This is a genomic window from Methanofollis ethanolicus (assembly GCF_001571385.1).
GTDB classification, from domain to species: domain Archaea; phylum Halobacteriota; class Methanomicrobia; order Methanomicrobiales; family Methanofollaceae; genus Methanofollis; species Methanofollis ethanolicus.
In genome coordinates this window covers 2,079,733-2,535,661 of record NZ_BCNW01000001.1, presented here as the reverse complement: position 1 = coordinate 2,535,661, position 455,929 = coordinate 2,079,733, and the positions used below count along the sequence as shown (strand labels likewise).

The 455,929-nt window shown below is 61.3% G+C and carries 429 protein-coding genes, 7 tRNA genes, 1 other RNA gene, 4 pseudogenes and 1 CRISPR repeat array (2 of these 442 running past the window's edge); of the genes and pseudogenes, 224 read left to right on the top strand and 217 right to left on the bottom strand.

Translation table 11 applies throughout. The features are described from left to right. Both MEFOE_RS12210 and MEFOE_RS12205 read right to left on the bottom strand, forming a co-directional pair. Nucleotides 1–428: the beginning of a hypothetical protein gene (locus tag MEFOE_RS12210; protein ID WP_067052478.1), read on the bottom strand. Its footprint begins 526 nt before the window's first position; 428 of the gene's 954 nt are visible here — the first part of the coding sequence; the start codon lies at nt 426–428; its stop codon lies beyond the left edge, outside the window. A 52-nt stretch (nt 429–480) separates the two neighbouring features. Beyond that, nucleotides 481–1,287 carry a nucleotidyltransferase domain-containing protein gene (locus MEFOE_RS12205; RefSeq protein ID WP_067052475.1) on the bottom strand — a complete coding sequence of 269 codons (807 nt, stop codon included), beginning with the start codon at nt 1,285–1,287 and terminating at the stop codon, nt 481–483. A gap of 147 nt (nt 1,288–1,434) precedes the next feature. Here MEFOE_RS12205 and MEFOE_RS12200 point away from each other — a divergent pair, with 147 nt between their 5' ends. Then, the gene (locus MEFOE_RS12200) at nt 1,435–2,244 is read left to right on the top strand and encodes a ZIP family metal transporter (protein ID WP_235809636.1); all 810 of its coding nucleotides are present in this window, start codon (nt 1,435–1,437) and stop codon (nt 2,242–2,244) included. Between the two features lie 7 nt (nt 2,245–2,251). Here MEFOE_RS12200 and MEFOE_RS12195 read toward each other — a convergent pair whose 3' ends face one another. The 3 genes from MEFOE_RS12195 to MEFOE_RS12185 form a co-directional block, all read right to left on the bottom strand. Then, the gene (locus MEFOE_RS12195; RefSeq protein WP_067052473.1) at nt 2,252–3,685 is read right to left on the bottom strand and encodes an MATE family efflux transporter; all 1,434 of its coding nucleotides are present in this window, start codon (nt 3,683–3,685) and stop codon (nt 2,252–2,254) included. Nucleotides 3,686–3,933: 248 nt separating this feature from the next. Further along, the gene (locus MEFOE_RS12190) at nt 3,934–5,343 is read right to left on the bottom strand and encodes an MATE family efflux transporter (RefSeq protein ID WP_067052471.1); all 1,410 of its coding nucleotides are present in this window, start codon (nt 5,341–5,343) and stop codon (nt 3,934–3,936) included. Continuing rightward, complete coding sequence (locus tag MEFOE_RS12185; RefSeq protein ID WP_067052470.1) at nt 5,315–5,800, bottom strand: MarR family winged helix-turn-helix transcriptional regulator; 486 nt, start codon at nt 5,798–5,800, stop codon at nt 5,315–5,317. The genes MEFOE_RS12190 and MEFOE_RS12185 overlap by 29 nt, the downstream gene beginning before the upstream one ends. 468 nt (nt 5,801–6,268) lie before the next feature. Here MEFOE_RS12185 and cls point away from each other — a divergent pair, with 468 nt between their 5' ends. The 4 genes from cls to MEFOE_RS12165 all read left to right on the top strand — a co-directional run bounded on the left by cls (nt 6,269) and on the right by MEFOE_RS12165 (nt 10,000). Further along, complete coding sequence (gene cls / locus MEFOE_RS12180) at nt 6,269–7,699, top strand: cardiolipin synthase (RefSeq protein WP_067052468.1); 1,431 nt, start codon at nt 6,269–6,271, stop codon at nt 7,697–7,699. Nucleotides 7,700–7,783: 84 nt separating this feature from the next. Then, a complete protein-coding gene (locus MEFOE_RS12175) occupies nt 7,784–8,266 on the top strand; it encodes a PadR family transcriptional regulator (protein WP_153015971.1) in 483 nt (160 codons plus the stop codon). After that, a complete protein-coding gene (locus MEFOE_RS12170) occupies nt 8,263–9,249 on the top strand; it encodes an ATP-binding cassette domain-containing protein (RefSeq protein WP_067052464.1) in 987 nt (328 codons plus the stop codon). The genes MEFOE_RS12175 and MEFOE_RS12170 overlap by 4 nt, the downstream gene beginning before the upstream one ends. Before the next feature lies 1 nt (nt 9,250). Continuing rightward, a complete protein-coding gene (locus tag MEFOE_RS12165; RefSeq protein WP_067052460.1) occupies nt 9,251–10,000 on the top strand; it encodes an ABC transporter permease in 750 nt (249 codons plus the stop codon). A 10-nt stretch (nt 10,001–10,010) separates the two neighbouring features. Here MEFOE_RS12165 and MEFOE_RS12160 read toward each other — a convergent pair whose 3' ends face one another. Next, nucleotides 10,011–10,886, bottom strand: coding sequence for a PHP-associated domain-containing protein (locus tag MEFOE_RS12160; RefSeq protein WP_067052459.1), 876 nt, complete (start codon nt 10,884–10,886; stop codon nt 10,011–10,013). 401 nt (nt 10,887–11,287) lie between these two features. On the opposite strand from MEFOE_RS12160, the gene MEFOE_RS14655 reads away from it, so the two are divergent. Continuing rightward, nucleotides 11,288–11,413 (top strand): hypothetical protein, encoded by a 126-nt coding sequence (locus tag MEFOE_RS14655; RefSeq protein WP_268872627.1) that lies wholly within the window; start codon nt 11,288–11,290, stop codon nt 11,411–11,413. Nucleotides 11,414–11,514: 101 nt separating this feature from the next. Here the strand turns inward: MEFOE_RS14655 and MEFOE_RS12155 are convergent. Beyond that, nucleotides 11,515–11,589 (bottom strand) — tRNA-Glu (locus MEFOE_RS12155). Between the two features lie 171 nt (nt 11,590–11,760). Between MEFOE_RS12155 and MEFOE_RS12150 the strand changes: the two genes are divergently transcribed. Beyond that, nucleotides 11,761–12,873 (top strand): OBG GTPase family GTP-binding protein, encoded by a 1,113-nt coding sequence (locus tag MEFOE_RS12150; RefSeq protein ID WP_067052452.1) that lies wholly within the window; start codon nt 11,761–11,763, stop codon nt 12,871–12,873. Between the two features lie 312 nt (nt 12,874–13,185). Here MEFOE_RS12150 and MEFOE_RS12145 read toward each other — a convergent pair whose 3' ends face one another. Next, nucleotides 13,186–14,304 carry a tRNA (guanine(10)-N(2))-dimethyltransferase gene (locus MEFOE_RS12145; RefSeq protein ID WP_067052450.1) on the bottom strand — a complete coding sequence of 373 codons (1,119 nt, stop codon included), beginning with the start codon at nt 14,302–14,304 and terminating at the stop codon, nt 13,186–13,188. Nucleotides 14,305–14,370: 66 nt separating this feature from the next. Here MEFOE_RS12145 and MEFOE_RS12140 point away from each other — a divergent pair. From MEFOE_RS12140 to MEFOE_RS12125, 4 genes are all read left to right on the top strand, one after another. Next, nucleotides 14,371–14,445: transfer RNA gene (locus MEFOE_RS12140), tRNA-Arg, on the top strand. Between the two features lie 60 nt (nt 14,446–14,505). Further along, nucleotides 14,506–16,698, top strand: a complete 2,193-nt coding sequence (locus MEFOE_RS12135) for a DUF3160 domain-containing protein (protein ID WP_067052448.1) — start codon at nt 14,506–14,508, stop codon at nt 16,696–16,698. Between the two features lie 443 nt (nt 16,699–17,141). Then, complete coding sequence (locus tag MEFOE_RS12130; RefSeq protein WP_067052445.1) at nt 17,142–17,978, top strand: geranylgeranylglycerol-phosphate geranylgeranyltransferase; 837 nt, start codon at nt 17,142–17,144, stop codon at nt 17,976–17,978. Between the two features lie 157 nt (nt 17,979–18,135). Beyond that, entirely contained in the window at nt 18,136–18,555 is a 420-nt protein-coding gene (locus tag MEFOE_RS12125; protein WP_067052443.1) for a bactofilin family protein, read from the top strand. On the opposite strand, the gene MEFOE_RS12120 is transcribed toward MEFOE_RS12125, so the two are convergent. From MEFOE_RS12120 to MEFOE_RS12105, 4 genes are read right to left on the bottom strand one after another with little or no spacing between them, the layout of a single operon-like run. Then, nucleotides 18,533–19,210: a DUF116 domain-containing protein gene (locus MEFOE_RS12120; protein ID WP_067052441.1), complete on the bottom strand. Its 678-nt coding sequence runs from the start codon at nt 19,208–19,210 to the stop codon at nt 18,533–18,535. The genes MEFOE_RS12125 and MEFOE_RS12120 overlap by 23 nt on opposite strands. A gap of 24 nt (nt 19,211–19,234) precedes the next feature. Further along, nucleotides 19,235–20,260: an S-methyl-5-thioribose-1-phosphate isomerase gene (mtnA, locus tag MEFOE_RS12115; protein ID WP_067052439.1), complete on the bottom strand. Its 1,026-nt coding sequence runs from the start codon at nt 20,258–20,260 to the stop codon at nt 19,235–19,237. After that, nucleotides 20,257–21,540, bottom strand: coding sequence for a CoB--CoM heterodisulfide reductase iron-sulfur subunit A family protein (locus tag MEFOE_RS12110; RefSeq protein ID WP_067052437.1), 1,284 nt, complete (start codon nt 21,538–21,540; stop codon nt 20,257–20,259). The genes mtnA and MEFOE_RS12110 overlap by 4 nt, the downstream gene beginning before the upstream one ends. Continuing rightward, nucleotides 21,533–22,024 carry a gamma carbonic anhydrase family protein gene (locus MEFOE_RS12105; protein ID WP_067052435.1) on the bottom strand — a complete coding sequence of 164 codons (492 nt, stop codon included), beginning with the start codon at nt 22,022–22,024 and terminating at the stop codon, nt 21,533–21,535. Before MEFOE_RS12105 ends, MEFOE_RS12110 begins: the two co-directional genes overlap by 8 nt. Nucleotides 22,025–22,053: 29 nt before the next feature. On the opposite strand from MEFOE_RS12105, the gene MEFOE_RS12100 reads away from it, so the two are divergent. From MEFOE_RS12100 to MEFOE_RS12090, 3 genes are all read left to right on the top strand, one after another. Beyond that, on the top strand, nt 22,054–22,512 hold the full coding sequence (locus tag MEFOE_RS12100) for a phosphopantetheine adenylyltransferase (protein ID WP_067052432.1): 459 nt from the start codon (nt 22,054–22,056) through the stop codon (nt 22,510–22,512). Nucleotides 22,513–22,800: 288 nt separating this feature from the next. After that, on the top strand, nt 22,801–23,226 hold the full coding sequence (locus tag MEFOE_RS12095; RefSeq protein ID WP_160329548.1) for a nucleotidyltransferase domain-containing protein: 426 nt from the start codon (nt 22,801–22,803) through the stop codon (nt 23,224–23,226). After that, a complete protein-coding gene (locus tag MEFOE_RS12090; protein WP_067052429.1) occupies nt 23,223–23,717 on the top strand; it encodes a HEPN domain-containing protein in 495 nt (164 codons plus the stop codon). Before MEFOE_RS12095 ends, MEFOE_RS12090 begins: the two co-directional genes overlap by 4 nt. A 47-nt stretch (nt 23,718–23,764) precedes the next feature. Here MEFOE_RS12090 and MEFOE_RS14580 read toward each other — a convergent pair whose 3' ends face one another. From MEFOE_RS14580 to MEFOE_RS14085, 14 genes are all read right to left on the bottom strand, one after another. Then, on the bottom strand, nt 23,765–23,971 hold the full coding sequence (locus MEFOE_RS14580) for a hypothetical protein (RefSeq protein ID WP_235809635.1): 207 nt from the start codon (nt 23,969–23,971) through the stop codon (nt 23,765–23,767). A 24-nt stretch (nt 23,972–23,995) separates the two neighbouring features. Beyond that, complete coding sequence (locus tag MEFOE_RS12085; protein ID WP_235809634.1) at nt 23,996–24,445, bottom strand: hypothetical protein; 450 nt, start codon at nt 24,443–24,445, stop codon at nt 23,996–23,998. Nucleotides 24,446–24,561: 116 nt separating this feature from the next. Beyond that, nucleotides 24,562–25,059 carry a hypothetical protein gene (locus tag MEFOE_RS12080; protein WP_067052428.1) on the bottom strand — a complete coding sequence of 166 codons (498 nt, stop codon included), beginning with the start codon at nt 25,057–25,059 and terminating at the stop codon, nt 24,562–24,564. 465 nt (nt 25,060–25,524) lie between these two features. After that, a complete protein-coding gene (pyrI, locus tag MEFOE_RS12075) occupies nt 25,525–25,986 on the bottom strand; it encodes an aspartate carbamoyltransferase regulatory subunit (protein ID WP_067052427.1) in 462 nt (153 codons plus the stop codon). Next, nucleotides 25,983–26,879, bottom strand: coding sequence for an aspartate carbamoyltransferase (gene pyrB, locus MEFOE_RS12070; RefSeq protein WP_067052426.1), 897 nt, complete (start codon nt 26,877–26,879; stop codon nt 25,983–25,985). The genes pyrI and pyrB overlap by 4 nt, the downstream gene beginning before the upstream one ends. A 3-nt stretch (nt 26,880–26,882) precedes the next feature. Continuing rightward, complete coding sequence (locus MEFOE_RS12065) at nt 26,883–27,608, bottom strand: tRNA (adenine-N1)-methyltransferase (protein ID WP_067052425.1); 726 nt, start codon at nt 27,606–27,608, stop codon at nt 26,883–26,885. Continuing rightward, nucleotides 27,605–27,949, bottom strand: a complete 345-nt coding sequence (locus MEFOE_RS12060; RefSeq protein ID WP_067052424.1) for a nascent polypeptide-associated complex protein — start codon at nt 27,947–27,949, stop codon at nt 27,605–27,607. Before MEFOE_RS12060 ends, MEFOE_RS12065 begins: the two co-directional genes overlap by 4 nt. A 2-nt stretch (nt 27,950–27,951) precedes the next feature. Then, the gene (locus MEFOE_RS12055; RefSeq protein WP_067052423.1) at nt 27,952–28,428 is read right to left on the bottom strand and encodes a PUA domain-containing protein; all 477 of its coding nucleotides are present in this window, start codon (nt 28,426–28,428) and stop codon (nt 27,952–27,954) included. Then, nucleotides 28,373–29,767, bottom strand: a complete 1,395-nt coding sequence (locus MEFOE_RS12050; protein ID WP_067052421.1) for a single-stranded-DNA-specific exonuclease RecJ — start codon at nt 29,765–29,767, stop codon at nt 28,373–28,375. The genes MEFOE_RS12055 and MEFOE_RS12050 overlap by 56 nt, the downstream gene beginning before the upstream one ends. Nucleotides 29,768–29,859: 92 nt before the next feature. Next, complete coding sequence (locus tag MEFOE_RS12045) at nt 29,860–30,930, bottom strand: hypothetical protein (protein WP_067052419.1); 1,071 nt, start codon at nt 30,928–30,930, stop codon at nt 29,860–29,862. Nucleotides 30,931–30,940: 10 nt separating this feature from the next. Then, nucleotides 30,941–32,419: a hypothetical protein gene (locus MEFOE_RS12040; protein ID WP_153015970.1), complete on the bottom strand. Its 1,479-nt coding sequence runs from the start codon at nt 32,417–32,419 to the stop codon at nt 30,941–30,943. A 3-nt stretch (nt 32,420–32,422) separates the two neighbouring features. Beyond that, entirely contained in the window at nt 32,423–32,905 is a 483-nt protein-coding gene (locus MEFOE_RS12035) for a signal peptidase I (RefSeq protein ID WP_067052415.1), read from the bottom strand. 35 nt (nt 32,906–32,940) lie between these two features. Further along, nucleotides 32,941–33,606, bottom strand: coding sequence for a TasA family protein (locus MEFOE_RS12030; RefSeq protein WP_083523467.1), 666 nt, complete (start codon nt 33,604–33,606; stop codon nt 32,941–32,943). A gap of 117 nt (nt 33,607–33,723) precedes the next feature. Beyond that, nucleotides 33,724–33,876 (bottom strand): hypothetical protein, encoded by a 153-nt coding sequence (locus MEFOE_RS14085; RefSeq protein WP_160329547.1) that lies wholly within the window; start codon nt 33,874–33,876, stop codon nt 33,724–33,726. A gap of 214 nt (nt 33,877–34,090) precedes the next feature. On the opposite strand from MEFOE_RS14085, the gene MEFOE_RS12025 reads away from it, so the two are divergent. The 12 genes from MEFOE_RS12025 (at nt 34,091) to MEFOE_RS11975 (ending at nt 41,074) form a co-directional block, all read left to right on the top strand. After that, nucleotides 34,091–35,476, top strand: a complete 1,386-nt coding sequence (locus MEFOE_RS12025) for a bifunctional ADP-dependent NAD(P)H-hydrate dehydratase/NAD(P)H-hydrate epimerase (RefSeq protein WP_067052411.1) — start codon at nt 34,091–34,093, stop codon at nt 35,474–35,476. Continuing rightward, nucleotides 35,469–35,939, top strand: coding sequence for a cyclic pyranopterin monophosphate synthase MoaC (gene moaC, locus MEFOE_RS12020; RefSeq protein WP_067052408.1), 471 nt, complete (start codon nt 35,469–35,471; stop codon nt 35,937–35,939). The genes MEFOE_RS12025 and moaC overlap by 8 nt, the downstream gene beginning before the upstream one ends. A gap of 481 nt (nt 35,940–36,420) precedes the next feature. After that, a complete protein-coding gene (locus tag MEFOE_RS12015; RefSeq protein ID WP_067052406.1) occupies nt 36,421–37,011 on the top strand; it encodes a 50S ribosomal protein L15e in 591 nt (196 codons plus the stop codon). Between the two features lie 28 nt (nt 37,012–37,039). Beyond that, nucleotides 37,040–37,675, top strand: a complete 636-nt coding sequence (locus tag MEFOE_RS12010) for an RNase P subunit p30 family protein (protein WP_067052404.1) — start codon at nt 37,040–37,042, stop codon at nt 37,673–37,675. Next, nucleotides 37,672–38,154 (top strand): Rpp14/Pop5 family protein, encoded by a 483-nt coding sequence (locus MEFOE_RS12005; protein ID WP_067052402.1) that lies wholly within the window; start codon nt 37,672–37,674, stop codon nt 38,152–38,154. The genes MEFOE_RS12010 and MEFOE_RS12005 overlap by 4 nt, the downstream gene beginning before the upstream one ends. Beyond that, the gene (gene psmA, locus MEFOE_RS12000) at nt 38,154–38,903 is read left to right on the top strand and encodes an archaeal proteasome endopeptidase complex subunit alpha (RefSeq protein WP_067052400.1); all 750 of its coding nucleotides are present in this window, start codon (nt 38,154–38,156) and stop codon (nt 38,901–38,903) included. The genes MEFOE_RS12005 and psmA overlap by 1 nt, the downstream gene beginning before the upstream one ends. A gap of 7 nt (nt 38,904–38,910) precedes the next feature. Continuing rightward, nucleotides 38,911–39,615 carry a ribosome assembly factor SBDS gene (locus MEFOE_RS11995; RefSeq protein WP_067052398.1) on the top strand — a complete coding sequence of 235 codons (705 nt, stop codon included), beginning with the start codon at nt 38,911–38,913 and terminating at the stop codon, nt 39,613–39,615. A gap of 43 nt (nt 39,616–39,658) precedes the next feature. Further along, nucleotides 39,659–39,949 (top strand): 50S ribosomal protein L37ae, encoded by a 291-nt coding sequence (locus tag MEFOE_RS11990; RefSeq protein WP_067052396.1) that lies wholly within the window; start codon nt 39,659–39,661, stop codon nt 39,947–39,949. 5 nt (nt 39,950–39,954) lie between these two features. After that, complete coding sequence (locus tag MEFOE_RS13530) at nt 39,955–40,089, top strand: DNA-directed RNA polymerase subunit P (protein WP_083523466.1); 135 nt, start codon at nt 39,955–39,957, stop codon at nt 40,087–40,089. After that, nucleotides 40,086–40,484 (top strand): Brix domain-containing protein, encoded by a 399-nt coding sequence (locus MEFOE_RS11985; RefSeq protein ID WP_067052395.1) that lies wholly within the window; start codon nt 40,086–40,088, stop codon nt 40,482–40,484. The genes MEFOE_RS13530 and MEFOE_RS11985 overlap by 4 nt, the downstream gene beginning before the upstream one ends. Then, complete coding sequence (locus MEFOE_RS11980; protein WP_067052392.1) at nt 40,477–40,719, top strand: KEOPS complex subunit Pcc1; 243 nt, start codon at nt 40,477–40,479, stop codon at nt 40,717–40,719. The genes MEFOE_RS11985 and MEFOE_RS11980 overlap by 8 nt, the downstream gene beginning before the upstream one ends. Further along, nucleotides 40,712–41,074: a prefoldin subunit beta gene (locus MEFOE_RS11975; RefSeq protein WP_067052390.1), complete on the top strand. Its 363-nt coding sequence runs from the start codon at nt 40,712–40,714 to the stop codon at nt 41,072–41,074. Before MEFOE_RS11980 ends, MEFOE_RS11975 begins: the two co-directional genes overlap by 8 nt. 546 nt (nt 41,075–41,620) lie before the next feature. Here MEFOE_RS11975 and MEFOE_RS11970 read toward each other — a convergent pair. Beyond that, entirely contained in the window at nt 41,621–43,114 is a 1,494-nt protein-coding gene (locus tag MEFOE_RS11970) for a 2-isopropylmalate synthase (protein WP_067052388.1), read from the bottom strand. Between the two features lie 176 nt (nt 43,115–43,290). Between MEFOE_RS11970 and MEFOE_RS11965 the strand changes: the two genes are divergently transcribed. From MEFOE_RS11965 to MEFOE_RS11950, 4 genes are all read left to right on the top strand, one after another. Next, nucleotides 43,291–43,397, top strand: a tRNA-Tyr gene (locus MEFOE_RS11965). A gap of 11 nt (nt 43,398–43,408) precedes the next feature. Continuing rightward, nucleotides 43,409–43,481, top strand: a tRNA-Asp gene (locus tag MEFOE_RS11960). A gap of 72 nt (nt 43,482–43,553) precedes the next feature. Continuing rightward, nucleotides 43,554–44,114, top strand: coding sequence for a HEAT repeat domain-containing protein (locus MEFOE_RS11955; RefSeq protein WP_067052386.1), 561 nt, complete (start codon nt 43,554–43,556; stop codon nt 44,112–44,114). 1 nt (nt 44,115) lies between these two features. Then, nucleotides 44,116–45,435 (top strand): SLATT domain-containing protein, encoded by a 1,320-nt coding sequence (locus tag MEFOE_RS11950; RefSeq protein WP_067052384.1) that lies wholly within the window; start codon nt 44,116–44,118, stop codon nt 45,433–45,435. A gap of 14 nt (nt 45,436–45,449) precedes the next feature. Here MEFOE_RS11950 and MEFOE_RS14715 read toward each other — a convergent pair whose 3' ends face one another. The 3 genes from MEFOE_RS14715 to MEFOE_RS11940 form a co-directional block, all read right to left on the bottom strand. Next, nucleotides 45,450–45,563: a ribonuclease HepT family protein gene (locus MEFOE_RS14715; protein ID WP_328585453.1), complete on the bottom strand. Its 114-nt coding sequence runs from the start codon at nt 45,561–45,563 to the stop codon at nt 45,450–45,452. Between the two features lie 269 nt (nt 45,564–45,832). Next, nucleotides 45,833–46,156 (bottom strand): HepT-like ribonuclease domain-containing protein, encoded by a 324-nt coding sequence (locus MEFOE_RS11945; protein WP_083523464.1) that lies wholly within the window; start codon nt 46,154–46,156, stop codon nt 45,833–45,835. Continuing rightward, a complete protein-coding gene (locus MEFOE_RS11940; RefSeq protein WP_067053291.1) occupies nt 46,146–46,454 on the bottom strand; it encodes a nucleotidyltransferase family protein in 309 nt (102 codons plus the stop codon). The genes MEFOE_RS11945 and MEFOE_RS11940 overlap by 11 nt, the downstream gene beginning before the upstream one ends. Before the next feature lie 194 nt (nt 46,455–46,648). Between MEFOE_RS11940 and MEFOE_RS11935 the strand changes: the two genes are divergently transcribed. From MEFOE_RS11935 to MEFOE_RS14775, 4 genes are all read left to right on the top strand, one after another. Beyond that, complete coding sequence (locus MEFOE_RS11935; protein WP_067052382.1) at nt 46,649–46,852, top strand: hypothetical protein; 204 nt, start codon at nt 46,649–46,651, stop codon at nt 46,850–46,852. Between the two features lies 1 nt (nt 46,853). Next, nucleotides 46,854–47,126 (top strand): type II toxin-antitoxin system RelE family toxin, encoded by a 273-nt coding sequence (locus tag MEFOE_RS11930; protein WP_067052379.1) that lies wholly within the window; start codon nt 46,854–46,856, stop codon nt 47,124–47,126. Between the two features lie 183 nt (nt 47,127–47,309). Then, nucleotides 47,310–47,534: a type II toxin-antitoxin system HicB family antitoxin gene (locus MEFOE_RS11925; protein ID WP_067053288.1), complete on the top strand. Its 225-nt coding sequence runs from the start codon at nt 47,310–47,312 to the stop codon at nt 47,532–47,534. A 65-nt stretch (nt 47,535–47,599) separates the two neighbouring features. Further along, nucleotides 47,600–47,746: a type II toxin-antitoxin system HicA family toxin gene (locus MEFOE_RS14775; RefSeq protein ID WP_083523463.1), complete on the top strand. Its 147-nt coding sequence runs from the start codon at nt 47,600–47,602 to the stop codon at nt 47,744–47,746. Between the two features lie 137 nt (nt 47,747–47,883). Here the strand turns inward: MEFOE_RS14775 and MEFOE_RS11915 are convergent, their stop codons facing one another. Both MEFOE_RS11915 and MEFOE_RS11910 read right to left on the bottom strand, forming a co-directional pair. Next, on the bottom strand, nt 47,884–49,458 hold the full coding sequence (locus tag MEFOE_RS11915; protein ID WP_067052377.1) for a DUF4129 domain-containing protein: 1,575 nt from the start codon (nt 49,456–49,458) through the stop codon (nt 47,884–47,886). Then, nucleotides 49,455–49,718: a hypothetical protein gene (locus MEFOE_RS11910; RefSeq protein WP_067052376.1), complete on the bottom strand. Its 264-nt coding sequence runs from the start codon at nt 49,716–49,718 to the stop codon at nt 49,455–49,457. The genes MEFOE_RS11915 and MEFOE_RS11910 overlap by 4 nt, the downstream gene beginning before the upstream one ends. A 411-nt stretch (nt 49,719–50,129) precedes the next feature. On the opposite strand from MEFOE_RS11910, the gene MEFOE_RS11905 reads away from it, so the two are divergent. The 7 genes from MEFOE_RS11905 to MEFOE_RS13520 all read left to right on the top strand — a co-directional run bounded on the left by MEFOE_RS11905 (nt 50,130) and on the right by MEFOE_RS13520 (nt 58,174). After that, entirely contained in the window at nt 50,130–51,113 is a 984-nt protein-coding gene (locus MEFOE_RS11905) for a glycosyltransferase family 2 protein (RefSeq protein WP_067052373.1), read from the top strand. Between the two features lie 90 nt (nt 51,114–51,203). Next, on the top strand, nt 51,204–52,163 hold the full coding sequence (locus MEFOE_RS11900; RefSeq protein WP_067052371.1) for a glycosyltransferase: 960 nt from the start codon (nt 51,204–51,206) through the stop codon (nt 52,161–52,163). Further along, on the top strand, nt 52,160–53,605 hold the full coding sequence (locus MEFOE_RS11895; protein ID WP_067052369.1) for a B12-binding domain-containing radical SAM protein: 1,446 nt from the start codon (nt 52,160–52,162) through the stop codon (nt 53,603–53,605). The genes MEFOE_RS11900 and MEFOE_RS11895 overlap by 4 nt, the downstream gene beginning before the upstream one ends. Nucleotides 53,606–53,613: 8 nt before the next feature. Next, nucleotides 53,614–54,669 (top strand): phosphoenolpyruvate carboxykinase (ATP), encoded by a 1,056-nt coding sequence (locus tag MEFOE_RS11890; RefSeq protein ID WP_153015968.1) that lies wholly within the window; start codon nt 53,614–53,616, stop codon nt 54,667–54,669. Nucleotides 54,670–54,679: 10 nt separating this feature from the next. Next, complete coding sequence (locus MEFOE_RS13855) at nt 54,680–55,768, top strand: hypothetical protein (RefSeq protein ID WP_153015967.1); 1,089 nt, start codon at nt 54,680–54,682, stop codon at nt 55,766–55,768. Between the two features lie 89 nt (nt 55,769–55,857). Then, nucleotides 55,858–56,955: a glycosyltransferase family 4 protein gene (locus MEFOE_RS11880; protein WP_067052364.1), complete on the top strand. Its 1,098-nt coding sequence runs from the start codon at nt 55,858–55,860 to the stop codon at nt 56,953–56,955. Between the two features lie 85 nt (nt 56,956–57,040). Further along, nucleotides 57,041–58,174 carry a glycosyltransferase family 4 protein gene (locus MEFOE_RS13520; protein WP_083523461.1) on the top strand — a complete coding sequence of 378 codons (1,134 nt, stop codon included), beginning with the start codon at nt 57,041–57,043 and terminating at the stop codon, nt 58,172–58,174. A gap of 35 nt (nt 58,175–58,209) precedes the next feature. Here the strand turns inward: MEFOE_RS13520 and MEFOE_RS13850 are convergent, their stop codons facing one another. From MEFOE_RS13850 to MEFOE_RS14575, 3 genes are all read right to left on the bottom strand, one after another. Continuing rightward, nucleotides 58,210–59,577: a hypothetical protein gene (locus MEFOE_RS13850; RefSeq protein WP_153015965.1), complete on the bottom strand. Its 1,368-nt coding sequence runs from the start codon at nt 59,575–59,577 to the stop codon at nt 58,210–58,212. A gap of 454 nt (nt 59,578–60,031) precedes the next feature. Further along, nucleotides 60,032–61,141 (bottom strand): glycosyltransferase family 2 protein, encoded by a 1,110-nt coding sequence (locus tag MEFOE_RS13515; RefSeq protein WP_201785198.1) that lies wholly within the window; start codon nt 61,139–61,141, stop codon nt 60,032–60,034. Further along, the gene (locus MEFOE_RS14575; RefSeq protein ID WP_235809633.1) at nt 61,096–62,001 is read right to left on the bottom strand and encodes a lipopolysaccharide biosynthesis protein; all 906 of its coding nucleotides are present in this window, start codon (nt 61,999–62,001) and stop codon (nt 61,096–61,098) included. The genes MEFOE_RS13515 and MEFOE_RS14575 overlap by 46 nt, the downstream gene beginning before the upstream one ends. A 354-nt stretch (nt 62,002–62,355) precedes the next feature. Between MEFOE_RS14575 and MEFOE_RS14570 the strand changes: the two genes are divergently transcribed. Further along, on the top strand, nt 62,356–62,580 hold the full coding sequence (locus MEFOE_RS14570; protein ID WP_235809632.1) for a hypothetical protein: 225 nt from the start codon (nt 62,356–62,358) through the stop codon (nt 62,578–62,580). Between the two features lie 40 nt (nt 62,581–62,620). Here MEFOE_RS14570 and MEFOE_RS11865 read toward each other — a convergent pair whose 3' ends face one another. From MEFOE_RS11865 to MEFOE_RS11815, 12 genes are all read right to left on the bottom strand, one after another. Next, nucleotides 62,621–63,295, bottom strand: coding sequence for a class I SAM-dependent methyltransferase (locus tag MEFOE_RS11865; protein WP_067052358.1), 675 nt, complete (start codon nt 63,293–63,295; stop codon nt 62,621–62,623). A 50-nt stretch (nt 63,296–63,345) separates the two neighbouring features. Then, nucleotides 63,346–64,068 (bottom strand): sugar phosphate nucleotidyltransferase, encoded by a 723-nt coding sequence (locus MEFOE_RS11860; RefSeq protein ID WP_067052356.1) that lies wholly within the window; start codon nt 64,066–64,068, stop codon nt 63,346–63,348. After that, on the bottom strand, nt 64,065–64,889 hold the full coding sequence (rfbD, locus tag MEFOE_RS11855; RefSeq protein WP_067052354.1) for a dTDP-4-dehydrorhamnose reductase: 825 nt from the start codon (nt 64,887–64,889) through the stop codon (nt 64,065–64,067). The genes MEFOE_RS11860 and rfbD overlap by 4 nt, the downstream gene beginning before the upstream one ends. Further along, nucleotides 64,862–65,827, bottom strand: a complete 966-nt coding sequence (rfbB, locus tag MEFOE_RS11850; RefSeq protein WP_067052352.1) for a dTDP-glucose 4,6-dehydratase — start codon at nt 65,825–65,827, stop codon at nt 64,862–64,864. Before rfbB ends, rfbD begins: the two co-directional genes overlap by 28 nt. 13 nt (nt 65,828–65,840) lie before the next feature. Further along, entirely contained in the window at nt 65,841–66,326 is a 486-nt protein-coding gene (locus MEFOE_RS11845) for a dTDP-4-dehydrorhamnose 3,5-epimerase family protein (protein WP_235809631.1), read from the bottom strand. 69 nt (nt 66,327–66,395) lie between these two features. After that, nucleotides 66,396–67,259, bottom strand: a complete 864-nt coding sequence (locus MEFOE_RS11840; protein WP_394326512.1) for a glucose-6-phosphate isomerase family protein — start codon at nt 67,257–67,259, stop codon at nt 66,396–66,398. An 878-nt stretch (nt 67,260–68,137) separates the two neighbouring features. After that, complete coding sequence (locus tag MEFOE_RS14560) at nt 68,138–68,386, bottom strand: type II toxin-antitoxin system RelE family toxin (protein ID WP_004038206.1); 249 nt, start codon at nt 68,384–68,386, stop codon at nt 68,138–68,140. Beyond that, the gene (locus MEFOE_RS11830) at nt 68,380–68,646 is read right to left on the bottom strand and encodes an AbrB/MazE/SpoVT family DNA-binding domain-containing protein (RefSeq protein ID WP_004038208.1); all 267 of its coding nucleotides are present in this window, start codon (nt 68,644–68,646) and stop codon (nt 68,380–68,382) included. The genes MEFOE_RS14560 and MEFOE_RS11830 overlap by 7 nt, the downstream gene beginning before the upstream one ends. Before the next feature lie 86 nt (nt 68,647–68,732). Then, nucleotides 68,733–68,933: a HepT-like ribonuclease domain-containing protein gene (locus MEFOE_RS14555; protein WP_235809630.1), complete on the bottom strand. Its 201-nt coding sequence runs from the start codon at nt 68,931–68,933 to the stop codon at nt 68,733–68,735. Continuing rightward, on the bottom strand, nt 68,930–69,061 hold the full coding sequence (locus tag MEFOE_RS14650; protein WP_268872625.1) for a ribonuclease HepT family protein: 132 nt from the start codon (nt 69,059–69,061) through the stop codon (nt 68,930–68,932). Before MEFOE_RS14650 ends, MEFOE_RS14555 begins: the two co-directional genes overlap by 4 nt. After that, nucleotides 69,058–69,360, bottom strand: coding sequence for a nucleotidyltransferase family protein (locus MEFOE_RS11820; RefSeq protein WP_067052341.1), 303 nt, complete (start codon nt 69,358–69,360; stop codon nt 69,058–69,060). The genes MEFOE_RS14650 and MEFOE_RS11820 overlap by 4 nt, the downstream gene beginning before the upstream one ends. Nucleotides 69,361–70,649: 1,289 nt before the next feature. Beyond that, a complete protein-coding gene (locus tag MEFOE_RS11815) occupies nt 70,650–71,729 on the bottom strand; it encodes an HD domain-containing protein (protein WP_067052339.1) in 1,080 nt (359 codons plus the stop codon). A 12-nt stretch (nt 71,730–71,741) separates the two neighbouring features. Here MEFOE_RS11815 and MEFOE_RS11810 point away from each other — a divergent pair, with 12 nt between their 5' ends. Continuing rightward, nucleotides 71,742–71,951 carry a hypothetical protein gene (locus tag MEFOE_RS11810; RefSeq protein ID WP_067052337.1) on the top strand — a complete coding sequence of 70 codons (210 nt, stop codon included), beginning with the start codon at nt 71,742–71,744 and terminating at the stop codon, nt 71,949–71,951. Here MEFOE_RS11810 and MEFOE_RS11805 read toward each other — a convergent pair. Together MEFOE_RS11805 and MEFOE_RS11800 are read right to left on the bottom strand one after the other, a co-directional pair. After that, nucleotides 71,938–72,486 (bottom strand): hypothetical protein, encoded by a 549-nt coding sequence (locus MEFOE_RS11805; RefSeq protein WP_067052335.1) that lies wholly within the window; start codon nt 72,484–72,486, stop codon nt 71,938–71,940. The two genes, MEFOE_RS11810 and MEFOE_RS11805, sit on opposite strands and share 14 nt — an antisense overlap. A 296-nt stretch (nt 72,487–72,782) precedes the next feature. Beyond that, nucleotides 72,783–74,123, bottom strand: coding sequence for a mannose-1-phosphate guanylyltransferase/mannose-6-phosphate isomerase (locus MEFOE_RS11800; protein ID WP_067052333.1), 1,341 nt, complete (start codon nt 74,121–74,123; stop codon nt 72,783–72,785). A 596-nt stretch (nt 74,124–74,719) separates the two neighbouring features. On the opposite strand from MEFOE_RS11800, the gene MEFOE_RS11795 reads away from it, so the two are divergent. From MEFOE_RS11795 to MEFOE_RS11785, 3 genes and pseudogenes are all read left to right on the top strand, one after another. After that, entirely contained in the window at nt 74,720–74,944 is a 225-nt protein-coding gene (locus tag MEFOE_RS11795; protein WP_067052331.1) for a ribonuclease HepT family protein, read from the top strand. Between the two features lie 222 nt (nt 74,945–75,166). After that, entirely contained in the window at nt 75,167–75,499 is a 333-nt protein-coding gene (locus MEFOE_RS11790) for a nucleotidyltransferase family protein (protein WP_235809629.1), read from the top strand. A 102-nt stretch (nt 75,500–75,601) separates the two neighbouring features. Beyond that, nucleotides 75,602–75,844, top strand: a pseudogene (locus MEFOE_RS11785) (HepT-like ribonuclease domain-containing protein); the annotation flags it as partial. 204 nt (nt 75,845–76,048) lie between these two features. Here MEFOE_RS11785 and MEFOE_RS11780 read toward each other — a convergent pair. The 3 genes from MEFOE_RS11780 to MEFOE_RS11770 form a co-directional block, all read right to left on the bottom strand. Next, on the bottom strand, nt 76,049–76,519 hold the full coding sequence (locus tag MEFOE_RS11780; protein ID WP_235809628.1) for a nucleotidyltransferase domain-containing protein: 471 nt from the start codon (nt 76,517–76,519) through the stop codon (nt 76,049–76,051). Nucleotides 76,520–77,012: 493 nt separating this feature from the next. After that, the gene (locus MEFOE_RS11775; protein WP_067052327.1) at nt 77,013–77,258 is read right to left on the bottom strand and encodes a type II toxin-antitoxin system MqsA family antitoxin; all 246 of its coding nucleotides are present in this window, start codon (nt 77,256–77,258) and stop codon (nt 77,013–77,015) included. Beyond that, nucleotides 77,255–77,569 (bottom strand): DUF4258 domain-containing protein, encoded by a 315-nt coding sequence (locus MEFOE_RS11770; protein ID WP_067052325.1) that lies wholly within the window; start codon nt 77,567–77,569, stop codon nt 77,255–77,257. Before MEFOE_RS11770 ends, MEFOE_RS11775 begins: the two co-directional genes overlap by 4 nt. 209 nt (nt 77,570–77,778) lie before the next feature. On the opposite strand from MEFOE_RS11770, the gene MEFOE_RS14550 reads away from it, so the two are divergent. Then, nucleotides 77,779–77,922 carry a hypothetical protein gene (locus MEFOE_RS14550; RefSeq protein ID WP_328585463.1) on the top strand — a complete coding sequence of 48 codons (144 nt, stop codon included), beginning with the start codon at nt 77,779–77,781 and terminating at the stop codon, nt 77,920–77,922. Nucleotides 77,923–78,430: 508 nt separating this feature from the next. Here MEFOE_RS14550 and MEFOE_RS14545 read toward each other — a convergent pair. Next, nucleotides 78,431–78,616 carry a HepT-like ribonuclease domain-containing protein gene (locus MEFOE_RS14545; RefSeq protein ID WP_067052323.1) on the bottom strand — a complete coding sequence of 62 codons (186 nt, stop codon included), beginning with the start codon at nt 78,614–78,616 and terminating at the stop codon, nt 78,431–78,433. 23 nt (nt 78,617–78,639) lie between these two features. Here MEFOE_RS14545 and MEFOE_RS14540 point away from each other — a divergent pair, with 23 nt between their 5' ends. Then, nucleotides 78,640–78,855: a hypothetical protein gene (locus MEFOE_RS14540; RefSeq protein WP_067052321.1), complete on the top strand. Its 216-nt coding sequence runs from the start codon at nt 78,640–78,642 to the stop codon at nt 78,853–78,855. Nucleotides 78,856–78,963: 108 nt separating this feature from the next. Here the strand turns inward: MEFOE_RS14540 and MEFOE_RS14535 are convergent, their stop codons facing one another. From MEFOE_RS14535 to MEFOE_RS11740, 4 genes are all read right to left on the bottom strand, one after another. Then, a complete protein-coding gene (locus MEFOE_RS14535; RefSeq protein WP_235809627.1) occupies nt 78,964–79,263 on the bottom strand; it encodes a hypothetical protein in 300 nt (99 codons plus the stop codon). A 160-nt stretch (nt 79,264–79,423) separates the two neighbouring features. Beyond that, nucleotides 79,424–79,969 carry a nucleotidyltransferase domain-containing protein gene (locus MEFOE_RS11750; RefSeq protein ID WP_235809626.1) on the bottom strand — a complete coding sequence of 182 codons (546 nt, stop codon included), beginning with the start codon at nt 79,967–79,969 and terminating at the stop codon, nt 79,424–79,426. A 382-nt stretch (nt 79,970–80,351) separates the two neighbouring features. Then, nucleotides 80,352–80,609 (bottom strand): type II toxin-antitoxin system HicB family antitoxin, encoded by a 258-nt coding sequence (locus MEFOE_RS11745; protein ID WP_235809625.1) that lies wholly within the window; start codon nt 80,607–80,609, stop codon nt 80,352–80,354. Nucleotides 80,610–80,808: 199 nt separating this feature from the next. Beyond that, nucleotides 80,809–81,312 carry a hypothetical protein gene (locus MEFOE_RS11740; RefSeq protein ID WP_067052317.1) on the bottom strand — a complete coding sequence of 168 codons (504 nt, stop codon included), beginning with the start codon at nt 81,310–81,312 and terminating at the stop codon, nt 80,809–80,811. A gap of 171 nt (nt 81,313–81,483) precedes the next feature. Here MEFOE_RS11740 and MEFOE_RS11735 point away from each other — a divergent pair, with 171 nt between their 5' ends. The 4 genes from MEFOE_RS11735 to MEFOE_RS11720 all read left to right on the top strand — a co-directional run bounded on the left by MEFOE_RS11735 (nt 81,484) and on the right by MEFOE_RS11720 (nt 82,963). Next, nucleotides 81,484–81,801, top strand: a complete 318-nt coding sequence (locus MEFOE_RS11735) for a nucleotidyltransferase family protein (RefSeq protein ID WP_083523460.1) — start codon at nt 81,484–81,486, stop codon at nt 81,799–81,801. Between the two features lie 27 nt (nt 81,802–81,828). Beyond that, nucleotides 81,829–82,191, top strand: coding sequence for a HepT-like ribonuclease domain-containing protein (locus tag MEFOE_RS11730; protein WP_067052315.1), 363 nt, complete (start codon nt 81,829–81,831; stop codon nt 82,189–82,191). A gap of 147 nt (nt 82,192–82,338) precedes the next feature. Then, a complete protein-coding gene (locus MEFOE_RS11725) occupies nt 82,339–82,641 on the top strand; it encodes a nucleotidyltransferase family protein (protein WP_067052313.1) in 303 nt (100 codons plus the stop codon). After that, nucleotides 82,625–82,963 carry a HepT-like ribonuclease domain-containing protein gene (locus MEFOE_RS11720; protein WP_067052311.1) on the top strand — a complete coding sequence of 113 codons (339 nt, stop codon included), beginning with the start codon at nt 82,625–82,627 and terminating at the stop codon, nt 82,961–82,963. The genes MEFOE_RS11725 and MEFOE_RS11720 overlap by 17 nt, the downstream gene beginning before the upstream one ends. A 401-nt stretch (nt 82,964–83,364) precedes the next feature. Here the strand turns inward: MEFOE_RS11720 and MEFOE_RS11715 are convergent, their stop codons facing one another. Together MEFOE_RS11715 and MEFOE_RS11710 are read right to left on the bottom strand one after the other, a co-directional pair. Then, on the bottom strand, nt 83,365–83,652 hold the full coding sequence (locus tag MEFOE_RS11715; RefSeq protein ID WP_067052310.1) for a type II toxin-antitoxin system RelE family toxin: 288 nt from the start codon (nt 83,650–83,652) through the stop codon (nt 83,365–83,367). Nucleotides 83,653–83,666: 14 nt separating this feature from the next. After that, nucleotides 83,667–83,900: a hypothetical protein gene (locus tag MEFOE_RS11710; RefSeq protein ID WP_067052308.1), complete on the bottom strand. Its 234-nt coding sequence runs from the start codon at nt 83,898–83,900 to the stop codon at nt 83,667–83,669. Between the two features lie 450 nt (nt 83,901–84,350). On the opposite strand from MEFOE_RS11710, the gene MEFOE_RS11705 reads away from it, so the two are divergent. From MEFOE_RS11705 to MEFOE_RS11690, 4 genes are all read left to right on the top strand, one after another. Next, complete coding sequence (locus MEFOE_RS11705) at nt 84,351–84,653, top strand: nucleotidyltransferase family protein (protein ID WP_067052306.1); 303 nt, start codon at nt 84,351–84,353, stop codon at nt 84,651–84,653. Next, nucleotides 84,637–84,909: a HepT-like ribonuclease domain-containing protein gene (locus MEFOE_RS11700; protein ID WP_067052304.1), complete on the top strand. Its 273-nt coding sequence runs from the start codon at nt 84,637–84,639 to the stop codon at nt 84,907–84,909. Before MEFOE_RS11705 ends, MEFOE_RS11700 begins: the two co-directional genes overlap by 17 nt. A gap of 282 nt (nt 84,910–85,191) precedes the next feature. Beyond that, entirely contained in the window at nt 85,192–86,868 is a 1,677-nt protein-coding gene (locus MEFOE_RS11695; protein ID WP_067052302.1) for a WD40 repeat domain-containing protein, read from the top strand. 662 nt (nt 86,869–87,530) lie between these two features. Continuing rightward, a complete protein-coding gene (locus tag MEFOE_RS11690) occupies nt 87,531–88,652 on the top strand; it encodes a radical SAM protein (protein ID WP_067052300.1) in 1,122 nt (373 codons plus the stop codon). A 403-nt stretch (nt 88,653–89,055) separates the two neighbouring features. On the opposite strand, the gene MEFOE_RS11685 is transcribed toward MEFOE_RS11690, so the two are convergent. Then, entirely contained in the window at nt 89,056–90,408 is a 1,353-nt protein-coding gene (locus tag MEFOE_RS11685) for a mannose-1-phosphate guanylyltransferase/mannose-6-phosphate isomerase (protein WP_067052298.1), read from the bottom strand. Nucleotides 90,409–90,528: 120 nt separating this feature from the next. Between MEFOE_RS11685 and MEFOE_RS11680 the strand changes: the two genes are divergently transcribed. Continuing rightward, a complete protein-coding gene (locus tag MEFOE_RS11680) occupies nt 90,529–92,295 on the top strand; it encodes an asparagine synthase-related protein (protein ID WP_067052296.1) in 1,767 nt (588 codons plus the stop codon). On the opposite strand, the gene MEFOE_RS13830 is transcribed toward MEFOE_RS11680, so the two are convergent. Then, nucleotides 92,176–93,348: a carboxylate--amine ligase gene (locus MEFOE_RS13830; RefSeq protein WP_153015963.1), complete on the bottom strand. Its 1,173-nt coding sequence runs from the start codon at nt 93,346–93,348 to the stop codon at nt 92,176–92,178. The genes MEFOE_RS11680 and MEFOE_RS13830 overlap by 120 nt on opposite strands. A 562-nt stretch (nt 93,349–93,910) precedes the next feature. On the opposite strand from MEFOE_RS13830, the gene MEFOE_RS14705 reads away from it, so the two are divergent. The 3 genes from MEFOE_RS14705 (at nt 93,911) to MEFOE_RS11665 (ending at nt 97,149) form a co-directional block, all read left to right on the top strand. After that, nucleotides 93,911–94,384 (top strand): serine O-acetyltransferase, encoded by a 474-nt coding sequence (locus MEFOE_RS14705; protein ID WP_328585462.1) that lies wholly within the window; start codon nt 93,911–93,913, stop codon nt 94,382–94,384. A 100-nt stretch (nt 94,385–94,484) separates the two neighbouring features. Continuing rightward, nucleotides 94,485–95,954 (top strand): lipopolysaccharide biosynthesis protein, encoded by a 1,470-nt coding sequence (locus MEFOE_RS11670; RefSeq protein WP_067052292.1) that lies wholly within the window; start codon nt 94,485–94,487, stop codon nt 95,952–95,954. 13 nt (nt 95,955–95,967) lie between these two features. Continuing rightward, the gene (locus MEFOE_RS11665; protein WP_067052290.1) at nt 95,968–97,149 is read left to right on the top strand and encodes a CapA family protein; all 1,182 of its coding nucleotides are present in this window, start codon (nt 95,968–95,970) and stop codon (nt 97,147–97,149) included. Here MEFOE_RS11665 and MEFOE_RS11660 read toward each other — a convergent pair. After that, a complete protein-coding gene (locus MEFOE_RS11660) occupies nt 97,137–98,057 on the bottom strand; it encodes an SDR family oxidoreductase (protein ID WP_067052289.1) in 921 nt (306 codons plus the stop codon). The genes MEFOE_RS11665 and MEFOE_RS11660 overlap by 13 nt on opposite strands. A gap of 677 nt (nt 98,058–98,734) precedes the next feature. On the opposite strand from MEFOE_RS11660, the gene MEFOE_RS13485 reads away from it, so the two are divergent. The 3 genes from MEFOE_RS13485 to MEFOE_RS11650 all read left to right on the top strand — a co-directional run bounded on the left by MEFOE_RS13485 (nt 98,735) and on the right by MEFOE_RS11650 (nt 100,385). Continuing rightward, a complete protein-coding gene (locus MEFOE_RS13485) occupies nt 98,735–98,893 on the top strand; it encodes a type II toxin-antitoxin system HicB family antitoxin (protein ID WP_083523458.1) in 159 nt (52 codons plus the stop codon). An 82-nt stretch (nt 98,894–98,975) separates the two neighbouring features. Then, entirely contained in the window at nt 98,976–100,067 is a 1,092-nt protein-coding gene (locus MEFOE_RS11655) for an RNA-guided endonuclease InsQ/TnpB family protein (RefSeq protein WP_067052287.1), read from the top strand. Between the two features lie 93 nt (nt 100,068–100,160). Further along, on the top strand, nt 100,161–100,385 hold the full coding sequence (locus tag MEFOE_RS11650; RefSeq protein ID WP_067052285.1) for a type II toxin-antitoxin system HicA family toxin: 225 nt from the start codon (nt 100,161–100,163) through the stop codon (nt 100,383–100,385). A gap of 602 nt (nt 100,386–100,987) precedes the next feature. Here MEFOE_RS11650 and MEFOE_RS11645 read toward each other — a convergent pair. Genes MEFOE_RS11645 through MEFOE_RS11630 form a run of 4 tightly spaced genes read right to left on the bottom strand, consistent with a single transcriptional unit; the run spans nt 100,988 to nt 104,193 of the window. Further along, nucleotides 100,988–101,377: a CS domain-containing protein gene (locus MEFOE_RS11645; protein ID WP_067052283.1), complete on the bottom strand. Its 390-nt coding sequence runs from the start codon at nt 101,375–101,377 to the stop codon at nt 100,988–100,990. Continuing rightward, nucleotides 101,358–101,990, bottom strand: coding sequence for an ArsR/SmtB family transcription factor (locus MEFOE_RS11640; RefSeq protein ID WP_067052281.1), 633 nt, complete (start codon nt 101,988–101,990; stop codon nt 101,358–101,360). Before MEFOE_RS11640 ends, MEFOE_RS11645 begins: the two co-directional genes overlap by 20 nt. 44 nt (nt 101,991–102,034) lie before the next feature. Then, entirely contained in the window at nt 102,035–103,501 is a 1,467-nt protein-coding gene (gene guaB / locus MEFOE_RS11635) for an IMP dehydrogenase (protein ID WP_067053271.1), read from the bottom strand. Nucleotides 103,502–103,506: 5 nt separating this feature from the next. Then, nucleotides 103,507–104,193, bottom strand: coding sequence for a (5-formylfuran-3-yl)methyl phosphate synthase (locus MEFOE_RS11630; RefSeq protein ID WP_067052279.1), 687 nt, complete (start codon nt 104,191–104,193; stop codon nt 103,507–103,509). Nucleotides 104,194–104,237: 44 nt separating this feature from the next. On the opposite strand from MEFOE_RS11630, the gene MEFOE_RS11625 reads away from it, so the two are divergent. From MEFOE_RS11625 to MEFOE_RS14770, 3 genes are all read left to right on the top strand, one after another. Then, the gene (locus MEFOE_RS11625) at nt 104,238–104,903 is read left to right on the top strand and encodes a HisA/HisF-related TIM barrel protein (RefSeq protein ID WP_067052277.1); all 666 of its coding nucleotides are present in this window, start codon (nt 104,238–104,240) and stop codon (nt 104,901–104,903) included. Next, nucleotides 104,894–105,490, top strand: a complete 597-nt coding sequence (gene tmk / locus MEFOE_RS11620) for a dTMP kinase (protein ID WP_067052275.1) — start codon at nt 104,894–104,896, stop codon at nt 105,488–105,490. The genes MEFOE_RS11625 and tmk overlap by 10 nt, the downstream gene beginning before the upstream one ends. Nucleotides 105,491–105,616: 126 nt before the next feature. Beyond that, nucleotides 105,617–105,982: a transposase gene (locus tag MEFOE_RS14770; RefSeq protein WP_083523457.1), complete on the top strand. Its 366-nt coding sequence runs from the start codon at nt 105,617–105,619 to the stop codon at nt 105,980–105,982. A gap of 369 nt (nt 105,983–106,351) precedes the next feature. Here the strand turns inward: MEFOE_RS14770 and MEFOE_RS11610 are convergent, their stop codons facing one another. The 4 genes from MEFOE_RS11610 to MEFOE_RS11590 form a co-directional block, all read right to left on the bottom strand. Next, nucleotides 106,352–106,543: a hypothetical protein gene (locus tag MEFOE_RS11610; protein WP_067052271.1), complete on the bottom strand. Its 192-nt coding sequence runs from the start codon at nt 106,541–106,543 to the stop codon at nt 106,352–106,354. Between the two features lie 98 nt (nt 106,544–106,641). Next, nucleotides 106,642–107,481 carry a MerR family transcriptional regulator gene (locus MEFOE_RS11605; protein WP_067052269.1) on the bottom strand — a complete coding sequence of 280 codons (840 nt, stop codon included), beginning with the start codon at nt 107,479–107,481 and terminating at the stop codon, nt 106,642–106,644. A 753-nt stretch (nt 107,482–108,234) separates the two neighbouring features. Next, nucleotides 108,235–109,713, bottom strand: coding sequence for a flippase (locus tag MEFOE_RS11595; RefSeq protein ID WP_235809622.1), 1,479 nt, complete (start codon nt 109,711–109,713; stop codon nt 108,235–108,237). Nucleotides 109,714–109,863: 150 nt separating this feature from the next. Further along, a complete protein-coding gene (locus tag MEFOE_RS11590; RefSeq protein ID WP_067052265.1) occupies nt 109,864–112,455 on the bottom strand; it encodes a valine--tRNA ligase in 2,592 nt (863 codons plus the stop codon). Nucleotides 112,456–112,571: 116 nt separating this feature from the next. Here MEFOE_RS11590 and MEFOE_RS11585 point away from each other — a divergent pair, with 116 nt between their 5' ends. Beyond that, on the top strand, nt 112,572–113,771 hold the full coding sequence (locus MEFOE_RS11585; protein ID WP_067052264.1) for a DUF92 domain-containing protein: 1,200 nt from the start codon (nt 112,572–112,574) through the stop codon (nt 113,769–113,771). Between the two features lie 216 nt (nt 113,772–113,987). Here MEFOE_RS11585 and MEFOE_RS11580 read toward each other — a convergent pair whose 3' ends face one another. The 4 genes from MEFOE_RS11580 to MEFOE_RS11565 form a co-directional block, all read right to left on the bottom strand. Further along, nucleotides 113,988–114,128: a type II toxin-antitoxin system HicA family toxin gene (locus MEFOE_RS11580; RefSeq protein WP_235809621.1), complete on the bottom strand. Its 141-nt coding sequence runs from the start codon at nt 114,126–114,128 to the stop codon at nt 113,988–113,990. Nucleotides 114,129–114,141: 13 nt separating this feature from the next. Further along, nucleotides 114,142–114,366, bottom strand: coding sequence for a type II toxin-antitoxin system HicB family antitoxin (locus MEFOE_RS11575; protein WP_067053268.1), 225 nt, complete (start codon nt 114,364–114,366; stop codon nt 114,142–114,144). A 205-nt stretch (nt 114,367–114,571) separates the two neighbouring features. Then, nucleotides 114,572–115,420 (bottom strand): DUF7847 domain-containing protein, encoded by an 849-nt coding sequence (locus MEFOE_RS11570; protein ID WP_067052262.1) that lies wholly within the window; start codon nt 115,418–115,420, stop codon nt 114,572–114,574. 4 nt (nt 115,421–115,424) lie between these two features. Beyond that, the gene (locus MEFOE_RS11565) at nt 115,425–116,015 is read right to left on the bottom strand and encodes a pyruvate kinase alpha/beta domain-containing protein (RefSeq protein ID WP_067052260.1); all 591 of its coding nucleotides are present in this window, start codon (nt 116,013–116,015) and stop codon (nt 115,425–115,427) included. 42 nt (nt 116,016–116,057) lie between these two features. Between MEFOE_RS11565 and MEFOE_RS11560 the strand changes: the two genes are divergently transcribed. Together MEFOE_RS11560 and MEFOE_RS11555 are read left to right on the top strand one after the other, a co-directional pair. After that, complete coding sequence (locus tag MEFOE_RS11560; protein ID WP_067052258.1) at nt 116,058–117,230, top strand: redox-regulated ATPase YchF; 1,173 nt, start codon at nt 116,058–116,060, stop codon at nt 117,228–117,230. Nucleotides 117,231–117,302: 72 nt separating this feature from the next. Continuing rightward, entirely contained in the window at nt 117,303–117,623 is a 321-nt protein-coding gene (locus tag MEFOE_RS11555; RefSeq protein WP_067052256.1) for a hypothetical protein, read from the top strand. 382 nt (nt 117,624–118,005) lie between these two features. Here MEFOE_RS11555 and MEFOE_RS11550 read toward each other — a convergent pair whose 3' ends face one another. After that, nucleotides 118,006–118,485, bottom strand: a complete 480-nt coding sequence (locus MEFOE_RS11550; RefSeq protein ID WP_067052254.1) for a hypothetical protein — start codon at nt 118,483–118,485, stop codon at nt 118,006–118,008. Nucleotides 118,486–118,513: 28 nt separating this feature from the next. Then, nucleotides 118,514–118,855, bottom strand: coding sequence for a hypothetical protein (locus MEFOE_RS11545; RefSeq protein WP_067052252.1), 342 nt, complete (start codon nt 118,853–118,855; stop codon nt 118,514–118,516). 31 nt (nt 118,856–118,886) lie between these two features. On the opposite strand from MEFOE_RS11545, the gene MEFOE_RS11540 reads away from it, so the two are divergent. After that, nucleotides 118,887–119,639: a metallophosphoesterase family protein gene (locus MEFOE_RS11540; RefSeq protein ID WP_235809620.1), complete on the top strand. Its 753-nt coding sequence runs from the start codon at nt 118,887–118,889 to the stop codon at nt 119,637–119,639. Here MEFOE_RS11540 and MEFOE_RS11535 read toward each other — a convergent pair. Genes MEFOE_RS11535 through larB form a run of 3 tightly spaced genes read right to left on the bottom strand, consistent with a single transcriptional unit; the run spans nt 119,626 to nt 122,218 of the window. Continuing rightward, on the bottom strand, nt 119,626–120,897 hold the full coding sequence (locus tag MEFOE_RS11535; RefSeq protein ID WP_067052248.1) for a hypothetical protein: 1,272 nt from the start codon (nt 120,895–120,897) through the stop codon (nt 119,626–119,628). The two genes, MEFOE_RS11540 and MEFOE_RS11535, sit on opposite strands and share 14 nt — an antisense overlap. A 41-nt stretch (nt 120,898–120,938) precedes the next feature. After that, nucleotides 120,939–121,445 (bottom strand): nicotinamide-nucleotide adenylyltransferase, encoded by a 507-nt coding sequence (locus MEFOE_RS11530; RefSeq protein ID WP_067052246.1) that lies wholly within the window; start codon nt 121,443–121,445, stop codon nt 120,939–120,941. Continuing rightward, nucleotides 121,442–122,218, bottom strand: coding sequence for a nickel pincer cofactor biosynthesis protein LarB (gene larB, locus MEFOE_RS11525; protein ID WP_067052244.1), 777 nt, complete (start codon nt 122,216–122,218; stop codon nt 121,442–121,444). Before larB ends, MEFOE_RS11530 begins: the two co-directional genes overlap by 4 nt. 48 nt (nt 122,219–122,266) lie before the next feature. Here larB and MEFOE_RS11520 point away from each other — a divergent pair, with 48 nt between their 5' ends. The 22 genes and pseudogenes from MEFOE_RS11520 (at nt 122,267) to hepT (ending at nt 142,223) form a co-directional block, all read left to right on the top strand. Beyond that, nucleotides 122,267–122,575, top strand: coding sequence for an ABC transporter permease (locus tag MEFOE_RS11520; protein ID WP_067052242.1), 309 nt, complete (start codon nt 122,267–122,269; stop codon nt 122,573–122,575). Between the two features lie 42 nt (nt 122,576–122,617). Then, nucleotides 122,618–123,850, top strand: a complete 1,233-nt coding sequence (gene hisS / locus MEFOE_RS11515) for a histidine--tRNA ligase (protein WP_067052240.1) — start codon at nt 122,618–122,620, stop codon at nt 123,848–123,850. After that, nucleotides 123,837–125,636, top strand: coding sequence for a DNA topoisomerase VI subunit B (locus MEFOE_RS11510; RefSeq protein ID WP_067052238.1), 1,800 nt, complete (start codon nt 123,837–123,839; stop codon nt 125,634–125,636). Before hisS ends, MEFOE_RS11510 begins: the two co-directional genes overlap by 14 nt. 14 nt (nt 125,637–125,650) lie before the next feature. Further along, a complete protein-coding gene (locus tag MEFOE_RS11505; protein WP_067052236.1) occupies nt 125,651–126,724 on the top strand; it encodes a DNA topoisomerase IV subunit A in 1,074 nt (357 codons plus the stop codon). A gap of 2 nt (nt 126,725–126,726) precedes the next feature. Then, a complete protein-coding gene (locus MEFOE_RS11500; RefSeq protein ID WP_067052233.1) occupies nt 126,727–128,157 on the top strand; it encodes a polysaccharide deacetylase family protein in 1,431 nt (476 codons plus the stop codon). Further along, complete coding sequence (locus tag MEFOE_RS13825; RefSeq protein WP_153015962.1) at nt 128,147–128,992, top strand: methyltransferase domain-containing protein; 846 nt, start codon at nt 128,147–128,149, stop codon at nt 128,990–128,992. Before MEFOE_RS11500 ends, MEFOE_RS13825 begins: the two co-directional genes overlap by 11 nt. 333 nt (nt 128,993–129,325) lie before the next feature. Continuing rightward, entirely contained in the window at nt 129,326–130,171 is an 846-nt protein-coding gene (locus MEFOE_RS13820; RefSeq protein WP_153015961.1) for a hypothetical protein, read from the top strand. Nucleotides 130,172–130,184: 13 nt separating this feature from the next. Continuing rightward, nucleotides 130,185–131,303, top strand: coding sequence for a glycosyltransferase (locus tag MEFOE_RS11490; RefSeq protein ID WP_067052229.1), 1,119 nt, complete (start codon nt 130,185–130,187; stop codon nt 131,301–131,303). Further along, nucleotides 131,300–132,256: a dTDP-glucose 4,6-dehydratase gene (locus MEFOE_RS11485; protein ID WP_067052227.1), complete on the top strand. Its 957-nt coding sequence runs from the start codon at nt 131,300–131,302 to the stop codon at nt 132,254–132,256. The genes MEFOE_RS11490 and MEFOE_RS11485 overlap by 4 nt, the downstream gene beginning before the upstream one ends. Nucleotides 132,257–132,260: 4 nt before the next feature. After that, the gene (gene pseC / locus MEFOE_RS11480; RefSeq protein WP_067052225.1) at nt 132,261–133,400 is read left to right on the top strand and encodes a UDP-4-amino-4,6-dideoxy-N-acetyl-beta-L-altrosamine transaminase; all 1,140 of its coding nucleotides are present in this window, start codon (nt 132,261–132,263) and stop codon (nt 133,398–133,400) included. Next, on the top strand, nt 133,393–133,830 hold the full coding sequence (locus MEFOE_RS13475; RefSeq protein WP_083523455.1) for an acyltransferase: 438 nt from the start codon (nt 133,393–133,395) through the stop codon (nt 133,828–133,830). The genes pseC and MEFOE_RS13475 overlap by 8 nt, the downstream gene beginning before the upstream one ends. 162 nt (nt 133,831–133,992) lie before the next feature. Beyond that, nucleotides 133,993–135,207 (top strand): glycosyltransferase family 4 protein, encoded by a 1,215-nt coding sequence (locus MEFOE_RS13470; RefSeq protein ID WP_083523454.1) that lies wholly within the window; start codon nt 133,993–133,995, stop codon nt 135,205–135,207. Between the two features lie 219 nt (nt 135,208–135,426). Further along, nucleotides 135,427–137,253, top strand: coding sequence for an asparagine synthase (glutamine-hydrolyzing) (gene asnB, locus MEFOE_RS11470; protein ID WP_067052221.1), 1,827 nt, complete (start codon nt 135,427–135,429; stop codon nt 137,251–137,253). A gap of 109 nt (nt 137,254–137,362) precedes the next feature. Further along, nucleotides 137,363–138,808: a flippase gene (locus tag MEFOE_RS11465; RefSeq protein ID WP_067052219.1), complete on the top strand. Its 1,446-nt coding sequence runs from the start codon at nt 137,363–137,365 to the stop codon at nt 138,806–138,808. A 220-nt stretch (nt 138,809–139,028) separates the two neighbouring features. Further along, nucleotides 139,029–139,355, top strand: coding sequence for a nucleotidyltransferase family protein (locus MEFOE_RS11460; protein WP_235809619.1), 327 nt, complete (start codon nt 139,029–139,031; stop codon nt 139,353–139,355). Further along, nucleotides 139,348–139,707, top strand: a complete 360-nt coding sequence (locus MEFOE_RS11455; RefSeq protein ID WP_067052217.1) for a HepT-like ribonuclease domain-containing protein — start codon at nt 139,348–139,350, stop codon at nt 139,705–139,707. Before MEFOE_RS11460 ends, MEFOE_RS11455 begins: the two co-directional genes overlap by 8 nt. 614 nt (nt 139,708–140,321) lie before the next feature. Then, nucleotides 140,322–140,573 (top strand): annotated as a pseudogene (locus MEFOE_RS11450) (UDP-N-acetylglucosamine 2-epimerase); the annotation flags it as partial. A 134-nt stretch (nt 140,574–140,707) separates the two neighbouring features. Next, on the top strand, nt 140,708–140,929 hold the full coding sequence (locus tag MEFOE_RS11445; protein ID WP_067052214.1) for a type II toxin-antitoxin system HicB family antitoxin: 222 nt from the start codon (nt 140,708–140,710) through the stop codon (nt 140,927–140,929). Next, on the top strand, nt 140,926–141,105 hold the full coding sequence (locus tag MEFOE_RS13465) for a type II toxin-antitoxin system HicA family toxin (RefSeq protein WP_201785194.1): 180 nt from the start codon (nt 140,926–140,928) through the stop codon (nt 141,103–141,105). Before MEFOE_RS11445 ends, MEFOE_RS13465 begins: the two co-directional genes overlap by 4 nt. A 186-nt stretch (nt 141,106–141,291) precedes the next feature. Beyond that, nucleotides 141,292–141,414 carry a hypothetical protein gene (locus MEFOE_RS14645; RefSeq protein ID WP_268872624.1) on the top strand — a complete coding sequence of 41 codons (123 nt, stop codon included), beginning with the start codon at nt 141,292–141,294 and terminating at the stop codon, nt 141,412–141,414. Nucleotides 141,415–141,487: 73 nt separating this feature from the next. Further along, a complete protein-coding gene (gene mntA / locus MEFOE_RS11440) occupies nt 141,488–141,883 on the top strand; it encodes a type VII toxin-antitoxin system MntA family adenylyltransferase antitoxin (protein WP_160329545.1) in 396 nt (131 codons plus the stop codon). Then, nucleotides 141,870–142,223 (top strand): type VII toxin-antitoxin system HepT family RNase toxin, encoded by a 354-nt coding sequence (hepT, locus tag MEFOE_RS11435; RefSeq protein ID WP_067052210.1) that lies wholly within the window; start codon nt 141,870–141,872, stop codon nt 142,221–142,223. Before mntA ends, hepT begins: the two co-directional genes overlap by 14 nt. 79 nt (nt 142,224–142,302) lie before the next feature. On the opposite strand, the gene MEFOE_RS11430 is transcribed toward hepT, so the two are convergent. Together MEFOE_RS11430 and MEFOE_RS11425 are read right to left on the bottom strand one after the other, a co-directional pair. Further along, nucleotides 142,303–142,755 carry a DUF5814 domain-containing protein gene (locus MEFOE_RS11430; RefSeq protein ID WP_067052208.1) on the bottom strand — a complete coding sequence of 151 codons (453 nt, stop codon included), beginning with the start codon at nt 142,753–142,755 and terminating at the stop codon, nt 142,303–142,305. Beyond that, nucleotides 142,752–143,378, bottom strand: coding sequence for a DUF2150 family protein (locus MEFOE_RS11425; protein ID WP_067052206.1), 627 nt, complete (start codon nt 143,376–143,378; stop codon nt 142,752–142,754). The genes MEFOE_RS11430 and MEFOE_RS11425 overlap by 4 nt, the downstream gene beginning before the upstream one ends. A gap of 122 nt (nt 143,379–143,500) precedes the next feature. Between MEFOE_RS11425 and MEFOE_RS11420 the strand changes: the two genes are divergently transcribed. From MEFOE_RS11420 to thiI, 3 genes are read left to right on the top strand one after another with little or no spacing between them, the layout of a single operon-like run. After that, the gene (locus MEFOE_RS11420) at nt 143,501–143,830 is read left to right on the top strand and encodes a NifB/NifX family molybdenum-iron cluster-binding protein (protein ID WP_067052204.1); all 330 of its coding nucleotides are present in this window, start codon (nt 143,501–143,503) and stop codon (nt 143,828–143,830) included. Between the two features lie 47 nt (nt 143,831–143,877). Then, the gene (gene larE, locus MEFOE_RS11415) at nt 143,878–144,609 is read left to right on the top strand and encodes an ATP-dependent sacrificial sulfur transferase LarE (RefSeq protein ID WP_067052202.1); all 732 of its coding nucleotides are present in this window, start codon (nt 143,878–143,880) and stop codon (nt 144,607–144,609) included. Further along, entirely contained in the window at nt 144,610–145,797 is a 1,188-nt protein-coding gene (thiI, locus tag MEFOE_RS11410) for a tRNA uracil 4-sulfurtransferase ThiI (protein ID WP_067052200.1), read from the top strand. Between the two features lie 9 nt (nt 145,798–145,806). Here thiI and MEFOE_RS11405 read toward each other — a convergent pair whose 3' ends face one another. From MEFOE_RS11405 to MEFOE_RS11395, 3 genes are all read right to left on the bottom strand, one after another. Then, nucleotides 145,807–146,451: a GNAT family N-acetyltransferase gene (locus MEFOE_RS11405; RefSeq protein WP_067052198.1), complete on the bottom strand. Its 645-nt coding sequence runs from the start codon at nt 146,449–146,451 to the stop codon at nt 145,807–145,809. Nucleotides 146,452–146,889: 438 nt separating this feature from the next. Continuing rightward, nucleotides 146,890–148,071 (bottom strand): O-phospho-L-seryl-tRNA:Cys-tRNA synthase, encoded by a 1,182-nt coding sequence (gene pscS, locus MEFOE_RS11400; RefSeq protein ID WP_067052196.1) that lies wholly within the window; start codon nt 148,069–148,071, stop codon nt 146,890–146,892. Beyond that, nucleotides 148,068–148,250: a hypothetical protein gene (locus tag MEFOE_RS11395; protein WP_067052194.1), complete on the bottom strand. Its 183-nt coding sequence runs from the start codon at nt 148,248–148,250 to the stop codon at nt 148,068–148,070. Before MEFOE_RS11395 ends, pscS begins: the two co-directional genes overlap by 4 nt. 115 nt (nt 148,251–148,365) lie before the next feature. On the opposite strand from MEFOE_RS11395, the gene MEFOE_RS11390 reads away from it, so the two are divergent. From MEFOE_RS11390 to MEFOE_RS11375, 4 genes are read left to right on the top strand one after another with little or no spacing between them, the layout of a single operon-like run. After that, the gene (locus tag MEFOE_RS11390; RefSeq protein ID WP_067052192.1) at nt 148,366–149,514 is read left to right on the top strand and encodes a metallophosphoesterase family protein; all 1,149 of its coding nucleotides are present in this window, start codon (nt 148,366–148,368) and stop codon (nt 149,512–149,514) included. After that, nucleotides 149,501–152,665, top strand: a complete 3,165-nt coding sequence (locus MEFOE_RS11385) for an AAA family ATPase (protein ID WP_067052190.1) — start codon at nt 149,501–149,503, stop codon at nt 152,663–152,665. Before MEFOE_RS11390 ends, MEFOE_RS11385 begins: the two co-directional genes overlap by 14 nt. Next, complete coding sequence (locus tag MEFOE_RS11380) at nt 152,662–153,687, top strand: DNA double-strand break repair nuclease NurA (protein WP_067052188.1); 1,026 nt, start codon at nt 152,662–152,664, stop codon at nt 153,685–153,687. The genes MEFOE_RS11385 and MEFOE_RS11380 overlap by 4 nt, the downstream gene beginning before the upstream one ends. Further along, a complete protein-coding gene (locus MEFOE_RS11375; RefSeq protein WP_067052186.1) occupies nt 153,662–155,260 on the top strand; it encodes an ATP-binding protein in 1,599 nt (532 codons plus the stop codon). Before MEFOE_RS11380 ends, MEFOE_RS11375 begins: the two co-directional genes overlap by 26 nt. Before the next feature lie 36 nt (nt 155,261–155,296). Here the strand turns inward: MEFOE_RS11375 and MEFOE_RS11370 are convergent, their stop codons facing one another. Further along, nucleotides 155,297–155,803, bottom strand: a complete 507-nt coding sequence (locus MEFOE_RS11370; RefSeq protein ID WP_067052184.1) for a nucleotide-binding protein — start codon at nt 155,801–155,803, stop codon at nt 155,297–155,299. A gap of 13 nt (nt 155,804–155,816) precedes the next feature. Then, the gene (locus tag MEFOE_RS11365; RefSeq protein WP_067052183.1) at nt 155,817–156,683 is read right to left on the bottom strand and encodes a formate/nitrite transporter family protein; all 867 of its coding nucleotides are present in this window, start codon (nt 156,681–156,683) and stop codon (nt 155,817–155,819) included. A 398-nt stretch (nt 156,684–157,081) separates the two neighbouring features. On the opposite strand from MEFOE_RS11365, the gene MEFOE_RS11360 reads away from it, so the two are divergent. Further along, nucleotides 157,082–158,872, top strand: a complete 1,791-nt coding sequence (locus tag MEFOE_RS11360) for a chloride channel protein (protein ID WP_067052181.1) — start codon at nt 157,082–157,084, stop codon at nt 158,870–158,872. A 218-nt stretch (nt 158,873–159,090) separates the two neighbouring features. Further along, a complete protein-coding gene (locus MEFOE_RS11355) occupies nt 159,091–159,231 on the top strand; it encodes a KTSC domain-containing protein (RefSeq protein WP_235809618.1) in 141 nt (46 codons plus the stop codon). Nucleotides 159,232–159,277: 46 nt separating this feature from the next. Here the strand turns inward: MEFOE_RS11355 and MEFOE_RS13460 are convergent, their stop codons facing one another. The 3 genes from MEFOE_RS13460 to MEFOE_RS11345 all read right to left on the bottom strand — a co-directional run bounded on the left by MEFOE_RS13460 (nt 159,278) and on the right by MEFOE_RS11345 (nt 160,345). After that, on the bottom strand, nt 159,278–159,445 hold the full coding sequence (locus MEFOE_RS13460; protein WP_083523452.1) for a DUF1059 domain-containing protein: 168 nt from the start codon (nt 159,443–159,445) through the stop codon (nt 159,278–159,280). A 123-nt stretch (nt 159,446–159,568) separates the two neighbouring features. Continuing rightward, nucleotides 159,569–159,642, bottom strand: a tRNA-Val gene (locus MEFOE_RS11350). 109 nt (nt 159,643–159,751) lie between these two features. Then, a complete protein-coding gene (locus tag MEFOE_RS11345) occupies nt 159,752–160,345 on the bottom strand; it encodes a PH domain-containing protein (protein WP_067052179.1) in 594 nt (197 codons plus the stop codon). A gap of 79 nt (nt 160,346–160,424) precedes the next feature. Between MEFOE_RS11345 and MEFOE_RS11340 the strand changes: the two genes are divergently transcribed. Further along, the gene (locus MEFOE_RS11340) at nt 160,425–161,006 is read left to right on the top strand and encodes a nitroreductase family protein (protein WP_067052177.1); all 582 of its coding nucleotides are present in this window, start codon (nt 160,425–160,427) and stop codon (nt 161,004–161,006) included. A 40-nt stretch (nt 161,007–161,046) separates the two neighbouring features. Here MEFOE_RS11340 and mch read toward each other — a convergent pair whose 3' ends face one another. From mch to MEFOE_RS11310, 6 genes are all read right to left on the bottom strand, one after another. Beyond that, nucleotides 161,047–161,991 (bottom strand): methenyltetrahydromethanopterin cyclohydrolase, encoded by a 945-nt coding sequence (gene mch, locus MEFOE_RS11335; RefSeq protein WP_067052174.1) that lies wholly within the window; start codon nt 161,989–161,991, stop codon nt 161,047–161,049. A gap of 62 nt (nt 161,992–162,053) precedes the next feature. Continuing rightward, on the bottom strand, nt 162,054–163,178 hold the full coding sequence (locus MEFOE_RS11330; RefSeq protein ID WP_067052172.1) for an ORC1-type DNA replication protein: 1,125 nt from the start codon (nt 163,176–163,178) through the stop codon (nt 162,054–162,056). Nucleotides 163,179–163,237: 59 nt separating this feature from the next. Continuing rightward, nucleotides 163,238–163,774 carry a hypothetical protein gene (locus tag MEFOE_RS11325; protein WP_067052169.1) on the bottom strand — a complete coding sequence of 179 codons (537 nt, stop codon included), beginning with the start codon at nt 163,772–163,774 and terminating at the stop codon, nt 163,238–163,240. A 56-nt stretch (nt 163,775–163,830) separates the two neighbouring features. Beyond that, nucleotides 163,831–165,366 carry a beta-ribofuranosylaminobenzene 5'-phosphate synthase gene (locus MEFOE_RS11320; RefSeq protein WP_083523507.1) on the bottom strand — a complete coding sequence of 512 codons (1,536 nt, stop codon included), beginning with the start codon at nt 165,364–165,366 and terminating at the stop codon, nt 163,831–163,833. A gap of 553 nt (nt 165,367–165,919) precedes the next feature. Beyond that, nucleotides 165,920–167,077 (bottom strand): cofactor-independent phosphoglycerate mutase, encoded by a 1,158-nt coding sequence (locus MEFOE_RS11315; protein WP_067052165.1) that lies wholly within the window; start codon nt 167,075–167,077, stop codon nt 165,920–165,922. A 25-nt stretch (nt 167,078–167,102) separates the two neighbouring features. Then, the gene (locus MEFOE_RS11310; RefSeq protein ID WP_067052163.1) at nt 167,103–168,041 is read right to left on the bottom strand and encodes an NAD-dependent epimerase/dehydratase family protein; all 939 of its coding nucleotides are present in this window, start codon (nt 168,039–168,041) and stop codon (nt 167,103–167,105) included. Between the two features lie 173 nt (nt 168,042–168,214). Here MEFOE_RS11310 and MEFOE_RS11305 point away from each other — a divergent pair, with 173 nt between their 5' ends. From MEFOE_RS11305 to MEFOE_RS11280, 6 genes are all read left to right on the top strand, one after another. Beyond that, nucleotides 168,215–169,069, top strand: a complete 855-nt coding sequence (locus MEFOE_RS11305; RefSeq protein WP_067052161.1) for a DUF368 domain-containing protein — start codon at nt 168,215–168,217, stop codon at nt 169,067–169,069. Nucleotides 169,070–169,158: 89 nt separating this feature from the next. Then, nucleotides 169,159–170,031 carry a methanogenesis marker 12 protein gene (locus MEFOE_RS11300; protein WP_067052160.1) on the top strand — a complete coding sequence of 291 codons (873 nt, stop codon included), beginning with the start codon at nt 169,159–169,161 and terminating at the stop codon, nt 170,029–170,031. Between the two features lie 296 nt (nt 170,032–170,327). Next, a complete protein-coding gene (locus tag MEFOE_RS11295; RefSeq protein ID WP_067052158.1) occupies nt 170,328–170,870 on the top strand; it encodes a pyruvate ferredoxin oxidoreductase subunit gamma in 543 nt (180 codons plus the stop codon). Further along, complete coding sequence (locus MEFOE_RS11290) at nt 170,870–171,130, top strand: 4Fe-4S binding protein (protein WP_067052157.1); 261 nt, start codon at nt 170,870–170,872, stop codon at nt 171,128–171,130. The genes MEFOE_RS11295 and MEFOE_RS11290 overlap by 1 nt, the downstream gene beginning before the upstream one ends. Nucleotides 171,131–171,133: 3 nt before the next feature. After that, nucleotides 171,134–172,288 carry a pyruvate ferredoxin oxidoreductase gene (porA, locus tag MEFOE_RS11285; protein ID WP_067052155.1) on the top strand — a complete coding sequence of 385 codons (1,155 nt, stop codon included), beginning with the start codon at nt 171,134–171,136 and terminating at the stop codon, nt 172,286–172,288. Nucleotide 172,289: 1 nt separating this feature from the next. Next, on the top strand, nt 172,290–173,189 hold the full coding sequence (locus tag MEFOE_RS11280; RefSeq protein ID WP_067052152.1) for a thiamine pyrophosphate-dependent enzyme: 900 nt from the start codon (nt 172,290–172,292) through the stop codon (nt 173,187–173,189). Nucleotides 173,190–173,676: 487 nt separating this feature from the next. Here MEFOE_RS11280 and MEFOE_RS11275 read toward each other — a convergent pair whose 3' ends face one another. From MEFOE_RS11275 to MEFOE_RS11250, 6 genes are all read right to left on the bottom strand, one after another. Then, entirely contained in the window at nt 173,677–175,506 is a 1,830-nt protein-coding gene (locus tag MEFOE_RS11275; protein ID WP_067052150.1) for a sensor histidine kinase, read from the bottom strand. A 379-nt stretch (nt 175,507–175,885) separates the two neighbouring features. After that, nucleotides 175,886–176,500, bottom strand: a complete 615-nt coding sequence (locus MEFOE_RS11270) for a DUF5803 family protein (protein ID WP_153015959.1) — start codon at nt 176,498–176,500, stop codon at nt 175,886–175,888. Further along, complete coding sequence (gene thrC / locus MEFOE_RS11265; RefSeq protein ID WP_067052146.1) at nt 176,437–177,642, bottom strand: threonine synthase; 1,206 nt, start codon at nt 177,640–177,642, stop codon at nt 176,437–176,439. Before thrC ends, MEFOE_RS11270 begins: the two co-directional genes overlap by 64 nt. A 40-nt stretch (nt 177,643–177,682) precedes the next feature. Next, nucleotides 177,683–178,396, bottom strand: coding sequence for a metal-dependent hydrolase (locus tag MEFOE_RS11260; protein WP_160329544.1), 714 nt, complete (start codon nt 178,394–178,396; stop codon nt 177,683–177,685). Then, nucleotides 178,393–179,133, bottom strand: coding sequence for a carbon-nitrogen hydrolase family protein (locus MEFOE_RS11255; RefSeq protein WP_067052142.1), 741 nt, complete (start codon nt 179,131–179,133; stop codon nt 178,393–178,395). The genes MEFOE_RS11260 and MEFOE_RS11255 overlap by 4 nt, the downstream gene beginning before the upstream one ends. After that, complete coding sequence (locus MEFOE_RS11250; RefSeq protein ID WP_067052140.1) at nt 179,130–179,786, bottom strand: MarC family protein; 657 nt, start codon at nt 179,784–179,786, stop codon at nt 179,130–179,132. The genes MEFOE_RS11255 and MEFOE_RS11250 overlap by 4 nt, the downstream gene beginning before the upstream one ends. A gap of 607 nt (nt 179,787–180,393) precedes the next feature. On the opposite strand from MEFOE_RS11250, the gene MEFOE_RS13815 reads away from it, so the two are divergent. After that, nucleotides 180,394–180,669, top strand: a complete 276-nt coding sequence (locus tag MEFOE_RS13815) for a hypothetical protein (RefSeq protein WP_153015958.1) — start codon at nt 180,394–180,396, stop codon at nt 180,667–180,669. A gap of 721 nt (nt 180,670–181,390) precedes the next feature. Here the strand turns inward: MEFOE_RS13815 and ndk are convergent. The 8 genes from ndk to MEFOE_RS11205 form a co-directional block, all read right to left on the bottom strand. Continuing rightward, a complete protein-coding gene (gene ndk / locus MEFOE_RS11240) occupies nt 181,391–181,840 on the bottom strand; it encodes a nucleoside-diphosphate kinase (RefSeq protein WP_067052135.1) in 450 nt (149 codons plus the stop codon). A gap of 5 nt (nt 181,841–181,845) precedes the next feature. Further along, nucleotides 181,846–182,037 (bottom strand): 50S ribosomal protein L24e, encoded by a 192-nt coding sequence (locus MEFOE_RS11235; protein ID WP_067052133.1) that lies wholly within the window; start codon nt 182,035–182,037, stop codon nt 181,846–181,848. Between the two features lie 2 nt (nt 182,038–182,039). Further along, nucleotides 182,040–182,246: a 30S ribosomal protein S28e gene (locus MEFOE_RS11230; protein ID WP_004039246.1), complete on the bottom strand. Its 207-nt coding sequence runs from the start codon at nt 182,244–182,246 to the stop codon at nt 182,040–182,042. Nucleotides 182,247–182,259: 13 nt separating this feature from the next. Further along, entirely contained in the window at nt 182,260–182,628 is a 369-nt protein-coding gene (gene rpl7ae, locus MEFOE_RS11225; protein ID WP_067052131.1) for a 50S ribosomal protein L7Ae, read from the bottom strand. Between the two features lie 97 nt (nt 182,629–182,725). After that, a complete protein-coding gene (locus tag MEFOE_RS11220; protein WP_067052129.1) occupies nt 182,726–184,702 on the bottom strand; it encodes a DUF2298 domain-containing protein in 1,977 nt (658 codons plus the stop codon). Then, the gene (locus tag MEFOE_RS11215) at nt 184,692–185,663 is read right to left on the bottom strand and encodes a lysylphosphatidylglycerol synthase transmembrane domain-containing protein (RefSeq protein ID WP_067052128.1); all 972 of its coding nucleotides are present in this window, start codon (nt 185,661–185,663) and stop codon (nt 184,692–184,694) included. Before MEFOE_RS11215 ends, MEFOE_RS11220 begins: the two co-directional genes overlap by 11 nt. Then, the gene (locus MEFOE_RS11210; protein WP_067052125.1) at nt 185,647–186,363 is read right to left on the bottom strand and encodes a dolichyl-phosphate beta-glucosyltransferase; all 717 of its coding nucleotides are present in this window, start codon (nt 186,361–186,363) and stop codon (nt 185,647–185,649) included. The genes MEFOE_RS11215 and MEFOE_RS11210 overlap by 17 nt, the downstream gene beginning before the upstream one ends. Beyond that, nucleotides 186,356–187,588 (bottom strand): NAD(P)/FAD-dependent oxidoreductase, encoded by a 1,233-nt coding sequence (locus MEFOE_RS11205; protein ID WP_067052123.1) that lies wholly within the window; start codon nt 187,586–187,588, stop codon nt 186,356–186,358. Before MEFOE_RS11205 ends, MEFOE_RS11210 begins: the two co-directional genes overlap by 8 nt. Nucleotides 187,589–187,717: 129 nt before the next feature. Here MEFOE_RS11205 and MEFOE_RS11200 point away from each other — a divergent pair, with 129 nt between their 5' ends. Together MEFOE_RS11200 and MEFOE_RS11195 are read left to right on the top strand one after the other, a co-directional pair. Then, entirely contained in the window at nt 187,718–188,893 is a 1,176-nt protein-coding gene (locus tag MEFOE_RS11200) for a tubulin/FtsZ family protein (RefSeq protein WP_067052121.1), read from the top strand. Between the two features lie 5 nt (nt 188,894–188,898). Then, the gene (locus MEFOE_RS11195) at nt 188,899–190,017 is read left to right on the top strand and encodes a hypothetical protein (protein WP_153015957.1); all 1,119 of its coding nucleotides are present in this window, start codon (nt 188,899–188,901) and stop codon (nt 190,015–190,017) included. 1,107 nt (nt 190,018–191,124) lie between these two features. Here MEFOE_RS11195 and MEFOE_RS11185 read toward each other — a convergent pair. The 3 genes from MEFOE_RS11185 to tuf are packed head-to-tail and all read right to left on the bottom strand — an operon-like array spanning nt 191,125 to nt 194,347. Next, nucleotides 191,125–192,732 (bottom strand): flippase activity-associated protein Agl23, encoded by a 1,608-nt coding sequence (locus MEFOE_RS11185; RefSeq protein ID WP_067052114.1) that lies wholly within the window; start codon nt 192,730–192,732, stop codon nt 191,125–191,127. Nucleotides 192,733–192,736: 4 nt separating this feature from the next. Beyond that, nucleotides 192,737–193,045 carry a 30S ribosomal protein S10 gene (rpsJ, locus tag MEFOE_RS11180; RefSeq protein WP_067052113.1) on the bottom strand — a complete coding sequence of 103 codons (309 nt, stop codon included), beginning with the start codon at nt 193,043–193,045 and terminating at the stop codon, nt 192,737–192,739. 21 nt (nt 193,046–193,066) lie between these two features. After that, nucleotides 193,067–194,347 (bottom strand): translation elongation factor EF-1 subunit alpha, encoded by a 1,281-nt coding sequence (gene tuf, locus MEFOE_RS11175; protein ID WP_067052112.1) that lies wholly within the window; start codon nt 194,345–194,347, stop codon nt 193,067–193,069. Between the two features lie 176 nt (nt 194,348–194,523). Between tuf and MEFOE_RS11170 the strand changes: the two genes are divergently transcribed. Next, complete coding sequence (locus MEFOE_RS11170; RefSeq protein WP_067052110.1) at nt 194,524–194,823, top strand: hypothetical protein; 300 nt, start codon at nt 194,524–194,526, stop codon at nt 194,821–194,823. Here MEFOE_RS11170 and MEFOE_RS11165 read toward each other — a convergent pair. Continuing rightward, entirely contained in the window at nt 194,807–195,673 is an 867-nt protein-coding gene (locus MEFOE_RS11165) for a 4Fe-4S binding protein (RefSeq protein WP_067053258.1), read from the bottom strand. The genes MEFOE_RS11170 and MEFOE_RS11165 overlap by 17 nt on opposite strands. A 58-nt stretch (nt 195,674–195,731) precedes the next feature. Then, entirely contained in the window at nt 195,732–196,445 is a 714-nt protein-coding gene (gene cobS / locus MEFOE_RS11160) for an adenosylcobinamide-GDP ribazoletransferase (protein WP_067052108.1), read from the bottom strand. 206 nt (nt 196,446–196,651) lie between these two features. On the opposite strand from cobS, the gene MEFOE_RS11155 reads away from it, so the two are divergent. The 17 genes from MEFOE_RS11155 to cbiG all read left to right on the top strand — a co-directional run bounded on the left by MEFOE_RS11155 (nt 196,652) and on the right by cbiG (nt 220,363). Beyond that, complete coding sequence (locus MEFOE_RS11155) at nt 196,652–198,433, top strand: DUF3344 domain-containing protein (protein WP_067052106.1); 1,782 nt, start codon at nt 196,652–196,654, stop codon at nt 198,431–198,433. Further along, complete coding sequence (locus tag MEFOE_RS11150; RefSeq protein ID WP_083523451.1) at nt 198,420–199,394, top strand: DUF3344 domain-containing protein; 975 nt, start codon at nt 198,420–198,422, stop codon at nt 199,392–199,394. Before MEFOE_RS11155 ends, MEFOE_RS11150 begins: the two co-directional genes overlap by 14 nt. A 4-nt stretch (nt 199,395–199,398) precedes the next feature. Continuing rightward, a complete protein-coding gene (locus tag MEFOE_RS11145; RefSeq protein WP_067052102.1) occupies nt 199,399–200,067 on the top strand; it encodes an ABC transporter ATP-binding protein in 669 nt (222 codons plus the stop codon). After that, nucleotides 200,064–201,290: an ABC transporter permease gene (locus MEFOE_RS11140; protein ID WP_235809617.1), complete on the top strand. Its 1,227-nt coding sequence runs from the start codon at nt 200,064–200,066 to the stop codon at nt 201,288–201,290. The genes MEFOE_RS11145 and MEFOE_RS11140 overlap by 4 nt, the downstream gene beginning before the upstream one ends. Before the next feature lie 2 nt (nt 201,291–201,292). Further along, the gene (locus MEFOE_RS11135) at nt 201,293–205,333 is read left to right on the top strand and encodes a DUF3344 domain-containing protein (RefSeq protein WP_083523450.1); all 4,041 of its coding nucleotides are present in this window, start codon (nt 201,293–201,295) and stop codon (nt 205,331–205,333) included. Nucleotides 205,334–205,887: 554 nt separating this feature from the next. After that, nucleotides 205,888–206,805, top strand: coding sequence for a DUF3344 domain-containing protein (locus tag MEFOE_RS11125; RefSeq protein ID WP_067052094.1), 918 nt, complete (start codon nt 205,888–205,890; stop codon nt 206,803–206,805). 351 nt (nt 206,806–207,156) lie between these two features. Further along, nucleotides 207,157–211,812 (top strand): DUF3344 domain-containing protein, encoded by a 4,656-nt coding sequence (locus tag MEFOE_RS11120; RefSeq protein WP_083523448.1) that lies wholly within the window; start codon nt 207,157–207,159, stop codon nt 211,810–211,812. Between the two features lie 10 nt (nt 211,813–211,822). Continuing rightward, on the top strand, nt 211,823–212,908 hold the full coding sequence (locus MEFOE_RS11115; protein ID WP_067052090.1) for a hypothetical protein: 1,086 nt from the start codon (nt 211,823–211,825) through the stop codon (nt 212,906–212,908). A 138-nt stretch (nt 212,909–213,046) separates the two neighbouring features. Beyond that, nucleotides 213,047–214,057, top strand: coding sequence for a nicotinate mononucleotide-dependent phosphoribosyltransferase CobT (gene cobT / locus MEFOE_RS11110; protein WP_067052088.1), 1,011 nt, complete (start codon nt 213,047–213,049; stop codon nt 214,055–214,057). A gap of 35 nt (nt 214,058–214,092) precedes the next feature. Further along, nucleotides 214,093–214,647 (top strand): GMP synthase subunit A, encoded by a 555-nt coding sequence (locus MEFOE_RS11105; protein ID WP_067052086.1) that lies wholly within the window; start codon nt 214,093–214,095, stop codon nt 214,645–214,647. Then, nucleotides 214,635–215,177, top strand: a complete 543-nt coding sequence (locus tag MEFOE_RS11100; protein WP_067052084.1) for a YkgJ family cysteine cluster protein — start codon at nt 214,635–214,637, stop codon at nt 215,175–215,177. The genes MEFOE_RS11105 and MEFOE_RS11100 overlap by 13 nt, the downstream gene beginning before the upstream one ends. Next, a complete protein-coding gene (locus tag MEFOE_RS11095; protein ID WP_067052082.1) occupies nt 215,170–216,372 on the top strand; it encodes a TraB/GumN family protein in 1,203 nt (400 codons plus the stop codon). Before MEFOE_RS11100 ends, MEFOE_RS11095 begins: the two co-directional genes overlap by 8 nt. Before the next feature lie 621 nt (nt 216,373–216,993). Continuing rightward, nucleotides 216,994–217,512: a nitroreductase family protein gene (locus tag MEFOE_RS11090; RefSeq protein ID WP_067052080.1), complete on the top strand. Its 519-nt coding sequence runs from the start codon at nt 216,994–216,996 to the stop codon at nt 217,510–217,512. Between the two features lie 120 nt (nt 217,513–217,632). Continuing rightward, nucleotides 217,633–218,163: a methyltransferase domain-containing protein gene (locus MEFOE_RS11085; RefSeq protein WP_067052078.1), complete on the top strand. Its 531-nt coding sequence runs from the start codon at nt 217,633–217,635 to the stop codon at nt 218,161–218,163. After that, nucleotides 218,164–218,778, top strand: a complete 615-nt coding sequence (locus tag MEFOE_RS11080; protein ID WP_067052077.1) for a cobalt-factor II C(20)-methyltransferase — start codon at nt 218,164–218,166, stop codon at nt 218,776–218,778. Then, entirely contained in the window at nt 218,775–219,494 is a 720-nt protein-coding gene (gene cobM, locus MEFOE_RS11075; RefSeq protein ID WP_067052075.1) for a precorrin-4 C(11)-methyltransferase, read from the top strand. Before MEFOE_RS11080 ends, cobM begins: the two co-directional genes overlap by 4 nt. After that, nucleotides 219,491–220,363: a cobalt-precorrin 5A hydrolase gene (cbiG, locus tag MEFOE_RS11070; RefSeq protein WP_067052073.1), complete on the top strand. Its 873-nt coding sequence runs from the start codon at nt 219,491–219,493 to the stop codon at nt 220,361–220,363. Before cobM ends, cbiG begins: the two co-directional genes overlap by 4 nt. Before the next feature lie 48 nt (nt 220,364–220,411). Here the strand turns inward: cbiG and tnpB are convergent, their stop codons facing one another. Next, nucleotides 220,412–221,542: an IS200/IS605 family element RNA-guided endonuclease TnpB gene (gene tnpB, locus MEFOE_RS11065; RefSeq protein ID WP_235809616.1), complete on the bottom strand. Its 1,131-nt coding sequence runs from the start codon at nt 221,540–221,542 to the stop codon at nt 220,412–220,414. Between the two features lie 135 nt (nt 221,543–221,677). Between tnpB and cobJ the strand changes: the two genes are divergently transcribed. The 14 genes from cobJ (at nt 221,678) to cas2e (ending at nt 235,041) form a co-directional block, all read left to right on the top strand. Continuing rightward, entirely contained in the window at nt 221,678–222,454 is a 777-nt protein-coding gene (gene cobJ, locus MEFOE_RS11060; RefSeq protein ID WP_067053255.1) for a precorrin-3B C(17)-methyltransferase, read from the top strand. Continuing rightward, the gene (locus MEFOE_RS11055) at nt 222,444–223,073 is read left to right on the top strand and encodes a precorrin-8X methylmutase (protein WP_067052069.1); all 630 of its coding nucleotides are present in this window, start codon (nt 222,444–222,446) and stop codon (nt 223,071–223,073) included. The genes cobJ and MEFOE_RS11055 overlap by 11 nt, the downstream gene beginning before the upstream one ends. After that, a complete protein-coding gene (locus tag MEFOE_RS11050) occupies nt 223,048–224,085 on the top strand; it encodes a cobalt-precorrin-5B (C(1))-methyltransferase (RefSeq protein ID WP_067052066.1) in 1,038 nt (345 codons plus the stop codon). Before MEFOE_RS11055 ends, MEFOE_RS11050 begins: the two co-directional genes overlap by 26 nt. Then, the gene (locus MEFOE_RS11045; RefSeq protein ID WP_067052064.1) at nt 224,082–224,651 is read left to right on the top strand and encodes a cobalt-precorrin-7 (C(5))-methyltransferase; all 570 of its coding nucleotides are present in this window, start codon (nt 224,082–224,084) and stop codon (nt 224,649–224,651) included. The genes MEFOE_RS11050 and MEFOE_RS11045 overlap by 4 nt, the downstream gene beginning before the upstream one ends. Before the next feature lie 209 nt (nt 224,652–224,860). Next, entirely contained in the window at nt 224,861–225,997 is a 1,137-nt protein-coding gene (locus tag MEFOE_RS11040; RefSeq protein ID WP_153015956.1) for a hypothetical protein, read from the top strand. Then, entirely contained in the window at nt 225,970–226,230 is a 261-nt protein-coding gene (locus MEFOE_RS11035) for a hypothetical protein (protein ID WP_067052060.1), read from the top strand. The genes MEFOE_RS11040 and MEFOE_RS11035 overlap by 28 nt, the downstream gene beginning before the upstream one ends. A gap of 171 nt (nt 226,231–226,401) precedes the next feature. Then, entirely contained in the window at nt 226,402–229,086 is a 2,685-nt protein-coding gene (locus MEFOE_RS11030; RefSeq protein ID WP_067052058.1) for a CRISPR-associated helicase/endonuclease Cas3, read from the top strand. Nucleotides 229,087–229,168: 82 nt separating this feature from the next. Beyond that, nucleotides 229,169–230,770, top strand: a complete 1,602-nt coding sequence (gene casA / locus MEFOE_RS11025; RefSeq protein ID WP_083523446.1) for a type I-E CRISPR-associated protein Cse1/CasA — start codon at nt 229,169–229,171, stop codon at nt 230,768–230,770. 2 nt (nt 230,771–230,772) lie between these two features. After that, on the top strand, nt 230,773–231,285 hold the full coding sequence (gene casB / locus MEFOE_RS11020) for a type I-E CRISPR-associated protein Cse2/CasB (RefSeq protein WP_160329542.1): 513 nt from the start codon (nt 230,773–230,775) through the stop codon (nt 231,283–231,285). Between the two features lie 9 nt (nt 231,286–231,294). Continuing rightward, nucleotides 231,295–232,422 (top strand): type I-E CRISPR-associated protein Cas7/Cse4/CasC, encoded by a 1,128-nt coding sequence (gene cas7e, locus MEFOE_RS11015; RefSeq protein WP_067052052.1) that lies wholly within the window; start codon nt 231,295–231,297, stop codon nt 232,420–232,422. Continuing rightward, nucleotides 232,415–233,167: a type I-E CRISPR-associated protein Cas5/CasD gene (gene cas5e / locus MEFOE_RS11010; protein ID WP_067052050.1), complete on the top strand. Its 753-nt coding sequence runs from the start codon at nt 232,415–232,417 to the stop codon at nt 233,165–233,167. Before cas7e ends, cas5e begins: the two co-directional genes overlap by 8 nt. After that, nucleotides 233,164–233,850, top strand: coding sequence for a type I-E CRISPR-associated protein Cas6/Cse3/CasE (cas6e, locus tag MEFOE_RS11005; protein WP_067052048.1), 687 nt, complete (start codon nt 233,164–233,166; stop codon nt 233,848–233,850). Before cas5e ends, cas6e begins: the two co-directional genes overlap by 4 nt. Before the next feature lie 13 nt (nt 233,851–233,863). Continuing rightward, nucleotides 233,864–234,760 carry a type I-E CRISPR-associated endonuclease Cas1e gene (cas1e, locus tag MEFOE_RS11000; protein WP_067052046.1) on the top strand — a complete coding sequence of 299 codons (897 nt, stop codon included), beginning with the start codon at nt 233,864–233,866 and terminating at the stop codon, nt 234,758–234,760. After that, a complete protein-coding gene (gene cas2e, locus MEFOE_RS10995; RefSeq protein ID WP_201785192.1) occupies nt 234,748–235,041 on the top strand; it encodes a type I-E CRISPR-associated endoribonuclease Cas2e in 294 nt (97 codons plus the stop codon). The genes cas1e and cas2e overlap by 13 nt, the downstream gene beginning before the upstream one ends. Before the next feature lie 130 nt (nt 235,042–235,171). After that, nucleotides 235,172–243,133: a CRISPR direct-repeat array (repeat unit 29 nt; unit sequence GTGTTCCCCACTCGCGTGGGGATGAACCG). A gap of 256 nt (nt 243,134–243,389) precedes the next feature. Here cas2e and MEFOE_RS10990 read toward each other — a convergent pair. Then, the gene (locus MEFOE_RS10990; protein WP_067052044.1) at nt 243,390–243,977 is read right to left on the bottom strand and encodes a 3'-5' exonuclease; all 588 of its coding nucleotides are present in this window, start codon (nt 243,975–243,977) and stop codon (nt 243,390–243,392) included. Nucleotides 243,978–244,157: 180 nt separating this feature from the next. Between MEFOE_RS10990 and MEFOE_RS10985 the strand changes: the two genes are divergently transcribed. After that, on the top strand, nt 244,158–245,147 hold the full coding sequence (locus tag MEFOE_RS10985) for a BMP family ABC transporter substrate-binding protein (RefSeq protein WP_067052042.1): 990 nt from the start codon (nt 244,158–244,160) through the stop codon (nt 245,145–245,147). 232 nt (nt 245,148–245,379) lie between these two features. Here MEFOE_RS10985 and MEFOE_RS10980 read toward each other — a convergent pair whose 3' ends face one another. Then, nucleotides 245,380–245,910 carry a Cdc6/Cdc18 family protein gene (locus tag MEFOE_RS10980; protein WP_160329541.1) on the bottom strand — a complete coding sequence of 177 codons (531 nt, stop codon included), beginning with the start codon at nt 245,908–245,910 and terminating at the stop codon, nt 245,380–245,382. Nucleotides 245,911–246,336: 426 nt separating this feature from the next. Between MEFOE_RS10980 and MEFOE_RS13455 the strand changes: the two genes are divergently transcribed. From MEFOE_RS13455 to MEFOE_RS10965, 4 genes are all read left to right on the top strand, one after another. Continuing rightward, the gene (locus MEFOE_RS13455) at nt 246,337–246,486 is read left to right on the top strand and encodes a DNA methyltransferase (protein WP_083523443.1); all 150 of its coding nucleotides are present in this window, start codon (nt 246,337–246,339) and stop codon (nt 246,484–246,486) included. A 129-nt stretch (nt 246,487–246,615) separates the two neighbouring features. Next, nucleotides 246,616–247,098, top strand: coding sequence for a PaeR7I family type II restriction endonuclease (locus tag MEFOE_RS10975; protein ID WP_083523442.1), 483 nt, complete (start codon nt 246,616–246,618; stop codon nt 247,096–247,098). Nucleotides 247,099–247,276: 178 nt separating this feature from the next. Further along, entirely contained in the window at nt 247,277–248,596 is a 1,320-nt protein-coding gene (locus MEFOE_RS10970; protein WP_067052036.1) for a cobyrinate a,c-diamide synthase, read from the top strand. A gap of 171 nt (nt 248,597–248,767) precedes the next feature. Next, nucleotides 248,768–249,307 carry a hypothetical protein gene (locus tag MEFOE_RS10965; RefSeq protein ID WP_153015953.1) on the top strand — a complete coding sequence of 180 codons (540 nt, stop codon included), beginning with the start codon at nt 248,768–248,770 and terminating at the stop codon, nt 249,305–249,307. A gap of 159 nt (nt 249,308–249,466) precedes the next feature. Here MEFOE_RS10965 and gpmA read toward each other — a convergent pair whose 3' ends face one another. After that, on the bottom strand, nt 249,467–250,216 hold the full coding sequence (gene gpmA, locus MEFOE_RS10960; RefSeq protein ID WP_067053250.1) for a 2,3-diphosphoglycerate-dependent phosphoglycerate mutase: 750 nt from the start codon (nt 250,214–250,216) through the stop codon (nt 249,467–249,469). Between the two features lie 115 nt (nt 250,217–250,331). Here gpmA and hxlA point away from each other — a divergent pair, with 115 nt between their 5' ends. The 5 genes from hxlA to MEFOE_RS10935 all read left to right on the top strand — a co-directional run bounded on the left by hxlA (nt 250,332) and on the right by MEFOE_RS10935 (nt 261,804). Next, entirely contained in the window at nt 250,332–251,618 is a 1,287-nt protein-coding gene (hxlA, locus tag MEFOE_RS10955; RefSeq protein WP_067052032.1) for a 3-hexulose-6-phosphate synthase, read from the top strand. 194 nt (nt 251,619–251,812) lie between these two features. Next, complete coding sequence (locus MEFOE_RS10950; protein ID WP_160329540.1) at nt 251,813–253,915, top strand: S8 family serine peptidase; 2,103 nt, start codon at nt 251,813–251,815, stop codon at nt 253,913–253,915. Nucleotides 253,916–254,206: 291 nt separating this feature from the next. After that, nucleotides 254,207–259,729 (top strand): NosD domain-containing protein, encoded by a 5,523-nt coding sequence (locus MEFOE_RS10945; RefSeq protein ID WP_083523441.1) that lies wholly within the window; start codon nt 254,207–254,209, stop codon nt 259,727–259,729. A gap of 89 nt (nt 259,730–259,818) precedes the next feature. Next, nucleotides 259,819–260,745: a dockerin type I repeat-containing protein gene (locus tag MEFOE_RS10940; protein WP_067052026.1), complete on the top strand. Its 927-nt coding sequence runs from the start codon at nt 259,819–259,821 to the stop codon at nt 260,743–260,745. Nucleotides 260,746–260,748: 3 nt separating this feature from the next. Further along, the gene (locus MEFOE_RS10935; protein ID WP_153015952.1) at nt 260,749–261,804 is read left to right on the top strand and encodes a hypothetical protein; all 1,056 of its coding nucleotides are present in this window, start codon (nt 260,749–260,751) and stop codon (nt 261,802–261,804) included. Between the two features lie 63 nt (nt 261,805–261,867). Here the strand turns inward: MEFOE_RS10935 and MEFOE_RS10930 are convergent, their stop codons facing one another. From MEFOE_RS10930 to MEFOE_RS10900, 7 genes are all read right to left on the bottom strand, one after another. Then, nucleotides 261,868–262,194 (bottom strand): hypothetical protein, encoded by a 327-nt coding sequence (locus MEFOE_RS10930; RefSeq protein WP_067052021.1) that lies wholly within the window; start codon nt 262,192–262,194, stop codon nt 261,868–261,870. A gap of 186 nt (nt 262,195–262,380) precedes the next feature. Further along, complete coding sequence (locus MEFOE_RS10925; RefSeq protein WP_067052019.1) at nt 262,381–262,815, bottom strand: ACT domain-containing protein; 435 nt, start codon at nt 262,813–262,815, stop codon at nt 262,381–262,383. Between the two features lie 2 nt (nt 262,816–262,817). Then, nucleotides 262,818–264,122: a phenylacetate--CoA ligase family protein gene (locus tag MEFOE_RS10920; RefSeq protein ID WP_067052017.1), complete on the bottom strand. Its 1,305-nt coding sequence runs from the start codon at nt 264,120–264,122 to the stop codon at nt 262,818–262,820. After that, nucleotides 264,122–265,411 carry a phenylacetate--CoA ligase family protein gene (locus MEFOE_RS10915; protein ID WP_067052015.1) on the bottom strand — a complete coding sequence of 430 codons (1,290 nt, stop codon included), beginning with the start codon at nt 265,409–265,411 and terminating at the stop codon, nt 264,122–264,124. Before MEFOE_RS10915 ends, MEFOE_RS10920 begins: the two co-directional genes overlap by 1 nt. Nucleotides 265,412–265,881: 470 nt before the next feature. Further along, nucleotides 265,882–266,769: a UV DNA damage repair endonuclease UvsE gene (uvsE, locus tag MEFOE_RS10910; protein WP_067052013.1), complete on the bottom strand. Its 888-nt coding sequence runs from the start codon at nt 266,767–266,769 to the stop codon at nt 265,882–265,884. Then, complete coding sequence (locus tag MEFOE_RS10905) at nt 266,769–267,608, bottom strand: apurinic/apyrimidinic endonuclease family protein (protein ID WP_067052011.1); 840 nt, start codon at nt 267,606–267,608, stop codon at nt 266,769–266,771. The genes uvsE and MEFOE_RS10905 overlap by 1 nt, the downstream gene beginning before the upstream one ends. A gap of 108 nt (nt 267,609–267,716) precedes the next feature. Beyond that, a complete protein-coding gene (locus tag MEFOE_RS10900; RefSeq protein ID WP_153015951.1) occupies nt 267,717–267,950 on the bottom strand; it encodes a hypothetical protein in 234 nt (77 codons plus the stop codon). Between the two features lie 340 nt (nt 267,951–268,290). On the opposite strand from MEFOE_RS10900, the gene lysS reads away from it, so the two are divergent. The 3 genes from lysS (at nt 268,291) to arcC (ending at nt 273,827) form a co-directional block, all read left to right on the top strand. After that, nucleotides 268,291–269,811 (top strand): lysine--tRNA ligase, encoded by a 1,521-nt coding sequence (gene lysS / locus MEFOE_RS10895; protein WP_067052007.1) that lies wholly within the window; start codon nt 268,291–268,293, stop codon nt 269,809–269,811. A gap of 768 nt (nt 269,812–270,579) precedes the next feature. Continuing rightward, on the top strand, nt 270,580–272,895 hold the full coding sequence (locus MEFOE_RS10890; RefSeq protein WP_067052005.1) for an Orn/Lys/Arg family decarboxylase: 2,316 nt from the start codon (nt 270,580–270,582) through the stop codon (nt 272,893–272,895). After that, nucleotides 272,892–273,827, top strand: a complete 936-nt coding sequence (gene arcC, locus MEFOE_RS10885; RefSeq protein WP_067052003.1) for a carbamate kinase — start codon at nt 272,892–272,894, stop codon at nt 273,825–273,827. Before MEFOE_RS10890 ends, arcC begins: the two co-directional genes overlap by 4 nt. Here arcC and MEFOE_RS10880 read toward each other — a convergent pair. Next, nucleotides 273,817–275,034, bottom strand: a complete 1,218-nt coding sequence (locus tag MEFOE_RS10880) for an arginine deiminase family protein (protein WP_160329539.1) — start codon at nt 275,032–275,034, stop codon at nt 273,817–273,819. The two genes, arcC and MEFOE_RS10880, sit on opposite strands and share 11 nt — an antisense overlap. 66 nt (nt 275,035–275,100) lie before the next feature. Between MEFOE_RS10880 and cas1 the strand changes: the two genes are divergently transcribed. Continuing rightward, nucleotides 275,101–276,069: a CRISPR-associated endonuclease Cas1 gene (cas1, locus tag MEFOE_RS10875; protein ID WP_083523506.1), complete on the top strand. Its 969-nt coding sequence runs from the start codon at nt 275,101–275,103 to the stop codon at nt 276,067–276,069. Here cas1 and MEFOE_RS10870 read toward each other — a convergent pair. From MEFOE_RS10870 to MEFOE_RS10845, 6 genes are all read right to left on the bottom strand, one after another. Continuing rightward, nucleotides 276,063–276,341, bottom strand: a complete 279-nt coding sequence (locus tag MEFOE_RS10870; RefSeq protein WP_067051998.1) for an acylphosphatase — start codon at nt 276,339–276,341, stop codon at nt 276,063–276,065. The two genes, cas1 and MEFOE_RS10870, sit on opposite strands and share 7 nt — an antisense overlap. Beyond that, complete coding sequence (locus MEFOE_RS10865; protein ID WP_067051995.1) at nt 276,338–279,871, bottom strand: hypothetical protein; 3,534 nt, start codon at nt 279,869–279,871, stop codon at nt 276,338–276,340. Before MEFOE_RS10865 ends, MEFOE_RS10870 begins: the two co-directional genes overlap by 4 nt. 237 nt (nt 279,872–280,108) lie before the next feature. Further along, complete coding sequence (gene glmM, locus MEFOE_RS10860; protein ID WP_067053248.1) at nt 280,109–281,488, bottom strand: phosphoglucosamine mutase; 1,380 nt, start codon at nt 281,486–281,488, stop codon at nt 280,109–280,111. A gap of 10 nt (nt 281,489–281,498) precedes the next feature. Continuing rightward, nucleotides 281,499–282,251 carry a molybdopterin-guanine dinucleotide biosynthesis protein B gene (gene mobB / locus MEFOE_RS10855; protein ID WP_067051993.1) on the bottom strand — a complete coding sequence of 251 codons (753 nt, stop codon included), beginning with the start codon at nt 282,249–282,251 and terminating at the stop codon, nt 281,499–281,501. A 1-nt stretch (nt 282,252) separates the two neighbouring features. Next, on the bottom strand, nt 282,253–282,783 hold the full coding sequence (locus tag MEFOE_RS10850) for a DUF5806 family protein (protein ID WP_067051992.1): 531 nt from the start codon (nt 282,781–282,783) through the stop codon (nt 282,253–282,255). Nucleotides 282,784–284,683: 1,900 nt separating this feature from the next. Further along, a complete protein-coding gene (locus MEFOE_RS10845; protein WP_153015950.1) occupies nt 284,684–285,079 on the bottom strand; it encodes a hypothetical protein in 396 nt (131 codons plus the stop codon). Nucleotides 285,080–285,180: 101 nt separating this feature from the next. On the opposite strand from MEFOE_RS10845, the gene xerA reads away from it, so the two are divergent. Both xerA and MEFOE_RS10835 read left to right on the top strand, forming a co-directional pair. Then, a complete protein-coding gene (gene xerA / locus MEFOE_RS10840) occupies nt 285,181–286,104 on the top strand; it encodes a site-specific tyrosine recombinase/integron integrase (protein WP_067051988.1) in 924 nt (307 codons plus the stop codon). A 254-nt stretch (nt 286,105–286,358) separates the two neighbouring features. Further along, nucleotides 286,359–286,868 carry a type 1 glutamine amidotransferase domain-containing protein gene (locus tag MEFOE_RS10835; protein WP_067053245.1) on the top strand — a complete coding sequence of 170 codons (510 nt, stop codon included), beginning with the start codon at nt 286,359–286,361 and terminating at the stop codon, nt 286,866–286,868. Nucleotides 286,869–286,871: 3 nt separating this feature from the next. Here the strand turns inward: MEFOE_RS10835 and MEFOE_RS14075 are convergent, their stop codons facing one another. The 3 genes from MEFOE_RS14075 to MEFOE_RS10820 all read right to left on the bottom strand — a co-directional run bounded on the left by MEFOE_RS14075 (nt 286,872) and on the right by MEFOE_RS10820 (nt 291,443). Further along, nucleotides 286,872–287,270, bottom strand: coding sequence for an NUDIX hydrolase (locus MEFOE_RS14075; RefSeq protein WP_067051986.1), 399 nt, complete (start codon nt 287,268–287,270; stop codon nt 286,872–286,874). A gap of 31 nt (nt 287,271–287,301) precedes the next feature. After that, nucleotides 287,302–288,135 carry an MBL fold metallo-hydrolase gene (locus tag MEFOE_RS14070; RefSeq protein WP_067051984.1) on the bottom strand — a complete coding sequence of 278 codons (834 nt, stop codon included), beginning with the start codon at nt 288,133–288,135 and terminating at the stop codon, nt 287,302–287,304. 647 nt (nt 288,136–288,782) lie between these two features. Further along, on the bottom strand, nt 288,783–291,443 hold the full coding sequence (locus tag MEFOE_RS10820) for an aminotransferase class V-fold PLP-dependent enzyme (RefSeq protein WP_235809614.1): 2,661 nt from the start codon (nt 291,441–291,443) through the stop codon (nt 288,783–288,785). Between the two features lie 308 nt (nt 291,444–291,751). Between MEFOE_RS10820 and fdhD the strand changes: the two genes are divergently transcribed. Together fdhD and MEFOE_RS10810 are read left to right on the top strand one after the other, a co-directional pair. Further along, a complete protein-coding gene (fdhD, locus tag MEFOE_RS10815) occupies nt 291,752–292,519 on the top strand; it encodes a formate dehydrogenase accessory sulfurtransferase FdhD (RefSeq protein WP_067051982.1) in 768 nt (255 codons plus the stop codon). A 33-nt stretch (nt 292,520–292,552) separates the two neighbouring features. After that, nucleotides 292,553–292,625: transfer RNA gene (locus tag MEFOE_RS10810), tRNA-Gln, on the top strand. 20 nt (nt 292,626–292,645) lie between these two features. Here the strand turns inward: MEFOE_RS10810 and MEFOE_RS10805 are convergent. Then, entirely contained in the window at nt 292,646–293,359 is a 714-nt protein-coding gene (locus MEFOE_RS10805) for a helix-turn-helix domain-containing protein (RefSeq protein ID WP_067051979.1), read from the bottom strand. A gap of 272 nt (nt 293,360–293,631) precedes the next feature. On the opposite strand from MEFOE_RS10805, the pseudogene MEFOE_RS14765 reads away from it, so the two are divergent. Both MEFOE_RS14765 and MEFOE_RS14520 read left to right on the top strand, forming a co-directional pair. Further along, nucleotides 293,632–293,961 (top strand): annotated as a pseudogene (locus MEFOE_RS14765) (DUF3307 domain-containing protein); the annotation flags it as partial. Nucleotides 293,962–293,976: 15 nt separating this feature from the next. Continuing rightward, on the top strand, nt 293,977–294,411 hold the full coding sequence (locus MEFOE_RS14520) for a hypothetical protein (RefSeq protein ID WP_235809612.1): 435 nt from the start codon (nt 293,977–293,979) through the stop codon (nt 294,409–294,411). Between the two features lie 283 nt (nt 294,412–294,694). Here the strand turns inward: MEFOE_RS14520 and MEFOE_RS10795 are convergent, their stop codons facing one another. Continuing rightward, on the bottom strand, nt 294,695–294,907 hold the full coding sequence (locus MEFOE_RS10795) for a type II toxin-antitoxin system HicB family antitoxin (RefSeq protein WP_067053239.1): 213 nt from the start codon (nt 294,905–294,907) through the stop codon (nt 294,695–294,697). A gap of 84 nt (nt 294,908–294,991) precedes the next feature. On the opposite strand from MEFOE_RS10795, the gene MEFOE_RS10790 reads away from it, so the two are divergent. Beyond that, the gene (locus MEFOE_RS10790; RefSeq protein WP_067051975.1) at nt 294,992–295,438 is read left to right on the top strand and encodes a CBS domain-containing protein; all 447 of its coding nucleotides are present in this window, start codon (nt 294,992–294,994) and stop codon (nt 295,436–295,438) included. On the opposite strand, the gene MEFOE_RS10785 is transcribed toward MEFOE_RS10790, so the two are convergent. The 12 genes from MEFOE_RS10785 to gatC all read right to left on the bottom strand — a co-directional run bounded on the left by MEFOE_RS10785 (nt 295,416) and on the right by gatC (nt 311,463). After that, complete coding sequence (locus tag MEFOE_RS10785) at nt 295,416–296,576, bottom strand: cation:proton antiporter (RefSeq protein WP_067051973.1); 1,161 nt, start codon at nt 296,574–296,576, stop codon at nt 295,416–295,418. The genes MEFOE_RS10790 and MEFOE_RS10785 overlap by 23 nt on opposite strands. Before the next feature lie 26 nt (nt 296,577–296,602). Beyond that, the gene (locus tag MEFOE_RS10780) at nt 296,603–298,504 is read right to left on the bottom strand and encodes a sensor histidine kinase (RefSeq protein WP_067051971.1); all 1,902 of its coding nucleotides are present in this window, start codon (nt 298,502–298,504) and stop codon (nt 296,603–296,605) included. Nucleotides 298,505–298,720: 216 nt separating this feature from the next. Then, nucleotides 298,721–300,577, bottom strand: coding sequence for a fasciclin domain-containing protein (locus tag MEFOE_RS14515; protein ID WP_083523436.1), 1,857 nt, complete (start codon nt 300,575–300,577; stop codon nt 298,721–298,723). 7 nt (nt 300,578–300,584) lie between these two features. Continuing rightward, nucleotides 300,585–301,316: a hypothetical protein gene (locus MEFOE_RS10770; protein WP_067051967.1), complete on the bottom strand. Its 732-nt coding sequence runs from the start codon at nt 301,314–301,316 to the stop codon at nt 300,585–300,587. A gap of 410 nt (nt 301,317–301,726) precedes the next feature. Further along, nucleotides 301,727–303,571, bottom strand: a complete 1,845-nt coding sequence (locus tag MEFOE_RS10765; protein WP_067051965.1) for a threonine--tRNA ligase — start codon at nt 303,569–303,571, stop codon at nt 301,727–301,729. A 61-nt stretch (nt 303,572–303,632) separates the two neighbouring features. Next, a complete protein-coding gene (gene dcd / locus MEFOE_RS10760; protein ID WP_067051963.1) occupies nt 303,633–304,190 on the bottom strand; it encodes a dCTP deaminase in 558 nt (185 codons plus the stop codon). Nucleotides 304,191–304,216: 26 nt separating this feature from the next. Continuing rightward, a complete protein-coding gene (locus MEFOE_RS10755) occupies nt 304,217–304,930 on the bottom strand; it encodes an RNA methyltransferase (protein ID WP_067053236.1) in 714 nt (237 codons plus the stop codon). A 5-nt stretch (nt 304,931–304,935) separates the two neighbouring features. Further along, nucleotides 304,936–305,625, bottom strand: coding sequence for a phosphoglycerol geranylgeranyltransferase (locus tag MEFOE_RS10750; protein ID WP_067053234.1), 690 nt, complete (start codon nt 305,623–305,625; stop codon nt 304,936–304,938). Nucleotides 305,626–305,638: 13 nt separating this feature from the next. Continuing rightward, the gene (locus MEFOE_RS10745; RefSeq protein WP_067051961.1) at nt 305,639–308,458 is read right to left on the bottom strand and encodes a DNA topoisomerase I; all 2,820 of its coding nucleotides are present in this window, start codon (nt 308,456–308,458) and stop codon (nt 305,639–305,641) included. 3 nt (nt 308,459–308,461) lie between these two features. After that, nucleotides 308,462–309,901 carry an Asp-tRNA(Asn)/Glu-tRNA(Gln) amidotransferase subunit GatB gene (gene gatB / locus MEFOE_RS10740; RefSeq protein ID WP_067051960.1) on the bottom strand — a complete coding sequence of 480 codons (1,440 nt, stop codon included), beginning with the start codon at nt 309,899–309,901 and terminating at the stop codon, nt 308,462–308,464. Beyond that, nucleotides 309,898–311,193: an Asp-tRNA(Asn)/Glu-tRNA(Gln) amidotransferase subunit GatA gene (gatA, locus tag MEFOE_RS10735; protein WP_067051958.1), complete on the bottom strand. Its 1,296-nt coding sequence runs from the start codon at nt 311,191–311,193 to the stop codon at nt 309,898–309,900. Before gatA ends, gatB begins: the two co-directional genes overlap by 4 nt. Continuing rightward, nucleotides 311,194–311,463, bottom strand: a complete 270-nt coding sequence (gene gatC, locus MEFOE_RS10730) for an Asp-tRNA(Asn)/Glu-tRNA(Gln) amidotransferase subunit GatC (protein ID WP_067051956.1) — start codon at nt 311,461–311,463, stop codon at nt 311,194–311,196. Nucleotides 311,464–312,262: 799 nt separating this feature from the next. Here gatC and MEFOE_RS10725 point away from each other — a divergent pair. Beyond that, nucleotides 312,263–313,321: a DNA-methyltransferase gene (locus tag MEFOE_RS10725; RefSeq protein WP_083523435.1), complete on the top strand. Its 1,059-nt coding sequence runs from the start codon at nt 312,263–312,265 to the stop codon at nt 313,319–313,321. Between the two features lie 46 nt (nt 313,322–313,367). On the opposite strand, the gene MEFOE_RS10720 is transcribed toward MEFOE_RS10725, so the two are convergent. Then, complete coding sequence (locus MEFOE_RS10720; protein ID WP_067051954.1) at nt 313,368–314,063, bottom strand: hypothetical protein; 696 nt, start codon at nt 314,061–314,063, stop codon at nt 313,368–313,370. 328 nt (nt 314,064–314,391) lie between these two features. On the opposite strand from MEFOE_RS10720, the gene MEFOE_RS10715 reads away from it, so the two are divergent. Next, complete coding sequence (locus tag MEFOE_RS10715) at nt 314,392–314,532, top strand: zinc ribbon-containing protein (protein WP_067051952.1); 141 nt, start codon at nt 314,392–314,394, stop codon at nt 314,530–314,532. Between the two features lie 471 nt (nt 314,533–315,003). Here MEFOE_RS10715 and MEFOE_RS10710 read toward each other — a convergent pair whose 3' ends face one another. Further along, nucleotides 315,004–315,507, bottom strand: a complete 504-nt coding sequence (locus MEFOE_RS10710; RefSeq protein ID WP_067051950.1) for a hypothetical protein — start codon at nt 315,505–315,507, stop codon at nt 315,004–315,006. Between the two features lie 105 nt (nt 315,508–315,612). Here MEFOE_RS10710 and MEFOE_RS10705 point away from each other — a divergent pair, with 105 nt between their 5' ends. After that, nucleotides 315,613–315,855 carry a hypothetical protein gene (locus MEFOE_RS10705; RefSeq protein ID WP_067051948.1) on the top strand — a complete coding sequence of 81 codons (243 nt, stop codon included), beginning with the start codon at nt 315,613–315,615 and terminating at the stop codon, nt 315,853–315,855. Nucleotides 315,856–315,919: 64 nt separating this feature from the next. Further along, nucleotides 315,920–317,119, top strand: coding sequence for an ORC1-type DNA replication protein (locus MEFOE_RS10700; protein ID WP_067051946.1), 1,200 nt, complete (start codon nt 315,920–315,922; stop codon nt 317,117–317,119). Between the two features lie 256 nt (nt 317,120–317,375). Here the strand turns inward: MEFOE_RS10700 and MEFOE_RS10695 are convergent, their stop codons facing one another. The 6 genes from MEFOE_RS10695 to MEFOE_RS10675 all read right to left on the bottom strand — a co-directional run bounded on the left by MEFOE_RS10695 (nt 317,376) and on the right by MEFOE_RS10675 (nt 326,419). Further along, nucleotides 317,376–319,058, bottom strand: a complete 1,683-nt coding sequence (locus tag MEFOE_RS10695; protein ID WP_067053232.1) for an RNA-binding domain-containing protein — start codon at nt 319,056–319,058, stop codon at nt 317,376–317,378. 123 nt (nt 319,059–319,181) lie between these two features. After that, entirely contained in the window at nt 319,182–321,947 is a 2,766-nt protein-coding gene (locus MEFOE_RS10690) for a hypothetical protein (RefSeq protein ID WP_067051944.1), read from the bottom strand. Then, the gene (locus MEFOE_RS10685) at nt 321,944–322,240 is read right to left on the bottom strand and encodes a hypothetical protein (RefSeq protein WP_067051942.1); all 297 of its coding nucleotides are present in this window, start codon (nt 322,238–322,240) and stop codon (nt 321,944–321,946) included. Before MEFOE_RS10685 ends, MEFOE_RS10690 begins: the two co-directional genes overlap by 4 nt. After that, on the bottom strand, nt 322,237–322,476 hold the full coding sequence (locus MEFOE_RS13805) for a hypothetical protein (protein ID WP_153015948.1): 240 nt from the start codon (nt 322,474–322,476) through the stop codon (nt 322,237–322,239). Before MEFOE_RS13805 ends, MEFOE_RS10685 begins: the two co-directional genes overlap by 4 nt. 896 nt (nt 322,477–323,372) lie before the next feature. Beyond that, entirely contained in the window at nt 323,373–324,371 is a 999-nt protein-coding gene (locus MEFOE_RS10680; RefSeq protein ID WP_067051940.1) for an asparagine synthase C-terminal domain-containing protein, read from the bottom strand. A 116-nt stretch (nt 324,372–324,487) separates the two neighbouring features. Further along, nucleotides 324,488–326,419 carry a PAS domain S-box protein gene (locus tag MEFOE_RS10675; RefSeq protein ID WP_160329538.1) on the bottom strand — a complete coding sequence of 644 codons (1,932 nt, stop codon included), beginning with the start codon at nt 326,417–326,419 and terminating at the stop codon, nt 324,488–324,490. Between the two features lie 359 nt (nt 326,420–326,778). Here MEFOE_RS10675 and MEFOE_RS10670 point away from each other — a divergent pair, with 359 nt between their 5' ends. The 3 genes from MEFOE_RS10670 to MEFOE_RS10660 all read left to right on the top strand — a co-directional run bounded on the left by MEFOE_RS10670 (nt 326,779) and on the right by MEFOE_RS10660 (nt 336,454). Continuing rightward, entirely contained in the window at nt 326,779–327,183 is a 405-nt protein-coding gene (locus tag MEFOE_RS10670) for a nuclear transport factor 2 family protein (RefSeq protein WP_067051936.1), read from the top strand. Between the two features lie 462 nt (nt 327,184–327,645). Continuing rightward, nucleotides 327,646–333,168 (top strand): PKD domain-containing protein, encoded by a 5,523-nt coding sequence (locus MEFOE_RS10665; protein WP_160329537.1) that lies wholly within the window; start codon nt 327,646–327,648, stop codon nt 333,166–333,168. Between the two features lie 331 nt (nt 333,169–333,499). Beyond that, nucleotides 333,500–336,454, top strand: a complete 2,955-nt coding sequence (locus tag MEFOE_RS10660; RefSeq protein WP_160329536.1) for a right-handed parallel beta-helix repeat-containing protein — start codon at nt 333,500–333,502, stop codon at nt 336,452–336,454. Nucleotides 336,455–336,997: 543 nt separating this feature from the next. Here MEFOE_RS10660 and purB read toward each other — a convergent pair. The 8 genes from purB to MEFOE_RS10620 all read right to left on the bottom strand — a co-directional run bounded on the left by purB (nt 336,998) and on the right by MEFOE_RS10620 (nt 348,457). Continuing rightward, nucleotides 336,998–338,338: an adenylosuccinate lyase gene (gene purB / locus MEFOE_RS10655; RefSeq protein ID WP_067051930.1), complete on the bottom strand. Its 1,341-nt coding sequence runs from the start codon at nt 338,336–338,338 to the stop codon at nt 336,998–337,000. Nucleotides 338,339–339,522: 1,184 nt separating this feature from the next. Then, entirely contained in the window at nt 339,523–340,281 is a 759-nt protein-coding gene (locus tag MEFOE_RS10650; protein WP_067051928.1) for an ATP-binding protein, read from the bottom strand. After that, entirely contained in the window at nt 340,278–341,300 is a 1,023-nt protein-coding gene (locus MEFOE_RS10645) for a uroporphyrinogen decarboxylase/cobalamine-independent methonine synthase family protein (RefSeq protein ID WP_067051926.1), read from the bottom strand. Before MEFOE_RS10645 ends, MEFOE_RS10650 begins: the two co-directional genes overlap by 4 nt. Continuing rightward, complete coding sequence (locus MEFOE_RS10640) at nt 341,288–343,204, bottom strand: ASKHA domain-containing protein (protein WP_067051924.1); 1,917 nt, start codon at nt 343,202–343,204, stop codon at nt 341,288–341,290. Before MEFOE_RS10640 ends, MEFOE_RS10645 begins: the two co-directional genes overlap by 13 nt. Then, nucleotides 343,205–344,524: an acetyl-CoA decarbonylase/synthase complex subunit gamma gene (gene acsC, locus MEFOE_RS10635; RefSeq protein WP_235809611.1), complete on the bottom strand. Its 1,320-nt coding sequence runs from the start codon at nt 344,522–344,524 to the stop codon at nt 343,205–343,207. Next, the gene (locus MEFOE_RS10630) at nt 344,521–345,438 is read right to left on the bottom strand and encodes an acetyl-CoA decarbonylase/synthase complex subunit delta (RefSeq protein WP_067051920.1); all 918 of its coding nucleotides are present in this window, start codon (nt 345,436–345,438) and stop codon (nt 344,521–344,523) included. Before MEFOE_RS10630 ends, acsC begins: the two co-directional genes overlap by 4 nt. A gap of 12 nt (nt 345,439–345,450) precedes the next feature. After that, the gene (gene acsB / locus MEFOE_RS10625) at nt 345,451–347,472 is read right to left on the bottom strand and encodes an acetyl-CoA decarbonylase/synthase complex subunit alpha/beta (RefSeq protein ID WP_067051918.1); all 2,022 of its coding nucleotides are present in this window, start codon (nt 347,470–347,472) and stop codon (nt 345,451–345,453) included. Then, a complete protein-coding gene (locus MEFOE_RS10620; RefSeq protein ID WP_067051916.1) occupies nt 347,438–348,457 on the bottom strand; it encodes a mechanosensitive ion channel family protein in 1,020 nt (339 codons plus the stop codon). Before MEFOE_RS10620 ends, acsB begins: the two co-directional genes overlap by 35 nt. A gap of 93 nt (nt 348,458–348,550) precedes the next feature. Between MEFOE_RS10620 and MEFOE_RS10615 the strand changes: the two genes are divergently transcribed. From MEFOE_RS10615 to mobA, 4 genes are all read left to right on the top strand, one after another. Next, nucleotides 348,551–350,560: an ATP-dependent DNA helicase gene (locus MEFOE_RS10615; RefSeq protein WP_067051914.1), complete on the top strand. Its 2,010-nt coding sequence runs from the start codon at nt 348,551–348,553 to the stop codon at nt 350,558–350,560. A gap of 453 nt (nt 350,561–351,013) precedes the next feature. After that, nucleotides 351,014–351,454: a methylated-DNA--[protein]-cysteine S-methyltransferase gene (locus tag MEFOE_RS10610; RefSeq protein WP_067051912.1), complete on the top strand. Its 441-nt coding sequence runs from the start codon at nt 351,014–351,016 to the stop codon at nt 351,452–351,454. 35 nt (nt 351,455–351,489) lie between these two features. After that, the gene (locus MEFOE_RS10605; RefSeq protein WP_067051910.1) at nt 351,490–352,404 is read left to right on the top strand and encodes a ketopantoate reductase family protein; all 915 of its coding nucleotides are present in this window, start codon (nt 351,490–351,492) and stop codon (nt 352,402–352,404) included. Between the two features lies 1 nt (nt 352,405). Beyond that, nucleotides 352,406–353,026: a molybdenum cofactor guanylyltransferase gene (gene mobA, locus MEFOE_RS10600; protein WP_067051908.1), complete on the top strand. Its 621-nt coding sequence runs from the start codon at nt 352,406–352,408 to the stop codon at nt 353,024–353,026. A gap of 109 nt (nt 353,027–353,135) precedes the next feature. On the opposite strand, the gene MEFOE_RS10595 is transcribed toward mobA, so the two are convergent. Next, nucleotides 353,136–353,954, bottom strand: a complete 819-nt coding sequence (locus tag MEFOE_RS10595; RefSeq protein ID WP_067051906.1) for a dihydroorotate dehydrogenase electron transfer subunit — start codon at nt 353,952–353,954, stop codon at nt 353,136–353,138. Further along, nucleotides 353,947–354,837, bottom strand: a complete 891-nt coding sequence (locus MEFOE_RS10590; RefSeq protein ID WP_067051904.1) for a dihydroorotate dehydrogenase — start codon at nt 354,835–354,837, stop codon at nt 353,947–353,949. The genes MEFOE_RS10595 and MEFOE_RS10590 overlap by 8 nt, the downstream gene beginning before the upstream one ends. Nucleotides 354,838–355,008: 171 nt before the next feature. On the opposite strand from MEFOE_RS10590, the gene MEFOE_RS10585 reads away from it, so the two are divergent. The 3 genes from MEFOE_RS10585 to MEFOE_RS10575 are packed head-to-tail and all read left to right on the top strand — an operon-like array spanning nt 355,009 to nt 357,997. Continuing rightward, on the top strand, nt 355,009–356,322 hold the full coding sequence (locus MEFOE_RS10585) for a protoporphyrinogen/coproporphyrinogen oxidase (RefSeq protein WP_067051901.1): 1,314 nt from the start codon (nt 355,009–355,011) through the stop codon (nt 356,320–356,322). Then, complete coding sequence (locus tag MEFOE_RS10580; RefSeq protein WP_067051899.1) at nt 356,319–357,299, top strand: glycosyltransferase family 4 protein; 981 nt, start codon at nt 356,319–356,321, stop codon at nt 357,297–357,299. Before MEFOE_RS10585 ends, MEFOE_RS10580 begins: the two co-directional genes overlap by 4 nt. Further along, nucleotides 357,296–357,997, top strand: coding sequence for a glycosyltransferase (locus tag MEFOE_RS10575; RefSeq protein ID WP_067051897.1), 702 nt, complete (start codon nt 357,296–357,298; stop codon nt 357,995–357,997). The genes MEFOE_RS10580 and MEFOE_RS10575 overlap by 4 nt, the downstream gene beginning before the upstream one ends. Nucleotides 357,998–358,457: 460 nt before the next feature. On the opposite strand, the gene MEFOE_RS10570 is transcribed toward MEFOE_RS10575, so the two are convergent. Together MEFOE_RS10570 and MEFOE_RS10565 are read right to left on the bottom strand one after the other, a co-directional pair. Continuing rightward, on the bottom strand, nt 358,458–359,327 hold the full coding sequence (locus tag MEFOE_RS10570) for a hypothetical protein (RefSeq protein ID WP_160329535.1): 870 nt from the start codon (nt 359,325–359,327) through the stop codon (nt 358,458–358,460). Nucleotides 359,328–359,431: 104 nt separating this feature from the next. After that, nucleotides 359,432–360,463: a helix-hairpin-helix domain-containing protein gene (locus MEFOE_RS10565; protein ID WP_083523430.1), complete on the bottom strand. Its 1,032-nt coding sequence runs from the start codon at nt 360,461–360,463 to the stop codon at nt 359,432–359,434. A 92-nt stretch (nt 360,464–360,555) separates the two neighbouring features. On the opposite strand from MEFOE_RS10565, the gene MEFOE_RS10560 reads away from it, so the two are divergent. Then, nucleotides 360,556–361,107, top strand: coding sequence for a ferredoxin domain-containing protein (locus MEFOE_RS10560; RefSeq protein ID WP_067051893.1), 552 nt, complete (start codon nt 360,556–360,558; stop codon nt 361,105–361,107). Nucleotides 361,108–361,115: 8 nt separating this feature from the next. Next, nucleotides 361,116–362,198, top strand: coding sequence for a GHMP family kinase ATP-binding protein (locus tag MEFOE_RS10555; RefSeq protein WP_067051892.1), 1,083 nt, complete (start codon nt 361,116–361,118; stop codon nt 362,196–362,198). Between the two features lie 147 nt (nt 362,199–362,345). Here the strand turns inward: MEFOE_RS10555 and MEFOE_RS10550 are convergent, their stop codons facing one another. Genes MEFOE_RS10550 through MEFOE_RS10525 form a run of 6 tightly spaced genes read right to left on the bottom strand, consistent with a single transcriptional unit; the run spans nt 362,346 to nt 368,733 of the window. Continuing rightward, on the bottom strand, nt 362,346–362,867 hold the full coding sequence (locus MEFOE_RS10550) for a class I SAM-dependent methyltransferase (protein ID WP_067051891.1): 522 nt from the start codon (nt 362,865–362,867) through the stop codon (nt 362,346–362,348). Beyond that, nucleotides 362,864–364,201, bottom strand: a complete 1,338-nt coding sequence (gene gltA, locus MEFOE_RS10545) for an NADPH-dependent glutamate synthase (RefSeq protein ID WP_067051890.1) — start codon at nt 364,199–364,201, stop codon at nt 362,864–362,866. Before gltA ends, MEFOE_RS10550 begins: the two co-directional genes overlap by 4 nt. Beyond that, a complete protein-coding gene (locus MEFOE_RS10540; protein ID WP_083523429.1) occupies nt 364,201–365,049 on the bottom strand; it encodes a sulfide/dihydroorotate dehydrogenase-like FAD/NAD-binding protein in 849 nt (282 codons plus the stop codon). The genes gltA and MEFOE_RS10540 overlap by 1 nt, the downstream gene beginning before the upstream one ends. Nucleotides 365,050–365,090: 41 nt before the next feature. Next, nucleotides 365,091–366,725, bottom strand: coding sequence for an archaeosine synthase subunit alpha (gene arcS / locus MEFOE_RS10535; protein ID WP_067051888.1), 1,635 nt, complete (start codon nt 366,723–366,725; stop codon nt 365,091–365,093). Then, nucleotides 366,709–368,166 (bottom strand): tRNA guanosine(15) transglycosylase TgtA, encoded by a 1,458-nt coding sequence (gene tgtA, locus MEFOE_RS10530; protein ID WP_067051887.1) that lies wholly within the window; start codon nt 368,164–368,166, stop codon nt 366,709–366,711. Before tgtA ends, arcS begins: the two co-directional genes overlap by 17 nt. Further along, complete coding sequence (locus MEFOE_RS10525; RefSeq protein ID WP_067051881.1) at nt 368,167–368,733, bottom strand: TIGR00296 family protein; 567 nt, start codon at nt 368,731–368,733, stop codon at nt 368,167–368,169. Nucleotides 368,734–368,769: 36 nt separating this feature from the next. Here MEFOE_RS10525 and rnpB point away from each other — a divergent pair. From rnpB to MEFOE_RS10510, 3 genes are all read left to right on the top strand, one after another. Then, an RNA gene (gene rnpB / locus MEFOE_RS10520) (RNase P RNA component) lies at nt 368,770–369,103 on the top strand. A 205-nt stretch (nt 369,104–369,308) separates the two neighbouring features. Continuing rightward, nucleotides 369,309–369,902 carry a hypothetical protein gene (locus tag MEFOE_RS10515; protein ID WP_067051879.1) on the top strand — a complete coding sequence of 198 codons (594 nt, stop codon included), beginning with the start codon at nt 369,309–369,311 and terminating at the stop codon, nt 369,900–369,902. 400 nt (nt 369,903–370,302) lie between these two features. Then, on the top strand, nt 370,303–370,857 hold the full coding sequence (locus tag MEFOE_RS10510; protein WP_067051877.1) for a CBS domain-containing protein: 555 nt from the start codon (nt 370,303–370,305) through the stop codon (nt 370,855–370,857). Here the strand turns inward: MEFOE_RS10510 and tpiA are convergent. Both tpiA and MEFOE_RS10500 read right to left on the bottom strand, forming a co-directional pair. Next, a complete protein-coding gene (tpiA, locus tag MEFOE_RS10505; protein ID WP_067051875.1) occupies nt 370,854–371,522 on the bottom strand; it encodes a triose-phosphate isomerase in 669 nt (222 codons plus the stop codon). The two genes, MEFOE_RS10510 and tpiA, sit on opposite strands and share 4 nt — an antisense overlap. After that, on the bottom strand, nt 371,523–372,005 hold the full coding sequence (locus MEFOE_RS10500) for a multiprotein bridging factor aMBF1 (RefSeq protein WP_067051869.1): 483 nt from the start codon (nt 372,003–372,005) through the stop codon (nt 371,523–371,525). Nucleotides 372,006–372,061: 56 nt separating this feature from the next. On the opposite strand from MEFOE_RS10500, the gene MEFOE_RS10495 reads away from it, so the two are divergent. After that, complete coding sequence (locus MEFOE_RS10495) at nt 372,062–373,300, top strand: proteasome-activating nucleotidase (RefSeq protein WP_067051867.1); 1,239 nt, start codon at nt 372,062–372,064, stop codon at nt 373,298–373,300. Nucleotides 373,301–374,460: 1,160 nt separating this feature from the next. On the opposite strand, the gene MEFOE_RS10490 is transcribed toward MEFOE_RS10495, so the two are convergent. Both MEFOE_RS10490 and MEFOE_RS10485 read right to left on the bottom strand, forming a co-directional pair. Further along, nucleotides 374,461–374,859, bottom strand: a complete 399-nt coding sequence (locus MEFOE_RS10490) for a DUF5804 family protein (protein WP_067051865.1) — start codon at nt 374,857–374,859, stop codon at nt 374,461–374,463. Between the two features lie 7 nt (nt 374,860–374,866). Continuing rightward, nucleotides 374,867–376,024, bottom strand: a complete 1,158-nt coding sequence (locus MEFOE_RS10485) for a proteasome-activating nucleotidase (protein WP_067051863.1) — start codon at nt 376,022–376,024, stop codon at nt 374,867–374,869. A gap of 44 nt (nt 376,025–376,068) precedes the next feature. Between MEFOE_RS10485 and MEFOE_RS10480 the strand changes: the two genes are divergently transcribed. The 3 genes from MEFOE_RS10480 to MEFOE_RS10470 are packed head-to-tail and all read left to right on the top strand — an operon-like array spanning nt 376,069 to nt 378,250. Then, on the top strand, nt 376,069–376,473 hold the full coding sequence (locus tag MEFOE_RS10480; RefSeq protein ID WP_067053225.1) for a DUF126 domain-containing protein: 405 nt from the start codon (nt 376,069–376,071) through the stop codon (nt 376,471–376,473). Nucleotides 376,474–376,486: 13 nt separating this feature from the next. Then, nucleotides 376,487–377,596: a TIGR04013 family B12-binding domain/radical SAM domain-containing protein gene (locus MEFOE_RS10475; protein WP_067051862.1), complete on the top strand. Its 1,110-nt coding sequence runs from the start codon at nt 376,487–376,489 to the stop codon at nt 377,594–377,596. A 12-nt stretch (nt 377,597–377,608) separates the two neighbouring features. Beyond that, nucleotides 377,609–378,250 carry a metallophosphoesterase family protein gene (locus tag MEFOE_RS10470; protein WP_067051860.1) on the top strand — a complete coding sequence of 214 codons (642 nt, stop codon included), beginning with the start codon at nt 377,609–377,611 and terminating at the stop codon, nt 378,248–378,250. Here MEFOE_RS10470 and cyaB read toward each other — a convergent pair. Further along, nucleotides 378,240–378,761: a class IV adenylate cyclase gene (cyaB, locus tag MEFOE_RS10465; protein WP_067051859.1), complete on the bottom strand. Its 522-nt coding sequence runs from the start codon at nt 378,759–378,761 to the stop codon at nt 378,240–378,242. The genes MEFOE_RS10470 and cyaB overlap by 11 nt on opposite strands. Nucleotides 378,762–378,817: 56 nt before the next feature. Between cyaB and MEFOE_RS10460 the strand changes: the two genes are divergently transcribed. Next, nucleotides 378,818–379,525 carry a peptidylprolyl isomerase gene (locus MEFOE_RS10460; RefSeq protein ID WP_067051858.1) on the top strand — a complete coding sequence of 236 codons (708 nt, stop codon included), beginning with the start codon at nt 378,818–378,820 and terminating at the stop codon, nt 379,523–379,525. Nucleotides 379,526–380,701: 1,176 nt separating this feature from the next. Here MEFOE_RS10460 and MEFOE_RS10455 read toward each other — a convergent pair. Together MEFOE_RS10455 and rqcH are read right to left on the bottom strand one after the other, a co-directional pair. Further along, the gene (locus MEFOE_RS10455; protein WP_067051852.1) at nt 380,702–381,727 is read right to left on the bottom strand and encodes an mRNA surveillance protein pelota; all 1,026 of its coding nucleotides are present in this window, start codon (nt 381,725–381,727) and stop codon (nt 380,702–380,704) included. After that, the gene (rqcH, locus tag MEFOE_RS10450; protein ID WP_067051849.1) at nt 381,717–383,624 is read right to left on the bottom strand and encodes a ribosome rescue protein RqcH; all 1,908 of its coding nucleotides are present in this window, start codon (nt 383,622–383,624) and stop codon (nt 381,717–381,719) included. Before rqcH ends, MEFOE_RS10455 begins: the two co-directional genes overlap by 11 nt. A 185-nt stretch (nt 383,625–383,809) precedes the next feature. On the opposite strand from rqcH, the gene MEFOE_RS10445 reads away from it, so the two are divergent. Further along, nucleotides 383,810–384,184 (top strand): EMC6-like membrane protein, encoded by a 375-nt coding sequence (locus tag MEFOE_RS10445; RefSeq protein WP_067051847.1) that lies wholly within the window; start codon nt 383,810–383,812, stop codon nt 384,182–384,184. Between the two features lie 6 nt (nt 384,185–384,190). Then, nucleotides 384,191–385,960, top strand: coding sequence for a ribosome biogenesis/translation initiation ATPase RLI (locus MEFOE_RS10440; protein WP_067051846.1), 1,770 nt, complete (start codon nt 384,191–384,193; stop codon nt 385,958–385,960). A 122-nt stretch (nt 385,961–386,082) separates the two neighbouring features. On the opposite strand, the pseudogene MEFOE_RS10435 reads toward MEFOE_RS10440, so the two are convergent. From MEFOE_RS10435 to MEFOE_RS10420, 4 genes and pseudogenes are all read right to left on the bottom strand, one after another. Then, nucleotides 386,083–386,622, bottom strand: a pseudogene (locus MEFOE_RS10435) (flavodoxin family protein); the annotation flags it as partial. Nucleotides 386,623–386,788: 166 nt separating this feature from the next. Further along, entirely contained in the window at nt 386,789–386,980 is a 192-nt protein-coding gene (locus tag MEFOE_RS10430; RefSeq protein WP_067051841.1) for a hypothetical protein, read from the bottom strand. A gap of 129 nt (nt 386,981–387,109) precedes the next feature. Next, on the bottom strand, nt 387,110–387,976 hold the full coding sequence (gene speB / locus MEFOE_RS10425; RefSeq protein WP_067051839.1) for an agmatinase: 867 nt from the start codon (nt 387,974–387,976) through the stop codon (nt 387,110–387,112). A gap of 45 nt (nt 387,977–388,021) precedes the next feature. Beyond that, complete coding sequence (locus MEFOE_RS10420; protein ID WP_067051837.1) at nt 388,022–388,402, bottom strand: translation initiation factor IF-5A; 381 nt, start codon at nt 388,400–388,402, stop codon at nt 388,022–388,024. A 67-nt stretch (nt 388,403–388,469) separates the two neighbouring features. On the opposite strand from MEFOE_RS10420, the gene MEFOE_RS10415 reads away from it, so the two are divergent. From MEFOE_RS10415 to MEFOE_RS10405, 3 genes are all read left to right on the top strand, one after another. Continuing rightward, nucleotides 388,470–389,246, top strand: coding sequence for a bifunctional fructose-bisphosphatase/inositol-phosphate phosphatase (locus MEFOE_RS10415; protein WP_067051835.1), 777 nt, complete (start codon nt 388,470–388,472; stop codon nt 389,244–389,246). A 5-nt stretch (nt 389,247–389,251) separates the two neighbouring features. Further along, entirely contained in the window at nt 389,252–390,070 is an 819-nt protein-coding gene (locus MEFOE_RS10410) for an NAD(+)/NADH kinase (protein WP_067051834.1), read from the top strand. Nucleotides 390,071–390,146: 76 nt separating this feature from the next. Next, nucleotides 390,147–390,857 carry a DUF169 domain-containing protein gene (locus tag MEFOE_RS10405; RefSeq protein ID WP_067051832.1) on the top strand — a complete coding sequence of 237 codons (711 nt, stop codon included), beginning with the start codon at nt 390,147–390,149 and terminating at the stop codon, nt 390,855–390,857. A gap of 347 nt (nt 390,858–391,204) precedes the next feature. Here the strand turns inward: MEFOE_RS10405 and MEFOE_RS10400 are convergent, their stop codons facing one another. The 4 genes from MEFOE_RS10400 to MEFOE_RS10385 are packed head-to-tail and all read right to left on the bottom strand — an operon-like array spanning nt 391,205 to nt 394,662. After that, nucleotides 391,205–391,663 (bottom strand): hydrogenase maturation protease, encoded by a 459-nt coding sequence (locus tag MEFOE_RS10400; RefSeq protein ID WP_235809610.1) that lies wholly within the window; start codon nt 391,661–391,663, stop codon nt 391,205–391,207. A gap of 25 nt (nt 391,664–391,688) precedes the next feature. Continuing rightward, the gene (locus MEFOE_RS10395; protein ID WP_067051829.1) at nt 391,689–392,570 is read right to left on the bottom strand and encodes a glycine betaine ABC transporter substrate-binding protein; all 882 of its coding nucleotides are present in this window, start codon (nt 392,568–392,570) and stop codon (nt 391,689–391,691) included. Between the two features lie 23 nt (nt 392,571–392,593). Further along, complete coding sequence (locus tag MEFOE_RS10390) at nt 392,594–393,445, bottom strand: ABC transporter permease (protein ID WP_067051827.1); 852 nt, start codon at nt 393,443–393,445, stop codon at nt 392,594–392,596. Next, nucleotides 393,442–394,662: a quaternary amine ABC transporter ATP-binding protein gene (locus MEFOE_RS10385; RefSeq protein ID WP_067051825.1), complete on the bottom strand. Its 1,221-nt coding sequence runs from the start codon at nt 394,660–394,662 to the stop codon at nt 393,442–393,444. Before MEFOE_RS10385 ends, MEFOE_RS10390 begins: the two co-directional genes overlap by 4 nt. A 327-nt stretch (nt 394,663–394,989) precedes the next feature. Here MEFOE_RS10385 and MEFOE_RS10380 point away from each other — a divergent pair, with 327 nt between their 5' ends. The 3 genes from MEFOE_RS10380 to MEFOE_RS10370 are packed head-to-tail and all read left to right on the top strand — an operon-like array spanning nt 394,990 to nt 397,569. Continuing rightward, entirely contained in the window at nt 394,990–395,481 is a 492-nt protein-coding gene (locus MEFOE_RS10380; protein WP_067053216.1) for an ACT domain-containing protein, read from the top strand. Then, on the top strand, nt 395,481–396,467 hold the full coding sequence (locus tag MEFOE_RS10375) for a homoserine dehydrogenase (protein ID WP_067053219.1): 987 nt from the start codon (nt 395,481–395,483) through the stop codon (nt 396,465–396,467). Before MEFOE_RS10380 ends, MEFOE_RS10375 begins: the two co-directional genes overlap by 1 nt. Continuing rightward, nucleotides 396,451–397,569 carry a helix-turn-helix domain-containing protein gene (locus MEFOE_RS10370; RefSeq protein WP_067051823.1) on the top strand — a complete coding sequence of 373 codons (1,119 nt, stop codon included), beginning with the start codon at nt 396,451–396,453 and terminating at the stop codon, nt 397,567–397,569. The genes MEFOE_RS10375 and MEFOE_RS10370 overlap by 17 nt, the downstream gene beginning before the upstream one ends. 51 nt (nt 397,570–397,620) lie before the next feature. Here the strand turns inward: MEFOE_RS10370 and MEFOE_RS10365 are convergent, their stop codons facing one another. Genes MEFOE_RS10365 through MEFOE_RS10350 form a run of 4 tightly spaced genes read right to left on the bottom strand, consistent with a single transcriptional unit; the run spans nt 397,621 to nt 402,314 of the window. Beyond that, on the bottom strand, nt 397,621–398,133 hold the full coding sequence (locus MEFOE_RS10365; protein WP_067051821.1) for a hypothetical protein: 513 nt from the start codon (nt 398,131–398,133) through the stop codon (nt 397,621–397,623). Between the two features lie 42 nt (nt 398,134–398,175). Further along, entirely contained in the window at nt 398,176–399,156 is a 981-nt protein-coding gene (locus MEFOE_RS10360) for a TIGR00341 family protein (protein ID WP_067051819.1), read from the bottom strand. A gap of 19 nt (nt 399,157–399,175) precedes the next feature. Beyond that, nucleotides 399,176–400,237, bottom strand: coding sequence for a magnesium/cobalt transporter CorA (corA, locus tag MEFOE_RS10355; protein ID WP_067051814.1), 1,062 nt, complete (start codon nt 400,235–400,237; stop codon nt 399,176–399,178). A 1-nt stretch (nt 400,238) separates the two neighbouring features. Then, nucleotides 400,239–402,314, bottom strand: a complete 2,076-nt coding sequence (locus MEFOE_RS10350) for an acetate--CoA ligase family protein (protein ID WP_067051811.1) — start codon at nt 402,312–402,314, stop codon at nt 400,239–400,241. Nucleotides 402,315–402,419: 105 nt separating this feature from the next. Between MEFOE_RS10350 and MEFOE_RS10345 the strand changes: the two genes are divergently transcribed. From MEFOE_RS10345 to MEFOE_RS10335, 3 genes are all read left to right on the top strand, one after another. After that, a complete protein-coding gene (locus MEFOE_RS10345) occupies nt 402,420–403,382 on the top strand; it encodes an EF-Tu/IF-2/RF-3 family GTPase (RefSeq protein ID WP_067051809.1) in 963 nt (320 codons plus the stop codon). Nucleotides 403,383–403,733: 351 nt separating this feature from the next. Continuing rightward, nucleotides 403,734–404,582 carry a hypothetical protein gene (locus tag MEFOE_RS10340; RefSeq protein WP_067051808.1) on the top strand — a complete coding sequence of 283 codons (849 nt, stop codon included), beginning with the start codon at nt 403,734–403,736 and terminating at the stop codon, nt 404,580–404,582. 55 nt (nt 404,583–404,637) lie between these two features. Continuing rightward, nucleotides 404,638–405,648: a hypothetical protein gene (locus MEFOE_RS10335; protein ID WP_067051806.1), complete on the top strand. Its 1,011-nt coding sequence runs from the start codon at nt 404,638–404,640 to the stop codon at nt 405,646–405,648. Between the two features lie 33 nt (nt 405,649–405,681). Here MEFOE_RS10335 and MEFOE_RS10330 read toward each other — a convergent pair whose 3' ends face one another. The 6 genes from MEFOE_RS10330 to mutS all read right to left on the bottom strand — a co-directional run bounded on the left by MEFOE_RS10330 (nt 405,682) and on the right by mutS (nt 412,200). Next, nucleotides 405,682–406,239: a hypothetical protein gene (locus tag MEFOE_RS10330; RefSeq protein ID WP_153015946.1), complete on the bottom strand. Its 558-nt coding sequence runs from the start codon at nt 406,237–406,239 to the stop codon at nt 405,682–405,684. A 463-nt stretch (nt 406,240–406,702) separates the two neighbouring features. After that, nucleotides 406,703–407,053, bottom strand: a complete 351-nt coding sequence (locus MEFOE_RS10325) for a hypothetical protein (RefSeq protein WP_153015945.1) — start codon at nt 407,051–407,053, stop codon at nt 406,703–406,705. Nucleotides 407,054–407,064: 11 nt separating this feature from the next. Then, the gene (locus MEFOE_RS10320; protein ID WP_153015944.1) at nt 407,065–407,424 is read right to left on the bottom strand and encodes a hypothetical protein; all 360 of its coding nucleotides are present in this window, start codon (nt 407,422–407,424) and stop codon (nt 407,065–407,067) included. A gap of 4 nt (nt 407,425–407,428) precedes the next feature. Beyond that, on the bottom strand, nt 407,429–407,728 hold the full coding sequence (locus tag MEFOE_RS10315) for an ArsR/SmtB family transcription factor (protein ID WP_067051796.1): 300 nt from the start codon (nt 407,726–407,728) through the stop codon (nt 407,429–407,431). Nucleotides 407,729–407,848: 120 nt separating this feature from the next. Next, complete coding sequence (gene mutL / locus MEFOE_RS10310; protein WP_067051795.1) at nt 407,849–409,594, bottom strand: DNA mismatch repair endonuclease MutL; 1,746 nt, start codon at nt 409,592–409,594, stop codon at nt 407,849–407,851. After that, nucleotides 409,591–412,200 (bottom strand): DNA mismatch repair protein MutS, encoded by a 2,610-nt coding sequence (gene mutS, locus MEFOE_RS10305; protein ID WP_067051794.1) that lies wholly within the window; start codon nt 412,198–412,200, stop codon nt 409,591–409,593. The genes mutL and mutS overlap by 4 nt, the downstream gene beginning before the upstream one ends. Before the next feature lie 807 nt (nt 412,201–413,007). Between mutS and MEFOE_RS10300 the strand changes: the two genes are divergently transcribed. Further along, entirely contained in the window at nt 413,008–413,850 is an 843-nt protein-coding gene (locus MEFOE_RS10300; RefSeq protein WP_083523504.1) for a class I SAM-dependent methyltransferase, read from the top strand. Nucleotides 413,851–413,898: 48 nt separating this feature from the next. On the opposite strand, the gene MEFOE_RS10295 is transcribed toward MEFOE_RS10300, so the two are convergent. Further along, a complete protein-coding gene (locus MEFOE_RS10295) occupies nt 413,899–414,195 on the bottom strand; it encodes a HEAT repeat domain-containing protein (protein WP_067051791.1) in 297 nt (98 codons plus the stop codon). 69 nt (nt 414,196–414,264) lie between these two features. On the opposite strand from MEFOE_RS10295, the gene MEFOE_RS10290 reads away from it, so the two are divergent. Continuing rightward, nucleotides 414,265–414,735, top strand: a complete 471-nt coding sequence (locus MEFOE_RS10290) for a peptidylprolyl isomerase (protein WP_067053213.1) — start codon at nt 414,265–414,267, stop codon at nt 414,733–414,735. A gap of 19 nt (nt 414,736–414,754) precedes the next feature. Here the strand turns inward: MEFOE_RS10290 and MEFOE_RS10285 are convergent, their stop codons facing one another. Next, nucleotides 414,755–415,249, bottom strand: a complete 495-nt coding sequence (locus tag MEFOE_RS10285; RefSeq protein WP_083523427.1) for an SET domain-containing protein — start codon at nt 415,247–415,249, stop codon at nt 414,755–414,757. A 93-nt stretch (nt 415,250–415,342) separates the two neighbouring features. Here MEFOE_RS10285 and MEFOE_RS10280 point away from each other — a divergent pair, with 93 nt between their 5' ends. From MEFOE_RS10280 to MEFOE_RS10265, 3 genes are all read left to right on the top strand, one after another. Next, a complete protein-coding gene (locus MEFOE_RS10280) occupies nt 415,343–415,711 on the top strand; it encodes a hypothetical protein (protein WP_067051790.1) in 369 nt (122 codons plus the stop codon). An 804-nt stretch (nt 415,712–416,515) separates the two neighbouring features. Next, nucleotides 416,516–417,247: an SAM-dependent methyltransferase gene (locus tag MEFOE_RS10270; protein WP_067051785.1), complete on the top strand. Its 732-nt coding sequence runs from the start codon at nt 416,516–416,518 to the stop codon at nt 417,245–417,247. A 46-nt stretch (nt 417,248–417,293) separates the two neighbouring features. Next, nucleotides 417,294–418,841, top strand: a complete 1,548-nt coding sequence (locus tag MEFOE_RS10265; RefSeq protein WP_067051783.1) for an MBL fold metallo-hydrolase — start codon at nt 417,294–417,296, stop codon at nt 418,839–418,841. On the opposite strand, the gene MEFOE_RS10260 is transcribed toward MEFOE_RS10265, so the two are convergent. The 5 genes from MEFOE_RS10260 to MEFOE_RS10240 form a co-directional block, all read right to left on the bottom strand. Beyond that, the gene (locus tag MEFOE_RS10260) at nt 418,831–419,136 is read right to left on the bottom strand and encodes a ferritin family protein (protein ID WP_067053207.1); all 306 of its coding nucleotides are present in this window, start codon (nt 419,134–419,136) and stop codon (nt 418,831–418,833) included. The two genes, MEFOE_RS10265 and MEFOE_RS10260, sit on opposite strands and share 11 nt — an antisense overlap. A 422-nt stretch (nt 419,137–419,558) precedes the next feature. Continuing rightward, the gene (gene phoU, locus MEFOE_RS10255) at nt 419,559–420,209 is read right to left on the bottom strand and encodes a phosphate signaling complex protein PhoU (RefSeq protein WP_067051781.1); all 651 of its coding nucleotides are present in this window, start codon (nt 420,207–420,209) and stop codon (nt 419,559–419,561) included. 8 nt (nt 420,210–420,217) lie between these two features. After that, nucleotides 420,218–420,979: a phosphate ABC transporter ATP-binding protein PstB gene (gene pstB, locus MEFOE_RS10250; RefSeq protein ID WP_067051779.1), complete on the bottom strand. Its 762-nt coding sequence runs from the start codon at nt 420,977–420,979 to the stop codon at nt 420,218–420,220. A 1-nt stretch (nt 420,980) separates the two neighbouring features. Next, on the bottom strand, nt 420,981–422,912 hold the full coding sequence (gene pstC / locus MEFOE_RS10245) for a phosphate ABC transporter permease subunit PstC (RefSeq protein WP_083523426.1): 1,932 nt from the start codon (nt 422,910–422,912) through the stop codon (nt 420,981–420,983). 56 nt (nt 422,913–422,968) lie between these two features. Then, entirely contained in the window at nt 422,969–423,817 is an 849-nt protein-coding gene (locus tag MEFOE_RS10240) for a phosphate ABC transporter substrate-binding protein (RefSeq protein WP_235809609.1), read from the bottom strand. A 144-nt stretch (nt 423,818–423,961) separates the two neighbouring features. Here MEFOE_RS10240 and MEFOE_RS10235 point away from each other — a divergent pair, with 144 nt between their 5' ends. Next, nucleotides 423,962–424,981, top strand: a complete 1,020-nt coding sequence (locus MEFOE_RS10235) for a phosphate uptake regulator PhoU (protein ID WP_067051777.1) — start codon at nt 423,962–423,964, stop codon at nt 424,979–424,981. Nucleotides 424,982–425,007: 26 nt separating this feature from the next. Further along, the gene (locus MEFOE_RS10230) at nt 425,008–425,403 is read left to right on the top strand and encodes a thioredoxin family protein (protein WP_153015943.1); all 396 of its coding nucleotides are present in this window, start codon (nt 425,008–425,010) and stop codon (nt 425,401–425,403) included. A 248-nt stretch (nt 425,404–425,651) separates the two neighbouring features. Here MEFOE_RS10230 and MEFOE_RS10225 read toward each other — a convergent pair whose 3' ends face one another. Next, the gene (locus MEFOE_RS10225) at nt 425,652–426,644 is read right to left on the bottom strand and encodes a glycosyltransferase family 2 protein (RefSeq protein ID WP_067051772.1); all 993 of its coding nucleotides are present in this window, start codon (nt 426,642–426,644) and stop codon (nt 425,652–425,654) included. Nucleotides 426,645–427,373: 729 nt separating this feature from the next. On the opposite strand from MEFOE_RS10225, the gene MEFOE_RS10220 reads away from it, so the two are divergent. The 10 genes from MEFOE_RS10220 (at nt 427,374) to MEFOE_RS10175 (ending at nt 435,570) form a co-directional block, all read left to right on the top strand. After that, nucleotides 427,374–428,144 (top strand): YkgJ family cysteine cluster protein, encoded by a 771-nt coding sequence (locus MEFOE_RS10220; RefSeq protein ID WP_153015942.1) that lies wholly within the window; start codon nt 427,374–427,376, stop codon nt 428,142–428,144. A gap of 72 nt (nt 428,145–428,216) precedes the next feature. Next, a tRNA-Thr gene (locus MEFOE_RS10215) sits at nt 428,217–428,288 on the top strand. A gap of 276 nt (nt 428,289–428,564) precedes the next feature. Next, the gene (locus MEFOE_RS10210) at nt 428,565–428,921 is read left to right on the top strand and encodes a DUF1894 domain-containing protein (RefSeq protein WP_083523425.1); all 357 of its coding nucleotides are present in this window, start codon (nt 428,565–428,567) and stop codon (nt 428,919–428,921) included. A gap of 201 nt (nt 428,922–429,122) precedes the next feature. Continuing rightward, a complete protein-coding gene (locus tag MEFOE_RS10205) occupies nt 429,123–430,715 on the top strand; it encodes a DEAD/DEAH box helicase (RefSeq protein ID WP_067051765.1) in 1,593 nt (530 codons plus the stop codon). 211 nt (nt 430,716–430,926) lie between these two features. Further along, the gene (locus MEFOE_RS10200) at nt 430,927–431,433 is read left to right on the top strand and encodes an FKBP-type peptidyl-prolyl cis-trans isomerase (RefSeq protein WP_160329534.1); all 507 of its coding nucleotides are present in this window, start codon (nt 430,927–430,929) and stop codon (nt 431,431–431,433) included. Beyond that, complete coding sequence (locus tag MEFOE_RS10195) at nt 431,430–432,059, top strand: class I SAM-dependent methyltransferase (protein ID WP_067051762.1); 630 nt, start codon at nt 431,430–431,432, stop codon at nt 432,057–432,059. Before MEFOE_RS10200 ends, MEFOE_RS10195 begins: the two co-directional genes overlap by 4 nt. 80 nt (nt 432,060–432,139) lie before the next feature. Then, the gene (locus tag MEFOE_RS10190; RefSeq protein ID WP_067051760.1) at nt 432,140–432,499 is read left to right on the top strand and encodes an STAS domain-containing protein; all 360 of its coding nucleotides are present in this window, start codon (nt 432,140–432,142) and stop codon (nt 432,497–432,499) included. Then, nucleotides 432,499–433,860 (top strand): PP2C family protein-serine/threonine phosphatase, encoded by a 1,362-nt coding sequence (locus tag MEFOE_RS10185; protein WP_067051758.1) that lies wholly within the window; start codon nt 432,499–432,501, stop codon nt 433,858–433,860. Before MEFOE_RS10190 ends, MEFOE_RS10185 begins: the two co-directional genes overlap by 1 nt. 2 nt (nt 433,861–433,862) lie before the next feature. Continuing rightward, entirely contained in the window at nt 433,863–434,270 is a 408-nt protein-coding gene (locus MEFOE_RS10180; RefSeq protein ID WP_067053195.1) for an ATP-binding protein, read from the top strand. A 13-nt stretch (nt 434,271–434,283) separates the two neighbouring features. Then, on the top strand, nt 434,284–435,570 hold the full coding sequence (locus MEFOE_RS10175) for an STAS domain-containing protein (RefSeq protein ID WP_067051756.1): 1,287 nt from the start codon (nt 434,284–434,286) through the stop codon (nt 435,568–435,570). Nucleotides 435,571–435,994: 424 nt separating this feature from the next. Here MEFOE_RS10175 and MEFOE_RS10170 read toward each other — a convergent pair whose 3' ends face one another. The 4 genes from MEFOE_RS10170 to uvrA form a co-directional block, all read right to left on the bottom strand. Further along, nucleotides 435,995–436,420, bottom strand: coding sequence for a fasciclin domain-containing protein (locus MEFOE_RS10170; RefSeq protein WP_067051754.1), 426 nt, complete (start codon nt 436,418–436,420; stop codon nt 435,995–435,997). 525 nt (nt 436,421–436,945) lie between these two features. Beyond that, nucleotides 436,946–438,877: an excinuclease ABC subunit UvrB gene (gene uvrB, locus MEFOE_RS10165; RefSeq protein ID WP_067051752.1), complete on the bottom strand. Its 1,932-nt coding sequence runs from the start codon at nt 438,875–438,877 to the stop codon at nt 436,946–436,948. Then, the gene (gene uvrC, locus MEFOE_RS10160; RefSeq protein ID WP_067051750.1) at nt 438,874–440,424 is read right to left on the bottom strand and encodes an excinuclease ABC subunit UvrC; all 1,551 of its coding nucleotides are present in this window, start codon (nt 440,422–440,424) and stop codon (nt 438,874–438,876) included. The genes uvrB and uvrC overlap by 4 nt, the downstream gene beginning before the upstream one ends. Then, nucleotides 440,421–443,222, bottom strand: coding sequence for an excinuclease ABC subunit UvrA (uvrA, locus tag MEFOE_RS10155; protein ID WP_067051748.1), 2,802 nt, complete (start codon nt 443,220–443,222; stop codon nt 440,421–440,423). The genes uvrC and uvrA overlap by 4 nt, the downstream gene beginning before the upstream one ends. A gap of 106 nt (nt 443,223–443,328) precedes the next feature. Between uvrA and MEFOE_RS10150 the strand changes: the two genes are divergently transcribed. From MEFOE_RS10150 to MEFOE_RS10140, 3 genes are read left to right on the top strand one after another with little or no spacing between them, the layout of a single operon-like run. Next, nucleotides 443,329–445,476, top strand: coding sequence for a helix-hairpin-helix domain-containing protein (locus MEFOE_RS10150; RefSeq protein WP_067051746.1), 2,148 nt, complete (start codon nt 443,329–443,331; stop codon nt 445,474–445,476). After that, nucleotides 445,473–445,961, top strand: a complete 489-nt coding sequence (locus MEFOE_RS10145) for a DNA-deoxyinosine glycosylase (RefSeq protein WP_067051744.1) — start codon at nt 445,473–445,475, stop codon at nt 445,959–445,961. Before MEFOE_RS10150 ends, MEFOE_RS10145 begins: the two co-directional genes overlap by 4 nt. A gap of 25 nt (nt 445,962–445,986) precedes the next feature. Beyond that, the gene (locus MEFOE_RS10140; protein ID WP_067051742.1) at nt 445,987–446,583 is read left to right on the top strand and encodes a hypothetical protein; all 597 of its coding nucleotides are present in this window, start codon (nt 445,987–445,989) and stop codon (nt 446,581–446,583) included. Nucleotides 446,584–447,360: 777 nt separating this feature from the next. Here the strand turns inward: MEFOE_RS10140 and MEFOE_RS10135 are convergent. Continuing rightward, a complete protein-coding gene (locus tag MEFOE_RS10135; RefSeq protein WP_067051740.1) occupies nt 447,361–447,837 on the bottom strand; it encodes a pyridoxamine 5'-phosphate oxidase family protein in 477 nt (158 codons plus the stop codon). Nucleotides 447,838–447,893: 56 nt separating this feature from the next. Then, the gene (locus tag MEFOE_RS10130; protein ID WP_067051738.1) at nt 447,894–448,178 is read right to left on the bottom strand and encodes a DUF427 domain-containing protein; all 285 of its coding nucleotides are present in this window, start codon (nt 448,176–448,178) and stop codon (nt 447,894–447,896) included. Between the two features lie 182 nt (nt 448,179–448,360). On the opposite strand from MEFOE_RS10130, the gene MEFOE_RS10125 reads away from it, so the two are divergent. Both MEFOE_RS10125 and MEFOE_RS10120 read left to right on the top strand, forming a co-directional pair. Next, a complete protein-coding gene (locus MEFOE_RS10125) occupies nt 448,361–448,924 on the top strand; it encodes a hypothetical protein (protein WP_153015941.1) in 564 nt (187 codons plus the stop codon). 120 nt (nt 448,925–449,044) lie between these two features. Then, nucleotides 449,045–450,625, top strand: coding sequence for a WD40 repeat domain-containing protein (locus MEFOE_RS10120; protein ID WP_067051728.1), 1,581 nt, complete (start codon nt 449,045–449,047; stop codon nt 450,623–450,625). Here MEFOE_RS10120 and MEFOE_RS10115 read toward each other — a convergent pair. Next, a complete protein-coding gene (locus MEFOE_RS10115; protein WP_067051726.1) occupies nt 450,558–451,451 on the bottom strand; it encodes an HhH-GPD family protein in 894 nt (297 codons plus the stop codon). The genes MEFOE_RS10120 and MEFOE_RS10115 overlap by 68 nt on opposite strands. Before the next feature lie 123 nt (nt 451,452–451,574). Here MEFOE_RS10115 and MEFOE_RS10110 point away from each other — a divergent pair, with 123 nt between their 5' ends. Then, a complete protein-coding gene (locus tag MEFOE_RS10110) occupies nt 451,575–452,033 on the top strand; it encodes a ferritin family protein (RefSeq protein WP_083523502.1) in 459 nt (152 codons plus the stop codon). A gap of 393 nt (nt 452,034–452,426) precedes the next feature. Here MEFOE_RS10110 and MEFOE_RS10105 read toward each other — a convergent pair whose 3' ends face one another. Continuing rightward, nucleotides 452,427–453,842, bottom strand: a complete 1,416-nt coding sequence (locus tag MEFOE_RS10105) for an MFS transporter (protein ID WP_067051724.1) — start codon at nt 453,840–453,842, stop codon at nt 452,427–452,429. A 136-nt stretch (nt 453,843–453,978) separates the two neighbouring features. On the opposite strand from MEFOE_RS10105, the gene MEFOE_RS10100 reads away from it, so the two are divergent. Next, nucleotides 453,979–454,455: a YbhB/YbcL family Raf kinase inhibitor-like protein gene (locus MEFOE_RS10100; RefSeq protein WP_067051713.1), complete on the top strand. Its 477-nt coding sequence runs from the start codon at nt 453,979–453,981 to the stop codon at nt 454,453–454,455. 6 nt (nt 454,456–454,461) lie between these two features. Here MEFOE_RS10100 and MEFOE_RS10095 read toward each other — a convergent pair whose 3' ends face one another. Continuing rightward, nucleotides 454,462–455,775: an NCS2 family permease gene (locus MEFOE_RS10095; protein ID WP_067051711.1), complete on the bottom strand. Its 1,314-nt coding sequence runs from the start codon at nt 455,773–455,775 to the stop codon at nt 454,462–454,464. Nucleotides 455,776–455,882: 107 nt separating this feature from the next. Between MEFOE_RS10095 and MEFOE_RS10090 the strand changes: the two genes are divergently transcribed. Further along, nucleotides 455,883–455,929: the start of a thioredoxin domain-containing protein gene (locus MEFOE_RS10090; RefSeq protein WP_067051709.1), read on the top strand. The gene runs 2,092 nt beyond the window's last position; 47 of the gene's 2,139 nt are visible here — the first part of the coding sequence; the start codon lies at nt 455,883–455,885; its stop codon lies off the right edge, out of view.

The following is a 455,929-nucleotide window of genomic DNA, read 5'->3' as shown; positions in this document are numbered from 1 at the left end:
GCCTCCTTCAGGACCGCATAGGAGACGACGAAGAGGATGACATAGGCGCAGATCACTGAGAACTCCATGATCTGTCCGAGGTTGAGGTTCAGGAGGATGTTCAGGGAGTCCCCTCCCGCCTCCACGGTCCGGGCGATATATGTGACATTCCCGGCAAAGGAGACATTCGAGGGTACTGCCTCCCCGCCAAGGGCGACGTCGCCGGCGATCTGGACTGTGTTGATGGGGTCGGTCGTCTTCGAGAGGAGGCCGGTCAGGTAGAAGGCGAGGGCGCCGAAGACGCCGAGCACGACGAAAAGAGATGCGTTCTCCAGGAGGTACTCCCTCACCGTACGGAGCGGGCGTTTGTCGCTGATGTCGCACGCGCAGCGGGTGCAGACCTCCCTGTCGTCCGGGTTGGCATAACTGCATCGCGGGCAGATCTTCATGGCGGGGCGGACCTGTCTGCCCCTGGGTGCCGGCGCTATATAAAATCTACCGCTATGTCATCCTGTCCCGCTGCAGGAACCTGCCTGTGCAGCGTGCGATGGTCTCAGGCGCCCTGGGAAGGCCGGTGACCGCTACATACACGTCGGCATAGGTCTCTCCGAATGCCGCCGCCAGATCCCGCAGGAGTCCGGGGGCGTCGGAGAGGTCCAGGCTCCCGGCAAGGGTAAGGAACGCCTCTCTCTCTGCCGGCCCCATTCCCTCGACGAGGCCCCGTGGCAGGTCGATGTGGGCGGCAGACCCCTGCTTCAGGAGCAGGAGGGCCGCATATGCCGCGAGGGCCTCGTTGTACGTATGGTAGAACCGGTAGGCATCACACCTCCCCGCATACCGGGAGGCGAGTTCGAAGCCTTCGAGAAACTCCTCGACGGTCCGGGCGATCAGGAAGGAGAGGTCGGTCTCCCTGCCGTCGAAGCACCATCCGGCGACGGTGGCGCGGGCCGTGCCGTCCTTATCGACAGGCACCGACCGTGAGGAGTCCCTGACCCGCGACGCCCGGTACAGCCCCTCCATCTCCGCGAGTGCGGGGATGACCGTGACCTCGGCCTTCAGGTACTCGTCCCCCAGAAAAAAGACCCTCTTCTCCGGGATCGGGGCGAGGACGTCCTGTACCCCGGTGAGGGCGGCGGCCAGATCGGAAAAGACGGTCTCCCTCTCCTCCGCGGTGACCAGGAAGACGTCGACGTCGGACTGTTCTGTCGCCTCGCCCCGCGCCCAGGACCCGGTCAGGACCATGGCGCGGATGCCCTCTTTCGACTCTACAAATTTCCTAATCCCGTCCAGGACTTTTTCTCCGAACATGATTGTCCCTCTGATCTCTCTGGGGCAGGGTATATCGAGGTGATGGATCAGGGCGTCACAATCCTTATCCCTGGGAGCGTAAAACGCCTTAATAATGCGGAAGGCGTATGGCTCTGAGGAAAAAAGGGGCATATATGGGGGCAGCGGATGGTGATGGGGCAGTTCCTGGCACTTGACCCCGTCGTGCAGGCGCTCCTCGCCGGCCTCTTCACCTGGACGCTGACCGCGCTCGGTGCGGCGACCGTCTTCCTGACCCGTGAGGTCGACAGGAGGGTGCTGGACGGGATGCTGGGTTTTGCCGCGGGCGTGATGATCGCCGCCAGTTTCTGGTCTCTCCTCCTCCCGGCGATTGAGATGTCGGCCGGCACTGGTCTGCCCGAGTGGATGCCCGCAGCGGCAGGGTTTCTTGCCGGCGGGATCTTTCTCCGGGGTGTGGACATGCTCCTCCCCCACCTCCACCCCGGCCTCTCCCGTACCGAAGGGCCGGCGACGTCCTGGCGGAGGAGCACCCTCCTCGTCCTCGCCATCACCATCCACAACATCCCGGAAGGCCTTGCCGTGGGGGTGGCCTTCGGCGCCCTTGCGGCCGGTCACCCGACCGCGAGCCTTGCTGCCGCCCTTGCCCTTGCTCTCGGCATCGGCATCCAGAACTTTCCCGAGGGAATGGCGGTCTCCGTCCCCCTGCGGCGGGAGGGTCTCTCCCCCCTCCGCTGCTTCTGGTATGGGCAGGTGTCAGGTGTCGTCGAACCCGTCGCCGCACTGTTGGGGGCTGTTGCCGTCATCGTCGCGGCTCCTCTCCTCCCCTATGCCCTTGCCTTCGCCGCGGGTGCCATGATCTTCGTGGTCGTCGAGGACGTGATCCCTGAGTCCCAGATAAACGGCCATGCCGACCTCGCCACGATGGGCGCCCTGGTGGGGTTTGTGGTCATGATGGTGCTGGACGTGGGGTTGGGGTAAAAAAGGGTTATGCGGTCTCCGGGCATTTCCCTGCGGCGATGAGCCGCGCGATGTAGAACCGCGCCCAGAGGTACCCGGCGGTGCTGCCGAGAATGTTGCCCACGACGATACCCCACCAGACGCCCGTCTCTCCGAGGCCCACATGCACCGCGAGCACCCAGGCGAAGAGGGCGATGAAGACGAGGTTCCTGAGGAACTCGACGGCAAGGGCGAAGATGCCCCTCCCTGTCCCCTCGAAGACCCCGGCAGACATCATGCCCGGTGCGATGAAGGGATAGAAGAAGCACATCGTCATCAGGAAGGCGGTGATCCCTCCAGCAAGGTGCATGCTCCCTGCCGAGTACGTGAAGATCCAGGCGATGAAGGGCGCGAGGAACCAGGTAGCGAGGGAGAGGCCGAGGCCGATGAGAGTGCCCGACTGTACCGCGAAGGAGTGGGCGACCTTGAGTTTGTCGTACTTCCTCGCGCCGTAGGCCGCGCCCGACACCGAGACGACGGCGATGGACATGGCGATGAACGGGATCAGGACGAAGAAGACGATCCGCCACCCGCCGGTGTAGACGGCGACGGCATCGGTGCCGGAGACCTGCACCAGGAGGCCGTTGATGACGATCGCGGCAACCGACATCATCACGAATTCCAGGCTTGCAGGGATGCCGACGGTGAAGATGTCCATGGCCGTACGCCGGTCGGGGGAGAAGCGCCCCCAGTCGACGGCGATATACGTGTCCCTCCTGACCAGGAACCAGTACAGGAGGAGAACGCAGACGGCGGCTATTGAGATGAGAGTCGCCCATGCCGCACCGGCGATGCCCATACCGGCACCGTAGATGAGGATGGGGTCGAGGACGATGTTCAGGACCGCGGAGGCGGCAGCGGCGTACATCGACCTTTTTGTGTTCCCTTCTGCCGTGAACAGGGCATAGAGGATGTCGGCGAAGAGGATGAAGACGGTCCCGGCAAAGATGATGCGGCCGTATTCTATCGCGTATCTCGCCGTCTCCCCTGCCCCCAGGGCGAGGACGAGGGGTTCGGTGAAGAGGAAGAGGAGAGGAGTGATGACGGCCGAGAGGACCAAGATGACGGCGATGCCGTGCATCGCGGCGTTGTCTGCTCCGGCCCTGTCCCCCGCGCCGATGCGGCGTGAGACGGCCGAGGTGACGCCGGCCCCGAGGCCGCTCCCCAGGCCGATGAAGATCATGAAGATGGGGGTGATGAAGCCGACGGCGGCAAGGGCGTCGTCACCGAGTCCTGCAACCCATACGGCGTCGGCGAGGTTGTAGACTGCCTGGAAGAGCATGGCGACCATGATCGGGCCGGCTATCTTCAGGATCGCCCGCTTCGGGTCGCCGGTGAGGACGGCCACGCCTTCGGTGATCGCGTCCTCGCGTTCTGTCTTTTTTGCGTCCGGATAGGAGGTGATGGCGGTGGTTTCTGTCATAAGTATCCTTTCAATCAGGGGTTGTTCGTCCAGATGTCTCAGGAAAACAGGGTTATTATCTCTCCTGAGCGTCTTCGAGCCTTGCCGGGCAGGAGCGGATCATATCGCCGTCCGTGCGGATAAGGGTTCCGGCATAGGGTGTCGTCGATCGTCCCGACAGCAGACTGCCTGATACGATCCGTCGCACGGGGAGATAGCGTCCTGCAGTCTGCCTTGTGGGATGGTTCTGTCCGGTCGGGGAAAAAGAGTTATACGGTCTCCTGACCCTTCGCGGTGGCGATGAGGCGCGCGATATAGACCCGCGCCCAGAGGAAACTGACGATGCCTCCGAGGATGTCGCCCGTGACGATGCCCCACCAGACGCCGGTCTCCCCCATGCCCAGGGGGATCGCGAGCGCCCATGCCGCGACCGCGATGAAGAGGAGGTTTCTCAGGAAAGTGATCGCGAGGGATGTCAGGCCCTTCCCTGTCCCCTGGAAGACGGAACCGGACATGACGCCCGGTGGGACGAAGGGGTAGAAGAAGCACATCGTCATCAGGAAGGCGGTGATCGCGGGGGCGAGGTGGGCGCTCTCCGTGGAGTAGGTGAAGATGAGGGCGATCTGCGGGGCGAAGACCCATGTTATGACGCTCATTGCGAGGGCGATCGCCACCCCGAGGCCGACGGCGAAGGTGTGGGCGGTCCTGATCTTCTCGTATTTTCTGGCGCCGTATGCGGCCCCGCTGACCGAGGTCACCGACGTGCCGATGGCGACGAAGGGGATGATCCCGAACATCACGACCCGCCATCCGGTAGTATAGACGGCGACGGCGTCGGTGCCGGAGACCCGCACCAGGAGGCCGTTGACGATGATCGCGAGGGCCGACATCAGGAAGAATTCCAGGCTTGCCGGGAGGCCGACCCCCAGGATGTTCCCGACGACGCGGAGGTCGGGGGAGAACTTCTCCCGGGAAAGAGAGACATAGGTGTCCTTCCTGACCCGGAACCAGTAGACGAGCACCGCGGAGACGGCCGCAATGGAGATGACGGTGGCGAGGGCGGCTCCGGTGACGCCCATCCCCGCCCCGTAGATGAGGATAGGGTCGAGGACGATGTTCAGGACCGAGGAGACAGCCATCGCGTACATCGTCCTCTTCGTGTCGCCTTCGGCCCGGAGGATCGCGTAGGCGATGTTGGTGAAGAGGACAAAGACCGTGCCCGCAAAAAGGGTCTGGCCGTACGCCGCCGCCAGACCTGCCGTCTCCCCGGCGCCGAGGAGTGCGGCGACCGGTCCTGCAAGGAGAACCAGGGGTATGGTGAGGATGGCGGCAAGGCCGAGTGCAATGAGGATGGCGTGGGCTGCGGTATTGTCCGCCCCTACCCTGTCCCCCGCGCCGATCCGGCGGGCGATGGCGGAGGTGACGCCGGCCCCGAGGCCGACGGCGAGGCCGGTGAGGATCATGAAAACCGGGGTCATGAAACCGACGGCGGCGAGGGCATCCGAACCGAGGCCCGCGACCCAGATGGCATCGGCAAGGTTGTAGGTCGAGAGGAGAAACATCGCAGCGATCATCGGGATGGAGAGTTTGACGATCGCCTTCTTCGGGTCGCCGGTGATGAGGGAGACGCCTTCTGTTGTTTCTGTCAGTTCAGAGTTTTTCTTTCCAGTATCGTGCATAGTCGGTGTACCTGCCTGTCTCTGCGAGCTTGAGACTGTTCTGTGCGATTTTCAGAAGGATAACCTCTATTTCTCTGCGTCCTTCTGCGCTGAGCCCTGTACAGACCTCTTCTTCCCACTCCTGGTTGATCCTGATGATCTCGGGGACGATCTCCTCCCCTCTCTCTGTCAGGAAGATCCTGACGGCCCGACGGTCATCGGGGTCGACGGTACGGCTGATATACCCGGCGTCCTCCAGTTTCCGCACGGCCCGTGCGACGGTGCCCTTATCAACGCGGAAGCGGCGGACGAGCGTGTCCTGGGTGATGCCCTGCTCGTGGGCGAGGTGAAGGAGGGTGAAGAGTTGCCCTGACGAGAGGCCGAACCGCTTCATCTGCTCGTCGACGAAGATGTGGTGAGTCCGGTGGATGAGGGAGATGAGGGCCCCGATCGGGACCGTATCCTGGGGGAGCCGCATGGAGGATCAGATTGGTTCCGGAAGGTGATAATTGTTGTCTGTGCAACTGTTGTGTGAGCAACAATGCCGACCGGATCTTTTTTCTGTCTCCCGGCCTTTCTCCTGTCCGGGGTGGATCAATCATGCCCGATGGTCAGGGAGAGATGCCGGATCGGGGGTTCGGACGGCGCGGGGTGCCGCCTGAGACCTGCGTATGTGTGAAGTGCGGATACCAGGAACCGAAGACGCGGGGCGTACCCTGCCGGGAGATGAAATGCCCGAAGTGCGGTGCTGGTATGGTGGGGAAGTGACCGGAGCAGTTGAATCGTGAAAAAAAAGCGTGCTTCACGCAATCGTTCTTTTTTTCTCTGCGGGGTCAGCCCTTTTTTCCGGTGACGGCGCTCAAACGATGGCATTATATGTCCCCCGTACGAGAGACACTCCATGCCGTGTCGACTCCTGCCGATAAACTCCTGCGGAGTGGTCTGAATGGACTGGTCTTCTCTCCTCAGCATCATCTTCCTCTTCAACATCCTCTTTGCCATCGTTGTCATCTTCTTCGAGAGGAAGAACCCGACGGCCGCCCTGGCATGGCTGATGGTGCTCTTCTTCCTGCCCACGCTCGGGTTTTTCCTGTACCTGATCTTCGGGCAGAACTTCACGCGCCAGAAGATGTTCACCGTGAAGGAGAAAGAAGATCTTGCCCTCAGGGAAATCTTCGAGAAGCAGCACCGAGAACTTGCCGACCAGTCTGCCCGCTTCTCGAACCCTGCAGCAGAGCCGTACCGCGGTACGATCCTTGCCCTCCTCAGGAACAACAGTGCGTTCCTGGCCGAGAACAATTATGTCGAGGTCTATACGGACGGGAAGGAGAAGTTCGACGCCCTCTTCGCCGCGATCCGTGCGGCCCGCCACCATATCCACCTGGAATACTTCATCGTCAACAACGACGACCTCGGGCGTGCGGTCGTCCACGCCCTTGCGGAGAAGGCGAAGGAGGGCGTCGAGGTCCGCCTCCTCTTCGACGCCATGGGGACGCGGGCCGGGAAGGGGTCGAAGGAGGCCTTCCACGAACTGACCGATGCCGGCGGCAGGATCGGGGTCTTCTTCCCCTCTCTCTACCGGGTGAACTACCGCAACCACCGGAAGATCGCCGTCATCGACGGGACTGTCGGGTTCATCGGCGGGTTCAATATCGGGGACGAGTATCTGGGGACGGGCCCGCTCGGCTACTGGCGGGACACCGCCTTCAGGATCGCCGGCGACGCGGTGAAGCTGCTGCAACTCCGTTTCCTCCTCGACTGGAACTATGTCACCGGGGAGTATCTCGGCTATGAGCAGGCCTATTTCCCTGTCGCCGGCACGCCCGGGGCCACCCCGGTCCAGGTCGTCTCCTGTGGCCCCGACACCCGGTGGAGCCCGATCAAGGAGGGCTACATCAAGCTGATCTACGCGGCCAGGGAGTCGGTGTACATCCAGAGCCCGTACTTCATCCCGGACGACAGCGTCACCGACGCCCTCCGCCTTGCGGCCCTCTCGGGCGTCGACGTGCGGGTGATGATCCCCTGCAAGCCAGACCACCCCTTCGTCTACTGGGCGAGCCTCTCCTTCGTCGCCGACCTCCTCGACGCGGGGGTGCGGGCGTACACCTATGACAATGGTTTCATCCACGCAAAGACGATCGTCGTCGACGGGACGGCGGGGTCGGTCGGTAGCGCCAACTGGGACGTGCGGAGTTTCCGGCTGAACTTCGAGACGAACGCCTTCTTCTATGACCCGGCCGTCGGGGCCGAGTTGAAGAGGCGCTTTGTCGAGGACCTCGCCGTCTGCACCGAGATCACGGCCGAGAGCTATGCGAACCGTCCCCTCCTGGTCAGGGTCAAGGAATCGATCTCCCGTCTCTTCTCGCCCCTCGGGTAGGGGCCGGGGGCGGGGATAAGATTATATTTTCCCGGGGTACACAGTGCTATATAGAACGGTTCAATTAAGTACTGTGTGACCATCATGACAGGTATCTCGCATTTTCCATCGCATGGCGGACGGGGGCGGGGCTTTCTCGCGCTCTACATCCTGCACTCTCTTTCCCAGAGCCCGAAGTCGGGCTACGACCTCCTCAAGGAGATCGAAGGGAAGACCGAAGGGGCATGGGTCCCGAGCAAGGGGGCCCTCTATCCCCTGCTGAAACACCTCGAAGAAGAAGGACTCATACGCGTCTTTGAGACCGAGAAGCGTTCGAAGCAGGTCTACGAACTGACCGGGAGCGGCGAGGAGGCGCTGCAGGTTCACCGACGGCACCGGCGAGAGTCGAGAGAGAAGATGCTGCAGATGAAAAATCTGATCCTCGAGATGTTTGGAGACGAAAAACCCGGGTTGAATTCCCTGGTCATCGATATCAGAAGCGTCATCGACGCACTCCCGCCTGAAAAAGATGAACGGGCGGCAGAAATTCTCAGGCAATGCCTCGAAGACCTGCGGAGGATAGCATGACCGCCCCTGCCGTCGACGTGCAGGCGCTCACCAGGAGCTTCGACGACTTCGTGGCTGTCGACCACATCTCGTTTGCGATCCGGAAAGGCGAGATCTTCGGCCTGCTCGGGCCGAACGGCGCCGGCAAGACCACCACCATCTCGATGCTGGCGACCATGCTCAGGCCGACGTCCGGCCGGGCGACCGTCGACGGCCACGACATCATGACCGACGAGGACGGGGTGCGCCGGTCCATCGGGATCGTCTTCCAGGACCAGACCCTGGACGAAGAACTCACCGCCGCCGAGAACATGGACTTCCACGGCCGCCTCTACCGGATCCCGAAAGAGGTGCGTGAACGGCGGACCGCCGAACTCCTCGACCTGGTCGGCCTGAGCGAGAAGAAAGACCTCCAGGTCAAGACCTTCTCGGGCGGGATGAAACGACGCCTTGAGATCGCGCGCGGCCTCCTGCACCGGCCGGCCGTGCTCTTCCTGGACGAACCCTCCATCGGCCTGGACCCGCAGACGAGAAACCATCTCTGGGGATATATCGAGCGCCTGAACGCCGAGGACGGGATCACGATCATTCTCACCACCCATTACATGGAGGAGGCCGACCGCCTCTGCGACCGGGTTGCGATCATCGATCATGGCAGGATCGTTGCCATGGACACGCCGAAAAATCTCAAGTCCGGGATCGGGGGAGACATCATCGCCATCGACTCACCTGACGCTGGGGAGGTCTATGCCAGCCTCGATGCGGTGTGGCCTGGCCTGGTGGAAAGGCAGGACGGGGCGGTGAGCGTGCGCCTCAAGCACGCCGGAGAGGAGATCGCCGGGATCGTGACCCTCCTCAGTTCGCAGGGCCTCGGCATCAGGTCGGTCTCCATGCACACTCCGACCCTTGAGGACGTCTTCCTGCACATGACCGGGCGGGCGATGCGGGACGAACACGCGTCAGGCACGGACCAGATGCGGATGCACCCGCGGATGAGGCGGTAACATGGACATCGTCTCTACCATCTGGCTGCGAAACCTCAAACTTTATCTGCGTTCGCGGAGCAGGATCGTCGGCAGCCTGGGGATGCCCCTCTTTTTCCTGGTGATCATGGGCTTCGGGCTGAACGGGGTGGTGCGGATCCCGGGAGCCGGGGAGGACTATGCCACATTCCTCATCCCAGGCATCGTCTCGATGAGCGTCCTGTTCACCTCCATCTTCTCAGGGATCCAGGTGATCTGGGACAAGCAGTTCGGGTTCCTCAAAGAGACCCTGGTCGCCCCGGTCTCCAGGATCGAGATCATGCTGGGCCAGACGATGGGGGGCGCCACGACGGCGTTCATCCAGGGCGTGATCATGCTGGTGCTCTCGCTCTTCATCGGGCTGCACCTTGCGAATCCGGCCGGGTTCGTGATCGCATTCTTCTTCATGCTCCTCATCGGTGTGACCTTCACTGCATTTGGCATCGCCATCGCATCCCGCATGGAGGACATGCACGGGTTCCAGCTCGTCATGAACTTTGTCGTCTTCCCGGTTTTCGGCCTCTCCGGTGCGCTGTTCCCGATCAGCAGTCTGCCGTCCTGGATCCAGCCGCTCACGCTCCTGGACCCCCTCACCTACGGGGTGGAGGGGATACGCTATGGGCTGACAGGATCGGCCCAGATCGACCCGGTCCTCTGCGGTATCGTGCTGAGCGGGTGTGCCGTCGCGACGGCGGTTGTCGGGGCCTATCTCTTCAGAAAGATCACAGTATGAGAGGGCCCCCTCAGGAGTGCAGCCTGTACCGGGCGTGCTTCAGCAGGCGTTCTCCCCGGTCCCGCAGGATGGGCAGGGCGTACGGGAGGTGGCGGGGGAGGACGGCCGCCCCCATCGCCGCCTTCCGGAGGACGCTCGTCTCCTCCCCGATAACCAGCGTTTCGCGGCGCACAATCGCGTCCAGGAACTCCTCCACCGTTCCGGCCCGGGCACAGGTGACGACGCCCCCGATATCGCGGAGGAGGTGGGCGTCTGTCCCGCCTGTCTGCCCGAGGCCGTGCCGCCTGGCCAGGGCCGCGGCCTTCAGGTTGTGGGTGCGGGCCATGCCGCCAGAGATCACTTCGAGGGCGTCGAGGCGGGAGAAGGTTCCGGTACTGTCCCGGCCTCGCTGGATGCCCCGGTTCAGGAAGGCATAACCGCAGGGGTGCGCCTCGACGGCGACGGAGTGGTAGCCCTCCCGTGCGTCCAGGACCTCCTCGGTGCTCATCCTGATGGCGATGAAGGGTCCGTCTCTCTTCTTCGTCTCGATGTGTCTGGTGTAGAAGTCCCTGAGGTCGGAGGGTGCGGCGAAGTACAGGAGGAGGTGGGGGCCGTCGTCCGCGCTCACCTCGATGCCCGGGATGACAGGGACGGCGGTACCGGCCTGGCACGCCTCCCGGGCGCCGCTGACCTGGTTGTGGTCGGTGATCGCAAGCCCGATGCCCTGCCGTGCGGCGAATTTCAGGGCGTCCCTCACCCTCGTCGGGGCGTCCGAGTGGTTGGTGTGGACATGGAGGTCGGCCGCGAAGAGGCCGGGGCCTGAGAGGTCCTCTCTTGTCGGGGGTCTGAAGAGGATCTCGCCGGGTTCGGGCCTGAGGGGGGGTAGGGGGGTGTCTCCGAAGTGCATGGGCTGGTACTCTGTGTCTCTGTCATGGGGAGAAAAAGGGTCGGGTTGGGGCGGTGTGGGTCCTGAAGGATCCGGTGGACTCTCTCGTCGCCGGGCGACACCGTCACCGCGACTCTCATGGAGGTCATCCCAAAACTCTTCAGTCCTCTCCCTCTCAGAAAATAGCAGTGGATGTGGAGAAAATATCTTCCCCTTTTTGTTGCGCACCCATGCATTCATGCCTTCCCACACCACCGCGCCGGGGTCGCTGCCCCCGGACCCCCGGGATTGCGATTGGAGCGGGAAGGCAGAGCGATGATTGTGAAGACGGGATGCGATCCCCCGTCAATCTTCATCGGCGGGGGGTCCGGGGGGCGGCCAGCCCCCCGGTGGAGGAGAGGGTTCAAAATTTCAGGAAGGAAGTGCTTCGGTTCGAGGAGATGGCCATCCCGGGTGAGTTTTGGGATATGCTCATGGTCAATGTCTATGCCATCCCCGACAACTTTGTGGAGATCCAGTGGACGACGCTGAAGGTGATGCTGCTGTAACCCCAAGCAAGGGAACGGTCCGCTGCTCCTTCTCGGTATGATGAAATAATATCCGAAAATGTTGACATCGGTCAGGACAGATAAATCATCAGAAAATCGGATGCTGCTATGGGGATTCGAACCCCAGTCGCAGGAGTGAGAGTCCTGCATGATTGGCCGGTCTACACTATAGCAGCAATCGTTGGCACCTAAGTGCTCTACAATGTAGGATATGTCGGTATTTAACCATTCCTGTCTGCGCCTCCCGATCCGGCGGTGTCCGTATCTCTGCGGTAGGGGCCGCGCGAGGGAGCGCCGGCGTTCCCTATCCATGATCCTTATGTAGTCAGCTAACAGATCTATGAGGAATGAGTGGTCTTGAAGATGAGATCAAGGAGATCGAAGACGAACTCCAGCGCACGGTATACAACAAGGCCACATCCAAACACATCGGCCGCCTGAAGGCGAAGCTCGCCAAGATCAAGGAAGAAGCCGTCCAGCGGGCGATGAAGTCCTCGGGCACCGGCGAGGGCTATTCGGTCAAGAAATCCGGGGACGGGACGGTCGTGCTCGTCGGTTTCCCGTCTGTCGGTAAGTCCACGCTCCTGAACCAGCTCACCGGCCAGGAGAGCGAGGTCGCGGCCTATGCCTTCACGACCCTCACGGTCGTGCCCGGCATCCTGGAGCACCGGGGCGCGAAGATCCAGGTCCTCGATATCCCGGGCCTCATCGCGGGTGCGGCGATGGGCAAGGGGCGCGGCAAGGAGGTCATCGGCGTGGTGCGGAGCGCCGACCTGATCCTCATCCTCGGCGACGTCTATAATGGCCGGCATATCGATGTCCTGATGCGGGAACTGTACGACGCAGGCATCAGGATCAACAAGCCGAAGCCCGACATCACCATCAAGAAGAGCGGGAACGGAGGTATCAGGCTCAACTATGTCGGTGACGAGGCCCTCGACATCGAGGAAGTGCGGTCCATCCTCGCCGAGAACAAGGTCATGAACGCCGACGTCCTCATCCGCGGCAACGTCAACCAGGACGATTTCATCGACGCCATGATCGGAAACCGTATCTATGTCCCGGCCTTCATCGCGATCAACAAGGTCGACCTGGTCGACGAGAAGACGAGAAAGGAGATCGAGACCGACCTTGTCGAGCGCTTCGGCGAGGAACCTCACATGATCTCGGCCCACTCCGGTTACAATGTCGAGGAGCTGAAGGACGCGATCTACGAGCACCTCGGCTTCATGCGCCTGTACATGAAGCCCCTCGGCGGTGCGGCCGACATGGACGAACCGATGATCGTCAGGTCAGGCTCGACTGTCGAGGACGTCTGCCGCCGCCTCCACCGCGACTTCGTGGACAAGTTCAGGTATGCGAAGGTCTGGGGCAAGTCTGTGAAGCACGACGCCCAGCGTGTCGGCCTCCAGCACACCCTCGCCGACAGCGACATCATCACCATCGTCACCAGGTTCTGAGGGATCATCCCGGTCGGGCCCTCTGCCCGGCCGTCATGCACTTTTTTTGCGTTCTGTACAATCCGGTTCCGAAGTGGCTTGTCCGGGGACTGCCGCTTGAAAAATCTAAATTTGCCGGAACAGGAAAATCTTCGATTTTCCCGTATTTCTCATGCTCACTTCGTTCGCACCCTGCCAGTAGGATAGGGGTGAGATGGTAATCTCCCTGCAAGATCTCGTATTCGCACTTCCCCTGTCCTATCTTATGTGGGACGACCAAAAAAGTCAAAAAACGTAGGTTCTCAGGTCCGGGGTATTTCCCCTGATCTAATCTCACCTGCGCCGCGTGATAGCCTCTTCGAGCACGGAGAGCGGTGCGTCCGTCCTGATCCCGGTCCCCTCGTAGTGGGTCCGCGTCGCCTGGTATCCCGCGTCCCGCAGGCGGTTGATCACGACGTCGATCGCGGGCGGCGAGGCCCGCAGCCTCTGGGCGACCTTGTGGTAGTCGTAGAAACTCGCGGTCGGGAGTTCCTCCGCGAGGAGGGGGAGGAGGCGGGAGAGGTAGGTCTCTGTCCCGAGGCCCATCGTGGGGAGGCGCTCGATCATCGCCCCGATGGTCCCGGGGTCGTTCACCGCCCCGAGCCAGAGCGGGCCGACCGGCCGCAGGGCCGCCCCGCACACCGGGCAGGTCGCCGTCTCCGGGAGCAGGCCCGCCTGCTCCTCGCGGTAGAAACAGTGCGGACACTGCATCACGTAGCCGATCCTGGCCATGGTCTGGTCGGCGTTCTTGACCCGCCCCCAGACCCGCAGGTGGAGGCGGACGAAGTGCTCGTGCGCGAAGCAGAAGATCGGGGTGATGCCCCGGTCGTACTTCACCATCTCCCTTGCCACAAAGCCGAGAAGAATGCGCAGCCCCACCTCGCGGTGGTACTCGGTGTTCATCGGCCGTGCGAAGTACCGGCGCATCCCGGCCTTCAGGTGGGCCCCGCAGAGGGGGGCGGTGTCGGTCGCGGTCACGCAGAGGAAACGTTTTGCGCTCCGGCAGGCGGCGTCGGTGAAGGGGGCGGGCGTGCCGAAGGGGTCGAGGTCCACGGCGTCGAACCTCCTCGTGCTCATCAGGGCGTTGGCGTCCATGCAGGTCACCTCGATCTCCCCGCCGACCCTGTCGGCATTCTCCCGGATCTCGGCCGCGGCCGCGGGGCTGATGTCGTTGACCGTCACCGGGATGCCGACCTCGTGGGCGACACGCAGGCCACGCGCGCCCATTGCGCCCATGGCGTCGAGGTAGTCTGAGGGCTGCATCACCGAGAGATAGAGCACCGTGGCGTCCCTGTTCGCCTCCATCCTCCGGTTATAAAAGATCGGAGCCGAACCCGGTGGGAAAGCGGCATTTTCATCCTGAACCGGCGCAAAAAACGTGGTCCTCCCCTCGGTGACCGGAACCTTCTCCATTGCGGGAGAAAAGTGGGCCTTCAAAACCTTAATACCTTCCCGGCACCCACACTAGAGAGTATCATTGGGCTTGTGGCCTAGCCAGGACATGGCGTCAGCCTCCTAAGCTGAATGCCGGGGGTTCAAATCCCCCCAAGCCCGCTCCTTTTTCGCGCCGTGTTGAAGCATACTTTTTTTGGCCCTGCCGCCCTTTGATCGTCCATGGACCGGACTGCCCTTCTTGCCCTGCTCCTCTGTGCGGTCGCTCTTCTTGCCGGGTGCGTGACCTCCCCGGAAGCGCCCCAACCGGAGACGAATTTTTCCGCGTACCCGACCCCCGCACCTCTGGCGGTGAACCTCTCCGCGCCGCAGTACCCCCTCCCCCTTGAGACGGTGAATGTCACCAACTGGCAGGAGGTCGACGCCGCCCTCTCCCTCGGCCCCGGGGCCGAGGCCCTCCTGGCGGCACATGGTTTCGTCGTCGTCGAAAATCCCCTCGGTCCCGGCGGCGCCGACATGGTCAGGCCCTATGCCGCCCTGAAAGAAGAGGGCGTCCCGGTCTTTGTGAGCACCGACTCTCTCCTGCACCTCTACCATATCCAGTTCGACGAGACGATGCGGGCGGTCGAGGAGGAGAGGCTGTACGACGACCTGTATGTCCTCGACTCCGCCCTTCTCAATATCTCGATGGAGACCTACGAGCAGTCGAGCGGCGAGGCGAAGGAGGCGGCCCGGCGCAATGCGGTGTACTTCGGCGTGGCAACCAGTCTTCTCGCCCCTGAGGCACAGCAGGTCGGTGCCGGCACCGGGTTTGAAGCCGGAGACGTGCAGCGCTACGGTGTTGCTGTCCCTGAGGAGATCAGGCCCGACGTGGAGGCCGAACTCCTCCTGATCCGCGGCCATGCCGGCACCGACGCCTCGCCCCTCTTCAGGTACGAGGAGGACTACTCGCAGTACCTTCCTCGCGGCCACTACACCCGGTCGGAGAGACTGGAGAACTACTTCCTGGCGATGATGTGGCACGGCCGGATGGCCTTCCTCCTCAACGGTACCCTCGTGACCCCTGAGGACGCGAGGGTCCAGACGATCGGCGCCGCCCAGGTCTCGACGGCCCTCGCCGACGACCCGGCCCTGATGGAGAGGTGGGACCGGATCTATGAGGTCACCGCCTTCTATACAGGCTACGCTGACGATCTCGGCCCCCGCGACTATCTCGCGGCGATGTCCGCCCTCTTCGGCGGCCCGAAAACCGACCTCTCTCAGGACCAGGTGGCGGCCCTGCAGCGGGAACTCGGCACGTACCGCGCCCCCGCGATCTACGGCGGTACCGCCGACTGCATCGCCTTTACCCCTGAAGAGGCACGCACCTGCCTCAATGCGACGCAGGGGTTCCGTTTCATGGGTCAGCGCTTCCTCCTTGACTCGTACATCTTCTCAGAACTCGTGTACCCGTACACCGGTGATTTCACCAGCACGGGCACGCCCTTTACCCTCCATGACGGCGAGCGCTCCATTCCGACAGCCCTCGACGTGATGGCCCTCCTCGGCTCCGAGAGGGCCGACGCGATCCTGGACGAGAATGGCGACAGTCGGTACGAGCACTATGACGCCATCGCCGGCCGTCTTGCCGGGGAACTCCCGCAGAACGAGAGTGCGTGGAACAGGAACCTTGCCATCGGCTGGCTCTACACTCTCCAACCCCTCCTTGCCGGTTTCGGGGAGGGCTACCCGACCTTCATGCAGACGACGGCCTGGCAGGAGAAGGAACTCGCCACCTCCCTCGCCTCCTGGACAGAACTCCGCCACGACACCATTCTGTACGCCAAGCAGAGTTACACGATGGGCAAGGGGATGGCCTACCGCCCGCCCGAACAGGAGGTCGCCGGCTACGTCGAGCCTGTGCCTGCCCTCTACCACCGCCTCCTCACCCTCACCGCGATGACCCGCGAGGGCCTTGACGACCTCGGCGCCCTGGACGAGACCTCCGGATCCCGCCTCCGCTCCCTCGAAGACGTCCTCGCACGCCTGGAGGCGATCTCGGTGAAGGAACTCGAAGGCGAGGCCCTCACCCCTGACGACGAGGCCTTCATCAGGGGTGTTGCCGCCTCCCTCGACCAGCTCGTTGCCGGTGTCGACGAGGACGGGATGACGACCGCGGTCGTCGCCGACGTGCACACTGACCCGGGCAACAACATCGTTCTCGAAGAGGGGGTCGGGTATGTGGACCTGATCGTCGTCGCCTGTCCCGACCCTGACGGCCGGCCTTTCCTCGCGGCCGGTCCGGTCTTCTCGTACTATGAGTTCACCGTCCCCCTCTCCGGGAGGCTCACCGACGAGGCCTGGCAGGAGATGCTCGAGACCGACCCGCCCGCGAGGCCGGGGTGGACGGCGGGCTACGCGGCGGTGAGGAGATGAAGCACCCCTTGCTGGGGGAACGATCGGAGGGAGTCGAGAAAATCTGTGATTGTCGAGTTCAGGGAGCTGTGAACGTCATCAAGCTTGAGAACACAGGGAATCGAAGATTTTCCTGTTCGGGCACATCTTCGATGTGCCACGAACCGTAAGTTTTCGATGAAACCCCCCAGATCAGAGCGAGGGAAGGACGGTGGATCGGTGTCTCGCACCGGGGGACTACGCCCCCGGACCCCCGCCATTAAGATAGGACGGGGATGGCAGTCCCGCTCATCAGATCTCCTGCTCTTTTTCCCCTGGTCCAATCCTGATTTCGGGGGTCCGGGGGCAACGAGAAAGCCAGAGGCTTTCGAGTAGTCCCCCGGGGATCAGTAGAGGGAAGGCGGTGGATCCCCGTCACCGTGGTGTGAGTATTGAAATACCTCCCCCTCACACCTCTTTTCCGAATGCACGGTTATGTCTCGATCACCCGCCCGGCCAACTCGGTCGTCGCCGGGCTTGCCGGGGTGCTCGGCTACCTCATCGCCACCGGAACGGTCACTCCCGAGTCCGCGGCCCTCATCGGGATCGTCGCCCTGGTCACCGCCGCCGGGAATGTCATCAACGACTACTGCGACGCGGAGATCGACGCCGTCAACAGGCCTGACAGGCCGATACCCGCAGGGAAAGTCTCGCGCCGGGGCGCCCTCATCTATGCCGCCCTCCTCTTTGCGGCCGGCAACCTCCTCGCCCTGACGACAAACCTCTCTTGCCTTGCGATCGCCCTCTTCAACTCGGCCCTCCTGGTGCTGTACGCCACACGCCTGAAGGGCATGCCCTTTGTCGGCAACCTCGCGGTCGCCTATCTCTCGGCCTCGATCTTCCTCTTCGGCGGCGCCCTTGCCGGGCCGGACGGCCTTGCGGCGAACCTCCCTGTCGCGGGGGTCACCTTCCTTGCGATGGTGGCGCGGGAAGTGCTCAAGGACGCCGAGGACGTGGAGGGCGACGCCGCCGGCGGGGCGCGGACCCTGCCGATGGTCCTTGGCATCCCCCGGACGATCGCCCTCGCCTTTGCGTTCGCCGCGGCCGCCATGGTCCTCTCCATGCTCCCGGTCTTCCGGTGGTGGGGCCTCCCGTACCTCCTTGCCATCGGCCTCCTCAATGCCGCCGTCCTCCTCGGCGCCGCGGGTGTGCGGGGGTGCACGACGCCGGCCTGCATCAGGTCGTCACGTGTCACCTCCACCCTGAAGAAAGGGATGTTCCTCTCCCTCCTCATCTTTACGGCCGCTGCCGTCCTCCTCTGAGGGACGCAGACGGGTTCTCGGGTTTGCCCGGTGAATCGAGGGGTTATGGGCTGGTCGATGGGGGGAGACCATTTATACGAATGCCTGATTTCATCATCCCTCATATAAACAAACCGAAAACTATTCTTCCCATGCACGGCATGATCGTGTTTACAGCATGAAGGTCTATCAGCGCGGGAACACCTACATCGCACCGAAGGGATCGTATTTCGACGGGAACGTCCACATCCCCGGAGACTTCATCGTCCCGCCAGAGACCCATTTCTGGGGCCGCCTCGACGTCGACGGCTGTCTGGAACTCGGCCCCTCTTCGACCGTCGGCGGGGACGTCACCTGCCGGTCGGGTGTGATCGGTCATGGGGTCAGGATCGGGGGGTCGCTCACGGTCGGGGAGGACGTGACCATCTCCGACGACGTCGTCCTGGGGTCTGTCTCGGCAGTGGGCGACATCATCCTGCGGCCGGGCGTGAAGGTCGGCGGTGTGAGGAGCGAGGCCACGGTCTATGTCTACGGAAGCATCTCAAGCGAGGGCCTTGTCGGCAGGAACATAAAGGTCATTGCGAATCAGGCGCAGTGACCCCGATCGCAGCGATCTCATGGAGGTCATCCCAGTTGAGGGCCGTCTCGATGCACCCGTCCTTCATCGTGACGACACCCATCCCGATGACCCCGGCCCTGTCACAGAGTTCGAGCCCCTCTTTTATTTCCATCAGGCAACCGACGCCGACGATCGCCTCAGGCTGATATTTTTTCATCATCCTCTTGATGAGGGTGGAGCCCGGGGCGATAAAGACCCGGTACCCCATCGCTTCATATCTATCGATCTCCCTGCCGATTTCGCACTGCCCACACCGCTGGCAGATCAGTCCCTCGGGCGTGAGATGCGCCGGGCATCGGGATGACCGCAGGCACTGGGGAAGGTAGATCACCCTTTTTTCCGGGGGGGTCTCGGCGAACCTCTTCGTATTCATCATATTGTTCAGTCGGATCGAGAACTGGATGAGTTCCTTGTCGTCGAAACCGAAAAACTTGCATATACCCTTGATCACACCTTCAAGGAGGACCATCCCGCTCTTCATCAGCCGCGGGAAGTAGAACTGCCCGCTCTGGATGGAGAGGCCGGCGACGATCATCACAAGGACGGAGCCGATGAGCATCCCGACGATCAGGAAGACCGTGATCTCTCCGATGAGCATCATCAGGTCGTTCCAGAGCGAGGCCGTGAAAAACATGGTAGGAGAATATGGGGGGATTATTTAAATATTCCCTGTATCCGGCATCCTGTCATATGGCGGGCGGAGGACGCCGCGTTCGGTGACGATCGCCGAGACGAGGTCGAGGGGTGTTCTGTCGAAGGCGAAGTTCGTGCAGGGCACGCCTGCCGGGACGGTCTGTCTCCCATTGAATGTGGCGATTTCGTCGCCATTTCTCTCCTCGATCGTGACGTCTTTGGCCCTGCGCCCGGTATCGAAGGTGGACGCCGGTGCGGCGACATAGAAGGGGATGCCGTGGTGGCGGGCACAGACCGCGTGCATGTACGTGCCGATCTTGTTGAAGACGGCGTCTGTTGTGATCCTGTCCGCGCCGACGACGACGCAGTCGATCTCGCCCCTCTGCATCAGGAAGGCGGCGGTACTGTCTGTGATCACCCGCACAGGGATGCGGTCCTCATGGAGTTCGAAGGCGGTGAGGCGGGCCCCCTGGAGGAGGGGCCGCGTCTCGCAGGCGGTGACGGAGATTTTTTTTCCGCTCTCCACGGTCGACCTGACGACGCCGAGGGCCGTCCCCCAGGTGGAGCAGGCGAGGGCGCCCGCGTTGCAGTGGGTGAGGATACGGGCGCCGTCTGGGATGAGGTCCGCACCGTTCTTCCCGAGGGCCCGGCAGACCCCCTCGTCCTCGCGGGCGATGGTGTCGGCCTCTCTCACCGCGGCCTCAACGGCCTCGTGCACCGTCCCGGTGGCCTGAAGTGCTGCCATTGTCCTGTCGATGCCCCAGCCCAGGTTCACCGCGGTCGGGCGGGTGGCCCGAAGGGAAGCGGCGGCCTTCGCCACCTCTGCGACGAAGGGGCCGTACTCTGTCTCTGTGCTCGTTATCGCCGCGAGGGCGACGCCGTACGCCCCGGCGATGCCGAGGGCCGGGGCGCCCCGCACTTCCAGGCGGCGGATCGCGATGGCGAGGCGCTCGACGTCGGTGCAGGCGACGACCTCCAGCCTCTCCGGCAGGAGGGTCTGGTCGATGAAGACGATGGCCTGCCCGTCCCTCTCGATGGTCCGCGGGATCATGGGCCGGCCTTCAGGACGTCGGTGTACGCCCGCATCGCGGCCGCACCGGCCATCGCTACACTGTCAGGGATGTCTTTGGGGGCGGCGGCCGTCCCTGCCACATAGATGCCCGGCCTGATCGTCGCCACGCTGTTCATCTTCTCGTCCCTGGTATGGACAAAGCCCGTCTCTTCCAGGGTGATGCCGAGGTTCTCCGCAATCTCCTCCATCCCTTTCGGGGGCTCCATCCCGACGGAGAGGACGACGAGGTCTGGCTTCAGGAGTTCGACCGCGCCGGTCTCTGTGTTCTCGACCTGCATCTCCAGGCCGCCGTCTGTCTGTGCGATCTCGCCGGGCAGGCCGCGGAGGAAGCGGACGCCCATCGCTTCGGCACGGTTGAAGTACTCCTCGTAACCCTTGCCATAGGCCCGCACGTCCATGTACAGGATGGTGACCTCGACCTCGGGGTGGTGCTCCTTGATCAGCATGGCGTTCTTCATCGCGGCCATGCAGCAGACGCAGGAGCAGTACGGGCGGTCGGCCTGCATGTCGCGGGAGCCGACGCACTGGAGGAAGGCAACACTTCGGGGGACTGCGCCGTTCGAGAGCCTCCGCACCTCACCGCCTGTCGGGCCGCTGGCATTGATCATCCTCTCGAACTGGAGGCTGGTGACGACGTCGGGGACCTGGAGGTACCTGAGGTTTCTCTTCCCGGCCGGGTCGAAGGTAGCGTAGCCTGTGGTGACGACGACGCTCGCGGCAGGGAGTTCGAAGTCCTCCTCTCTGTCTTCGTCGTCGTGGAGGACGGCGTCCCGGCCGCAGGCCTCGTAGCAGAGGCCGCAGTCGATGCAGTGGTCGGCATCCCTGATCGTAACATTGGGGACAGCCTGCGGCATCGGGCGGTAGATCGCTTTCCGCACACCGATCCCGGCGTCGAAACGGTTGTAGACCTCGACAGGGCAGACCGCGGTGCAGTCGCCGCAGCCATTGCACCGCTCTTCGTCGACGTACCGCGGGTGGCGCCTGAGGTGGACGGTGAAGGTGCCGACCTCCCCTTCGATCCCTGTCACCTCTGTGCAGGTGTGGAGGACGATGCCGGGGTGGCGCTCCACCTCGACCATCTTCGGGGAGAGGATGCACATGGAGCAGTCGTTTGTCGGGAAGGTCTTGTCGAGCTGGGCCATGTGGCCGCCGATCGCGGGTTCTTTCTCGACGAGGTGGACGCGGACCCCGTGGTTGGCCAGGTCGAGGGCGGCCTGAATACCGGCGATCCCGCCGCCGATGACGACAACCTCAGCCACGCCTGTACCTCCCGGCCATTTCGACGTAGACTTTCGCGTTCTCCCTGATGTGCTCGCGCTGCGCTTCGTCGACCTCCTTGACGATCTTGCCCGGGACGCCGAGCACGACCGAGCCCGGCGGGATGACCTTCCCCTCGGTGACCACGGCACCTGCGCCGATGATCGAGCCCTCGCCGACGACCGCACCGTTCATCACGATCGCGCCCATGCCCACGAGCACCTCGTCGGAGATGGTGCAGCCATGGACGATCGCGCCGTGGCCGATGGAGACCCGGTCGCCGATGAGGGTTGGGTGGCCGGTGCTGCCATGGACAGTGGCGTTGTCCTGGACATTGGAGTCGGCGCCGACGACGATCCGGTCGCGGTCGCCGCGCAGTACGGCGCCGAACCAGACGCCGGAACGGTCGCCGATGGTGACGTCGCCGAGCAGGGTGGCGTTTTCCGCAATGAAGACCTCATCGCCGATGCGCAGAGTGTGGTTCATATTATACTATGGATTCCCCATTACTATCAATGAAGATTATGGTCGGGGGCACCTTCTCCCCCCTGCACGCGGGACACAAGAAACTGATATCGCGCTCTTTTGAACTTGCAGGCCCGGACGGGACCGTGATCATTGGTCTCTCCTCCCCTACCTTCGCGGGGAGGAAGACCCACCCCGTGCTGTCGTACGAGGAGAGGAGGGCGGCGCTGGAGAAGTACGTGCGGAGCCTGGGGACAACGACCCGGTGGGAGGTCGAGGAGCTGAACGATCGGTACGGCTCTGCCCTGGACGCCGACTTCGATATCCTGGTGGTCTCCGAGGAGACGCTGCCGGTGGCCCTGGAGATCAACAAGCTCCGCCGGGCGAAGGGGAAGAGGATGGTCGAGATCCACCAGATCGCCTGCGTGCTCGCGGAGGACAACCGCTGGATCTCCTCGACGCGGATCATCAGGGGCGAGATCGACGAGGCCGGGCACCTGATGCGGTGAGGGGGGGGTCTCTCTGATCTCTTCTGGTTCGTGGGGGTCAATGCAGAGGGAGTCGCCGACTCCCCGCTCCTGCATGATAGGATGCTCCGACCCCATCTTTATATATGATATTGATAAAAAAATAGACATATGTCTAAAAAATTAGACATCACCGAGACCGACCTCATGATACTCGCCCTGTTTTCCCATGGATACGACCGTGAGTATTACATCAGGGAGGTCTGCACCTATCTCCCGATCAGTCCCGGGACGGCGCAGACGGTCCTCGTGCGTCTTGAAGATAAACGCGTGCTTGCATCATCACAACGCGGGAAAATCCGGCTCTTCCGGATAAAACCCAGCGAAATTTCCATCCAATATTTTATTCTCGCCGAGATTTACAAGAAGATCCGGTTCATGGAAGAAAACCCCTATATCTCGGAAGTACTGGACAGGGTCTCCTCCTGTACGCAAGGTACCACTCTTCTCTTCGGGAGTTACGCGAAAGGTACGGAGACAGAAACCTCAGACCTCGATATCTTCGTTGCAGGACGATATGATGAGAGGGAAGTCGCAAAAATCGGGGAGATGTACGGTGTCGAGGTCACTATCAAATCGTACCCGGATACCGCGTTCGGCCCGAAATATCTGTCAGATCCTCTTGTCCTCGAGGTGAGAAAGAATCATATCGTCTGGAAAAACACAGACTCTTTTGTCCGAGAGGTGGTGGCATGAAAGACAGACTCGCCTGGTGCGCCGGGATAAAAAACGGCATCATGCCTGTCGAACCAAATGACACCCTTGCAGGTGCATACCTGAAAAAAGCGGAGGATGCCATGGACGCCATGCATTCTGTGGCTTCGAATGACTGGAAGATCTCGACCGGGTATTATTCTCTCTATTTCTCTCTGTATGCCGTGCTCACGAAGATCGGGATCAAGTCCGAGAACCATACCTGCACGATTGCGCTTATGCAGCACCTCCTCAGGGATTTCTTCACGCCCGACGAGTGCGAGATGCTGGAGAAGGCGCGGCAGGCACGCGTGGAAACGCAATATTATATCGCCAGCGACGTTTCAGAGGCCTATGTCGGTACGCTTGCACGACAGGTCCCCCGTTTTCTCGTGAAGTGCAGGGGGATCGTGGATGGTTTGAAAGAGAAAGATGTGCAGGCACTGCGAAAATTGTTCGCCGTCTTGATCGAGGAGAGCGGGCACTGCCGGTGAGAGGTCTCGTACCGAAAGACCGTCTGCAGCCGGGAGACGCCCCCCCCTCAGAGTTTGACGCCCCCGGCGATGACCTGGTATTCTGCAGGTACCTGGACAAACCCTGACGCGTTTCCTGCGACCGTCGCATGGACGGTCGTCGTCCAGGTGTCCTCGGTCACCAGGTGCTTCATGCCCGCGCCGCCCTTATACTCGAGGGTGAACGAGATCGGGGTGACGTCTTCCGACACAGGGACGAAGCCGTCGATGAACACGACGGTGGTGTAGGTGCCGCCGGACTATTGGCAGAACTCGGCGACGCTCGCGTTGCCGGGCGTCGCGAGCACGGGTGCCAGCAGTCGCGGCTCTTCTTTCTTTTCCATCTCTCCTGTGGGCCTGAAGATGTCCAATGCGTAACTCTCCATCGTCGTGAACGCCAGCATCTTCCCGTAGGGCGTCTCCTGAACCGAGGTCTGCCACCCGAAGGCCTGGTCCCCGGCGGTGAACGCCTCCTCTGGCATCACCGGTTCGCCGTCCGCGTTCGCGGGGATCGGGACCATGAGCGTGGCGGTGCCGTTCACGGCAAGACTGCCGGGGCCGTCGATCTCGATCACGTAGGAGTCGACCGGCATCGTGGTCTCGACGAAGGCAGGTGCCAGGAGAATCAGGAAGGCCGCCGCGATGACGATGCAGATGGCGATCAATGCAAGCACTATGGTTTTTCCGGTTTTTCGATATTTTTCGTCCATAGTGTCACCAGAGGTGGTTTCGAGAATGTGGTGCGTCCTCGACAGGACTCATGGATATGTGTGGGAGTGTGTATCCAGATATCCTGCTCTGGGAATGTCTTTTGGCAGATCCGGCCTCAATCTCGCCATCTTGCCGGACTTTCATAATTCTGACGATCTATCACAAGTTGTTCTCTATGGGCCTGGACAAAATCCATAATTTGATCCGGGGTAAGACCCAGAACAGGGCCCATTTCTTCGCCAAATGTATTGAGATCTTTTATATGATAGTAATCATCGTCCGCGTCATAATGCCTGACCAATACTTTTTCTTCAAGGATCCGGGAATCTTTCTCTATCTCCTCCTCAGATAACTCCCATTTCATCTTTTCATTCCAGTAGGTGAGGTACGTTGTCGTATTGTCGATGATCGCTCCCTCGTCTTTCTCCCCGAGAGACGGTAATTTTTCATCTGATGGCACAACCGTTGGCTCCGGTGCAGGCACATCGATGCCGACGACGTTTGTGCCTGCACATTCTTCGTCGCCTGCGCTCATCGCCGGCAACATTGCGACGCATATCAGCAGTATTGCCAGGAAGACGAAAAATGCCCGGATGCCGGTTCTTCTTTTCATGTGTTTTGCCTCCCGTTCTCTCCGGAGGCATGTGAAACACACGGACGCGTATTATCCTTTCGCCTCTGGATAGTGGTGGGTCCTGTCAAGCACGGGGACAATTGCAAAGAACCCCGCCGGAGAATCAAACTGATCTCCACATCTCTGAATATCCTCCCTGCTGTATATGTTGTTTGTGATACAACCGTTCAACTATCGGGCTGATCTCTCTCACCCTGAAAGACGCACCTGGCCTGAAAAATGTGCACGTCCTGTTTCTGAGTGTCGCATCCGCCTGTCGGCGTGATAGCACTCTCCTGTACGCCCCGCGCTCGACTGCGTGGCCGGCCACCTGTTCTGGGGAGAGTTCGCCGGACGGCACATCCGTGTCTCTGTGGAAGAGTTGCGAGGAAAAATCAAATTTCGGAGAGGCAGAGTCCGCCGTCGCTCCAGAAGAAGGACAGACTTCAAAAAAAGAAAAAAAATTCAGATAATATGCCCGGCGATGTCCTCGGTGAGGTACCAGTCGCAGTACAGGCAGTGGAGACCCTTCTCCGTCACCTCGAACCTGCTCTGGATAGGTTCGTTCGTGTTCGAGATGCAGCCAGGGTTCGGGCACCTGACGACACCGTGGAGGAGTTTCGGGATCTGGACGCCCTTCTTGTCGAAGACCAGGTAGTTCCTGATGATATTGATCGTCGCCTGCGGGGCGATGAGGGCGATCCTGTCCACCTCCTCCTTTTTGAGCTCGCGGTTCTCGATCTTGACGATGTCCTTCCGGCCGGCCTTGCCGCTCGCCACATTCGTGGCGATGGAGAGGGTGTCTGTCGTCGCCCTCGTGATCCCGAGGATGCGCAGCACGTTGAAGGCCTCGCCCGCCGGGATGTGGTCGATCACCGTGCCGTTCCTGATCGGGCTGATCTGGAGGCTCTTCGGGGTTTCGTTCATCCCATCACCTCCAGGAGGAGGGCCATCCTGATCGGGATGCCGTTCCTCGCCTGCTGGAAGTAGCGGGCATGGGGCAGGGCGTCCACCCGGGGGTCGATCTCGTCCACCCGCGGCAGGGGGTGGAGGATGATCATCCGGGTCCGGGCACCTGCCAGGAGGTCGGGGGTCACCCGGTAACTCGACGCCACCGCGTAGTACGAGGCCGTGTCAGGGAAGCGCTCGCGCTGGATCCTGGTCACGTACATCACGTCCAGGCCGCGGGCGAACTCCGCGATGTCGGTGTGCTCCACCACCTCGACCCCACGGTCGCGGAGGTTCCCGATCACATTCGGCGGCATCTCCAGCCCCTCGGGGGCGAGGGTGTGGATGGTGACGTCGTAGTTCGTCAGGGCGTACGCGAGAGAGTGGGCCGTCCGCCCGTACCGCAGGTCGCCGAGGAGGCCGACATCGATCCCGTCCAGGGGCATCGCCTGCCTGATCGTGTACAGGTCGATGAGGGTCTGGGAGGGGTGCTGGCCCGCGCCGTCCCCGGCATTGATCACCGGGACCGACGAGAACTCGGTGGCGAGCCTGGCCGCCCCCTCCTTCGGGTGGCGGAGCACGATCGCGTCCGCGTACCCGCTCACCACCCGCACCGTGTCTGCCAGGGTCTCGCCCTTGACGACAGAACTCACCTCCACGCCTCCCATGTCGATGGAACTCCCGCCGAGGCGGGCCATCGCCGCCTCGAAAGACATCCTGGTCCGCGTCGACGGCTCGAAGAAGAGCACCCCGAGGATTTTGTCCTCCAGGGCGTGCCGGTCATAGTCCCCGGCATCGATCGCCCGGGCTCGATCGAGAAGGGCGTCGATCTCCCCCTTTTCAAACTCCTTGATCGAGATGATATGCCGCATGATTTACCCCCGTGCAATGGTGATGTACCCGGAGTGCCCGACCCGCGTCGACGGCCGGGTGCCGCGGGCGCTCCGCGTCATCTCCCTTTCCATGCACTCATAGGTATGCACCTCGGAAAAAAGGCGCGATGCCTCGTCGTAGGCCTGCATCATCTGCTCGATGAAGGGGGTGTAGCAGGCCAGGTAGCCGCCCGACCGCAGCAGGGTCCGCGCATGGGCGATATGCTCGGGCGTGATCCCGAGGTCAAGGTGGACGACGTCGAACTCCCCCTCCACAGAAAGGACGTCGCAGGCCCGCACTTCGACATTGTCGAGGCCCGCGTCCCTGATATTTTTCTCGGCCTTCTTTGCGAACTCGGGCCGCACCTCGCAGCTGACGACATGCCCCGCGACGCCGCCGAAATAGATCGCGGCGATGCCGCTCCCTGTGCCGGCGTCGAGGACGGTGTCCCTGCTGTTCATGCCCGTGTAGGCGATGACCATACCGATGTCCTTCGGGAGCATCGGGGCGCCTGTCCTCGCGGCGTGGGTGAAGAAGTCGGTCGCCCGCGGCCGCCTGATCACGAACTCGGTGCCGAGATGGGTGGCGACGACGTCGCCGTACGCCGCCCCGACGAGAGTGTCGAGCTTCAGGATGCCGAGGTCTGTGGAGAGGGTGCCCTCCCCTGCAGAGACATAGTATTCCCTCGTCGCGGAGACGAGGATGAGACGCTCCCCTTCCTGGATCATGCGCCTGTCAGACGCAGGATCGCCCCGGCGATGTCTCCGTCGGTGGCGGCGAGCGCCTCCCGGGCGGCGGCGGCCGTGGTGCCGGTCTGCTCCATCACCAGTTTCACGTCGTCTTCCGGAATATCAAGGGCGGCGGGCTCGAACCTCGCCTCGCCATTGATCTGGTAGGTGGTGGCACCCTGCATGATCGTGGCGACGACTTCGGCCTCGTCGAAGACATAGTTCCCCTTGCCGGTCTCGATGACGACTCTCTTCACGTCTTCAAGCTGCTCGATCTCCATGCCGAGCTGCTTCATCATCTGCTTCATCTTTTTCGGATTGATCTTACCGCCTGGAAACACGCTTACTTTCCTCCTTTCCTAACTTTTACCGCTACTCCATAATCAAATGCCACCATTTCTCTGCCCGAGAGGAGTGCCTGGCCGGTGGCGATCACCTTGTCCTCTCCGGACACGACGATCACCTCGTCGCCGGCCCTGATGCCGGTATCCGCTGTGACGATGTGTTTGGCAAAGGCGTTCTTCCCGTCGGCGACGAAATCGGCGACTTCGTCTGCGATCACGACGCGGTACGCGGGCGCCGCAAGCGCCTGCGCAAGCAGGCGAGCGCCCATGATGCCGAGGGTGAACCGCCCGTCCTGGGCGCGGACGGTGACGATACGCTCGTCGCCGAGCATCACCTGTCTGACGCGCCGCGTTTTCGACCTGACGATGCGGCAGCCTGACGGGAAGAGTGCTTCTCCTGCTCCTTTCCCGAACTGGAAGTCAGCAATCGCCCTGACCTGCCGCTCCGCGCTGTCTCTTGATGCACTGGTTGACACGGTGTACAAACTCCTGTTCTGCTGTTTTCGGGATATATGCCCCCGCGGCGATGGCGTGCCCCCCTGCCGCCCCGCCGAAGGGCCCGGCGGCCTCGATGAGGGCCGCCTGAAGGTCGATGCCGGCGCCGACCATCCTGTCGTCGGCCCGCATGGAGACCTTGGTGAGGGCGGGATCGTCGGGGAGAGTGCACATGATGAGGATCGGTTTCTCACGGCCGAGTTTCGAGAGGGCCATACCCGCGCCGATCCCGACGATGGTGTCGGGGAACCTGTCCCCGACATGGAGGTACTGGATGGCGTCGAGTTCCCGGACGCCGGTGGTGAGGATGTAGGTGAGGATCTCCCGGATCGTCGCCCGATGCTGGGTGAGCATCTGCCCGGCCTCCCTGAGGGCTTCGGCCCGGTCGCCGGCGCAGATCGCGCTCCCGACCGCAGGGCGGGCCCACCTGCCGCAGGCATTGAGGAGGGTCGAGAACTCGGAGGCATTGTGCAGGGCCGTCCCCCCGGCCTCGTCGGGGAAGAGGTAGACCTCGGCGCAGAGTCTCCCGGCGTCGCCGCCGTGGGCGACGATCTGTTCTGCAAGGGCCGAGCAGACCGCCTGCTTTTCGGCGGCGTCCAGGTCCTCCCAGACCCGCCACCGCCCTTCCCGCGTCCTCTCCGGTATGCCGAGGGACGCAAGGAGCCTTCTCGCCCCTGCCGGGTTGTTGGTGATCCCCTCGATGAAGGGGTCGTCGGTGTAGGCGAGGCAGAGGTTCAGGGGGCGGGTGGAGATGCCGTAGCAGTTGAGGTCGCGCTGCGCCTCGACATTCCCGTACTCGATTCCGTCGTCGGCGATCGCCCGTGCCGGCCCGATGAGCCCGCAGTCTTCCCTGGCCATCATGTCGCCGACATTCCCGATCACGGCAAGCTTTGCGAGGTCGTGGGTGTCGTCGTCGATGGCCCGGGCGACGAGGTACGCCGCCCCCGCGGCTGAGAACTTCGTGTGGCCGTACGGCAGGGCATTCACCTGCATGTAGGGCGTCTTCACGTCCTGCGAGACGTGGTGATCGATGATCACGACCCTGTCCTCGGCAAGGCCGTGCTCCTCCAGGAGGTTCTGCTGCCCGGCCCCGAGGTCGGAGAAGACCTTCAGTGTGTCGTCCTGCGGGACGTGGTGCATCATCAGCGGCTCGAGCTGCCGCACGAAGACGGGCACCGCCTCGATCCCGGCGCGAGTGATCGCCTGCATCAGGATCGAGAGGCTGGTGATCCCGTCGGCGTCGATGTGCGAGATGACCGTCACCCGGTCGGCCTCGCGGATCCGCCCGGCGGCCGCTGATACATCCCTCTCAAGACTCATCCAACTACTATACTATCATGTCCCTCTGATATAACCCATTGGTCGGGCGAATTTGCCGCCCTCTCTGGTTGATTGTACGGATTATTCCTGCCTTACCTCTCCATGATGAGGACGACACCGAGGGTGACGAGGTAGACGGCGGCCAGGCCAAGGAGACTTCCCAGGGGGCCGGCGCCGAGGGTGAGGAGGCCGAAGCCTGCTGCCACCGAGAGAAAGAGAAGAGTGTACTCCCCTGCCCAGAGGGTGCGGGTCGTCGGCTGCCGCTGACTGAGCAGGCCGGCGGCGACCGGGATGAGGGGTGCCGCGGCGGCGAGGAGGATGCCGGGCGGCTGCACGCAGCAGAGAACCCTGTAGTCAATGGGGAGCGCGGCAACGAGGAGGAGGAATATGCCGGCGGCGGCCGCCACCTTCAGCACTCTGGAGGGCTCGTGCCGCAGCCTGACCATGCCCCCGATGAGGAGCATGAGGAGGAGGGCTTCGAGCAGGGGGATCCTGTCCTCTGGTGCCGTCTCGCCGGTGATTGTTGTCGGTATCGTCCGGGTCTCCTCCGGGAGGGTTGTGGGTGTGGAGTGCTGCCCGCTCTGGCTCCCGGAGGAGGCCTGGACATGCCTGTGTCCTCCCCCTCCTCCTCCCCCGCCGCCGGTGTCGTCCGGGGGAAGGGTGGTGAGGGTGTAGTGGACGGTGAAAGCGAGTGTGTCGCCCTGGGCGTCGTCCTGTGGGGTCCCGGTCTCCCTGAAATCCCAGTGCCAGACGAGTGCGGTGGTCGCGCCGGCCTCCAGATGCGTCACGGTGACGGCGGGACTGCCGCCCGGTCCCTGCGGGAAGGAGGTGATGGGTGCGGGCAGGTCGAGGGTGGATGCAAGCCTCTCGTTCGAGAGGGAGAAGAGGAGGTAGGTGTCGAGCCTGGCGCCGTCAGCCCTCGCGTCCGTCTCCGTGATGTCGGAGATCCAGACGGCGACGCTGCCGCCTTCGCTACCGGCATTATGGAGGAGTACGGTCGTGGTGCCGGTGTCGCCGGGCTTGAGGCCGGGGAAGGCCATGCCCCCCGCCCCGGGGCCGTCGAGGGTGAGGTCGACGGCCGCTCCCAGGGCCGCGGCGACGAGGAGGGGGCAGAGCATGGCCACCATCACCAGTCTGTTCCTGTCTGTTGCAGTCGTCTCCATCTTTCATCCCTCAGTAGTAATACACCCGCACCGCGTGGAGGACCGGGGTCTGTGTGCTGTCCGTCGTGGTCAGCGTTGCCCTCCACTGCATGTAACGCCCTTTCGGGAGGCCGTCGGTCGGGTCAGTCCAACCGGCGTCGCTCTCTTCGAAGGGGGCGTCGGACGCCCTGACCGCCATCTCGATCCCTGTCACTCCGTCCTCTGTCGTCTCGTCCCAGAAAAAGGCGTTCCAGGTGGCGCCTGCGATCCCGGTATCGAAGACCGGGCTTTCGAGGGTGCCCGATGAGACATATTCTGCCCGTGCAAAGATGGTGTCTCTGTACGGGGGGAGGGAGGTCGCATTGTCGAAGGAGAGGTCGAGAGTGTGGGTGTGAGTTGTGTCCGCGACCTCTGTCCTTTCATCCCATTCTGCAGCGATCTCTTCGACGCCAATCGGGGCCGGGCCACCGGTTCTGACTGTCATATCGGTATGGGTGTGGGTTTCGTCCCCACCTGTCTCCCCGAACTCCCCGGTATCCCTGAGAAGTCGCTCTTCGAAGTCGGAGACGACGCTCCACCCTTCCCCCGGATCACTGTCATGCATGGCAATGAGGCCGGCAGGGACCGGGGTGTCATTTTCTGCCCGCCCCAACCGCACCGTGATGAAGGGAGGTTTGTTTTCTGCCGCAGTCATCGTTGCCGTGACATTGTGGATGTGGTCCGGCCCTGTGATCTTGATATCCTTTCCGCCGAGCAACAACTGGACACGGGCCTCGACCCACTCCGAAAACCCCCCGGCCGTGACTGTGACCTCGTGGGTGTGGTCCTGCGATCCCCCCGTACCCGTCACGGCCCCGCCCCTGAGGTAGCGATCATCCCCGTACGCCTGCCCCCAGTCCCTCGTCGGCAGGCCCTCGAAGATCCCGATCGCCCCGGCAGGGATGATGCAGGGGGCGCCGCCGTCGTACCTGATGATCTTGAAGTCGCGATACGGGGGGAGGTGGGAGGCATTGGCGACGGTCGCGGTGACAGTGTGTTCGTGGTCAGGGGAGGCACAGGATATTATGGACCAGGCAAGGAACCACCACCATCGGATCATTGTTTCTGACGGCCCGGAGCATGCCGCATCTCCGGTGTGGGTGTGGTTCTCCGTACCTCCCTCACCGCCATATTCTGCCGCACCGCGGGGGAAGCGGTGGTAGTACTCCCCTCCTTCGTTGGAGACAGAGGTCCAGTTCTCCGGGACCGTCTCGTCCTCCCAGAAGAGCATGAAACTCCCGCCGCCGGCGGCAAGGGCGACGTCGCCGGTGGGCGAGACCGCAACCCCGTCGGCGGTGCCGTCCTCGAAGTCTGCCCTGGCGGTCTGCTCCCAGAGTCCGGGCACGTACGCGGCGAAGGTGGACGTTCCTGTGTCCTCCTGGTCGAAGAAGAGTCCTTCAACTGTCCAGCACCCCCCGGCAAGGAGGAGGAGAAGGACCGTGGCCGTCAGCACCCCCCGCCACTCTCCCATGACTTATCCCTCCCTCTCGCTGTGTTTTCCCCTGAGGGTCTGCACCTCCAGGGCGACAAGGACGAGGCCGGGGACGAGGAGAGTGAGGAAGAACCCGGCCGGCGTCCTGACGAAGACGGCAAGGTAACCAAGGAAGGGGAGGGAGAAGAGGGCCCTGCCGACGACGTCCCCGGCCGCTACCGGCACGGGGTCTGCGTCCTCGTTGGCGTCGCCGCGGGTGATGAAACCGGCCGTCGGCCCCTCCACCACCGCGGTCACCCGGTGGGTGACATGGTGCCCGCCCGAGCTGAAGGTGATGATGTCGCCTGCCCGCACATCCTCTGGGGAGACAGGGGCGGTCACCACCACCCCGCCGACCGGGATTGCCGGTTCCATGCTCCCGGAGAGCACGACCTCGACCTGCCAGCCCGCAAGGACTGCGGCGACGACGACGAGGGCGGCTACGACAAGGAGGGCCGTGCAGGCCCTTCCGGCAAGGGGGTGCATTTTATTCTTCCTCTGGCCCTGAAATGGGGTTCGGATTACGTGCGTGCCTGTTCAAGCTTGAAGATGAGGTCGAAGGTGCAGGTGTCGCTCTGGACGTCGTTCCCGGTCGTCGGGCCGGGGAGGTCATACTCCACATGGAATGTGCCTGCCGACGCCCCTCCGGCGATGGTCGCCAGGTTGGCCCAGCTCTTTTCGCTGTACTCGTTCAGGGGTGCGAAGGCATCGTCGGGAAGCGCGTTTTCCTCGTTGTTGAACTCTATCCTGTCACCATCTACACGGAGGTAATAGTCCCCTGTATCCAGGGTGTTGTTGGCGTTGCTGTCGATCCAGAACGCCACCGTGAGGTTTGCGCCGAGCTCGCCTTCAAGCACGCCGCCAGTGAAGTCCACACTCTCTTCGGGCTCTGTCAGCCCGTTCTCGTTGTTGATGATCTCCCCGCACGTGATTGTGAGGTTCCCGGCGATGGTGCCGGTGTTGTTGATCCGCCAGGGGTCTGCCAGGACTCCTGTATCCCCTGGTTTCAGGTTGTCGAAGGCGAACGGCAGGGTGCTGTCGCTCCCGACGCTCAGGTTCAGCGTCCCGGCGCTGAAGGTGTTCCCTGTGCTCGTTTCCGTGTCGCTAAAGTACGCATAGGTGCCGCCACCGATGAAGAGCGCTACCAGGGCTATGCCCATGACTCCGTACAATACTCTTGATTTCATAGATTCTTGATCCTCCTGATCTGCACATTCCGGGTGCAGTCTATATGACGGCCGATTATTAACGTGATATGATATTTATATGTTATTATTTGTATCTCTTAAAAAAGTTTAATTTTTTTATTTGTATTTATTTTTAGATATCTGTCTCATTATCGAGTTCTTCAGGAGTGTTTTTTTGTATTGCTGGTCATTCCTGCATGTGGTAATGGTCATTTTTCCCTGACAGATACTGCACATTGCCTGCAGTCCCTGAATGTCTCCTATTGTCATGATCTTCTCCCGGCACTCCCCCTCTCATTGGATTGTTGCTGTACCGTTCCCGACCCTGTCTCTTCCTTTTTTCCAGCGGAACCTGCATGGATTCCCTGCATCTCCCTGTTGTGGGTCATGTCCCGCCCCGGAGGTTTCCGCATATCGATCATCCCTCTCTGCCCGCGCACCCCTTCGCAACCTTTCTATCTTCCCGCCGCCCACCGGGCATCTGATGTTTGAGGATCTCAGGGAGTTCTGCGAGACGGGCGTGATCACGCCCGAGCGGATGCGTGCCGTGGACAGGAACAGCATGGCCCTCGGCGTCTCCGGCCTCCAGTTGATGGAGGCGGCCGGCCTCGCGGTCGTTTGTGCGGTGCGGGAGTCCTCGCCGTCGCGGGTGCTCGTCCTCTGCGGGCGGGGGAACAATGGCGGCGACGGCCTCGTCGTCGCCCGCCACCTCCAGGACTCTGAGGTGGACGTGGTCTGTCCGGCATACGGCTCCGCGACCCCCGACTTCCTCGCCCAGCTCGCCGCCCTCCGGGCCTGCCCTGCCGCCGTCCACGAGGTGCGCGTGCCTGCCGACGTCGAGGCCCTGGCCCCCCTCTTCGCGAGGGCCGACGTCGTCGTCGACGCCATGCTCGGCACCGGCGCTGTCGGGTCGCCGCGGGAGCCCCTGCTCTCGATGGTCGGGCTCATGAACGCGAGCCCTGCCCGCGTGGTGGCGGTCGACGTGCCGACGCCGGGTGCGCGGGCCGATCTCGTCGTCACCTTCCACCGTCCGAAGGAGGCGGGCGGTCGGGTGGCGGAGATCGGCATTCCCCTCGCCGCGGAGATCTGCACAGGCCCCGGCGACCTCCTCTGCCTGCGGCCGAAGGGGCCGTCCGCCCACAAGGGGGCCGGCGGCGAGGTGCTCGTCGTCGGCGGCGGGCCGTACCAGGGCGCCCCTTTCCTCGCCGGCATGGCCGCGCTCAGGGCCGGGGCCGACATCGTGCGTGTCGCCTCGCCCGTGTACGTCCCTGACCCCGACCTCATCCACGTCCCCCTCTCCGGCCGGGTGATCGGCGAGGAGCACCTCGCCGCTCTCGTCCCCCTCGTGGAGAGGGCCGACGTCGTCCTCTGCGGGAACGGCCTCGGCACGGAGAGCCACGAGGTGGTGGCGGCCCTCGCACCCTGTGCGAAAAGACTCGTCCTCGACGCCGACGCCCTCCGCACCCCCCTTCCCGCGGGCCCGGAAACGGTCTACACCCCCCATGCCGCGGAGTTTGTCAGGGCCTTCGACCGCCCCCTCCCGTCACCTTTGCGCGACCGCGCCCGCACCGTGCGCGATGCCGTGCCCGGGGGCGCCGCCGTCCTCCTGAAAGGGGCCGTCGACATCATCTCGGACGGCAGGCGGGTCCGCTTCAACAGGACGGGCTGCCCCGCGATGACCGTCGGCGGCACAGGCGATGTCCTCGCCGGGTGTGCGGCCGGCCTCTTCTGCCGCCTCTCTGCCTTCGACGCCGCGTGCGTCGCGGCATACGCGAACGGCCTCGCCGGGGAGACGGCGGCCGCCGGGCGGGACGCCGGCATGACCGCAACAGAAATGCTCGCCCGCATTCCAGAGGTACTGTATGGTTGAGTTCACTCATATCGCGGACGACCGCGCCCGCATGGTCGACGTCTCCGACAAGCCCGACGTCGTGCGGCTGGCAGTCGCCGAGGGCCGGATCTACCTGCGGGAGGAGACTCTTGCGGCGATCCGCGACGGCACCGTCATCAAGGGCAATGTCCTGGCCACAGCGCGGGTCGCCGCCACCATGGCGGTGAAGGACACCTCCCGCATCATTCCGATGTGCCACCCCCTCGCCCTCGGCGGCGTGGAGGTCGACTTCGAGGAAGGGGAGGGCTGCATCGTCGCACAGGTCAGGGTCCGCTCGTACGGCAAGACCGGCGTCGAGATGGACGCCCTCACCGGCGTCTCTGTCGCCCTCCTCACCGTCTGGGACATGGTGAAATCCGCGGAGAAGGACGAGAACGGGCAGTATCCGGTCACACGGATCGAGGGGATCTGGGTCGTCGAGAAGAGGAAAGGGAAGGCGTGAGGCACTGATCCGCTGTCTTCCCATAATCAGGACCGGGGGTTTCACCCCCAGACCTGCCTCAGGACTGGACCGGGGAAGAACGAGCCAGAGATCTGATGAGCGGGACTGCCATTCCCGTCCTATCCTGATGGCGGGGGGCCGGGGGCGTAGTCCCCCGGCGCGAGACGCCGATCCGCCGCCTTCCCCATATCTGGGCTGGGGGTTTCACCCCCAGAAACTCGAAAATCAGAGATTTTCTCGACTCCCTCCGGTCGTCCCCCCTCAGGATAGGCACAGGGAAGAGCGAGCCGCGATCCTGAAGAGAAAGTGTGTCCTCTCTCCTCCCTCTTCCGACCAGGAGGTGCTGTATACCTGGTTCGTGTCGGAGGGGCGCCGGCCTCCCCCACCGTACGAATATTAATAATCCTCCGAAACCCACCAGTACAGGTATCCCATCAAGGAATGTGGCGCAACATTTGCGCTGAACCTGAGGTGAATTGCAATGGCAAAGTCAATGTATGCCTACGTTCGTGAGGCATGGAGAAACCCCGACGCCACCGAGGTCAAGGCGCTCCTCTGGGAGCGGATGCAGACCTGGAGGCGCGAGGGTGCAGTCGTGCGGCTCGCTCGCCCGACCAGGATCGACCGTGCACACTCCCTCGGCTACAAGGCCAAGCAGGGTGTCATCGTCGTGCGGGCACGCGTCCGCAGGGGCGGCAGGAGGAAGTCGAGGTACATCCGCGGTCGCAGGACCGCCAGGATGGGCATGCGCCGGATCACCGCCGGCAAGAGCATCCAGCGGATCGCCGAGGAGCGCGCCTCCCGGAAGTATCCGAACATGGAAGTCCTCAACTCGTACTGGGTCGGCGAAGACGGCCGCAACAAGTGGTACGAGATCATCCTCGTCGACGGTAGCCACCCGTCCGTGATGAGCGACCCGCAGCTCGCGTGGATCGGTCAGGCGAACCAGCGCGGCCGTGCCGAGCGCGGCAAGACGATGGCCGGACGGAAGGGCCGTGGCCAGAGGCACAAGGGCACGGGCACCGAGAAGACCCGCCCGAGCATCCGGTCCAACGCGAACAAAGGAAAGTAACCATCCCCTTATTTTTTGGAGTGCACCAATGGCGTACACCGATGCCTGCGTGCATCCCTATCCTGACGGCGACACGACCCTTCCTCGCATGGCCCTCGAAGCACGGGACTGCGGTTTTGACCGGATCGTTTCGACCAGCGGGAACGGCGAGTTCTTTGGCGTGCAGGTGATCCCGGGCATCGTGATCGCGGCTGCACATGTCAGGGACCTGACGCGGGGAGTGCGCCGCGCCCCTGCCGGGGCTCTTGTGATGGTCGAGGCAGGCGAAGAAGGCTTCAACAGGTCGGCCGTTTCCCATGGCGGGGTCCATGTGCTGAAGGGACTTAGCCATGCCGGAAAACACGCTTTCGACCACGTTGCCGCACGGACCGCTGCTGAAAACGGCGTCGCCATCGAGATCGACCTTGCGCCGGTCATATCTCTGCGGGGCCGGGAGAGACAGAGGGTGTTCCAGCGTTACGCGGACGTCCTCGTCCTCCAGCGCCACTACGGCTTTCCCCTCACCGTCGCAAGCAATGCCAGGTCTGCCCTCGACCTGCGGACGGTGCGGGAGGTCGTCGGCCTCTGCTCACTCTTCGGGATGGAGGAGGCTGAGACCCTTTCCGCCCTCTCCTCCCTCGACAGGCTGATGGAGCGCCCCGAACCGGTGCAGGTGGTCGAATGAAGGTGCGGCCGCCGACTCTCAGGACGAAGAGGAGGTACCTGCTCGTGCGGGTCTTCCCGCCCTGGCAGGAGACCGGGGAAAAGGCGCTGTACCTGGCTATCGCCGATGCAGTGACCTCGCTCTTCGGTGACGTCCGTGCCGCCGTGGTCCAGCCCGCCGTCCTCTCCCGCGAGGGGGAGCACGCCATCCTCCGCTGTCAGCGGGGGACAGAGGGCGACCTCGCCGTCGCGTGCTCGACCGTCACCGCGGTCGGGGACGCGAAAATCGCCCTCAGGACAGTGGCGGTTTCCGGGACGATCGCCGCGCTCAAGAGGCGACTTCTGGAGGGGGGTCCCCGGAAGGGACCGGAATCGGTCGCCTACGGGGAAAAGGAGTCACCCGCCTTCAGGTACGGACGGCACAAGGTTGATGTACTACAAGAGGGTATTAAAAAGCAGAGCAGAGTCTTTTTGACAGATCATGAAAGAGAGGAGATCTAATGCAACCACAATATCAGATGGGATATGACCGGGCGATCACGGTCTTCAGCCCGGACGGCCGTCTCTACCAGGTAGAGTACGCACGCGAGGCAGTGAAGCGGGGGACCACTGCAGTCGGGATCAAGTGCAGGGAAGGTGTGATCCTTCTTGTCGACAAGAGGGTCTCGTCCCGCCTCCTTGAATCCTCGTCGATCGAGAAGATCTACCTGATCGACGATCACATCGGTGTCGCGTCCTCGGGCCTTGTCGGCGACGCCCGCCTCCTTGTGGAAAGGGCGCGGGTCGAGGCACAGATCAACAGGGTGACCTACGACGAGTCGATCGATGTCGAGACCCTGGCAAAGAAGATCTGCGATCACATGCAGGTGTACACCCAGTTCGGCGGCGCCCGCCCGTATGGCACGGCCCTGCTGATCGCGGGTATCTTCGAGGGCGAGGTCCGCCTCTTCGAGACCGACCCGTCGGGCACGCTCCTCGAGTACAAGGCGACAGGCATCGGCATCGGCCGGCCTGCGGCCATGAAGATCTTCGAGGAGGAGTACAACCCCGAGATGACGATCCCCGACGCGATCCGTCTCGGTCTCAAGGCCCTCCATGCGGCGACCGAAGGGAAGTTCGATGTCCAGACCGTCGAGATCGGTGTCATCGAAGTCGCAAACCCGTTCTTCCGCAAGATGGAAGCCGCGGAAGTGAAGTCCTTTGTCGACCAGATGGACTTCGAGAGTGTCGCGGAACCTTCAGGGGAGTGAGTAAGGTATGATCCCCCTGGACCGGGCGATTGTGGCACGGCTTGAGAGTCACGGCGAGCGGTTCGAGATCGGGGTCGACCCCGACCTTGCGATGAAGGTCAAAAAGGGCGAGGACGTCCCGATCGAGGACCTTGTCGCTGCCGATTTCGTCTTTGAGAACTTCGCGCATGGGGAACGTGCCTCTGACGAGTCCCTGGTGAAGGCCTTCGGGACGACGGACTTCGAGCCGATCGCACGAAAGATCCTTACCAAGGGCGAGATCCATCTCACCTCAGAGCAGCGCCGGCAGCTGATCGAGGATAAGCGCCGGCAGGTCATCACGTACATCGCACGCAACGCTGTCAACCCGCAGACCAAACTCCCGCACCCGCCCCAGAGGATCGAGATGGCGATGGAGGAGGCGAGGGTGAGCATCGACCCCTTCAAGCACCTGGACGAACTGGTGAAGGAGACGATGAAGGCCCTCCGCCCTCTCATCCCCATCCGTTTCGAGGAACTCCGCGTCGCGGTGCGGATCCCGGCCGACCACGCGCCCCGCGCCTATGGCGAGATGCAGACGGCGACGACGGTCGAGAGAGAGGAGTGGCAGAACGACGGGTCATGGGTCTGCGTATGCAGGATCCCTGCCGGCACACAGAGTGAATTCTACTCTCTGGTCAACCGTCTCTCCAAGGGAGACGGGCAGGTCAAGGTGCTTGAACAACTATATTAACCAAAACATCTAACCTAAATAAGCATATTAGGGGTAATCCAGAATGGCGAGGCGTAACCAGAAAGCAAAAGGCAAAGTCACCGGGAGTTCCGGGCGGTTCGGATGCAGGTACGGCAGGTTCATCCGCAAGCGTGTGGTCGAGGTCGAGAGGGTCGAGAAGGCCGCCCACACCTGCCCCCGCTGTGACCACGAGTCTGTCCACCGTGTCGGCACCGGGATCTGGGAATGCCGCAAGTGCGGGTTTAAGTTTGCAGGCGGTGCGTACGCTCCGCAGACGCCGTCCCTCCGCGTGGCCCTGCGGACGATCGAGCGTGCAATCGAGACCCAGGAGTAAGCTCCGTGGCCAGCTCGTACAAGTGTGCGCGGTGTAAGCAGAAGGTCGAGATCGACCAGAATGTCAGGTGCCCCTACTGCGGACACCGTATCCTGTTCAAGGAGAGAGGCGCCGCGACCAAAGACCTGAAGGCTCGATGACTGTCGTCACGACCTCCAGAAAAGCGGCAAACGACCTGCGGGCGCTCGCACGGCACCTCGCCTTTGCGACGGGCGCCCGATACCTGGCCCGCGGGAAGACCGGCCTTGCGGCCCTTTCCGACGAGTCGGTCATACTCTTTCTCCGGGAACGCGGCGCCCTCAGGCTCCAGGTGGTGGAGGAAGGGGTTGTCGCCCATGAGTTTGCTCTCAGGAAGGTCACGATCTCTGAGCGGAGCGAACCGATCAGTCACACGGTCAGGATCGCGGACCCATCGGTTTATGATGTCCTGAAAAGATACTGTGTAACTGAACAGATCGAGGCCGACGTGCCGTCAGTCATCTTTGACGGCCAGCAGAAGAAGAGGATCGTCCTTGAGGTGGCACCCGATGCATGAGGCGGTCTTTACGTTCCACTCGCCGGCTGCGCCCCTGCTGTACCGCGCCCTCGCCCCGGAGGCCGGGGAGGTGGCCGGTTCCCGTTCCCACGAGGGGGTCGCCCTCGCCGGCCCCGACAGCCTTGTCCTCACGGTGTGGGCGGCGGACGTGCACGCCCTGCGGGCGGCGCTGAACATGTGGCTTCGGCTGGTCAATGTGGCTGACGAAATCCAGGAGATGATCAGGCATGAGTAGTACTATTTCACCCAGGGTTCAGCAGCAGCTTGCGATGCTGCAGCAGATCCAGCAGCAGCTCCAGACGATCGTCGGGCAGAAGGCCCAGTACGAGATGGCGGTGAAGGAGACAAACCGCGCGGCGGAGGAGTTGAAGGAGGTCGCCGACGATGCGCCGGTGTACGTGAATGTCGGCACCGTGATGATGCAGAAGGGGAAGGAGAAGGTGCTCGCCGAATTGCAGGAGAAGGCCGAGACCCTCGGGCTGCGGATTGCGTCCCTTGAAAAACAGGAAAAAGTGATGCAGACGAAGTTCGAGCAGCTCCAGTCCCAGGTGAAGCAGGCCCTCGGCGGCGGCTCTTCCCCGGCCTCGTAATCTTTTTTTCTGGTTTCTCTTTGTCCGGGTCGATCGCTGTGGTGACTACCCGATGGGATGCACAGGTCCACCGCCTTCCCCATAGTGTTCGCCGGGGGACTGCCTCGAAAACCTGCGGTTTTCTCATGCTCACTTCGTTCGCACAGCGAAACCTTCAGTTTCTTGACCTCATTGCGTTCGGCCCTCGAAGACCTACGGTTTTCTCAACCTCCTTTTTTCTCCCTCAGAACTGATCCCGGGAAGAGCGAACAGAGGATCCTGAAGGGGAGATTGCCCTATCCCTGCCTATCCTGAGCGGGGGTTCGGGGGCGTAGTCCCCCGGTGGAAAGTGCCAATCGCCCGCCTTCCCCTAGATACGAGCCGGGGGACTACTCGAAAGCCTGGCGGCTTTCTCGTTGCCCCCGGACCCCCGATCTCAGGATAGGGCCGGGGAAGACAGAGCATGGATCCTGAAGGGGATGATTGCCGTACTCCTACTATTCTGTGCCGGGGGAAACGAGCGTCAGAGAGTTCAAGAACCCGAAAAAAAGTGTCGTTCCGGGGAGGTCACTCCCCGGTCTTCGCGCCCTGCACCCTCTGCAGGAGGTTGATCGCGTTGATCATGGCGTCGACGGAGGCGATGACGATGTCGTCTGATGAGGCAGAGGCGTCGAAGATGTGGCCTGCCCGGTCCTCGACGGTGATCGTGACATGGCCGATGGCGTCTGTGCCGCCGCTGATCGACTCGACCGCGAACTCCTTCAGGTGGACGGGCTCGTCCAGGCAGCGGAGGATCGCCTTCATGGCGGCGTCCACCGGGCCGTTGCCTGTGCTGCACCCGACCTTCTCGGCCCCGTCGACGATGAGGCTGACCGAGGCGGTCGGCATCGAGTGGGTGCCGGTGAAGACGGCGATGTCCCGCAGCCCGACTGCGGGGGTGACGCCTGCCATGCCCATCACTTCCTCGGCGATCGCATACAGGTCGGCGTCGGTGATCCGGCGGCCGCGGCTGGCGATCGCCTTCATCTTCGCCAGGATCTGGTCGAGTGCGGCGTCGTCAGGCTGCATGTGGACGTCGGCGAGCATCTGGCGGACGGCGTGCCTGCCCGCATGCTTGCCGAGCTTCAGGCGCCGTCGATGACCGACCATTTCCGGGGTCATGATGCCCGGCTCGAAGGTGTCCGGGTGCTCGATGATGCCGTGGGCATGGATGCCGCTCTCATGGGAGAAGGCGTTCTCGCCGACGACGGGCTGTCCCGGCGGGATGCTGATCCCGGCGTACCGGGAGACCAGGCGCGAGGTCTCCAGGAGGCGGTTGGAGACGACGCCTGTCTCGATGCCGTAGATCGCCTCCAGGGCCATCGCGGTCTGGGCGAGGTCGGCGTTGCCGGCCCGCTCGCCCATGCCGTTGACGGTGACCTGGACCTGCGCGGCCCCGGCCTCGACCGCGGCCAGGGTGTTTGCGACCGCGAGGCCGAAGTCGTTGTGGCAGTGGACGTCGATCGGCGCCTTCACCTCCTTCACGGCCCAGGCGATCAACTCCTTCATCGCGGTCGGCGTCATCACGCCGACGGTGTCGGGGATGTTCACGGTCGTCGCCCCCGCGTCCACGGCCGCCCGGCAGACTTCGGCCAGGTAGTCCCTGTCAGTCCTGGTGGCGTCCATTGCGGAGAAGAGGACGTGCGGCACCTGCTCCCTGGCATAGGCGACGACCTCCGCGGTGGCGTCGAGCACCTCCTGCCTGCTCTTTTTGATCGTGTACTCCCGCTGGATGTCAGAGGTCGGGACGAAGACATGGATCATGCCGACGCCGCACGCGGTGCAGGCATCCACGTCGTCCCTGCGCATCCGGGCGAGGCCGCAGATCCGGGCAGAGTCGACGGCCCTGGCGACCGCCTGCACGGCCTCCCTCTCCTCCGCGGAGGATGCAGGGAACCCGGCCTCGATGGTGCCGATGCCTGTTGCGGCGAGCTGGCGTGCAATCTCGACCTTCTGGTCAACGGTAAAGGACACGCCCGGCGTTTGTTCGCCGTCCCTCAGCGTGGTGTCGAAAAGAGTGATGGTCTTACGTGCATTCCCAGGGGTAAAGAAAACGATACCCCCTTGTCATCTGTGTGTCTGCGTTGATGCGAGACATACACAGAAAAGGACACCGGGATATATATAGATGTCTCCCGGGGCGTCAGGGGACACCGATATCTTTAATAACCGGCTAGGCCCACCTATATAACGCAATACCCGCCTTAACTCAGACTGGTAGAGTGCGCGGCTGTAGTTTGGTTTACCGACGCTCGGTAACCGCGCGGCTACCGCGATGTCCCCGGTTCGACTCCGGGAGGCGGGATATCGCAATGTGCCCAGGTAGTGTAGAGGCCTATCATGATGCCCTGTCACGGCATCGACACGGATTCGAATTCCGTCCTGGGCGTTTTCCCTTTTTGCATCGTCACTCCCCGACTCCGGGGTGTATTTTTTACTTCCGGAGGTGAAGTGTCTCTCCATGGAGCATGAGTACACGGCAGACCGTGCGCGGGAAGGACTCTGCCTTGCCCTTTCCGGAGCCGAAGAGGCCCGCATCAGGAGTATGGCCGCGATCTTCCTCGGGAAGGATGGGGAGGACCCGACCGCGCTCGTCCTGGCCCTCGGCGATGCCGACAAAGGGGTGCGGGCGCGGGCGATGGAGGGTCTGGTGGCACAGGATGCCGTCCTCCCCCTTGTCCGCGCCCTCCAGGACCCTGCGTGGCGGCCCCGGTACCGCGCTGCGGAGGGGCTCGGCCGCATCGGCGACCGCCGGGCCGTCGGGCCCCTCGTGCGGGCCCTCGCAGATGAAAAGGACCATGTGCGTTACATGGCGGCGAAGGCCCTCGGCCAGATCGCAGACCCGGCGGCGCGGGAGGCCCTCCTCCCCCTCCTCTCCGATACAAACCCGCCGGCCAGGAAGGCGGCGGCCTTTGCCCTGGGGCGTGTGGGGGGCGCGGAATCTGCCCTGGAGGCGGCCCTCGTCGCCGAACCCTCGGGTGCGGTGCGCCGGGCGATCAGGGATGCCCTCGGTCGGCCGTGATATGGAGACCCCTCCCCTCCCCCTGGTGGTCCGTGTCGGGGTGGTAGGAGAGGGCGACCCCGCGCCTGTGCTCGTGTACCTGGACCGCATCCTTGCCAGCACACCTCACACCTATCTGGCCGTGACCACCAGCGCAACTGTTCCCGGCATCGCCGACCTCCAGACCGTCGGCTCGGCCGCGAAGGTGGCCGAGGCCTGCGACATCCTCGTTGCTTTCACCGAAGACGCCGCCGCCGCGGCCCGCGCCGCGGGCAGGACATTCTTTTTCGTTACCCCGGAGGGTGCGGTCACCGCGGAGCACCATGCCGACCGCATCCTCGAGACCCTCCGCTTCTTCGACGCCTATAATGGCGAGAGTGTGGACACGGCGCGGGTCAGGGTAAAGGTGGCCGGCCGGGAGAGTGCTTACAGGGCGGCCCTGCTCGGTGCGGGCCTGGACCCGGCCCTCCTTGACGAGGTGGCAGGGTCCCTCCTCCCGTACTATGCCCGCACCCGCATCCTCGCCGACCGCTATGGCCGCCGCCACCGGCTGGCCGGCAGTGCGGTGTACGCCCTCTCCTCCGCCGCGATCGCCATCGCCGCAGTCCAGGCCCTCCTCCTCCCTGTCTGGCCTGCCCTGGTCTGGCTGGAGGTGGCGGCGATCGCCTGCGTCCTCCTCCTCCTCATTGCTGGCCGGACCCTGGACTGGCACCGCAGGTGGCTCGACTACCGCTTCCTTGCAGAGAGGATCAGATCGGCGATCTTCCTCTGTTTTGTCTGCATCACCTGCGAGCTCCCCGACCGCCCGCCCCTCACCCTCTCTCCCCATGCCGACGACTGGCTCTCTCTGGCCTTTGAGAGTCTGGTCGAGTCGAGGCCGCAGGAATACTGCTCCCTTGCGATGCCCTTCGAGCCCCTGAAGACCTTCCTCCTGGAGGCCTGGCTCGCCCGGCAGATCGACTGGTACGCGGAGAAGGCGCAGAAAAACCGGCGGCGGCACGAGGACCTCCTCTATGCCGGGGAGATCTTCTTCATCGCCACCCTGATCGCGGCCGCGGCCCATGCCTCGGGCGTCGGCCACCCCTACACCACCACCCTGACCATCGTCCTCCCCGCTGTTGCGGCCGGCCTCGCCGCGATCCGGACCCAGCAGGAGTACCGCCCGACGGCCGAGAGGGCGTCCCGCATGCTCCGCCACCTCTCGGCACTCTCCCTGCGGATCAGGCGGGCCGAGGACATGCCGACCCTCTGTGACCTCCTTGCCGAGGCGAACGAGATGATGCTGCGGGAGCAGCAGGAGTGGCGGGTCTCCTTCCGGTTCAGGGAACTCGAAGGGGTATAAGAAGAGAGATGTTTTCAGCCGCTCTTCCCCTCTGCCTGGTCGAGCAACGCACGGATGAGAGGTTTCTGTGCCGGTATCTCATGGGTCAGGACATCCCAGACGATCTCCCAGTCCACACTGAAGTACACATGGAGGTCATCCCAAAACTAATCATACCCTCTGTCCTGTCGATGGAATGATCGGTATGTGGTTCTGAAAAATCCTGTTCTGGTGTCCTGTCCGGGGGGTTTCACCCCCCGGTCCCCCCATCATTGCGATAGGGGGTGGAGGGCAATCTTCTTCGATATGCAGGGGTTATTCTTCCCCCGTCCTATCCTATTTTCGGGGGTCCGGGGGCGTCAGTCCCCCGGTGGAGAGCGAAGGGAAGGCGGTGGTTTCGCACGATTCTTCAGGGAATTCAGGGAGATATCGACCCGATCCTGTAATTTCTCCCGGTCCCTGCATGCAGAGATCGGGAAATGAACGAGAGTTTTGGGATATGCTCATGGATAAGCCTGTCCCGCATGCCTGCCATCGCTCTCCAGGGGACCTCGGGATGGGCCTCCCTGAAGGAGGGCGGGAGGTTCTTCGCCGCCTCACCGATCGCCTCGATGCTCCGGAGGACAGATCGTTTCAGCACTTCGTCCTTCACGAGGTCGTCATAGGTGATGGCGCCGCACTGCTCCTCCAGGAAGGTCATCTCATCCATGATATGGTGGAGGAAGACTCCTTCACGCTTCACACCAGACCACCTCGTCTTCGATGTACGGACGGAGATAGGGGTCGATCCCGCCGGTGGTGACCAGGTCCACCCGCCTGCCGAAGAGGTCTTCGAGGTATGCGATGAGGGCCATGAAGTTCTGGAATGTGGCCTGTCCAGGTGCGAATTCGACGAGGATATCGATGTCGCTCGTCGGGGTCTCGTCTCCCCTCGCGACGGACCCGAAGATGCCGATCCGTACGACTCCGAAACGCCCCCGGATCCAGGCCGATCGCTCCTGCAGTTGCCTGAGTTCGTTGGTCTGGAGGTGAGCGGTCACGCCTATCGAGAGGATCCCGGGGATTGCGGTATATCTGGGTGCCCGCACCGCGGCACTCTCCGGGGAATCGCTTGAAACTTCGTTTCATGAGTGATTCTCCACAACGCCGGTCTCTGAAGCGGATCGCCCCCACCCACCTGCGGGGTGATCGGTATTATATCGCAGGAGGTGGCACAGTGTAGCAGGAAACAACGATGTCTGAAATCAAGCGCCAGTATGTGATCTCCGAAGACAACAGACCAATCGGCGTTATCCTCGACATCTCGACTTTTGAACGGATCGAGTCCATCCTCGAAGATTACGGCCTTGCACAGTACATCACTGAAGCCGACGACGAAGAACCCCTCGAACGTGCAGAGGCACTGAAATATTACAAAAAATTACAGGGCTCCGTCTGACATGGTCACGTGCCTCTACAAAAAGACGTTCTTAAAGGATCTTGCGAAAATCCCGTCTCCTATGAGAGGGTCTATTGAAGACCTGGTATTCACCGACCTTCCTGCCTCCACAGATCTCCATGCCGATTTTGATTTCAAAAAAATGAGGGGATATCAGGACTTCTACCGGATACGAGTGGGAAAATACCGGATCGGGTGCAGACTCACCGCCACGGGAACCCTGATCCTCTACCGCGTCAAATCCAGAGAAGAGATCTACTCCGTATTCCCGTGATCCTTATTCTACCAGTCAGCCACCCATACGAGAACTATCGACACGATAGAGTCTCAAGCCCCGCCCTTCAGGCCGGGGTAGTTGACAAGTCCCCGGCGTGCGATGTTCGGTACGGCCTCTCCCCGTGCCGCCGGTCATATTTATGTCCGCAGACATCCCATGCACTATCGGGAGGTACGGTGGATGCTGGTAAAATTCGATATCTACTCTGACGGTGAGTTCTGGTGTGGCCGTGGCATGGGGGTGGACATCTTCACCCAGGGTGCAACGCTTGACGAACTCATGAACAATATCAAAGATGCAGTGGAGCTGCATTTTGAAGAGGATATCGATGCCGGAGAACAGATCACGGTTGTCTCCCTGACAGAACTTCAGGTTGGTTCAATTGCCAAAATCTCCGGTTGTTAGCGGCAATCTTCTGGTGAAGGTGCTCGGTTCGCCTGGAGATACCGTCCTGTGGCAGTCATGTTCAGTTGAGCAAGAACACACCTGCCGGAGAACACCGGATCACGATCCCTCTCCATGACGAGATCGCAAAGGGCACCCTGAACGATATCGTCGCAAAGGTATCTCAGTGGAATTGTATCTCGAAAGAAGACCTTTTTGATCTGTTGCGATAAGGGATATCCCCTGCCGTGAGATCTCTCATTATCCCGCTATTTGACGTGTGAGGCGGTCGATATATCCCTCTAACAGATGGGAGAGGCGTCCCCCCCTCTCTCCTGCAGGGAGTGTCGAGACAAACCTTCCTGCTCTTCTATCCTCCAGGCTCCCTGACGGCGTGGTACAGGGCCTCCAGGTGTGCGACCTCGTTTTCTCCGCAGGGGAGGCCGGCGTACCGGATCGCCTCGTACAGCATCGCGAAGGCGGCCGCCGCCTCCTGTGCCGGCGTCTCTGTGAGTGCGGCGGCGATCTCCCGCGGGGTCAGGGAGCGGGCGTTTTTCACGCCGTACTGCCTCTCCGCCGCGTCCGCGAGGCCCTGCCAGAGGGCGACTGCGGCCTCCTCAGGGGGGAGGCCGGCGACGGTGACAGGGACATCTTCCTCTTCTTCAGGTGGAGGTGGTACCAGCCTCTCCGCAAGCACCGGCGTCACGTCCTCCTCTTTCCGCCTGCGGCGGTACAGGACGACGCCTATGCCGCCAAGGAGGATCAGGAAGGCGGCCGCGGCGACGGGGAGGCCTCCCCTCTCCACGACGACCTCGGGACTCTCTGCCGGGTCGAGGGGGAAGCCCTCGCCCGAGAAGACGGCCTGGAGGGTGTGGCGCCCCGCGGCGAGGTTGATGGTATCCTCATACCTCCCCCCCTCCCCTGTCGTCAGTCTCGTGGCCTCTGTCCCGTCGATGAGGAGGGCGATCCTCGCGCCCGCGACCCCGCGGCCCTGTGCGGTGAGTGTGCCGGAGACCATGCTCTCATTCGCCGCGAGAGTGAGGTCCGCGGGCGAGGCGAGCACCGTGAACTCGACGAGGCCCGAGACGGCGTCGCCCGATTGGACATACGCCAGGTGCGGGCCTGCCCGGCCTCTCTCGATCCTGTGCTCGATTGCGTAGACCCCTGTCGAGTGTGCACTCCCTGCCTGCCTGCTGTCGACGAAGGCCTCGACAGTCTTTCCTGCCGGCGCCGTGCCCCGCAGGGTGATGAGGTCCCCGAACCGCGCCTCCCCCGGCTCTATCGCGAGGCCGAGCGCGGGCGGCGGCAGGGCGATTCCCCCTTTCGTCTCCTCCCCGACGATCCCCCGGAAGGTTTTGACGCTCTCCTCGTGGGCCGCGGTGTCGGCCTCGTACTTCTCCCCGATGGCGACCGTCTTCGCCGCCGCCCTCTCATAGGTCGTCGCCGCCCCCTGCAGCTCCTTCTTCAGTGCCTCGCCCTCGTAGACGAGGGAGTAGACCTTCCCCGGATCTTTTTCGTCCCTGTACTCGACCCTGATCTCCTCCAGGCGCTCCGTGCCATTGACGAGAGTCGTGAGGCTCTCCAGGTTCTCCCGGCTCTTCTGCCTGAACTCGTCGATGTCTGTGCCGGTGAGGTCGAGGTTCACGACCAGGTTGTCCACCGAGTGCGTCATCTCTGCGTATTCTTTCAGGTCCTTCTCTGCACTCTCAAAGTCCTTCACCTGCACGGAGAGGACGACCGTGCTCCCCTGCCCGAGTATGTCCTGCATCAGGGGGACGAGGGATGCGGCCCCCTTCGCGTTTATTTTTTCTGCTGCCGAGAGGTCGGCCTCGGCCGGGTTCTCCGTATCTTTCGCGGTCCAGAGGAGGGGCTCCCCTGCCTGGAGGGCGAGGAGGCCGATGCAGGCCAGCACCAGGAGGGCGGCCAGGACCTGTGCACCCTTCATTTCGCCAGGATCTCCAGCACCTTCATCACGACGATATAGCCGAAGACGATCACGCCCGCGGCGATGATCACCTTGATCCCCTTCAGGTACCGCGGCTGGACAAAAGGCGTGTCGATGAGCACCGTGACCGCGAGGAGGCCGATGAGCCAGAGCACAAAAGAGACCTCCAGGTCGAGGGCCCTGTTCAGGAGCATGAAAAAGGCGACGACCCCTGTCCACAGGGCGATCGCCCCTGCCCCGATGTAGCCGGCACCGCGCATATCCCTGATCTCTTCACCCCTGCGCCGGATTAAGGTTGCGAAGGGGTTTTCCTGCCCCTCGCCCCTGTCCTGCGCGCGTCCCTGCTCCTCTGTCCATGTTCTGCCTGCCTTTTCCCTGGCCCTGTCATTAGAAGTTAAATATACTTCTTCATCATCGGGACAGAATAAACAATCCTTATATATTGCCACAGATAATTGATATCCCGTAAACCTCCCCTCCCCGGCCCCCCCTAACCTGGCCGGAGAGGGCCTCCCTGTCCGTAGGGGGCGGGGAGAGAGGGGATCTGGATGTGGGTGCGCGTGAATCAGAGCAGTATACATGAAGTACATCGGGTGCAGGCCGGACCCTGCCCTGCTGGAAGTGGGGTGGCGTCTGCCCGTTCTTTCCCTCCTGATGGGACAGGGCAGACAGTGGGAGGGTTCCCTGTCACCTCTCTCGACCAGGTCCCCCCCGGCCAGACGATCGCCGCGATGCCTGCCTACAATGAGGAGCGCTTCATCGCGAAGACGGTCCTCGGCGCCAGGAAGTACGTCGACGTCGTCCTCGTCGTCGACGACGGCTCCTCCGACGCCACCGTCGAGATCGCCCGCGCCCTCGGCGCCCTCGTCATCCAGCATAAGACCAACCAGGGCTATGGCGGGGCCCTGCGCACGATCTTCGAGACCGCCCGCGCCGTCCGGGCCGACGCCCTCGTCATCCTCGACGCCGACGGCCAGCATGATCCGCGTGATATCCCGGCCCTCCTCACCAGACTCGACGGCGGCGCCGACGTCGTCATCGGCTCCCGCTTCCTCGACGGCTCGAAGGGCGACATCCCTGCCTACCGCAAGGTCGGCATGAAGGTCCTCGACGAGATGACCGAGTTCGCCGGCGGCGACCTCCAGGTCTCCGACTCCCAGTCAGGCTTCCGGGCGTACGGCCAGCGGGCCATCGAGGCCGTGCACATCGCCGGCGAGGGCATGTCTGCCGGCTCCGAGATCCTGATCCAGGCCGCCGACGCCGGTCTTCGGATCGCCGAGGTGCCGATCACGGTGCGGTACGACATCGAGGGGACGTCAAGTGAGAACCCTGTTTCGCATGGGGTCGGTGTGCTGATGAACATCGTCCGGCTGATCAGCCTCCGCCGGCCGCTGGTGTTCTTCGGGATTCCCGGCACTGTCTTCACGGTTGTCGGCCTCGCTGCCGAACTCTACACGTTTTCGGAGTTCTACGAGACCGCCCAGTTCCACTATATCGTCTTCACGGGGGGGTTGTTCGCCCTGCTCCTGGGGTTGCTGCTCGCCACCGCGGGGATGATTTTGTACTCGCTTGTGCAGATTATGCAGGGGCAGTGCGGGGTGAGAGTTAGGTGCACGCACACTTCTGAAAACGCTGAACAGATCACCATACACTGAGGCCAGAGTTACATACATGATAGCAATAATCCTTGGCACACGTCCCGAGACCGTCACGGCATCTCTGATCATCACACAGGTAGAGATACCATGAATTCTTCTCGTCTGCACCCTCAGAAAATCTCTGTCGTCGTCCCGGTCAGAAATGGGGTGCCAAAAATTGAGCGCTGCCTTCAGGCCCTCCTCAATCAAACACTACAACCCTATGAGATCATCGTCGTCGACGGCCACTCCACGGATGCAACCGTTGAGATCGCAAGAAAATTCCAGACCCGGGTGGTCTTCGAGGACTACGGGACAGTCGGCGGTGCCCGCCAGGTTGGTGTTGAGGAGGCAGGGGGAGACTATGTCGCCTTTACCGACGCCGACTGCATCCCCCAGAAGGACTGGCTTGAAAACCTCGTCCGAGAATTCGAGGACGGCATAGCAGGTGTGGGAGGCGGGATCAAAAATATCGGTACCGGCCTCTGGGAGGAGTCCATCGCCCTCGCCCTCGACACTTTTCTCGGGAGTGCAAACTCGGTCCAGGACCGCGTCCTCCCGGGTAAGAGGGTTGTCAGGAGTATCAGCGGCTGCAGCAGTATGTACCGGAAGAAGGATCTCGTGACGGTAGGGGGGTTCGATGTCAAGCTTTCCATCAATGAAGACACCGAACTGAACACGCGGATGCAACGCCTCGGCACACTCGTCTACACTCCCGATGCCCTCGTCCATCATAACCAGGAGAGAACGATCGTAGAGTTTGTCAGGCGGATGCACTTCTTCGGCTATGGTCGAGGCATCAACCGCCTCTGGGACCTTCAGGTCGTCCCGCCTCTGGCAGCCATCGGGATCCTGCTGCTTGCATTTATTGCCCCACTTGCATCCGCTGCCCTAGTTGTGATCTATGCAGGAATAGTAGGGGCATATACCATCGCCATTTTTGGAAAAGTCAGAAAAGCGGATTATCTCCTCTCAGTTCCGATCGTCTATCTCCTTGAACACATTGCCTATATGTTCGGATTCTGGACAGGCACCGTCGCAAGCATCACGAAAAGGAGTTCTCCATGAAGATCTATCTTCTCAACCCCCCGTACTTCCCTCATTTCGGGAGGAGTGCGCGATGGCAGGACACGGGAAGGGCAGGCACATTGTATTATCCTATCTGGCTGTCCTACGCAACTGCACTCCTTGAACAGGAGCATGAAACGCGGCTTGTCGATGCACCTGCATGGAACTGGAAGATAGAGGATGTCATAGATGATATAGGCAAATTTGATCCAGATATTCTGGTCATCGATTCCAGTTTCCCCAGCCTCAATAATGATATCAGCGTTGCAGAGGCCGTGAAGGATAGCTATCCTGCGATAACGACGGTTCTTGTCGGCCCCCCGGCGTCCCAGTATGCGGCACAGATCCTGAAGCATGCCGCAATTGATATTGTTGTTCGGTGGGAGTACGACTTTACGCTCCGGGAACTAGCGAGGGTTCTTGAAGACGCTGGTGACCTCTCCTCTGTCAAAGGCATCTCCTACAGAGTCAACGGCCAGGTCGTTCACAACCCTGATCGTGAATTCTCCACCTCGGCAGACCTCGATACAATCCCCTTTGTCTCGAAAGTCTACAAAAAATATCTCCATATCGAGGACTATTTTCTCGGGCAATCTCTTTACCCTGAGGTCCAGATATTCACCGGAAGGGGGTGTCCAAACCAGTGCACCTTCTGCGCCTGGCCACAGACTCTCACCGGACGGAAGTATCGCGTGAGAAGCATCGCCAGCGTACTGGATGAGCTTGCCTGGATCGAGGCCAACCTGAAGGTCAAGGAAGTCTTCTTCGAGGACGACACCTTCACCATCAGCAAAGAACGGGTCATGGAGTTCTGTAAGGGTTATCAGGAACGCGGCCTCTCGGTCACCTGGTCCTGCAATGCCCGCGCAAACACCCTAGACCTTGAGACGATGCAGGCGATGAAGAAGGCGAACTGCCGTCTGCTCATTGCGGGGTATGAATCCGGTGTTGATTCCATCCTGCAGGCGATCAAGAAGGGGATCACCACCGATCAGATCAGAACATTTGCAGAGAATGCCCGGAAGGCAGGGCTGCTTGTTCATGGGGACTTCATCATCGGGCTGCCGGGGGAAACCAAAGAGACGATCGAGCAGACGAAGAAACTCATCCGTGAGGTGAGGCCCGACATCCTGCAGGTTGCCGTGGCATCTCCCTTCCCGGGAACGGAGTTTTATGTCTGGTGTAAGGGTAACGGATATCTTCTCACTGATGATCCCAACGAGTACCTCGATGATGAAGGTCACCAGAAGGCGATCCTCTCCTACCCTGCCCTGAGCAACGAAGAGATGGTACGCGAGGCGAATGAGATCTTGCGGGGATACTATCTCTCGCCGGGATATGTGCCGCTGGCGATGAGGCAGGTCTGCAGGAAAAACGCTGTCGCTGAAGTGAAAAGACTCTGGTTTTCCACGAAGATGTTTTTGGGGTATGTATCTAAGTGAGTGTTAACATGATAGAAAGACACTATTCACTCCATAATTCATTGAATATCACCTTAAAAGATAAGAGAGATTATCTTTCACGACAGGTTAGTTTGTTCGAAAAAGATTATGATTATTTCTCTACATCTAAGACGTTTGATACACCGGATTTAGTCATAGAACTTGGAAAATTTACCCCTCAAATCGATTGCAATCTTGTTGAAAATGACATATATAAAGTCAAAGATGATTACCTGTTTGGGAGTTTTAAATATAAAATCGCAAAATATCAGTTTGAGTTATCCAATTTCAACAAGTCAGATAAAGAGAAGCCAATCTTACTTCGGATTCAACCCAATTTTTTTGGAAATCGGGTTATTCATGAGCAGGTCATCGATTACATTGTTTATTTTATGTTAAATCAACGAGGGATCTGTTCGTTACATGCCTCTGGCGTATGCAAGAACGATCATTCAATACTGTTTACCGGGCCTGGCGGTGCGGGAAAAACATCTTTTTCGCTGTCGTGCCTGAAAGAGGGATTCAAATTCTTAGGGGACGATCGAATACTCATTCATAATGGTTACACCTTCGAATTTCCCGAGTGCCCAGGATTTAAACAGGGGAACATACAATATATATCAGATATAATCAGCAGAAAAAACCGGATGGGGCTTTCTCTCAATCGGTTCCTTGAAACTGTGACTCTCGGATATATTGGAGGTTTTGTCTATCTTAAGTCCAGAGATGTATTCCCACAATATATCGGGAGAAAATCTCGACTGAAAACCATTATATGTATTCAACCGAGTTACAAATATGAAATAACCCCGATTGACACAGAAAAGGTCATTGATCACTTTTATACAAACCAGCTTTTTGAAAACAGGCGGTTCCTCAGGCATGTATATAATTATTCCACGATCTATCCTTCCAATGAACTGGAAAAGGATCTTGATCGGTATGCCCAGAACTTACAGGCAAACATTCCAAAGGACATTGAAGCCTATGAGATCAGGTTACGCCCGGAAGACTATCAGAGGGTTCACAAGTGGCTGAAAGAGACGATTCTGGATACGCTTTAGAGGTGATCGCATGAGAAAGAGAATTGTCAAAAATTACAATATCCATGATATCCTGACATTCCAGATAGTATGTGACGACGGGAACGACTATCTCCCAGATTTCAACTTCCCTTTTTCATATTTTGAGGTTGAATCAGTGCAAGATCCCGATATTATTTTGAATGTTGGTCCTTTCAAGCCGAATAATAGTGAATGTGATATTGTCTTCAGAAAATATCATATTAAAAAAGACTACATCTACTGCAGAGAGCAGGAAGGCCTGGCAAAATGGCAGGTTGAAATCAACGGTATTGAAACTGAAGAAATAATCATCAATTTTTGTTGGATACATAAGTCCCTACGAGGAGTTGTAGCTCCCAACAACTTCTCTCAGGTTGTTTATCTTGAATCTCTCATAGATTATATATTGGCAAAAAAAGGCTACTGCCTTCTGCATGTAGCAGCTGTCTGTAATGATGAAAACGAAGCGCTTTTATTTTCTGGAAGAAGTGGATCATCAAAAACATCTGCTATCGCATATAGCATCAACAACTTGGAATATTCATATCTTGGGGACGATAAGATCATAATAAAAAATGGAATCGCGTATAGTTTTCTGAGATATTTTGGTTTATTTAATCACCTACTTGTTAGTGATTATTCAAAAGAGCACGGTACATTTATCGAGAAAATAAAGGCTGCAGTATTCATTATGAAAAGATCTCATAAACTAATGAGTAAATTTAATATTGCGGAACAAGGAGAAATAAGATCGATTAGTTTGGTAGATAAAGTTCAGGGCTCGATTTCTGATCTAACTAAAGTCTCAGATCATTATGATGCTACAACATGCTCATTAATAAATAACAACCTTGCCGAAAGCTTATGCAATCTAAACAATACCTCCGATTTGGATATACCAAATTATTTTTTTGATATGATGTGTGCCTATTCATATATATTCCACAACAGAAGTAGTTTTAATTTCCCAGAAACTAATGATATTATAAAAGAATCTATCCCAAAAATCGTTGAAATATTTAAAATAGTCAATCTAAAAGCTAACTTTAGAACGTATTTCAGTGAGCTCCAAAAAGAGCATTGCTACTCAAGGCGATAGGCACTGGAAATGACTAACGTATGAGAGGACAATAGGGTTAAGTGGGTAGGATGCGGATATTGTATATTCTCCCCTACGATTGGGGAGGCATGCCCCAGTATACAGCGGAGATAGCGAATGCAGTCGCTGAGAATGCTGATGTAACAGTTGTTGGCAGCAACAACATCCCTGCAGACTATTTCTCAAAAAAGATAACGATAATAAAACTATTTGATCATCTGGACTTCTCCATGAACCATTTAAGAAAAGTAATCTCTTTTCAGAACCTATTTGCTCTCATTTCATTCAGGAGAATCAAAACTATCGGAAAAATAGATCCAGATATTATTCATATCACAACACCTCTTATACCGCCACTTGCCTTCTTTCTTTTCATCAATAGAATTGATAGAAAATACCCTATAGTATATACAAAACATGGGCTCTATTCGAATTCTGGACTCTTTAAGAAAATATTTGAAGAGTATGTCCTGAACTTTTCTGAACAGTTCCTATCGTTCAAAAAAATTATTGTGCACACCCTAAATGACAGGGAAGAACTACTGGCAGCACGACATCTGGAGAAAAAAAATGTTGTAGTAATCCCCCATGGCACGTACGATTTCTTTACCCATTACAAAAAAGAAATTCCTGAAGAAAAGGATACAGTTCTTTTTTTTGGGAATATCCGAGAATACAAGGGATTAGACATACTTCTCAGTGCAGTTCCAACAATTGTCAAACAGATTCCAAGTCTTAAAGTGATCATCGCCGGAGAGGGAGATCTTTCACCGTATCACTCCTTAATGGAGGTCTGCGACAGATCAACACTTGAGGTCCACAATGAGTTCATACCTGACGACCTTGTCGCCTCCCTCTTCCAGCGCTCAGCTCTTGTGGTACTGCCCTATACAGAGATGAGTGGGATGAGTGGGGTACTCAATGTTGCCTATGCATTTGGAAAACCCGTTATTGTAAGCGATGTCGGCGGGCTTGACGAAGCAGTTGAACATGGCAAGACAGGGCTGCTTGTGCCTCCAGGTGATCCTCTGGCATTAGCAGATGCGATCATCCGGTTGTTGGCAGATCCTAATTTGAGAACTATGATGGAAACGAACGTGAGAAAGAAAGCGGAGGAGTTATCCTGGGAAAGTGTTGCAAAGAAGACGATGAGAATTTATCGGGAAGTCTCAATAAGGATTACTTAATTGTCAATTTATGCTTTGAGTGGAGGTTGTGAGAGATTCACAATCTTTAGAGCAAATATGGGTTTATCTTTATTGAGGGAAAAAGATGGACGATCCAATTAATTCTGTATCTAGGATATCATTTCTAGGAGATAATCAATTCTCTGAATTCATTAGAGAAGTACTTCCAGGAGATCCATCTCAACATGCAATTGTTATCTTGATATCATATTTCTTAAAATCTGAAGGGGCCAGTAGAGTTGCCGAATTTCAGGCCCGAGAATTGTCAAAACGTGGTTACTCCGTCATCGTCTATACGTTTGAATCGGATATCGATCCGATAGGATATAATGTTAGAATTATTGATTCCTGGGTCCAGAAATATGCTTCGAGGTTAAACGTTCTCTACCGCGCATTATTTCCGTTTAACCTTTGGAAAGCATTGAAAATAAGTTTAGATCTCAAAAAAAGCAGTTTGATCATTGTTCACCAAGAAACTTTAGTGATTGTAGCGTACTTTGCTAAATTATTCTATCACACTCAGGTAATTTACTGGCATCACCACATTGCCGAATCTCGTTTCTTACCTTTGAAGGTACGGCTCTATAAAGTGGCCATCTCACCTTTTAATTGGAAAAAAATTAAAAAATTCGATCAGGTAGTTTCTATAAGCAATCATTCGAAGGCTATACTCCAGCATGAAAAGGGTATCGAAAGCATAGTAATATATGATGAAATTGATTCCAGTCGGTTTAATAGAAACAATGTAGATGAAGAACCTATCCGGACAAAATATCATATCGGATCAGACGATCCTGTGATCCTCTTTGTTGGGAGGATCGTTCCTACAAAAAATATTCATTCTTTGATAGTGGCCTTCAAAATTGTAAAAATCTGTCTTCCCAATGTTAAACTCATTGTCGTTGGCAAAAGTTACGATAATCAATATTCAGAAGACTTAGCAAGGGCATGTGATCTTAGTGTCATTTTTGCTGGCTTTGTGTCTGATGAAGAATTACCATACTACTACGCTGCCTGCGATGTCTATGCAACATGTTCTTTGGTGGAGGGTTTTAACATGCCTTTAGTTGAAGCTCAAGCCTGTGGGAAACCTGTTGTTGCATTTGATATTGGGCCACATAGAGAAGTGATTAAAAACGGTTTTTTAGTTGACGAGGGAGATATTGTTGAATTTGGCAATGCCATAATAAAAATATTCTCTACAAATATGATCCCATGAAACCTGTGTAGAATATAATCTATTTATGACATCAGTTAATATGCGGTCATTTCTATCTCTTCGTTGGAGTATAACTTATTTGTTACATCCATAATCCTTTTTTTCCCCGAACTAAAATTTCTTCGATTAGAGAGGGTAAATATTGGTTCATTCAAATCCTTTGGAAGGTATGCCCGATTTTTTACGTGGTTCTCATAACTCACGTGCCCCCAGAAAAAAATGGCAGAGTAAATGAAATAATCTGAACTATCTATTGAAACGAAATAAGAATTTTCTGGAGCATAATTATGGACCCATGTCCCTGCGTATTTATATTCCTGCATCTCAGGCAAATCATTGTTACACCAATAATAATTATTTTGATCCAAACTTTTAAAATAATAATCTGGGATATAATGTCCACCAAAAAAAGTCAATGTTACAATACCAGCTGTAACAATGCATAGTATTGCGGTTATTAATTTTTGATTTTTCAATGCTCTGAGCCAAAGATTTCGTAGTCGGAATAAGGTTAAAGCCGCAAAAATACCTATTAAAACTTCGTAAAAAGCAACTATTCGACCTACTTCAAGATAAACTAATGTATTCCCCAAAATACCCAAAAATACTAATGTTGCACATATGATCCCTAATATTATCTCATCCGTTTTATTTTTTCGTATTGCATAAAGAATGGAGGTAAATCCCAGAAGGAGTAAGACATACCGGATACCATGGATGATATTCGTTGGAAAAGGGACGATTTTTCCTCCTTTCCCACTGGTAATTAGAGAAGCGTGATATGGGTCTGCACTAAGAATCATATCTATATACTGTTCGATATTCTTGGGATAAACAAACAGATGATAACTTATAACGAGAATAAACGATATAAAAAAAAAGAGATTAGTGGGATTATTTATTTTTATTATGTTTAACCGAGAATTTGAAAATGTTTGATTAAACACTGAAATGAGATTTACAAAACAAAAAAACACTCCTAGAATGAATAAAATAAAGAGAGACGAAAAATAATGGGAAAATGCGCAGGCAAAAGTGAATATAATTGCAAGTATTTTGTACCTGGACTGATTTTTACATCTGCAAGTTGCCAGCAATGAAATGAGTAAAAATACAAACATTATATATGCATAGCCTTGGTAGTGATATTCGGACTGATAAAAGATCACATGTGAAGCAAGAGATGAAATTAACCCTGATAATAGAGCCACTCCATAATTTTTAGAGAGATAATATGCCAACACAAATATCGCTAAAAAAAAGATCATACCAAGGAGAGGCTCCTGATATTCAAAAAGCCACAGATAATTAATTCCAGCAACTCTGGATAGTGACTCGGTAATAATTAACATTGAGGGCCACTTAATTAAGCCCGCAATTACAGTTCCCCAGTAACTATACATAGGTTCCAGAGTTCCAAATGTGTGGATGTTAAGGAATGCCGCTAAAAAGGCATACGGATCCCACAATGGAGGATACGAAGATCGCAGAGATCGGACGCTCCTCGCAAAAAAACAAATCAAGAGGCACTGGGGTAGAAAAAAGAATAATTGATTAGAATATTTTATCATAAATGAACCGATGACCAGAGAGAGAAGTAAAGAGAATATCAGTGTTACAATAAATAAATCACTAAAGAGAGGATTTATTAGAGTGGGAAAAAATTTAAAATAGAATGCAATAACTGCAATTAAAATCCAAGATAAAATTGACAGGCAAAAGAAAAATCTTCTTTGTGAAATATTATCTCTGTTGGACATGGTAATACTTCTTCAATTTTAGTTCACAAACACAAGGAACAAGTTCCTCTTTTCATTTTGATGTGATCTATCTCGCTGTATCATAAATACTTCCATGTTATCGGAATCCGTCTAATAATCCTTTTAGGACAAATCGACACCTTTCAAGATCTCGGTAGAACAGAAGTGACGCAAAAATCTTGGATATCGACAAATATCCAAATAGATACATGCTATACATTGTTTTATCTAATGTTGATCCATTTTTCATTATAAATCGAGATCTATTTCTCGTGCAATAGTATTCTATTACTGGATTTGATTTAGGTTTGCTAGATGCGGCGACTTTATGCCATATCTCTGCTTTTGGGGCATACACTAATCTTAATCCTGCCTTATGAACCCGCATACACCAGTCTGTTTCTTCCCAATATAAAAAATAAGTTGGATCAAGGAGACCTATGGATTCTAAAATTTCCCGTCGTGTAAGAAGGCAAGATCCTTCAACATAGTCAACATCAGCGATACCATCGTGTTGTCCTCGATCAATTTCATTCAAACCGATATGGATGGACTTTCCTTTCCACATTACAAGCCTTCCGCCTGCAAAGTTGATCACGTCGGTTCGCCCATGATGATCGTAATAGTATGTTTTTGGTCCGACAAATCCTATTCTTCTATCGGACTCTGCAACATTTACCAATTCGTTAAGAAATCTCTTATCAACAACAGTATCATTGTTTAATAGAAGAACGTATTTGGGATTTAGCGTTTTTAGGGCATATCTAATAGCAATATTGTTTCCTTCAGCAAAGCCGTAATTTTTCCCATTTTTTATTATTATGAGTTTTTTCCAGGATGGGAGATCGTTAATCTCCCCCTCTTTCCCACTACCCGCCTCAGTTTCTTCACGCGTGTATTCAATATAACAGAATGGCTTGTTCTCTCCCGAGTATTTAAAAAATTTTGATGTTACTTCTAACTTCCCCTCAGCGTACTCCTTGATTTTCTCTATTGATTCATTCTCAGAACCGTTGTCTGCAACAATAACATCGTAATTTGGATACGTAATCTGATAGACTGACTCCAGACACTCTATCGTATCCTTCCATCCATTCCAGTTCAGAATGATGATCGAGACGCGGGGGGCTGTTTCCATACCATTCTTTCTATTGCACACCATCAGACATCTTCCTTCCGTTTTATTATCTCTCTGAACATGCTCCACAGTTGCTCCGTCTCCCTGCGGAGGCAAACGGCGGTGATCCCGGCAAAGAGTACAGCATAGATACAAAACCCAATGACCCATGTTTCAGACACTGCATAGGCACCAAGGAAGGCGCCGATATACGCACTGATCACGAGCGCCCACCTGACAATCTCTTTCAGCGGCACTTCGACGAGGTGCCGGAGCGCTGCTTCATTGAGGAGGTACCAGAGGCTGAAACTGACAACCGCTGTGGCAGCCACTGCCGTGAGCGTACCGAAGAGGAACACGGCAAGGAGGTTGAGGACAATCGCCCCGATGAGGGAGACTCCCGCAAGAACAAAGTATGCACGTTGTTTCCGGTAGACTTTGAAGAAGTTGGCATGGAGGATATTGATCTGCCCGCTGAACCCGACCGTGCAGAGGAGGATCGCCATCAGGGAAAGGCTATCAGCATAGTGAGGGAGGTAGTACCTGATCCAGACGGAGAAGGGGAAATAGACCGCGAGCACCGCCGCCCAGAAGATCACAAGAACAGGCCTGAGGAGAGTGTACGCCTTTGTCCTGGTTTCGCCGCTCGAACCTGCGAGATAGGGGAAAAAGACCTGCGCCACCGCCTGAAGAAAGACTGTGGCGAGGCCGCACATGGTCATGGCAAAGGCGTAGATGGCAAACTGGGTGATGGGGAAGAACGATCCGACGGTCACGCGGTCGATTGTCGTGAAGATAAGTGCGATAAAGTCACCCAGCAGAATAAAAATTCCGATCCCGATGTTTTCTTTACCATACTGGAAAAGAGAGACTCTGCAGATATTATGGTGAAAAAGGCTGCCCCGCAGGTAGAAGACAAACACTATTGCTACAATAAGTCCGGCGGCCATGGTCGCAAGGATCAATAGAAGATAACTGAAATAACCACCAAGGAAGAGTAGCAGAATGAGTATAAGAAATAATAACCCCTTTCCAATATTGGCATTGGTAATAAGTTTGAAGTTTCTTGTTGTCTGAGCAATAATAATAAAAAATGTGATCAGATTAACAATGATGGCATTAGCCAGCACAGTGAAAGCGATCTCTTTTGATGGTATATCGATCAATCCTGCAATCAACATGAGGATGCCGACAATGACTCCCTGTTCCAGAAGGATGAACCTGAAGGCCATGGGGATTTCGTCTTTGAGATCTTCAAAGTTTTTTCCTGCCCATCGAATAAGAATGCCATTGAGGAATCCGAGATGGAGGATACCCACATAAGTCGCGCAGAGGAGGAAGAGTTGCCAGTAGCCATAGTCTACTGTGGAGAGATATTTCGGGATGATCAGGCTCTGGAAAAATCCAAAGATCAGGAGAACGGCCTGTCCAAAGGAATAGATCAGGACATCACTACTGAAAGATTTGAGGTTAAAATTGCTACTGTCCTTGGCGTGAAGATCCACGTGCTTACTCCTTTGGTTCTTTGAAAGTATGAATTATATAACGATAAAAAGCACTACTGAAAAATTATGTCATCCTCTTTGCACAGACAATATATTGGATCGTGAAAAATGAAGAACTAGGCAGTCTGTGACGACTTATAAAATGGCCCAGCATTTTGTCTACAATATTCATTGGAAAACTAAGATTTGATCTTATTTTCGATATATCCAGGTTAGACCTCTCGAACATGTTGATTATTTCTCTCTTTGTAAAAAATCTCAAGTGAGTCCGGTCTAAGATGCCTGAATCTTTGTATTCAAATTTATCTCGGACTAATAAATCGAACAGTACAGTATAATTTTTTATGTTGGGGATGCTTGCAACAATCATTCCATTCTTTTTAAGATACCGCGTGTATTTTTTCAAAATCTTTTCTGGTTCAATTAAATGTTCTAAGACATCCCCGAATATGATATAATCAAAAAATTCTTCTGGAAATGATGGATCTATCTGTTCGATATCTCCAACAATCACTTTGTTGATATCTTTGATATGTCCTTGTACGATCTCTTCATTCATTTCCAAACCATATATCTCCTGGGCTTTATGGATCTCTTTTAATTTTATCAGGGTATTCCCTGCGCCACACCCAACTTCCAGTACTTTATGATTCCCTTCTGGTATTAGGTCGATTATATCCCATCGAATATTCGAATAGTAAATATTACTCTTTTCATTGTACATATCCTCTTTTGTCATCTCTTTTCTCCTTCATTTTTAAATTTCAGTAATTTTTATCCTCGAATAACCTAATTTACTTTTTCATCTCTCATATGTTTTTTAACCATTTGACTCGCCCTCAACAAACTATCAAACGTCCCGGCATCGCTCCAGAACCCGCGGAGCACCGAGAAACCCATCTCACCCTGCCCGATATAGGCGTTGTTCACGTCGGTGATCTCAAGCTCGCCCCGGCCCGAGGGCTTGAGCGTCTTGATGACGTCGAAGACCCGGTGGTCGTAGAGGTACAACCCCGTGACAGCGAGGTTCGACTTCGGCTTCTCCGGCTTCTCCTCGATAGAGACGATCCTGTCGCCCGCTACCTCGGCGACCCCGAAGCGGTGGGCGTCCAGCACCTCCTTCAGGAAGACCCGCGCCCCACCCTCGAAGGATTCGACGGCATCCCTCACCGAGTCCTCGAAGATGTTGTCGCCGAGGATGACGGCGAGGTCGTCGCCGTTGGACCAGCGCTTCGCAAGCCCGAGGGCCTGGGCGATGCCGCCGGCCCCTTCCTGGATCTCGTAGGAGAGTCTCACACCCATATCTGAACCGGAGCCCAGCAGTTCGAGGAAGTGGCCGACATGCCCCCGTCCGGAGACGATGAGGATGTCGTCGATCCCGGCGTCCATCAGGGTCTGGAGGGGGTAGCAGATCATCGGCTTGTCATAGACGGGCAGCAGGTGCTTGTTTGTCACCTTGGTGAGGGGGTAGAGGCGGGAACCCGTCCCGCCGGCAAGAATGACTCCTTTCATGATCGATCACGTCTCTCTATAAGATAGTCGGCAAGAGCCTCCCTCCAGTGCCTGAGAGGGGGGGTCTTCGTGTTCACGAGCACGGAGTACGCGGGCCGCTTTGCCTTGCGGGGGAACTCTGCGCTCGAACAGGGGACGGCGTTGTCGATGAAGGCGCTGGCAAACTCGTACCAGGAGCAGACGCCGTCGTTGGTGATATGGTAGATGCCGGGGGGGCACCCGACGATCTCCGCCGTCTTCTCTGCGAGGTCTCGCGTGTACGTGGGCTTGCCCACCTGGTCGTCCACCACCCGCACCTGATCCATCCTCTGCGAGAGGCCGAGGATCGTGTCGACGAAGTTCTTCCCGTGGAGGCCGAAGAGCCAGGAGGTGCGGATGATCCGGTAGTCGTCCATGCACCGCGCGATCTCCTCCTCGCCACGGAGCTTCGACGCCCCGTAGACATTGATAGGGTTCGTTTTGTCTGATTCTACATACGACGTCTTCGCGCCGTCGAAGACATAGTCGGTACTGTAGTGGACGAGAATCGCACCGACCTCCTGGCAGGCGGCGGCGATGTGGCCAGGCGCCTCGCCGTTGACGGCAAAGGCGAGGTCCCGTTTCTCCTCGCAGCCGTCCACGTCGGTGTAGGCGGCGGCGTTGATGACGAGGGCGGGCCTCACCCTCCGGATGTACCTCTCCACCGCGGCCTCGTCGGTGATGTCGAGGTCCTGGTGGCCGCAGAGCGTGGCCGCAGGGAAGGCCGCCTGCAGGTCGTGCCCGAGCATCCCGTAGGCCCCGATGATCAGGACCTTCAGTGGAGTAATGGCCGCCACCACCATTCATTCTCCACGTACCACCTGACCGTCGCCTTCAGCGCCGTCTCGAAGTCATACTCCGGCTCCCAGCCGAGGGCCCTGAGTTTTGTGTAGTCCAGCGAGTACCTGAGGTCGTGCCCTTTCCGGTCCGGAACATGCTCGATGTACGACTCGTCCTTCCCGAGGAGGTCGAGGATCCTGTGGGTGATCTCAAGGTTCGTCTTCTCCTCGCCGCCGCCGATGTTGTAGACCTCGCCGGGTTCGCCGTGCTCCAGAACGAAGTCGATCGCGCGGCAGTGGTCGAGGACATAGAGCCAGTCGCGGATGTTTTTGCCGGTGCCGTAGACAGGCACCTTCTTCCCCTGCAGGAGGTTGGTCACGAAGAGGGGGATCAGTTTCTCAGGGAACTGGTACGGCCCGTAGTTGTTGGTGCACCGGGTGACGATCACCGGAAGGCCGTGGGTGATGAAATAGGAGCGTGCCAGGAGGTCTGACCCGGCCTTGCTGGAGGAGTACGGGCTTGAAGGGTTCAGGTTGTCTGTCTCCCTGAAGGAGCCGTCGACCGTGCTCCCGTACACCTCGTCGGTGGAGATGTGGACGAACCGCTCGACCCCGTGCATATGCGCCGCGTGGAGGAGGGTGTGCGTGCCGAGCACATTGGTCCTGACAAAAGCCGAGCCGTCCGCGATCGAGCGGTCGACATGGCTCTCCGCGGCAAAGTGGACGACGGTGTCGATGGCGTGCTCCCGCATCACCGCAGAGACGAGGGAGGCGTCGCAGATGTCGCCCTTCACAAAGGTGTACCTGGGATCGTCCTGGATGTCCTGCAGGTTCGCCTGGTTCCCGGCATAGGTCAGGACATCCAGGTTGACGATATCGAGGTCCGGGTGCCGGGCGAGCATATGGCGGATGAAGTTGCTGCCGATGAACCCGGAGCCGCCGGTGACGAGGAGGTGCTGCATGGTGTACTCCCCCTTATCCGTGCTTGAGGCCGGGGGTCAGGCCCCAGTCGTACGGGATATCGGGAGTGTCAGGGGGCAGACGGAACTCGTCCGGCTCCTTGTAGTTGTACGGGAGGGTCGGGATGCTGACGAAGAATGCCGTCTCGGTGCCGATCCCCTTGAAGCCGTGGTAGACGCCAGGCGGGACGCTGATCAGGACCGGGTTCTTCTCCCCGACAAAGAGTTCCATGAGCGCCCCAGAGGTGGGCGAGTCCTTGCGGGCGTCAAAGAGCGCCACCTTCATCATGCCGTGGACGCAGGTGAAGTTGTCGGTCTGTTTCTTGTGATAGTGCCAGGCCTTGACGACGCCGGGGTACGCCGTCGTGCAGTAGACCTGCCCGAACTGCTCGAAGATCTCGTCGTCGCAGCGGAGGATCTCCATCAACCAGCCGCGCTCATCGGGAATGACCTTGAGCATCTTGATCCGTACGCCTTCGATCTGTGCCGGTTTCATCGGCATATGATTATTCTTCATGTGTATCAATCCTTCCTATTTTTTCCCATCGCAAATCAGTAGAAATCATTTTATTCAGTTTCTTTTGGAAGTGCAGTCGCCATAGATCTGGATTTCAGGTTCATTCAGAAAGATCAAATTTTTCCTCTCCGTCACCAGGTCATAGATCGGCTGTTCTGGGTGGATGACAGGAGTTTGCGGTACATCCCCGGCTGAAACCGACCTGAGCGCCGGCAGCGTTCCGTACCGCGCATTCCTCACCCATCCCTCTCCCTCCATCTCATAGTACGCCGCCCCATGCCTCTCCTCATAGAACCCGTACTCACTTTCAAACCGCGTCGAGACGAGGTTTGCCATCACCACGGTCTCCAAGCCACCCTGCGTGGCGCTCTGACTTTCAAACCGCGTCGAGACGAGGTTTGCCATCACCAGCACCTCCTCCCCCGCGTTGATCGTCACGTGCCCATACCCCGGCGGCACCAGCACGACGTCCCCCGCGCGCGCCGTCACTGCCACCACGTCGGAGAGGTCCTTTATCTGGAGGAGGTAGTGCGCCTCGCCGGCGAGCACCTGGTAGACCTCGGGGTAGCCGACACCGGCCTCATTCTCAGGATGATAGTGGCCCTTCGTCTTGACGTACTCGCCGCCGAGGGTCGCTGGCGGGATCACGGTGAGGTCGAACCTGATGCCCTGCTCATAGAGCCAGGTGCGGTCCTCCGGGGTGAGGGCGAGGTCGCGGTACATGAAGTACAGGGGGCCGTCGCAGGGGGCCGCGGGGTCGGCGAGCACACAGCGCATCTCGTCGGCGGTCCGCACCGCGGGGACGGGGAGGGGGCCGGGCCAGAGGTCTGCCAGGGGGGTGGTCATGGACCTGCCCTCGCTGATCGGTCTTCCCGGTGGTGTGGTGCCCGAACCGCCTGCAAGGATGATCGTCTTCATGGTGGGGGTGCTCCGGATGAATGTGCGAAAATTCACGTTTTATTTTGCGGCAATGGTTTAAGTGGATTTCTCTTTGCCCCTCCTGCCGATCTCCATGAAGGGTGGTTATTTCCGGGCACACCCGCTGAAAAAGCCCTGAATCTCTGGTAACCCCGGAATGGGGCGCACGGACCCCCTCCCCCACCGACAAAATACGCCCGTATCATCCCCGGGTCCGGGAGTCGCCCCTCCAATCCCGGCCCGTACCGCCGGGATCCGCCGATCCCGGCCCTGCAGGCAGCGTTCGAGAAACCCACGAAATACCGGGCGCTCTCCCGCCCCCCTGGCGGCCAGTATGATTGGGAGTAATTCGAACGCCTTCAACCCCTCGCATGCGGCCGGGGAGGGGAAGGGAGTGCAGGCGGAGATCGGGTCATTACGGTGAGCGTTTCCGGGTTTGAGTGGAGATATGCGCCGGTATCTCTCCACGTGGAAAAAGGCACGCTCGGGGCTGATGGGATCAGGTGGGTTTTCCCCATGTGAACCATGTGCCGGGCAACAATGCATTTACGCGAAAAACAGGCAAAACCCCGGCAACTACCTGCCGTCCTGCACCTCCCGTCAGATTTATGATTGCATACATACTATGCACTACAAGGAGGCACCGGTCATGCTGGTTACATTTGATAGCTATTTTGACGGTGCGTTCTGGTGTGCCCGGGGCATGGGTGTGGACATCTTCACGCAGGGCACGACACTTGACGAACTCATGCATAATGTCAAAGATGCCGTAGAACTCCACTTTGAAGAGACTATCGATGCCGGAGAGCAGATCACGGTTGTATCCCTGACAGAACTTCAGGTCGGTCCAGAGAGCACTGGCAAAGGATCGTCAGGCGTTACTGTTCATCCTTATGATACAGATCCAGAAAGACCAGCAGATCCCTCTGCTGATCATAGCAGTATGATAACCGGAATGGGGGGATATATACCTCCCTCGTCTGCTTTCTGCCGTACCTCATCGGCTTTCCGATCGCCGGATCATTGACGATCCTGATGATCTGCTGCTTCACCCGGTTCTTCGTCGTGCGATCACGGATCTTTTTGATCGTTTTCTTGAAGGACGCATCGTAGGCAACGGTCACCATGATTCAAGATCGTTGATAAAATCGACATCGCTCTTTCTGGTGAATGTACCTTTTTTAAACTCCTTAAATGCCTTTTCTGTTCTCTCTGCAAAGATAATGTCTTCTTTTAGCTCCGGCTCCAGTTCATCAAGGGGTTTTACGATAAAACGGCCGCCCTCCCTGATGATGAGCAGGTGTGTCCCCTCGACAAGATCTTTCCTCATAGATGCCGGAATGACGATCTGCCCCTTCGAACTCAGTCTGGTGATGCCAATGTCCATGGGTGTCCCGTAAGATGTATCTTACCTGATCCCATATGGCTCTTTGCATGGTGCCGACCGAACGCCCCCGCCCCTCGGCCCTTCCCTCAGGCATCGCAGATGTCGAGCAACGCATGGATCAGGGGTTTTTGTGCCGGGATCTCGTGGGTGATGACGTCCCAGACGCTTCTCCCACCCAGATAGGCATGGATCAGGCGGTCCCTCATCCCTGCCATTGCTTTCCAGGGAACCTCGGGGTGCGCCTCCCTGAAAGGCGGGGGGAGGTTCTTTGCCGCCTCGCCGATCAACTCCGGAGAACCGATCGTTTGAGCACCTCGTCGTGGACGAGGTCATCGAAGGTGATAGCGCCGCATTGCTCCTCCAGGAAAGCCATCTCCTCTGCACTATGGCGGAGGAAGACCTCTTCACGCCTCACACCAGATCACAAGCGCCTTCGATTGTCGGGCGGAGGTAGGGATCGATCCCGCCTGTGGTGACCAGGTCGACCCTCCGGCCGAAGAGGTCTTCCAGGTACGCGATCAGGGCCATGAAGTTCTGGAATGTCGCCTTCCCAATCGCGAATTCGACGAGGATGTCGATATCGCTCGCCGGGGTATTCTCCCCCCGGGCGACGGAGCCGAAGATCCCGATCCGCTCCACGCCGAAGTGCTTCCTGATCCAGGCCGTTCGCTCCTGCAATCGCCTGAGGTCATCGGTCTGGAGGTGAGCGGTCATATTGAATCGAGTGGATCTGGGGTATTATAGGGGCCCGTGCTTTGTGTACCTCCGGTCCGGGGGCGGTGCGCAAAACCCGTCACCAGGCCTGGATGAACCAGCATCCCTGCCAGGGCGGTTGCCGCCGGCAGACCGCAGGCGGAATGTTGGAGGGGGCTCAGGCGACCAATCGCCGAGAGGTGGATCAGTGGGGAGGAGTTACTGGCCGCCCGCGGCATAAGCTTTTGTCCTGATCGAGGTCCTCATCGGCATAGTGCCGCGGGATCTTCCATGCGCCAGGCAATTGTCTCCCCCTCCCACCGTTTCACCCCTGCAAGAGCACATGCCTTCCCCGACGAAAGAATGTCGCGCGGGTAGAGCGCCAGGGGCAGGCCCCTGCAGCCTGGATGGCATCGGGAGGAAGGCGGAGCGCCCGGACGATATCGTGAGGCACCATGATCGTGACGTCTGACATACCGTACGATAGGGATGGGACGGAGATCATAGAATAGTGGTGCTGGTGCTGAATGCCCCTCTCTGGTGAGGGGGATGGATTGGGTTGAATACGCCCGTATCGTCCCCGGATCCGGGGGTCGCCCGGCCAATCCCTGCCCATTCCGCCGAGATCCGCCGGTCCCGGCCCGGCAGGCGGCGTTCGAGAAACCCACGAAATACCGCCCCCTCTCCTGCCCTGCCGGCGGCCCGTATGCGTGAGGGTAATGCCCTCCCGTCCCCGTCCCGGGAGAGGGCGGTGACGGGAAGGGTATGCGGGCGGATATCTGCTCCAATCTGGCCTGTATGTGTGCTTTCACGCCTATCTGGGGTGTTTCCGGCCGGACCGGAGGGGTCGCTCCCTTCAGGGCCGACCTGCCGGGGGGTATTACATTCCCGCCCGGGAGGACCGTTCCCCTTGCAGAGGAACACCATCAGGCCCGGGACTCATCCTGCCTGAAGGATCTCAATGAGCCCGGTGGTGACCGACGTAATGGCCTGGTCGTTGAGATGAGCGGCCCGATACGGAACAGGGTTGCTGCTGGCGTGGGGAGAGGTTGTCTGGTCTATCTCCTCTGTATTTATCTGAGAATTATACGTCTGGGTCTATGCCCTGACCTCGCACATGCACTCCCCCCTCCATCGCGGGTCGGAGATGGACCGTGACCAGAACGCGGCGATCACTCTGCAGGATTGGGGCTGCAATCTCAGGGGTACGAAGGCCGTACAGGGAAACTTTCCCCTCATCCCCGTATGCCGCCGACGAGAAGGAGAGGAGCGCGCTCACCTGTTTCTGCCCCGGAAAGTACCTCCGGCCCTCACCCGACCGTCGAGGCGATGACATCTCCGGCACACGCCTCCACCCTCTGCCGCTCCTCCTCCGGGCAGAAGAGATAGAAGGTCGTCCTTGGCTTGCCCGTATAGGTGAGGGTCGAGAAGGAGTCGATGTCCTTGACCTTCCCGTCGCTCCTCTCGATCAGAATGGGGAATTTGTCCTCCTCGAAGAGGACGGACGCCGACTTGAAGAGCGAGTTCTCGTTCTTCACGACGTCGGCGATGATGAGGTCGGGGTCGCACCCGCACTCCTCCGCGACTGCCGTCTCGATCGTCTGCGCCATAGCAGGCGTGAACTTCGTCCCGAGATGGTACCTGAGGCGTGTGTCCTCCTCCTGGGAGACATAGGACTCATACCCTCTCTTGAGGAGGTCCCTCCTCTCCAGCCTCCTGACAAGGTCAGCGGCCGTACTCTCCGGTTTCGAAAGCACCTGGGAGAGGAGGCGAGCATCGTCGAGGGCGAGATAGTGCTGCAAAAAAGAACTGCCACTCATCTGGATCCTCTCTGCGTCCACGACCTTATCCCGGATCGCGACGGTGACCGCCCGCTGGAGCATCCCGTTTGCCAGGACATTCGTGTGGTGATAGTAGACCTGAGCATACATCAGGAAGCGGGCGAGCCGGAAACTCTCGACGGCGTCGATACCCTTCTCATGGATAGTGAGGTCCTCGCGCTGCCTGCTCGCGGTCTTCCTGAGGGTGTAGAGGACGCGTTCAAGGTCGAAGTTCCCGTAGGTCACCCCGGCGTGGTAGGAGTCCCGCCTGAGATAGTCCATCTTATCGGCATCGATGTTCCCGGAGATGATCTGGTGGAGGATACCATTCTGGTCCTCGGAGAGGAGGGTGATGACCTCGTCTGTTCTCTCGCTAAGGACAGAGACGATCCCCTCGTCCTCTCCGATGAGGCGGCGGGTGATATCTTCGTGTGTGGCCTCCGGCCCGTTGATCTGTTTCAGGGGCGCCTCAAAGACGTGGGAGAAGGGGCCGTGACCGATGTCGTGGAGGAGGGCGGCGGAGCGGAGGTTTATGAGGTCATCATCGCCGACCCGCAGCTGCCTCGCCATCAGGGTGGCGGTGTGCAGGACGCCGAGGGAGTGCTCGAAGCGGGTGTGGCAGGCGGCAGGGTAGACCAGATGCGCGTTGGCAAGCTGCTTGATCCGCCGCAGCCTCTGGAGAGGAAGGGTATCGAGAAGACGGAGTTCATCACGGGTAAGCCCGATATACCCATAGAGGGGGTCCCTGATATGGGTCTCATACGTGAGCGTGCTCGGTTCACCCCCCCGTGAGATGAAGGTTGGTGAGGAGGTCCATCCCTTTCTGGACCTGCCCCTCAGAGAGGTCCCAGTTCAGGGTCCTGGCGATCTCTCTGATCTCGTCGGGGGACATATCCCTCATCTCTCTTGTCTGGATGTAGTGGACCTTCGCCGCCCAGGAGAGGGTCTTGGAGTCGAGGTCTGCGGCATCCCTGCATATGTCGACGACCTCTTTTACCTCTGCGGCATCACGGGGGTACTCCTCTTTCATCTCCTGGACCAGTTCCCTGCCGTCGTCGGTGAGGGTGTAGGTATAGCGTCTCCAGTCTGGTGTCTCTCCGGCACCCGCCGGTGTCTCAACCCTCTCTTCGATGAATCCGTAGGAGACAAGAGTCTGGATCGCCCCGGCGATATCGGCGCTATAGGGACCATAGTAGTGGGGGCGGTAATGTGCCCTGACGGCACCCCGGATCGTCGAAAAATATCCCAGTTTCTGGATCGTCGTCCTGCCTGCAATCCGCCCCTCTGCCGCGTCCAGCAATACGAGTATCCCGTCAAATTCATCCATACATCCGGCCCTCCGGTGAGCGTATACCATGTGCGCCTGAACTTTATCTTTGCTCTTGCGCCGTGAATATATGGACGTGCCGATCTGCGTTTCTCCCGGTCGGTCCGATAGAGAACTGGGCTGGCACAGGTCGAAAAGCCGGGTCACCCTGATGGCTCGGTGGGGAAGGAAAGGCGTTGTGGGCCAGGCTGTACAGGTATCGAGACGCGATCCTCGCAACAAGCGTTGGCAGGATCAAGGATGCGGTCGCAAAAAGGTGAAGATAGGGGGAGGTAAGCACATTCAGAAGGGGGCTTTCACTCCCTCTTGAAGTCGTCGTCGAAGCGGACGATATCGTCCTCGGTGATGTATTCGCCGTTCTGCACCTCGATCACTTCGAGGGGGATCAGTCCGGGGTTCTCCAGGCGGTGCCGCACCCCGGCCGGGACAAAGGTGCTCTCCCCCGGCCTGACAAAAAACTGTTCGCCGTCATTGGAGACCCCGGCCATGCCGCGGACGACCACCCAGTGCTCGCTCCGATGGTGGTGGAGCTGGGCCGAGAGGCGGCGGCCCGGGAGGACGGTGAGGCGCTTGATCTGGAAGGAGTCGCCCTGGAGGAGGACGGTGTACGAGCCCCAGGGCCGGTGGACAGTGGTGTGGAGGTCGCAGCGGCCGTCGCCCCTCTCCTTCAGGAGGGCGGTGACCTCGCCGACGTGCTGGGCCTCTGCCTTCGGGCAGACCAGGAGGGCGTCCGGGGTGTCGACGACCGCGAGGTCGGAGAGGCCGATCGTCGCCACCAGGCGGTCGGAGATGACCAGGTTGTTCGCGCTCCTGAGGCCGATGTACTCCCCCTTCACGACATTGCCGTCCCCGTCCTTCTCACTCACCTGGTACAGGGCGTCGAAGCTCCCGATGTCGCTCCATGAACAGGCCAGGGGCACGACCGCAGCCCGGTCGGTCTTCTCCATGAGGCCGTAGTCGATCGAGACCTTCGGGGTCTTTGCATACGCCTCCTCCACAGGGAGGGCGAAGGCCTCTGCCACGGCCGGCGCCAGGCGCCGGCACTCCTCCATGAAGAGCGCAGAGGAGAAGAGGAACATGCCTGAGTTCCAGAGATAGCCCTCCCGGACATACCTCTCCGCGGTCTCCAGGTCTGGCTTCTCGACGAAGGCGTCGACGGCATAGCCGCCGGGGAGAACTTCGCCGGGCCGGATATAGCCGTAGCCCGTGTGCGGGGAGGTCGGCGTGATCCCGAAGGTGACCAGGTGGTCCCTGGCGAGGGCCTCGGCCGCATGAAAAGCTGCCTTGTACCCCTCGTCCGGGGTGATCAGCTGGTCGGAGGGGAGGACCGCGACCGTCCCCTCCTCCAGGGCCGTCATGCCGTAGACGATCGCGGGGAGGGTGTTTTTCCCGGCAGGCTCGACGAGGACCTGGCAGCAGGCAGAGATCGCCGCGAGCTGGTCCGCCACCAGGAAGCGGTGCGCCTCGTTGGTGACGACGTACACCTCCTCGGGCCGTGAGAAGAGGAGGGCCCGCCTCACCGCCTTCTGGAAGAGGGACTCGTTCTCGAAGAGGGGGATGAACTGTTTCGGGTAGCAGGTCCGGCTCAGGGGGAAGAGGCGGGTGCCCGAACCGCCGGCAAGGATGATCGTCTTCATGGTGTGGTACTCCCGATAGATCGCGCTCTCATTTTCTCGTGTCGATCCATAAAGATGTGCATTTTTTCCTGAAAATGGGGAGAGTTAAACAGATTCAGAAGGGGAAAGGCGCATGGGGGCGCCCTCTCGTCCCTTCTCCCCGGCGCTCCGGCACCGGTGCCGGCCGGTGCGGTCTGCTCCGGGAGACCCCCCTCCCCGAGGGGACCCCGACCCGGATACGCCCGTACAGCCCCCCGATCAGGGAGCCACCCCCCGGACCCGGGCCCGGAATGGCGAGATCCGGAAATCAGGCGATGGTGGGCAGATCTCGAAAAATGCAGGATATTCCGCCCCCTCCCCTGCCCCTCTGGTCGCCGGTATGCGTGCAGGTAATGCCTCTCCTTCCCGGCCGCGGGAGAGGCCGGGGTGGGGGAGGGAGTGCGAGTGGAAATCGGCTGCATTCCGGAAATCCCGGGTGTTTCCGGCCTGGCGGGAGGGGGCCGCCCTCCCAGGTGTGCAGACCCACTCTTCCCCTGTCACTGTGAGAACAGCGCATCATGAATCCGGAACCCGCCCTCTCCCCGCGGCCTGTCCATCTCCTCCCGCATCGAGGCAGGGTGACCTTCAGTCTCACGATCTTCGGCGAGGCGGCAAAGAACGGTTTCGCCACGGTTATGCAGAGAATATCCCCTAGACAGAGACCGCAGGCACGCAGGACAGGATACGTCACCCCTGGAGTGGATTACGGGGCGGTATTCGTGACGGTCCGTGATGATCTCCCTCTCCTCAAGCAGGGAATTCAGGCAATCTTCGACGAAGCTGACCGCACAACGAAAGGGTGACATTTCGTCGGGGAGAGAAGGGGGGTACCCGGATCGGGTGAGGCCGCTATCGTGCTGTTTGGTCGTCCTGCACTACCCCTGATCTCTTCGCACCGCCTCGGTCTCTGCCGGCTTCGCCCCCGCCGGAAGAGAACGGCAACAGGTTCTGCCAGGTGTGCCCGATATCGACCGTCCTGGAGCAGGACCGGAATGGTTAATATTTACGGTGACCGAATGGAGTGCATGCCCAGAACGGCCGACACCATCCCGGCGACATGGAAGGTGCAGGAGATCCTGGAAATTCTCCGAAGAGCTCAGCCCTCCCTCCAGAGGAAGTATGGTGTCAGCGAGATCGGCGTCTTTGGGTCCTATGCCCGGAACGAACAGGTCGAGGGGAGCGATGTCGACATCCTGGTCGACCTTGCCGGGCCGATAGGATGGGATGTCGTCGACCTGCGCGACGACCTGGAGCACCTTCTTGGTCTCAAAGTCGATCTGGTCCTGAAAGGAGGGATTCGACGGCGCAAGAATCTGTTCAAGTCTGTCGCCGGGGATGTCGTCTATGTCAGGGCGTGATGTCACCTTTTTTCTCGACGACATCCTGGAGGGCATCGGGGCCAAGAGTATACTCGCGGCCTTTCTGGCGAAGAGTTTGCCCGCGATCGAAAGACTTTTGATGCCGTTGTCCGGAACCTCGAAGTGATCGGCGAGGCCTGTGGGAATGTCCCCGAAGCGATCAGGGAGCAGTACCCGGACATCCCCTGGCGCAAAATTGTCGGCCTCAGACATGGTGTCATCCATCACTATTTTGGGGTTGACCCGGACACGATCTGGTTCATCATTCGCCGGCAGCTCCCGGAACTGAAGGATGGAGTTGAGACGATACTCCGTGACCTGAGGCCTCCCGGCCATGAAAATTAAGAACGGGCATGAGAGGAATTGGAACCGAGGCGGAGGTCGGTGTTCAGCATCGCACAGATATCGAAGACATTTTCGACCGCAGTGTGGAGATACCGTCCCTGACGATCCCGGGGTGGATGAAGGTCCGGGCAGGTGTTCCCTGACCATGCCGATGCTCTCCTCCTGGATTCAGATCCTGATGACGGCACTCCTGAGCATCCCGTTCTAGCCAATCGCCCGCTCCCCGATATAGTAGTAGAGGCGGTGTTTGAATGCGTCGAATTCCCTGATGGTCTCGACCGCGACGTCGTACAAAAACCGCTCATCAGGGCAGGAGAGCACCCGGCCGCGCAAGCACTCCACCCGTACAGAGAGGGGGAGCTGCTGGAAGATCTGGAGGTCGTACCGGTCGCTGAAGAGCTCTGACAGGGCGTGAAACCTGAACCTCGACGCCTCCGCGGGATCGCCGTCGAAGAAGACGCAGAGATCGATATCCGACCCCTCTCTCGCATCGCCCCGGGCGACCGATCCATAGAGAATGACAAAACGGACCTTCTCGAACCCCTCGACCGTACGAAGCCTCTCGATGATCTCTTCCACTGCAGACATCTGGTGCACGTAATAAGAGGATAGGTCTTTCTTCTCATCGCTCTTCTGGCGGCAGGACCGGCCGCCTGTACAGACAGTGGACGACATCCCCGATGAAGACGGGATAAAAGAGGTGGGTATCCCTCAGGCGAGGGCCGAGAACGAACCCTCTGGTGCTTCACCGGCATCGGAGCGGAACACGCGGAGGCTGACTCAAAAAAGGTCTCACAAGACGTCCTCTCTCCTGGTGGTGGAGAAGGCCGGCCTCTGAAAGGCGAGCAAGGGTTTCACTTGAAGATCCCGCTCCCAGGTGGAGCACCCGGGCGATCTCGCGGACATAATACTCTTCGCGGTAATTCCGTCCCAGAAATCGGAGGAGCAGAAATGAAGTCCTGGAGGGTGTGTTCGTATAGTCGAACATATGTTCGTATATGCGAACATACCTCTGTCAACCGAGAGAGAATGCCCGTCCTCCGCCTGGGTCTGCGGCGACCTGAACGCAGTGCAGACGGAGGATGAGTCTCTGTCCGCCCCCTGACCGGAAACGATCGAAGACCTGCTTTTTTGAAAAATGTCCGTGGTCCGGGAACACAGCCAATCTCTATCCGGTGAGCTCGACCTCGCCTGCCGCGAGGGGACGGCAGCAGATCCTGCCGTTGTGGACATCCTGCATCACGGCATCGATCTTCCGGGAGACCTCCACGCTATAATATGCCTCGCCGCAACGATCGCAGATGAAAGCCGGGACATCTGTGATGACGATGATCTCGTCCTTCACCCGTGCGATGAACTCAGTTTTTCCTTCATGTAGTGTTCCTTTACAGAACGTGCACCTCTCTGGAATCATTCTTCTCTCCTCCTCGTTCGTGTATCGGTCCAGTGTTGTTCATCAGGCATATAGGTGGTGATCACCCGGAGATGGTCCTGGCAGATCCCCAGTACTACATGATAGGCATTGTCATGTATAAAACCAAGCATGAGCAGGGAGGGGCAGGGCTCATCATCAGGATATGATTCGATCATCTCGCCGGTCCTGATCACGAGAAGGAGATCATCGGTGGAGACGTTGCGCTCAAACATCCTGACCCGGGCGTGATGCGAAATGATGACCGCGTCCTGATCCAGGAATCCGATGATCCTTTCTCTATCGAAGTGCATGCTTCCCAACCTGTTTTGTTTCTCGCAGATATGAAAACATTCTCTCTGGAGGTATGACTCAGGGTATGTTCTCCCATCGGTTAGTGATACGTCTGGCCTTCATTTCTCCTGCGGGCCGATGCAATTGTGGCTGAGATCCTGCGGATCGCAACAGGTCACGGCGCCCGTACTGTCAGGCCGTCAGGGGTGAGGAGACCCCGGAGAGCGACATCGATCTGCTCGTCGAATTCGAACCGGGACGAAATCTCCTCGACCATGCCCAGGACCTGTTCGGCCGCAAGGTCGACGTGGTGACCGGGGGAGGACTGCACTGGTATATCAGGGACCGCGTCCAGGAGGCCGTCGCCCTGTGAAAGACGACCGGCCGTACCTCATCCATATCCTCGAATGCACCGACAGGATCGAGTCCTGCACCCGGGGAGGACGGGACAGTTCTCTGTCGAGGCACATGTCCTGGTGTTCATGGTGCACAAACCTCTTGAATACAGCGCCATGTACCGTCTGGATCAGAATCAAGCTGACGGCCCCAATCCCTCTCTCTGGACGAGCGCCGCAAGGCCCTCAAGATCGAAACAGGTGCAATCGGCCCTGTGTGAGAACGACCGTGCAACGATGCAGAAATGCTCCCTCCTCCAGTCAGTGCGCCAGGAGACGGGAGAGTTCCCTGCCCCTGCCAGGGAAGACACTCATCAGTATTATACTACGAAGTGTACTCTTTCAGGGTTGTGGGAGGAACCCGATCTGAACACTCCTTCAGAGTGTATGCCCGGTCATCCTGTGAACTCGACCTGCCGCAAGGGGCGTCCCGTGTCGGTGAGATATCCTCGCTTTTCTTTCAGAAAAAAATGAATACACTGACACTCAGGGCTGGTCGTCAGCCGCAACATCCCGGCTGCGCAAAAAGGTCTCGACCTCCTGCCTGAAACGGGCGAAGTCCCCGATATGCTCCTGCAGGAGGGCAAAGGTGAGGGCATCGTCGATCGCTCCGTAGCGGTGGACGACAATGTTCCGGAAGCCTTTCATCGCCTTGAGGTCGTCCGTGAGCATCTCCCTGCTGAGCACACCGTCAGGTGGTCGACGACATCCTCGTCCGTGCCGGGCACGCCGAGATGTTCAAGCATCGCACAGATCTCGAAGACATTCTCGACCGCATATTCCATTCTCTTGGAGATGCCGTCTCTGACGATCCCGAGGCGGGTGAATGCATCGGCCGAATCGGGCAGGCCTTGATCATGCCGATGCTCTCGGTCATCCATAGGAGGAGACCCGCACCGACGTGCGGGTGATGGAGTAGACATCGCCGGCGGGGGGAGAGAAGCGACCTGGACTCCTGATCGGGAAGATGGGACGCCGTCCTGAAAAGAGGGGTTAGAATGGTCAATCGCCGGGGTGGTTCACTCGTCCGGTCCTTCCAGGAGACGCACTGCGTCTTCCCTGAAGCGTGAGATCTCTCCCTGATGCAATTTCTCCATGAAATCAAGAAGGTCTGCACAGAAAGCTTCAGCCTCTTCTATGGAATCTTTGACGTCCTCTGCCGTGATTGCAAAGTCTACGTAGTACTGTTTGTCGATGCGATCCCTTTTGGCGGCGGCGATGCGGGAACTGTCAATGCCATACAGACTCTCCAGGAGGATCATCGCACCGGTGTGGTTCTCGCATTTTATGCCTGTCTGGAAAAGGAGGGCCAGCACCATGTAGTACATGCTGTACTATGCCATCGATACGGTTTCTTCGAGCCGCCCGTTCTCCAGCAGGATCTTTGCGGAGATGAGATAACTCTCAGATTTTTTCCGGTATGCCTCCTGGACCTGAACACTGGGTTCGACGACCCGGATCTTTCCTTCTCTGAAGAGTTTATGCAAAAAATTTTGTGTTTTCATAATATCGTTCGACTCCTTTCACGATGACATGATTCTTTACGATCTCCTGGATCAGTAAATTTTCCGGTTCCCAGGGCCCGATCTTTATACTGAGCCGCGAGTGACACCTTTCCAGCTCCCGCTTCACCTCTCGATCGTCAGTCTCGATATAGACGTCGATGTCGCTCTTCTGGTCCGCGGTCCCCTTCGCATAGCTCCCGAAGAGCACGGCAAGGGAGATGTCCTGTCTCTCCTGAAGTGTCCTGACGACAGACCGGAGGTGGGGGGCCTCTTCGATCACTGTTCCGAGCGCGTACCACTCTGTCATGAAGATATACACCCGTGCTTCGAGAGTTTTTTTCAGGAAATATACCCTATTTTTCCCTTCAGTCCTGAAGTCGACGACATTACCGTCTAAAAGACTCCTGAGTTTCCGCAGTATGGTCGTGTGCGAGATACCCAGATCTTTTGCGAGTTTGCGGGGGTGTGCGTCGCCCTGGAGCAGGTGAGCAATGATCTGAATGGTTATATTTTGTTCCACATGGAACGTATTTGAACCAATGGTAGAAAAAGGTTACAGCTGTCCAGGGCGGTGTGTATGCCGTTCTCAGGGCTTCAGGAGATCTGCGACTCGATCATGTGCGGCAAGACACGATCTTTCTCCATTCTGCCAGAGGGATGAAGAAATTCTGGGCAACCTGCCGGAGGCCGTACCTTACAGGAGGTCCTGGACCTCCTCCCGCTCCATCCCGGCCTGCCTGAGGATCTCAAGAAGCGTACCTGCCGGCAGGTCCCGTCCATGGACAGGACGACAATCCGACGCTTTGTCTCAGGATGGTAGAAGAGGTGATGGCTCCCCCTGACCCGGCAACCCCTTCTTCTCCAGGACCCTGATGACCTTCTGGGGCGTGAGTGCGGGAATCTCAGGCATGGGCTTCGACGGTGAGGGTGTACTCCAGCAGTCCCTCCTCGGTCGGGATCTCCTCGCCCTTCTCCCGGAGGTCCTCGATATAGAGTCCTATGGCTTCCCGCGCCATCGCTATCGCCTCGTCGATCGTCTCCCCGTAGGTGACGCAACCGGGAAGCAAAGGCACTGTCACGGTATACCCTCCCTCCGGTTCTCTCCGGAGGAGGACGCGGTACTTCAGGTATTTCATCTCCTTCCACACCCCGCGGATCATGCAGACTGACGTCTGCTCATGATGTATCAATAGCCTGACGCCCTATAAGTACCAACCGAACACGAGAGTACGGCACGCCTGAGGCCAATCCTGTGGAGGTACCCCTGCACCATAGACGAGTGTCGGTCCCTCTCCGTAGCCGGACGAGGATAAAGGAGGTGAAAGTCCGGGGCCGGAAAAAGAGGGGGGTCTCCCCCTCTCAGGCGAGGGCCGGGACGCCGTCCGCCCAGGTCTCGATCACGGCGAGGAGGGCGTCGTCCTCGTAGCCCGAGACCCGCACCGAGGTGCGGGTGAAGGCGACGGAGTAGACCTCGCCGTCAGGGTCGTGGCAGCGGAGGCGGCAGGCGTACGCCTCGCGGTCCGGGTCGGCGACCGCGGTGCCGCCGAGGGCAGACGCAAGCGCCGCGTTCCCAAGGATCTCGGTCTTCGCGGCGGTGAAGCCGGCGAGAGTCGGTGCACGTGCCGAAGCAGTGCCGGCGGCCCTGCCGAGGGCGTCCTCGTAGACGACCCGCGCCGTGTAGGCCTCGGAGGCCTTCTCGACAGGGTCGTGGGCGACGCCGCCCGCCTCCCAGGACGTGCAGCCCCAGGGGTTGTTCGTCAGGATGTTCTCGATGATGCCGCTGAAGGTGGCGGCATCGGCGATCGGTGCGGAGAGCTTCCGCACCGCCGTCTTGTTCGTGGTAGACAGGGTAAAGTCTGCCATTGTCGTGTCTCCTGCCAGGACTCCCGGGATGTCACAGGCACATCTCCCTATGACCTGGAGTAATATATGTCTGCCTTAACCGCGGGCGGTCCTGGAGGAGATGGACCCTCTGAGGGGGAGGGCCTCGGGGGATACGTATACGAGAGAGAAAGGCGCATATCCCGATCAGGAATGGACACGGCCACTCTGCAGTGTGGCGGGGAATGCGCGAGGATCGTCGGCATTCTCCGGGCAAAAAAAGCGTACCTGGAGGAGACATACCATGTCCGGTCCATCGGCCTCTTCGGGTCGTGCCGGCGGGGGGAGGAGCACGAAGGGAGCGACGTGGACATCCTGGTCGAGTTCTCCGAGGTGCCGGGGATCTTCGGTTTTCTCAGGCTCGAACATTATCTCTCCGAGATCCTCGGAAGAAAGGTGGACCTGGTCGAAGAGAGCGCACTCAAACCCCGTATCGGCCGCCGTGTCCGGGAAGAGGTTCTGTATATATGACCGCGCGGCGCAAGTCCCCTCGATTATGTGGACGATATCCTCGACGCCGTTGACAAGATCGAGATCTTCACGGAGGGTATGCCGTATGAGCAGTTTTGCGGGGACGACAAGACCGTCTATGCGGTCACGCGAGCGCTGGAGGTGATCGGTGAGGCGACCAAGTGCATCCCCCGAGAGGTCAGGGAAAAATATACTGCTCTTCCCTGGACAGAAATGGCCGGTATGCGTGACAAACTGATCCATGCCTATTTCGGGATCAACAGGGCGATCATCTGGACGACGGTCCAGAATGATATTCCCTCACTCAGATCTGCGGTCCTGAGCCTTCGCGACGACCTGATGGCAGAGGACGCGAGGGATGAATCTCTCTTCGAACCCCGCGATCCCTGACCGGTGCTTCATGCCCCGGCCCGATGGACGAGATCGTGCTCTGCGCTTTTTTCCAGAGACCTTCCGTGGCCCCCCTCTCATCCACGACCTCGCGCCAGACTGCGGGAGGAAACCCTTATCCTGATCAGTGCGTACCAGAGGTATAGCATGCTGACGGCTGAGGGCATCATGGGTGCGCTGGCAGATCACCGGGCCCGGATCCGGAGCCTCGGCGTCCGGCGGATCGGGATCTTCGGGTCCTTCGTTCGGGGCGAAGAACGCGAAGATAGCGATATCGATATTCTGATCGAGTTCGAAGAGGGGAGGCGCTCCTTCGACACCTATATGGACCTCACGTTTTTTCTCGAAGATCTCTTCGGAAGGCACGTCGACCTTGTCGATCAGGACACCCTCAAACCCGGTCTCGCACCCCACATCCTCCGGAGCGTCAGGTATGTCCAGGGAATATAATCTCTATTTAAGAGACATTCTTGAGGCAATCGAGAGAATTCAAAGATATACCCGGGGAATGGACTACGAGGCGTTCATAAAGAACGATCTTGTGCAGGATGGGGTGGTCCGGAACCTCATGGTGATCGGCGAAGCCGTCAAACTCATTCCCGAACCGCTCACGTCCGGGCATCCCGGTGTTCCCTGGAGAAAGGTTGCAGGCATGCGGGACATCTTCATTCACGCTTACTTCGGGGTGCATGATGAGATCGTGTGGGATGTCGTCCGGAACAAAATTCCTGATCTGCAGGCTGCGGTCAGGGAGATGCTTGATCTCGCCTGATGATTTTTTCCGCTTCAGAATGGCGATGGGGAACACTCCCTTGGCCCCCCTCCACCATCGTCAGAATACGCCCATACCAGGCCCAGATACGGAGATCGCCCGGCCCATACCGCCGATATCCAGAGATCCAGCCCCTGCGGACGGCATCGGAGAAACCCGGGAAATACCGCCCCCTCTCCTGCCCCGGGGGTGGCCAGTATGATTGGCAGTAATACGAAGGCCTTCAGCCCCTCGCATGAGGCCGGGGAGGGAAAAGGAATGCAGGCGGAAATCCTCTGAATCAAGGCAATTTCGCCGACTTTCTGGTTATTTGTGGGGCTCACCCCTTGTGTGAATGCGGGGAGAGGAAAGAAAAAAGACGGCCGATCCGGGTCCTGTGGGTGCACGAAGGCCCGGGCGTCTCAACCTGATCTGCGTGAATACTCTTTATGAGCACGCTCGATCGTTGTGATCTTCTCGATTTTCACGATCTGCTCATTGTCCTCGATGATATAGAACACGGTGAAAGACCTGCTTACATGAAGGCGGTACACCGCAGGAGGATGGGGGTAATCGAGTTTTTCCTTGTTTCCCCCGGGATAGGGATCATCTCTCAGGTCCAGGATCTTTTCTATGACGATGCGCCGGCTTTTCCCGGGCAGCTTCTTTAAAAATTCTTCCGCTTTCCTTTCGATAACAAGAGTGAACACGCTGCTCCCACGCCTCAATCGTCCTTCATGATCTCTTCCGGGTCAAAGGCGACGAACTCGCCCTCCCTGTCGATATCAACGATCATCTGCCAGTCCCGATAGTCCCGCTCGCGCCGGATCATCCTGGAGAGCAGGTCGTCATAACTCTGTCCGGCTTCTTTCAGGTCGTGGAGACTCTTCCAGGTGTACTCTTTCACGGGAATGCGCTTGATCTGACTGCCGCCGGTATCACCTGTGCTGGAGGCCATACAGGGATATTGATGTGTACGATATTTATATCTGTGCATATGTGCCGCAATGTACAAAGTGTATCAGATGTATCATATCGGGAGGCGGTTCGCCGCACCGAGTCCGTCCATCTCCTCGCGCATCGAAACAACCCGGCCTTCAGCCTTCGCCTGCATCAAAAGGCCGATAATCCCGGTGACCGGAAGATCGGAGAGTCCCGCGATGCGGCGGGCTTCGGTCTCGTCGAACTATCCGGCCTCGTCTCCAGGGCAAGGGCAATACTCTCCGCCTCACCCGGGTGCAGGTCATGTTCGAGCAGGTACACCAGAGCGGTATTCCCGGGTTCGACCATAGAGAGCCAGCCCTCCTGACCTCGCCTCTTCCCGGGCGGCTTCCCCCCTCGTCCACGACCTCACGCCAGACCGCGGGAGGAAAACCTTATCCTGATCAGTGCGTACCAGAGGTATAGTATGCTGACGGCTGAGGGCATCATGGGTGCGCTGGCAGATCACCGGGCCCGGATCCGGAGCCTCGGCGTCCGGCGGATCGGGATCTTCGGGTCCTTCGTTCGGGGCGAAGAACGCGAAGATAGCGATATCGATATTCTGATCGAGTTCGAAGAGGGGAGGCGCTCCTTCGACACCTATATGGACCTCACGTTTTTTCTCGAAGATCTCTTCGGAAGGCACGTCGACCTTGTCGATCAGGACACCCTCAAACCCGGCCTCGCACCCCACATCCTCCAGAGCGTGCGATATGTCCCGGGAATATAACCTCTATCTCCGGGATAGTGTTGAAGATATCGAGAGGATTCAACGATATACGCAGGGAATGGATTACGAGGAGTTCGTGCAGAGCGATCTTGTGCAGGATGGGGTGATCCGGAACCTCATGGTCATCGGCGAGGCGGTCAAACTCATTCCTGAGCCGCTCAAAGCGGAGCATGCCGATATTCCCTGGAGAAAGATTGCAGGCATGCGGGACATCCTCATTCACGCCTATTTCGGAGTCCATACCGAGATCGTGTAGGATGTCGTCCGGAATAAAATCCCGGACCTGCAGGCTGCGGTCAGGGAGATGCTTGATTCTGTCTGAGGAAGGGCGTCATCCCATGTGCCACTGTGGACATGGCGCCCTCCTTCGCCTGGTCTCCTGCCCGGAGGGTGCGTCGTTGCCACATGAAGACGTCCACGCCTCATCCACGAGCGACGCACCCCCCCTCCTGCACGACAGGGATGGACCTGATCCGTGCCCGGCGTAACATCCAGAACAGAATCTTTATGGGGTCTCTCCTGACACTAGTCTGGAGACATGCGGTGCGCGATAATCGTCCTCTGCCTCTTCCTTGCCGTCCTCCCTGTCGGCGCCCTTGCCGGGAACCCTCTCTGGACATACTCCGCACCCGCGGAGGTCGCCGGCCTCGCCCTGACCCCCGACGGCTCGCACGTCCTTGTCGGCGGGGAGAGGCTCTGCCTCCTGGCCGGCAACGGCACCCCCCTCTGGGAGCAGTGGTCGGCGGAGATGACCGCCTCGTCCGCGGACGGCCGGACGATCGCCGGCGCCGGCGCCGGCGGCCTGCAGCTCGCCCTCTATGCCGGGGACGCCGCCCTGCTCTGGAGGCAGAACCTGGACTCTGACTGTGTGGCCCTCGCCCTCTCCTCCGACGGGAAGAGGCTTGCGGTCGCGGACCTCGTCGGCGAGGTGCACTTCTATGACGCTGACGGCACCCTCAGGGCCACCGCCGACACCAGGGGCGACCCGAAGGATAAAGAGGACGAGGTCCAGTCCAGGATACGCGATCTTGCCCTCTCGGAAAAGGGCGCGTACGCCGCGGTCGCCTCCAGCCGCGGCCTCTTCTATTATACGGGCGCCGGGCGAAAACTCTGGGCGCATGAGGGCATGCTGGAGGGAGGCACCGCGGTCGCCGTCTCCGGGACCGGGGACGCGGTCGCCGTTGCCTCCGACGCCGGCGTCCGCCTCCTGAACCGCACGGGCACCCTTCTCTGGACGCACCCCTCACGCCGCCCGATCACCGCCCTCGCGGTCTCTGAAGACGGGTCCCGCGTCCTCGCCGGTGCGCAGGACAACACCCTCACCTGCTTTGACAGGGAGGGCGAGACACTCTGGACCTTCACCGCCGGAGGCTGGATACGGGACGTCGCCGTCTCGAAGAACGGTTCCCGCGTCCTTGCCGGGTCCATGGACAAAGAAGCCTACCTCTTCGACGGCGACGGGCAGGTGCTTGAGACGTACGCCCTCGACGGCTGGGTCGGCCATGTCGCCCTCACCGCCGACGGCAGCGCTGGCGTCGCCTCCTCCTCCCGCCAGGTGATCGGCATTGCGACCGTGACGTCGACAACGACCGTCCCGACGGTCGCGGAGACCCCGGTACAGACGCCCGGGGTCCCCGGGACCACAGAGACAGTGACACAGACAACCGCGATCCCGACTGCGGCCGCCCCGACGACTGACAACCCGGTGGCCACACACCCCGGCCCTGAAGGACGTTCCATGCTGCCCCTCCTCCTTGCTGGCCTCCTTGTTGGGAGCGTCGCCCTCGGTGCAGGCTACCTGCGCAGGCGGCGGCAGGCACCCCCTCGCGCGGAAGAGGCGTCGCCCCCTGAACAGGAAAGGACAGATGCGGGTGCCGAGGCCGCCCCGCAGGCGGTCGCGGAGGAGGCACCTCCCTGGAAGGTCTGCCTGGATGAAGGTAAGACGCGGGAGGCGGCCGTTCTCCTCTCGCGGCAGATGGCCGCCCTGATCGAGGAGCGTACAGGGGCCAGCGTCCTCCTCACCGCCGACGCCCTGGACGCCTGCCCGGACCAGAGGGGAGGCCTTGCCTGGTTCTTTGCAACTGCAGACCGCCTTGCCTACGCCCCGGCCCCCCCTGAGAGGGAGGAAGTGGAGGTCCTGGCGGCGGCATACCTCAGCCTTGCAGAAGATATCGGACAGCCTCGAAGAACAGACTCCCCATCTTTGGACCCCTGATTTTTCAGTCAGGGATGACTGCCTCAGCACCCCGGTTGCGCAAAATCTATCGCATACTCGACCCTTTAGCCCTGAGCCGGGTGAACACATCGGCCGAATCGGGCCGGTGCTTGACTGCATTGAATTCCCTGGTGGCCTCGACAGAGCGATCGCACAGGATCCGCTCGTCAGGGCAGGAGAGCACGAGGCCACGCACGGACTCCTCCCTCATAGAGCGGGAACTGCTGGAATATCTGGAGGTCGTAGCAGTCTCTGAAGAGTTCTGACAGGGCACGAAACCTGAACCGCGCGCCTCCATGCGGTCCCCGTCGAAGAAGACGCAGAGGTCGACATCCGGGTTCTTCCTCTCCCCGGGAGACGGAACCGTAGAGGATGACGAAGCGGCCCCTCTCAAACCCTTCGAAGCCTTTCGATCATGTCTTCTACTGTATTCTCCCCGGCTGCACGGTAAGAGGGTGGGTCTTCCCCCTCATACCTCTTCTGGCGGCAGGAAGCCTCTCTTTTTGGTCACGGATTGGTGCACTCTGCCGGAATGAGGGGTCTGTCTCTTTGCACGGACACATCGGCCCGGGTCTGTCCCGCGGCGAGGGAGACAGACATCGGTGTCTCCCCGGGTCCATGGGGGAAGAAATATATTTCCGGACTGCATGGATGAGTCAACCATGGCCGAATCACTGTCTTCATATATCAGGGAGGGGATGAGGGAGTCTTCCAGGATTTTCTACTCCGAGGCGTCCAGGCTGAATACGTCATTTCTTTCCAGGATACCCTATCGCCCGACGACCCTCGTCTTCAACATCACCGACAACTGCAACAGTCGGTGCATCACCTGCCGGCAGTGGCGGCATGCCTCTGTCGGCGAAATGGACACGGCGGAGGCGGGCGAGGTCCTTGCCCAGGCAAAGACGCTCGGGATCCGGAATATCGAGTTCGCCGGGGGCGAACCCCTGTTGCGAAAAGACCTGCCTGCGATCGTAAAAGTCGCGGACGACCTCGGCTTTGCCGACATCTCCATCACCACGAACGGGCTTCTGCTGACCGAAGAGAGGGCCGTCTCTCTCATCGAGAACGGCCTCGACGGCTTTTCCATCTCCATCGACGGCACGGCCGCGGTCCACGACACCGTCAGAGGGGTGAAAGGCGGGTTTGAACGGAGCACCGGCGCCCTCAGGACACTGATCGGGCTTCGGGACTCCCGGTACCCTGCCCTTGCCATCACCATAGGGACGACCGTGATGAAGCCCACCTTCCCGGAGATCCCGAAGATGGTCGACCTGGCCAGAGAACTCGGCATCACCTGCGGCTTCAACCTCCTCAATACCTCACTCTATTTCTTCAGGGACGTCGACACCTCAGAACTCTGGATCCCGGAGGACGAGAGGGACAGGCTCGACGACCTGGTCGCCGAGCTCCACCGGATCAAGTCCACGCACCCCGGCCTGATCAGCAAGAGTTACTCCTCTCTTGAATACATGAAAGAGTATTTCCAGAACCCCAGGAGGGAGGACATCCCCTGCCACCTCGGGTACGAGAAGGTCTACGTCGGCCCGCACGGCGAGGTCTACTCGGGGTGCTGGGCCCTGCCCCCCATGGGCACGGTCAGGGAGACGCCCCTCCCCGAGATCGTCTCCTCGGATGCGTACAGGCAGAGGCTCAAGGAGATGTTCCTGAAACAGTGTCCAGGCTGCAGCTGCAACTACTCGACAAACCTCCTGTACCACCTCCCCTCCCTCTGCCATGAACTGAAGTGGCGGGTGAAGGGGCGACTGGCACGGATAAACTGAATAGTCATTGTGATGCCCCGACCCCTGTCTGATCCGGGGGACTCCGCCCCTGGATCCCTGACCCGGGATAGGAAACGAGAAGAGTGCAGAGGAGACTGCCGTCCCCTCCTATCCTAATGTGGGGCGCGAGCGATAGCGAGCATGAGAACACAGGATATCGGAGATATCCTCTTCGCGCACATCTTCGATCTGCCGCTGGTCGAAGACCTCCGCTGTCCAGGGACGTAGTCCCCCGGCGAGGGGTCCCGATCCCCTGCCTTTTCCACATCAATCGTGCCGGAGTTTCACCCCCGGACAGCGAAAATCTCTGGCTTTCTCGAACGTGCTATACCCCGTTCCCCACTTCAGATTGGCCCCGGGAAGACAGAACGGAGACCGAAGGGAGGTTGCCGTCCCCCCGCTGTCACTCCCTCTTGAAGTCGTCGTCGAAGCGGATGATATCGTCCTCGGTGATGTAGTCGCCGTTCTGCACCTCGATCACCTCCAGGGGGATCAGCCCCGGGTTTCCCAGGCGGTGCTTCACACCTGCCGGGACAAATGTGCTCTCCCCTGGCCTGACAAAGAAAGTGCGGCCGTCATTGGAGACCTCGGCCATGCCGCGGACGACCACCCAGTGCTCGCTCCTGTGGTGGTGGAGTTGTGCAGAGATACGGCGGCCCGGCAGGACGGTGAGGCGCTTGATCTGGAAGGAGTCGCCCTGCAGGAGGACGGTGTACCTGCCCCAGGGACGGTGGACAGTGGTGTGGAGGTCACAGCGCCCGTCGCCCCTCTCCTTCAGGAGAGTCGTGATCTCGCCGACATACTGGGACTCAGCCTTCGGGCAGACCAGGAGGGCGTCGGCCGTGTCGACGATCGCAAGGTCGGAGAGGCCGATCGTTGCCACCAGGCGGTCGGAGATGACCAGGTTGTTCCCGCTGTGGATGCCCAGGTACTCGCCCTTCACCGCGTTGCCCTGCCCGTCCTTGTCGCTCACCTGGTACAGGGCGTCGAAGCTCCCGACATCGCTCCAGGCCGTGGCCAGGGGCACGACCGCCGCGCGGTCCGTCTTCTCCATGAGCCCGAAGTCGACCGAGATCTTCGGGGTGCAGGCATAGGCCTCCGCCGGGGAGCGGGTGAAGGCCTCTGCCACAGCCGGCGCCAGGCGCCTGCACTCGTCCATGAAGAGGGCGGCAGGGAAGACGAACATCCCCGAGTTCCAGAGATACCCGTCCCGCACATATGTCTTCGCCGTCTCCAGGTCGGGCTTTTCGACGAAGGCGTCGACGGCATAGCCGCCGGCGAGGGCCCGGCCAGGGCGGATATAGCCATAGCCCGTGTGGGGCGAGGTCGGGGCGATCCCGAAGGTGACGAGATGGTCCTGTGCGAGCGCCTCGGCTGCACGGAAAGCCTTCCTGTACTCCTCGCCGGGGAGGATCAGCTGGTCCGAGGGGAGGACTGCCACGGTCGCGTCCTCCCCCTCTTTCAGGACCTCGGTCATGCCGTAGACGATCGCGGGCAGGGTGTTCTTCCCGCTGGGCTCGACAAGGACAGGGCAGTCGGCGCCGACGGCCGCGAGCTGGTCGGCGACCAGGAAGCGGTGGGCTTCATTGGTGATGATGGAGATCTTCCCGGGCCCGGAGAAGAAGAGGGCCCGTTTCACCGCCTTCTGGAAGAGCGACTCGTTCTCGAAGAGGGGGATGAACTGTTTCGGGTAGCAGGTCCGGCTCAGGGGAAAGAGCCTGGTGCCTGAACCGCCGGCAAGGATGAGGGTCTGCATGGACGCCGGGTATAGGCGAGTATGGGGATGAGGGTTGCGATCAGTCGCACCGGTTCCAATGCTTATATATATATCCTGCGGGATCAGAAGTGATCGCCGCATCCCCCGGCAGGACGGAACATGACCGGTCATGTCTGCCTGAACAACCCCCATTACCCCTGGCAATTCTCCGAAAACGGAGAGATTCGCTGCTGGTACAAGGGGACCGTCTTTGCCGGCGGTGTCCTCCTTGACGGCAGGGAGGCCGCCGCCCTCCTCCTCTCCGCCCCCTGGGACGACCTGAACGCCGTCAGGGCCCTCCTCGAGTCCCTGAACGGCGAGTACGCCTTTGTCGTCGAGACACCCGATACCATCGCCGCCGCCGTCGACCGCCTGCGGAGCATCCCTCTCTTCTTTGCCGGCAGGGGAGAGGAGATGGTCATCGCCGACGACCCCCACTTCCTTGTGGAACGCGTCTCCTCGCCTCTGAACGAGGAATCCGCAGCCGAGTTCCTTGCCACCGGCTTTGTCACCGGCCCCTGGACCCTGTACCGGGGGGTCAGGCAACTCCAGGCCGGTGAGTGCCTCATCTTCCCCGGGCGGTCCGGTACCGCTCGGACCGTCAGCTATGCACAGTTCAGGCACGGCGACTATTTTGCCGGCGACGACCTCGTCGGCGACCTCACCCGGGGCCTCGACAACGTTCTCGTCCGGGTCTTTCGCCGCCTCCTCGCCTCGTGCGAAGGGAAGCGGATCGTCGTCCCCCTGAGCGGCGGCCTCGACTCCCGGATCATCGTCGCCATGCTCAGGCGCCTGGGTGCAGAGGACGTGACCTGCTTCACCTATGGCGTGAAAGAGAACCGCGAGGTCCGGATCAGCCGTGAGGTCGCCCGGGCCCTTGACTACGACTGGCACTGCGTGGAGTACACGAAGGAGAAGGTGCAGGCCTGCTATGGGGGGGATGCCCTTACAGAGTACCTCCGCTATGGCGGCAACCTCTCCTCCCTCCCCCACACCCAGGACTATCTGGCCGTCTGCGAGATGAAGGATGAGGGTGCGGTGCCGCCTGATGCCGTTTTTGTGCCCGGACACAGCGGGGACATGCTGGCCGGCAGCCACATCCCGCGGGAGTACGGCCGGCCGCAGGCATACACCCTCCAGAAATTCCTTGCCGACAACCTGGCGGCGCACTACTCTCTCTGGGCCTGGGACGACCCCCCCTTGCGTGCCCTCTACGCGGAGCGGTCCCTGACGAGTGCCGGGTGTCCCGATGTCCATGACGCCGAGTCCTGCGCCGACGCCATCGAGTACTTCGACTTCAAGGAGAGACAGGCGAAGTACATCATCAACTCTGTCAGGGTGTACGAGTACTTCGGGTACGGCTGGCGCGTGCCCCTCTGGGACCGCGAACTGATGACATTCTTCCAGCGCGTGCCCCTCTCCCTCAGGCTCGGTCAGGCGCTGTACAAGGAATACACGGCCTGCTCCCTCTTCACCGGCGACCTCGCCGCGCTCGGCGGGATCGAGTGCACGACCCGTATCAGCAGCGTCATGCCCGGCCCCTCCGTCGCCACACGGATCCGTGCCATGCACCAGCGCCTCTTCGACGTCAGGTGGGGGAGGTACTTCGCCTTCCCCCATCTCTCCAGGTTCTCTCTCCTGAGGATGCGGGATGCCGGGGGACTTGACGGCCTGCCGCGCCGGGTGGTCGTGAACATTGCGAATGCCCGTCGCCCCTATGTCTCTCTCCTCGGCTACCAGGCCCTCAGGTACCTCTCTTTGCAGGCATCAGAGGAGGCCCAGTTTCTTCAGGCAGGCCACGCCCACCTCGTAGACGGTGTCCGCGCCGTCGACGAGAAAAGGCCGGAGGTCGTGCCTGTCGAAGAAGGCCAGGGAGACCGGGCCTGAGAGGTTGCGGAAGAAGGTGCGGTGATAGCCCGGTCTTGTGAGGAGGTTGATGATCTCGTGCTTCAGGTACACGAGGTGGATCTCCCTCTCTTTCTCCTGGACCTGAACGGGAACATCGAGGCCGGCGGCGTCGAGGTACTGGGCGTACTGGACGTTCACGCCCGAGATGTTGCCGACCCGGTGCCACATCATGGAGCGGAGGTTGATCTCCATCAGTTTGTACCTTCCGTCTCTGGCATCGTACTTGAACTCGGGCTCCGCGATGCCGACGATGTCCATCCCGTCGAGGAGGCGCCTCCCCTGCTCCAGGACCTCGGGCGGCGCCTGGTTGGAAGCGCTCGCAAAGATCCCGAAGTTGTCCGGGTACTGGGAGAGTTTTTTCCCTGTCCATTCGTTGAGGATCCTGCCGTCCCTGCTCCGGTAGCCGACGTACGCATAGATGTTCGAGCCGTCGCCCGGGACGACCTCGGAGGCGAGGAGGGGGACGCCCTGTTCGAGGGCGGCGATGATCCTGGGGAGTTGTGTGTCGTAGTCGCCCCTGTCGGAGATGACGATGTTCCTGAAGACATCGGATTTCAGGTCCTCCCTTTTGTCGGGCTTGACGATGACAGGGAAGGGGACAGAAAGGATCCGGCCGGCGTCCTCGACCCGCTCGATAGGAACCGTCTTCGGGTACGGGACTCCCAGCGCCTCGCAGCACCTGTACTGGTGGTACTTGTTCAGGCAGAGGCCCAGATTGGCCGGGTTGATCGGGAGGAAACAGAACGACCCGACTTTCCCGGCAAGGGCATCCAGGACCTCCAGGTGGACGTCGTCTGTGGGATAGACGACGACCTGCCCGTACTCTTTGCCGAGTTCTGTCAGTTCGGCGTGGACGCTCTCCTCAGTGGCCCTGGCGCAGATGAACCGCGTGATCTTGTTGCTGTATGCCCCGGGTTTTCTGTCGTGGTCGAGGAGGACGATATCGCGCACGCCCCGGTCGTACAGTTCCTGGATGATGGAGTAGCCGTTCACGTACCCCCCCATCACCAGGGCGCAGCGCTCCTTCTTCATCGCGCCCCTTCCCTCTCTGCGCCGCCTGGACGCCCGTCATCGCCGCCATTCTGATCGTCCATAGTACCCCTCACAGGCATTTTTCGGGTTGTATGGCGGGGCAGGCTCCTTTATCTGGCGTGTCTGACCGCAGGGGAGGGGACCCGCAGGACCGGGCGTCCACGCCCGCTTTCCCTCTCGTGACAGGTACATGCGGGTGGACCGGAATAGACCTGTCTCTGGCGACATTTTATATCAATATTTGGATCTCACCGACCGAATACAAACACCTCTCCTCCGGGTGCCTGCCCGCACCGGGATCCGGGCCGGTGCGGCAGGGTCTGAGACCGGGTGATTTCTCTATATTTTGATTATTATCTCATATTATTGATTTTTATGGTGTGTGGATGAAATTCTTTTCAAGCGAAAATTCTATGTGCTATGCGATCCTCTCAGGAGCCGGATGATCCGTTCGAAAGATGACTACTTATTCTACATGAAAGCAGACACTATTTCGTCAGGAATTGGTCGGGCAAGACCCAGGCCGTTGATAGGGGACGATCTGTGGAAATTCCAGTTGCTGATGAGGAAGTGCGAGTACTGGAACAACTGCCTGAAAAATATCAGTCCTGCCCATGCCCTGTTCTATTATACGCTCCAGTACAGGTACCACCAGATGTCGGTGCGCCTCGGCTTCACCATCCCCCTGAACGTCTTCGGGCCCGGCCTCTCCATCGCCCACTATGGCCAGCTCGTCGTCAACAGCGCCGCCGAGATCGGGGAAAACTGCAGGATCCACCCGGGCGCCAATATCGGGTCCCATGACGAGACAGCCCCGAAGATCGGGAACAATGTCTATATTGGTCCGGGCGCGAAGATCTTTGGCGACATCAGGATCGCGGACGGCATCGCCATCGGCGCCAACAGCGTCGTGAACAGGTCTTTTCTGGAACCGAATATCTCCATCGCCGGTGTCCCCGCGAGGAAGGTCTCTGACACGGGGTCTCTTCCCTATATCGTCCGGGGCACCGAGGCCCTCAGGGGCCAGACTCTCTGACACCCCCATGTCAGGTTTTCATTTTCCGAATGCCACCGTACAGGGGGCAGGGCCATCCAAAGGATAATATAGAGCAAGTTGAATCTATGCTCCATACCCCATGTCGCGTTTTGTCACCAATGTCCTGAAACTTGTCTCAGGCAGCGTCATCGCCCAGGCGGCGGGCGTCCTTCTCATCCCGGTCATCGCCCGCCTGTACTCCCCGGACGACTTCGGGGTCTTCCAGGTCTTCCTCTCGATCGCCGGGATCCTCGCGATCATCTCCTGCTTCTCCTATCACCTTGCCATCATGCTCCCGGGGGAGGACGAAGACGCTGCAAACCTCGCGGTCCTCAGCGCCGTCCTGGTGGTGGCGACCTCGGCCGTCAGCGGTGCGGTCCTCATCATCTTCGCCGAAAATATCGCGGCCGCCCTGAACTTCCCCGCCCTTGCCGGGTATATCGGTCTCATCCCGGTCCTTGTCCTCTTGAACGGCCTCTTCTTCGTCCTGAACTACTGGCTCTCCAGGCGGGAGAAGTTCGGCACCGTGGCAGGGGGCAGGGTGGCGAACTCCCTCGTGAACAAGGGTGTGCAGATCGGGGCCGGCATCGGTGTTGCCTCGCCACTCGGCCTCATTGGTGGGGCCGTAGCCGGGTACGGCGCCGCCGATATCCTGATGCTCCGCGAGGTCAGGAAGGACCGGCACCTCCTTTCGTCTGTCACCCTGGCGAAGGTCAGGGCACTCGCCATCAGGTACAGGAAGTTCCCGATCTTCACCTCCTGGTCGACCGCTGCCAACGAGGTCTCCCGGCAGGTCTCCCCCATATTCCTCGCCTTCTTCTTCACCCCGGCCATCGTCGGGCTGTACTCCCTCGCATACCAGGCGGTGAGCCTCCCCCTCGGTCTCGTCGGCACCGCGGTCTCGCAGGTCTTCTTCCAGAGGGCGAGCGAGGAACAGAAAAAGACCGGGGACATCGGCCCTATCGTGCAGGAGGTCCACAGGCGTCTTGTCGCGATCAGCATCTTTCCCATGCTCCTCCTCCTCCTCATCGGCGAGGAAATGTTCGTCTTCTTCCTCGGCCCCCAGTGGTACGAGGCCGGTTTCTATGTCAAACTCCTCGTCCCCTGGATCTTTTTCATGTTCGTCTCGTCGCCGCTGACGACCATCTTCAGCGTGCTTGAGAAGCAGGGGGCTGGCCTTGTCTTCGACCTGGCCCTCCTGACGTCCCGCGTGGTCTCCCTCACGATCGGCGGCATGACCGGGGACCCGGTCATCGCGATACTCCTCTTCTCCCTGACAGGTGCGCTCTTCTGCGCCTTTATGAATCTCTGGCTCCTGAAACTCGCGGGCCTGGACTATCTCAGGGAGTGCTACCTCTGGTGCGCCGACCTTGCGGTCGGCCTCCTGGTTGCGGCGCCCCTGATCGCAGCCAAACTCCTTTCTCTGCCTGCCCTGGCCCTCCTTGCCGTTGCCTTTGTCGTGAGCCTCGTCTATTATGCACGGGTCGTTGTCCGGGATCCGTTTTTGAAAGGGTGGGTTGCCGGATATTATCAGGAGATAAAAAGATTCATTAACCAGTCGTCACGATAGGGGGGTGATATCCATGAGGATCGTATGTACGGGGGATTTCTCGGCAAGCGGCGTTTTTTTTGACCAGGTACAGGCAGGGGAGGAGATCTTCGACGAGCAGATCAGGGCCCTTTTCCGTGACGCGGATGTCTGCCACATCAACCTCGAAAACCCCATCACCGATGCCCCGCCCAGGCAGAAGGAGAGCGGCGGTGCCAACCTGAAGGCCCCCCTGAATACGGCCGGGTACCTGAAGGAGAGGCATGTCGGCATCTGCACTCTCGCGAACAACCATATCATGGACAGCGGCCTTAGCGGTGTGGAGGAGACGGTCAGGCGCCTGGAGGAGAGCGGTATCAGGCACTACGGCGTCGGCGGTTATCCCGAATACCTCATGGTCGGTCATGGCGGGACGAAGGTCGCCCTCATCGCCTCCTGCCACCGGGAGGGCCCGATGTGGGACGGGAGGACGCCGGCACCGTACTATTTTGACCTCAAAAAGATCCGTGCCCTGATCAGGGAAGTCAGGGAGACCGAAGACCCCGACGCGGTCATCTACACCTACCATGGCGGGACCGAGTACAATATCGTCCCCGAACCAAAGAGGCGGGCCTTTTTCCATGAGATCGCCCGTGCCGGGGCCGACCTGGTCATCGGTCACCATGCCCATGCCCCACAGGGCATCGAGACAGTCGACGGTCGGACTATCGTCTATGGTCTCGGGAACTTCTGTTTCGACGTCCCGACCCACCACAATGTCTCGTACACCTGCGACTCGTACTGTCTCGGGGTGGAGATCGGGGACGGCGGCGAGGTCGCCCTCACCCGGTATTACTATCATATCGACCTGGAGAAGAGGATGGTCGTCCTGGCGAACGACAAAGAGAGGCAGGAGTGTTTCCGGCGGCGCCTGCAGGTCTTCGACTCGGAGGAGCAGTACAGGCAGGCGTGGTATAAGGACGCGTTCAGGGTCTACTGCACGAACCGCTTCCCGAATGTCTCGCGGTCCCCTGCTGCCGCAGGGCAGACGGACGGGAACGGGCATTCGATCGAAAAAGGTGCGGTCTTCAGGAAGATGCGGGAGAGGGGGATGGGCAGCGTGCCTGCGGCGGCGATCAAGACGGTGGTGTCTGACCTGAGGCACGAAAGCCTGCGGCCCTTCTTTTTCGGCGCGATCAGGCACCTCATCAGGGAGAAGGCTGGTCACACCCGCTGAGGGCCTGCCGCCCGGATTGTCCAGGCAAGGCCGTCCTCAAGCCCCCACTCGGGCGCCCACCCGAGGGTTTCCTGCGCCCGCGTGATGTCGGCACACGAGTGCCTGATGTCGCCTGCCCGCGCCTCCGCGTGCCCGACTTCCACGGTCCGGCCCGCGGCCCGCATCATCGTCTCTGCAAGGGCGTTCAGGGTGGTCGTGCGGCCGCGGGCGATGTTGAAGACTCCTTCGGCGCCGCCCTCCATCGCACGGAGGTTGGCCCTGACGACGTCGGCGACATAGACGAAGTCCCGCGTCTGCTCGCCGTCGCCATAGATGGTGATCGGTCTGCCCGCGAGGATACGGTCGGCAAAGATCGAGATCACTCCCGAGTACGGGGACGAGGGATCCTGCCGCGGGCCGAAGACGTTGAAGTACCGCAGGCAGACGGCCTGCAGGCCGTACAGCCGCGAGAAGGAGGCGGCATAGTGCTCGCCCGCGAGTTTGGAGACGGCGTATGGCGAGAGGGGTTCGGGGAGCATCCCCTCCCTCTTCGGGAGTTCGGGGCTCTCGCCGTAGACGGCCGAGGAGGAGGCGAGGACCACCTTCCGCACGCCCGCGTCCCGTGCGGCGAGGAGGACGTTCAGGGTGCCGGTGAGGTTTGCCTGGTGGGTGGCGAGGGGGTCGGCGACCGACTTCGGCACCGAGGCGATCGCCGCCTGGTGGAAGACGCCGTCGGCGCCGGCGAAGATCCTCTTCAGCAGGGGGAGGTCGGCCACGTTTCCCTCGACGAGTGTGACGTCGAAACCCCGGAGGTTCTCAGGGTGACCTGTCGAGAAGTCGTCGATGACGACGACCTCGTGCTCATCTCTGAGCGCCTCGGCGATATGGGAGCCGATAAATCCTGCGCCGCCAGTGACGATATATTTCATCGGGAGGTGATGGGGCGCCTGACGACATAGAGGTGACGGTTGGTGTGCCGCCGTTCTCTCCGGAGCGTCAGGATAGGGATGGGATGATCTTCTGCTCTAACGTTCCGGGGCCAATCCCGAGGGGGGTGCGAGCTTGAGAAAATCTTTGGTCTTATCGACTCCCTTCGGTCGTTCTCCCGGGCAATCGAAAACCTTCGGTCCGTGGCACATCGAAGATATGCACGCACAGGAAAATCTTCGATTTTCCGTTCATAGCAAATGAAACATTTGCCTGCTCAGAGAATCTTTGATTCTCTGTGTTCTCATGCTCGCTGTCGCTCGCACCCCGCTCATGATTGGACCAGGGAGGAGTAAACACGATATTCTGAAGAGGAGTCTGCCATCCACTCTCCTATCGTAATGGTAAGGTTTCCGGTCATTTTTGGGATGACCTCTTTGATAAAAAGTTTTGGAAAAATCCTGTACTTTTGTCGGGTGCTACTCCTGATTCCACAGGGAGAAGTGCGGATCCCCTTTCACCCCCTGAAACCCAGATATTGGGCTTTTTTCGCCTTCGCTGCCTTTGCCGGCAGGGTTTCCGGGGCGACACTCTTTTGCAGAACTCCTATATAGTGCCAGATACTATTCACCTGTGAAGGGATCGATTGTCTGATATTCGTCTCCGCTACACCGTTCTTATGGAGCAGAATGAAGACGGAGGGTACACCGTAACGGTTCCCTCCCTCCCGGGTTGCATCAGCGAGGGGTCTACCTGGGAAGAGGCGCTGGCACATATTGAAGAAGCAATCTCGGGGTATATCGAGGTCGCCAAAAAGTTAGGATCAAGACCGGGCTAATCCTCGCCATTTCAATGGTGGGATACAGAGCCCGTCCACCGATACTAATTATTTATAACTCATTCTCTTCCATAATGGCATTGTGCCTAAAGGGTATCGTTACCGACTCTACCCAACAAGATCTCAGGTCTCTCGACTGGAGCAGACGCTGGAGGTCTGCCGGTGGGTCTATAACGAGACGCTTGTATTGCGAAAGAACGCGTGGGAACAGGAACAACGTTCTATCTCCTATTACGAATCAAAACGTCAGATCCCTCTCTGGAAAAAGGAGCATCCAGAACTTTCTACTGTCTATTCTCAGGTTTTGCAAGATGTATCCATGCGTGTGGATCTTGCTTTCAAAGCATTCTTCCGGCGCGTAAAGGCCAGGGAAAACTCCGGCTATCCACGTTTTAAGGGAAAAGGACGGTATGACAGTTTCACGTATCCACAGTATGGATTCAAACTCGATGGAGACCGTCTCCACCTCTCAAAGATCGGAGACGTGAGGATCGTCCTTCACCGTCCGGTTGAAGGGACGATCAAAACTCTCGCGATCCGACGGTCATCGACCGGGAAGTGGTATGCCTGCTTCTCGGTTGAGTACTATCCCTCCCCTCTCCCACAGAAGGAGATAACGGTCGGGATCGATGTTGGGCTGGAGTCCTTCGCCACCCTCTCGAACGGAGAGAAGATCGAGAATCCCCGGTTCTTCCGTACCGACGAGAAGGCCCTTGCAAAAGCGCAGAGGAAACTCTCGAAAGTAGAGACAGGAACCCCTGAACGGAAGAAAGCCCGGAAGATCGTCGCACACATCCATGAACGGATCGCCAACAGACGGCTCAATTTTGCTCACCAGACCTCCCGTCAATTGGTGGACTGGTTCGGTACGATTGTATTCGAGGATCTGAATGTCAAGAATATGGAAAAGAACCACCATTTGGCAAAAAGCATTGCCGATGTTGCCTGGACTATGTTCATCTCGATCACAGAGAGCAAAGCGGAAGAGGCTGGCTCACGCGTGATCCTTGTGAACCCCAGAAATACATCTCAGCAGTGCTCCAGATGTGGAATGATCGTCGCAAAGACGTTATCTGATCGGGTGCACTCCTGCCCGCATTGTGGGTTGGTGATGGACCGCGACCAGAACGCGGCGATCAATATTCTGAGATTGGGGCTGCAATCTCAGGGGTGACACCCCAGGATGCCCCCGACGAGAGGAGGGGGAGCAGTCACGGAAGCCTATTCCTGTTGAGGTGTCCGTACCCCTGAATACGAGCAACGCAGCATGAAACTCCCGAGAACCACAGGGGAGAAAGTGATCCGGGCCTTGAAGCGAGCAGGCTTTGAGGAGGTCGGCATGCGAGGCAGCCACCAATACCTCCACCATCCAGAGCGCGGCGTCATCGTCACTGTTCCCGTCCACTCCGGAAAGACGCTTGCTCCAAAGACACTTCAGACAATTCTCTTTCAGGCCGGGATCTCTCTCGACGAATTTTTATCTCTTCTGTAACAGGCTACCGGTTCTCCGGGGGACTACCACTCGAAGAACTCTAGTCAATGGTATATCTGAGATTTGCTACTGGCCGTAGGTTTTCGAGGAACGAACGAAGTGAGGTCAAGAAACCGAAGATTTCGCTGTGCGAAAGAAGTGAGCATGAGAAAATCGTAGATTTTCGAGCAGTCCCCCGGCGAACAGTATGGGGAAGGCAGGTGATCAGCATCTCGCGCCGGGGGACTACCTCGAAGACTCCGTCTCAGTGCACATCAAAGATGTGCCTGAACGAGAAAATCTTCGATTTTCCGTTTTCTCATGCTCCCTTCACTCGTTCCTCCGGACCCTCACTCAGGATAGGCGGAGGCATTTCAATCACCCTATTCGGGATCCCTGCCCTATCTTCCCGGAACCAATCCTGTTTCGGGGGTCCGGGGGTGAAACCCCCGGTCTGTGTTTGAGGGGAAGGCGATGTACCCGGGGTTCGCCGCGTTGAACCAGAAGAGCATCTCACGCCGGCGTATGGAGATGTACCATGAAAACCACCTCAGTGGTTTTCAAAGAACCGCTTGAAACTTCGTTTCATGAGCGGTTCTCCAGAAATAAAAATAAAAAAAGTTTCAGGCCGTTTTCCCGGCCTTCCTGCAGACGACGTCGAAGATGCCGTTGTTGACCGAGTACGAACTCCCTTCCCCGTCGATGTCGGCCTCCAGGTCGATCGTCTCCGTCGCATCGCCGACCGTCAACGTCACCTCGCGGGGCCCGAACTCGGCCGCGACCTCTGCCTCCGGCGGGACCTCTGCCGTGACATAGACGCAGTCCTCGCCCTCGACCACCTCGTAGTCGATGCCGTCGTCGTCCTCGGGCATCTCCTCCTCCCGGTGCGGCACCCCGCCGCCGGCGATGATCGTGCACCCGATGATCCGCGGCGGTTCGCCGCCTTCGGCCGTCATCTCGCCGAGGATCTTTGCCAGGCTCTTGAAAATTTCGTCATAAGGGTTGTTCGGCATAGGAAACACGCAGCATATACTCTTTCCCGTTCTGTTCCACGATCCCTTTTCCGATAAGATCTTCGAGCATCGCTTCCACCGGTTCGGCTTCGAGACCGGTGTACTCTTCGAGGTCCTGCAGGGTGAGGGTACAGTGGGCAAGGGCCAGCACCAGATCCATCTCGGTCTCGTTCGAGAGGATCTCCCTGCTGTACTTCACCACATCATTCATCTTGACCTCGATCTCCCGCTCGATCTCTTCGAGGTTTGCGATGAGACTGTCCCGCGTGCGGAGCATCCTGGTGAGCATGAAGAGCGCGGTGAGATATTTCGCCCCTCTGCTCTCTCCCGGCCTGGGGAAGGGAGCCGTCTCGTTCCCCTCAAGCCTCACATCGACCCTGATCTCACGTACCAGACAATAATACTTCCGCCGGCGGTCGTCGTGGAACGAAGAGAGGATCTCCTCCTGTTCCATCATCTGCAGATGTTCGATCACCGCCTTCGGCGAGATCATCAGTTTGTCCGAGATCTCGGTGACAAAGCAGGGCTTCAGCCTGAGAAGATCGATGATCCGCCTCCTGTTCCTGTTCCCGAGGATATCAAGGAGGCGGGAGACTTCACCGTTATCGAGCATCCTTACCAGATGTTAGTGTTCATAAAATATAAATGGGGATGATATCAGCTCATCAACCGGTAGTTCGGGGCCTCGTCGGTGATGAGAATGTTGTGCGGGTGGGACTCGCCCATCCCGGCCGCGGTGATCCTGACGAACATCCCCTTCGTCCTGAGGTCCTCGATCGTCGCCGACCCCGTGTAGCCCATCGCCGACTTGAGGCCGCCGACGAGCTGGTACACGACATCGGAGACATTCCCGACATAGGGGATCGCCCCTTCCACGCCCTCGGGGACGTACTTGGTCCTGCCGATCCCCTTCTTCTGGAAGTAGCGGTCCGAGGACTCGCCGCCGCTCATGACGCCGAGTGACCCCATACCGCGGTACTGCTTGTACTTCCGGCCCTGCATCGCGATCACACGACCAGGCGCCTCGTCTGTCCCGGCAAGGAGACTGCCCATCATCACGCAGTTTGCGCCCGCGGCGATCGCCTTGGCGATGTCGCCCGAGTACCGGACGCCGCCGTCCGCGATGACCGGGATGCCGAGAGGCCCTGCCACGTCGGCGACGCTACTGATCGCCGAGACCTGCGGGACACCGACGCCTGCCACGATCCTGGTCGTGCAGATCGAGCCCGGCCCGATCCCGACCTTCAGGCCGTCGACCGTGTCGGAGAGTTCGGAAGCCGCCGCTGCGGTGGCGATGTTCCCCGCGACGATGTCGGCCTTTGCGCTCGCCTTGATCTCGCGCACCGCCTTCACCACATGGAGGTTATGGCCGTGGGCGCAGTCCACCACGATCGCGTCCACCCCGGCCTCGTCGAGCATCATCGCCCTCTCGAAGTCGAAGGGGCCGACAGCCGCGGCGACCCGGAGGCTCCCGTCCGCGTCCCTGTTTGCCAGGGGATAGGCGCGCTTCTCCAGGATGTCCTGCATCGTGATGATGCCGAGCAGTCTCCCGTCGCCGTTGGTGACCGGCAGGCGCTCGACCTTGCTCGAGTACATCGTCTCCAGCGCCGTTTCGGCGGTGACGTCCTCGCGGGCCGTGATCGGCGCCGTCGTCATGATCGAGCGGACCGCCTCTTTGCCCCGGCGGTGGACGATCGCCCTGATGTCGCGGCGCGAGATGATCCCGACAAGATGGTTCTTCTCGATGACCGGCACCCCGCCGATGCCGTGCTTGTTCATCAGTTCCTCCACCTCGGAGAGGGTGGCGTCAGGCCCGACAGAGAGCACCTCGCGCTCGATCAGGTCTTCCGCACGCTTCACCCGGCTGACCATCTCCACTTCCCGCTCAGGCTTCATGTTCCGGTGGATCACGCCGATGCCGCCGAGGCGGGCAAGGGCGATGGCCATCTCCGACTCGGTCACCGTGTCCATCGCGGACGAGACGATCGGGATATTCAGGGGAATGTTCTTCGAGAAGATTGCGTGGACATCGGCCTCGCTCGGTTCGACAAGGGACGCCGCCGGGACAAGGAGGACGTCGTCGAAGGTGAGGGCCGTGGGCACGTTCAGTTTTTCGGCATACATCATGCTCACCTGATCATGGCAAGTGCCTTTTCCACCAGTTCAGGGCGGATGGCATCGGTCCGGTCACCGCCGCAGACCATGCCGCGCACCCCGATGATCTCGGGGTCGATGGTCTTGAGGGTGGTGAGGTCTTCAAATTTCAGCGAACCTGCAAGGGCCGTCGCCACCCCGAGGCTGCGGTTCTGTTCGGTAAAGGTGGCAAGGGCGTCCGCATCCATGAACGAGAAGGTGCTCTTTCCGTCTTTCCTGCCGGTGTCGATCATGGCGACGTCGGCGCCTGCTTCGGCTGCCGCTTCGGCGGCGACGAAGGGAGAGATCGTGCCGAGCCTCTCGTAATCGGAATATGCGGCGATAACGACGGTTTTCTCCGGGAATTCGTCCTTAACTGCTTTCACAACGGCCCTGCTCAGTTCGTAGGCTTTATCTCTGCCGTCGAACATGAGCCCGACCTTGATATAGTCAGCACCAGCGCACGCAGCCCCGTATGCTGCAAGGGCTGCGCCTCCAGGTTTGTAATCAAAATCGCCTATGGCAGCACTGACCGGTTTTTCCGCCATCTCCTTGATCCCCCGGATCACCCAGGGGAAGTTGGCGCCGAGCGATCCTTCGGACGGTTTTTTCACGTCGATGATGTCGGCTGCGAGTGCGGATTGGGCCTCCTCAATACTGCTAGGGCTGACCAATAATCGCATAGGAATTAATGATCTTTAATCCTAATAGTGATTGCGTTGAAGTCATGGAATGTATTCTTGCAATGGACCTGAAAGGCGGTTCTGTCGTCCATGGGGCGAAGGGGGAGCGGGAGACCTATGCCCCTCTCACATGGGGTCTGGCGCGCTCGGTCGAGCCTGTCGCCTACTGCGAGGACCTCGCACCGAAGTACCTCTATATCGCGGACCTTGACCGTATCGAGGGCGTTGGCGATCACGAAAATGTGATCCGGCGTCTTGCCGATATGGTGGATCGGTGCTATGTCGACAGGGGGTGCCGCGGCCCGGCCGACCTGATGGGCGGCGTCGTCAATGTCGTCGGGACAGAGACTGCAGGGGAGGACCTCGCACGTTATCCTGGCTCTTTCCTCTCTGTCGACGTGAAGGGCGGGCTGGTGATCCCGTCGGGAGAGGCCCCGGTCGCCGTGCTGAAGAGGGCGGCAGGCCTCCCCTTTGCCGGGTGCATCCTCCTGAATATCGGGGGCGTCGGCACGGGTTGCGGCCTGCCTGCCGACCTCGAAGAGATCCGGGCCGCCTATCCGGGCCGCCTCCTCTGGGGCGGGGGCGTCGCCGGGGTGCGCGACCTCGACGTCCTGGAGGGTGCGGGTTTCGACGGCGCCATCGTGGCAACGGGCGTGCACAGGGGGACGATCCCCCTCGCGTGGGTGGAGGAGGGGCGGACATGCTCGTGACCGTCGAGGGGATCGACGGGAGCGGGAAGAGCACGCTCGTCGCCGGCCTTGCCGGCGCCCTTGCCGACCTCGGCCCGGTGGTCACCCGCGAGCCCGGGGCCACCTGGGTGGGCGAGGCGGTTCGGCGTGCGATCGCCGAGAACCGCGACCCCATCACCGAGTGCCTCCTCTTTGTCGCCGACCATGCCGCCCACCTCACCCATGTCGTGAGACCGGCCCTGGCGGCGGGGAAGATCGTCATCTCCGACAGGTACTCGGACTCCCGGTACGCGTACCAGGCGGTGACCCTGCAGGGGACGATGCCCGACCCCGAAGGATGGCTGCGGGCCGTCCACGCCCCCTTCACCGTCGTCCCCGATCTCACCTTCCTCTTTATCCTCCCGGTGGAGGCGGCGGTCACGCGGCTCAAGGAGCACAAGGAGCACTTCGAGGAGGCTGCGGTCCTCGCCGCCGTCCAGGCAAACTATCTCCGGTTTGCGGAGGCCGAGCCCGAACGCTTCGTCCTCGTCGATGCGATGCTCGAAAAAGAGGCGGTGCTGGACTTTGTCGCCGCCGAGATCAGACGGCGGGCCGGGTCAGGGAGATAGCCCTTCGAAGATCTCGTCGACCCTTTTTTTGAGGAAGGGGATGTCCTTTTCCATGAGCATATCCCAAAAGTGATCCCGTAGCCACATTGCCGAATTATAAATCACATACGATTAAAACCTTATATCGTGGCATTCAGCGAGATCGATGATGACCTCTGGTTAATCATCAGCGATTACCTCCCTCCTCAGAAACCTCGCACAGGACGACCGCGTTCTGATCTTCGTCTTTTAATGAATGGAATTCTCTTTGTTCTTACTACAGGATGTACATGGAGCGATGTACCCGAAAAATATGGAACAAAATCGACGGTACATCGATTTCATCAATATCTATGCGAGAACAGAGGATATCAGGGTCTATTTTTTGATCTTCTTCGGCGAGGATACGATCTCAAAATCGTTGATCTTTCGCACTGTTCGATAGATACGAAGTCTATTCCCGCAAAAAAAGGGGTATCATCGGATTTGATGGCGAGGTCATCCCAAAACTGATCTACTGTCTGTCCTGTCGATGGAATGATCGGTATGTGGTTCTGAAAAATCCTGTTCTCGTGTCTGTCCGGGGGGTTTCACCCCCCGGTCCCCCCCCTCATTGCGAGAGGGGGCGGAGGGCAATCTCCTTCATCAGGATCTCTGGTCTCTCTTCCCCGACCCTATCCTGTTTCGGGGGTCCGGGGGCGTCGGTCCCCCGGCAGAGAGGTGGGGGAAGGCGGTGGTTTCGCATGATTCTTCAGGGAATTCGGGAAGACATCGACCCGATCATGAAGTTTTCTCCCGAGCCCCCATGCAGAGATGGGGAGAGTGAACGAGAGTTCTGGGATATGCTCTCTCTCTGCGCATCACCCGCAGGGTCGGAGGAGATTATTCCTCCTGTTCGATCCCCTCGTCGTCCTCCGGTTCCTCTGTATATTCCGATGTCTGCATTCCGAGGAGGACGAGGACGATGCCGATAAGGGCGAGGAGGCCGCTCACCACGAGGTTGGCCGTGAGAAACCAGAGGGCCGCGGCCGCGACGAGGCAGGCAAGCCCCACATAGAGCGCTTCACGCGGCATTACGTCTCCTCTGTCGTGTGTCTGTACATACAGGATCGTCCCTTCCCGGGATGATAGAGGTTGCGGGTGGGCATCCAGAAAAAATGCAGGGGCCCGGATCAGTCCCGGACAGGATACTGGATCTCGGTCACGAGGTCCTCTGCCGCGACCTCTGCCGGGTCGTTGAGGTAGACCTCGCGCTCGGGGCCGTTCTGGCTGAGGTCATGTGCGTCGAGATACTCCCTGACCTCCCGGTGGGCGAGGGGGAGATTCTCGTACGGTCCCCGGTGCAGCACCGAGAGGGCGCGGCACCCGGGCAGCACGCGCACCTCGATAGTCGGATCCCTGACCGTCACCGCCCCGGTGATCGGGAGGGCCGTTTCGACGTCGCAGTCGTTTCCCTCATTGTCGCCGGCATAGCAGATCGAGACGACAGTACCCGAGACCTTCACCCTCGCGTTCGTGTTCTCCGGGGATGCGACCTCCTGACAGAGTCTCTCGATCATCTGGCCGGTGACCTCTCCATATGCTCCCTTCTCCCGCGTCGAGATCACGCGCAGGGGCGCGATCTCCTTGATTGTCCACTCTGTGAGTGACATTTTAAACAACTCCTTCAGCGGGTCTGCCGACGACAGCACCCGCTCCACCCTGCGCAGACGACCGATCTCCTCCCTCACGGCACGGCGCCGCGCCTGCATCAACCCGGCGATGACCTCCCTCTCCCCGCGGTCCCGGGCGTCGAGGACGACCGCCACCTCGTCCAGGGAGAAGCCGAGGCCGGTAAGGGCGCGGATCCTGACGGCCCGGTCGATCTGTGCGATCGCATAGTACCGGTATCCCGAGCAGAGATCCTTTGTCGCCGGCACGAGGAGGCCCTTCTGGTCATAACAATGCAGCGCTTTCTTCGACAGCCTGGTCAGGTGCGAGAATGTCCCGATCGGGATCTGATCGACTGGCATGGTATGATCAATCGATGGAAGGGCGTGATAATAGCACCTGGTTCTCTCCTCCGGGTGCGAGTTTGCGGGGAGTCGGGGGCAGAGGGTGGGGGACCAGAGACAGCATCTCGGTCCCTCACCTCCCTCGCGCCTGGTGGACGGGATGCCCCTCATGCTATCTTTTTCAGCAGTATCTCTCTGAAGGGCGATGATACCCCGGTGATGAGATCATGAAGACCTTCACGGCTGTGCTCTCTGGAGAAGATGACATGTACCCGGATGCCCGGAAGTGGGCACCGTCGGTCAGGGAGAGACGGGGGAAGAGTCGGTAGCAAACCTCAAGGAAGCCACGGAGTTGTATCTTGCCGAAGCCTCACACCTCTGGCGTGAGGCTCGTGCACTCGGTGACAGGTGCACAGATTTTCCGTTAGAAGAGAGAAGAAGGCCCATCATCACGATATTTGAGGTGGCCGGTGGTGCCGGGGCGTAAGCCGGTCTCCGGCGAGACAGTGATAAAATCTTCTCAAAAGAGTATGGTTTCACCGTAAGCGGCCAGGCCGGGAGTCATGTACGTCTCTCAAAAGAGACGCCAGCAGGAAAAGTGGAGGCCGTCGTCTCGTTGCACAGCATGAAAACCTGGCCCAAACATACGCGAGTGAACATTCTTGTGGATCTCCGAGATGTGAAACCCCCGGCGCAAAGATTACGGGAAACATTTTCTGATCTGGGGCGGCAAATCCGATCCTCACGCCTTTTCACGCACTCCCCCGATATTCACAGCCACCGCGGCAAGGGTACCCCGAGTTGCACGACGAGGTCGCGGAGTTCGTCGTGGATGCTACGATCGGCCTTCATGAGCACAAGTCCATACACAACCCCGCCGAGGGCGATGGCGGCGAGAGCGATGAAGACGTTTGTGAGGGGAATGACAGTCCGGTACAGGATGAGCACGAGGGCCATCGCTCCCGCGGCGAGGAGTATGTGGAGGACCGGGCCGCGTTCGAGACGCACCGTGATCTGTTTTGAAAGATAGTGACGAGCGATGGTGGCGTTGACGACCATCGTCACGAGGGTGGCGACCGCCGCTCCCTCGATCCCGAGGATGGGGATGAGGGCGAGGTCGAGGACGACGTTCACGACCGCCGCCGTCCCGGTGGCATAGAATGACTCCCTGGGTCGGTCGATGGCACTGAGCGTCATCGTCTGGAGGTACATGAAGACATTGACCACCTGCACGAGGAGGAGGATACTGAGCACCGCTGCCCCCTCGGCAAAACCCGCGCCATAGAAGAAGTAGAGGAGGCGGTCGCCGAGGACCCAGCCGCCGACCGCGACCGGGACCGCGAGGAGGAGGGAGTAGGTGAAGGCGCGGGAGAGGGAATTGGCGATCCAGGCCGGGTGCCGGTCGGCGTGCCAGCGGCTGATCTTCGGGTAGAGGGTCGTGCGGAGCGCCGTGGTGGTGAAGGCCGCGGCGGCGGTGAACTGGAAGGCGATCTGGTAGACACTGACGTCGGCATCGGTCATGAAGTAGCCGACCAGGATCGTGTCGGCGTACGAGAAGATGATCACGCCGCTCGACGCGAGGAAGATCCAGAATGAGAAGGTGCTGAGGTTTCTGAGGTGGCGCCTTGTGAACCATGCCGGTCTGAGAGAGAGGAACCTGAGGTTGAAAAGGCCACCAACGAAAAGACCGGCGACGAACCCGCCGACAAGTCCGGCGACACCATACCCGAAGAAGACGGCGACCACCTGGAGAAGAATTTTTACCAGACTGTTCAGGAGGCCTCCGCTCTGGTTCACGCCGACCTTCCCTTCTCCGTAGATACCATTTCCCGTGACGCCGGTGAAGACCCCGATAACCAGCGCAAGCACCAGCCAGAATACTATCCCTTCGCCCTGGAGGGCGTCGATGAACGGCCGGATGGCAAGGAGTGCGGTCATCGAGAGCGCAAGGAGAAGAACTCTCAGTACGAGAAAGGCCGTAAAGTATTCGTTCCGTTCGCTCCCGGCTGAGATCCGTTTGACCGCCGCGCCGCCAAACCCTCCGTCGCCGATGAGATTGAAGATCCCATAGTACGCGAGAAAGAGAGCGTAAGGGCCATATGCGGCCTTTCCGAGCACATGGGTAAAGTACATCGTGGCAACAAAACCGGCCATGGTGAGGCCGACCGTGGAGGCGAGACTGATCAGACTCTGCCGGCGGACCGGGTCGATGCCCATGATGCGGGAGAGGGAGCGGGCTTGAGAAACCACAGTTTGATAGTATGGGGAGTGTCTCAATAATACTTCGGCTCTGAGGAGCGTGATCAAAAGACTCCCGGGTCTGAGATCTGATCCGACACGGGAAGAGCAATTCTCCTGACCCGCGTCCATCACGGATCAACAGCACAAAAAAGTGAGGGCTCAGTCACGCCGCAGCGTGACGGTGACCTCGCCGAGAGTGAGGACGTCCACGGCCTCGCCCTCCACCTGGTAGGTGAAGGTCGGGGTGAAGGCGTTCTCAGGGACAGCCACCTCCTCGCCGTCGATGACGACGGTCGCCGGGGGGGTGACGATCTGTTCCGGCGGCAGGGCCTCGACCGCAGCCATGAAGGCCTTCGCCTGCTTGCGGAGGGCCGGGCCGATCACTGCCTTGTTGAACTCGACGCCGGCCACCGCCTTCTCCAGCTTCGGCTCGCCCGTCTTCCAGGCGACCGTCGCATTCAGGGCGCGCGCCACGTCGCCGCAGTCGTCGATGGACTCCGGGGCATAGATATTCATCCTGCCGAAGGGGGCGTTCAGGGCAAGGCCCAGGTCGTGCTTGTACCGCCTGAGTTCGGCCGTCAGCGCGACCACGTGGTCGCCGAGCCCCTCTGCCTCCGCGTCCGCGAAAGCGAGGTCGACCCACGGCTGTTTCAGGACAGAGCCCTCCCTGAACTGGGCCCAGCACTCCTCGGCGAAGTGCGGGGTGTAGGGGGCGAGCATCCTGCAGAGGGCGTCCATCGTGATCGCAAGGGCGCGGCAGGCGCTCGCACGCTCGGGGGCGTCGGAGTAGAGCCGCCCTTTCACGAGTTCGATATAGTCGTCTGCCAGGATGTTCTTCGTGAAGTCCCGGATCGCCTTGAGGCCCTGGTCGAACTGGCAGGTCTCCAGGGCGTCAGTCACCTCGGCAACCGTCTCCGTCAGTTTTGCCAGGAGCCAGCGGTCCAGGAGTTCTGTCACCGGTGTGTCGTCGGGGACGCCCTCGCGTTCGAGCTGGGTGAGCACGAAGCGGACGATATTCCACATCTTCGTCTGGAAACGGGACGCGGCGACGACATCGTTCCAGTTGAACATGATGTCCTGGCCGGTGGCCCCGCCCATCGCGCCCCACTGGCGGAAAGCGTCGGCGCCGTACTCCTTGAGGATGTCCTCGGGCGGGATGATGTTGTTCCGGCTCTTGGACATCTTGAAACCGTCTTCGCCGAGGACCATGCCGTTCACCAGGATCTGGTCCCAGGGCCTCTGGCCGGTGAGGGCGACCGCCCTCAGGATCGTGTAGAAGGCCCAGGTCCTGATGATGTCGTGGCCCTGCGGGCGGATCTGCGCCGGGAAGAGTGCGGGCGTGCCGCTCCCGTCCCAGCCGGTGACATTCAGTACCGAGATCGAGGAGTCCATCCAGGTGTCCAGGACGTCGTGCTCGCCGACGAACTCCTCCGACCCGCACTTCGGGCAGGGGTGCTTCGGCCTGTCCACCGTCGGGTCGATGGGCAGGTCAGCCTCGTCGGGGAGAACGATCTCGCCGCACTTCGCGCAGGACCAGACCGGGATCGGGGTGGCGAAGATCCGCTGCCTGGAGATGCACCAGTCCCAGTCCATCGACTCGACCCAGTTCTCCAGGCGGGTGAACATGTGCCCGGGGTACCATGTCACCTCTTGTGCGGCCTTCATGATCTCCTCGGGCTTGATCCTGATGAACCACTGCCTCTCCGAGAGGATCTCGATCGGGGTCTTGCACCTCCAGCAGGTGCCGACCCTCTGCTCGATCGTCTCCTGCTTTTTGAGGATACCCTGCTTCTCCATTTCGGCGAGGACTGCCTCGCGGCACTCCTTCGTGTTCATGCCCTCGTACGGGCCGCAGATCGCGGTCATGCGGCCCTTCCGGTCGATGGCCTTCCTCAGGGGGAGGTCGTACTGCTTCCACCAGTGGACATCCTGCTTGTCGCCGAAGGTACAGATCATCACCGCGCCCGAGCCGAAGGACGGGTCGACGGCCTCGTCCCTGATCACCGGCACGTCGTGGCCGAAGAGGGGGACCGTCAGGTGCTTTCCTGCGAGGGCCGTGTAGCGCTCGTCGTCGGGGTGGACGGCGACGGCGACGCAGGCCGCAAGGAGTTCGGGCCTGGTCGTTGCGATCTCCAGGCCGTCGAAGTCGAAGTAGTTGAGTTTTGTCTCACGCTCTTCGTATGAGACCTCGGCAAAGGCGATCGCCGTCTCGCACCGCGTGCAGAAGTTTACCGGGTGCTCGCTCTGGTAGATGTAGCCCGCCTTCAGCATCCGCAGGAAGGAGAGCTGCGTCTTCCCGAAATATTTCGGGAGCATCGTGATGTACTCGTTGCTCCAGTCGGTCGAGAACCCGCAGCGCCGCAGGGTGGCGCGCATCTTCTCGATGTTGCTGATGGTGAGGTCCCGGCACATCCGGCGGAACTCCTCCCTGGAGACGTCGTTTTTGGTGATGCCGTGGATCTCCTCGACCTTGACCTCGGTGGGCAGGCCGTGGCAGTCCCAGCCCTGCGGGAACATGACGTTGTAGCCCCGCATACGCTTGTACCGTGCAATGAAGTCGATATAGCACCAGTTGAGGGCGTTTCCTATGTGGAAGTTGCCTGTCGGGTAGGGTGGGGGCGTGTCGATGATGAACCGCGGCTTTGTCGAGGTGCGGTCAAAGTAGTTGTCCTCGTCGCGCCAGGTGCGCTGCCACCGTTCCTCCACTTCCCGGAAATCATAGGTCTTTGGGATCGTATGCGAGGATGACATCTTCCCTTACTATTGGTTTCCAAGTTTTTAAATCAATATATGGGTCGCCGAATAGAGTCGGCACGCCCGCCCCTGACTGGAAAGTTCATCTCTTCCCGGTTCCAATAAAAAACTGAATGCATCAGGAGACTGGGCCTGCTCTCGCTGCGGTCCTTGCCGTACTCGGAATTCTGGTAGCCCCGCATATCCAGCCCGCGTGGCTCCTCTCTCTGATCGTCGTCCTGGTTTCCGGGGTGCTCCTCCTGATCCGCGGGACGAAGTTTGTCGCCGTCTCGATCATCGTCACCGCGGTGCTCTATGGCCTCGGCCTCCTTTCCCTTGCGGTCTTTGCCGCGACGCTGGCGATCGTCGTCCCCGGCGAGTACGCCTTCCGGGTCACCGGGGGAGGGCCGCGCTCCTATATCCCGTATTTCCTGACCGGGTGCGCGGGAGGTCTCCTGGCCATGTATTATGTGGGGGTCTTCTCCCCGCTGACCGTTCTCATCGGCGTCCTTGTCGCCGTGCTCCTCCGCGCCGCCCTCACCGGCAGGGAGGACGCCCTGATGATCGAGGCCCTGGGTGTGGCGATGGCGCAGCAACTCTTCTACGAGATCGGCTATATCGTGGACCTGTGGGTGCTCGCGGTGGCGGCGCTCATCGGCCTGACCTTCGGGTACTTCGCCTACCGCCTGAAGACCGCCGACCTTTCCGGCCTCTTTTCAGGTGCGATCATCGGCCTCCTCCTCATCGTCTTTGCCGACGTCCGCTGGTTCTTCATCATGCTCGTCTTCTTCATCCTGGGCTCAGCGGCGACGAAGTTCAGGTACCGCGAGAAGGACGCCCTGGGCGTGGCGCAGTCCCATGGCGGGGTGCGCGGTTACTTCAATGTCTTTGCGAACGGTCTCGTCGCCACGGCCGGGGCGGTGCTCTTCGGTATCACCGGGCACGAGGCCTTCATCGCCCTCTTCCTGGGGAGCGTCGCCTCCGCGGCGGCTGACACCGTCGCCTCGGAGATCGGGGTGATGGGCGGCGACCCGTACCTGATCACCACCCTCGAACGTGTCCCGCCGGGCACGAACGGCGGAGTGACCGTCCTCGGCGAGGTCGTGGCCACCGGTGCGGCTGTCGTCGTCTCCCTCGCCGCCCTCCTCCTCGGCGTCGCCTCCCTCCCCATCGCCGCCGTCGGGATCGTCGCCGGTTTCATCGGCACGAACGTGGACAGCGTCGTCGGGGCGACCCTGGAGAACAGAGGGGTCTTCGGGAATGCGGGCACGAACCTCGCCGCCACCCTGGCAGGCGGCGTGGCGGCATTTTTGCTCGCGTTGATGGTGGTCTAGGGAGAAGGCTCATACGACAGACGATCGACGAGGCAATTGCAATTGGTCTGGAGTCACTCTGGTTCTCCCTGGAAAAGGGGGAGGAGATCTCGCCCAGGAGGGACTGATGGAGTCTGCTTCACCAGGGGACTGCAGGAAAGACGCATTATCGCAGCAGATCAAAAAAGTCTTCTTTTGTGATACAATTCCACTGCGAAACCTTTGTGACGATATCGTTCAGTTCAGTGTACCTTTTGCGATCTCGTCATGGAGGGGGATCGTGATCCGGTGTTCTCCGGCAGGTGTGTTCTTGCTCAACTGAACATGGCTGCCACGCTGTCGCAGGATGGTATAACCAAGCGAGCCGAGTGCTTTCACCAGAAGAAAGCCACTAACAACCGGAGATTTTGGCAATTGGACCAACCTGAAGTTCAGTCAGGGATATTATCGTGATCTGCTCTCCGGCATCGATATTCTCTTCGAAGTGCAGTTCGACGGCCTCTTTGATAGTATTCATGAGTTCGTCAAGCGTTTTACCCTGCGTGAAGATGTCCACTCCCATGCCGCGGGCACACCAGAACTCACCATCATGGTAGATATCGAATTTTACCAGCATGTACGGTCCCTCCTGATAGTGCATGGGATGTATACAATCATAAATATGACCGGGGGTGCGGGCGGCACTGTATCCGGCGTGCACCCCTCGATATGATCCTCTCAGGTACTCCGTCGTAGGAAGTGAGTTGTGATCCTCCAGGTGCGTCTCTCCTCTCAGATGAGCGGCAGTCTCACCCGCCCCGAAAAAAAGAGTGACTCTCTATTCAGTACCTGTACCATCGGCCCTTCTCGTCGTACTCGCCCACGACCTTCTCCTCCTCGGCCTCCCTGATGTGCCGGGCATAGAAGGCGGCCTTGAAGGCGAGGGCGAAGGGGACGAAGACGGCGATGAAGAGGGCGTAGACGAGGGCGGTCGCCCAGATCCCGTCGGGCCCGAGGATGGCGGCGAACTCTGCCTGGGTCGCTGTGGCATTGACGGCGTCGAAGGCGAAGGTCTCGCCGCTCTCGACGATCGGGGCGAGTTTATCGTAGAGCAGGGCTGTCAGGAGGAAGAGCGCTGCAAAGCCCATGCCGATGAATGCCGCGATGTTCGCCGCATAGAAGAGGAGCACGTTCCAGAGGTCGGTGAAGACCAGGGCCGCGCTCCTCTGGATGGAGGCGAAGATGCCGAGTTCTTCCGTCACCGCCGCGGCGTCGTAGAAGTACGCGAAAAAGGCAAAGGAGAGAACCACTCCCATGACCGCTGAAGTGATCGCCCCGCCTGCGCTCTCGCCGGTGAAGAGGGCGACCGGAGCGGCGAGGAGGAGGAGGGTCACGGCGGCCGCAAAGGCGAGGACGATGGCCGGGAGGAGGACCCTGAAGTAGCCCTTCTTCCCTTCCTCGAGGAAGGCGGCGAGGCTCCCGTCCTTCCTGTGCATCGCCCCGAGGGCCCCCGCGACAAAGAAGGGGAGGACGAGGAGGCCGAAGAGGAGGACCTTCCCGGCAAAGAACGTCTCCCCCGAGAACTCCAGCACGAGGTCGATACCGAAGGCCGCGCCCATGATGATCCCGGTCGTCCAGACCAGGGGGACCCTGATAAGGAGGCTGAACGCCTCCTGCAATGACCCGAACACCCGATCACCGGTTCCTGGGCATGGCGACGATCTCGCGCACCTGGAGGTCGAAGAAGGCCGCGGTGTGGGCCGGCCTGATCACGCAGACCGTGTCCGCGCCCGTCGCCGTCCCGCCGACTGCCACAACCTCCTCGTCCACCCTGACCGCGCCCTGGTCCGCGGCGATGAGGCAGCACTCGACGGCCACTTTCAGGCCGACGGCGACGGTCCGGCGGAGGGACTCGGCGATCGCCTCGGTCCGCGACGCGCCCCCGAGCTTCGGCGACCGCGAGATCGCGCGCTCAAGACCGGAGAGGACGTGCGTCCCGGTGACGATCGCGGCCCCTGCCGCCCTGAGGGTCTCCGCGGCCGCCTGGTCGAACTCCCAGACGCCCGGTGCGGAGAAGCCGACGGCGTGGGTCACCACCACCAGGCGAAGGTCGGTCCCCTTCATCGCCTGGAGGAAGGCGAGGGCCGTCTTTCCGGTGCAACTCGCCACGACGACGGTGCCGATCCCCTCCTCGCGTGCGCGCTCAACCGCGAAGCGGGCGGCGTCCTCCGTGTTCGCCGCGCCCGGTGCGTCGAAATAATAGGTATTCCTCGTGCTGTATCCCATGGTACCAGATTAATAAGAGTGCAAACGTAAAAGAGAATTGTTATGATTACGCTAGCATTGGCCGGAAAACCAAACTGCGGCAAATCCACATTTTTTAAGGCCACAACCATGGCGCAGGTCGAGATCGCCAACTATCCCTTCACCACCATCGACGCAAACCACGGCGTCGCCTATGTGCGCACCACCTGCCCGTGCAAGACGCTCGGCATCGAGGGCTGCACCCAGTGCCACGACGGCGTGCGCTTCGTGCCTGTCGCCTTCGTCGACGTCGCCGGGCTCGTCCCCGACGCCCACAAGGGCAGGGGCCTTGGCAACCAGTTCCTGGACAACCTCAGGGAGGCCGACGCCATCCTCCATGTGGTGGACGCGAGCGGCGCCACCGACGCCGAGGGCAACCCTGTCGAGCCCGGCAGCCACGATCCACGGGGTGACGTCACCTTCCTGAAGTTCGAGATGACGATGTGGGTCCACGGCATCCTGGCCAAACACTGGGCCCGCCTCCAGAGGCAGGCGCAGCAGAAGACCTTCGACGCCTACGAGGGGGTCGCCGGCGTGCTCGCGGGCCTCGGCATCACCTACGAGGAGGTCAAGGAGGTCGCCGCCGAACTCGACCTCGACCTGCGCCGGGCGAGCGAGGAGGACCTCGTCCCTCTCTGCGAGCGCCTGCTTGAGATGACCAAGCCTGTCATCTTTGTCGCGAACAAGATGGACATGGCCCCGGACGCGCTCATCGACGAGATGAAGGAGATGGGCGGCATCCCGACGAGCGCGGCGGCCGAACTCGCCCTGCGGATGGCGGCAGATGGCGGCTTCATCACCTATCTGCCCGGCGACACCTCCTTCGCCATCAAGCCCGACGCGAAGCTCAGCGCCCCGCAGAGGGCGGCCCTCGAAAAGCTGCAGGGACTCGTGGAGAAGTACGAAGGCACCGGCGTCCAGCAAGCACTCAACAGGGCGGTCTTCGACCTCCTCGACCAGATCGTCGTCTACCCGGTGGAGGACGAGCACCGCTTCACCGACAAGCAGGGCCGCGTCCTCCCCGACGCCTTCCTGATGAAGAAGGGCTCGACCCCGAAGGACCTCGCCTTCCGCGTCCACACCGAGATCGGCGAGGGCTTCCTGTATGCCGTCGACGCACGGACGGGCATGCGGATCAAGGAGAGCACCGAACTGAAGGACGGCGACATCATCAAGATCGTGAGCACCAGGAAGTGAGGGGCCTCCCCCTCCCCTCTTCCCCGGAACAAAACAGATACCTTTTTGATATGCAAGGGGGAACTTTCACCTATGGGCGGCGAGGTCTACCAGGCGCAGGTGTTGCGGAACTTTTTCGACACCATCACCGGACCTGACAGGAACCTCTCCCGGATATTCATGTGCGTCGTCTCCCTGGCGAAGCTGCGGATGGAGACGCCGGAGACGATGGCGCGCCTCATGGACCAGTTGAAGAAGAGCCAGCAGCACCGCGAACTCTCGGTGGACGTCCTCGACTACATGTGCTCGTGCGCGAGCGAGATCGATCTCGTCTCCGTCCAGACGGCCTTCGGCGTGAAGGAGGTCAGGGAGATCGCGGAGTCTTTCACCGGCGTCTCCATCGACTCGTTCTGAGAGAAACATATGCCGAAACTCTCCTTTTCTTCTCCTCTCCCGCATGTGGAACTCTGGAGAAAATATCATGATCGGGTCGATGCCTCTCTCGATTCCATGACGAGTAGTGTGGAGCCACCGCCTTCCCCTCAATCTGTGCCGGGGGACTGCCTCGAAGGTCTTCGACCTTCTCGTTGCCCCCAGACCCCCGGAAATAGGATAGGCCCTGGGAAGACAGAGCAGAGATCCTGACGAGTGAGACTGCCCTCTACCCCCTATCATAATTTAGGGGATCCCCGCGTCCTGCCATTTAAATCGGTGATATTAAGTAATACCCGGACAATCCGGAGGATCGATCCGGGACCGCACAGCGACCCCACGAAAAAGAAGCGCCTTCAGCAGCTCATAAATTCAACTGCTTCGCATAGGAGGCGAGGACCTGGAGGGGAAAACCCCGGTGCTCGTCGAGCGCCTGCTCGTCGTCGGGCGACGAGACGAGTCCGGCCGCATAGAGGAGAAGGAAGGCATTGTCCAGGGTGTACGATACCGCGTCCTCGACCTGATCGGCCGGGAGGTCCATCGCGAGGAGTGACATGTCGTCCCCGGAGAATGCCGGCATCCCCTCCGAGACGACGACCGAGGCCTGCAGGTCGGAGGCACGCTTCTTCAGGATTTCGAGCGCCGTGGCGACGGCCGCGGGGGCCTCCCTCTTCGCAAGCCTCTGCAGTGCCGTATCGGTCCGCGTCACCGCGATCCCGTACAGCCCGACCTTGAAACTGAGGAGGGCCGAGGCGATGGCGTGTCCGGTCGTCCCGTCCAGGCCCGCGAGCCGCGGCCCGACTCTCTCGATATATGCCTCCAGGTACCTTTCTGCCCGTCCCATATCCATCTCCTCCTTTCTGCATTGATATTTATTTCCTGACCCTCACCGCGAGGAAGGTGATGGTGGCGGCGAAGAGCACCTGCATCACCGGCCCGGTGGAAAAGTCGCCGATAACAAAGATGATCACCGCAAAAACCGGCGCCATCAGGGATACAAGGTCTTTTTTCTCGGTGGAGTAGGCGATCGCCCCGAGGATGAATGCGGCGATGATGCACGCCACCCGCCCGACCGTCCAGAAGGGGTGGGTGACGAGCATCTGGTCGCCCGCGGCGACGATGGCGAGAGTCGATACCAGAATCCCGCCGAACGAAACCAGAGGCACGGCAAGCCATGCCCTGCTGTCAAACCCATGCCACGACATATATCCCATCTGATCTATGCGCCGCACATTTAAAAGGGAGGTGGCGGAGATCAATAGTGTGGCGGTCCTTGTCTTTTCCGATGTCCATGCCGACGCGGAGGCCCTCTCCCGCGTCCTCGCCCTGCGGGAGGAACCGGCATTCACGCGGCTCTTCGGCCGGGTCGACACCGTCGTGAACCTCGGCGACCTCCTCGGCCGCGGCTACGCCCCGGTCGAGACCCTGCGCCTGGTGGAGCGCCTCGCCGGGGACGTCACCCTCGTCTCCCTCCTCGGCAACCACGACCATGCCTGTATCCACGGCATATCGGTGAGCGGCAGCGACGCGAGGAGCGAGGCGGCCCACCGCCGCCTGAACGGGTCTCCCCACCTCGACGCCCTCTCCCGCCTCCCTGTCGAGGCAGTGCTCGACGCCACCCTCTTCGTCCACGGCGGCCCCCTCCGCCTCGGTGACGTCCTCACCGAGCAGCCCTTCTGGCAGCGCCTCTCCCGCGTGCCAGGCCCGAGTTATGCGGGCTACCACTACACGCCGCAGATGGCCTTCGCCGAACTGGAACGCCGGGGCCTCTCCCACCTCTGCTGCGGCCACCAGCACGTCCCCCTCTGCTGCCAGAAGAAGGACGGCCGTATCGTCTCCGTCCCCCTGAAGCCCGAAACCCTCTCCGGCCTGCCTGTCGCGGGGGCCCGTATCGACCTCTCCGTGCCGACCATCACGCGGCTCGGTGCCTGCACCGGAGAGAACCCGGAGTTTGCCGTCACCGACTTTCTCCGCTTCTGGTATCTCAGGCTAGAGTGACAGGCCGGCCCGCCACCGCGGCGAGGGCCTCCTCCAGGCGGTGCAGGCGGTCTGCCTCCCCGTCTGCAAGTGTCCTCTTCCGCGCCTCCGCGCTTGCGAGCGCCTGCCTGTCTCTCTCCTTCTCTGCCTCCGCGCTCGCGATCGCTTCTTCGAGTCTCTGCGCCTCGCCGAGGGCGGTGCAGGCCCGCACCCTCTCCTCCGCGGCGGCGACCCTCTCCCGCACCCCGTCGAGGGCGGCGATCCGCGCGTCCATCTCCTTCGCGGCTGCCCCCGCGTCCGCGAAGAGTGCCAGGTCGTCCTTTCCTTTCAGGACCAGGTCGCCCCCCGCGATCTGCGTCTGCACGACCCCTGCCGCGGCCTCGACGAGGGGGAGAATCTCCTCGCGGCACGCGTCAAGCGGCCGGTCCAGGAGTGCGGTGCAGGCTTCGAGGGTGCGGAGGTCCTGCTGTGCACGGGCACGCCCCGCGACCCGCGCCGCCTTCCTCATCACCCGCGCCGCCTGGGCCGCCGTGTTCGTGAGGTCCTGTACGGCCCCGTCCTCCTCCTTTTTCAGTCCGGCAAGCCTCTCCTGCTCGGTCATGCAGGCGGCATAGTCCTGGCCTGCCGTGAGCGCCCGGAGCCTCTCCCTGTCCCTGGCGATCGCCGGGTCGGCCGCCTCCAGCCTTTTCCTGAGCGCCCTGATCTCCGCGTCGAGCTTCTCGGTCTCGACCCCCGCCCCCGTGACCGCGGCAAGGCCCGCGCGGGCGGCGCCGATCCGCGCCGTCGTCGCCTGTGCCTCCTTCACCAGGCCGGTGAGGGCGTTGATCTCCCGGCCGATATCCCGGGTGACCCCCCTGACCTCCTTCATCTCCTCCGGGAATACGGCGGCGAGGTATCTCCCCTGCCCCTTCTGGGCCTTCAGGAGACCGGTGAGGAGTTCGGCGGCCGCCGCATAGAACCCGTCCGCATCGTCAGGGAGGGGATGGGCGGCCTGCTGCTCCATCGCAGCGATGAAGGCCGGGAGAGAGCGGTCTGTCACGCTTTTCAGTTTCGGGTGGACGTCCTCCCGCCCTTCGGCGTCCTTCAGCGTTGCGAGGAGACGGTCGAGGTCCTCCAGCGAGGCCGAGATAGCCGTCCTGCACCTCCCTGTCGCCTCCTCCAGACCGGCCTCGACCTCCTCATCCCGTGCGTCCAGCCACGCCCCCGCCCTGTCGACGGTGAGCGTGAGACTCTCCTCTACCTCTTTCTTTGAAAAAAGACCCTTGAGAAAGCGGAACATCACCGATCTATCGGTGGCCCGCTATAAAGGGTTTCAGGCACTCAGTCCGAGCAGGCGATCTGCTTGATCCGGTCGACCCCGTGGATCTGGTCGATGACGTCGGCGACACTCTCCGGCACGAGACTGCGCCAGTCCTCGTCCGCCGCCATCCGCCGCCTGATCTCGGTGCCCGAGAGGGTGTCGCGCATGTACATCGGCAGGGTCTGCACCTTCATGCCGCCCTCGGAGAAGAGCCTGATCACCAGGGGGTTGTTCGAGTAGACGACGTCGAAGTACGGCGTCATCGAGTAGACGTGCGAGACCCAGAGGGCGTTCCTGCGGAGGTCCTCGATCGGGATCGCATAGAAGGGGATGCCGATCTCCTCCAGGGCCGCCGCGATCATCATCACCCTCTCGCCCGCGGTGAAGGGGTTCTCGACCTCGTGGGAGAGCTGGGCGCTCCCGACGCCGATGACGATCTCGTCGACCATGGGGGCGATCCTCGATATCACCGAGTGGTGGCCGTTGTGGTACGGCTGGAACCGCCCGATGTAGAAGGCACGCGTCATGGCCGCCCCGCAAGGGAGGCGATGAGCGCGGCGTGCGCCCCGGCCACGAAGCCCGCGTCGATGTTCACGACGGTCAGCACGGAGCAGGACTGGAGCATGCTCGCGAGTGCCGCCTGACCCTGGCCCATGAAACCGTAGCCTGTCGAGACAGGGACGCCGATCACCGGCCTGTCCACGAGCCCTGCGACGACGGCGGGGAGAGTCCCCTCCCGCCCGGCGGCGACGACATAGACGTGCGCCCCGTTCAGATCTTTCAGTGCCGGGAAGAGGCGGTGGACCCCGGCCGCGCCGACGTCGTAGGCGGTCCGCACCTCGCAGCCCATCTCCTCGGCGACGACACGCGCCTCCTCGGCCACCGTTATGTCGGCCGTCCCCGCGGTGAGGATGGCGACGATCCCGCCGTTCTTCTCGGGCTGTCCTCCCTTCGAGAGGACGACCGCCTGCGCCCGCTCCTCGTGCCTGAACGCGAGGCCTGCCGTCTCAGCCGCGGCCCGCACCGCCTCCGCCTGTTCAGGGGAGACCCGCGTCGCCAGGCACCGCCCGGCGGCCCCGGCATGTTTGAGCATGATCGCCACCAGGTCGGCCGTCTCCTTTCCCTCCGCGAGCACCGCCTCGGGGATGCCGCACCGCACCTCCCGCCCGAGGTCGATCCTGGCGAGTTCCCCCACCTTCTCGACCCTCAGCCCCGATATCCTGTCAATGGTATCGTCGAGGGAGATCCTGCCGGCGGCGTACGCGGCAAGCACCTCTCTCAGGATAGTGTCCGCAGTCATGGTCCAATAGTAAAATATGGGTGCGGGGATAATAAATCACCCACGGTAATGACCTATCTTGTCTACGTGGCCGCCTTCGGCACTGCGGCGACGTTCTTCCTCTGGCTGCGGGACGCCCGGATCTTTTATCGGACCGCCCTCCCCGGCTACAGGCAGGCGGCGTACAGGGGCGTGCTCTACTCGGCCCTCGCCCTCTTCGGCTTCCTTATGGCCCTCACAAACCCGGACCTCGAGTTCCTCGCTCTCGGCGCTGTCCTCCTCGCCCTGTACCTCCAGGGGCGCGTGTCGCGGGAGAAGGTCTGGACGGGCGGGGAGAGCGCCGCCACGCGCTTTTTCGGGAATGTTCCCCGCAGGTAAGATAAGGTCTGAAACGCAAATTTTACGGCAGGAGTCGATCTGATGCTACAGAAACCACGCGGAACCAGGGACTTTCTGCCCGACGAGATGGCGCAGCGGCGCACCGCGGAAGCGACGATGCGCGAGGCCGTCGGGCGGTGGGGTTACGGCGAGGTCTGCACCCCGACCTTCGAGCACCTCGAACTCTTCACCATGCGTTCGGGCGAGAACATCAAGCAGGAGATGTACGTCTTCGAGGACAAGAGCGGGCGGCAGATGACCCTGCGGCCCGAGGTGACGGCCTCGGTCTCGCGGATGTACGTGAACGAGGGGCGATCGATCGCAAAGCCCATCCGCTGGTACTATGTGGCCGACTGTTTCCGGTACGAGAGGCCCCAGAAGGGCCGGTACCGCCAGTTCTGGCAGTTCGGCGTCGAACTGATCGGCGCGGACTCCGCGGCGGCCGACGCCGAGGTGATCATGGTCGCCGACGACCTCCTCCGTTCTGTCGGCCTGGACTACGACCTGAAGGTCGGGTTCCTGGCGCCGATGAAGCACCTCCTCTCCGGCGTGGAACCCTCGCTCCAGAGACAGGTGATGGCGTACCTCGACAAGCGCGACATGGACGGCCTGAAGGGCTGCCTGGAGACCTGCGGGCAGGTCGACCTGGAGGACTCCCTCACCGGCCTCGTCTCCTGCCGGGGCCCCGCGGAGGCCTTCGAGATCTGCGGCGATATCCCGGAGAAGGAACGGGTCGAGGGGATCTTCCGGGTCCTGGACGGCGAGGAGATCGACTACACGGTGAACTTCGGGATCGCCCGTGGCCTGGACTACTACACGGGCATGGTCTTCGAGGGCTTTGCCCACAACCTGGGCGCCGAGAACCAGGTGCTCGGCGGCGGCAACTACCGCCTTGCCCAGCTCTTCGGCGGGGACGACGCCCCGAGTTGCGGGTTTGCGATCGGTTTCGACAGGGTGATGGTCTCCCTCGGCGACTACCCCCTGAAGAAAGATCCGGTCGTCGCCGTCCTCTCCCAGCCCGGCCTCGAAGCGGCGGCCTTCGGGGTCGCCCGGACCCTGCGCGCCGCCGGCATCAGGGCCGAGGTGAACCTGCTCGGCCGCGGCATGGGGGCGCAGCTTGCGCATGCCGCGAAGGCCGCGGACTATGCCTGCATCATCGGGCAACGGGAGGCAGAGGCAGGGACGGTCACCCTCAAGGACCTTCATTCCGGCGAGCAGCGGGAGATGAAGCCTGACGAGGCGATCGTCGAGGTGAAGGGCGTTGGTGCTTGCTGAAGACCTTGCGAAACAGCAGAAGAGCATCAGCGTCGCCGAGTTCTTCGAGAAGAACAAGCACCTCCTCGGCTTCGACTCCCCGACGCGGGGGATCATCACCACCATCAAGGAGGCGGTCGACAACTCCCTGGACGCCTGCGAGGAGGCGGGTGTCCTCCCGGACATCTTCGTCTCCATCAGGAAGGCCTCCTCCGACGCATATCGGGTGGCCGTCGAGGACAACGGCCCGGGCATCGTCCCCGAACAGGTGCCGTATGTCTTCGGCAAACTCCTGTACGGCTCCCGCTTCCACCAGATCCGGCAGAGCCGCGGTCAGCAGGGGATCGGCATCTCCGCCGCGGTCCTCTATGCGCAACTGACCACGGGCACGCCTGCCGTTGTCGTCTCCCGCACCTCCGCGAAGGTGCCTGCCCACCGCTTCTCCCTGATGATCAGGACCGAGACGAACGAGCCCGAGGTGCTCGGCCACGAGGAGGTCGCCTGGGACAGGACGCACGGCACTAGGATCGAACTGGAGTTCACGAGCACTCTTGCGGCGCGAAAGCGCCTCATCGAGTACCTCCGCTCCACCTCGGTCGTGAACCCGCACGCGCGGATCAGCATCGAGATCGACGGCGAGGCGACGACCTTCGAGCGGGTCTCGGCAGAACCGATCGTGCCGCCGCAGGCGATCCAGCCCCACCCGCACGGGATCGAACTCGGCACCCTGAAGAGGATGACGGCCGCGAAGGCCGACGCCACCCTTGACGATTTTCTCGTCGGGAGTTTCTGCCGGGTGGGGAAGAAGACCGCGGAGGAGATCGCGGCGGCCGCTGGCCTCCCTGTCGGGGCGAAGATGGGTGCAATCGCCCCCGACGCCCTGAAGACCCTTCTTGCGGCGATGCAGTCCGTGCATGTGCCGGCGCCGCCGACGAACCAGTGCCTCTCCCCGATCGGGGAGGACCTCATCGTCCAGGGTCTGGAGAAGGAGTTCCAGCCTGACTTCGTGAAGGCCCGGACCCGTCCGGCCTCCGTCTTCTCAGGCCACCCCTTTGTCGTGGAGGCGGCGATCGGCTATGGCGGGAAACTCGACGCCGAGGGGACGGCACAGTTGATGCGCTTTGCAAACCGCGTCCCCCTGCTGTACCAGCAGGGGGCCTGCGCGATCACGGCGCAGGTCGCCGGGGTGAACTGGAAGAACTACGGGCTCTCCCAGTCCGGCCTCCCGACAGGGCCAGTGCTCATCCTCGTCCACGTCGCCTCCACGAACGTCCCCTTCACCTCGGAGAGCAAGGACGCGGTCGCCTCGATCCCGGAGATCGAGAAGGAGGTCACCCTCGCCCTCCAGGACCTGGGGCGGGAGTTGAAGGCGTACCTCGCCCGCCGGGAGAGGAACAAGCAGAAGGATGACCGTGCGCGGGCCGTCTGCGCGGTGATGCCCGCGATCGCCGAGAAGGTGGCCGAGATCACGGAGAGGCCGGTGCCCGACATCTCGGCGATCGAGGGGCGGATCATGAGGAGGCTTGTGGCGCGGAAGCGGTCCTATGACGGCCGGGTGCTCATCGAGGTGCGGAACCACACGGCCGACGACCTCGCCCTGGCTGTCTACGACATCTCGGCGGACGCCGCGGAGGACGCAGAGCCTGCGCCTGCATTTGCAAGCGACCTCGACGGCGAGTACACGCGTGTCTGGAACTGCGCCCTCGCTCCCGGCGAGGGCTGGCATGTCGTCTACACCGGGAAGGGCGGCGGCATGCTGGACGTGCGCGGCGTCGAGGACGGGAAGAAAGTGGTGGTGTACCTGTGACCTCAAAAGAAGAGATGGAGGCCCTCGGCCTTGAAAAGCTGAAGGGTATCGCGGAGCGCTGGTACGACCAACTCTCGGACGGCCGGATCCCCTCGATCGCCCTGCCGACGCGGACCAAACAGAACATCGCGTACGACGAGGAGAGCGAGGTCTGGAAGTACGGCGACAAGGAGAGCATGCGCTCGGCCGCCACCGCGAAGGGGGCGGTCCACCTCCTGAAGATGGCGTACGTGATCGGTTTCCTGAAGCAGCAGCTGGCCGAGAACAGGTCCTCGACCTTAAGAGAGATGTACTACATCTCCGAGGGCTGGAAGCAGGCGAAGTTCGGGGCGCAGGACGAGTCCAACAGGCTTGTCGAGGACCTGGAGATCCTCACCGACGTCCAGCGCGAGGTCTACCACCTCCGCCCCGAGGAGGACGGGGCCTCGATCTTCGGGCCGATCCGGATCCGGGAGAAGACGCGGCGGGGTGCGCGGGAGATCCACTGCCAGGACGATGTCGGAGAGACAGGGTACCAGATCCCGAACAATGTCGACGCCCTCGACTTCCTGGACCATGACGCCAAGTTCGTCATCGCGCTGGAGACGGGCGGTATGTACGCCCGCCTCATCGAGAACGGTTTCGACGACGAGTACGGCGCGGCCCTCGTCCACCTGAAGGGCCAGCCCGCGCGTTCCACCCGGCGGCTCCTCAAGCGGATCAACGAGGAGTTCAAGCTCCCGATCGTCGTCTTCACCGACGGCGACCCCTGGTCGTACCGCATCTACGCCTCGGTGGCGTACGGCTCGATCAAGGCGGCGCACATGTCCGAACTTCTGGCGACGCCGCAGGCGCAGTTCATCGGGGTGCAGCCTTCGGATATTCGCGATTATGATTTGCCGGCCGATCATCTTTCTGAGCAGGACGTGGCGGCGCTGAAGGCGGAGTTGACTGACCCGCGCTTCGCGACGGAGTACTGGCGGGAGCAGATCGGGTTGCAGCTCGAGATGGGGCTGAAGGCCGAGCAGCAGGCGTTTGCAAGCCAGGGGCTCGACTTCGTGACGAAGGAGTATTTGCCGGCGAGGTTGAGTGAGATGGGGGTGCTGTAGGGTTGGCTGAGCAGCGGGCGCTGATCGGGGTGAAGTATGACGACACCTATGCCGTCGAGGAGACCTTCCAGCTCTTCAAGATCCCGTGGGAGTGGTACGACCCGTCGCACACCTATGACGTGGTCATCGCCCGCAGAGGGGAGGTCGACCTGGCCGGTGCCTATCTCGTCGACCTCTCAGAGAAGGACTATTTTGCCGAGATAGCGCGGATCTTGAACGAGGGCCTCCCCCACTGCCACGAACCTGTGGTCGAGGTCCTCATCGATGAACTGCGCCAGATACTGAAGGAGCACACCCTCCTCGTGGAGATCCCGCCAGTGCCCTGGGGCTACTCGTACATCGTCGCACTCACCCATGACGTGGACATCACCTCGGTGCGGGAGAGGCGCTGGGTCTCGGTCGGGTATGCGGTGTACCAGTGTCTGCGGAAGGGCATGGTGAAGGACGCCGTGCGGATCCTCGGTGCGAAGTGCGGGGTCGGGAAGGACCCCTGGAACTGCTTCGAGGAGTGGATGCGCCTTGAGGAGGAACTCGGCGTGCGCTCGACCTGGTTCTTCCTGCCCGAGAAGGGAAAGGCAGGGGAGGGTGCGCCCGCGATCCGGGCGGGGTATTACGACCTCGACCCTGAGTTGATCAGGACACTGATCGACGGCGGCTGGGAGGTCGGGGTGCATGGTCTCGACAACTGGCGGGACGTCGGTGCAGCGCGGGAGGAGTTGCGGCGCGTGACCGACCTCACGGGTAATGAGGCGGGAACGCGCGTCCACTGGCTGCTCTTCGATAGGGACTCCTGGAAGATACTCGACGAGGCCGGGTACTCCTATGACTCGACCTTCGGGTACAACGACGACGTGGGCTTCAGGGCCGGGACAATGCAGCCTTACCGGCCGCGCGGGTGCGAGCGTTTGCTGGAAGTACCTTTAAACATTCAGGATCTGGGTCTTTTTGGGACATTCTGTTGGCTCCCTCATGACGCAGGTTGGGATCGGGTACCCTGTCTGCACCTCTCCGAAGACGAGGCAAAGAAACGGTGTGCTGAGATATTTCAGTATGCTCAACAGTATGGGGGTGTTGTGACACTGCTCTGGCACCATGAAAGTTTATCTCCTCCCCATCGATGGGATGTTTTTTATTATACCCTGATTGAGATAACTCTCAGAGGAAAAGCTTGGGTAGTTCCTGCACATCTGGCATGTGATTGGTACTGCATGAGAAGGAATATCCGTATCTACATCCCTAAAAAAGATGATCATACGATAATTATAGAACTAGCAGGGGATGTGGTAAACACCATTCTCCCTCGTTTGATGATACGGGTGTTTGCAGGCCCAAAAAACATCAAATATCCGTGTTCTGATCACTATATAAATCATGATTATCTTGATATCCCGTGCGAAAAACATTTGATAGAGGCAAACTTTGATGATGCATAATGAAATTGATCACCTAAAGGAACTCCTATCGTATCATGGACGGCATGGCCTGTACCAAAAGTTACCGCCGACATTGCCAAAGGAGATAAGAGATGCGTTTCCTGAAAGATGGGATACACGCCTTGATGAAGAACGATATGACTGGATTACATCCTATCTTGATTGTAAAAACAAGAGTATTCTAGAAATAGGGGCAAATATTGGGTACTTCTGTTCTAGGTTTGCTTATGGTTGTAATAGTTCTGTTTTTGCATATGAACCTGATCCACATTTGTTTGATGTCTTGAGTACTATTATCCGATTGAGTAATCTCGAAGATAGGATATCGGCACACAATACTTCGATCACTTTAGACACTATTGATTCTCTTCCTCAGGTTGATATTATTCTTAACTTAAACGTGATTCAGCATGCTGGTTATGACTATGAAAATGCATCAATATCATCTTTGAGGGATTGGAGGGATTACTCAGTGCATTTCCTTCATAAACTGAGATCCCGGAGTGACTATATGATCTTTCAGATGGGGTATCAATTGTGGGGTTTTGACGGGGACATCTGCAAAGAATCTGATATTATTAATTATACTGTATCTTTGTTGAGAGATTCAGGATGGCATCCAGAGTTCTGTGGGGTACTTAATGACATCCCGTTGAGAAACGAAAGAATAAATTATGGAACCATTAACATAACCAAAAATCGTTTCCCTCCAATAATGCGAAACAGATTACCACTGCGGTATATCTTTGATGTCATTTTATCGAAAATTACCCATAAACCATATGTCTCGTACACATTTGCGCAAAGGCCAATCTTCATCTGCAAGTCTGAATAAAGAGGGTATAGTTATATGGAGAGTGAAAGAGCAGTTCTGTTATTTTTGGAGGCGAATGAGCGAGCTACAATAGCGTGTGTCAGATCTCTCTGTGCAAGAGGGGTGAGTGTTCTTTTATTACGTAAAAGGCGCGCTAATGGCCGAATAAGTCATTTTAATTACTTCGAACACTCGGTGTATAGAAAATATATCCTAGATGGGTTTTGGTATGACGATCCCAAGAATTCTGAACTCTTTATATCTAGTTTGCAGAAGGTATTGTCTTCGTATCCGGGCATTATTATATTCCCATTAGGCGAGGATCATATCCGATGCATCTTAAAATTCCGCGATATGTTAGCAGGTTATGATTATATTCTTCCATGCCCTGAATATGACGCGTACGTTAAAGTCTCTAATAAATACTCATTTCAGAACTTAATCTCAGAATATGGATTAGACGTTCCAAAGATTCTAACAGATCCAAAAATGTCTGATATCCCTTTTGTTTTAAAACCGAAAAGCGCCAAAAATTCTAAAAAGTCGGTCGAATTTCCCGAATTAATTTTATCCGAACGTGATTACTGCAAATTCCTGGCCAAAGGGTATGAGAACGTATTTTTTCAGGAATATATCGATGGTCCCAGTGTTTATTACTGCGCTCTCTATAATCGGGGCAATCGTGTTGCAAACTTTGGTCAGATCAATATCCATCAACAACCATGTGGAAAGTCTGTAATTAAGGCTTGTCCTTTTGATTTTCCCGCTAGTGTTATCCAAAAAACTGATCAGATGATGAAGGATCTCTTTTGGACGGGCGTTATTATGGTTGAATTTAAACTATGTAAAAACAAATATTATGGCATAGAATTAAATCCACGGTTCTGGGGACCTTTGCAGTTATCTTTAGATAACGGGGTTGATTTCCCTTATCTCTTATACTGTATGGCTACAGGATCCCAGACACACGCAAAAGAAAACAGTAAAAACGTCGGATATTATTGGGTGGTGGGATATCTCTATGGAGCTGCGATGATGATATTCTGGGGTGGTAGATTTCAACTCTACAAAACCGAGGATGTTTTAAGTCCAGTCACTTTCAAAGATGTATGGTTACGGAGAGATACTATTGCTCCGTTTTTTAAGGACATCTTTCACCCGATTGAATATTATGTGGGCCGATTTTTGAAACTAATTTAGTTGCTGGGTTCATATGAAGATCTGTATACTGGCCGATGCAAGAACGACCCATATCAAAAGATGGGTGGAGTATTTCTCCGAGAAGCATGAAGTAGATCTGATTACTTTAAGTTACACCGTTCCCGAAAGAACGACTATTGGGGAGGAAGTGTATGAAAAAATGCCAAATGTTCGTCTTCACAAGGTGTCGAAAAAGATCCCAGATATTCTGCTGGCCCCATTTAGAATCAGAAAACTAATCTCGGAGATAAAACCTGATATTGTTCATGCTCATTATGTGACACATTATGGTTTTTGTGGCGCATTTTCTGGCTTCCATCCACTTGTTGTAAGTGCATGGGGTAGTGATGTTTTAATCGATCCTTTTGATTCGATCCTGTATAAGCAGATGGTTTGTTTTGCATTGAAGCACGCTGATATGATAACAAGCGATGGTTATAATTCAAAGTCTGCAATGGTAAAACTGGGAATAAAAGAAGACAAGATCAAAATCATATATCACGGAGTGGACGTTTCGATCTTCTGTCCAGAAAAAAGGGATCGTTCTATCATTTGGGACTTATTTAGTGGGGACTACCCAACTGTTATCAGCGACCGTGGGCTAGAACCAATATATGATGTTGAATCTCTTATCAGGGCAATACCTATAATAAAAACAGAAATCCCGGATGTAAGATTTATTATAGCGAGGGAAGACTACCAGAAAGCATATCTTATGAACTTAGCAAAATCTTTGAATGTTTTTGACTCGATAAAATTTGTTGGACTTATAAAGCATGAGGATCTTCCACTTTATCTTTCTTCGTCTGATATTTATGTCTCTACGTCCCTTTCTGATGGTGGGACTGCCGTGAGTAATATTGAGGGTATGGCTTGTGGTTTACCCCCAGTTGTCACTAACGTCGGAGACAATCACAGGTGGGTAGAGGATGGTGTCAATGGTTTTCTTGTACCCCCTAAAAATCCATATTATCTGGCTGAAAAAATAATATATCTCCTGAAAAACATTTCAGTCCGGAAGAAATTTGGAGATTTGAGCCGTAAAATTGTTGAAGCGAATGCCAATTATTATTCTGAGATGGAAAAAATGAACACAATCTATCATGCCCTCTCTAAGAGGTATAAGATATGAAGTTGCTGATCACCGGCGGCGCCGGTTTTGTGGGTTCTCATCTCTGCGATCGATATGTGAAGAACGGCGACACTGTCATCTGCCTGGATAATTTTATGAACGGCAGTCTGACCAATGTCAGGCATCTCCTCGGATTCCGCAACTTCAAACTGATCAACGGGGACATCAGGGACTATGACCTCCTTGAAAAGATCATGCGCGATGTCGACGCCGTCATCCACCTTGCCGCCCAGATCCATGTGGACCGCTCCATCATCGAACCGCGGCTGACCTACGAAGTGAATGTCCTTGGCACCCAGAATGTCCTTGAGGTCGCCAGGGTCTATGACGTTGACAAGGTCGTTCATGCCTCGACGAGTGAGGTGTACGGCTCGGCGCAATATGCCCCGATGAATGAGGATCACCCGCTCAATGCCCCCCATCCCTATGGCGCAAGCAAGATCGCAGCTGACAGGATGTGCTATGCCTATATCGAGACCTATGGGATGAATGTCTGCATCATGCGGCCCTTCAACCTCTATGGCCCGAGGCAGAAGGATTCCGGGTACGGCGGAGCCCTTTCCATCTTCACCAAGAGAGTGATGAGTGGCCTTCCGCCAGTGATCTACGGGAGTGGTCTGCAGACGCGGGACTACACCTATGTCGACGACATCGTGGAGGCATATGATCTCATCCTGAAGTATCCAAACCCCTTGAGAGAACCTATCAATTTTGGGACCGGTGTCGATGTCTCGATCATTGACCTTGCTCATAAGATCATCGACCTCTGCGGAAAGGATCTCACTCCTGTTCACGTCGAGGAGCGTCCCGGTGAGGTCCAGCGCCTTGTTGCCGATATATCGAAGGCGAGAAAACTCGGTTGGGAACCAAAGTATTCCATCGACGAAGGCCTAGAAAAGTTCATTGAATGGTACAGGAATTACAAGGTTGAAGAATGGGCGAAACCGAGGTGAAAATATGGACGAATTGAATATTCCCTACTGCCTTCCCGAGATCGGTGAGGAGGAGATTGCAGAGGTCGTCGACACCCTGCGGTCAGGCTGGCTCACCATGGGACCAAAGACGATCGCCTTCGAAGAACAGATCGCGGCATATACCGGTGCGAAATATGCGGTGGCGGTGAACTCCTGTACAGCCGCTCTTCACCTCTCCCTCCTTGCCTATGGCATTGGACGTGGAGACGAGGTTATCACCTCCCCGTACACCTTTGCCTCGACAGGGAATGTGATCGTGCACTCCGGTGCGAGGCCTGTCTTTGCCGATATCCAGCGGGACACCTTCAACATCGACCCGGAAAAGATCAATGAGGCGATCACGCCGAAAACGAAGGCGATCATCCCGGTACATTTTGCTGGTCAACCTTGCGACATGAAGGAGATCCAGGAGATCGCAGACGACCACAACCTTGTCGTTATCGAGGACGCGGCCCATGCGATCGGGGCGGAATATCGCGGGAAAAAGATCGGTTCCCTGAGCGATGCCACCTGCTTCAGTTTCTATGCCACGAAGAACATGACCACCGGGGAGGGGGGTGCGGTCACCACCGACGACCAGAAGATCGCCGACAAAATGCGGATCCTCAGGCTCCACGGGATCAGCAAGGACGCCTGGAAGAGGTACTCGGCACAGGGGTCATGGTACTACGAGATCGAGGAGTGCGGCTGGAAGTACAATATGACGGATATCCAGGCTGCACTTGGCATCCACCAGTTGAGGAAGCTGGATGGATTCGTTGCGACACGGCGAAAGTATGCGGAGATGTATTCTGCTGCTCTCCGTGATCTCGAAGGAGTGGTGACGCCGGTTGAAAAAGAGGGTCGGAAGCATGTTTACCATCTCTATCCGGTTCTGGTCAATGAAATGAACCGGGGTGATTTTATCCGGGAGATGGCAGAGATGGGTATTGGGTGCAGTGTTCACTTTATACCCCTTCATCAGCATCCCGCTTATCAAAAATTATTTGAATGCATGAAAGGTGATTGTCCAAATGCTACTTGGCTCTATGAACATGAAGTGTCACTCCCTCTGTATCCTAAAATGAGTTTGATGGATCTTGAATCGGTTATTTCGTGCATAAATAGGGTTATGTATGATTAAATCATTCATTCGCAATTGCATAGTTTTTTTTGCTCGACGATGGGGATTACCTGATCCTTCACTGGTTATTTTTAAATCGGATTATCCAGATGGAAAACTTGTAGGTGAACCTGCTCAGATTGGTGCATTCAGCGTTATTGATTATGGAGGCGGAGTATTTATTGGAAAAAATGTTAAAATTGGTTATGGGGTAATAATCCTGTCAGTTTCAACTATTACTGGAAGTAAAAATAATATTGTATTAAAAAAACCTGTTTACATCGGGGATGACGCTGAAATTGGATCAAATGTTGTGGTGCTTCCTGGAGTCAAAATCGGTAAAAATGCAACTATTGGTGCTGGAGCTGTTGTAACAGAAAATGTTCCTGATGATTCTGTCGCTGTTGGTATGCCCGCACACATTGTAAGGATAAAATCGGATATACTTTAATATTGTATCGTTTTTTCTTGATGATGATAATTTGAAATATTATGAATAATTGATAATACTTGGGAGGTTTCTCATCCCTGATATTTCCATTCGCTGTGTTAATATGAAATATTTGAATATTACTTTGAATGGCCAAGAGATTGTGAAGGTAAGTGATATCTAATGAAGCCAAAATTAAAAATTGCCATTGTGTCTCCTTGGAGTAGATTATTTTATTTAGACAACAAAGGGGGAACTCCGACAATATATAATCTGGTCAAAGGACTTGCCGACGCTGGTCATGAAGTACATATGATCTGTCCGTATGAAAAGGGGCAACGTTCGATAATTCCCGGATTATACATTCATTCATATGTGGCGCCGTTTTTCTCCCTACATATCAAAAATCGTATATTGAATGGTCTCTATGCAAAGTTTAAATTTTTTTCATTGATTCTCTTTGCAACGATAAGGGCCATAAGGGTTTCAAGAAAAATTGATCCCGATGTCGTCTATGGTTATGCGGGTAGCGGCGCAGTAACGGCGTACATTATCTCGAGACTATGGAAAATCCCCAATATAACGAGACTTCTTGGGGTAGTATATTTGTACTCATTTATTGATAATAATTTACAATTATTATTGCGTTTTAATGAGGTTATGCCATTTAAACTCTCGTGTGACGCCTTGATAATTACCAATGATGGGTCTGGGGGGGACAAAGTTGCAAACGCGTTTGGATTTCCAGAAAAAAAGTTAAAATATTGGTTAAATGGTGTGGATGAAATGTACTTGGATAATTTTAATTCTAAATTATTCAAAAACTCAATTGGAATAGATCCTGATACTAAGATTATTCTGGCCATAAGCCGATTAGACAAACTCAAACGTGTTGATAGGTTAATTAGAGTCATTCCTGACGTTGTATCGCAGATAAATAACGTTATGTTTGTGATCGTTGGAGATGGCGATGAGAGGACAAGTCTTGAAAACATGGTTGACAATCTGGGTGTTAGAAATTATGTAACATTCACTGGTACGATCCCCCATGACCAGGTGAAGTATTATCTTAACAGTGCTGATATTTTTGTTTCTCTTTATGATATCTCCAATGTTGGTAACCCCCTTCTGGAAGCGATGATGTGCGGAAGATGCATTGTTACATTAAATACTGCTGCAACAGGAGACATTATTGAAAATAATAAAAATGGGCTCATATTGGATATAACTTCGTTGCATATGTTGCCCCGAATTATGCTTGAATTATTAGAGGATGAAGATCTCCGCATCCGTCTTGGAAAAAATGCGCGTATGTATGCTTTGGAACATTTTGAAACGTGGGATCAGAGGATCCAAAAAGAAGTGAATTTTATTGAAGAACTCACCTTGTTGCCATAGATGGATATGATTTTTATAATTTAGCCCACCTTTCGTAACGGAATGCACCTCCTCATCAAGACGATGTCTTCAACCTCATGGGCATTTTGGAGCGCCATTATACGTCGATTATGATAACTCTCTCATTAACATGAATAATAAGATATTTTCTTTGAGAAGAAGAATTCATGTACAGTAACTTCATTTCCATGAAAAATACATAATCTTTGAGGCCCCCCCATGTGCGGCATAGCAGGTATCTATTCAATCACATGCGAGGCCGATCCGGCCCTCCTCAAGGTCATGTCCTCCCGTCTCGCCCACCGCGGCCCTGACGGGGAGGGCACCTACCTCCAGGGACCGGTCGGTCTCGCCCACCGCCGCCTCTCCATCATCGATCTCTCGGATCTGGCCGCCCAGCCCATGGCCAATGAGGACGAAACCCTCTGGCTCGTCTTCAACGGAGAGATATATAACTACCGTGAACTCAGGGAGGACCTTCTCCGCGCCGGCCATACCTTCCGCTCGCAGACAGACAGCGAGGTGATCCTCCATGCCTATGAGGAGTGGGGGTCGGCATGCGTTGAAAGGTTCAATGGCATGTGGGCCTTCGCCCTCTATGACCTGAAGGAAGATGCCCTCTTCTGTTCCCGGGACAGGTTCGGGATCAAGCCCTTCTATTACACGGTCGCCGACGGCACTTTCCTCTTCGCCTCAGAGATCAAGGCCTTGCTCGCCCACCCTGAGGTTGGAAAAAAGCCCAATGAAAAACGCCTGATGGACTATCTTGCATGGGGCGTGCTCGACCACACACCTGAAACGATGTTTGAGGGGATCTTCCAGCTCCCTCCCGCCCACTCGATGGTCGTCAGGAAAGGTGTGCCTGAAGGGCCGACCCCGTACTGGGATCTTAAGATCTCCGACGCTCTGACCGGTGCTGATGACCGGGCTGCCGCCGACCGTCTCCGCGCCCTCCTCCTCGATGCCGTCCGCCTCCGCCTCAGGAGCGACGTGCCGGTCGGCACCTGCCTCTCGGGCGGCATCGACTCATCGACCCTCACCGCCCTGATCAATGACCTGATCGGGCAGGAAGCCCCTGAGAGTGTCGGCGGGAGGCAGAAGACCTTTTCGGCCTGCTATCTGGACGGAAGATTCGACGAAAGCCGGTACATCGACGAGGTCGTCAGGGCGACCGGGGTCGACGCACACCGCACCTCCCCTGACCCTGAGGAGTTGAAACGCGATCTGGAGCGCCTCGTCTATCTCCAGGACGAACCCTTTGGTTCCCTCTCCATCTATGCCCAGTACCGCGTGATGGCCCTTGCCGGGGAGCATGTCACGGTCGTCCTGGACGGACAGGGGGCTGACGAGCAGCTCGGAGGCTACCTCGGCTACATCGTTCCCTACCTCAGGAGCCTGAAAGCCCATCCTCTCGCGCTCCTCCGGGAGGGAGTGTGCGGCGGCCTTCGCCACCGCGGCTTCTTCCTGGATGCAAGGAAGCAGATCGCCGCGCGTTCCGAGCGCCGGTCTCTCCTCCTCGGTGAACTCCCCGCGATCGACCGCTATGGCGGAACTCTCCCTGAAGTGCTTTACCGGGAGATCGGGTTTACGAACCTCCCCTCCCTTCTCCACTACGAGGACAGGAACTCGATGGCCTTCGGGGTCGAGTCGCGGGTCCCCTTCCTTGACTATCGGGTCGCGGAGTACCTCGCCTCCCTGCCCCTGGACCAGAAGATCAGGAATGGCGTGACAAAGCATGTCCTGAGGCAGGCGATCCAGGGTCTGGTGCCGGAGAACATCAGGTGTCGGATGGACAAGATGGGATTTGTGACGCCCGAAGAGGTATGGATGAAGGAGGATCTTAGCCCCCTCATCAAGGAGATTTTCTCCTCTGAACGGTTCCGGGCCCGGCCGTACTGGGACGCGGACCAGGTGTGTCAAAGTTACCTCGCATATGTGGAAGGGCAGGCAGCATACTCTCCTGAGATCTGGCGGGTCGTCTGTGCAGAACTCTGGTTGCAGATCTTTTTTGATGAGAGAGATGACCCCCGGCACCAGACCTTGTGATTAAAACATTCCACCGTCACCAACCGGACCGTTTGAATAGAGGATACAGTTTAATGATGCTCCTCTCCTATCATATTCTGTGTTCGCGGCCCGCAGTTTCGCCCGTCTTATGGGTATTGACCCCATCAGACGTCAGAGCCTGATCAGCTTCACCTCTACCATCCTCCTGACCGTCATCGGCTTTGTCGCCACCATGTACTTCGCCCATGCCCTTGGTAAAGCAGCCTACGGTGCTTATTCTATCTTTATTGCATTTTATGGGATATTCACTCTTCTCGGGGATGGGGGGTTTGGCGGTGCGGCAGTCAAAAGGATCTCGGAAGGAACCGAACCGGAAGGCTACTTTTCAGCATTTGTCTTCATGCGGGTTCTACTTCTTGCAGTTTCGATCGCCGTTGTGTTTGCGGTGCTCCCCCTCCTCGATGACTTCAGAGCGTCGGGTATGGTATCCTGGCTGCTGCTCGCTCTCGTAATCGGTGTATTCCAGGGGATCGCCGCAAACGGCGTCTACGGCACCGGCATGGTCGGCGTGAGCCAGACCAGCAGCCTTGTCAACAATGTCACCCGTGTTCTATTCCAGATCCTGGCCGTCTTCCTCGGCTTCGGTGCCGCAGGACTTGCCGGAGGATTTGTCGCCGGGATCTTTGCCGGCGGTCTGACCTGTCTCCTCTTCCTTAAACTCCATCTCACCCGCTTCACCATCGGGCATATCAAAAACCTTGTTTCCTTCTCTTTCTGGATCTTCCTCGCCTCCAGCGGTGCCACCGTCTTCTCGTACGCCGACACCATCCTCGTTGGCTACTTCATGACTAAAGCAGACGTCGGGGTCTATCGGATCGCCTTCCAGTTCACCGCCGCCGCCACCTTCACCACGATGGCGCTGCATACAACCTTGTACCCAAAGATCAGCCGCTGGCACGCCGACGGTGCCCTCGACCGCGTCACCCTCTCCCTCGCGCGCGCCTTCACCTACTCCCTCCTCCTCGCGATACCGGTCGCGGTCGGGGGCTGGGTCCTCGGCGACCGCCTCCTGTACTTCTTCTATGGTGCGGGCTTTGCCGAGGGCACGACGGCCCTCGCAATCCTCCTCCTCGTGCAGGTGGTCAATGTCTTCATGTACCTCCAGACGATGTGTCTCAATGCCCTCGATCGCCCCAGGGAGTCTTTCTATGCCACCGGTACGGCGGCTGTCGTGAACATCGTCCTCGATCTTGCCCTGATCCCCCTCTTCGGGATCGAGGGGGCGGCGATTGCCACCCTCGTAACGATGCTCGTCAATGCCGGGATCGCCAGATATTATCTTTCGAAACAAATCCCGGTAAAACTCGAACGCGGCCCTGTCCTTCACATCCTCCTCGCCGCGGGAGCGATGGCCCTCGTCGTCCTCGCATACCGCTTTGCTATTCCCCTCACAAATGTCTTCATCGTCCTTGCCGCCGTCGCCCTCGGCGGCCTCGTCTATGGCCTCGTCCTCCTGAAGGCAGACCACGGCCTCCACGACGAGATCCGGGACCTTGTCGTGCAGCTCGGCGCGCCCTGGCCGCGGTGGTTGTGATCTGCCGGAGGAGAGATGCAAAAAATCTTTCGGCAGTTTACTCTTTTCCCGGGATCTTTATTTACCCGATAATTTTCTGATCCTCTGTGAACTGCTTTCTCAATCAAACTTTGATTTGATATGGCCCTGGAGATCCGCATGAATCGACACCGTTTTGTTCTTGGGAAGTTCAGCAGAGTATGACCGGAATCGTTAATATTCCAGCAACAGAATGGAATGCATGGCCGGAACAGTCGACACCATTCCTGGAACCTGGGAGATGCAACGGATCCTTGAGGTTCTCAGGCAGGCAAAGCCCGATCTCCTGAGGAAATATGGGGTCAGGGAGATCGGTGTCTTTGGATCCTATTCCCGAAATGAACAGGTCGAAGGGAGCGATGTGGATATCCTGGTCGATCTTGCACATCCTATCGGGTGGGATGTCGTGGACCTGCGGGATGACCTGGAACATCTTCTTGGTCTCAGGGTCGACCTCGTCCTGAAAGGCGGGATCAACCGGCGCAAAAATCTGAAGAGATCCATTTCCCGGGACCTCGTCTATGTCTGAGCGTGAAATCACCTTCTTTCTCGACGATATTCTGGAAGGCATCGGTGCCATTGAAGAATATATCCACGGTCTCTCTGAAGAGGAGTTCGCCACTGATCGAAAGACCTTTGATGCGGTGATCCGGAATCTCGAGGTGATCGGTGAGGCCTGCGGCAATATACCTGACGCTCTCCGGGAGCAGTATGCCCAGATTCCCTGGCGAAAAATTGTCGGCCTCAGGAATGTTGTCATTCACCATTACTTCGGTGTTGACCCTGCGACGGTCTGGTTCATCATCACCAGGCAACTCCCTGAACTGAGAGATCAGATTGAGACGATGCGGCGCACTCTGAAGCCTCCAGAGAACGAGTGATATTTCGAGGTTACTGATGCCTCTCTGAATTCCTGTCATCGAGCATATCCCAAAACTCTTGTTCACTCCCCCACCTCTGCATGTGGGGCACGGGAGAAAATTTCAGGATTGGATCGATGTCTCCCCGAATTCCATAAAGAACAGTGCGAAACCACCGCCTTCCCCCAACTCTCTGTCGGGGGACTGCCGCCGAAAATCAAAGATTTTCTTGAACTCGCTATCACTCGTTGTCCCCGGACAGCGAAGACTTCGTCTCATGGCACATCATAGATGTGCCTGCTCAGGAGATCTCCGGTCTCCTGTGTCTCGAACTCGCTGGCGCTTGTTCCTCCGAAAGAGGATAGGGTCGGGGAAGAGAGAACAGAGGTCTGCGGAGGGAGATTGCCATCCACCCCCTATCGTAATGGTGGGGGGACCGGGGGGTGAAACCCCCCGGAACAGACATGAGATCAGGATTTTTTTTAGAATCAAATACCGATCATTCCATCGACAGGAGAGGGTATGATCAGTTTTGGGATGATCTCATCAGAATGACTCCAGAATGACTCTTCGCCCAGCCCCTCAACCTCCTATCGCAACCCTCTTGCCCTCCTCCTCCCTACCCTATCCTCAGCATGAAGATCCTCACCGTTGTCGGGGCCCGCCCCCAGTTCATCAAGTGTGCGCCCGTCTCCAGGGAACTGCGGAAAGAGCACGAGGAGGTCCTCGTCCACACCGGCCAGCACTATGACCGGGAGATGTCAGACCTCTTCTTCGAGGAACTCGGGATCCCGCACCCTGACCACAACCTGGGCATCGGTTCGGGCACCCACGGCCACCAGACCGGGGCGATGCTCGCCGCGATCGAGGATCTGATCCTGCAGGAGACGCGGCGTCGGCGATCGCGAGGGTCATCGGGCAGATGGGAGTATGAAAGACAGTTCCCGCCGACCACCAGTAGTTTTTTGATGACCTGCGGGGTAGATACGACTATCAGGATGGCGTGAAATGACCCGATTAGATCAATCTCCCGGTTCGTGTTGAAAAAGATGAAGATGGCTTCTATGTGGTGGAGTGCCCTCTTCTTCCGGGGTTTTATACGCAGGGGGAGACACTGGATGAAGCGCTGAAGAACATCCATGAGGTCATCGATCTCCGTCTTGAAGAGCAGACCGAAGAAGATATCAGGCATTTGAAATCCATCCGGGATCTCAGTTACCATGTCGTTTCGGTAGAGATATGACCGGATTGCCTGTTCTTTCAGGAGATGCCGCGATACGATCTTTTGAAAAACCTGGATATCAGGTTGTGAGACAGAACGGTAGCCATGTCCGTATGGTCCGCCCTGATCAGAGCAAGAAACCATTAACAATCCCCCGGCATGATGTTCTTGGAAAAGGGTTCTTTGAAAGCTTCTGAGAGATGCTGATATCAGTCCTGAAGAGTTCTCCGCCCTGCTGCAATAACAGGGCGTCATAGTTCGTAGCGTCCCTGCCGTTCCTCTCCTCCCTGGGAGGCATCCATATGGGCACCTCGCCGAAATTATGATAATTTCCATAATGATTATAAAAATAATCACTACGTGATTCTCTCAGGATACTGCTGGTGAAAGGACTCTCCGGCCCGGTGACGCCGGGGCTTGTAGCACGGACTCTCCCGGGGAAAGAAAAACTGAGGGAGGAGGGGTTCTGTGTCCGGGATCTTGCCGACCTCGGGGTTGTGCGGTGACGGGATGACCGCAGGGCCGAAACTATATGAGCACAGGGTTCCCATTCTCGTAGAAGAAGGGGGTGAAGAGAGGATGGAAACAGCAACGAAGGCATGGTCGCATGTGGTCGGACCGCTTGCAGAGCACCCTGCAGTCCTTGCCGTCGTTCTCTTCGGCTCGACGGCAACAGGAACGCGGAGACCGTTCTCCGATGTCGATCTCTGCATCATCGCGTCCCGACCCCTTGAGAGAGAGGAAAAAGAGGACCTCTTCAGCAACAGTGCTCCGGGATACGATCTGTCCTTCTTCCAGGACCTGCCACTCTACATTCAGTACCGTGTGTTCAGGGACGGGAAGGTGCTCTTCTGTCGTGACGAGACGCAATTGCAGAGACTGAGGGGAAAGACTGTCAGTGGGTATCTGGACTTTTCCCGGATTCTCAGGCGCTGTTGCGACCGGGTGCTGGGGGAGTGCGATGTACGACCGTGAGCGGATCGCTCTTATCCTTGCGGATATTGAAATATATTGCACCGACCTGAAAGAGTTTCAGATAGGTTCGGCCGAGGATCTCCGCGACAAAAAGACCTATTATGCCGTCTCTATGGTCCTCTTCTCCCTGCTCAACCGGGTGATCGATCTTGGCAGCGAGATGGCGATGGGAGCCAACCTCGGGACGCCGGCAACCTACCGGGACATCTTCAGGATGCTGGAAAAAGGGGGTATTATCGATGGAGGGATGAACCGCTCTCTCTCATCGCTGGTATATTACCGGAACCTGCTCTCTCACGAATACCATACCTTCGATGAGAGCGTACCATACCTTCGATGAGAGCGACCTTATGGAGATCCTCGCCCGCCTGCCGCAGGTTTCGGATTTCGTTCTGCAGGTGAAGGAAGCGCTGCGGTGATCACCGCTCCACCGCTTTGATATGCCTGTCCGTCTCCTTCATCAGGCCCTCTTTCCCCTCGATCCTGGCCACCTCCTTGACCACTTCGAGGGTGTGGACCATCTCTTCGAGGAACGAGAGTATATCGGCAGGGAAGACATCGATGCCATATTCGTCCAGGATCGCATCCGCGATCTGGCGGTGGTCGAGGCCGGTCTCCCTGTATTCGAGGATCGTCTTTGCAAACTTCTTCTCAGGACACCCGCAGTTCGGGTTGTCCCTGCACGTGCAGGCGAGAAAATCCCGGTGGATATTGAGGAGTTGCTCCCGCACGCGGGTATCGAGGGCGCGGTTGCCCATCGCCGGGGCGACCGCTTCCAGAAATGCAGTGTTGAAGACCCGGTCGGGGAGGCGGACTCCCGTAACCCGTTCGATCTTCCTGCTTGCGCGGAACCGGGCCTTGTCTGCGATCACGTCCCTTCACCGGGCTCTTCGTCGAACTTCTTCAGGGACTGCACGGCCTCCGACATCGTCTCGATCTCGGTGAGCCACTCGTCGAAGACGGTCGGGTCCCCCTTGCTCTTGAGGTAGGTGGCGCTCCACTTGCCTCCGTTGATGATCTGTGCGCCGAGTTTTGCCGCCATGTCCAGGGCGACCTCGGGTTCGTCGTCGGCCGCCTTTCTCCCGTCCTTGACGAGCGCCTTCGGGTCGGCCTCATAGTCGCCCTCAAGGAATGTCCTGCAGGATGCAAAGAGCGCAAGCAGAGAGATCTGTACGTCTCCGATGATATCGACGAGGGGTTCGTCTTCAGGGAGGCCGGCCATCACGATATTCTCGACGCCCTCGAGTTTTTCGAGCGCATCTTCCTTGCTGAACCGCTCGTTCTGGTAGAGTTTCACGATCTTCAGGACCGAGATGGTGATGTCCTCGACAAAACTCTGGAGGGTCTGGAGGCCCTGCGGCATCTCCTCCTCGTCGTCGCCGCCCTCGAAGTCCGCCTCCCTGAGAGTGGACACCCAGTTATTCCAGCGTTCTTCGCTGTAGAAAATATAGAATAACTTCATCGGCTCCTGTTCTTTTGCGCTCTTCTTTGCCATTCCTATAGAGATAGAATACCTCCAATTAAAGAATTTTCTATCCGGGAACGGCGGCTGCACATGATTTTTCGGCCGGCAGGAGGGGGGCAAGCGCTTTAACTGATGTGCGAAAAGGGTTTCTCATGAAGATCGCCGTAGCAACCGATGGAGAGGGCGGCCTTGACGCCGTCGTGGCCACCGATTTCGGCCGTGCCGACACATTCACCTTTGTCGAGGTGGAGGGGGGTGCAGTCGGCACGGTCGAGACCGTGGCGAATGATGCCTGCCGCGTGGCACAGGGGGCCGGCATGGCCGCCGCCGATCAGATGATGAGGGAGGGGGTTGACGCCGTGGTCGCCGGGCACTTCGGCCCCCATGCCGAGGAGATCTTCGGCGAGGAGGGGATCATTATCGTGCTGATGCCGAAGGTGATGGCGAAAGATGCGGTGGAGCGCTATCTGAAAGTGGCCTGAACTGTCTTCACCCAATCTTCATCTGAGATCAGCGCCCACCAGATGGCATGATTCCCGACTGCCTCTGCAGGTATCTCCGTGAGCATGCCCCTCTTGTCGTCGCCCTCTCGGGCGGGACCGACAGTGCGGTCCTCCTTGCGGCGGCGGCGCGGGCCGGCGTCAGGACGGCGGCGGTGACAGTGGAGACCGGGCTTGCTGCCCCGGCCGAGGCCGGGATTGCGGCGAAGGTCGCGGCCTCCCTTGGCGTGCCCCACGCGGTGGTCAGGGTCGAGATGCTTGCCGTCGACGCGGTCAGGCACAACACCGCTGAGCGGTGCTATGTCTGCAAGAGGCTGATGATGGAGGCGGTCCTCGCGTGGGCGGAGGAGCACGGCTACGCCCATGTCGTCGACGGCACCCATGCGGGCGACGACCCGGCAGACCGTCCGGGCCTGCGGGCCCTCCGCGAACTGGGGGTCGAGAGTCCCTTTGCGGCCTGCGGGATCGGCAGAGATGAGATCGTCGCCATGGCCCGCGCCTTTGGCCTGCCTGTCAGGCCCTCCTCCTCCTGCCTTGCGACCCGCCTCCCTGTCGGCGAGGAGGTGACGCCCGAAAAACTCGGGCTCATCGGCGAGGCCGAGGCCATCCTCAGGGAGAGGATACCGGGCCGCGTGCGGGTGCGGGTGCAGGGGCGCTCGGCCAGGGTCGAGGTGCCTGCCGGGTACGAGGCCGAGGCACGGGCGCTCATCGAGCGTGTCCGGGCCATCGGTTTTGACGACGTGACGATCAGAGGTGTGTAAATGGGAACGGTGCTCCTGCGTTTTGGCGAACTTTTCCTGAAGAGCGAGGCGGTCAAGAAAGTCTACATGCGGATGCTCAGGCAGAACATCGACCTGGCCCTTACGGCCGCCGGGGCCGAGCACGATATCGAGGTGCGACGGGACCGTATTCTGGTGCACGGCCCTGACGTCGATGGGATCGCCGGTGTCGTCTCCCGGACCTTCGGGATCGTCGATGTGGCGGTCTGCACCCGGACAGGGACCACCATCCCCGAGATGGGGGCGGCGGCCCTGGAGCGGGCGCGCCGCCACCTGCGGGCAGGCATGAGTTTCGCGGTCAGGGCGAAGAGGGAGGGGGTGGAGGGCTATACGAGCCCGGAGATCGGGGCCGAGGTCGGGAGCGTGATCTATGACGCGATCCCTGGCCTCAGGGTCGACCTCTCCCATCCCGACTACGAGGTCTTTGTCGAGGCGCGGCCGTACGGCGGGCTCGTGTACGACGAACGTATCCCGGCGCCCCGCGGCCTGCCCTTCGGCACGCAGGACCGGGTGCTCACCCTCCTCTCCGCCGGGATCGACTCGCCTGTCGCAAGCTGGCTGATGATGCGCCGGGGCTGCACGGTCACCCACCTCTCCCTTGACGCGGGGCGCTGGCAGGGGGCGGCGGTGCGGGACGCGGTCCTCCGCCACCATGCCGTCCTCTCGACCTGGTGCATGGGCCGCCCCCTCGACCTGGTCGTCGCGGACATGGAGCCTTTCTTCGATGCGATGACGGCGTCGGGGGAGTACCACTACCGCTGCATCCTCTGCAAGCGCTTCATGGCCAGGATGGCCGACGCCGTCGCCCGGAAGGAGAGGGCGCTCGCGGTCGTCACCGGGGACAACCTCGGCCAGGTGGCGTCCCAGACCCTGGCGAACCTCGGGGTGATCGAGGCGGCGGCGACTCTTCCTGTCCTCCGCCCTCTCCTCACCTACGAGAAGGCCGAGGCGATCGATCTCGCCCGGATGATCGGCACCTTTGACGACGATGCCGGCGACCTCTCGTGCCGGGCCGTCCCGAAAAAACCGGCGACGAAGGCCGACGTCACGAAGATCGAAGCGGCGGAGGAGAAGATCGGGGTCGACGACCTGGTGGCCGCGGCGATGGAGACTCTCAGGCGGGTCAGGGCGAAGAACGGGAAGATTGTCGGCGAAGAGGAAGGGGCCTGAGGAGTTTCTTCACCGCGTAGCGGAACCGGGATTTTTTCCTCCCTCCCACACCATCGCCCAGTTCCCCACTTCTGTCCCCGGGACGAGACTTTTTTCGATCACCCGAAACCCGTAGTGCTCGTACAGCGCCACGTTCTGCTCGTTCTGGGTGACGAGATAGCAGGGGAGTCCCTCCCTGTCCAGGCGATCGAGTATCGGACGGATCAGGCGGCTCGCATACCCCTTTCCCTGGAAGGTCGGGTCCACGCCGATGAAGAAGAGATAGTGGTGAGGGCCGGGCATATGCCGGCGGTGGAGGCCGTCGACGTACTCCGAGAAGGAGAGGATGCGTTCCAGGGCCTCTTTCCCGACTCCCTTCCTGAACCGGAAGAGTCCGGCCCGAAGCGCCCTCCAGAGGGTGATCTCCACCTTTTTTGCGGGGAGCCAGACCGCGACGCCCTCCAGTCGCGGCGATGTCGCGTAGACCTCCCCGTAGATCAGGCCGTACCTGAGCAGGAACTCGAAGTGGTGACGCGCGATCGCCCCCCGCGTCCCGTCGTCGGGAGCGAAATAGTCTATCTTCGGGTCCTGCCCGAAAGCCCGGGCGAGCATTTCGGCAGCAGGGCCGACCTGATCCTTTTTCAGGCGCAGAAGGTCGCCGAGGTCTGCCGGCACGGTATCCTCCCCATGGCATCATGGAATAGATTCTGAGATGTTATGGTTTTCTGCCCGGGGGTGCTGGCCTCGAAAGCCTTCGTCTTCTCGACTCCCACTGGTCGTCCCCGACTCCGGATAAACCCCGGGAAGACAGAGCAGAGGTCCTGAAGGAGGAGGTTACCATCCCTCCCCTATCCTGATGGTGGGGGGACCGGGGGTGCGACCGAAGGGAGCTTGAGAAAACGGAACGTTTTCGAGCGATGCCCCCCGGACAAGATGCCGCTCCACCGATTTATCCCTGGAGATAATGCCTTCCCATGTTTCTCCCGGGATTTTCTTCGAAGCCTTCGTCTTTTCAAGTTCCCTCCGGACTCCCATTTAAGACTCTATCCGGAACAATGTGATAGAAAAAAAGAACCGCACCGACCCCTTCAGGGCCGGCACTCTATCCTATCCTTACGAGGAGACGGAAAGTTCGTTCTCCTCCGCGATCTCCAGGTACGCGGCGGCGAGGTACTCCACCTGTGCCCGGGAGAGGCCGTAGGTGTTGAACTTCCAGACCTTCGTCGCCCCGGGAATGACGCCGACGATCCCCTTCTTCTTCAGCGCGGAGGAGAGGAAGAAACCGCGTTTTTTGTGCGTCTCGGCCACCCGATCGAAGGAGGCGGTCGTGTCGACGCGGGTCAGGGTGTGGCGCCGCGGCATCTCGGACCTGATCTCCGTCCCCTCGATGGCGGCCAGGGCGTTGACGAAGAGCGTGCCATTGGCAAGGTGCTCCTCCCAGTGGTTCACCCGCTCCTGCACGTGCGGGAAGGAGGCCATCATGCCCATGAGGGTGACGCCCATCAGGGTGCAGCCCATCATCTCCACCTCCTTCAACCCGAAGGTCCGGCCCGTGACGTCTCCCTTGATCGTCGTCGTCCTGAAGACCTCGTCGGCACGCTCCGCGGTCGTGGCGAGCACGCCCGAGGGCGCCGGCGCCGCCATGCTCTTGTGCCCCGACCCGACGACGAAGTCGACGCCGAGCGCCTTCCCGTCCACAGGCAGGATGCCGACCGTGTAGGCGCCGTTGAGGAGGACGGGGACGTCGTACTGGTGGGCGACGCGGGCGATCTCCTTCACCTCATGGAGGTTGCCGTACTGGTAGTCGACATGGTCGATGAAGAGGAGGACAGGCGGCCGCCCGAAGGTCCGCACCGCCTCTTCGAGTTTTTCCGCCGCCGCCCCGGCCCTGATGATATTCTTCTCGTCCTTCGGGATCTCCAGGGGCACGCCGCCGGTGTTCTCGACGGCCAGGAACTCGGTGTAGTGGGAGAGGCCGGTGAGCATCACCGGGTCGCCCTTCTGCACGTAGGTGCCGGCGACCGCCTGGAAGCCGCGCCTCGCGCCGGGCACGACCCGCGCCTCGTCCATGCCGACGAAGGCGGCGAGGTCGTCGTGGAAGACGTTGATTGCCGGCTTTTCGATGTAGTCGAGCCTGAAAGGTTTCCGGCAGTTGTCGCAGACCGAGTAGCCGTCGCCCCAGGCGATGATCGCCTTCATCGCGTCCGCGGTCAGCCTGCCGCCGGCCTGGATCGGGTCGATATTGATGTTCATCTCTTCGAGGTCGCGTGCCTCGATATCGGCCGTGCACTTCATCGAGACAGCTCCTGCTCAAGAGTATTGATCTGTTTTTTCAGTTTCTCAAGGGCCTTCGAGGCCTTTGCCCGCTGTTCCTCGTCGAGATCGTGAAGGGGCGCCGTCTCCCGCATCAGCACCCGCAGATCGGTGAGGAGGAACATCGCCTGAAATATTGCGTCCACAGCCCGCTGTGTCACAGAATCACCATCTTCATAGTGTGCACCCGCTATTAGATAGTGGTGACGCTCCCCTTCACTTTCAGGGTCCGCCGGAGAGCTCTATATACGACCGGCAGATGAGGGTTTGATAAAGATGAAATTCGTCCATATTGCCGATACGCACCTCGGCCTTGCGGCCTTCAATAAAATCGACCCGGATACCGGGATGAACCTGCGGGAAAAACTGGTCTACGAGAATTTTCTTGCGGCCGTCGACGCGGTCATCAGGGAGAGGCCGGACGCCGTCGTCCACGCGGGCGACCTCTTCCACACTGTCAGGCCAAAGACCAGGGCCTACACGACGGTCCTCGAGGCCCTGGACAGACTGCAGGACGCGGGCGTCCCCCTCATCCTCATCGCCGGCAACCACTCGATGGCGAAGACCCGGTACACCGAGTCCCCCTTTGCCGTGCTCGCATACCACGGCGCCGAGGTCCATGCCGCCTACCGCTACCGGTACGAGAGGGTGGAGGTCGGCGACACCGTCTTCCACCTCATTCCGAACATGCTCGAGGCCGGCGACTACAGGGTCGCCTTCGACCAGGTCGACCTCTCTTCCTCATCGGCCAACGTGCTGGTCACCCACGGCCTTGCGAGCATGGTCGCCGACAAAAAACTCCACACCATCGCGGAGCACGAGATAGACAACACGATGATCTCCGACGACTTCGACTACATCGCCCTCGGCCACTACCACGGCCAGGTGCAGGTCGGCAGCCGCGCCTGGTACAGCGGGTCCCTGGAACACTGCACGTACGGCGAGATCCATGACCGGAAGGGGGGCCTTGTCGTCGACACGGCGACGGGTCGTGTCACGCCCCTCGCCCTCCCGAAGACCCCGATGTACGACCTCGGCACCCTGGACTGCGCCGATCTTTCGGCCGGCGGGGTCGCCGACGCGATCGCCGGGGCCGTCGAGAGGGTCGCCGCGCCCCATGCGATGTGCCAGGTGACGGTCGCCGGTGTGGGGCGGGAGACTCTCCGCGACCTCGGGCGCCGCGGCCCTGCCTGTGCCGCCGACCGCCTCCTCGACCTGAAGGTGAGGGCCGAGGTGGCCGAGGAGGAGGTCCCCCGCCTTGCCGGCGGAGACCTTGCCGGCCTCGACTATGTCGCCGAGTTCGGGCGTTTCCTGGGCGAGAAGCACCTCCCCCCGGAGAGGGAGGCGTATGTCCTCAGGAAAGGGCAGGAGGTCCTGAAGACGGTGATCAGGGAGCGCCAGGAGGTCGACGATGCTCCTGCATAAACTTGTCCTCCGCAACTTCAAGCGCTACCGGGACGAGGAGATCCTGTTCCGCGACGGGATCACCGGCATCGTCGGGAACAACGGCGCGGGCAAGAGCACGATCACCGACGCCGTCCTCTTCGGGCTGTACGGCGTGCAGGGCGGGGTCGACGGCGAGTATGTCGTCTCCTCCTTTGCCGGCCCGAAGGAGAAGTGCGAGGTCGTCCTGGAGTTCTCGGCCGGCGGCGAGGATTACGTCGTCCAGCGGACCTTCAGGAAGACGGGGAGTTCCACCCAGCACAATGCCTCCCTCTTCATGGACGGGGGCGAGAAGCAGCTGGCCGAGGGGGTGAGCGCTGTCGCCGCGGAGGTGATGCGGGTCCTCGGTATGGGGCCGGCCGACTTCAGGAGCACGGTCTTTGCCGCCCAGAAGGACCTGCTCGCCCTCCTCGACGAGAGGCCGGCGGCCAGGCGGGAGTGGTTCATGAAGGCCCTCGGTATCGACTACCTGAAGGACGAGGGGCAGGCCGCCCTGAAGGGGGAGATCGACGCCGTCGAGGCGGACATCAGCCGTGCCGAGGGCGCCCTTTCCGTCCTCGACGAGGAGGCGCTGGAGGGCGGGCTGGAGATCTGCCGGGCAGATGCGAACTCTGCCCGGGCCGGGATGAAGGCATGCACCGAGGCCCTGGTCTCTCTCTGTGCGGAGAGGGACGCGGCCGGTGCCGACCTCGCCGCCCTCGATGCGGCAGGCCGCGAGGCAGCGCGCCTCGGCGAGGCACAGGCCTCTGCCGTCAGGGAGAATGAACGGTACGCGGCCGAGGTGTCGGGGCTTGAGAAGGACATCGAGGGTATTCGAGCACACCTCGGTGAGTACGAGGCCCTCGCCGCGGCAGAGGAGGAGTACGCGGCCCTCCAGGAGGCCTCTGAGGAGTGGGGCCGGAAGAAGCAGAGCCACGACCTCCTCTCGGCACGCCTCTCCTCTCTCGATGGCGAACGGCGACGCGAGGTTGGCCGTCTCGTGACCCTTGCCCACACACTCGAAGGACTCGACGCCGACCTCGTCCGGTGCCGGGACCTTGCGCCCGTCGCCGCGCGGCGGAACGAGGTACTCGGGGCACGGGAGGCCTGTGCGGCCGACGAGATCAGGCACCGCGACCTTGCCGACCGTGTCCGCGCCGCGGAGCAGCATGTCGCCGCGCTGGGGAGGGCGATGGCCGGACTCGTCCGGGAGGTCGAGACACTCAGGGAAAAAGACGCGGAATGCGCCGATCTTGAGGCTGACCTTGCCGGGTACGACGACCTTTTCCGGGAGAAGGAGGCGCTCGACCTGGCCGCGGTCCATGCCCGCGAGGCCCTCCGCATCAGGGACGAGATTGCAACGGCGGAGAGGGAAGAGGCAGCGCTTCAGGCAATGGTCGAGGGCCTGAAAAAAGACGTGACGGCGGCCGGCGACCCTGCTGCGGACCTGAAGGCGGCCGGGGAGAGGAGGGACGACCTCACCCGCACCCGCGCCGCCGCGGAGGCGAAGAAGAAGATCTGCACCGAAGAGGTGGCGTCTCTCCGGGCGCACCTCGCGGAGGTTGCGTCCCTCGGGCCTGACTCCCCCTGTCCCACCTGCCACCGCCCCCTTGGAGGGCATTATGGGGGCCTTGTCGCCGACCTGGAGAGGGGTGCCGCGGCAGGCGAGGAGGAGGCCCTTACCCTCGACAGGGACCTCGCCCGCATCGACAGGGACCTTGCCGCGGTGCAGTCCGGGATACGGGAGATCGAGGGCCGTCGCCAGGCCCTCCAGGACCTCCTGGCCGGGGCCGCCGTGGCGGTGGAGAAATGTGTGGACCAGAAGCGCCGGGTCGCTGCCCTCAGGGAGCGCCTGGAGATCGAGGAATACGCCGCCGGCACCTACGACCCTGCGCACCATGCGGAGGTGGTCGGGCGCCTCGACGCCCTCTCCCGTCTCAAGGAGAGATACGACAGGCTTTCCGGCGAGGTCGCCGCTCTCCCCTCGAAGGCCGGGGACCTGGAGGCCCTCGACGCCGAGGCCGCGACGGCGCTTGTCGCCGCCGAGGTCGCCCGCGCCGACTGCGAGGCCTTCGCCTACGACCCGAACCGGAAGGCCGCCCTCGACGCGGAGCAGAAGCGTCTCGAACCCCTCTGGCAGGAGTACCTCGCATTGAAGACGAAGTGCGAGAGGCGTCCGCAGGTGGAGGCCGATCACCGGGAGGTGAGCGCCGCCCTCGCCCGCATCGACGGTTTGATCGCGGCGTGCACGGCAGAGAGGGACGAGGTTGGTTTCGACGAGGCCGGGTATGCCCGCGTCGCCGGGGCGAGGGAGGCGGCCGAGGAGAAGCACCGCCGGTACCTCGCGTGCGAGCGTGAGGCGGCCCGCCTCCCCGACCTGGAGAAGAGGCTGGCAGATGTCAGGTCGGCCCTCGCCGCCGCGGAGGAACGCCGTGCCGCCGTCGGCCGCGAGGTCGAGGCCCTCGCCTTCGACCCCGACCGCCTTGCCGGGGCTCGGGAGAAGGCCGCGAGGGCCGCGGATGCAGTCCAGGAAAAGCAGGCGGAGACGACGAAACTCCAGGCCGCCCTCGCTCACCTCGCCGAGAAGGAGGGGGAGATCGTCGGGAAACTCAGGCAGGTGCGGGAGGTCAGGAACAGGGTCGCCGCCCTCGGCGAGGAGAGGGAGAACCTGAAACTGACCCGTTCCCTCCTCTCCGAGTACATCGCCTACCTCCTTGGCGTCGTGCGCGGCCAGCTCGAAGGGGTTGTCGGCGAGGTGCTCGCCGAGATCACCGACGGCCGGTACGACACCGTCTCCTTCGACGACACCTTCACCCTCCTGGTCAACGACATGGGGGCAGACTACCCGGCCGACCGTTTCTCCGGGGGCGAGCAGGACGATATCGCGATCGCCCTCCGCATCGCCCTATCCCGGTACCTCGCCGGTATGCGGGGCATGCACGACCCCGCCGTCCTGATATTCGACGAGATCTTCGGCAGCCAGGACGAAGAGAGACGGGCCAACCTGGTCAGGGCCCTCAGGACGCAGGAAGCGCACTTCCCCCAGATCTTCCTCATCTCCCATGTCGGCGAGGTCCAGGACGAGTTCGAGACGACCTTGCGGGTCGAACTCGGGCCCGGCCCCGAGAGCCACATCGAGGAGGCGGACCGGTGATCCCCCTTGACGAGGGCGACATCGCCGGCATCATCGGTTATCTCGGGCAGATCCGCCCGGCAGACATGGCCTCGCGTTTTGCGCGGGCCGGCGGCTTCGACGCCTCCTCCTTCTCTCCCTGCGGCACGGGCTTTGGGGGCTCTGTCGCCGCGGTGGACGGGAGCAATGCCATGGTCCTTGAGACCGGGAGTTTCTCCGTCGTGCTCGTCCGTGCCGTCGAGACGACGTTCCTTGCCGGCCGGCGGGACCATGCCGGGGAGACGTCCCTCCGGGCCTTCAGGATCGGGCCGGAAGAAAAGAACACGGCCTATGAAACTCTCTACAGGGAGTGCTTCGAGGACACGCCCCGGGAACCCCTTGACAACGAGAACCGCTCCCGCGCCGCGGCCGCGTTCAGGGACACCCTCGAGTACTGGACGGCCCTCCGCCTCGCCGAGACCCTCGATCGGGGCGACGTCCTCCTCCTTGACGGCGCCCTGCGCGTCGACCACGAGAGCCACCGCCCTGTCCTCAAAAAGATCCTCGACACCGCCCGTTCCCGCGGCGTCCTCGTTGCTGCGGTGACCAAGATGGCGTCGTCGACCTGGGGCGGCGGCATCCCCCTCGTCCCCGCGGCCGAGGCCCTTGCCCGCGACCTCGGGGTGGCAGGGGCCTGGCACCTCGCCGTCCCGCCGTCTGTCCTGGACGCGGAGAGATACCGCCAGTGGGACTTCAGCGCGACCTATGTCGCCTCCCTCCACCCCGGATCTCCCCGCGCCTTCAAGGTGGATCTCCCGGCAGGGACGCCGCCGCCGGCCGTCAGGGCGACCTTTGCCGCCCTCGCCACCTATGCGGACGATGGAAGGGTCACCGGCTACCCCTTCCCCCTCTTCGATGCCCACCGTTTCGCGGCGATCGGGAAGGACCAGGTGGATATGGTCCGGCAGGCCCTCATCCGCCGCATGAGCGAGACGGGCATGACAAACGCGGATTTCCGCGCCTATTTCGGTGACTACCATGACACATTTGCATCCTATCGATAATGCCGACCCGGCCAAGTTCAGGCTCATCGGCGAGAAGGTCCTCTCGTACAGGTTCATCGTCCCCCATGACAGCAGGATCTTCGTCGGCGACCTCCTGAAGATCCGGGACGAGACGAAGGGCCTCACCTTCTTTGCGAAGGTGACCGAGATCTGCCATGACTGCAACTTCGCCGACCCGAAATGGGACACCCGCCCTCACACCGCGCACTTCTACGAACTGGGCGAGGACGTCTTCCTGGGCGTCGAGGCGGTGCCCCTCGGCTACCTCGACGGCGACGGCCGGTTCAGGAAACCGAACACCCTCCCCTCGAAGTTCTCCGAGGTCGTCGCCAACCCGAAGGCCGACGACTTCGCCTTCCTGAAGGAGGAGATGGGCGAGATCGAGGTCGGCCTCCTGAAGACGGGCCAGGGCGTCGTCGAGGGGGTGCCGGTCGCCCTCCATGCAGAGGTGATGGCCCAGCACATGGGGGTCTTTGCGACCACAGGCATGGGCAAGAGCAACTTCATGAAGGTCTTTTCCGCCTCCTGCATGAAGGCGAAGCAGTTTGGCATGCTCATCGTCGACCCGCACGGCGAGTACGCCACGGGCGGCCGCTCGTCCACAGGCGATGCGACAAAGGGCCTCATCCACGTCACCGCGGCCCTGGACGGACTGTCCGTCTTCACGATCGATGCCGAGAAGATGAAGACGTACCACCTCAACCGCCTCTGGCTCGAGTACGACGACATCAGGGCCTCCGACCTGAACATCCTCTTCGACCACTCGGAACCGCAGCACGACGCCCTCGAAATCCTTGAGGACGAGAAGGGGTCAGACCTCATCGCCTTTTTCCGGGAGACCGAGTTCGCCGATTTCGACAAGAAAGAGTACGTCGGGGACTTCGGGTGGATCGCGGAGAAACTCCGGACCTCCCATCCCGGTCCCCTGAATGTCCTCAAGCGCCACTTTGATATCCTGACACGGGTGAACGGCCGGTTCTTCCGCGAAAGGGGTTCGTCCATCCCGGAGATCATGCGGGCCCTCGACGAGAACAGGGTCGTCCTCATCGACATCCCCGGCATGGGCGAGAGGAGCGAACTCTTCGTCCTCTCGGTGATCACCCGGCAGATCATGGAACGCCACAGGGAGTGGGGCGTCGGCCGGGATGAGAAGCCGCCGCAGGTCCTGATTGCGATCGAGGAGGCGCAGCGCGTCCTCGGCGCGGGCGGACGGCGGACCCAGGTCTTCAGGGAGGCCGCGATGGAGGGGCGCAAGTTCGGCGTCGGCCTCTGCGTCGTCACCCAGCAGCCGAAGAACATCGACCCCCGCGTCCTCGCCCAGTTGAACACCTTCGTGGTGATGGGGCTTGGCGACCGGGGCGACCGCGACACCATCGCGAGCAGCGCAAAACAGGACCTTTCAAAGATGGACACCGAGATCCAGACTCTCGACGCCGGCGAAGCGGTGATCTCCACCCTGAAGATCCCCTTCCCGGTGAGCACCAGGATCCATCTCTTCGACGATTATCTCAAGGAATGCAACAAAGGTGTACGCCCGTCTCCCGGGGAAGGACTGAAACGGGGCTTTTCCTGAAAGCCCCATCCTCTCCTTAACAATCCCTTGCGGGCTTTACTGTTCTTCTTTTTTGATCCGCCTGATCGAAACGCAGTTGACCACGGCGTCGCCCGATACCACGTAGCGCTTGATCACAAGGCCCAGGATCTCGACCCTGTCCCCGACCTCCACGTCTTCCTGCGGCGTGGTGAACATCTTCACCGTCATCTCGCCGCTGGTGTCCTCGACGATGTAGTGGGGCCTGTTGAGGTAGCGGAACTTCACCGTTTTGACGGTGCCGCGAAGCCTGACGGGCTTTCCGATCATGGCAATGGTGATTGCCCTGGCCCTGACGTCCTTTGCTTCCTTCTCATAGACCGGGACCAGGCCTGCGTACTGGCTCTGGCTCATGTAGTTGAGCATGCCCGGGATGATGATGAGGAGGACGAGAGTCGGAATTCCCCAGATGAGGATCGAGAGGTCTCCTGTAAGAGTGACTGCAAAAACGACCAGAATGGTAAAAAATGCGAATACGGCCAGGGAAACGGCCGATATTCGCACATTGACATTCTTTATTTCCATTGTCTGCTCGGGTTTACTTGAGTGCGGCGATTTCCTTGCGGAAGGCGACCCAGTAGATAACACCGACGAAGAGCAGGCCACCGACGATGTTGCCGAGGGTGACGATGATGATGTTGTTCGTCCACATGGTCACCCAGCCGAGGTTGCTGAGGCCAGCGATACCTGCCGCCTGTTCAGCGGAGAGGTACGGCATTGTCAGGATGCCTGCGGGGATGAAGTACATGTTCGCGACACAGTGCTCGAAGCCGGTGGAAACGAAGGCCATGATCGGGAACCAGATGCCGACAATCTTGCCGATCGCGTCGTCGGCGCAGATGCCGAGGAGGATGGCGAGGTTGACGAGCCAGTTACAACCGATGGCCTTGAGGAAGCAGGACCAGAGGGCTGCTGCGCCAAGATAAGAGGTCTTGCCTGCGGCGATACCGACTGCATTGACGCCGAAGGCGGTTGCTGTGCCGACACCAGCGGCTGACCAGGAGGTCAGGGGGCCGTAGGCCATGATGTAGGCGTAGACAAGGGAACCGATGAGGTTGCCGATGTAGACCCAGAGCCAGAGATTGAGCACGCTTGCCCAGGAGACCTTGTGGATGAATGCCGCCATCGGGGCGAACATCGCGTCACCGGTGAAGAGTTCTGCACCGGTCATGACGGTGATGATGAGGCCGACGGGGAAGACGGCGCCCAGGACAAGCTTGGCTATACCCGCACCGAGGAACGGTGCGACGCCGGTGGCACAGACCGTTGCCAGTCCGGCACCCATGGCGATGTACGCACCGGACATGAACCCTCTCAGGATCATGTTCCATGCGGGCAGGGAAACCTTGTACTTCCCTGCATCGCCAGCCTTTGCGACGATTGCTACTGGAGGATGGAACACCATTTTTTTAACACCTCTAAACGTCCTACCTATACCGACACTATAAATCCTTTCTTGTATAGGTCAAACTAAAATACCCCGAAATCTTATTAAAATCTTTCTAATCGTTGCTGCTCATGGCTTTTCTTTGTCTGACACCTTTCAGCACCTGTCAGGGCCAGAGTAAACAATATGGTCTTTACTCCTGCGTTATGTTAATAAGTATCATACCAGACCGTCCGCCTTTTCCCCCCCTGAGATGACCTGATGCCGCTTCCCTGCCCTCTCTGGAGGCCGGATCGGGCATGGGCGCGCACCGGCCCCCGTGCCTCCCTATTTCAGGAGGATACGATGATTTCAGGACTATCGGGCAGTTTCGCGATATATTTTATGTTGTTTGTCCTGCAACAATATTCTGCATTATGTCAGACGGTGCCGCACCTGTACAGCGTATCTTTCTCATATCGATAATCGTAGGAATAATTTCTGGAATCGGTGCCCTTTTGTTCTTCGAGGGCCTCAAGATCGGCACCTCCTTCTTCATGGAGACCATCGTCGGGTTCAACCTGCCCGAGGAGGGGCAGAGCATCGCCGAAATCTCACAATGGGCCCCGCCCGAGACGCCGTGGCTCATCCTCCCCGTGATCTGCTTTGGTGCCCTCGTCTCCGGCCTCCTCGTGTACACCTATGCCCCCGAGGCCGAGGGCCACGGGACGGACGCGGCGATCCGGGCCTTCCATGGCGAGGGGCGGATCCGTCGCCGCATCCCCATCCTCAAGGCCCTGACCGCGATCATCACCATCTCCACAGGCGGGAGTGCCGGCAGGGAGGGGCCGACCGCCCAGATGTCGGCGGGTTTCGGGTCCCTTGTCGCCGATCTCCTCGGTCTCTCCGAGAGGGAGCGGCGGATCGCCCTGGCGACAGGTATCGGCGCCGGTATCGGGACGATCTTCAAGGCACCCCTCGGCGGCGCCATCCTTGCGGCCGAGGTGCTCTACAGCCGGGACTTCGAGTCCGATGCGATCATCCCGGGTTTCCTCGCCTCTGTCATCGGGTACGCGATCTTCGGTGCATTCGAGGGTTTCGAACCGGTCTTCTCGCCGGTAGAGGTCGAGTGGACGACCGGCCAGATCCCCTTCTTCCTCCTCCTCGGCGTGGTCTGCGCCGCGGTCGGCGTCCTCTATATCAGGACTTTCTACGGGACGAAACGCCTCTTTGCCGGGATCTTCGAGAGGTACCACCTCCCGAAGCACGTCAAGCCCCTCGCCGGAGCCTTCATCACCGGCAGCCTTGTCGTCGCCCTCGTCTACCTCTCCCCGGAGACCGCGATCATCGGGCTTGCCGGCCTGGGCACCGGGTACGGCTTCATACAGCTTGCCCTGTACTCGATGCTCCCCCTCTCCGTCCTCCTCTTCATCCCGTTCATCAAGATCCTCACCACCTCCCTGACCATCGGGTCGGGGGGGAGCGGCGGCGTCTTCGCGCCGGGCCTGGTCATCGGCGGGGCGACAGGCGGGGCTGTCGGGATGGCCCTCCACACCTTCCTGCCCGGTATGGTACCCATCGAACTGGTGCCGGGTTTTGTGGTCGTCGGCATGATCGCCCTCTTCGGGGCGATCTCGAACGCGCCCATCGCGGTGATGATCATGGTCGTGGAGATGACCGGCAACTTCTCCCTCTTCGTGCCCGCGATGGGTGCGGTGGCCGTCGCCCATGTGCTCACCGGCGAGGAGACGATCTTCGTGGAGCAGGTGCGGAACAAGTCCTTCTCCAATGCCCACCGCGGCGAGTTCGAGGTCGATATCCTGGAGAAGATCGGGGTAGCCGAGGTGATGGTCCCGCGTGACCGCGTGATCTCCCTCTCCCCTGCCGACGCCTGTTCGCAGGTCTTCTCCCTCATCACTTCGACGCACCACACCGGCTATCCGGTGCTCGACGGCGACCGCCTGGCCGGCATCATCACGACGAGGGACGTGCGCGAACTCCTGGCGGGCGGCGACCTCTCCCTCCCTGTGGGGGAGAGGATGACGAGGTCCCTGGTCTCGATACGCGAGGACCGGACCCTGGAGGAGGCCCTGCGCCTGATGATCGATCACGACATCCACCACCTCCCCGTGGTCTCGACCGGAGACCCCGGACGTCTTGCCGGGTTTGTCACGCGGACAGACCTGATGCTCGCCCACAGCAAGGCGATCGCCGCCCGTGCGCCGTGAGTGGGTCAGGCCCCCTTTTTTTCGGCTCTGGGGAATTTCTGGTACGGGGTGCCGGTGGGTCCGCACTCTCCCTCCTGGGATCAGGAGGCGACGTCGACCTGCGCAGGAGGGTTTCACCAGGCCTACCTCCGCGAAGATCCCTGACCGCCCCTCATGAACCGCGTCCCGGTCGCTTCCTCCTGCATCTCCCCGGTCGGCTAGACCCTCTGACCCTTGAGGTGGAGTTCAGGAGCGGCCGCCTCTACAGGTACTCCGGGGTGCCTGCCGCGGTGTACGATGTCCTGCTCGCCGCGCCGTCCCACGGGCGGTACCTGAACGCGTCGGTAAAGGGGAGGTACCCCTGTGCGAGGGTCGGGTGACGAAGCGGATACAAAAAAGGAGTGGAAAAATTGTGCCCTGCTCTTCTCAGTGGATGACCTTCTTGATCTTCGTCCACTCATCCGCGGAGAGGTGCGCCTTGTCGTGTGCCTCCCGTGCGTGGTCGGCGATCTTCTTTTCCAGGTCGAACTCATTCGATTCGGACGCCTCGAAGGGGCATTTCAGCCCGATATCTTTGCATTTAAACGACGGCATATACCATCACCGGGTGGTCAATAGAATGCATGGGATATAGTGTTTTCTCTGGGATTTCTGCGGATATGCGGGGAGAATTTCGCTCAGAATAGATCTGTCCCGCGGGGCGTCGTAAAGGATAGATGGGCCTGTCCGGGTTCGAACCGGAGATCTTCGCCGTGTAAGGGCGACGTCATAACCGACTAGACCACAAGCCCAGAAATGCCGTGTACTCTTTTACCCTCTTCCTTATATCTCTGTTGTCGGGCCGGCGGCATCGCGGGTGACGCTCCCGGCCGGGCGTCGACGAAAAAAAGAGAGGGAAATTCACTCCTTCTTCTCCGCCATCCTCTCAAGCACCCGGCGGATCGCCTGCAACTCGGCGAGGACCGCGTCCTCGGGTGCGGCGACGGTCTCCTCCCCCCCTGTCGTCGCCGCCACCGGCGGCCTGCCGCGGACCTGGGCCATGATCAGTTCCCGCACCTCTTCGGGCTCCTCGACGCCCTGGATGCGGATCTCCGCCTGGGCCTGGGCCGAGTACCCGGCCGTCTGGATGCGGAGGTCGGAGATGCCGAAGACCCGCATCAGCGGCCCCTGCACGATATCGACATTCGTGATCCTGTTGTACGGCACGATGCCCGTCCCCCTGAACCAGACACCCCTCTTCCAGGTCATCTCTGTCCCGCTGAGGTGGTAGACCACACTCCGGTAGTAGAGCGGGATCCAGACCGCGATAAAGACGACGACCGCGATCAGACCCCCGGCAAAGAGGGTGTTGAGAATCGGTTCGCCGGCAAGGGAGACAGGGAAGAGGATGAAGGCGGCCGCAAGCAGAGTCGTAAGGAAAAGATAGAGGAAATAATATGTCTTGAACTGCGGGGCCGGCTTGAAGTCCTCCCCGATTGTGATGGAATCCGTCATGTGCAGATTTTCTCCTCCGACCACATCAAGGTATGGTCGCCGCCGAACCTTTATAGGAGGCGGGATAAGAGGGCGGACCATGCAGAGAGAGCACGACGCCGTCATGGCGGCGATCCGGGGGAGACGGAGCATCAGGTCGTACGAGGACAGGCCCCTCGACGATGGGACCGTGCAGGCGATCATCGACGCCGGCATCCATGCCCCGACGGCCCTCGGCCTCCAGCCCTGGCAGTTCATCGTCGTCCGTGACCAGACCCTCATGAAACAGATCTCGGAGTACTGCAAGCCTTTTCTCCTTGCGGCCCTCAAGGACGCCACCGACGAAGCGTCCATCGCGTACAGGGAGATCCTCGCGCAGGAGGAGTACGACATCTTCTACGACGCCCCGGTGCTCGTCCTCGTCCTCGGCGACGTGCGGAACAGGTACAGCATCTACGACTGCACCCTCTGCGCCGGGACCATGATGCTCGCCGCCCGTGCACTGGGGGTCGGGAGCTGCTGGATCGGATCTGCCGAACCTGTCTCCGGCAGCCCCGAGTTCCTTGCGGCCCTCGGCGTGCCCGAGGGCTGGCGGATCGTGGCGCCGATCATCTTCGGCTACCCGAAGGGCACGCCCGAACCGCAGACCCGGCGCGATCCCGTCATCACCTGGATCGGATAAAATCTGGGGGGGGGGGTATGGCCCCCCGGGAAAAGAGCGTTTACTGGAGACCGAAGGACTGCAGGGTCACGTCGGGGTTGACCTCGCCGACATGGTAGACGACACCCTCGGAGATCTCGTTGATGACAACGTCTGCCGGGGAGAAGAGCGACGTGTCGATCTTGTAGAAGTCGTAGCCCGCCTCCTTGAAGATCTCGTTGAAGGGCTTGCCGTAGCCCTGGGACGTATTGGACGGGATCTTCCCGAGGTAGTCCTTGATCTCCGGGGCATTCATGGTGAGGGCGATCTGGCCGTGGTAGATGGTGGCGTCGTTCGTGACACCCATCGCACGCTTGGCGCCGCGGACCGGCGGGACCGGGGCGGTGCCGAAACCGGCGACGATCTTCCTGGTGTCGAAGCCGAGTTCGTTCAGCTTGTAGACCGCGGTCTCCACGCAACGGCCGGCGACCTGAACCGAGCCGACGATGGAGGAGGTGGGGGCGACGATGGCGCAGGTGTTGGCGACGTCCACCTTGCACGCGTCGGCGATCGTCTGCATGACCTCGCCGTTCGGGAGGTGGTCGCTCTCCAGGCAGATCACGGCTGAGTCGCACTCGTCCTCGTATCCGATGACCTCATAGGTGTGCTTCGGCTTGAGGGAGAGGGCGCGGGCCGGGCCTGAACCCATCGCGAAGTAGTTGCCGACCTTGATCGTCCAGCCGGCCTTCTGGGCGCCGAGGCAGGAGACCGAGGGGAAGTCGGTGGAGACCTCGATGAAGGGCATCGGGATCCCCTTGATCTGTCCCATCGTGAGGTTCACGTCGGCGAGGCCGCCCATGCAGATCTCGGTGAAGGTCCGGCCGGCCTGGTATCCGCCGGGAACGGAGACGCCTGCATCGACGATCCTGGCGCCGTTGTCAAGTTCATGGGACGCCGCGTTGTAATCATCGGGATATTCGAAAATGTCGTTGAAAATGTCAAGGGCCTGTTCATTCACGCTCAGCATGGAAATATCACCATTCACATAAACAACGCGGAGAGAATAGATAAGACTTGCCAATCGATCGCTCAGGCCAGGAGATCGAGGACGCGTTGCGGCTCGTATCGCAGCGTGATAACGCGTGTTCGGCCCCGTCCCTGCCTGTAATCGAGGTTGATCAACCGCATCGCATCGAGCTTTTTGACGATCTCGTAGAAGCGGGTATAGCCGATTTTCATCACCTCTTTTGCATGGGTATAGACCTCTCCCGCGTTCATCTCTTTCCCTTCGCTGCTCATGTCGGCGATGGTCTTTAAGAGGACTTTTTCCTCGTCCTTCAGGGTCCGCAGGGTGAAGGAGAGATGGAGGTACTTCGAGACCTGGTAGGCCAGGCAGATGTCGTCCTCCTCGATCTTCTTTCTCGCGTCCTTCTCGGCATTGAGGGCGGCACGCTTCAGGAGGTCGAGGCCGACCCGCAGGTCGCCGCTCTTCATCGTCTGCTCGACGACCAGGTCGAGCATCGCATCGGAGAGGACGCCGGGGTACAGGCCGCTCATCACCCTCTCGGTGAGGATGTGGCGGGCCTCGTCCGCGGAGTACGGGGGGAAATAGATCTCTGTCGGCCTGAAGACCGAGGCGACCCGCGGGTCCACCTCGCGCGAGAGGTCGACGTTCATATCGGAGATGATCGCGATCACCCCGATCCGCGTGCCGGGATAGGACTCGTGCGACCGCAGGAGGGCGTAGAGCACCCGGTTGATCTCGTTCTCGTACAGGAGGTAGTTGGCGTCGTCGAGGGTGACGAGCAGGACGATCTCCTCCTTCTGGAGGATCCGGGCGATGGCGTCGAAGACCTGCTTGAAGGAGGTGCCGGAGGCAGGCGGCAGGTGGCCGGAGAGTTTCCGGTAGATCTGGGCGAAGACGGCGAACTTCGTGTTGTCGATCTCGCAGTTGACGTAGACGGGCACGAGTTTTTTGGTCTCGGCCTCGATCTCGGCGAAGAGTTTTCGCACGCTCGTCGTCTTGCCGGTGCCGGGCAGGCCCCTGCAGATCGTGTTCAGGGGCCGGCCGCCCCGCGCTCCCGGCCTGATCTGGAAGGCGAGTTCCCGCATCTGCGTCTCCCTGTGGTTGAACTGCTCCGGGACATAGTCGATCTCGAAGACCTCGGGGTCCCGGAAGAGTGTCTCATCCCACATGAGGAGATCCTTTGTCATCACCTATTTCCTCGATTTTTCTCTATTTATAGGCTGTAGATCTTTACTTTTACCCTCCCTCACTGGTGGTGAGTCAGGCGGTCCATACAGGCCTTGCAGAGCGTCTTGTTCAGGAAGAGGTTGCTCATCTGTTTCTGGGTCTTCGTGACGGGCTCGCCGCACTCTTCACAGGCGGCGGCCGCCGCCGGGGCCTGCGGCTTTTCGGGCTTTGGTGCTGGTTCCGGTGCGGCGACAGGTTCTGGTACTGGTTCCGGTTCCGGTGCGGCGACGGGTTCTGGCACCGGTTCGGGCACGGCCTCCGGGGCCTCCGCTTCCTCTGCCTCGATCGGGACCAGGACGGTCTGGCCTTCTTCGGGCTGCGGGGGCAGGGGCGCTTCGACGGGTTTCATCGAGAAGACCCTGCGGCGGTAGGCGTCCACACGTTCGGCCGTCGCCTCGTCCCCCCTGCCGAGACGGGCGAGGGTGGCGTCGAGGAAGCCCGCGAGGTCGTCGGCATCCTCCTGTGATCCCACCTCCCCGCTCACTTCCAGGCGGAGGTTCTCGTAGTTGTCCAGGTTGACGGTGATTCCAAGGGTAAGAGTCTTTTTTGCCGGCATGGTACTCACTCTACTATGGGCGGCATATCTATATCTGTGTATATTTGTCCAGGGATTCAGGGGGATGCCCTGACGTCCGCCCCGCGGTTCCGTGCGCGGGTGAGGAACGCCGTCCCGCCGGTCTCCGCCATCGCTTCCTCCGCGGCCCCGAGGGCGTCCTGCATGCCTGTGTCGCCGATCGCGTAGACAGTCGGGCCGAAGGAACTCAGCCCGACTCCTGCGGCGTCGGTTGCCCTGAGTGCGGCGACGAGGTCGTGGATGAGAGGGGGCTGGAGGCTGTGTTCGACACGTTTGAACCCGAGGCCCTGGATCGCGTTCACCGCCGTCCCGAAGAGGTCGAGGTCTTTTTCGACGATGCCGGGGAGCATCTGCATCAGCACCGTGTGGCAGAGCGCCTGCACGTCGCCGATGGGTACCGGGCAGTACTGCCTGAAGATATCGACCTCGGCCTTCCCGTTTTCGCCCTTCGGAATGGCGGGAGTGGCGAGGAGGACCTGCCAGTCCTCGGGGACAGGGTGCCTGAAGAGTACGGGGGCGGGCCTCACGCCGTGCGAGGCCGCCGACGGCCTGAAGTCGGACTTCGCTCCCGAAGGGCCGAAACTGTGCCCGCCGTCCAGGATGAAACCGCCCGACTCGAATGCCGCGGTCCCGATCCCCGACGTCCCGCCTCTCCCGGCGATCGCCGCGATCTCCCTGACCTCCATGGGCCGGTACAGGGCGGAGAGGGCGCGGGCGGTGGCGAGGGCGATCTGGGTGCCGCTGCCGAGGCCGATGTGTCCGGGATAGGTGCGGTGGAGGGTGATCTCGGCACCTCCCCGGACGCCGAGGGCGGCAAGGACTTTCTCTGCGGTCTTTTTCACCCTCTCGGCACTCTCCCCCTCTCCTCTCACCGTGAGTCTGTCGCTCTTTTTCGCCTCGACGACGACGGCCGGGTCCTCGACAGAGAGGCCTATCCCGCCGTCGACCCGCCCCGAACTCCCGTTCATGTCGATGAGGGTCATATGGACCCGTGCCGGGGCCTCCACGATCACCCTGGCCTCGTCGGTGAAGTTGCAGTACGGGAAAGTTTCCCTGATGGCGATCAGGGGTTCCCCGCGGGTGATGATCCGATACCTGCGGGAGAGGAGGGGTTCGTGGCGGAAGATGCCGAAGACGCCGCTGATGCCGGTGCCGGCCCGGCACACCCGCACGTCGCTGAGTTCGCGCCGCGCCTCGATCCGGTGCTTCTGCATGATCCGCCCGATCGGGATGTCGGCCCGCATCAGGTCGTCCTTGAACGAAGGGTCGAGGCGGGAGAGCGGGGTGTCGGACGCCGCGTACAGAAGTGCCTTCCCGCTCTCCTTCTCGTTCAGGGTCACGATCCGGTGGTTGACCGCTTCGCCTGCACGGATACCGAGGGACACCGCCACGCGGTCGTCGGCAGGCACCACCTCCTGCGAGAGCGTCTGCACCGTCACCTCGCAATCAAGCGCGTTTTCCAGAAGAGTGGTCACCGAGCCGTCGGTGCCGAGGAGGATCTTCTGCATCGGCGAGAGAGTGCCGACATCTTTCTCCAGTTCCCGGAGTTTTCCGGCGATGTTGAATGATGCCATGGTCGTCATCAGCCATGTGTCCCGGAGGTCTGGCCGGGACGGTCAGAACATTATTCCATGGGGAGGATATTATAGTACACACAATTGCGGCAGATGATGATAGTTACCCCCTCTGATCCATGATGAAGCAGGGTGCTGATGCCGCTTCTCTTCTTAAGTTCATCTCAGAACTTTCGTTCATTCCTCTTATCTCCGCATGCGTGGCTTTGGAGAAACCTTCATGATCAGATCGATGTAGCCCCTTGAATCTATGGAAGAGTGGCGTGGATCCCTCTGCCTTCCCTACACTCTTCGTCGGGGGACTGCCTCGAAAGCCTCCGGCTTTCTCTTTGCCCCCGAACCCCCGAAACTAGGATAGGACGGGGGAAGACAGAGAAGAAGATGTGATGAGGGAGACTGCCATCCTGCTCCAATCCTGAGCGGGGGTTCGGGGGCGTAGTCCCCCGACGAGCAGTTTGGGGAAGGCAGGTGATCGACGCTCTCCGTGCGGTCCCGCAGACATCGATCTGATCTGGATACCTCCAGACCCGAAAAAAAGAATATATCCTGCCCTTCACGCCGCCTTCCGCCCGAAGAGGAGGGGCAGGAAGTCCGCGGCTTCGTGCAGGCCGAACGCACCCTTCGCCGCCTCCTTCTCCGTGAAGCAGGCGGTGCTGTCCGTCACCTCGCCGCGGATCGCGAAGGGCACAGGCGTCCTGGTGTGGGTCTTCAGCCGGATCGGGGTCGGGTGGTCGGGGAGGACCGCGACCGTGCCGTCGAAATTGTCCAGGATGGTGCCGATGAGGCCGTCCACCCCTTCGATCGCCTTTACCTTCTCCTCGACGCTGCCCATGTGCCCGGCCTCGTCAGGCGCCTCCACATGGACATAGACGAAGTCGAGGCGCTCGATCGCGTCCAGGGCGTACCGCGCCTTCGCCTGGTAGTCGGTGTCGATGAACCCGGTCGCGCCCGGGACATGGATCACCTCCATACCGGCATAGCGGGCGATCCCGTTGAGGAGGTCGACCGCCGAGATCATCCCGCCCGCAAGGCCCCAGCGGCCCCTGAAGTCAGGGATCGCCGGGCGCTTCCCGCCGCTCCACGGCCAGATCGTCGTGGCCGGGAGTCTGCCGGCGGCAACGCGGGCGCGGTTCACCGGGTGGTCGGCAAAGGCCTCCCTCGCGGCGTCCATGCACCGCATCAGGAGGGGAGCGTCCCCGCCTGAGGGGAGGTGGGGTGCGACCGCCTGCCCGACGATGTCGTGGGGCGGCGTGGTCACAGACCCCTTCGCGCCGTGGACGACCATCAGATTCCTGTACGAGATCCCGGGGTGGAAGTCCGCGCCCGGCATGGCAAGGGACCCGATGAGGTCGGCCCCCTCCTCGCTCGTGATGTGCCCGGCATTGAAGTCCTCCATGACGCCGTCCCGCACCGTCACCAGGTTGAAGCGGTAGGCATAGTCTGCCGGCCCGAGGTCGATCCCCATGCTCGCGGCTTCGAGAGGGCCCCTGCCGGTATAGCAGGTGGCCGGGTCGTAGCCGAGCACCGAGAGGTTTGCGACGTCGCTCCCCGGCTCGAACTCGTCCTTCACCGTCCGGAGAAGACCGCAGGCGCCCTCGCGGGCGATGCGGTCCATGTTCGGGGTGTCGGCATAGTCGAGGGGGGTCATGCCGCCGAGCGCGTCGATGGGCTCGTCGGCCATGCCGTCTCCTAGAACGACGATATATTTCATGACTGGTCTTTTTCTCCTCTGTTTTTCAGCAGATTTCCCTGACAAGGGCGCGTGCCGCCTGCCGCACCGACTCCTCGGACCCGACGGTCGTGTGCCACCCCGTCGCCCCGATCTTTTCGACGGCAAGCTGCATCCTCGGGACATCGCCCACCCAGCCGCGGTCGCCCCCGGTGTACCGGAAACGCACGTCGGGGAGACCCATCTCGTCGGCGACGATCCGGGCGATCGCCGTGACATCGATCCAGTCCTCGGACCCGATATTGAAACAGGCAAAAGGCCCGTCCGCCGCCCTGACCGCGTGGAGGAGGGCCGCCACGCACTCCGAGACGAGGAGGTACGACTTGATCTGCTTCCCGTCCCCCAGGATCTCCAGTTCGGCCGGGTTCTCTTTCAGTTTGTGGGCGAAGTCCCAGATCACGCCATGGTTGCTCCGCTCGCCGATGATGTTGGCGAACCGGAAGACCCGCGCCTTCATCCCGTAGGTGTGGGCATAGGACGAGATCATCGCTTCCGCGGCCAGTTTGCTCGCGGCATAGACCGAGATCGGTTCCATCGGGCTGTAGTCCTCGGGCGTCGGGATGACCGACGCCTCGCCGTAGACAGTCGAGGTGGAGGTGAAGACGATCTCGCCGACACCGTGGACCCGCATCGCTTCGAGGACGCGGACCGTAGCGGTGACATTGTTCTCATAGACGTCTGCCGGCGTTGCGGCGCTCCCCCGAACATCAGGGTCGGCGGCGAGGTGATAGACCCTCTCTGCCCCTTCGAACCTCTCCTGCCAGCCATCTTCGAGCAGGTCGGCCTGAAGATAATCGATTCTCCCGGCATCGAGATGCCCCCTGATATTGGCGAGATCCCCGGTGCGGAGGCTGTCGAGAACCAGCACGCGATCCCCCTGCTCCACAAGGGTGTCGACCAGATGGGAGCCGATAAATCCGGCGCCGCCCGTGACGATCGAGAACATATACGATCTCATTGGCACCGCGAGATAATATGGGTGACGGCAGGACCATTCCCTCCCCTCTCCTCACTCGTCCGGGTCGTCGAGTGCCGTCCCTTTCCGCCGCGGCATGCCTGCCATGCTTCTATCATAATCATTAATTACGGCCCGCCTCCACACCCTATGCACACAGGACCATGACCATGCGCAGAGAACTACGAGAACACGCCGGGATATATCTCCGTGGCCTGATGATGGGGGCCTGCGACGTCATCCCGGGCGTCTCGGGAGGGACCATCGCCCTCATCACCGGCATCTACGAGCGCCTGATCGGGGCGATCGGCGCCGTCGATCCCGGGTCGCTGAAGCACGTGCTGCACGGCGACTTCGGGGCGTTCAGGAACGACCTCGAAAAAATCGACTTCCCCTTCCTGGTCGTCCTCCTTGCCGGGATCGCCACGGCATTCCTGGTCATGTCGGGAGTCATCCTGTACCTCCTGGGATACCACGGGGTCGAGACCTACTCCTTCTTCATCGGGCTGATCATCGCCTCCGCCGTCGTCCTCTTCCTGGAGATCCGCTCGCCCGGCCTTGCGGGCCTGGCCTTCCTTCTCGCCGGAACCGTCGCCGGGTTTTTCCTGACCGGCCTCGGCCACCTCGACGCCGGCCACTCCCTGCCGGTGATCTTTCTGACCGGGATGGTGGCGATCTGCGCCATGGTCCTCCCCGGCATATCGGGCGCCTACATGACCCTCATCCTCAACCAGTACGAGTTCATGCTCGCGGCGCTCAAGTCATTCGCCCTCCCCGAGATCGTCACCTTCATGGTCGGCGGCCTCACCGGTCTCCTCCTCTTTACGAAGGCCCTCAAATATCTCCTGAAGAACCACAAGACCGCGATGCTCGCCTTCCTCACCGGCCTGATGCTCGGTTCGACCAGGATGCTCTCCGAAAAGGCCGCTATGTCCGGCAATATCCTCGTCGACGGCGGCATCTTCCTCGTCGCCGGCATCGTCGTCATCGGCATGGTGGAGTACGTAAAACGGCGCTAGGGTCGGGCGGTGCCTGAACCTCTCTTTTTTCCGGGACGGATCAGAAAAACGTACTTGTGCAGGCAGGTCCAAGAGGTACGGAAGATATCATGTTCATCGGGATCGATCATGGCACAACGGCCATGCGCTTTGCATCTGAGGTCGACCACTTCAAAGTCTCGCGCGAGGCCGCGCGGGACTTTTCGGTCCGTGACCTCGAACGTCTCTGTCCTCTCGACGAGATCGAGGGCATTGCGGTCTGCTATTCGATGGGAGACGGCATATCGACCATCACCGACATCTGCAGGGTCGAGAACCGCGGCGTCGTCTCGCAGGAGGGCGCGGGCAAGCACATCGGCGGGGGCACGCGGGTCTTCGACGAGGTCGCCGCAAGCGGCATCCCTGCCGTCGTGATGCCGGGCATCCACCGCGGCTCCCCGACAGATCCCCGGTTCAAGGCGTACTCCCACCAGACCAGCCCGGAGAAGATCGGGATCGCCTACGAAGTCTGCCACGACCTCGGGTCCGACGCCGTGGTCTGCGACACCTCATCGAACACCGTCACCCTCCTGGTCTCCGGGGGGCGGATCGTCGGCGCCTTCGACGCCTGCGTCTTCGCCCCGGGCACGCAGCACGGCGCCCTGGACGTCGACGCGATCCGGAGGATCGACGCGGGCGTGGAGACGGCGAACGAGGCCTTCCTCCATGCCGGCGTCTCCCACACCCTCCCGCCCGAGGAGCAGGACAGGACGATCGCGATGTTCGCGGCGATGGAGTGCGCCGCGATGCTCCTCCTCAACCCCGAGGCTCATGTGGCCCTGGCCGGGTCGAAGGGGCCCATCGTGGCCGAAGAGGTGAGCGCGTTGCTCGGCCGCCCGGTCGCGGTCTATGACGAGTGGTGTGCGGCCCGCGGCCTTGCCCGGATAGCGCGGGACGTCTTCTCCGGAAAACAGGAGATCCTGGGACTTTCCGTTGACCTCTGACGCCGTGCCGGGAACCGTGGCCCCGCGCAGGAAAGAGTCCGGGTGCCTCCCTCCCCCTTCCCCGGCGGGCAGGCAAAACTATCCGTGAAATATTATTTGCCGGGGTATTTTTTCGTTTCCGGTTTTTTCCTTCTTTTCGGAAGGTTGAAACCCGATGGGGTTTTTCATTTATATGGTACATTGATGTCCCGGGATATGCATGAGTGGATAGGGGTTTTTCCCGCGATTCCGGGTCGATTGTCCCCTACACAAGATTCTTATTTATTAATCATGATAAATTCTATGGGGTAGTCTGAGTGAGAGAGTTACGCATCCATGGCAGGGGTGGGCAGGGTTCTGTCACTGCTGCCGAACTGATCGCCGTCGCTGCATTCGAAGACGGCGTCTATTCGCAGGCATTTCCTGCATTTGGAGTCGAACGGCGCGGCGCCCCCGTGCAGGCGTTCGTCCGGTTCAACGACGCGAAGATCCGCCTGCGCAGTCAGGTCTATGAACCCGACTACATCATCGTCCAGGACAGCAGCCTGATCCGTGACGTCGATGTCTTCGGCGGTTTGAAGAAGGGGGGCATCGCGATCGTGAATACAGAACGCTCGATCGACGCCGCTGTTCCCGAGGGGGTCAGGCTGATCACCCTCGACGCCACCGGCATCGCCCTTGAGAAACTCGGTGTCCCGATCATGAACACCACGCTCATCGGCGCCTTCGCCGCGGCGACCGGCGAGATCGCCCTCCCCGCGATCAGGAAGGCCCTTATGCGGCGCTTCCCGGGAAAACTTGGCGAGAAGAACGTGGCGGCAGCCGAATATGCCTACAAACTCGTGAAAGGTGAGGCCTGATGGGGTTGAATGTCGGGTGCGCCGCCGCACCGGGCCGGGCTCGGGACAATAAGACCGGGTCCTGGCGGGTCTTCAAGCCTGTTTTCAAGTACGACAAATGCGTGAAATGTGGTCTCTGCGAGGTCGTCTGTCCCGAGGGCTGCGTGCACGAGGGCGAGGACGGCTATTACCGCCCTGACTATACCTATTGCAAGGGCTGCGGCCTCTGTGCCGAGGAGTGCCCTGTTGATGACATCGAACTCGTCCAGGAGGAGAAGTAAGACATGATGGAGATTCTGGAAGGTTCCCATGCGGTCGCCGAGGCTGTCAGGCTCTGCCGTCCCCAGGTGGTCGCGGCATACCCGATCACGCCGCAGACGCATATCGTCGAGGCGCTCGCGAGCATGGTCGCCGACTGCAAACTGGACGCCGAGTATATCTGTGTGGAAAGCGAGTTTTCTGCCCTTTCGGCCTGCCTCGGGGCAAGCGCCGCGGGGTCCCGCGTCTACTCCGCGACCACCTCGCAGGGCCTTGCCCTTATGTTCGAGGTCTGCTTCAACGTCGCCGGGATGCGCCAGCCGGTCGTGATGACGATCGCAAACCGCGCCCTCGGTGCGCCCCTGAATATCTGGAACGACCAGCAGGACTCGATCTCCCTGCGGGACTCGGGCTGGCTGCAGTTCTACGCCGAGGACAACCAGGAGGCGACAGACCTCCACTTCATCGCCTACAAGGTTGCCGAGGACCACAGGGTTCTCCTGCCCGCGATGGTCTGCTTCGACGGTTTCATCCTGACGCATACGTATGAACCGGTGGACATGCCCTCGCAGGAGGCGATCGATGCCTTCCTCCCGCCATATGCACCGGTCAACATCCTGGACGCGAAGAAGCCGATGTCCCTTGGCATGTACGCGACCCCTGACTATTACATGGAGTTCAGGTACGAGACCGACCAGGCCCAGAAGCGGGCGAAGGAAGTCTTTGCCGAGGTCGGCGCCGAGTTCGCCGCAAAGTTCGGCCGCGACTACTCCGGTCTCGTCGAGGGCTACCGCCTTGAGGACGCCGACATGGCGTTTATTGCGCTGGGCTCGATCTGCGGGACTGTCAGGGAAGCGATCGACGAGATGCGGGCCGACGGGAAGAAGGTCGGTCTGCTGAAGGTCCGCAGTTTCCGCCCCTTCCCCTCCGAGGAGATCAGGGCCGCCCTCCCGGGCGTCTCGAAGGTTGCGGTCCTCGACAAGAACATCTCCCTCGGCCAGAAGGGCGCGCTCGCACTCGAAGTGCGGGACGCCCTGTACGGCAGCGGGATCGACGTGAAAGGCTACATCCTGGCCCTCGGCGGCAGGGACGTGCGGCAGGCCGATATCAAGGCGATCGCCGACCTCCTCGAAAAAGGAGAGGGCGACCAGTTCTTCGGCCTGCGGACGGAGGTGCTCTGAGATGACCGAGGAATGCGAACTCTTTGAGTGCGGCCACCGCGCCTGCGGTGGCTGCGGCCCGGCCCTTGCGGCCAGGCTGATCATGAAGGCGACCGGCGAGAACACGATCGTCGTCGCCTCCACCGGGTGCATGGAGGTCTTCTCGACCCCGTACCCGGAGACGGCGTGGGGCGTGCCCTGGATCCACTCTCTCTTCGAGAATGCCGCGGCCGTGGCATCCGGGATCGAGGCCTCCCTCAAGAAGCAGGGGCGGGACGAGCATGTCGTCTGCATCTGCGGCGACGGCGCCACCTTCGATATCGGGATGCTCTGCATCTCCGGCGCCTTCGAGCGGGGGCACGACATCACCTACATCTGCTACGACAACGAGGCCTACATGAACACCGGCATCCAGCGCTCGGGTGCGACGCCGTACGACGCCGACACGACGACGAGCCCTGCCGGCAAGTGCTCGACCGGGAACCCGCGGCCGAAGAAAGACCTCCCGGCGATCCTGGCGGCCCACGGGGCGGCCTATGTGGCCACGGCCTCGATCGCCTACCCGAACGACCTGATCAAGAAGGTGCAGCGCGCCGTCTCGACGCACGGCCCGAACTACATCCAGGTCCACGCCCCCTGCTGCACGGGCTGGGGCTTTGACGGCTCGCAGACGATGGCCGTCGGCCGTCTCGCGGTGGAGACCGGTCTCTGGGTGAACTACGAGATGATGAACGGCGAGGTCGAGCGTGTGCGCAAGGTCGGCCACAGGAAGGCTGTCGACGACTATCTCTCTGTCCAGAAGCGGTTCCGCCACCTCTACCGGCCCGGCCGGAACGAGGAGGAGATCGCCAAGATCCAGGCGATCGCCGATGCCAACGCCGCAAAGTTCGGGGTCGACCTGAACATGAAGAAGGAAGAGTGACCGGGAGACCGGTCAGAGATCTTTTTTTCGCACCTGACCGAATCGCGTACGAGCGGTCGCTGTAGGAGACGGTGTCCCGGAATGGATTATACTCTCTGTGCTCGTTGCCCGGCCCGGAGAAGGATGCCCATTAAATGCCTTCCCCACAATCGAGACCGGGGGCCTACTCGAAGACTTCGTCTTCTGGCTTTGTAGAAACCCTCACCATTTCTGGGTACGAGTGTGACTCAATTGCCTTCCTACATCTTCGCGCCGGGGGCTCTGCCCCCTGACCCCCGGAATTGTGATTGGGTCAGGAAGGCAAAATCAATGAACACGAATGGGGATTTACCGTCCCGGGTCCTATCCTGATGCGGGGGGACCGGGGACAACGAGCGATAGCGAGTTCGAGAAAATCTTTGATTTTCAACGGTAGTCCCCCGGCACGGGACACCGATCAACCGCCTTCCCTGTACTGCTCACCAGGGGTTCAGGATAGCGAAGGATGTCAGACCCATTTCCTGAGGGTGAACCGTATCGCCGCCCCCTCTCCCGGACGTCCCGCGACCCGGTCGTCCGCCCGGATCGTCCCGCCGTACCAGGTCACCAGGGACCGGCAGATATGGAGACCGAGACCTTTACCCGAGGCCCGGGTCTTCCCGCGCCTGAAGCGCTCGAAGACAGCGCCCTTGAGGTCGTCAGGGATGCCCGGGCCGGTGTCCTCGACCGAGACCTCGACCTTGTCGCCGCGATCGGCGACGGCGATCCTGATCTCCGTGCCGTCGCCGCCGTGCTTCAGGCTGTTCCCGATGAGGTTTGTGAAGACCTCGCCAAAGAGGTTGTCCGCGATCACCACGGCGTCGGTTCCGTCGTACCGGATCCTCGCGTCCGGGTAATGCGCGATCTCCTCCCTGATCACCCGGTCGAGAGAGATGGGCGCAAGGTCGGTCTTCTTCTCGTAGGTCTTCCTGATCGTCCCGACATTCATGATGATCTCGACGCTCTTCTGCGCACCGACAAGGGCCTTCCCGGCGTACTCGCGCTGCTCCTCTGACAGGCCCGACTCTTTCAGGAACTCGAGGTACGAGAGGGTGACGGTGTTCGCGTTGTTGATGTCGTGGAGGAGGATGTCGATGTAGAGGTTCGCCTCCTCGTTTGCCACCTCCAGTTGTTCGGCCCGCCGGTCCACCATCTCTTCGAGGTTCTTGCTGTACTCCCTGACCTGTTCCTCGGACTCCCTCAACTTCTTGATGGTCTCCTTGAGTTGCCTGACCATCAGGTTGACGCTCTCTTCCAGGCGGGCGAACTCGATCCCTTTTGTCGCCCTGATCCTGTGGTCGAGGTCGCCCCGCGCGATGATCCCGACGTCCTCCACGATGGCGTCCACCGGGCGGGTGATGTACCACGAGGAGGCGAGGGCGACCAGCGCCCCGAAGATGATACCCAACAAACTTGTGATGATATTGAACAATCTGACCGTGTTGAGGTGGTCGATCCTGTCCTGCAGGTTGTAGGTGACTTCGACGATCCTGATGTTCTCGTCTGTCTCCCTGTCAGGGTCGACGAAGAGGTACCTGGTCATCCTGGAGGTCTCTTCGTCCATGACCGCAATGTCCGCCCGCGTCGTGAGGACCTGCTGCACCATCTCCGGCCCGAGCGTCCCTGCCGTCGTGTTCATCGGGTCGGTGAGGTCGACGACCAGATCTCCGGCAGTGTCATAGACCCTGACCGATTCCAGGAACGGGTTGACGTCCCGCGCTTTCGCGACGATGTCCTGCTGGTAGATCGCCGGTATCCCGCCCTGCTGCGGGATGATGACGGCCGCTTCCAGGAGATAGGACCCGTCAGGCGTCAGGTCGTATGCGCTGGTGGTGACCGAACCGTCGGGGTTCGTCCTGACCTCCCATGGGGGCCGTGCCCTGCTGTACCTGACAACGTCGGCGACCTCGGTGATTCTGGTGATGTGCACCGATACCGCGGCGTTTTCCCCGAACAGACGGTGCAGATGTTCCTCCGGCGGCCGGGTATCGGGCAGGGACGCATTGTCCGGCGGCGGGGTGTACCCCGCGAGGTACGCGTCGAGGACGGCGACGATCTCCGTGCTGTAGTCTCGTCCCCTGGAGGTATCCTCTCTGTTGACCAGGACGACGACCTCGCGGATCATCTCGTCGGTGTGGTCCATCACCTCCTCGTACGCCTCGACGATCTCGCCCCTCACTTCGAGGTACGAGATCGTCGAGAGAAAACCGATGGTGACGCTGATGACCAGAAAAACGAAGAACAGCACGTAATGAAGATACGGCCTTCTGTCCGGGGAGGTGGTGCTGCTCTCATTCATGGGGTGTACCGGAAGTGCTGTCCTGGTGTCACGTTCATGCGATATTTTCTATTGCTATCTTTAGATTATAAAATTATTCATTTCTAAACCTCTTGATATATTTATTTTCATCATAATATTCTGCGAAATTGCCATCTATTGGGGGGTGTTATATATACGGCCCCTCGTGTCCGGGGCTGGCGGTTTCGTGACCGTCCCGGAACCGACAGGGCTGGTGTCCGGCCCCCTCTGGTATTCGCCGACAGCAGAGGCTGCACGGATAGAGGCGAAATTGTGATTTTCCTGGCCCTGAGAGGGGCGCTTTGATGAAACGCCCCCTGCATCGGGTCGTCTGCCTGACAGAGGAAGGAAAAAAGAGGACTCTGGAGAAAAGTTTGCCTCACTCCTGTCGTCTTCGCATCAGCAGGAAGGGAAAGAGGAGCACAACCGCCACGGTGAGCCAGACGCTCCCGAAGATAAAGAGGAGACGCTCCCGTGCCGGGTCGTAGAAGCGCACCTCGGCAGAACGCACGCGGTCGAATGCGATCACGGTCGTGTTGTTCTCCGTCGAGACCTTCCCCCCCTCGCTCACCCGCCCGAGAAGGGGGTTTTTGACGGCCTGGCCTTCAGGGAGGGTGACCGTGATGTTCGAAGGCTCGGTAAAGATCATCTGGAAGTTCTTCTCCGTGACCGGGCCCTCATAGGTCACCGTCACATTCCCCTTCTCGAAGGCGATGGTGTTCCGGTTCTTCTGCGTGTAGGTGCAGTTCTCCCCGCACGCCCCGGAGACCGTCACATTTTTCGCCGCAAGGGGCACCCTCTCCCCAAGCATCCCGGGTTCCCAGAAAGAGTATTCACTCGCGTTGACGAGGGTGACCTCCCCCCGGTAGGCATCGCCGCCGGGGAGCACCGTCACCGTCGCCTCGAAGGCTGCGGCAGGCGCCAGCAGGATTACAAGTGCAAGACAGAGAGTAACGCCTGCTCGGTGGCGTCGATCTCGATCGGGGGTGGACACTGTTTTATCACCGTTTCCGGGTCCTTGAGGAGGTGGCCGGTCACGACGCAGACGATCTTCTCGTCGCGATCGATCGCACCCTCTTCCACGAGTTTCTTGATCCCCGCCACCGAGGCCGCCGACGCCGGTTCGACACCGATCCCTTCCTTCTGGGCGAGGGCACGCTGCATGGCCAGGATCTCCTCGTCTGTCACCGAGGCCGCAGTGCCGCCGGTCGCCCTGATGGCGATGAGGGCCTTCTCGGCATTCACCGGGGCGCCGATCCTGATCGCGGTCGCCACTGTCTCCGGGTGCTCGTCGGGCACGACCTCGCCGAGGTTGCCCTGGATCGCACGCACGAGGGGCTGCGAACCCGCGGCCTGGATGCCTGTCATCTTCGGGAGGCGGTCGATGAATCCGAGAGTCTCCAGTTCTTTCAGCCCCTTGTAGACTGCGGAGATGTTGCCCGCGTTGCCGACAGGGAGGACGAGCCTGTCCGGCACCTCGCCGAGCTGGTCGACCGACTCGAAGCCGATGGTCTTCTGCCCCTCCAGCCGGTAGGGGTTGATGGAATTGAGGAGGTAGATGCCATGCTTGATACAGAGTTCGCGGACAAGAGCGAGGGCCACGTCGAAGTTGTCGCGGATCGCGATCACTTTCGCGCCGTGCATCAGCGCCTGGGCGACCTTGCCGAGGGCGACCTTCCCTGCCGGGAGGAGGACGACCGCCGGGATGCCAGCCTTTGCGGCGTACACCGCCAGGCTTGCCGAGGTGTTGCCGGTGCTTGCGCAGGCCACGCTCTTCATGCCGAGCTGGATAGCCATCGAGACGCCGACGGTCATGCCGCGGTCCTTGAAGGAGCCGCTCGGGTTCATGCCCTCGTGTTTGGCATAGAGGTGGGGGAGGCCGAGTTCTTTACCGAGCCTCTCAAGGTGGTACAGGGGTGTTCCGCCTTCCTGGAGGGTGACCGGCTTGATGGTGACCGGCAGGAGCTCCCGGTAACGCCAGACAGAGAGGGGGCGCTGTTCCCACTCCTTCTTTGTCACGCTGATCGCGTCAAGGTCGTAGTTGACGGTGAGCAGGTGCCCGCATTTTTTGCAGGTATAGATGATCTCGCCGGGCGCGTATTCGGCACCGCAGTGGATGCACGAGAGACGGTACATGAAAGAGAGTAGGTTGTCAGGGTAGATAAAATTCGGGACGCTACCGCCCTATCCGGGCGGTGATGAGAAAGAGAAGCCAGAGGATACAGGCTGCAACGATGCCCGTCCAGGGGTAGAGGTCGGTCGGGACGAGTCCGGCGGGCCCTGCGGCAGCAAGGCCGAAGGCGACGGCGCACATCGCGCCTGCATAGATGGCGGGTCTCTGGTCGCCGCTGCCTGTGACGATCTTCCCCCGCGTCCGGTGGTCGGAGAGGGGGAAGAGCCAGGCGACGCCGCTCTTCGTGCACGAGTCTTCGAGGAGGTGGCCAATTGCCCCGCCCAGGAACCCGAGGAGGAAGATGGTGAAGCCCATGTCCCAGGGTATCGCGAAGACGATGGCACCGATTGCCCAGGCATAGAAGCCGAGGAGGGCCGTCATCAGCACGACGCCGATAAGGGAGTGGAGGACGCCGCGGTGCCGGGGCATGCCCCTCTCCCCGCAGAGGAGGATGAAAGGCAGGGAGATGGGATAGTAGATCAGGTAGCGGATGCCGTAGCCGAAGACCGGGAGGATGACAAGCCTCTTTCCCCTGCCGCCCGGGACGCGGGTGTGGAAGATTGCGGAGTCGTTGGCGTCGGCGTCAGGGGCGAGGGCCCCGATGAAGACGCCGAAGAGGCTGGCGATCAGCCAGGCCGGGTGGATGGACCAGAGCCAGGGGGCGAGCACGGCGGCCGCTGTCGCAAGGCTGATGGTGATATGTTCGTTACCGTTCAAAGGCACTCCTTCCATGCAGCGTACAGGTCGGGCCGCCGGTCTTTCATGACCGGGACGGCCGTCCGCATCGCTGAAATTTTCGTGAGGTCGATCTCGCCGATGACGAGGTCGCCCGTCTCTTCGCCGACGAGTTCCCCGTCCGGGCCGGCGATGCAGGACCCGGGCCCGGCGTTCGCGCCGGCGACATAATATTCCCCGTCGAGGGCCCGCGCCCGCACGAGGAGGTCCCACTGGGCGAGGCGCACAGCCGGCCACGCGGCAGGGACGAGGACGCAGTCGGCCCCGCAGGCCGCGTAGCGGGTGAAGAGGTCGGGGAACCTGAGGTCGTAGCAGACCGCGAGGGCGAACCTGACGCCCCCGGCCTCGAAGGTCGCCGGGACAGTGCCCGGCGTGCAGGCTGCGTCCTCGCCGTCAGGGGAGAAGAGGTGGACCTTTGCATAGCCTGCGGCGACCCGGCCCTCCGGGCTGATCGCATAGGCCATGTTCCGCGGCCTGAGATAGCCTTCATAGCACGACCCGACGACCCAGATGCCGTGCTCCGCGGCGGTCCGGCAGAGGGACCGGAGGATGCGGGGGTCGGCCCGCGGCTCCGTGGCCGACCACCCGGTCGCGAATTGCTCCGGGAGGAGGAGGAGGTCGGCCCCGGCGGCCCGTGCCTCTCCGGCGAGGGCGCCGGCCCGGGCAAGGCCGTCCGCGACCGTGGCGGCGGGCGCCATGCCGGCACAGCAGACCTTCACAGCCCCGCCCCCACCAGGATGGGGAATGCCGCCTTGATCCCGGTGATCACGAACTGGACCGCGATGGCGATGAGCATCATACCCATCAGCCTGTTCACGGCGCGGTATTCCCGCTGCCCCACATGGCGCATGATCCTCTCGGAGTTGGCGAGCATCAGGTACGTGGTCCCGACCGCCAGGAGGATCGCCCCGATGACGACGGCGATGCCGACCGGGTTCCAGGACGTCGCCTCGTTGGTGAGCACGATCGCCGTCGTGATGGCGCCCGGCCCCGCGATCATCGGGATGGCGAGGGGCATCACCCCGACGTCGTCGGCGTCCTGGCTCTCGTACTTCTCGGTCGCCGAGATCTTCGTCCGCGAGGTCTTCGCGTGGACCATCTCCATACCGATGCCGAAGAGGAGAAGCCCGCCCGCGATCCTGAAGGCCTCCAGGGTGATCCCGAAGAGTTGCAGGATCAGGCCGCCCGCGATCGCAAAGAGGAGGAGGACGGCGAGGGCGTACCAGCACGCCACCCTGGCGACCGACCTTTTCTGGACCTCCTCCATCCCTTCGGTCAGGGAGACATAGAGAAGCGTCGCTGCCAGGGGGTTGATGACGATGAAAATCGATGATACGCTGAGCAGTACAAAACTCAGCATGTCGCCGCTCATGGAGAAAGGTAGGCGCTCTCCGGGTTAATGCCTTTCGAACTTCCACATCTGATTCAATACCAGCATGGCAATGAAAGAATGGAGTCAGGGAGGGTAATCCCCTATATCTATAGCCTCACTGATCACTCTCGGACTTCGGCACTCATCTTTCTCAGCATCCGGAATGTCTTTATATTGTGATTTTTGTTGCGTCAGAAAAACCGAAAAATGTGTTAAAAAGGGGAATGCCCAATACGGAACCCCCAAAGAGAACATGCCCCAAGATGATTAGGGCAGGTGTCAAAATCAATCATACTTTTTAGTCCTGTTCGATTGAGGGCGTTACAGGTTTCCCTCCCGTATTGGTCGGAGGTTGAAAAGAAACGAGATATATCTTTCGAGATGTGATGTCGGTCTGTTTTGAAAATGAACTGCTCTTCTGCCCGGATGTCTCCGTGATCCAATCTGTGAAGCAGGGACACTCTGTATGATGCCGGTACAGGACTAAAGATTATGGCAAAATATCGCTGTGCGGAAGACTAAATTGCATAATACCCGACTATGTGTGGATTTATGGATCCCGGGCTGATTTTGGCCCATAAAATGAAAAAAATCGGAAGATAAAAGTGTGACCCTGACAGATGCATCGTACATGATTGATGCATCGTTTTCGAATAGGCGACAAAAAGGAAGCGAGAGCATGGATATTAAAGAGAGGATGGTGCCGGAAAGAGAGGGGTATTGCTGCGGCAATGTGGATGCATGCCCCGACCTGGTGATTTCGATAGGTGTGTATTCAAGTGAGATCTTTGAGTTTTGTTGCGTCAGAAAAACCAGAAACTGCGTGAAAAGAGGGGAATGTCCCATACGGAACCCTGAAGAGAATATGCCGGACTATGATTGAGGCCAGAGATCTCACTTTTCTGGTGGAGCCGCTATCTCCTGGCACATCCTGCCGGCGTTCTCGGAAGCCTCCAAACCATAGCAGAGTGTAATCGGGATAGGCGATGGGATGGGCAATACACCGATCAACTGTCTTCCCCACACTCTGAACCGGGGGACTTACGCCGAAAATCAGAGATTTTCTTGTGCTCACTCCGTTCGCAGCCCCCGGACCCCCGATCCAAGATAGGGCCGGGGAAGAGTGAACACGAAATCCTGAGGAGGGGTCTCGCGCCGGGGGCTCCTCGAAGACTTTGTCTCAGTGCAGATCAAAGATGTGCCTGAACAGGAAAATGCTCTGCATTTTCCGCACATGGCAAATAAAACATTTGCCTGCTCAGAGAATCTTTGATTCTCTGTGTTCTCATGCTCACTCCGTTCGCATCCACCGGACAGCGAAGACTTCGTCTTCTCGACTTCCTTCGGTCGTCCCCCGGAATTGCGATTGGGTCGGGAAGGCAAAATCAATGAACATGAAGAGGGAGGTGCCGTCCCCGGTCCTCTCCTGACGCTGGGTCCGGGGGTCTATCGAAGGGGTTTTCCCTCTCTCCTCCGCGAATCCATAATATTCCCCCGACCCGATCCCCAAAGCTCACTCTCCGGAGATCCGCAAAAGAAACCGCGAAGAAAAGAACCGTACCAGAACAGACGAGAAAAAGAAACCGGGAAAATCCCGGTATTATTCACTCGTACAGGACCGGTTCGTCGATCCTGGTGTAGGAGACGAGTTCGTCGCCAGCGAAGTGGATCGCAATCTCGCGGGCGGCGCTCTCGTCGGAGTCCGAGGCGTGGATAACGTTCTTGCCGGTCTCCATGCCGAAGTCGCCCCTGATAGTCCCGGGTGCGGCCTCGGCCGGGTTGGTTGCGCCGACAAGCTTCCTGACAATCGCCACGGCACCCTTGCCTTCCCAGACCATCGTGAGCACGGGACCGCTCATGACATACTCCTTGAGGGAGGGGAAGAAGGGCTTGCTGACGTGCTCGGCATAGTGCTCCATGACCTTCTCCTCAGGGAGCATGGTGAGCCGTGCCGCCACGAGCTTGAGGCCCTTGGCCTCGAGCCGGGAGATGACCGCGCCGATGATGCCGCGCTGGACACCGTCGGGCTTGATCATCACGAAGGTCCTGTCCATCCGGTTCACTCCTTGCCGAGGGCCTTGCGGCCTGCTTCGGTCCAGGCGACCTTACGAGGGACACGCCCGAGATCGTAGTTCTTGTGGCACTTCATGGAGCAGAAGTAGAAGAGAGCCCCGTCCTTCCGGACGAAGAGTCTCCCTGTCCCCGGCTCTATTGCCTTGCCACAGAAGTTGCACTTGTACGTCTCTACCATCCTTACCGCCTCGAAAGTTTCTTCGCTTCGCGCTCGGTCTCGAGGAGCATCAGGATGTCACCCTCGCGGATGGGGCCGACGGTGTTGCGGGTGATGATCCGGCCCTTGTTGTTGCCTTCAAGGACGCGGCACTTCACCTGCATGGCCTCGCCGTGCATCCCGGTGCTGCCGATGACTTCAATGACCTCTGCGGGTGTTCCGTCTGCCATTCTGAAAACCCCCTCAAGCGCGCAGTTCGCTGACCTGCTTCACGATCTCTTCGACGAGCTCTTTTGCCTTGCCTGACTTGACGATCGCCGCTGCAGCAGAGCCTACATTCAGGCCGGACGCCGCGCCGATCTCGTTCTGCTTGCTGATGAAGAGGTACGGGATCTTCTTCTCGTCGCAGAGAGGAGCAAGATGCATGACGATCTCTTCGGGCTCGACATCGGATCCGATGAGTACGAGCTGTGCTGTACCGCGCTCGATGCACTTGGTGGCCTCGTTCGATCCCTTCTTGATCTTACCGGTGTCACGGGCGATCTCGAGCGATTCAAGAGCCTTGTTCTGGATTTCCTCCGGAACTTCGAATTTAACGTATATCTTTGCCATAACTCACCTCATTCAGGAGCGTAGATTCTCCCTCATCAATCATCAGTCGTGATTGAGCAACCATATCAATTCTACAGGGAAACTGATAAACCTTCCTTCACTGCCTGATATACACCGTAACCCCACCGGCATTATACGCGGGCACAAGACCCTCTTCAGGGAGGGCGATCCGGTAGTGCGAGCGTTCGAGGTCGCCGACGTACAGGTGCGTCACACCGTATTTCTCCATCAGGGAGAGAGTTCTCGACGGGTCTTCATAGATGGCCTGCACGTCATTTTTCCGCTGCGCGATCTCCGGCCAGTCGTTCCGCCACATCTGTTCGTGGAAGGGCATGCCGAGGACCGCCGGGATACCGGTGAAAGAGGAGACCCGCGAGTAGTAGGTGTAGTCCCCGTCCACCGCCTCGACGAGGGTGAGGTCTCCCTCCTGTGTCCTGAGCCATGCGATCGCGTCGGCATCGCCGGGGTGCTCGTCCGCGATCCAGGCGGCGCCGTCGAGGGTGTGGGTGCCGGTGCCGTAGCCGATGGGGACGGTGAAGGGGATGACGACCAGGGCAAGGGCCGCGACCGCCCCGAGGGCCCGCCACTGTGCGGTGGAGAACCTCTCGGGCCTGACCACCCCTGCAAGCCTCTGCCCCGCGGCGACAAGGGTGCCGGTGCCGAGGAGGATCCAGGCGACCGAGTAACACTTGAAGACGGTGTTCATCCTGAAATACGTCTCCCCCATGTTGTCCTGGAGGTAGACGAACTCGCAGACGATGACGACGATGAGACCCGCGGCGCAGAGGAATGCCTCCGGTGAGACCTTCCGCCGGGAAAGGAGCGCCGCAAGAGGCAGGGCGGCGATCCCTGCCGCGAGGTAGCCCGCGAGGGCGAACGGAACGGGCACCAGGAGGAGCGCCGGCATCCGCCTGATCTCAGGGATAAGGAGTGCGATGAGGACAACGAGGAAAAAGCCGTGGACGAGAAGGAACTGGGCCGGGTCGGACGGTGCGGTGATGAAACCCGGTCCCTTGACGCCGGCGCCGTTGAGCATGAGATAATACGGCGCATAGAGGGCGATCCCGAGGGGCGGGACCGCCAGCAGGTAGCGCAGGTCGCCGTGCCGCCGCCAGATCAGGAGACCGACGGCGACGATGACGGGAGCGTACAGGAGGACGTCCCAGGAATTGATCGCGGGCATCGACCCCAGGGCGAGGGCCGAGAGACCGACGACCGTCCACCGCGCCCTCTCCCCCGACTCCTCCCAGCGGCAGAGGGCGTACGCGATCAGGAAGATGAGGAGGAACTGGACGGCGATCCCGGAGACATGGGGGTGGAGGTCGCCCCAGACGAACGAGAAGAAAGTGTACTCGTTGATCGTCCCGTCGATGACGCGGGTGCTGTTCCAGAGGACCTTCGCCACAGGCGTGCCGATGACGACCTCCCTGATGAACGCCGGGTTCACCAGGAGGAAGAGAGCGAGCGGGGCCCAGGGGAGACGCGGGACCAGGAGACGGCCGGTGGCATAGGCCGTCACCGCCGCGGCGCCCGCGATCGTCGGCAGGGCGAGGTTGTACGCCACCGCCGAGGGCACGCCCGCCGTGACCCCGAGGACGCCCGCGATCCAGTAGCCGAGATAATAGTAGACGTTGAGAGTCCCGCCGGCAAACCAGGGGTCAAGGGGCGGCACGACCGGTTCCCGCATCACCGAGGCGAGGAAAGCGTGGTCCATGAACTTCTCGGCAAAGGAGATGGACGGGGTGACGAACCGTGTGGAGAGCATCGCGGCGAAGAAGGCCAGGAATACGGCGTCCCAGATCAGGGCCGACCGCAGGGCCTCCCGCGTGTACTCGCGCCTGTACAGGGCGTAGCCCGCGAGGGCGACGAAAGGTACCAGCGCCGTCTGCACCGGAAGCCCTGCAAGGGCGGCGTACCACGAGACGGCCCCGTAGATGAGGACCGACGCCGGGTATGCGACAGGTGCGGCATACTCGCCGAGCGCCCCGGCAAGGCGGGGCCAGAGGGCGACCTGGAGGAACTTGACCAGCACGAGCCAGGAGAGGACCATCAGGACCTGGGCCTCAGGGCTCACGCAACTCCTCCCGGGAAAGGCCCTCCGAGAAGGAGCGCTTCATCAGGGAGACCGACCAGTCGCCGAAGTAGTAGAGGGACGCGATCCCGCCGAAGAGGGTGACACCGTTTTTGATCAGGTGGTCGACGACGGCGATCACCGTCGCCGTCGCCGGGGCCATCCCGGCGAGTTCGAAGGTGACGGCAAGGGCGAACTCGTAGGTGCCGACGCCGCCGGGCGTGATCGGGACGGCCTTCACCAGGTTGCCGACGACCACCGCAAGGACGATGACCGGGACAGGTATCCACTCCCCGAACATCAGGACAACGATGGTGCAGACCGCGATGTCCACGAGCCATATCACGATGGACGAGGCCCCCAGGACCAGGACGGCCTGCAGGTTGAGGGAGGCCGCCCTGATCTCCGCAAACATACGGTAGACGACGGCGAGGATGCGGTTCTCCGAGTGCCGGTCGCCCACGAACCAGAGGAAGAGGGCGAAGGCGATCCCGCCGAGGATCGGGACGGCGATGAGGGGCAGGAACCAGTCGGGCACGTCGAGGACGAAGGGCAGGGCGATCAGGCCGAGGACCGCAATGGTCACGACATCGAAGACCCGCTCGACGACGATCGACGAGAATCCCTGGGAATAGGTGGCCATCTTCTCGTGCTTCAGGATAAAGAGACGCACAAGGTCGCCCAGGCGTGCCGGCACGATCAGGTTCGCCGTCTGGGAGAGGAAGATGCAGGCCGTCGAGAAGATAAGGCTCACCCTGACGGTGAGCCCCCCCAGGACCGCCCGGTACCGCCAGCCCCGCAGGAACCAGGCGGCTATGCAGACGACGACGGCCACCGCGAGGTACAGGGGATGGGCATGGGCGACCGTCATCACAAGGTCGTCCCAGACCCGCCAGAGCATGTATGCAAGGATTCCGACAGCAATGACAGTCGGGATGACGACCGCACTAATTTTTCGCCACATGAATCTGCCACCAGAGCCCGAGGATCTGCGAGCCCATCGAGAAGACGTCCTTGAACCGGACAGTCGTCCCCGGCCCCTGCCGCCAGACCACAGGGAACTCTTTCACCACATAGCCTTTGCGCTGCCCCCGCACGAGTACCTCGGTGTCCCAGAACCAGTGCGGCGCCTGCACCTCCGGGACGAGGGCGAGGATGCGGTCCCGCCTGAAGGCCTTGAAGCCGCACTGGTGGTCGTGGAGACGGCTCCCGAGAACCGTCCTCACCAGGAGGTTGTAGCCCCGGCTTGCGACCTCCCTGCCGCCGCTCCTGACGATGTCCGAGTCGGGCATCAGGCGCGACCCCGTCGCGATGTCGGCACCTGACCTGATCGCCCCGACAAGTTCGGGGAGATGGGCGAGGTCGGTCGCCAGGTCCACGTCATAGTAGCAGACGACCTCGTAGCGTGCGGCATCGATCGCGCGGTTCAGCGCTTTCCCCCGGCCGAGACGCTCGTCGGCGTGGAGGAGGCGGACCCTCGGGTCCTTCTCGTGCCATGCCCGCACGAACTCCGCGCTCCCGTCCGTACTCCCGTCCTCCGCGACGATCACCTCGAATGCGTCGGTGATCGCCGCGAGTGCGGCGACCGACTCCGGGACCGCCCGTTCAAGAGCAGGTCTGTCATTGAAGACCGGCAGGATCACCGAGACCCCGTCCTCAACCACGGAGCGCCTCCGTCATCTTCCGGGCGACCTCCTGCCCGGCGACGATCGACCCCTCCATCGAACGTTCGGGGTAGTTGGGCTTCGAGAACATCCCGGCAAGGTAGAGGCCGTGCTCCTCGTATGCCGGGATCTGGTCGGCGAAACCCGTCGTATAGACCGGGCCGGCAAAACGCTCCACCGCAAGTTCGCTCCAGTGGACTGCACTCTCTGGCACCGAGAACCGGCGGCGGAAATCGGCGAGCATCGTCTCTTTCAGTCCGGGCGCAGGTCTGTCGCTGAAATACGAGGCAAGATAGACAATGTCCTCGCCGTACCGCTCGCGCGGCGCGAAGTTCGTGTGCATGACGACGGCGCCGTACGGCGCCTGGTCCTTCATGTTCAGCCAGTAGATACCCTTCGAGACGTCGCGGTCGAGACCGATGGTCATGCAGGCCGCCCCCTGGTACGGCACCGGAGCGAACTCCTTGATCCCGCTGAGGCGTGCGACCTCCTGTGGCGGGATCGTGGCGAGCACGGCATCGAAGGGCCGGTCATTGACGAGCCATTTCTCCCCCTCGCGTCTGATCGAGGTGGCAGGCGTCCCTTTCTCGATCGTGCACCCCTTGTCGAGGAGCCTCTCCTCCATCCCGTCGATGACCTGGTGCCAGCCACCCTTCAGGTACCCGAGCCTCTCCCCCTCGACGCCGCGGTCCGACCGGATCGCAATGCGGGAGATGAGCCACGCCGCCGAGACCTCGTGCCGCCTCTCCCCGAACTTGCTCCGCAGCAGGGGCTCGAAGAAGGACGTGTAGACCCGGTCGCCCAGGTGCTCCCTGATATAGTCGACCGCCGGCACCGCGTCCAGAGGTCCGAGGTCGAGGTGCTTTGCCCGGAGAGTGAGCATGCCCAGGCGGAATTTATCGAAAAAGGAGAGGTGGGGATAGCGGAGGATCTCCATCGGGGAGGTCAGGGGATGGACCTTTCCGTCCACGTAGTAGCCTGTCGAGCCCTTCAGCCATTCAAGACTCTCGTAGAGCCCGAGGTCGCGGAGGAGGGCGAAAAGGTGCTCGTCCCCGGCAAAACAGTGATGATAATATTCTTCGACCCAGGAGTCCCCGCGGTGATATGAAGCGAGGCAGCCGCCGAGGACCGGTCTTTTTTCAAGGATCGTGACCTCAGATATATCAGAGAGGGAGAGGGCGGCGACAAGGCCTGATAAGCCCCCTCCGAGAATACAAATATCCATAATCTGCAATACTGTGTATCATCGAAAGCGCATAAGAAAGTTTTTGAACTCATGGGAGAACTTTACTATTAGCTAGATACCAGCACTAGTGTCCTTATACTTATGGAGCCGACTGGATGGTGTAACTGAATGAGGGTATTTTTCATAGGATTCGGTCAGGCTGGCGGGAAGGTCGTTGACATGTTTATCGAGCAGGACAGAGTGTCCGGCTCGAATAACTTCAGGGGCATCGTCGTCAACACCGCCCGCACCGACCTGATGGGGCTAAAGCATATCGAACTCAAAGATCGGATTCTCATCGGCCAGACAGTGGTCAAGGGGCACGGTGTGGGCACCGACAACGTCACCGGCGCACGGATCGCCGCGGACGAGATCGACTCGGTCATCAATGCGATCGACACGCGCGGCACCCATGACGTCGACGCCTTTGTCATCGTCGCCGGCCTCGGCGGAGGGACCGGGTCGGGTGGCTCCCCTGTGCTCGCCCGGCACCTGAAGAGGATCTACCGTGAACCTGTCTACGCGCTCGGTCTCATCCCCGCGCCGGAAGAGGGCAGGCTGTACACCTACAACGCGGCACGCAGTCTCTCCACGCTTGTCAACGAGGCCGATAACGTCTTCGTCTTCGACAATGCCGCCTGGAAGAACGAGGGGGAGAGTGTCAAGACCGCCTACTCCCGTCTGAACGACGAGATCGTCAGGCGGTTCGGCGTCCTCTTCCGTGCCGGCGAGGTCGGTAAGGCCGGCGTCGGCGAGATGGTCGTCGACTCGTCCGAAGTGATCAACACCCTCCGCGGGGGCGGGATCACGAGTGTCGGCTATGCCGTCACCGAGGTCGTGAGCGAGCGGACGAAGCAGAAGAAAGGGTTCTTCGGGGGCCTGCGTGACACGCTCTCGAAGAAGGAGCAGGTCGAGGAAGTGCTGACCGGCGAGGACAAATCTGCAAAGATCATCGCCCTCGTCCGCCGGGCCATGCTCGGGCGTCTGACCCTCCCCTGCGACTACTCGACCGCGGAGCGTGCGCTTGTTCTCGTCGCCGGTAACTCGGAAGAGATGGACCGGAAAGGTGTCGAGAAGGCGAAGAGCTGGGTTGAGGAGAACATCGCCGGTGTCGAGGTCCGCGGCGGCGACTATCCGGTCGCCAGCAACTATGTCGCGGCCGTGGTCGTCCTTGCGACCATCGGCGAGGCCCCGCGGGTCCGCGAACTCTTTGAAATTGCAAAGCAGACGAAAGAGGATGTTATCCAGTCGAAGAAGCGCTCTTCGATGTTCGATGACTCCGATGTCGATCCGTTGTTTGAGTGAGGACTATGAGGACGATAACAAAGGTATTGATCGGGCTTCTCATTGCCGCCTGTCTGGTCCAGGCGGCATCTGCATCGTCAAGTTACACGGTTTCAGGAAATCCGACAGTCAGCCCGTCGTCGGGAGATCTCACCCCCGGCGAGAAAGTGACCGTTTCCATGAAGATTACGCCGAAGGAGACCGCCGACAAGTATGAAAACGATATGCTGGAGTTCTACTCCGACCTTGACAACATCAAGTGGACATACTATGTCTCGGTCGATGGCAAGGACATGTCCGGAGGCAAACCGACGGTCTCTTCCAGCCGCAACCTCCGGCTCAGCGTGTGGCTCCTCGAATATAAGGGTGACGAGGCCCTTATCGTCGACTTCGAGGGGACCGTCCCGAAGGTGACGAGCACCCAGGAGAAGATTGTCACCCGGTACAGGCAGGTCGATGCCGATTACAAGGCCCGGGAGAACACAGAGTACGCTATCAAGCGGACGATCGTGAACCCGCAGGACGTCCAGACAAACATCGGCACGGCAAAGACCCGCCTGAACACCCTCAAGGCCGGCATCGACGAGAAGATCGCCCTTGGCGTCGACACCTCGGCGGCCCAGACGAAGTACGACGAGGCAAAGGCCGCGATCAACCGTGCCGAGGCGACCTCCGATTATGCGGCGGCCCTGAAGGAACTGACCGCCGCACAGGATGCCATGGCCGCTGCAGAGACCGCCCTCTCCCAGGCCTGGGCCCAGAAGGCGATCACGGACACCCAGAATACCATCGGCCAGATCGACGGGATCATCACCTACTTCGAGGTCGAGAGGAAGATGGGCACCGACCAGCGGGTGATCAACCTCAAGACCCAGCGCGACCTCGCGGCCCAGTCCCTCTCTGCGGCAAACGAGAAGATGAACGCGAAGGACTATAACTCCGCCAGGATCAAGGCGACAGAGGCCTACCAGAAGGCGAACTCCACCCTCACCATGGGGACGCAGGTTCGCCAGGAGGTCGGCGAGGGCTTCTCCTTCAACTTCGGGAACCTCCCGCTCTATATCGGTGCCGGTGTCCTGATCGTCCTCATCGTCGCCGGTGTGCTCCACTTCAGGGGCCGGAGAAAGTGGGACGAACTGGGATAAACCATAATTTACCATCAGTCGGCCAGGGAGACGTCGTCTCTCTATTCTTTTTTGTCGTTTTTTCATTCTGGTCTATGTTTTCGATTGCTGCCATCAGGATAAGACCGGGGAAGAGCGAACACGAGATCCAGAAGAGAGAGGTAATTCCCCGCCCTATCTCGACGAAAAGGATGAAAATTCTTGTTGGTCTCTGGTGAGTGGATCCTTGTTCCCTCTTCGGAGCAGGACGCCACACGGGGCCACCACTTCATTGCCGCCCCGGTCTATCCTCACCGTGGGGGGGTCGGGGGGTACAACCCCCGGGTGCGAGATTACAGGAAAGACTCTACGATGAGGGCGGCACGCCTGATCACCACGCATCCCTATACCATCGCGCCGGGGAGTCCCCCGGGCCAGGTACTCCAGAACAGGATTTACCATGAGGTCATCCAAAAACTGATCCTACCCTCTGTCCTGTCGATGGAATGACCGGTATGTGGTTCTGAAAAATCCTGTTCTGGCGTCTTGTCCGGGGGGTTTCACCCCCCGACCCCCATCATTGCGATAGGGGGTGGATGGCAATCTCCTTCATCAGGATCTCTCTTCCCCGACCCTATCCTGTTTCGGGGGTCCGGGGGCGTCAGTCCCCCGGCAGAGACCTGGGGGAAGGCGGTGGTTTCGCACGATTCTTCATGGAATTCAGGAAGATATCGACCCGATCATGATATTTTCTCCCGATCTCTGCATGCAGAGATGGGGAGAATGAACGAGAGTTTTGGGATATGCTCATGAAAATGATTTCGAAGAACGACTCTCCAGGTTCGCACGAGGCTCTGACTCTCATCGGGCATCCCCTTTCCGAGATGGAATCTCCGCCCCCTGCCTTCCCGACCCTATCGCAATCCGGGGGACGACCGGAGGGAGTCGAGAAGGGCGAAGCCCTTCGCCGTCCGGGGGATGCGACTGCAAGGAACTTGAGAAAATCGTAGATTTTCGAGGTAGTCCCCCGGCGCGAGCGTGCGGGAAGGCATGTCGACCAGAAGAATCTCCTCAGAACAATTTTCATGCGGTATGCCTGAGGCGTGCTCCCGACTCATGCCTGATTCTACAGAGCCGAAAAAAAAGGATTCAGGCCGATGTCACGTTTCTCGTAAAGACATCGAGCTTCATGTTCCCCATCTTCCCGTCACGGAGGACGTAATACTGGGGGAGACGGTCCTTGTTGTCGTACCACGAGAACCAGTAGTTGAGGTTGTAGGTCTTCTTCTCAAAGCCCGGGAGAGAATCGTAACTCTCCTGGTCCGAGGCGACGACCACGTCGAACTTCCCGTCCCTGAAATTGCTCTCTTCGATCTTTCGCCCGTAATAACTCAGATTCGCTGCCCGGTCGCCGCGGTAATACCACGGCAGCGGCCAGTAGCGGTCTGAGGCGATCGCCGTCGCGTTCGAGGCGTCGATCAGGGCCATCACCTCCCGCATGTCCTCGGAGTTCTGGACCTGCACGATCGGTTCGTTCACGTCGGCCGGGACATAGGCGACATGCCAGAGGGCGAGCACCAGGAAGATGCTCGACACTACGGCAACCACCGCCTTCTTCTTCGTCATCGCGTAGGTGGCGACGAAGATGAGGGGCAGGAGCTGGTGGACGATGAGCCAGGGCACTTTTTCGCCGATATAGGCATAGGCCACAAGCGAGAGGACCATCCAGACGATACAGAACCTGAAGAACTCCTCCTTCTTGTCGAAGGGGGGATCGACGGCTACGGGCACGGGCGCATGACCATTGACCTGTGCAAGGGACGTCTCGACGACCTCGTGCAGGCTCTGGACCGCTACCTCTGCCTTCTTTCGCCCCTTCTGAATAAACCGGGCCGTGCCCACAATGGCAAGGGCGAAGATCGGCAGCTCGTACAGCAGGAAGAAGATGATGTAGAAGAAGAACGGGCCGCCGAGCCTTTCCTGTTCGTGCATCGCCCACCAGTGACCGATGGCGTCGGGCACCCAGGTGAGCACCCGCTCCGGGTTGGCGCCGAAAGACGAGTAGAGGACGGCGATCACCCCGCCCATGACCAGGACGCCCAGGACAAAGTCACGTATCCACCCCTTCCGGAGTTTCACCTTCTGTGTCCAGAGGAGGTACAGGATATATGCCGCAAAGATGCCGAGCACGATCGGCATGTTCTCCTTGGACGATATGCCGAGGCCCGCCGCAAGCCCTGCAAGGACGGCGTACCGCACCTGCCCCCGTTCGAAGTAGAGGATCAGGGCGAGGAGCAGGACGAAGGTCAGGAAGAGAATGAAGATGTCGTTCCTGAGAAACCGCGAGAAATAGACCATGTTCGGCGAGATCGCGAGGAACAGAGCCGCGACCAGCGCCTGCATCCGGTCGAGATATCCCAGGCGGTACAGGGGGTACACCAGGGCCACGACCATGGTACCGAGAAATGCCGGGACAAGCCTGCCGACAAGGTCGGAGTCGCCGAAGAGGGCGAACATGCCGGCCGTCACATAGTAGAGGAGAGGGCCGTGATACGAGGGGTCATAGATATAGGTGCCTTCGGTCAGGAGTTTGTACGAAAACCACGCGTGGATGGCCTCGTCGTGGTGGAAGAGTTTGAGATCCAGGAATGCGAACCGCAGGACCGCCGCAAGCACGAAGATAAAAAAAAATAGTCTCTCAAATGAGAGAGATTTCTGGATTCGAATGGCAAATCCGGCGGCAGAGGTGCCGCTCACAGCATCAACTCTCCAGCACGATTTCGATGCCGATATCCTTCGGCACCTGGATACGCATCAGCTGCCTGAGAGCGCGCTCGTCGGCGTCAATGTCGATGAGACGCTTGTGCACGCGCATCTGCCAGCGATCCCACGTCGCAGTTCCCTCGCCATCAGGGCTCTTCCGGATCGGGACGACAAGCTTCTTGGTCGGCAGAGGGATCGGCCCTGCCAGATTCACGCCCGTCCTCTCGGCAATTTCCCTGATCCTGTCGCAGACCATCTCAACCTTATCGTAGTCCGTCCCTGAAAGGCGTATTCTGGCTTTTTGCATTGACTTCACCCACTGACAGATTTATCTCATCTGCTTTGCCTGGATGTCGATGCACATGCCGGCGGCAATCGTCGACCCCATATCACGGACCGCGAAGCGGCCGAGCTGCGGGATCTCCTTGATCTTCTCGATGACCATCGGGCGGGTCGGGCGGATCTTGACGATCGCTGCATCGCCGGTCTTGAGGAAGGTCGGGTTCTCTTCCTTGACCTGGCCGGTACGCGGGTCGAGCTTCTTCACGAGTTCGGTGAAGGTGCAGGCGACCTGTGCAGTGTGGCAGTGGAAGACCGGGGTGTAACCGACGGTGATCGCGCTCGGGTGGTGAAGAACGACGATCTGTGCGGTGAACTCCTCGGCAACGACCGGCGGGGCCTCGATGGGACCGCAGACGTCGCCACGGCGGATCTCGTTCTTGGAGACGCCACGGACGTTGAAGCCGACGTTGTCACCCGGAAGCGCCTCGAGTTCTTCCTCGTGGTGCATCTCGATGGACTTGATTTCGCCGTTTACGTTTGCCGGCATGAAGGAGACCTTCATACCCTTCTTCATGATGCCGGTCTCGATACGGCCGACAGGCACGGTGCCGACGCCGGAGATCGTGTAGACATCCTGAAGCGGGAGGCGGAGCGGAAGGCTCGTGGGTTTCTCGGGCTCCTTGAGCGCGTTGAGTGCTTCGATGACCGACGGGCCGGTGTACCACGGGGTCTTCTCGTTGCTCTTCGGCTTGATGTTGGTCCCTTCGTACGAGGAGATCGGAATGAACGGAACTTCCGACGGCTTGAAGCCGACCATCTTCAGGAGCTGGGAGAGCTGTTCCTTGACTTCGTTGTAACGCTTCTCATCGTACTTGACGGCGTCCATCTTGTTGATGCCGACGATGAGCTGGTTGATACCGAGGGTCCTCGAAAGGAAGACGTGCTCCTTGGTCTGCTCCATGACACCATCGGGTGCGGCGACGACGAGAAGTGCGGCGTCGGCCTGGGATGCACCGGTGATCATGTTCTTGACGAAGTCACGGTGACCCGGGCAGTCCACGACGGTGAAGTAGTACTTCTCCGTGTCGAAGCGCTTGTGAGCGATATCGATCGTGATACCGCGGTCACGCTCTTCCTTGAGACTGTCCATGACCCATGCGAACTCAAAGGTACCCTTACCCTTGGTTTCGGCTTCCTTTCTGAATCCCTCAATGATATGAGGCGCTACGGCTCCTGTCTCGAAGAGAATGCGACCGACGGTAGTCGACTTGCCGTGGTCGATGTGCCCGATGACAGCGAGGTTCATGTGTGGTTTTTCGGTTGCCATTGGTTATCCTCCACTCAAATATGGGACTGTTTGCACAGTCGGATTGAAGCGAGTATCATATATTGGGCATCGATCTATATAAACCATTTCGATATCCATCTGCTCTCTGGTCCTCGGGGTTTATACTGGAGTATCGACACGCTCAAATTCCTGATTGTACAAACACTCAGTGTCCTATGAAAACACTGGAGTTCCACCGCGATACTGAAAAAGGCAGGGTAACCGTGACCTGCGCTACGGGAGAGGTTTCCGTTTACAGCCACTGCGCTTACTGCAAGCACTGTACCGGCGTCCGTGCGGGCAAAAGGGTGCTCCCTGCCCCGCAGCGCGAGATCATGAAGAAGCCCGCGGGGTTCGGTATGGACGAGGAGGTCCTGAACGCCGCGATGCTCTTCAACTCGATAGTGCGGGACGGGGACGCCGTCGCCTGTGAAGACGATGCCGGTTGTGGCTATACGTCTATGTTTCGCCGCTGAATTCCTCTCGTATACCTTTGCGGAAGTCTTCGAAGCCGATCTCGTCGAGCTGGTCGGCGAGGTGCCTTCCGCTCCATGCTTTTCTGAAGATCCAGTAGACGGTTTTGTCGACCACTTTCAGGACATCTTCCTCGGTCTCGACGGTGACGAGGTCCCGTCCTGGCGTCGGGTGCCGGCCGCGCCGCCCGCCGACGGTGACGAGGTAGTGGCGGTACTCAGACTTCAGCAGGTCGAAGGGGCAGGACAGGATGCAGATGCCGCACTGAACGCATTTTTCCGGGATCAGTTCGGAGATCCCGTTCCTGATGATGATCGCCTTCTCCTTGCAATATTCGGCACAGGTCCCGCACCCGGTGCACATCCCCTCCACCCTGAGGGGCCGGATCCGGCCGACGATCCCGATCTCGTTGAGCACCGGGCTCGTGCAGGCGTTCGGGCACCCTGCAACGGAGATCCGTACCCTGACCGGCATCTCGCGGCCGAAGACCAGTGCGTCGATCTTCCGGGCAAGGTCGAAGGTCTCGATATTGGAAAATTTGCACTGTGCCGTGCCCGGGCAGGCGATGATATTGACGACTTCGTTGTGCTCGGCGCCAAGGGGCGTCCCGTTCTTTTCAAGGGCGCGGGCGATCGCCACGAGTTTGGTGGCGTCGACGTCCGGGATCTCCATGGTCTGCCTGGTGGTGAGGTGCACCTCGCCGCTCCCGTATTTTTTGGCGATCCGTGCGATCCCTCTCATCTTTTCAATGGATAGGACGCCTGCAGGGATCCGGATCCTGATCGCACAGAGGTCCGGGTTCCTCTGCGTGATCACCCCGCCCCGCGTATAGATGGTTTTTTCCTGTATCATTTTGTCCGTTATCATCAGGAATAGATGCTGAAGACGAGCATAAAAAGGTGTATGCGCCCTAGATCGCGAGGGCGATAATGGCCGCCGCCCGTACGATCTCGTTCGAGGCGCCGGCGACGTCGCCGTTCACCCCGCCGAAGAGGCGGTACGCGAGGGCGACCAGGAGGGCGGCGACGATCCCGGTCGCGAGGAGGGCCTTCAGGAGGGGGACCGGGCCCGTCAGGAGGACGAGGGGAACGACCGGGAGCAGGGCGAGGCCCGCGAACCAGGGCCGTGCAAAGCCGTGGAGGTAGGCATGGATGCCCTCGTGGAAGGGTGTGCCGAGGGCGGTGATCCCGGCCATGGCGAGTTTTGCGCAGACCTCGGCGGTCAGGACGGCGAGGGGAATCGAGGCGACGGTGGAGAGGCCCTGGACGGCGAGGAGGGTCGTGAGGATGCCGCAGGCGACGCCCCCCGCGCCGATCTGCCTGTCGGTGAGGGCGGTGACCCTTTTTTCGCGGCTGCCGTGCGCCATCAGGCCGTCGCCGAGGTCGAGGAGGCCGTCGAAGTGGTTTGCCCCGGAGACGATGATCGCCGCGGCGATCGCGGCGGCCGCGGCAAGGCCGGGGTTGCCGGAGAGGAGGAAGGCGACGCCTGCGGCGCACCCGCCGGTGACCCACCCGGCAACGGGGTAGAGCCAGGAGTGGCGCGCGAAGGCGTCGAAGTCTGCGGGCCGTCCGAGGGGAAGGACGGTGCAGAACTGGAGGAGGGCGCGGATTGCATTCAGGGGCATGGTGTATACTGTTTTCCGGGTCTTTTGCAATAAGGCCTGCGCTATCTGATCCCGAAGGTTGTATTCGGTCGAGACTCCTTCAGAGAGACCGGGATAGCCTTTGCAGAACGATCCGTGAGTGCCTGATTACAATTTTTAGTATATGACATATCTGTTCACATCATTTAGAATTATTTTAATAACTCGTGTCATCATTTGAATATCATATGTGCTCAACCCCCCTTCACTCTGTACTTCTTGGTATCGTCCTGGCGGCGGTCGTCCTTGCCGCTCCTGTATCGGCAGTCTATGATTTCGAAGGCATCCCTCTCGACGTGGTCGCGCAGGGGGAGGTGCAGGGCGACGTGCTCACCTTCGGGACCTACGGACTTGCAGCCCCTCCCCAGGAGTTGTCTTTTTCCCTCCCTTCGAAGCCTGTATGGGCACGGATATATACGGGAGTCTGGGGAGGGACAGAACGGTATACCGGATGGGAAGAAGTCACCGTCAACAACGGCGTTCCTGCCCGGCGAAATCTCTTCGGGAAAGATGATCGCCATGAAGATACCTATGTGACCGGCTATGGCGTCTACTGGATCGCGCACGATTGCACGGACGCGCTTCATGGCGGCAAGAACACGGTCTCCCTTGCGACCAGCAGGGGCCAGGCCGAGAGCAAGATCGACGGCCGGGTCTATGGCATCTTCGTCGTCGCCGTCGTGGAAAATAAAAATGGACCGGTCACGAAGTACTGGATCGCCGAAGGAAACGAGAACCTTCATGGCGAGGGCTGGGCCGGAACCAACCCCACCAGGCACGACACCTGCGAGGTCTCCTTCGACCACGCCGACCCGGCGGTTCTGGCCGGTGCGAACCTTTCTATCCTGCTCCTGGCTTCGACGAAGGGACAGCCCGACTATGTCGTCTTCAATGGGCAGGACCTCGGCGTCCCTCCGGCCGACATGTCGAATTATCCCGACGGTGCCCTGGATATCGGGGACGAACGATGCGGCAATGCCATGGGCGGGGCCGGGACCGATACCCGGTACGTCGATTTCGAGACCTTCCCTGTCGGCAGTCTTCTCAAGGAGAATAACACCATCCTCTTCGAGCGTGGGCGGGACCTGGACGGCGACGGTGTCATCACCACGACAGGAACGAAGCCCGAAGGCGAGGACTACATCCACCCCTGTATCGCCATTCTCACCGCCAGACTGTCGGGCGCACAGAGCGGCCCCGACATTACGGTCGACACGCCGCGAGTGAAGGGGGCCTATGTCGGCGAGGAGGCCACGGTGCTTGCGACCGTGAGGAACTATGGGTCGAAGCCCGCAGGTACGATCCCGGTGGCCTTCTCTGTCGACGGAAAAATCGTGCAGACCATTGCCGCCGCTCCGGCCGCGTCGGGCGTCCAGGAGGTGGGTGCGAAAATGACTCTCGCCGAAGGCCGGCACACCATCTCCGTGCGGGCCGGCGAGAGTGCCGAAGCATCGGTCCCGGTCCGGGTCGGGACGATCCCCGACCTTGCGGTGCGCATCGGGACGCCGGTGAGCGCGGGGGCCGGAAAGACAGGGAGTCAGCAGTCGCCTCTCCCCCTCTTTGCCGCGTGTGCGGGGTTGTTTATCGCCGCGTTCCTGGTGCGGCGCCCGCCCGGCGGGAAGTGTGCCGCCATCCTTATTGCGGCGGCGGTCATCGTCTCCTCGTGCCCGCTGATAGCGCCGCCGGTCGCCGCCGCCGGGTATGCGGACTATACCGTGCCGGTCACGATCACGAACAGCGGCGGGAGCGACGCACCCTCATTCGACCTCACCATCTATCTTGACGGTGCGAGGGCGGCGGTGAAGCACCTCGACGACGGCGTGAAGGCGGGAGAGACGGTTACGATCGATGCCCCGCTCTATACGACGCCCGGGAAACACCGTCTCAGGATAGTCGCGGACGAGAGCGGTACGGTCAGGGATGCGAACCCCGGGAACAATGTCGCGGAGGGCGACCATGTCTTCCCGTAAGGTTCCGGTGCTTGTCGCCCTGGTCGTGCTCCTCTCTCTCCTCGCCCCCGCGTCGGCCACCTATGCGGGGGACCACCCCCTCGACACGGCGTACCACGATGAGTTCAGGGGCGACTATCTCTTTACCACGGGGAACGGCACCTATAGCGGCGCAGTCAAGGCCGGGGATGCGTATGCCGTTGCATACGACTTCGACCTCCCCCTTGACGCGACGGTCGGGTACCAGCGCCTCTATGTCTACTGGTCCTGGAGCAAGATCGACCAGAAGGCGATCTACCCCCTGATCTCGGTCACCCGCACGGATACGGGCGAGCAGGTGAACCGGACCGGGAGATATGCCGACTCCAAGGGGTTCGTGAGCAGCAACGACTTCTTCACCGGCATGGACATCTTCGAGACCGGGGGCGTCAAACCCGGTAAAAACACTTTTTCCGTCGTCCTGAAGAACGCGGCCGACGACAACCGGACCTTTGTCGTCCAGGGGATCGGGGTGCTGGCGGTCTACGGGAGTCCCTCGTCGCCTGAAAATGTTGTCTGGGTAAAGGAGGGGGCCGACCTCCTGTACAGCAGTTACGGGATCACGCCCGCGATGGCGACGGGCCGGATCGACTTCGAAGGGACGATCGATCGGTCCTCCCTCTCCTCGGCCGAACTCCTCCTCGTTGCCCCTTCGGGAGGGTACACGCGGGAGAAGATCCCGGTGATCAACCGTCTCTTCGTGAACCGCGAGGGCGAGTCGAGCATGCCGTCTTTCTTCGACGCAATCATCTCCGCCATTTTCCCGGGATCGAACGGGAAGGAGTGGGTGAACGTCTTCGACTCCGACGAGACAAATCAGGTCGGGATCGACCGGAGGGATGTCCTCCCGTACCTGCGGTCAGAGAACAATTTCGCTGCCGTACGGGACGAGAAAGACTATCTTGTCCTCACAAATGCCGTTCTCAGGCTGGAAAGGAAGTGATCTGATGGATACCGTAATGGAAACGCATGGCCTGACCAAGGCCTATACCGATCAGGTGGTCGCTCTCTGCGACGTGAACATCGCCCTCGAAAAGGGGGAGTTCGTCACCCTTCTTGGGCGGAGCGGGAGCGGCAAGAGCACCCTCATGAACATCCTCGGTGGCCTCGACAGTCCGACGGCCGGGGACGTCGTCGTCAACGGGAAGCGCATTGACTTCGAGGACGGGCAGGCGCTCGTCGCCCTGAGACGGGAAGCGCTCGGGTTCGTCTTTCAGAACTACAACCTCATTCCCACGATGACGGCGCAGGAGAACGTGGAGTATCCCCTGCTCTTCAACTACCAGACGCGGTCTGTCAGGGAGGAGCGGGCCAGGACTCTCCTGGACCTGGTGGGCCTTGGCAACCGGACGAGCCACTACCCGCGCCAGATGAGCGGGGGCGAGCAGCAGCGGGTGGCGATCGCCCGCGCCCTTGTCGGGAACCCGTCGATCGTCCTTGCCGACGAACCGACCGGGAACCTGGACTCGAAGACGAGCGACGGGATCTTTGAGTTGATGCGCACGGTGAACAGGGAGAGGGAGACGACCTTCCTGATCGTCACCCATGAACGGGAACTCGGGAGACGGGCAGACCGTTCCATCGAACTCCTCGACGGGAGGGTGATATCGTCATGAAAATGGAAAAATTTTTTGAATACCTTAAGATCTCGGCACGGCAGGTGGCGCGGAAACGTGTGCGCGTGCTTTTGACCGCCCTCGGCATCGCGATTGGTGTCGCGGCGGTGGTGGGGACTGTCTCCCTCGGGGAGGGGATCCGTTACCAGGCGGTGGAGGCGATCAAGGACCAGTCCGACCTGACCCTCATCGAGGCGACGGCCGATATGCGGGGCGGGACGCTCCAGTTGATCACGCCGGCGAAGATCGATGAAATTTCGAGTCTGTCGCATATCGGGGCGTCTTCGGCAATTGTCCGGGGCGCCTATGCGACAAAACGACAGACCTATCTCGGGGTCGTGGGCGTGGACCCGGACGGGATCGGCGGGGTGATCCAGCCGAAGTACCTGAAAGGAGTACCTTTCGAGGCCGGGACGCGACAGGCGGTCCTCGGCCACGACCTTGCGGAGTCCCTCCAGAGGTACGAGGGGATCCGCCTGGGCGACACGATCCCGATCCTGGTCCGTGAATACGACGAGGACGGGATGCCCGTCGATACCGAGGTGGACTTCACCCTTGTCGGTGTCCTGCAGGAGCGGGACGACCCGTTCGACCAGGCGATGCTCATCGACCGCGGTGTCGCGCAGGAGTTGCGCGGCGACACCTCGACATCGTTCGACGGCGTCCTCGTCAGGGTCGACAGCCCGGATACGGTCTTTTCGGTCGTGGACGGCATCCAGGGCCTCGGTCTCACCGCCACCGGAGCGTTCGAGCAGATCGAGTCGGTGAACAAACTTATGGACGTGGTCGTCCTGCTCCTTGCGTTCTTTGCGGGCGTGGCACTGATCGTGGGTGCGCTGATGATCATGAACACGATGATCACGTCGGTCTTCGAGCGGACTCGCGAGATCGGGATCACGATGGCCATCGGTGCGTCGTCCGGGGACGTGGTCAGGTTGATCCTCTATGAGTGCCTCTTCATCGGCCTGATCGGTGGGATACTCGGGGATCTGCTCGGCATCGTCTTCGCCGGCGTGATCAACGTCTTCGGAAAACCCTTTATCATCGCCCAGCTCGGCGACACCTTTGCCACGTTTGCCGATACCGACATCACGATGGTCACACCGGGCCTTCTCCTGCTCGGCATCGCCATCGCCATCGCCCTCTCCCAGATCTCTGGGTTCTACCCGGCACTGAAGGCGGCGAAACTCGATCCCGTGGCGGCGATCAGGACGGGGGTGTGACGATGGCATCTGCATATAGAATGGCGTCTCTTCTCCTCCTGCTGCTCCTGCTGCCCGTCTGTGCGGCTGCAGACCAGTACGTGGGCGGGATCCCGCTCACGACCGAGGCCGAAGGCGTGGTCTCCGGCGGGGTCTATGTAGACTCCTTTGTCGGGGTGGCGAACGAGCGTGATGTCACGAAGACGTTCTCTCTCCCGGCGTACACGAAGATCAAATGGGCCCGTCTCTACACCTCCGTCTATTGCGGGCATATGCAGAACAACTACGAGCACCGGGCGACCGTCCAGTTCGACGGCGGCAGTGGTATGCGGACGCTGGGGGTCGAGGACCTGCGGAAGTCGTATTCCTTCCCGGCGAACGGGGGGACAGGGCCGGTCTGGGTGAACGACCACTGCAACAGGGTGACGAGCGACTACCTGATGTGGTACGACGTCACCGACGCGATCAAGAAAAACACGGTGACGGCGCATGTCAAGACGGAGCAGCCCGAAGGGTTCAAGGGGACTTTCGATGGGCGGATCAAGATCGTCACCCTGGTCGTCGCCTACGACGACAGCGACGGCGACGAGGTGTATTACTGGGTGAACCCGGGCCACGACGTCCATTCATACTATGTCGAGGAGTACCTCGGCGAGACGTACGAGGGCGAGACGACCTTTGCCACCACCAATCTCCCCGACGACGACGAGCGCGAGCATGCGGCCGAACTCTCGGTGGTGTACCTGGCAAGTCACGTCGGGGAATTTGCTTTCAATGGGGAGGACCTCGATACCAATCCGCCCCAGGGAGCCTATTCGGGTTACCAGACCTGGGACGTCACTGCCGATGTCTCGCCGGAGAAGAACAGCGAACTCACCTACACCCGCGACCTGAGCGTCAGCGGAAGCGGCAGCGGTTATCTCGGTGCTTTCTTCAAGATCCCGCTGGCCGTTCTCGCGGTGAAGTATCCTGCAAAGGATGTCGGGGGCCTCGCGGTGACCTCGTCCCCTGCCGGTGCGGCGGTCTTCCTTGACGACGAACAGACCTCCCGGGTCACGAATGCGACGATCAACGGCATCGCCGCGGGAGACCACATGGTCAGGGTCGAACTGGACAGGTACCGCATCCCCGACGACCGCTCCGTCGAGGTGAAGAAGGGTGCGAATACTACGGTCCACTTTGATCTCCAGCCGATCACCGGGAGCATCGAGGTGACGTCTGAGCCTTCGGGAGCGTGGGTGTACCTCGACGGCGGGAAATACCATAATGTGAACATGTCGGTTCAGACGCCGGCGACGCTGAGCGATCTCATCATCGGGGATTATACGGTGGAGGTGCGGCTGGGCGGCCAGAGTTCATATAAGACCGTGACCGTCCAGGAGGACGAGACTGTCGTCGTGGACCTGGCGTTCGTGTCCGGGGGCGATTCGGGCGATGGGTCGGTGCCTGACTATGGATATACCGGGATGCCGCTGAAAACCTGCCTGGCCGGGACGACCCGCGGGAATGTCTCGTATTATCCGTTCAGCAGTTATACGGGCCTGATCCATGCCGGAGAGAGCAGGGAGTTTTCCATCGATATTCCCTCGAACAGCACGGTCGGGATGGCCAGGCTGTACATCTATACGACGTGGGGGCACGATGAGAAAGAGAAGAAGGGAACGGAGCAGAGGATCACCCTGAAGGTCGACGGTATCGTTTTCCCGGCAGATACGGTGTACGGTGACAGGAAGAACGAGGGGGTCTATGATTATCTTCTGGAGACGTTTGCCTACAATGTGACCGGTCTGAAGGGCGGCGTCGCGGGGATGCACACGGTGACGGTCACGAACGACGGGCGGAAAGACGATGTCTTCGCGACCTACGGTGTCGGCGTCCTTGTCGTCACCGAGGACCCGTCTCTCCCCGAGATCACCTACTGGATCGATGAAGGTTCCGATACCCTCTACGCGAACCCTGACTTCGGGACGACGAGCGACGACTGTATCACGACGATGCCGTTCGACGGCACGATCGACCTTGCCGGGAGCGGGGCCGCCAGGCTGATTCTCATAGCCACGGCAGGGTCGGGCGAGGACAATGACGAGCACAGGATCACGTTCAACGACGGCGAGTGGTTCAACCTGCTCACTGCCGGTTCGTCGGCGATCAGTGTCGCCGAACTGAATGTCAGGCCTTACCTGGCGGCGTCGGGGAACCTGGCCGGGGTTCAGAGTTACATCACCACGACGAAGGGTGACTATATGGAGAACAGGGGTGCGGTCCTGGTCGTCAGCAAGGGTGAGGCCGTCACGGGTGAGACTGGTGCTTTAGTGAGCGAGACGGAGACGTCGCCGCGGCCGTCCGCAACCGGGAGCACCATGCGGGTCGCGCTCAACGAGTCGGCTGGACGACTGGAGGCGACGCGTCTTCTCTCCGATGACGGCGCTTTTGAGGTGTTCATTCCCGAGGGGACGGTGATCGTCGACGGTGCGGGGAAACGCGTCACGGTGCTGACGCTGAAGTCGGCGTGGGCCGGCGATGCCTGGACCTGTACGGTGGGGGACGAAGATATGCAGGCCGATATCCCCCTCCTGCTGGTCGTCCACACGGGCCGCCTCAACCTTTCAGGCACCTTCGGTCTCCTCGGGCCTGACGGGCAGACCGTCAAGGCGACGTCCGGGGAGGGCGATCTCTCTGCCAGGATCACGCGGGGCGGGGTCCATACCCTGGTGGTCGGCGGCAAGGAGCAGCCGGAAAAGAGTGTCTTCGACCGGGTCTCCGATTTCGTCGGGGGTGTCGTCACGGCGGTCCTCGGTATCTTCGGCGTCCACGCCGACGAGAAGGTCGTGTCTGTGGAGAGGAACGAAACAGTGCCTGCGGCAGTCGAGACGATTGCCCCTGTCGCGACCGAAACGCCGGTCGATATTTCATCGATGACGTTTGCTGTCTCGCTTCTCTCGAACCCGCCGGGAGCGCTGGTCGATCTCGACGGGACGTACCTCGGGAAGACGACACCGGTGACGGTCACGGCGGCGGGGGGCGACCATATGGTAAGGATGAGGCTGGAGGGCGCCGAACCCGTGGAAAGGACGGTCCATCTCTCCCATGACGACGAACTTGTCCTCGATTTCGAGACCGAAAATATCCGGGGCCAGCAGTTCGATCTCGATTCATTGCGTGCGTGGGACGCGAACAGGTACGGCGGGGTGTATGTCGAGTCCTATCCTGCAGGGGCCGAGATCTATGTGGACGGCAAGAAGACGGGAAGGAAGACGCCGTGGACGGTGTACGGGTTGAAGGAGGGCCTGCACTCGATCAAAGCCAAACTGGGCAAGGTGACGTTCGTATCAGAGAAGGAGAGTGTATGGGTGAATAAAAACGCCGTCTCTTCGGTGACGTTCACGACGGGGTCGGAGGAGATCGGGTGCTCGATCTCCGTGGATGGGGGAGGTTTCTCGGGATCTCCGTTCTCGGTGAATGGTCGGTACCTCGGGTACAAACTCCCGAAGACGGTCGATGTCGGCGGCGGGATCAACAGGTATGTGACGGTGTGCGTGAATGGGAGTTACATCTCCGAGAGGGTCTCGGACTTCATGGTCTCGAACGAGACTCTCACGATCAGGAAGGACGTGCCGACGCCGTATTCGGTTATGGTCACGTCGAAACCGGCGGGCGCCGACATTTTTGTCGACGGGTTTGCGACGGGCCTTGCCACGCCGTACTGCGTCGGGAATCTTTCCGAGGGCTGGCACCTGATCTCGGTCTCGAAACCGGGGTACACGCCGGCGGAGCAGACTGTCATGCTGAAGGGTGCGGGGACGCCGGGGCTGTCTGCGAATGTGGACCTGAGGATGGACCCCTACGCCTACGGGTCGCTGTCTGTCGACAGCACGCCGTCTGGTGCGAAGATCTACCTGTTCGGCAAGGATACGGGGGAGAAGACGCCGTTTACGTTCTACTACATCCCCATCGGGTCCTATGACGTGAAGGTGGTGGCGAAGGACGGGTCGAAGACGGTTCCGGACGTGGCGGTGGAACCGTATACGAATACCGAATGCCGGGTGGATCTTTCAAAACAGTGAATGATCGGCCCTGTAGAAACCCTTGCGGGAAAGTACTTCCTGAAGTGATAGGGGAAAAAATTCTGTTCAGAAGTGCCAGGTCCGGGGGGGCTGCCGCCCCCCATACCCCCTGCCATTACGATAGGGGCAGGGATAACCTCCTCCTCCAGGACTCCGACCCTTTCTTCCCGGGACCAATCCTCGCGCGGGGGTTCGGGGGCGTAGTCCCCCGGAGAACGGGAAGGCAGAGGATCAGCACGCACTATCAACCGATGGAGGAGGATTTCTACAAAGCCGAATGATCCATCAACCCACTTTTTTTGCGGAAGTGCGCCATTTCCGCGGCAGAATGGCACTGCCGGCGGCGATCCGGCCGTCCCGTACGTCCTGCGTTCCGCATTGTGTCTCGGCTCTTTTCACCCAGATATTACCAAGTATAAAAATTGTATGATCTGATATGAATAATTATAATTTATGTATTACTGTGGTGAGATCCCCCGTGCCGGGGAGGCTCACGCCCCCCGCAGTAAAAAAATCAGTAGATGAAGCAAATGATGAAAACAAGCAGGATATGCATGCTGACAGGCATGCTTGTGGCGCTGCTCTTGATGGCGGCGCCGGCGGCGGCCGATCCGTACATTGGAGGAGACAAACTGGTCACCGCGAACGGGACGAGCGGGACAGTATCCGGCGGCCTCTGGTTCGACGCATATCCGGGATTCGACTATGCGTACACGACGCCGGTGACGAAAGACTTCTCTCTTCCCTGCACTTCCGCCAATGTTGCCTGGGCGCGGCTCTACGTGGCGACCTACATCGGGAGCATGACCTCGAATTACCCCCTGAACACGACGGTGGAGTTCGACGGCGGATCGGGATACTCGACCCTCGGCTCGGAGATCATGAACACGACCTACACCTATCCCGCGGGCAGCGGTGCTGACGGAACGGTCTGGATCAACGGCCACTGCAACCGGGTGACGAGCGACTGCCTGATGTGGTATGACGTGACGAACAGTATCACTTCGTCGAGCGTCGCGGCGCGCGTGCACACGGCCAAGCCCGACGGCACGCAGCCGAATGACGGTAGGGTGAAGATGATCGCCCTCGTGGTGGCGTATAACGGCGGATCCGACACTATTCATTACTGGGTGAACCAGGGACACGACACCGACTCATATAAGGCCGACGATTACGACTGCTCCTACATCGGGAACACCACATTCAGCACATCAGGACTTGCAGTCGATAATGCAAACCTCACGGCCATCTACCTGGGGAGCTACAACGGAAATTACACCTTCAACGGTAATGCCCTGCCCTGGAGCAACCCGTGCCAGGGGTCGTACTTCGGGCACCAGAGCTGGGACGTCACCAACTACGCCACCGGTGGGAACAGTTTCATGACGTTCGACCGGAACACGACCCATTCCGGCTCGTACAGCGGCTACTTCAAGATTCCGCTCGCGCTCCTGACCGTGAAGGAGGAGTAAATCGCGCCCCTCTGAGATCTTTGAAAGAGCGGAAGGCCCGAAGGCCTTCCATCTGCGTTCATTTTTTGATGCCGTTCTGCGGCCAGACGGCCGGCGGCATCGTTTTTTTCTCGTGTGAAAAACAACATCCATTTTGGCTGTACGATTGTGTTTGAGTTATCGTTTGCGCAGATTAAGTAACTAAAATGGCATTATTTCGTCTCTTTAGTGTTACTTTATATTTAAATGATATGATCTAATATGAATGATGTACGTTTATATGTGACAATAGAGTGATCTTACGCGTCTCGATTAGTCTCTCGGCCTCTCCTGGCCTCTCACCAGGATCTTGGCGTGGCAGAAGAATCGTGAATGAAAGACGGAGTTGATAGGGAGATGCGAAAAACATTTCTGGTTTTCTGTATCGCTGCACTGCTGTGCATGACCGCATTCGTTGTACCGGCGATGGCCGCCAACGAAACATTCCCGGCAGACGCCGACGCACAGATCCGATGGGGTGATCTTCCCGGAAATACGAATTATGGCACTCAGACAAGTCTGTATATTCGAGAATCTGGCAATCCTCTGGGGTCTTCAGCTGGTACACTCTATAGGTGCCTTATCCACTTCGACCTCTCGTCGATCCCCGAAGGGGCGATGATCGAGTCGGCAACGCTCTATGGATATATGTACGACAGGGCAGGCGACAGAGAGGTCGGTGCTTACCGCGTGACCGATACGTGGAATGAGTCCAGTGTCACCTGGAATACGCAACCTTCGGTAAATACGCAACCGACCAGTTCGATCGATCCCGGATCGACAGCGAATACCTGGATCTGCTGGAACGTCACGCAGGACGTACAGGCATACGCGGACATTACTGCAAACTATGGGTGGATGCTTGCATTTACAAATGAATCCGCTACTTCTACTTTGCAGAAAGTTCAGATGGGAAGCCGTGAATATTCTGAATCCACGCAACGCCCCTACCTGAACGTAACCTACACAATCCCCCCCCTCGTCCTGACCACGATCGAAGTTTCTCCCGCGACGGCGAGCGTGGCGGTGAACGCCACGAAGCAATTCAACGCAACAGCACTGGACCAGAACGGCGCTGAGATGAGCGGCGTCTCCTTCGCCTGGACGAGCAGCAACGAGACTGTCGGCACGGTGAACCAGACCGGGTACTTCACCGCCCTCGCCGCCGGCGCGACCACGGTCACCGCGTCAGCGGAGAATGCGAGCGGGACAGCGACGATAAACGTGGTTGTGCCGACCTGCGACCTTACCTTCCCGAGTGGCGGAGCACATCCCATCACTGGAGGCACTGTATTCGCCTGCATGCAAAACACCATCCGGATCATCAGCCTTACCAATCTCGGTCCAGGTATGTCTCCTGAAACAGAGGTCGAGGTTCGCTCAAGCGACGGTTTCGTCGGCAGGGTCACCGTCCCCCCGATCGAGCCCGGAGAGAGAGCGCCATTCCTATTCCTCAACGACACGACTATCAGGGAGTCTGGCGGAACTGTGACCTACACCGCCATCATCGACCCCGACAACACCGTCGTCGAGACCGATGAGACCAACAACGCCGTAACAAGTCAGCCAAAAAACGTCAAGTACAACGGCTATATGGGCAAACGCTACTGGGAGAACGGCAGCGACATCAATACAGTGCGGACCTACGACCTCCGCGGCGACATCGTCCACTCTTTCGGCAACAGTCAGTATGTCTCCGGCAGCTTCGGAGATGAGGGCTGGACGAACTATACCGTGACCTGGACAGGGTCTGACCTTCCTCTGCCGGCGGGTGCGACTGTCCGCGACGCCTGCCTCTATGTTCCGTACTGCTGGGACAACACGTATTCGGCGCCTGAAAACGTCTCGATCGATTTCAACGGCGTCCGCGTGCCCTATGTGCACTGGTACCACGATAAGGCGAACTTTGGGGCGTTTGGCGACTTTGTCTACGGTATGATGACCTACAACGTGACCGATCTCTACGCGGCCGGCGCCAGCAACACGGCGCTCTTCACCCGGGAAGGGACCAACGCCAAGATATCGCCAGCCGGGTTCACCCTTGCCGTGATCTACGAAGATGCCTCTGCTACCAGAAAGCAGATCTTCGTCAACGAGGAGTTCGACGCCCTCGGTGCCGATCCCGTGAATTATGGCACGAACGAGAGCGGTGCGACGGCGTATGCGCCGTTCACCGGCAGGGCTATCGATACGGCGACCATCGCCCGTGCGAACCTCACGACCTTCGTCCCGTGGGGCAATGACGGGGAGGGCAACCTGTACTTCAACGGGGACCAGATCGGAACCGGGGTGTGGAACTACGGTCCGCGTGCGGTGGGCGCCTCCGACTCCCCGCAGGTGGCTGTGGACGACCGTGAGGTGACGGCGTACCTGAACGCGACCGGGAACGAGGCGGCGGTCCAGAGTTCTGAAGGCAACCAACCACTGATGGTCGCGGCACAGACCTTCCTGGTCGTCGAATATGCCGATCCCGCCTCTCCCGACCTGACGGTCTCGACCCTCGCCTCGAACTGCGGTCAGGTCTTCTCCGCCTCGAACAACACCTACACCACGAAGGTCACGAACATCGGTAACGCCGCCGCCGGCGCCTTCGCCGTCGAGTTCAACGTGAGCGGCACGACGGGCACTGTCTCCATCGACGGCCTCGCCGCCGGTGCGAACACCACCGTCACCTGGACCGACGAGACGATACGTACCGCCGGTGAGACCGTGACTGTCACAGCGACGGCCGACGTGGAGGGTGCGGTCACCGAATCGAACGAAGAGAACAACCTTAAGACCATCGAGAAGACCGTCGTCGCCAACGGGTACCGGGGCAAGCGGTGGACTGGCGGCGATGACATCCCGACCGCGAAGACCTATGACGTCCGCGGCGACCTCGTGTGGTCGACCGGCGACAGTGCGTACCTGAGCGCCTCGAAGTCTCCGCACTGGACGACATACAGCGCGAACTGGACGTCCGCGGATCTGGCCGTGCCAACCAACGCCACGATCACCGCCGCCCGCCTCTACGTCCCGTACACCTGGGACAAGGGCCCGGTCTTCCCCGACAACGTCACGCTGACCTTCAACGGTGTGACCCCCGAGCGTGTCGCCCTCTACGAGGACGAGAAGATGTGGGGATCCTCGTACCCGTACGGCATGACCGTGTATGACGTGAAAGACGCCTTCAGCAAGGACAGCAACGCCGCCGTGCTCACGAGCACCTTCCCCGGCGGCGGCAACGTCTCCGTGCGCGGGATGGTGCTTGCGGTCGTCTATGACGACGGCGTCACCGCCCCGCATACCGTGTTGATCAACGAAGGCTTCGACCTCCTGTATGGCGGCAGCGGGCAGGGCACAACGCCCGAGCAGGCGACCGCGTATGCGCCCTTCGCCACCGTCGAGAGCGGCGCCGTCGATGCGACGCTCATCACCGTCGCCCCGGGCGCCGGACCGACCGAAGGTGAACTGCTCTTCAATGGCGAGACCTGGACCGACGTCTGGAACTTTACCGGCACCACCGAGATCGGCATCGACGATCGGGACGTGACGGCGTACCTCGGCGGAGAGAACACCGCCGCGTTCCAGAGCAGCGGCGACTGGATGGAGGCCGCCGCCGCATTCCTCGTCGTCGAATACCCCCTCCCGCCCGGCAGCATCTCGGTCGCCTCGACCCCCGCCGGTGCTCTGATCTCCCTTGACGGTGCCGACACCGGCCTCGTCACCCCTGCAACCCTGGAGAACGTCCCGGCCGGCGACCACGTCGTCACCCTGAAACTCGCCGATCACGCCGACGCCTCGACCCCGGTCACCGTCGTGAGCGAGGAGACCGCGACCGTCTCCCTCACGCTGACCACCCACACCGGCAGCCTCGCCGTCACCTCCGCGCCCACCGGGGCTCTGATCCTCATCGACGGCGCCGCCACCGGGAAGACCACCGACGCCACCGTCGACCGGATCGGCATCGGCGACCATCTCGTCACCCTGACGAAGGACGGCTACCGCAGCGCCGGGGCGAACGTGACGGTCCGTCACAACGAGACGACGACCCTCCACCTGGACCTCGTCGAGGCGACCGGAAACATCACCGTCTCCTCCTCTCCCGACCGTGCCAGGATCTTCCTCGACGGTGCCGCCACCGAGTGGACGACGAACGTCACCCTGGAGAATATCCCGGCCGGCGAGCACACGATCACCGTGAAGAAGAGCGGGTATGCCGACGCCGCGAAGACCGTGACCGTCGTCGATAGAGAGACCGTCACCGTCTCCTTCGCCCTCGTCGAACCCTCGGGCAGCATCCTGGTCACCTCCTCCCCTGACGGCGCCCGCATCCTCCTCGACGGCACAGACACCGGCGAGATGACGAACACCACCCTTACCCGCATTGCGCCGGGCGAGCACACCGTCACCCTCGCCCTCGACGGCTACCTCGCCGCCGAGGAGACCGTGACCGTCGCCGCAGGCGAGACCGCAAAGGTCCACCTCGCCCTCGGCAACGCCGCGATCACCCTCCATCCGGGCTGGAACTTCGTCTCGACGCCGAAGACCCTCGACGCCGGAGCGGACTCCATCGCCCTCTTCGACGGCGTCGACACCGACGGCCACTCCGTCCTGCTGTACAACGGCACCCGCGGCTGGGAGGCGATGAGTTCGCAGGAATCGTTCCAGCCCCTCGATGGCGTCTGGATCTTCGCAAACGGCACGTACACGATCCCGCTCTCCTTCGCCGCCGACACGCACGACACCCCCCCGACGAAAGACCTCGACAGAGGCTGGAACGCCATCGGGTTCACCGACACCGTGCCCGAACCCGCGGTCACCACCCTCAGGTCGGTCGAAGACACCTGGGCGACACTCTTCGGCTTCAACGCCGAAGCACAGGCATACGACGTCTCCATCATTCGCGGAGCGACGGGACGCCACGGCGACGACCGCACCATGAACCCATTCCACGGATACTGGATCTACATGAACAACCCGGACACGCTCTGCGTAATCGGAGCATGAAGGTGATGAGGTGAAGATACAGTATTGCTGTGCCCTGATCCTCCTCTGTGCGCTGGTCGCCGGTGTGACGGCCGATGAGAGCGTCCCTTCCTTTCCCCACGAGTTCTGGGGAACCGTGACGATCGGCGGTTCCCCGGCCCCGGCCGGGACCGAGATCATCGCCATGATCGGGGGGACAGGATGCGGTTCGATCACGACGACGAAATCCGGTACATACGGCAGTTCCAGCCGGTACGACGGGAACCGCCTGCTTGTCCTTGCGAACGAAGACCAGGCCGGTGCGACGATCACGTTCCTGGTCGACGGCAAAGAGGCCGGCCGGACCGCGACGTTCACGCCGAACGGCACGACCTGCCTCGACCTGAGCGTCGGCAGTGCCGTCACCCCCACTCCCACCTCATCGAGCGGTGGGAACAGTGGCGGCGGTAGCGGCGGCGGTTCGTCGTCGCCGACCGTTACCGCCGCTGCACCGAGGGTGTACACCGGCCAGGCGTCCCTTGGCTCTTCGAAGTCCGGGGAAGTGCTCGAATCGGTGAAGGTCAGAACCGCCGACGGCAGTGGTTCCGTCACCGTTCCAGCCGGCACGACCGCCCTCGACAGTCGCGGCGACCCCCTCGGCGAGGTCTCGGTCACAACCCTCGACCCCGTCACCCTTCCCCCGGTCCCGGCCGGGAACACCCTCGGCATCGCACTGACCTGCGGCCCTGACGGCGCCACCTTCGACCCGGCCGTCACTCTCACTTTCACCCTCACCGAGGATGAGTGGGCCGGGATCGACGACCCCGCCACCCTGACGGTGTTCTTGTACGACGCCGCCGCCGGCACCTGGCAGGAGGTCCCGGCCACCGTGGATCCAGTCACGAGGACTGTGACCGCACGCGTCTCCCACTTCAGCACCTACGCCCTCGCGTGGCCGTCTGTCCTGAAGGAAGTGACGGCATCGGCAGGACAGGAGGCCGCAGCAGCGACCACCGCCACGCCGCCCGCAGAGACGCAGACTCCCGGCGAAACACTCCCCTTGCCGGTCATCGGCGCAGGGTGCCTGATTCTTCTGCTGGCCGTGATCGGAGTGTATTCCTGGAAGAAGAGGGGATAAAAACCCCTTCTTTACCTGAGACAGGTTAAGAAAAATCGCTCCTCAAAGAAAGATTCAGGCGGCTTTCAGGTACGCCCTGACCCTTTTGCCGATCCTGCCGACGAAGAGAGTATTAAGGCAGGCCCTGATATACCTGATATGGCATTTCTCTCCGAGGTTCCCTCGATACGGTTCTCCAGGCCGCTCTTTGCGAGCGTGCTCGGGAACACCGCGCTCTCGATGGTGCCCGGCGTCTCCGGGGCCGGGTCGTCTCCCAGGATGACGGTCTACACCCCGATCCTGGACGCCGAACTGATCACCACCGGTTCGATCACCTCCATGCCCTACAAGCCGAACACTCCCACCGGGTGCCCGACGCCGGCGGTGATCACGCGGTCGATGATGGCCCTCGCCGGTATCGACCCGGTCTTCGTGAATGCCGGGATGTTCAATCCGCCGACCGTGCCCTGCATCGACGTGTACGGCGAGGCCGCGGGCGACCCCCGCGAGGGGGAGGCCGTGCCGAAGGCGCGGGCCCTCTTCGCCGCGGGCGAGCGGGTCGGCCGTCACCTTTCGCGCTGCGCCGATTTCCTCGTCCTCGGCGAGTGCGTCCCCGGCGGGACGACGACGGCCCTCTGCGTGCTGCGCGCCCTCGGCTACGAGGCGCGGGTGTCGAGCAGTTTCATCGAGAACCCGGTGGGCCTGAAGGAGGAGATCTGCCGGGCGGTGATGGAGAAGGTCGAAAAGGCTGATATCCGGGACTCCCTCGACGTCGTGCGGATCGGCGGCGACCCCATGATGCCGGTGGCCGCCGGTATTGCGAGTACCTATACGGGCACCCTGGTCTTTGGCGGGGGCACCCAGATGCTCGCCGTCGACGCCGTCCTGAAGGGCCTCGGGAAGAAGACGGTGCCCATTGCGACGACCGAGTACGTGCGCAGGGACGCCTCGGCGAACGTGGAGGCGATCGCGGCCGCGATCGGGGTGAAGGCCTATTTTGTCGATCCCGACTTCGGGACCATCGGCGACACCGGCATCGCCCGGTACTGCGAGGGCGAGGTGAAGGAGGGTATGGGTGCCGGCGGCGCCATGTTCCTGGCGCGGCTCATGGGCCACTCCCCTGAAGAGATCAGGTCCGCGATCCTCTCGACCGCGATCTCCTTCCGCTGAAAAATGATATAGCCTGACATCTCCATACCTTTTTGATGCTTCCCATTTTTGTCGTGAACAACCATGGGCAATTCAACCACCTCATCCACCGCAAACTGCGGGACCTGGAGATAGAGGTGGCGATGGTCCCGAACACCACCTCTCCGGCCGAAGTCGAGAAGGGGTGCAGGGGGATCATTCTCGGCGGCGGGCCCACGCTTGAACGCGCCGGCAACGCTGCTGCGTACCTGGACCTCGGACTGCCGGTGCTCGGCATCTGTCTCGGTCTCCATATCATCGCGACGGCACGCGGCGGCATCGTCGGGCCGGGCGCCCACGGCGGGTACGGCGGCGTCGCCGTCGAGATCGCCGGGAAGAGCGAGATCCTCGCGGGCTACCCGGACCAGATCCATGTCTGGGCCTCGCACGCGGACGAAGTCAAGGCGGTCCCCGAGGGCTTCGCGGTCTATGCCCGGTCGGACATCTGCCCTGTCGAGGCGATGGGGTCTGAGACGGACCGCATCTACGGGGTCCAGTGGCACCCCGAGGTGAGTCACACCGAGAACGGCGACCTGGTCTTCCGCAACTTCGAGAGGATATGCGGGGAGTAGACGACCTCGCCGACGAGGTCATGAAGATCGGGTTCGCCTGTACGCGGTGCGGCGCCTGCTGCACCGAGGTCTCCGGGGACTCGAACCTTGTCATCGTCTCGCCGGCCGAGGTGCGGGCGGTGGCCGGGGCGGCGGGCATCCCTGCCGACGAGGTCGCGGACCCTTTCCCCGAATATCTGGACGGCGAGGACGGCCGGCGTTTCACCTTCGACTGGTGCCTGCGGCGCGAGGGCGGACGCTGCCGGTTTCTCGGCGATGGGCGGTGCAGGGTGTACGCCGCCCGTCCCTGGATCTGCCGGACCTACCCATTTATGCTCGACGGCGACCGACTGATCGTCTCGGAATGCCCGGGCCTCGGGCGGCCGATCGGTCGGGAGGCGGCGGTCGCCCTTGCCCGCGCCCTGCTCGATCGGCAGAAGGCTGAGGCCCGTGAGGAAGCAGGGATCAGGGCGGTCATGGAGGCCGTGCCGGTCCCGTCAGGAAGTGTTGCGGTGATTGACAGCGAAGGAGTGTGGGTCGTTCATGGGTGAGATCAGGCTTGTCGGAACGGCGCATGTATCGGAGAAGAGCGTCGAAGAGGTGCGGGCGACGATCGAGGAGTTCTCGCCCGATATCGTCGGGGTCGAACTCGATCCCGGAAGATATTCGGCTCTCCGGAAGGAGCAGGCGCCGCCGAAGGTCGAAGAGGTCCTGAAGGCCGGGAACTTCTCGCAGATCCTTTTCCAGTGGACTCTGGCCTATCTCCAGCGCAAGATCGGGATGGACGTCGGGGTGGAACCGGGCGCGGAGATGGTCGCTGCCATCGAGGAGGTGGAGAGCCGCGGCCTGCCCCTGGCTCTCATCGACCGCGATATCAGGCTGACCCTGGCCCGGTTCTGGCAGGGGATGACCCTCTGGGAGAAGGTGAAAATGGTCTACGCCCTGGCGGTCTCTCTCGGCGGGACCGAGGACCAGAAAGTGGACATCGAGGCCCTGAAGAACCAGGACGTCGTCGCCGTGGCTCTGGAGGAGTTCAGGAAGTTCTCGCCGAACGGGGCGCGGGCCCTCATCGACGAGAGGGACGCCTATCTTGCCCGCCGCCTTCTCGACCTCTCGCGGCGCTACGACCGGGTGATGGCGGTGATCGGCGCCGGGCACGTGCGGGGCGTGGAGCGTTACCTTGCGGCGCCCGACCTCCTCCCGTCGGACGCGGAACTCACCGCGGCGCCGAAGACGTACCCCTGGGGGAAGATCCTGGGTGGGATCGTCGTCGTGATCTTCGCCCTGCTCATCATCTCGATCGCCTTCTCGGGTGTCGGGGCAGGTGTGCTCGTCTGGGCGGTCCTGTACTGGGTGCTCATCAACGGCGTCCTTGCGGCGGCCTTCACCCTTGCCGCGGGCGGCCACCCCCTCTCGGCGGCGACGGCCTTTGCGGTGGCGTGGGCGACGTCTCTCAACCCCCTCGTCGCCGCGGGCTGGTTTGCGGCGTTGACGGAGGCGAAGATCAGGAAACCTTCGGCCGCGGACTTCCAGAAGATCATGGACGCCGCAAACTTCTCGGAGATGCGGAAAGTTCCGATCTTCCGGGTGGTGCTTGTCGCCGCCCTCGCCAATGTGGGCTCGACTCTCGGGACGATCGCCTACTTCGCGTTCATCTCCCCGATTCTCGGGATCGACCCGACGGTGATCATCCCGCAGGGCTTTGCAAACTTTGTCGGATGGCTCGGCAGTCTCCTGCCGTTCTAACTTTTTTTTGGACGATTCGTGTCGGTTTTTTTCATCGAGGTCATCCCAAAACTGATCCGAACCTTCATGCACGCCGATGAAAGGACTCACATTCGGTTCTGAAAAATCCTGTTCTGGCGTCTTGTCCGGGGGGTTTCACCCCCCGATCCCCCCATCATTGCGAGAGGGAGCGGAGGGCAATCTCCTTCATCAGGATCTCTCTTCCCTGACCCTATCCTGTTTCGGGGGTCCGGGGGCGTAGTCCCCCGGCAGAGAGGCAGGGGAAGGCGGGGGTTTCGCACGATTCTTCAGGGAATTCAGGAAGATATCGACCCGAACATGATATTCTCTCCCGGTTCCTGCATGCAGAGATGGGGGGAATGAACGAGAGTTTTGGGATATGCTCATCCTTTGCGTCTCCTCTTCCCCCTTCCCCGGCGCTATCTTAATTTCGGGGGTCCGGGGGCAACGAGAAGGTCGAAGACCTTCGAGGCAGTCCCCCGGCGGACACCGGGGGGCAGTCGGCGGACCGGCATCCCATATTGTGGGCTTCCCCTGCCGACCGGAAGACTCCTCTCCTCCGCCCCCACCCGAATCCCCCTCTGCGCAAATCTTATCCTATTTCACGGCCTAGTGAGGAGCATGTATCTTGGTCCGAACCTTGGGCTTACCATCATCAAGACGCGTCACTCCATCAGGCAGTACAAGGATGAACCCATCGAGGAGAAGATCATCCAGAACGCCCTGGACTGCGCCCGTCTCGCCCCGACGGCCAGAAACGAGCAGCCGTGGCTCTTCGGCGTGGTCCAGGACAAGGAGACCCTCGCGAAGATCGCCGGTCTCGCCGACCACGGGAAGTTCATCGCCGGCGCCCAGGTCTGCTTCGCGGTCTTCGGCAAGAGGGACGCGAAATATTATCTGGAAGACTGCTCCGCGGCCACCACCCAGCTCATCCTCGGGCTGTGGGCCTATGGCGTCGGCTCCTGCTGGGTCGCCGGGGAGAAGAAGGAGTATGCCGGGGACGTGCGTGCGCTCCTCGGCGTCCCCGAGGAGTACACCCTCGTCTCCCTCCTCCCGGCCGGGTACCCGAAGGAGTTGACCATCGCCGAGAAGAAAGACCTGGACGACCTCGTCTTCCGGGAACGCTATTCCGGGAACTGAACGGCGCAAGGCCGTTCCCCCCGATCTTTTTTTCCCTGTCGTGTGCCATCGCCTGATTTCCGGGTTTCGTGGCCGCGGAAAACAAGGGTTATTTACCCTGCGCAAATCACCTTTACCTACATGGACAGGGGACTTTCGGGTGGCCCGACGCAGGACGAGGTGGCGGCCGTGGCACTCTGGCACCTCGGGATCGTGCCGGGGTGCGCCGTCGCCGATGTCGGGTGCGGGACCGGGAAGATCGCGGTCGCCGCCGCCCGCACGGCCGGACGGGTGATCGCGATCGACCGCCGCCCCGAGGCGGTCGCCGTGGCACGGCAGTCGGCCGACGAGGCCGGGGCCGACAATATTGAGGTGGTCTGCGGGGAGGCGTCGGAGGTTCTCAGAACCGCCGGCCCCCTCGGCGCCGCGTTCGTCGGGGGCTCCCGCGACCTCGAAGAGGTGCTCGGCGTCCTCGCCCGGACGGTGCGGGGCCGTATCGTCGTCGACTGCGTCCTCCTGGAGTCCCTGGAGCGGGCGGTGAAGGAGATGCAGAGACTCGGCATATTCAGGGAGGCCGTCTCCCTCCAGGTCGCCCGCACCCGCCCCCTCGGCACAGGCCTGATGTTCAGACCGGCGAACCCGGTCTGGCTCGTCATCGGGGAGGTGGCCTGAGTGCTCGTCGGCGTGGGCATCGGCCCCGGCGACCCCGAACTCCTCACCGTCAGGGCGGCACGCCTGATCAGGGAGGCGGACGCCGTCTTCGTGCCGGGCAGGGTGGCGGCGACGATCATCGCCCCGTACCGCACCGACGTCGAGGTCCTCTCCTTCCCGATGACCGACGACGAAGCGTATATCTCCCGGTGCATCGAGGAGAACGCTGAGAGGATCGCCCCCCATGCGCGGGACGGCCTTGCGGTCTTCTGCATCCTCGGCGACCCGAACTTCTACGGCACCTTCTCCCGCCTGACAGAGGTGCTCGCCGCCCGCCACCCTAACGTGGCGTGCTCGACAGTCCCTGGCATCAGCGCCATCACCGCCTTCGCCTCGGTCGCGGGCGTCCATGTCGCCGGCGGCATCGGGGTGAGCGACGGGTCCGAGGAGGAGGCGCGTCTCCTCCTGAAGGTGAAGAGGCCGCAGGAGACGGCCGCCCGTCTCCGCACCGAGGGCTTCGACGACTTCGTGCTGGTCGAGAAGATGTACATGGACGGCCAGCAGGTCGTCAGGAACGACGCCCTCCCGGAGGAGAGCAGTTACTTCAGCGTCCTGTTTGCGAGGAAGAAGAGATGACGAAGACAGTGTATTTTGTCGGCGCAGGGCCGGGCGACCCCGACCTGATCACGGTGAAGGGCAACGCCCTCCTGATGCGGGCCGACGTGCTCATCTATGCGGGGTCGCTCGTGAACCCGGCGCTCGTCGCCAGGTCGCCGGCCCCGGAGAAGTACGACTCCTGGGGCATGAAACTCCCGGAGATGGTCGGGATCATGCAGGAGGCCGCCGACGCCGGGAAGTGCGTCGTCAGGCTCCACTCGGGCGATCCCGCGCTGTACGGCGCGATCGTCGAGCAGATCGCGGACCTGGAAAAGGCCGGGATCGAGGTCGAGGTCGTCCCCGGCGTCTCGTCGATGTTCGGGGCGGCCGCCGCCCTGAAGACCCAGTTCACCCTCCGGGGCGTCTCAGAGTCGGTGATCGTCACGCGGCCCGCGGGCGCGACCCTGGAGAGCGACCAGATCGCCGAGTTCGCACGGACCGGGGCGACGCTGGTCGTCTTCCTGGGGACTGAGCACATGGAGGAGGTGCTCGCCAAGGCCGCCTGCCCGCCGGAGACCCCGGCGGCCGTCGTGTACCACGCCACCTGGCCAGACCAGATCGTGGTGCGGGGCACGGTCGCCGACATCGCGGCGAAGGCGCGGGCGGCCGGGATCGAGCGTTCGGCCCTGATCATCATCGGCGGCGTGGTCGACGCCACCAGGTCGGCCTACACCAACTCGGACCTCTACGGATGACGACGGCGGTCATCGCGCTGGAGCACTTCGAGGACGAGGCCAGGCGGCTTGCGGCGGCGATCGAGGGAGAGTTCCTCCCGTACGCCCCCGACGTCTTCGAGCGTGCCTTCGCCGGCTTTGACCGGATCGTCGCCCTGATGTCGGCCGGGATCGCGGTGCGGAAGTGCGCCCCCCTCCTGGCCACCAAGTGGCGGGACCCGGCGGTCGTCGTCGTGAGTCCTGACCTCCGCTTTGCGGTCCCGGTCCTCGGCGGCCACCACGGGGCGAACGACCTCGCCCGCGAGATCGGGGCGGCGATCGGCGCCGTGCCGGTCATCTCGACGGCGACCGAGGCCCTGGGCCGCCCCTGCGTCGAGGGCGTGGCGGCCGCGACCGGCACCGTCATCGCGAACCCCCCATCCACCCTGCCGGTGAACGCCGCCATGCTCGACGGCGACGTGCCCGTCTATACGGTCGGCGGCCCGGCGATCGTCGTCGCCTCCTCCGCCGTCTCCGTGCTGGTGCGGGGCGGGGAGTACGTCGTCGGCGTCGGGTGCCGGCGGGGCGTGCCGGCGGCCGCGGTCGAGGCGGCGATACGCTCGGCCCTTGCGGAGGTCGGGGTCGGGCAGGATGAGGTGCTCGTGTACGCCACGACCGAAAAGAAACGCGACGAACCGGGCCTTCGAGACGGCGTCGCCGCTCTCGGCGGCGTCCTCCTCTGCCTCCCGGACGCGACGCTCAACGCCCTGACGCCCCCCTCGCCCTCGCGGGCCGGGCTCATCGGGCTTGTCGGGGTCGCCGAACCCGCCGTGCTCGCACTCGCACGCCGGGGCGAACTGGTGCTGAAAAAACATGTCTATGGGGATGTGACCGTTGCAATCGGACGGTGAACTACCCCGCGCCTGTTGGTGGGCGTGGCTTCCTGCTTCATTCTCCCTCTACTGAGGCGAGTCCACAGGCTCAACGGTGCGTTCCGCACCTGATACCCCGACAAGGTTCTGTTCTTGCAGGGCGAACTTCTTGATATTGATCGCCGCGTTGATATCGCGGTCGTGATGGGTACCGCAATCGGGACAGATCCATTCTCTGTCAGAGAGGGCAAGATCCTGTTTGAGATACCCACAGTTACTGCATATCTTTGAGGAGGGATCGAATCTCCCGATCTTCAGGAGCGTCTTCCCGTACCTCTGACACTTGTATTCCAGCATCGTGAAGAACATGCTCCACGAAACATCCCCGATCCCCTGCGCCAGATGATGATTCTTCATCATCCCACCAACATTCAACGATTCCACTGCAATGGCTTGGTTCTCGCTCACGACTCGAAAAGAGAGTTTGTGCAGGAAATCGTTTCTCTGGTTGGCGGTCTTCTCATGGCACCGGGCAAGTCTCTGGATCGCCTTCTCCCGGTTCTTCGATCCTTTCTTCTTCCGCGAAACCATCCGCTGCAACACTTTCAGGCGCTGAAGGGAGGTCTTCATGTAGTGGGGGTTCTCGATCTTCTCTCCGGTAGAGAGGGTTGCGAAGTCCTTCAGCCCGACATCGATCCCGATGGTGGTGTCCAGAGAGAACGGTGCAGGTGCTGGCTCGGCCACCCCGTCATCGACAAGGATGCTGACAAACCATTTTTTGGTGGAAGTCACGGAAACAGTGGCGTACTTCATCTTGCCGGTGAAGACGCGGTGGAAGACGGTCTTAAACTCACCAATCTTTGGGAATTTGATCTTCCTCTGCTTGAAGTTCACGCGATAATGCTGCGGCACCTGAAAAGACTGTACTGGATTTTTCTTCGACTTGAACCGGGGAAATCCCTTCTTCTCCCTGAAGAAGCGGGTGAAGGCGTTGTCGAGGTTCTTGTTTGCACTCTGAAGTGACTGGGAGTTCACTTCCTTGAGCCACGGGTGTTCTTCTTTGAGTGCGGGAAGACGGTTGTTCAGGTCGAAGCAGGAGAGTTTTCGACCTTCCTGTTCGTATGCCCGGATCTTCTGCTCCAGAGAATTGTTGTACACAAACCGACAGGCATGGATGTGTCTCATGAGGAGCGTTACCTGCTCCCTAGAAGGGTACATCCGATATTTGTAGGCTTGGAGCATACAAATGTTATTAAGTGTTATAATATGGTATATTTTTCTGTAATGCAAGTGAATACATCAGAAGAGCGGCTCTGTATTCATCCTCGGCCTGAAGACCGGGTTCTTCCCGATCTGCCACCTTCACCCTCGCAAAATAAATCAGGAAAACTCTCCGTCGTGGGCATCGGCCCCGGCGGTATGGCGCAGATGACAGGCAGGGCCGTGGAGGCGATCAAGGAGGCGGAGTACGTCGTCGGGAACGCCTTCTACCTGGACCAGATCGCCCCCCTCCTGCCGGGAAAAGAGGTGGTCAGGAGTTCGATGGGCCGCGAGGTCGACAGGGCGAAGGCGTGCATCGACCTCGCCCGCGACCACCGGGTCGTCATGGTGAGCGGCGGCGACCCCGGCATCTACGGGATGGCGAGCATCGTCCTCGAAGTGCTGGACCGCGCCGGGGAGACGGTGGACTGGGAGGTCGTGCCTGGCGTCACGGCGTCCTGCGCAGGCGCCTCCCTCCTCGGGTCGCCCCTCTCCGGCGACCATGTCACCCTCTCCCTCTCCGACCTGCTCACCCCCTGGGAGGAGATCGAGCACCGCCTCGACCTCGCCTTCCAGATGGGCGTGCCGATCGTGCTCTACAACCCGAAGAGCCACGGACGGCCGGAGAACCTGGGCCGCGCCCTTGCGATCGCCGCCCGCCACCTCCCGCCGGAGACGCCGGTGGGTCTTGTGCGGAACGCCTACCGGGACGGCCAGGAGACGGCGACAACGACCCTCGGCGCCCTTGCGGAGGACGACGCCGCGGTGGACATGCGCACGGCCGTCTTCATCGGCGGGAAGGAGACCTTTGCGATGAAGGACGGCGGCATGCTGACGCCGCGGGGGTATGGGAGGAAGTATGTATATTGATCCGGGGGCAGACACGCCCGAAGGCTACACGATCTCGAAGACGAGCCGCGCCCTCGCCAGACAGGTGATCGGCGATCGGACGCCTGAGGACAGGATCAGGCAGAGGTGCGCGATCTCGGTCGGCGACTTCGTGATGGCTGACCTGGTGCGGTTCAGGGGCGACGCCATCTCTGCCGGGCTTGCGGCCCTCGCCCGCGGCGCCCCGATCGTCACCGACATCCACATGGTGCAGATGGGGATCCGGAAGAAGGAGCACTCGTCCGAGGTGCTCTGCGCCCTGGACTTCGGCCGGGAGATCTCCGCGGAACGGGGGATCACCCGTTCCTCCGCGGGCCTCATCGCATTGCGCGACCGCCTGGACGGCGCGATCGTCGTGATCGGCAACGCCCCTTCGTCCCTCCTCTCCCTCTGCACGATGGTGCGGGAGGAGGGCGTGCGGCCGGCCCTGGTCATCGGGATGGCCGTCGGCTTCGTGAATGCCGCGGAGTCGAAGGAGGAACTGCGCACCCTCGACGTCCCCTCGATCTCGACGCAGGGGACGCGGGGCGGGACGCCGCCCGCGGTGGCGGCGATGAACGAGATCGTCACGATGCATGTGGAGCAAAAAGGTGGGGAGTGAGGAGAGGGTCGTCGACCCGGTGACCGGGTACGCCTATCCCGACGAGTGGGTCGCGAGGTGCGAGGACGCGGCGGCCCTTACCCTCGCCGCGTCGGGCCTCGGCGTGCTGACGGCCGACGGCCGGGTGCTCAGGCGGGGCTTCACGACCGGGACGACGGCCGCGGCCGCGGCGAAGGCGGCGGTCCTCTCCCTCGGGCGGCCCGTGGACGGGGTCGCCGTCACTCTCCCCTGCGGCCTCAGGGTCGCGGTGCCCGCCCGCGGCGAGGGGGGCCGGGGCGAGGCGAGAAAGGACTCGGGCGACTACCCCTCCGACGTCACCGCGGGCCTCCTCTTCGTGGCGACGGCAGAACCGGCCCCCGCGGGCGTCGAGGTCGTCGCCGGCGAGGGTATTGGGAGGTTCGTCCGCGACACACCCCGGTACCGTGCCGGGGACGCGGCGGTCAGCCAGACGGCCATGGCGTCGATCGAGAGGGCGGCCGACGAGGCCAGAAAGGAGGTCGGCCGTGCCGGCGTGCGTGTCGTCCTCGCCATCCCGGAAGGCGCGGCCGTCGCACAGAAGACCCTCAACCCCCGTGTCGGCGTCGAGGGCGGGGTCTCTGTCCTCGGGTCGACCGGCCTTGTTGAGCCCTGGGACGACCACCTCTCCGAGGCGGCCTTCGAGAGGATCAGGGGGGCCGAGCGGGTGGTGCTGACGACAGGCAGGACCGGCCTCCGCTATTCCCGCCTCCTCTTCCCCTCCCACGAGGCCGTGCTCGTCGGTGTGAACCTGGGCCGGGCCCTCGACGAGGTGCGGGGCAAGGCGGTGATCTGCGGCCTGCCCGGCCTTGTCCTGAAGTTCATCGACCCCGACGTCCTCCGGGGGACAGGGTGCGCCACGGTGGAGGACCTGACCGCCACGCCGGCCTGGCCCGGCGTCCTGGAACGGGCCTTCGCACGCTGCCGAGAGGATCACCCCGGCGTGCGGGTCGTCGTGGTGGACCGGGCCGGAACGGTCCTGGGGGACTCGGGATGAAGGTCGTCGGCGTGGGCTGCGGCCCGGGCATGCTCACCGGGGAGGCGGCCCGCGTCATCTCAGCCGCCGCCCTCGTCTATGGTTCGGCCCGTGCGATCGCCCTCGCCAGACCGCATATCCGCGACGGGTGCGAGGTGCACGAGATAGACGACTACAAAGCCCTCCGCTCCCTCCCGGCCGACGCGGTCGTCCTCTCGACCGGCGACCCGATGCTCGCGGGCCTGGGCTATCTCGGCGGCGAGGTGGTGCCCGGCATCTCCTCGATGCAGGTCGCCTTCGCCCGCCTCGGGGTCTCGCTGGTGCGGGGCGTCGTCGTGAACGCCCACGGCAGGGACCACGCGGCGGCGGTCACCCTCGCGGCCGAGGAGATCGGCCGCGGCCGTGTCGTTTTCCTCATCGCCGACCCGGCGTTCTCGGTCCCCGACCTTGCGGCGGCGCTGGACGGCGAGGTGCGTATCGCCGTCTGCGAGGACCTCGGCTACCCTGAGGAGAGGATCGATGTCGGCACGGCGGTCGCCCCGCCGGTGCCGGTGTCCGGTCTCTTCGTCGTGGTCGCGGGGTTCTGAGCCGCCCGAATAACGTTCCGACTTTCGGCTCTTTTGCCTCCTCTTTTTATCCTCTCTCTTCCACCTTTTCGTCGGTGCGGCGTCGCCCGGACCGATGCGGCGGCCCGCACAGGAGGACTGAAAAACATGCACGAGATCTCAGGATGTCCCGGGTCCGCGGATCAGGGACTGTACGGCCAGACGAATGGAACCTGCACAGAGGGAGAGAAATGCCGTGCGATGACAGGATAGACGGCAGCCTTCATGATTCCCCGTGCGCCAACACCGGATCCAGGAAGACCGCCACCACCACGTCGGCGTCCGCGGTATTAAGTGCATCGAATGGTGTCCACACCACCGGCCCGGTGCCCCTGTACCTCATCGTCCCTACTGTCATGGCCGAGGTGAAGAGGCTCCACGTCTCCATCCCGTACGCACGGCGGGTCCACTTCTCCGCCACCACGAACCGCCGGAACCCCGGCATCTTCTTTGACCTGATCAAGGCCTGCGCCCTCCTCCACCGGTTCGAGCGCGAGGACTACGGCGGCGGCATCCGGGCCGACAGGTCTGACTTCGAGACCGCCGCCAGGATCTATGCGGCGATCAACAGCGATGCCGGCGGGCAGGAGACGAAACTGACGAAGAACGAGGCCGCGGCGATCAAGACGGTCGAGGCGATGGGGTGGAGCGTGTTCACGATCCGCATGCTCCAGGACGCCCTGGGGCTGTCGTACCAGCAGACCTACCGGATCCTCCACGGCTACGCAAGCCGCGGCACCATCTACTCGGGACTGCTGGAGAAGTGTCCGGCGGTCAGTTACCTGGACACCACCGTCTCTTCGGATGTCGACGGCTACCTGGTCCGCCGGCGGGAGCACCTCTTCTCCTTCGACCCGGAGGCGTACCGGCGGTGGACGGCCGGGGCCCATGTCTGGCTCGACCGCGACCCGCCGGACGACGACACTTTCGCACCCGGAATGCACCGGGATGGCACCGAAGATGTGCAGAGGACGGGGACGGAGGGACGGCCCCGGAGTACCTATTCTAGAGAGAAGAGAGAGAGATCTCTCTCTCATAGTACTCTATTGCACCAGACTGAGGGGGCACACACCACCCCTGATCCGCGGGTGGCTGCGGGTGTGTGTGTGTGTGCGATCCGTGTGCAGGTGAACACAGGGGAAGGGGGATGGCCAAGAAGACCCCGATCGAAAATCACGTCCAGAATCGCTCCCCGTTTGGTGGCAACCCGGAAGTGCAGGGCGGTGCAATCAGGTGCGGCAGTGCAAACCGGGCCGGGGTGGTGCCCCTGCCGGGCGTGCTATGCGCGGCTTGTGCGGGCGTGGAATGGGGGGAGGGGGATCGCGTGATCCCCCTGGACCCGCTGCAGGCGCCGGCGTTGGTGCTCGGGATGGTGGGGGCGGTGCTGGTGGCCGGGAGGGGTGCGGGCGTGCGGGCGTGTGGATTTTTTGCGTGGGTGGCGGGAAATTTGTTCTGGGTGGCGTATGGGATCGTGACCGGGAACCCGTACGTCGTGGCGATGTTTGTGTTTGTCCGGGGCGACAGCACCGTGATTCCAGTCTGGCTGGCTTACACGGAATGAAAAAAATACATCTTCTAAACCGTTCGTCGTTCCTATCCGGGCATTATCTTCACCCTCCACCAGAAATGTTTATCCTACAAAATGTAAAAGAATAATTTCGGCGACGTCCAGACGTAAAAATATCCAAAGCATTATTCTTCACGATGTCTGCCTCCCGTGAGATGATACTCAATGAATTCCTCCTTCCCCCCCTCGTATTTCCGGTACTGGGGCAAGGGGCTGACGGAGAACGACCCGCACACCGTCCACCTCCTGCCCTACCATGCCCTCGATGTGGCCGCAGTCGGTTCTGTGGTCCTCGGGGCCGACGCCCTCCTGCAGGACCGCATGGCAAACGCTCTGCAGGTTCCCGCACCTCAGGTCGTTCCCCTCGCCTGTTTCCTGCTCGCCACCCATGACATCGGAAAATTTTCCACGCCTGCCTTCCAGTTGATGGAGCCCTCAGTAGCGCGATCCCTCCAGGGTGCGGAAGGCGCATGCCTCCCCGGCTACCACACGGACCTGGGTTTTGCCCTCTGGAAAGATCACATCCGGGACGACAGAGGCTGCAAAGGTCTGCTGTCCTTTGGCGTCGGGATCGATCCCGACGAATGGTGGGAAATTATGTCTCCCCTTCTCAAGGCCGTCTGCGGCCATCATGGTACCCCGCCAGAGGATGTCAGCCTGATCGGGCGTTCCTTCCTTCCGGCCGATATCGAGGCGGCGGAAGAATTCGTTCGGGATTCTGCCGCACTCTTCTTCGGCGACGGGCCGGTGCCTCTCCCCGCCGAAGACCGCCCTGCAAAACGAACCGCACTCTGTTCATGGCTCCTTGCCGGGTTCTGTACTCTCTGCGACTGGATCGGATCGGACCAGAAGTACTTCCGCGCCCGTCAGGACCAGGTCCCTCTCCGGGAATACTGGAAGACGGCATTGCGTGAAGCAGAAAAGGCGGTCCGGGAAAAAGGCGTCATACCGGCACGGCCCTCCGCAGAGCAGGGGCTCGAAACACTTTTCCCCGACACATTCCCAAAAAATACGCCCACCGATCTCCAGCGCTACTGTGCCGAATGCCCTATCGGGACCGGTCCTCATCTCTTTATCATCGAGGACACCACGGGCAGCGGGAAGACGGTGGCCGCCGTCACCCTTGCCCACCGCCTGATGGCGCAGGGAGCCGGGGAGGGTATTTTCTTTGCTCTCCCGACGATGGCGACGTCCAATGCCATGTATGCCCGGATCATGAGGACGTCGGACGCTCTGTTTGAAGATGATTCATACTCCCGGATCCTTGCCCACTCTGCCAACCGTCTCTACAAGGTCATGCAGACATTCCTTGACGGAGGGACAAACCGCGGCGGGGCCGGTCCCGGTGACGCGGGGGCGGCATGGCTCTCAGACAACCGGAAAAAAGCCCTGCTCGCGCAGGTCGGCGTTGGGACCATCGATCAGGCGCTCCTCTCCATCCTTCCGGTGCGGCACCAGTCGCTCAGACTGCTCGGGCTGGCCAGGAACGTCCTCGTCGTGGACGAGGTGCATGCCTGTGATCGCTATATGCACGAACTGCTCCAGAGACTTCTTGAGTTCCATGCCGCGTTCGGTGGCAGTGCGGTCCTGCTCTCGGCCACGATGACGCAGCAGCAGCGGGAAAAACTGGCCCGCAGTTTCGCGCGCGGGGCGGGATGGGCGGTGCCTTCCCTCGGGTCGAGCACCTATCCTCTGCTCACCCATCTTTCGTCCGCCGGGCCGCCTGACGAACACTCCTTCACCGATGACAGGGAGAAACGCGTCGCGGTCAGGTTCATCGCATCGGTGGAGGAAGTGGAAGAGGTGCTGATCGAGACCACCCGTTCTGGTGGGTGCGCCTGCTGGGTCAGGAACACGGTGGACGATGCGGTGAGGGCCTATCTACGGCTGAAAGAGGCACTGCCGGTGGGCACGGTCAGCCTGTTTCATGCCCGGTTCGCCCTCGCCGACCGTCTTCAGATCGAAAAATCGGTGACAGATACATTTGGAAAGGAGAGTACGCCAGAGGTCAGGGCCGGGCAGGTCCTCGTCGCGACGCAAGTCGTGGAGCAGTCCCTCGACCTCGACTTCGACCTGATGGTCAGCGACCTCGCGCCGGTGGACCGTCTGATACAGCGGGCCGGGCGTGTTCACCGCCACGCTCGCGGCCCCCGCGGGGAGGCCCGCCTTCTTGTCCTCTCCCCCCCGGTCACCGACGATCCCGACGAGAAATGGTACTCGGCCTTCTTCCCCGGGGGTGCGCGGGTGTACCCCGATCCCGCCCGCCTCTGGCTGACGGCCAGGGTCCTCGGCGACGCGGGGGAGATTGTCGTCCCCCGCGATGCCCGCCTCCTTGTGGAACGGGTGTTCGGGCCGGAGAGCGAGGCCGCCATCCCTGACGGTCTCAGGAGGGCGGCCGCACAGGTGCGAGGCGAAGAGAATGCCGATGCCGCGTTTGCAGCGGAAAACGCCCTGAAGTTGAAGAAGGGATACATGGTGACCGAAGGGCTGTGGGCAAGCGACGTCCGGACACCGACTCGCCTCGGTGAACCGACTGTCACGGTGCGACTTGCCCGGTGGGACGCCGAGCAGGTTCGGCCCTGGGCGGAGTTCCCCGACCCCGGGATCGCCTGGGATCTCAGTCAGGTGAGCGTGAGGGAGAGGTATGTGGCCGGGGAGGCAGAGTTTGCCCCCCCGCTTGCTGAAGCGGTGGAGAAGGCCAGGGTGCGGATGGGCGGCAGGGGAAAGGATGTCGTGATCGTCCCGCTCCGCCCGGTCGGCGAGGCGTGGGAAGGGTCGGCACGGACCTGTTCTGGAAAAAAGATTGTCTTGAGGTACGATCCGACCATCGGACTGAGGAGGGATTCCTGATGATCGACAGGTATATATTGGATGCACTTCTCATAGGTGGATCAATGGCAAAAATATGTGGTGAGATTATAGGAGGTGCACTATCGCCTCTCTCAACCTGATCCAGAACCCCTGGATCCCGATCACATGCCAGGACGGCAGTGCGAAAACGATCGCACCCTGGCAGATCACCGACACCACCGTCTCCGCGGTAGCGTCTCCGCGGCCTGACTTCGACGGGGCGCTGGTGCAGTTCCTGATCGGACTCTGCCAGACTGCTCTCCCCCCGGAGGACAGAACTGAGTGGAGAAAACGCCTGACCGATCCGCCAACCGCAGACGAACTGAAGACCGCCTTCTCGCCCCTCGCCGGGGCGTTTGCCATTGGAGGAGACGGCCCGCAGTTCATGCAGGAGAAGGGGATCGAGGATAAGAAGGTCTGGCAGATTGACAGCCTGCTCATTGGTCTGCCCGAGAAAGAAAAGATCAAGGACAACACGGATTGGTTCCAGAAACGGGGGACGATCGACGGACTCTGCCCGCGCTGTGCCGCCCTCGGCCTTTTCACTCTTCAGACCAATGCTCCGAGCGGGGGGCGCGGGCACATGACCTCGGTCAGGGGTGGTGGCCCGATGACCACGCTTATCCTTGGGAAGACACTCTGGCAGACGGTCTGGGCGAATGTCGTCGACCTGGAGAGTTACCCCCACGCCGTGGACGACCCTCCGGTCGCGGACGACGCACGCCTCTTTCCCTGGATGGGCAAGGTGCGGACAAGCGAGAACGGGGAGAAGACAACGCCGGAGGATGCCCATCCCTGTCAGGTCTTCTGGGGGTTGCCGCGGCGGATCTTGCTCGACCTGGGGGGGGCGAGACCGGGAACCTGCGATCTCTGCGGCGCCGAGACTGACCACTGCATCAGGTCCTTCTGGACAAAACCCTACGGCACGAAGTACGCCGGCTGGGTCCATCCTCTCAGCCCGTATTACCGGAACGGAAAAAACAGCACCGAACTTCTGCCGGTCCACCCTCAGCCCGGCGGGATCACCTACCAGAACTGGCTTGGCCTGGTCATCAACGATAAGGAGGAGGGAAAGCAGATCGCAAGGACGACCGCGCTCTTTGTCAATGAAAGATCCGAGTACGGCCGTGTTCGTGAATTGCTCGGACGAAGACCGTCCCTCTGGGCCTTTGGCTATGACATGGACAACAAAAAACCCCGGTGCTGGTACGAAGGTACCCTCCCCCTCTTCCAGGTCGACGACGCCGTGAAAGAGGAGTTCGAGGAGACGGCCGCAGGGATGATCAAGGCCGCCTCGGAGATGGGGAAGAACGTCCAGTGGTGCGTGAAGGTCGCCCTCTACGACAATCCTGCCGATGCGAAGGGCGATCTCTCGGTCGTCACCGCCCGTTTTCTCCAGGCGACGGAGAAGGACTTCTACACCATGCTCGGCGACGTCGCCGCGGCCCTCGCCGATGGTGGGGACACGCTCGCGATCAGGCGGGCATGGCTGGATGTTCTTCAGGAGAAGGCGAAGGCCCTCTTCAGTGAGTACTCCCAGTTCGATGCCATCGACGAGATCAATGCAAAGCGGACGGTGAAGGCGTGGGGACTGCTGAACAGCTCTGCTTCGAAGTCGAACAAAGCGGTCTGGAAAGCACTCCGCCTCCCGGACCAGAAAAAATCCGGAAAAGGTGAGAAATGACGATGACACAGACCCCTGTGCATGGAGGGGACCATAAGGATGATCCGATGGCTGCGATCCGCGGTTGGTGGGACGATATCACGGACCCCCGCCACCGCGGGGACCGGGCAGAACTGCGGCGGTGCCGCACGCCCGCCGAGGTGGCCTTTGTCCCGGCGTATTACCGGCTGAAAGCGGCGTTGCCGACATGGGACCGGGAAAAACTCGCCGTGATCGCGGGCGTCCTCGCGGATGTCGAGACACCTGCAGCGGGTGTCCGACTTGCAGAGCAGTTCGCCCGCCCGAAAGACGGCGGCACCACACCGCGGGTGAGCGAGGCACGGTTCCGCCGCCTTCTCCGCGTGGAAGACTACGACTATGCCGAACTCTTCCCGATGATGAAACGGCTGGTCCGCATGCTCGACCGCACGGCAAACATCCCCGACCTGGTGTGGGGACTGTACCGCTGGAACCCCCAGACGAAAAGAGACTGGGCAGAAGCGTATTACATGAACATCCCGACGAAAAAAGAATGAGGTGAAAAAATGGCAGAATTTATCCAGTTGCATATGCTTGTATCGTATCCGCCGTCGAACCTGAACCGTGACGACATGGGCAGGCCGAAGACCGCGATGATGGGCGGGGTCAACCGTCTGCGGGTGTCGTCACAGAGCCTGAAGAGGGCGTGGAGAACATCCGAAATATTCAAGGAGGCGCTCGGCGGCCACCTCGGTGTCCGCACCAAGGAGATGGGCTGGAACATCTACCTCGCCCTCCGGGGCGGGAAGGCGCTTGCCGATGTCGTCGATGGAAAGGATGCGGCGGCGGTGCGGTCCCCTGTGGAGGAGAAGAAGGCGGTGGCGTGGGGCCAGGCGATCGCCGCCGTCTTTGGCAAGTTGAAGAAGATCGAATCCGTCACGACCGAGAAGGACAAGAAAGACTCGCTCTGTGTCGAGCAGATGGTCCATTTCAGCCCGGACGAGATTGTGGCGATCGACGGTCTGCTCGCGCACCTTGCTGAGAGCGGCGGAGACCCGTCAGAGAACGACCTCGCACTCTTGCGTGAGGAGAACTCGGCGGCTGACATCGCCATGTTCGGCCGGATGCTTGCCTCGTCGCCGTCCTTCAACTGCGAGGCGGCGGTCCAGGTGGCCCACGCGGTCACGGTCCACCGGGTGGCGGTCGAGGACGATTACTTCACCGCCGTCGACGACCTCAACCGCGGCGTCGAGGATGTCGGTGCCGGGCATGTGGGCCAGGCGGAGTTTGCGGCCGGTCTCTATTATGCCTATCTCTGTATCAACCGCGACCTCCTGGTGGAAAACCTGGGTGGGGACGAGGATCTGGTCGACAGAGCCATCCGCTCCCTCACCGAGGCGGCGGCGAAGGTCGGGCCGAAAGGGAAACAGAACAGTTTCGCTTCGCGGGCCTACGCCTCCTACCTCCTTGCCGAACGGGGGAGCCAGCAGCCCAGGTCGCTCTCGGTGGCCTTCCTCAAGCCGGTCGGGGGCGACGATTACCTGAAGGCAGCGGTGGCCGCCCTCGAAGTGACGCGGGAAAATATGGAGAAGACCTACGGGGCATGCGCCCGGGAGTGCAGGACGATGAACGCCGGTGCCGGCACGGGTACGCTCGACGAGATCCTCGAATTTGTGTCGGGTGACCATGCCTGAGTATCTCCTGTTCCGACTCTGCGGCCCGATGGCGGCCTGGGGCGGGGTGGCGGTCGGAGAGTACCGACCTGCGGAAAGCCACCCCTCCCGCTCGGCTGTCTTCGGGCTGGTGGCGGCGGCTCTCGGCATCCGCCGTGAGGAGACAGCACCACTGAAGCGTTTGCAGGAGAGCTACCGGATGGCCGCACTGGTGAATGCTCCCGGAAACCTGGTTCGGGACTATCACACCACCCAGGTGCCTTCCGAGACGACAAAGAAGCAGGCCTGGCCGTTTGCCACCCGACGTGAGGAGGTGAGTCTTCCCCGGGATGATCTGAACACGATCCTCTCGACGCGGGAGTACTTCTGCGACGCCCTGTACACGGTCTGCCTCTGGCCGGCGCATGACGCCACGCCCTATCCCCTCTCCGCACTTGCGGAGGCGCTCAGGGGTCCGACATTTGTACCCTATCTGGGGCGGAAGTCCTGTCCGGTCTTCCTCCCCCTGCAACCGCAGGTGGTCCGGGCGGATAATCTGCGTGCAGCGATGGAAGCGGCGGCCTTCCCGGACCAGGAGATGCTCAAACCTCTTTCCCGGGAAGAGAGAGGGATGCTCTTCTGGGAAGGCGAGGACGAGACCGGCTTTGAGGCGGAGGGCAGGCAGACTGTCAGGAGGCGTGATGTGGCGCTGAACAGGCGGCAGTGGCAGTTTGCCGAAAGAAAGGAGTATGGCGCACTGGTGCGCGTGCCGGAGGCGGTGCGATGAAGTACTATTTCTACCGCATCCGCCTGAGGGAGGACGTCGAGCGGACACCGGCCTTCTGGCGGAGTGTGCGGAGCCCCTATGATGTCCACGGGATGGTGTGGCGGGTCTTCTCGGACGGTGCACGGAAGGACCGCGACTTCATCTACCGGCTTGAGATGCAGGAGTCGTCCCCGGTGATCTATGCGGTCTCCACGGCGGACCCGGTGGACCGCGACGGGATCTGGGCGGTCGAGCGGAAGGAGTACGCGCCTGTACTCAGGACGGGGCAGCGCCTCGGGTTCAGTCTGCGGGCGAACCCGATCCGGGCGAAGCGGGACGACGACGGGAGACAGCACCGCCATGACGTGGTGATGGACGCGAAGGTGTTGCTGGAGCAGTCCGGGTGCCCGCCTGACGTCATGCTCTCTCAGGCGGCGCTTGTCCAGAAAGAAGGCTTATCCTGGCTGACGTCACGGGCCGAGACGGCGGGTTTTGCCGTGGATGAAGAGATGGTCCGTGCGGACGGCTATCAGAAGCACCGCTTCAAGAAACCGAGGGGTAAAACCTGGATGTCGATCAGCACCATCGACTTCGCCGGTGTGTTGACGGTGACGGATCCCGACCGTTTCGAGCAGACCCTGTATGGGGGGATGGGGCCTGCGAAGAGTTTCGGGTGCGGTCTGTTGCTCATCAGGCCGGTGTGAGGGGGCGAACCCCGTGCTCCCTCATGTGAAATCCATCCCCATCAAGGAACGGATCTCCCTGATCTTTCTGGAGAGGGGGGAACTGGATGTGATCGACGGTGCCTTTGTGCTGGTGGACGTGAACGGCGTCCGCACCCAGATCCCGGTGGGCGGGGTGGCCTGCCTGATGCTCGAGCCCGGGACGCGGGTGTCCCATGCGGCGGTGACGCTGGCGGCTCGGGTGGGGTGCCTGCTTGTCTGGGTGGGGGAGGCAGGCGTCCGCCTCTATTCGTCGGGGCGGCCGGGCGGCGCACGCTCGGACCGTCTGCTCTACCAGGCCAGCCTGGCCCTTGACGGGGCGGCCCGCCAGCGGGTGGTGGAGCGGATGTACGAGGTCCGCTTCGGGGATGATGTGCCAGGTGGTTATTCAGTGAACCAGCTCCGGGGTATGGAGGGGGCACGGGTGAAACGGCAGTACGAGAACCTGGCCCGGCGATATGGAGTGCGGTGGAATGGAAGACGATATGATGCCTCGTCCTGGGGGAGCGGGGATATCCCGAACCGCTGCCTGAGTTCGGCGACGGCATGTCTGTACGGGATCTGCGAGGCGGCGGTGCTGGCGGCAGGGTATTCGCCGGCGATCGGGTTTATCCATACGGGAAAGCCGCTTTCGTTTGTGTACGATATTGCCGACCTCTTCAAGTTTGAAACGACTGTCCCTGAAGCGTTCAGGATTGCCGCCAAACACCCGGCAGATCCCGAGCGGGAGGTGAGGCTGGCGTGCAGGGACGCGTTCCGGAAAAATCGTGTCCTTGACAGGATTATACCGCTTATCGAGGATGTGCTGGATGCGGGAGGACTGGATGTGCCGGAGCCGCCTGAGGGGAGTCTGCCTCCGGCGATTCCCGAGGAGGACATATGGGGTCCCTGATGGTCGTTGCAACCGAGAATATCCCTCCCAGACTCCGTGGGAGGCTGGCCCTCTGGCTGATCGAGGTGCGCTCAGGGATCTATGTGGGCAATTATTCGGTGAAGGTGCGGGAGATGATCTGGGAGCAGGTGACGGCAGGCATCGAGGAAGGGAATGCGGTGATGGTCTGGAGCGATCCGGGGGATGCGGGCTATGACTTCAGGACGATCGGGCAGAACCGCCGTATTCCCAGGGATATGGACGGCGTAAGATTGATTTCCTTCCTGCCCGATACCTCATGATGATGGATGCCGATCTCTTTTCTGCTCCCTCTCCCGCTATCTGGCCGGGGGCGCTCGCAGCACGAGGGTGCGGGGCCGCACCCGGCAAAGCATAGAAAGAACTTTCCTTCTCGGGATGATAAATGAAAGAGTGTTCCCCACTCGCGTGGGGATGAACCGGCGGGACCGTGCCATCACCCAGCTCGAGAAAGGTGTTCCCCACTCGCGTGGGGATGAACCGCCTGGAAATGCTCAATACACATAACCTGGTCCGTGTTCCCCACTCGCGTGGGGATGAACCGACCTGGGGAGGTCTTGCGATCCGCCCGGGCGAGTGTTCCCCACTCGCGTGGGGATGAACCGATCATCATCGTCCCTTAACAGGTTGTAGAGCGGTGTTCCCCACTCGCGTGGGGATGAACCGCGCTGCCCAGGCTGAGCCGTTCCAGCCCTCAAGTGTTCCCCACTCGCGTGGGGATGAACCGATCGGCGACGGAGTTACCGCGTGGAACGCACTGTGTTCCCCACTCGCGTGGGGATGAACCGGGAGTGGCGTACCAGAAGGCCGTCGCTCAGGAGTGTTCCCCACTCGCGTGGGGATGAACCTCCAGAGTCTGGATCGGGACACATTCCAACCCCGTGTTCCCCACTCGCGTGGGGATGAACCGACGCGTTACCCCGCGCCGGGGTAGTCGCAGCCGTGTTCCCCACTCGCGTGGGGATGAACCGATCCGTCAGTCCCGCAACGAGACCCGCCAGAAGTGTTCCCCACTCGCGTGGGGATGAACCGGCGTGCGTCGCACCCTGCGCGCCCGTCCGAACGTGTTCCCCACTCGCGTGGGGATGAACCGAGATCCACCGGGCAAAGGGCCGTGGCGTCCGAGTGTTCCCCACTCGCGTGGGGATGAACCGGTTAGTGCTGTCCAGGTTGCAGCGCTGTATAAGTGTTCCCCACTCGCGTGGGGATGAACCGTGAGTCTGAGTCTGGGGCCGGAACATGTTGCCGTGTTCCCCACTCGCGTGGGGATGAACCACGGTCCGAGAAACTCCTTTTGCATCCATTCTAGTGTTCCCCACTCGCGTGGGGATGAACCGCATCCGAAACACACCAGAGAGAACCAGCATCGGTGTTCCCCACTCGCGTGGGGATGAACCGATCACGAGGGCTTCGACGCCGAGGGGGTTGTGGTGTTCCCCACTCGCGTGGGGATGAACCGCACGATAGCGGTTTACCCCCCTCGCAGCAGACGTGTTCCCCACTCGCGTGGGGATGAACCGTGACGAGGCAGAGCCTGCTTCTTCCGGAGGGCGTGTTCCCCACTCGCGTGGGGATGAACCGACTATCCGCAGCGTGCACAGGCAATCGAGAGGGTGTTCCCCACTCGCGTGGGGATGAACCGAAAAGACCCATGGTAAGACGACAAGACGGGAGGTGTTCCCCACTCGCGTGGGGATGAACCGGCGAAAGACGGCCTGTTCATCTTGAAGGAGGCGTGTTCCCCACTCGCGTGGGGATGAACCTGCATACGCGGTCTCGCCATCGACCCTGCAGAGGTGTTCCCCACTCGCGTGGGGATGAACCGTAGAGAAAACAGGCTACCGGAACGAATACAACGTGTTCCCCACTCGCGTGGGGATGAACCGAATTCAACCGACGGAGTGAAGGTGTGTTCAAAGTGTTCCCCACTCGCGTGGGGATGAACCGGCGTTCATGATTGCATCGGCCGACTCTTCCGAGTGTTCCCCACTCGCGTGGGGATGAACCGAGATGCATCCACCCGGTGCCTGAAAACCCTGTGTGTTCCCCACTCGCGTGGGGATGAACCGGTTGAATCGAAACTTCAGAACCGATATCTGAAGTGTTCCCCACTCGCGTGGGGATGAACCGTCAGAGTAGTGTCCCTGCAGGGCGATCGAGGTGTGTTCCCCACTCGCGTGGGGATGAACCGACGCTATTGTTTCCTCATTTAACCTCTCTGAGGTGTTCCCCACTCGCGTGGGGATGAACCGGCGGTTAAAACGTTTAGGCAGTTTCAGGAAAAGTGTTCCCCACTCGCGTGGGGATGAACCGACTGCCAAGTCAAAAATCAGACTGCACGGCAAGTGTTCCCCACTCGCGTGGGGATGAACCGTTAGCATGTCCCAATTCTTTTCACGGTGGTATGTGTTCCCCACTCGCGTGGGGATGAACCGTATTCGACTGTTACAACGAACTTGTGGGGGCAGTGTTCCCCACTCGCGTGGGGATGAACCGTACCCCGCCAACGTCCTTGATGTTCACCGATTGTGTTCCCCACTCGCGTGGGGATGAACCACGACCGCACCATCTGAGGCCCAGAACTCGGTCGTGTTCCCCACTCGCGTGGGGATGAACCGGACATTGATGGGGGAACACTGTGACGCAGATAGTGTTCCCCACTCGCGTGGGGATGAACCGGAGATACGATATCTGGAGAACGCCGTTTAGCAGTGTTCCCCACTCGCGTGGGGATGAACCGGCCGAGTCCGGCATTGGGGCAATGGGCATCGGGTGTTCCCCACTCGCGTGGGGATGAACCGACAGTTCTGGTTTTTTAGATAGCCTCCGGCTCGTGTTCCCCACTCGCGTGGGGATGAACCGGCCTGGGCACGACAAGGCGATATTTACGGCCCGTGTTCCCCACTCGCGTGGGGATGAACCGATCGGCGACGGAGTTACCGCGTGGAACGCACTGTGTTCCCCACTCGCGTGGGGATGAACCGAGACTTTCTGAGGTCATTGATGACCTGTATGAGTGTTCCCCACTCGCGTGGGGATGAACCGATTCCCTCCTCTTTTTCTGGGGATGGATCTGAGTGTTCCCCACTCGCGTGGGGATGAACCGGTCCCGGGAGGATGCACTCACAGTCATGAGGTGTGTTCCCCACTCGCGTGGGGATGAACCGAGGATATCCGGATTCGTGCGGCTCAACGACCCGTGTTCCCCACTCGCGTGGGGATGAACCGTGGTGGCGCACGCCATGGGGCACTGGAAGGTGGTGTTCCCCACTCGCGTGGGGATGAACCTGTGTCAAAAAACCATCGTGTCCGTTGGTAGGGGTGTTCCCCACTCGCGTGGGGATGAACCGAGTACAAATCCGCTTTAACCTCTGAGATAGAAAGTGTTCCCCACTCGCGTGGGGATGAACCGTCCGAGGCACGCATCGTGCCCCTCAGGGGTCGGTGTTCCCCACTCGCGTGGGGATGAACCGGGCGCGTCCACGCCAGAGACGATATACGATAAGTGTTCCCCACTCGCGTGGGGATGAACCGCGTTGCGATATTTCCGGCGTCGAGATTTGCAAGTGTTCCCCACTCGCGTGGGGATGAACCTCGACCAGGAGCCGAGAGGCCCGGAAACCCTGCGTGTTCCCCACTCGCGTGGGGATGAACCGACATGGACGATCTGATCGACGAGATCCAGGGAGTGTTCCCCACTCGCGTGGGGATGAACCGAACGACGAGATTGTGTTCAGGGCGTTGGGTGGGTGTTCCCCACTCGCGTGGGGATGAACCGTAATCGCCTCGTTTTCCATCGACGATCCCACAGTGTTCCCCACTCGCGTGGGGATGAACCGTCCTGAGCCTGAGGGTAGAACGCTGCGGTCTTGTGTTCCCCACTCGCGTGGGGATGAACCGGTGCAGATAGGCGACCAGACGCTAACGGTAGGGTGTTCCCCACTCGCGTGGGGATGAACCGTTGGTGGGTGTGGGCGAGTCGGGCGGCTGAACGTGTTCCCCACTCGCGTGGGGATGAACCGAGTCTCCTTATCCGTCACGCGTTGTGGAGCCGGTGTTCCCCACTCGCGTGGGGATGAACCGTTTTCGGCTGCAAAACTCGGTAAAACAGATTTGTGTTCCCCACTCGCGTGGGGATGAACCGAACCGGAAACAGCCCTTTATACGTCAGAGCAAGTGTTCCCCACTCGCGTGGGGATGAACCGATTTACCGTTGGATTTAGCGTAAATTACAGGAGTGTTCCCCACTCGCGTGGGGATGAACCGGACTTCACGGCGCCCGTCGTCTCTACCCTGAGGTGTTCCCCACTCGCGTGGGGATGAACCGGGCAATCTCTGCCTCTTGCAGCATCTCTTCTAGTGTTCCCCACTCGCGTGGGGATGAACCGGCGTGCGCCACCACATCGATTTTCTCGGTGTCGTGTTCCCCACTCGCGTGGGGATGAACCGGCGGAGACATACGTAAGACTGCCGCCGGTGTCGTGTTCCCCACTCGCGTGGGGATGAACCGAGAACGCAAGAACGGAAGGACTTACTCCACTGGTGTTCCCCACTCGCGTGGGGATGAACCGCAATCATCCCGTTTCTGTTTTTCGAGGTCAATGTGTTCCCCACTCGCGTGGGGATGAACCGGCGTTTGGAATTGAGGAAAAAGAAGAAGAAGAGTGTTCCCCACTCGCGTGGGGATGAACCGGGTAGACGGGGCCGAGGGAGGGGCGCGGGCAAGTGTTCCCCACTCGCGTGGGGATGAACCGCCGGGGGTGCCTGAATGCAAGTGTTGTCGGGTGTGTTCCCCACTCGCGTGGGGATGAACCGGTCCTCCAGGGCGACCGGGCCGGGAGCGCACCGTGTTCCCCACTCGCGTGGGGATGAACCGATGACCTCCGCTGCCGGGTCTGTTATTTCCGGGTGTTCCCCACTCGCGTGGGGATGAACCGGATACACGCACCGTCATTTCCATTCCTTTCATGTGTTCCCCACTCGCGTGGGGATGAACCGATTCGGCCGACGACATGGTCGACAGGTCGATGGTGTTCCCCACTCGCGTGGGGATGAACCGGACACGTTCTTCTTCTTCTTTTTCCTCAATTCGTGTTCCCCACTCGCGTGGGGATGAACCGAGAGAGGTGAGCGACGATGTCGAGTAACTCATGTGTTCCCCACTCGCGTGGGGATGAACCGATTACGCCGGAAATAAATACGATTGGGATAATGTGTTCCCCACTCGCGTGGGGATGAACCGGAACAGAGGCATTTTCAACAGCGCTTGCAGATGTGTTCCCCACTCGCGTGGGGATGAACCGAATTGAGACGGCCATTTACAGCAATGAAAAACGTGTTCCCCACTCGCGTGGGGATGAACCGATTTAATTCTCTTTTTTACCCGCACCAAGAGAGTGTTCCCCACTCGCGTGGGGATGAACCGCACCGGGGTCTTGAAGGCGCTTGCATACCTGCGTGTTCCCCACTCGCGTGGGGATGAACCGCCCCTCCCCCTGCGCACGCGTGTGCGGATCCTGTGTTCCCCACTCGCGTGGGGATGAACCGCTCTCGTAGTTCCCGAGGTTCACCGACCCGCCGTGTTCCCCACTCGCGTGGGGATGAACCGGTCCTCGATATCTGCCCGGCTGTTTTCGAGGAGTGTTCCCCACTCGCGTGGGGATGAACCGGCCCGGCTCTGGTCATCGATGTCTTCGGGCATGTGTTCCCCACTCGCGTGGGGATGAACCGTGATCATCCCCTCTTCTGATCCTGCAGCCGTGGTGTTCCCCACTCGCGTGGGGATGAACCGGTCGAGCACCGGTTCGAGCAGATCGATATCGAGTGTTCCCCACTCGCGTGGGGATGAACCGGATCAGTACTCGACCCTGCACACGGCGGTCTGGTGTTCCCCACTCGCGTGGGGATGAACCGGTCCGGCTCTTCCCGGGCCGGGCCCCCGGAGCGTGTTCCCCACTCGCGTGGGGATGAACCGGTACCGAAAACAGAGGGAGAGGGCGACAAGCCGTGTTCCCCACTCGCGTGGGGATGAACCGCCTCGCCTGTGCCTTCTCGGCGTCGGTGGCCGGTGTTCCCCACTCGCGTGGGGATGAACCGTATGCCAACGGCTACCGGATCGAGGGACCTGAGTGTTCCCCACTCGCGTGGGGATGAACCGTCGCCCGGGACACCAAGACCGCCGAAGCCACCGTGTTCCCCACTCGCGTGGGGATGAACCGAGAGGGGATCAGGTGTGCGCCACTGCCACTGAGTGTTCCCCACTCGCGTGGGGATGAACCGTTTTTTCCAGACCTCCCCGGGCTCCTTCACGAAGTGTTCCCCACTCGCGTGGGGATGAACCGGCCCGCTGGAATGTCGAGTGGTCCCTGAAGGGGTGTTCCCCACTCGCGTGGGGATGAACCGATAGTTAGAGGGTTAGTTCGTCGACGACCTGCGTGTTCCCCACTCGCGTGGGGATGAACCGAGAAGGGGGAGGTGCACCACGTCGGCGCATTCGTGTTCCCCACTCGCGTGGGGATGAACCGAGACCGGCCGGACCCTGCGGGAGTGGCTGGAGGTGTTCCCCACTCGCGTGGGGATGAACCTCGTGGCGATCAGGTGGCACCGGCACTGGAGCAGTGTTCCCCACTCGCGTGGGGATGAACCGGGACGAGGGGGTAGAGGCAGAGGACGACACTAGTGTTCCCCACTCGCGTGGGGATGAACCCAGCGACCCCCTCTATCGGTTCATCATGGAGAAGTGTTCCCCACTCGCGTGGGGATGAACCGAGGACCTGCACCCGGACCTGATCGCCGCCGAAGTGTTCCCCACTCGCGTGGGGATGAACCGGAAGCGGCGATCATCGCCCACACCCGCACACAGTGTTCCCCACTCGCGTGGGGATGAACCGGTCCCGGACGTACGCGTCGCTCCAGCGGCAGAGTGTTCCCCACTCGCGTGGGGATGAACCGGTCGTCAACGCCCGCGAACTCCTCCTCAGTGAGTGTTCCCCACTCGCGTGGGGATGAACCGAGAAGAACTGGCTCGCTAAGGCTCCCACCTTAGTGTTCCCCACTCGCGTGGGGATGAACCGATCGTATGCCGGGTCCGCGATCTGGTCGAGGTGTGTTCCCCACTCGCGTGGGGATGAACCGTTCCCCTTGACGGTGAACTCGCCCCCGTCCAGGTGTTCCCCACTCGCGTGGGGATGAACCGCCCCGGAGCGCGGTCAGGTTGCGGACCTTGAGGTGTTCCCCACTCGCGTGGGGATGAACCGTATACCCCCCCATTCCCTTTGTGCTGGGTGTGGTGTTCCCCACTCGCGTGGGGATGAACCGAGGGGTGTGGTGGAAATATCTGGAGGTCGATGGTGTTCCCCACTCGCGTGGGGATGAACCGACGATAGTGATTTTTCCAGACCACCGCATTAAGTGTTCCCCACTCGCGTGGGGATGAACCGTTGTAGCACCTAGATGCGCCACCCAGCTATTCGTGTTCCCCACTCGCGTGGGGATGAACCGTTGTCCATGATTCTCAGGAAAGAAATTCCTGGGTGTTCCCCACTCGCGTGGGGATGAACCCAGAACGACATTCTTCTCAATGACGAAGCGGTCGTGTTCCCCACTCGCGTGGGGATGAACCCAGAACGACATTCTTCTCAATGACGAAGCGGTCGTGTTCCCCACTCGCGTGGGGATGAACCGGGTATCCTCCCTATGGGGCTGACGGTCGGCACGTGTTCCCCACTCGCGTGGGGATGAACCGATGACGCCTCGGGGGAGTCCCCGGGGATCGGGGGTGTTCCCCACTCGCGTGGGGATGAACCGAGCAGTTCATCGTCCTTCTTCACGCAGAACGTGTGTTCCCCACTCGCGTGGGGATGAACCGGCCAGGATCACCAGGAGGGGGAGGACCGGGAGGTGTTCCCCACTCGCGTGGGGATGAACCGTTGCATTTCTCTCCGTGCATCGCCTTCGCGCTGTGTTCCCCACTCGCGTGGGGATGAACCGCAGCCGCTTCGCCAGCGCCCGCAAATGCCGAGGTGTTCCCCACTCGCGTGGGGATGAACCGCTGAGCGCACGGATCAGGAGTTGCCGCGCTGCGTGTTCCCCACTCGCGTGGGGATGAACCGATGCACCGGGAGAACAGCCATGGACGGACGGCGTGTTCCCCACTCGCGTGGGGATGAACCGATGGATCAGCTTGCGGGGGCGCATCACCGCGAGTGTTCCCCACTCGCGTGGGGATGAACCGCACCATAGACGCATTCTGAGATTACTTGGTGAGTGTTCCCCACTCGCGTGGGGATGAACCGGCGTCTATGGAGTGGGCGGTGATAGCGCCAATGTGTTCCCCACTCGCGTGGGGATGAACCACTGCGCTGCCGGAAATCCATCACATCCACCATAGAACACACCTCTCTCCACTCAGGAAATATCATAAAATACCATAACCAACATGATATCGTCTGCTCTGTTCGGGTGGATGATGTTCCCCGATATCTCGGGGTTGAACCCTGGTGCGATTACAGACAATTCATGTGACAGAAATGTTCCCCACTCGCGTGGGGATCACGGATCAGGACGCCGATCGTCTGCGTCCTCGGGCAAATGTTCCCCACTCGCGTGGGGATCACCCTCCCTTTTTCACTTCGCCCGCCTCCGCCAGAGCAAAAAAACACCGGGCACATGCCCGTGCATCCTCCCGCGCCCGGTGCGCCCCGTCATAGGGACGCCCAAAGAGAACCTGGTGAAGTTCGGATAAGGTCGGCCACTTGTACCCCCCCTGCCGCCTGATACCGCAGTACCTGGCAGACCCCACCATCGTACACCAGCCGCGGAGCGGTTCAAGCGGGTCGGCACACCCCGCCCGTTCGCACTCTTCGGCAACGACCCTGCGATCATAGGCAAGGTTGTGAGCAACAACCCAATCCGACCTTTTGGCCGCCTGTGCAAGGTTTATCAACGCATCCCTGATCCGGATGCCATCCCGGCGTGCATCCACCGTTGTGATGCCGTGGATTTTCACCGCAGAGGGGGGAATCGAGAAGCCCTCCGGGACGACGGTCATCGCATGCTCTGCCAGAAGGAACCCCTGGCTGTCGCAGAGCACCCATGCAAGTTCGACAAGACGGGGAGGAGGCCTTCCGCTCAAGAACCGGCCTGTCGTCTCGGTGTCGATGACAAGGACATTGCCATCTAATGGGAGGGAGGAGGACATCCCTGATGGATATATGGATGGGCGGCAATATAATCATTCGGCACATCCCGGGCACGCCATAACTCTCACCGATTTGTCGGATGGTCCCATGCAGCGAGTGAACGCTGCCACTATTGGCCGGAGAGCGCCTCCCCCATCCCGTCCCCTCCGTTTAATACCCCTCCCGCCTCACCTTTCCCCATGAAACCGTCCTTCCCCCTCGTTTCACTCACCGTCGTCCTCGCCCTCCTGCTCGCCGCCGCCGGGTGCACCGGGTCGTCCTCCCTCCCGTCCGTGTACATCCTGTACGGGTCGGAGAAAGGCGACCTCTCCTATACCGACACCGCATATCAGGGCCTTCTGGCGGCGCACGACACCGTCTCGTTCACCGCACGGGAGTTCACCCCCCGCGACTGCGACACCCTCCCCGGCCTTCTCGCCGGCACGGAAAAACCCGGCCTCGTCATAACGGTCGGATACCAGTACGCCAACCTCACCCGCCGTCTTGCGCAGGACCACCCTGACATCAGGTTCCTCGCCGTCGACCAGATGGGCATCGGGTCGGACAATGTCAGGGCATACGAGTTCGTCTCCTACGGCGACAGTTACCTGGCCGGCGTCCTTGCGGCATCGGCGACGCAGACCGGGAAGGTCGGGACCATCCTCGGCACGCAGTCCGCCCTCCTCGACGTGTTCCTCCAGGGGTACACGGACGGCGCCCGTGCCGTCAATGCCTCGGTCGCGGTGGACCATGCCTGTGTGCGGCAGCACTCCACCGACGGGTTCACCGACCCCGGAGAGGCGGGCCGGATCGCTGAAAGGATGTACGGGAACGGGACCGACGTGATCTTCACGTGCGCCGGGTACTCCAATATGGGGGTCTTCGATGCGGCGGGGAATGCCACCGGCCGGTATATCATCGGGACTGACACCGACCAGTCGCCGCTCGGCCCTGACGTCGTGCTCGCGTCCGCGATAAAACGGGTCGACCGCGTCGTCTCCGCCGGCATCGCGGAGCACCTCAACGGTACGTTCACCGGCGGCGATAGGGTCGGTGGACTCAAGGACGGGGCGACCGGCATCGTCGTCAACCCGGCGTTCGCCGTCTACAACGAGACCGTCAGCGCGTGGGAGGCGCGGGCGCAGGACGCAGAAGAGGCGTACCTCCGCCGCTCCGTGCCGGAGAACTGATTTTCCCTCACCTCATCCTCATGCCGGGCGACGATACGCCTGCGTCAATGACGCCCTGATACGGGAGCACCCCATCCCGGCCGACAGGGAGAGAGTCTCGACCCTGAACGAACGGGAAGGTCAGGTGGCCGCCGGTCTTTGACCCGGCGTGCAATTCCGACCCCGGGCGAGAACGCCGCCGACGCCCTGTACCGGAGTCCGGCCGAGAGGCCGGTCGTCCGGTGACTTTTTTTTATTCATGTCCCGTTTCATAGCGACGTTTTTCGTCGTCCGCGACGCCTGCAGGACACTTCACCGACGTCCCCGACGACGCTGCCGGAACAGGGGCGACCGCGTCCCCCACTCCCTCCCGCACCACGATCTCCCGCGTCCTCCCCTGCCCCTTCCTCCTCTGCCGCGTCGCCACCAGGTGCAGCGCATCCAGCCTCTCCAGGCGTTCAAAAAACATCATGTAACTCATCGGCTCGATTGCGGAGACGGCCTCGTACACCCGGCCCGATGTCGTCTCCTCCCCCCGCCGTGCCATGCCGGCGAGCACGGAGAGCACCGCCGTCTCCGGGGGCGTGAGAGCCCGCACGCCGGCGGCAAGGTGGGCGTGCCGGGCGACCGCAACCGCCGCCTCGACGTCCCCGGCCTCTGCCGCCGTCCTCCCCGCCCTTTCGGTGTGGAGCACCGCCTCCTTCAACAGGCCGAGGCCGACCCGCGAGTCCCCGCAGGCCACCGCCCGCCTGACGACGAGGTCCAGGGCCGCCGGCGGCACCACGCCGGGATACACTCCGATTCGTGGCGGTTGATCTATACCGTGGCCAGCGACGGGGAAATGATCGTGGTGATCATCGAGTGGCTGGACCACACCGCCTATGAACGGCGGTTCGGATACTGATCGCTCTACCTCCGGTAAAATCTGGTCGAATTCGATCGAATTTCGATTCTGAGAGAATTATTCTGTCAGTTGTGGGGGGATTGACGGTGTCTGTGCCTCGCAGGTATCGACACGATAGACCTGGTGTACATGTTCGACTTTTCCCCAGACACCATTCCGTGCGTTTGTCGTCATCGCGGGAGAAAGAGAGCGGGAAGACGAGGTGAGTGGCAAGGTGTCTCTTCATGATCGACGGTCCGCCGTGCGTTGCATAGGGAGTAACGAAAAAAGGGGAGGAAGGTAGGTGAAGAGTTTGTCGGCGACACGGTGCTCGACCCCTTCGGGGGTACAGGCACGACCGCCCTTGCTGCGGCACGGTGGGGGAGAAACAGCATCAGCGTCGAGGTCGAAGAAAAATATTTCGCAATGGAGGTTGATCGGTTTATTCATCAGGTTAAACAGTCTCGATTGTTCTGAGTGAGGCATAACCATGGTGAATGACCGAATTCTTCGAGATATTTTACGGGACGATTATTTTTCCGACGCTGTGCGGTATTTCTGGGATACGCGGGCGTCGCAGGCAGAGGACCAGAATAACCGGGGGACCTGCTTGTCGTCAAACACCATCCTGACGGGAAGAAGGAACTGGTTGCTGTTCTCGAACTGAAGTCTCAGAAAGGGCCGTCTTTCGGGAACACCATCAACAACAGGACTGAGGAAGTGCTGGGGAGTGCACATGACCTCTGGACGGCCTACCGTGAGGGTGCGTTCAGGACCTCGCCGTCTCCGTGGTTGGGGTATCTGCTCCTGCTGGAGGACTGTGAGAAGTCCCGGAAGAGCGTGAGAAATAACGAACCGCACTTCGAGGTCTTCCCTGAGTTTAAGAACGCCTCCTATGGTGAACGCTATCATCAGACCTGTTTAAGGCTGGTGCGGGAGCGGGTCTATTCTGAGGTGTGCTATCTGCTGGCAGACAAGGAAGAGAAGATGAAGGCCGGGAATTATTCTGAGCCTGATGAGTCGTTGTCCGGGGCGCGGTTCCTGCGGTCGCTCTGCTCGCATCTGAATAATTTTTATGAACTGACGTGAGTTTTGATCTTTTTCACTCTTTTTCTGTGGGAATTGTAAGGGACCCTGCCATGCCTCGCTCGCCCCTTCGCCCCACCTCCCCAACATTCCCCTCTCCTGATCAAGACTGAACCGTCGAGTGTGCGGAGGCCGAAAAAAACCATACCTTCATTTTTCTTCCTCGCCAAGATCCACCGGCATGATCCCGGCAATCGTCATCGCAGGCACCCACTCCGGCTGCGGCAAGACCACCCTCGCGTGCGGCGTCATGGCGGCGCTGCGGGCGCGTGGCCTCGTCGTCCAGCCCTTCAAGGTCGGCCCGGACTTCATCGACCCCTCGCACCACACCGCGATCTGCGGCCGCCCCTGCAGGAACCTCGACCCCTTCATGATGGGGGAGGAGGGCGTGGTGCGGACCTTCGCATCGGCATCGGCAGGCGCGGACATCGCCGTCATCGAGGGCGTGATGGGGCTGTACGACGGCCTGGAGGGCGGCGACCTCGGCTCCACCGCGCACGTGGCGAAGGCCCTCGGAGCGCCGGTGGTGCTCGTTGCCGACGTCGGCGGCATGTCGCGGAGCGCCCACGCCCTCGTCCGCGGCTACACCTCCTTCGACCCCGCGGTGCATTTTGCCGGCGTGATCTTCAACAGGGTCGGGAGCCCCCGCCACAGGCAGATGATCGAGGAAGAACTCTCCGTCCCGGCCCTGGGCTGGGTGCCGACAGAGAAGGCGAAGGCCGTCTCCAGCCGCCACCTCGGCCTTGCGATGGCCGGAGAGGCGAGCATGGCCGCCTTCGGTGCGGTCTGCGAGGAACACTGCGACCTTGACGCCCTCATCGCCGCGGCCGCCTCGGTCCCCGCGGCCGTCCCGGCCCCGGCCGCCGCCGGCGACTCCCCCCGCGTCCGCCTCGGCGTGGCGCGTGACGCCGCCTTCTGCTTCTACTACCAGGACAACCTCGACCTCCTGCGGCGTGCCGGAGCCGACCTGGTCTTTTTCTCCCCTCTCGTCGACCCCCTCCCCGACGTCGACGGCCTGTACCTCGGCGGCGGTTACCCCGAACTCCACGCGGCGGCCCTCTCCCGCGCCCCCTGCACATGTGCGGTCGGGACCGCCGCGGCGGACGGAATGCCCGTCTATGCCGAGTGCGGCGGCCTCATCTATCTCTGCGAACGCCTCTCCTCCGACGCAGACTATCCCATGGCCGGCGTCCTCCCGGCCGACGCCCGGATGAATACGCGTTTCCAGGCCCTCGGCTACGTGGAGGCCGAGTGCACCGGCACCTCCCCCCTCCTCCCTGCCGGCCTCACCTTCAGGGGCCACGAGTTCCACTACTCCTCCGTCGACCCGGCGGCCGACGCCCGCTTCGCTCTCCGCCTCGCCCGCGGCAAAGGGATAGGCGACGGGCGGGACGGCCTTTCCGAGCACGCCGTCCTTGCCGGCTACAGCCATGCCTACATGACGGAGCGCTTTGCCCGGGCCTTCTGCACCGCCCTGGACCGGTGGCGGCGGGAACGGTGAAAGTTTCTCCTCCCTTTTTCAGCCTCTTTCGTGCCTCATTATCTCCCTCTGCCGCCGCCCCGCGGTGTTACCCATATCTGATGTCGTGTTTATTGTTCACACGTTTCGATACTTTTTTATTATTTGTGCACAGAGAGGGATGTGCACTTCGGTGCAAGGGGGAAAAACTCTATGACTGAATCGGCAATCGAACAGGTCGCGGCCGGACGGGCGATGGAGACGAGGACGGTCCGCGTCAGGGAACAGGAGTACGCCCGCCTCAAGGCCCTCGGCACGGTGCGGGACTCCTTCTCCGATGTGATCGAGCGTCTGCTCGATTTCTACGAGGCCTATGACGCCGGCATCCACTCACGCGACTCATCTGACTTCGAAGGGAGGGTGGAGCTCCCGGAGAGCCCGGTCTACCGGAAAATTGCTCTCGACCTCTTCGACCGGACGCTCGCCCTGGGCGGCGGCGTCACCTTCACCGTGGGGTATGATCCTGTGGTGTCGCCGCTCAACAGAACCGGGAAAGGCCTTGTCACCTTCTACAAGGAAGGACGGCGGTTCTGTCTCTTCAGGGTGGGAAAAGAACGCCTCTGGCTCTACTTCCCGACCGAAAAGGAGGAGACGGAACTGGAGGGCTGGGAACTTGTGCAGAACATATTTCTGGACAACTTCCTTGAGGACGGGGGGATGCAGCTCATTCAGCGGCAGTATCAGCTGGCATAGGTGGCACGTCCTTTTGTGCGGGGATCTCTGGAACACCACACCAGGCCCCTTTTTTGATACCCTATACTATTCATGCGACCCCTCCCCTGACCGCGGTCGGGGACGTCCGGATCTTTTTGACCTGTCGGGTGGTTCCGGCAGGACCGAAAAAAAGAGAAATTATTTTTTTGCCGTCCCCTGCTTCTTGACGCCCTCGATCGCCGCCTTCACCTTCGCCGGGTCGCCGAGGTAGTAGTGGCGCAGGGGCGTCAGGTCGTCGTCGAGTTCGTAGACCAGGGGGATGCCTGTCGGGATGTTCAGGTGCGCGATCTCGTCGTCCGGGATGGCGTCGAGGTGCTTCACGAGGGCCCGGAGAGAGTTCCCGTGGGCGGCGATGAGCACCCTCTTCCCCGCCTTCAGGGCCGGGACGATCTCCTCCTCCCAGTACGGGAGGAAACGTCCGACCGTGTCCTTCAGACACTCCGTCCCCGTGGCCGCGGCCTCAGGGATCCCCGCGTACCGGCGGTCGTGGGCCGGGTGGCGGTCGTCGTCCCGGTCGAGCGCCGGCGGCTGCGTCGCATAACTCCGCCGCCAGATGAAGACCTGCTCGTCGCCGTACTTCGCCGCCATCTCGGCCTTGTTCAGGCCCTGGAGGGCGCCGTAGTGGCGCTCGTTCAGCCGCCAGGAGCGCGTCACCGGGATCCACATCAGGTCGGTCTCGTCGAGGACGATCCAGAGAGTGCGGACCGCCCTCTTCAGGACCGAGGTGAAGGCGCAGTCGAAGGTGTAGCCCTCCTCCCGCAGGACGCGGCCTGCTTCGTGCGCCTCCTCCACCCCTTTTTCCGAGAGGTCGACGTCGGTCCACCCGGTGAACCGGTTTTCCCTGTTCCAGACACTCTCACCATGCCGTAATAGGACGAGTTTGATCATGACCATTCCTCGATGTGTTCTCTTCTACTGGTTTACGGGACTGCCTCTTATTGGTGACGCCTGCATTGTCAAGGCCGAAGCAAGTCTTAACACCTTCGCGGCCCCATTTTCAGGCATGACACGTCCGACGCTCCAGGTGGCGCTCGATATCCTCGAACTGCACCGGGCCGCCCGGATCGCGAGGGAAGCGGTCGCGGGCGGCGCCGACTGGATCGAGGTGGGCACCCCTCTGATCAAGAGCGAGGGAATGGCGGCGGTGCGCGAACTCCGCAGCGCCTTCCCCCACCAGGTGATCGTTGCGGACATGAAGATCGCCGACACCGGCACGATGGAAGTTGAGATGGCGGCCAAGGCCGGGGCGAACATCGTCTGCGTCCTTGCCGACGCCGACGACTCGGTCATCGCCGAATGCGTCCGGGCGGCACGGCTGTACGGCGTGAAGATCATGGCCGACCTGATCCATGTCGCCGACCCGGTGGGGCGGGCGAAGGACCTCGAAGTCCTCGGCGTCGACATCGTCAACGCCCATGTCGGGATCGACCAGCAGATGCTCGGCAGGAGTTCGGTCGACCTCCTCCGCACCCTTGCAGGATCGGTCTCCATCCAGCTCGCGGTCGCGGGCGGCCTCGACGCGGCGACCGCGGCCGAGGCCGTGCGGGCCGGGGCCGATATCGTCATCGTCGGCGGCTGGATCGTCAAGTCTGGCGACGTCGAAAGCTCGGCGAAGAAGATCAGGGCGGCGATCGACGACCCCTCGATCGTCCCCGAGAAGAAGGCGTCCCCCGACGAGGAGATCAGGTCCCTCCTGATGCAGGTCTCGGCGCCCAACGTCACCGACGCCATGCACCGGAAAGGGGCGATGACCGGCCTTTTCCCCCTCACCAGGGGCGTGAAGTTCGCCGGCCCCGCGGTGACTGTCCAGACCTTTGCGGGCGACTGGGCAAAGCCTGTGGAGGCGATCGACCTCTGTCGTCCCGGAGACGTCCTGGTGATCAACAACGACGGCCGGACCCATGTCGCCCCCTGGGGCGAACTCGCCACCCACTCGGCAAAGGTCCAGGGTGTCGCCGGCGTCATCATCGACGGCGCCGTCCGCGACGTCGACGACATCAGGGCGATGCAGTACCCCCTCTTCGCCCGCGCCTGCGTCCCGAACGCCGGGGAGGCGAAAGGCTTCGGCGAGATCAACGCCGAGATCGCCTGCTGCGGCCAGCAGGTCAGGCCCGGCGACTGGATCATCGCGGACGAGAGCGGTGTCGTCGTCATCCCGAAGGAGCGGGCCTACGAGATCGCCCGCCGCGCCCTCGAAGTGAAGAAAAACGAGGAGCGGGTGCGGGCGGAGATCGCACGCGGGAGCACCCTCGCGCAGGTGCAGGAACTGTATAAGTGGGAGAAGAAGTGAAAACGTCTCCCCTCCCTAATTTTCGGTGATAGTCTCCACCCTCTTCTGTCGACATTCTTTTTCCTGGCAGACCTGCGCACACCCCTGCATAATACATATTGCATTTTATGTAATAGGTCGTGTGAAAAAAGAATAATTATATGTGAAACCCTCCCACCTGATTAAACGGTATTATGCGTTTCAATGTCTCAAATATGATTTTTCATACTCCCCTCATACAATTCAGGGGATTTCATGCCTTCCTGGCAGTCCTCTGCCTGCTGTCGGTCGTCCCTCTGGCCCAGGGCTCGGGCTTCGGCGGCGAGGTCGTGCCCGATGCGTCCCTGTACGAACCAGACACCGTCATCGTACGGTTTGCCGACGGTGCAGGAGACGGCCCGTCCCTCTGTTCGGCATCGGCGAACGCCCACGCCGCCCTCGGTGCCGACGTTGCCGACGACCTGGGCGACCTCGTCCCCGGCATGCAGGTCGTGAAACTTCCCGACGGCGTCTCCGTCGAAGAGGCCGTCGCCTACTACACCGGTCTCTCCAGTGTCGAATATGCCGAGCCGAACTATTACGTGCACGCCCTGAAAGAACCTGACGACCCGTACTTTGATAGGTTGTGGGGCATGAAGAACACCGGCCAGGTCCTGCAGGACGGCCAGAGCTTCGAGGGCATGCTGGCCTACTACAATAACCAGGCCGGGACGCCGGGCGCCGACATGAGCGTCCCTGCCGCCTGGAACGTCACCACCGGGTCGTCCGACGTGACCATCGCGGTCGTCGACAGCGGGGTCATGTACACCCACGCCGACCTCGCGGCGAACATCTGGACAAACGCCGGGGAGATACCGGGCAACGGCATCGACGACGACGGCAACGGCTATGTCGACGATATCCGCGGCTGGGACTTTGTCGACGACGACAACGACCCCATGGACTTTAACGGGCACGGCACCCACTGTGCCGGTACCATTGCCGGCGTCGGGAACGACACCGCCGGCGTTGTCGGAGTGATGTGGGAGGCGAAGGTCATGCCCGTCCGTGTGCTCGATACGCAGGGGTACGGCACGGTCTATCACTCCATCGCCGCCATCAAGTACGCGACTGCGATGGGGGCCGACGTCATCAGCTGCTCTTTCGGCGGTGCCGAAGGGAGCGAGGCGTACAGGGATGCGATCCGGGCCTCGTCGGCGCTGGTCGTCTGCGCCGCGGGCAATGACGGCACCGACAACGACGCCTTCCCGATGTACCCGGCGAACTACAACAGCCCGAACGTGCTCTCCGTCGCCGCACTCGACAACAGGGACGACCCGGCCATTTTCTCGAATTACGGCAAGATCAGCGTCCATGTCGCGGCGCCGGGCGTCGGCATCCTCTCCACCGTCCCCGTATGGTCTGCGGCATATCAGGACGATATCACCGAGTCGTCGGCGGCCGCCTGGAATGTGCTCTCCTATCTGGAGAGCGACAACTGGAGCGGGGGGTACATGGGCGGGACGGACAGGTACGCCCTGGGCGTCTCCGGCGTGAACGTGTCGTTGACGTACTCCGACACACCGTTCACCGACCTCGAGGACACCGCGCTGGAGTTCGTCACCGCGTACGCCCTCCGGGAGGGGACGGACAAACTTCAGGTCCTTGTCTCCACCACCGACTTCAGAAATTATCCGTCCTATGACGACATGATCCACAATGAGAGTTGTTACATCGCCGACGTCGTCACCGGGAGTTCGCACGGGGAGATCGTCTCCCGGGTCGTCGGTCTGGACAGGTATGGCACGATGCTCGGCGGCGACCCCCTGTACATCGGGTACCTGTATTATTCCAAAAACCCGGGCAGTTTTGCCTGGCTGGACAGTTTCACGATCACCCGCTATACAGACCCCGAAGAGGGGTATGCGTTCTACAGCGGCACGTCCATGGCGACGCCCATGGTCTCGGGGACTGCGGGGCTGATCAAGTCGGTGAACCGGAGTCTGACCGCGGAAGAGACCAAACAGATCCTGATCGACTCGGTGGACAGGATCCCCTCTCTTGACGGGAAAATATCCTCGGGCGGGAGGGTCAACGCCTCCCGTGCCGTCCTGATGGCACGGGCGACCCTGCCGTCGATAACGACGCGTGACCTCAATGGCAACGGTGTCGAGGCCGATATCGGGGATGTCGCCTATGTGTACAGCTGTGCGCGGGACACGGCATCGGAACCCGACCTCCGTGCCGATTATGCCGAGCCCTATGGTGTCGTCGACCTCGCGGATGCGACGTACATCTCTGACCTGTATGTGGGCGTGGTGGTGCCGCCAGGCAGGTAAAACCGGTGGCGCGGCAGGGGCCGCGCACTCTTTTTTTTCGGCACGGTACTGATCCGCCGCCTCAGCCAGACTCTTCGCCGCACATAATTATTTTAAACGTTTTATTCGTGCTTTCTTTCTTCGACAGTCCTGGTATGGCGTAATATGTTTTCCTCGGGTCACGGATACGTGATTTGAAACTATACAGTATATATCGAACTGAGTGTTACCTTTATTCTGAAAATTATTATCAGGTTACACGGTTGCCCGTTCGGGTGATATCGTGTACCCTGTACGACGGATCGTGGTTCGATGAAAACTATGCGATGGATGGTGCTGCTCATTGTGGCGGCAATGGTACTCTGCTGCATGCCCGGTGCGGCGGCAGAAGAAACGCAGGGAAACGAGAGCGTATCAGGCTCTGGAGTCCCTGGCGAAGATACAGACATCGTCGGGACCGTCACTCCCGGCGGCAATGACACGGAAATAACATCTGAGGACGGCATCTCGGCCCTCGCCGTCACCCCGTCAGATATCACGCAGGAAGCATTCGTGGACGGCGTCTGCACGATCACCGTCCCCGGCACGTACACCCTGCAGGAGGACGTCTCCGGGACGTTCCAGGTCGCGGTCGACGGGAGCGTTGTGCTGAACGGCAACGGGCATATACTCAGGCCCGACCCCGACCATGCCGCCGGCCAGACGTACGGCGTGCAGGTCACGGACGGCACGGGCAGTGCGACCATCGAGAACTTCGGGAACATCACCGGGTTTCGCGGCCAGGGCATCCGCTCCGAGGCGTTCAGGACCACCACGGTCCGCAACAACGTCGTTTACGGCTGCGGCGACGAACCCATCACCTCCCTGAAGAGCACCGAGTGCCAGGGCATCTACGCAGCGTCCCAGAAGGTCGTCGTCACCGCGAACACGGTGACAGACTGCGGCAACCCCCCGGTCAGCACGACCCCGGGGCCGGGAAGTTACGGGATACTGGCCATGGGCTATGACGGCAGAGTCTCGGACAACACCGTGACCGGGTGCGCTCAGATCGCCGAGAGCCGCGACGGGCGCACGGGGTCGTACGGCATCTATGCGAAGACCGGTCTCGTCGTCTCCGGCAACACGGTCACCGACTGCGGCAAGGTCACCACCTCAGGCGCCGAGGAGGTCTCAGGCACCGGCATCTTTGCCCAGGGCGGCATCATCTCCGGTAACACCGTCACCGACTGCGGCAAGACCGTCGGCGCCGGCGGCGAGAACATCGGGAACGGCATCTTCGGGATGGCCGGCACGACGATCGAGAAGAACACCGTCACCGACAGCGGTTTCAGCAACGGAGAGAGCGACCTCTCGTTCGGTTTCGGCATCAGGACTGAAGACGGGTCTGTCAGGGACAACGTCGTCACCGGGTGCGGCCGGGAGAGTCCCATGGGCTACGGCATCCAGTCTGTCGCCGGCGCCGCTGTCACGGGCAACCGCGTCTCCGACTCGGGCATCGACTGCGTCAAAGGCGGTTGCGGCATCTTCCTGAGCGGAGGGTTTTCCGACCTGACCCTCGCCGACAACCAGGTTTCCGGCTGCGGCGTCTCCGCGGCCGAGGGCTATGGCATCGTTGCCATGAACGCCGGGTCGAGAGCCGGTTCGAAGAGCGTCATCAGGAACAACACGGTCGCCGGCACGAGCGCCACCGCGGGCCTGAGACTGAACTCGGTATCGGCCCTCACCATGACGGAGAACCGGATCAGTGCCGACGGCCCGGCACTCTCCCTCACCGGCGGCCAGATCGGGTCGTCCCGGATCTACAACAACGCCTTCAACACCTCGTCTTACGTCCACCCCGACGTCACGACGGCGGCAATCGAGAAGTACGCGTGGAATGCGGAGACCCCGGTCTTTGCACGGAACATCGTCGGCGGGGAATGGACCGCGGGCAACTGGTGGGGTTCGACCGACGGTGCGAGCGGGTACTCTGATACCCACTCCTCGGTGAAGGGATACGACAAGGAGGCATTCGAGGTCGTCGCCGGGTCGGGCGTGTACGACACCATGCCCCTCTGTAAGATCTCCGAGTCTGGCGGCGGCGAGTTGAAGATCACAGGAGGACGCGGATACACGTACGACCGGGCCACCATGACCTACACGATCACCGCGCCCGGCGAGTACTGGTTCACCGGCTCTGCCCATGTCAAACCAGTGATCATCGCCTCGGACGACGTCACGCTGGACGGCGGGTACTTCTCCCTCTCTGTCGGCGCGAAGACACCGGGCAAGACCGGCATCTTTGCTGAGAACCGGTCGAATATCGTCGTTAAGAACTGCCAGGTCAAAAACGGCGATGTCGGCATCAATGTTACCGGGACGGAGATCGTCCTCACCGGGAACACCGTCACCGGCAGCGCCCTGTACGGCATCTTCACCGGCGCGGCGACAGTCACCGACAACCAGGTGACCGCGAAGGCGGTCGGCATCAGGGGAAGCGGCACCATCTCCCGCAACACGGTCGAAGCCCCGACAGGCATCGAGGTCACGCCCGATGTGGAGGCCGTCTCCATTGAGGCGAACACGGTGACCTCCACGACCACCGGCATCGCCGTTCCGTCCGCGTGGACGGGCACGGCGACGCTCGCCGGAAACATTGTCCGGTCGGACGCGACGGCCCTTGCCGTCAATGGCGGGAGCGGTCAGGTCTACAACAACCTCTTCAGTGCCGCGACCTATGTCGCCGGCACGGCGCCCGCCTCCTACACCTGGAACATCGCCCCGACCGATATGTCGGGACGGAACATCGTCCTCGGGAAGTACATCGCGGGGAACTACTGGACGAACGCGACCGGCACCGGGTGGTCGGACACCGCCGTCTCGGAGACCGGGTACTCGCGGACTCCCTTCGAGGTGGCCGACGGCGTCTATGACAGGGCCCCGCTGTGCAGGGTTGGCATGCCCCCGGTCAGCGGCGTGGAACTGGCCGAGGCCGGAGAGGCCGGGTACACGTATGCCAGCGGTAAGTACACCATCACGGCCCCGGGCTACTACTACTTCGGGATCCAGCCCCACACCGTCAGCATCGAGAGCGACGACGTTGTCATGGACGGGCGCGACGTCCTGCTCACCGCCGACACCAGGAGCACGGTCGTCTCGACAAAGGCCCGGACAGAGTACAGGAACATTACCGTCAAAAACTGCTACATCGACGGCGGGTACATCGGCATCAGGGTAGAGGGGACTGAGGGGACTGATGTCTCCGTCCTCGACTGCACGCTGAAGAATACGAAATCGTACGGCATCTATGTCAAAAACGGCGTTGCCGATGGGAACGTCCTGACGAACTGCGCCTACGGCGGCATCGGGTACCAGTCCATCATTGCCTACGACCATGCCCGCGTGACGAACAACATCGTCTCCGGCGCCACCAAAAGCAGCATCTACTACTCCAACACTCTCTCCGACGGTGCCGGCGGCGCCGAGATCGCCGGGAACAGGGTTATGGACGGCAGGGGAGACGGCATCTCAGTCACCGGGAAGGACGGCACCACCACCGTCACCGGCAATACCGTGACCGCCATGCGGCACGCCGGCATCTCCGTCACGCCCGGGACGAACAACCCCGATATCGCGGGCGCCACCGTCCGCGTGCTCGACAATATTGTGACCGGCTGCGAGGTCGGCATCGATTCGACTGTCAAGACCCTTGAACTAACTCGTGGCAACACTGTTACGGACTGCGGCACCGGCATCTCGGGCGACGGCGAGATCGCCGGAAACACGGTCAGAGAGTGCGGCGTCGGCATTGCCGTTCCCGCCGGGTCTGTCCGTCCCGCAGCGATCACCGGGAACAGGGTTGTCAGCGTCGGCGGGTGTGCGGTCGAGGCCGACGGCGGCAGCGGTTCCGTCTATGACAATGTCTTCTCCACGGATACCTACGTCTCCGGCATCGCCGCATCGGCCTATGCCTGGAACATCACGCCCGAAGAGGGAGAGAACATCGTCGGCGGCGGTGTCCGCGCCGGCAACTGGTGGGGTTCCCCCGGCGGCATGAACGGATACTCGGAGACGAACCATGCGGTCAACGGGTATCTCGGCGTGGACCCGGCAAACCGCTACGAACCCGCACCCGGCGCCTGCGACTACTATCCCCTCGTGCAGACCACCGACCTCGTCCTCGACCCCGCCCTCCGCGTTGCGGACGGTGACGTGGTCATCGGCATGCCCGCGGTCTTCGCCGCGGAGTCTGCCGGCACCGGCCTCGACTGGTGCGGTGCGTGGACCTGGACCTTCACCGATGCCGCCGGCACCGCGACGCTGTCCTTCGCCTCTGCTGCGATGGAGGCGGAACACACTTTCACGCGTTTCGGCCCTGCGAATGTAACCCTGACCGTCGCCGACAGGGACGGCCAGACAATCGGCACCGCCCGCTGGGCGGGCACCGTGGCCAGTCTGCCCCTGAAGGTCGGGATCGACGACATCGAAGACGGTGCGGCCTTCACCGTCACCACCAGCGCCACATTCCGGGCCGACGTCCCCGACCTGAGGGAACCGGAAAATGCAACCTATCTCTGGGAGTTTGTCGGTGGCGACGTCGGTACGTTCTCCTCCAGCGATACCCCGGAGACGACCGTCACCTTTGCACGGCCTGGCATCTGCGGTATCAGACTCACCGTGACCCCCGGCGGTGTCGATGCGGAGACGTATCCTTCCGATTTTGTCGTCTGCACCGCAGTCGTGACTGTCACGCCCGCGGTCTCGACGCCCCCCTCACCCCAAAACCCGGTCAGGCCGACGATCGAGTCGGGTTCCCCTGATGTTTCGGCAATCGTCCCGGAGATCTGTGTCGACCGGCAGGATGTCGACGGAGATGCCAGGTTCAATGTTACGGTCGTGACCCCGGCGAGCGGGGATGTCCCGACCTTTGTCGCGGGCATGGGCAGGCCTGAAGATGCGTTCCTCTCCCTCGACATCACGCCGGAGAACCTGAAAGACGCGAAGAAACTCAATTTCAGTGCGGTGCTGACCGTCTGCATCCCGACGAGCACGGTCCCGGAGGACGAGAAGTACAACATGAGAGTGTACCGGTACAACACCGTCACCGCGGCATGGGAGGCGCTGCCGACTGTCTGGACGAAGACCAGGGCTGGCTACCACCACTATGAGGTGAAGACGCCGGGCTTCTCCGTCTTCACGGCCGTGCGTGCCATCCCGAAGGCCGAACCGCCCACTCCGTCGACACCCTCTGTCGTTTCCTCAGGGAGCGGCGGGAAGAGCGACCTTGTTGCGGCCGTCTGTGACGGCGACGGCGTCGCCCACTTCAAGGGCGTCGTGCGGGACGTTTCCCCGGGTTCGGGCGCCGCGGGCGCTCTCGTCGTCGTCGACGAGGACGCCGGCGTCAGGCCCGCCCAGGCGTTCTACCGGGCCTTCGCGGTCACCGTCAAACGCGTCTCCGTCGAGAACGGCATCGACATCACCTTCTGCGTGCCGACCGCCGCCTGCACCGGCGCCGGGTACACGAAGGACGATGTCGCCCTCGCCTTCCTGGCGGGAGGGAACTGGACCGTCCAGTCCACCCGCTGTCTCGGCGAGGAGGGAGGCATGACCTCGTACGCGGCGCACATCCCCGCGGCAGGCACATGCGCAATCGTGTACGGGAAGGAGGTAACCGCGGGCAGCGGTTCGGCGGCGGTCGACACCCCGACGCCGACGGTCGCGCCCACAGGGGCGCCGACGACCGACGCGCCGGTTGCCTCCACCACGACCACGCCCGCACAGAGTCCGGGCTTCGGCGTCCTCGCCGCCCTTGCGGGCGCGGCTGCTGCAGTCGCCCTCTCGGGACGCAGGGACTGATCCGGTGGGGGAGAATGACAGCACACCAGAATGACGAGCACCGGGGTCCCTGTCAGGGACCCCTCTCTTTTGTGCGAGGAGTACGGCACATGACACTGACGAAGATATGCCTGCTGTCGGTCTGCGTCCTGGCGATGGTCTGCGGCGTGGCCTGCGCGGCAGATATTGCAGTACAGGAATCGATGGTCGAGACCGGCGAGGGGGCGTTCACGATCGCCGCCTCCGACCTGGACGCGATCGAAGGAGTCGGGTTCAGGCTTTCATACGACCCCGACTACCTGGAGATCACCGGGGTGACGAACATCTCTGCGGGGTACGTGAACCACCATGCGCACGACGGCACCCTCTCGGTGGCGCTCATCTTCCCGGAGGCCCTGACGGCGACCGCTGAAGAACCTCTCGTCTCGGTCGCGTATGTCACCCGGTCGGATGAACCCGGATCTGTCAGGATGACGCTGCACGACTCCGAGTACAGCGTCGGCTACCAGAACCTGGCCTTCGCCCACGAGACCTGCGACACCCTCTCCTTCAGAAAGATGGTGGCCGACACGGTGAAGGACGGCACCTGGAGCGCACTGACCCCCGCGGGTCTCAGGTACGAGGTTGTGCCGGGCGCGACTATCCGGGCACCGTCTCTCTCCCGCGGCGAGAGGTCGGTCCTCCTGGGCGACCTGGCGGTGAGAAAGTGTGCCGGGGGATCGTGGACCGATGTGCCACGGTCGAATGTCAGTGTCGCCGGCGACGGCAGAGTTACGATCTCGGGAGACCCGGGTGCCGCCGCAAAACTCGACCTGGCCTTTACCGGGAGGGTCATCGGCGATGCGAACGGCAACGGTGTCGTGAACTCCGCGGATGCACGCGATGGTGCACGACACCTGGCGCATCTGTCGGCCCTCGATGAAACGGGCGTCTTCTACGGCGACGTGAACGGCGACGGCGTCCTTGACGAGGGCGACGTGCGTGACATGGCCGGATATACCGTCGGTCTCCTGGACGAACATTTCCAGCAGAGGTGAAGGATGAGATTCTTACGATCTATGGTGCTGGTCGCGCTGGCCTTGCTCCTCTTGGGCAGTGCCGGTGCGGCCAGTGCCGCTGAAATCACGGTGAAGACGCCGACCGGGTCCATACCTGTCGGCGAGACCGCTGTTGTGCCGGTCACTGTGATCGGTGCGGACAAACTCGATGCATGCGATATCAGTGTCACCGCGGACGCGTCGAGTGTCGTCATTGTTGCGAACACGACGAACCCCGTCGACGGAGCGACGCTGACGGTGAATACTGTTGGTAATACCGCAAGGATCAGTTTCTATCACCCGACCGGCGTTACCGGCGACCTGACGCTCTGTTACGTGGACTGCACTCCGATGAAATCGGGCCTCTCCGCTCCCGTGAACCTGACGGTCGGGTGTATCGCGGAGAATGGTTCTCCGGGCACGCCCGGCGATGATGTCTCCAGAAAATATTCTGTCGTGAACGGCACGGTCGTCACCCAAAGAGATCCCGCAGTCGTGACGACTCTTACGGTCACGCCGACGACGGTGTCGCCTCTCTTCCCCGGCGGTACGCAACAGTTTGCCGCGAAGGTCTATGACCAGTATGGCAGTGCGATGACCGTCCCGGTGACGTGGTCGAGTTTCAATACGACGGTCGGCACGATCAACGCGTCCACCGGCCTCTTCACAGCGGTTGGTGTCGGCAGTACCGCCGTCACCGCGAAGGCAGGGAACAGAACGTCCGAGGCGGTGACGGTCACGGTCAAAGCCACCACGCCGACTCCGACATCGAAACCGTCGTCATCCGGCGGGGGATCAGGAGGCGGCGGTGGGGGAAGCGGTGCTGCCGCGGCCAGCGTGCCGACTGCGGTCGATAGCGCTGCTGCCACCCCGACCCTGACGCCCACCCCAGCGCCGACCGCGGCCCTGGCGTCTGAAACAGTCCCGATCACCGCACCGGTCACCACCGGCACGGCGACCGCGACCCCGACCACGCCTGCACGGAGTCCGGGCTTCGGTACCCTTGCCGCCCTTGCGGGAGCGGGCGCGGCAGTCCTGCTGGCGGGCCGCCGGGACTGATCTCATTCTTTTTTGTGCTCTCAGACTTGAACGTGGAACGACAAAAGAGGGAAGATAATACTATTATATCCTCTCGATCTCGGTGATCGTGATGCGTTTGCCCCACATCTGGATGCCCACCCCCTCTTCGGCGGGTACGGCGGTCATGCGCACGTGCAGGCCCTCGACCTGGCACTCTCCGGGCAGGTTCGTCGGGTAGAAGTGCCCTCCATTGTCGCCGGTGATGCCCCAGAAACCCCCTTCGAGGTCCACATAGGTGACGGTGCCGTTGAATGTCACACCTTCTTTCACACAATCTTTCTCCGGTTCTTCCGCACCGGTGCATCCGGCGGCGAGCAGAACGACTGAGACCAGGAGGCAGCACACGGCGCCCGAGACGATCGATCTCATAAAATCAGATAGACTGTACCCTCAGATAAGATGAATGGGGCAGTGGGGGAACACGGAGCAGAGTTTCTGAGGGGAGGGCGCTGTATTCCCGCCCATGCCGGTTTGGGTCCGAGATAATCTTCGATTTTCGTCCTATCGAACCCCTCAGTTTGCACAAAAAGAGAGGGGCCATGCCCCCGCGGGGCGTCACTGGAAAAGATCAACGCTGAGCAGTTTCCCGCCCGCGGCCAGGATCCGGTCGATCCCTTCCTCGACCTGGTCGACCCGCAGGATGAGCACCGCCGCATCCTTGCCCGAGTAGGCGTACGAGTACTCGATATTGACCCCGGCGTCGCCGAGGATGCGGGCGATCTCAAAGAGCCCGCCGGGCTCGTCGCGCATGGCGACGGCGATGACATCGGTGAAGGAGATCATGAAACCGAGTTTCGTGAGACAGTCGTGGGCCTTCTCCGGCTTGTTCACCAGCGCCCGCACGACGCCGAAGCCGTTCGCCTCCGCGATCGAGAAGGCGAGGATATTGATCCCGGCCTCTTCGAGGGCGCGGGCGATCGCCGCAAGGCGACCGGGCTTGTTCTCCGAAAAGATCGAGACCTGCTTGATGATATACTTCTTCTCAGCCATCTTCAGTACACTCTCCGGTCAATCACTCTCTTTGCCTTCCCCTCGAAGCGGGGGAGCGTTCCCGGCGCCACGAGTTCGACGTCGGCAGCCACATTGAGGGAACTCTTCAACTGGTGGACGACCTTCGCCCGCACCTTCATCAACTCGTTGATCTTGTCGGAGAAGGCCTCCTTGCTCATCTCCACCCGCACGAGCATGGAGTCCAGCGCGCCGCGGCGGTCCACCTCGATCTGGAAGGCCGACCCGTCCACCTCGGGGATGCCCATGAGAGTGTGCTCGACCTGCGACGGGAAGACATTGATCCCGCGCACGATGAGCATATCGTCGACGCGGCCCCGGATACGCGTGATCCGCGGCGACGTCCGGCCGCAGGCACAGACCGAGTCGTCGAGGGACGTAATGTCCCCCAGGCGGTACCGGATCATTGGCAGAGCCTCCTTTTTCAGGATGGTCATCACCAGTTCGCCCTTCTCCCCGGGCGGGAGTTGCTCGCCGGTCTCCGGGTCGATGATCTCGGGGTATGCGATGTCCCCCCAGATATGGATGCCGTTCTGTTCGGCGCACTCGGTGAACATCGGACCCGAGAGTTCGCTCGTCCCGTAGATGTCGTAGGCTTTGATCCCGAGGTTCTCCTGGATCTTCTTTCTCATCTGCTCGGACCAGGGTTCGGCCCCGAGGACGGCGAGACGGAGGTCGGTATCGTTTGCGATCGAGATCCCCATCTTCCCGGCGGTCTCGCCGAGGTGCATGAGATACGACGGGGTGCAGGCGATCGCCGTCACGTGGAGGTCCTGCATCAGTTCGATCTGCCGCTCGGTGTTGCCCGTGCTCGTCGGGAGCACCGTCGCCCCCACCCTTTCGACGCCGTAGTGGAGGCCGAGGCCGCCGGTGAAGAGGCCGTAGCCGTAACTCACCTGGAAGACGTCGCCCCTGCCGACGCCGCAGGAGGTGAGGGCGCGGGCGAGGGAAGTGGTCCAGAGTTCAAGGTCGTTTGCGGTGTAGCCGACGACCGTGGGCTTGCCGGTCGTCCCGGACGAGACATGGTAACGGGCGATCTCCTCCTGCGGGGCGGTGAAGATCCGGTTCGGGTAGTTGTCCCGCAGGTCGCTCTTGTGCATGAAGGGGAGTTTCGTGATGTCGCCGAGCGTCCTGACGTCGTCGGGGTGGACGCCGGCCTCCCGCATCCGCGTGTGATAGAAGTCGGAAAAACTGTACAGCCGGTAGACGAGCGTCTTCAGCAGTCGGTACTGGAGTTTTTTCACGTCCTCGACCGGCATCTCTTCAACGCGGGGGTCCCACATCATCATCAGATATCACTTCTCCTGTCCACAACATGGCGGGCCTTCCCCTCAAAGCGGGGCAGGCTGCCGGGTTCGACGAGTTTGACGGTCGCCCTGAGATTCAGGTTCTCCTTGATCGCCGCCGCCACCGTCTTCTGGAGGCGGGCGAGGTCGGCGAGTTCGCCGCTGAAACTCTTCCTGTTGATCTCGACCTCGATCGTCATCTCGTCAAGATGGTTGATCCTGTCTACATATACGATGAACTGGTCCCCCACGTCGGGGATGGAGAGGAGGGTGTGCTCGATCTGGGACGGGAAAACGTTGATCCCCCTGATGACGAGCATGTCGTCGGCCCTGCCGGTGAGGCGCGCTATTCTTTTGCCGCGGCCGCACGGGCAGTCGTCGGGAAGGATGCAGGTGATGTCGCCGGTGCGGTACCGGATCAGGGGCATCGCCTCCTTGACCAGGGGCGTGACGACCAGTTCGCCCTTCTCGCCGTCGGGCAGGCGTTCGCCCGTGACGGGATCGATGATCTCGGCAAGGTAGCAGTCGTGCCAGAGGTGGAGACCGTTGTGCTCGGGGCACTCGAATCCGGCGCCCGGGCCGTACATCTCGGACATCCCGTACGAGTCGAAGGCCTCGACGCCGAGTCTCTCCTCCAGTTCCTTTCTCATGTTCTCGGACCAGGGTTCGGCGCCGAAGATCCCGATCCGCAGGGTGTCGAGGGACGCGCCCATCTCCTCGGCGACCTCGGCGAGGTGCATCCCGTAACTGGGCGTGCAGTGGATCGCGGTGACGCCGAAGTCCTGGATCATCTCGATCTGCCGCCGGGTGTTGCCGGTGGCGCTCGGGACCACCGTCGCCCCGATCTTCTCGGCGCCGTAGTGGAAACCGAGGCCGCCGGTGAAGAGGCCGTAGTTCACCGAATTCTGAAAGACATCCTCGTCGGTCAGGCCGATCATGGTGAGGTTCCGCGCGATCAGTTCAGACCAGTTGTCCAGGTCACGTCGCGTGTAACTGACCACGGTCGGTTTGCCTGTCGTGCCCGAGGTGGTGTGGATGCGCACGACCTGCTTCATCGGGACGGCGATGTTGCCGAAGGGGTAGGCGTCTCGCAACTCCTTTTTGCTGGTGAAGGGGAGTTTCTCCACGTCGGCGAGGGTCGTGATGTCGTCGGGCGTGACGCCGGCGTCCCTGAACTTCCGCCGGTAGAAGTCGACGTTCTGCGAGTGGTGTACAGTCCACTTCAGTCGTGAAAGCTGCAACGCTTCGAGGTCTGCCCCTGATATCGTCTCCATTTCCCTGTTCCAGAACATGTGCACACTTTTCCTCTGATCAGGGCGGCGTCACCACCCATGATGGTTGAGAAAGAGTTGGGCCCCGCCGCCCAATAACCTTGCCATGTTCTGACATGGCGCGGGGGTATGGTGCTGTCGTCGCGGTAGGAGGTACAGGACCAGCGCCGATAGGGGGGGTCGGTACTTCCGGCATGGTCCTGGTATCGTCCTCCCTTCTCCTGCACGAGTCTGTCGATCCGCAACAGTCCTCCTCCGGTGTTGGGCGAAGTGTGCCTTTTTTTGGGCTCTGTAAAATCCCTGTTCCGGCGTGCCTGTGTTGGGGAGTAGGGGGAAGGCGGGAGGTTCGCGCCGCTCGTCATAGAATCCAGGGGGAGATATCGGTCCGATCATGAGGGTCTCTCCAGAGCTGAATGAACGAGAGTTCCGGGATGACCTCATAGATGCGAGGCAGCATGTGTTCTGGAGGTCCCGGCACGTGCCGTTATCTCTCAGGATCTGTCGCCCGCCCGCACGATCGCGAGGGCGCGGAGGGCGCTCTGTTCCTTGTCCTTGATCTCCAGCATGATGTCGGGGTCGCGGGGTCGGGCGGCGGCGAGGAAGGCGGCGAAGTGGGCGGGGTCGAGGGTGCGGGCATGGCGGCCGCGCCGCCCGCCCGGTTCCTGGGAGGAGTAGTCGGCCATCGGGACGCCGTCCCTCTCCGACCAGGTGGCGGCGCAGGCGGCGACGGCCGCACCGGTGCCGAGGGCGGAGGGGTTGCACTCGTGGTGGAAGGCGTCGAAGAGGACGGGGATGCCGCACTCGCGGCTGACGGCGCGGCACTCCGCCTCGGTGTACAGGCGGTCGTCGTTCTCGACGACGAGGCGCCGCCGTACATCCGCGGGGAGGGTGCGGTACCTGTCGAGAAACCGGCCGACGGCCGCCTCCCTGTCGCCGTAGGCCCCGCCGAGGTGGACCTGGACCTTCGCCGTCGTGTCCAGGCCCATGGCGTCGAGGACCGCGGCGTGGTACGCCAGTTCGGCGACGCTCCTCTCACAGACACCCGCGTCGGGTGAGGTGAGGAGGGTGAACTGGTCCGGGTGCAGGGAGATGCGCATGCCGTGGTCCCGGACAAACGCCCCTATCCCGGCGAACTCCTCCGCGAAGATCGCGGGCCAGTCGAGGGCGTTCACCGGGTGGGAGGCGAAGGGGACGAGGTCCGAGGTGACCCTGAAGAAGAGGAGGTCGTGTTCGGCATTGAACGCGAGGATGCGGGAGAGGCAGGCGAGGTTCTCCGAGACCGTCGAGAGGAACCTCTCCTCGTTCCAGGACGTCAGCCTGAAGGTGCGGGCAGAAGTGCACCCGATGGCCGTGTTCATGCAGGGGTACCCGATCCGCATCAGGGCGCGTGGTGGGCGGGTGCGCTCATAACCCTGTCGGCCGCCAGCCGCGGGTCGTCGTGCGCGACCCGGCGCGCGATGAGGGCCGACCTCTCCCTGTCCCTGAAGAGGAGCATGACGTCGATGTCTGTCGGGGCCGTGGCCGCAAGGAAAGATCCGAATGCGGCGGGGTCGACCGACGGCGGGTGCGGCGTGTCCCGGTCGAGGGAACCGTAGAAGACGACAGGCACGCCGTCATCCTTCCTCCAGGTGCGGGCGCACTCCCTGACGGCCTCGCCGGGGTCTCCCCGGGCCTGGTGGCGGTCGTAGGCCACGGGCACGCCGCATGCCCGGCCGACGGCGCAGCAGTCTTCGACCGTGTGAAAGCGGTCGTTTCTGATGACAAGACGCCGGGTCACCGCGTCGGGGAGGCTGGCATACTCCCGGCAGAACTCCTCCGCGTCGCCCCTGCCGTAGATCCTGACCGGGATCTTTGCCGTCGTGTCGAGGTCCATGGCGTCGAGGAGGGAGGCGAGATGGACGAGGTCGGCGGCCCGCCTCTCCGGGATGAGGGCGGGCCTGGCAGGGCAGGTCATGACCCGCATCTTCTTCTCCCTCACATAGGCCCCGACGGCCGCAAGGCACTCCGCATACGCGGCTGTCCTGTGCGGGACGGCCCGCGGACTGATCGCGAAGAAGGAGAGGTCGGCCTTTTCATTGAACTCCAGGGTCCTCGCCAGGCAGGCAAGGTTCTCGACGACTGCTGCGTCCACCTCCTCCGCCCGGGCATGGCGGCGGTCAGGGAAGAGACCATTCATGGCCCCGATGGTCAGGTTGGTGCAGGGGTACCCGAGTTTCATCGCATCTCCGTGGTTCAGGGACTATATATCTCTGGCGAAATTGACCTACCCATGCTCTATCTTTGGGGCAACACCCCGGCCGTCCGTTGAGGGAAAGAATTTCAGGGGTTATTTTCTGTGGAGGCCCGCCATGATGTCCCTGAGCGGGGCGCGAGGGGGTTTCTTTTCTCTGTCCGCCTCTCGTGCATGGTTTGCCTTCCCTTTCGCAAGGGCGATCTCGACGTATTTCTCCAGTTGCCTGATGCCCTTTTCAAGGTCTCCTGTCTCCTCGCCGACGATCCCTGCCTGCAGTTTGAAGAAGTAGAGATCGGTTTCAAGTTCTTTCCGGACATTGTCGGCCATATCCTCCGATATCGCCATTTTTTTGCATTCCGTGCACCTTTCAAGCCACTCTGATGAAAAAGTCTCGAACCGTGATTTAATGGACTGGGCCATCCTGCCTCCTCATACAGAGTAATAAATTTTGCAGGCACTATTTATGCGCTTTCATATCGCGCCGGACAATCGCCCCCCATATGGCGGTCTCTTCCCGTCTCCGGGGATCGTCCCCCGGCGGTACCGGGCCGGGGACCTCTTTTCTCTCAGACTGATACCCTTAATACTCCCCGATAAAAAAGATATATAGCGATTTCACCCGGCCGCGCCGTGTGGCCGGGCCAGTCCTGCACCCGGGAATGGTACCATGAGCGATTCACAGATCAGTTTTGATGAGGCAAAACTCACGAAATACCGCGAACTCCAGGAGGCCGGGCTCACCCTGTACCCGGCCCACTATGAGCGGAAGCAGACCCTCGGCGAGATCAAAGAAACTTTTGCGGAGATCGGCCACGACCAGAGCGAGGAGGAGGTCGTGACGGCCGGGAGGATCTACGCCCTCCGTCACCACGGCAAGACGATTTTCATCGACATCGGCGACGCCTCGGCCCGCATGCAACTCTATGTGCGGAAGGACGACGTCGGCGACGAACCTTTCGAGTTCATCAAGAAGTACCTGGACGCGGGCGATATCATCGGTGCCACAGGCCATGTCTTCAGGACGAAGATGGGCGAGATCACTGTCTGGGTCAGCCGCTTCGACCTCCTCACCAAGTCGGTCTGCCCGATGCCTGAGAAGTTCCACGGGCTCAAGAACACCGAGCAGCGGTACCGCCACCGGTACCTCGACCTGATCATGAACGAGGAGTCGCGGCAGACCTTTCGCACCCGCAGTCGCGCAATCGCCGCTCTGCGGAACTTCCTCAACGGACAGGGCTTCATGGAGTTCGAGACCCCGACACTCCAGTCCGTCTATGGCGGCGCCAATGCCCGGCCCTTCATCACCTACCACAACGCCCTGGAGCAGCAGCTCTTCCTCCGCATCGCCCCGGAACTCTACCTGAAGAGGCTTGTCGTCGGCGGCTTCGAGAAGGTCTACGAGATCGCGAAGAACTTCAGGAACGAGGATATCGACACCCACCACAACCCCGAGTTCTCGATGGTGGAGATCTACGCGGCCTACCATGACTACGAGGACATGATGAACCTCACCGAGGAGGTCATCACCCACCTTGTCGAGAGCGCTCTCGGCACGACGACTGTCACCTTCGCGGGCAACGAGATCTCCTTTGCCCGGCCGTGGAGGAGGCTCAGTATGGAGGACGCGGTGAAGGAATACGGCGGCATCGACGTCTATGCGACGCCTCTCGACGAACTCGCCCGGATCGCCGCGAAGGAGAAGGTAGAGAAGTGCGAGACGGCACAGACTCACGGCGACTACCTCCCCCTCTTCTTCGACCACTACTGCGAGGAGAAACTCATCCAGCCGACCTTCATCTACGACTTCCCGGTCGAGAACTCGCCGCTGGCGAAGCGCCACCGCTCGAAGCCCGGCTTCACCGAGCGTTTCGAACTCTTCGTGAACGGCATGGAACTTGCGAACGGTTTCTCCGAACTGAACGACCCGATCGACCAGAAGCAGCGTTTCGAGGAGCAGGACGCAAAGCGCCGCCTCGGCGACCTTGAGGCGCAGATGATCGACTACGACTTCGTCAACGCCCTCGGCTACGGCATGCCCCCGACCGGCGGGGTCGGCATCGGTATCGACCGCACGGTGATGCTCCTCACCGGCAACGACTCCATCAAGGAAGTGATCCTCTTCCCGTCGATGCGGACGATCGCGGCGCAGGCCGAAGAGTCGGACGAGTCCGAAGAGAAGCAGGAGTAACGCTTTCGAAGACGGCCCCCGCGGGAGGGGCCGGTCCTCTTTTTTTTGATCCTGTTGACACGGCATGCGAGGGCGAGGGCGAGAGCGGGGGCTCGCGGGTTCGGATCGGACTCCCGAAAGGTGTTCCTGCGCCATACCATGTGTCCTGCCGACGTTCTCCTCCGGGGGACTACCGCCGAAAATCAGAGATATTCTTGTGCTCACTTCGTTCGCAGCCCTCGGCCCTCGAAGATCTTCGATCTTCTCATGCTCGCTTGTGCTCGCACCCCGCTCAGGATAGGCGGAGGGATGGTTATCTCCTACCTCAAGGATCTCTGCTCTGTCTTCCCCGGCCCTATCCCAATGTGGGGTCCGGGGGCGATAGCCCCCGGCGAACCGCGTGGGGAAGGCGGGGGGTCGGGATTTTCCTCCGGGGGACGCCTGTGGTGTGTGCGGGAAAGATGATTGATCTGTGTTTCATGCCGGGGGACTACCGCCCCCGGCCCCCCGGTGCAGGATAGGCGTGGATAGGGCAATCTTCCTCCAGATCTCCTCTTCGGACTTCCCCGGCCCAATCCTGAACGGGGGTCCGGGGGCAACGAGCGATAGCGAGTTCAAGAAAATCTTTGATTTCCGGCGTAGCCCCCGGCCTGTGCTTTGGGAAGGCAGTTGGTCCGCGCCGCTCTTCACGTGGCAACCTGCCTGTGTTTCGGGAAAGTCGGTATGTCTCCCTCCTCACCCATACCTTTTATGCCTCCCTCGCCCACTCCCCCCTGAGGGCACGAGACCATGGAATGGTACAGCAACCTCGACCTCTCCATCCTCATCATTGACTCCGAACTCGGGGCAAAGACCGCGGGAGGCATCGCCCTCCGGGAGATCATCAGGCTCCTGAAAGACCTCGACTTCGACGTGGTCGAGGCCACGACCATCGACGACGCCCTCTCCATCTTCCGGTCGTCGTACCCGGAGATCGCCGGCGTCCTCCTCGACTGGGACCTCCAGGCCGACGCCCCCGACGCTCCGGGGCCGGCCGAGATGATCCGGGAGATCAGGACGAGGAACAGGTCGCTCCCGATATTCCTGTTCACCCGCAAACTGGCCGTGAACGAGATCCCCCTGGAGGTGGTCAGGACCATCGACGGCTACTTCTGGAAACTCGACAACACCCCGCGGTTCGTCGCCGGCCGGATCGAGGACGTCACCGGCGACTATCTCGACACCCTCCTCCCCGCCTTCTTCGGCGAACTCGTCAGGTACACCCAGGAGTACACCTATGCCTGGCACACCCCCGGCCACACCGGCGGCGCCGCCTTCCTCAAGTCGCCGGTCGGCAAACTCTTCTACGAATTCTTCGGGGAGAACACCCTCAGGGCCGACCTCTCCGTCTCCGTCCCCGAACTCGGGTCCCTCCTGGAGCACTCGGGGGTGGTGGGCGAGGCCGAGGCCGACGCCGCCCGGATCTTCGGGGCCGACAGGACGTATTTCGTGACGAACGGGACCTCGACGGCGAACAAGATCGTCTTTTCGTCCTGCGTATCCCCCGGCGACATCGTCCTCGTCGACAGGAACTGCCACAAGTCGGTGATGTACGCGATCATCCTCACGGGCGCCGTCCCCGTCTACCTGGTCCCGACGCGGAACAACTACGGGATCATCGGCCCCATCCCCGCGTCCGAGTTCTCGGAGGATGCAATCCTGGAAAAGATCCGGTCGAACAGGCTGGCGCAGCCCGATGCCGCCCCGAAACTCGCCGTCATCACGAACACCACCTATGACGGCCTCTGCTACGACGTCGGCGCTGTCCGCGGCTGGCTGCGGGGCATGGTGGACGCCCTCCACTTCGACGAGGCGTGGTACGGCTATGCCTGTGTCCACCCCCTGTACGAGGGGCGGTACGCGATGTCCGGGGCAGGCCTCGGCCCGGACGACCCCGTCCTCTACGCCACCCAGTCCACCCACAAAGTCCTCGCCGCCTTTTCCCAGGCCTCGATGGTCCACATCCTCGACGGCCACCGCCCCGAGGATGGCCGTGTCGACCCCGAACGCTTCAACGAGGCATTTATGATGCACTCGTCCACCTCCCCCGCCTACTCGATCATCGCCTCCCTCGACGTCGCCGCGAAGATGATGGAGGGCGACTCAGGCACGGCCCTCATCGCCGACACCCTCGAGGAGGCGCTGATCTTCAGGCAGAAGATGGTCCAGATAGGCGAGCAACTCGCGGCGGGCGACGAGGCGGGGGAGAGGTGGTGGTTCGGGATCTGGCAACCCGAGGGCGGGGACTTTCCCGACCTGCCGCCCCGCCCCGAGGCCGGCGACGACCTGGAGAGACACCTCGCCTTCTGGACCCTCCGGCCCGGCGACGCCTGGCACGGGTTCGAGGGCCTGGACGAGGGCTATGTCCTCCTCGACCCCCTGAAAGTGACCGTCCTCACGCCGGGCGTCGAGACGGACGGCGGCATGGGGATGCGCGGCATCCCGGCCCCGGTCGTCTCCCGCTTCCTCCAGTCGCGCGGGATCGTCGTGGAGAAGAGCGGCTTCTACTCTTTCCTCATCCTCTTCACGATGGGGATCTCGCGAGGGAAATCGGGCACCCTCATCGCCCAGCTCTTCGAGTTCAAGGACCTCTATGACGAGAACGCCCCGCTCGAACGGGTCTTCCCGGCCCTCACCCGCGCCCACCCCGGAGTCTACGGCGACATGGGGCTTGCCGACCTCTGCGACGCGATGCACGCCTACCTCAGGAGGCGGAACATTGCAGGCGTGCTGAAGACGGTGTACGCCGGCATCCCCGAGGCCGTGATGACCCCGGCCGAGGCCTACCGCCACCTCGTGGCCGGCGAGACCGAGACGGTGCCCATCGGCTCGATCATCGGGAGGACGGCGGCGGTGATGGTCGTCCCGTACCCGCCCGGCATCCCGGTGCTGATGCCCGGCGAGCGTGTCCTTGAGGAGGACCGCTGCCTCGTCAACTTCCTCCTCCTGTACGGTGACTTCGACACCGCCTTCCCGGGCTTCGAGACCGAGATCCACGGCGTCGTCTCCGGGCAGACTGCGGAGGGGAAGGTCGTCTCCGTCCTCTGCCTGAAGGAGGACGGATGAAGATCGTCGCGGCGCTCGGCGGCAACGCCATCGTCAGATACAGGGAGGAGGGGACCGCAGAGGAGCAACTCGGCCACATCGACGCGGCCGTGGCCCCTCTTGCCGCCCTGGTCGCCACCGGCCACCAGGTCCTGGTCACCCACGGCAACGGCCCGCAGGTCGGCGACATCCTCCTCCAGAACGAGTGCGCGAAGGACGCGGTGCCGCGGATGCCCCTCGACGTCTGCGGCGCCGAGAGCCAGGGGATGATCGGCTACATGGTCCAGCAGTGCATGGCAAACCGGTTGTATGCGGCCGGCCTCGACCTGCCGGTCGCGACCGTCCTGACCCTGACTCTGGTGGAGAGGTCTGACCCGGCATGTGCCCGCCCCTCCAAGGCGATCGGCCCCTATTATACGGCGCCGGAGGCGCGGGCCCTCGGTGCGTCCGAGAGGTGGACGATGCGGGAGGAAGGGGGGCGGGGCTGGCGACGGGTGGTCCCTTCCCCCGCTCCCCGCGAGGTCCTTGAGGTCCGGGCGATCCGGGCCCTCTTCGAGAGCGGCGCCGTCGTGATCGCGGGCGGCGGCGGGGGCGTGCCCGTGGTCAGGGAGGGGGACGGCCGTCTTGTCGGTGTCGATGCGGTCGTCGACAAGGACCTTGCCGCGGAGAGGATTGCCGCGGGCATCGGCGCCGACCTCCTCCTCATGCTCACCGACGTGAGGGGGGCGTACCGCCGCTTCGGCACGGCCGAAGAGGAACGGATCCCCGTGATGGACGCTGCGGAGGCAGAACGTCTCCTCGCCGCCGGGGAGTTTGCTGAAGGGTCGATGGCGCCGAAGGTCGAGGCGGCCGTCAGGTTTGTCCGTGGCGGCGGTCGGGAGGCGGTCATCGCCCATCTCGACGATGCGGAGAAGGCCGTCAGGGGCCGTGCCGGGACGCGTATCACCGCCTGACCGTGCAGGTCATGCAGTGCGCCCCGCCATACCCGCCTGTGGCATTGGTGAGCGCGACAGGCACCATCTCCAGGCCCGCCGCGGCGACCTCCTTCGTGTACGGGAAGAACCCGCCCCCGGCCATGAGGCGCCGGTAGTCTTCCCGGGCCGCCGCGAGGAGGGCGTCGTACTTCCCCGGCCTCTCCGCCGCCTTCTCCTGCAACCTTTCGAGGACGCGGGGGGCGAGTGCCCCGGCGTCGACGGCGACCGCCACCCTGTCCCTGACGCAGAGAAAGTTCGAGGCATAGCAGAGTTGTTCGAGAGTGGTGATCGGGACGACGGCAAACTCCTTCTCTTCGAGGTAAGAGGTAAGGTTCCCCTCCCATCCGGCCGTCACGAACCCGTCTCCCTCCCGGTGGAGCACCTCGACCGCCGCCCGATCGAGGAGGGCCGGGGTGCCGACGGCGATACCGTCGCCCGCGATGTTGCAGTAGGTGTCGAGGTGCATGTTCACCATAGGATCGCGGCCCCTGACAAGGGGGTGGACAGGTTCGTGCACGACCGCCACCTCGTCGAAACCGATCTCGCATGAGAGAAGGGATTCTATCCCCGCCCGGTCGCTCCTCGACCCGCACCCGACGAGGGCGAACTCGCCGGCAGGGATGACGTCGCCGCCCTCGCATCTCCCTGCCCGCACCGCGCCGACAGGCCCCGCACCGAGGGCCGCGAGGGCGAGGCCGGTGAGCGCCACCTCTCTCTGCCTTTCGGCCGTCGCCATCCTCCCCGTCACCATGCCGCGGGCTGTGCAGACCTGCTGGTCGCGCATGAAGTAGAGGTTGTGCATCGTCTTCCCGAGAGTCACCCGGCCGTCTCCGGCCACCGGGTCGAGGACGGCCGTCAGGAAGAGGTTGCCGGCGTCCCGGTCTGCTGCCGGCGGGTCCATCGCCCTGCCCCCGCCGGCGGCGACCTCTTCGAGGGCCGCCCTGACCGCGTGGTCTGCCGCGGCGCCATCGCGCACGGCCCCGGCAAGGCGGTGGACGCGGACGCCGAAATCGTCGTGGAGGACCGTGCAGAGCCCCCGGTGCTCCTGCCGTGCGGCGTCGAGACAGAAGAACCGTTCGTAGAGGTGGTGCTTCGGTGCCGTCAGGGCGAAAAAGACCTCGATACCAGGCTCGTGCACCAGGACGTCCCGGAGAGTGTGCCATTCTGCCCCTGCCCCGGCCTTCATGATCCTCTCAGGAACGTCCCCGGCAATCAAGGTTCGGGGGATATCGATCTGTTCATCTAGGGGGAGATGCCACATCTGATCATCAGTGCCGGGATTTTAACCATGGAAAGGGCAGGACGATGGGTGACGGTCGCAGGTTCGGGAGCGCACGTCAGGGCGAGCCGAAACACCCTGACAGTGCGGAGAATGAACACGGTACAGGAATATGACCTCCAGAATGTCGGCCACCTCATCGTCGTCGGCGGCCACACCATCCACACCTCGGCCGTGATCTCTCTCAGGCGCGCCGGCGTGCCCATCTCCTTCTTCGACGCCGACGGCCTTCCTGCCGGCCAGGTCCTCCCCTCCGGATACGATGCAGGGGAGAGAGTGAGGGAAGCCCAGAAAAAAATGTTCGGGCACACCTATGCCCTGACCTTCGCACGGAAAGCGGCCGACTCCCGTATCCTCGCGATCGAACGCATGGGAAACTCATCCGGCTGGTCTTTCCTCTATGACGGGGAACTTGAGTTCTTCCACAGGAACAGGGACGAACTCCCGTACCTCATCAAAATGGACGAACTCAGGCGGGTCAGCAGACTGATCGCCGACACCTATTATGAAGTGATGGCGAGGACCCTCCCGCCCGGATCCGGCTTCAGGCGGCGGACTGCGCGGCCTCACCCCGACCCCGTCAACGCGATGCTCTCTCTCGGCTATGCGATGCTGTACGGGGTCGCACAGTGTGCGGCCCTTGCCGCCGGCCTCGACCCGAACGCCGGCGCCCTCCACGAGGGGAACGGCGCTCTCGTCAACGACCTGATCGACGGCTTCAAGCCCGCTATGGTGGACGAGACCGTCTTTACCCTGGTGCGTGCAGGCCTTGACGCGGGCGACTATGAGGCCGGGACAGGGCGGTGCATCCTCTCCGACGCCCTTGTCGGTCGCCTGCTCCCGGCGCTCCATGCAAGCATTCAGGACGAACCGATCGTGTCGGTCGCACGAGACCTGTCGACGTCCCTGATCTCGGGAAAAGAGTTTTCACCTGTTTACTGACGGATCTCGCGCAGGATGGAAAAGTCGGGGAATTCATGAAAGGGCAGGGCCGTCACCCCGACCTCCCTGACCACGACGCGGGGACAGGAATAGAGCATGGCGACGAACTTGTCCAGGACCACCGGGTCGCCTGAGGCGGTGATCTCGACCGTGCCGTCGGCGAGGTTCTTCACCGCGCCGCCGACCCCGAGGCTGACCGCGATCCTCTTTGTGCAGGCCCGGAACCCCACGTGCTGGACTTTTCCCGAGACGACCATCCGGACCGTTTTCATGCCCGCTCCTCCTGGAGGATCCGCATCACCACGTCGAGGTCGTTGAAGACCTCGTCCCGCAGGTCGTCCTGCCTGATGTTGGTGGCGGCGTTGACCGCCATGCCGACGACGTCCCGGCTCTTCTTCTTCTCGCCGACCTCGTGGAGGGAGAGGGCGATGTCGCAGAGGACGTGCACCCGCCTGGAGAGCGGCCTGATGATGCTCGCCTCGTCGATCCCGGTGAGAAGGATGTGGTCGGCAAGGCGGTCCCTGCCGGCGTCGCGGAAGAGGAGGTAGAGTTCGAAGCAGTAGCGCGCCCTCTGGGCCCGGTCCGAGACGCCTTCGATGAGGTACTCGAGGGACGAGGTGTCCGGGCGTGAGGTGGCGGCACCGATGACCTCCTGTGCGGCGTCCATGAGCCTGGAGTATGCCGGATCGGTGATCGGGGTCTCGGGACTGACCCCGATCTGCGCGAAGACGCGGTTCCTGATAATCTCGTCTTCGATACTCTGGATCGCGTCGATTGCCCTGGTCCTGAGACTTTCGTCATTCCGGGCCGCGGCGAGCATCAGGAACATCTGGCTCACGCCCTTCTTCACCATCGCGGCGACGACCGGGATCTGGATCTCTGCGGTGATCCTGTCGGCCTCGGCGAGGAGCATCTCGGCGTCGCGTTCCTGCCCGTATTTCTCGGCGATGGGAGCGACCGAGATGAGCATGGAGGCGCGGTCGTACGGGAAGGGAATGGCCGCAATGCCGTCATAGATCTTCTCAAGCACCTCTGCCGTCCTCCCTCCCTGGGAGACCATGCCGAAGGCGGCGACGAGGGAGTTCACATAGTCGACCGGGTCGTCGATGGTCATGATCAGATCGTTGACGCCGGCGATGTTCTCCTCCCGCGGCTCGGTGGCATGAAGACTGACAAGGGCGAAGACCAGGTGTTTCCTGACGACGCCGCCCATCTCCGGGTCGACCACGGGGATGAGGGAGAGGGCCTCGTCAAAGCAGGTGTAGGCGTCCTTGATGTTGACCCGTGCCATCAGGCCCGCGAGGTCGGAGAGGATCAGGGTCTTTTCATGGGGGACTTCCATCTCCCTGACCCCGTCGCGGATGCCGTCCAGGATCGTCGTCGCCCTATCGGTGTCGTTGATCCTGAGATACCCCTCGGCGAGGGTGCACATCCCCGAGTACCGTGTGTACGGACTTGCGATCTGGAGGAGGAGGAGACGGGTGAGTTCCATCACCTCGGGCGAACCCCGCGCATATTCGAGACGGGCGAGCATGAATGCCATCATCTCGTAGGGGTCGGTGGAGGCGAGGTCGTCGAGGTAGTCCTCGAAATCGACGATGACCCGTGCGATCATCGCGTCCCGCTCGGCGTTGCTGCTGATCTCCAGGACGAACATCGCAAGAGGGATGGCATGGTACGGGTTCCGCGCACTGGCGACGTACTCCTCGATGATGTCGATGCTCCGTGCGATCCTGATGGAGTACCGCCTCTCGACCACTGTCTCCTTGAGGACCTCGATCGCCCGCCTGAAGACCGAGATCCGGTTCTCCAGGAGGTCGACGTTCTCGGCGGTGAGGGGTTCGGTCATCATCAGGCACCCGGCCCTGATGAACCCCTCGGTGATCTGTTCGTGGAGTTGCTGGCGTAGGGACGGGTCTTCGATCTCCCGTGCGATCTGGTAGGCGTTCTCCAGGGCGTGAGGGGCCACCTTGTCGATGCCGTACTTGACCATGCCGCGGACGATGTTGCCGGCGGTGTAGAGACCGTACTCCTTTTCGAGCAGGGGGTCGGTCCAGCCGCGCATCCGTTTCAGGAGCGTGAGGTCGCCCTGGTAGACGGCAAGGTCTGCGGCGCGGTCGATGATGCTGCAGAGCGCCTCCGACCGCATCTTCTGCTCCCTGATCTCGCAGGTGAGGCCGACGGCACGCTGGAGGTAGTCGCGGTTCCTGTGGGACACGCCGTAGTCTGCGATATTGGCGACGATCCGCGAGACAGAACTTCCGCTTGCCTCAGGGTTGCCGATGTTTCTCGCGATCTCGACGAGGTACGAGGGGTCGAGGGACTCGATGAACTGTCTTTCGATGAGGAGGTCGATGGCCGTCTGCAGTTGTTCGTCGCGCCGCCTGTGAAGGCCGCAGAGGGCTACGAGGGACGGGATGTGCCGGACAATATCGTTGAAGGGGGTGTTTTTGCAGAGGTCGGTGACGCTCCGCTGGACCAGGCTCTCCTTCGTCTCGGTGTCCATCCGTGCGAAGACGCGTGTCTTGACGTCGTCGACCCTGTCCCGCAGGACGCCTGTGCTTACCAGGAGCACGGTGGTGTCCCAGAACTGGTTCCCCATCTGGGCGATCTCGGTGAAGGAGGTGATCCTCCCGAAGATGTCGACGGCATGGGTGAATGCCCCGCGTTCGAGCATCGTGTGGACGAGGGAGAGGTAGATGGCGAAGGCCTTCGGGCCCGAGATCGCCTCCTCGACGATGGGGACGACCTGGAGGATGAACCTGGCCTCGCCCGTCCTTTCGACGACGGCGATGCTGGCCCTGACGACTTCCCTGATCTGGACCTCATCGGACGGTTCGAGGCGCGTGTTGAATGTGAGCCCTGCCTCAAGATAGTAGGGGTCGCCGGTCTTCTCCGCCGCTTTCAGGAGTTCGGTGATGATGCCCTGGAGGGTGAAGGGATAGGCCCGGACCAGTGCTTCGAGAGTGACGACGACGGCGCCTTTGTCGTGGTTCCGTGCGATCATCTCCTCTGCCATGGCTGCGGAGATCTCCGCGATCTCTGTCTCCGGGAGGTCGTCCAGCCTCTTGAGGACCTCCATGACGTCCGAGATCTGTGAACTGAGGGGGGATTTCCAGGTCTGGCCGACGATGTAGGCGATGCAGTTTGTCCGCCGGATCTTCTGCTTGATGTCGGCGGCCGACCTGAGCGCCCTGACGATGAGTTCGAAGTCGCGCGTGGAGACGCCAATCCGCCCGATCGCCTTTGCGACTTCGCTCTGGAGGAGGGAACGTTTGGAGATGTCGCCGATCCCTTCGATGAGGAAGGCGGCCTCGGTGAGGAGGGTGGTGTCCCTGATGGTGACGCTCCAGACGATATGCAGGGGGACGATGTCCATCAGGAGGGCTGAGCGGTACTTCCTGAAGCTGATCTGGTGGTAGACCTCCATGCCCACCCTGATCAGGTCGGCATCGGCGCGGTCGACTCCGGCCTCGATGAGGTTCTTGGTCACCTCGGCAAGGATGATGGACTGTGAACTCTTCCTGTCGAGCGAGTTCGAGAGGTCGTAGACGGCCTGGAGCCATGCCTGGTCCCGGGTGTCGATATAGATCCGGGTCGCGTGCAGGATGTGTTCGAAGATATCGTTTTTCGGGAGCGACAACGGGATTTTTGTCAACTCGGGATGATTCTCGCTGAAGGCTGTATCGAGTATGGTTGCATGGATCTCTTCGAGTAACTCCTTTTTCTCCTTTCTCTTCGGGATATCAGAGATGTCGCTCAGTAAGGTCTCGATCTCTCCCTGGTCTCCCCGCGCGACCACCTGATGTATTCTTTTTAAAATATCTATCTCAGTTGCAGGCACGGCTCATCCTGACTGAATATATTTGGATAATAGTAGATAAACATTCTCTATGGTGACTTTTGAGATTCGTAACGCAAAAGAAAATCAAAGATTATTTTATCTATCGTCCCGGTACGACCCGGGGATTTCTCTATCTCCGGGTTAATCGGAGTGCAATAAAAAAATAGATTGTGATTTTTATATTTTTCAAAGTATTCACGCGGACGTGAGATCCGGTGCGGCCGCCCTGACGACGGCCATGATTTCCCTGAAAAAGTCTTCTCCATCCTCTCTGCTCTCCGCTTCGACGACGACCCGCATCATCGGTTCCGTCCCTGAGGGGCGGACCAGTGCCCAGCTGCCCGGCCTGTTGATCCTGATCCCGTCCCGGCAGTCGATCTTTTCCCCGGCATAGTGCTTTTTCAGGGCGGCGACGACGGCGTCGGCCGCCTGTGTCTTCACCTTCTCTTTGATGATATGATAGGTCGGCAGGGCGTCAAGGAGTGCCGAAAGAGACGTCCCTTCGGCCTGGAGGAGGCCGGCCATCGTGGCGGCCGTCATACCGCCGTCGCGGCAGAACTGGTGGTCGGGATAGATGAGCCCGCCGTTCCCTTCGCCGCCGAAGGCGACCTCTTTCCCTTCCCCGAGGAGTTCACGCATGCGCCTTGCCACATAGATGCTCCCGACCGGGGTGTACTCGACCGTGCACCCGTGCATGGCGGCGATCTTCTCGGCGATGAGGGAGGTGGAGACCGGGGTCACGACACGGCCCTTCGTCTTCCTGCAGACGTAACTCCCGACAAGGGCGAACTCCCTGTTCTCCTCCACGTACCTCCCCTGGTCGTCGACGAAGACGGCGCGGTCGGCGTCACCGTCATGGGCGACGCCGAAGGCCGCACCGGTTTCGACGACCAGTTCTGCAAGGGGTGCGAGTCCTTCTGGGCTGGGTTCGGGGAGTCTGCCCGGGAAGCGCCCGTCTTTCTGGGCGTTGATGGTGTGGACGGTGCAGCCGAGGCGGGAGAGGATCGCCGGCGTCGTGTCTGCCGCGGGCCCTGAACCCGGGTCGACGACGACGGTCAGGCCGGCGCCGATGCCGGGCGGGAAGTGCGAGACGATTGCGTCGATGTACTCCTCCTTGAGGTCGGGGGCGTCCTTCTTGCCGCCGACCTTCTCCCAGGAGACCTCGTCGAAGGCGCCGGAGAAGAGGATCTCTTCGAGTTTCAGGGTCTCCTCGTCGCCCATCTCGGTGCCGTCGGGTTCGATGACCTTGACGCCGTTGTACTCCGGGGGGTTGTGGGAGGCGGTGATCATCGCCCCGCCGTCGAAGTGCTCCATGATAAGGTACTGGAGGGCCGGGGTCGGGAGGACGCCGCAGTCGACGACCTCGCACCCTGTCGCCATCAGGCCGGCAGAGACGGCGGCGGCGAGGGCCTCGCCCGAGGTTCTCGTGTCCCGCCCGACGGCGATCCGTCCTTTTCTCATCGTGCCGAGGGCCTTGCCTATCCGCATCACGAGGTCGGGGGTCATGTCCTTGCCGATGACGCCACGCACACCGTTTGTCCCGAAGATCCGTTTTTGTACTCTCTCTGTGCTCATATGCATCCCTTCATTTTCTGTCATGACACTCTTGTTTGAGGCGGTCGATCGCCTGCGCCATTGCGGCGAAGGCTTCCTGCCGGTGTTCGGCGAGGATGGCGAAGTAGGTGATGTCCTCGCCGGCGTACAGCCGCCCTTTCCTGTGATAGAACCTGGCGCCGATGACGCCGGGCGTCTGTTCGGCCTCCTTCCTGAGGTCGTCGACGAGGGTGTCGATGCCGGCAGGGAAATCGAGGTACTCTGTACGTTCGTCGCCGGTCAGTTCCCTGACGATGCCGTTGAAGGTGAGGACGGCCCCCGCTCTTTCCAACGGGTACGCGCGCCGCAGGTCCCTGACAACGCCCTGCAGGGTCTGGAAGTCCTCGAACGCGTCGAGGTGTTCGAGTGTCTCCTCGATGGTCGGGTTTCTCAGGACGACGTTGTCGGATTCGAGATCTCCGATCACGATTCTCGGGAAGGGAATTGTCTTGAAGCCTTCGACGATGCAGTACTCGATGCCGGCGTCGCAGAGGTCGGTGAGTACGGCGGTGAGGTCGGGGCTCTGGCTGGCGGTCACGGCCCTGACGTCGTCGATGCCGACCGCGCGGTCGGCGCCTGCCTCTGCATATTTTGTCGTGTCTTTTCCTTCTTCGAGGGCGTACCGATCGTGGCCGAGGTGCTTGACGGCGGCGACGCTCCCTCTCTCTTTGAGGGCCCTGATCAGTCCCTCGATACATGTCGTCTTGCCGGAGTTCGACCTTCCGACAAACTGGATGATCTTCATCTTATTCCTCCTCGCTCTCTGCCCGTCTGGTCCGTTCCTTGAGAAGGTCGGACGATGCACGGGATATGTTTTTCATGACTTCGGCGACTCTGTCCTCGACATCGATCTCGTCGTCGATCTCCAGGGCCGTGCCCTCGATCTCCATGAGGAAGCGGGCCACCTCGCTTGCCTCGAAGAGGATGTCGTCGAGTTCTTCGGGTGTGAAGAACCCGCACATCGCACCGTAGAAGAAGGTGGCCCCGGCCATCTTCACCTTTCTCTTGAAGGCGTTGCGGGCCTGGTTCACCGCCTGCGGGGTGTAGGGCTCGGTCATGAAGGGGACGAGTTCCGGCAGGTGCGCACCGACGAAGGTCATCTCCGCGCCGCTTGTGGTCTGGAAGTCGGCACAGAGACGGGCGATCGCCCACTCCCGCGCGGTGATGTAGGTGTGTTTGCGCAGGAACTGGTTGACCCGCCGGTAGGTCGAGCCTTCGACCTTCTTGAACTTTCGGTATTTGTTGATCTCGTCGGTGCGGTCTGCGGGATCGCTCATTTAACTACGGGATTGGTTTTCCGGAGTATCAAGATTACCGGTCTGTCCCTCGCCGCCGGGCCTCAGGGGCCGATCCGTACATATAGCATCATACGGTTTATGTGTGGCCGGTGTGGGGCGCGTGTACGGTGCCGGGTCGGGGGCGGGGGCCGGAAGAATGGGTTGGAGATCCTGAATGGGGGCGGTTGGGCCCGCCCTTCTCCCGGGCAGGGAACGAACCGCCACGGGCTTTCGCTGACGGCCTGCGGGAGTCGAGAGTATCTGTGTTCTTTGAAGTCCCGATGATGTGGGGTCGGGAGGGTCGAAGGCCTTCGGGGTGCGAGTGCACGTGAGTTTGAGAGCGGGGGATCAAAAATTATCTGAGACGGTAAATCCCGTCAAGAAAATGCCCTGGCGTTTTCTGTGCACGGAATGACCTCCGGTCTTCCCTGAATCTTGATCTTCGAGGTGCGAGCGAAGCGAGTATGAGAAGACTTCCCGGTCTTTTACTGTCTGGGGGGGCAAAGTTCCCGGTTCTGTTGAGTGGGAAAGACCGTGAGCCCGCACACTCCTCCGGGACTACGCCCCTGGACCTCAGATCCAGGATAGGCGGGGATAGGATAATCTCTCACCTCAGGATATCTGTTCTGTCTTCCCCTGGCCACTCGCAATGGTTGAACGACCGGGGGAGTCGAGAAGGCGAAATCTTCGATGTCCTGGGGCTGCGAGCGATAACGAGCATGAGAGGTCGAAGACCTTTGAGGGTTCCCGGCGCGTGTTTTTTGGGAAGAGGGAAAATCAAAGATTTTCCTGTGCGTGCACATTTTTGATGGGCCGCCGATTGATGTGTCTTCGCTGTATGGGGGAGGATCAGTGCACCCCGACGTTCTATCTATCGCAGGCGAAAGAGTGTACTGGCCAAAGGAGCGAACCTCATAGGGGGCAGCCCGAAAAACTGTCTTCAAATCCCAAATAGGGTGCAGAGATAAATAATGGGCTGAAAAGGAAAGTCGGCCTCTTAAAGTTTTAAGGATAGAGAGGAAAATCCCTATCCTAAAGGTCGGGAAGATGGAGATTGTGCTCCACCACATTCACAAGGTTTGAGGATGCCGGGATACCCAAAGGCGGGTTGGGGTCCCTTGCATGAACATTGGGGGGCCGCCAGATAAAGGGGGGCCGTGCGGGGAGAAAGTGAAGGCCGCGAGCACACGGGGGAAAGAGTCGTAAAACCTCAGGTGGCAGGGCCCGGGGTTGTACGGCCGAAAGGATCCGCGTCATCATCTATTCGGGCGCTTCAGTCTCGTTGCACGCGTGCGACTGACATTTCCCGTATGATATCGCCCCCGGGGAGGCCCCCTACTCTCAAGAATATCTGTTCGCTCTGTGCAAGGCGGGCTCCGGAACGGGTGGTGGGAGCGATTTTCTCTTCGGGGTGCTGGATCAGGCGGGGCGGCAATCGTCCTCGTCACGATCTCTGGGTCTTTTTTTCCCCAGCCCGGCCTATAAATGGGGGGCGACCGAAGGGAATCAAGACGTTTGAAGGCCTTCACAGAACGATCGATAGTGAGTTTGAAAAGACTGGGTGATCTCTCTCTCTTGTGGGGTGAGTCCGGTCTGATCTTCTGACTTGCTCTCGATGTCGAGAGGACGATCATTATCCTCGTCTTTTCGGTAATGAGGAGTTGCTTCTTGGCTGTAATGGTGTTGCCAAAATCTCCAATTTCCTGTCTCTTTCATGGCTCTTCTATGGTCCGAAATGTAGGGGGTCATCTCCTAACATCTCTTTCTGTAAAAATAGGCTCCTTGTGGCGTGAGGACGGTTCTTTATATAGTTGCCCTGTTCGGGCTCTGACGTAGCGATGTTACTGTCGGTAGGCTCCTTCTGTCGCACCTACTTTTTGCTTTGCCGGGGAATAGGGGCTTATTGTAGGCCATATTTTTCATTCGTGAGCTGGTAGTGAAGGAGTGCATGGCAATTTCTGCATACTAAAATACACCTGTCGACCTCTTCTCTGTGGGTTGAGAGCGGGTTGCTGCTGATATTCTTCTCTTTAGTATCGGGATCTGGGTGATGGAGGTCAAATATTGCCGCGTTGGTTCCGTCAAACGAGACACCGCATTTCTGGCACTTCCCCCCTTTATATTTGATAATTTCCTCTTTGTTTTTCCGGTGGGGTAGGAGGTTTCTGCGGACGTACGTCTCTTTATTATATTGGCGGATTCTTTCCTTGTTTTTCTGTCGATACAGGCGAAGATATTCTTTTTTATCTTCCATGCTTGAAATCGGGAGGTTCTGTTTCCTGTTACTTCCCTGCATGATGCCCAGTACGTAATGCCTGACTATTAAGGTGTGCGATCTGTCGCAGAATGTATATTCTGCGACAAACTTATATGCGGTCAAAACAGACAAAATAACTGATGGAGAAGGGTTATTTTTCGGAGTGGCTGTATAAGTTCGAAAATTACCTCCGAATGCGAAATTACTCGTCCAGGACTGTCAGAAGTTATGGAGAAACAGTCCGGCACTTCGCCCACTATGTCTGGGTCTGCCGGCACACTCCTCTGGGCGAGTCGCCCATGTGCGATGCGCAGGCCTTCAAGCCCGCCTCCCTACAGACTCGGGCGGAGGTGCCCACCTCGATGGTGACTGATTATTTCACCTGGCTTGCAGAGCAGCACGCCTATAAACCAAAAACCCTTCATCGCATGATCTCGTCGCTGTCGTCCTTCTATTCCTATCTCTATGCGCAGGGGGCAGTCTCTGCAGATCCGATGCCTGCGGTGGAACGCCCGCGGATCAAGAATCAGGAACTGAAATACCTGAAGCACAACCAGGTGATGCGTCTCCTCCGGTCGATCGAAGACGAGCGCGATCGCCTGATCGTGCGGTTGATCTACGCGACCGGCGTCCGTGTTTCCGAGCTCTGTACTATCGACATCGGCGATATTGACTTTGATGAAGGCACTATCCGGGTGCGGGGCAAGGGCGATAAGATCCGGACGGTGTTTGTGGACGACGAGACTCTTGCAGAGGTCGAGGACTATATCGGGAACAAAATCATGGGGCCTCTTTTCGTGGGCCAGCAGGGCAAGGGCCTCTCTCCGAGAACAGTCCAGCGGATTTTCCAGCGATACGCCCCTCCCGGCATCACGCCGCACAAGATCCGGCACTCCTATGCCTCTGAACTCTACCGGCGCTCGAAGAACCTCCGTGTCGTCCAGGAGAACCTCGGCCATGCCTCCATCAAGACGACCGAGATCTACCTGCACACAGATCTCGACGAGAGGCAGGCCGTGTATCGGCAGTACTTCCCGCTCTCGCATGACGGGGGGCGGGATTAATTTCTGTGTGTCCTCCCTGTACGCTCTGGCGATCCGTATGCGGGCCCTGTGCCCGTCTGCATCCCCCTTTTTTTGAATACGCGTTCCAAATATCCGGGATGGTGGGGACGTGCGGCTTCCGGCACAGCGCCATAAACCGTATGTTGCTATATATCTGCGGGCCCTCGCCGGAAGCCGGTGCCGGGAGATATATATGCCCCCTCCCCATATCTCCCGCTGCTCCGGTCAAGGAGAGACTGGAGCGGAGGATCACCATGAGCCGTATTGCCGTCCTGATCACGGACATGTTCGAAAACTCTGAGTACACAAAGCCTGTCCAGGCGTTCGACGAGGCAGGCCACGAGGTCGTTCGACTCGGGCTGAAGGCCGGGGCCACGGTCACCGGGAAGAGAGAAGGGACACAGGTGCAGGTCGACGGGGCCGTCAGGAACGCGACGCCCGACGACTTCGACGCCCTCCTCATCCCCGGTGGCTTCTCCCCCGACATCCTGAGGGGCGACGCTCATGCCGTGGAGTTCGTGCGGTCTTTCGTGGAGAGCGGAAAGCCGGTCTTTGCCATCTGCCACGGGCCGCAACTCCTGATCTCGGCGCAGGTGCTCGAAGGCAGGCGGGTCACCGGCTGGAGGTCGATCGTGCAGGACCTGCGGAACGCGGGGGCCGACTATGTCGACGCCGAGGTCGTCGTGGACGGAAACCTCGTCACCAGCAGGCAACCGGCCGACATCCCGGCATTTGTCAGGGAGTCGCTGAAAAAAGTGAAATGACGGTCAGAAGACCTGCCCGACCGCATCTGTCAGCCAGGGGACCGTCCGGAACATTTCGATCTCGTCTCGGCCCGCCCAGGTCGATGACGTGTGTCCGGGTGCGAGGCGGACCTCCTTTCGTTGCGGGTGCGCCACCCAGATCTGGTGGACCTCTGTCTTTCCCTCCCAGACCGACTCACAGAACCCGCTGCACCCGCAGACGTCGAGGGTCAACCCGGTCTCCTCGAAGACGGTGCGTTCAAGGCACCGGGGGAGAGATTCTCCCGGCCTCACCCAGCCTCCGGGGAGTTCCCAGAGATCGGAATATTTTTTCAACCCTTCTGCACGCCTGAGAAGGAGGAACCTCCCCTCCTCGTCGGTGATGATCGCCCGCACATCGGTCGGCAACTCGCCTTCCGTCATGATGCCCTCCCCGGCGTGATATCCACCGGGATCAATAAATACCTGCGGGCGGTCGCCCCCAGAGGTCCCGGCGCCGCGCCTCGAAGAGGGTGGGCCTGACGCCCATGAATGTGGCGGCCAATATCCCGCCGGCGTCTTCGACCCACCGGAGGCCGCCCTCCCCCCTGAGGGGGTGGTGGTCGATGACGAGGGTTCTGGTCGCCGCGGCGATGCGGGCGGCATGGGCGCGGGCGAGGTCGACCTCCTCCCAGGTGACCTCCGGGAGGTACAGGGCCGGGCCAGAGGTGTAGACCACGGACGGCCGCCAGCGGAGGACTGTCCCGACCGCTTCGGGGGAGAGGAGTTGCGTGTCGGAGGCATGAACGAAACAGGCGTTCCCCTCCCTCACCGCGACGATCATCACGCCTCCGCCTCCACCGCCGTGGGGGAAGGGGCCGGCGCAGGCGACAACGCCGTCGTCCTTCCCCCCGGCTGAGGGGAGGGGACGGCCGAGGGCCTGCACGAGGGCCCGGCGCCGCGCCCGCGCCTGTCCTGACTGGCCCTCCTCGCCCGGCACCCGGACCCGGCACCCCCGCGGCGGTACGAATGCCGAGAGGGAGACCTGGTACGGGTCGGCGTCTGCAAGGGGCATATGGTCGCCATGGAAGTGGGTGATGACGATGTCGGTCGCCCGCGGCAGCCACGCGAGCACCGCCTCCCTCACCCTGTCGGCAGCCTCCACCTCCCTGGGGTGGGGCGGGAAGCCCGACCTTTTCGGGGCGAGGGCGACGCCGGGGTCGATGAGCACCGTCCGGTCGGCGGTCCGGACGACGGTCGCCATCGACCGTGCGCCGAGCGACTCGGCCCCGAGGATCGCGATCTGCACGGCACCGCTTCTGTCCGCGGGGGAGAAGATACCTCTGTCCGGACTCCTTCGAAGGTCTTCGACCCGTGGAGAAAGCAGTGGGTCACTACTGTGCCGGGGGACTGCCGCCCCCGGTCCCCTGGTACAGGATAGGGGCAGGGATGACCTCCTCCTCCAGGACTCCGACCCTTTCTTCCCGGGACCAATCCTCGCGCGGGGGTCCGGGGGCAAAAGTCCCCCGGCGAACGGGAAGGGAAAGGCAGAGGATCAGCACGCACTGAGCATATCCCAAAACTCTCGTTCACTCTCCCCATCTCTGCATGGGGGCTCGGGAGAAAACTTCATGATCGGGTCGATGTCTTCCCGAATTCCCTGAAGAATCATGCGAAACCACCGCCTTCCCCCATGTCTCTGCCGGGGGACCGACGCCCCCGGACCCCCGAAACAGGATAGGGTCAGGGAAGAGAGATCCTGATGAAGGGGATTGCCCTCCGCCCCCTCTCGCAATGAGGAGGGGGGACCGGGGGGTGAAACCCCCCGAACAGACACGAGAACAGGATTTTTCAGAACCACATACCGATCATTCCATCGACAGGACAGACAGTAGATCAGTTTTGGGATGACCTCACTATCAACCTATGGAGGAGGAATTCTACAGAGCCTATTTTTCAGAGGCCGCGGCAGATCTCGGCCACGCTTGCGACGAGGAGGTCCACCTCCTGCCTGGTGGTGTACAGGGCGAGACTCGCCCGCACCGTCCCCTCGGGGAGGCCGAGGTGCTCCATGAGCGGCATGCAGCAGTGGTGCCCCGACCGCACCATGATCTCCGCGCCCTCGTCGAGGCGCTGCGCGACCTCGTGCGGGTGCAGGCCGTCGATGGTGAAGGAGACCACCCCGATGCGGGCCGCCGGGTCTTCGGCCGCGTAGACGTGCACCCCTTCGATGCCCTTCAGCCCGTCGATGAGGCGGGAGGTGAGTTCCTCCTCGTATTGCCTGACCTCCTCCATCCCGATCTTTTCCAGGTACCCGACCGCCGCACCGAGCCCGATGCCGCCGCCGATATTCGGCGTCCCGGCCTCGTACTGCTGGTAGCCTTCCGCCGGGGTGAAGCCGTCGGCGGTGACCGCCTCGACCATGCCGCCGCCGAGCATCGTCGGTTCGAGGATAGGTTCCTTCATCCACAGGACGCCGGTCCCGGTCGGCCCGAGCATCTTGTGGCCGGAGAAGCAGAAGACGTCGCAGCCGATACGGGCGACGTCGACCGGCATGTGCGGGACACTCTGCGCCCCGTCCACCAGGAGGAGCGAGCCGTGCTCATGGCAGATCCGGGCGATCTCCTCCACCGGCGTGACCGTGCCGAGGACATTCGAGGCATGGGTGACGGCGACCAGGCGCGGAGGCGCGGCCTCGACCGCCTCCCTGAAGGCGTCGAGGTCGAGGGAGAAGTCGGGCCTGACCGGTATGACCACGACCTCGACGCCCTGCTCCTTCAGGTGCGTCCAGGGCAGGAGGTTGGAGTGGTGCTCCAGGATAGTCGTGACGACGCGGTCGCCGGGCTTCCATGAGAGGCCCTGCGCCACCATGTTGACCGCCTCGGTGGTGTTCTTCGTGAAGACCGTGACGCCGTCCTTCCCGCCGATGAAGGCGGCCACCTTCTCATGGGCGTGCCAGTAACGCTGCGATGCGATCTGGGTGAGACGGTGCACGCCCCGGCCGACATTGGCGCGGTACCTGTGCTCGAACTCGACCATCGCCTCGACCACTGCCTCGGGCGAGAAACTGGTCGCCGCGTTGTCGAGGTACACGAGGTCCCCCAGGATCGGGAAGTCCCGGCGGATCCTCTCTACCGGGAATCCCGCCTCTTCGATCGCGGGGCCGGGCGCTGCTTCTCCCCGGACGACTTCGACAGGCCGCACGACCCTCTCTTGTGTTGCACGCACACTGTAGTCGTCGTTGAAGGCGATCCCCCTGTCCCTGCAGACCTCCCGCATCTTCGGGGGCAGGGCGCGCCACCGCCAGAGGCCCCACCGGCAGTATTCGTCGGGAAGCCCCTTTCTTTCGGCCCATTTTTCGAGGAAGGCGTCCCAGCGCGCAACCATGTCCGGGTGCGTCTCCCTCAGCAACTCGTATTCGCTCTCCAGCATCGACGGGCAGAGGAAGCACCCGATGCGTTCGAGCCCCATATCATAGAGGGGGTTGATCTCCACCTTCTGCCACCAGAGGTAGAGGAAGACTTCGAGCGCCCGCCAGGCCCGGATCGGGGAGACGTTCAACTGCAGCGGGTTTGCAGGGTTCTGGCTCGTTTCTTCAAGGCTCGCACGGTTCCAGGACTCGTACCAGCGGTTGCCCTGCACGGTGACGCAGGGGCCGACCCCGGCGAGGTAGAGTTTGAGAGGCTGGAGTTTCAGGAGTTTGCAGCACCAGCGGTTGTCCTTGCCGGGCGGCCCGGTCTTTTCCACCGCCTGCCAGAAGTCGCCGCCCTTCTCGATGATCTCGACGCCGGGTCGGGAGGCGACAAAGTCGAGGGTCTCCTGGATCTCGATGCCGGTGTCGATGAAGAACGCCGTCTCGATCCCTGCCTTGCGTGCGAGGTGGAGGGCCGCGGTGCTGTCCTTGCCGCCGGAGAACGAGATGTTCGCCGTCGGGCGGTCGTTCATGTGCCTGCGGATGGTGCGAATGGCTTCCTGTTCGAGGTTCTTGAGCTGGGTCTGGTTCTTCCTGATCGCGACGTTCCAGTCCGGGTTTGCAGGCCTGCGTGTCTCCACCGTCACGACTTCCTTCACCCTGATCTGCCCCTCCTTCACGGTGCCGGTGCCGTACCTGTTCCTGTACTTCACGATCACCGTCCCTTCGGGGACATTGACGGTGAGGGTGAACTTCTTGCCGCCGATCCGTCCCCTGACTTCGCCGGGAGCCGCGACGCTATCGAGGTCGACGATCCCTTTGCTTGCATGGTCGAGGATGTACGGGAGTGCCTCGGGGGCGATGTCGAAAGTGAACCGCCGGTTCACGGGGTCGAAGGTGAGCCAGCCGAAGCGCCCGCCATGCGCGATGACGAGGTCGGCGCGGTCGACCCCGCCGGTCTTGTTCAGGAGCATGATCCGGGGAAGGGGGACGGTGCCGAACTGTTCGTGCACGAGTCTGGTGATGAGGTCCATGTCCCCTTTCAGCGCGGGGCGCACCTCATAGGGCTGGAGGAGAGAGATTTTTTTCCCTTCGGCCCCGCACCCGCACTTCTGTCCGATCAGGGGGACATTGCAGCGGTCGCACCAGAAGAGGACCTTTTTTACCGGCGGTTCGCGCCCCATATACATTTCTTTGGTACTCATGAGTGGTCTACCCCGGGTGTATCCCTGCGGCGTATTCACAATTGTGAATGTCGTGCCGTACTATCTGCATGCCTCCTATGTATAGATTGTTTTCCTGCCTTTCGGTCGCGGGTGTTTCCCGGTGTACTGTCTGAAACTTTGTTTCAAGGCGATCCTCCGGAACCGGTCTACCGAACATAGATATCGGCATGGCGGGAACCTGTATATCGGACCGTGTCCTCCTCTCTGGCGCCTGCCCGGAGGGGCGACACGGCGAAACACAGGTCGACCGCCCGGAATGATCTCCCGGATCGACAGAGGAAGAGTGTATGTTCAGAAAAATACCCTGCATCCGTTTTGACGGCGAAGGATTCGAGACGATCGCTCACGACGTCGTGGAAGAACTTCCTGTGGCCCTCTTCGTCAACGGGAGGCATGCGATGACTGCGATGATGAGCCCGGGCAACTTCGAGGATTTTGTCGTCGGCTATCTCTTCACCGAAGAGATCATAAAGGGGCCCGGGGAGATCGAGTCGATCAAGGTCGAGAAGAACCGGGTGAGCGTCCTGACGACGAACCCGTTCAAGTCCATCGGGACAAAGAAGACGATCCTTTCGGGCTGCGGGGGGAGCGTCTCGTATATCGACACGGAGAAACTCCCGACGGTCTGCTCCGACCTGACGGTCACGCCCGCCGAGGTCCTCGGCGCCGTGCAGTCGGTCCTCACCTCGGAGATCCACACGGCGACCGGCGGCGTCCACATCGTCGCCCTGCTCGACCGCGAGAAGGTGATCGCGGTCGCGGAGGATATCGGCAGGCACAATGCCCTCGACCGGGTGATCGGCTACGGCCTCCGGAACGGCGTCGACTTCTCCCTGACCTATGTCGTCTCGTCGGGCCGCATCTCCTCGGAGATGGTCCGCAAGTGTCTTGTCGCGAACATCCCCCTGATCGTCTCCCGCGGTGCGACGACCTCCCTTGCCGTGGAGACGGCGGAGAAGACCGGGCTCACGGTGGTGGGGTTCGCGCGGGGGGGAAAGTTGAACATCTACAGCCATCCTGGTCGGGTTGAGGGTGCGGATCAAAAAACAGAATGATATATCTGGAAAACCAACAGGTACCGACCGTTCACCCCCGTAGTGTAGTGGTCAATCATGCAGGACTTTGGATCCGGCGACCCCGGTTCGAATCCGGGCGGGGGTATTGAACACTCTGTTCTCAATTCAAGCAAGGTTATCGATTTTTATTTTTAGATCTCTGGAATTTGATTCTGAATTCAATGCTTCCCGGATCTTGTGGTGATATCTGGCTATGATCTTCTTTATGATGTCGTAATCGGTCTTTTTGATCCGATGCGAGATTGCGGATTGTGATACTCCTGATTTCTCGGCAATCTCTTGCTGTGACAATCCTTTGAAGAGACAGACCAGTGCCTCTGCCTGCCTGGGTGTAATCGAATCGAAAGAGCGATCGAGAAAGGCACAGTAGATCTCGAACTCTTCATTGATACCGGCCCACGGAGTTTTCACGACCATTTTTTTTCTGTCGTTCTTCATCCTGTCCAGTTCGGGGCCGGAGTTTCTGAATGCCTCCCCGTCCCCTTCACTGACCGGCCTGTCTTCAGGGAGGTAGTCAACGGTGCCGATACCTACTGCCACCCGTGCATCGAGGTGCTCCTGCCTGAGATTCCCGGAATATTTGCTCGAAATAAGGGCGAGTCGCAGGAGAATTGCATCTTCAAGGGCGTTTTCCGGATTTCGTGTTATGCCCTGGAATGAATCCCCTCTGAAAATCGAATATGGCTTTATAGTGTTTTTTCCTGCGTCTTCGAGGGTATTTCTAATAAACGCGATCAACTCGTCGCCATATTTATCCTTTAATTTTGTTGATTTGATTATATCGCCTGTTAAAACCCCGTAGATCCCCCTGTCGGCCATATAAACCCGTCAACTCCCGCACATGTGATATGTCAGATCCCTTTACTTATAGTTTGTCAATTATGAACTCCACAGTTGATAATTGTAAGATATTAACTATATTATTCATAATTGTAAGATATGAACTCCATACTTAATAACTCTTTAAAAAATTCTGTGTATGATGTCAGAGTGCTGATGCCCCTGCTCTTTTGTTTGAGGATAAAAATCGAGATATCCGGCAATTCCAGAACGTTTATTATGCGCTGCTGCACATCTGTTCCCGATAGCGGATGGATCCCCTGACAGAGATGAGTTTTGCCTTTTTCCTTTCCTTGGTTATGTCTCATCTGTTGGTTGATTTTGTTCTTCAACCCGATCGCTGGGTTGCGGATAAAACCAAAAATAAATGGCACTCGTCTTATCTTTACATACATGGCACTCTTGCCGGCGTCCTCGCTTTTGTACCGACTCTTTATTTTTGTGGGTGGACTCTGGCGATAGGGGTCTTTATCATCGTCTGCCTCACTCATCTCATTATTGATGGTTTTAAAGCACAATTGAACGATACAGATGGGAACTCCGCGACATACACGGATGTCCGTCTTTTTTTCATAGACCAGGCGCTCCATATTCTGGTGGTGATATTGATATGGTGGTGTATCTGTGGCCTCAACCCGGCAACGTCGAATCTGTCTTGTGATGATGTCACGATCTCCACCGTGATCGTCATCCTTCTTGGGTATCTCATTGTCCTCTGGCCCGGGGGCGTCTGTATCGGGAAACTCATGGGTTATATTGAATTAAAGGCGAACAAAGAGAACAAAGGAACCGAAGATGACGGGTTAAAAAATGCAGGGACATATATCGGTTATCTCGAACGTTTTTTGATACTCTCCTTCATTCTCGTGGATCAGTATACGGCCATAGGATTTTTAGTGGGTGCGAAGGCGATATTCCGGTATACTGATAAAAGAGACATGAGCGAATACATTCTCACCGGGACGCTGCTAAGTTACAGCGTTGCAACCCTTGTCGGGATGGGTGTTGTATATTTTTTAAACCTCACCTGATCCCTTTTTTTATGTCCTGTCCCGGTGACGTCCGACCTGGTTACTGCCGCCTCGTCTCTTCCTGATCCTCTACCTCACCATATCCGGCGTCCGACCGTGCCCGGGTCACCTCGGTGTCGTCGGCGAGAGGCGCCCGCAGTCGTCGGGACAATGCCGGGTGGTCGGCCCGACAATGGTTTTGCAGTGCGGGCACTGAACGGGGACCATACTCTCGTCGGGAGTGAGGAGGCCGTCTGCCTGCTTCGGATTTTGAAAGAGATTCTGAGATGGTCTTGCATGCACCTTATTGCACACTCACATAGGACGCGGAGGACTGCGGCTCGGGCACCGGGAGACCGTCTTCGATCAGTCCCCTGACATGCATCTCAATGGCGACCTGCATCTTCTCCTCCGCCTCCTCCCGCGTCTTCCCTGTCGCCACGCACCCCGGCAGGTCGGGAGAATGTGCCGAATAGTTCCCTTCCGTCTTTTCGATAACGATGAGATATCGATACATTCTCATCACCTCTTTCATCCTGCCTGTTTGAAAATACCTCCCCAAAACCTCTATACCCCTCCACCCCCACACACCCCTGATCCCATGCAGCCCACCGACATCCCGGTCGCCGCGGTCATGGCAGAGGGCGTCCCCACTATCGGCCCGGCCACCCCCCTGCCCGAGGTCTTCGAGCGCTTCGCCGCACCGGGCTGCACCGACCTCGTCGTCGCCGGGGAGGACAACCGCTTCCTGGGCTTCATCACCGCTCTCGACCTCCTCGCCGCCGTCGGGCCTGTCGTCGGCGTGCGGAGCCGCCGGAAGACCGCCTGCCTGGAGTGCCTCCTCAGGCGCGACGTCACCGTGGCCGCCGACATCATGACCCGGAGCCACATCACCGTCCCGGCCACCGCCACCCTGAGGGAGGCGATGGAGGCGATGGAACGCTACCGCTACCCCGTGCTCATCGTCGTCGACAGGGACGGGGTCGCCGTCGGCAGACTCGAAGTCTGCATGATCATCGCCCACCTCAGGGTGGCCGGCCACCTGTAGGGAGCCACCGCCGGCAGGCGGCCGCCATCAGGGCCGGGGTGACGACGACCGTGACGATGACCGTCACCATGAAGGCCGAGAAGAGGGGGGGCGTGATCAGGCCGCCGATGAGGGCGACCTTCGCCACCACCAGGGTGATCTCCCCCCGCGGGCAGAGGCCGATGCCGACGACCAGGGCCTCGGCCCGGCTTGCCATAAAGGGGAGGGCCCCGAGGTAGCCGCCGAGGATCTTGCCTGCAAAGGCGACGACGACGAGGGGCGGGACAAGGGGGGAGAGGACGACCTCCGGGCCCGCCTCGAAGAGCAGGCCGACGGATGCAAAAAAGATCGTCACGAAAAAGCCGAACGCGAAATCGGCAAGCCCGTCGAAGAGTTCCCTGTCGTTCCGGATCTGGTCGCCGAGGAGCAGGCCCGCGAAGAACGCCCCGACCGCGTAGTGGAGACCGGCGAGGTTGGAGAGCCAGCCCATCAGCAGGGCAATGGCGATCGCCGCCGAGTACGGCATCTCGTGCGTCCTGCTCTGCCGCGCCCTGACCAGAATGTACGGCAGGAGGCGCTTCCCGATAATGATGCTCCCCAGGATAAAGGCCGCCCCCGCCGCCACCGTGTACGCCGCCGCCCCGCCGCTCCCCGAGACGACGGCGGTGAGCACCGCGAGGAGGACGATCCCGAGGATATCGTCGATCACCGCCGCCCCCGTGATCGTCGTCCCGGCGGGGGTGTCCAGGCGCCGCAGGTCGATCAGGGCCCGCACCGCGATCCCGATCGAGGTGATGGAGAGGGCGATGCCGACAAAGAGCGTCTCCACAGGGGAAAAGCCCGCCGCCATCCCGAGGAGGATGCCGAGGGCGAGAGGCACGCCGACCCCCGCGAGCGCCGTCGAGACGGCCGCCTTCTCCGAGGCCGCAAAGGACTTCATGTTCATCTGGACCCCGCTGATGAAGAGCAGCGCGATGATCCCGATATCGGCAAAAAACTCGATGGCCCCGCCATACGCCACGAGGCCGAGCACAGACGGCCCCAGCAGGACCCCGGCGCCGATCTCCCCGATCAGGGCCGGATAGCCCGTCCTCTCGACGATCTCCCCGAAGACCTTCGCCACGACAAGGACCAGGATCACCTGGAGCAGGGGGTCCATCGCAGGGTGATCCCCTCAGGGCCCACTTATTCCTGCCGCTCGTCAGGCGCCTTCCTGAGGGTGAAGCGGACCGCCGCCCCGCGGCCGGACTCTCCGGGCACGCGGTCGTCGGCCCAGACCCTGCCACCGTACCTCTCTACCAGGGACCGCACGATATAGAGGCCGAGACCTTTCCCGCTCCGCTTGTTCGTCCCCTTCCTGAAGCGGGTGAAGATAACACCTTTCATCTCGTCCGGGATGCCGGACCCCGTGTCCTCCACCGAGACGCGGACCTCTCTTTCCTCGTCCTCGACCTTCACAAAGACCTCGCCCTGCCCGTCCATGAACTTCACCGCGTTCCCGATCAGGTTCGAGAGGACCTCGGGCAGGAGTGCGTCCGCCCAGACCATCACCGTCCTCCCTTCGTAGAAGATGGCGGCGTCAGGGTGGTGATTGACCGCCTCCCTGATCATGGCGTCCAGGTCCACCCTTTCGAGGGGGAGGTTTTTCTGGTGGATCAGCCTGATCGTCGCCACATTCTGGATGATCTCCGAACTCCTGAGAACGCTCTGCCTGATCCTGTCGGCCTGGTACTTTTCCTTCTCGACAAGGTGCATGAGCAGCATCTGGGCATAGCCGAGGGCGACGGTGTTTGCATTGTTGATGTCATGGGACATGATGTCCAGGTAGAGGTTTGCCTCCTCGTTCGCCCTGGTGAGGGCGGCGGTGCGGCGGCCGATGATCTCTTCGAGGTTCTCGTTGGTCTTTTTCAGTGCGTCTTCGGACTCCTTCGCCCTCCGGATGTTCTCCTTGAGCGATGCGACCATCGCATTGATGCTGTCTTCGAGGCGGCGGAACTCGATACCATGCGTGTGCCTGATACGGTGGTCGAGGTCGCCCCGCGCAATGCGGTCGATGTCCTCGACCACCTGCGAAACCGGCCTGGAGATATAACTGACAACGCCATAGGAGACAAGGACACTGCCGAGGACCGCGAGGAGGGCGATCGTCAGGTGCGAGAGAAAGAGGCCGGCCAGTTTGCTCTCCATGGGGGCGGTCGTGTAGGTGAGTTCGATCACCATGCTCATGTCGGAGGCGTAGTCGGGATCGCGCAGGTCGACATACAGGTAACGGTACTCTTTTTTCTGCCCGGGGTCGGGGTAGACACTGCTCTCTCTCCCGGCAAGGGCCTTCATGACCCGCATCTTCTGGACCGGGTCCGGCACATAACTCTTGTTCCCGACGACCTTCCCCATCGTGTCGAAGATCCGGATCGTTTCGAGGTCGGGGTTGAGGTTCTTGAGGGCCTCGGCGGTCTGGACATAGGAGAGACCGAGTTTCCGGTCCTTCAACTGGTCGGGGACCAGGCCCAGTTCGAAGAGGTAGCGGTGGTCGGGCGAGGGCATGTAAGCAAATTTCCTGACAGCCCCGGTCGACTGCTCCCGCACCACCCGGTCGGCAGAGAAGGAATCTCCTTCGCGGATATCTGTGATGTATTCGTAGAAGTAGGGGACATTCTTGAAGTCGAGGCCGACTTCAGGCGCGTAGGTGCTGTATTCGATGACCCCGGTGCTGGTGATCACATACAGGTCCATCGTCCCGCCGAGTTCTTCCTTCAGCGCGATGAGGTCCATCTGTGCGGGGTCTCTCCCTGCGCGTTCGTACGTTTCGATAAACCCTTTGAACCTCTCTTTCATCTGTGCGTTCAGGGTATCGTCGTACATCTTGAGGCCCTGGTCGACGAGGATCATCCACTGCGTGACGCTGATCTCGGTCTCGTCCTTGAGGAGACGGTTCTTGTCGATGAGTTCGTTCTGCGCCTCGATGTACGAAATTGATGAGAGGAGGGCGATGACAATGACGATAATGACCAGGACGCAGATCAGGAGGTTTTTATGGAAAGAACTGTTTTTTCCCGGTAAAATTCCTGGCATGTTCATGTATGTCATCACGGGGTATTATTCAAAAATAGTGCCCCGATATAATATATTCATTTTTAAATGATTCTCGTACCTGTCCATCTGTCGATATATGCTCTCCTCATACCACAGATCACTATTTCTCGTTTTTCTGTCGTTCTAATCTCACCTGCTCACAATTTTATACCTAATTCGAAAATCATTGTTTAAATTCGGTTTTTATGACTAAAAAAGAAAATTTGGGGTTTAGATCATGTCGAAGAGCATGACAATGTCGTCATAGTCGACCTTGCCATTGGTGTTGAAGTCGAAGAGGGGTACCAGGTTGTTCTCCTCGACCCACTGCATGTTGGTGTTGAGGGCGATGACGTCGTCGTACTCGATCTCCCCGTTCCCATTGACGTCCTCGTACTTCCCGTCGTTATTCGGGTCTGTCGGCGGGTTCTCGTATCCCGGGAACGCCGGTGGCGGTGCTATCGGCGTCACGTTGAGGGAGGCGGTCATCATGTCGGGCATGATCGGTCCTCCTCCGTCGGCCGTCATCCTGACGACCTCGACGCTGAGGTTTGTCTGGCCCTCCATCACGCCGAGGACCGTTATGTTTGCAAGACTGACATTCGTGGCCCCGGCCGCGATGGTGTCCATCATGTCGCCGGCCTTGATCTCCACAATCGTGTCGGGCAGTGCCGAGGTGTTGGTCGGCATCGCCCAGTCAGGATAGGTGACATTGACGATCTCGGCGACACCTTCGGCTCCCGTGTCCACGTTCAGGGTGTATCCGGCAAGGCCGTCAGGGGCCGTGTTGAGGATCAGGGCGTATTCGACCGTGCTCCCCACGTCGACAGATGCGTTCAGGGGCTCGAAGAAGATCTCGGGGACGATGACCGGCGGCGCCTCGCTGACATTGATGTAGTCGAGGATTTCAAAGTTGTCACTGGCGCCGGTGTCGTCGGCCACGGTCAGGTTGACGGTGAAGGTCCCGCTGGTGTTATACATATGAGCAGGGTTCTGCTCGGTCGAGAACGCGCCGTCACCGAAGTCCCAGTACCAGACGGTCACGTCGCCTGTGGAGAGGTCGGTGAACTGGACGGTCAGCGGCGCCTCTCCCTTCGTCACGTCGGCCGAGAAATTGGCCTCAAGTCCTGCGGGTTCGGGCTCTTCCGGCGGGATCAGGACCGCGTCGATGACATGGACGATGCCGTTCGTGCACTCGATGTCCGCGGCTGTCACCATGGCGTCGTTGATCATGACGGTGCCGTTCGCCTCGTCCACGGTGACGGTGACGTTCTCACCGAGCAGCGTCTGGAGTTCGGTCATCCCGGCAATATCTGCTGCGGTGTACGTCTCTCCGGCCACATGGTAGAGGAGGACGTCTTCGAGTGCGTCGGTGTCATTGACGAGGCTGTCGAGCACGCCTGCCGGCAGGTTCGCAAATGCGTCGTCTGTCGGTGCGAAGACGGTGTACGTTCCCGGTTCATCGAGCGTGGCGTTCAGGCCCGTGAGGTCGAGGGCGGTAACGAGAGTCGTGACGTTCCCGTCGGCGACCGCGGTCTCGTAGATGGTCTGGCCTGCCTCGCCGGTGACCGTCAGGTTTGCCGGGACGGTGGTGACCGTCGGCGTGCCGCCCTGCCCGTCAACGACCATGTCGGGTGTCAGGGTGACCCCGGTCGTGCCCGCGGCGTCGCCGCGCACCGTCACCGTGAAGAGAGTCTGGTTCTCAGCGGCGGCAGCCGGCGGGGTGAGGTTCTGGGCTGTTACCCAGACGCTGTCGCCGGGTACCGTTCCGCTCTCACCCATGCTTACATCTTCGGGGAAGACGATCTCCGTGATCTCGCCCACCATACCGTCGTCGAGGCTGACGGTGATGTTGTAACTGTCGATGCACGCCGTCTCGTTCATCGCTCCCGGCGGGTTGCAGGCTCCCACCACGTCATAGGTCGTCGTCTCGTTCGTGCCGATCTCCGCCTCTGCGGGCATGAGGCTGAGAGTAATGTCCATCTGGTTCGCTACGAATCCCGGACCGTCGTCCGGAGCCCCCTGCACCGGAAAGATGCAGGCGAGCAGTACGATGCCGATCAAAGGCATCCAATGTATTGATTTCATATGTCTTTCACTTCCTTTTCTTGAGCCAGAATACCCAGACGAGTGTCGCCACGAGGAGCACCGGGCAGAGCGGTGCAGGCTTCGGCGTCGGTTCCCCCGCGGTCCCGGTCACCGCGACTGCGTCGGTCCCGTATGCGGTCGTCGAAACCTGTGCCGGTGTTTCCGGCGTCGCCGGTAATGCGGTCGTCAATTCCGGTGCCGGTGGTGTGATCGTCTCCGTCTGGAGCGGGGTCACGCTGTTCCCATCCGACGAAGACGAGGATGATGCACTGCCGGTTGTCCCGACCGAGATCTCCGTCCTGAGGTCTTCGACCTGGTAGTCCTCGCCCCTGTCGTTTTGCACCTGTACAGGTCTGATCATGAGGCCGGTCAGACCGTCCTTCTCACCCCTGATGGTGACGGTCCCGACGAGGGCGGTGCCATTCCCTGTTTCAGCCTTTTTGCCGAGGTCCACCGCCTGCATCCAGGTCGTGTCGGCCGGGACCGTCCCTGCCGTATGAAGGCCGGCCCACTCCGGAAAGGCAAGGCCCGTGATCTCCGCAACCCCGGGTTCGGTGAGAGCAAGCGTGATGTTGTATCCTGAAATCCCTGTATCGACCCCTGTGAGGGTGATCGGGATCTCTACGGTCTTTCCAACGTCTATGGCCACGTTTTCGCCCGCATCGAACGCGGGCCCGGCCAGAACAACGGCAACGAGGCCGGCAAGGAGTATTGCTGAGATGCCTATCTGTCGTATCATTCTCTCACCATCCCGGAGAGGGCGATCACCGCATTGCCAACCCTTCCGGGGTCTGCGGTACATTTCGGTTGTATCTGCCGTTCACGAAGGACGGCCGTACCTGCAAGACCGGGAGGCGACGTCCCCGATCCCTGCGGGACCGACGGTTGCCCGCGAATAATGTGTATAAAGTGCGGTTCTGGTATGCATGGATGTAATCGCTCGATGGTGTGCGTCGATGATGTTTTTCTCTGGGCTCCACGTCCGGTGAGTCCTATACACGACAAATTATTATATATAATTTATCTTATTCTGGAGATATGAAAAGTTGGCACTGTCGCGAGTTTTTATCATGGGTCGCTCAGGTATGGGGACTTTTTACCCCCGGAGAAAAAAAGAGGTGGTGAAATTTTCACCAATGTGTGGGGGGTTCAGATGAACCGCGGCCTGATAGAGAGTTTCTTTGCGGTGTACATCGGGCGGAAGGGCTTGCCTGTGCACTCCTCCTTCACGGCGGCGATGAGAGCGTCGGCCGTCATCTCTTCCTTGTGCGGCTTCTTCGGCTCGGAGAGTTTCCTGACAGTCACGGTCAGTTTCCCCTCGTCCATCTCGCGGTCGCCGATGACGGCCACATAGGGCACCCACTCGGTCCCGGCCTCGCGGATTTTCTTGTTCACCGACTCGTCGCGGTCGTCGTGGTCGGCCCTGACACCGGCGGCGTTGAACTTTTCGCAGAGGTCGGCGGCATAGGCCACATGCCTCTCCGCGACCGGGACGAAGCGGACCTGCGTCGGGGAGAGCCAGGTGGGCAGGTGCGGCACAGGCTGGTAAGCGGTGTTTTCGAGCATGGCGCAGATGACGCGCTCGATCGATCCTGTCGGGGAGCAGTGGAGGATCGGCGGGTGGACCTCGGTGCCCGCGACGTCGCGGTAACTGATATTGAACCGGGTGGAACTCTCCACGTCAATCTGGACGGTCGGGTTCTCGATCGGTCTGCCCTGGCCGTCGATGGCGGCGAGGTCGATCTTCGCGATCCAGTAGTGGACGCGGTCGGAGAGCACCTCGATGAAGAGGGGCACGCCCGACTCCTTCACGATCTTCTTGATCCAGTCCTCGTGCTGGTCGTAGAACTCCTGCGTGCACCTGAACGCCCCGACGAGCGGCGTCCCCAGGTCGACACCGCTCTGCCAGCCCATGCGGAGCTGTTCCTCGAAGCAGGTGAGAGCGTTGTCCATGTCCCGGCAGAGGGTGTGCATGTCCGGCATCGTGAAGGCCCGGAGCCTCTTCAGCCCGATGACCTCGCCCGACTGCTCGTGCCTGAACGAGTACGTGGAGAGTTCGTACATCTTCATCGGCAGGGTGTTCGGGGAGATGTGCATGTCGCGCATGAACGAGAACATGCCGAAGCATGCCGCAAACCGGAGCATCATGTTCCTGTTCCCGCTCTTGAAGCGGTACTGCCTCTCACCGAACTTTGCGGCGTGCTCGGAGATCGCGGGGTCGCCGAGGTCGTACATCACCGGCGTCTCGACGGGCATGCCGCCGTAGTCCAGGACGAGGCCGAGGACGTAGTCCTCGAGGAGGTCGCGCACCAGCCTGCCGCGGGGCATCCAGCGGAGGTGGCCGACATCTGAGGCCGGTTCGTAGTCGACGAGCTCCTTGGAGCGCATCAGGTCGACGTGGATCGGTTCGCCGCCGGCAGGCGTCGGCTTCCCGAGTTCCTTCTTCACGAGGGACCCGAAGGCCGAGTCGTCGCAGCAGGACTCGGCGTCCAGCCGCTCGCCCTCGGGGGTGAGGACGAAGAACGTGTGGGTGACCTGCTTCTTCGCAGGCTTTGCCGCACCCTCTTCCCCTTCTCCCGGCAGGATGGTCCGGGAGAGTTCGGAGAGGGGGTGACCCTTGCACGAGAGGGTGAAGGCCTTGTACCAGCCGAAGGGAGCGCGCTTCACGGTCAGGTCGCCGGAGGCCTTGAGGTCCTCTTCGATGGCCGTGAGCGCCTTTTTGGCAACGTCGGGTGCCGCAAGGTCGGAGCTCAGGTGGGCGTACGGGTAGATGAGCACCCGGTCGGTCTGGAGCTGAGCCGTCGTCTTCCTGACCTCGGCGGCCGCCTGGGCGACGACGTCGTCGATATCTTCTTCGTCTGCCGATTCGATGGCACAGAAGGCGACGAGCGCCTCGTCGAGGGCGTCGGAGAGGACTGCCCCCTCCTCGGCGACCGACGTCTTCTTCTGCGCCTTATAATCAATGTGGTCTGAGTGAATTAAGAGAAGCCGCATGGAAAACCCCTTCTTTACGATCTATAATCTCCGTAATTGTACGTGTTCCCTCTATTTATCTTCAAACACTCTTCTCGTTCTCGTGGTACCGCGAGAGAGTCGCCTGGCGCTGGTCCATGTATTTTGCGTCCTTCTTCAGGTTATACGGGTTCTGTGCACGTTCGGTCGTGTAGAAGACGAGCTGGCCGATCGGCATCCCGGCATACATGCGCACAGGCCGCTGGTTGACATTGCACATCTCCAGGGTGATGGTGCCCCGGAAACCTGCGTCAATCCATCCGCCGGTCTGGTGGAGTTCGATTCCGAGACGGGCGATGGAACTTTTCCCTTCGATGCTGGCGACGACGTTGTCCGGGAGGGTCACGGCTTCGAGCGTCTCCGCGAGCATGAAGTCGCCCGGATTCATGACGACCGAGGCGGCGCGGGTCTCGCGCACATGGGAGGTGACGCTCTCTTTCTCGTAGGGATCGATGACGTCCTCGCCCGGTTCGTACCAGACAAAATGGTCCCCGAGCCTGATGTCCAGGGAGTTGGGTTGTATGAGGGCCGGGTCATAGGGGTCGATGCTGATCTGCCCCCGCCTGATGCGGTCCTCGATCTGCCAGTCAACAAGGATCATTGGGTAGGAGTACGTTGTCAGGAGAATTAAGGTGATTGCTCCTCGCCCGGGTGGTCGAGGTGCCACTCTGTCCTGCGGAGGAGGCCGTGGAAGGTCGTGACCTCGCGCGTGGTCAGCGCCGTCCTCCCGAGGACGCGGCGGAGCATCAGCAGGGTGTTGGCGCGCTTGTGGTCGGGGTGCTCGATCCTCGCGAGAAAGTTTCCGAAGTGCTCGATGAGGGCCTCGCGCTGGGTCTTTCCGGCAAGGCGGTAGGTGCCGCGCGGCAGGTGGGCGAGTTCGTAGCAGACGACGGCGACGGCATGGGAGAGGTTCATGATCGGGTAGATCTCGGCGGTCGGGATGGTGCAGATGAGGTCGCAGCGCGAGACCTCGTCGTTGTTCAGTCCCCAGTTCTCCCGGCCGAAGAGGATGCTCACCCGTCCGTCGACCTCGCCGACGACCGACCGGATCTCGGCCGGCGTGTAGTAGGGCATCCGCATCGAGGTGCAGACCGACTTGGAGAGTTCGCCTGTCGTCGCCACGACGAGGTCGCTCTCTGCATAGACCTCGTCGAGAGTCTTTCTCTCCGCGCCTTCGAGGACGTCGAGCGCGTGGGAGGCATGGGCATGGGCCTCGTCCCCGAGGGGGCAGGGGTCGACCAGCACGAGTCTGGTGAACCCGAAGTTCTTCATGGCCCGGGCGACGGAACCGACATTGCCTTCGTACAGGGGTTCCACGAGGACGATCGCAATCTCGGGCATGCCGGTCACTGGACGGCCCGGACAGTCGCCCTCAGGGCATCGAGGCCTTTTTCATAGACGGCGTTGCCGACGACGATCGTGTCGGCATACCGCCCCATCTCCGCGGCCTTCTCCGCGGAGTCGATGCCGCCGCCGTAGTAGAGCACCGCGGTGTCGATCGCCTCTGACGCCGCTTTCACGACGGCGGGGTCGCCGTAGGTACCCGAGTACTCGATGTACACGACCGGGAAGTGGAAGTAGTGCTCGGCGGTCCGGGCATAGGCGGCGACCTCCGCAGGCGTGAGGTCGCAGACGGCCTTCGTCACCTTCCCGACCGAGGAGGCCGGGTTGAGGACGACGTAGGCCTCGGGGACGACGCGGTCCCAGGGGATGTCCGGGCTCTGGAGCGCCCACTGCTGGTGTTTGCCGACGACCCAGCGGGCGTCCGGGGTGTTGAGGACGCTCGGGACGAAGAGCATGTCGACGCCTTCGAAGACGGCCCCCGAGGGGTCGGCCGGTTCGACGACGAGGGGGATGCCGTAGCCTTCGACCTGCTCGCGCAGGTCGGCAAGGTTCTCGGGTGTCACATTCAGGGTGCCGGAGAGGAGGACCGCGTCGGTCCCGCTCGTGGCGACCCCTTCGACTGCGTCCTGGGTGAGGTGCCTGTCGGGGTCGAGTTTCGTCACATGTGCCCAATTTTTCCAGTTCTGATGCATATCCGTCATGTGTTCACTTCTGTGGAGGGTGTCCTGTCGATAGAGATGCGCTGTACTCCCTGATCTTTTCTGCGGGGATGCCGCTCTTCCGTGCGGCTTCAACGGGTTCGGCGGCGGCGAGGCTGGCCGCGTCGGTGATCCCGGCCTTGTAGAGTTTTTCGAGAGTCGCCTCGCCGAGGCCCGGTAGTGCCAGGAGTTCTTCCCGCCCTTTTTCCAGTTTCTTCTGGGTGATCTTTGCCGGGGTTTTCAGCCCGATGGTGCTGCAGGCCGCCTCGGCGTGGCGGCAGACCGTCTCGACCCTGATCCCGCTCGCCGTGCTGATGTACGCAGGGTGGAGGGTGGCGAAGTCCTCGGGGCCCTGGAGCCCTGCGCCGACATATTTTTTGATGCTCACTGCGGGGAGACCGACCTCCCGTAACCGGCGCTCGCTGCAGAGGGCCCGGGCCTTTGCCAGGAGTCCGTCTGCCTCCTCTGCGGAGATCCCGGTCTGGGCGATTTTTTGCGGGTTCGCCGCGGCAAGGGCGGCGATGTCGTCGATACCGACCTCAAGCAGTTTCTTTGCGATCTTCGCATGGCTTCTCCCGCGCCTTGGCGGGATCTCGGCCCTGATGAACTTCTTCAGTTCGGAGCGCCTGCGGAGGCTGTCGAGCACCTCGTTTGCCTCGGAGACGAGTATCCCGGCCGTCTTCTCGTCGACATCGAGTTTCCGTGCCATGTCCCCTGCCGGCATATGGGCGAGTTCGGGGACCGTGTAGATGTGACGGGCGTGGAGACGTCCGATGAGGCCGTCTGTCATGTGGGGCATCATCCGCAGGGTCTCGGTGTTCGACTCGATGTGCGAGCAGAGCGGGCAGCCGATGTCCCAGGGCCGTGCGCCTTTCCTGATCAGCCTGATATGGTTGAGTTCGTGGCGTTCGCAGACTTTGTCGAGCCTGATCGCCTTCCCCCACTGGACGCCGGGGAGGCTGATGTTGAAGGTGCATTCGGGGTATCCCGAGCATCCGATGAACTGCGAGGCCCCGTGTGCCTGCCGGATCCGGAGGGGTTTCCCGCAGACCGGGCAGGGGCCGACGGTCTTCTCCTCGACGGTCCTGCCGATGATCTCGTCCCCGATCTGGTCCTCATGCGCCTCAAGGTCTTCGAAGACGGAGTGGAGCATCTCCCGCGACTCGCCGACGACGTCGTCCTTTGTCCGTCTGTTCTCCTTGATCTGCTGCATGTGGGACTCGAGGAGGCGGGTCATGTCGGGCCGCGTGATCGTGTCCGCGTGGCCTTCCAGGGACTCGATCACCGCCATGCCGACGAGGGTGGGGCGCAGGGGGGTGCCCTGCACGTACCGCCGGGAGACGAGTTTCTGGATCACCTCGTGGCGCGTGGACTTCGTGCCGAGGCCGAGTTCCTCCATCGTCTGGATGAGGCGGCTCTGGGTGTAGCGCGGCGGCGGGGTGGTCTCCTTCTCTTCAAGGTCTTTTCCGAGGATGGGGAGGCGTTCGCCGACGGTGCAGGCCGGGATCACGTGTTCCGCGGCCTCGCTGTACGGGTAGACCCGCCGCCACCCCTCTTCCTTCAGGCGTCCGCCGGTGACGGTGTAGGGTTCGCCGCCAGCGTCGACGTTCACCTTCATGGTATTCCAGACGGCGTCGGGCGAGAGGGTCGCAAGGAACCGCCGGACGACGAGTTCGTAGATCTTCCACCGGTCGTCGCCGAGTTGCTCGCGGCCGGCGGCGCCGGTCGGGTGGATGGGCGGGTGGTCGGTGCTCGACTTCTTCCCCCGCGTCGGTTCGGGCCGCCTGTGCATCTCGACCCAGGCGACGTCCCGTGCGAAGACCGTGTTTTTCAGTGTATCAAGCACCTCGCCGAGGTTCAGGCTTGCCGGATAGACGGTGTTGTCCGTCCTCGGGTACGAGATGAAACCGTTCATGTACAGGTCTTCGGCGATGCGCATCGCGTTCGATGCGGAAAAACCGATCCTGCCTGCGGCGACGAGGAGGGCCGTGGTGTCGAAGGGCGTCGGCGCCCGGTCGTTCTTGACCCCTTCCCGCACCTCGGTGACGGTGAGAGGTTCCTGTGTCCGCGCCTCTGCGGCGAGGGCCTCCGCGTGGTCGGTGAACCGGCCGTGGGTGTGGCGGAGTTCAAGGGAGTCGGCGCCCTTCTTCGTATCGACGGTGAGCATCCAGTACTTCTCGGGCACGAAGGCCTCGATCTCCCTCTCGCGGTCGACGATCATCGCAAGGGTCGGACTCTGGACGCGGCCGACCGAGAGGATATTTTCCCCGCCGCGTTTCGCGGCGATGGAGATGAACCGCGTGAGGGATGCGCCCCACATCAGGTCGATGACCTGGCGCGATTCGCCCGCGGCCGCAAGGGCGAAGTCGAGTTCCGCGAGTTCGGAGAAGGCGCGGTTGATCTCCTGCGGCGTGATTGCCGAGAACTTCGCCCGCAGGATCTGCACGCCCTTATTCACTTCCCTCACGAGTTCGAGGGCCTCCTTGCCGATCAGTTCGCCCTCGGCATCGAAGTCGGTGGCGATGACGACGCGGTCGGCCTTCTTCGCGAGTTTCTGGAGAAGGGCGACGATCTTCTTTTCTGTCGGTTTCTTGACGATCCCGGCGTCGATGAGGCTACGCGGCGGGCGCTCCTCGCTCCGCCAGTTGGTATATCCGGCCTCGAAGTCGACCTCGACGACATGGCCTTTCAGGCCGACGACGACGGTGTCGCCGAAGGCGTAGGTGTCGACGCCCCCCTCTTTCCGGGTGGTGACCTTCTGGTCTCTGGCGAGGATGGCGGCGATCCGCCGCGCCGAGATGTTCTTTTCTGCGACAATGAGGTGCACGGCCTATGTTCCCCCCTCTGGGGTGATACGGGCGGCAATAAGGGGCGTGATCTCCTTCGGGTCGGCTTTGCCCCTGGTCTTTTTCATCACCTGGCCGACAAGGAAGTTGAGAGCGGCGTTCTTGCCGGCGCGGACGTCCGCGACCGCCTGCTCGTTCTCCGCGATCACCTCGTCGATGACGGCGGTGAAGGCGTCGGCGCTCCCCTTGCCGAGGTTGTGGGTGCGGACATAGTCTGTCGGCATCTCGGGCGTCTCGCCCTTCATGACGGCGTCGAGGATCGCCCGCAGCACGTCGACGGCGACCCTGTCAGTGATCTCGTTCTTGCCGGCGAGGGCGATGAGGTCGGCGAAGTGGTCGAGGGGCACCGTCGTCACGGGCATGTCCCGGTAGTTCAGTTCGCCGAGGAGGGTGTCCGCTGTCCAGGTGGCGGCCAGGGCCGGGTCGGCCTTCGCCGCAAGGGCCTCGTAGAACTCGGCGAGGCGGAGGTCGCCGGTGAGGGTCCGGGCATGGTTGAGGGAGAGGCCGTACCGGGCCATGAAGCGGTCGCGCCGGGCGTCAGGGAGTTCGGGGAGGACGACGTCCCGTGCCCAGTCCCGCACCCGCAGGGGGCAGAGGTCGGGTTCGGGGAAGTAGCGGTAGTCGGTTTCCGTCTCCTTGGACCGCGCCGAGGTGGTGATGCCGCGGGCCTCCTGGAAGTGGCGGGTCTCGCGCACGACCCTGCCGCCGCGCCTGATCATGCCCTTCTGCCGGGTGATCTCGAAGGTGAGCGCCTTTTCGACGCCCCTGTACGATGTGATGTTCTTGATCTCGACCCTCTCCGATCCCCTGATGGAGATGTTTGCGTCCACACGGAGGGCGCCCTCGCGCTCGCCGTCGAAGACGCCGAGGTATTCGAGGGTCGCCCGCATCTTGGTGAGGAACCGACGCGCCTCTTTCGGCGACCTGAGGTCGGGTTCGGTGACGATCTCGATGAGAGGGATGCCGCTCCTGTTGTAGTCGACGAGGGTGTAATGGGCGCGGGCGGTGCCGCCGACGTGGACGAGTTTGCCGGGGTCCTCTTCCAGGTGGATCCTGGTGATCTCGACCTTCTTCTCGATTCCGTTGTCGTCCTCGATCTCGAGGTAGCCCTTCACCGCGAGGGGCCTGTCGTACATCGTGATCTGGTAGCCCTTCGGGAGGTCGGGGTAGAAGTAGTTCTTCCGTGAGAACTCTCCTTCCTCGGGGATCTCCAGGTTGAGGGCGCGGGCGACCTTCAGGCCGTACTCGACGGCCTTTTTGTTGATCATCGGCATTGCGCCGGGCAGGCCCATGCAGATGGGGCAGACATGGGTGTTCGGGCCGTCGTTCTTGTAGTCGGTCGAGCACCCGCAGAAGAGTTTGGTCTTCGTGTTCAACTGGCAGTGGATCTCGAGCCCGATGATCACGTCTGTCGTGTCGCTCATGCCCTCACCTCCTCGTAGGCACGGGCGGCGTCGATGATCCGCTCCTCCTCGCAGTGTCTGCCGATGAGTTGCAGGCCGACGGGCAGGCCGCTCACGGTGCCGCAGGGGACCGAGATCGCCGGGACGCCGGCGAGGTTTGCCGGGACGGTGAGGATGTCGGCGAGGTACATGGAGAGGGGGTCGGTCTTCTCGCCGAGTCTGAAGGCGGTCGTCGGCATGGTCGGGCCGGCGACGACGTCCACGTCGGCGAAGAGGCGGGCGAAGTCGTCGCGGACGTTTTTGCGTGCCGCCTGGGCCTTCGCATAGTATTTCCCGTAGTACCCGGCGGAGAGGGCGAAGGTGCCGAGCATGATGCGGCGGCGCACCTCCTTGCCGAAGTGGGTCTTGCGGTGTTCCTGGTATGACTCGTGCCAGGAGGGGATGATGTCGTTTGCCGGGCCGTACCTGACGCCGTCGAACCGGGCGAGGTTCGAGGAGGCTTCGCTCGTGCAGGTGACATAGTAGGCCGCGAGGGCGTACTTCATGCTCGGCATGGAGCACTCGACGATCTCGGCGCCGAGGTCGGCGAACCTGTCGATCGCCGCCCTGACGGTCTTTCCGACGGCGGGGTCGACGCCTTCGCCGAAGAACTCATGCGGCACGCCGACCCGCAGTCCCCTGATCTCGGCCGAAGGCGTGTGGGTGTACGGCCGGTCGAGGGAGGTGGCGTCGCGGGGGTCGTGCCCGGCGATCGCCGCAAACAGGCGGGAGACGTCGTCCACCGTCCTCCCCATCGGGCCGATGCCTTCGAGGGAGTTCGCATAGGCGATGAGGCCGTACCGGGAGGTGCGGCCGTAGGTCGGCTTCAGCCCGACGATGCCGCAGAAGGCGGCGGGGCAGCGGATAGAGCCGCCTGTGTCGGTGCCGAGGGCCATCGGAACCATGCCCGCGGCGACGGCGGCGGCGCTTCCGCCCGAGGACCCGCCGGGGACGCGGGTCGTGTCCACCGGGTTGGTGGTCGGCCCGAAGGCGCTCGACTCGGTCGTCGTGCCCATGCCGAACTCGTCCATGTTGGTCTTGCCGACGATGGCGGCCCCGGCGGCCTTCAGGCGCTCGACGACGAAGGCGTCGTACGGCGGGACATAGCCCTTCAGGACCGCCGACCCGCAGGAGGTCTGGATGCCGGCCGTCGAGATGTTGTCCTTGACGGCCACGGGCACGCCGGCCAGGGGGCCGTCGCCGTGCTCCGCCTCGCGGCAGAGGGTGATGAAGGCGTTCCAGCGGTCGTCCGCGTCACAGGTGATCTTCCCCACTCACATCACCTTCGGGGCCTTGATATAGTCGTCTTCCGTCTCTCCGGCGTTATCGAGGGCGGCGGCGACGGTGAGGGACGGCACGACCTCATCTTCCCTGAAGATATTGATCTTTTCCGCCTCCGGTTTTTCGCTCGCCTCGACCTGGTCCAGGAGGTCGAAGTATTCCAGGATTGCGTTGAACTGTCCGGTGAACTCGGCCAGTTCGTCGCGGGTTATCCCGATATCTGCAAGTATGGCAATGTGTGCCACGTCTGATTCAGAAACCATGCATGTCCCTACCCATGTCAGTTAAGTACCCCTGTACCGACGTATATAACCGTTATCCTGCTGCCAACAGCATGAATTGATTATTATAACCGGGAAATGCCGGCCTTTTTTTCGGCGAGGGTAATTTTCCTGTCTGAAGGTTGATCCCCACACGGTAATAAAATACCCGCATGTGTACCTGAGTCTGGATCGCCGTGCCGTCCGGGTAAAGATTCTCTCTCATCACCGTCCGCGGGCGGCGCATCGGCACAAAAGATCCTATTTTCACGGGCCGTACGGGGGGACGGCGCCCATGGTTTTCGGCCTGCCGGAGGCCTCAGCCGCGCTTTTTCGGGTCGTGCACGGCCCAACTTTACCGGTTCGCTCCATGCGGCGTTTTTGTGTGCGATGACCGGAACCGATCCTGCGCCGGTGGCCGAGAACCAGGCGGCCCGACGGGTGGCTCACTCAGGCATATCCGGGAGGGGACGGCCGCTGACGTGGTGCGGGCGGTGGACTGGCTCACCGGGGGACCGGCCTCCTTCATCGCCACCCTACCCCCGCCGGCGGCCCGTGCTGACGCACCGACCGCCGGACCCCCCCTATCGCAACAGACTGCCCCGGAGGGGAGGAGCGACCGAGAGGCGGCGGGCGGGTGTGCCGACTTCACCCGAAGGGGATGCTCGCCCATCCCCTGAGGGGGAACGTCGGGGAAAGAAGAGAAAATGAAAAGGATTAGAAAGGGTGAAAAAGATATGAACTCATCACTATTTGCAGAATGTCGGCAGATTGAAATGAATCAGCACGGAGGTACGTACACATGGAACCGATAATTACGCCCACGGGTAAATTTTACAATGAAGACTGCATATCGGGGGCAAAAAAACATATAGAATCAAATTCTGTCGATCTTATCATCACCGATCCCCCGTATGGCATCAATGGGGATAAACTCCACCTGCACTATAATAGAAACGAGGCTTTTGTCGTTGAAGGGTATGTCGAAGTTCCCGCGTCAGAATATGGTGAATTTAGTCTGAACTGGATAAAAGAGGCGGAGCGCATTCTTAAGCCGGGTGGATCCATCTACATTGTTTCGGGATATACGAACCTCTATCATATTCTCTCTGCTCTTCGGCAGACCTGTCTTGAAGAAATCAATCACATAATCTGGAAATACAATTTCGGAGTCTATACCAGCAAAAAATATGTGTCGTCCCATTATCACATTCTCTATTACCAGAAACCAGGTGGGAACAGGACATTTAATCTGGAATCGCGGTTCGGGGTTACGGAAAAAGCAGTGGATAATGGTTCATTGAACTATCAGGACCGTGAAGATGTCTGGATCATCAACCGTGAATACAAGCCGGGGCAGGTGAAAAACAAGAATGAATTGCCGACTGCCCTGCTCACGAAAATGATACAGTACAGTAGCAATGAAGGGGATCTGGTCTGTGATATGTTCCTGGGAGGCTTTTCAACCGCAAAAATTGCTATCGGTCTGAATCGCCGGGCGACGGGTTTTGAGATCTCCCCTTCGATGTTTGATACGAAAACCGAAGAAATAACAAACATCAAACCAGGAAGTCTTCTGTCCACACTCAGAGATCCTGAGATCGAGGAGAAGGCGAACCAGGGCAAGGCATGGACCGAAGATGAGAAAAAGGCCCTGCTGATCAGGTTCAATCAGCTTATCGAATCCGGCGAAACAAAGAAAAACACGATAGAAATACTGGAAAAGGAACTTGGCCGAGGCCGGTGGTCCCTTGAGAAGATGCTGAAGAATCTGGGCCAGTCCAATGGCAAACGAGGCAGACCGAAGAAAAAAGTAGGTGATGGAACGCTCAGAGGTCAATCAGTTCTTTCTTATGAATAACTTTTTTTTCCCTGTTTTTTTTCCCTGTGAAGAATGGCAGGAACGATCAATACCTCACAGAGGCGACTTTCAGTGAACGAGGGGCTTTGTCGGTCCGAAGTGCATATTTTGCACGTCTTGGGCTGCCGTCGGCATTCCGCATACCTTTCTGGAAAAATTTCAGCCACCCTTCTTCAATACCCCTATCGAGAACGGATTGATCCTCTATGAAGTAGGCATCGATGCTGTCGATGTCGAATGCGACTTTTCTCATTCTGGACGTTGCACCGCGCCTGACCCGTTCATGTTCGTATGCCGAAGTCCCGCCTTTTAGGATGTCGTGCCATACTTTGAACTCCCCGGAGTTATCGAATTGTGCTTCTCCTTTTACGACGATGAAACCCACTCCACCGTTCTCCGCAACACACGACTCGACTGCTTCCTGATCATTGAGGATCATCGGTTCGTTTGGTGTCCCTTTGTTCGTATGTTTCGGGTGTGCCTTCAGGTCCCAGACGAGGTGCCGCTTATAATCAAATGTCGTGTTTCCATAGGCCGGACCGAGGGCGCCCCCGAGGGTTTCGGAGAGGACGGAAAATATCTTGTATTCATAATACCACCCGACCCATTCCATCTGGCGCCATTGGTAGTCGGCCTCTTTTAATTCCAGAATCGCGTCTTTTCCATCGACGTGTTTGGGAAGTTTTTCACGTAAAATAGATATTATATCCTCTGCTTCTTCAAAAAGGCCGTTGGGATACATACGATCTTGATCAGAATGTTGTGAATGATAAAATGATCATTTTGAGTTCGTATCGGGGATATTTGGATAATGGAGAGAATATTTTTTGGTCCCAATAATGGGGAGCATTGGGTTTCGCCCCCGAACGGAGCACGGTGCCGGCGGCACGGTGCTCTGCGAGGACACGGCACAGCCGCCGGCGAGGAGCAGGAGCGACGAAGCCCACCCACCCAGATCGGGGAGGAGGCCCCTGGTGTGCTGCGAGCACTGCGGGCCGTCGGCAGATTCACCCCACACTTTCAGCCCCCGCACAGCCCACCTTTATCGGACCTAACTCCGTTCTCTCTTTATGTCATACACATCAGGCGACAGACCGGGCACGGGCAGATACCTCTGCCTCGGGTGCGGAAAGGTCCTCACCCTCGACCACACCACCGACACCCTCCCGCCGTGCCGCGTCTGCAAAGGTGACGAGTACAGGAAAGAGTGAACCTCGCTGTTTCGCGGTGAGAGGATCACGGTGTCCACCGTGTACCGTGAGACGAGCACACGATGACCGTGCGGTCCCCTCCCACAAGAGAGACATGTGCAGACCACAGAACCCGGCGTTCGCGCCCGCCCGGCAGGTGCCGATACCGGCTGCCCTTTCCCACACCCTCGCGGACAACCGCAGGGTTCTCGCGCTGCAACTCTTTTATCAGCCGCACCACCTGATACCGGTCCAGACGGGTGATCTGCCTGATCTCCGCATTCGACAGCCCCCCCCTCGCCGTGCTCGGCCCGCTGCCTGAGCACACTCAAGCCCCGCGTCTTCGCCGTCTCCGCCCTGATGAAAACGCATTATTTCCTGTCGAATACCGAAATAATCTCTCATTGGTCGTTTCTGAAAAGAAGCCCATCCTGCCCGTATTCCCGGACAGAACCACGAAAAAAGAGGTCAGGGAGGGGGGAAGATCCCCTCTCACCCCAGCGCGGCCACGCCGTCTGCCCATGCCTCGACCGCCGCGAGGACGGCATCGTCCTCGTAGGACGAGACCCGCACCGAGGTGCGGGTGAAGGCGACGGAGTACACCTCGCCGTTTGCCGCGTGGCACTTGAGGCGGCAGGTGTACGCCTCGCTGTCCGGGTCGGCGACCGCGGAACCGCCGATGGCGGTCTCGAGTGCGGTGTTCCCGAGGATCTCGGTCTTCGCCGCGTTGAACCCGGCGAGAGTGGGAGCGCGTGCCGCGGCCGTGCCGACGACGCGGCCGAGGGTGTTCTCGTACATGACCCGGGCCGTGTAGGCCTCGCCGGCCTTCTCGACCGGGTCGTGCGAGACGCCCGCTCCCTCCCAGGAGGTGCAGCCCCAGGGGTTGTTCGTCAGGACATTCTCGATGATGCCATTGAAAGTGGCAGCATCCTCGATCGGCACGGTCAGTTTCCGCACCGACGTCTTGTTCGTGGTGGACAGGGCAAAGTCTGCCATGTGTTCGATCTCCTGCCTGGAGGTCCCGGGTCCATCACAGGCTGGAGAGAACTATTACCACAAGTAATATTAATCTACCTTGACCGCGGAGAGGTTTCTTCAATCATGCCCGAGAAGAGCACCCGGGAACTGGTCGTCGAGACCGCCCGAGACGTGAAATGGATCTGCCGGACCCTGGCCGAGATGAAAGACCGCGACGCCGAGATGGAGGGCCGCCTCCGCGCCCTCGAAGGGTGGCGGAGCGAGGCGGCAGGGGAGGAACGGCGGGAACGCCAGATCGCCGCCGGCGCGGGCGGGGTCGTCGGCGGTATCGTCGCCGTGGTGGTGAAGGTGATCGGGTGGGGGTGAAGGCCGTTCACATTCACCCCGCACACGGCCCACCCCTATATACCCCGACCGCCACCCCTCTCCCATGACACCCTCCCTCCTCATGAGCGACCAGACGCTCTTCCGCGACCCCGACCTCTTCGAGTTCGACCGCCTCCCCGAACAGTTCAACTACCGCGACACCCAGGTCAAAGACCTCGCCTTCGCCCTGCGGCCCGCCCTCCGCGGCACCCGCCCCCTCAACACCGTCCTCCGGGGACCGCCCGGCACGGGGAAGACCACCGCTGTCCGCCGCATCTTCGCCGAGGTCGAGGAGACGACGCAGATGGTCGTGCCCGTCCTCGTCTCCTGCCAGAAGGACAGGACGCGGCCGGCGGTCTTCGCCCGCATCTACGAGGGGATCGCGGGCCACAAACCCCCGGCGGTCGGCGTGCCCTACACCAAGATCGTCGACGAGGTGGGGCACCTCCTGGCCACGCGCGAGGCGGTTCTCGTCGTCTGCCTCGACGACGCCGACGCACTCCTCCCCGACGGCGTGCTGAACGAGGTGCTCGCCGCCATCCTCCGCCTCCACGAGAGTTATCCGGGCGCACGGACCGGGGTGTGGATGACCGTCTCGTGCCCGGCGTTCGACCTCCTCCGCGACCTCGACCGCCCGACGTTTTCGGTGCTCTGCCCGAACGAGGTTGCCTTCCCGCCCTACACCGCCGACGAAGTGCGGGGCATCATCGGCGAGCGCGTGCTGGTCGGGCTGTACCCGGGCGTGCTGCCGCCGGCGGCGATGGACCTCCTGGTGGAGCGGACGATGGCCTGCGGCGACCTGCGGATCGGTCTGGACATGGTGAAGAGGGCGGTGCTTGCGGCGGAGAAGGAGGCGAGGACCGAGGTGACGGTCGAGGACGTGCTGACGGCGTACTCCCTCTCCCGGCACCTGCATGTGGCGATTGCAGTGCGGTCCCTCGCGGCGGGGGAGAGGGCGGTGCTCGACGCGGTCCTCGCCCTGGAGCGGGAGGGAGGCGGGCCGGTGACGGCCGGGATGGCGTACGAGCGGGTCTGCGCAGGGGGGAGGACGAGTTACACGACCTTCCACGAGAGGCTGAAGAAGTTGGAGCACCTGCGCCTCGTGGACCTCGCGGTGCGGCAGGGGAAGGGGAGGACGCGGGTGATCGAGGTGAGGGACGGCGTGGGGGAGGTGATCGCTCCTTCTGGTTCGGCGGAGGTATCGGTTGTGTCTCCGGCCGGTGTTGCGGACGATGGAAAGTGTCGATATGATGGTGGGCGGTGATCGCGGTCGCCCTCTCGGAGGAGTTCGGGGAGTCTTAGAGAGATGTCTCTGTGTCGTGGGCCAAGATCACGCTAGATTTGAATTGGTCTCGGAAAAAGTGAGGTGTCTACTTTGTCCACCGTGTTCACTTTGTTTACAATCTCCAATCATTCACCCAATTCGGGTTTCAAAACACCCCTCAAAAATTGTTTATTTTGCAATTCAGTCAGAAATATCCGGATTCGTTTCGTCAATCTTCGCTAATTCTTTCCGCCAATCATACCTCATTGGCAGGGTCGGGGGTGAGCACCCACTTCGCGCCCTTCGTCTTCCCGATGGTCGTGATCGTCCCTTCCTTACGCATCTCCTGGAGCAGATCCTTGATGAAATGGCGCCTCTGGTCTTCGTTCAGAGCATCGGAAACCTTGTCCAGCAGCAGGTCTTCAATCTCCGCCAGCCTCGCCTCATGGTACGTCCGGAGGTACGCCACCACCATGCTCTTGAAATGCGCCCTGTCAAACGGCCTCTTCCGGATATAATCGGCCTTCGTATCGATCTCGGCCGCGACACTCTCCGAAACGTACAGGTTCGGATATCGTCCCTCGATGAGTTTCTTCTTCCGCAGAATAGTCCGTTCCTCTGGAGTGATGGGATGGCCCTTTTGCACCTTGTCGAGGGCGATCACATCCGTCAGCGTCAACTCCTTCCTTTTGACGAGCATCCGGGTGTACTTCTCATCAATCACCCGACCGGGAATCGTGACCCGCACCACGCCCTCTTCGTCGAGGTCATAATCAGGCATCGGAAAATTGCGGTCCCGCTGTATCCGGAACATCCTTTTGATCCCGCTGCCGATGGTGTCGATCATCTTCAATTCGACCATCGCATTGGCAAGGAAGGGGTTTCGATACCGGTCGGGCGGCACATCGCGCTCGATCACGCTCAGCACCGTGCCGGGAATAAACTCGCCGCGGTTGGTAAACATCAGGGAGCCCGGCCTCTCGGTCACCGTGATGCGGGCCGACTGTCGGTAGTCCTGGTGGGCGATGCAGTTGTGCAACGCCTCGCGGATCACCCAGGGGTCATATTGCGACACTTCCAGGGGGAAGAGCGTTTCCCCTGAGATATGGCGGATGGTAAGGTTTCGGACCTTGTGAAAAACGCGGTCGACAGCGAGGATCAGCGGGGGTCCGAAATGCGCATAGTCTACTTCCACCTCGTCCTTATCCCTGAGGACCCAGGTGATGTGTGCAATGGCAGGCGAGAGAAGATGTGCGGCCTCGCTCTTTCCCAGGAGGATGATCGCGGCATTCGTCATCCGACCCTGAGGACAGACTTTTGCCTTGGCAAGGAACGTACTGTCGTCCCACTCGTCGACCTCGCTCGCAAGGCCCTGGTGTTTCTCTTTGTATTTTTCCCGTGCAAAGGCGATCGCCTCTGGATCGAGGTCTGCAAGGGTGGCGCCCTCACAGACCTTCGCCGACCAGTCGTCCTGAGGGGGCTGGCTGTGTATCTGGTCCATCTCGTAGAGGGCAAGGGGTTCGAGAGATTCATGACTCCGGCCATATGCAACACCCTTCCAGGTGGTCGGAATGCCGCGGGGGCACGGAGGGATCTCGAACATCACCACCCGTCCACAGTCGACGGTGAGTTCGTGAATGGCGGCAAATGTTATCCGATGATTCGTATGGTGTGCGATCTCCTCCTTGAGGCGATCGAGGCCGGGCGGAGTGAGACGATAATGTGAGCCGACAACCTCTCTGGGCGGTCTGTCGGTGACGCCGAAGATCAGCCAACCTGCCGGCTTCCCGTTCAGATTGGCTTCATTGCTCAATGCAGAAAAATATTTGCCGATTTTGTCGAAATCGTAGTTGTTTCTTGCTTCTTTGAACTCGATACATTCGGTCTCGGCCGGTAGAAGCAGCATCTCCTGCAGTTGAACTTTCAGATCCCCGGACATCGCGGTATTCTCCCCTCTCATGCCAGACGCATGAGTGATCTGGTCGTTTCCTCCATAAAGTTCTCCCGCATGTCTTCCTCCCCCGGGGCCACCGGCAGCGCGTGCCGCTGATGCGCCACGGACTCACGCAATCCCCCTCCTCTCATTCCACGCCTGCACCAACCGACCATAACACCTCTCGCAGAGTCTCGCCCGCCCGTCGCCTGAGCGGTACACCGCCCTCCCCTCGTCGCAGACAGTGCACCGTCCGAGGTCGGTCGAGACCCGCGTGAACTCCCGGTGGTCCAGGACGCCGGGGAGTGTCGTCGGTCCTTTTCTTTCAGCAGTTTTCAGCAACTTTCGGAAGGTGCTGAAATTCAACGGATGTGTTGATGGTGGCCGATCAGGATTATCCCCCCGAAGCGGCGACATCGCGGGATCGTTTTCAGCATCGCGCATATCACACCCACCCGCACACCCGGACGCCGGGGGAGAGGTGTCACTGTGTGGGTGTGTGTTTTGCTGTAAGTTAGTACAGAGAGAGAGACGCGTCTCTCTATCTGTACTAGTACTGTCAGTTTCCGGGCCGTCCCTTGTCTTTTTTCTATCGCGGCAGGTGCTGAAATTCTGCTGAAAACGTGCTGAAATGCTGAAAGTATCATCGCGGTCGGGACCGGGACCGTCGTCCCGGTCACCTCCCTCATCGATCCACACCTCGCCGCCGCGTGCCCAGCGCCGGTAGGTCTCGCGGTCGAAGAGAAAGAGGTGCTCCCGCCGGCGGACCGCGTAGCCCTCGCAGTCCTCGGTGACCATGGTGTCGAGATAACTGATCGCCGGGCACTTCTCCAGAAGGCCGGAGTAGGTCATCCCCCGGCTTGCGTAGCCGTGGAGGATACGGTAGGTCTGTTGGTACGAAAGCCCGAGGGCGTCCTGGAGCATCTTGACGGTGAACTGCTCCCACCCCATCGTGGCCACCGTCTCCAGGGCGGCGGCCTCGTTCTTCGTGAGTTTCGTCTCCTGCCCGCCCGACTCGCCGTTGATCGCCGCATATATCCGGGCAGCGGCGGCGAAGTCCGACCTGTCGGCCCTGATGCCGCCGTCGTACGCCTCCCTCTGGAAACGGTGGAGGAGGGCGTGGCACTTGATGAGGTCGAAGAGCATGCCGGGGTTGCGGCGGTTGGTGGTGGCGGAGAAGTGAACTCTCTCCGCGTACGGGATGGAGACGTGGAGGCGTTCCTCTTTGAGGACCTCCCAGATGGCGCGGCAGACGGGAAGGTCCGGGTCCTCGTCGTCGCCGTCGTCCTCCCGCGCCTCCCGCTCTTTCATGTGCCTGAGGACACGCTCGTCCTGCTCGGCCGAGTCGTCGATCCAGACGGTGAGCATGCGGTTCATCACCTGGTCGTCGCCAGGATCTTCCACGCGGGCGAGCCACCAGACGCAGCGTTCAGGTATCCGGCAGACCTGGAGTTTGCGGTCGGGCGAGACGGTGTGGTGCTCGATCCTCTCCCTGAAGTTCGCCGTCGCCGCCTTCAGGACCTCCTGGAGGTCCTCGGAGAGGGTGACGTCGTCGAAGAGGAAGACGGTGCTCGGCCGCAGATCGTCGTTGTAGTAGAGAGCCTTGTTCGAGACGGTCCCGGCGAGGCGGTAGCCGGTCGGCACCTGCTTGAGCATGGTGGTGCAGGCGTGGCTCTTCCCTTTCCCTGAGGTCCCGGAGACCGAGACGTGCAACCCGTTCGTGTTCTCCACCGACTGCGAGGCGAGGGACATCACCAGGCACTCGGCGACGGTGCGGTCGCCGACGTGCTCGCGGTTGAAGGTGTCGAGGAGGAAGGCGCGGGGGTCGCCGCGGGTGAGGATGGCGAGGGCTTTCTCGCGGTATGCGGGGTCGGGTGCCGGAGGTTTCGGGGGAGGTGGCGGCACCTCCCGCCTCTTCTGCTGTTTTGGTTCGTACCTGTCCCGCAGTTCTGGCCACCTCTGCACCCCGCCGCCGCAGGAGGCGTGGTGGCACCCGGCATAGACCGCACCGCTCGGGAACTGGACGGCGAAGGCGCCGTCGCGGTGGGCGGTCGAGAAGGGGCAGTCGGCGAGGACGTACAGCGTGCCGCCCTGCCAGGGCCGCGTGCTCCGCACGGCAATGCCGTGCTCAGAAAGCCAGGCGGTGAGGTCGGTCTTGGATCCCTTCGCCGGGGCCGGGGCCTCGACCGGGAGGAGGGCGGCGGTCTCCCTGAGGAGGTCGGGCGCCACCACCTCCGCCGTCTCGGGCGCCGAGAGGATCCTCGCCCGCCGGTGCGGCCTCTCCGGGGTGTGGTCGCCTTTTCGGGAGAGTGTCCCGTAGAGTTTCCAGATCCGGGCCGGGTTAAAGTTCGCCGTGTCCACGGTGACGTGCTCATCAGAGAAGAGGGCGTCGAGGGTGGCGAGCACGCCCTTCACCAGGGCCGTCGCCTCGTCGTCGGGCGGGAGGTCCACCCGGTAGAGGAGGTGCGCCCCGTTGCCCGAGTCGGCCCTGATCGGGGCGGGGAAGCCCCGTTCGGAAAGCCAGAGGGCGATCTCGTCGGCCTTCGCGAGTGCCGCCGCGTGCTCCGCATCCGTGGACGAGACCCCGCTCGGCCGCACCGGGTCCAGGTCGATGGGCAACCAGCGCCGGCGCACGATGTCGGCGTCCGCGGTGGTGGCGTCGCTCCGGGAAAGCCGCATCTTCACCCTGTTCGCTCTTCGGGCCAGGAGGGCCGGGTCCACCTCGTTCAGGGTGACATAGATCCCGCGGACCTCGGGGTCGGCGTCCAGGGCCTCGGCTGCCGCCGCAAGGCGGGCAAAATCGTCGAAGTAACCGGAGTGCGTCGCATAGTCCCCCAACGCCCGCACCTCCACCACGCCGCCGGGAAACAGGGCGGCGAGGGCCCGGGGGATCATGGCCGCCCCTCCGGCACCAGGGGGAAGAGCGGCGCGGAACGGGCCTCGCCCGTGGCGACGCGGCGGAACGAGACGAGCGGCACGATGAAGTGGCCCGCCACGGTGAAGACCTTCACCGCACGGCCCGCGGCGTTCACCGCCGCGTGGCCCACGATTGCCTCCCCGTCCCACACCGGCACCGCGTGGCCGCGGACGAGGAGGAGGCGCAGGTTTTCAGGGGCGATCCGGTAGCGCTCCCGACCGACGAGCAGGTAGACCGCGTCGTCGGACCCGAGACGGAGAGTGGCCGTCATTCCTGCACCACCACCGTGATCCCGTACATGTGCCTGCCGCCCCGCGTCACGTGCATTTCGCGGATCGCCCCGCCGAACTTCTTCACGCTGGCCGTGACCGCGGGGGGGACGAGGTAGAGAGGCACCGCCTCGATCACATCGCTATGCTTATGTGCCGCGCCCTCCGACTCTGTGATGGCGGCCCGGCGGTTGGTGCGGTAACCATGTACGTCCTGGCTGCCATCTATGCCCTGCATCTCTTCTCCTCCTCGACGACTTCGACCATCCGGTTCCCGATGCCCTGGCGGGCGTCGCTATCTTCCTGTCTGACTTTTTTCGTTTTCCTGTTCATGGAGGTCTGCCTCCGTGTGGGGTGCCGGGACCGGGAACGCCCGGAAAAATGCTGCCGCATGAAGGGGCAGGCGATAGGGGAACGTCGGCCCGGCGACTCCCGGAGAAGAGATAGCAGGCAGGGGATATAAAAGAAAAGTAGAGGTTTTGAATGTGTTTTTTCAGATTTCGGCTCTGGAGAAATCCTCCTCCATCGGTTGATTGTGCGTGCCGATCCTCTGCCTTCCCCTTCCCGTTCGCCGGGGGACTTTTGCCCCCGGACCCCCGCGCGAGGATTGGTCCCGGGAAGAAAGGGTCGGAGTCCTGGAGGAGGAGGAGGCCATCCCTGCCCCTATCGTAATGGCAGGGGGTATGGGGGGCGGCAGCCCCCCCGGACCTGGCACGTCTGAACAGAATTTTTTCCCCTATCACTTCAGGAAGTACTTTCCCGCAAGGGTTTACCATGAAAATGATCTTGGAGAACGTCTCTCCGGGTTTGCATGAGACTCTGACTCTCATCGAGCATCCCCTTTCAGAGATGGGAGGTCCGCATTCTGCCTTCCCGGCCCTATCGCACTGCGGGGGTACGGGGGCAACGAGAAGACCGAAGGTCTTCGAGGTAGTCCCCCGGCGCGAGCGTGGGGGAAGGCATGTTGACCAGCAGACCCCAAAGAACAATTTTCATCGCGTATGCGTGAGTCCCCCGAGACTCATGCCCGATTCTCCAGAGCCCAGATATCACCTTTTCTTTTCTTTCCGGCGGTCCCTTCCTCGACGGTGGCGACACCCCCGCCGGTGAAGGAGCGGGAACAGGCGACGGCGGTTACTCGGCGTCGCACGTCATGGCCTTCAGCCAGTCGGTAACGTGATCGTATCCGTTACGGCGTGCGAGTCTCTGGATGGTCTTCCAGATCCCGCTCCCGTACTGCATCGCCTTCTTCTCGGCCCGTGCGAATTCCGGCGGGATGTGCCTCTCCGCGACCTTCCGCAGCGGCGCCTTCCGCACCCCGTCCCGCACTTTCTCGGCCGGGGGGATGGCGCCTGCCGCCGCCACGACGCGGAGGTCCAGGTACGGGAGAGAGAACGCGGTACCATAATGGGCGGCCACCGCCCCGTCCCGTGCGACCTGCCGCGGGAGGTCGGCGACGCCCGCCTCAAGGGCGGCGGCGAGGTCGTCGTTGTCGAGGTAGCGTGCGTAGCCGCCGAAAAGTTCGTCGGCGCCCTGCCCGGCAAGGATGCGCCCATACCCCTGCTCCTCAGCCCAGCGGCACACAAAATATTCCGTCGTGGCGATGGAGGCGTCCACCGGGTTCGGGTCGCCGAGGACGGCGACGACCTCGTGCAGCGCCTCCTCCACCTCACCTTCGGTGACGGCGACGGCGTCGCAGGGGATCCCGAGAATTTCTGCAAGGGCGAGGGCCCGCCTCTGGTCGTGCGAACCGTCCAGGCCGACGACGACCGCGGGGAGACGGGCGAGGGCGGCGACGAGCGCTGAGTCCACGCCGCCCGAGAGGGCGACCGCGGCGCCGTCGACCGTCCGCAGGGCGACCGCCTCGACGACCGCCTCGTCGAGGTCGCCGGCAGGATAGCAGGGGTCCACAGGGCCGACGACCTCGCCGTCGCAGGTGACCGTCCCTGCCGGCGAGGGCCCGGGCACGATGCCGAAATGGTCCCGCGCCTCCCACTCGCCGTACCGAAGACAGAACTCGCCGCCGAAAAGAGAGACGTCGCGGGGGTTCTCCGTCAGGACGGCCAGCACCTCCTCCTCAGAGAGGCGCCGTCCGCCCTGTTCGACCCAGCCCTTCAGGAAGAGGTCAGCCACGCCGCCCCTCCTGCACGGCCGGGTGTGTGTGCAGGTTTGCCATGTTCAGGTACAGGGTTTGGGGCTGTATGATATAGATAGGCACGATCGCGGATCGCCCCTCCTCACTCTCCCTGTCACCCCACGGTGCCGTCAGGAAACATCCCGTAGTGGCGGCGCAGCACCGCCCTGATCTTCTCCGACTGGAGCCAGCCCTGGTCGAGGCTCTTCACCTGGGCGTCGACCTCCCTGACCTCTGCGGCGATCCTGCCCCCGACCTCCTCGTCGTACAGGACGGCAAGCCCGAGGATCACCTGCAGGGGATTTCTGATGTGGTCGTTGAGGATGGCGAACTGCTCCATGTTCTTCTCGATCTGCCTGAACGCCACCGCCTCCTTTTTTTGCCGTTCTATCCTCTCGGTGATGTCCCGTGCGACGGCAAGGACCACCGGCTTTCCGGCCATTTCAAAGAGGGTGCACCGCATCTCGACCGGCAGGGTTGACCCGTCCTTTCTGACAAAGACGGACTCGAAGGCGGTTTCACCGTGGAGGAGAAGGTTTTCCATGTTCCCGGCATGGGAGGCCTGTGTCTTCGGGTCTTCGATCTCGCCGGGCGGCATGGACAGGAGTTCTTCCCTGGGGTACTGGAGATAGGTGCAGGCTGCCGGGTTCACCTCGATCAGGCGTCCCGGATGGTTGTCGTCTGTGAGTTCTATGAGAAAAATGGCGTCTCTGGCATTGTTGAAGAGTTCGCGGTACTTCTCCTCGCTCTCTGTCAGGGCGGCCTCGGCCTGTTTCTGTGCGGTCCTGTCGATGAACGTCCCGAGGACCGCCGGCATCCCGCGATAGGACGTCCGTGTCCCGAAGTGTTCGAGGGAGAGCGGGCGGCCGTTTTTCCCGCGTCCCCTGACATCGTCCCGTGCCATGGTCGTCTCGCCGGAGAGGAGATGTTGCATGGTCTCCTGGAAACGGGGCAGGTCGGCCGGGACGATGATCTCTGTCGGGCCCATCTCTCCGACGACCTCCGCCTCCGTGTAGCCGAAGAGTCTGCCGAAACCGGGGTTGACGTACCTGATGGTGCCGCCCTGGGTCAGGTAGACTCCGGAGGAGGAGTACATGACCGGCAGGCGGTAGAGGTCATCGACGCGTTGTCTCAGGATGGCGGCGCCGATGATCCGCGTTGCAACCTTGAGTGCCTCGATCTCCGCTCCCGGCCACGTCCTCTCCTCTCGGCAGTCGTCGAGGACGAGGCACCCCCACCACTCCCTCTCGACGATGAGAGGGACCGCGACGAGGGAGAGGACCTGCCCTGAAGATAGATATTTTTGCGCCTTCTCAGGGAATTCTCCCGACCCGGCGGCGACCGGACGGCCCGCGGCAAGGTCGGCGTACCACCCCGGTGTCTCTTCCGGGGAGACGATCTGCCGGTTCTTCCCCCGTGGCCTGATCCCTGCCGCGGTCCACTCCCAGCACCGGGGTCTGGACGGGTCTGCCGCAGTCCTGCTGTTTTCGAAGAGGTAGGCCCTGCTCACCCCGGTCGCCTCCCCCAGGCGCCGGAGGACCTCCGGCATCTCGTCGCTCCACTCTCCCTGTTTCATCAGGGCGTCCGCAGCATATCCCACGGCATCGAGGATCGCATCCCGCCTGAGCGCCGTATCTTCAGCACGCCTCCTGTCGGTGATGTCCTCTGCCGTGCAGACCGCAGAGATGACATTGCCGCAATCATCAAGGACGGGTTTTTTTGTGATGACAAGCAACCGCTCCTCCCCGAGAGCGTTGCAGGCCCATTGAGTGGTCTGGATAATTTTTTTGCCGATGAAGACCTCTTCGTTCTCTCTGATGCAGGTTGCCGCCTCATCTTCTTCTGGGATGACGTCCCTGATCGCCCGTTTCTCAAGGTTTTCTTTCTTCAGCCCGAGGAACTCCGCCCTGGCGGTGTTGACCGCCCCGTATGTCGAAGGGTCGGAGAGTGTCCATGCCTGTACGGGCATGGCGTCGAGGAGAAGCAGATATTCGCCCCCGGGGATTGTGGGAGAGTGGTCTCTCTTTTCCAGGGATTTTCCGGTCATCCGCATGCTCTCTCCGGGAGCAGAACTCCCGCGTGGTATCTGGTATTTTTGCTCTGGTATGGTATCCCCCCCTTTTGCTGACTCTGATCGGTACTGCAACGTGTCTCTGTACATGTCTGAAGTCTCCTCTATTAAGGGGCGGGACAAGGGGATTTCCCGGAATGGAGGCTAAAAAGACATTCCAATAATCGTATTAATTGGTTCCGGTTTCATCAGGCCGGGGTCGCGTATTTTTTCTTCTTATGTCTCTGTCGTACCCTCTCGCTCCGGGTGTGTTCTCCGCTCTCATCTCGCCGGCAGGGGGCGCGGATGGCGCAGGGTCAGGAAAGGCTAACTCCTTTCTGTTCTATTCTGTACAGATGTTTCTCAGTGCAAAGACACGTGAGGCGGTGACGAAGACGATGTACGCCTACGCCTCCGCGTACGGACGAAAGGACGCGGACGGCGTTGCGGCGCTGCTGGCGCCCGAGGTGATCGGGATCGGTTCGGAGAGCGGGGAGTGGGTGGAGGGGCGCGACGAGTACGTCTCGGCCATCACCCGCGAATTCGCAGGGTGCGACGATCTCTCGCTCGAATACGGCGACCTCAGGATCGCGGCGGACGGGATCATCGCCTGGGTGGCGACGCCCTTCGAGATGACGGTCACGGCGGAGGGCAGGGTGCGGCACCTGAACGGCGTCCTGACCGCCGTCCTGATGAACACCTGGGACGGGTGGCGCTTTGTCCAGATACACGTCTCCGTGCCGGAGGGCGGGGAGGAGTGAGTGATTGGCGGTCCCGGAAGGGGCGCCGGTTCTTTTTTCCGGGCACCATACATGACCTGTAGGGGCGGGAATGGTTCGAGAAAACCCCCCGGGGTTTTCGAGAAGGCGGCAGGGTTGCCGTGGGGATCAGTTGACGGCTGTTCTCTTCCTATTCTGGTGCCGTTGGCGGTGCACTCTCTTTTGCGCGCCGCATTCGAGATCCCCGGTCCCGTATCCGGCCCTCATGAAACTCGTAGAGACGGATTAACCCTATATGTGTTCCGTTGGCCGTAATCAGCCTGCATGGTTTGTATATGTCTGCAATTAGTAAATCCAATATATAGTATATTACCATTACTAATCGGAATTTTTGATATATCATCTCATCGCAATCTATAAGGATGTCATCACATCCCGTGAAAAAAGAGCGGGACGATAGGGAGTATTATGACTGAAGATCATATATACAATAATAGGGCCAGAATGGCAATTTTGTGCCTTCTTGCGGGATGTCTCCTCCTCCCCGCGGCCGCTTCCGCGGCGATCGACCACCCTCACACCTGGAATGTTTCCGTGGTGGCGGGGGCGGAGAACCTCACCGGTCTTCTGGATATCCCGGAGATCGGGGCCGGCGACACGATCCGCATCTGGGGTGTTCCGGGCCACACCTACGGGGGCGGGGTCACCATCGACGCGCCCGACGTGACGGTCACGCGCTGGGACGGGTCGCCCGCCCAACCCCTCATCTCCGGCGGCACCGTCAGGGCGTTCACCGTCCGCGCGGACAACGCCACCTTCCGCGGCCTCAACATCTCCGGGAACACGTTGAGTTCTGGTGGCGGCGCCGGGATCAACGCCTACGGAATTCAGGGCCTCACCATCGCCGACTGCACCTTTGTCGGGAATGGGGGAGACTCTGCCCTCGGCGGTGCGCTCTATGCCAAGAGCGTCGACCACATCCTGGTCGAGAGGACGGCGTTCACCGGCAACACGGCAGAGAAAGGCGGCGGTGCGTACTTCGACAGTTCCGCCGATGTCGCCCTGCCGGACACGACCTTCACGGACAACACGGCAACACAGACCGGCGGCGGTGCGTACTTCGCCTATTCCGCCGGTGTCGCCCTGACACGCACGACCTTCACGCACAACACGGCAGAGACCGGCGGCGGTGCGGTCTTCTTCAGGTCCGCCGGTGCCGCCCTGACGGGCGCGGCCTTTGCGAACAACACGGCAACGAACGACGGCGGCGGTGCGTACTTCACCAGTTCCCCCGGTGCCGCCCTGGCGGGCGCGACCTTCACGAACAACACGGCAACGAACTCCGGCGGCGGTGCGTACTTCTGCGGTTCCCCCAATGCCGACCTGACACGCACGACCTTTGCGAACAACACGGCAGAGAACAGCAACGGTGGCGGTGCGTACTTCGAAGCTTCCGCCGATGCCGCCCTGACGGGCACGACCTTTGCGAACAACACGGCAAACTTCGGTGGCGGCGGTGCGTACTTCGACTCTCTTTGTTCCACAGCCCGACTGACAAACGCGACCTTCACGCACAACACGGCAGCGAACGGTGGCGGTGCGTATTTCTCCTGGTCCATCTCTACCTCGGTGGACATCACCCTGACGGACACCACCTTCACGAACAACACGGCAAACTCTGACGGCGGCGGTGCGTACTTCGGTTCCACCGGTACCACCCTGACAAACGCGACCTTCACGCACAACATGGCAAAGAAAGACGGCGGCGGTGCGTACTTCACCGGTTCCGCCGATGCCGCCCTGACGGACACCACCTTCACCGGCAACACGGCAATGAACTGGGGCGGCGGTGCGTACTTCGTCGATTCCCCCCGTGCCGTCCTGACGGGCGCGACCTTTGCGAACAACACGGCAACGAACAACGGTGGCGGTGCGTTCTTCCGCGGTTCCACCGGTGCCACGCTGACACGCGCGACCTTCACGAACAACACGGCAGACTTCGCCGGCGGTGCGGATTTCGAAAATTCCGCCGATGCCGACCTGACGGACACTATCTTTGCGAACAACACGGCAGATTATGGCAGTGGTGGTGCATGGTTCGCCTATTCCCCCAATGCCAATCTGACACGCGCGATCTTTGCGAACAACACGGCAAAGGACCTCAGCGGTGGCGGTGCATGCTTCGAAGGTTCCTCTAATGCCACCCTGACGGACACGACCTTCGCGAACAACACGGCAGCACAGAATGGCGGCGGTGCGTACTTCTCTTCCACCGGTACCACCCTGACAAACACCGCCTTCACGAACAACAATGCAACACTGAACGGCGGCGGTGCACACTTCACCGGTTCCGACAATACCACCCTGACGGGCACGACCTTCACAGACAACACGGCAACGAACGACGGCGGCGGTGCGGTCTTCGAAAATTCCGTCAATGTCACCCTGACAGACACGGCCTTTGCGAACAACACGGCAATGAACGACGGCGGCGGTGCGTACTTCCGAGGTTCCGCCGGTGCCGCCCTGACGGGCACGACCTTTGCGAACAACACGGCAATGAACGGCGGCGGTGCGTTCTTCGACAGTTCCCCCAATGCCGCCCTGACGGGCACGACCTTCACGGACAACACGGCAGGCTTCGGCGGCGGTGCGGTCTTCGACAGTTCCGCCAGTGCCGCCCTGACGGACACCACCTTCACGAACAACACGGCAAACTCTGACGGCGGCGGTGCGTACTTCATCAATTCCGCCGATGCCGCCCTGACGGACACCACCTTCACGAACAACACGGCAAACAATGACGGCGGCGGTGCGGTCTTCGACAGTTCCGCCAGTGCCGCCCTGACGGACACCACCTTCACGAACAACACGGCAAACTCTGACGGCGGCGGTGCGTACTTCATCAATTCCGCCGATGCCGCCCTGACGGACACCACCTTCACGAACAACACGGCAAACAATGACGGCGGCGGTGCGGTCTTCGACAGTTCCGCCAGTGCCGCCCTGACGGACACCACCTTCACGAACAACACGGCAAACTCTGACGGCGGCGGTGCGTACTTCATCAATTCCGCCGATGCCGCCCTGACGGACACCACCTTCACGAACAACACGGCAAACAATGACGGCGGCGGTGCGTACTTCTCCAGTTCCGCCGATGCCGCCCTGACAGACACGGCCTTCACAGACAACACGGCAGCACAGAACGGCGGCGGTGCGTATTTCGTCGATTCCACCGGTGCCGTCATCACCAACTGCCGCTTCGACAACCCCACCAACATCTATGCAGAGGGGTCCGCCGCCGTCCTGAACGCCACCCGCACCGCCGGCACGAACATCGCGGGCGGGCCGTACCTCGGCGGCAACCTCTGGCTGAATGACCCCGCCCGGAACATCTCGGAGTGGGGTGCCGACGCCGACTTCGACGGCATCTGTGACGAACCGCTGACCATCACGGGCTTCGGCACCGACGCCCTCCCGCTGGTGTACGGCGGGACGGTGCAGGTCTCATCGACGCCCACCGGCGGTTTTGTCTTCGTCGACGGCACGAACACCACCCGCACTACAAACAACGCCTTCTACCTCCTCGCCGGCAACCACACCCTTGAAGTGGTCGGTGCGACGGCCTACGGGAGGGCGACGGTCGGCGTCACTGCCGGTACGATTGAGGACGTGACCATCACCGTCCTCGAACTGCCGGCCGCAGACTTCACCTTCACGCCGACCGGAGGCAACGCTCCCCTGACCGCCACCTTCTCCGATACCTCCACCGGGGACGTGACCGCCTGGCTCTGGGACTTCGGCGACGGCACCACCTCGACCGAGCAGAACCCGAACCACATCTACGCGAGCGCCGGGACCTACACCGTCTCCCTGAACGCGAGCAACGCCTACAGGTTCAACGTCTCCATGGTCACCGATGCCGTCCGCGTCCTCCCGGCACCGGTGGCGGATTTCACCGTCACGCCGACCGGAGGGAACGCTCCGCTGACCGTCGCCTTCACCGACGCGTCGACCGGGAACGTCACGGCATGGGCGTGGGACTTCGGCGACGGGAATGTCTCGTCCGAAAAGAACCCGTCGCACGAGTATGTGACCCCCGGCACGTACACCGTCCGGCTGAACGCAAGCAATGCGTACGGGTTCAGCCTCTCTGATGCGACGGTTCGCATCCTCCCGCCGCCTCTGGCGAACTTCACGCAGAGCACCGGCGAAGGCAATGCCCCGCTGACCGTCGCCTTCACCGACGCGTCGACCGGCAACGTGACGGCATGGGCATGGGACTTCGGCGACGGGAACGTCTCGTCCGAAAAGAACCCGTCGCATGAGTATGTGACCCCCGGCACGTACACCGTCCGGCTGAACGCAAGCAACGCGTACGGGTTCAGCCTCTCTGATGCGACCGTCCGCGTCCTCCCGGCACCGGTGGCGGATTTCACCGTCACGCCGACCGGAGGCAATGCACCTCTGACCGTCGCCTTCACCGACGCGTCGACGGGGAACGTCACGGCGTGGGCGTGGGACTTCGACGACGGGAATGTCTCGTCCGAAAAGAACCCGTCGCACGAGTATGTGACCCCCGGCACGTACACCGTCCGGCTGAACGCGAGCAACGCGTACGGGTTCAACGTCTCTGATTCAACGGTTCGCATCCTCCCGGCACCGGTGGCGGATTTCACCGTCACGCCGACCGGAGGCAATGCACCTCTGACCGTCGCCTTCACCGACGCGTCGACCGGCAACGTCACGGCATGGGCGTGGGACTTCGACGACGGGAATGTCTCGTCCGAAAAGAACCCGTCGCACGAGTATGTGACCGCCGGCACCTACACCGTCCGGCTGAACGCGAGCAACGCGTACGGGTTCAACGTCTCTGATTCAACGGTTCGCATCCTGACACCGCCGACGGCGAACTTCACGCAGAGTACAGAGGAAGGGAACGCTCCCCTGACCGTCACCTTCACCGACGCGTCGACCGGGGACGTCACGGCGTGGGCATGGGACTTCGGCGACGGGAACGTCTCGTCCGAAAAGAACCCGTCGCACGAGTATGTGACCCCCGGCACGTACACCGTCTCCCTGAACGCGAGCAACGCCTACAGCTTCAACGTCTCCACGGTCACCGATGCCGTCCGCGTCCTCCCGGCACCGGTGGCGGATTTCACCGTCACCCCGACCGGAGGCAATGCTCCCCTGAACGTCACCTTCACCGACGCGTCGACCGGGAACATCACCGCCCGGCTCTGGGACTTCGGCGACGGCACCACCTCAATTGAGCAGAACCTGACTCATACTTACGTGAGTGCCGGGACCTACACCGTCAGGCTGACCGTTGGAAATGTCTATGGGAACGACACCTCCACTGCAAACATCGCCGTCACAACCCCCGTCTCCCCCAGTCCCGGCGGTTCCGGCAGCGGTCACTCCGATGTCTCGGCCGGTACGGCGAGCAACATCCCGACAGGCGGCCACGCCTCCTTCGGCATCAGGAACTCCGCGATCTCCGAGGTGGGCGTGACGGCAGGCGAGCAGATCCCTGAAGTCCTCCTCACCGTGGAGAAGGGAAGCCTGCCCTCGGGCGTCGACGCCCCGGCCGGTGCGGTCTATGAGTACGACGAGGTGACACTCTACCGCACCACGGACGCCGCCCTCGCGGGTGCGTCCCTGAACTTCACCGTCCCGAAGTCCTGGCTGGACGCGAGGGGCTTCGCGCCTGAAAATGTGGTGCTCTACCGGTACCACGACGGCGCCTGGCACGCCCTCCCGACCCGTATCGTCGGCGAGGACGCGTACGGCTACTCCTTCACCGCCGAGAGCCCCGGTTTCTCCCTCTTCGCGATCGGGGCCGGGGAGTCCGGGCCCGCGCCGACCGCAACCGTGACGCCGACCGCAACCGCGACCGCACTCCCGGTCACGACCCCCGCCGCAGCGGCGACGACCACCCCGCAGCAGAGCCCCCTCCCCTTCGGGCTTGCCGTCCTCGCGGCCGGTGCCGCCCTCCTCCTCAGGGGGAGGCTGGGATAAAATCCTTTTTTTTCTGGATCTGGAGAATCACTCCTGAACCGAATTTTCGGTATGATACGTCCTTTTCGATGCAGGTATGGCGGTGTCTTCACTGTGCGCGCCGTCTCCGAGGCCTCCGGCGCCTCGTCCGGTCCGCCCCTCTCCCGGATGAAAGAGAAAACCCGCACATGCCCCCCCGGAACCGGCCTGCACGAATGGGCAGATATCAGTTCTCACATATTATGATTTTTACTTCGCAGATTTGATATACAAACTGATCATTATAAAAAAATCAGTTTGTGCCCGTAAAAGAATGGGCGGGACGATGCGAAGGATTATGATTGCAGATCATATGCACGACAGTATGGCCAGACTCGCAGTGCTGTGCCTTCTTGCGGGATGTCTCCTCCTCCCCGCGGCCGCTTCCGCGGCGATCGACCACCCTCACACCTGGAATATTTCCGTGGTGGCGGGGGCGGAGAACCTCACCGGTCTTCTGGATATCCCGGAGATCGGCGCCGGCGACACGATCCGCATCTGGGGCGTGGAGGGCCAGGTGTACGAGGGCGGGATCACCATCGCCGCACCGGATGTGACGGTCACGCGCTGGGACGGGTCGCCCGCCCAACCCCTCATCTCCGGTACTGCCCGGGCGTTCACCGTCACCGCGGACAACGCCACCTTCCGCGGCCTTAACATCTCCAGGAACACGTTGATCTCTGGTGGCGGCGCCGGGATCAACGCCGCCGGGATTCAGGGCCTCACCATCGCCGACTGCACCTTTGTCGGGAACGGGGGCCCTGGTTTCGGCGGTGCGCTCTATGCCGAGAGCGTCGACCACCTCCTGGTCGAGAGGACGGCGTTCACCGGCAACACGGCAAACTCTGGCGGCGGTGCGTGTTTCCATGATTCCGCCAATGTCGCCCTGACGGACACGACCTTCACGAACAACACGGCACCGAACGGCGGCGGCGGTGCGTATTTCTCCTGTTCCTCCGGTGCCAGACTGACGGGCACGACCTTCACGAACAACACGGTAACGAACAACGGCGGCGGTGCGTACTTCACCGGTTCCTCCGGTGCCGCCCTGACGGGCACGACCTTTGCGAACAACACGGCAATGAACGGTGGCGGTGCGTACTTCGCTGATTCCCCCAATGCCGCCCTGGCGGGCGCGACCTTCACGAACAACACGGCAGCAGCGGGCGGCGGTGGCGGTGCGTACTTCGAAGCTTCCGCCGATGCCGCCCTGACAAACGCGACCTTCACGAACAACACGGCAACATCGTACGGCGGCGGTGCGTATTTCCAGACCTCCGACAATGCCACCCTGACAGACACGGCCTTTGCGAACAACACGGCAACATCGTACGGCGGCGGTGCGTACTTCGACAGGTCCGCCGGTGCCACCCTGACAGACACGGCCTTTGCGAACAACACGGCAAACAACGACGGCGGCGGTGCGTACTTCACCGGTTCCTCCAGTGCCGCCCTGGCGGGCACGACCTTCACGAACAACACGGCAACATCGTACGGCGGCGGTGCGTTCTTCGACACTTCCGCCGATGCCACCCTGACGGGCACGACCTTTGAGGACAACACGGCAACGAACTTCGGCGGCGGTGCGTTCTTCCGAGGTTCCGACAATGCCACCCTGACAGACACGGCCTTTGCGAACAACACGGCAACATATTATGGTGGCGGTGTGTGGTTCGCTGATTCCGCCAATGCCGCCCTGACGGGCACGACCTTTGCGAACAACACGGCAAACGCTGGCGGCGGCGGTGCGTACTTCGACACTTCCGCCGATGCCACCCTGACAGACACGACCTTTGAGAACAACACGGCAAGTGGCGGTGGCGGTGCGTTCTTCCTCCTGTCCGACAATGCCGCCCTGACGGACACGACCTTTGAGGACAACACGGCAAATGGCGGTGGCGGTGCGTATTTCTACAGTTCCTTCAATGTCACCCTGACAGACACGACCTTTGAGGACAACACGGCAACGAACGACGGCGGCGGTGCGTTCTTCCTCTGGTCTGACAATGCCGCCCTGACGGGCACGACCTTCACGAACAACACGGCAATGAACGGCGGCGGTGCGTTCTTCCTCTGGTCCGCCAATGCCAGACTGACGGACATGACCTTCACGAACAACACGGCAATGAACGGCGGCGGTGCATTCTTCGACAGGTCCGCCGGTGCCGTCATCACCAACTGCCGCTTCGACAACCCCACCAACATCTATGCAGAGGAATCCGACGCCGTCCTGAACGCCACCCGCACTGCCGGCACGAACATCGCGGGCGGGCCGTACCTCGGCGGCAACCTCTGGCTGAATGACCCCGCCCAGAACATCTCGGAGTGGGGTGCGGACGCCGACTTCGACGGCATCTGCGACGAACCGCTGAACATCACGGGCTTCGGCACCGACGCCCTCCCGCTGGTGTACGGCGGGACGGTGCAGGTCTCATCGACGCCCACCGGTGCGTCCGTCCACCTGGACGGCGTGGCGATCGACCGCACCACGGACGCCGCCCTCTACCTCCCGCCCGGCGTCCACACGATCACCGTCTCCCTCGCAGGCTACGTGACCCCGGCCGAACAGACGGTGACGGTCGTCGAGGGCCCGAACACGCCCCTTTCCTTCGCCCTCCAGACCGTGCCGACCCCCAGTTCAGGCGGTTCCGGCGGCGGTCGCTCCGACGTCTCTGCCGGTACGGCGAGCAACATCCCGGCAGGCGGCCACGCCTCCTTCGGCATCAGGAACTCCGCGATCTATGAGGTCGGCGTGACGGCCGGGGAGCATATCCCTGAAGTCCTCCTCACCGTGGAGAAGGGAAGCCTGCCCTCGGGCGTCGACGCCCCGGCAGGTGCGGTCTTTGAGTACGACGAGGTGACTCTCTACCGCGCCACGGACGCCGCCCTCGCGGGTGCGTCCCTGAACTTCACCGTCCCGAAGGCATGGCTGGACGCGAGGGGCTTCGCGCCTGAGGACGTCGTGCTCTACCGGTACCACGACGACGCCTGGCACGCCCTCCCGACCCGTATCGTCGGCGAGGACGCGTACGGCTACTCCTTCACCGCCGAGAGCCCCGGTTTCTCCCTCTTCGCGATCGGGGCCGGGGAGTCCGGACCCGCGCCGACGGCGACCATGACCGTGACGCCGACCGGGACCGCGACCGCACTCCCGGTCACGACCCCCGCCGCCGCGGCGACGACCACCCCGCAGCAGAGCCCCCTCCCCTTCGGGCTTGCCGTCCTCGCGGCCGGTGCCGCCCTCCTCCTCAGGGGGAGGCTGGGATAAAATCCTCTTTTTTTTGCGTGAGGTCATCCCAGAACTGATCCGAACCTTCATGCACGCCGATGAAAGGGCTCACATTCGGTTCTGAAAAATCCCGTTCTGGCGTCTTGTCCGGGGGGTTTCAGCGAAGACCCGATGGGTCTTCTTGGCTCCCTGCGTTCGCCACTCGAAAACCTACGGTTTTCTCACGGTCGCTATCGCTCCCTCCCCCCGGTCTCGAAGACTTCGTCTTCTCATGCTCGCTAACGCTCGCACCCCCCATCATTGCGATAGGGGGTGGATGGCAACCTCCTTCATCAGGATCTCCGGTCTCTCTTCCCCGACCCTATCCTGTTTCGGGGAACGACCGGAGGGAGTCGAGAAAATCTCTGATTTTCGGCGTCAGTCCCCCGGTAGAGTGGTGGGGGAAGGCAGTGGTTTCGCACGATTCTTCAGGGAATTCAGGAAGATATCGACCAGATCATGATATTCTCTCCCGATCCCTGCATGCAGAGATGGGGGGAATGAACGAGAGTTCTGGGATATGCTCCGTGAAAAAAAGATTTTTCAGGCCGAGAGGGGCCTGAGTTTTGCAATGACCAGGTCGACCTGCTCGACCGCGGTGCCGATGTAGTTGTCCGGGTTGAGAAGGACGGCGATCTCCTCGGAGGAGAGGACGGCCGCGACCTTCGGGTCCTCTTCGAGGACGCCGGCGATGCTCCTCTTCTCCGCGAGGGCGGTCATGCTCGCCACGCGGACGGCCTCGTGGGCGTCCTGCCTGCCCATCCCCCTCTTCGTCAGTTCGATCATCACCGACTCGGCCAGGTTCACGCCGTGGAGGAGGTCGAGGTTCTTCCTGATGTTCTCTTCCCTGATGTTCAGGCGGTCGAGGACGCGGGTCATCACATTGAGGATGTGGTCCGCAAGGACCGAGGCCTCGGGGAAGACCACCCTCTCGCAGGAGGAGTTGGTGAGGTCGCGCTCGTCCCAGAGGGTGTTGTCCTGGAGGGCGGGTTCGACCATCGAGCGGACGATACGGGCGAGGCCGCAGACCTGCTCGCTCTTGATCGGGTTCCTCTTGTGGGGCATCGTCGAGGACCCGACCTGGTTCTTGCCGAAGGCCTCCTCGACCTCGGCGATCTCTGTCCTCTGGAGGGAGCGGACCTCGACCCCGATCTTGTCCAGGGTCGTTGCCATGTTCGCCAGGAAGAGGACGTACTCCGCGTACCGGTCGCGGGCGATCACCTGGTTCGAGACGTCGACTGCGGTGAGTCCGAGGTACTCCATCATCGCGGGCTGGACCTCAAGCCCCTTCATGCCCAGGGCCGCCTGCGTCCCGACGGCGCCGGTGAGTTGACCGACCGCAACTCTGGGCCGCATCTCGCGGAGGCGCTCGATGTGCCGCCCCACCTCGCTCGCCCAGATCGCAAACCGCAGGCCGTACGTCGTCGGCACGCCGTGCTGGCCGTGGGTGCGGGCCACGCAGACGAGGTTCTTCGTCTCCCCGGCGCGGCGGAGGAGGACCGCGAGGAGCCGCTGGAGTTTCTCCTCGATCAGGTCCATCGCCGCCTTCATCTGGAGGCCGGTGGCGGTGTCCAGCATGTCGTTCGAGGTGGCGCCGAAGTGGATCCAGCGCCCGGCGTCGCCGCAGACCTCGGTGACGGCCTTGACGACGGCCATCATGTCGTGGTTGATCTCGGCCTCGATCTCGTTCGCCCGCGCGAGGGTTGCCTTCCCCGCGCACTCCTTGATCGTCGCCGCGGCGTCGGCCGGGATGACGCCGCACGCCGCCTCGGCCTGCGCGAGCGCGACCTCCGCCGCCACTATGCACCTGAACCGGTTCTCTTCGCCCCAGACGGCCTTCATCTCCGGAGTGCCGTACCGGTAGTCTATCGGGTGGATCGCCATGGGGAATAGTGTGGACGCCTGGCGATAAAAGGGGTGTGCGTCGGGGTGGCGGATCCTTGCTGCGGGACACTGGCGCAGGCATTCATATTTCATGGTCAGTGCTCCGTGCCCGTCCTCCTCTGACCGCCAGGTTCACCTCCCGGATCCTTAAGGGTCCTGTCCCGACAAGAGCGAACAGGAGGTCCAGAGAGGGTTTTGCCATCCTCCGCCTCTCCTAATGGCCGGGGTCCGGGGGCGGCCAGCCCCCGGCACAAAGATACATCATGAGAGTTTCTACAAAGCCAAACTCTCCTGCTTTTGTTAGAGTGCTCCTCTGATCACTCGCCTTCCCCTATCTTCGCGCCGGGGGTTGCGACCCCCGGACCCCCATCATAGGATTGGGCCGGGAAGGCCATATCGAAGATCGAATGAGAGTATTTCTGTCTCCTGCTCGGTCCTGACTCGAGGGCGGCCAACCCCTCAAAGAGAGTAATCCAAAGGATTTACCCTGAAAATGATCCCGAGGAACGACTCTCCGGGTTTGTGTGAGGATGTGATCTCACCGACCCCTCATGCCGGGGATGCACGGGACTCTGATTTTCATCGAACATCTCCTTTCAAAGATGGAATCTCCGCATCTGCCTTCCTGGCCCTATCGCACTGCGGGGGTCTGGGGGCAACGAGAAGACCGAAGGTCTTCGAGGTAGTCCCCCGGCGCGAGCGTAAAGGAAGGCACGTTGACCAGCAGACCACAAAGAACAATTTTCATCGCGTATGCCTGAGTCCCCGGGGACTCATGCCCGATTCTACAGATCGAGGTCATCCCAAAAGTGATCATGCCCTCTGTCCTGTCGATGGAATGATCGGTATCTGGTTCTGAAAAAATCCTGATCTCGTGTCTGTTCCGGGGGGTTTCACCCCCCGGTCCCCCCATCATTGCGATGGGGGGCGGATGGCAATCTCCTTCATCAGGATCTCCGGTCTCTCTTCCCCGACCCTATCCTGTTTAAGGGGTCCGGGGGCGTCAGTCCCCCGGCAGAAAGGTAGGGGAAGGCGGTGGTTTCGCACGATTCTTCAGGGAATTCGGGAAGACATCGACCCGATCAGGATCTTTTCTCCCGATCCCTGCATGCAGAGATGGGGGGAGTGGATGAGATTTCCGGGATATGCTCATCCGTTATTTTGAAATCTCTCTCATCTCTTCCCTATCTGGAGGGAGGCCGGACAGCAGTATAGGATATCACCCACCGGCGAAGCCCCTCCACCGCCGCCCTCGCCGGACTCCCCGGCGGGACGGAGATGACCGGGCGGCCCGCGACGTCGGCCTCCTCGACTGCCGGGTCGTACGGGACCACGGCGGCGAGGGGGAGAGGTACGTCCGCCACCGCCTCCCCTTTCGAGCGGTTGACGACAAGGAAGATCCGCCCCTCGTCAAGGCCGAGGGAGACGGCGAGGTCCCGGATCCGCAGGGCAGTCCGCAGGCCGCGGGCCGAGGGATCGGAGACGACGAGGAGGACGTCGGGCGCCCCGACGGTGCCGCGGGAGACGTGCTCCATCCCGGCCTCGGCATCGACGACCACGCACCTGTAGTCCTGCACCAGCGAGTCGACGCACTCGCGGAGGAGGTCGTTTGCGAAACAGTAGCACCCCGTCCCTTCAGGCCTCCCCATCGCCAGGAGGTCGAAGCCCCCGGCCTCGACGAGCACCTTCCTGAAGCGGTAACCGATGTAGGCCCGCCTGTCCATCCCCGGCGGGATGCCGCGGGTGAACGCCTCCTCCCGCATCGTGCCGAGAGTTTCGTCGACGGCGACCCCCATCGCCTCGTGGAGGTTGGCGTTCGGGTCCGCGTCCACCGCGAGGACAGGGCGCACGCCGGCGGCGACGAGGGCGTCCACCAGGAGGGCGGCGATCGTCGTCTTCCCTGTCCCCCCTTTCCCGGCGACCGCCACGGTGCAGGGCTTCATGTTCTCTCACCCCGCGCCCGTCTCGCGACCGCCGCCGCCGCCGCCATGACCGCCCCTGCCCCGGCCTCGTCCGTTGCCCTGATCCCGCAGGTCGGCGTGACCAGGGAGCGGTCGACAAAGGTCTCGTCGCCGACCAGATCCTCCACCGCCCGCCTGATCGCGGCGAAGCGCTCGTGGATGCGGCCGAGTTCCGCAGCGTCAGGGGCAGGCCTGTCGGCCGGTATCATCCCCCATGCCACGACCCCGCCCCCTTCGAGGTACGCCGCAAGGTCGTCCCCGTACAGGAGGAACTCGCGGGCATGGGCGTGGGCGTCGAAGGAGACGAGGGACGGGGAGAGGGAGAAGACGAAGCCCCAGTCCGTGTTCGCGCAGCAGTGGATACCGATGCCCCCGTCGAGGAGGGCGGCGATGTCGGCGAAGGAGGAACTGACCGTCTCCTCGTCCAGGGGGACGACAGGCGACCCCAGGGCGGTGAGGTAGGGCTCGTTCAGCACCACGACGGTCGGCACCCCGTGCTCCCGCATCCGTGCCTCGGACCACCGCGCCCGCAGGGCGAGCGCCTTCCCGAGAACGTCGGCGTACGCCCCGTCATAGTGGACGGGCCGCCGACCTCTGTCCACCGCCTGCATCCCGAGAGTCGCCGGGCCGGTGACCTGGCACTTCAGGAGGACGGCGCCGGAGAGGTCGTATGTCATCAGGCGGTGGAAACCCGAGGCCGTGGCCGCCGACGCGGCGTACCCGGCATACCGCCCCTCCAGGTAGTCCATGAAGACCCTTTCCATCGCTTCGTCGGCACCCGTGTCGACGACCACTTTCCCGTCGCGGACCTCCGCGCCGGGCAGACACCCGGCCTCCGCGAGGACGATCGCTTCCAGGGGGTTCCTGTTCGGGAGGGTCGGGGCGTACGGCACCTCGGGGAATGCGGCGAGGACCGCCCGGCATGCGGCGTCCGGGTCGCGGTGCGGCAGGGCGCCGACCCCGGTCGCCCGCAGGCCCGCCGCGGGGATCACCCCTGCCATTGCGCCCCTCTCCGCAGTCTGCACTCGTCGAGGACTTTCTGCACCGTCGGGAAGAGGGAGAGGTCGGTGTGCGGGAGGAAACAACTCTGCGTGTACCTGTCCATGAACCCCGGGTCAGCGTTCAGTTCGATATAGGTGATCGTCCGTGCGATCCGGTCGAGGGCATTCCTCCTCTCCCGACTGACGAGGGCCTGGTTCGCCCCGGTGACCGCCCCGTTCCCCAGGTTCCGCACCCTCTCCAGGGGCACCTCCGGGATGAGGCCGATGGTGACGGCGTTCTCCTTGTCGATATAGTTCCCGAAGGCCCCGGAGAAGAAGACGGTGGCGAGGTCGTCGTGGGCGATGCCTGCCGCGTCCATCAGGGTGATGCAGGCCGCCAGCACCGCCGCCTTGCTCAGGATCAGGTTCCTGATGTCGTGCCCGGTGATCACGATATCTTTCCCCGCCCCGCTCTCTTTCTCCCATGCGACGACGTACTCGGGGAAATGGCGGCCCATGCGTATCCGCGGGTGGTCGATGGCGGTGTTGATCTGCCCTGTCCTGTCGATGACGCAGGCGCGGATCAGGCCCGCGAGGAGGTCGATCAGACCCGACCCGCAGATACCGACGGGCGGGACTTCGTTGATCGTCTCGAAGGCGGGTTCGAGGGTCGCCTCGTCGATCCGCACCCTCTCGATCGCCCCCGGGTTCGCCCGCATCCCGAAGAGCACCTCCCCGCCCTCCAGGGCCGGTCCGGCCGCCCCGGCGCAGGCGAGCATCCAGTCCCGCCCGCCGAGGACCGCCTCGAAGTTGGTGCCGATGTCGATGAGGAGGGAGACCTCGTCCTCATCGGCCATCCCCGAGGTGAGGATGTCGGCGACGATGTCGCCGCCGATGAAGTTCGAGACCGCGGGGAAGGTGAAGACCCCGGCCGTCGGGGCGACGGAGAGGCCGAGGCGCTGCCCCGTCGTCGAGAACGTCCGCCTGACGACAGGGACGTACGGTTCGGCGATCATGTAGGCCGGGTCGATGCCGAGGAGGAGGTGGGTCATCACCGTGTTCCCGGCGACCATCACCTCGTAGATGTCCTCCAGGTCGATCCCTGCGGCGTCGGCCGCCGCGGTGAGGGCGGTGTTGATGCTCACCGCGGCGAGCTCCTGGAGGTGGCCGGTGCCGTTCTTCTTCGCATAGTTCACGCGGGAGAGGATGTCCTCGCCGCAGGAGATCTGCCTGTTGTAGTTCGAGGCCGTCGAGAGGACGCGGCCCCCGGCGAGGTCCCAGAGGTAGGCGACGACCGTCGTCGTCCCGAGGTCCACCGCCGCCCCGTACAGCCGCGCCGCCGTGTCCCCCTCCTCTACGTTGATCAGGCGGTACCCGCCGGGCACCAGGGCGACCGTCGCCGTGCACCGCCACCTGCCGTGGCGGAGGACGATAGGGATCTTCCTGAGCACGTCCAGGGGCGCGTAGACCTTCGCCGCCGCAGGTCCTCCGGTGTTCTCCACCCCGTCGAGCAAACGTGCGAGGTCTGAGGAGGGGTCGTCGAGAGTCGGCGGCGAGAGAGCGAGGGCGTACTTCCGCACCGACGGGTGGAGGGGGACGTCGAGGGGTCGGGCGTCGACCAGGATCTTCTGCTCCTGCACCAATGTCCGCGCCGGGACCTCGATGCGGGCGTCGCTGAAGACGCGGGTCTGGCAGGCGAGACAGGCGCCCGCATCCAGTTCCGCGGCCGCAAAAAGGACGCCGAACTTCTCCCGGTCGAAGGTCGTCTCCCCGCTCTCGACGCGGACGATGCACTTGCCGCACTTCCCCTGCCCGCCGCAGACGACGTTCATCACGAGGCCGGCCTTCTGCGCCGCCTCCAGGACAGTGGCGCCCTGCGGGACCCGGGCCTTCCGATAACCCGGCAGGAAGGTAACGACCGGCATCTACCCCTCCTTCTCCAGGAACTCTGCGATCTCCGCGGCGTCGCGCGGCCCGACACGCACCTTCCACCCTGTCGCCTCCTCTATCCTCCCGGAGAGGGGTGCCGCGTAGCCGGGGATGACGATGGTGCGGTGGTCCACGGTCCCGGCGAGGCCCATGGCCTCGATCGACTTTTTCACCACGTCTTCGTCGAGTTTCCCGCCGGCGACCGCCGTCAAGACGGAGAGTCCCGCGGTGTCCACGACAAAGAGATAGCAGGGGACCTTCCCGGCCTCCAGGTAGCCGAGGAGGGTGAAGTAGGTGAGGGAGAAGTTCACCGAGAGGAGGACGGGTGCGTCCCTGCCCGGATTGTTCACCGGGTAGATGCCGGGCGTCACCTGGATGGGCTTCTGCGGGTCGGTGTAGATGTTCTGGCGGAGGGTGAGGGCGGCGAGGAGGGAGGGCCGCGGCAGGGGCGGGACGGCGATGACCCCGGCGTACCTGAGGATGCCGGCGGCGAGCGCTGCGTCGGTGCCGAGGGTCACGGTGTCGAGATAGAGGGGATACCCGAGGTCGGGCGACGCCCTCGTCACCGCGTGCTCCCGCAGGTGCGATGCCCGCGCCACGAAGTCCCCCATCGTCCGCGGGGCGGGGTCCAGGAGGATGGACCTGGCGCCGGCGGCGGTGCATGCCGCGGCGAGGTCGGCGAGTTCCTCCGGGGTTTCCGCCCGCACGACGAGGGGGCACCCGTAGCGCTTCGCGAGGGCCGCCATCTCCGCGTGGTTCTCCGCGGTCGCGGCGTGGATGAGGGGCAGGAACTGGCCGCAGACCCGGAGGGCCGCCGCGTGGGCGTCGGGGTCTGCCGCGATGAGGAGACGGGGGAGGTCGCCGCACTCCCCGACGGCCATGGAGGCCGCGGCAAAGCGGTCCGGGTCCCCGCTCTCGCACCGTATCGCGATGCCGTCGAGGGTCAGGTCCTGCCCGACCCGGTGGACGACGAGGTCGCGGACCTCCCCGGCGGTCGCCCTGATCCCTTCCAGCGGCGAGGTGTCGCCGGCGCAGACCATGATGCCGGGACGGTGGTAGAAGGTCTTCTCGTGCCTGTACATCACGATCTCCTCTCCGACGGTGAAGGAGCGGGCGCCGACGCCGACCGTCGCCGCTCGCACCGGCGGCCTGGTCGCCCCGCCGAGGAGGGCCTTCGTCTCCTCGTCGAGGTACGGGCAGCGTTCGGGTTCGACGCCCCCGGCGGCGAGTTTCATCGCGAAGGCGAGGCAGGTCGGGAACCCGCACTCCTTGCAGTTGGTCTTCGGCAGGAGTTTGTAGACCTCGAGCGCCTTCATCGCCATCCCTCTCCCCCCCACAGGTCGGCGATCGCCTCTCTGAGCACCCCGACGGTGCGGGGGTGGCGGACGCAGACGATCCCGGCGCCTGCCACCGCCGCGGCGAAGGCGGCATAGAACTCCCACTGCACGGCGGTCTCCGCCCTCTCCTCCTCAGGGGCCTCCCGCACCTCCTTCACCGTGAGGGAGTCCTGTGCGGCGCTGATCATCGGCATCGCAAGGTCGGCGTCGCCCGCGAGGGCGGCGGTGCGGACCCGCTCCATCACCGAGTAGGAGTACTCGAAGCCGTAGCCCAGGGCGCCAGTGTACGGGTCGATGACGATCCGGTCGTGCGGCACCCCCGTCTCCCGCAGGAGGATGTTCAGCTGTTTTGCGAGATTGATGTCGATCGGGGTCTGGGCGACGACGGCGTGGCCGTAGGCAAGGGCGGCGGCCGCGACCGAGCGGTACCTCTCGGCCTCGGCCGTGCCGAGAAGGAGTCTCTCCCCCTCGCCCGCCTCCCCGCACCGCCTGAAGACCCCGGTGTCCAGGGCGGGATCGATGCTCCCTTCGACGATGAGGGGGAGTCCTGTGGCGGCGAGCACCTCCTCGACCGCTCTCCCTGCCGACGCGGGGTCGTCGAAACCCCGCCGCCGCGTGCTCGTCAGCACGAGGCGGACCAGGTCGGCACCCCACCTCTCCTCCGCGGCCTTCGCCCACCCGGCGAGGTCGCCAGCGAGGTCACCGACCTCGTCCAGCACGACCGCCGGCCAGAGGGCCGGGTCGTCGCAGATCTCCAGGGCGACAAGAGGCCTCGCCCCCGCGTCGCCCATGTCGGGGAGGGCCGACGCCCCACCGACCCTGTACGACCTCGTCCTCGTCCCTCCTTCAGCCCTGGTGGCGCCGATTGCCACCTCGGTGATCCTCTCTGTCATTCGTCCCTCCCCTCAGATGATCGGGTCCATCTCCAGTGCCGGGTGGCCGTGTGTCTCCAGGAAGGCGACGAGGTCCTCCAGGGTCGTCGCCGTCCTCTCGTCCGCGATCCTCTCGAAGAGGTCGGGCATGCCGCGTGCGGCGAGCACCCCCCGCAGTCTCTCCCCCAGTTCCTCCTTCAGTTGGGAGGGCATCCAGACCACCCGTGCGATACCCCCCTCGGCCCTGAGGAAGCGGTCCGAGAGGATATAGTTCCTGGAGATCCCGAGGAAACCCGGCGTCTGTGCCCCGCCGCCGATCGTCCCGGCCAGGGTGGAGAAGGTCATGCCGAGGGGCGTCTCGCCCCTGTACTCCCTGGTGACGATCACCACCCCGTTCGTCTCCGGGAGCACCGCCGCCACCGCCTCGAAACACCCGCAGGCCGTCATCGGGTACTCCATCATCCCGTACAGGCAGACCCTCTCCACCGTCCCGTGCGAGGCCTTCTTCACGAACCTGTTCACCCCGGCGAACTCGCCCGTGAGGTCGTCGACGACCTCCCCCTTCTCCACGGGCTGGTTCGCGCCCGCCGGTGCGATCTCGTGGGCGATCTGGGCGTCCAGCCAGGTGATCGCCCCGCAGAGGGCCGGGCGCTCGGGCGTGATGACGCAGACATGGTTCGGGGCGAAGGTCTGGCAGAGGGTGCAGGAGTAGAAGAGGGCGGCGTCCTCGTCCTTCATCCCCGCGATCCGCTCGTCCCTCTGCCGGTAGACCTCCTCGGCCCCGGTGCGGGCGGCGCGGACGGCGTCCCCGTCGGTGATCAGGGTCACCGCCACGGCGTCGATGAGGTCGGGGAAGTCGGCCCTGAACCGACCGGCAAGGAGGGTGCCGAGGTGGCGCACCCGCACACCCTTCGCCACCGCCTCCTTCGAGAGGCGGACCCAGATGAGGTCGCGCTGGGCGACGTGCCAGGACCCCTCGCCGTAGTTGAGGAAGGTGTGGACCCGCCTCTCCAGCACCGGTTCGTACTCCTTCTTCATCCTCTTCCCGGCGACGTCCACGATGATGGCGAGGGGGAGGGCCGACCCCTCGGCGACGGCGTCGGCCTCCGGCCCGGTCACCGTCACCTTCCCGTCCTCCACTTCCGCGGCCGGCCGCATCCGGAGGAGTTCGAAGGCCGGGGTCCGCCCGCCGCCGAACTCGACGTGCATCTCCTCTTTCCTGATGCTCTTCCCCTCGAAGGCCGGGGAGCAGGCCATCGGGATCGGGATCGCCGTCACCTTCACCCTGATCTCCCGCAGGTCTCTGCCGCGGCCGACCGCCTCGTCGGCCCCGACCGGCACCCACTCGCCCCCTTCGTAGCCGCCGACAGAGAGGACAGGGACGCCGAGCGGCCTGAGGGCGTCGAGGACCGCCACCTCCTCCTCCGAAAGGCCGGGGAAGGCGACGACGAAGGCCTTCGCCCTCTCCCGTGCATAGGCGAGGAGACGTCCGGCGTCGCCGGCCTGCACCCCGCCGAACATCATCGCCACCCGTGCGAGGACGTCGGCGACGTGGACGGCCGCCATCCCGCCCGGCCCGAGGGGGATGAGGCGGTAGCCCGGCCCCACCTTCACGCCCGCCGCCGTGAGCACCTCCGTCACCCCGCCGGCAAGAAAGGTGAGCATGTACGTCTCCTGCAGTTCCCGGCAGACCGCCGCGGCGGCGTCGGCGTTTTCCGGCGTCCCGACAAGGAGGGCGAGGCCGAGGATGCTCCCGTCCACCAGGGAATAGCCGAGACGCCGCAGTTCGGTGTCGCCGAGGAATCCGGTGTACGGCGCCTCCTCAACACCGCCGCCGACAAACGCCCGGACGCACTCCGCGGCAACGAGCGGGTTTTTCCCCGACGCCAGGTACGCCTTCCGCGCCCCGTCGGCCGTCGCCACCCGGAGACCCGTCAGGGCATAACTCACCGGCAGGGCATAGGCCGTCTCCGCATAGGCGGCCTCCCCCTCCAGCCCGTCCATCTCTCTCTCCAGCCTTTCATTCCCCTGCGGGACGGCGGTTCCCAGGTCCATCCTCTCTCTCCCCCGGCCTGCCGGTCGGCATCCGGGTAGATATAGGTTGTGACCCGACCGCGAGGGCCCCGCCGATCTCCAGGGTGGCGCTTGCGACCCTGAAACTCTCCGACGCCTCTGCCGCCGCAAGGACCGCACGGCTGATCCTGTCCTTCACGGCCCGCCTCTCCATCACCGGGGCGATGTACCTGACCGTCACCCCGACCCAGTTGTCGGTGAGAGCGACGAAGGCCATCGGCTCGACGCTCCTCCTGGTGAGGTAATACTCCTGCCTGATCCGGTCGATCTCCTGCCCGGCCGCACGGACCGCCTCTTCCGTCTCCTCCCGTGCGATGGCGAGAAATGTCTCTGCCGCCTCCTTCCAGTCGCCCCCGTAGGCGACCGGCACCGTGACCTCGTCCCAGAGGAAGGTGAAGTCACGGGTATAGTTGCTCACCGCCCCGGAGATGATGGCGCTGTTCGGGACAGAGGTGATGCGGCCGTTCGGCTGGTCGCCCGAGACCCACCCGCCGATCTCCATCAGCACGGTGTTCAGGAGGCCGATATCGATCACGTCCCCGGCATGCCCCTCTATCTCGACCCTGTCGCCGATGCCGAAGGGCCGGGCGACAAGGATGACCAGGCTCCCGACAAAGTCCTTGAAGACGTCCTGGAGGGCGATGGCAAGGCCGGCGGCGATGATCCCGTACGAGAGAAGGAGGGTCCGGGGGTCTTCGACCCAGATCCTGATCACCACCGCGAGGATCAGGACGAGGGAAATGATGGACACCGCCTTCCTCACCGAGTAGCGTGCCATCTCAGACCCGACCGCCCTGGTCAGCACCCTCTCGGCGCCGGGCCTGAGGAGGAAATAGATAACGGCGACGGCGAAGACGGTGAGCGTGATCCTTTCCAGGAGCAGGTCGGGGTAGAGCCTGTCGGCCGCCCAGAAGAGCCCTGCGGTGAGAAGGAGCGCGATAAATATGGCGACGTCCCCTTTTGCCATTCTCATCCCCCCTCCGTCCTTGTCCTCCTCGCTCTTATCCCTTTGTCAGACCGACCCAATACTACATCATGCCCGCCGACAAAACGGTATTGAATGGACCCGCTTGATGACTGGTTCCCGTATCCGGACTTCCGCCCCAACCAGCGCGAGATGCTGGCATTTGCCGCGGAGACCGCGCGGTCCGGCGGGATCGCCATGATCGACGCCCCGACAGGGAGCGGGAAGTCGAGCGTCGTCTCGGCCCTCCTCGCCGAACGCAACGGGCGCAAGGTGATCGTGGCGGTGCGGACGATCTCCCAACTCGCCACCTTCATCAGGGAACTCGCCCTTGTCAGGAAAAAGCAGCCGTCGCTGACATTCTCGTACCTCGTCGGCAAGGGCTCGATGTGCCCCCTCGGCGGCGAAGGCGATCCGTACCGCCGGTGCGAGGGGGTCAAGGCCTTCTCCTCGGCACTGATGCGGGAGAGGGCGCAGAAGGGCTCCCTCGTCCCCTCCGAGGACCGGACGATCCAGGACCAGATCCGGCACCTGGACCCGGAGCACCCCCTCATCTGTCCGTATTTCATCAGGAGCAAGGTGTTTGTGCGGGGCGACGAGGAGAGCGGCCTGCGGATGGCGTCGTCCGTGACGCTCAGGCAGAAGGCCGACAGGGTGAAGAGCGAGGCGATCGCCCCGGAGAACCTGAAGTCCTTCTGCAGCGGCATGTGCCCGTACGAGACGATGATGCAGGCGGCGCGGGGTGCCGACGTCCTCATCTGCAACTTCCACCACCTCTTCAACGACGATATCAGGGACCAGTTGTACGCCACCCTCGATATCGAGCCCAAAGACGTCCTCCTCCTCATCGACGAGGCCCACAACTGTGGCGACGTCGTGGAGGGGATCCAGAGCGTCGTCCTCGAATACGAGATGCTCGAACAGGCGATGACCGAACTCGCCCACCTCTCCCGGACGATGAAGGACGTGAACGCCGTCCGCCAGATCCTCCCGAACATCGAGACATTCATGGAGGCCCTCAGGCGCTCGGAGAAGGGGGAGGACTGGTTCGACCCCGGCATCTTCCACCGGTCGGTGGTCAGGGGTTCGCTGTACAAAAATCTCGAAGAGATCGTCGGCGACCTCTCGAAGATCGCAAACCGCATCTCTGAAAAGAACAAGAGCGCCGGGGTCTACAAGGAGAGTGCGGTCGAGCGCCTCGCCGACTTCATGTACCGCGTCTTCCGTGCCGGTGCGGACCCGACCTTCCTCACCCTGTACCGCTCTGCCGAGGGGAAGGTGGAACTGGAGGTGCGAAACATCGACCCCGGCGAGAAACTCCAGGAGATCGGGCAGGCCCACGCCGCCTGCATCCTCATCTCAGGCACGCTCTCGCCCCTCGACGCCTACAGGAAGTACTACTTCGGCGACATCCCTGTGCAGACCCTCTCCCTCCCGAACAGTTTCCCGAAGGAGAACCGTCTTGTCGCCTGCGGTCGGGACGTCACCACCGCCTACAGGATGCGCCAGAACAAACAGAACACCGGGAGGATCGTCGAGTACATCAGGGCGTTTGCCCATGCCCGCGGCAACCTCGCGGTCTACTTCCCCTCGTACCAGATCCTGAACACCTATGCCCAACTCTGCGGCGGCCGCATAAACGGGAAAGAGGTCTTCACCGAACCGAAGGAGTCCAGGGAGGCGACGGCCGCTCTTCAGGAGTTCGTCTCTCTCCCCGAGAAGGGGCGGGCCGGGATCCTCTTTGCCGTCTGCGGCGGCAAGTGGAGCGAGGGCCTGGACTACCGCGGCGAGATGCTCCGCGGGGCGATGGTCGTCGGCCTCCCCCTCGCTCCCTACAACAGCGTTCGGAAGATGGTGATCGAGTACTACAGGCACAAGTTCGGGCGCGAGGGCGAGTTCATCTCGTACACCCTCCCGGCGATCAACAGGGCCACCCAGGCCCTCGGCCGGGTTCTGCGGACACCGGAGGACACCGGCGTCCTCGTCCTCGCCGAAGAACGCTTCCTTGACCCCGGCGTCTTCGCCGGCCTCCCCCCCTGGATGCAGCAGGAGATGGAGGTCTGCGACGTCGTCAGGTTCAGGGAACTCGTGGCGACGTGGAAGTAGAGGGCCGAGGATTCCTGTGCTGGGGGACTACGCCGAAAATCAGAGATTTTCTTGAACTCGCTGTCGCTCGTTGCCCCGGTTCCCTGCTCAGGATAGGGGTGGAAGGCGGTTGATCGGTGTCACGCGCCGGGGGACTTTTGCCCCGGTGAAAAATATGGGGAAGGCCGTGGATCTACGCACCCCCCCGGGGGGTTTCACCCCCCGGTCCCCCCACCATTAGGATAGAGGTGAGATGGTTCCCTCTCCTCAGATGGAGAATATAGTGATGAGGGAGAAATGGGCGTAGGTATGCTTGATACGACGTAAGGCCGAAAATGAAAAAGCAGCGGCGACATGACAGGAAGGGGACGGGTCAGAGTTACCCAACCCCGCACGCTATCACCGGTGCATATCATTCTCTCCCGAGTCCCCACCACCACCCTTTTCTTTCACGACGCAAAACCCACCTGCAGGATGGGAGTGCAGGAAGGAAGTTGCCCCTTCGGGCTCTGGCATGTCCATGTCGTCTGGTCGGGAGACCGCGTCCTCCAGGTGCGGTTCGGGCGGTCGCCTGCCCTGGCACGGGCGCCGGCCCCCTTTGTCCGGTACCTTGCCGGCGACCCCGCCGCCCTCGTCGGCCTCCGGAGCGCGGCAGTCGAGGGGGACACCGTCTATGCACGGATCTACCGGGCGGTGCAGGCGGTCCCGTACGGGGAGACGGCGACCTACGGGGAGGTCGCCGCACGGGTGGGGACGTCGGCGCGGGTCGTCGGCAACGCGATGCGGGCCAACCCCACACCCCTCGTCGTCCCCTGCCACCGTGTTGTGGCGAAGGGCGGGATCGGCGGGTTCTCTCCTTCGGTTGATCTGAAGCGGGCCCTCCTTGCCATGGAGGCGGGAAGGGGGATATCTTAAGCCCCTGCGGTGCAAACCTATGGAGTGATTTTTCCATGAAAGTGCTGATACTCGGAGCAGGTGCAGTCGGCCTCTCCCTTGCGGCCAGGCTCTCGGACCACTGCGACGTCCATGCCGTCTGCAGACAACGGCATGCCGATGCGATCGCAGAGCGCGGCTTTCGGATGACCGGTCTCTGGGGCGAGGGGACATTCCATTTCTCCGCTTCCGAGACCGTGCCCGAAGGCGAGCGCTATGACTTTATCTTCATCACCTCCAAGTCGCTCGCCACCCGGTCGGTCTGCGAGGAGTTCGCCGACGTGATCAAGGACGCCGAGACGGTCAGCCTCCAGAACGGCATCGGGAACGAGGAGATCATCGCGGCGTACACCGACCATGTGATCGGCGGCACGATCATCACCGGTTTCGAGTGGGCCGGGGACGCCTCTGTCCATGTCTCGGTCGTGGGCGGCCCGATGAAACTCGGCCGCTTCCCCGACGGCCCCGACCCGAAGGTCGACGCCCTCGTCGCCCTCGTTGAGAAGGCAGGCATCCCTGTCGAGGGGAGCAGCCACATCAGGGGCGACCTCTGGGCGAAGACCCTGTACAACTCCTCCCTCAACCCCCTCGGCGCCCTGATGGGCGTCCCGTACGGGAAACTCATCCACCCCATGACCTGGGGGATCATCGAGCACGTCGTCAGGGAGGCCTTTGCCGTCATGGCGCGGGAAGGGGTCCGCGTCCCCTGGAAGACGGCCGACGACTACCTCGCCTATCTTCACGACGTCCAGGTGCCGAGCACCGCCGAGCACCACGCCTCCATGCTTCAGGACATCAAACACGGGCACCTGACCGAGATCGACTTCATGAACGGCGAGATCGCCGCACGCGCCGCGACGTACGGCATACCTGCCCCGTACAACGACTGCATCACAAAGCTGATGCACTTCCGCGAGTCACTTCTGGGGTAACATGCGGACGGGCATCGTGCTGGTGGGCGGCGAGGGGCGCCGTGCCGGCGGCGTGGAGAAGTATCTCTTCGAGTTCTGCGGCAAGACGTTCATCGAACGACTGCTTGAGACCCTGAGGGGGGTGGTCGACGAGATCGTCATCGTGGCACGGAACAGGGAACAGTGCGCCCGTTTTGCCGGCTTCGAGGATGTCGTCTGCATCTCCGACCTCAGGCCCGGTCTCGGCCCCATCGGCGGCCTCCATGCCGGGTGCCTTGCGGCGCACGGCGAGACACTCTTTGTCGTCGCCTGCGACATGCCCTGCATCAACGGCGGGGTGATTAACGCCCTTTTTGACGGTCTCGACGATTTCGACGCCGCCATCCCCTTCTGGAACAAGGAGATGTACGAACCCCTCCATGCCGTCTACCGCCGTTCGGCGGTCATGGACTACCTCAGGGAGCACGAGTCCCTCTCCCTGCGGGCGATGATCCGGAGTCTCAACGCACGATATATGGATGTGGAATCTTTCCGGGAAATGGACCCTGACCTCCTCACTTTCACAAACATCAACCATATCCACGACCTGGAGAAGTTCAGGGCCCAGTTCGAGGCGAAAACCGGAGCCAGGGTCGAGGACTGAGACCTGAATCTTTTTTTTGAAAATGAGTCGGGCCTCTCCCGGGTCATTCACTCCCGGCATCGGCCCGTCCTCTGACACTTATCGGACCGCAAAAAAAGTGGAGGCTCTCTTATTCTTCCTTCGTCTCCGGCTTTTTCGGAGTTTCGGGGTGGAGCGGCGGGAAGTGGACCCTGCGGCCGCTGGCGTCGCGTGTATATTTCCCGAACTCGGTTTCGAGGAGACTGTCGCCGGTGAAGACCGGGCCGTCCCGGCAGACCCGCAGACCGTGCGGGTCGGTGGCGCAGGACCCGCAGACGCCGATGCCGCACTTCATGTACCGGTGAAGGGAGAACTGGCCGCGCTCCGCGATGTCCGCCTTCTGGAGACGGTCGAGCACCTTCACCATCATGATCTCCGGGCCGCAGACGCAGATATGGTCGTAGTCGGCAAGGTCGGTCTCGTCCATCAGGTCGGTGACAAAACCGTGGCGGCCGGCCGTCCCGTCGTCGGTGGCGATGCGCAGGGTGCACGTCGCCCGGATCAGCGGGGCGAAGAGGAGTTCGTCTTTCGTCCGCGCCCCGAGAAGGAAGGTGCTCACCTGTCCTGCCGAGACAAGGTTCAGGAGAGGAGCGGCACCGACACCGCCGCCGATCGCGAGAGTCTTCCCGCTCACGATGAACCCGTTGCCGAGAGGCCCGCGGATACCGAGGCGGTCGCCGACCTGCATCGTAAAGAGGGCCGCGGTGGCGTCCCCCACCTTCTGGACGGTGATCGAGTGGCTTGAGGAGAGGGCCATCGGGATCTCGTCGATGCCCGGCACCCAGACCATCACGAACTGGCCGGGCGAGGAGGGGATGGCCGGGTCGAAGTAGAAGGTCCTGATCGACGGGGTCTCCTGCACGATCGCCTTGATCGTCACCGGCACCGGCATCGTGGGGATCTCAGTCATGGTGCGCCGCCCCCACGATCTCGTCGGCCGCATGGCCGTCCTTTGCATAGAGGTCACGCCCGATCCGCTCGAAGACCCGCACGTCGTCGACGACCGCGCTCCCGATCTCGACCGCCTGCGCACCGGCCATCATCATCTCGACGACGTCGTTCGCCGTCGAGACCCCGCCGCACCCGATGATCGGGACGGAGCAGGCCTCGTACAGGTCCCAGACACACTTCACCGCGACGGGGAAGATCGCCTTCCCGGAAAGTCCGCCTGACCTGTGTCCCAGCACGGGCCGGCGCATCGCGGTGGAGATCCGCATCGCCCGCACCGTGTTGACGGCCACGATCGCGCTCGCCCCGCCCTGCTCCGCCGCCTTCCCGATGGTCGTGATGTCGGTGACATTCGGGGTGAGTTTCACCCAGACCGGCAGGCCGTACGAGGCGACCGCCCGCGTGCACTCGAGCACCGTCTCCGGGTCAGTCCCGATCGCCGCCCCATACCCCTCGGCATGAGGACAACTCACGTTCAGTTCGAAGGCCTGCGCCTGCCCGGCGAACCACCCGGCGACCTCCTTGAACTCCTCGGGGTTGCCCCCGAAGATGCTCACGACCACCGGTTCGCCCGTGAGGGGCTCCAGTTCCTCGACGAAGTTCTTCGACGGGTTCGGGAGGCCCATCGCATTGAGCAGTCCGCAGTCCGTCCTGATCAGGCAGGGGCCGTGGTGGCCCGCATTGGGCGCGGGGCCGATGGACTTCGTGACCACGCCGCCGGCACCGAGCCTGAGCATCCGCGAGAGTGAGGCGCCGGTCGTCCCGAGGACGCCGGCCGCAAGGATGAGGTGGTTTCTCAGGCCGACGCCGCCCGCCTCGACATCGCCAGGTTTGAGGGTAATCATCCTGATGAGATTGTGGGTCAGGATTAATATAGTGAGTGTCATCCGGTTTCCTGACAGACAGGTGCGGATGCACCGGGAGGAACAGGCGCAATGCGAAAGAAAATGCCCCGCTTTGTATCGACGCCTTCCCTATGAACAATCATATATCACCCGACCGCGAATCTCTATGGCGTGAAAACGGCGATACTGGGCGGCGGGCTGACCGGGGTGACTCTGGCCAGACTGCTCCGGGAGAGAGGCGAAGATGTGGTCGTTCTCGAAGCGGAGCCTGAATACGGAGGTCTCTGCCGGTCGAAGACCATCGACGGCTTCACCTTTGACACAGGCGGATCGCACATCATCTTCTCCCGGGACGCCGGGGCCCTCGCATTTATGAAGGAGGTGCTCGGGCAGAACCGCACAGAGAGGCACCGGAACACCAAGATCTTCTACAAGGGGAAATACGTCAAATACCCCTTCGAGAATGGTCTTGCAGACCTCCCGAAGGACGACCTCTTCCTCTGCATCAACGAGTTCGTAAAAACTCTCATCAAAGCGGAGAAAGGGGAACTCTCCGCCCCCCGGAACTTCAGGGAGTGGATCGTCCGCACCTTCGGGGAGGGTATCGCCGACTGCTATATGGTCCCGTACAACCGGAAGATCTGGAAGTTCCCGCCCGAGGAGATGTCCACCCACTGGGTGGACGGGCGGGTCCCCCGGCCGCCGGTGGAGGACGTGATCAAGGCGGCGGTCGGCATCGAGACAGAGGGCTACACCCACCAGGCCGTCTTCTCGTACCCCGAGGTGGGGGGCATCGAGGCGCTGGTCAGGGCGATCGCCGCGCCGGTCGAGGACATTATCAGGACAGGATTCGCGGTCAGGTCGGTGAGAGAGGAGGACGGTGCCTTCGTGATCAGCGACGGCACAAAGGAGGTCAGGGCGGAGAGGTGCGTCTCCACCATACCCCTCCAGGCCCTCCTCCCCTGCCTGGAGGACGTGCCTGAGACGGTGACGGAGGCCTGCAAAGCCCTCGCGTACAACTCTGTCGCCTGCATCTGCCTCGGCCTGAAGGGCGGGATCCCGCCGTACTCCTGGGTCTATGTCCCGCAGGAGGAGATCGGTCTCTTCAACCGCATCTCCTTCCCCTCGGGCTACAGTGACGGGAACGCCCCTGACGGGTGCGGGTCGGTCCTCGCCGAGATCACCTACCGTGACGGCGACGAGGCCGCCCTGATGGACGACGAGGCCCTCATCGACCACACTATCGAGGGCCTGATGAAGATGGGCGTCGTTGCGTCCCGCGACCAGGTCGTCTCCGCCTCTGTCGACCGCCAGAGGTACGCGTACGTCATCTACGACCTCGCCTACCAGAAGAATGTCGGGGTTGTCAGGGACTACTGCCGGGGCCGGGGCATCGACCTCGTCGGCCGTTTCGCGGAGTTCGAGTACATCAATATGGACGCCTGCATCCGCCATGTCATCGATTTCGTGAAGGAATACCCATGAAGGTCAACTTCTTCGTCGAGGACATGCTCTTTTTCAAGTACATCGGGTGCGCCACCCTGGCAAAGACCCTGTACGGCGCCCTCGCGAGGGAAGAGGCCGGCCCGGAGGTCTCCTGGAATGCCCGCGGCCGCGACTTCGACCTCGTCCACTACCACACCTTCGGCCCCCTCGCCCTGACGAACAAGAAATACAGCCACGGCGTCAAGGTGCTCACCGCCCACTCGACACCGCGCCTCAACACCGGCAACCTCGCCTTCTCGGAGACGGTGAACCACTTCTACCCTGAAATTTACGGGGGATTCGACCACATCATCACCATCTCGCACCTCTGCGAGGAGGAGGTCCACGAGATCGCCCCCGACGTCCCGACCACCCTCATCCCGAACGGCGTGGACAGGGAGAGGTTCAGGCCAGACCTGGCGAAGCGGGCGGCATTCAGGGCGAAGTACGGCATCGGCGAGGACGAGAGGGTGGTGCTCTCGGTCGCCCAGCAGACGCCGCGGAAGGGTATCCACGACTTCCTCGCCCTCTCGCACGACCACCCGGACCTTCACTTCGTCTGGGTCGGCGGGTATCCGTACGGGAGGTTCTCCAAGGACCACGGCCGGATCGAGGAGGAGAAGGAGAGGTGCGGGAAGAACGTCACCTTCACCGGTTTTGTCGACGACATCGCCGCCGCCTATTGCGGGGCCGACATCTTCTTCATGCCCTCCTATGCCGAGACCTTCGGCCTCGTCGTGCTGGAGGCCCTGGCAAGCGGCCTGCCGACCGTCGTCAGGCGGATCCCGGAGTTCGTCGAGATCTTCGGGGACGCCGCCCTCTTCTTCGGGGACAACGAGGAAGCGGGGACGCTCTTTGGCGACGAGGCGGCGCTCGGGAGGCACGCTTCCCTTGCACGAACATTCTCAGGAAAATTCGACATCAATGAGGTCGCAGACCTCCATATGAACCTCTACAGGGAGTTGATTGGTCAATGATCTCGGTTATCGTTCCGACTTACAATGAGGAGGCGAACATCGCCTCCTGTCTTGAGTCTCTCTGCAACCAGACTCTGCCGCGCGAAAGGTACGAGATCATCGTCGTGGACGGGAACTCGAAGGATGCAACGCGGGAGATCGCGGAGAGGTACGCCGACCTCGTCTTCGTGCAGACGAGCAAGAAAGTCGGCGGCGCACGTAACGACGGTGCGAAGGCCGCAAAGGGCGAGATCATCGCCACGACCGACGCGGACTGCATCATCCCGCCCGACTGGCTGGAGCGGATAGAGGCGGACTTTGCCGGTCACCAGGATGCGGTGCAGGTCTTTGGCCTCGTGTACCCGAAGGAGAAGGGGATCAAGAACGCGATCTCCCTTGCCCTGGCAAACTTCTTCTCCCGCGTCGGCGCCCTGACGCACACTATCTACTACACTCTCGGGTGCAACACCGCCTTCAGGCGCAATGTCTTCCTGCAGGTCGGGATGTACCGGTGCATCGACGCCGGCGACGACCTGGAGATCGCCCGCCGCACCCGGAAGGTCGGCACGGTGCTCCTCGACCCGAAACTCCGCGTCGCATTCGACATGCGCCGGTACGAGCAGTTCGGGACGCTCACGTCGCTCTGGGAGTGGATCGCCATCGTCGTGCGGGGCGGCGACAGCGAGACGTACAGTTACTCGAAGCGCGAGTACAAATAACTCCGAAATTTCATTTTTTGTCTCTGGAGAGGTGATTGCCCGATCCTCTCCCGGAGGTCATCCCAAAACGGATCCGAACCTTCATGCACGCCGATGAAAGGACGCACATTCGGTTCTGAAAAATCCTGTTCTGGCGTCTTGTCCGGGGGGTTTCACCCCCCGCCCCCCATCATTGCGATGGGGGGCGGATGGCAACCTCCTTCATCAGGATCTCCGGTCTCTCTTCCCCGACCCTATCCTGTTTCGGGGGAAACCCCCTGCATCGAAAACCTATGGTTTTCTCAAACTCCCTTCGGTCGTTCCCCCCGCCATTATGATAGGGAGTAAACGGTAGACCCCTGAGTACATACAGGGTCTATCCTTCCCCCGTCCCATCCTATTTTCGGGGAACGACCGGAGGGAGTCGAGAAAATCTTTGATTTTCGAGTTCCGGGATATGCTCCTATCCTGAGGGGTGAGATTATCTCCGGTTCATACCCCGGGATACATCGCTTCCGATTTCCCCGGAGTAATATCGTTTTGTCCCGTTCCCGAACCTGATGACACGCGGTTCCGTATCAAGGGTGTCGCCGTTTGCAAGGCCCGTGGCTATCACACCGATAGGAAGGGAAGCAGTCGTCTCAATATATGTATACCCTCCATAGTTCCCCCGACCGGCTCCGTCTCTGACACCCACGGCCGTATGATATTTGCCGTCAAAATACAGGAGTGCGGCGTCGTACCCCTCGCGGGTCATGAGACCGATGAGCAGGACTGATCTGTCGTCACAGTCGCCTCCTTCGATGACCGTTTCCACGGGAAATTTCACGCCCGTCTCGTTGAAGTCCCCTTCGAAGGGGATCGACCGGACAAAAGCGACAAGGAGTTCGAGGTATTCGTCGTCGTTCAGGTTGCAGGAATCGCGGATGAATCTCATGTCCCCGAGAATCTCTCCATAAAGGCTCTCCTGATACCTGTCATTGATGAAAGAGGAATAATATTCCTGCAGGATCTCCTCCGGCGGTTTGTGTGTAAAAAGGTGAGCCTCTTTCAGGGAGCGTTTCGCTCCCAGGTACACCGGCATCTCGACGGGAAAGGTGACCGAATGGTTCTGTGAGTGAAAAGAGAATTGATACGTGACATTTCGAACTTCCTTTTCCCCATATGGGACGATAGCGGGATATTCGTTCTCTTTCAGAGGGACCAGACCGGAAAACGAAAGCAACACTATGCCACCGGCCGCGACGGAGAGCACCAGCACGACCCAGAAGATTGGCCTGACCTTTGCGGACACGCGCAATGGGTCAACGTCCGAAAACCTATTTTTTTTGGTGATCCCGACGAAATGCACCCGGCACATCCGGTCCAATCGGCCGATCTGAAAAACCGCTGTTCCATATAGACAGGCGAGTTCTCGACACAGGTATGAATATCGATGTTTCCATCCTTTCTTCCTCAAAAAGACGAGAGCGTCGCCTGCACCTCCCTCCCGAAGCGGACGAAGGGACCTGCGTCTTTCATGCGGACGCCGCACCTCCTGAGGTCGGCAGGGGAGACGAGCGGCGCCGTCCGCCGCGCCGCACAGATCCGGCGGGCGCCGACAGGACCGATCCCCGGCACGCGGAGGAGGTCGGCGAGAGGGGCGGTGTTGATATCGACAGGCGGGAGGTCCTCTGCAAGCACCCTCTTCGGGTCGGCGTCGGGAAGAAATCCGTCGTCGTCCATCACGTCGCGGAGCAGATCCGGGGAGATATGATAGAGGTGGACGAGGGCGTCCATCTGGTACAGGCGCCTCTGCCGCCAGAGAGGAGTCGCCTCCCGGCACGCGAGAGGCGTCCCTGCCACCGGCGTGAACGCGGAGTAGTAGACCCGCGCCGGTGCGAGACGCCCATACTGCCTGGCGACACAGGAGAGGATCTCGGCGTCGCTCTCCCCCGCGGCACCGACGACAAGTTGCGTCGTGTGACGGCCAGGCATCGCCTCCGCCACCCAGGCCTGCCTCTTCTCGATGTCGCACCGATAGTCCTTCACCCCCGCGACCTCGGAGAGGCGGGATGCCGACGGCGCCTCGATGTTGATCGAGATCCTGTCGGCCACCCGCGCCGCATCGGCGATGTCGGCCCGTGCGGCGCCCGGGAGGACCTTGAGGTGGAGGTAGCCCTGAAAACCCCGCCGCCGCAGGACCTCGCCGGTCTCCACGATCCCCTCCATTGCCGTGTCCACGTCGCCCGCGATTCCTGACGAGAGGAAGAGGCCGTCCGCCCTCCCCTCGCGGTGCATCCTCAGGAAGGCGTCGGCGATCTCCGCCGGTGCCGCGGAACACTCTCCCGTACCGGTCCTGACACCGCAATAGGCGCAGTCGTACGAGCAGCGGGCGTTCAGGAGGACCTTCAGGAGACGCCCGCACCCGCCGGCGGTGTCGGGCGTGTCCAGGTCGGACCCGGGATATCTCTCTGCCGGCGGCGTGATCACACCCTGTCTCTCCATCAGACACCCGTCACCCCCAGGCGGGCAAAAGGGATCGCCGTGCGGCCCGAAAGTGAGGAGACTATATCTGTGTCCATGGCGATCGTACCCCCATGACTCCGGAATTCGAGGCGGTCAGGACCGTGGCAACACTGATGGCCCTTGCTGCACGGACGGCGCCGAAGGGAAAGGGTGTCGACACCATCGAGGTCGAGGTGCTCACCGGCACCGACCTCACCGACCTCGCCGACGCGATGCGGGCCTATGGCGAGGAGCACACCCTCGGCTTCTTCCTGCGGGACGCGAAGAACATCGAGAAAGCGGATGCATGTGTCCTGATCGGGTGCAGGGGGCAACAGACCGCAGGCGTCAACTGCGGCGGCTGCGGGTACCCGACCTGCACTGAGATGGCCGCCGCCGCAGGTGAAGAGGCGAAAAACGACGGCGTCCCCTTCAGGGGACCGAACTGCGTGATCAGGATGACAGACCTCGGCATCGCCGTCGGGTCCGCGGTAAAGACGGCGTCCATGCACAACGTCGATAATCGGGTCTTTTACTCCGGCGGCGTCGGCGCCCGTATCCTCGGCCTCCTCCCTGACTGCACCGTCGTCTACGCCCTCCCTCTCAAGGCCTCAGGGAAGAATATCTTCTTTGACCGCTCATAGAAACAGGCATGCCATTGATGAAGATCAGGGGCGGTGACCTCGACCTCGTCGAATACGATTTCGAGCCCTTCAGAGCAGGGACAAATATCCGCCCCCTCAGGATCGACCGGCCCCTCCGGCCCGTGCCCCGGCCCGGCACGTTCACGGTCAGGGCCCCGGCACGCATCCACTCGACGGTCCTGGACATGAACCGCTTCTCTCCCGACCAACCGGGTGGCGGAGGCTTCGGATATGCCGTCCGGGTGTACAGCACGGCACGTGCGGAGTGCACCGCCGAGGGCATCGAGATCGAGTACGAGCGTAAGCCGATCATCAGGCATATCGTCGAGGCCTTCAGGGCGACGGTGGGTTACCAGGGCGGGTTCAGGATCGCCGCGGACGACCACCACTACAAGCATGTCGGCCTCGGGTCGACCGGCACCATGCTCCTCGCCGTTAGCCATGCGATGAACGCAGCCCTCGGTTCCCCCCTCACCGCCGAGGAACTCCGGATCCTGGTCGGGAGGAACTTCGTCGAGGAGACGGCCGAAAATGATGACAGGGTGGCGTTCGGTTTCGAGACCGGTGTCGGCCCTGCTGCCAGCACCTACGGCGGCTTTGTCGTCATGGGCGACGAACTCGCCCTCGCATACCGCCACCCCTTTGCCGAAGGAAAGAACGTCTTCGTCATCATCCCGAAGAGCGGCATCTCCTCGTCGGGGAAGAGCGAGTTCGACCTCCTCATGAACCGGGCACGCGACCTCGACTACCGCGACCGCCCGATCAAGGCCTACATGGTCCTGATGGACCTGCTGCCCGCGCTCGAAAGGGGCGACCTCAAAAAGGCCGGGGACGTGATGTGGGAGATCGAGTTCAGGGGGTCGAAGAGGGCCGAGATCGAGCACCACGACTTCGCGATCTACAACATCATGAGCAGACTGCGCGAGGCAGGGATCGAGTTCGTGGGCATGAGTTCGGTCGGCCCCTCCATCGCCGTCATCACCGGAAAATCGGAGGAGGAGATGAAGGCGATCGCCGACAGCCTCGGTCTATCCGTGGCCCTCTCGACGGCGGTCGACAACGAGGGCCTGAAGGTCACGCAGACGGCGTGAATCCCTTCTCTCCTATTTTTCGAGTAATGTAGAGTTTCTGATCCGGGATTCCCGTTCCGGGGGACTTCAGTGAAAATCCGGTTTCCCGAAGGATAGGAATATCTCAGAGCCGAAAAAAAGTCCTCATCCCTCGAAGAAGGGGAGAGGTCAGTTCCCCTTCTCGACAATATAGACGTTCAGTTTCCCGAGGGGACGGACGGTGAGGGTGCCCATCGCCTTGAGGGCGCCCTCGAGCCAGGCGAGATCAACGGAGACGAAATCTTCCCCGCCATGCAGTTCGGCAAAGCCCTCTTCGGTGAACTCTGCAACGACGAACTTCTCATACGAGACCCGCGCCATTTCGGAGAGTGCCTGCTCCCGCCGATCTTCGGGGAGATGGTGGAGGGCCCCGAAACAGATGCCGATATCGAAGGCGTCCTTGCAGTACGGGAGGTCGGTCGCGTCGGCCTCCTCGAAACTGATCTTCTCCGCGACGCCCTCGCGTTCCGCCTCTTTCTCCCACTCCCTGATCTTCTCTCCGTCAATGTCGACGGACGTGACATAGCAGTCGTACTCCTTTGCGGCGATGAGTGAGAGAGGGCCGGCACCGATGTCCAGCACCTCCCGGTCGCTCACGTCCGCAAGGTCGAGGACGACCTTCCTCTCCTCAAGAAACATGCCCTTCTTCATTCTCCCCTCAGCATCCTGTCTATAGCGGCAGCAGCCTTCTTTGCCGACCCCATCGCCCAGATGACGGTTGCGGCGCCGGTCGCCACGTCCCCGGCCGCGTAGACGCGGGCGATGGCCGTCTGGCCGTCCTCGTCCACGACCACGTTGCCCCGGCGCTCGCGGGTCAAAGCGGGGAGCATGGAGATGAGGAGGGGGTTTGGGCCCTGACCGATTGCTTCGATGAAGACATCTGCCTCAAGCACGAAGTTGCTCCCCTCAATACATGAAGGCTTCGGCCTCCCGCTCTCGTCGAGGGCGCACATTTCCATCCTGGCGCACTCGACACCGGAGACCGTCTTCTCGCCGAGCACCCGCACCGGGTTCGCGCAGCAGACAAAACGGACGCCTTCGGCCTGTGCATTCGTGACCTCGACCGCACGGGCCGGGAGGTCCTCCTCGCGCCGCCGATAGACGAGGGTCACGTCGGCGCCGAGGCGCCGCGCCACCCTGGCCGCGTCCATCGCCACGTTGCCGCCGCCGGCGACGACGACCTTTGCGGCGCGCTTGACCGGCGTGTCGAACCCGGGGAAGCAGTTGGCATGCATCAGGTTCACGCGGGTGAGGAACTCGTTTGCCGAGTAGACCCCGCAGAGGTTCTCGCCCTCGATGCCCATGAAGTACGGCAGGCCGGCGCCTGTGCCCAGGAAGACGGCGTCGTACGCGAGGAGTTCCTCCGTGGAGACGCTCCTCCCGACGAGGTGGTTGAGCCTGATCTCGACGCCAAGGGCCTTCACCTGGTCGATCTCCGCCTGGACGATCTCTTTCGGGAGACGGAAGTTCGGAATGCCATACATCAGCACGCCGCCGGCCTCGTGGAGGGACTCAAAGACCGTGACCGCATGACCCATGCGTGCAAGTTCGGCCGCAGCCGTGAGGCCTGCCGGGCCTGAACCGACGACCGCCACCTTCTTTCCGGTCGGGGCGGCGACCTCCGGGGTCGTCACCCCGTGTTCCCTCTCCCGGTCGGCGACAAAGCGTTCGAGCGCGCCGATAGCGACCGGTTTCTCCTTCTTCGAGAGGATGCACGCTCCCTCGCACTGGGTCTCCTGCGGACAGACACGACCGCAGATCGCCGGGAGCATGTTGTCCTTCTTGACGACCTCTGCCGCGCCCGCGAAGTCCCTGTTTGCGACCCTCTGGACGAATGCCGGGATGTCGATGCAGACCGGGCAACCCTTCACGCAACTCGGCCGCACGCAGTTCATGCACCTGAGTGCCTCAAGGACGGCGTTCTCCTCGGAAAGCCCCTTGTTGACTTCGTTGAAGTCCTTAACGTGCTCTGAGACCCCGGTCATCAGTGCTCACCGCCGCAGCACCCGCAGCCGCCATGAGGGTGGTGGAAGTGTTCGAGCGCCTCCTTCTCCTCGTCGACGTACATCCTCTGCCTCTGCATGAGACCGTCGAAATCGACCTGGTGGGCGTCGAACTCGGGTCCGTCGACACAGGCGAACTTCGTCTCGCCGCCGACCGTCACCCGGCACGACCCGCACATCCCTGTGCCGTCGACCATGATCGGGTTGAGGGAGACAAAGGTCTTGACGCCGTACGGCTTCGTCACGCCCGAGGTCACCTTCATCATGATGGCCGGGCCGATGATCCAGACACACCCCAGTTCCCGCTCCTTGAGGAGCTGGTCGAGGACGGTGCTTGCGAAGCCGTGGATGCCCTTGCTCCCGTCGTCGGTGGTGATGAAGAGTTCATCGCAGGCCTCCTTCATCTCGTCTTCGAGGATGAGGAGGTCCTTGTTCCTCGCCCCGATGATCCCGATGACATGGTTTCCGGCTTCCTTCGCCTCACGAGCGATGATCGGGGTGCTCGCGACACCCACGCCGCCGCCGATGACGACGACGGTGCCGTATTTTTTGATATCGCTCGGCGTGCCGAGCGGCCCGACGACGTCCCTGATGGCGTCGCCCTTCTTCAGGGTGGAAAGGTGCTCGGTGGTCTTGCCGATGGTCATAAAGATGACCCGTACCGAGTCCCCTTTCACTGCCGAGATGGTGATGGGGATCCTCTCACCGGTCTCGTCGATCCTGATAACCAGGAACTGCCCGGCCCGGGCGTGCCGCGCCACCTGGGGCGCGTGGATCCACATCTGGAACACTTTATCTGCGAGCTGTGTTGCCTCCTCAACCAGATACAAACTCTACCACTCCAATGTCAAATGACTCTTGCTTCATGAGGTTAGCGTTCGATGCACTTTACTTTACGCACTTTCACCGCTATGCCGCGGTGGGACCTGACCATGTCCGACGCACCCATCATCGCCCGCCCGGTCGCCAGGGCCGAGGGACCGGCGACGAGCACCTCGTCGCCCGGTCTGATCGCGGGGTCGGCATCCATCACGCCCGGCGCCAGCACGTCCCCGTGCGGGACGAAGGCGTCGATCCGGACGCGGTAACCGCTGAGATACTCCCAGCCCTCGAAGGTGGGCTTGTACAGGCCTGTCCCGGGGTCGATGTTATAGAGAAGGGTCTTCCCCTTGAAGACCGCCTGCCGCCGGGGTTTCCCCTTGACCTGCATCCCTTTCGTCTCGACCTGTTCGCCGAACTGCCAGGAGAGGACGCCGGCGACCGGTGTGGTCCTCATCTTTCTCTCGCCGTCGAGGGCCTCGTCGAGGGCGCGCAGGGAGGCGGGGGACGTCGGGTGGCCGGTGCAGGTGCACTCGAGTTCGATCCCGCATGCCCCGGCCGCCATCTCCGCGACCTTCAGGGCCCCGCCTTCGAGGTGGGCGATCACCCTCCCGTACGGGTGCGCCTGCAGGTAGCGGGTGAGGATGTCGGAGAGGAAGGCGCACTCCTCGTGGTCCCAGTACCCGGTCACCGGGACGTCATAGTGGCCTGCCGGGTAGACGGCCTCGACCTCGCGCGGCACGACGCCCAGGGGCGAGGTGATGATCACCTCGTGGGCGCGGCCGGCGATGGCGGCGATATAGCGCTGGTGACTCTGCGACGAGGAGTAGGGTTTGCGCACCGCGCAGGGGAGGAGGACGGCGACGTCGTTCCTCGGCGGGACATAGCGCCCGATCACCCGCTCGGCAAAACGCTTCACCTCGGGCCTGTACATCGACTCGGCCGAGTTCGCGCGCAGCCTGACGGCACGCGCCGCGGGCGCCGCTTCCTCGGTGATATGATACTCCTGGTCGAGGAGGCGCAGGGCGGTGACCTGGTCCGGGTCCATCCGGCAGCGCTGCTCCATCAGTTCCCGAAGTTGCCCGCCGGCGATGAACCGCCGCACTGTGGCGCACTCGGCCCGGAGGGCGAGACGGTTGTGGAGGCCGAGGTCTCCTTTCGCGCACCCGGCGCAGGAGCAGGAGCCCTCTTCGATCTCCGCGAACGGGAACTCCCCTTCGGGGGTGCAGAAGAGGCCGCGGGCGGTCATGAGGTCGACGGCCGTGAAGTCGAAGAGGTCGAAGCCCAGGTAGACAAGGAAGCACGCATTCGAGGGGAGGGCCGCGGCCGGAGCATACCATGCCGCGTCCGGCGGGACCTTCTCCCTGAGGGCGGCCAGATGGCCGACCATGTTCCGCGCGTTGGCGAGGGTGGTGTGCCAGTTGGCGACGACCGCGCACTGTCCCGACTCGCCGCCGCCGAGGGCGGGGTGGACGATGACGGCCTCGCCGCCTGGCTGGACGAGATACTCCCGCGCAAACTCCGGGTCTGCAGAGAGGGGGACATTTGCGTGGTGGAGGGCGGCGAGTTCGGGGTAGATCTCCTCCATGTCGAGGGGGAGAGGCGTCTGGTACGTGCTGTCGTCCACCGAGAAGAGACCGGAACGGCCAAGGCCGTCCCGTCCCCTCACCTCAAATTGTGTCGGCATTCAGCACCTCCACGCCGGGGAGTTCGCCCCGCACGAACGCAGCCCATTCGACCGGACAGAGAACGGATACCGTGCTCTCCGGGTGGGTCTCGACGAGGCGCGCGATGCCGCGGCACCCGGCCCGCATCATATCCTCGTCCCAGGACGGGACCTCGGACTGCCCGATCGGGAAGGTCTCGGAGAGGCCCTCCGGGTACGGCCCGAAGGGCGGTTTGAAGAAGAGGATGTCGTCGTAGTCGCCCGGCGCCTTCCCTGCCATCGCGACAAGGACGCGGGGGCCGAGGGTGAAGCGCTCGACCATCGCGTGGTAGCGCACGACTTCGGTCCGCATGCAACTCTCCGAGCCCTGGTAGAAGAACCGTCTCTTCGAGACATTGTCCTGCTCTTCCAGGTCCTGTGCCTGGCGCAGGAACTCGCGGTAGCCTTCGAGGAGGCGCGGGTGGCTCCGGCACCGGAGGTCCAGGAGTTCCCAGAGGGTGCCGTCGGTGATCGCCTGCCTGATCCTCGCGATCTCGGCGAGGGTGACATAGAGGTTGTGGAGGGCGAGGAGACGCACCCTGTCAGGGCTCTTCTTCAGTTCCTCGGCCGTGTGGCTCCGGCAGACCTGGCAGGGGCAGGGGAGTTCGGAGAGTTCGTCGATCTTCAGGCTCCCGTAGGTGGTGAGGTACCGGCCGTCCTTCGCAAAGAGGGCGTAGGCCGCGGAGTCGAAGATGTCGCAGCCCATCGCAGCACCCAGGGCGAGCATGGAGGGGTGGCCGGCGCCGAAGAGGTGGACGCAGGTGGCGGGGGAGAGGCCCTTCTTCGCGCCGAGGACGACGTCGACGAGGTCCTTGTACCGGTAGTTCTCCATCAGGGGGACGACGGCGCCGACCGGGCAGAAGTCGAAACCGATCTCCTGGACGGCCCGGGCCGACCTCTCCCGCAGGTCGGGGAAGAGGGCGCCCTGGACGGGTCCGGCCATCTGGGCGTCAGGGCCGAGGTGCTCCCTCGCCTCGCGGATACGGGAGAGAGTGATCGCGAGTTCCTTCTCCGCACGCTCGCGGTCGGCGTCGGGCGTCGTCGGGATGTCGAGGGGCACGATGATATCCGACCCGATCGCCTTCTGGAAGCTGACCGTCTCCAGGTTTGTGATCTCGACGCCGCCGTAGACCATCAACTGGAATGAACCAGAGTCGGTCATGATGACGCCGTCGAAGTCGAGGACCTTGTGCAGGCCCTCGGAGAGGGCTCTTTCCCGGTACTCGGCGCTCTTCGAGAAGATGTAGGCGTTGGTGATGATCGCCTCGACGCCCATCTCCTGCATCTCCCGCGGCGTGACGAGGGGGAGGTGCGGGTTGACGACGGGGAGGAGGGCCGGCGTCCTGATGGTCTTCTCCCCCACTTTCAGCCTGCCTGCGCGCGCGGCGATGTCCTTCTGGAGGATCTCAAAGGATATTCCCATTTATGCTCCCTCCTCAGGGAAGATCTCTCCTTCGAAGGTGGCGACCTCGACGTCGGCCTTCTTCCAGCAACCGGGCGAGAGACCGGCCTTGATGCAGGTGTGGTCGAGGAACTCTTCCGCGTCCCAGCCGTACTCGGTCGCGACCTGCGGGAGGAGAAGTCCTCTCCTGTCATGGTCGGCGAGGATCAGTCCGTGCCGCCCGACCTCCACGTGGCCGGCCCGCTCCTCGGGCGGGCAGGCGAGGGGTTCGGGGGCTGTGAGGACGGTGACCTCGACCCTGACCTGCGGGAGTTCGGCGGCCTGTACCGGCGGGAAACGCGGGTCTTCGAGGGCGGCGGAGAGGGCCGCGTGGACGATCCCCTCGCCCAGGGGCATGACCGGATACGGGAGGCCGATGCACCCGCGTAAGGTGCCGTCCCGGGTAAGAGTAACGAATACGCCCCTTTTCTCAGAAAATATCCGGGGCAGTGGCGGCAGGGTGAACTCCTCACCCTGAAGGCTCTTTTCGAGGGCGTCGCGTGCGAGGCGCACCGCGGTCCCGCCCTCTTCACTGGTCAGCGCAAACATTAGTAATATATTCAGGGGCCCCCATATTATTAAGAGGAGAGGGAGAGTGCGGCCGACGGTGGCCTTCGGGCCGCTGAGGAAAGTCCCCCCACCGACCAGGCACGCAGCCGTACACAAGTGCGGATGGCGAGAGTCATGGCAATGACACAGAAACGACACGCCCCGCCGCCAGTTATGAAACGGCCGAGCCTTCGGGCGAGAAGCACCATCGGGTGCGAGTTAACCCGTTGAACGTAACGGCGGGAACCGATGAAACGGTGAATCCCTGCGGGTGCAAGCCAGAACAGGGCATACGGGCGCCTGGGCCTGCCCGGGTTTGGCGCGGAGCTGAATGCCGCATAGAACATAAGGGGGCTTACTCCTCCGACTCCACCATTTTGTATCCTCATGCCTCCAGCAGGAGCGACCGATGAAATCAGATTAGCAGGGTATTTTTATTCCCTGACTTTCTCCGGCCAGAAAACAAAATCGAAATTTTTTTATGTACCCGCGCATTTTAATATCTGGCACTTATCATGACACTATCAAAGAAAATAACCTATATTCTGGTTATATTTGCATTACTGACTCTTGTCATGGCCTCAGGTTGCTTCACGATGAATGTCCACGCGACGGCAAACCCCGACGGATCGGTCAGCGACTATCGCGTCGAACTCACGACAACCTCGTTCGTCTATACTATCCTGAAACAGAATGCCCGAGACGAAGGATATGCGGGCGTCGGGGACTATGTCCTGGCGAGATCGGATGACGGGGCCATGTCCTATGACGAAGTCTGGGACGGCGATTCGGTGACCATGAAGATCGCGGGCACCGAAAAGGTCGTACCTGACGGGACCAACTGGACACTTGCAAAAGACAGCGGGTTCCTGATCTACACGGACAGGAGATTTGCAGGCGCCGAGGGGATGGGCGAGTCGGGCAAGATCACCGATGCGATGCTTGGCAGTTGCTCCGTCCACTATTATCTGGAGATGCCCGGGAAGATCGTCGACTCCAATGCCAACACGGTCAATGAGAAGACGGCCGAATGGCATCTCACCGGGTCCGACGTCTTCAAAACGACAATCTATGCAAAGAGCGAACTGCCCGCCTTCCCTCTCCCGGGTTTCGGCGCCGTCCTTGCGGTCCTCGCCCTCGGGCTTCTGGTGTGGAGACGGCACCCGTAACATCCCTTTTTTTCTCGGGAGAATTTTTTTGTCTTGAGTGCTTGTGGAGGATGGCATTCTCCTTCCGAACGATTTTTGCGGGTAGTCTCTGGAAGGGATTGTCGATCCACCACCTTCCCATAATCTGGACCGGGGAAGAAAGACAGAGACCCTGAGAACGGAGACAGCCATGCACCTCCGATTCGATGTGGGAGTCTGGAGATGCGATCGGAGGGAGTCAAGAAGGTCGAAGACCTTCACTGTAGTCCCCCGGCACAGACACACCAGAATAGGAATTCTCCGGAGCATTTTATCGTCCCTCCAGCCGCGAGGAGAGAGCATCCAGCACTGTCGACCATCCTGGATTGGGCGGGTCAGGCAATGCATATTTTTATTGGATGGAATCACCATGAGTAATACCATGTATATTCCCACCCCCGCGGAACTGAGGGCCAAGAGGATCCTGCTCGGCCTCCGCCAGGCCGATGTCGCACGAAAAGCAGGCATTTCACAGTCCATGGTGGCCAGGATCGAGTCGGGCACCGTCGACCCGAGGGTGAGCACCCTCAGGAAGATCGTCCAGGTTCTGAAAGTTGCAGAAAATCCCTCGATCACAGCAGGATCAGTGATGCACGCCCCCGTCCATGCCGTCACCCCTGACGACGCGATCACGACCGCCGTCGCGATCATGGAGGAGGAAGACGTCTCCCAGTTGCCGGTGATCGAGAACGGCTTTCCCATCGGGTGCGTCTCGGAGTCGGCGATTGTCAATACCATCGAGCAGATCGGGATCGCTCGGGCACATACACGAAAAGTGAAGGACTTTATGGAGTCCAGTTTCCCGACAGTCCCCCCGGACGCCGATGTTGAGACAGTGGTCCACCTGCTCCAGCAGCACCATGCCGTCCTTGTCCTTGGCGGGGGAAAGGTTCAGGGCGTGATCACAAAGCACGACCTGATCACTCTTATTGGTTAGATCAGGGAGACAAGGTTTCTGAGGACGGCGGCAGGGTCCTTTGCCTTCACGACCGAGGAGGCGAGAAGGACACCGTCGGTCCCGAGTTCCAGCGCGATTTTTACGCACTCGCCCGTGCTGATCCCGGCGCCGGTGAGCACCTTCACCTGCGGGTTGACCGCCCGCACCGCCTCCACCGAGCGCTCGATGATGCCGGGGTCGGCCCTGGAGACAGAGACACCCGTCCCGATCAGTTCAGGCGGTTCGATGGCGACATAGTCGGGGGCAAGGGCCGCTGCTGCGGCGGTCGTCGTCTCATTGTTCGTGCAGATCACGGTTCCAAGCCCTGCACCCCGTGCTGCAGAGAGACCGGCATCGATACCGGCGAGCGTGAGACGCCTCTCCGAGTGATTGATGAGCGTACCCGTCGCCCCGACCGCCTTCACCTGTGCGGCAGTCACATGGCCGGTATACGCTCCGGGAGAGACGCCGTCGATATGCTGGGCATAGACGGGGATGCTGAACCCGGACGCGATCGCCGCAAGATCGGTGAAGGCCGGGGCGACGCCGATCACGACACCGCTCTCCCCGCTGACCGTCGCGGCGGCTGCGGCAATGGCGGCGGCCCTCTCGCCCATGCCCTCCGTATATGCTTTCAGGTTGACGAGGATCAGGGGTGTCGCCATTTACTCCCTCTTGATCGTGATGATGTCGCCGAGAGTCGTCGCAAGCCTGCCCCCCTTCTGTCTCCTCACCTCCTCGTCCGAGACATCGAGGAGAGAGATGCCGAGCACTTTTTCGAGCTTGACCCGCACCTCGTCTTCAGGGATCAGGTCGCCCTTCTCGATCTTCCTGATCAGGACCTCACGTTCCTTGATCTCGTTGGCAAGGTCCTTCTGGGTCCAGTTCTTCTCCAGACGGGCACTCTTGATCCTTTCGCCAAAGTCCTCGACTATCTCTCCGACCATCAGGTCGAAGACGTCACGGCCCCGGCGTTGAGGGGCCCCCGGTGTAGCAGCGACGGCTTTCCGTTTCGATTCGACAGGCCGCGGCTGTGCCACCTCCACCCCGAGGGTCGCACACTTCGGGCATACCTGAAGTACCGCACCCTCGATCCGCACTCTTTTCGGGGCGCCCTTTATTATAGCCCCACATAATTCGCACTGCATACTACTCGCAAACACATTTAAGTCACTTTATACTATATACCTATTCGAGGAGGACGATGGGGGACAGCGGCTGTGATTCACCCGACCCGCAGAACAGCGAAGAACTCTGCAAGTACCTGCTCGAACGGATCTCCAACCTGGAAAACCGCAACCTGGAACTCAGGGAGCGAATGCGCCAGATGGAGTCTGAAAAGCGGTATGTGGAGACGCAGAAGATCCGCTACGAGCGGGAAATGCGGAAATTACGGAGCGAGATCGAACAACTCAGGAGTCCTCCCCTCATTGTCGGTGAGATCCTCGACATCATCGACAACAACCGCGTCGTGGTCAGGAGCAGTGCAGGCCCGCGTTTCCTTGTCCGGGTATCCCAGTTCATCGAACCGAAGGACCTGAAGGCCGGGAGCAGGTGCACCCTCAACCAGCAGTCCCTTGCCCTGATCGAGGTGCTCCCGAACACCTACGACCCGCAGGTCTACGGGATGGAACTGGAAGACCGGCCTGAAGAGCGTTACTCCGATATCGGCGGGCTGGAACCGCAGATCCTGGAGGTGAAGGAGGCTGTCGAACTCCCGCTCACAAAACCCGAACTCTTCGAGACGGTGGGGATCACCCCGCCGAAGGGTGTCCTGCTGTACGGGCCTCCGGGGACAGGCAAGACCCTGCTCGCCCGTGCCGTCGCCCACGAGACAAACGCCCACTTCCTCCATGTCGTCGGCTCCGAACTCGTGCAGAAATATATCGGCGAAGGGGCACGTCTTGTGCGTGAACTCTTCGACCTCGCCCGCGAGAAGGCGCCGACGATCCTCTTTATCGACGAGATCGACGCCGTCGGGACGCACCGGACGGAGTCCGTCACCTCGGGTGACCGCGAGGTCCAGCGGACCCTGATGCAACTCCTGGCAGGGATGGACGGCTTCGAGGCCCGCGGTGACGTGAAGATCATCGGGGCGACGAACAGGATCGATATCCTCGACCCCGCCCTCCTCAGGCCGGGCCGTTTCGACCGGATCATCGAGATCCCGCTCCCCGACATCGAGGGACGCCTCTCGATCCTGAAGATCCACACAAAGGGCATGAACCTGGCAGAGAACGTCGACCTCACCGGGATCGCCTGCCAGACCGAGGGGAGGAACGGCGCCGACCTCCGTGCGGTCTGCATGGAGGCCGGGATGTTCGCGATCCGGGAGGAGCGGACGACCGTCACCAACGAAGACTTCGGGCGGGCGCTCCAGAAGTTCATGGCCGACTTCGAACGTCAACCCCTGAGAAATACAGTCGGCGAGATGTTCGCCTGAAACTCACCCTTTTTTTTAGCATATCCCAGGAGCATATCCCAAAACTCTCGTTCATTCCCCTTCCCCCGCATGCTGACCTCGGGAGAAAATCTCATGATCGGGTCGATGTCTTCCCGAATACCATGAAGAGTCGTGCGAAACCACCGCCTTCCCCCACCTCTCTACCGGGGGACTGACGCCCCCGGACCCCCGAAACAGGATAGGGTCGGGGAAGAGAGATCCTGATGAAGGAGATTGCCATCCACCCCCTATCCTGGTGGCAGGGGGACCGGGGGGGCGAAACCCCCCGGAACAGGCACATCTGAATAGAATTTTTCTCCCTATCGCTTCAGGAAGTACTTTCCCATGAGGGTTTCTACAGAGCCAATAAATGAGTGTTTTTTTGGCTCTGTAGAACCGGGCATGAGTCTCGGGGGACTCACGCATACGCGATGAAAATTGTTTTTTGTGGTCTGCTGGTCAACATGCCTTCCCCCACGCTCGCGCCGGGGGACTACCTCGAAGACCTTCGGTCTTCTCGTTGCCCCCGGACCACCGCAGTGCGATAGGGCCGGGAAGGCAGAATGCGGACCTCCCATCTCGAAAAGGGGATGCTCGATGAGAGTTAGAGTCTCGTGCAAACCCGGAGAGACATTCTCCAAGATCATTTTCATGGTAAATCCTATTCTGGAGTGTCTCGTCCGGGGGGCTGCCACCCCCCGGTCCCCCGCCATGAGGATAGGGGGGTGGAGGGCAGTCCCCTCTTCAAGATGCACGTTTGCCCTTTTGAGGTCCAATCCTGAGCAGGGGTCCGGGGGCAAAAGTCCCCCGGTGCGAAGATGGAGGAAGGCGGTTGGGCCACGTTCATACACGGAAAAGGCGAGGGTTTCTACAGAGCCGTTTTTTTCTCTCTCTCCCCGGGGAGACCCCCGGATCCCCCGAAGACGATAGGGGAGGGGCGGCAGCAATTTCTCGAACGACACCGTACTTCAGAAATTTCTTCCGGTCACAACATATCAAGGCCGGAGAGTTCTGGGATGGCCTCTTTCTCTGCCGTCTCTGGATGTGTCCGCCTGTTCTCCGCCTGAGAGAAAGACGTCCCCTCTCCGTACCCGAGTCCTTTCCAGAGCGTGAAGGACCAGGAGGATGGCACGTGCTCTCGTCTCTGGATGTACGGGCAGTCACCTGACCTGGATCACCTCGCCGGGAAGCGCCCACACCTCAAGGGTGCCGTCCGGTCCCTCCGTGATCACGGGGCGACCATCGGGAAAGCCGATGAAGAAACGGTGGTCCGGCGGTTGGTCCGGGTCGACCGCCCTCTGCTCAATCGCATGGGCGTAGGCGAGGGTGCAGGAATGGCCCGGTGCCATCTCGAAGAGAGTGAGTGCAACGTACCGTCTGAGGTACCACCTCAGTTCTGCGGCAAGGGAGAGGGCCACACCAAGGGATACGACCCTTATGGACATACCGTACGGCATTTTTTCGGGGCGGTAGAACCTGAGGATCTCGCGGCTTGTCTCTGATGCAAAAAAGGTAGTGGTGAGGTCGACTCCCTCATGCGGGATGAGGAGCAGGCGCATGGTCGGTTCAGATGTACATCCGGAGATCGCCTGCGTTTTCCTTGCGGCTGACCTTCCGGATAGCCTCAAGGAAGTCGTTGTGCTCCACGGCCACGGCATTCCTGCGGACCGCCCGCATGCCGGCTTCGCGGCAGACCGCCTGGATCTCGGCGCCTGTCATACCCTCGGCGAGGGGGACGAGCGCTTCCAGGTTGACATTGTCAAGGCTCATCTTCCGCGTGTGGATCTTGAAGATCTCCCGGCGCGAGTCGGCGTCAGGGACCGGGACCTCGATGATCCGGTCGAACCGGCCGGGCCGGAGAATCGCCGGGTCGAGCATGTCGACGCGGTTTGTAGCCGCCATGATCCTGATATTGCCGCGGTTGTTGAAGCCGTCCATCTCGGCAAGGAGTTGCATCAGGGTCCGCTGGACCTCGGCGCTTCCCGAGGTGCCGTCGTTTGTACGCTGGCTTGCGATCGCGTCGATCTCGTCGATGAAGACGATTGCCGGGGCGTGCTCCCGCGCGAAGTCGAAGAGCTCCCGCACCAGCTGCGCCCCTTCCCCGATGAACTTGTGGACGAGTTCAGAGCCCGACATCCTGATGAACTCGGCATGGGCATTGTGCGCCACGGCCTTTGCGATGAGGGTCTTCCCCGTGCCGGGCGGGCCGTACAGCAGGATACCCTTCGGGGGTTCGACGCCGACCTTCTCGAAGATCTCGGGCCTGGTGAGCGGGTACTCGACCGCCTCGCGGACCTCTTCGATCTCTTCTTTCAATCCGCCGATCTGTTCGAACGTGACGTTCGGCGCCTCTTCAAGCTCCATAACCCTGACACGGGAGTCGTAGGTGATGCCGATGGGCTTCACAATGGAAAGAGCATTGTTCACCGCAACCTTCATGCCCACACTCATCCCGTCGTAGAGTTCGGGGTTGACCCGTGTGATGTATTCCTGGTTGTTTCCCTGCTGCCTGAGATAGACCTCGCCGTCACCGAGTTTGTCAACAACAGCTGCAACAAAGAGCGGGACCCGCTTGAGCTGGTTGTTTTCCCGCCGCAGCTGGTTGACCTCTTTCTGGAGCAACTCGTTCTGCATCTTCAGGTCCAGAACCTTCGCCTTCATTTCCTGGACCTGGAGTTTGTACAGATTATTGTCATTGTTGACGCCAATCACAGAGTCTTCCATGTCACTAATATAGTGGATTCTTTATACATTTATTAGGTGTGTCTGTGATAATCAATGGAAGAGGCATTGCTCGGGGAACTGCGACCGGGAGGTTGCTCGTTTCCCCGGCACCACTGTCATTTCTCTCAGGGGTCGACCCTGAGAGCGGCGTGATCATCGAAGAAGGCCATCCCCTCAAGGGTGAATCGATTGCGGGGACGGTCCTTGCATTTCCCTTCGGGAAGGGTTCGACTGTCGGGTCCTATGTAATGTACGCCCTCGCACGGAACGGGAAGGCGCCGGCCGCCATCATCAACGAGGAGGCCGAACCGATCATCGTCACCGGCGCGATCATCGCCCATATCCCGATGGTCGACCGCCTCGAAACCGGGCTCTCGGGCCTGCCTGCAGGCGTGACCGTGACCGTGACGGTGGACGGAGAGGCGGGGACGGTTTCATGGGAGGCATGAGAGGGCAGACAGGATGCAGGTGAACTGGCGGGAGATCACCGCGGCGAAAAATTCCTTTGCCGCCCTCTATGCGGCCTGCGAGGCAGAGGGGATCACCGTGCGGCTGTCGGGCGGGCCCGAAGGCGACGTGACCTGCTACAGTCTCAACTCCATCAATGCCCCGCACTTCCAGGACGAGATCGCATCGGCGCCCTGCACCACCATCGTCGGCGGCCCCCATGCGGCGGCATGCCCTGCGGAGGTGGCGAGGTACGCCGACTATGTCGTCACCGGCGAGGGTGAGCACACCCTCCCGCGGCTCCTTCGGGCGATCGAGGCAGGGGAGACCGGACCGGTTCCGGGTGTGGCCACAAAGGACGGCATCTGTCCTCCCGACCATACGGTCTTTCTCCCCGCGTATCCCCCCTTCTCGCAGTTCAAAGGATACATCGAGATCTCCCGCGGCTGCCCTTTCGGGTGCGCGTACTGCCAGACCCCCCGGATATTCGGGAGGCGGATGCGCCATCGGCCCGTGGAGGAGATCGCCCGGTATGCGGCACGGTTCCGGGACGCCCGTTTCGTCACCCCGAACGCCCTTGCCTACGGTTCTGACGACGGCATCCACCCTCGCCTCGACCGCGTTGAACGCCTGTTTCGTGCGCTCCACACAAACCAGATCTATTTCGGGACCTTTCCCTCGGAGGTGCGGCCCGAGTTCGTCACCGACGCGTCTCTCGACCTGATCTCGGCGCACTGCGCAAACCGCCGCCTCCATTTCGGGGCCCAGTCGGGAAGCGACAGGGTGCTCGGACTCCTGCGCCGGGGACATACCGTCGCCGACGTCGAGCATGCCCTCGACCTCTGCCGTGACCATGGCTTCATGCCCGTGGTCGACTTCATCGTCGGCCTCCCGTGCGAGGAGGACGAAGACGAACTGGCGACCCTCGCTCTCATCCGCGAGGTCACGCGCCGTGGGCAGGCCCATGTCCATCTTTTTATACCGCTGCCCGGGACGCCGATGGCAAACCTGGGGCCCAGGGGGCTTCTTTCGGAGACGCAACGCGATCTTGGCCGTCTTGCACTAAACGGGAAAATTTCCGGTTCCTGGGACGATCCTGAGAGAAGATTTTATAGGAACCGTTAGAGAAGTTCTATCATGATGGATGTGCTTTTGCTGGCAGACCTTCATGGCCAGTTGGGCAAGCTGGAGTCCTTCATGGCCCTCCAGCCCGACTTTGTCATCATTGCTGGCGATCTCACACAGTTCGGACCATGTGATATGGTCAACAAGATGACCTCGCTCATCGACGTACCGTGCTTTGCGGTACCGGGGAACTGTGATCCATGCGATATCTGCGATGCTCTCGAACACTCGGACTGTGTCAATCTCCACGGTGCTACATTCTCGCTCGGGAAGATTTCGATGGCCGGCGTCGGCGGGTCCAACCCGACGCCCTTCGAGACGCCCTTCGAGTTGAAAGAAGAGGAGATTGAACGTCTGATCAAACAGGCTACGGCTCACATGGACAGGAATGTCCATAATGTGCTGGTCAGCCATGTCCCGCCTCACGGCGTCTTTGACCTGGCCGGTGAGGACCATGTGGGCAGCACAAGTGTCAGGAACCACATCAAGGAGTTCGACCTCGTCTGCTGCGCTCACATGCACGAGAACAAGGGGGTCACCGAGGTGGACGGCGTCACGATCGTCAACCCGGGCCCGGCCTCGGAGGGCAACTGCGCCCTGATCCACTTCGGCGACGAACCGAAGGCGATCGAGATCGAACTGCTCACTGTCTGAGCAGTTCAAGATAGGACTGCGGGATGTGAGAACCCTCTATCCCCAGTTCTCCTTTAATTCGTTCGATCTCTTTTTCCGCTTCCGCCCCTGCTTCGTGCGCCATCACCTCGATCTCGACGAAACTCCCGAGGCCGTCCACCTCATCGAGGGCGACGGACGCGGTCCCGAGGGCAAACTCCTCCCTGTGCTTCCTGACCTCCGCGCTCCTGACAAAACCGAGGCGGCGCAGGATCTCCTCCAGGTTCTCCCCGGACTCCACGGTCAGGTTGAACTCTTCCCTGGTCTTTGCACCCTTTGTGGCGAGTTTCGGCCCTTTATAGGTGAGGGTGCACCTCTCGCCCTCGTACCTGACCCTGAGGGCCTCGTCGGTCCGGCCGAAGTCCCGCACCGGGTGGTTGTAGTAGACGTCCTGCTGGTCGGCGACAGACGGCGTTCCGGCGCCGATCCTGACAAGACGGGAGCGGACCTCCGGGAGATCAGGGACACGTATTTTTGTTTCCACTTCAAACATCTATGGCACCATTTTAAGTATTTTCGTCGAGACTTGATATAGACAAGGTGTATATTATGGCAATTCAGGAAGGAGACATCGTTAGACTCAACTATACCGCCCGTGTGGAGGGCGAGATCTTCGACACCACCGTCGCCGCTGATGCAGAAGAAGCAGGCATCAAGAGCCAGAAGGACTATGCCCCGATCGTCGTTCGCGTCGGGAGCAACCATGTCATCCCGGGCCTTGACGAGGCTCTCGTCGGCAAGGAGATCGGCCAGCAGTACGAGGTCGAGGTCGAGGCCGAGAAGGGCTTTGGTCCCCACGACATGAAGCTTGTCGAGTCCGTGAACGCCAACCAGTTCAGGGAGAAGCCAAAGTTCGGCATGCGTATCCAGTCGGGCGACCGCGAGGGCGTCGTCGTCAATGTGGTCGGGAAGAGGGCCGTCGTCGACTTCAACCACCCGCTCGCCGGCAAGGCGCTCTCCTACACCTTCACCGTCGAGGGCATGGTCGAGACCGTCGAGGAGAAGGCAAAGGGCTTTGTCAAACTCTTTGCAGGCCGCGAGATGGACGTCACCTTTGCCGAGGGCACCCTCACCCTGAACCTCCCGGCAGGGATCAACTACGACCGCCGCTGGGTCATGGCCCGCGGGATCGTCGTCCACCAGATCTTCGAGTTCATCCCCGAGGTGCAGGACATCGTCTTTGTCGAGTCCTTCAAGCGCCCGGAGATGCCGGCAGAAGAACCGGCAGTTGCCGAAGCTGAAGCGAAGGAAGAATAAATACAATCCCCTTTTTTCCTTTCCGTCAGCCCAGCAGTCCTGCATGTGCGGAGCGAAGGGGCTCATCAGGGGACCGTTTTTCAACTGTCGATCTGTGGGAAGAGATGTCGATCCGTTTTCATTCACAGAGGGTATTCGGAACGGATCCTACCCTCTGTCATGTCGACACTGGAAAGATCCTGGTCTATTGTCTGTGCCGGGGGGCTGCCGCCCCCCGGTCCCCCTGCCACCAGGATAGGGGGTGGAGGGCAGTCCCCCGGCTAGATCGTGGGGAAGGCAGTGGATCTGTGTACCTCTTCATAGGATCGGGGTTACATCGGCCGAAGTACGAGGGTTTACCATGAAAATGATCCCGGGGAACGACTCCCGGGTTCGCACGGGGCTCTGACTCTCATCGAGCATCCCATTTCAGAGATGGAATCTCCGCCTTCTGCCTTCCCGGCCCTATCGCACTGCGGGGGTCCGGGGGCAACGAGAAGACCGAAGGTCTTCGAGGTAGTCCCCCGGCGCGAGCGTGGGGGAAGGCATGTTGACCAGCAGATCCCAAAGAACAATTTTCATCCCGTATGCGTGACCCCGCGGGTCATGCCCAATTCTACAGAGCCAGAAAATCTTTGATTTTCGAGTTACGGGGGCTGGGAACGGAGTGAGCACAAGAAAATCTTTGATTTTCGACGTCAGTCCCCCGGCAAAGAGGCGGGGGAAGGCGGGGGTTTCGCACGATTTTTCAGGGTATTCGGGAAGACATCGACCCGATCATGAAATGTTCTCTCGAGCCCCCATGCAGAGATGGGGAGAGTGAACGAGGGTTTTGGGATATGCTCCTGGGATATTTTCCGAGCGGAACAAGGGTTCAGGGACGCCCCCATAGAAAAGAGAAAATGGGCTTTGGAGAAATCCTCCTCCATCGGTTGATAGTGCGTGCTGATCCTCTGCCTTCCCGTTCGCCGGGGGACTTTTGCCCCCGGACCCCCGCGCGAGGATTGGTCCCGGGAAGAAAAGGTCGGAGTCCTGGAGGAGGAGGAGGCCATCCCTGCCCCTATCGTAATGGCAGGGGGTATGGGGGGCGGCAGCCCCCCTGGACCAGGCACATCTGAATAGAATTTTTCTCCCTATCGCTTCAGGAAGTACTTTCCCATGAGGGTTTCTCCAGAGCCGAAAAATGATATCCCCCCCTCACCCGAGGGGATAGCGGAGCAGGGCGGCGATGCCGCCGAGGGCGTTGAGTTGTCCGCCGGGGTCGAACTCGGAACTGAAGACGACGACCCGCGCGTTGATCCTCTCCGCCTCTTCGAGGAGACGGGCGATGCCGGCGTCCCTGATCAGGGCATCGGCGACGAGCACCTCCTCGGCAGCGCCATATTCGACAGCCTTCCTGACCTCGGCCTTTCCGTACGCCACCGCCCCGCCGGTGCCGATACGTTTGAGCACCTCGTCCATCCTGGTCACCTCGCGGGCGAGCTGGAGGTCGCCGGCGAGTCTTTCGAGGACACCCTGGCCGATTGCGTCCTGGACGGCGCCGCGGCCGATCCGCCGCGTCTCGACGGTGACGACCCTCTCGCCGAGGTCGGGGTCTTTCGCCTTCAGGTACCTGACAAAGTCTTCCTTGACAAAACCCGGCCCCGCGACGACGACCGGGCCGGTGACATCCTTCAGGGAGGACAGGGCGTCGGCAAAGAAGGCGGTCCTGCCGTCGATCTCAGCACCCTTCCCGCTTCCTGCGGTGATGGTCGTGACCCTCTCCGGGCCGTACTGCCGGATCCTGAAGAGTTCGGCCTCGCCTTCCTCGATGGTGAGCACATGGACGACATTGTGGAGAGAGGCCCCGACCGCCCTCTCGACCCTTTCGAGGTCGATCCCCCGCCACCTCCTGATCACCGAGATCTCGTAGCCCGGCTCGACATTGAGTGTATGGTACGAGGCGATGTCCATGCCCGATTCGATGATGCCGCCGACCCTGAGGCGGTTGGCGTACGGGTGGAACTCCACCTTCTCCACCCTGATGCCGAGGCGGACCTGCCTCTTCTCGGCCTTTTCAGGGCGGAGTTTGTCCGTCGCCGCGTCGACGGTCCGCAAGGTCGTCGCAAAGACGAGGTCGCGCGGCTCGATGAGGTGTTCAAGGTGCCAGAGGTCGTCGAGAGACTCGGGGAACAGCCTGATCTCGCCGTACGATCCTTTCAGTTCGCCGTACTCAGCCTTCATGCTCGCCCACGATATCAGACCCGCCCGGCGGGACAAAGGCGGCGATCGCCTCGGTGTTCAGCGCGGTCTTCAGTCGTTTCCAGGTATCCTCGCCGATCTTCTCCCTCATGAGACGCTGGACCTTCTTTGCCACGTCGTTCGGTTCGAAGGTGCCGGGAGAAAGTTCGACGACATATTGTGTCCGTGTCCGCACCGCCGCCACCGGCCCGCCGATGATCGCAACGCTTGGCTCTTTCTGCACCCCGATTGCCGTGCCGAGCTGGACGTCCTTCACATAACGCCTCTCGCCCCGCACGATGAAACCGCCGCGGGCGACGAACTCGCCCGACTCGGCGGTCTTGCTCACCTGGTCGGGGCGTGCGAAATAGACGTCTGCCGAGAAGTGCCCGGCCTTCCAGGCATTGGAGTACGATGCGGCGAACTGGGCGACCTCGTCGTCCATGTGCTCGGTCTCGCCCTTGACGATGACGACCGAACCGCCGTGCACGTCGGCGTGGACGAAGGTGTCCTTCCCCTCCATATACTTCTTGACCAGTTCTTCGTTCTGCGAGGCGTCCCGCCCGCCGAGGACGAGGGTGCCGTCGGTCGTATAGAACCACCTGAACCTGTGGAACCACTTCTTCTTCAGGAGGTGGAGGGTCTCTTTCGGTTTCTCCTTCGGTTTTGCGGCGCCGCGCTCTATCGCCGCAAGGGCGCCCTCGGTCTTCTTTCTGAACTTCTTGACCTGGTCGTAGTAGTGGTCGAGGTTTGCCTCGACATTCTCGTGGACAAAGATCTTCACCCGCACCCCGAGGTCGAGGTCGACGGCCGCCTCGGCCGGGTGGACGGCGACGACCGCCTTCGCTGCAGGGAGGTCACTTTTTTTGAGGACTTCCTCGATCTCCTGCCAGGAGAGGCTCTGGCTTGCCCGTTCAAGGGTGGCGATGACGTCCTGCACGAGGGGATAGTTGGTGTAGACCGCCTCGACCGCCTTCTCGGCCTTTTTGATCTTCCCCGCGAACTTCTTCAGCGCCTCCTCCTGCTGGCGGAGGATCACCTCTTCCTTCGAGAGTTTCGGCCGTTTCGCCTCGGCCTTCACCGCGGCGGCTGCCTGGAGTGGATAATATGCTTCCAGGGCCTTGTTGAATGTGGAAAACGCCTCTTTTTCCTCTCCCATGCCCCGGATCGGCCAGCACCCACTCGCCGTGGTCACCGGTTCCCTCTGCCCCTCGACCATGCCGATGACCTGGTGGAGCGCTGCATACACCGCCCCGGCATCGGCTTCGGCAGCCGGAATGCTCTTGTCGACCCCGGCACGGCTGCAGGCGAGTTCGGCATAGGCGCCGCCGAGGAGGCAGTTCACGGCAAGGGTCCTGACAAGATCGCGGTCTGAGGCCCTGAGCATCGCGGCGAAGGACTCGCTGTCGAAGCCGCTGCAGTCAGTCCCCTCGGGGAGGGCATAGGCCTCTCCAGGCACGACGGAACGGTCTTTGAAGCGGTGGTGCCGCAGGGGCTTGGTGATCACCCCGGCCTCGTCGAGGAGGATGGCATTCCCCTCGTCGAAGAGTTCGATGACAAGCCTCAGTATCCCGGCCTTCTTCGCCACATCGATATAGAAGATACGCTGGAGGCCGTACTGCCCGATGGCAGTCACCCGTCCCCCTTCGAGGTGTTTGCGAAGGAACATCGCATACCCCAGGGGATTTTTCGGGGACTCGGGGAGGGCCCCGACCAGGTGGGCGCGCCTGCCCGTCTCGACGAGGAACTGGTACTTCGCCCCCTCGTTCCCGTTGAGGCGGATCCCCAGGGTCTTCGCATCGTACTGATAGATCTTGCCGATCCAGAGCGGGAGCAGGGCCGACAGTTCCGCCGTCAGTGCCCTGACATCCATCCCGCTCATCCCCTGTTCGTTTGCCATTGTCCCACGCTCTTTGTACGTATGGGTCCAGAACGCTCTTTAAGATGCCCCCGCAGGTATGGACACCACCGCGTGCAGGTCGGCACCGCTCCCCTGCCCGGAGTTTCTGCCCGTGCCGGTCCCGTCGCCCGTGCAACACGAAATTAAATATGGCTACAACGCACAAAATAGACCACTGATGCATCATGGGCGAGGAGGAAAAACTGTCGCAGGCACCCGAAGCGCCGAAAAGCAAAGGCGCAAAGACGAAAGAGGAAAAACAGAGGGAGCATAAAAAGCGCATCCGGAGGACCCTTGTTGCGTGCTTCCTCGGTATCGCGACTGGTCTGCTCTCCTTCTATATCTGCGGGACTCCCGACCCTGCGACAGGTCTGCAGCAAAACCAGATCATCGGCATCCTCCTCCTCATGGCCGGTGTGGTCTTCCAGAAACACATCTTCATGCTGATGAAGATCGACTACACCGAGTTGAACAACAAAGACTGGTTCTATCAGGCGTTCATGACCTTCGCCTTCTGGTTCATCTCCTGGTCCACCATGCTCACCACTTCATCGATGTGATCATCCATGCGAATCGCCGTCGTCCACAAAGATAACTGTCATTCAAAGAAGTGCGGACAGGAGTGTATCATCTACTGTCCGCGGGTCAGAAGCGGGGACGAGACCGTCGTCCTCGATGAGGAAGGAAAGGCGGTCATCTCCGAGGAACTCTGTGCCGGATGCGGCATCTGCGTCAAAAAGTGTCCGTTCGGGGCGATCGATATCGTGAACCTCCCGGAGGAACTGGAACAACCCACTCACCGGTACGGGCCGAACGCCTTCGTGCTGTACGGCCTCCCCATCCCTGTCGAGGGGAAGGTGACCGGCATTCTCGGCCCGAACGGTATCGGGAAGTCCACGTCCATCCAGATCCTCTCCGGCCAGATGCAGCCGAACCTGGGGATCTTTGACGCCACCGTCTCCTGGGACGAGATCATGAAGAGGTTCACCGGGACCGAACTCTTCGATTACCTGAAGCACATTTCGGGGAAGGAGATCAAGGTGGCGGTGAAGCCCCAGTACATCACCCTCATACCGAAGGCCTTCAAAGGGACGGTGCATGACCTTCTGGCAAAGACCGACGAGAGGGGGGTGCTCGGCCACCTCACCGCGGAACTCACCCTCGACTCCATCCTGGACCGCGACATCCAGAACCTCTCCGGCGGTGAACTTCAGAGGGTGGCGATCGCCGCCTGTCTGGCGCGGGACGCCGATTTCTACTTCCTCGACGAGATCACTCCCTACCTCGACATCTACCAGAGGATGGCGACGGCCAACCTGATCAGGGAGGTCGCGGAGAAGAGGCCTGTCGTGATCGTCGAGCACGACCTTGCGATCCTGGACATGCTCGCCGACACGGTCCATGTCGCCTATGGCAAACCGGCGGTCTTCGGCGTGATCACCGGGCCGAAGGGCGTGCGTGTCGGGATCAACGAGTACCTCGAAGGGTACCTGCCCGAGGAGAACGTCCGCTTCAGGGACTCGGCCGTCGTCTTCGAGAAACGGGCCCATGCCGACGAGACGAGGCGGGAACCTCTCTATACCTTCCCGCAGATGTCCAAGCACTATGACCGCTTCCACCTCGACGTGAAGGGCGGCGAGATCCGGAAGGGCGAGGTGCTCGGCCTTGTCGGTCCGAACGGCATCGGGAAGTCCACCTTCGCAAAACTCCTCGCGGGCGTGGAGGAACCTGACGGTGGTGCCCTCGACGAGAAGATTGCCATCTCGTACAAGCCCCAGTACGTGAAGGCCGACTCCACCGACACGGTGGAGTTCACCCTGCGCCAGATCACCCGGCGTTTCGACACCTCGTACTACCAGCACGAGGTGCTCGACCCTCTCGGCCTCCGGCAGATCCTCCAGTCGCCCCTGGACACCCTATCGGGCGGCGAACTCCAGAGGGTGGCCATCGCCGCCTGCCTCTCCCGGGAAGCCGCCCTCTATATCCTCGACGAACCGAGCGCCCACCTCGACGTGGAGCAGAGGATGAGCCTGGTGCGGGTGCTCAAGCACCATGCCGAGGGGAAGGAGTGCGGCGTCATCGTCATCGACCATGACATCTACCTCATCGACATGATCTCCGAGCGCCTCGTCGTCTTCGACGGCGAGCCCGGTGTTGCCGGCGAGGCGAAGGGGCCGTTTTCGATGCGCGACGGCATGAACCTCTTCCTTTCGCGCCTTGGCGTCACCTTCAGGCGGGACAAGAGCGGCCGGCCCAGGATCAACAAGCCCGAGTCGTACCTCGACCGGGATCAGAGGTCGAAGGGCGAGTATTACTACGCTCAGGCCGAGGAATAAACAAAAGAGTGTCGGGGAGTTCGATGGACTCCTCTCGTTTTCAAATAAGATGGTTTTGCCGGGTCATTTTATTTTTATCTACACACTCATATCGTCAATCATTGCTCATCTCTCTCAGAACATCAGGACTTTTTTGCCTGCTCACGAGTTTTCAGGAGCCATGCCATGTTCTTCCCCGCATCTTTTGCCCGCATCAGGCCTTCCTCGTCTTTAAGAACCTCCCCGATCTCTTTTCCGACACCGACAACGGGGAATCCCGGGACTGTCATCCCGCCTATGAGCAGGAAATGCAGAAGGGTGTCAAGGGTATGGAACGTGCCGCTCCGCCGCACCGCGACTGCGGCCTGCGCCACCTTGCGCTGGTAGAGTCCCCCGTTTGCCAGGGATACAAGGCCCGCCCGGTCGATCAGGGCCTTCATCTCGGCTGTGACATCGGTGAAGTAGACCGGCGAACCGAGAATGATGCCGTCCGCTTCGACCATCCTGTCGATGCAGTCGTTGACACAATCATCATCAAAGACGCAATGCCCGTCTTTTTTCTCAAAACATTTCATACAGGCAGTGCATCCCCGTGCAACGCGTCCGCCGAGGTATATCTCTTCGGTTTCGATCCCCTTATCCCTGAGTTCTTCGAGCATATGCCCGATAAGGATGGAAGTGTCCCCCTTTTTCCGGCAGGCGCGTCATACACTCTATCTTTCCAGAACCGGTTTTCAGTCAATTGTGTGCGTCTCCATGAATTGATCCGTGCAGCAGGAGGCAGTGACGAACTGGGGAATGAGGACGAAGACCGCACCGAGGAGGGACTTGCGGCCCATTTCCAAGGCGCTATAACGCTCTTTGTAATCGGGAGTGGCCGTCGACGTCGGTGTCGATGAGGTCCGGGTCGCTGGTGTGCCGGTTGCCGAAGCCGTCGAGGAACCCGTTCGTCTCGTCGTCGTCGAGCAGGCCGTCCTCTTCCAGGTCGTCGTTGTTCAGGGTCGCGGTGAGGGTGGTCGTCCGGTCCGTCTCGATCGTCACGGTGGCGGTAAACGGGGCGTAGCCCGGAGATCCCCGGCAGAACGCTGATGCTCTTCATCTTTTGTGGGAACACCTGAAGAAGAGTACCATCTCTGAGAAGTGAAGAAGAAAAGATCAAAAAGAGGGGGCTTAGAGCCCCTCAATCCCGGCCTCGTGCCAGGCGATGAATTCCCTGATCAGTTTTGCCGCCACCGCCGCGGTCTGGCCAGCGTCGATCGGGCAGACCTCGACATAGTCGAATCCCGACGCCCGCGCTGCAAAGGCCCGCACCACGCTCCTGAGATCGCGGGTCGTGATCCCGAAAGGTTCGGGCGTCCCGAGACCGGGAGTGAGACAGCAGTCGACCGCGTCCGCGTCGATGGAGAGATACAGACTCCGGTCGCCGATGATCTCCTTGATATCCCTGATCACCGCCGCAATGCCCCTCTCCGCGACATCGTCGGCCGTGTACATGTGGAGTCTCTCCGACTCCGCGACGAGCTCGAACTCCTCTGCAGGTCCGCTCCGCGCCCCGATGATGAAGATATCCTCCACGCCGAGGTCCATCACCCGCCGCGTCGCGCAGGCGTGGTTCCACTTCGTCCCGCCGAACTCGTCGCGCAGGTCCAGGTGGGCGTCGCAGACGACATAGCACGCGGGCTTCACAGCCTCGACCGCACCCGGCGTGACCGTGTGCTCACCGCCGATCAGTATCGGCACCTTGCCGTCCTGCACGATCATGGCGGCCGTCTCCCGCACCTGGTCCACGACGAGGTCGGGGAGAGAGAGCACCTCAAGGTCGCCGAGGTCGCAGACGGCAACGTCCCCAAGGTCGATACCCGGGTCAGGAATATAGGTCTCGAAGTTGAACGAGACTGCCCTGATCGCGCCGGGTGCGTCGCGGGAACCTGCCCTGTACGAGGATGTCCCGTCATACGGCGCCCCGAAGATCACATAGCCGGCGTCGGCATACTCTGCTCCGGCGTCGGCAAAAAGAGTATTTAGGAAAACTTCCATGAATGCTCCTCCTGAGCACCGCTCCGGCCAGACGGCCGTGCAGGCTCAGAAGTCCAACTTCTTCTTCCCGAGGGCCTCGATGTACTGGACTTCCTCGCCAGCCTTCATCTCGGCGGCCTTGTCCTCAGGGACCTCAATCTCAAACATGGTGAAGTCCTTGACGTCCATCATCTGGACGGTGGTGCCCGCGACAGAGATGACCTGCCCGACCTTCCGCTCGACGACAGGCACGTACACCTTCGTCGATACCGGCTGGACGATCGAGCGCTTCTGGCCGTCAAAGATGCCGACGACATCGATACGGGCCTTGGCCGCACCGTGCTTGCCGGGCTTTGAGGTTGCAATCCCAAGGATTTTGCAGGGCTCATCATCGACCACAACATAGCGGCCTTCCTTTAACTTACCAGTCTCAGTCTGTTCCTTCATTGAGTTCACGCTCGCAGTAGTAATTTATCATGACGGCCATAGATAAATACAACGCACGTGAGTTTGCATGGACTTCATCAGGTGGTGCGAAAATCTGGCCGGGATAGTCGAGGATGCCACCCGGGATCTTGCTGGCAGTCCCGAGGGCGGAAAGTATATCCGGATGGGCGCAGACGGCACCCCGACCGAGCGGATAGATCAGGTCGCGGAGGAGTGCGTTATCGCTGCCCTCAAGGACGATCCCTTCTGCCGCCGCCTCATCTCCGAGGAAGCTGGCAGCGTCGATGTCGGCGGAGAGAAGGGGACGGTCTACCTCGACCCCATCGACGGCACCTACAATGCAGTCCATGGCATCCCGTTCTACACTATCTCCATCGCCTATGGCGAGGACGGCGTCCTGACAAAGGGATTTATCCGGGACCTCTGCACTCACGAGTCCTTCTGGGCGGAGAAGGGGAAAGGGGCCTTCCTCGACGGGAAACCCATCCATGTCTCGAATACGTCCCTGCTTGAAGACAGCGCACTCTCGGTCTACGGGAGGAAGTTCGACCCGGCCTCGGTGCTCAGGATCGGGCAGAAGATCCGGCGGTGGCGGCTGCTCGGGGCTTCGTCCCTCGAACTCGCCTATGTCGCCGCAGGCAGGCTCGACGGCTTCGTGGACGTCAGGAACACCCTCCGTATCATCGACGCCGCCGCAGGGATCGTTCTCTGCGAGGAAGCAGGGGGGACGGTGACAGGACTGGAAGGAAGCCCGGTCGCCTTCCCCGACGAGGTGAGCATCGGGCGGTGCCTGGTGGCCACGAACGGCGTCCTCCATAACAAGATCATCGAATACCTGAGGTAACAGACGTGAAGGCCATCCTGATATCCCGTATAGACCGGCCAGATGTGCTCGACTATGCCGTCGAGATAGAGAGGCTCCTTCTTTCGTACGGTTATCATGTGGCTCTGGAAGGGAGCACCGCCATCGCCCTCGGAAGAGACGGGGAAGGGGAGTGGCTCGACGAGACCGATGCCGACATCGTCGTCGCCGTCGGGGGGGACGGCACTGTCCTCCTGGCCGTCAGGAGGATGAAGAGGCAGATCCCGATCATCGGGATCAACAAAGGGCATGTGGGCTTCCTCGCCGACCTCGAGTCCTCCGAGGCGCAGGCATTCTTCAGGGACCTGCAGAGGAAGATGAGACTCGAAATGCGGATGCGCATCGCCCTCAGTGCGGGGGGAGAACCCCTGGGCACGGCCCTCAACGAGGCGGTGATCGTCACCGAACGCCCCGCGAAGATGCTGCGGTTCACCGTCGTCATCGACGGCATCGAGGTCGAGGAGTTCAGGGCCGACGGTCTGGTCATCGCCACGCCGACCGGTTCGACGGCCTATGCGATGAGCGGCGGGGGGCCCATCGTCGACCCGAAGTTCGACGGCTTTCTCCTCGTCCCTCTCGCACCCTACATGCTCTCTTCACGGCCCCATCTCATCGAGAGCAGCAGGGACCTGCGGATCAAGCTTGAAAGCGATAAACCGGCTCAACTCGTCTTCGACGGCAGAGGGAGCACGACACTTATGGACGGCCTCGATATCTCGGTGAAAAGGGCCGACGCACCGGCAATCTTCATCGACGCCGGGAAAAATTTCTTCCTGAAGGTTCGCGAGAAACTTCATAGCCTATAATATTCTTGATATATTTGCTGGCAGGCACATTTTTATGGTTCATGGAGGAGAGGAGTAGACTACAGGAGGAACAAAAATGAGTGACATACGGACGAAAATCGATTATGCGGCTGCTTCTGAGGCTCTGAAGAAAAATCTCAATTTATCGCACTCGCCGGTGGCCGTCGGGTTCGTGCAGTCGAAGGAACAGATCCCCGCGGGGATGGAGGAACTTTCCGAGACCACCCGCCACTGTCAGATGGTCAACCTCGCCCGGAAGGAGGGGAAGGTCTTCTACGCCACCGCGGAGAAGCACGCCTGCCAGGGCGGTGCCTGGGCCCTCGGCCTGAAGGCGATCACGCCGAGCCTGAAGAGCGGGGAGTTCTACTTCAAGCTCGGCAAGTTCGACACCTGGGGGGCCTGCAAGCGGACGATCGATCAGATCCCGCACATGGAGTCGGGGCTGACCTATGCGACGATGTATGCCCCGCTCGAAAAGACGCCCTTCACCCCGACGGTCGTCCTCATCGTGGCCGAGCCGCGGGTGATGCTCAAACTCGCCCAGAGCGTCCTCTACAAACTCGGCGGCAGGATCGAGTCGAACTTCGCCGGCATCCAGTCGGTCTGCGCCGATACGACCGCCCAGACCTACCTCAACGGCAAGGTGAACTTCTCCCTGGGCTGCGACGGGTCGCGCAAGTTCTCCGGCATTGCAGACGGCGAGATGGTCATGGGCATCCCGGTCGAACTCCTCCCTGATATCGCCGCGGCGCTCCCGGTCGTCACCGGCGCTCCCGGGTCGATCTGAAACTTTTTTCTTTTTTTTCAGTTCTTCGAATCGATGGTGCCAGGATATGAGCGATAGGCATCGAATCCCACCCCCCCACCCCCGCCACCGCAAGGCAGGATAGGGGGTGGATCGGTGCCGGGGAAACCATATCCGGGATAATCCTGAGTGCGGGTGCGAGCATCAGCGAGCTTGAGAAAACCGTAGGTTTTCGAGGGTTGCAGGGGGCGGCAGCCCCCTGTCTCAGAGATTGTCTTCATCTCACAGAAGATCGAATCCCTTCCCCCACCCACACCCCCGCACATCAGGAGGAGGGCAGATCGGTACCTGGAGAGATTATATCCAGAACTATCCTGCGTGCGGAAGGTTCACTCTCCGCCCTCATCCCCTTCCTTCACCGCGCGGACCACCGCCTCGCATGCGGCCGGGACTGCGGCCTGCACCTCAGGGGTCATCTCGTCTGAGAATGCCTCGATCTCTCCCCCCTCGATCCCGACGATGACCACCTCGGCCATGACCCCTACCTCGCGGGCGAAGGCGACCGCCTCCGCGATCCCGAGGTCGTGGAGGGACATCGGGAAGACCGACGACGGAGGCACCTCATGGAAGACCCGGACCTCGCCCGGTGTTGTTCCCATCCCTGTCATCGCGTCGACGATGACGACGCGGTCGCAGTCCTCCATCAGGGGTATGAGCCCGAAGCCGCCGAGACCGCCGTCGACAATATCGAGTTCCGGGTGTCTTGCAGAGAGACGCTCCATCACGGCGTGGCCGACACCGTCATTGCCCATATAGGGGTTGCCGCAGGCGATGACTCTGACCTTCATCAGAAAAAAGAGGGGCTCTGGAGTATTATGCCTTCCCGAGCCAGGCGTCGACCTGGTCAGGATGGGCATCGATCCACGTCTGTGCGGCGTCCTCGTGGGACATGCCGCCCTCGATGTCGAGCATCACCGACCCCATGTCGTCCGGTGTCCAGGAGAAACGCTTCAGGATTGCATAGGCCTCGGGATCGTCCTCTGCAAGCCCCTTCCGGGCAAGAGTACCGATGTACTCCTCGCCGCCGTAGACTCCCTTCGGGTCGTCGAGGTACTTCAGGTCCCAGCGGGCGAACTTCCAGTGCGGAGTCCACCCGGTGACAACGACCCATTCCTCCCTGTCGACGGCCTTTTTCAGGGCCGCGGTCATGCCGGCACCTGAACTGGAGATGAGTTCATAGTCGAGGCCATACACATCGACTGCGTCCTCGGTCGTCTTCATGACCCCGGCACCCGCGTCGATGCCCACGATCTTCCCGTCGAACCTGTCCTTTACACCGTTCATCTCCTCAATCGAGTCGATGGTCACATAGGCCGGGACAACGAGACCAATCTTCGCGCCTTCGAGGTTCTTGCCGACCAGGTCGAACTGGTCCCCGAACCTGTCCATGTAGGCCTTCTGCGTCCGGGGAAGCCAGGCCGAGACGGTGCAGTCCACATCGCCGCTGGCGACGGCCTGGTAGAGGGGTGCGGCGTCGACAGCAGTGATGGTGACCTCATAGCCCGCCTTCTCGAAGACCTGCTTGAGCACGTTGGTGCTCGCGATCTCTGAGTCCCAGAGGACGTAGCCGATGGAGATCGATTTCTGTTCTGAAGGCTGTGCTCCTCTGTCTCCGGTGCAGCCGGCGGTGAGGACGAGTGCGGCGGCCACGAGGCCGACCAGAATACATACGATTGTTTTGCTGTTTTTTATCATACTATCAACTCGGGAAAATGTTTTTATCGTTCTGTACGCGCGGGTGCCAGGCTCTGGGTCACCCGGTCGAGGATGATCGCGATGATCACGATCGCAAGGCCGCCCTCGAAACCGAGGCCAATGTCGAGGCGCTGGATGCCCTCCAGCACCGTGTAGCCAAGACCCTGGGCCCCGATCATGGCGGCGATCACCACCATCGAGAGAGCCATCATGATACACTGGTTGATGCCGGCCATGATCGTCGGCAGGGCGACAGGCAACTGGACCTTGATCAGTTTCTGCCTCTCGGTGGTCCCGAAGGCGTCGGCGAGTTCGGTCAGTTCCCCGGGCACCTGCTGGATCCCGAGAGTGGTGAGCCTGACCACAGGCGGCATCGCAAAGATGACGGTGGCGATCATGCCGGGCACGTTGCCAAGGCCGAAGAAGACCACCGCGGGAATGAGGTAGACAAAGGCCGGCATCGTCTGCATGAAGTCGAGGCCCGGCTTGACGATCCTGTGCGCCGTCTCAGAGCGCGCCGCAAAGATACCTGTCGGTATCCCGATGAGAAGCGCAAAGAGCGTGGCCACCAGGACCAGCGCAAGCGTTTCCATTGCAAGGGGCCAGAGGTGCAGGTCCCAGATAAGGAGGAGGCCGATTGCGGAACCGACGGCGAGTCTGGTGTTGCGTTTCGTGACAAGCCATATGAGAACCGACGCCACGACAATGAAGACCGGCGGCGGCAGGACGAGGAGGAGGGACTTCATCCCGCCGATGATCGCGTCCAGCCCGTCGCTGATCCGGTCCAGGGCGACGGCGAAGGTGATCTCGATCCACTCGACGAGGGCCTCGACCGCATCGCCGAGCGGGAGCTTCGGGAGGTCGAAGGAGGTCATACGCACTCCTCCTCACCGTTGCCGGCGACGGCCAGGGCGGCAAGGAGAGAACCCCTGACAATGACACCCTTGAGTCGGTTGCAGGCGTCGACGACTGCAACGGGATACTGGCTTGTGGCCACGAGGCCCAGCAGGTCGCGGACAGGCGTCCCGGGGCTCGTGACCGGGGTGTCGGTGATCAGGATCTCCTCGATGTTCGTCTTCTTTGCCCGTGCCGCTGCGACGGCATCGTCGACGGTCACCAGGCCCCTCAGGACCTTTCCTTTCCCGACAACGAAGATTGTCGAGATCCCGTGCTCTTCCATCAGTTTCAGGGCGACCCTGGGGCCGGAAATGATCGATACAACAGGTTCGGGAGGCTTCATGACGCCTTCCGCGGTGAGCACTCTGGTCCTGTCGACGCCGGCGACAAAACTGGCCACATAGTCGTCGGCCGGCGAGGTGAGGATCTCCTCGGGCGTACCGACCTGCACAATGCATCCGTCCTTCATCAGGGCGATCCTGTTCCCGAGTTTGAGGGCCTCGTCGAGGTCGTGGGTGACAAAGACGATCGTCTTCGAGAGGTCATTCTGGAGGTCGAGGAGTTCGTCCTGCATTCCTGTCCTGATAATGGGGTCGAGGGCGCTGAATGCTTCATCCATCAGGAGGACGTCGGGGTCGCTGGCAAGGGCGCGGGCCAGGCCGACCCGTTGTTTCATGCCACCGGAGAGTTCGTCGGGCGTGCTCTCCTCGTAGCCGGCAAGGCCCACCATCTCGATGGTCTTTCCTGCCTTTTCGATCCTTTCTCCCTCGGGCATCCCCTGCACCTCCAGTCCGAAGGCGACATTCTCGATGACGCTCCTGTGGGGGAGGAGGGCGAAGTTCTGGAAGACCATGCCCAGTTTCTTCCGTCTCACCTCCCTGAGGGCGCCCTCCTCAAGAGAGGCGATGTCGGTGCCGTCGATGAGGATCTCCCCGTGGCTTGGTTCGATGAGGCGGTTGATGCACCGGAGAAGAGTGGACTTTCCCGAACCCGAGAGACCCATGACCACAAAAATTTCACCTTCGTCGACAGAGAGGTTCACGTCCCTGAGGCCGACGGTCTGCCCGGTTTCCTCCAGGATTTCGTGTTTTGTCTTCCCTTTTCTGAGAAGGGAAACGACTTTTTCCGGATGTTTTCCAAAAATATTATATAACGATCTGATTGTAATTTTGGGTTTAACCATCTCCTTATTCATGAAAGCCTCCGCTATGCGGTCTTCAAAACCCCCTTGAGGGCAGGGAATCTCTAATGCCCGGACAATACCGGCAGTCCTGCCAAACCCCGCATGAATCAACGTTGAACGCCGGAATAGGGCGCCCAAAACAAGACGATACTTGCATTCACGCGGTAAGCAGGAGCTGATTGTGCTGGTCAGTCATACTTCTGCGGTCATATCATAAATATATTTTTCATTTGATATGTCGAGGGTGAAGGAAAGGGCGGTTTGTCCGTGATCGATCGGAATAAAAGGCTTATCTTTTCGGCGCGAGAATACTACACCGGTGGTTTGGTGCAGGTATCCATGAAGATAGAGGTGAAGGACGCCCCCGGCCAGCTGGTGGCCGCCCTCAGGCCGATCTCCGATGCCGGCGGGAACATCATGGCCGTGATCCACGAGTGGGACCCGACGCTGAGGCCGAAGACCAGGATCGTCCAGGTCGTTCTCGACCTGCCCGAGGAACGCCTCGACGGCCTGATCACGACTCTCAAGGCCGCAGGGGTGACCATCCTCAGGCTGGGAGAGGAGCGTCTCCTCCTGAAGCGGAGCGTCATCATGATCGGTCACCTGATGCACACCGACCTCTCCGACACTGTCGGCCAGATCGACCGGACCGGGTACGCCGAGGTCGTCGAGATGCATATGACGATGCCGGGGATCGCCCAGAGGTCGTCGGCCCTCCTCACCATCTCCGCGACAAACCGGGCGCACATGGACGAGGCTGTGAAGATCCTCCGCATGGTGGCGAAAAAGAAGGACCTCCTCCTCGTCGAACCCCTGGAGGAGGTGGCATGATGCGGGTCGCCATTCTCGGTCTCGGGTCTGTGGGACGGGGCGTCGCTTCGATGCTCGCCAGGAAGGGCCTTGGTATCACGGTCACCGGCATCGCCGACTCGAAGAGCGGGATCTCCGACCCTGCGGGTATCGACGTCGCCGCGGTGCTTGAAAAGAAGGCGAAGACCGGCCTCTGCGGCGACCAGGCCGTGACGGCACGGACGATCGCGGAGGGGGGCGAGTACGACGTCCTCGTCGAGGTGACGCCCACCGACGTGGAGACCGGCGAACCGGCCCTCACCCATATCAGGGCGGCCCTCTCGATGGGCAGACACGTCGTCACCTCGAACAAGGGGCCGATGGCCCTCCACTTCAGGGAGTTGACGGCCCTGGCAGAGGAGCACGGCGTGCAACTCAGGTACGAGGCGACGGTCTGCGGGGCGATCCCGATCATCCAGACCCTCCAGCATGGCCTTGCCGGCAACACCGTCCACGCGATATATGGCGTCATGAACGGGACCTGCAACTATATTCTCACCAGGATGGCGGACGAGGGCCTCACCTACGACCAGGCCCTTGCCGAGGCGCGGGAACTCGGTTATGCCGAGGCCGACCCCACCTTCGACGTGAAGGGGATCGACACCGCCCTCAAACTGGTCATCCTCGCCAATACGATCTGGAATAACGGCGTCACCCTGAAGGACGTCGAGTGCACGGGCATCGACCTCCTGACCGCGGAGGCGCTGACCCTTGCCGGGAGCCAGAACTCTACCATCAGGCTCATCGGCGAGGTGGTGCCGGAGAAGAGGCTGCTGCGGGTCTCGCCGCGCATCCTCCCGAAGAAACACCCCCTCGTCGTCCGCGACACCCTGAACGCGGTGACGGTCGTCACCGATATGGCCGGGGCGATCACCGAGGTCGGAAAGGGGGCGGGGTCGGTGGAGACGGCGAGCGCCGTCATCGGCGACCTGCTCTTCATCAAGAACTGTCATGTCACGGGTCATTGAGAAGAGGCGGGACATTCTCGCCCTGATGCGGAGTTCGACTCTCGAAAATGGGCATTTCACGGTGCAGGAGATCGCGGAGGGGAGCGCCCTGCCGCGGAGCACGGTGCAGGACTGGGTGAACCGTCTCCTCGACGAGGGGTGTATCGTCCAGAAGGAGGAGAGGCGTGGGCGGCACCCGGCCGCGTATGCCGTCGCCTCGGCCCTCCCTGCGAGCGCGTGCCGGCGGATCTTCACGACTGTCGACGGCGAGCGGGTGGAGTGCTACCATGAGTGCCTGAGCAGCGGGTGCGCCGCCTTCTGCGCATACCACCATGGCCGGGCAGGCGGGGCGCTCGTCCATGTGCAGAGGGACGGCACTCTCCTGCGGGAGTGCGGCACCCTCACCGAGCACGAGGTGGAGATCGGCCTCCCGCCGCGGCCGGCCGTGGGCGTGGTCGGGATCAGGCGGGAGGGGGACGAGATCGTGCAGAGGATCCGGTGCACCGGCGGCCCGGCCTACTCCCTCACCGACCAGATGGCCGAGGCCGAGGGGGTCTGCTCGGTCAAGACCAGGAAGGTCGGCGGCGGGATCGTCGAGGGCGAGGTGCGGACGCGGGCCCTCGTCCTGGTCGGGATCGGCGTCGACGACACCGACAGTGCCGAGGGCGGGGCGACCTTTGCCCTGGCCCTGGCCCTCCTCCAGCACCTCAGCACCCTGGACGGTGTGATCCCGATCGGCCACAGGGTGGCGATGCTCAAGCCCGACCTGCCGGAGAGGACGGCGGGCAATTCGTGCAGTTATATCGAACTTGCCGCGGACCCGGCTGCCTGCCCCGGCATCGCGGAGAGGGCCCGCCGTTTCGTCGCCGCCGAGGCCCTCTCCCCCGAATGGGGGATCGCCCTCAGGCACGGGTTCTGCCCTCTCCCCGAATTGCGGGCCTTCGGTGCCCGCGCGAGGGCCGAGGTGGTCACCGTCGAGGAGGCGCGAGAAGTCGCCACCCGGAACGGCGTTCAGGTCTGCGGCGGCCGCGGCGTGATCGGGGCCCTCGCCGCGGTGGCCCTGCGCGGCCTCCCGAACAGGATCCTCCTCGACCCGTTCGCGCCGGTGAATCGGGCGCCGTGAGAGAAGGGAAAAATTCCGCTCCTCGTCGCGGTCGCCCAATGCCGTGTGCTGTTACAGATTCCTTGCGGCGCCCCCCGAACCGGCAAGTCTCCGTGTCACGGTAATGATTTCTTCAATCCCCCCTCTGTCTGCGAATCCCGACACTCTCCACCTGACCGTTCCCTCCTGGTCGAGGAGGTACAGGTAGGCACGGGAGGGATCGTCCATCCCGAGCACTTTTCTGATCCGCTTCGTGTTCTCAAAGACGGTGATGATAGAGCCGTACTTCGCAGGGTCGATGCCCTCCCGCATCCCCGCATTGATCACGCCCCCGAGAAAGAGTTCGTTCTCTTTCTCGATCACCGGCACCTCATAGAATGCGATCTTCGGATCGCCCGCAAACTCCTCCTCAAAAGGCGTCCGCCACGAGTCGATCATGGACTGGGCCCCCCTCTGCACGGCCACGGCGATCAGGGCGACCATCCCCTTCAGGTCTTTGGGCAGGATCACCTTCCTCCCTTCGAGAGTATGCCCGGAGAGAAGGGGAAAACGCGCCTCGACAACCTCTGCTGATATCCCGGCCATAGGTGCCGGACGACACCATGTGATATAGGGTTTCTCACCATCTCAGATCGGCGGGGTGGAGAGGAGGATGCTCAGCCCGAAGAGGAGGGCGATCAGGATGATAATGAGGACGGCCGTCCGTGCGATGTACTTTTTCGCGGCGATCTGCTCGTAATATTCCCGCGGGCCGATCCGCAGGGAGAGTGTGGCGATCAGGGCCCCGGCCATCATGCCGATGACGTTCTCCAGGACGAGCACGGTCGAGGGAAGGAGGCTTTCCCTGATGAGAACCAGGGAGATGCCCATCACGGCCGTCGGGGGCAGGAGGGCGGCGGCGATCGCGACGCCCGCGATGAGGTCGGACATCCCGCGGGCGAGGGCGAGCACCGAGGCGAAGCCGAGGAGGACGGCCATGACGATGTAGATCGGGCTGACGACGGTGCGGGAGAGGATCTCCGGCGTGAGGGAGAGGGGCGTCACAAGGTGGAGGAGGTAGGTCGTCGCGGCCGAGAGGGTGAAGACACAGGAGAGGAGCGCTGCAAGGACAAGGATGCTCTGGAGGCCGTCACGCACCTTCCCGATCGAGATGTTGATCGCGAAGCCGTAGATGGGCCCCAGGATCGGGGAGAGGAGCATCGCCCCGATGATCACCGCCACATTGTTGAGAAAGAGGCCGGTCAGGGCGATGATCCCGGCGATCGATGTGAGGACGAGTTTTCCTGCGTCGAGCCTCTGGTACGGCCGGGTGGTGTCGAGGAGTTCCTCGATCGGGGTCTTTTCCGGCTGCTCCGTCTTCTCCTCGACCCTCTTGAGGTACGGCGAGATGACGAAGTCAGGCGAGGAGACCTCGATGAGGTTCTCCCGATAGCGCAGGTCGAGGAGGGGCCTGACTTTCTCGATGAAGGAGTCGAGGTCGTTGTCCGGGAGAAAGAGTTTGACCTCATAGATCCCGTCCTCCTGCAGGACCACATGGTGGATCCCTTCGAGGAGGGGGGCAAGATTCTCGTAGTCCTCCTTTCGTGCGTTGATCAGGACTTTCTTCACGTCTGTCTCTCCTCCAGTATTATATCCACTTTTTCCTCCTGAAATAGAAAAGCATGCCGAGGGCGACGGCGGCCATCAGGGCGAGGGAGGAGTGGTAGCCGAACTCCCACTCCAGTTCGGGCATCTGCCTGAAGTTCATGCCGAAGACGCTCGCGATGAAACTGAGGGGGATGAAGATGGTGGCGATGATCGTCAGCACCTTCATCACCTCGTTCATCCTGTTGCTCGTGCTCGACAGGTAGATGTCGAGCATCCCTGCCCCCATGTCCCGGTAGGTCTCCAGCGCTTCGATCACCTGGACGGTGTGGTCGTAGACGTCCCTGAGGTAGACCTTTGTCTGGTCGGCGAAGAGGGGCGAGTCCGTCCTCTCAAGGGAGGATATCACCTCCCTCAGCGGCCAGATCCGTTTCCTGAGGTACAGGAGATCGCGCCGCACCCCCTGGATCGCCCTGATCACGCCGGGGTCCGGGTCCTCGATGAGGACGTCGTCCACCGCCTCGATCTTCTCGCCGAAGGTCTCCATCACCGTGAAATAACTGTCCACGATAGTGTCGACGAGGGCGTAGGCGAGGTAGTCGGCGCCGGGTCGCCGCGCCCGCCACTTCCCCGCCCGGATCCGCTCCCGCACGGGATCGAAGACGTCGCCCTGTCTTTCCTGGAAGGAGATGACGGAGTTCCTGCCGAGGACGATGCTGATCTGCTCGTCCACCAGGTCGCCGTCTGCCGAGTAGCCGATCATCTTCAGGATGATAGAGACCGTCCCGTCGTACTCCTCGGTCTTCGGCCTCTGCTCGGTGTTGAGGATGTCCTCCAGGACGAGGGGGTGGAGGCCGAAGATCTCTCCGATCCTCCCGATGACGGCAGTGTCCTTGAGGCCCGTCACATTGATCCAGGTGACAGACTGCCTCTCCAGGTAGGGGAGGACGGCGTCGACGCCGATGCCGGCCTCCTCCCTGATCTCCTCCCCGGTGTAGTCGATGACGGCGATCTCCGTCGTCTCCTGCCCTGCGTCCCCGACATAGACGAGAGATCCCGGGGGGAGACCTGCCTTCTCCGAGCGTCTCCGTGCGGTGCCGTCCATCTCAGTCGCCCCTTCCGGTGTCGCAGGGGGGTGCCGCCCCCTTCCCCCGCCGTCCCGAAGCGAGGACCGTCCCGACGGCCCTGAAGGCGTCCTCGATCTCGGGGAAGTTCGGGACGCAGTGGTCTTTCAGGATACGCACCGCGCCTTTCATGCTCTCGCCGCCGAGGAGGCAGCAGACGACCATCTTGTCGGTGTTCCGGGAGAACCTGACGATCTCGTGGGCGAGTTCGACCGGGTTCAGGACGGCCGAGGGGACGCTGACGACGCATGCGACGTCCCAGAGGTCCTGACGCGCGATCATGACGTCAAAGACGCGGGCGAACCGTGCGGCCCCGCCGTCACCGATGATGTCCATCGGGTTCGTCCTGTTCCAGATCGGGGGGAGGAAGGCGTCGAGGGCGTCGATGACCCCGGCGGGGAGCGGTGGGAGGGGGACGCCGTGCTTCTCCGCGTAGTCCGCCGCCAGGACGGCAAAACCCCCGGCGCCCGAAATGACGACGCACCTCTCGCCCGTGGGATAGCCCTCCGACGCCAGGAGTTCGCCGAGCTGGAAGGCCTCTTCGAGGGAACCGGCGAGGAGTATCCCGGCCTCCCTGAAGGCGGCGGCATAGACGGCGTACGACCCGGCAAGGGAACCGGTGTGAGAGGAGGCCGCCGCCTTCCCTCTCTCGGACGCCCCCGACTTCACGGCGATGACCGGCACCTCGGGGGTCACCGCTTTCGCCGCCTCCAGGAAGCGCCGGCCGTCCCTGACCTCCTCGACGTAGAGGATGACGGCCCGCGTCCCGGGCACGGCGGCAAGGGCCGGGAGGAGGTCGGCAAAACCGAGGTCGGCCTGATTGCCGACGCTGACGACCGCGGAGAAACCGATGCCCGCGGGGATGCTCCAGTCGGCGACTGTCGTGATGACGGCGCCGCTCTGGGAGAGAAAACCGATGTGGCCGGGCTTCGGGGTGATGGGGTCGAAGGTGGCGTTGACCTTTTCGGCCGGGAGGATGATCCCGAGGCAGTTTGGCCCGAGCACCCTGATGCCTGTCGTGGCCGCGATCCTCTTCACCTCCTCCTCCCTCTCCTTCCCCTCCGCACCGCTCTCCAAGAACCCCGCGGAGATGATCACGGCGAGGGGCACCCCCTTCTCCGCGCACTCGCGGAGGACGGCGGGGACGACCGGCGCCGGCACCGCCACGACGGCGATGTCCACCGTATCGGGGACGGCGAGGACCGAGGGGTAGGCCATCCGCCCGAGGACGGTCGCATGCTTCGGGTTGACGGGCCAGAACTTTCCCGGGAAGGAGAGGAGGTTCCTTGCCAGGGCGTACCCCACCTTCCCGGGTTCGGGGGAGGCACCGATGACGGCGACGGACGCCGGTGCCGGGAGGGAGAAGGGCGGTCTTTCCGTGGCCTCCGCCGCCACACGTTTTTCCTCCCGGCAGAGGATCCTCGCGTCCACCGCGCACGCCCCCTCCACCCTGAGGACGAGAGGGTTGATGTCGAACTCCGCGACCCTCTCCTCCGCCATGAACATCCGGGCCGCGCTTGCGACCGCCGCAACGAGCGCTTCTTCGTCGAGGGGCGGCATGCCGCGGTAGCCCTTGATGAGGGGGTAGCCCCTGATACCGCGGACCATCTCCCTGATCCTCTCCTCGTCTGCCGGGAGGACGGCGAAAGCGACGTCTCTCAGGAGTTCGACGAGGACGCCGCCCGACCCGAAGGTGAGCACCTTCCCGAACGCGGGGTCGGTCACCCCGCCGACGATGAACTCCCGCCCGCCTCCGACCTCTTCCTCGACGATCACGCCCTCGATCGCGGCGCCGGGGCAACGCCCGGCGACGGCGGTGACGATTGCGTCGTACGCCTCCATCGCCTCCCCGCGGCTCCGCACGCCTGTCCGCACCCCTCCCGCGTCGGACTTGTGGGCGATGTCGGGAGAGACGACCTTGACGACGACCGGGTAGCCGATGGCGTCGGCCGCGTCCGCCGCCCCCTCTCTGTCCCCTGCAACGGCATGGCGGGGCACCGGGATGCCGTACGTCGCCAGGAGGGCGTAGCCCTCCGCTTCACCGAGTCGCCGGGTCATGTGCCTGCACCTCCGCGGTCAATCGGTGCCCGGCTATAAACGTCTGTCGTCATGATCCCGCCCCCTTCGAGAAGCATTATCCCCCTCTCACGCCAATATCCTTGTATGGCGAACCTTACTGTAGCGGTATTCGGCCCTGCAGGATACGCAAAGGACCTCGGAAAAAAGGGGACGAGCACCGACATCACCTTCTACAACCTGAAAAAGGGTGCGCACACGGTGACGTTCATCGAACCGACCCGGTACCCTGAGCGTCTCGCCCCGCTCTTCTACGCCGCGACCCTTGCGGACGCGGCTGTTGTCGTCGTCGACGCCCTGAACGCGACCTTCGGCGAGTACCTGCTCATGCTCCAGGCGGCGGGCGTGAAGAAGGGCTACTTCGTCCTCCGCAACTATCTCACGCCCGACCAGATCAGGCCCCTCCTGAAGGGGACGGTGCTCGCGGAGTACGAGTGCGTCGAGGACGACCTCGTCGACCTGCGCGAGCGCCTCCTTGAGCAGACAGAGCAGACCGCGATCGAGCGCTCCCTTGCCGACCCGAAGAAGACCTGCGTCGTCCCGATCGACCACTTCTTCAATGTCCGCGGCATCGGGACCGTGATTCTCGGGTGCGTCGCGGACGGCCACCTGCGCAAGCACGACACCCTCAAGGTGCTCCCGACGGCGAAGACAGCACTCGTGCGGTCGGTCCAGAAACACGACGAGGACTTCGAGGAGGCGGAGACCGGCGACCGCGTCGGCCTTGCCCTCAAGAACGTCGAGGCTGAAGAACTCGACCGGGGCTATGTCCTCACAAACGACTCCTCCCTGCGGTGTGCGACCTCCGTGACCGGCACCCTGGACCTCGTGCCCTTCTGGAAGACGCCGATCACCGAGGGCATGGTCCTCCATGTCGGTCACTGGATGCAGTTCATCCCCTCCCGCGTCACCGCGGCCGCGGCCGACGGACGGTCGGTGAAGATCTCCCTCGAACTCGAAAAGGACCTGGTCTATATGCCGGGGTCGAAGGCGGTCGTCACCTACCTCGAGGGCGGGAACCTGCGGGTGGCGGGGACTCTCACCCTGTAATACTCTTTTTTTGGAAATAAAGAGAAGTTTCGAACACTCTTTCTCGAAATATTCAATGTTTTTCAAGCTCCCTTTTTTCGCACCTCCTAATCTCCCATCATTGAGATAGGGGGAAGAACGGCGGACCTCATCAGAGTGTAGAATCCTTCCCCCGTCCTATCCTGATAGCGGGGGCCCGGGGGCGTCAGTCCCCCGGTGGAGAGTCTTTGGGAAGGTCGAGGGGTCAGCACGGATCTCCACGTCATCGGGAGGAGCACAATCTGAGAATGAGAAATTCAACAAATCCAAATAATCCCTCATCCAAAAGACAAACGAGCATCTATAAATCGTACCATTATAAAATTACGCCCCATGGCGAACCTCCTGGACATTCTCAAGAAAATCGTCCTTGCAGTAATCATTCTGATCGTCATTCTGGTCGTTGTCTTTGTATTGATCCTGGGATATTTCAGCGTGTCCGCACCCGAAAGTGCACACTCGGCCTATATCTACGAACTCACTCTCTCCACGACCGGGCCTCTGGAGAATGCAACTCTTCTGATCCCCCTTCCTTCCTATTACAAGGCGGAGTCCGGGAAAAATGAGACAGTCGTCGATATCTCCCGTCTCAGTTTCACGAATTTCGACAGGGAAAATATCTCAGCACTGATCGAGGAGGTGAACGGCGTCCCGATGCTGAAGATCTCGGCCGACCGGATCAGTCCCGTTTACAAAAATCGTATCACACCGATCCCGATCATGCCGGGACAGGACGAGTCCGAACTCCCGCAGCCGACCCATATCTATTCGGATCGATATTCCGAAGAGACACCTGAGCGTGTCGAGATGGAGATGCGTATGTACGACACCTCTGTCGACCACGAGATCGATACAAAGACGCCGGTCGGAAAAGAGCCCCTCTTCATGCCGTACCGGATCACCGACACTATCAGCGGTCCCGACAGCGCCATGTACGGGGACTACTACGTGAGCGCCGGGTCTTCAGGATACGTCTTCGAGACGCCCTTCATCCTCTCCTATACCGCGGATGACGAGAATGTCCTCACCATCTCCTCCGAATTTCATGCGACAAACCAGTGGTGGATAGGGGGCTGGCAGTCGAATTCATACCGGGAGAGGATGAGGCACGAATTTCAGGGAGGGTGCAACGGCACGTATCAGGTGACGGGCGTTTTGATTACCGGGGAAGGGGTGTACTGATATAAAACACAACAACTTTCGCAAAGAAACGAGAAAAACCCCCAGTAATGAAAATATGATCGAGATTATTCTTTTTCTCGGATTTCTCCTGGCCCCGGCAGTCCTGTACGGGATCTTCGAACGACTGCCCTCCCCTCGCCTGAGTGCTCTGATGCCCGTCATCCTTGCTCTCGCCCTCTCGGTGATCGTACCGCGGTATTACCAGTTCCAGGTCGCCGGCCCCGAGGCATTGGCCGGCACTCTGACGATCGTCGCCGTGCAGGTTCTCGGCATTCTGACGCCCCTCCCCCTCGTTGCGGAGAGGTTCGGCAACTGGAGGAAGTACCTTCTGATCACCGCAGTCTCGGCGAGTTCCTTTTTATTCATATTCCTGCTCGGTTTTGCAGGGGACTTCAACGTGTCGCCCGTCTCCGAAGCAGCACTTCAGGCCGGGACCATCGTTCCGTTCTTCTTTTCATCGAGGTTGATATTGACATTCCTTCTGTTCCTGATCATGTCCGCATCGATATGCGGTTTTATCCTCCTCATTTTCTTGATCCGAGAGGATTACCCCGATGTTATGTCTACTATTGGCTGGGTGAGCGCGGCCGTGGTCCTTGCACCGTTGCTATACGTCGCGGACTGCTTTTTCATCGCAGCCCTTGCCGCCGTCTGGTGCCATCTGACGGCGTCCGTCCGTCACCCCTGGTTTTCTCTCGCATTCCCGATACTGCTGGTGCTTCCGGTCTCTTTTCTTCTGACACGCTCTGAAATACTCATCGACCTGTACGATACACCGCTCCTTGTCCTGCTGCTCTCCAGTGTGATCATCTCCCTCGGGATGGCGGCCGCCTTCGAGGCACTCGGATCTCTTCGTCTCTCCCGATTCAACCGGACGATCAATATCCTGCTGGGAGCGGCATCGGTCGCGATGATCGACCTGATTCTGAAATATACCGGCTATCCCGACCTCTTCATCGTGATCCCCGACCACCCCCTGGCCGGTTTTGTTCTCGTCGGCATCATCGTCGCCTCTGTCCTGGTCCTCGGAGGAAGGGTTGTACCGGGGTGCGACCGCCGGGCGTGAGGACGAGTTGTTTTGAAGGACGGTCGGAGACCCTCATTCCCTCTCTCCGAGGTGGAAACCCCTCCCGACCTCCCATCCCGCACCCTCCATCCAGACGACGACGGCCGTCGCCGCCGGCACGGTCAGGTCCTCCGGTGAGACCAGACGCATCTCCACGCGTCTCGTCTCCCCGGCCTCAAGGGTGAAGGAGTCCGGGACATAGGAGACCTGCACTCCTTCAGGCAGGCCGTCGGTCCGGGTGGTCCTGATCCCGGTGCCGGTGTCGGCCTCGGAGGAGACGACGATCGGGAGGGTCGCCGATGCATTCGGTCGGAGGACGAGTGTCGGCGCTCCCGGTCGATCGGCCCCGACCGCTTCGAAACCCGAGGCGTTCTCCGTGTCGAACTCGAAGAGGAAAGGAGACGGCCCTCCCTCTCCAGCGGGTGCGTTGATGATCGGTTTGTCCAGGATGTCGGGCTGGAACGTGGGGGGCGTCAGGACAGGCGTCGGCGCTCCCGGCCCTTCCCCTGCCGTGCACCCCGTCGTGAGAATGGCACATCCCAGCAGGACGAAAGAGAGCAAAAGAGTGAGAAATCTTTTTTCTGTAACCATACATGCACCATTCCTCATTTTGTTTCCTCTTCTCCTCCGGGCCGTGTCCCCGGCCCCGGCGGGACACCTGTTCTGATGTCCACGACCCAGGATATATTCATACAATTATATGGCTGCTCTGTGCAAATCATTTACACATCGGAAAAATTTAACCCTCTGTATCGATGTAATAATCCTGCAAAACTTTGCGACCGATCAGTCCCGCCCGATAGATCTGTCTATGAGTCACTCACGAGTGTAGTGATCCGGATGTCCTGCTGAAGGCAAATGTTCGAGAAAATCCTGACTTTTAGCGATGGGATCGCTCGCCTGGCCGTCATGCACGCTCTAGGAAGATGAGTTTCCAGAAAATATTCTCTATGAATTTTTTGTAACGTTCTGTGATGCCGTACGATCTCCAATGTTTTTCGGATCAAGGAAAAGTGAGAGGTTCCTGTCAATGACTCTCAGAGATCGTGCATCATCACCCGGAGACCTTCACCAGCATCGCCTCGATGCGGTCCACCTTTTTCTCCATTTCCCCGACCTGTTCGGTCATTGCTCGTATCTTCTCTGCCTCTCTCTCCTTTCCCCGGACACGCTGTGCCAGGAGGGTGTCGAGATAGTGCTCGCTCCACGCCTTCGCCTTGCGTATGAAATGGCAGACGGCAAGGTACCCATATGCGAGGACGAAGACGGAGAACAACACCGGCCAGATCGAACGTGCGAAGACGGGGTTTGCCAGAGATACGAGGATGCTCAGGACCAACCACACCGTGATCGCGACCGCCGTCCAGAGGGTCCAGTCCCTGTCAAGATTTTTTTCAGGGTCCATGGACATTCCTCCTACTCGCCCACCTTCGTCAGGACATCCTCGATCCGGTCGATCTTCTCTTCCATCTTCTCGATCTTTTCGTTCAATACGGCCAGTTGTGCACCGGCGTCCTCTTCCCTGCTCTTCTGCTCCACGAGAGCGTCGAGGTACTTTTCCAGCCAGGTCTTCAGGCCCCTTCCAATGATGCAGGCCACGGTCCAGATGAAGGCGAGCAGGAAGACATACCACAATATCCCTGCCATGGAACCGACGACAATACCGAGGTCGATACGATAGGCAATGCCGATGGTGAGCATGACGAGCAACGCTATCAGGAGTCCGATCACCGTCCAGGTCATCCAGTGAAATTCGCGTACCTTAAAATAATCCATACCTTTACTCCTCCATTTTTTGAATCTCATCCAGGCTTACAACCAGTTCGAAGGGAACTGCCCGGTAATATCTCCTCATCAGGGGGGGTTCGTCCGTCACTCTGCTGGTTCCGGTGACGAGGCCCTTCTTCTCCAGCTGTTTGAGGTAGATGTTGACAAGTGTACGTGAGATTGAGAGTTCTTCCGAGATCTCGCGCGCATATTTCTCCTCTTTTGCAATCGATTTCAGAATCCTGAGCCTTTGTTCATTTCCGAGAAATGAAAGCAATTTCGAGAGCTCGGGGATGCTACTGGTTGTAATCATTTACAGGTGCAAATATATTTTTGCACCATATAGCGTTTTCGAAACGTCCCGCGGGTGTGGATGAAACAAAAAAATCGCGCTCGAACTGTTGGGAGGAGATCCCTGTCTCCCCCTATCCAATCACGTCCTCCTGAACATCGCCGCCAGTTCGTCGGGGGAGAAGGAGAGGACCGTCGGCCGACCATGGGGGCAGGTGTACGGGCTCTTCGTGTGGGCGAGCTGGTCGACGAGGCGGCGCATCTGCTCGTGGGTGAGGGGGTCGCCGGCCTTGATCGCACCGCGGCAGGCGACTCTCCGGGTGATCGCCTCCCGCCTCCCCACCGGGTCGCGGGGGGCCTCGCGTATCAGGGCCGAGACCAGGTCGCGGACCACCGCCGGGTCTTCCATCCGGCCGAGGACGATGGGGATCGCGCTCACCGCGTAGGTGTCCGGCCCGAACTCGCCGAGGGCGAACCCCTCCTCTTCGAGGGCCGGCAGGGCGTCCTTCACCAGTTCTGCCTCCTGCGCCGTGAAGGTGATGAGCACAGGGACGATCAGTTCCTGTGTCTTCTGCCCGTCCTGCTGCTTCTCCGTCGCCTGCTCGTACAGGATACGCTCGTGGGCGGCGTGCTGGTCGATGACGACGAGGGAGCGGTTCTCGGCCCTGCCGACAATGTAGGTGGCGTCGACCTGGCCGAGGACCTCGATCTCGGGGAGGAGGTTTCTTTCGGCCCCGGCGAGGGGGAGGGAGGTCTGCCTCAGGCGCCTGTCGGAGCGTGCGTAGAGTGCCGGCGCTTCCGCGATCCCGGTCGTCCGTGGGGGGACAGGGGCGGGAAGCTTCCATGCCGGCGCCGGGCGTGCCGCAGGGGCGGAGAGGAGGTCCCTCCCGTCCAGCGCGGCCCGCACAGCACTGACGATAGCGTCGCAGATCTCCCTCTCCCGGCTGAGGCGGACCAGTTTCTTCGTCGGGTGGACGTTCACGTCCACCTGGGCCGGGTCGACGGTCAGGGTGACGAAGGCGACAGGGTAGCGGTCGGCAGGGAGGAGGGTGCCGTAGCCCTCCTTGAGCGCCCGCACGATCGCGGGCGACGAGATCGGGCGGGCATTGATCGAGAGGAAGACCTGGTACAGGTCGGCACGGGAGTGCGCCGGGCGTGAGATGTAGCCCCCGACCTTCACCGGGGAGGCCTCGAATGCGAGGGGGATGAGGTCTGTGTGGAGGTCTGTCCCGAAGAGGGAGGCCGCCGTCTCCCGCAGGTCGGTCGTCCTGTGGGTGGCGACCCGCTCCCTCCCGTTGTGGACGAGGCGGAAGGAGACCTCAGGGTGGGCGAGTGCGGTCCTCTCGACGACCCCGTGGATATGCGCGAGTTCGGTGTGGAGGGACTTGAGGAACTTCCGGCGGGCCGGCGTGTTGAAGAAGAGGTCGCGGACCTCCAGAGTCGTCCCCTCGGGTGCGCCGACCTCCGCGACCTCGGGCGCACCGCCGCCCCTGATCCTGACCTTCGTCCCGGCGATGACCTCGCCCCCCTTCGGCCGGGTGACCAGGGTGACGTCGGCGACCGAGGCGATGCTCGCCAGCGCCTCGCCCCTGAAGCCCATGGTGGCGACGCGGTCGAGGTCGTCGATCCGTGCGATCTTGCTCGTGGCGTGCTCCCTGAAGGCGAGGGCCGCGTCGGCGCGGTCCATCCCGACGCCGTTGTCCTGCACCCTGATCACGGTGACATGGGTGCGGTCTGTCGTCACCTCTACCCTGATGAGGTCGGCGCCGGCGTCGATGGCGTTCTCCACGAGTTCCTTGACGACCGACGCCGGCCTCTCGACGACCTCGCCGGCGGCGATCTGGTTGACCGTCCTCTCGTCGAGGACGTGGATGACAGGTCCGGTCATGGCGACCCCTCCTTCCCGGCGAGAGCCTTCAGTTCATAGAGTGCGTCGAGGGCCTCCCGGGGCGTCAGGGCGTCGGGGTCGATCTTCTTCAGGGCCTCCACCGCAGGGTCGGGATCCGCCCGCGCCTCAGAGGACGGGAAGAGGAGCATCTGGGTGAACTTCCTCTGTCTCGGCCCGCCCGACGCGACCTCCTCCTCGGTCGCCTTCAGGATCTTCTCGGCCCTCTGCGTCACCGCCCGCGGCACGCCGGCAAGCCGCGCCACATGGATGCCGTAACTCCTGTCTGTGGCGCCCGGGATGATCGTCCGCAGGAAGACGATCTCCCCGGCCGTCTCCTTCACCGCAAAGTGGTAGTTCTTCACCCTCTTCAGGTCGGCCTCCACGTCGATGAGCTGGTGGAAGTGGGTGGCGAAGAGGGTCCGCGGCCCGGTCTTTCCCGTGCCGTGGAGGAACTCGATGACGGCCCTTGCGATGGAGTAGCCGTCGATGGTGCTCGTCCCCCGCCCGATCTCGTCCAGCACGACGAGGCTCCTTTCGGTGACATTGTTCAGGATGTTCGCGAGTTCCTGCATCTCGACCATGAAGGTGCTCCGCCCGCTCGACAGGTCGTCGGAGGCCCCGACGCGGGTGAAGACCCTGTCGACGATGCCGAGGGAGGCGTGGGCGGCCGGGACGAAACTCCCGATCTGGGCCATCACCTGGATGAGGGCGACGGCACGCATGTACGTCGATTTGCCGGCCATGTTCGCGCCGGTGATGATGAGGACCTGGTCGCCGCCGCCGTCGAGGAGGGTGTCGTTCGGGACAAATGAGCCCGGCACCATCTCCTCGACGACAGGGTGGCGCCCGGCCCGGACCGCGGTCCTGACAGAGTCGTCGAGAACCGGCCGCGTGTAGTCGTTCCTCTGTGCGACCGCGGCGAGGGCCGCATAGACGTCGAGGACGCCGATCGCCCGGGCGGTCTCCTGAAATCCGGGGACGGAGGCGGCGAGGGTGGCGACGAGGTCCGCGAAGAGTTCAGCCTCCAGGGAGAGGAGGCGCTCCTCGGCATTGGTGATGAGCATCTCCTTCTCCCGCAGGTCCGGGGTGGTGAACCTCTCGCCATTTGCGGTCGTCTGCTTCCGGTCATAGTCGTCGGGCACGAGGGCCAGGTTCGGCTTCGTCACCTCGATATAGTAGCCGAAGACCCGGTTGTAGCGCACCTTCAGGGACTTGATCCCTGTCCTCTCCCTCTCCTTCTGCTGGTACTCCGCGATCCAGTCCTTCCCCGACCCGGAGAGACCCTTCAGTTCGTCGAGTTCGGGGCTGTAGCCCTCCCTGATCACGCCGCCGCCCTTGAGGTTCGCCGGCGGGTCGTCGACGACCGCGCGGGAGACGAGGTCCCTGACCGCGGGGAAGTCGGAGATCTGGTCGACCGCCTCCCTGACCCGCGCCGGCAGGTCGCCCTGCAGGGCCTCCCTTATCTCGGGCACGGTCTCGAAGGACGCCCTGAGGGTGACGAGGTCGCGGGGCGTGGCATTGCCGTAGGCGATCCTGCCCGCGATCCTCTCGATGTCGGCACAGCCGCGGAGGAGGTCCTGGAAGGTCTCCCGTGCCGGGGTGTTCCCGACGAAATACTCGACGGCGTCGAGGCGTGCGTCGATCCCGGCCCTGTCGAGGAGGGGGTTGACCAGGTACGCCCGGATCGTCCTGCTCCCCATCGAGGTCCGCGTCCTGTCCAGGACATGGAGGAGCGTCCCCTCCTTCCCCTCGCCCCGGATCGTCTCGGTGATCTCCAGGTTCCTGAGGGTGATCGCATCCAGGGACATCCTCTCGGCGGTGGACCGCACCGAGAGGCCGGTGATATGGGAGAGGTCGGAGAACTGCGTCTCGGTGGCGTACCTGAGGGCGGCGCCGGCGGCCCGCACCGCGGCCTCCATCCCCTCGCACCCGAAACCTTCGAGAGAGACGGTGCCGAAGCGGTCGAGGAGCACCTGCCGCGCCCGCACACCCGAGAACGCCCCCTCCTCGTAGGGGGTGACCAGGACGCCCTGCGCGGAGAAACGCTCGCCGAGGCCGCAGGGGAGGGGGCCGGGGACGATGCACTCCTGCGGCCTGTACCTCTCCACCTCGGAGACGACCTCGCCACCGTCCCCGCACTCCTCGACGAAGAACTCGCCTGTGGAGATGTCCAGGAAGGCGATGCCGAAATCCGCACCGTCCGGGCAGAGGGACATCAGGTACCGCGCCCCCGGCGAGGCGATCATGGAGGCGTCGATGACTGTGCCGGGGGTGATCACCCGGACGACACCCCTCTTCACGATCCCCTTCGCCTTCTTCGGGTCTTCGAGTTGCTCGCAGACGGCAACCCTGTAGCCCTTCGCAACGAGGCGGGAGACGTAGGTGTCTGCCGCATGATAGGGCACGCCGGCGAGGGGCATCTTCTCCCCCTCTCTGTCCTTGCCCCGCGAGGTGAGCACGATGTCGAGTTCGCGGGAGACGATCTCGGCGTCATGACCGAATGTCTCGTAAAAGTCCCCCATGCGGAAAAAAATGACACAGTCAGGATGTTCCTCCTTCATCGCATAGAACTGCCGCATGGCAGGGGTCATCTTCTCCTCGGTCATTCCGTATGAGATCGGCCGTGTATCTATTAAGGTGTTTTTTTGAGGGAAAGATAGCGGCCGGGATCGGATTCTTGAAGAACATATCCCAGAACTCTCGTTCATTCCCCCCATCTCTGCATGCAGGGATCGGGAGAGAATATCCTGATCTGGTCGATATCTTCCTGAATTCCCTGAAGAATCGTGCGAAACCACCGCCTTCCCCCAGATCTCTACCGGGGGACTGACGCCCCCTGACCCCCGAAACAGGATAGGGTCGGGGAAGAGAGATCCTGATGAAGGAGATTGCCATCCACTCCCTATCGCAATGATGGGGGGCGATCGGGGGGTGAAACCCCCCGGACAAGACGCCAGAACAGAATTCAGAACAGAATTTTTCAGAACCGAATGTGAGTCCTTTCATCGGCGTGCATGAAGGTTCGGATCAGTTTTGGGATGACCTCGAAAAAAGAGCAGGTTGTGCCGGATGAAACGCCGGAGAGGCGCGTGCGGAACTGGTGCCGGTATCGGCCGCAGGGGCAGGGTACAGACTTCCTTTCCGGAAATATCGGGATGGATATCCAAAAGTAGATAATGACCATATACCAAAAATCGGCTGTGTAGAATCACTGATGAAACGAATATTCAGGCGGTTCTTTGAAAACCACCCCTGATGATTTTCATGGTTTGCACGCTCCCCGATCGATGTGTCTCTCTCGTTCTTCCCTCCAGAGATATTTGGGCGGACGAACGCCGAAGATCAGAGATTCACGGAAGATCGAAGAGGATATGCCGAAGGGAAGCACCCTATCAAAAACATGGAGAATGTCGATGGCATACAACATAGACTGGAACGCCGTCTGGAAGGAATTGTACAATGAGAATGCGGCGTGCCAGGGGAGCAGGGAGTGCGCCTCCACATGGACTTCGCGCGAGAAAGCTCGAGCATTTCTCGCTCAACTGCGGGAGAAACCCGAGCGGACCCGCCACATCATCGACAGCTTTCCGATCGAGGCCGGATCGACGGTGCTGGACATCGGCGCCGGACCCGGCACGCTCGCCGTTCCCCTTGCGTGCCGCGTCGCCCATGTGACCGCCGTCGAACCCTCGGCGGGAATGGCCGATGTGATGGCCGGATACGCTGCAGAAGAGGGTGTGTCGAACCTTGAGATCGTGCGGAAACGCTGGGAGGAGATCGATCCCTCTGTCGATCTCAGGGGGAGGTACGACATTGTCGTCGCCTCGTACTCGCTCGGGATGCCGGATATCCGGGCCGCGATCGAGGCGATGTGCGAAGCGTCCTCGCGATGGGTCTACCTCTTCTGGTTTGCCGGGCCGACGGCCTGGGAGCAGGTGATGGTCGACCTCTGGCCGGCGCTGCACGGAAAGGAGTTCTGCTTTGGCCCCAAGGCCGATGTCCTCTTCAATGTCCTCTATTCAATGGGGATCTACCCGAACGTCGAGACGATACGGAGGGAGCATGCCCGCAAGTTTCCGGATTTCGAAGCAGCAGTTGCCGAGTTCGGGGATCAGTGCCAGATAACGTCTCCGGATCAGGAGGAGATCCTCAGGGAGTACCTCTCCGCGACCCTCTCGAAAAACGGGGACGGCTTCCTGCAGGCGGGGATGATGACGCGGGTGAAATTCTGGTGGGAAGTGGACGGGTGCCGGTGAGCAACATTCGCGGCCGGGGGACTGTCACCCTGATCCTGGATGTTCGGCTCACCCCCCGCCGAAGACCTTCCTCTTCAATATCTCATACGCCTCCTCCGCGATCTCCCTGACGTCCTCGTCGCCGTCCCGCATCGCCGCAAGGAGGGGCCTCTGCCCCCGCATGTCCCCGAGTTGCCCGAGGGCCCATGCCGCCTTCTTCCGCACCCGCGGGTCGGGGTCGCCGAGCCTCCCGAGGGCGTCCGCCGCTCCCCAGCGGTATTCCGGCCTCTCGTGGGCGAGGTTTTTCAGGAACGCGGCGACCATTTCCTCGTGCTCCGCGGCCCGCCTCTCCTCCTTCCCTGCCATGATCCCCCATGGTGTCCAACCGGGAGAACTCTTATGGTTGTCCGCGCCACCAGAGAGGGAGGAAAGATCATGGTTGACCATCCAGACGGAGCGAAGGTCGTCCTCCACACGACGGCGGGCGACATCACCATCCAACTCTACGGCGACATGCCGGTCACCGCCGGCAACTTTGAAAAACTGGTGAAGGAAGGGTTCTACGACGGCGTCATCTTCCACCGCGTCATCCCCAACTTCATGATCCAGGGCGGCGACCCGACAGGCACCGGCATGGGCGGGCCGGGCTACACGATCCCCGACGAGTTCACGCCCTCGAACAAAAACGCCCGCGGCACCATCTCGATGGCGAATGCCGGCCCGAACACCGGGGGAAGCCAGTTCTTCATCAACCTGGTGGACAACAACTACCTCGACCGCATGCACCCGGTCTTCGGCAAGGTTATTGAGGGAATGGAGGTCGTCGACGCCATCGGCAATGGGAGGACCGACCGGCAGGACCGGCCCACCCCTGAGGTCAGGATCACGAAGGCAGAGGTCCTCTAAAACCCTGCCCCGTCTCTTTCTATTCTTCTCCCACGACGTCGAACCAGACCGGGTCCCGGCAGTCCACCGGACCGGTATAATTGATGGTGATCTCCTCGCCCGCCCTGATGCGCCGGCAGGCCGCGACCGTGATCGTGCCGCCCTCGAAGTCCCGGCGGTGGTCGGCGTTCGGGTGGTATGAGTGGTTGTACAGCGAGCCGTAGCCGAGGGCGATCGCGCAGGCCCTCTCATCCTCTCCCCACCCGAAGTAGTAGTTGAAGAAGTTCGTCCGCTCGATGAGGCCCTCGTCCCCCGCGCCTGCCGAGACGATCACCGGGCAGACCTCGATCACCTCGCCGGGGAGGAAGTCCCTGGCGGCGAAGACGCCGCGGCCCCGCCCTGCCGTCTCTCCGACGACGATATCGGGGGGGTGGATCTGTCCTTCGATATCCGCGCCTTCGGCGCTATCATGCAGTCTCACCGACGACACTATAGAAGAGGTGGATGCGCCCTCTTCTGCCTCTGCATCTGCCATATCTGATCAGGTGGCATGGCAAGGGAGATGAAGGTTCTTCCCCTGTCCTCATACTCAGGTTTATTATCCGCAATTCTGAATTTATACAGACATATGGACGTCAATTTCAAGCGTTACGGGCTCTACCTCATCAGGTGGCAACTCTCGACCCCACTCCTTGCCGGCGTGCTGATCCTCCTCTCCACGATGGACCCCATCACCGCCACCATCATCGCCAACTTCATCGGCGGCCTCATCTTCTTCTGGGTGGACCGCTTCATCTTCACCTCGAAGGCCCTTGCCGCCCAGTGGGAGGTGAAGGAGAATATCAGGTGCGTGGACTGCGGAAAGGTCTGCCGCGGATACCGCCTTGTCATGACCTCCAACTACGACAGGACCGACGACAGCGCCCCCGAGTTCAGGTGCGAGGCCTGCTCCGAGAAGAAGACGAAGGAACTGAGAGAGCGCGGGATCGACCTTTAAGTTCAGGACCTGGAGAAACCCTCGCGTAGAGTGATCGCTTCCTGGAGAGGGCATTGTAGAATTCCCGCTCTGGAATGCCGATATCAACCTCAGTGTGAGGGTTCTCACGAGCCCGGATCCGGACGATTTCCAGCCCTTATCCCTCCCTCTCCCCGGCACACGGGAGGGCCGGGAAGGGGAGGACATTACCTGCAATCATACCGGCGGCCTGGGGGCGTTGAGTCCTGCCGGATTTCATCCTGTTTTGCCCAGGGCCCCCGGTATGGCCGGATCTCGGGATCTTCCCGATATGGTTCCGAATGGGTGGTGTGGTCCCCGGATCCGGGGCATATCCGGGCGTATTTGACCCGGGCCGTGTCCCGGATGGCCCTCCACATTCTGACATGCAGGCACCACGTTCATACCGGCACAGGGCGATGCCCCCTCTTCCTTATTTTTGCCCTCCTCCTGATCCTCCCGATCCCCTCCGGCGCGCCCCGCGCAAAACCCTCTGGAATGCCCATGGAATACGGTTCGCATGGAGGATCTTCCGTTGCGCCAGACAACCTTTATCCCTCGCATGACAGATCTGAGAATATCTGATCAGGATAGGAGGTGAGTCCTCAATGACCTATGAGACCCAGAAGCGCTCCTCGTCCAGGGGTAAGAAGGACGCGGATGCCAAAACAGAAACTGCGCCGGTGAAGAAGAGCACCAAGTCCAACCGGCTCTGAACAGTACGGGCAGGCACACCTGCCCATCTCACATACCCCCTTTCACGCACCCTGCGATGGCCCTATATTCCGGGACCATCCACGTTTCAGGGTGGAATATTTTGATCTCATCTCGATCTCGACGAGCGGCCTGGCCATCATGAACCCCACGACACCGGAAAAGGTGGTCCGTGCCGGTGAGGTGGCCGGCCTCTCTGCCGATGACCGGGTTGTGGAATTCGGTTGCGGGTACGGGACGATCCTCGCCCTCTGGGGGAAGAGGTTCGGGATCGCCGGACGCGGCCTCGACATCAGGGAAGACGCCTGCCGGCGGGCCGCGGCCCTCCTCGCAAAGGAGGGCCTCTCCCCGCGGATCGGGATCGACCGTGCCGACGTCCTGGACGAGACGCCCGACCGCCAGTACGACTGTGCGGCCTGCATCGGTTCCTCCCACATCTGGGGCGGTTTTGCCGGTGCAATCGAGGCGATGAGCGCATGGCTCGAGCCCGACGGCAGGATCGTCATCGGCGAGCGGTACTGGGTGCGGGACAACGTCCCGCCCGAGTTTGCCCGGGAGTGGCGCGACGTCCTCACTGAGTACGAGATCTTTCAGGCGGCACGGGACGCGGGCTTCGATGTCGCGTCCATCTTCCGGGCGTCGCCAGACGACTGGGACGCCTACGAGTCGGGAAACTGGCAGGGACTCCTTGCCTGGCTGCGCGACAACCCCGACGACACGGACGCCGACGAAGTGCGCGAGTACCTCTACCGTATCCAGGACGAGTACGCCGCCTACGGGCGGGAGTACATGGGTTTTGCCGTCTATGTCCTCGTCCCGTCCTGAGGACCACCGACATTTATTGCCGCGCTTCTCCCATTGATATTCAGATATGGAGGCCCAGAAAGAGAAGATCTCCTTCGTCGCCCGCATGCTCGACCGCCCCGGCGCCCTTCACCGGGCGGCCGGGATCATCATGCGGCACGGCGGGAACATCAACCGCATCCAGTACAGCAGGTGTATCGACCCGTCCACCGTTTTTCTTGAGGTAACGGCATATCCCGGGGCGCATGTCGCCATCAGGAACGAACTCGCCGCCATCGGCTATCTCCAGACCCATCTACCGGGCTTGAGTTTCCTGCGAATCCACGTCACCCTTCCCCATGTCCCCGGCGCACTCTCCGCGTTCCTTGACCTGACGACGACCGTCGGCGCCAATATCGCGCACGTCGACTTCGACGACACGGGGAGTCATCCCGACCGCCTGACCCTCGCCCTCAGCCTGGAGGAGAGCGGGAAGGTCGACGCCCTCCTCAACAGCCTGAAGTCGCACTACCCGATCGAGATCCTGGAATACGACCAGACCGGCGACACCCTCGACGAGACCGTCTTCTACATCTGGTTCGCCCAGCGTCTGCGGCGGCTGACCGGTCAGGCCGGGGACGACTTCCTCCTCCGCCTCCTCGGCGACATGAACCACATCGCCCAGGACCTCGCCGCCCGCGGCGCCGACCCGCGTCAGGTCTTCGCGAGCGTTCTCCAGACCGGCGAGAGCCTGAACCGGACCTGCGGCGAGGGCTTCTACGCCGACGTCCAGCGGGTCAGGGTGACCCAGGATATGGAACTCTTCTGCTTCCAGCTCCCCGGCGGGGGCAGCATCTACGTCTTCGAGACCCCCGACGAGACCATGATGGTCGACACCGGGTACGGCATCTACTACCCCGACGTCCTCGCGATGTTCAGGCACTATGGCATCGGCGACGGCACGAAACTGACGCGGGTGGTGATCACCCATGCCGACGCCGACCACTGCGGTGCGGGCGGCTTCTACGACGCCCCGGCGTACATGCACCCCGGCACCCTGGCCGAGATCGAGACCTCCGATCGCGCCTATGGCTCTCCTGCCGAGGGTTCGGTCCTGGAGACCGTCTATACGACGATGATCAACCTCTTCTCGCGGTTCAGCCCGCCGAAGAACTTCACCCTCTTCGGCGGCCCGACAGGCGAGGTACGGGGGATCTTCCCGGTCCTCGATCGGTTCACCTTCGGCGGCCGGACCTTCGAGGTGCTGGAAAGCCTTGGCGGCCACGTCCACGGTCTGGTCTACCTTTTCTGTCCCGAGGAGGGCATCCTCCTCACGAGCGACACGGTGATCAACTTCGGCAGTCTCACCGAGGCGAGGAAGGTCTACAACTCCCTCGCCGACTTCCTTGTCACCTCGGTGAACGTGGACTCGGGCCGGGCCAGGGAGGAGAGGCACGCCCTCCTCGACCTTGCGGCCGCGGTGGACCGCGACCTCACCGCGCAGGGAAAGCGCTGTATCATCTGCGGCGGCCACGGTGCGGTCTCCGTCCTGGCGAACGGCAAACTGCAGGTCTTCGGGGAGGTCGAACACTACACCCCGACAGGAAAAAAGGGAGACGAGACGGTCATTTCCTGATCTTCTCGATCATCTCCTCGACCTCTTTTGTCCCTTTTGCGTAATACCCCTCCTCCTCGGGCGAGAGTTCCTTCAGGAGACGGAGAAACTCTCCCGCATGGACGATCTCCTCCTCGGCGATGTCGAGGAGGACCGCCTGTGCGAGTGTGTTGTCCGTGGACTCTGCAAGCTGCTGGTAGAGTTGCGTCGCCTCGTACTCTGCCGCGACCATGAAGCGGACCGCGCGGACGAGTTCTGCATCGGTCATCTTCCGGCCGTATGCGGTGCCTGAAAACGGGTTACCAAATTCCGGCATATCATTTCCTCCGAATACCTCCTCTGCCGGGGGTAAGATAAAGGCATCGCATCGGTTCAGGGAGGGCGTCATGATCGGGATTGATGTATCCTCCTGATTTCAGGAGAAAATGCGCCGATCCTTCGCCTTCCTCTCAATCTGAGCCGGGGGACTTTTGCCCCCGGACCCCCGAAGTTAGGATAGGACAGGAGAAGAGCGATGTGAACACTCTGAGAGAATATTCCTATATCCCTGTCTATCCAGAGTGTGGACGATCGTAGAGAGTCGAGAAGACAAAGTCTTCGAGATAGTCCCCTGGAACTATCTGGATTGGAATTCAAATGATCTAATCCTGCATTTTGAAGAGAAAACTGCCATCCACCCCCTATCCTAATTGCAGGGGGTCTGGGGGGCGGCAGCCCCCCGGCAGATCCCCCCCCCTCTCACCGGATCTCAATCCTCTCCCCCGTGACCATGTAATGGACCTTCTCGGCCATCGTGCAGCAGTGGTCGCCGCACCTTTCGAGATACCGTGCCACCATCACATAGTCCATGCACCGCTCGATGTTCTTCGGGTTCTCCATCATGTAGGTAACCCCCTCCCTGAAGACCGAGTACCTGAGGTCGTCCACGCAGTCGTCCCTCTCGGAGAAGGTGGCGATGGGTGCGATGTCCCTCTGTTCATAGGCGCGGAGGGTATCGTCGACCATCGAAAAGACCATCTCCGCCATGTACGGGAGGTTGAGCATCCGCCCGAGGTGGCCGGATGCGGCGAACTCGGGGACGAGCATGGCGATGTCCTTGCCGTACCGCCCGATGCGAAAGAGGGCATCGTTCATCTTGAGAGTGCAGGCGATCACCCGGAGATCTTTCGCCATCGGTTGATACAGGGCGATGAGAGTGAGCAGGCGCTCGTCGAAATGGTCGGAGAGTTCTGCAAGGTGTGTTTTTCGCTGGAGAACCGACTCTGCAAGGTCCGTGTCCCCGTCCTTCAGCGCCCTGAAGGCGTCCTTCAGCATGTCCGCTGCAAACTCTCCGTATTCGATGAACTCCCCTCTCAGGGCCTTCAGTTCGTCATGAAACTTCTCGCTCATCCTTTCACCTATCCGAAACGGCCGGTCACATAGTTCTCTGTCAGTCTGTTCTTCGGGGCCTCGAAGATCTGGGTCGTCTCGCCGAACTCCACGAGTTCGCCGAGGTACATAAATCCGGTGAAGTCGCTTGCTCGCGCCGCCTGCTGCATGCTGTGCGTGACGATGATCACGGTGTAGCGCGTCTTTAAATCCTCGATCAGGGCCTCAATCTTTGCCGTGGCGATCGGGTCGAGGGCCGAGCAGGGTTCGTCCATCAGGATCACCTCGGGCTCGACCGCAAGGGTGCGGGCGATGCAGAGGCGCTGTTGCTGCCCCCCGGAGAGGCCGAGGGCCGAGGAGTGGAGGCGGTCCTTCACCTCCTCCCAGAGGGCGGCGTCGCGCAGACTCTTCTCCACGATCGCGTCGAGGGCCTTCGTGTCCCTGATGCCGTGGACCCTCGGGCCATATGCGACATTTTCGTAGATCGACTTCGGGAAGGGGTTCGGTTTCTGGAAGACCATCCCGATCCTCTTCCTGATCGCGACGACGTCGGCCGTAGGGACGGAGATATCCTCGCCTGCGAAGAGGATCTCCCCCTCGGTCCTGACATTCTCGACCAGGTCGTTCATCCGGTTGAAACAGCGGAGGAGGGAAGACTTCCCGCACCCCGACGGGCCGATGAGGGCTGTCACCCTGTTCGGTGCGATATCGATCGTGATCTCTTTCAGGGCATGACTCTCCCCGTAGTAGAGGTTGAGATGTCTGGCCGAGAGGATTGCAGTCTCTGTCATGTTACCATCTGACATTCTTCTGGTAGTGATTTCTCAGGGCGATAGCGGCGGCATAGATCCCGACGACGAGGATGAGGAGGACGAGGGCGGTGCCATACTGGTTCGTCTCCGCGCCCGGGACATTTGTCGTGAGGATGAAGAGGTGGTACGGGAGGGCCATCACCGGTTCGAAGACCGATGTCGGCAGGAAGCGTTTCGAGAAGACGGCGGCCGTGAAGAGGATCGGCGCCGTCTCGCCGGCGGCCCGCCCGATCGAGAGGATCGTGCCGGTGAGGATGCCGGGGAGGGCCGGCGGCAGGATGACCTGCCTGATGGTCTGCCAGCGTGTGGCGCCGAGTGCGAGGCTTCCTTCCCGTATCGCCATCGGGACGGTCTTCAGGGCCTCCTCTGTCGTCCTGATGACCGTCGGCAGGATCATGAGCCCGAGGGTGATCATGCCCGCGAGGAGGGAGACACCGAGGTTGAGGAAGAGGACGAGGAATGCGAAGCCGAAGAGGCCGAAGACGATCGAAGGCATGCCGTTCAGGAGGTCGACCCCGCTCCTGATGGTCGCGGTGACGCGGCCGCCGCGGGTGTACTCGGTGAGATAGATCGCCGCCCCGATCCCGATCGGGAGAGCAAAGAGGATCGCGCCGCCGACGAGATAGAGTGTCCCGACGATCGCCGGGAAGATCCCTCCTGCACGTCCGAGGTCGCGGGGCGCCTGGGTAAGGAACTCCCAGGAGAGGGCCGGGAGGCCGTTGACGACGATAAAGAGGAGGATGACCCCGAGGATGAAGAGGACGACCCCGATCGCCGCCCAGAGGGTGGCGAAGGCGAACCTCTCCGCGGTCGCGGGGGCGATCCGGTCGCGGGCAAGGTATGTCGCCCCTGCAACGAGGAGGACGGCAAGGGCCGGGACCGGCGGGATGACGGCGAAGATGACGGCCGCGGCCGCAAGCACTGCAATGATGGAGAGGACCCTCTTCACCTGCCGCCTGTCCGCTCCCGGGAACGCGGCGCCCTGCCCGGCCCTGATCCGGGCCATGACCCAGAGCGCGGCGAGGTTCACGAGAAGGGTGATGAGGAGGAGGACCACCGCCACCCCGAAGAGGGCGTGGTAGTGGGGGGACCCGACCGCCACCTCGCCCATCTCGATACCGAGGGTGCCGGTGAGGGTGCGGACAGGGGAGAGGACGTTGGTGATGGGCTCCGGGATGATGGCGGCGTTTCCCGTCACCATCATGACGGCCATCGTCTCCCCGATGGCGCGGCCCATCCCCAGGATCACCGCCGCCGTGATCCCGGAGAGGGCAGAGGGGACAAGGACGCGGCTGATCGTCTGCCAGCGCGTGGCGCCGAGTGCGAGGCTCCCCTCCCGGTAGGCGCGGGGCACCGTGCTCAGAGCGTCTTCGGAGACCGAGACGATCGTCGGGAGGGCCATGATGCTGAGGAGGATGGACCCGGCCAGCCAGCTCTCCCCTGAGGGCACGTCGAAGGAGATGCGGAGCCAGTCGGTGAGGACCACCAGGCCGAAGAAACCGTACACGACCGAGGGGATGCCGGCGAGGAGTTCGATGGCCGGTTTCACGATGGCCTTCACGCGGGGCGGGGCGAGTTCGGCGATACAGACCGCGCTCCCGATGCCGAGGGGCACGGCGATGGCCACCGCCCCCAGGGTGACGAGGAGAGTCCCGACGATGAGGGGCCAGGCGCCGTACGACGGGGTCGCGCCGGTGGGGTTCCAGGTCTCCCCGAAGACGAAGTCGACGATGCCGACGGTCTCGAAGATGGGGAGGGCGTCACGGAGGAGAAAGAGGAGGATGAAAAAGACGGTGAGCGTGGCGAAGGAAGCCGCGGTCAGCCAGATGAAGCCTATGGCTCTCTCCTTCGCCCGGGCAAGCCTGTTCCCGGAGGAGAGGGCTTTGCGTGCTGCCTGAAGATGACTGTTCATGCTGGTGCTTCACCTCATGGGAGAGGGAGAGGAAGGCCTCTCCCCTCTCCCTGCGATCAGGCGACCGGGACAAAGCCCTCTTCTTCGACGATCGTCTGCCCCTCAGGGCTCAAGATGAAGTCGAGGTACTCCTTTGCAAGCCCGGTGGCCTCGCCCTTTGTGAACATGTTGAGGGAACGGGCGATCGGGTAGTCCCCGCTGACGACGGCGGCGACGGTCGGTTCGACAGTCGTGCCGTTCACGTCGACACTCAACGCCTTCACGGTGTCGTCGATGTACCCGAGGCCGACATAGCCGATGGCGCCCGGCGTCTGGGCGATGGTCTGCTTCACAGCGCCGTTCGAGTTCTTCTCAAGCTGGGTGGGGACGAAGTCCTCCTTGTTCATGACGGCCTCCTGGAAGAACTCACGGGTGCCCGAGGCGCTGTCCCTGCCGACGACGACGACCGCCATGTCAGGGCCGCCGATCTCTTTCCAGTTCGTGATGGCGCCCTGGTAGATCGCCTTCGCCTGTGCGGTGGTGATCGTCTCCACGGTGTTCGAGGGGTGGACGATCACGGCGATCCCGTCTCTCGCAACGACGTGCTGGACCAGATCCGGGTACTTCTGCTTCTCCGAGTCCTTCAGGTCTCGGGAGGCCATACCGATATCCGCGGTGCCCTCGCCGACTGCCTGGACGCCGACACTGGAACCGCCGCCGCTCACCTGGATATCAGCCTGCTGGTGCGTGTCCATGTACGCCTCGGCCGCCTTCTGGGCGATAGGGAGGACAGTCGTGGAGCCGGTGACCGAGATGGTCTCAGGAGTCGTGTCGCCTCCGTCGCCCGTGCAGCCGGCGAAGAGGGTCGCAATCAGAAGAAGTGCCAGGAGAGGCACGGCAAGGAGAGAAATCTTGCTGTTCTTCACGGTTTTTCACCATGAGTAAGAAGCCGGCCATATAATATAACTGGTTTCGAATGAGTCTATGGCGTGCGATATACTCCGTAGAGAGTATGGTGCACTCTATAGATCTGGGCAAGAAATATATTCTCATCCGAAAAACCCTGATACATGGAGATCAGAAAGGTGCAGGTCACCGGGGGGTCGTCCTATATCGTATCCCTCCCGAAAGACTGGGTTATTTCTTCAAATATCAAGAAAAACGATCCTCTTGGCCTCATCGTCCAGCAGGACGGCACCCTACTCGTCACCCCCACGATCAATGCCGGAGTCGCTCAGAAGACGAAGGAGTTCCCGGTGAACGCCACCACCGACCAGGCCTTCCTGTACCGCTGTCTTGTCGGGGCGTACATCGCCGGGTACACCACGATCACCCTCAGGGCGCAGGGGAGGATGCCGCCGTCTATCAGGATCCGGGTGAGGGAGTTCACCCAGATGGCCATCGGGCAGGAGGTCGTGGAGGAGACCGAGACCTCGATCACCATCAAGGACCTGCTCAACCCGGTCGAGATGCCCTTCGAGAAGACGATCACGCGGATGGCGGTGATCGCAAAGGGCATGCACCAGGACGGCATCGAGGCCCTCCGGTCCGGCAACCAGAAACTGGCCGAGGACGTCATCGTCCGGGACAATGACGTGGACCGTCTCCAGTGGCTCATCGCCCGCCAGTGCCACCTGGTGCTCAGCGACCCCGCGGTCTCCCGCAGGATGGACGTCACCCCGGCGGCGGCGATGAGTTATTTTCTTACTTCCCGGATCATCGAGAGGATCGGGGACCACGGCACCAGGATTGCAAAAAACGCGATCGTCCTCCTGGGAGAGGGTGTCGACGGCGATATGAAGGCGATGATCGGGGAGGCGAGCGCGACGTCGCAGACGATCTTCGACCGTGCGGTCTCATCTCTCTTCCACGAAGATCTGGAGGGGGCCAATGCAGCCATTCAACAGGTCGCCGATCTCGAAAAAAAAGCGCGTGCGATCAACAAGGCGGCGCTGAAGTACGCCCCTGCCTCGGCGACGGCGCTCGTTTCGCTTTCCGACAGCATCAGGAGGATCGGGGAATACTCCACCGATATCTGTGAAAACACCATTAACATCCTCATCGACAGGGAGGGCGGGGGCAAGCATTAACCGTGATGACGGTGTCTCCTCTCCCTATGACCGAGGGTACCGGTCCGGTGGAGGTGACCGACACCACATGGGAGGCGACGGTCGAGAAAGGGAAGGGGCCTGCCGTGGTGATGTTCTACAGCCCCACGTGCCCCTTCTGCAAGCAGATCGAACCCTTCTTCCGGCAGTTCGCAGGGGAGTACGGGGGACAGATCCTCTTTGCACGCCTGAATGTGATGGGCAATGCCTGGACGGCCGAGCGCTATGCCGTGCGCCACACTCCCTCGTTCCTCTTCTTCTGCGGTGGAAAGGTAGTCCAGCAGATCGTCGGTGCGGCGTTCCCGGCACTGCTAAAGAAGAACATCGATGATTTCCTGAGGCATGGTGAGGGGTGTGCACGGAGCAGCACGGAGATCGACTATGATATCAGCGGGTATGCATGAACGACGTTCGCGCCGGAGAAGGGTTTTCTCTTTCCCCGATCTCTGGAAATGCATCCGGCATTCGGGAGGTCGAACAAAAGTAAGACACCAATCAGAAATATACATAACCGAACAAAAGAATAAGATTTATATATTGCAATCTACAAGTGTAGGTAGGAGCGAACAGGGGTCTCAGCGACACGTCCCCCCCGTATATATGTGTCTTTTTTCTGGGATGCCTGTCCCTCCACTTTTTTGACGACGTTACCTCAGACCATCCTCCTGACCGTCATGGCAACATACCTGAGGGTGATCCCTGCCATCAAAAAGAGGACGCCGAGCAGCGTGAATGTGCCTCCCAGCAGCGATGTCCAGAAGGGCAGGACTGCTGTGGCCGCATAGGCCGAGAGGGCGGTGACACCGAAGGCTATCCCCCCCACCAGGGCTGCGATGCCGATGATGCCGAAGGTCAGGAAAGGGTTGCTGTACTCCATCGTCCCGACGATGCTCCGTAAGACACCGAAACCATGGGTGATCGGATTTTTCTTGTGCTTGTTGGGTACGTCGTACGTCACCGAGATGGGCACCTCTTTGATGACGATCCCCTGTGCCGAGAGGCTGGTGATCATGTCCGATTCGACATTATAGTCCTTCGACTCCATGGTGAAGCGTTTGATCGCGGACCGGCTGAGCACCCTGAAGCCTGACTGGGAGTCGGTCGTCGTATGCCGGGCGTTGAAGTTCGTCATGGTCGTGAGGACCATCTGGCCGAGCTGACGGTATTTCGGTATCTTGTTCTTGCTGCTGAGGAAACGTGACCCTATGACAAGGTCGGCGGTTCCTTCTTCCACCGGCTCCACCAGCGCCGGGATCTCGCGCGGGTCGTGCTGGCCGTCGCCGTCAAGGAGGACGATGAAGTCGAATGCACCGTCCTGCGCGTATTTCAATGCCGTCCTGACCGCACTTCCTTTGCCGCTGTTCACGGCATGGGTAATGACCTTTGCTCCCGCTTCAAGGGCGATGACCCTGGTGTCGTCTGTCGATCCGTCGTCGATGACCAGGACTTCATCGACATATTTCCGCGTCTGCAGGACAACGGAACCGATGGTAACGGCCTCGTTGTAGCAGGGAATGGCTGCAAGTGACTTCCTTGTTCTGGGCGTTTGTGCGGGGCGGTATATGACCGTCTCGAAAGATCTGGCCCCGCTGATACGGTTTTTTTCCAGATCCGGCCGTACGATCTCGGCCAGAGGCGAACTCATATGAGTTGTTATTGGATCGTATTCCGGGCGTACGTACGCGTCATTTGGTAAAATTGTCAATGTCCCTCGGTCCCCCCCGGGATCGCACCGATGTGCTCTCTCGTGAAGGACTCTAATAGGAGATTCGATATTTATATCTTTCCTCCTCTGACTTGGGGGCTTCTCGTCCCGGTGTTCTCCGATTTCTGGATTCATCCGGAAAAGCGGGGATATTTCCGGAGTTCTGTCATGAAATGTGAGTTCAGGGATGAAAACGGCCTTATTTTCCTGTCCCGGCTTCTTGTGACGGCACGAGTGCTCTCTCGGGAGAGGGGACGGGTCGGAGGGCGACCGCGGCAACATGCCGATCCAGGCTGCTCTGAAAACATCTGCCCGCCCTTTCTTTCTTGCCCGGCTATGTGACGGTATCGCCGGCGAGGATACTCCCGTACTGCGAGCAGTCGGTGACCTTTTCGAGAGGTCTCTGATCGGCAAAGGGAGGGGAGCCCTACCTTGCCGACGAGAAAGTCTCTTTTCCCGATCCCGTGGGTCGCATCGAGAAACCGCCTCATCTGCCCCCACATATTCCCAACGCGCGTGGGCGTCCCGAAGATCGCGGCGCTGGCTGCGCCGAGGTCTCCCGGCAAGAATATCGGGATATGTACCTGAGCCCAGGTACGTGCGACTCACCTCTGCCGACGTGATCCCCGGCCGTAAAGAGCATCTCCCATGGCCTGCAATCTCATAGGGATGGATCTTCACCAGAAAACTCTCGCCCCGACAGACCGGTTTGGCCGGATGATCGCCGACATCGAGGCTGAGACCGATGCGCTCCTCGGCTACCCTGATGCAGACCTCGTCCGCATCATCAGGGAGGTCGGGTTCTCCTGCACCTGCTGTGGCAGGTGCTGCACGCGGGAGCTTAACGACCATGTGTTTCTCCTCGATGGCGATACCGAGCAGGTGAGGACGATCGATCCTTCTGTCCTGATGCCCGCGCCGTACTTCGAGTTCTGTGATCAGAACGGGATTTTTTATGTCTCCGGCTATGCGTTGCGGACACGGGACGACGGGACATGCGTCTTTCTCTCTGAGGAGAGACGGTGCACCATCTATGACCGCCGGATGGCCATCTGCAGGGTATACCCCTACATGCTCCACCGCGAGGAGGGGGAGGACGGCACCGTGGACTGGCGGCAGATTAGCGGACTCAACCAGCACGGTGAGTACTATGCCTCGATCGGAGAGGATGAGGCGCGCAAGATCGCCTGTGAAGTAAGGGCCTATGAAGAGGCGTACCTCGATCAGGAAGTGGCGTTTCTCAGGTGCCTTCGGGACTACTTCGCCGCTAACGACCTGCGGCATATCCAGAAGGTCTATGACCGGCAGATGGCCTTATTCAGGAAGGGGGCGCCGGTGCCGGTGCGTGTCTACTGTCGGGGGGCATTCGAGGAGACGACGGCCTCCTGTGGGGATTATGGCGTGGCATCCCACAGGGCCGGGAAGGTCAGGCGTGCCTGATCAGGGGGGCAGGGGAGGGTCGTGGCATCGCCATCTTTTTTATCAGGCATGATCAACGTATAGTGCATCCGCGCCCCAGTGGCTTAGTGGCATAGCGGCTGACTTGTAATCAGCAGGTCGCGAGTTCAACTCTCGCCTGGGGCTCTCTTTCTTTTGTTCGAATCCCTCGTTTCATCTGTTATTTTATCATTTCTGGCGGTCTGTGCAGATTGCGCGGCCATGGCCGATGTGCTCCTATCATCTGGTCAGGCCAGACCTGCAGGGTCTGATGGTATGCGGACCCGTTGTCGCATCCGGTCGTTCTGAGGCCCTTGAAACCGGAGAAGGGCATCAAGCGATCTGGCGAGCCGAGCGCGGGCATCCTTCTTCATCATCGTGCATCGATGTATCCCGCCGTTCCTGCCTGCGGGAGAACCTTAAATGAGGGAGAAATACAGTAGTACCCTCATACGGAGTGAGACCACAATGGCAGATCTGGGCAAGCCGCACTGCGTCAACCGCCTTCCGGCACGGATCCTCATCAAGGACATCTCCATGGACGAGGCAAACGAGTACATCCGGCGGCATGCAAAGGAGAACTATGAGATGCCGCCCGACTATGCCATCCGGGACGTCATCATCCTTGGCAAATCCCCCCTGATCGTCGGAGTGAAGGAGAAGAAACGGAAAGTCCTCTTCCCTTTCACGAAGCCCTGTTTCGGCACCGCCGTCATGGAGATGGACGCCACACCCGATGACATCGAAAAAATACGTACAGATCTCGGGAACGCGGGATAACTGTCCCGCACCCCCGGTCCCCGCGCAGCCTGTCTATGGCGGTCGCACCCGATCTCTCCAAATAAACGTACCTCCTCAATTATTTTCTGGATCTGTCTCTTTTATGCCCTGTAAATCCCTGCTCATATCGTCCGGGCCGTGTCTGATTTTTCCCCTCCACAATACAATATATAATGAGGGACGAACACCCATGACAATAGAATGGAAGATACCATCAGCTTTTCAACATTTCATCTATCCTCGAATATTCTCAAGGCAATAGAAGATATGGGCTTTGAAGAGCCCACTCCGATCCAGGTCCTTGCCATACCCAAGATCCTGGTCGGAGGAGACGTGACCGGCCAGGCCCAGACCGGCACAGGAAAGACAGCGGCATTCGGCATCCCGGCCATCGAGAAGATCGACCCTGCAAGCAGGGAGACACAGGTGCTCGTCCTTTCGCCGACCCGGGAGCTTGCCATCCAGACAGCCGAAGAATTTTCGCGCCTTGCAAAATATCACGGGAGTATCACCGTGATACCTGTCTATGGCGGCCAGCCCATCGAGAGGCAGTTCCGGGCACTGAAGTCCGGGGTACAGATCGTCGTCGGCACGCCCGGGCGCGTGCTCGACCACCTTGACCGCGGCACGCTCAAACTCGGTGGCGTGAAGATGGTCATCCTCGACGAGGCCGACCAGATGCTCGACATGGGCTTCAGGGAGGACATCGAGACAATCCTTGGCGAGACTCCGCAGAACCGCCAGACGGTCCTCTTCTCCGCGACCCTCCCGAAACCGATCCTGGAGATCTCGAAGCGTTTCCAGAAGAATCCCCAGTTCATCAGTGTCCCCCACCGCGAACTGACCGTCCCGCAGATCGAGCAGTTGTACCTTGAGGTGCGCAGCAGGGAAAAACTCGAGATCCTCTGCAGGCTCCTTGACATCTACGACCCTGAACTCACCCTTGTCTTCTGCAACACGAAAAAGAGCGTCGACGAACTGAACAGCCAGCTTCAGGCGAGGGGCTACTTTGCCGAAGGCCTTCACGGCGACCTGAAACAGGTCCAGCGTGACCGCGTGATGGCAAAGTTCAGGAGCGGCACTATCGACGTGCTCATCGCCACCGACGTCGCTGCACGGGGGATCGATGTCGAGGACGTCGACATGGTCATCAACTTCGACGTTCCCCAGGACGTGGAATACTATGTGCACCGCATCGGCAGGACCGCACGGGCCGGACGGGCCGGACGGGCCATAACCTTTGTCGGCCCGAAGGAGATCTACAAACTCAGGACGATCCAGAAATATGCCAAGATCACGATCGCCCGCATACCCCTCCCGACAGAGAGCGACGTCGAGGAGACACGGATGAGAAATATCGTCGAGAAAATCAAGCAGACCGTCGACAACGGCGAGATGGAGAAGTACATCGGAATGGTCGAGCGGATCATGGTGGACGACTACACCTCCATGGACATCGCCGCGGCCCTCCTGAAACTCAGACTTGACACCGGTGCCGAACCCGAGAAAGCTCCCGACCTCACCCCGGCAAACACCGGTGCCGAACCCGGCATGGTCCGCCTCTATCTGAACCTGGGGAGAGATCAGGAGATCCGGCCGAAGGATATTGTCGGTGCACTCGCCGGCGAAACCGGCATACCCGGCCGGTCGATCGGAGCGATCAGTATCTACGGCACATACTCCTTTGTCGAGGTGCCCGAGGACGCAGCAGCTGCAGTCATCGAAGGGATGAAGGGCAAGACCATCCGGGGATGCCCCGTCGAACTGAAACCCGCGGAAAGGAAATCCTGGTAATCGGATCCCTTTTTTAGGCTCTGTTGAAAACCTTTTCTGGTGTGCCTGCGCCGGGGGACTATGCCCCCGGCGAACGGGAAGGCAGAGGATCAGCACGCACCATCAACCTCTGCAGGAGGTTTTCTACAGAGCCCTTTTTTTATAATTTTTTCCCGGACCGGGGATGGCCTCATAATCCTTCGGCGCCAACAGAAGGGGGATGAGATCGAAGATGATCATTCCGGCAGCCTGTCTTCTCCTTGCGGCCCTGATGCTGGTCGCGGGATGCACGGGTACGGCCGAAAAGCCGAGGGCCGCTCCGGGCGACAACGTCTCTGTCGACTATACGGTTTCATTCCTGAACGGGACGGTCTATGAATCCTCGGTCGGCCGCGCCCCCCTCACCTTCACCCTCGGGAAAGGGAAGGTGATCGCCGGTTTCGATAAGGCCGTCACCGGCCTTGCCGTGAACGAGTCGGTGAACGTGACAATCCCGGTGGAAGAGGCGTATGGTGAGTACAACTCTACGCTTGTCATTATCGTGCCCCGGGAAAGTCTTCCGGCCGATACAGGCATGGGCCAGAGGTTCGTCTTCCCGAATATCGACAGTAAACATGTTTACACAGTTACTGCCGTGAACGAGACCACTCTCATGCTCGACGGGAACCATCCCCTTGCCGGCAACGACCTCAGGTTCTCGATCACGCTCCTCTCCCTGCAGAAAGCCGCTGCGGCATGACCGCCTCATTCCGTGACCCCGGCGCGTGGGAGAGGGACTATCTCCAGAGGGGACGCATCTGGGGAGGCGCGGCCTGCGACCTCCCCGCAATTCCCCCCTGTTCACGCGTCCTCGAAATCGGGTGCGGCAACGGGAAGACCTATACCTCCCTCTCGGGGAAAGGTGTCTCCGTCGTCGGTCTCGACATCTCCCCCTCGGCTGTCGCGCTCTGCCGCCGTGCTTCCGGGGAGGGAGCGCCCCTTCTTATCGCCGACGCCCGTGCCCTCCCCTTCAGGGACCAGATATTCGACGCGGTCTGTGCCTTCCATGTGGCCGGACACCTGAAAGCGGCAGGTCGGGAGGATGTCGCCGGCGAGATTGCACGGGTGCTGAAAGGCGGCGGTAAACTCTATTTCCGGGACTTCTCAGAGCGGGACATGCGGTGCGGGAAGGGGACCGGGGTCGAGGCCGGCACCTTCCTCCGCGGCGAAGGGATCCTCACCCACTATTTTTCGGAGTCCGAAGCCTGCACTCTCTTCTCGGCGCTGCACCCCTGTGCGCTGGAGACCTGCACATGGCCCCTGAGAGTGAGGGGCAAGGACCTCCCGCGTGCCGAGGTCGTTGCGGTCTTTGAAAAGCAGGGATAGATCTCCTGTTTTCCTGCATTTCTCTAACCTGGACAGACACGCAAAAAAACAATCTACTTATGCTATCAGGAGAGACGCCAATGACAATGGAAAGTTCCTCAAATACCGGCGTCCGTGTGATGGCCGGGTGTGCAGTCGTTTCGGTAGCAGGAAGGATCGACGCATCCTCCTGCGGGGGTCTGGAATCGACCCTTTCCCATCTTGTCGAGCAGGGGGAGAGAAGCATCATCGTCGATATGACCGACCTCACGTACACCAGCAGTTCAGGCCTCCGGGTGCTCCTGACAGCGTACAAACAGGTGAAGAAGATGGACGGAGTTTTCTCGATCGCGGGACTCTGTCCGTTTGTCCGGGAGATATTTGAAATATCGGGATTTTTACGGATATTCCCCGCATATGACAGCGTGGAGGACGCCCTGAACCGGCAGGGACGTGACTGATGATGCCGGCGGTGGCGGACTTCATCGTCCTCTTCCAGATGATCTGCGTCATCGTCGTCGCAGCATACTTCATCACCAGGCGTGAACCATTCACCGAGGCGCTGGAGCGTCGTCTCTCTCCGCGGAGCACCCTCCTCCTCGTCCTCTTCTTCGGTGCGCTCTCGGTGTACGGCACTCTCAGCGGCGTTGCAGTCCTCGGCTCCCCGATCAATGTCCGCGACCTCGGGCCGATGGTCGCCGGCCTCTTCTGCGGCCCTGTGGTCGGCCTCGGCGCCGGGATCATCGGCGGCCTCTTCAGGTTGCAGATGGGCGGGTTTACCGCTCTCCCCTGTGCGATCGCCACCGTCCTCGCCGGTTTCTTCGGGGGCGCCATCTGGTGGGTCCACCGCAACGGCCCTGTCCCGGTCAGGACCGCCGTCGCCTTTGCCGTCGGCATGGAAATCTTCCACATGGGCCTTGTCCTCCTCCTCTGCACACCCTTCGCCACCGCATGGGAGGTGGTGAGGCAGGTGTGTATCCCGATGATCCTGGCGAACGCTGCCGGCATGTTCATCTTCGCGCTCCTGGTCTCGAACCTCGTCACGGAAAGGCGGACAAAGGCCGAGAGGGATGCCTACCATGGCGAACTCGAAAGGAAGAAGGCCGAGATGCAGATCGCCGCCGATATCCAGCACACCTTCCTGCCGAAGGCCATCCCGCCACTAAAAGGGTTCGACCTTGCGGCTGTGAGTTGCCCTGCGCGGGAGGTGGGCGGCGACTTCTACGACGCCATCCGCCTGCAGAACGGGACGACCGGCCTTGTGATCGCGGATGTCTCGGGCAAGAGCGTCCCCGCGGCGCTGTACATGGCACTCTCCCGGACGATCATCAGGGCGATGGCCGGGTGGCACCCCCGCGTCTCGCGTACCCTTGCCGATACGAACGCGATGATCCTCTCCCAGTCAGACTCGGGGATGTTCGTCACCCTCTTTTACGGTGTTCTCGACGAGGAGAAACGCATGCTCACCTATGCAAATGCCGGGCACAACCCCCCACTCCTCCTCAGGGCAGGTTCGGATGAGTTCGTCAGGCTGATGCCGACCGGCATCGCCCTCGGGGCCGTCGACGAGATGGAATACGGGGAGGAGACGGTCGGAATCGGCCCCGGCGACATGCTCGTCCTGTACACCGACGGGGTGACCGAGGCGATCAATGCCGGGACAGAGGAGTTCGGCGAGACGCGGCTGAAGGAGACGGCCCTTGGCCTGCGGGACAGGCCTGCCCACGAGGTCATCCGCGGTGTCAGGGACGCGGTCCTCGGCTTCGCCGGTGAAGAACCGCAGTTCGACGACATCACACTGATGGTGCTGAAGGGGGTGTGAGGGTGGAGGAATGGACTATCACCGCCGGTCTTGCGTCCCTCCCCGGCGCCCTCGACCGCGTCGCCGCCGCCCTCCAGCGCCTGGGTGCTCCCGCAAAGGCTGTTCAGGAGGTCGAACTCGCCGTCGACGAGGCGGTGACGAACATCATCCTCTACGGATATGGGGATGCAGGAGGGCGGATCTCCCTCTCCTGCGAAAAGACGGAAAAGGGGGTGGTCGTCGAGATCAGGGACGCGGCCCCGGCCTTCGACCCGACGGCGGCATCCGCACCCAATCTGGAGGGCGGGGCCGATGAACGTCCGATCGGGGGCCTCGGCATCCACCTGATGCGGAAGATGACCGACGCCGTCCTGTACGAACACAGGGAAGGTGAGAATGTTCTTCGCCTGGTGAAACATTTTGAGAGATAAGGAGACGGAAATTATGGAGATGACTGCAGAGAGATGTGACGGTATCCTCATCATCGAGGTGGGGGGGAGGCTCGACGGCTATGCGGCCGAAGAGGTTAAGAGAGGGATTGCCACCTCCCTCAGGGACGACGACCGCTCGGTCGTCATCGACCTTGCCGGCCTCGCGTACCTGAGCAGCGCCGGGATCAGGGTCTTTCTCGGCCTGCAGAAGGAACTGAAGGTGCGGGGAGGGGGCCTTGCGATCTGCAATGTAGGGGAGTACCCCCTGCAGGTCCTTGCCATGGCCGGTTTCGACCGGGTCTTCACCCTCTTCCCCTCGCGGGCCGCTGCCCTTGCGGCGTCTTTCCGCCGGGAGGACTCTCTCTCCCTCATCGCCGACCTTGCAGCCCCTCCGGTCGAGTATGAGGGGGCGAAGTTCAGGTTCGAGCCCGGGTCCTGGACACCTGCGTCTCTGCGGGTGAAGGGCAGCATCGACGACCTCCTCCATGCCCGCATCAGGGAAGAGGGCGTTAGTGCCGAGACATTCTCCGATATCAGATATTCCCTCGGCCTTGGCGCTCTCGGCAGCAGCCTCCTCGACGCGATGCCATTCCTCGGGGAGATGGTCACCCTCCAGGGCTCGATGACCTGGCTCCCGTCGGACGGCCACAACACCCCCGACTTCTTCGTGCCTGCACGGGTCGGCGGGGAGGTGAGGGCCTACACCGCCTTCAATGTAGCCCTTGACGGACAGTTCAACGAGTTCGCCACCGTCGAGGCGGAGGAGGGGATCACCCTCGAGGCACTGTACCGTGCCGTCTTCGCCCATGCACGAGAGCGGAAGGTCGGGGCGGGCGTCGTGGCCGTCGCTCTCTGGGGCGTGACGGGAGGTGTCCTGGGTTCAGGGATCAGGAAGGCCCCGCTCGCACGGGACGCACCGGCACGGGGCGGTTCGATCTTTGACCCTGAGAATGTCGGCGACTGGATCGAGGCCTCTGAAGAACCGAAATACGCGGGAGATAGCATCGTCGCCTTCGGCATCGGCCTGGACCCTTCGGCAGATCTCTCCTCCTGCGACGCCGGGGCTATCGCCTCTCTCTCCGGCCATCCCCGCGGTGAGGGAGATAACGGTCTCATCCTCCACACCCACGGCGTCGTCTTCAGGAAGGTGCCCTGGGACCTCCAGACCCCCCTCGAGAAAGGCATCGACCGGTGCCTTGCAGAGGGTGAGTTCGTGGACATGCGCCATCTCCTCGACGGGACCAGGATCCTCAGGGCCCACCTGGGGATCGCGTACATTTCGTCGATCACGCGGGGATAAAGGGGCGGTGCCTCTCCGCCGGACCATCCCCTTTGTCCAGATCTCCCCTGAGATCCGCGCCTGCCGTTCTCCGTGATATCTTTTGTTCGGGACGAACGGCTTTGTAGAAATCCTCCTCCATCGGTTGATAGTGCGTGCTGATCCTCTGCCTTCCCGTTCGCCGGGGGACTTTTGCCCCCGGACCCCCGCGCGAGGATTGGTCCCGGGAAGAAAGGGTCGGAGTCCTGGAGGCGGCGGCCATCCCTCCCCCTATCGTAATGGCAGGGGGTATGGGAGGGCGACCGACGGGAATCGAGAAAAACGTAGTTTTTCGAGCGGCAGCCCCCCCGGACCAGGCACTTCTGAACAGAATTTTTCCCATCACGTCAGGAAGTACTTTCCCGCAAGGGTTTCTACAGAGCCGGACGAACGGCAAAAAAAGGTGTTACTTTGGTATCAGCACCGAGTCGATGACATGACAGACGCCGTTCGAGCAGACGATGTCGGCCTTGATCACGCTGACGTCGTTGATCCGCACGCCCCTGCTCGTGTCGACCGAGAGGTCGGAGCCCTGCAGTGTTTTGAGAGAACTCATCTTCGAGACGTCGGCGGCCATGTGCTTCCCCGAGATCACGTGGTACTTCAGGATGTCGGCGAGTTTCGCTTTATCCTGCATGAGGCTGTCAAGGGTCTCCTTCGAGACCTTTGCAAACGCTGCGTCGTTCGGGGCAAAGACTGTGTACGGCCCCGGACTGCTCAATGTCTCGACAAGGCCAGCGGCCTTCACCGCCGCAACGAGAGTGTTGAACTCTCCCGATGCGACCGCTGTCTCGACGATATTTTTCTGGATCTGCACGCTTTCCTGTTGCATATTTCCACTCTCCTACAGAACCCCCTATGGAGACTTACAATATTTAATCATATTCTGCAGGATCAATAATTGTGTTTTACAATTAGATTATAGTGATCAACAAAGAAAGAGCGTAAAATTGGCATATAATAATTTATGCACATTAATATATCCCAAAACTCTCGTTTACTCCCCCCCATCTCTGCATGCAGGGATCGGGAGAGAATATCATGATCGGGTCGATATCTTCCTGAATTCCCTGAAGAATCGTGCGAAACCACCGCCGTCCCCCAGGTCTCTGCCGGGGGACTGACGCCCCCGGACCCCCGAAACAGGATGGGGTCGGGGAAGAGAGAGATCCTGATGAAGGAGATTGCCATCCACCCCCTATTGCAATGATGGGGGCCGGGGGGTGAAACCCCCCGGACAAGATGCCGATCCACTGCCGTCCTCACAATCTGAACCGGAAGACTAACGCCCCAGATCCCGAGTGAGAACCGCCCCCGGCAGAACCGAACACGAAGCCACGACGAGGGGAAACCCCCCTCACCTCTCCATCCCGGCCCGCAGTTCCTTCACCCGGTCGCGGAGGAGGATCGCCCTCTCGAAGTCGAGGTCCTCCGCGGCCCGGTACATCTGGGCCTCCAGTTCGATGACGAGGTTCGGGATCTCCGACTTCGGGAGGTGCTTCGTGTCGGTGAGGTCGATCTCCTTTGCCGGGACAGGTTTTGTGATCGTCTGCGGGACGATGCCGTGCGCCTCGTTGTAGACGACCTGCATCTGCCGCCGCCTGTCTGTCTCGGCAAGGGCGGTGCGAATCGAGTCGGTGGTTCGGTCGGCGTACAGCACCACGCGGGCGTTCACGTTCCTCGCCGCCCTGCCGATGGTCTGGATGAGGCTCCGTGCGTCCCTGAGGAAGCCCTCCTTGTCCGCGTCCAGGATGCCGACAAAACCGACCTCCGGGATGTCGAGGCCCTCGCGGAGGAGGTTGATCCCGACGAGGACGTCGAATGTGCCGAGGCGGAGCTGCCTGATGATCTCCGTCCTCTCCAGGGCGTTGATCTCGGAGTGGAGGTAGCGCGTCCTGATCCCCTGTTCGGCAAGATAGTCGGTCAGTTCCTCGGCAAGGCGCTTCGTGAGGGTGGTGACGAGCACCCTGTCGCCCCTCTCGATCGTCCGCCTGATCTCCTCCATCACGTCCTCCACCTGCCCCTCGAGCGGCCGCACCTCCACGACCGGGTCCACAAGGCCCGTCGGCCTGATGATCTGCTCGACGACCCCTGCCGAGTGCTTCAGTTCGTACTCGCCCGGCGTCGCCGAGACGAAGATGACGTTCTTCATATAGCCCTCGAACTCCGCGAACCTGAGGGGGCGGTTGTCGAAGGCAGAGGGGAGGCGGAACCCGTACTTCACCAGGGTCTCCTTCCGCGAGCGGTCGCCGCGGTACATCCCCCGCACCTGCGGCACCGTCTGGTGGGACTCGTCGATGACCATCAGGAAGTCGTCAGGGAAGTAGTCCAGGAGGCAGTACGGTTTCTCGCCCTCCTCCCTCCCGTCGAAGTGGCGGGAGTAGTTCTCTATCCCCTTGCAACTCCCGGTCTCCCTGATCATCTCGATGTCGAAGAGAGTCCGCTGCTTCAGGCGATGTGCCTCGATCATGTCGAGGGAGGGGAGAGTCTCGTCGAGTTCCTCCGCGATGGAGACGACCGCCCTCTCCCTCTCCTCCTCGGTGGCGACGAAGTGGCGGGCAGGATAGACATAGAAATACTCCATCGTCTCCTTCCGCCGCCCGGTCGTCCGGTCGATCTCAGAGATCCGGTCGACCTCGTCGCCGAAGAGTTCGACCCTGATGATGTCGTTGAAATAGCCGGGGACGATATCGATCACGTCGCCCTTCGCCCTGAACCGCCCCGGGGCGAGTTCGAGGTCGTTCCTCTCGTACAGGATGTCGACAAGTCTCTCCAGAAGGTCGGCCCGCCGCATCCTCTCCCCCCGCTTCAGTTCGAACCCCATGCCCTGGAAGTTCGCCGGGTTGCCGAGGCCGTAGATGCAGGAGACCGAGGCGACGATGATGGTGTCTGGCCGCGAGAGCACGGAGGCCGTGGCGGCAAGGCGCATCTGCTCGATCTTCGGGTTGATGGAGGCGTCCTTCTCGATATACTGGTCCTTTGCCGGGAGGTACGACTCCGGCTGGTAGTAGTCGTAGTACGAGACGAAGTACTCCACCCTGTTCTCCGGGAAAAATCCCGAGAACTCGTGGTACAGTTGCGCCGCCAGGGTTTTGTTGTGGGCGATGACCAGGGTCGGTTTCTGCGCCTCCTCGATGACGTTCGCGACCGTAAAGGTCTTCCCCGACCCGGTGACGCCGAGGAGGGTCTGGAAGCGTTCTCTCGCCGCAAGTCCGTCTGTCAGTCCCCGGATCGCATCGGGCTGCGACCCTGCCGGTTGAAAATCTGCGTGCAGTTTGAATTCGGTCATCCTTTCATCTCCTTCCTCCGCAACAGGCGGTTGTAGGTGATCGCGAAGCGGTGGGCCTCGTCCCTGATCTCCTGCACGAAGAGGGAGGCCTTCTCGTCCTTCCGGATCGGCAGGGGGTGGGGGAAACCGGGCACATAGATCTCCTCTTCACGTTTGGCGATCGCGATCACCGGCAGGCGCGTGCCGAGGCGCTTCAGCACGTCGAGGGCCGCGGCGAGTTGCCCCTTCCCGCCGTCGACGATCACCAGGTCGGGGAACTCCCCGCCCTCGTTGCGGATGCGGGCGTACCGGCGGCCGACCACCTCGGCAATGGAAGCGAAGTCGTCGATCCCCTCGACCGTCCTGATCCTGAAGCGCCGGTAGTTCCTCTTGTCGGGCCGCCCGCCCCGGAACTGCACCATCGACCCGACCATCGCCGTGCCGGCCAGGTGGGAGATGTCGAAGCACTCGATGACATTCGGCGGGTCTGGAAGGTGCAGGGCCTTCTGGAGGGCCTCCACTTTCATGGCGTCGCCGAAGAAGGCGATCTCAAGGTTCTTCTCCGCAAGGTCGAGGAGTTTCTTCTTGTCACCCTTCTGCGGCACCGTGACCTCGACCTTCGAGCCCCGGCGGCCCGCCAGGTAGTCGGCGAGAGGTTCGCCGATGCCTGCGGGGAGGACCACCTCCTTCGGCGGGGCGTGCTCGCCGTAGTACTGGACCAGGAACTCCTCGACGGCGTCGTCCGAGTCCTCGAAGACGTATTCCTGCTTGCCGGTGAGGGTGCCCATCTCGACATGGAAGAGGAGGAGGTAGAGGTTTCCGTCCTTCTCCAGGTAGGTGATGATGTCCTCGTCGTGGTCTCTCCGGCGCTCCACCCTCTGCCGCCCGGCGAGGTGCCTGACCGCCGCGATCTCGTCCCGCAGTTCAAGGGCCCGCTCGAACGCGAGGTCCTTCGACCTTTCCGCCATCTCCGCCTCCATGGCGGCGACGAGGTCCTTCCCCTGGCCGCGGAGCACTGCCCGCGCACGGTCGATCCGTGCGGCGTACTCCTCCTCCGTCACCGTCCTGATGCAGGGGGCCAGGCAGGTGCCGATGTGGTACCTGAGGCAGGGCCTCTTCGGGAGGCGCCGGCACGACCGCAGGCCGAAGGCCTTCTTCACGACCGAAAGCACGTAGTCCCGTTCCCGCGCCGAGACGAAGGGGCCGAAGTACTCGCCGTCGCCCCCTGCCCGGCGTGCGATCCCGATCCGCGGGAAGGCATCACCGGAAAGGTGGATGTAGGCATAGTTCTTGGCGTCCTTCAGGTCGATGTTGTACTTCGGCTGGTGCCTCTTGATCAGGGTGTTCTCCAGGATCAGGGCCTCGACCTCGTTCCCGGTGACGATGAAGTCGGCCGAGGCGATGTGCTCGACGAGTTTCTGCGTCTTGGCGTCGTGGCCGTGCTTCTGGAAGTAACTGGAGACCCGTCTCTTCAGGTTCTTCGCCTTGCCGACGTAGATCACGGTCCCCGCGGCGTCCAGATACAGGTAGCACCCCGGTTCCTCGGGGACGGCGGAGAGGTCGATCATCTCAGTATCCCGGCCAGGAACTGCCCGGTATAACTCTCCTTCACCCCTGCCACCTCCTCGGGGGTGCCTGTGGCGATCACCCTGCCGCCCGCGTCCCCGCCCTCGGGGCCGAGGTCGATGATGTGGTCGGCGCATTTGATCACGTCGAGATTGTGCTCGATCACCACGACGGTGTTCCCCTTCTCGACAAGATCGTCCAGGACGCCGATGAGCTTTTTCACGTCATGGAAGTGGAGACCGGTCGTCGGTTCGTCTAGGAGGTAGACGGTCCGGCCGGTCCCTCTCTTCGAGAGTTCGCGCGTCAGTTTGATCCGCTGGGCCTCGCCGCCCGAGAGGGTCGTCGAACTCTGCCCGAGTTTGATGTACCCGAGGCCGACCCGGCAGAGAGTTTCGAGTCTGTTCCTGATCGACGGGATGTTCTCGAAGAGCGCCGTCGCCTCCTCGACGGTCATGTCGAGGACGTCGGCGATGGACTTCCCCCGGTATTTCACCTCAAGGGTTTCGGCATTGAAGCGCTTCCCCTTGCACTCGTCGCACTCCACGTACACGTCAGGGAGGAAGTTCATCTCGATCTTAATGACGCCGTCGCCCTGGCAGGCCTCGCACCGCCCGCCCTTCACGTTGAAGGAGAAGCGGCCGGGTTTGTAGCCCCGCACCTTCGCCTCCTTCGTCTCCGCAAAGACCTTCCTGATCTCGTCGAAGACCTTCGTGTACGTTGCCGGGTTCGACCGCGGCGTCCTGCCGATGGGGCTCTGGTCGATGACGATCACCTTGTCCACGGGGGTGTCCGAGGCAAGGGTGGCGAAGGCGCCGGGCGTGACCCGCGAGCCCGAGACCTCCCGCGCAAGGGCCGGGTACAGGGTGTCGTAGACGAGGGTGGACTTGCCCGAGCCCGAGACGCCGGTGACGACGGTGAGGGTGCCGAGGGGGATGGCCGCGTCGATATTCTTCAGGTTGTTCTCCCGGCACCCGGTGATCCTGAGGTACGCGTCGCTCTGTCGCCGGTGCTCGGGCACCGGGATCGAGAGGGCGCCGGAGAGGTACTGACCGGTGAGGGACACCGGCGATGCCGCCACCTCGTCGGGCGTCCCTGCCGCGACGACCTCGCCGCCGTGCACCCCGGCGCCGGGGCCGATGTCCACCACATGGTCCGCCGCCCTGATCGTCTCCTCGTCGTGCTCGACGACGATGAGGGTGTTCCCCAGGTCGCGGAGTTTTTTGAGGGTCTCGATGAGCCTGCGGTTGTCGCGCTGGTGGAGGCCGATGGAGGGTTCGTCCAGCACGTACAGCACGCCTGTCAGGTTGGATCCGATCTGGGTGGCGAGACGGATGCGCTGGGCCTCGCCGCCCGAGAGGGTGCCGGCGCTGCGCGAGAGGGTGAGGTAGCCGAGGCCGACCTCTTCGAGGAAGGTGAGGCGGGCCCTGATCTCCTTCAGGATCTGGCGGGCGATCTCCGTCTCCCTGCCGGTGAGGGCGAGGTCGTCGAAGAACCGGATCGCCCCGGTGATCGGGAGGTCGGTGATGTCCACGATGTTCTTCCCGCCGACCTTCACGGCGAGCACCTTCTCCTTCAGCCTCCTGCCGCCGCACTTCGGGCAGGGCGAGACCCGCATGAACTTCTCCAGCTCCTCCCGGCGGTACTCCGACTGGGTCTGGTGGTACAGGCGTTCTGCCTGCGGAAGGAGGCCCTCCCAGGCGCCGGTGTGCGACCAGCTGGTGTCGCCTCCTTTTCCCTGCACCGAGAACCTCATCTGGTCGGGAGAGCCGTACATCAGGGCCTCGTACTGGCCCGGGGTGAGGTCCCTGACCGGCGTCAGCACCGAGAAACCGAAGTGGCGGGCGACCGCGGCGAGGTACTGCGCCCTGTAGCCGTCGACGTAGTTTTTGTATAGGGCGACGGCGCCGTCCGCGATGCTCAGCGAGGGGTCGGGGATGATGAGGGCCGGGTCGAAGTCCATCCTGATGCCGAGGCCGTTGCACTCCTCGCAGGCGCCGAAGGGGGAGTTGAAGGAGAACATCCGCGGCTGGAGTTCCTCGAAGGAGAGGCCGCAGACAGGACAGGCCATCTTTGCGGAGCAGGTCTCCTCGCGGCCGTCCTCACCGACGGCGATGACAAGGCCGTCGGACTTTGCGAGCGCACCCTCGACGGCTTCGACGAGACGGGAGCGCTCCGAGGGGTCGAGGCGGTCGACGACCACGTCGATGTCGTGCTTGACGTACCTCTCCAGGGGGTGCTCCTCGTCGGTCCGCACGATCTCGCCGTCGAGACGGACGCGGCCGAATCCTTCGGCGTCGAGGTCCTTGAGGAGTTGGCCGTACGTCCCCTTCTTCTGCCTGACGACCGGGGCGAGGACGGTCACCTGCCCGGCGAAACCGGCCGCGATGGCGTCGGCGATCGCCTCGGGCGAGCGCGACTCGATGCGCGTGCCGTGCTCGGGGCAGTAGGGCACGCCGATGCGGGCGTAGAGGAGGCGGAGGTAGTCGTAGATCTCGGTGACCGTGCCGACGGTGCTGCGCGGGTTCTTCGAGGTCGTCTTCTGCTCGATGGAGATGGCCGGGGAGAGGCCCTCGATGGCGTCGACGTCGGGTTTTTTCATCAGACCGAGGAACTGGCGGGCGTAGGCGGAGAGGGACTCCACGTACCGCCTCTGACCCTCGGCATAGATTGTGTCGAAGGCAAGGGTGGACTTGCCTGAGCCGGAGACGCCGGTGAGGACGACGAGGCGGTCGCGGGGGAGGGTGACGGTGATATCCCTGAGGTTGTGCTCCCTCGCGCCCCTGACGACGAGGTGTTTCATCACGCGAATACTCTGTCCTCACGCCTCATAGAGGTACAGGCGCGGGCAGTGAAAGTGAACGGGCCGGCGTGTCTTTATCAGGAGAGGGCCCAGAGAGTTGGGAAGAATGGAGGCTGAAGCGACCGGGGAGCGCTCGGGCCGGATCGTCGCCGGCATCGCGGCCGCCCTCGGGATCAGGAGGGAGCAGGTGGAGGGGACCGCGGCCCTCCTTGCGGGCGGTGCGACTGTCCCCTTCATTGCGAGGTACAGGAAGGAGGCGACCGGGTGCCTGGACGAGGTGGCCGTCGCCGCGGTCAGGGACCGCCTTGCCGCGATGCAGAGGCTCGAAGACCGGCGGGAGACGGTGCTGGCGTCGCTGCGGGAGCAGGGCGTGCTCACTCCCGCCCTCATGGTCGATGTGATGGGGGCTGAGACTCCCGCCGCCCTCGAAGACCTCTATCTCCCCTTCAGGCCGGGACGCCGGACCCGCGCCTCGGCGGCGCGGGAGCAGGGGCTCGCACCCCTGGCAGAGGCGTTGCTCAGGGGGGAGTGCACCGACCCGGAGGCCGAGGCGCGGAGATATGTGTGCCCTGGCGGCCCTGCCGATAGTGCAGAGGCGCTTGCCGGTGCGAAGGACATCATCGCCGCAACCGTCTCCGAGGACGCCGACGTCAGGGCGGCGATGCGCCGCCTCTTCGCGGAGGCCGGGGTGATCACGGTCAGGGCGGCACGCGGGAAGGACCTTGCCGCCACGCCGTACGCCGAATATGCAGGATACACCGGGACGGTCAGGGCGATGCCGGCCCACCGCGTCCACGCGGTGCTGCGGGGGGCGCGGGAGGGCCTGCTCTCCCTCACGGTCGCGCCGCCGGAGAGACGGGCCCTCGCCCTGCTGGGGGAGCGGGGCCGTGGGCCGGCGGCAGAGATCGTGGCCGCCGCGGTGCAGGACGGCTACCGCCGCCTCCTTGCCCCGGCGATGGAGCGCGAGACGCTCGCGGCCGCGAAGGAGCGGGCCGACCTGGAGGCGGTGCGGGTCTTTGCCGCAAACCTCAGGCGTCTCCTGCTGGCCCCTGCTCTGGGGAGAAAAGTCGTGCTTGCCGTCGACCCCGGTTTCGCGGCCGGGTGCAAGGTCGCCTGCCTGGACGGGCAGGGAAAACTCCTCGATGCAACGGTCGTCCGCCCCCTCCCGCCGCACCGGCAGGAGGCGAAGGCCGGGGCGGTGCTCGCCGACCTCTGCCGGCGGTACGGCGTCGAGGTGATCGCCGTCGGGAACGGGCACGGCGGCCGGGAGGCGCGGGTCTTTCTCCAGACTCTCGACCTGGACGTCCCGGCGATCACGGTGAGCGAGTGCGGGGCCTCGGTCTACTCGGCCTCGGCAGAGGCCCGCCGTGAGTTCCCCGACCTCGATCTCACCCTCAGGAGCGCGGTCTCCATCGGCAGGCGCCTCCAGGACCCGCTCGCCGAACTGGTGAAGATCGACCCGCAGGCGCTCGGCGTCGGGCAGTACCAGCACGACGTGGAAGGGAGACTTCTGGCCGCGGCCCTCGACGACGTGGTCGTCAGCGCGGTCAATGCCGTCGGGGTGGAGATGAACACGGCGAGCGCCTCCCTCCTCGCCAGGGTCTCCGGGATCGGGCCGGCGCAGGCCGAACGGATCGTCGCCTTCAGGGAGGAGCACGGCCCCTTCGGGTCGCGCCGGGCCCTCCTGGACGTGCCCGGCATCGGGCCGAAGACCTTCGAGCAGGCGGCAGGATTTCTGCGGGTCGTCGGCGGGGCAGACCCCCTGGACGCCACCGCCGTCCACCCGATGCACGCTTCGGTCGTCAGGGCGATGGCCGACGACCTGGGCGTCGGGGTCAGTGACCTTGTCGGCAACCCCTCCCTCCTCGGGAAGATCGAGCCCGAACGTTATGTGCACGGTGAAGTCGGCCTCCCGACCGTGCAGGACATCTGCGCCGAACTCGCCGCGCCGGGACGGGACCCGCGGCCGCCCTTCGACCTGAGCGTCTATGAGAGTGCACCGGCCTCGGTCGACGACCTGGCACCGGGCATGTCCCTCTCCGGGACGGTGACCAATGTGACGGCATTCGGCGCCTTCGTGGACATCGGGGTCGGGATAGACGGCCTGGTCCACGTGAGCGAACTCGCCGACTCCTATGTCGCCCACCCCCTCGACGTCGTCGGGGTGCACGACCGGGTCTCTGTCACCGTCCTCTCGGTGGACCTGACGAGGCAGCGGATCGCCCTCTCGATGCGGGAGAGTCGGCGGGGATGAGCGGCCTTCTCCCTGCCGCGGGACGCGACCCCCGTGTCCTGATCCTGGGCAGTTTCCCGAGCGTCGCCTCCCTGCAGGCCGGCGAGTACTACGCGAACCCGCGGAACGCCTTCTGGCAGGTGATGGAGAGGGCCTTCGGCGTACCGGCAGACCTCCCCTATGAGGAACGCATCGTTTTGCTTGCGGAGAAGGGCGTCGCCCTCTGGGACGTCCTTGCCGGGTGCAGGCGGGAGGGGAGCAGCGACGCCTCGATCAGGGACGCACGGGCCAACGACATCCCGGGATTTCTCCGCGACCACCCGACGGTGCGGACGGTCGTCCTCAACGGCCGGGCGGCGGAGCAGTGGCTCAGGCGCGTCCACCCGGAGGTATGGGCAATGCCGGGCATCGTCGTCCTCTCCCTCCCTTCTACCAGTCCGGCGAATGCTCGCCTCACGGTGGAGGAGAAGGTCGCCCTCTGGCTGGCGGCCGCCGGCAAACCCTGATATAGCACCGCGGCAAGGGGAGGGCATGGAGAGGCTGGGCGTGGTGCTCGCCGGGGGAATAGCGGCGCTCTTCTGCATCGTCAGCGCGTCCGTTCTTCTGGCCGGCGGCGACCCCCTCTCTCTTCTCGTCCGCCTCCTGGCCCTCAACGGCTACCTTGCCCTCGCCATCGCCGCCTCGATGTCGCCCTTCCTCCGCGAGATCAGGGAGATCTTCGGCAGGCCGTTCCTCGCGGTCCACCACACCCTCGCCGCCTTCGGCCTTGCCGCCGTCTTCCTCCACCCCCTCTCCTACGCCCTGCTGGCCGGGAGCCTTGCGGTCCTCCTCCCCTCGACCTGGACAGGGGTGGAGTTCTGGACCTATGCAGGGCGGCCGGCCCTCGTTCTCATCCTCGTCGCCGTCCTTGCCGCCGCCCTCAGGCAGCGGGTCCCTGCATACTTGCGGCCCGTCCACATGCTCATGTACGCCGCCCTGGTCATGGGCATCGTCCACGCACTCCTCATCGGCACCGACACCACGGCACCGGTCGTCAGGGCGGTGCTCGGCGGGATCTTTGTCGTTGCGATGGGGGCGTTCGTGGCGAAGAGGTGGCAGAGGAAAAAAAGAGTTAGAAGTGAGTTATGATAAATATTATAAGAACAATGCTCGCTCCGACAACAAATCCGGCCTCGATAACTTTTATTATGGCATCACCTCCCTTTAACTTCACAGTTACGATAGCGAAGATGGGAGTGATCAATAGGGTTATATCTGGAGCGAGGGACTATACAATGTCACTTATTTAGTCCGAAGTTTGTTGCTCCAGATGGAGTAACTTGTTATTTTTGAGACCGTTGGTTGCTGTAACTGGTATACCGTACTATAATGGTCTGATTATATATTAATTATATAGGATATTGAGGTGCCCCAATATTTTGTGATGTGGCAATATTGCATTCTACACCCAATATTCTGAATAATTATTTTTTGAGATAGGATTCTGGCTAATTTTTGTTGGTAAATGAGATTCTCTCTCCATTAATCGTCTATTAGAGTGTAAAGTGCCGGGGGACTACGCCCCCGGACCCCCGCTCAGGATAGAGATGTTGGATAAAAGTGATCCGATCCTCCCATACGCCATCCCGCACCGATCCCGATATTGGGATCCCGGGGCTGCGAGCGATAGCGAGTTCGAGAAAATCTTTGATTTTCGGCATGCTCACGGCTCCGGATATGGGGATAGCGCCCTCGAAGCATTAAATTGGAAAATATCTATGCGAGATGGGAGGGGATAAACTCGAAAATCACAGAATGCCCCATGAGTTCACGCTGTTCATGAAATAAATCTTGGAAGAATTTTTGAGAAAAAGAGTGTCAGGTCTCCCTCTGCCAAGCGAACCTTCAGAGAGGGACCGCTGACATTCAAAGATTTTTCAGGGCGACGATATCGACGACGCCGGTCAGCTTCCAGATGTTCGATCGCTCCTCCGAGGCGATAGACTCGATGGGGTCCCCGGGCAGGTGGCCGAGTGCCGCAAGGATATTCGTCGAGAGTTTCCGCTCCTTGATCATCCTGACAAACTCATTCCTGACGATCTTCTTCTGGATCGTGTCTTCCTCCTGCCTGAGGTACCCCTGCATCGTCACAAAGGTATAGCAGGAGAGGTCTCTGGTGAACTTCTCCACCTCGACCGAGACATACGGACTTTTCCTGAAGAGGTCGTTCTTCCGCCCGTACTTTGTCGAGAGGAAGTAGAGGAACGTGCCGTCGAAGATGTAGAGGAATGGTGCGATATAGGGGTACTTCTCCCCCTGGAAGGCGATCCTGGCGATGAACCCGTCGGCAATGAGCTGGTCGTACTCTTCTTTCTCCATCCGGGGTATCTTTACAATCTCCATGCTCTCTCCACAGTGGCGTCTCCATTGCACCAGATAAAAAAGTTTCTTTTTGTCATTCAGTCCGCGACCTTCACTCCTTTCCAGAACGCGACATAATTGCAGATCTGCTTCGCTGCAGGCCTGGGTTCTGGGTAATACCAGGCGGCGTCAGGGTTCTCCTCCTCGTCCACGACGACCGTGTAATAGTGCGCCTTACCCTTCCAGGGGCATATGCTCCAGGTGGACGACTCCTGCAGGCACTCGCGCCTGACCGAATCCGGAGGGAAGTACACATTCCCCTCGACCATCCTCACATGATCGCTCTCGGCAAGGATCTTCCCCTTCCCCTCTGCCCGGGCCATCTCTCTTCCTGCTGTGCTTGATCTTCTCCAGCATAATCATTTCCCCCTCGTACTAAAGTCATTGCGCAACAGATAAATATTATGATCGGATATATCGCTGCGAACGTGATACTATGCGCGTAGAACAGCTAAATCATGCAAAGGCTCTGCTATTGAGCTCTATTGTTCTGATGATGGTTATCATGGCATCCGCAGCCGGATGTACCGGTGCGTCGGAGAAGCAGACTCCCGCCGCACCCCAGACCACCTCTGGCGATGCCGGCAGTGCGTCATCGTCGCCCTCTTCCTCCTCCCCCTCCTCATCGGTACCCGCCGTCTCCTACACAGAACTCCAGAAATTCCTTCCGGCAGCACCCGGAGGCTGGCAGCTCGACGACAAGAGTGGCGTGACCTATACTGCAGATGGTGAGGACTGGAGTTCGGCATGGGCCACCTACTCCCGGACGGACAACTCCGACATCACCGCGTCTGTCTACATCCAGGACACGGCCGGCATGAGGGAAGGATACTGGGAGATGTGGGACATGGCGACGGTCATTGATACAAGCGATTTCTCCTGGAAATCGATCACCATGATGGGCAACCCGGCATGGGAGTACATCGACAAGACTTCTGACGGATCTGCCCTCTATGTCGGGATTAAAGACAGGATCATCGTCCTTGTCAACATTGACGGAGGTTCGAAAGACGACCTGTACGCATTCGCAAATTCTATCAATTATGGCGGGCTTGCTGCGCTAACATAATGCGGAAAAACCCCTTTTTTCTTCCCTGCATCCTTTTGACAGAATAATAATATTAATTACATATCAATTGAAAGGATCTATCCTGCTATTTCAGGTATACAGTGAAGTATCGGGGGGAATATGTTGGAAAAAAAAGCAATTGCACTCGCATGTATCGTCCTCCTCTTCTGCCCCTCTCTCGCCGTGGCGGAGGAGACCGGTAAACCGGTCTGGGAAACAGCACTCGGAAGCAGGGTCGTCTCCACATCGATCACGCCTGACGGGGGCCTGGTTGCCGCGGGGACTCAGGAGAGCGGGGGGGTCGTGCTTCTTGACAGCACGGGGAAAGACCTCTGGACCTATCCCACGGGGTGTCCTGTCTTTCAGGTGTCTGCGTCCCATGACGGGAATCTCATCGCCGTCGCCTCGGACAAGGTTAGAGTCCTCAACAGGAACGGCAAGATCGTAAGCCAGTTCGAGGACGACTACTACGCATTCGGTGCGGCCATTTCCGGAGACGGGAAATATGTCGCGGCCGGTTACGACAACAACCAGGTCGTGCTCCTGACCGCGGACGGGAAGAGGCGGTGGACACAGGTCCTGGAGGGTGACCCGAAGGCCCTTGCACTCTCGTTCGACGGGTCGGTCATCGCCGCGGGAGGGAAGGACGCACTGATTTCTGTCTTCGACAACCAGGGCACCCCTCTCTGGACCTTCGACACCGGGAAAGCGGTAACCAGTCTCTCCGTGTCACCTGAAGGGGACTATGTCGCCGCCGGGTCGTTGAACTACTTCGTGTATCTCTTCGACAGGAACGGCACGGCGCTCTGGAAGTATAACACACAGGAGAGGGTCTATGGCGTCGCCGTTTCCTCTGACGGGGCATATGTCGCGGCGTCCTCGGGCCACACCGTCACTCTCTTCACCCGTGGCGGCGAGGTCGTCCGGACCTATGACATCGGCCACCCGGTCTTCGGGACAGCGATCACCCCTGACGGGACAGAGATCGCCGTCGGGACAGGGACAGGCGGAGAAGGAGCGGTCCTGCTCCGCGGGGCGGACAAACCCGTCACACCGGAAGAACCCGCCCCTGAAAACATGTCGGCACCCCAGGAGATGAAGAGCATAGCAGCGGCTGAACAACCGGGCCAGAACAAGGACCCCTACCTCCTCAGGTCCTTCCTGCTCGACCGAGAGGACTATGTGCCCGAGATCGCCCACGAGTTCGACGGCGTCGCCATCGCCGGCATCGTGAGGCAGGACGCGGGCACCGGTCCGCAGGTCGCCGTCAGGATGACCGTCGAAAAAGAATGGGCCGAGGACCACGGCGGCAGCGGGAACATACGCCTCGTTACCGTCGCTCCCGACGCCATCAATCAGTTCCCCCTCAGGGCCGAGGTGATGAAGACAGAGTTTATCGGCTACGACCCCGAGGACCGCCTGGTCTTCGAGGGATACTCCCCCTACCCTGTCACGAAGTACGGGATGATGGCAGAAGGAGAGGAGAACGGCACGGAACCGGTGGGAGAGGAGGAAATGCCCCTGCCCGACCTCTTCTGGCGTGAAGGGCATGACAACGCAACCGGGGACGTGCCCGCCGAGAACGATGGCGGCGGAAACGAAACAGTGGCAGACGAGAAAGTCGGGAACGACACTACCGAAGACGGTACTTTCCCGACTCTTCCGCTACAAATCCCTCAGCCACCATTTTTTGAAGAATGATCTCTCCTTTTTCCCGGTCCACCTCCAGACCCGCGAGGAGGTCGGCCGTATTCATGGGCCCCTCACTGAGAAGCACCTTGAGAACACGGCCCCTGACCTGCCGGTCAGACCCTTCGAACCGACTCTGGCGGGCATAGGCGGCGCTTCGCCGGTTCGGGTTGGGGTACCGTTTCTTGAGCATCGTGCCGTAGTCCATCACCCCCCAGTAGAACTCCCGCGGGTGCTCAGGGTCGAGAGTTTCGGCGACAAGGGGGAGGATCTCGGCATCGGCGACCCCTTCCTTCCCTCTGAAGAAGAAGTGGATGAAGACGCGGCGGACGTTGGTCTCGATGAAGACGGTCGGGGCATTGAAGGCGAATGCCGCGATCGACGAGGCCGTCGCCTGACCGATGCCCGGGAGGGACTCGAGGTCCCCGACCGTCCGGGGGAGGGCGCCGCCGAATGTCTCCATGACGATCCGTGCCGAACGGTGGAGGGCGATCGCCCGCCTGTTGTAGCCGAGACCCTGCCAGGCAGCAAGGACGTCTCGCTGCTTGGCCGCGGCGAGTGCAGGGAAATCCGGAAATTTCTCGATGAACTCCGCGTATTTCTGCCTGACCCGCTCCACCCCTGTCTGCTGCAGCATCACCTCCGAGACGACGATCCTGTACGGGTCGGTCGTCTCCCTCCATGCCATCTTCCGCCCCTGGTGCCGGTAATAGTGGCAGATCACCCTGCGGAGGGCGAGGCAGGCCGCCCGACCCGACTCCTCTCCGGTCAGGGCCCTCTCGAACTTCCCGACCAGCGCCGCGTGCTCCTCTGAAAATTCCGTACCTCTGGCAGACACGCTATAGTCAGGGTTTTATGCCGAAAAAAAGGTTGAGGTGGCGGCGAAGGGCCTCGCACACTCCCGGGGGAACACTCTATATGGCAGGAGGTCATCTGGTCTCCCGTGCAGGGGGGAATGACCATGCTGAAACTTGATATGTACAGGGAAATCCTGTCCCAGGCGATCGACAAAGAAGTCGAGGCATATGTCTTTTACGAATCGGTCCAGGAGAAGGTGAAAGACACAAACCTGAAGGCGCTCTTTGGGGAACTTGCGGATGAGGAGAAGCAGCACAGGAAACTCCTGGAGGGCTATCTCTCGGGAAAGACCGGTGAACTCCACTTCGACGAGTCGAAGGACTACAAGGTTTCGTCCACCTTCGAGCGCCCGCAACCGACGACCGACATGAAGCCCCTTGACGGCCTGAAATATGCCATCAAGAGGGAAGAAGACGCCATGGAGATGTACGACCAATTTGCCGAACTCAGCACCGACCCGGCCCAGAAGCGGGTCTTCGCCGAACTGGCGAAGATGGAAAGGGGGCATAAGGCGCGTCTCGAAGACCTCTATACAGAGATGGCCTTCGTCGAGGCCTGGTAGGGAGAGTGCGGCCCGACCTGACCCCACTTTTTTGGTTCTGTTGAAATCCTCATGCCGGGAGTGATGTCTCCCCGCGATCGCAGGGAGGGACGCGCGGATCCCCTGCCCGTACTGTTCACCGGGGGACTTTTGCCCCCGGACCCCCGCTCAGGATTGGACCGGGGAAGACGGACCGGATATCCAAAAGAGGGAGATTGCCCTCCACCCCCCTATCCTGATGGCAGGGTGCGAACGAAGTGAGCATGAGAAAACCGGAGGTTTTCGAGGGGCTGGGGGGCGGCAGCCCCCTGGCACAGGTACGCTAAAACCGAATTGCTACAGAGCCCTCAGAGCAGAGAAATCCATGACCTCTCTCACAAACACTCTCAGCGAGGCTTTCACCCGGCCAGCGGATCACTTCCCCGGGACCGCGGCCGTCACCTCGCTGTCCCGGATCTGCCGGGCAAGGAGGATGACGAAGAGGGCGAGAAGGACGATCAGGCCGAATATCGAGGTGAAAGCCTCGCCTGTGGGTACGGCGGCGTCCCATCCCGGCACCGACACTACATGGAGAGAGATGAATATCCCCGCAATCACCGGACCGATCATCCCACCCATGTTCTGGGCGGTATGGTAGACCGCAGTCCCGATGCCGGTCTCCTCTGGCCGCACCGACCTGACGACGATGATCGTGTTGCCGGTGAGGGTGACCGACATCCCGGCATTGAAGAGGATACCCGCAAGGACGAGAGTCACCATCGAGGGGTCGAGGAGGAGATAGCAGACGGCCCCCGCGGCGAAGAGTACAGACCCGATGAGCATGGCGGCACGCGTTCCTCGCCGCCCGATGAAGACGCCGGTGAGGGGGCCGCAGATCATGTCGGCGATGGCGCCGGGCATCATCACCAGACCAACAGCAAAGTGGGAGAGGCCAAGACCTGTCGGACTCTCGATGAGATAGGGGAGAGTCTGGATGACCATGAAGGTGAGCATGGAGATGAGAAACCCGATGGTCATCGCGATGACCACTGGAGCCTTCCTGAGCATGGCCGGGTCGATCATCGGGTCGGGCGACCGCCTCTCGACACGGGCAAAGAGGACGGCAAAGAGGACGGCGAGCACGGCACAGACGATGACCGCCGTCGACGTCCACCCTTCCTGTCCGCCGAGGGTGAGGGCCAGCACGACAGAGAGGAGGAAGAGGGTGAGGGTGACCACGCCGGGCCTGTCGATCGCCGCACCCCGGACGCGGGGCGACGGGACGATGACAAGTACCGCTGCAAGGACGAGGAGGAAGACCACGGGCGCCGCCACATGATAGGTCATCCTCCAGCCGAAGTGCTCGATGATCCAGGAACCGATGAAGATGCCGAGGAAGGCACCGGCACCGAACATCGCGGCGATCGTCCCGATGGCGACAGGGACCTTTTCCTGCGGGAACTGCTCCCTGATCAGGGCGTATCCGAGGGGCAGGACGCCAAGGCCCACCCCCTGCATTGCCCGACACAGGATGAGGACCCAGATGTCCGGGGCCCACCCGCTCGCGAAGACGCCCGCCGCATAGACGATGACAGAGAAGAGGACCATCCTCTTCTTGCCGTAGAGGTCGCCACATTTCCCGATGACCGGCGAGATGATGGCGGCAACAAGGAGGGGGATCGTCAGGATCCACGAGTTCAGGACGCCCGAGATGGCGAACTCGTTCTGGATGGCCGGGAGGGCCGGCGCCAGCATCGCCTCGGTGAACATGACCATGGCAACGACCGCACTCAGAAGGGCGGTGACAGAGAGATGATACCGCGGATCTCCGACATCAAATGGGCTCTTCAAGGAATCACCAGACTCACGGAATATCTATTTTTATCTGATCTCTGCTCTCTTTATCCTTCTCCCGGGAGGGTGTCAGGAGGGCATGGCGGACACCATTATATAGAGGAAGGCGGGGATGGAGAGTGGGGGAACCCGGATGATCGGAGAACAGATCGGAAAACTGAGCGTCGAGATCAGCGTCCTGAAACTGCCGTACAACTACACCTGCGACGGCCTCGACCATTCGCCCGCCATCACCATCGGCGGGGTCGACGTGGAGAAGACAAAATCCCTTGCCCTGATCGTCAACGACCCGGACGCGCCGCACGGCGGGGACTTCACGCACTGGGCGATCTGGAACATCGAACCGGTGCGGATCATCCCTGAGGCGATCCCGAAGGATGCCGAGGTCTCCTTCCCGTTCGAGGCCCGCCAGGGGACGAACTCCTTTGGGAAGATCGGGTACAACGGCCCGTGCCCACCGCGGGGCGAACAGCACAGGTACGACGTCAGGGTCTACGGCCTTGACTCCATGCTCGACCTCCCGGCAGGTGCCGACAAAAAATCGCTTCAAGAGGCGATGAAAGGACATCTCACGCAGTACGGGGAGACCTACGTCCTGTACGGCCGGTGAAAAAAATTAGTAGGGGTAGAAGATAAAGAAAAGCAGACAGAGGACGAAGAGCATCCATGCCGCGGGCTTGACGTCCTCCATTTTTCCCTGAACGATTTTGAAGAGCGGGAAGAGGACAAAACCCGCACAGAGCCCGACCCCCAGGTTGTAGGTGAAACTCATCAGGACGATGACCGCAAAGGCCGGGATGCTCTCAGCATAGTCCTGGAAGTCCAGGCCCTTGATCGGCGCCATCATCAGGAGGCCGACGATGATGAGTGCCGGCCCTGTCGCCGCCGCGGGGATCGCCCCGAAAAGCGGAGAGAAGAAGAGGCCGAGACCGAAGAGGGCCGCCACCACAAGGGCGGTCAGGCCGGTCCTGCCGCCCGCCTCGATACCGGCCGCGGACTCGACGAAGGTGCCGGTCGTGGTCGTGCCGGCGACGGCGCCAAAGACTGTCGCCAGTGAGTCGGCAAGGAAGGGCTTCTCGATCTCCGGGAGGTTCCCGTTCTCGTCAAGGAAACCGGCCTTTGCCGAGGCGCCGATGAGCGTCCCCATCGTGTCCAGGAAGTCCATCGTGAACATCGTGAGGATGACCGCAAAGAATCCCCAGGTCAGGGCGCCGAAGATGTCGAGTTGGAGGAAGACCGCCGAGACGTCGGGCGGCATGCTGTAGATGGCCTCGGGGGGCGCGGCGATGCCGGTGAGGAAGGCGATGACGGCGGTTGCCAGGATGCCGAAGAGGATGGCGCCCTTTACCTTCCGGATCATGAGGATGGCGATCAGGAGGACGCCGAAGACCGCAAGGGCGACGGGCGCGGTGTTGAGCGCACCGACATGGACGGGCGCATCCTCGGTGCCGAGGACGACGATCCCGGAGTTCACGAGGCCGATGAAGGTGATGAAAAAGCCGATGCCGACGGCAAAACTGATCTTGAGGTTATTGGGGACGGCTTCGGTCATGACCGACCGCCACTTCGTCAGGGTGAGCAGGGTCAGGAGCACGCCCGAGATGAAGACGGCGCCGAGGGCGGTCTGCCAGGAGTAACCGAGGACGCCGACGACGGTGTAAGCGACAAAGGCGTTCTCGCCCATATAGGGGGCGATCGCAAAGGGACGGTTCGCATAGATGCCCATGATCGCGGTGCCGAAGATGGCCGAGAGGATCGTGGCGACCATCGCAGGGCCGAAGGGCATGCCGGCGGCTTCGAGAATGGCCGGGTTCACCACGATGATGTACGCCATCGTCATGAAGGTGACGAGGCCGCCGACGACCTCCTGGCGTACAGTTGTTCCATGCTCTTTGAGCCTGAAATAGCGTTCCAACACATTTTCTGTCATAGGATCCGTATCTCCTCTCTCAGTTTTCTCCAAGATCGGGATTAACCCTGTCGCACACTCACCGGAAAGTGATATAAAGGGTGATGCCGCTGAAGGGGTGATGTCCCATGGCCGAGGAGAGAGCGCACCTGAAAGCAAACAGACTGGTCCGGGA

Excerpts from the sequence above, each read along its gene's own strand:
- MEFOE_RS12205 (WP_067052475.1), bottom strand. The coding sequence starts at position 1,287 with ATGTTCGGAGAAAAAGTCCTGGACGGGATTAGGAAATTTGTAGAGTCG.
- MEFOE_RS12200 (WP_235809636.1), top strand. The coding sequence starts at position 1,435 with ATGGTGATGGGGCAGTTCCTGGCACTTGACCCCGTCGTGCAGGCGCTC.
- MEFOE_RS12195 (WP_067052473.1), bottom strand. The coding sequence starts at position 3,685 with ATGACAGAAACCACCGCCATCACCTCCTATCCGGACGCAAAAAAGACA.
- MEFOE_RS12190 (WP_067052471.1), bottom strand. The coding sequence starts at position 5,343 with ATGCACGATACTGGAAAGAAAAACTCTGAACTGACAGAAACAACAGAA.
- MEFOE_RS12185 (WP_067052470.1), bottom strand. The coding sequence starts at position 5,800 with ATGCGGCTCCCCCAGGATACGGTCCCGATCGGGGCCCTCATCTCCCTC.
- cls (WP_067052468.1), top strand. The coding sequence starts at position 6,269 with ATGGACTGGTCTTCTCTCCTCAGCATCATCTTCCTCTTCAACATCCTC.
- MEFOE_RS12175 (WP_153015971.1), top strand. The coding sequence starts at position 7,784 with ATGACAGGTATCTCGCATTTTCCATCGCATGGCGGACGGGGGCGGGGC.
- MEFOE_RS12170 (WP_067052464.1), top strand. The coding sequence starts at position 8,263 with ATGACCGCCCCTGCCGTCGACGTGCAGGCGCTCACCAGGAGCTTCGAC.
- MEFOE_RS12165 (WP_067052460.1), top strand. The coding sequence starts at position 9,251 with ATGGACATCGTCTCTACCATCTGGCTGCGAAACCTCAAACTTTATCTG.
- MEFOE_RS12160 (WP_067052459.1), bottom strand. The coding sequence starts at position 10,886 with ATGCACTTCGGAGACACCCCCCTACCCCCCCTCAGGCCCGAACCCGGC.
- MEFOE_RS12150 (WP_067052452.1), top strand. The coding sequence starts at position 11,761 with ATGAGTGGTCTTGAAGATGAGATCAAGGAGATCGAAGACGAACTCCAG.
- MEFOE_RS12145 (WP_067052450.1), bottom strand. The coding sequence starts at position 14,304 with ATGGAGAAGGTTCCGGTCACCGAGGGGAGGACCACGTTTTTTGCGCCG.
- MEFOE_RS12135 (WP_067052448.1), top strand. The coding sequence starts at position 14,506 with ATGGACCGGACTGCCCTTCTTGCCCTGCTCCTCTGTGCGGTCGCTCTT.
- MEFOE_RS12130 (WP_067052445.1), top strand. The coding sequence starts at position 17,142 with ATGCACGGTTATGTCTCGATCACCCGCCCGGCCAACTCGGTCGTCGCC.
- MEFOE_RS12125 (WP_067052443.1), top strand. The coding sequence starts at position 18,136 with ATGAAGGTCTATCAGCGCGGGAACACCTACATCGCACCGAAGGGATCG.
- MEFOE_RS12120 (WP_067052441.1), bottom strand. The coding sequence starts at position 19,210 with ATGTTTTTCACGGCCTCGCTCTGGAACGACCTGATGATGCTCATCGGA.
- mtnA (WP_067052439.1), bottom strand. The coding sequence starts at position 20,260 with ATGATCCCGCGGACCATCGAGAGGGACGGGCAGGCCATCGTCTTCATC.
- MEFOE_RS12105 (WP_067052435.1), bottom strand. The coding sequence starts at position 22,024 with ATGAACCACACTCTGCGCATCGGCGATGAGGTCTTCATTGCGGAAAAC.
- MEFOE_RS12100 (WP_067052432.1), top strand. The coding sequence starts at position 22,054 with ATGAAGATTATGGTCGGGGGCACCTTCTCCCCCCTGCACGCGGGACAC.
- MEFOE_RS12090 (WP_067052429.1), top strand. The coding sequence starts at position 23,223 with ATGAAAGACAGACTCGCCTGGTGCGCCGGGATAAAAAACGGCATCATG.
- MEFOE_RS12085 (WP_235809634.1), bottom strand. The coding sequence starts at position 24,445 with ATGGACGAAAAATATCGAAAAACCGGAAAAACCATAGTGCTTGCATTG.
- MEFOE_RS12080 (WP_067052428.1), bottom strand. The coding sequence starts at position 25,059 with ATGAAAAGAAGAACCGGCATCCGGGCATTTTTCGTCTTCCTGGCAATA.
- pyrI (WP_067052427.1), bottom strand. The coding sequence starts at position 25,986 with ATGAACGAAACCCCGAAGAGCCTCCAGATCAGCCCGATCAGGAACGGC.
- pyrB (WP_067052426.1), bottom strand. The coding sequence starts at position 26,879 with ATGCGGCATATCATCTCGATCAAGGAGTTTGAAAAGGGGGAGATCGAC.
- MEFOE_RS12065 (WP_067052425.1), bottom strand. The coding sequence starts at position 27,608 with ATGATCCAGGAAGGGGAGCGTCTCATCCTCGTCTCCGCGACGAGGGAA.
- MEFOE_RS12050 (WP_067052421.1), bottom strand. The coding sequence starts at position 29,767 with ATGAGTCTTGAGAGGGATGTATCAGCGGCCGCCGGGCGGATCCGCGAG.
- MEFOE_RS12045 (WP_067052419.1), bottom strand. The coding sequence starts at position 30,930 with ATGGAGACGACTGCAACAGACAGGAACAGACTGGTGATGGTGGCCATG.
- MEFOE_RS12040 (WP_153015970.1), bottom strand. The coding sequence starts at position 32,419 with ATGGGAGAGTGGCGGGGGGTGCTGACGGCCACGGTCCTTCTCCTCCTC.
- MEFOE_RS12035 (WP_067052415.1), bottom strand. The coding sequence starts at position 32,905 with ATGCACCCCCTTGCCGGAAGGGCCTGCACGGCCCTCCTTGTCGTAGCC.
- MEFOE_RS12030 (WP_083523467.1), bottom strand. The coding sequence starts at position 33,606 with ATGAAATCAAGAGTATTGTACGGAGTCATGGGCATAGCCCTGGTAGCG.
- MEFOE_RS14085 (WP_160329547.1), bottom strand. The coding sequence starts at position 33,876 with ATGACAATAGGAGACATTCAGGGACTGCAGGCAATGTGCAGTATCTGT.
- MEFOE_RS12025 (WP_067052411.1), top strand. The coding sequence starts at position 34,091 with ATGTTTGAGGATCTCAGGGAGTTCTGCGAGACGGGCGTGATCACGCCC.
- moaC (WP_067052408.1), top strand. The coding sequence starts at position 35,469 with ATGGTTGAGTTCACTCATATCGCGGACGACCGCGCCCGCATGGTCGAC.
- MEFOE_RS12015 (WP_067052406.1), top strand. The coding sequence starts at position 36,421 with ATGGCAAAGTCAATGTATGCCTACGTTCGTGAGGCATGGAGAAACCCC.
- MEFOE_RS12010 (WP_067052404.1), top strand. The coding sequence starts at position 37,040 with ATGGCGTACACCGATGCCTGCGTGCATCCCTATCCTGACGGCGACACG.
- MEFOE_RS12005 (WP_067052402.1), top strand. The coding sequence starts at position 37,672 with ATGAAGGTGCGGCCGCCGACTCTCAGGACGAAGAGGAGGTACCTGCTC.
- psmA (WP_067052400.1), top strand. The coding sequence starts at position 38,154 with ATGCAACCACAATATCAGATGGGATATGACCGGGCGATCACGGTCTTC.
- MEFOE_RS11995 (WP_067052398.1), top strand. The coding sequence starts at position 38,911 with ATGATCCCCCTGGACCGGGCGATTGTGGCACGGCTTGAGAGTCACGGC.
- MEFOE_RS11990 (WP_067052396.1), top strand. The coding sequence starts at position 39,659 with ATGGCGAGGCGTAACCAGAAAGCAAAAGGCAAAGTCACCGGGAGTTCC.
- MEFOE_RS11985 (WP_067052395.1), top strand. The coding sequence starts at position 40,086 with ATGACTGTCGTCACGACCTCCAGAAAAGCGGCAAACGACCTGCGGGCG.
- MEFOE_RS11980 (WP_067052392.1), top strand. The coding sequence starts at position 40,477 with ATGCATGAGGCGGTCTTTACGTTCCACTCGCCGGCTGCGCCCCTGCTG.
- MEFOE_RS11975 (WP_067052390.1), top strand. The coding sequence starts at position 40,712 with ATGAGTAGTACTATTTCACCCAGGGTTCAGCAGCAGCTTGCGATGCTG.
- MEFOE_RS11955 (WP_067052386.1), top strand. The coding sequence starts at position 43,554 with ATGGAGCATGAGTACACGGCAGACCGTGCGCGGGAAGGACTCTGCCTT.
- MEFOE_RS11950 (WP_067052384.1), top strand. The coding sequence starts at position 44,116 with ATGGAGACCCCTCCCCTCCCCCTGGTGGTCCGTGTCGGGGTGGTAGGA.
- MEFOE_RS11935 (WP_067052382.1), top strand. The coding sequence starts at position 46,649 with ATGTCTGAAATCAAGCGCCAGTATGTGATCTCCGAAGACAACAGACCA.
- MEFOE_RS11930 (WP_067052379.1), top strand. The coding sequence starts at position 46,854 with ATGGTCACGTGCCTCTACAAAAAGACGTTCTTAAAGGATCTTGCGAAA.
- MEFOE_RS11925 (WP_067053288.1), top strand. The coding sequence starts at position 47,310 with ATGCTGGTAAAATTCGATATCTACTCTGACGGTGAGTTCTGGTGTGGC.
- MEFOE_RS11915 (WP_067052377.1), bottom strand. The coding sequence starts at position 49,458 with ATGAAGGGTGCACAGGTCCTGGCCGCCCTCCTGGTGCTGGCCTGCATC.
- MEFOE_RS11910 (WP_067052376.1), bottom strand. The coding sequence starts at position 49,718 with ATGCGCGGTGCCGGCTACATCGGGGCAGGGGCGATCGCCCTGTGGACA.
- MEFOE_RS11900 (WP_067052371.1), top strand. The coding sequence starts at position 51,204 with ATGAATTCTTCTCGTCTGCACCCTCAGAAAATCTCTGTCGTCGTCCCG.
- MEFOE_RS11895 (WP_067052369.1), top strand. The coding sequence starts at position 52,160 with ATGAAGATCTATCTTCTCAACCCCCCGTACTTCCCTCATTTCGGGAGG.
- MEFOE_RS11890 (WP_153015968.1), top strand. The coding sequence starts at position 53,614 with ATGATAGAAAGACACTATTCACTCCATAATTCATTGAATATCACCTTA.
- MEFOE_RS13855 (WP_153015967.1), top strand. The coding sequence starts at position 54,680 with ATGAGAAAGAGAATTGTCAAAAATTACAATATCCATGATATCCTGACA.
- MEFOE_RS11880 (WP_067052364.1), top strand. The coding sequence starts at position 55,858 with ATGCCCCAGTATACAGCGGAGATAGCGAATGCAGTCGCTGAGAATGCT.
- MEFOE_RS13520 (WP_083523461.1), top strand. The coding sequence starts at position 57,041 with ATGGACGATCCAATTAATTCTGTATCTAGGATATCATTTCTAGGAGAT.
- MEFOE_RS13850 (WP_153015965.1), bottom strand. The coding sequence starts at position 59,577 with ATGTATAGTTACTGGGGAACTGTAATTGCGGGCTTAATTAAGTGGCCC.
- MEFOE_RS14575 (WP_235809633.1), bottom strand. The coding sequence starts at position 62,001 with ATGGCCGCCGGACTTATTGTAGCAATAGTGTTTGTCTTCTACCTGCGG.
- MEFOE_RS14570 (WP_235809632.1), top strand. The coding sequence starts at position 62,356 with ATGGAGGATACCCACATAAGTCGCGCAGAGGAGGAAGAGTTGCCAGTA.
- MEFOE_RS11865 (WP_067052358.1), bottom strand. The coding sequence starts at position 63,295 with ATGACAAAAGAGGATATGTACAATGAAAAGAGTAATATTTACTATTCG.
- MEFOE_RS11860 (WP_067052356.1), bottom strand. The coding sequence starts at position 64,068 with ATGAAAGGAGTCATTCTTGCCGGCGGGACGGGTTCCCGCCTCTACCCC.
- rfbD (WP_067052354.1), bottom strand. The coding sequence starts at position 64,889 with ATGGTGGTGGCGGCCATTACTCCACTGAAGGTCCTGATCATCGGGGCC.
- rfbB (WP_067052352.1), bottom strand. The coding sequence starts at position 65,827 with ATGCAGCACCTCCTCGTCACCGGCGGCTCCGGGTTCATCGGCAGCAAC.
- MEFOE_RS11845 (WP_235809631.1), bottom strand. The coding sequence starts at position 66,326 with ATGCCGATGAAACCGGCACAGATCGAAGGCGTACGGATCAAGATGCTC.
- MEFOE_RS11840 (WP_394326512.1), bottom strand. The coding sequence starts at position 67,259 with ATGAAGACGATCATCCTTGCAGGCGGTTCGGGCACCACACCACCGGGA.
- MEFOE_RS14560 (WP_004038206.1), bottom strand. The coding sequence starts at position 68,386 with ATGGTGACCGTTGCCTACGATGCGTCCTTCAAGAAAACGATCAAAAAG.
- MEFOE_RS11830 (WP_004038208.1), bottom strand. The coding sequence starts at position 68,646 with ATGGACATTGGCATCACCAGACTGAGTTCGAAGGGGCAGATCGTCATT.
- MEFOE_RS11820 (WP_067052341.1), bottom strand. The coding sequence starts at position 69,360 with ATGACCGCTCACCTCCAGACCGATGACCTCAGGCGATTGCAGGAGCGA.
- MEFOE_RS11815 (WP_067052339.1), bottom strand. The coding sequence starts at position 71,729 with ATGGCGAGGCAGCTGCGGGTCGGCGATGATGACCTCATAAACCTCCGC.
- MEFOE_RS11805 (WP_067052335.1), bottom strand. The coding sequence starts at position 72,486 with ATGGATGAATTTGACGGGATACTCGTATTGCTGGACGCGGCAGAGGGG.
- MEFOE_RS11800 (WP_067052333.1), bottom strand. The coding sequence starts at position 74,123 with ATGAAGACGATCATCCTTGCCGGCGGTTCGGGCACCCGCCTCTTCCCC.
- MEFOE_RS11790 (WP_235809629.1), top strand. The coding sequence starts at position 75,167 with ATGCCCAGAACGGCCGACACCATCCCGGCGACATGGAAGGTGCAGGAG.
- MEFOE_RS11780 (WP_235809628.1), bottom strand. The coding sequence starts at position 76,519 with ATGTCGTCCACTGTCTGTACAGGCGGCCGGTCCTGCCGCCAGAAGAGC.
- MEFOE_RS11775 (WP_067052327.1), bottom strand. The coding sequence starts at position 77,258 with ATGATTCCAGAGAGGTGCACGTTCTGTAAAGGAACACTACATGAAGGA.
- MEFOE_RS11770 (WP_067052325.1), bottom strand. The coding sequence starts at position 77,569 with ATGCACTTCGATAGAGAAAGGATCATCGGATTCCTGGATCAGGACGCG.
- MEFOE_RS14545 (WP_067052323.1), bottom strand. The coding sequence starts at position 78,616 with ATGCTCACGGACGACCTCAAGGCGATGAAAGGCTTCCGGAACATTGTC.
- MEFOE_RS14535 (WP_235809627.1), bottom strand. The coding sequence starts at position 79,263 with ATGGTGCTGGCCCTCCTTTTCCAGACAGGCATAAAATGCGAGAACCAC.
- MEFOE_RS11745 (WP_235809625.1), bottom strand. The coding sequence starts at position 80,609 with ATGATCCGCGGGGTGTGGAAGGAGATGAAATACCTGAAGTACCGCGTC.
- MEFOE_RS11740 (WP_067052317.1), bottom strand. The coding sequence starts at position 81,312 with ATGGCAGACTTTACCCTGTCTACCACGAACAAGACGGCGGTGCGGAAG.
- MEFOE_RS11735 (WP_083523460.1), top strand. The coding sequence starts at position 81,484 with ATGGACACGGCCACTCTGCAGTGTGGCGGGGAATGCGCGAGGATCGTC.
- MEFOE_RS11725 (WP_067052313.1), top strand. The coding sequence starts at position 82,339 with ATGCTGACGGCTGAGGGCATCATGGGTGCGCTGGCAGATCACCGGGCC.
- MEFOE_RS11720 (WP_067052311.1), top strand. The coding sequence starts at position 82,625 with ATGTCCAGGGAATATAATCTCTATTTAAGAGACATTCTTGAGGCAATC.
- MEFOE_RS11710 (WP_067052308.1), bottom strand. The coding sequence starts at position 83,900 with ATGGCCTCCAGCACAGGTGATACCGGCGGCAGTCAGATCAAGCGCATT.
- MEFOE_RS11705 (WP_067052306.1), top strand. The coding sequence starts at position 84,351 with ATGCTGACGGCTGAGGGCATCATGGGTGCGCTGGCAGATCACCGGGCC.
- MEFOE_RS11700 (WP_067052304.1), top strand. The coding sequence starts at position 84,637 with ATGTCCCGGGAATATAACCTCTATCTCCGGGATAGTGTTGAAGATATC.
- MEFOE_RS11695 (WP_067052302.1), top strand. The coding sequence starts at position 85,192 with ATGCGGTGCGCGATAATCGTCCTCTGCCTCTTCCTTGCCGTCCTCCCT.
- MEFOE_RS11690 (WP_067052300.1), top strand. The coding sequence starts at position 87,531 with ATGGCCGAATCACTGTCTTCATATATCAGGGAGGGGATGAGGGAGTCT.
- MEFOE_RS11685 (WP_067052298.1), bottom strand. The coding sequence starts at position 90,408 with ATGCAGACCCTCATCCTTGCCGGCGGTTCAGGCACCAGGCTCTTTCCC.
- MEFOE_RS11680 (WP_067052296.1), top strand. The coding sequence starts at position 90,529 with ATGACCGGTCATGTCTGCCTGAACAACCCCCATTACCCCTGGCAATTC.
- MEFOE_RS13830 (WP_153015963.1), bottom strand. The coding sequence starts at position 93,348 with ATGAAGAAGGAGCGCTGCGCCCTGGTGATGGGGGGGTACGTGAACGGC.
- MEFOE_RS14705 (WP_328585462.1), top strand. The coding sequence starts at position 93,911 with ATGAGGAAGTGCGAGTACTGGAACAACTGCCTGAAAAATATCAGTCCT.
- MEFOE_RS11670 (WP_067052292.1), top strand. The coding sequence starts at position 94,485 with ATGTCGCGTTTTGTCACCAATGTCCTGAAACTTGTCTCAGGCAGCGTC.
- MEFOE_RS11665 (WP_067052290.1), top strand. The coding sequence starts at position 95,968 with ATGAGGATCGTATGTACGGGGGATTTCTCGGCAAGCGGCGTTTTTTTT.
- MEFOE_RS11660 (WP_067052289.1), bottom strand. The coding sequence starts at position 98,057 with ATGAAATATATCGTCACTGGCGGCGCAGGATTTATCGGCTCCCATATC.
- MEFOE_RS13485 (WP_083523458.1), top strand. The coding sequence starts at position 98,735 with ATGGAGCAGAATGAAGACGGAGGGTACACCGTAACGGTTCCCTCCCTC.
- MEFOE_RS11650 (WP_067052285.1), top strand. The coding sequence starts at position 100,161 with ATGAAACTCCCGAGAACCACAGGGGAGAAAGTGATCCGGGCCTTGAAG.
- MEFOE_RS11645 (WP_067052283.1), bottom strand. The coding sequence starts at position 101,377 with ATGCCGAACAACCCTTATGACGAAATTTTCAAGAGCCTGGCAAAGATC.
- MEFOE_RS11640 (WP_067052281.1), bottom strand. The coding sequence starts at position 101,990 with ATGCTCGATAACGGTGAAGTCTCCCGCCTCCTTGATATCCTCGGGAAC.
- guaB (WP_067053271.1), bottom strand. The coding sequence starts at position 103,501 with ATGTATGCCGAAAAACTGAACGTGCCCACGGCCCTCACCTTCGACGAC.
- MEFOE_RS11630 (WP_067052279.1), bottom strand. The coding sequence starts at position 104,193 with ATGCGATTATTGGTCAGCCCTAGCAGTATTGAGGAGGCCCAATCCGCA.
- MEFOE_RS11625 (WP_067052277.1), top strand. The coding sequence starts at position 104,238 with ATGGAATGTATTCTTGCAATGGACCTGAAAGGCGGTTCTGTCGTCCAT.
- tmk (WP_067052275.1), top strand. The coding sequence starts at position 104,894 with ATGCTCGTGACCGTCGAGGGGATCGACGGGAGCGGGAAGAGCACGCTC.
- MEFOE_RS11610 (WP_067052271.1), bottom strand. The coding sequence starts at position 106,543 with ATGCCGCGTGAAGCGCTCTATGTGGGGCTTGCCTGCCTCGTCGCGGCC.
- MEFOE_RS11605 (WP_067052269.1), bottom strand. The coding sequence starts at position 107,481 with ATGCCAGTCGATCAGATCCCGATCGGGACATTCTCGCACCTGACCAGG.
- MEFOE_RS11590 (WP_067052265.1), bottom strand. The coding sequence starts at position 112,455 with ATGTCATCCTCGCATACGATCCCAAAGACCTATGATTTCCGGGAAGTG.
- MEFOE_RS11585 (WP_067052264.1), top strand. The coding sequence starts at position 112,572 with ATGCATCAGGAGACTGGGCCTGCTCTCGCTGCGGTCCTTGCCGTACTC.
- MEFOE_RS11575 (WP_067053268.1), bottom strand. The coding sequence starts at position 114,366 with ATGCTGGTAAAATTCGATATCTACCATGATGGTGAGTTCTGGTGTGCC.
- MEFOE_RS11565 (WP_067052260.1), bottom strand. The coding sequence starts at position 116,015 with ATGGGATACAGCACGAGGAATACCTATTATTTCGACGCACCGGGCGCG.
- MEFOE_RS11560 (WP_067052258.1), top strand. The coding sequence starts at position 116,058 with ATGATTACGCTAGCATTGGCCGGAAAACCAAACTGCGGCAAATCCACA.
- MEFOE_RS11555 (WP_067052256.1), top strand. The coding sequence starts at position 117,303 with ATGGGCGGCGAGGTCTACCAGGCGCAGGTGTTGCGGAACTTTTTCGAC.
- MEFOE_RS11550 (WP_067052254.1), bottom strand. The coding sequence starts at position 118,485 with ATGGGACGGGCAGAAAGGTACCTGGAGGCATATATCGAGAGAGTCGGG.
- MEFOE_RS11545 (WP_067052252.1), bottom strand. The coding sequence starts at position 118,855 with ATGGGATATATGTCGTGGCATGGGTTTGACAGCAGGGCATGGCTTGCC.
- MEFOE_RS11535 (WP_067052248.1), bottom strand. The coding sequence starts at position 120,897 with ATGTTCCGCTTTCTCAAGGGTCTTTTTTCAAAGAAAGAGGTAGAGGAG.
- MEFOE_RS11530 (WP_067052246.1), bottom strand. The coding sequence starts at position 121,445 with ATGACGCGTGCCTTCTACATCGGGCGGTTCCAGCCGTACCACAACGGC.
- larB (WP_067052244.1), bottom strand. The coding sequence starts at position 122,218 with ATGACTGCGGACACTATCCTGAGAGAGGTGCTTGCCGCGTACGCCGCC.
- MEFOE_RS11520 (WP_067052242.1), top strand. The coding sequence starts at position 122,267 with ATGACCTATCTTGTCTACGTGGCCGCCTTCGGCACTGCGGCGACGTTC.
- hisS (WP_067052240.1), top strand. The coding sequence starts at position 122,618 with ATGCTACAGAAACCACGCGGAACCAGGGACTTTCTGCCCGACGAGATG.
- MEFOE_RS11505 (WP_067052236.1), top strand. The coding sequence starts at position 125,651 with ATGGAGGCCCTCGGCCTTGAAAAGCTGAAGGGTATCGCGGAGCGCTGG.
- MEFOE_RS13825 (WP_153015962.1), top strand. The coding sequence starts at position 128,147 with ATGATGCATAATGAAATTGATCACCTAAAGGAACTCCTATCGTATCAT.
- MEFOE_RS13820 (WP_153015961.1), top strand. The coding sequence starts at position 129,326 with ATGTTAGCAGGTTATGATTATATTCTTCCATGCCCTGAATATGACGCG.
- MEFOE_RS11490 (WP_067052229.1), top strand. The coding sequence starts at position 130,185 with ATGAAGATCTGTATACTGGCCGATGCAAGAACGACCCATATCAAAAGA.
- MEFOE_RS11485 (WP_067052227.1), top strand. The coding sequence starts at position 131,300 with ATGAAGTTGCTGATCACCGGCGGCGCCGGTTTTGTGGGTTCTCATCTC.
- pseC (WP_067052225.1), top strand. The coding sequence starts at position 132,261 with ATGGACGAATTGAATATTCCCTACTGCCTTCCCGAGATCGGTGAGGAG.
- MEFOE_RS13475 (WP_083523455.1), top strand. The coding sequence starts at position 133,393 with ATGATTAAATCATTCATTCGCAATTGCATAGTTTTTTTTGCTCGACGA.
- MEFOE_RS13470 (WP_083523454.1), top strand. The coding sequence starts at position 133,993 with ATGAAGCCAAAATTAAAAATTGCCATTGTGTCTCCTTGGAGTAGATTA.
- asnB (WP_067052221.1), top strand. The coding sequence starts at position 135,427 with ATGTGCGGCATAGCAGGTATCTATTCAATCACATGCGAGGCCGATCCG.
- MEFOE_RS11465 (WP_067052219.1), top strand. The coding sequence starts at position 137,363 with ATGGGTATTGACCCCATCAGACGTCAGAGCCTGATCAGCTTCACCTCT.
- MEFOE_RS11460 (WP_235809619.1), top strand. The coding sequence starts at position 139,029 with ATGGCCGGAACAGTCGACACCATTCCTGGAACCTGGGAGATGCAACGG.
- MEFOE_RS11455 (WP_067052217.1), top strand. The coding sequence starts at position 139,348 with ATGTCTGAGCGTGAAATCACCTTCTTTCTCGACGATATTCTGGAAGGC.
- MEFOE_RS13465 (WP_201785194.1), top strand. The coding sequence starts at position 140,926 with ATGACCGGATTGCCTGTTCTTTCAGGAGATGCCGCGATACGATCTTTT.
- mntA (WP_160329545.1), top strand. The coding sequence starts at position 141,488 with ATGGAAACAGCAACGAAGGCATGGTCGCATGTGGTCGGACCGCTTGCA.
- hepT (WP_067052210.1), top strand. The coding sequence starts at position 141,870 with ATGTACGACCGTGAGCGGATCGCTCTTATCCTTGCGGATATTGAAATA.
- MEFOE_RS11425 (WP_067052206.1), bottom strand. The coding sequence starts at position 143,378 with ATGGCAAAGAAGAGCGCAAAAGAACAGGAGCCGATGAAGTTATTCTAT.
- MEFOE_RS11420 (WP_067052204.1), top strand. The coding sequence starts at position 143,501 with ATGAAGATCGCCGTAGCAACCGATGGAGAGGGCGGCCTTGACGCCGTC.
- larE (WP_067052202.1), top strand. The coding sequence starts at position 143,878 with ATGATTCCCGACTGCCTCTGCAGGTATCTCCGTGAGCATGCCCCTCTT.
- thiI (WP_067052200.1), top strand. The coding sequence starts at position 144,610 with ATGGGAACGGTGCTCCTGCGTTTTGGCGAACTTTTCCTGAAGAGCGAG.
- pscS (WP_067052196.1), bottom strand. The coding sequence starts at position 148,071 with ATGAAGTGCACGGCCGATATCGAGGCACGCGACCTCGAAGAGATGAAC.
- MEFOE_RS11390 (WP_067052192.1), top strand. The coding sequence starts at position 148,366 with ATGAAATTCGTCCATATTGCCGATACGCACCTCGGCCTTGCGGCCTTC.
- MEFOE_RS11385 (WP_067052190.1), top strand. The coding sequence starts at position 149,501 with ATGCTCCTGCATAAACTTGTCCTCCGCAACTTCAAGCGCTACCGGGAC.
- MEFOE_RS11375 (WP_067052186.1), top strand. The coding sequence starts at position 153,662 with ATGACACATTTGCATCCTATCGATAATGCCGACCCGGCCAAGTTCAGG.
- MEFOE_RS11370 (WP_067052184.1), bottom strand. The coding sequence starts at position 155,803 with ATGGAAATAAAGAATGTCAATGTGCGAATATCGGCCGTTTCCCTGGCC.
- MEFOE_RS11365 (WP_067052183.1), bottom strand. The coding sequence starts at position 156,683 with ATGGTGTTCCATCCTCCAGTAGCAATCGTCGCAAAGGCTGGCGATGCA.
- MEFOE_RS11360 (WP_067052181.1), top strand. The coding sequence starts at position 157,082 with ATGTCAGACGGTGCCGCACCTGTACAGCGTATCTTTCTCATATCGATA.
- MEFOE_RS13460 (WP_083523452.1), bottom strand. The coding sequence starts at position 159,445 with ATGCCGTCGTTTAAATGCAAAGATATCGGGCTGAAATGCCCCTTCGAG.
- MEFOE_RS11345 (WP_067052179.1), bottom strand. The coding sequence starts at position 160,345 with ATGACGGATTCCATCACAATCGGGGAGGACTTCAAGCCGGCCCCGCAG.
- MEFOE_RS11340 (WP_067052177.1), top strand. The coding sequence starts at position 160,425 with ATGCAGAGAGAGCACGACGCCGTCATGGCGGCGATCCGGGGGAGACGG.
- mch (WP_067052174.1), bottom strand. The coding sequence starts at position 161,991 with ATGCTGAGCGTGAATGAACAGGCCCTTGACATTTTCAACGACATTTTC.
- MEFOE_RS11330 (WP_067052172.1), bottom strand. The coding sequence starts at position 163,178 with ATGACAAAGGATCTCCTCATGTGGGATGAGACACTCTTCCGGGACCCC.
- MEFOE_RS11325 (WP_067052169.1), bottom strand. The coding sequence starts at position 163,774 with ATGCCGGCAAAAAAGACTCTTACCCTTGGAATCACCGTCAACCTGGAC.
- MEFOE_RS11320 (WP_083523507.1), bottom strand. The coding sequence starts at position 165,366 with ATGGCATCATTCAACATCGCCGGAAAACTCCGGGAACTGGAGAAAGAT.
- MEFOE_RS11315 (WP_067052165.1), bottom strand. The coding sequence starts at position 167,077 with ATGAAATATATCGTCGTTCTAGGAGACGGCATGGCCGACGAGCCCATC.
- MEFOE_RS11310 (WP_067052163.1), bottom strand. The coding sequence starts at position 168,041 with ATGTTCTCGATCGTCACGGGCGGCGCCGGATTTATCGGCTCCCATCTG.
- MEFOE_RS11305 (WP_067052161.1), top strand. The coding sequence starts at position 168,215 with ATGACCATGCGCAGAGAACTACGAGAACACGCCGGGATATATCTCCGT.
- MEFOE_RS11300 (WP_067052160.1), top strand. The coding sequence starts at position 169,159 with ATGTTCATCGGGATCGATCATGGCACAACGGCCATGCGCTTTGCATCT.
- MEFOE_RS11290 (WP_067052157.1), top strand. The coding sequence starts at position 170,870 with ATGGGGTTGAATGTCGGGTGCGCCGCCGCACCGGGCCGGGCTCGGGAC.
- porA (WP_067052155.1), top strand. The coding sequence starts at position 171,134 with ATGATGGAGATTCTGGAAGGTTCCCATGCGGTCGCCGAGGCTGTCAGG.
- MEFOE_RS11280 (WP_067052152.1), top strand. The coding sequence starts at position 172,290 with ATGACCGAGGAATGCGAACTCTTTGAGTGCGGCCACCGCGCCTGCGGT.
- MEFOE_RS11275 (WP_067052150.1), bottom strand. The coding sequence starts at position 175,506 with ATGAATGAGAGCAGCACCACCTCCCCGGACAGAAGGCCGTATCTTCAT.
- thrC (WP_067052146.1), bottom strand. The coding sequence starts at position 177,642 with ATGTACCGTCTCTCGTGCATCCACTGCGGTGCCGAATACGCGCCCGGC.
- MEFOE_RS11250 (WP_067052140.1), bottom strand. The coding sequence starts at position 179,786 with ATGAGCGGCGACATGCTGAGTTTTGTACTGCTCAGCGTATCATCGATT.
- ndk (WP_067052135.1), bottom strand. The coding sequence starts at position 181,840 with ATGGACAGGACCTTCGTGATGATCAAGCCCGACGGTGTCCAGCGCGGC.
- MEFOE_RS11235 (WP_067052133.1), bottom strand. The coding sequence starts at position 182,037 with ATGGTAGAGACGTACAAGTGCAACTTCTGTGGCAAGGCAATAGAGCCG.
- MEFOE_RS11230 (WP_004039246.1), bottom strand. The coding sequence starts at position 182,246 with ATGGCAGACGGAACACCCGCAGAGGTCATTGAAGTCATCGGCAGCACC.
- rpl7ae (WP_067052131.1), bottom strand. The coding sequence starts at position 182,628 with ATGGCAAAGATATACGTTAAATTCGAAGTTCCGGAGGAAATCCAGAAC.
- MEFOE_RS11215 (WP_067052128.1), bottom strand. The coding sequence starts at position 185,663 with ATGTGGCGAAAAATTAGTGCGGTCGTCATCCCGACTGTCATTGCTGTC.
- MEFOE_RS11205 (WP_067052123.1), bottom strand. The coding sequence starts at position 187,588 with ATGGATATTTGTATTCTCGGAGGGGGCTTATCAGGCCTTGTCGCCGCC.
- MEFOE_RS11200 (WP_067052121.1), top strand. The coding sequence starts at position 187,718 with ATGAGGGTATTTTTCATAGGATTCGGTCAGGCTGGCGGGAAGGTCGTT.
- MEFOE_RS11195 (WP_153015957.1), top strand. The coding sequence starts at position 188,899 with ATGAGGACGATAACAAAGGTATTGATCGGGCTTCTCATTGCCGCCTGT.
- rpsJ (WP_067052113.1), bottom strand. The coding sequence starts at position 193,045 with ATGCAAAAAGCCAGAATACGCCTTTCAGGGACGGACTACGATAAGGTT.
- tuf (WP_067052112.1), bottom strand. The coding sequence starts at position 194,347 with ATGGCAACCGAAAAACCACACATGAACCTCGCTGTCATCGGGCACATC.
- MEFOE_RS11170 (WP_067052110.1), top strand. The coding sequence starts at position 194,524 with ATGAAAACACTGGAGTTCCACCGCGATACTGAAAAAGGCAGGGTAACC.
- MEFOE_RS11165 (WP_067053258.1), bottom strand. The coding sequence starts at position 195,673 with ATGATACAGGAAAAAACCATCTATACGCGGGGCGGGGTGATCACGCAG.
- cobS (WP_067052108.1), bottom strand. The coding sequence starts at position 196,445 with ATGCCCCTGAATGCAATCCGCGCCCTCCTCCAGTTCTGCACCGTCCTT.
- MEFOE_RS11155 (WP_067052106.1), top strand. The coding sequence starts at position 196,652 with ATGTGCTCAACCCCCCTTCACTCTGTACTTCTTGGTATCGTCCTGGCG.
- MEFOE_RS11150 (WP_083523451.1), top strand. The coding sequence starts at position 198,420 with ATGTCTTCCCGTAAGGTTCCGGTGCTTGTCGCCCTGGTCGTGCTCCTC.
- MEFOE_RS11145 (WP_067052102.1), top strand. The coding sequence starts at position 199,399 with ATGGATACCGTAATGGAAACGCATGGCCTGACCAAGGCCTATACCGAT.
- MEFOE_RS11140 (WP_235809617.1), top strand. The coding sequence starts at position 200,064 with ATGAAAATGGAAAAATTTTTTGAATACCTTAAGATCTCGGCACGGCAG.
- MEFOE_RS11135 (WP_083523450.1), top strand. The coding sequence starts at position 201,293 with ATGGCATCTGCATATAGAATGGCGTCTCTTCTCCTCCTGCTGCTCCTG.
- MEFOE_RS11125 (WP_067052094.1), top strand. The coding sequence starts at position 205,888 with ATGCTGACAGGCATGCTTGTGGCGCTGCTCTTGATGGCGGCGCCGGCG.
- MEFOE_RS11120 (WP_083523448.1), top strand. The coding sequence starts at position 207,157 with ATGAAAGACGGAGTTGATAGGGAGATGCGAAAAACATTTCTGGTTTTC.
- cobT (WP_067052088.1), top strand. The coding sequence starts at position 213,047 with ATGGCATTTCTCTCCGAGGTTCCCTCGATACGGTTCTCCAGGCCGCTC.
- MEFOE_RS11105 (WP_067052086.1), top strand. The coding sequence starts at position 214,093 with ATGCTTCCCATTTTTGTCGTGAACAACCATGGGCAATTCAACCACCTC.
- MEFOE_RS11100 (WP_067052084.1), top strand. The coding sequence starts at position 214,635 with ATGCGGGGAGTAGACGACCTCGCCGACGAGGTCATGAAGATCGGGTTC.
- MEFOE_RS11095 (WP_067052082.1), top strand. The coding sequence starts at position 215,170 with ATGGGTGAGATCAGGCTTGTCGGAACGGCGCATGTATCGGAGAAGAGC.
- MEFOE_RS11090 (WP_067052080.1), top strand. The coding sequence starts at position 216,994 with ATGTATCTTGGTCCGAACCTTGGGCTTACCATCATCAAGACGCGTCAC.
- MEFOE_RS11085 (WP_067052078.1), top strand. The coding sequence starts at position 217,633 with ATGGACAGGGGACTTTCGGGTGGCCCGACGCAGGACGAGGTGGCGGCC.
- cobM (WP_067052075.1), top strand. The coding sequence starts at position 218,775 with ATGACGAAGACAGTGTATTTTGTCGGCGCAGGGCCGGGCGACCCCGAC.
- cbiG (WP_067052073.1), top strand. The coding sequence starts at position 219,491 with ATGACGACGGCGGTCATCGCGCTGGAGCACTTCGAGGACGAGGCCAGG.
- tnpB (WP_235809616.1), bottom strand. The coding sequence starts at position 221,542 with ATGTACCCTTCTAGGGAGCAGGTAACGCTCCTCATGAGACACATCCAT.
- MEFOE_RS11055 (WP_067052069.1), top strand. The coding sequence starts at position 222,444 with ATGTATATTGATCCGGGGGCAGACACGCCCGAAGGCTACACGATCTCG.
- MEFOE_RS11050 (WP_067052066.1), top strand. The coding sequence starts at position 223,048 with ATGTGGAGCAAAAAGGTGGGGAGTGAGGAGAGGGTCGTCGACCCGGTG.
- MEFOE_RS11045 (WP_067052064.1), top strand. The coding sequence starts at position 224,082 with ATGAAGGTCGTCGGCGTGGGCTGCGGCCCGGGCATGCTCACCGGGGAG.
- MEFOE_RS11040 (WP_153015956.1), top strand. The coding sequence starts at position 224,861 with ATGCCGTGCGATGACAGGATAGACGGCAGCCTTCATGATTCCCCGTGC.
- MEFOE_RS11030 (WP_067052058.1), top strand. The coding sequence starts at position 226,402 with ATGAATTCCTCCTTCCCCCCCTCGTATTTCCGGTACTGGGGCAAGGGG.
- casB (WP_160329542.1), top strand. The coding sequence starts at position 230,773 with ATGACACAGACCCCTGTGCATGGAGGGGACCATAAGGATGATCCGATG.
- cas7e (WP_067052052.1), top strand. The coding sequence starts at position 231,295 with ATGGCAGAATTTATCCAGTTGCATATGCTTGTATCGTATCCGCCGTCG.
- cas5e (WP_067052050.1), top strand. The coding sequence starts at position 232,415 with ATGCCTGAGTATCTCCTGTTCCGACTCTGCGGCCCGATGGCGGCCTGG.
- cas6e (WP_067052048.1), top strand. The coding sequence starts at position 233,164 with ATGAAGTACTATTTCTACCGCATCCGCCTGAGGGAGGACGTCGAGCGG.
- cas2e (WP_201785192.1), top strand. The coding sequence starts at position 234,748 with ATGGGGTCCCTGATGGTCGTTGCAACCGAGAATATCCCTCCCAGACTC.
- MEFOE_RS10990 (WP_067052044.1), bottom strand. The coding sequence starts at position 243,977 with ATGTCCTCCTCCCTCCCATTAGATGGCAATGTCCTTGTCATCGACACC.
- MEFOE_RS10985 (WP_067052042.1), top strand. The coding sequence starts at position 244,158 with ATGAAACCGTCCTTCCCCCTCGTTTCACTCACCGTCGTCCTCGCCCTC.
- MEFOE_RS10970 (WP_067052036.1), top strand. The coding sequence starts at position 247,277 with ATGATCCCGGCAATCGTCATCGCAGGCACCCACTCCGGCTGCGGCAAG.
- MEFOE_RS10965 (WP_153015953.1), top strand. The coding sequence starts at position 248,768 with ATGACTGAATCGGCAATCGAACAGGTCGCGGCCGGACGGGCGATGGAG.
- gpmA (WP_067053250.1), bottom strand. The coding sequence starts at position 250,216 with ATGATCAAACTCGTCCTATTACGGCATGGTGAGAGTGTCTGGAACAGG.
- hxlA (WP_067052032.1), top strand. The coding sequence starts at position 250,332 with ATGACACGTCCGACGCTCCAGGTGGCGCTCGATATCCTCGAACTGCAC.
- MEFOE_RS10950 (WP_160329540.1), top strand. The coding sequence starts at position 251,813 with ATGATTTTTCATACTCCCCTCATACAATTCAGGGGATTTCATGCCTTC.
- MEFOE_RS10945 (WP_083523441.1), top strand. The coding sequence starts at position 254,207 with ATGAAAACTATGCGATGGATGGTGCTGCTCATTGTGGCGGCAATGGTA.
- MEFOE_RS10940 (WP_067052026.1), top strand. The coding sequence starts at position 259,819 with ATGACACTGACGAAGATATGCCTGCTGTCGGTCTGCGTCCTGGCGATG.
- MEFOE_RS10935 (WP_153015952.1), top strand. The coding sequence starts at position 260,749 with ATGAGATTCTTACGATCTATGGTGCTGGTCGCGCTGGCCTTGCTCCTC.
- MEFOE_RS10930 (WP_067052021.1), bottom strand. The coding sequence starts at position 262,194 with ATGAGATCGATCGTCTCGGGCGCCGTGTGCTGCCTCCTGGTCTCAGTC.
- MEFOE_RS10925 (WP_067052019.1), bottom strand. The coding sequence starts at position 262,815 with ATGGCTGAGAAGAAGTATATCATCAAGCAGGTCTCGATCTTTTCGGAG.
- MEFOE_RS10920 (WP_067052017.1), bottom strand. The coding sequence starts at position 264,122 with ATGATGATGTGGGACCCCCGCGTTGAAGAGATGCCGGTCGAGGACGTG.
- MEFOE_RS10915 (WP_067052015.1), bottom strand. The coding sequence starts at position 265,411 with ATGTTCTGGAACAGGGAAATGGAGACGATATCAGGGGCAGACCTCGAA.
- uvsE (WP_067052013.1), bottom strand. The coding sequence starts at position 266,769 with ATGCGGATCGGGTACCCCTGCATGAACACGGCCATCGGGTGCACTTCT.
- MEFOE_RS10905 (WP_067052011.1), bottom strand. The coding sequence starts at position 267,608 with ATGAAACTCGGGTACCCCTGCACCAACCTGACCATCGGGGCCATGAAT.
- MEFOE_RS10900 (WP_153015951.1), bottom strand. The coding sequence starts at position 267,950 with ATGGCCGACAATGTCCGGAAAGAACTTGAAACCGATCTCTACTTCTTC.
- lysS (WP_067052007.1), top strand. The coding sequence starts at position 268,291 with ATGAGCGATTCACAGATCAGTTTTGATGAGGCAAAACTCACGAAATAC.
- MEFOE_RS10890 (WP_067052005.1), top strand. The coding sequence starts at position 270,580 with ATGGAATGGTACAGCAACCTCGACCTCTCCATCCTCATCATTGACTCC.
- arcC (WP_067052003.1), top strand. The coding sequence starts at position 272,892 with ATGAAGATCGTCGCGGCGCTCGGCGGCAACGCCATCGTCAGATACAGG.
- MEFOE_RS10880 (WP_160329539.1), bottom strand. The coding sequence starts at position 275,034 with ATGAAGGCCGGGGCAGGGGCAGAATGGCACACTCTCCGGGACGTCCTG.
- cas1 (WP_083523506.1), top strand. The coding sequence starts at position 275,101 with ATGCCACATCTGATCATCAGTGCCGGGATTTTAACCATGGAAAGGGCA.
- MEFOE_RS10870 (WP_067051998.1), bottom strand. The coding sequence starts at position 276,341 with ATGAAAACGGTCCGGATGGTCGTCTCGGGAAAAGTCCAGCACGTGGGG.
- glmM (WP_067053248.1), bottom strand. The coding sequence starts at position 281,488 with ATGAGCACAGAGAGAGTACAAAAACGGATCTTCGGGACAAACGGTGTG.
- mobB (WP_067051993.1), bottom strand. The coding sequence starts at position 282,251 with ATGAAGATCATCCAGTTTGTCGGAAGGTCGAACTCCGGCAAGACGACA.
- MEFOE_RS10850 (WP_067051992.1), bottom strand. The coding sequence starts at position 282,783 with ATGAGCGATCCCGCAGACCGCACCGACGAGATCAACAAATACCGAAAG.
- MEFOE_RS10845 (WP_153015950.1), bottom strand. The coding sequence starts at position 285,079 with ATGCAGGGAAGTAACAGGAAACAGAACCTCCCGATTTCAAGCATGGAA.
- xerA (WP_067051988.1), top strand. The coding sequence starts at position 285,181 with ATGGAGAAGGGTTATTTTTCGGAGTGGCTGTATAAGTTCGAAAATTAC.
- MEFOE_RS10835 (WP_067053245.1), top strand. The coding sequence starts at position 286,359 with ATGAGCCGTATTGCCGTCCTGATCACGGACATGTTCGAAAACTCTGAG.
- MEFOE_RS14075 (WP_067051986.1), bottom strand. The coding sequence starts at position 287,270 with ATGACGGAAGGCGAGTTGCCGACCGATGTGCGGGCGATCATCACCGAC.
- MEFOE_RS10820 (WP_235809614.1), bottom strand. The coding sequence starts at position 291,443 with ATGAGTACCAAAGAAATGTATATGGGGCGCGAACCGCCGGTAAAAAAG.
- fdhD (WP_067051982.1), top strand. The coding sequence starts at position 291,752 with ATGTTCAGAAAAATACCCTGCATCCGTTTTGACGGCGAAGGATTCGAG.
- MEFOE_RS10805 (WP_067051979.1), bottom strand. The coding sequence starts at position 293,359 with ATGGCCGACAGGGGGATCTACGGGGTTTTAACAGGCGATATAATCAAA.
- MEFOE_RS10795 (WP_067053239.1), bottom strand. The coding sequence starts at position 294,907 with ATGTATCGATATCTCATCGTTATCGAAAAGACGGAAGGGAACTATTCG.
- MEFOE_RS10790 (WP_067051975.1), top strand. The coding sequence starts at position 294,992 with ATGCAGCCCACCGACATCCCGGTCGCCGCGGTCATGGCAGAGGGCGTC.
- MEFOE_RS10785 (WP_067051973.1), bottom strand. The coding sequence starts at position 296,576 with ATGGACCCCCTGCTCCAGGTGATCCTGGTCCTTGTCGTGGCGAAGGTC.
- MEFOE_RS10780 (WP_067051971.1), bottom strand. The coding sequence starts at position 298,504 with ATGACATACATGAACATGCCAGGAATTTTACCGGGAAAAAACAGTTCT.
- MEFOE_RS14515 (WP_083523436.1), bottom strand. The coding sequence starts at position 300,577 with ATGAAATCAATACATTGGATGCCTTTGATCGGCATCGTACTGCTCGCC.
- MEFOE_RS10770 (WP_067051967.1), bottom strand. The coding sequence starts at position 301,316 with ATGATACGACAGATAGGCATCTCAGCAATACTCCTTGCCGGCCTCGTT.
- MEFOE_RS10765 (WP_067051965.1), bottom strand. The coding sequence starts at position 303,571 with ATGCGGCTTCTCTTAATTCACTCAGACCACATTGATTATAAGGCGCAG.
- dcd (WP_067051963.1), bottom strand. The coding sequence starts at position 304,190 with ATGATCCTTGTTGACTGGCAGATCGAGGACCGCATCAGGCGGGGGCAG.
- MEFOE_RS10755 (WP_067053236.1), bottom strand. The coding sequence starts at position 304,930 with ATGCCCGAGATTGCGATCGTCCTCGTGGAACCCCTGTACGAAGGCAAT.
- MEFOE_RS10750 (WP_067053234.1), bottom strand. The coding sequence starts at position 305,625 with ATGCATCAGAACTGGAAAAATTGGGCACATGTGACGAAACTCGACCCC.
- gatB (WP_067051960.1), bottom strand. The coding sequence starts at position 309,901 with ATGAGCGACACGACAGACGTGATCATCGGGCTCGAGATCCACTGCCAG.
- gatC (WP_067051956.1), bottom strand. The coding sequence starts at position 311,463 with ATGGTTTCTGAATCAGACGTGGCACACATTGCCATACTTGCAGATATC.
- MEFOE_RS10725 (WP_083523435.1), top strand. The coding sequence starts at position 312,263 with ATGGAACCGATAATTACGCCCACGGGTAAATTTTACAATGAAGACTGC.
- MEFOE_RS10720 (WP_067051954.1), bottom strand. The coding sequence starts at position 314,063 with ATGTATCCCAACGGCCTTTTTGAAGAAGCAGAGGATATAATATCTATT.
- MEFOE_RS10715 (WP_067051952.1), top strand. The coding sequence starts at position 314,392 with ATGTCATACACATCAGGCGACAGACCGGGCACGGGCAGATACCTCTGC.
- MEFOE_RS10710 (WP_067051950.1), bottom strand. The coding sequence starts at position 315,507 with ATGGCAGACTTTGCCCTGTCCACCACGAACAAGACGTCGGTGCGGAAA.
- MEFOE_RS10705 (WP_067051948.1), top strand. The coding sequence starts at position 315,613 with ATGCCCGAGAAGAGCACCCGGGAACTGGTCGTCGAGACCGCCCGAGAC.
- MEFOE_RS10700 (WP_067051946.1), top strand. The coding sequence starts at position 315,920 with ATGACACCCTCCCTCCTCATGAGCGACCAGACGCTCTTCCGCGACCCC.
- MEFOE_RS10695 (WP_067053232.1), bottom strand. The coding sequence starts at position 319,058 with ATGTCCGGGGATCTGAAAGTTCAACTGCAGGAGATGCTGCTTCTACCG.
- MEFOE_RS10690 (WP_067051944.1), bottom strand. The coding sequence starts at position 321,947 with ATGATCCCCCGGGCCCTCGCCGCCCTGTTTCCCGGCGGCGTGGTGGAG.
- MEFOE_RS10685 (WP_067051942.1), bottom strand. The coding sequence starts at position 322,240 with ATGACGGCCACTCTCCGTCTCGGGTCCGACGACGCGGTCTACCTGCTC.
- MEFOE_RS13805 (WP_153015948.1), bottom strand. The coding sequence starts at position 322,476 with ATGCAGGGCATAGATGGCAGCCAGGACGTACATGGTTACCGCACCAAC.
- MEFOE_RS10675 (WP_160329538.1), bottom strand. The coding sequence starts at position 326,419 with ATGACCGGAAAATCCCTGGAAAAGAGAGACCACTCTCCCACAATCCCC.
- MEFOE_RS10670 (WP_067051936.1), top strand. The coding sequence starts at position 326,779 with ATGTTTCTCAGTGCAAAGACACGTGAGGCGGTGACGAAGACGATGTAC.
- MEFOE_RS10665 (WP_160329537.1), top strand. The coding sequence starts at position 327,646 with ATGGCAATTTTGTGCCTTCTTGCGGGATGTCTCCTCCTCCCCGCGGCC.
- MEFOE_RS10660 (WP_160329536.1), top strand. The coding sequence starts at position 333,500 with ATGCACGACAGTATGGCCAGACTCGCAGTGCTGTGCCTTCTTGCGGGA.
- purB (WP_067051930.1), bottom strand. The coding sequence starts at position 338,338 with ATGGCGATCCACCCGATAGACTACCGGTACGGCACTCCGGAGATGAAG.
- MEFOE_RS10650 (WP_067051928.1), bottom strand. The coding sequence starts at position 340,281 with ATGAAGCCCTGCACCGTGGCGGTCGCCGGGAAAGGGGGGACAGGGAAG.
- MEFOE_RS10645 (WP_067051926.1), bottom strand. The coding sequence starts at position 341,300 with ATGGCAGGGGTGATCCCCGCGGCGGGCCTGCGGGCGACCGGGGTCGGC.
- MEFOE_RS10640 (WP_067051924.1), bottom strand. The coding sequence starts at position 343,204 with ATGCCGGTCGTTACCTTCCTGCCGGGTTATCGGAAGGCCCGGGTCCCG.
- acsC (WP_235809611.1), bottom strand. The coding sequence starts at position 344,524 with ATGAAGGCGCTCGAGGTCTACAAACTCCTGCCGAAGACCAACTGCAAG.
- MEFOE_RS10630 (WP_067051920.1), bottom strand. The coding sequence starts at position 345,438 with ATGACAGAGAGGATCACCGAGGTGGCAATCGGCGCCACCAGGGCTGAA.
- acsB (WP_067051918.1), bottom strand. The coding sequence starts at position 347,472 with ATGGACCTGGGAACCGCCGTCCCGCAGGGGAATGAAAGGCTGGAGAGA.
- MEFOE_RS10620 (WP_067051916.1), bottom strand. The coding sequence starts at position 348,457 with ATGGCAAAAGGGGACGTCGCCATATTTATCGCGCTCCTTCTCACCGCA.
- MEFOE_RS10615 (WP_067051914.1), top strand. The coding sequence starts at position 348,551 with ATGGACCCGCTTGATGACTGGTTCCCGTATCCGGACTTCCGCCCCAAC.
- MEFOE_RS10610 (WP_067051912.1), top strand. The coding sequence starts at position 351,014 with ATGGGAGTGCAGGAAGGAAGTTGCCCCTTCGGGCTCTGGCATGTCCAT.
- MEFOE_RS10605 (WP_067051910.1), top strand. The coding sequence starts at position 351,490 with ATGAAAGTGCTGATACTCGGAGCAGGTGCAGTCGGCCTCTCCCTTGCG.
- mobA (WP_067051908.1), top strand. The coding sequence starts at position 352,406 with ATGCGGACGGGCATCGTGCTGGTGGGCGGCGAGGGGCGCCGTGCCGGC.
- MEFOE_RS10595 (WP_067051906.1), bottom strand. The coding sequence starts at position 353,954 with ATGACTGAGATCCCCACGATGCCGGTGCCGGTGACGATCAAGGCGATC.
- MEFOE_RS10590 (WP_067051904.1), bottom strand. The coding sequence starts at position 354,837 with ATGATTACCCTCAAACCTGGCGATGTCGAGGCGGGCGGCGTCGGCCTG.
- MEFOE_RS10580 (WP_067051899.1), top strand. The coding sequence starts at position 356,319 with ATGAAGGTCAACTTCTTCGTCGAGGACATGCTCTTTTTCAAGTACATC.
- MEFOE_RS10575 (WP_067051897.1), top strand. The coding sequence starts at position 357,296 with ATGATCTCGGTTATCGTTCCGACTTACAATGAGGAGGCGAACATCGCC.
- MEFOE_RS10565 (WP_083523430.1), bottom strand. The coding sequence starts at position 360,463 with ATGGAGAGACAGGGTGTGATCACGCCGCCGGCAGAGAGATATCCCGGG.
- MEFOE_RS10560 (WP_067051893.1), top strand. The coding sequence starts at position 360,556 with ATGACTCCGGAATTCGAGGCGGTCAGGACCGTGGCAACACTGATGGCC.
- MEFOE_RS10555 (WP_067051892.1), top strand. The coding sequence starts at position 361,116 with ATGCCATTGATGAAGATCAGGGGCGGTGACCTCGACCTCGTCGAATAC.
- MEFOE_RS10550 (WP_067051891.1), bottom strand. The coding sequence starts at position 362,867 with ATGAAGAAGGGCATGTTTCTTGAGGAGAGGAAGGTCGTCCTCGACCTT.
- gltA (WP_067051890.1), bottom strand. The coding sequence starts at position 364,201 with ATGACCGGGGTCTCAGAGCACGTTAAGGACTTCAACGAAGTCAACAAG.
- arcS (WP_067051888.1), bottom strand. The coding sequence starts at position 366,725 with ATGCCGACACAATTTGAGGTGAGGGGACGGGACGGCCTTGGCCGTTCC.
- tgtA (WP_067051887.1), bottom strand. The coding sequence starts at position 368,166 with ATGGGAATATCCTTTGAGATCCTCCAGAAGGACATCGCCGCGCGCGCA.
- MEFOE_RS10525 (WP_067051881.1), bottom strand. The coding sequence starts at position 368,733 with ATGTTTGCGCTGACCAGTGAAGAGGGCGGGACCGCGGTGCGCCTCGCA.
- MEFOE_RS10515 (WP_067051879.1), top strand. The coding sequence starts at position 369,309 with ATGGCCTCAGGTTGCTTCACGATGAATGTCCACGCGACGGCAAACCCC.
- MEFOE_RS10510 (WP_067051877.1), top strand. The coding sequence starts at position 370,303 with ATGTATATTCCCACCCCCGCGGAACTGAGGGCCAAGAGGATCCTGCTC.
- tpiA (WP_067051875.1), bottom strand. The coding sequence starts at position 371,522 with ATGGCGACACCCCTGATCCTCGTCAACCTGAAAGCATATACGGAGGGC.
- MEFOE_RS10500 (WP_067051869.1), bottom strand. The coding sequence starts at position 372,005 with ATGCAGTGCGAATTATGTGGGGCTATAATAAAGGGCGCCCCGAAAAGA.
- MEFOE_RS10495 (WP_067051867.1), top strand. The coding sequence starts at position 372,062 with ATGGGGGACAGCGGCTGTGATTCACCCGACCCGCAGAACAGCGAAGAA.
- MEFOE_RS10490 (WP_067051865.1), bottom strand. The coding sequence starts at position 374,859 with ATGCGCCTGCTCCTCATCCCGCATGAGGGAGTCGACCTCACCACTACC.
- MEFOE_RS10485 (WP_067051863.1), bottom strand. The coding sequence starts at position 376,024 with ATGGAAGACTCTGTGATTGGCGTCAACAATGACAATAATCTGTACAAA.
- MEFOE_RS10475 (WP_067051862.1), top strand. The coding sequence starts at position 376,487 with ATGCAGGTGAACTGGCGGGAGATCACCGCGGCGAAAAATTCCTTTGCC.
- MEFOE_RS10470 (WP_067051860.1), top strand. The coding sequence starts at position 377,609 with ATGATGGATGTGCTTTTGCTGGCAGACCTTCATGGCCAGTTGGGCAAG.
- cyaB (WP_067051859.1), bottom strand. The coding sequence starts at position 378,761 with ATGTTTGAAGTGGAAACAAAAATACGTGTCCCTGATCTCCCGGAGGTC.
- MEFOE_RS10460 (WP_067051858.1), top strand. The coding sequence starts at position 378,818 with ATGGCAATTCAGGAAGGAGACATCGTTAGACTCAACTATACCGCCCGT.
- MEFOE_RS10455 (WP_067051852.1), bottom strand. The coding sequence starts at position 381,727 with ATGAAGGCTGAGTACGGCGAACTGAAAGGATCGTACGGCGAGATCAGG.
- rqcH (WP_067051849.1), bottom strand. The coding sequence starts at position 383,624 with ATGGCAAACGAACAGGGGATGAGCGGGATGGATGTCAGGGCACTGACG.
- MEFOE_RS10445 (WP_067051847.1), top strand. The coding sequence starts at position 383,810 with ATGGGCGAGGAGGAAAAACTGTCGCAGGCACCCGAAGCGCCGAAAAGC.
- MEFOE_RS10440 (WP_067051846.1), top strand. The coding sequence starts at position 384,191 with ATGCGAATCGCCGTCGTCCACAAAGATAACTGTCATTCAAAGAAGTGC.
- speB (WP_067051839.1), bottom strand. The coding sequence starts at position 387,976 with ATGGAAGTTTTCCTAAATACTCTTTTTGCCGACGCCGGAGCAGAGTAT.
- MEFOE_RS10420 (WP_067051837.1), bottom strand. The coding sequence starts at position 388,402 with ATGAAGGAACAGACTGAGACTGGTAAGTTAAAGGAAGGCCGCTATGTT.
- MEFOE_RS10415 (WP_067051835.1), top strand. The coding sequence starts at position 388,470 with ATGGACTTCATCAGGTGGTGCGAAAATCTGGCCGGGATAGTCGAGGAT.
- MEFOE_RS10405 (WP_067051832.1), top strand. The coding sequence starts at position 390,147 with ATGAGTGACATACGGACGAAAATCGATTATGCGGCTGCTTCTGAGGCT.
- MEFOE_RS10400 (WP_235809610.1), bottom strand. The coding sequence starts at position 391,663 with ATGAAGGTCAGAGTCATCGCCTGCGGCAACCCCTATATGGGCAATGAC.
- MEFOE_RS10395 (WP_067051829.1), bottom strand. The coding sequence starts at position 392,570 with ATGATAAAAAACAGCAAAACAATCGTATGTATTCTGGTCGGCCTCGTG.
- MEFOE_RS10390 (WP_067051827.1), bottom strand. The coding sequence starts at position 393,445 with ATGACCTCCTTCGACCTCCCGAAGCTCCCGCTCGGCGATGCGGTCGAG.
- MEFOE_RS10385 (WP_067051825.1), bottom strand. The coding sequence starts at position 394,662 with ATGAATAAGGAGATGGTTAAACCCAAAATTACAATCAGATCGTTATAT.
- MEFOE_RS10380 (WP_067053216.1), top strand. The coding sequence starts at position 394,990 with ATGAAGATAGAGGTGAAGGACGCCCCCGGCCAGCTGGTGGCCGCCCTC.
- MEFOE_RS10375 (WP_067053219.1), top strand. The coding sequence starts at position 395,481 with ATGCGGGTCGCCATTCTCGGTCTCGGGTCTGTGGGACGGGGCGTCGCT.
- MEFOE_RS10370 (WP_067051823.1), top strand. The coding sequence starts at position 396,451 with ATGTCACGGGTCATTGAGAAGAGGCGGGACATTCTCGCCCTGATGCGG.
- MEFOE_RS10365 (WP_067051821.1), bottom strand. The coding sequence starts at position 398,133 with ATGGCCGGGATATCAGCAGAGGTTGTCGAGGCGCGTTTTCCCCTTCTC.
- corA (WP_067051814.1), bottom strand. The coding sequence starts at position 400,237 with ATGGACGGCACCGCACGGAGACGCTCGGAGAAGGCAGGTCTCCCCCCG.
- MEFOE_RS10350 (WP_067051811.1), bottom strand. The coding sequence starts at position 402,314 with ATGACCCGGCGACTCGGTGAAGCGGAGGGCTACGCCCTCCTGGCGACG.
- MEFOE_RS10345 (WP_067051809.1), top strand. The coding sequence starts at position 402,420 with ATGGCGAACCTTACTGTAGCGGTATTCGGCCCTGCAGGATACGCAAAG.
- MEFOE_RS10340 (WP_067051808.1), top strand. The coding sequence starts at position 403,734 with ATGGCGAACCTCCTGGACATTCTCAAGAAAATCGTCCTTGCAGTAATC.
- MEFOE_RS10335 (WP_067051806.1), top strand. The coding sequence starts at position 404,638 with ATGATCGAGATTATTCTTTTTCTCGGATTTCTCCTGGCCCCGGCAGTC.
- MEFOE_RS10330 (WP_153015946.1), bottom strand. The coding sequence starts at position 406,239 with ATGGTTACAGAAAAAAGATTTCTCACTCTTTTGCTCTCTTTCGTCCTG.
- MEFOE_RS10325 (WP_153015945.1), bottom strand. The coding sequence starts at position 407,053 with ATGGACCCTGAAAAAAATCTTGACAGGGACTGGACCCTCTGGACGGCG.
- MEFOE_RS10320 (WP_153015944.1), bottom strand. The coding sequence starts at position 407,424 with ATGGATTATTTTAAGGTACGCGAATTTCACTGGATGACCTGGACGGTG.
- MEFOE_RS10315 (WP_067051796.1), bottom strand. The coding sequence starts at position 407,728 with ATGATTACAACCAGTAGCATCCCCGAGCTCTCGAAATTGCTTTCATTT.
- mutL (WP_067051795.1), bottom strand. The coding sequence starts at position 409,594 with ATGACCGGACCTGTCATCCACGTCCTCGACGAGAGGACGGTCAACCAG.
- mutS (WP_067051794.1), bottom strand. The coding sequence starts at position 412,200 with ATGACCGAGGAGAAGATGACCCCTGCCATGCGGCAGTTCTATGCGATG.
- MEFOE_RS10300 (WP_083523504.1), top strand. The coding sequence starts at position 413,008 with ATGGCATACAACATAGACTGGAACGCCGTCTGGAAGGAATTGTACAAT.
- MEFOE_RS10295 (WP_067051791.1), bottom strand. The coding sequence starts at position 414,195 with ATGGCAGGGAAGGAGGAGAGGCGGGCCGCGGAGCACGAGGAAATGGTC.
- MEFOE_RS10290 (WP_067053213.1), top strand. The coding sequence starts at position 414,265 with ATGGTTGACCATCCAGACGGAGCGAAGGTCGTCCTCCACACGACGGCG.
- MEFOE_RS10285 (WP_083523427.1), bottom strand. The coding sequence starts at position 415,249 with ATGGCAGATGCAGAGGCAGAAGAGGGCGCATCCACCTCTTCTATAGTG.
- MEFOE_RS10280 (WP_067051790.1), top strand. The coding sequence starts at position 415,343 with ATGGACGTCAATTTCAAGCGTTACGGGCTCTACCTCATCAGGTGGCAA.
- MEFOE_RS10265 (WP_067051783.1), top strand. The coding sequence starts at position 417,294 with ATGGAGGCCCAGAAAGAGAAGATCTCCTTCGTCGCCCGCATGCTCGAC.
- MEFOE_RS10260 (WP_067053207.1), bottom strand. The coding sequence starts at position 419,136 with ATGCCGGAATTTGGTAACCCGTTTTCAGGCACCGCATACGGCCGGAAG.
- phoU (WP_067051781.1), bottom strand. The coding sequence starts at position 420,209 with ATGAGCGAGAAGTTTCATGACGAACTGAAGGCCCTGAGAGGGGAGTTC.
- pstB (WP_067051779.1), bottom strand. The coding sequence starts at position 420,979 with ATGACAGAGACTGCAATCCTCTCGGCCAGACATCTCAACCTCTACTAC.
- pstC (WP_083523426.1), bottom strand. The coding sequence starts at position 422,912 with ATGAACAGTCATCTTCAGGCAGCACGCAAAGCCCTCTCCTCCGGGAAC.
- MEFOE_RS10235 (WP_067051777.1), top strand. The coding sequence starts at position 423,962 with ATGGAGATCAGAAAGGTGCAGGTCACCGGGGGGTCGTCCTATATCGTA.
- MEFOE_RS10230 (WP_153015943.1), top strand. The coding sequence starts at position 425,008 with ATGACCGAGGGTACCGGTCCGGTGGAGGTGACCGACACCACATGGGAG.
- MEFOE_RS10225 (WP_067051772.1), bottom strand. The coding sequence starts at position 426,644 with ATGAGTTCGCCTCTGGCCGAGATCGTACGGCCGGATCTGGAAAAAAAC.
- MEFOE_RS10220 (WP_153015942.1), top strand. The coding sequence starts at position 427,374 with ATGGATCTTCACCAGAAAACTCTCGCCCCGACAGACCGGTTTGGCCGG.
- MEFOE_RS10210 (WP_083523425.1), top strand. The coding sequence starts at position 428,565 with ATGAGGGAGAAATACAGTAGTACCCTCATACGGAGTGAGACCACAATG.
- MEFOE_RS10205 (WP_067051765.1), top strand. The coding sequence starts at position 429,123 with ATGGAAGATACCATCAGCTTTTCAACATTTCATCTATCCTCGAATATT.
- MEFOE_RS10200 (WP_160329534.1), top strand. The coding sequence starts at position 430,927 with ATGATCATTCCGGCAGCCTGTCTTCTCCTTGCGGCCCTGATGCTGGTC.
- MEFOE_RS10195 (WP_067051762.1), top strand. The coding sequence starts at position 431,430 with ATGACCGCCTCATTCCGTGACCCCGGCGCGTGGGAGAGGGACTATCTC.
- MEFOE_RS10190 (WP_067051760.1), top strand. The coding sequence starts at position 432,140 with ATGACAATGGAAAGTTCCTCAAATACCGGCGTCCGTGTGATGGCCGGG.
- MEFOE_RS10185 (WP_067051758.1), top strand. The coding sequence starts at position 432,499 with ATGATGCCGGCGGTGGCGGACTTCATCGTCCTCTTCCAGATGATCTGC.
- MEFOE_RS10175 (WP_067051756.1), top strand. The coding sequence starts at position 434,284 with ATGGAGATGACTGCAGAGAGATGTGACGGTATCCTCATCATCGAGGTG.
- MEFOE_RS10170 (WP_067051754.1), bottom strand. The coding sequence starts at position 436,420 with ATGCAACAGGAAAGCGTGCAGATCCAGAAAAATATCGTCGAGACAGCG.
- uvrB (WP_067051752.1), bottom strand. The coding sequence starts at position 438,877 with ATGACCGAATTCAAACTGCACGCAGATTTTCAACCGGCAGGGTCGCAG.
- uvrC (WP_067051750.1), bottom strand. The coding sequence starts at position 440,424 with ATGATCGACCTCTCCGCCGTCCCCGAGGAACCGGGGTGCTACCTGTAT.
- uvrA (WP_067051748.1), bottom strand. The coding sequence starts at position 443,222 with ATGAAACACCTCGTCGTCAGGGGCGCGAGGGAGCACAACCTCAGGGAT.
- MEFOE_RS10150 (WP_067051746.1), top strand. The coding sequence starts at position 443,329 with ATGGAGGCTGAAGCGACCGGGGAGCGCTCGGGCCGGATCGTCGCCGGC.
- MEFOE_RS10145 (WP_067051744.1), top strand. The coding sequence starts at position 445,473 with ATGAGCGGCCTTCTCCCTGCCGCGGGACGCGACCCCCGTGTCCTGATC.
- MEFOE_RS10140 (WP_067051742.1), top strand. The coding sequence starts at position 445,987 with ATGGAGAGGCTGGGCGTGGTGCTCGCCGGGGGAATAGCGGCGCTCTTC.
- MEFOE_RS10135 (WP_067051740.1), bottom strand. The coding sequence starts at position 447,837 with ATGGAGATTGTAAAGATACCCCGGATGGAGAAAGAAGAGTACGACCAG.
- MEFOE_RS10130 (WP_067051738.1), bottom strand. The coding sequence starts at position 448,178 with ATGGCCCGGGCAGAGGGGAAGGGGAAGATCCTTGCCGAGAGCGATCAT.
- MEFOE_RS10125 (WP_153015941.1), top strand. The coding sequence starts at position 448,361 with ATGGCATCCGCAGCCGGATGTACCGGTGCGTCGGAGAAGCAGACTCCC.
- MEFOE_RS10120 (WP_067051728.1), top strand. The coding sequence starts at position 449,045 with ATGTTGGAAAAAAAAGCAATTGCACTCGCATGTATCGTCCTCCTCTTC.
- MEFOE_RS10110 (WP_083523502.1), top strand. The coding sequence starts at position 451,575 with ATGCTGAAACTTGATATGTACAGGGAAATCCTGTCCCAGGCGATCGAC.
- MEFOE_RS10100 (WP_067051713.1), top strand. The coding sequence starts at position 453,979 with ATGATCGGAGAACAGATCGGAAAACTGAGCGTCGAGATCAGCGTCCTG.
- MEFOE_RS10095 (WP_067051711.1), bottom strand. The coding sequence starts at position 455,775 with ATGACAGAAAATGTGTTGGAACGCTATTTCAGGCTCAAAGAGCATGGA.